Source organism: Xanthomonas sp. fls2-241-TYG-148 (assembly GCF_030208815.1).
Lineage (GTDB): Bacteria > Pseudomonadota > Gammaproteobacteria > Xanthomonadales > Xanthomonadaceae > Xanthomonas > Xanthomonas campestris.
Genome location: NZ_JARVTE010000003.1, coordinates 1 through 461,373, shown reverse-complemented (window position 1 = coordinate 461,373; position 461,373 = coordinate 1). Strand labels below are relative to the sequence as shown.

370 protein-coding genes, 9 tRNA genes, 5 other RNA genes and 8 pseudogenes (1 of these 392 only partly in view) are annotated in these 461,373 nt (G+C 65.1%); 245 read left to right on the top strand and 147 right to left on the bottom strand.

The features are described from left to right. The 12 genes from QRM60_RS07250 to QRM60_RS07195 form a co-directional block, all read left to right on the top strand. Positions 1–992, top strand: partial view of a type IV secretory system conjugative DNA transfer family protein gene (locus tag QRM60_RS07250; protein ID WP_115556321.1) — the 3' portion only. It extends 682 nt beyond the left edge of the window; only the last 992 of its 1,674 coding nucleotides appear in the window; its start codon lies beyond the left edge, outside the window; the stop codon is at positions 990–992. A 329-nt stretch (positions 993–1,321) separates the two neighbouring features. After that, positions 1,322–1,732 carry a TcpQ domain-containing protein gene (locus tag QRM60_RS07245; RefSeq protein WP_115556320.1) on the top strand — a complete coding sequence of 137 codons (411 nt, stop codon included), beginning with the start codon at positions 1,322–1,324 and terminating at the stop codon, positions 1,730–1,732. A 123-nt stretch (positions 1,733–1,855) separates the two neighbouring features. Then, positions 1,856–2,884 (top strand): VirB8/TrbF family protein, encoded by a 1,029-nt coding sequence (locus tag QRM60_RS07240; protein ID WP_161962729.1) that lies wholly within the window; start codon positions 1,856–1,858, stop codon positions 2,882–2,884. Further along, the gene (locus QRM60_RS07235; protein WP_115556318.1) at positions 2,881–3,648 is read left to right on the top strand and encodes a TrbG/VirB9 family P-type conjugative transfer protein; all 768 of its coding nucleotides are present in this window, start codon (positions 2,881–2,883) and stop codon (positions 3,646–3,648) included. Before QRM60_RS07240 ends, QRM60_RS07235 begins: the two co-directional genes overlap by 4 nt. Continuing rightward, entirely contained in the window at positions 3,645–4,829 is a 1,185-nt protein-coding gene (locus tag QRM60_RS07230) for a TrbI/VirB10 family protein (protein ID WP_115573191.1), read from the top strand. The genes QRM60_RS07235 and QRM60_RS07230 overlap by 4 nt, the downstream gene beginning before the upstream one ends. Before the next feature lie 14 nt (positions 4,830–4,843). After that, a complete protein-coding gene (virB11, locus tag QRM60_RS07225; protein ID WP_161962728.1) occupies positions 4,844–5,884 on the top strand; it encodes a P-type DNA transfer ATPase VirB11 in 1,041 nt (346 codons plus the stop codon). Positions 5,885–5,941: 57 nt separating this feature from the next. After that, positions 5,942–6,763, top strand: coding sequence for a lytic transglycosylase domain-containing protein (locus QRM60_RS07220; RefSeq protein ID WP_161962727.1), 822 nt, complete (start codon positions 5,942–5,944; stop codon positions 6,761–6,763). 58 nt (positions 6,764–6,821) lie between these two features. Next, entirely contained in the window at positions 6,822–7,229 is a 408-nt protein-coding gene (locus tag QRM60_RS07215) for a TrbC/VirB2 family protein (RefSeq protein ID WP_115556314.1), read from the top strand. Continuing rightward, positions 7,222–7,533: a VirB3 family type IV secretion system protein gene (locus QRM60_RS07210; protein ID WP_115556313.1), complete on the top strand. Its 312-nt coding sequence runs from the start codon at positions 7,222–7,224 to the stop codon at positions 7,531–7,533. The genes QRM60_RS07215 and QRM60_RS07210 overlap by 8 nt, the downstream gene beginning before the upstream one ends. Positions 7,534–7,634: 101 nt before the next feature. Further along, positions 7,635–10,085, top strand: a complete 2,451-nt coding sequence (locus tag QRM60_RS07205; RefSeq protein ID WP_115556312.1) for a VirB4 family type IV secretion/conjugal transfer ATPase — start codon at positions 7,635–7,637, stop codon at positions 10,083–10,085. A gap of 304 nt (positions 10,086–10,389) precedes the next feature. Beyond that, positions 10,390–12,006, top strand: a complete 1,617-nt coding sequence (locus QRM60_RS07200; RefSeq protein WP_115556311.1) for an alpha-amylase family glycosyl hydrolase — start codon at positions 10,390–10,392, stop codon at positions 12,004–12,006. 89 nt (positions 12,007–12,095) lie between these two features. After that, positions 12,096–12,169: non-coding RNA, sX9 sRNA (locus tag QRM60_RS07195), on the top strand. A gap of 234 nt (positions 12,170–12,403) precedes the next feature. On the opposite strand, the gene QRM60_RS07190 is transcribed toward QRM60_RS07195, so the two are convergent. From QRM60_RS07190 to QRM60_RS07180, 3 genes are all read right to left on the bottom strand, one after another. Next, positions 12,404–12,616, bottom strand: a complete 213-nt coding sequence (locus tag QRM60_RS07190) for a hypothetical protein (protein WP_228419158.1) — start codon at positions 12,614–12,616, stop codon at positions 12,404–12,406. A 317-nt stretch (positions 12,617–12,933) separates the two neighbouring features. Further along, positions 12,934–15,696, bottom strand: a complete 2,763-nt coding sequence (locus QRM60_RS07185; protein WP_285445872.1) for a TonB-dependent receptor — start codon at positions 15,694–15,696, stop codon at positions 12,934–12,936. Positions 15,697–16,028: 332 nt separating this feature from the next. Continuing rightward, positions 16,029–18,107 (bottom strand): glycoside hydrolase family 97 protein, encoded by a 2,079-nt coding sequence (locus QRM60_RS07180; RefSeq protein ID WP_285445871.1) that lies wholly within the window; start codon positions 18,105–18,107, stop codon positions 16,029–16,031. A gap of 242 nt (positions 18,108–18,349) precedes the next feature. Between QRM60_RS07180 and QRM60_RS07175 the strand changes: the two genes are divergently transcribed. From QRM60_RS07175 to QRM60_RS07165, 3 genes are read left to right on the top strand one after another with little or no spacing between them, the layout of a single operon-like run. Further along, a complete protein-coding gene (locus QRM60_RS07175) occupies positions 18,350–20,542 on the top strand; it encodes a Six-hairpin glycosidase-like protein (RefSeq protein WP_285445870.1) in 2,193 nt (730 codons plus the stop codon). Further along, positions 20,539–22,017, top strand: coding sequence for an MFS transporter (locus tag QRM60_RS07170; protein WP_115556307.1), 1,479 nt, complete (start codon positions 20,539–20,541; stop codon positions 22,015–22,017). Before QRM60_RS07175 ends, QRM60_RS07170 begins: the two co-directional genes overlap by 4 nt. Further along, positions 22,017–23,690, top strand: coding sequence for an alpha-amylase family glycosyl hydrolase (locus tag QRM60_RS07165; protein ID WP_193589176.1), 1,674 nt, complete (start codon positions 22,017–22,019; stop codon positions 23,688–23,690). Before QRM60_RS07170 ends, QRM60_RS07165 begins: the two co-directional genes overlap by 1 nt. Positions 23,691–23,865: 175 nt before the next feature. Here QRM60_RS07165 and QRM60_RS07160 read toward each other — a convergent pair whose 3' ends face one another. Beyond that, a complete protein-coding gene (locus tag QRM60_RS07160; protein WP_014508157.1) occupies positions 23,866–24,990 on the bottom strand; it encodes a LacI family DNA-binding transcriptional regulator in 1,125 nt (374 codons plus the stop codon). A 329-nt stretch (positions 24,991–25,319) separates the two neighbouring features. Here QRM60_RS07160 and thrS point away from each other — a divergent pair, with 329 nt between their 5' ends. The 28 genes from thrS (at position 25,320) to QRM60_RS07020 (ending at position 54,382) form a co-directional block, all read left to right on the top strand. Beyond that, positions 25,320–27,224, top strand: coding sequence for a threonine--tRNA ligase (gene thrS / locus QRM60_RS07155; protein WP_016944299.1), 1,905 nt, complete (start codon positions 25,320–25,322; stop codon positions 27,222–27,224). A 63-nt stretch (positions 27,225–27,287) separates the two neighbouring features. Then, positions 27,288–27,815, top strand: coding sequence for a translation initiation factor IF-3 (gene infC, locus QRM60_RS07150; RefSeq protein ID WP_074052463.1), 528 nt, complete (start codon positions 27,288–27,290; stop codon positions 27,813–27,815). Positions 27,816–28,055: 240 nt separating this feature from the next. After that, positions 28,056–28,253 carry a 50S ribosomal protein L35 gene (gene rpmI, locus QRM60_RS07145; protein WP_002811096.1) on the top strand — a complete coding sequence of 66 codons (198 nt, stop codon included), beginning with the start codon at positions 28,056–28,058 and terminating at the stop codon, positions 28,251–28,253. Positions 28,254–28,263: 10 nt separating this feature from the next. Continuing rightward, on the top strand, positions 28,264–28,623 hold the full coding sequence (gene rplT, locus QRM60_RS07140; protein ID WP_011037598.1) for a 50S ribosomal protein L20: 360 nt from the start codon (positions 28,264–28,266) through the stop codon (positions 28,621–28,623). Between the two features lie 299 nt (positions 28,624–28,922). Further along, positions 28,923–29,933 (top strand): phenylalanine--tRNA ligase subunit alpha, encoded by a 1,011-nt coding sequence (pheS, locus tag QRM60_RS07135; protein ID WP_042598467.1) that lies wholly within the window; start codon positions 28,923–28,925, stop codon positions 29,931–29,933. A gap of 129 nt (positions 29,934–30,062) precedes the next feature. Beyond that, entirely contained in the window at positions 30,063–32,438 is a 2,376-nt protein-coding gene (gene pheT, locus QRM60_RS07130; protein WP_285445869.1) for a phenylalanine--tRNA ligase subunit beta, read from the top strand. A gap of 20 nt (positions 32,439–32,458) precedes the next feature. Beyond that, positions 32,459–32,758 (top strand): integration host factor subunit alpha, encoded by a 300-nt coding sequence (locus QRM60_RS07125; protein ID WP_002811076.1) that lies wholly within the window; start codon positions 32,459–32,461, stop codon positions 32,756–32,758. After that, on the top strand, positions 32,739–33,095 hold the full coding sequence (locus QRM60_RS07120) for a MerR family transcriptional regulator (protein ID WP_005995911.1): 357 nt from the start codon (positions 32,739–32,741) through the stop codon (positions 33,093–33,095). Before QRM60_RS07125 ends, QRM60_RS07120 begins: the two co-directional genes overlap by 20 nt. Positions 33,096–33,155: 60 nt before the next feature. Next, a tRNA-Pro gene (locus QRM60_RS07115) sits at positions 33,156–33,232 on the top strand. Positions 33,233–33,701: 469 nt separating this feature from the next. After that, the gene (locus QRM60_RS07110) at positions 33,702–34,400 is read left to right on the top strand and encodes a polysaccharide biosynthesis/export family protein (protein ID WP_029216900.1); all 699 of its coding nucleotides are present in this window, start codon (positions 33,702–33,704) and stop codon (positions 34,398–34,400) included. Beyond that, on the top strand, positions 34,382–35,821 hold the full coding sequence (locus QRM60_RS07105; protein ID WP_285445868.1) for a GumC family protein: 1,440 nt from the start codon (positions 34,382–34,384) through the stop codon (positions 35,819–35,821). Before QRM60_RS07110 ends, QRM60_RS07105 begins: the two co-directional genes overlap by 19 nt. A gap of 242 nt (positions 35,822–36,063) precedes the next feature. Continuing rightward, positions 36,064–37,518 (top strand): undecaprenyl-phosphate glucose phosphotransferase, encoded by a 1,455-nt coding sequence (locus QRM60_RS07100; protein ID WP_040941103.1) that lies wholly within the window; start codon positions 36,064–36,066, stop codon positions 37,516–37,518. 94 nt (positions 37,519–37,612) lie between these two features. Next, entirely contained in the window at positions 37,613–38,896 is a 1,284-nt protein-coding gene (locus QRM60_RS07095) for a polysaccharide biosynthesis protein GumE (RefSeq protein WP_238151466.1), read from the top strand. Continuing rightward, a complete protein-coding gene (locus tag QRM60_RS07090) occupies positions 38,893–40,011 on the top strand; it encodes an acyltransferase family protein (protein WP_285445867.1) in 1,119 nt (372 codons plus the stop codon). The genes QRM60_RS07095 and QRM60_RS07090 overlap by 4 nt, the downstream gene beginning before the upstream one ends. An 18-nt stretch (positions 40,012–40,029) precedes the next feature. Then, positions 40,030–41,172 (top strand): glycosyltransferase family 4 protein, encoded by a 1,143-nt coding sequence (locus QRM60_RS07085; RefSeq protein ID WP_285445866.1) that lies wholly within the window; start codon positions 40,030–40,032, stop codon positions 41,170–41,172. Continuing rightward, positions 41,169–42,218, top strand: a complete 1,050-nt coding sequence (locus tag QRM60_RS07080; protein WP_285445865.1) for a glycosyltransferase — start codon at positions 41,169–41,171, stop codon at positions 42,216–42,218. Before QRM60_RS07085 ends, QRM60_RS07080 begins: the two co-directional genes overlap by 4 nt. Before the next feature lie 17 nt (positions 42,219–42,235). Beyond that, positions 42,236–43,717 (top strand): lipopolysaccharide biosynthesis protein, encoded by a 1,482-nt coding sequence (locus tag QRM60_RS07075; protein ID WP_042598478.1) that lies wholly within the window; start codon positions 42,236–42,238, stop codon positions 43,715–43,717. Between the two features lie 73 nt (positions 43,718–43,790). Then, the gene (locus QRM60_RS07070) at positions 43,791–44,993 is read left to right on the top strand and encodes a glycosyltransferase family 1 protein (RefSeq protein ID WP_285445864.1); all 1,203 of its coding nucleotides are present in this window, start codon (positions 43,791–43,793) and stop codon (positions 44,991–44,993) included. A 40-nt stretch (positions 44,994–45,033) separates the two neighbouring features. Further along, positions 45,034–45,828, top strand: a complete 795-nt coding sequence (locus QRM60_RS07065; protein WP_285445863.1) for a polysaccharide pyruvyl transferase family protein — start codon at positions 45,034–45,036, stop codon at positions 45,826–45,828. 7 nt (positions 45,829–45,835) lie between these two features. Next, entirely contained in the window at positions 45,836–46,627 is a 792-nt protein-coding gene (locus tag QRM60_RS07060) for a WecB/TagA/CpsF family glycosyltransferase (protein ID WP_011037584.1), read from the top strand. Between the two features lie 34 nt (positions 46,628–46,661). Continuing rightward, entirely contained in the window at positions 46,662–47,159 is a 498-nt protein-coding gene (locus QRM60_RS07055; RefSeq protein WP_285445862.1) for a cupin domain-containing protein, read from the top strand. Between the two features lie 56 nt (positions 47,160–47,215). Beyond that, complete coding sequence (locus tag QRM60_RS07050) at positions 47,216–48,241, top strand: TraB/GumN family protein (RefSeq protein WP_285445861.1); 1,026 nt, start codon at positions 47,216–47,218, stop codon at positions 48,239–48,241. Between the two features lie 333 nt (positions 48,242–48,574). Further along, positions 48,575–49,606: a 3-oxoacyl-[acyl-carrier-protein] synthase III C-terminal domain-containing protein gene (locus tag QRM60_RS07045; protein WP_285445860.1), complete on the top strand. Its 1,032-nt coding sequence runs from the start codon at positions 48,575–48,577 to the stop codon at positions 49,604–49,606. Continuing rightward, positions 49,606–50,454, top strand: coding sequence for an MBL fold metallo-hydrolase (locus tag QRM60_RS07040; RefSeq protein ID WP_285445859.1), 849 nt, complete (start codon positions 49,606–49,608; stop codon positions 50,452–50,454). The genes QRM60_RS07045 and QRM60_RS07040 overlap by 1 nt, the downstream gene beginning before the upstream one ends. Further along, a complete protein-coding gene (locus tag QRM60_RS07035; RefSeq protein WP_115577254.1) occupies positions 50,451–51,410 on the top strand; it encodes an NAD(P)-dependent oxidoreductase in 960 nt (319 codons plus the stop codon). Before QRM60_RS07040 ends, QRM60_RS07035 begins: the two co-directional genes overlap by 4 nt. Next, positions 51,401–52,549, top strand: a complete 1,149-nt coding sequence (locus tag QRM60_RS07030; RefSeq protein ID WP_285445858.1) for a glycosyltransferase — start codon at positions 51,401–51,403, stop codon at positions 52,547–52,549. The genes QRM60_RS07035 and QRM60_RS07030 overlap by 10 nt, the downstream gene beginning before the upstream one ends. Further along, positions 52,527–53,141, top strand: a complete 615-nt coding sequence (locus tag QRM60_RS07025; protein WP_285445857.1) for a hypothetical protein — start codon at positions 52,527–52,529, stop codon at positions 53,139–53,141. Before QRM60_RS07030 ends, QRM60_RS07025 begins: the two co-directional genes overlap by 23 nt. Next, entirely contained in the window at positions 53,126–54,382 is a 1,257-nt protein-coding gene (locus tag QRM60_RS07020) for a glycosyltransferase (protein ID WP_285445856.1), read from the top strand. Before QRM60_RS07025 ends, QRM60_RS07020 begins: the two co-directional genes overlap by 16 nt. Before the next feature lie 299 nt (positions 54,383–54,681). Here QRM60_RS07020 and dxs read toward each other — a convergent pair whose 3' ends face one another. The 5 genes from dxs to QRM60_RS06995 all read right to left on the bottom strand — a co-directional run bounded on the left by dxs (position 54,682) and on the right by QRM60_RS06995 (position 61,163). Then, entirely contained in the window at positions 54,682–56,598 is a 1,917-nt protein-coding gene (gene dxs, locus QRM60_RS07015) for a 1-deoxy-D-xylulose-5-phosphate synthase (protein WP_042598615.1), read from the bottom strand. Positions 56,599–56,776: 178 nt separating this feature from the next. Then, positions 56,777–57,433: an HNH endonuclease gene (locus QRM60_RS07010; RefSeq protein ID WP_042598499.1), complete on the bottom strand. Its 657-nt coding sequence runs from the start codon at positions 57,431–57,433 to the stop codon at positions 56,777–56,779. An 806-nt stretch (positions 57,434–58,239) separates the two neighbouring features. Next, positions 58,240–60,033, bottom strand: coding sequence for an acyl-CoA dehydrogenase C-terminal domain-containing protein (locus tag QRM60_RS07005; protein WP_285445855.1), 1,794 nt, complete (start codon positions 60,031–60,033; stop codon positions 58,240–58,242). Between the two features lie 37 nt (positions 60,034–60,070). Continuing rightward, on the bottom strand, positions 60,071–60,550 hold the full coding sequence (locus QRM60_RS07000; RefSeq protein WP_012438035.1) for an LEA type 2 family protein: 480 nt from the start codon (positions 60,548–60,550) through the stop codon (positions 60,071–60,073). A gap of 76 nt (positions 60,551–60,626) precedes the next feature. After that, entirely contained in the window at positions 60,627–61,163 is a 537-nt protein-coding gene (locus QRM60_RS06995; protein ID WP_285445854.1) for a lipocalin family protein, read from the bottom strand. A gap of 179 nt (positions 61,164–61,342) precedes the next feature. Here QRM60_RS06995 and QRM60_RS06990 point away from each other — a divergent pair. Then, positions 61,343–61,418: transfer RNA gene (locus QRM60_RS06990), tRNA-Phe, on the top strand. Positions 61,419–61,608: 190 nt separating this feature from the next. Here the strand turns inward: QRM60_RS06990 and QRM60_RS06985 are convergent. Further along, positions 61,609–62,052 (bottom strand): annotated as a pseudogene (locus tag QRM60_RS06985) (tyrosine-type recombinase/integrase); the annotation flags it as partial. An 809-nt stretch (positions 62,053–62,861) separates the two neighbouring features. Continuing rightward, positions 62,862–63,020 carry a hypothetical protein gene (locus tag QRM60_RS06980; RefSeq protein WP_162604225.1) on the bottom strand — a complete coding sequence of 53 codons (159 nt, stop codon included), beginning with the start codon at positions 63,018–63,020 and terminating at the stop codon, positions 62,862–62,864. Positions 63,021–63,075: 55 nt separating this feature from the next. Between QRM60_RS06980 and QRM60_RS06975 the strand changes: the two genes are divergently transcribed. The 3 genes from QRM60_RS06975 (at position 63,076) to QRM60_RS06965 (ending at position 65,258) form a co-directional block, all read left to right on the top strand. Beyond that, positions 63,076–63,639 (top strand): hypothetical protein, encoded by a 564-nt coding sequence (locus QRM60_RS06975; protein ID WP_153065441.1) that lies wholly within the window; start codon positions 63,076–63,078, stop codon positions 63,637–63,639. A 176-nt stretch (positions 63,640–63,815) separates the two neighbouring features. After that, the gene (locus QRM60_RS06970; RefSeq protein WP_153065440.1) at positions 63,816–64,535 is read left to right on the top strand and encodes a hypothetical protein; all 720 of its coding nucleotides are present in this window, start codon (positions 63,816–63,818) and stop codon (positions 64,533–64,535) included. Positions 64,536–64,643: 108 nt separating this feature from the next. Further along, a complete protein-coding gene (locus QRM60_RS06965) occupies positions 64,644–65,258 on the top strand; it encodes a hypothetical protein (protein WP_285445853.1) in 615 nt (204 codons plus the stop codon). 11 nt (positions 65,259–65,269) lie between these two features. Here the strand turns inward: QRM60_RS06965 and QRM60_RS06960 are convergent, their stop codons facing one another. Continuing rightward, positions 65,270–65,500, bottom strand: coding sequence for a hypothetical protein (locus tag QRM60_RS06960; protein WP_115556293.1), 231 nt, complete (start codon positions 65,498–65,500; stop codon positions 65,270–65,272). Continuing rightward, positions 65,497–65,796 carry a hypothetical protein gene (locus tag QRM60_RS06955; protein WP_115556292.1) on the bottom strand — a complete coding sequence of 100 codons (300 nt, stop codon included), beginning with the start codon at positions 65,794–65,796 and terminating at the stop codon, positions 65,497–65,499. The genes QRM60_RS06960 and QRM60_RS06955 overlap by 4 nt, the downstream gene beginning before the upstream one ends. A gap of 498 nt (positions 65,797–66,294) precedes the next feature. Here QRM60_RS06955 and QRM60_RS06950 point away from each other — a divergent pair, with 498 nt between their 5' ends. The 3 genes from QRM60_RS06950 (at position 66,295) to QRM60_RS06940 (ending at position 68,948) form a co-directional block, all read left to right on the top strand. After that, the gene (locus QRM60_RS06950) at positions 66,295–67,293 is read left to right on the top strand and encodes a S49 family peptidase (RefSeq protein WP_228419188.1); all 999 of its coding nucleotides are present in this window, start codon (positions 66,295–66,297) and stop codon (positions 67,291–67,293) included. Positions 67,294–67,305: 12 nt separating this feature from the next. Further along, positions 67,306–67,440, top strand: a complete 135-nt coding sequence (locus QRM60_RS06945; RefSeq protein WP_228419189.1) for a head decoration protein — start codon at positions 67,306–67,308, stop codon at positions 67,438–67,440. A gap of 233 nt (positions 67,441–67,673) precedes the next feature. After that, positions 67,674–68,948, top strand: coding sequence for a ricin-type beta-trefoil lectin domain protein (locus tag QRM60_RS06940; protein ID WP_228419190.1), 1,275 nt, complete (start codon positions 67,674–67,676; stop codon positions 68,946–68,948). 254 nt (positions 68,949–69,202) lie between these two features. Here the strand turns inward: QRM60_RS06940 and QRM60_RS06935 are convergent, their stop codons facing one another. Further along, positions 69,203–69,568: a hypothetical protein gene (locus QRM60_RS06935; RefSeq protein WP_153065438.1), complete on the bottom strand. Its 366-nt coding sequence runs from the start codon at positions 69,566–69,568 to the stop codon at positions 69,203–69,205. A gap of 306 nt (positions 69,569–69,874) precedes the next feature. Between QRM60_RS06935 and QRM60_RS06930 the strand changes: the two genes are divergently transcribed. Beyond that, a complete protein-coding gene (locus QRM60_RS06930; protein WP_153065437.1) occupies positions 69,875–70,234 on the top strand; it encodes a hypothetical protein in 360 nt (119 codons plus the stop codon). Between the two features lie 551 nt (positions 70,235–70,785). On the opposite strand, the gene QRM60_RS06925 is transcribed toward QRM60_RS06930, so the two are convergent. Then, a complete protein-coding gene (locus QRM60_RS06925; protein WP_285445852.1) occupies positions 70,786–72,249 on the bottom strand; it encodes a S41 family peptidase in 1,464 nt (487 codons plus the stop codon). A 436-nt stretch (positions 72,250–72,685) separates the two neighbouring features. Further along, the gene (locus tag QRM60_RS06920) at positions 72,686–73,588 is read right to left on the bottom strand and encodes a LysR family transcriptional regulator (protein WP_285445919.1); all 903 of its coding nucleotides are present in this window, start codon (positions 73,586–73,588) and stop codon (positions 72,686–72,688) included. Between the two features lie 114 nt (positions 73,589–73,702). On the opposite strand from QRM60_RS06920, the gene QRM60_RS06915 reads away from it, so the two are divergent. The 3 genes from QRM60_RS06915 to map all read left to right on the top strand — a co-directional run bounded on the left by QRM60_RS06915 (position 73,703) and on the right by map (position 75,800). Beyond that, positions 73,703–74,572 (top strand): aldo/keto reductase family oxidoreductase, encoded by an 870-nt coding sequence (locus tag QRM60_RS06915; RefSeq protein ID WP_115556288.1) that lies wholly within the window; start codon positions 73,703–73,705, stop codon positions 74,570–74,572. Positions 74,573–74,814: 242 nt separating this feature from the next. After that, on the top strand, positions 74,815–75,027 hold the full coding sequence (locus tag QRM60_RS06910; RefSeq protein WP_076054801.1) for a ParD-like family protein: 213 nt from the start codon (positions 74,815–74,817) through the stop codon (positions 75,025–75,027). Beyond that, positions 75,024–75,800, top strand: coding sequence for a type I methionyl aminopeptidase (gene map / locus QRM60_RS06905; RefSeq protein ID WP_076054804.1), 777 nt, complete (start codon positions 75,024–75,026; stop codon positions 75,798–75,800). Before QRM60_RS06910 ends, map begins: the two co-directional genes overlap by 4 nt. 4 nt (positions 75,801–75,804) lie before the next feature. Here map and QRM60_RS06900 read toward each other — a convergent pair. Next, positions 75,805–75,879, bottom strand: a non-coding RNA gene (locus tag QRM60_RS06900) — sX9 sRNA. 133 nt (positions 75,880–76,012) lie between these two features. Between QRM60_RS06900 and QRM60_RS06895 the strand changes: the two genes are divergently transcribed. Then, entirely contained in the window at positions 76,013–76,186 is a 174-nt protein-coding gene (locus QRM60_RS06895; protein WP_115557415.1) for a hypothetical protein, read from the top strand. Between the two features lie 21 nt (positions 76,187–76,207). On the opposite strand, the gene cho is transcribed toward QRM60_RS06895, so the two are convergent. Next, positions 76,208–77,065 (bottom strand): excinuclease Cho, encoded by an 858-nt coding sequence (gene cho / locus QRM60_RS06890; protein ID WP_115556287.1) that lies wholly within the window; start codon positions 77,063–77,065, stop codon positions 76,208–76,210. Positions 77,066–77,436: 371 nt separating this feature from the next. Between cho and QRM60_RS06885 the strand changes: the two genes are divergently transcribed. Beyond that, entirely contained in the window at positions 77,437–80,406 is a 2,970-nt protein-coding gene (locus QRM60_RS06885) for a PAS domain-containing protein (protein WP_285445851.1), read from the top strand. A gap of 153 nt (positions 80,407–80,559) precedes the next feature. Here the strand turns inward: QRM60_RS06885 and QRM60_RS06880 are convergent, their stop codons facing one another. After that, positions 80,560–80,757 (bottom strand): KGG domain-containing protein, encoded by a 198-nt coding sequence (locus QRM60_RS06880; protein ID WP_014508120.1) that lies wholly within the window; start codon positions 80,755–80,757, stop codon positions 80,560–80,562. A 278-nt stretch (positions 80,758–81,035) separates the two neighbouring features. Here QRM60_RS06880 and QRM60_RS06875 point away from each other — a divergent pair, with 278 nt between their 5' ends. Beyond that, positions 81,036–81,653, top strand: coding sequence for a hypothetical protein (locus QRM60_RS06875; protein WP_193589175.1), 618 nt, complete (start codon positions 81,036–81,038; stop codon positions 81,651–81,653). Between the two features lie 146 nt (positions 81,654–81,799). Here the strand turns inward: QRM60_RS06875 and QRM60_RS06870 are convergent, their stop codons facing one another. Then, a complete protein-coding gene (locus QRM60_RS06870; RefSeq protein WP_225042074.1) occupies positions 81,800–82,471 on the bottom strand; it encodes a methyltransferase domain-containing protein in 672 nt (223 codons plus the stop codon). A 235-nt stretch (positions 82,472–82,706) separates the two neighbouring features. Here QRM60_RS06870 and QRM60_RS06865 point away from each other — a divergent pair, with 235 nt between their 5' ends. The 3 genes from QRM60_RS06865 to QRM60_RS06855 all read left to right on the top strand — a co-directional run bounded on the left by QRM60_RS06865 (position 82,707) and on the right by QRM60_RS06855 (position 85,506). Continuing rightward, positions 82,707–83,039, top strand: coding sequence for an SMR family transporter (locus QRM60_RS06865; protein ID WP_115557413.1), 333 nt, complete (start codon positions 82,707–82,709; stop codon positions 83,037–83,039). A gap of 244 nt (positions 83,040–83,283) precedes the next feature. After that, complete coding sequence (locus tag QRM60_RS06860; RefSeq protein ID WP_225042075.1) at positions 83,284–84,906, top strand: hybrid sensor histidine kinase/response regulator; 1,623 nt, start codon at positions 83,284–83,286, stop codon at positions 84,904–84,906. 135 nt (positions 84,907–85,041) lie between these two features. After that, entirely contained in the window at positions 85,042–85,506 is a 465-nt protein-coding gene (locus QRM60_RS06855) for a DUF6491 family protein (RefSeq protein ID WP_161962719.1), read from the top strand. 140 nt (positions 85,507–85,646) lie between these two features. Here the strand turns inward: QRM60_RS06855 and QRM60_RS06850 are convergent, their stop codons facing one another. The 4 genes from QRM60_RS06850 to QRM60_RS06835 form a co-directional block, all read right to left on the bottom strand. Continuing rightward, complete coding sequence (locus QRM60_RS06850; RefSeq protein ID WP_011037561.1) at positions 85,647–85,925, bottom strand: oxidative damage protection protein; 279 nt, start codon at positions 85,923–85,925, stop codon at positions 85,647–85,649. A 153-nt stretch (positions 85,926–86,078) separates the two neighbouring features. Then, positions 86,079–87,149: an A/G-specific adenine glycosylase gene (mutY, locus tag QRM60_RS06845; protein ID WP_285445850.1), complete on the bottom strand. Its 1,071-nt coding sequence runs from the start codon at positions 87,147–87,149 to the stop codon at positions 86,079–86,081. Between the two features lie 483 nt (positions 87,150–87,632). After that, a complete protein-coding gene (ftsY, locus tag QRM60_RS06840) occupies positions 87,633–89,237 on the bottom strand; it encodes a signal recognition particle-docking protein FtsY (protein WP_161962718.1) in 1,605 nt (534 codons plus the stop codon). Positions 89,238–89,407: 170 nt separating this feature from the next. Beyond that, entirely contained in the window at positions 89,408–90,124 is a 717-nt protein-coding gene (locus QRM60_RS06835; protein WP_011037558.1) for an AraC family transcriptional regulator, read from the bottom strand. Positions 90,125–90,285: 161 nt separating this feature from the next. Between QRM60_RS06835 and QRM60_RS06830 the strand changes: the two genes are divergently transcribed. From QRM60_RS06830 to QRM60_RS06770, 13 genes are all read left to right on the top strand, one after another. After that, positions 90,286–91,224 (top strand): proline racemase family protein, encoded by a 939-nt coding sequence (locus tag QRM60_RS06830; RefSeq protein WP_076054824.1) that lies wholly within the window; start codon positions 90,286–90,288, stop codon positions 91,222–91,224. After that, positions 91,224–92,453: an FAD-dependent oxidoreductase gene (locus tag QRM60_RS06825; RefSeq protein WP_285445849.1), complete on the top strand. Its 1,230-nt coding sequence runs from the start codon at positions 91,224–91,226 to the stop codon at positions 92,451–92,453. Before QRM60_RS06830 ends, QRM60_RS06825 begins: the two co-directional genes overlap by 1 nt. Then, entirely contained in the window at positions 92,450–92,695 is a 246-nt protein-coding gene (locus QRM60_RS06820; protein ID WP_075287654.1) for a 2Fe-2S iron-sulfur cluster-binding protein, read from the top strand. Before QRM60_RS06825 ends, QRM60_RS06820 begins: the two co-directional genes overlap by 4 nt. Next, the gene (locus QRM60_RS06815) at positions 92,688–94,001 is read left to right on the top strand and encodes an FAD/NAD(P)-binding oxidoreductase (RefSeq protein WP_238595467.1); all 1,314 of its coding nucleotides are present in this window, start codon (positions 92,688–92,690) and stop codon (positions 93,999–94,001) included. The genes QRM60_RS06820 and QRM60_RS06815 overlap by 8 nt, the downstream gene beginning before the upstream one ends. Next, a complete protein-coding gene (locus tag QRM60_RS06810; RefSeq protein ID WP_274341917.1) occupies positions 93,998–94,906 on the top strand; it encodes a dihydrodipicolinate synthase family protein in 909 nt (302 codons plus the stop codon). The genes QRM60_RS06815 and QRM60_RS06810 overlap by 4 nt, the downstream gene beginning before the upstream one ends. A gap of 179 nt (positions 94,907–95,085) precedes the next feature. Continuing rightward, the gene (locus QRM60_RS06805) at positions 95,086–96,681 is read left to right on the top strand and encodes an aldehyde dehydrogenase family protein (protein ID WP_115556280.1); all 1,596 of its coding nucleotides are present in this window, start codon (positions 95,086–95,088) and stop codon (positions 96,679–96,681) included. Next, positions 96,678–97,877, top strand: a complete 1,200-nt coding sequence (locus QRM60_RS06800; protein ID WP_115556279.1) for a Xaa-Pro peptidase family protein — start codon at positions 96,678–96,680, stop codon at positions 97,875–97,877. The genes QRM60_RS06805 and QRM60_RS06800 overlap by 4 nt, the downstream gene beginning before the upstream one ends. Positions 97,878–98,455: 578 nt before the next feature. Next, positions 98,456–100,282: a DUF885 family protein gene (locus QRM60_RS06795; protein WP_285445848.1), complete on the top strand. Its 1,827-nt coding sequence runs from the start codon at positions 98,456–98,458 to the stop codon at positions 100,280–100,282. Next, positions 100,279–102,138 (top strand): DUF885 family protein, encoded by a 1,860-nt coding sequence (locus tag QRM60_RS06790; protein ID WP_161962716.1) that lies wholly within the window; start codon positions 100,279–100,281, stop codon positions 102,136–102,138. The genes QRM60_RS06795 and QRM60_RS06790 overlap by 4 nt, the downstream gene beginning before the upstream one ends. Before the next feature lie 64 nt (positions 102,139–102,202). Continuing rightward, a complete protein-coding gene (locus QRM60_RS06785; protein WP_285445847.1) occupies positions 102,203–103,789 on the top strand; it encodes an APC family permease in 1,587 nt (528 codons plus the stop codon). After that, complete coding sequence (locus QRM60_RS06780) at positions 103,779–106,115, top strand: S9 family peptidase (protein WP_115530605.1); 2,337 nt, start codon at positions 103,779–103,781, stop codon at positions 106,113–106,115. Before QRM60_RS06785 ends, QRM60_RS06780 begins: the two co-directional genes overlap by 11 nt. Then, positions 106,115–107,746, top strand: coding sequence for a DUF5597 domain-containing protein (locus QRM60_RS06775; RefSeq protein WP_115556276.1), 1,632 nt, complete (start codon positions 106,115–106,117; stop codon positions 107,744–107,746). Before QRM60_RS06780 ends, QRM60_RS06775 begins: the two co-directional genes overlap by 1 nt. 146 nt (positions 107,747–107,892) lie before the next feature. Further along, complete coding sequence (locus QRM60_RS06770; RefSeq protein ID WP_115530603.1) at positions 107,893–108,189, top strand: hypothetical protein; 297 nt, start codon at positions 107,893–107,895, stop codon at positions 108,187–108,189. Positions 108,190–108,243: 54 nt separating this feature from the next. Here QRM60_RS06770 and QRM60_RS06765 read toward each other — a convergent pair whose 3' ends face one another. After that, entirely contained in the window at positions 108,244–109,338 is a 1,095-nt protein-coding gene (locus QRM60_RS06765; RefSeq protein WP_115557410.1) for a DUF5694 domain-containing protein, read from the bottom strand. 697 nt (positions 109,339–110,035) lie between these two features. Between QRM60_RS06765 and QRM60_RS06760 the strand changes: the two genes are divergently transcribed. From QRM60_RS06760 to QRM60_RS06730, 7 genes and pseudogenes are all read left to right on the top strand, one after another. Next, the gene (locus QRM60_RS06760) at positions 110,036–112,390 is read left to right on the top strand and encodes a Tat pathway signal protein (RefSeq protein ID WP_115556275.1); all 2,355 of its coding nucleotides are present in this window, start codon (positions 110,036–110,038) and stop codon (positions 112,388–112,390) included. A gap of 602 nt (positions 112,391–112,992) precedes the next feature. Then, positions 112,993–115,808, top strand: a pseudogene (locus QRM60_RS06755) (TonB-dependent receptor). 362 nt (positions 115,809–116,170) lie between these two features. Continuing rightward, positions 116,171–120,439: an Ig-like domain-containing protein gene (locus QRM60_RS06750; protein ID WP_285445918.1), complete on the top strand. Its 4,269-nt coding sequence runs from the start codon at positions 116,171–116,173 to the stop codon at positions 120,437–120,439. Next, entirely contained in the window at positions 120,436–122,028 is a 1,593-nt protein-coding gene (locus tag QRM60_RS06745; RefSeq protein WP_285445846.1) for a family 43 glycosylhydrolase, read from the top strand. Before QRM60_RS06750 ends, QRM60_RS06745 begins: the two co-directional genes overlap by 4 nt. Before the next feature lie 74 nt (positions 122,029–122,102). After that, a complete protein-coding gene (locus tag QRM60_RS06740) occupies positions 122,103–124,451 on the top strand; it encodes a S9 family peptidase (RefSeq protein WP_115556274.1) in 2,349 nt (782 codons plus the stop codon). A gap of 529 nt (positions 124,452–124,980) precedes the next feature. Next, positions 124,981–127,875, top strand: coding sequence for a TonB-dependent receptor (locus QRM60_RS06735; RefSeq protein ID WP_285445845.1), 2,895 nt, complete (start codon positions 124,981–124,983; stop codon positions 127,873–127,875). Between the two features lie 150 nt (positions 127,876–128,025). Continuing rightward, a complete protein-coding gene (locus QRM60_RS06730; RefSeq protein WP_285445844.1) occupies positions 128,026–130,401 on the top strand; it encodes a glycoside hydrolase family 127 protein in 2,376 nt (791 codons plus the stop codon). A gap of 214 nt (positions 130,402–130,615) precedes the next feature. Here QRM60_RS06730 and QRM60_RS06725 read toward each other — a convergent pair. The 5 genes and pseudogenes from QRM60_RS06725 to htpG form a co-directional block, all read right to left on the bottom strand. Then, positions 130,616–130,827, bottom strand: a pseudogene (locus tag QRM60_RS06725) (IS5/IS1182 family transposase); the annotation flags it as partial. 122 nt (positions 130,828–130,949) lie between these two features. After that, the gene (locus tag QRM60_RS06720; protein WP_285445843.1) at positions 130,950–131,780 is read right to left on the bottom strand and encodes a HEAT repeat domain-containing protein; all 831 of its coding nucleotides are present in this window, start codon (positions 131,778–131,780) and stop codon (positions 130,950–130,952) included. A 16-nt stretch (positions 131,781–131,796) separates the two neighbouring features. Continuing rightward, a complete protein-coding gene (locus QRM60_RS06715; RefSeq protein ID WP_115556270.1) occupies positions 131,797–136,473 on the bottom strand; it encodes a polymorphic toxin type 34 domain-containing protein in 4,677 nt (1,558 codons plus the stop codon). 364 nt (positions 136,474–136,837) lie between these two features. Next, positions 136,838–137,071 (bottom strand): annotated as a pseudogene (locus QRM60_RS06710) (IS5/IS1182 family transposase); the annotation flags it as partial. Between the two features lie 181 nt (positions 137,072–137,252). After that, complete coding sequence (gene htpG, locus QRM60_RS06705; protein ID WP_285445842.1) at positions 137,253–139,157, bottom strand: molecular chaperone HtpG; 1,905 nt, start codon at positions 139,155–139,157, stop codon at positions 137,253–137,255. A gap of 240 nt (positions 139,158–139,397) precedes the next feature. Between htpG and rsmD the strand changes: the two genes are divergently transcribed. The 8 genes from rsmD to QRM60_RS06665 all read left to right on the top strand — a co-directional run bounded on the left by rsmD (position 139,398) and on the right by QRM60_RS06665 (position 145,391). Then, the gene (gene rsmD / locus QRM60_RS06700) at positions 139,398–140,021 is read left to right on the top strand and encodes a 16S rRNA (guanine(966)-N(2))-methyltransferase RsmD (protein ID WP_014508078.1); all 624 of its coding nucleotides are present in this window, start codon (positions 139,398–139,400) and stop codon (positions 140,019–140,021) included. Next, positions 140,018–140,524, top strand: a complete 507-nt coding sequence (gene coaD, locus QRM60_RS06695; protein WP_011037533.1) for a pantetheine-phosphate adenylyltransferase — start codon at positions 140,018–140,020, stop codon at positions 140,522–140,524. Before rsmD ends, coaD begins: the two co-directional genes overlap by 4 nt. Positions 140,525–140,574: 50 nt before the next feature. Continuing rightward, positions 140,575–141,072, top strand: a complete 498-nt coding sequence (locus tag QRM60_RS06690) for a hypothetical protein (RefSeq protein WP_014508077.1) — start codon at positions 140,575–140,577, stop codon at positions 141,070–141,072. 58 nt (positions 141,073–141,130) lie between these two features. Beyond that, positions 141,131–141,283: a hypothetical protein gene (locus QRM60_RS06685; protein ID WP_019237562.1), complete on the top strand. Its 153-nt coding sequence runs from the start codon at positions 141,131–141,133 to the stop codon at positions 141,281–141,283. After that, on the top strand, positions 141,274–141,558 hold the full coding sequence (locus tag QRM60_RS06680) for a YfhL family 4Fe-4S dicluster ferredoxin (RefSeq protein ID WP_003489796.1): 285 nt from the start codon (positions 141,274–141,276) through the stop codon (positions 141,556–141,558). Before QRM60_RS06685 ends, QRM60_RS06680 begins: the two co-directional genes overlap by 10 nt. Next, on the top strand, positions 141,555–143,336 hold the full coding sequence (ggt, locus tag QRM60_RS06675; RefSeq protein ID WP_285445841.1) for a gamma-glutamyltransferase: 1,782 nt from the start codon (positions 141,555–141,557) through the stop codon (positions 143,334–143,336). Before QRM60_RS06680 ends, ggt begins: the two co-directional genes overlap by 4 nt. Positions 143,337–143,368: 32 nt before the next feature. Beyond that, positions 143,369–143,512: a hypothetical protein gene (locus QRM60_RS06670; RefSeq protein ID WP_285445840.1), complete on the top strand. Its 144-nt coding sequence runs from the start codon at positions 143,369–143,371 to the stop codon at positions 143,510–143,512. Between the two features lie 118 nt (positions 143,513–143,630). Continuing rightward, complete coding sequence (locus QRM60_RS06665; RefSeq protein WP_285445839.1) at positions 143,631–145,391, top strand: glycoside hydrolase family 9 protein; 1,761 nt, start codon at positions 143,631–143,633, stop codon at positions 145,389–145,391. Between the two features lie 262 nt (positions 145,392–145,653). Here QRM60_RS06665 and upp read toward each other — a convergent pair whose 3' ends face one another. Then, positions 145,654–146,286 carry a uracil phosphoribosyltransferase gene (upp, locus tag QRM60_RS06660; RefSeq protein ID WP_011037528.1) on the bottom strand — a complete coding sequence of 211 codons (633 nt, stop codon included), beginning with the start codon at positions 146,284–146,286 and terminating at the stop codon, positions 145,654–145,656. Between the two features lie 151 nt (positions 146,287–146,437). On the opposite strand from upp, the gene QRM60_RS06655 reads away from it, so the two are divergent. The 4 genes from QRM60_RS06655 (at position 146,438) to QRM60_RS06640 (ending at position 152,515) form a co-directional block, all read left to right on the top strand. Continuing rightward, positions 146,438–148,999, top strand: a complete 2,562-nt coding sequence (locus QRM60_RS06655; RefSeq protein WP_285445838.1) for a TonB-dependent receptor — start codon at positions 146,438–146,440, stop codon at positions 148,997–148,999. Beyond that, complete coding sequence (locus tag QRM60_RS06650; protein WP_225042524.1) at positions 148,996–150,117, top strand: phytase; 1,122 nt, start codon at positions 148,996–148,998, stop codon at positions 150,115–150,117. The genes QRM60_RS06655 and QRM60_RS06650 overlap by 4 nt, the downstream gene beginning before the upstream one ends. Before the next feature lie 5 nt (positions 150,118–150,122). Beyond that, complete coding sequence (locus tag QRM60_RS06645) at positions 150,123–151,508, top strand: metallophosphoesterase family protein (RefSeq protein ID WP_115556266.1); 1,386 nt, start codon at positions 150,123–150,125, stop codon at positions 151,506–151,508. 299 nt (positions 151,509–151,807) lie between these two features. Then, positions 151,808–152,515, top strand: coding sequence for a glycosyltransferase (locus QRM60_RS06640; RefSeq protein WP_285445837.1), 708 nt, complete (start codon positions 151,808–151,810; stop codon positions 152,513–152,515). Positions 152,516–152,768: 253 nt separating this feature from the next. Here QRM60_RS06640 and QRM60_RS06635 read toward each other — a convergent pair whose 3' ends face one another. Next, entirely contained in the window at positions 152,769–154,265 is a 1,497-nt protein-coding gene (locus QRM60_RS06635) for an aminotransferase class III-fold pyridoxal phosphate-dependent enzyme (RefSeq protein WP_285445836.1), read from the bottom strand. A gap of 120 nt (positions 154,266–154,385) precedes the next feature. Between QRM60_RS06635 and QRM60_RS06630 the strand changes: the two genes are divergently transcribed. The 12 genes from QRM60_RS06630 to QRM60_RS06575 all read left to right on the top strand — a co-directional run bounded on the left by QRM60_RS06630 (position 154,386) and on the right by QRM60_RS06575 (position 166,239). Continuing rightward, entirely contained in the window at positions 154,386–154,817 is a 432-nt protein-coding gene (locus QRM60_RS06630) for an Lrp/AsnC family transcriptional regulator (protein ID WP_012438075.1), read from the top strand. Positions 154,818–155,064: 247 nt separating this feature from the next. After that, positions 155,065–156,135 (top strand): tRNA preQ1(34) S-adenosylmethionine ribosyltransferase-isomerase QueA, encoded by a 1,071-nt coding sequence (queA, locus tag QRM60_RS06625; protein WP_285445835.1) that lies wholly within the window; start codon positions 155,065–155,067, stop codon positions 156,133–156,135. Positions 156,136–156,213: 78 nt separating this feature from the next. Beyond that, positions 156,214–157,359: a tRNA guanosine(34) transglycosylase Tgt gene (gene tgt, locus QRM60_RS06620; protein ID WP_285445834.1), complete on the top strand. Its 1,146-nt coding sequence runs from the start codon at positions 156,214–156,216 to the stop codon at positions 157,357–157,359. 132 nt (positions 157,360–157,491) lie between these two features. Next, on the top strand, positions 157,492–157,845 hold the full coding sequence (gene yajC / locus QRM60_RS06615) for a preprotein translocase subunit YajC (RefSeq protein WP_011037519.1): 354 nt from the start codon (positions 157,492–157,494) through the stop codon (positions 157,843–157,845). Between the two features lie 331 nt (positions 157,846–158,176). Further along, the gene (secD, locus tag QRM60_RS06610) at positions 158,177–160,021 is read left to right on the top strand and encodes a protein translocase subunit SecD (RefSeq protein ID WP_042597772.1); all 1,845 of its coding nucleotides are present in this window, start codon (positions 158,177–158,179) and stop codon (positions 160,019–160,021) included. 108 nt (positions 160,022–160,129) lie between these two features. Beyond that, positions 160,130–161,098, top strand: coding sequence for a protein translocase subunit SecF (gene secF, locus QRM60_RS06605; protein ID WP_040941150.1), 969 nt, complete (start codon positions 160,130–160,132; stop codon positions 161,096–161,098). Positions 161,099–161,580: 482 nt separating this feature from the next. Next, positions 161,581–161,898, top strand: a complete 318-nt coding sequence (locus tag QRM60_RS06600) for a hypothetical protein (protein WP_285445833.1) — start codon at positions 161,581–161,583, stop codon at positions 161,896–161,898. Between the two features lie 71 nt (positions 161,899–161,969). Further along, positions 161,970–162,332 (top strand): VOC family protein, encoded by a 363-nt coding sequence (locus QRM60_RS06595; RefSeq protein WP_103702903.1) that lies wholly within the window; start codon positions 161,970–161,972, stop codon positions 162,330–162,332. 1,218 nt (positions 162,333–163,550) lie between these two features. Beyond that, positions 163,551–163,991: a hypothetical protein gene (locus QRM60_RS06590; RefSeq protein ID WP_285445832.1), complete on the top strand. Its 441-nt coding sequence runs from the start codon at positions 163,551–163,553 to the stop codon at positions 163,989–163,991. A gap of 56 nt (positions 163,992–164,047) precedes the next feature. After that, entirely contained in the window at positions 164,048–164,731 is a 684-nt protein-coding gene (locus QRM60_RS06585) for a hypothetical protein (protein ID WP_285445831.1), read from the top strand. Positions 164,732–164,788: 57 nt separating this feature from the next. Further along, entirely contained in the window at positions 164,789–165,193 is a 405-nt protein-coding gene (locus QRM60_RS06580) for a hypothetical protein (RefSeq protein ID WP_285445830.1), read from the top strand. 125 nt (positions 165,194–165,318) lie between these two features. After that, positions 165,319–166,239, top strand: a complete 921-nt coding sequence (locus QRM60_RS06575; RefSeq protein WP_285445829.1) for a type II CAAX endopeptidase family protein — start codon at positions 165,319–165,321, stop codon at positions 166,237–166,239. 328 nt (positions 166,240–166,567) lie between these two features. Here the strand turns inward: QRM60_RS06575 and QRM60_RS06570 are convergent, their stop codons facing one another. The 4 genes from QRM60_RS06570 to ptsP all read right to left on the bottom strand — a co-directional run bounded on the left by QRM60_RS06570 (position 166,568) and on the right by ptsP (position 173,390). Next, the gene (locus QRM60_RS06570; protein WP_285445828.1) at positions 166,568–167,857 is read right to left on the bottom strand and encodes a carbohydrate porin; all 1,290 of its coding nucleotides are present in this window, start codon (positions 167,855–167,857) and stop codon (positions 166,568–166,570) included. A gap of 171 nt (positions 167,858–168,028) precedes the next feature. After that, positions 168,029–169,768, bottom strand: a complete 1,740-nt coding sequence (locus QRM60_RS06565; protein ID WP_285445827.1) for a fructose-specific PTS transporter subunit EIIC — start codon at positions 169,766–169,768, stop codon at positions 168,029–168,031. A gap of 152 nt (positions 169,769–169,920) precedes the next feature. After that, entirely contained in the window at positions 169,921–170,877 is a 957-nt protein-coding gene (gene pfkB / locus QRM60_RS06560) for a 1-phosphofructokinase (protein WP_115573136.1), read from the bottom strand. Continuing rightward, the gene (gene ptsP / locus QRM60_RS06555; RefSeq protein ID WP_285445826.1) at positions 170,874–173,390 is read right to left on the bottom strand and encodes a phosphoenolpyruvate--protein phosphotransferase; all 2,517 of its coding nucleotides are present in this window, start codon (positions 173,388–173,390) and stop codon (positions 170,874–170,876) included. Before ptsP ends, pfkB begins: the two co-directional genes overlap by 4 nt. A 161-nt stretch (positions 173,391–173,551) precedes the next feature. On the opposite strand from ptsP, the gene QRM60_RS06550 reads away from it, so the two are divergent. Beyond that, a complete protein-coding gene (locus tag QRM60_RS06550; RefSeq protein ID WP_011037512.1) occupies positions 173,552–174,547 on the top strand; it encodes a LacI family DNA-binding transcriptional regulator in 996 nt (331 codons plus the stop codon). A gap of 552 nt (positions 174,548–175,099) precedes the next feature. On the opposite strand, the gene QRM60_RS06545 is transcribed toward QRM60_RS06550, so the two are convergent. From QRM60_RS06545 to QRM60_RS06535, 3 genes are read right to left on the bottom strand one after another with little or no spacing between them, the layout of a single operon-like run. Next, positions 175,100–178,270 carry a multidrug efflux RND transporter permease subunit gene (locus QRM60_RS06545; protein ID WP_012438086.1) on the bottom strand — a complete coding sequence of 1,057 codons (3,171 nt, stop codon included), beginning with the start codon at positions 178,268–178,270 and terminating at the stop codon, positions 175,100–175,102. Between the two features lie 12 nt (positions 178,271–178,282). Beyond that, complete coding sequence (locus QRM60_RS06540; protein WP_285445825.1) at positions 178,283–179,587, bottom strand: efflux RND transporter periplasmic adaptor subunit; 1,305 nt, start codon at positions 179,585–179,587, stop codon at positions 178,283–178,285. 14 nt (positions 179,588–179,601) lie between these two features. Then, on the bottom strand, positions 179,602–180,261 hold the full coding sequence (locus QRM60_RS06535; RefSeq protein ID WP_115556252.1) for a TetR/AcrR family transcriptional regulator: 660 nt from the start codon (positions 180,259–180,261) through the stop codon (positions 179,602–179,604). Positions 180,262–180,550: 289 nt separating this feature from the next. On the opposite strand from QRM60_RS06535, the gene QRM60_RS06530 reads away from it, so the two are divergent. Then, positions 180,551–185,560, top strand: coding sequence for an NAD-glutamate dehydrogenase domain-containing protein (locus QRM60_RS06530; RefSeq protein ID WP_285445824.1), 5,010 nt, complete (start codon positions 180,551–180,553; stop codon positions 185,558–185,560). A 352-nt stretch (positions 185,561–185,912) separates the two neighbouring features. Here QRM60_RS06530 and QRM60_RS06525 read toward each other — a convergent pair whose 3' ends face one another. After that, a complete protein-coding gene (locus QRM60_RS06525) occupies positions 185,913–186,914 on the bottom strand; it encodes a helix-turn-helix domain-containing protein (protein WP_285445823.1) in 1,002 nt (333 codons plus the stop codon). 205 nt (positions 186,915–187,119) lie between these two features. On the opposite strand from QRM60_RS06525, the gene QRM60_RS06520 reads away from it, so the two are divergent. Beyond that, positions 187,120–187,608, top strand: coding sequence for an isochorismatase family protein (locus tag QRM60_RS06520; RefSeq protein WP_042597750.1), 489 nt, complete (start codon positions 187,120–187,122; stop codon positions 187,606–187,608). 127 nt (positions 187,609–187,735) lie between these two features. On the opposite strand, the gene QRM60_RS06515 is transcribed toward QRM60_RS06520, so the two are convergent. The 6 genes from QRM60_RS06515 to QRM60_RS06490 form a co-directional block, all read right to left on the bottom strand. Continuing rightward, the gene (locus QRM60_RS06515) at positions 187,736–189,166 is read right to left on the bottom strand and encodes a DHA2 family efflux MFS transporter permease subunit (protein ID WP_042597748.1); all 1,431 of its coding nucleotides are present in this window, start codon (positions 189,164–189,166) and stop codon (positions 187,736–187,738) included. Positions 189,167–189,495: 329 nt separating this feature from the next. Then, a complete protein-coding gene (locus QRM60_RS06510) occupies positions 189,496–190,479 on the bottom strand; it encodes an HD domain-containing phosphohydrolase (protein WP_042597746.1) in 984 nt (327 codons plus the stop codon). Positions 190,480–190,512: 33 nt separating this feature from the next. Next, positions 190,513–194,607, bottom strand: a complete 4,095-nt coding sequence (locus QRM60_RS06505; protein WP_285445822.1) for a CHASE domain-containing protein — start codon at positions 194,605–194,607, stop codon at positions 190,513–190,515. 155 nt (positions 194,608–194,762) lie between these two features. Then, positions 194,763–196,067 carry a DUF445 family protein gene (locus tag QRM60_RS06500; RefSeq protein ID WP_012438094.1) on the bottom strand — a complete coding sequence of 435 codons (1,305 nt, stop codon included), beginning with the start codon at positions 196,065–196,067 and terminating at the stop codon, positions 194,763–194,765. A gap of 604 nt (positions 196,068–196,671) precedes the next feature. After that, entirely contained in the window at positions 196,672–197,526 is an 855-nt protein-coding gene (locus QRM60_RS06495; RefSeq protein ID WP_042597741.1) for a plasmid replication/partition related protein, read from the bottom strand. A gap of 255 nt (positions 197,527–197,781) precedes the next feature. After that, the gene (locus QRM60_RS06490; RefSeq protein ID WP_115556246.1) at positions 197,782–199,134 is read right to left on the bottom strand and encodes an aspartate aminotransferase family protein; all 1,353 of its coding nucleotides are present in this window, start codon (positions 199,132–199,134) and stop codon (positions 197,782–197,784) included. A 358-nt stretch (positions 199,135–199,492) separates the two neighbouring features. On the opposite strand from QRM60_RS06490, the gene QRM60_RS06485 reads away from it, so the two are divergent. From QRM60_RS06485 to QRM60_RS06465, 5 genes are all read left to right on the top strand, one after another. Further along, the gene (locus QRM60_RS06485; protein WP_042597737.1) at positions 199,493–201,172 is read left to right on the top strand and encodes an OFA family MFS transporter; all 1,680 of its coding nucleotides are present in this window, start codon (positions 199,493–199,495) and stop codon (positions 201,170–201,172) included. Positions 201,173–201,178: 6 nt separating this feature from the next. Beyond that, positions 201,179–202,024, top strand: coding sequence for a formate dehydrogenase accessory sulfurtransferase FdhD (fdhD, locus tag QRM60_RS06480; protein ID WP_011037498.1), 846 nt, complete (start codon positions 201,179–201,181; stop codon positions 202,022–202,024). Next, the gene (locus tag QRM60_RS06475) at positions 202,021–204,369 is read left to right on the top strand and encodes an FdhF/YdeP family oxidoreductase (protein WP_115573126.1); all 2,349 of its coding nucleotides are present in this window, start codon (positions 202,021–202,023) and stop codon (positions 204,367–204,369) included. The genes fdhD and QRM60_RS06475 overlap by 4 nt, the downstream gene beginning before the upstream one ends. Next, positions 204,359–204,628 (top strand): hypothetical protein, encoded by a 270-nt coding sequence (locus tag QRM60_RS06470; protein ID WP_040941168.1) that lies wholly within the window; start codon positions 204,359–204,361, stop codon positions 204,626–204,628. Before QRM60_RS06475 ends, QRM60_RS06470 begins: the two co-directional genes overlap by 11 nt. Positions 204,629–205,035: 407 nt before the next feature. Next, positions 205,036–206,316, top strand: coding sequence for an MFS transporter (locus QRM60_RS06465; RefSeq protein WP_057672238.1), 1,281 nt, complete (start codon positions 205,036–205,038; stop codon positions 206,314–206,316). 565 nt (positions 206,317–206,881) lie between these two features. Here the strand turns inward: QRM60_RS06465 and QRM60_RS06460 are convergent. From QRM60_RS06460 to QRM60_RS06445, 4 genes are all read right to left on the bottom strand, one after another. Beyond that, positions 206,882–207,343 carry a bacteriohemerythrin gene (locus QRM60_RS06460; RefSeq protein WP_115556242.1) on the bottom strand — a complete coding sequence of 154 codons (462 nt, stop codon included), beginning with the start codon at positions 207,341–207,343 and terminating at the stop codon, positions 206,882–206,884. 85 nt (positions 207,344–207,428) lie between these two features. Beyond that, entirely contained in the window at positions 207,429–208,727 is a 1,299-nt protein-coding gene (locus QRM60_RS06455) for a diguanylate cyclase (RefSeq protein ID WP_012438097.1), read from the bottom strand. Between the two features lie 74 nt (positions 208,728–208,801). Continuing rightward, positions 208,802–210,115 (bottom strand): FAD-binding oxidoreductase, encoded by a 1,314-nt coding sequence (locus QRM60_RS06450; RefSeq protein WP_285445821.1) that lies wholly within the window; start codon positions 210,113–210,115, stop codon positions 208,802–208,804. Then, positions 210,115–211,494, bottom strand: coding sequence for a glutamine synthetase family protein (locus QRM60_RS06445; protein ID WP_285445820.1), 1,380 nt, complete (start codon positions 211,492–211,494; stop codon positions 210,115–210,117). The genes QRM60_RS06450 and QRM60_RS06445 overlap by 1 nt, the downstream gene beginning before the upstream one ends. Before the next feature lie 129 nt (positions 211,495–211,623). Here QRM60_RS06445 and QRM60_RS06440 point away from each other — a divergent pair, with 129 nt between their 5' ends. The 11 genes from QRM60_RS06440 (at position 211,624) to QRM60_RS06390 (ending at position 224,687) form a co-directional block, all read left to right on the top strand. Continuing rightward, the gene (locus QRM60_RS06440) at positions 211,624–212,379 is read left to right on the top strand and encodes a gamma-glutamyl-gamma-aminobutyrate hydrolase family protein (protein ID WP_285445819.1); all 756 of its coding nucleotides are present in this window, start codon (positions 211,624–211,626) and stop codon (positions 212,377–212,379) included. Between the two features lie 6 nt (positions 212,380–212,385). Beyond that, the gene (locus QRM60_RS06435; RefSeq protein ID WP_014508026.1) at positions 212,386–213,771 is read left to right on the top strand and encodes a glutamine synthetase family protein; all 1,386 of its coding nucleotides are present in this window, start codon (positions 212,386–212,388) and stop codon (positions 213,769–213,771) included. Positions 213,772–214,373: 602 nt separating this feature from the next. Next, on the top strand, positions 214,374–215,741 hold the full coding sequence (locus QRM60_RS06430) for an aspartate aminotransferase family protein (protein ID WP_161962711.1): 1,368 nt from the start codon (positions 214,374–214,376) through the stop codon (positions 215,739–215,741). Positions 215,742–215,955: 214 nt separating this feature from the next. Beyond that, positions 215,956–217,071, top strand: coding sequence for a polyamine ABC transporter substrate-binding protein (locus QRM60_RS06425; RefSeq protein WP_040941173.1), 1,116 nt, complete (start codon positions 215,956–215,958; stop codon positions 217,069–217,071). 202 nt (positions 217,072–217,273) lie between these two features. Then, positions 217,274–218,473: an HlyD family secretion protein gene (locus QRM60_RS06420; RefSeq protein WP_011037486.1), complete on the top strand. Its 1,200-nt coding sequence runs from the start codon at positions 217,274–217,276 to the stop codon at positions 218,471–218,473. Then, complete coding sequence (locus QRM60_RS06415; RefSeq protein ID WP_285445818.1) at positions 218,470–220,056, top strand: MDR family MFS transporter; 1,587 nt, start codon at positions 218,470–218,472, stop codon at positions 220,054–220,056. Before QRM60_RS06420 ends, QRM60_RS06415 begins: the two co-directional genes overlap by 4 nt. 4 nt (positions 220,057–220,060) lie before the next feature. Next, positions 220,061–221,554, top strand: coding sequence for an efflux transporter outer membrane subunit (locus QRM60_RS06410; RefSeq protein ID WP_285445917.1), 1,494 nt, complete (start codon positions 220,061–220,063; stop codon positions 221,552–221,554). A gap of 102 nt (positions 221,555–221,656) precedes the next feature. Continuing rightward, positions 221,657–222,787 carry a polyamine ABC transporter ATP-binding protein gene (gene potA, locus QRM60_RS06405; RefSeq protein ID WP_285445817.1) on the top strand — a complete coding sequence of 377 codons (1,131 nt, stop codon included), beginning with the start codon at positions 221,657–221,659 and terminating at the stop codon, positions 222,785–222,787. Between the two features lie 76 nt (positions 222,788–222,863). Beyond that, positions 222,864–222,939, top strand: a non-coding RNA gene (locus QRM60_RS06400) — sX9 sRNA. After that, positions 222,931–223,842 carry an ABC transporter permease subunit gene (locus tag QRM60_RS06395; RefSeq protein ID WP_285445816.1) on the top strand — a complete coding sequence of 304 codons (912 nt, stop codon included), beginning with the start codon at positions 222,931–222,933 and terminating at the stop codon, positions 223,840–223,842. Before QRM60_RS06400 ends, QRM60_RS06395 begins: the two co-directional genes overlap by 9 nt. After that, positions 223,839–224,687 carry an ABC transporter permease subunit gene (locus QRM60_RS06390; protein ID WP_285445815.1) on the top strand — a complete coding sequence of 283 codons (849 nt, stop codon included), beginning with the start codon at positions 223,839–223,841 and terminating at the stop codon, positions 224,685–224,687. Before QRM60_RS06395 ends, QRM60_RS06390 begins: the two co-directional genes overlap by 4 nt. Before the next feature lie 156 nt (positions 224,688–224,843). Here QRM60_RS06390 and QRM60_RS06385 read toward each other — a convergent pair whose 3' ends face one another. Beyond that, positions 224,844–225,023, bottom strand: coding sequence for a hypothetical protein (locus tag QRM60_RS06385; protein ID WP_225041615.1), 180 nt, complete (start codon positions 225,021–225,023; stop codon positions 224,844–224,846). Between the two features lie 494 nt (positions 225,024–225,517). Between QRM60_RS06385 and QRM60_RS06380 the strand changes: the two genes are divergently transcribed. Continuing rightward, entirely contained in the window at positions 225,518–226,882 is a 1,365-nt protein-coding gene (locus tag QRM60_RS06380) for an NAD-dependent succinate-semialdehyde dehydrogenase (RefSeq protein WP_285445814.1), read from the top strand. Between the two features lie 908 nt (positions 226,883–227,790). On the opposite strand, the gene QRM60_RS06375 is transcribed toward QRM60_RS06380, so the two are convergent. From QRM60_RS06375 to QRM60_RS06335, 9 genes are all read right to left on the bottom strand, one after another. Continuing rightward, a complete protein-coding gene (locus QRM60_RS06375; protein ID WP_115005067.1) occupies positions 227,791–228,789 on the bottom strand; it encodes a magnesium and cobalt transport protein CorA in 999 nt (332 codons plus the stop codon). A 14-nt stretch (positions 228,790–228,803) separates the two neighbouring features. Then, positions 228,804–229,961 (bottom strand): DUF4105 domain-containing protein, encoded by a 1,158-nt coding sequence (locus QRM60_RS06370; protein WP_238148549.1) that lies wholly within the window; start codon positions 229,959–229,961, stop codon positions 228,804–228,806. Positions 229,962–230,038: 77 nt separating this feature from the next. Then, on the bottom strand, positions 230,039–230,917 hold the full coding sequence (locus QRM60_RS06365; protein ID WP_011037476.1) for a transporter associated domain-containing protein: 879 nt from the start codon (positions 230,915–230,917) through the stop codon (positions 230,039–230,041). Positions 230,918–231,260: 343 nt separating this feature from the next. Next, entirely contained in the window at positions 231,261–231,779 is a 519-nt protein-coding gene (locus QRM60_RS06360) for a hypothetical protein (RefSeq protein WP_285445813.1), read from the bottom strand. Next, positions 231,779–232,264, bottom strand: coding sequence for an rRNA maturation RNase YbeY (gene ybeY, locus QRM60_RS06355; RefSeq protein WP_042597712.1), 486 nt, complete (start codon positions 232,262–232,264; stop codon positions 231,779–231,781). Before ybeY ends, QRM60_RS06360 begins: the two co-directional genes overlap by 1 nt. Before the next feature lie 55 nt (positions 232,265–232,319). Then, a complete protein-coding gene (locus QRM60_RS06350) occupies positions 232,320–233,192 on the bottom strand; it encodes a hypothetical protein (RefSeq protein WP_285445812.1) in 873 nt (290 codons plus the stop codon). Between the two features lie 266 nt (positions 233,193–233,458). Then, entirely contained in the window at positions 233,459–234,445 is a 987-nt protein-coding gene (locus QRM60_RS06345; RefSeq protein WP_115573659.1) for a PhoH family protein, read from the bottom strand. A 653-nt stretch (positions 234,446–235,098) separates the two neighbouring features. Further along, on the bottom strand, positions 235,099–236,556 hold the full coding sequence (gene miaB, locus QRM60_RS06340; RefSeq protein ID WP_070691160.1) for a tRNA (N6-isopentenyl adenosine(37)-C2)-methylthiotransferase MiaB: 1,458 nt from the start codon (positions 236,554–236,556) through the stop codon (positions 235,099–235,101). 66 nt (positions 236,557–236,622) lie between these two features. Beyond that, on the bottom strand, positions 236,623–237,237 hold the full coding sequence (locus QRM60_RS06335) for a glutathione S-transferase (RefSeq protein ID WP_285445811.1): 615 nt from the start codon (positions 237,235–237,237) through the stop codon (positions 236,623–236,625). An 84-nt stretch (positions 237,238–237,321) separates the two neighbouring features. Here QRM60_RS06335 and QRM60_RS06330 point away from each other — a divergent pair, with 84 nt between their 5' ends. The 8 genes from QRM60_RS06330 to QRM60_RS06295 all read left to right on the top strand — a co-directional run bounded on the left by QRM60_RS06330 (position 237,322) and on the right by QRM60_RS06295 (position 244,011). Further along, positions 237,322–238,341 carry a WYL domain-containing protein gene (locus tag QRM60_RS06330; protein WP_285445810.1) on the top strand — a complete coding sequence of 340 codons (1,020 nt, stop codon included), beginning with the start codon at positions 237,322–237,324 and terminating at the stop codon, positions 238,339–238,341. Continuing rightward, positions 238,338–239,306 carry a lytic transglycosylase domain-containing protein gene (locus QRM60_RS06325; protein WP_285445809.1) on the top strand — a complete coding sequence of 323 codons (969 nt, stop codon included), beginning with the start codon at positions 238,338–238,340 and terminating at the stop codon, positions 239,304–239,306. Before QRM60_RS06330 ends, QRM60_RS06325 begins: the two co-directional genes overlap by 4 nt. Before the next feature lie 363 nt (positions 239,307–239,669). Beyond that, positions 239,670–240,314: a ubiquinol-cytochrome c reductase iron-sulfur subunit gene (gene petA / locus QRM60_RS06320; protein ID WP_011037467.1), complete on the top strand. Its 645-nt coding sequence runs from the start codon at positions 239,670–239,672 to the stop codon at positions 240,312–240,314. Continuing rightward, entirely contained in the window at positions 240,314–241,573 is a 1,260-nt protein-coding gene (locus QRM60_RS06315) for a cytochrome bc complex cytochrome b subunit (RefSeq protein WP_011037466.1), read from the top strand. Before petA ends, QRM60_RS06315 begins: the two co-directional genes overlap by 1 nt. Next, positions 241,566–242,324 (top strand): cytochrome c1, encoded by a 759-nt coding sequence (locus QRM60_RS06310; protein ID WP_285445808.1) that lies wholly within the window; start codon positions 241,566–241,568, stop codon positions 242,322–242,324. The genes QRM60_RS06315 and QRM60_RS06310 overlap by 8 nt, the downstream gene beginning before the upstream one ends. A gap of 165 nt (positions 242,325–242,489) precedes the next feature. Next, entirely contained in the window at positions 242,490–243,125 is a 636-nt protein-coding gene (locus tag QRM60_RS06305; RefSeq protein WP_011037464.1) for a glutathione S-transferase N-terminal domain-containing protein, read from the top strand. Positions 243,126–243,203: 78 nt separating this feature from the next. Further along, entirely contained in the window at positions 243,204–243,647 is a 444-nt protein-coding gene (locus QRM60_RS06300; RefSeq protein WP_011037463.1) for a ClpXP protease specificity-enhancing factor, read from the top strand. A 31-nt stretch (positions 243,648–243,678) separates the two neighbouring features. Then, positions 243,679–244,011, top strand: coding sequence for a hypothetical protein (locus QRM60_RS06295; RefSeq protein ID WP_042597706.1), 333 nt, complete (start codon positions 243,679–243,681; stop codon positions 244,009–244,011). Positions 244,012–244,124: 113 nt separating this feature from the next. Here the strand turns inward: QRM60_RS06295 and QRM60_RS06290 are convergent, their stop codons facing one another. Continuing rightward, complete coding sequence (locus QRM60_RS06290) at positions 244,125–244,469, bottom strand: DUF3301 domain-containing protein (RefSeq protein WP_050912576.1); 345 nt, start codon at positions 244,467–244,469, stop codon at positions 244,125–244,127. 396 nt (positions 244,470–244,865) lie between these two features. On the opposite strand from QRM60_RS06290, the gene QRM60_RS06285 reads away from it, so the two are divergent. Then, positions 244,866–249,260: a DEAD/DEAH box helicase gene (locus QRM60_RS06285; protein WP_285445807.1), complete on the top strand. Its 4,395-nt coding sequence runs from the start codon at positions 244,866–244,868 to the stop codon at positions 249,258–249,260. Here QRM60_RS06285 and QRM60_RS06280 read toward each other — a convergent pair. Beyond that, the gene (locus QRM60_RS06280) at positions 249,200–249,823 is read right to left on the bottom strand and encodes a DNA-3-methyladenine glycosylase (RefSeq protein WP_115556220.1); all 624 of its coding nucleotides are present in this window, start codon (positions 249,821–249,823) and stop codon (positions 249,200–249,202) included. The two genes, QRM60_RS06285 and QRM60_RS06280, sit on opposite strands and share 61 nt — an antisense overlap. A 297-nt stretch (positions 249,824–250,120) precedes the next feature. On the opposite strand from QRM60_RS06280, the gene QRM60_RS06275 reads away from it, so the two are divergent. Further along, positions 250,121–251,779 carry a methyl-accepting chemotaxis protein gene (locus tag QRM60_RS06275; RefSeq protein WP_040941184.1) on the top strand — a complete coding sequence of 553 codons (1,659 nt, stop codon included), beginning with the start codon at positions 250,121–250,123 and terminating at the stop codon, positions 251,777–251,779. A gap of 9 nt (positions 251,780–251,788) precedes the next feature. Further along, positions 251,789–252,298 (top strand): chemotaxis protein CheW, encoded by a 510-nt coding sequence (locus QRM60_RS06270; RefSeq protein ID WP_115556219.1) that lies wholly within the window; start codon positions 251,789–251,791, stop codon positions 252,296–252,298. 39 nt (positions 252,299–252,337) lie between these two features. On the opposite strand, the gene QRM60_RS06265 is transcribed toward QRM60_RS06270, so the two are convergent. After that, positions 252,338–253,414, bottom strand: a complete 1,077-nt coding sequence (locus tag QRM60_RS06265) for a sensor domain-containing diguanylate cyclase (RefSeq protein WP_164497978.1) — start codon at positions 253,412–253,414, stop codon at positions 252,338–252,340. Positions 253,415–253,637: 223 nt separating this feature from the next. Beyond that, positions 253,638–253,970, bottom strand: coding sequence for a hypothetical protein (locus QRM60_RS06260; RefSeq protein ID WP_285445926.1), 333 nt, complete (start codon positions 253,968–253,970; stop codon positions 253,638–253,640). Positions 253,971–254,552: 582 nt separating this feature from the next. Between QRM60_RS06260 and QRM60_RS06255 the strand changes: the two genes are divergently transcribed. Further along, positions 254,553–254,813 (top strand): hypothetical protein, encoded by a 261-nt coding sequence (locus tag QRM60_RS06255; RefSeq protein WP_115556218.1) that lies wholly within the window; start codon positions 254,553–254,555, stop codon positions 254,811–254,813. Between the two features lie 82 nt (positions 254,814–254,895). After that, on the top strand, positions 254,896–255,156 hold the full coding sequence (locus QRM60_RS06250; RefSeq protein ID WP_040941188.1) for a hypothetical protein: 261 nt from the start codon (positions 254,896–254,898) through the stop codon (positions 255,154–255,156). A gap of 357 nt (positions 255,157–255,513) precedes the next feature. On the opposite strand, the gene QRM60_RS06245 is transcribed toward QRM60_RS06250, so the two are convergent. After that, a tRNA-Ala gene (locus QRM60_RS06245) sits at positions 255,514–255,589 on the bottom strand. A gap of 89 nt (positions 255,590–255,678) precedes the next feature. Then, positions 255,679–256,083, bottom strand: coding sequence for an H-NS family nucleoid-associated regulatory protein (locus tag QRM60_RS06240; RefSeq protein WP_040941192.1), 405 nt, complete (start codon positions 256,081–256,083; stop codon positions 255,679–255,681). 221 nt (positions 256,084–256,304) lie between these two features. Between QRM60_RS06240 and QRM60_RS06235 the strand changes: the two genes are divergently transcribed. Together QRM60_RS06235 and ligD are read left to right on the top strand one after the other, a co-directional pair. Then, complete coding sequence (locus QRM60_RS06235; RefSeq protein ID WP_014507988.1) at positions 256,305–256,481, top strand: DUF3606 domain-containing protein; 177 nt, start codon at positions 256,305–256,307, stop codon at positions 256,479–256,481. Between the two features lie 11 nt (positions 256,482–256,492). After that, positions 256,493–259,042 (top strand): DNA ligase D, encoded by a 2,550-nt coding sequence (gene ligD / locus QRM60_RS06230; RefSeq protein WP_285445806.1) that lies wholly within the window; start codon positions 256,493–256,495, stop codon positions 259,040–259,042. An 89-nt stretch (positions 259,043–259,131) separates the two neighbouring features. Here the strand turns inward: ligD and rnd are convergent, their stop codons facing one another. Next, a complete protein-coding gene (rnd, locus tag QRM60_RS06225) occupies positions 259,132–260,220 on the bottom strand; it encodes a ribonuclease D (RefSeq protein WP_076054961.1) in 1,089 nt (362 codons plus the stop codon). Between the two features lie 118 nt (positions 260,221–260,338). On the opposite strand from rnd, the gene QRM60_RS06220 reads away from it, so the two are divergent. Beyond that, positions 260,339–262,195 (top strand): formylglycine-generating enzyme family protein, encoded by a 1,857-nt coding sequence (locus QRM60_RS06220; RefSeq protein ID WP_338016106.1) that lies wholly within the window; start codon positions 260,339–260,341, stop codon positions 262,193–262,195. Positions 262,196–262,301: 106 nt separating this feature from the next. Continuing rightward, entirely contained in the window at positions 262,302–263,549 is a 1,248-nt protein-coding gene (locus QRM60_RS06215) for a virulence factor (protein WP_115005035.1), read from the top strand. Positions 263,550–263,597: 48 nt separating this feature from the next. On the opposite strand, the gene xseA is transcribed toward QRM60_RS06215, so the two are convergent. Together xseA and queG are read right to left on the bottom strand one after the other, a co-directional pair. After that, the gene (gene xseA / locus QRM60_RS06210; RefSeq protein WP_285445805.1) at positions 263,598–264,938 is read right to left on the bottom strand and encodes an exodeoxyribonuclease VII large subunit; all 1,341 of its coding nucleotides are present in this window, start codon (positions 264,936–264,938) and stop codon (positions 263,598–263,600) included. Between the two features lie 131 nt (positions 264,939–265,069). Then, positions 265,070–266,137 carry a tRNA epoxyqueuosine(34) reductase QueG gene (gene queG, locus QRM60_RS06205; RefSeq protein ID WP_115556215.1) on the bottom strand — a complete coding sequence of 356 codons (1,068 nt, stop codon included), beginning with the start codon at positions 266,135–266,137 and terminating at the stop codon, positions 265,070–265,072. 24 nt (positions 266,138–266,161) lie between these two features. On the opposite strand from queG, the gene QRM60_RS06200 reads away from it, so the two are divergent. The 6 genes and pseudogenes from QRM60_RS06200 to QRM60_RS06175 form a co-directional block, all read left to right on the top strand. After that, positions 266,162–267,649 carry an NAD(P)H-hydrate dehydratase gene (locus QRM60_RS06200; protein WP_115556214.1) on the top strand — a complete coding sequence of 496 codons (1,488 nt, stop codon included), beginning with the start codon at positions 266,162–266,164 and terminating at the stop codon, positions 267,647–267,649. Next, positions 267,646–268,146, top strand: coding sequence for a tRNA (adenosine(37)-N6)-threonylcarbamoyltransferase complex ATPase subunit type 1 TsaE (tsaE, locus tag QRM60_RS06195; protein WP_076054969.1), 501 nt, complete (start codon positions 267,646–267,648; stop codon positions 268,144–268,146). Before QRM60_RS06200 ends, tsaE begins: the two co-directional genes overlap by 4 nt. Positions 268,147–268,216: 70 nt before the next feature. After that, positions 268,217–269,890, top strand: a complete 1,674-nt coding sequence (locus QRM60_RS06190) for an N-acetylmuramoyl-L-alanine amidase (RefSeq protein ID WP_285445804.1) — start codon at positions 268,217–268,219, stop codon at positions 269,888–269,890. Positions 269,891–270,041: 151 nt separating this feature from the next. Continuing rightward, positions 270,042–271,913, top strand: coding sequence for a DNA mismatch repair endonuclease MutL (mutL, locus tag QRM60_RS06185; RefSeq protein ID WP_285445803.1), 1,872 nt, complete (start codon positions 270,042–270,044; stop codon positions 271,911–271,913). After that, complete coding sequence (locus tag QRM60_RS06180; RefSeq protein ID WP_285445802.1) at positions 271,913–272,851, top strand: DUF1684 domain-containing protein; 939 nt, start codon at positions 271,913–271,915, stop codon at positions 272,849–272,851. The genes mutL and QRM60_RS06180 overlap by 1 nt, the downstream gene beginning before the upstream one ends. 125 nt (positions 272,852–272,976) lie before the next feature. Further along, positions 272,977–273,816, top strand: a pseudogene (locus QRM60_RS06175) (TraB/GumN family protein); the annotation flags it as partial. 45 nt (positions 273,817–273,861) lie between these two features. Here the strand turns inward: QRM60_RS06175 and phaR are convergent. The 3 genes from phaR to gluQRS form a co-directional block, all read right to left on the bottom strand. Next, positions 273,862–274,428 (bottom strand): polyhydroxyalkanoate synthesis repressor PhaR, encoded by a 567-nt coding sequence (phaR, locus tag QRM60_RS06170; RefSeq protein ID WP_011037439.1) that lies wholly within the window; start codon positions 274,426–274,428, stop codon positions 273,862–273,864. Positions 274,429–274,587: 159 nt separating this feature from the next. After that, positions 274,588–275,328 carry a beta-ketoacyl-ACP reductase gene (locus QRM60_RS06165; protein WP_014507974.1) on the bottom strand — a complete coding sequence of 247 codons (741 nt, stop codon included), beginning with the start codon at positions 275,326–275,328 and terminating at the stop codon, positions 274,588–274,590. A gap of 89 nt (positions 275,329–275,417) precedes the next feature. Next, the gene (gluQRS, locus tag QRM60_RS06160) at positions 275,418–276,311 is read right to left on the bottom strand and encodes a tRNA glutamyl-Q(34) synthetase GluQRS (RefSeq protein WP_114998909.1); all 894 of its coding nucleotides are present in this window, start codon (positions 276,309–276,311) and stop codon (positions 275,418–275,420) included. A gap of 100 nt (positions 276,312–276,411) precedes the next feature. Between gluQRS and htpX the strand changes: the two genes are divergently transcribed. Continuing rightward, the gene (htpX, locus tag QRM60_RS06155) at positions 276,412–277,290 is read left to right on the top strand and encodes a protease HtpX (protein ID WP_114998906.1); all 879 of its coding nucleotides are present in this window, start codon (positions 276,412–276,414) and stop codon (positions 277,288–277,290) included. Between the two features lie 143 nt (positions 277,291–277,433). Here the strand turns inward: htpX and QRM60_RS06150 are convergent, their stop codons facing one another. The 4 genes and pseudogenes from QRM60_RS06150 to QRM60_RS06135 form a co-directional block, all read right to left on the bottom strand. Continuing rightward, positions 277,434–279,503 (bottom strand): EAL domain-containing protein, encoded by a 2,070-nt coding sequence (locus QRM60_RS06150; protein ID WP_285445801.1) that lies wholly within the window; start codon positions 279,501–279,503, stop codon positions 277,434–277,436. An 85-nt stretch (positions 279,504–279,588) separates the two neighbouring features. Then, a complete protein-coding gene (locus tag QRM60_RS06145) occupies positions 279,589–280,770 on the bottom strand; it encodes an NAD(P)/FAD-dependent oxidoreductase (RefSeq protein WP_285445800.1) in 1,182 nt (393 codons plus the stop codon). Beyond that, a complete protein-coding gene (locus QRM60_RS06140; protein WP_011037433.1) occupies positions 280,767–281,315 on the bottom strand; it encodes a YaeQ family protein in 549 nt (182 codons plus the stop codon). Before QRM60_RS06140 ends, QRM60_RS06145 begins: the two co-directional genes overlap by 4 nt. Before the next feature lie 58 nt (positions 281,316–281,373). Beyond that, positions 281,374–281,855 (bottom strand): annotated as a pseudogene (locus QRM60_RS06135) (YaiI/YqxD family protein). Positions 281,856–282,123: 268 nt separating this feature from the next. Between QRM60_RS06135 and QRM60_RS06130 the strand changes: the two are divergent. Beyond that, positions 282,124–282,333: a cold-shock protein gene (locus QRM60_RS06130; protein WP_011037431.1), complete on the top strand. Its 210-nt coding sequence runs from the start codon at positions 282,124–282,126 to the stop codon at positions 282,331–282,333. 204 nt (positions 282,334–282,537) lie between these two features. Beyond that, the gene (locus tag QRM60_RS06125; RefSeq protein ID WP_115556205.1) at positions 282,538–283,236 is read left to right on the top strand and encodes a glutathione S-transferase; all 699 of its coding nucleotides are present in this window, start codon (positions 282,538–282,540) and stop codon (positions 283,234–283,236) included. A 57-nt stretch (positions 283,237–283,293) separates the two neighbouring features. Here the strand turns inward: QRM60_RS06125 and QRM60_RS06120 are convergent, their stop codons facing one another. Then, on the bottom strand, positions 283,294–284,169 hold the full coding sequence (locus tag QRM60_RS06120; protein WP_228419388.1) for an alpha/beta hydrolase: 876 nt from the start codon (positions 284,167–284,169) through the stop codon (positions 283,294–283,296). Between the two features lie 170 nt (positions 284,170–284,339). Here QRM60_RS06120 and QRM60_RS06115 point away from each other — a divergent pair, with 170 nt between their 5' ends. Both QRM60_RS06115 and QRM60_RS06110 read left to right on the top strand, forming a co-directional pair. Then, positions 284,340–285,896, top strand: coding sequence for a YdiU family protein (locus QRM60_RS06115; RefSeq protein ID WP_285445799.1), 1,557 nt, complete (start codon positions 284,340–284,342; stop codon positions 285,894–285,896). 84 nt (positions 285,897–285,980) lie between these two features. Then, on the top strand, positions 285,981–286,541 hold the full coding sequence (locus QRM60_RS06110) for an adenine phosphoribosyltransferase (RefSeq protein WP_014507965.1): 561 nt from the start codon (positions 285,981–285,983) through the stop codon (positions 286,539–286,541). 88 nt (positions 286,542–286,629) lie between these two features. On the opposite strand, the gene dbpA is transcribed toward QRM60_RS06110, so the two are convergent. After that, on the bottom strand, positions 286,630–288,006 hold the full coding sequence (dbpA, locus tag QRM60_RS06105; protein ID WP_011037426.1) for an ATP-dependent RNA helicase DbpA: 1,377 nt from the start codon (positions 288,004–288,006) through the stop codon (positions 286,630–286,632). Positions 288,007–288,106: 100 nt separating this feature from the next. On the opposite strand from dbpA, the gene QRM60_RS06100 reads away from it, so the two are divergent. Further along, complete coding sequence (locus QRM60_RS06100) at positions 288,107–290,014, top strand: ATP-binding cassette domain-containing protein (protein WP_042597675.1); 1,908 nt, start codon at positions 288,107–288,109, stop codon at positions 290,012–290,014. Positions 290,015–290,078: 64 nt separating this feature from the next. On the opposite strand, the gene QRM60_RS06095 is transcribed toward QRM60_RS06100, so the two are convergent. Together QRM60_RS06095 and QRM60_RS06090 are read right to left on the bottom strand one after the other, a co-directional pair. After that, the gene (locus tag QRM60_RS06095) at positions 290,079–290,504 is read right to left on the bottom strand and encodes a barstar family protein (RefSeq protein WP_285445798.1); all 426 of its coding nucleotides are present in this window, start codon (positions 290,502–290,504) and stop codon (positions 290,079–290,081) included. Beyond that, positions 290,501–290,950, bottom strand: coding sequence for a ribonuclease (locus QRM60_RS06090; RefSeq protein WP_114998880.1), 450 nt, complete (start codon positions 290,948–290,950; stop codon positions 290,501–290,503). Before QRM60_RS06090 ends, QRM60_RS06095 begins: the two co-directional genes overlap by 4 nt. Positions 290,951–291,236: 286 nt before the next feature. Between QRM60_RS06090 and QRM60_RS06085 the strand changes: the two genes are divergently transcribed. Then, positions 291,237–291,848 (top strand): superoxide dismutase, encoded by a 612-nt coding sequence (locus QRM60_RS06085; RefSeq protein ID WP_011037422.1) that lies wholly within the window; start codon positions 291,237–291,239, stop codon positions 291,846–291,848. A gap of 158 nt (positions 291,849–292,006) precedes the next feature. Here QRM60_RS06085 and QRM60_RS06080 read toward each other — a convergent pair whose 3' ends face one another. Continuing rightward, the gene (locus QRM60_RS06080) at positions 292,007–292,840 is read right to left on the bottom strand and encodes an inositol monophosphatase family protein (protein WP_011037421.1); all 834 of its coding nucleotides are present in this window, start codon (positions 292,838–292,840) and stop codon (positions 292,007–292,009) included. A gap of 116 nt (positions 292,841–292,956) precedes the next feature. Here QRM60_RS06080 and QRM60_RS06075 point away from each other — a divergent pair, with 116 nt between their 5' ends. From QRM60_RS06075 to QRM60_RS06065, 3 genes are read left to right on the top strand one after another with little or no spacing between them, the layout of a single operon-like run. After that, on the top strand, positions 292,957–293,733 hold the full coding sequence (locus QRM60_RS06075) for an RNA methyltransferase (RefSeq protein ID WP_014507960.1): 777 nt from the start codon (positions 292,957–292,959) through the stop codon (positions 293,731–293,733). 60 nt (positions 293,734–293,793) lie between these two features. Next, a complete protein-coding gene (locus QRM60_RS06070; RefSeq protein WP_285445797.1) occupies positions 293,794–294,711 on the top strand; it encodes a phosphate/phosphite/phosphonate ABC transporter substrate-binding protein in 918 nt (305 codons plus the stop codon). After that, positions 294,708–296,825: an EAL domain-containing protein gene (locus QRM60_RS06065; protein ID WP_057672279.1), complete on the top strand. Its 2,118-nt coding sequence runs from the start codon at positions 294,708–294,710 to the stop codon at positions 296,823–296,825. The genes QRM60_RS06070 and QRM60_RS06065 overlap by 4 nt, the downstream gene beginning before the upstream one ends. A 265-nt stretch (positions 296,826–297,090) precedes the next feature. Here the strand turns inward: QRM60_RS06065 and epmB are convergent, their stop codons facing one another. Next, a complete protein-coding gene (gene epmB / locus QRM60_RS06060) occupies positions 297,091–298,119 on the bottom strand; it encodes an EF-P beta-lysylation protein EpmB (protein WP_285445796.1) in 1,029 nt (342 codons plus the stop codon). A 101-nt stretch (positions 298,120–298,220) separates the two neighbouring features. Between epmB and efp the strand changes: the two genes are divergently transcribed. From efp to QRM60_RS06030, 6 genes are read left to right on the top strand one after another with little or no spacing between them, the layout of a single operon-like run. After that, positions 298,221–298,787: an elongation factor P gene (efp, locus tag QRM60_RS06055; RefSeq protein WP_011037416.1), complete on the top strand. Its 567-nt coding sequence runs from the start codon at positions 298,221–298,223 to the stop codon at positions 298,785–298,787. A 5-nt stretch (positions 298,788–298,792) separates the two neighbouring features. Further along, positions 298,793–299,638 carry a hypothetical protein gene (locus tag QRM60_RS06050; protein WP_285445795.1) on the top strand — a complete coding sequence of 282 codons (846 nt, stop codon included), beginning with the start codon at positions 298,793–298,795 and terminating at the stop codon, positions 299,636–299,638. A gap of 17 nt (positions 299,639–299,655) precedes the next feature. Next, positions 299,656–300,993, top strand: coding sequence for a TRZ/ATZ family hydrolase (locus QRM60_RS06045; RefSeq protein WP_285445794.1), 1,338 nt, complete (start codon positions 299,656–299,658; stop codon positions 300,991–300,993). A gap of 28 nt (positions 300,994–301,021) precedes the next feature. After that, positions 301,022–301,741: a bifunctional 2-polyprenyl-6-hydroxyphenol methylase/3-demethylubiquinol 3-O-methyltransferase UbiG gene (gene ubiG, locus QRM60_RS06040; protein ID WP_103701005.1), complete on the top strand. Its 720-nt coding sequence runs from the start codon at positions 301,022–301,024 to the stop codon at positions 301,739–301,741. A 10-nt stretch (positions 301,742–301,751) separates the two neighbouring features. Further along, positions 301,752–302,519, top strand: a complete 768-nt coding sequence (locus QRM60_RS06035) for a phosphoglycolate phosphatase (protein WP_285445793.1) — start codon at positions 301,752–301,754, stop codon at positions 302,517–302,519. 28 nt (positions 302,520–302,547) lie between these two features. Then, the gene (locus QRM60_RS06030) at positions 302,548–303,237 is read left to right on the top strand and encodes a squalene/phytoene synthase family protein (RefSeq protein ID WP_076055013.1); all 690 of its coding nucleotides are present in this window, start codon (positions 302,548–302,550) and stop codon (positions 303,235–303,237) included. A gap of 59 nt (positions 303,238–303,296) precedes the next feature. Here the strand turns inward: QRM60_RS06030 and QRM60_RS06025 are convergent, their stop codons facing one another. Both QRM60_RS06025 and QRM60_RS06020 read right to left on the bottom strand, forming a co-directional pair. Continuing rightward, on the bottom strand, positions 303,297–304,967 hold the full coding sequence (locus QRM60_RS06025) for a glycoside hydrolase family 28 protein (RefSeq protein WP_115556195.1): 1,671 nt from the start codon (positions 304,965–304,967) through the stop codon (positions 303,297–303,299). A 763-nt stretch (positions 304,968–305,730) separates the two neighbouring features. After that, positions 305,731–306,870, bottom strand: a complete 1,140-nt coding sequence (locus tag QRM60_RS06020; RefSeq protein WP_238595603.1) for a putative acyl-CoA thioester hydrolase — start codon at positions 306,868–306,870, stop codon at positions 305,731–305,733. Between the two features lie 448 nt (positions 306,871–307,318). On the opposite strand from QRM60_RS06020, the gene QRM60_RS06015 reads away from it, so the two are divergent. Next, on the top strand, positions 307,319–307,807 hold the full coding sequence (locus tag QRM60_RS06015) for a pyridoxamine 5'-phosphate oxidase family protein (RefSeq protein ID WP_011037408.1): 489 nt from the start codon (positions 307,319–307,321) through the stop codon (positions 307,805–307,807). A gap of 13 nt (positions 307,808–307,820) precedes the next feature. Here the strand turns inward: QRM60_RS06015 and QRM60_RS06010 are convergent. Next, positions 307,821–307,893: non-coding RNA, sX9 sRNA (locus QRM60_RS06010), on the bottom strand. A gap of 179 nt (positions 307,894–308,072) precedes the next feature. On the opposite strand from QRM60_RS06010, the gene QRM60_RS06005 reads away from it, so the two are divergent. Further along, positions 308,073–308,948, top strand: a complete 876-nt coding sequence (locus tag QRM60_RS06005) for an MBL fold metallo-hydrolase (protein ID WP_115557401.1) — start codon at positions 308,073–308,075, stop codon at positions 308,946–308,948. A gap of 93 nt (positions 308,949–309,041) precedes the next feature. Beyond that, positions 309,042–309,332: a hypothetical protein gene (locus QRM60_RS06000; RefSeq protein ID WP_042597652.1), complete on the top strand. Its 291-nt coding sequence runs from the start codon at positions 309,042–309,044 to the stop codon at positions 309,330–309,332. Positions 309,333–309,407: 75 nt separating this feature from the next. On the opposite strand, the gene eutC is transcribed toward QRM60_RS06000, so the two are convergent. The 6 genes from eutC to yidD form a co-directional block, all read right to left on the bottom strand. Then, complete coding sequence (gene eutC / locus QRM60_RS05995) at positions 309,408–310,226, bottom strand: ethanolamine ammonia-lyase subunit EutC (protein WP_115556193.1); 819 nt, start codon at positions 310,224–310,226, stop codon at positions 309,408–309,410. After that, positions 310,223–311,632, bottom strand: coding sequence for an ethanolamine ammonia-lyase subunit EutB (locus tag QRM60_RS05990; RefSeq protein ID WP_285445792.1), 1,410 nt, complete (start codon positions 311,630–311,632; stop codon positions 310,223–310,225). The genes eutC and QRM60_RS05990 overlap by 4 nt, the downstream gene beginning before the upstream one ends. Beyond that, complete coding sequence (gene eat / locus QRM60_RS05985; RefSeq protein WP_285445791.1) at positions 311,629–312,993, bottom strand: ethanolamine permease; 1,365 nt, start codon at positions 312,991–312,993, stop codon at positions 311,629–311,631. Before eat ends, QRM60_RS05990 begins: the two co-directional genes overlap by 4 nt. 809 nt (positions 312,994–313,802) lie before the next feature. After that, positions 313,803–314,648, bottom strand: a complete 846-nt coding sequence (locus QRM60_RS05980; protein WP_285445790.1) for a peptidoglycan DD-metalloendopeptidase family protein — start codon at positions 314,646–314,648, stop codon at positions 313,803–313,805. Next, on the bottom strand, positions 314,648–315,997 hold the full coding sequence (locus QRM60_RS05975; RefSeq protein WP_070691248.1) for a dihydroorotase: 1,350 nt from the start codon (positions 315,995–315,997) through the stop codon (positions 314,648–314,650). Before QRM60_RS05975 ends, QRM60_RS05980 begins: the two co-directional genes overlap by 1 nt. After that, positions 315,994–316,275 (bottom strand): membrane protein insertion efficiency factor YidD, encoded by a 282-nt coding sequence (gene yidD, locus QRM60_RS05970; RefSeq protein WP_012438162.1) that lies wholly within the window; start codon positions 316,273–316,275, stop codon positions 315,994–315,996. The genes QRM60_RS05975 and yidD overlap by 4 nt, the downstream gene beginning before the upstream one ends. Positions 316,276–316,365: 90 nt before the next feature. On the opposite strand from yidD, the gene dksA reads away from it, so the two are divergent. Beyond that, positions 316,366–317,391 carry an RNA polymerase-binding protein DksA gene (gene dksA, locus QRM60_RS05965; protein WP_285445789.1) on the top strand — a complete coding sequence of 342 codons (1,026 nt, stop codon included), beginning with the start codon at positions 316,366–316,368 and terminating at the stop codon, positions 317,389–317,391. A gap of 495 nt (positions 317,392–317,886) precedes the next feature. Continuing rightward, entirely contained in the window at positions 317,887–318,156 is a 270-nt protein-coding gene (locus tag QRM60_RS05960; RefSeq protein ID WP_285445788.1) for a hypothetical protein, read from the top strand. Positions 318,157–318,811: 655 nt separating this feature from the next. Here the strand turns inward: QRM60_RS05960 and QRM60_RS05955 are convergent. From QRM60_RS05955 to cysS, 3 genes are all read right to left on the bottom strand, one after another. Further along, positions 318,812–320,062, bottom strand: a complete 1,251-nt coding sequence (locus QRM60_RS05955) for an MFS transporter (protein WP_228419295.1) — start codon at positions 320,060–320,062, stop codon at positions 318,812–318,814. After that, positions 320,059–320,496: a SufE family protein gene (locus QRM60_RS05950; RefSeq protein WP_016944485.1), complete on the bottom strand. Its 438-nt coding sequence runs from the start codon at positions 320,494–320,496 to the stop codon at positions 320,059–320,061. The genes QRM60_RS05955 and QRM60_RS05950 overlap by 4 nt, the downstream gene beginning before the upstream one ends. Before the next feature lie 293 nt (positions 320,497–320,789). Further along, positions 320,790–322,157 (bottom strand): cysteine--tRNA ligase, encoded by a 1,368-nt coding sequence (gene cysS / locus QRM60_RS05945; protein WP_183111174.1) that lies wholly within the window; start codon positions 322,155–322,157, stop codon positions 320,790–320,792. Between the two features lie 156 nt (positions 322,158–322,313). On the opposite strand from cysS, the gene QRM60_RS05940 reads away from it, so the two are divergent. From QRM60_RS05940 to QRM60_RS05880, 13 genes are all read left to right on the top strand, one after another. Then, positions 322,314–322,829 (top strand): hypothetical protein, encoded by a 516-nt coding sequence (locus QRM60_RS05940; protein ID WP_042599283.1) that lies wholly within the window; start codon positions 322,314–322,316, stop codon positions 322,827–322,829. A gap of 309 nt (positions 322,830–323,138) precedes the next feature. Further along, positions 323,139–324,158 carry an N-acetylornithine carbamoyltransferase gene (locus tag QRM60_RS05935; protein ID WP_225041965.1) on the top strand — a complete coding sequence of 340 codons (1,020 nt, stop codon included), beginning with the start codon at positions 323,139–323,141 and terminating at the stop codon, positions 324,156–324,158. Further along, positions 324,155–324,625: an OsmC family protein gene (locus QRM60_RS05930; protein WP_016944481.1), complete on the top strand. Its 471-nt coding sequence runs from the start codon at positions 324,155–324,157 to the stop codon at positions 324,623–324,625. The genes QRM60_RS05935 and QRM60_RS05930 overlap by 4 nt, the downstream gene beginning before the upstream one ends. Positions 324,626–324,655: 30 nt before the next feature. Then, the gene (locus tag QRM60_RS05925; protein ID WP_011037391.1) at positions 324,656–325,849 is read left to right on the top strand and encodes an argininosuccinate synthase; all 1,194 of its coding nucleotides are present in this window, start codon (positions 324,656–324,658) and stop codon (positions 325,847–325,849) included. 243 nt (positions 325,850–326,092) lie between these two features. After that, positions 326,093–327,193, top strand: a complete 1,101-nt coding sequence (locus tag QRM60_RS05920; protein WP_285445787.1) for an acetylornithine deacetylase — start codon at positions 326,093–326,095, stop codon at positions 327,191–327,193. Positions 327,194–327,241: 48 nt separating this feature from the next. Then, positions 327,242–328,585 carry an acetylglutamate kinase gene (locus QRM60_RS05915; RefSeq protein WP_014507931.1) on the top strand — a complete coding sequence of 448 codons (1,344 nt, stop codon included), beginning with the start codon at positions 327,242–327,244 and terminating at the stop codon, positions 328,583–328,585. 5 nt (positions 328,586–328,590) lie between these two features. Then, positions 328,591–329,202, top strand: coding sequence for a GNAT family N-acetyltransferase (locus QRM60_RS05910; protein ID WP_019237602.1), 612 nt, complete (start codon positions 328,591–328,593; stop codon positions 329,200–329,202). Beyond that, positions 329,199–330,149 (top strand): N-acetyl-gamma-glutamyl-phosphate reductase, encoded by a 951-nt coding sequence (argC, locus tag QRM60_RS05905; protein ID WP_076055046.1) that lies wholly within the window; start codon positions 329,199–329,201, stop codon positions 330,147–330,149. Before QRM60_RS05910 ends, argC begins: the two co-directional genes overlap by 4 nt. A 75-nt stretch (positions 330,150–330,224) precedes the next feature. Then, positions 330,225–331,520, top strand: coding sequence for an argininosuccinate lyase (gene argH / locus QRM60_RS05900; RefSeq protein ID WP_285445786.1), 1,296 nt, complete (start codon positions 330,225–330,227; stop codon positions 331,518–331,520). Further along, positions 331,520–331,924, top strand: a complete 405-nt coding sequence (locus tag QRM60_RS05895) for a cupin domain-containing protein (protein ID WP_285445916.1) — start codon at positions 331,520–331,522, stop codon at positions 331,922–331,924. The genes argH and QRM60_RS05895 overlap by 1 nt, the downstream gene beginning before the upstream one ends. Further along, positions 331,924–332,184, top strand: coding sequence for a YciI family protein (locus tag QRM60_RS05890; RefSeq protein ID WP_042599275.1), 261 nt, complete (start codon positions 331,924–331,926; stop codon positions 332,182–332,184). The genes QRM60_RS05895 and QRM60_RS05890 overlap by 1 nt, the downstream gene beginning before the upstream one ends. A gap of 58 nt (positions 332,185–332,242) precedes the next feature. Beyond that, on the top strand, positions 332,243–333,397 hold the full coding sequence (proB, locus tag QRM60_RS05885) for a glutamate 5-kinase (protein WP_042599274.1): 1,155 nt from the start codon (positions 332,243–332,245) through the stop codon (positions 333,395–333,397). 159 nt (positions 333,398–333,556) lie between these two features. Next, entirely contained in the window at positions 333,557–334,801 is a 1,245-nt protein-coding gene (locus tag QRM60_RS05880; RefSeq protein WP_285445785.1) for a glutamate-5-semialdehyde dehydrogenase, read from the top strand. Positions 334,802–334,846: 45 nt separating this feature from the next. Here the strand turns inward: QRM60_RS05880 and QRM60_RS05875 are convergent. Then, positions 334,847–334,915: pseudogene (locus tag QRM60_RS05875) on the bottom strand (superoxide dismutase [Mn]); the annotation flags it as partial. Positions 334,916–335,245: 330 nt separating this feature from the next. Between QRM60_RS05875 and QRM60_RS05870 the strand changes: the two are divergent. Next, positions 335,246–337,159, top strand: a complete 1,914-nt coding sequence (locus tag QRM60_RS05870) for a CocE/NonD family hydrolase (RefSeq protein ID WP_285445784.1) — start codon at positions 335,246–335,248, stop codon at positions 337,157–337,159. Here QRM60_RS05870 and QRM60_RS05865 read toward each other — a convergent pair. The 5 genes from QRM60_RS05865 to QRM60_RS05845 all read right to left on the bottom strand — a co-directional run bounded on the left by QRM60_RS05865 (position 337,140) and on the right by QRM60_RS05845 (position 341,571). Beyond that, positions 337,140–338,408 carry an MFS transporter gene (locus QRM60_RS05865; protein WP_285445783.1) on the bottom strand — a complete coding sequence of 423 codons (1,269 nt, stop codon included), beginning with the start codon at positions 338,406–338,408 and terminating at the stop codon, positions 337,140–337,142. The genes QRM60_RS05870 and QRM60_RS05865 overlap by 20 nt on opposite strands. A gap of 85 nt (positions 338,409–338,493) precedes the next feature. Then, positions 338,494–338,570, bottom strand: a tRNA-Pro gene (locus QRM60_RS05860). Positions 338,571–338,629: 59 nt separating this feature from the next. After that, entirely contained in the window at positions 338,630–338,734 is a 105-nt protein-coding gene (gene cydX / locus QRM60_RS05855) for a cytochrome bd-I oxidase subunit CydX (protein WP_042599270.1), read from the bottom strand. Between the two features lie 77 nt (positions 338,735–338,811). Further along, the gene (cydB, locus tag QRM60_RS05850) at positions 338,812–339,963 is read right to left on the bottom strand and encodes a cytochrome d ubiquinol oxidase subunit II (RefSeq protein ID WP_285445782.1); all 1,152 of its coding nucleotides are present in this window, start codon (positions 339,961–339,963) and stop codon (positions 338,812–338,814) included. Between the two features lie 15 nt (positions 339,964–339,978). Beyond that, positions 339,979–341,571 carry a cytochrome ubiquinol oxidase subunit I gene (locus QRM60_RS05845; RefSeq protein ID WP_221291060.1) on the bottom strand — a complete coding sequence of 531 codons (1,593 nt, stop codon included), beginning with the start codon at positions 341,569–341,571 and terminating at the stop codon, positions 339,979–339,981. Between the two features lie 159 nt (positions 341,572–341,730). On the opposite strand from QRM60_RS05845, the gene cydD reads away from it, so the two are divergent. Both cydD and cydC read left to right on the top strand, forming a co-directional pair. Further along, positions 341,731–343,464, top strand: coding sequence for a thiol reductant ABC exporter subunit CydD (cydD, locus tag QRM60_RS05840; protein ID WP_115557399.1), 1,734 nt, complete (start codon positions 341,731–341,733; stop codon positions 343,462–343,464). Further along, positions 343,461–345,137: a thiol reductant ABC exporter subunit CydC gene (cydC, locus tag QRM60_RS05835; protein ID WP_115556177.1), complete on the top strand. Its 1,677-nt coding sequence runs from the start codon at positions 343,461–343,463 to the stop codon at positions 345,135–345,137. Before cydD ends, cydC begins: the two co-directional genes overlap by 4 nt. A 46-nt stretch (positions 345,138–345,183) precedes the next feature. On the opposite strand, the gene QRM60_RS05830 is transcribed toward cydC, so the two are convergent. From QRM60_RS05830 to ccmA, 12 genes are all read right to left on the bottom strand, one after another. After that, positions 345,184–345,798: a cold shock and DUF1294 domain-containing protein gene (locus QRM60_RS05830; RefSeq protein ID WP_115556176.1), complete on the bottom strand. Its 615-nt coding sequence runs from the start codon at positions 345,796–345,798 to the stop codon at positions 345,184–345,186. A gap of 21 nt (positions 345,799–345,819) precedes the next feature. Continuing rightward, positions 345,820–346,962: a homoserine O-acetyltransferase gene (locus tag QRM60_RS05825; protein WP_115530549.1), complete on the bottom strand. Its 1,143-nt coding sequence runs from the start codon at positions 346,960–346,962 to the stop codon at positions 345,820–345,822. Between the two features lie 128 nt (positions 346,963–347,090). Continuing rightward, positions 347,091–347,165: non-coding RNA, sX9 sRNA (locus QRM60_RS05820), on the bottom strand. Positions 347,166–347,286: 121 nt separating this feature from the next. Continuing rightward, entirely contained in the window at positions 347,287–348,300 is a 1,014-nt protein-coding gene (locus QRM60_RS05815; protein WP_042599263.1) for a tetratricopeptide repeat protein, read from the bottom strand. Continuing rightward, complete coding sequence (locus QRM60_RS05810) at positions 348,300–348,734, bottom strand: cytochrome c-type biogenesis protein (RefSeq protein WP_274390455.1); 435 nt, start codon at positions 348,732–348,734, stop codon at positions 348,300–348,302. The genes QRM60_RS05815 and QRM60_RS05810 overlap by 1 nt, the downstream gene beginning before the upstream one ends. Continuing rightward, a complete protein-coding gene (locus QRM60_RS05805) occupies positions 348,731–349,333 on the bottom strand; it encodes a DsbE family thiol:disulfide interchange protein (protein WP_014507915.1) in 603 nt (200 codons plus the stop codon). Before QRM60_RS05805 ends, QRM60_RS05810 begins: the two co-directional genes overlap by 4 nt. Next, a complete protein-coding gene (locus tag QRM60_RS05800; protein WP_285445781.1) occupies positions 349,326–351,263 on the bottom strand; it encodes a heme lyase CcmF/NrfE family subunit in 1,938 nt (645 codons plus the stop codon). The genes QRM60_RS05805 and QRM60_RS05800 overlap by 8 nt, the downstream gene beginning before the upstream one ends. 123 nt (positions 351,264–351,386) lie before the next feature. Continuing rightward, positions 351,387–351,845, bottom strand: a complete 459-nt coding sequence (gene ccmE / locus QRM60_RS05795; protein ID WP_042599260.1) for a cytochrome c maturation protein CcmE — start codon at positions 351,843–351,845, stop codon at positions 351,387–351,389. Next, positions 351,842–352,012, bottom strand: a complete 171-nt coding sequence (locus QRM60_RS05790; RefSeq protein ID WP_011037367.1) for a heme exporter protein CcmD — start codon at positions 352,010–352,012, stop codon at positions 351,842–351,844. Before QRM60_RS05790 ends, ccmE begins: the two co-directional genes overlap by 4 nt. Then, positions 352,009–352,758 carry a heme ABC transporter permease gene (locus QRM60_RS05785; protein ID WP_011037366.1) on the bottom strand — a complete coding sequence of 250 codons (750 nt, stop codon included), beginning with the start codon at positions 352,756–352,758 and terminating at the stop codon, positions 352,009–352,011. The genes QRM60_RS05790 and QRM60_RS05785 overlap by 4 nt, the downstream gene beginning before the upstream one ends. Before the next feature lie 76 nt (positions 352,759–352,834). Then, positions 352,835–353,530 carry a heme exporter protein CcmB gene (gene ccmB / locus QRM60_RS05780; RefSeq protein WP_115556172.1) on the bottom strand — a complete coding sequence of 232 codons (696 nt, stop codon included), beginning with the start codon at positions 353,528–353,530 and terminating at the stop codon, positions 352,835–352,837. Continuing rightward, positions 353,527–354,171 (bottom strand): heme ABC exporter ATP-binding protein CcmA, encoded by a 645-nt coding sequence (gene ccmA, locus QRM60_RS05775; RefSeq protein ID WP_011037364.1) that lies wholly within the window; start codon positions 354,169–354,171, stop codon positions 353,527–353,529. Before ccmA ends, ccmB begins: the two co-directional genes overlap by 4 nt. A gap of 197 nt (positions 354,172–354,368) precedes the next feature. Here ccmA and QRM60_RS05770 point away from each other — a divergent pair, with 197 nt between their 5' ends. The 3 genes from QRM60_RS05770 to QRM60_RS05760 all read left to right on the top strand — a co-directional run bounded on the left by QRM60_RS05770 (position 354,369) and on the right by QRM60_RS05760 (position 356,698). After that, positions 354,369–355,517: a pyridoxal phosphate-dependent aminotransferase gene (locus QRM60_RS05770; protein WP_042599259.1), complete on the top strand. Its 1,149-nt coding sequence runs from the start codon at positions 354,369–354,371 to the stop codon at positions 355,515–355,517. Between the two features lie 63 nt (positions 355,518–355,580). Further along, a complete protein-coding gene (locus tag QRM60_RS05765) occupies positions 355,581–355,889 on the top strand; it encodes a hypothetical protein (protein WP_076055080.1) in 309 nt (102 codons plus the stop codon). Continuing rightward, positions 355,886–356,698, top strand: coding sequence for an amidohydrolase (locus QRM60_RS05760; RefSeq protein WP_285445780.1), 813 nt, complete (start codon positions 355,886–355,888; stop codon positions 356,696–356,698). Before QRM60_RS05765 ends, QRM60_RS05760 begins: the two co-directional genes overlap by 4 nt. Positions 356,699–356,955: 257 nt before the next feature. On the opposite strand, the gene QRM60_RS05755 is transcribed toward QRM60_RS05760, so the two are convergent. Then, entirely contained in the window at positions 356,956–357,759 is an 804-nt protein-coding gene (locus QRM60_RS05755; protein WP_285445779.1) for a glutaminyl-peptide cyclotransferase, read from the bottom strand. A gap of 478 nt (positions 357,760–358,237) precedes the next feature. Here QRM60_RS05755 and QRM60_RS05750 point away from each other — a divergent pair, with 478 nt between their 5' ends. After that, on the top strand, positions 358,238–358,675 hold the full coding sequence (locus QRM60_RS05750; RefSeq protein WP_042599256.1) for a hypothetical protein: 438 nt from the start codon (positions 358,238–358,240) through the stop codon (positions 358,673–358,675). Positions 358,676–359,539: 864 nt separating this feature from the next. Here QRM60_RS05750 and QRM60_RS05745 read toward each other — a convergent pair. The 3 genes from QRM60_RS05745 to QRM60_RS05735 are packed head-to-tail and all read right to left on the bottom strand — an operon-like array spanning position 359,540 to position 363,186. Next, complete coding sequence (locus tag QRM60_RS05745; protein WP_012438191.1) at positions 359,540–361,156, bottom strand: pseudouridine synthase; 1,617 nt, start codon at positions 361,154–361,156, stop codon at positions 359,540–359,542. After that, positions 361,149–362,267: an SMC-Scp complex subunit ScpB gene (gene scpB / locus QRM60_RS05740; RefSeq protein ID WP_193553101.1), complete on the bottom strand. Its 1,119-nt coding sequence runs from the start codon at positions 362,265–362,267 to the stop codon at positions 361,149–361,151. The genes QRM60_RS05745 and scpB overlap by 8 nt, the downstream gene beginning before the upstream one ends. Positions 362,268–362,280: 13 nt before the next feature. Next, a complete protein-coding gene (locus QRM60_RS05735) occupies positions 362,281–363,186 on the bottom strand; it encodes a ScpA family protein (RefSeq protein WP_011037357.1) in 906 nt (301 codons plus the stop codon). A gap of 366 nt (positions 363,187–363,552) precedes the next feature. On the opposite strand from QRM60_RS05735, the gene QRM60_RS05730 reads away from it, so the two are divergent. The 10 genes from QRM60_RS05730 to QRM60_RS05685 all read left to right on the top strand — a co-directional run bounded on the left by QRM60_RS05730 (position 363,553) and on the right by QRM60_RS05685 (position 377,608). Next, on the top strand, positions 363,553–363,852 hold the full coding sequence (locus tag QRM60_RS05730; protein WP_042599254.1) for a YciI family protein: 300 nt from the start codon (positions 363,553–363,555) through the stop codon (positions 363,850–363,852). Next, a complete protein-coding gene (locus QRM60_RS05725; protein ID WP_115530542.1) occupies positions 363,849–364,118 on the top strand; it encodes a BolA family protein in 270 nt (89 codons plus the stop codon). Before QRM60_RS05730 ends, QRM60_RS05725 begins: the two co-directional genes overlap by 4 nt. Before the next feature lie 472 nt (positions 364,119–364,590). Next, complete coding sequence (locus tag QRM60_RS05720; RefSeq protein ID WP_115530541.1) at positions 364,591–365,613, top strand: LacI family DNA-binding transcriptional regulator; 1,023 nt, start codon at positions 364,591–364,593, stop codon at positions 365,611–365,613. Positions 365,614–365,719: 106 nt separating this feature from the next. Further along, complete coding sequence (locus QRM60_RS05715; RefSeq protein ID WP_285445778.1) at positions 365,720–368,698, top strand: TonB-dependent receptor; 2,979 nt, start codon at positions 365,720–365,722, stop codon at positions 368,696–368,698. 103 nt (positions 368,699–368,801) lie between these two features. Next, on the top strand, positions 368,802–370,439 hold the full coding sequence (locus QRM60_RS05710) for a glucoamylase family protein (protein WP_011037352.1): 1,638 nt from the start codon (positions 368,802–368,804) through the stop codon (positions 370,437–370,439). Positions 370,440–370,442: 3 nt separating this feature from the next. Next, positions 370,443–371,789 (top strand): sugar ABC transporter substrate-binding protein, encoded by a 1,347-nt coding sequence (locus tag QRM60_RS05705; RefSeq protein ID WP_042599250.1) that lies wholly within the window; start codon positions 370,443–370,445, stop codon positions 371,787–371,789. Further along, positions 371,786–372,670, top strand: coding sequence for a sugar ABC transporter permease (locus QRM60_RS05700; protein ID WP_011037350.1), 885 nt, complete (start codon positions 371,786–371,788; stop codon positions 372,668–372,670). The genes QRM60_RS05705 and QRM60_RS05700 overlap by 4 nt, the downstream gene beginning before the upstream one ends. Then, the gene (locus QRM60_RS05695) at positions 372,667–373,503 is read left to right on the top strand and encodes a carbohydrate ABC transporter permease (RefSeq protein ID WP_012438197.1); all 837 of its coding nucleotides are present in this window, start codon (positions 372,667–372,669) and stop codon (positions 373,501–373,503) included. Before QRM60_RS05700 ends, QRM60_RS05695 begins: the two co-directional genes overlap by 4 nt. 26 nt (positions 373,504–373,529) lie before the next feature. After that, entirely contained in the window at positions 373,530–376,664 is a 3,135-nt protein-coding gene (locus QRM60_RS05690; protein ID WP_161962705.1) for a discoidin domain-containing protein, read from the top strand. 65 nt (positions 376,665–376,729) lie between these two features. Then, the gene (locus QRM60_RS05685) at positions 376,730–377,608 is read left to right on the top strand and encodes an endonuclease/exonuclease/phosphatase family protein (RefSeq protein WP_193589207.1); all 879 of its coding nucleotides are present in this window, start codon (positions 376,730–376,732) and stop codon (positions 377,606–377,608) included. A gap of 144 nt (positions 377,609–377,752) precedes the next feature. Here QRM60_RS05685 and QRM60_RS05680 read toward each other — a convergent pair whose 3' ends face one another. From QRM60_RS05680 to ykgO, 6 genes are all read right to left on the bottom strand, one after another. Further along, positions 377,753–378,973, bottom strand: a complete 1,221-nt coding sequence (locus QRM60_RS05680; protein ID WP_285445777.1) for a TraB/GumN family protein — start codon at positions 378,971–378,973, stop codon at positions 377,753–377,755. A 4-nt stretch (positions 378,974–378,977) separates the two neighbouring features. After that, the gene (locus tag QRM60_RS05675) at positions 378,978–379,505 is read right to left on the bottom strand and encodes a GNAT family N-acetyltransferase (protein ID WP_114998797.1); all 528 of its coding nucleotides are present in this window, start codon (positions 379,503–379,505) and stop codon (positions 378,978–378,980) included. 6 nt (positions 379,506–379,511) lie between these two features. Continuing rightward, entirely contained in the window at positions 379,512–380,396 is an 885-nt protein-coding gene (locus QRM60_RS05670; RefSeq protein WP_011037344.1) for a carbon-nitrogen hydrolase, read from the bottom strand. Between the two features lie 78 nt (positions 380,397–380,474). Next, positions 380,475–381,509 carry an agmatine deiminase family protein gene (locus QRM60_RS05665; protein ID WP_161960372.1) on the bottom strand — a complete coding sequence of 345 codons (1,035 nt, stop codon included), beginning with the start codon at positions 381,507–381,509 and terminating at the stop codon, positions 380,475–380,477. A gap of 201 nt (positions 381,510–381,710) precedes the next feature. Next, positions 381,711–382,040, bottom strand: a complete 330-nt coding sequence (locus QRM60_RS05660; protein WP_115556163.1) for a hypothetical protein — start codon at positions 382,038–382,040, stop codon at positions 381,711–381,713. 202 nt (positions 382,041–382,242) lie between these two features. Further along, positions 382,243–382,368, bottom strand: a complete 126-nt coding sequence (gene ykgO, locus QRM60_RS05655; RefSeq protein ID WP_005913193.1) for a type B 50S ribosomal protein L36 — start codon at positions 382,366–382,368, stop codon at positions 382,243–382,245. 172 nt (positions 382,369–382,540) lie between these two features. Between ykgO and cmk the strand changes: the two genes are divergently transcribed. The 9 genes from cmk to QRM60_RS05610 all read left to right on the top strand — a co-directional run bounded on the left by cmk (position 382,541) and on the right by QRM60_RS05610 (position 392,858). Beyond that, positions 382,541–383,221 carry a (d)CMP kinase gene (cmk, locus tag QRM60_RS05650; protein ID WP_012438204.1) on the top strand — a complete coding sequence of 227 codons (681 nt, stop codon included), beginning with the start codon at positions 382,541–382,543 and terminating at the stop codon, positions 383,219–383,221. A 184-nt stretch (positions 383,222–383,405) separates the two neighbouring features. Then, positions 383,406–385,085 carry a 30S ribosomal protein S1 gene (gene rpsA, locus QRM60_RS05645; RefSeq protein WP_011037340.1) on the top strand — a complete coding sequence of 560 codons (1,680 nt, stop codon included), beginning with the start codon at positions 383,406–383,408 and terminating at the stop codon, positions 385,083–385,085. Positions 385,086–385,176: 91 nt separating this feature from the next. Further along, positions 385,177–385,488 carry an integration host factor subunit beta gene (locus QRM60_RS05640; RefSeq protein ID WP_115556162.1) on the top strand — a complete coding sequence of 104 codons (312 nt, stop codon included), beginning with the start codon at positions 385,177–385,179 and terminating at the stop codon, positions 385,486–385,488. 67 nt (positions 385,489–385,555) lie between these two features. After that, positions 385,556–385,861: a LapA family protein gene (locus QRM60_RS05635; protein WP_115556161.1), complete on the top strand. Its 306-nt coding sequence runs from the start codon at positions 385,556–385,558 to the stop codon at positions 385,859–385,861. A gap of 5 nt (positions 385,862–385,866) precedes the next feature. After that, positions 385,867–387,045, top strand: a complete 1,179-nt coding sequence (gene lapB / locus QRM60_RS05630) for a lipopolysaccharide assembly protein LapB (protein WP_011269674.1) — start codon at positions 385,867–385,869, stop codon at positions 387,043–387,045. Then, positions 387,003–388,019: a glycosyltransferase family 4 protein gene (locus QRM60_RS05625; protein ID WP_161962926.1), complete on the top strand. Its 1,017-nt coding sequence runs from the start codon at positions 387,003–387,005 to the stop codon at positions 388,017–388,019. The genes lapB and QRM60_RS05625 overlap by 43 nt, the downstream gene beginning before the upstream one ends. Positions 388,020–388,032: 13 nt before the next feature. Then, positions 388,033–389,940, top strand: coding sequence for a nucleoside-diphosphate sugar epimerase/dehydratase (locus QRM60_RS05620; protein ID WP_012438206.1), 1,908 nt, complete (start codon positions 388,033–388,035; stop codon positions 389,938–389,940). Next, positions 389,940–390,833 carry a UTP--glucose-1-phosphate uridylyltransferase GalU gene (galU, locus tag QRM60_RS05615; protein ID WP_012438207.1) on the top strand — a complete coding sequence of 298 codons (894 nt, stop codon included), beginning with the start codon at positions 389,940–389,942 and terminating at the stop codon, positions 390,831–390,833. Before QRM60_RS05620 ends, galU begins: the two co-directional genes overlap by 1 nt. 174 nt (positions 390,834–391,007) lie before the next feature. After that, a complete protein-coding gene (locus QRM60_RS05610; protein ID WP_285445776.1) occupies positions 391,008–392,858 on the top strand; it encodes a monovalent cation:proton antiporter-2 (CPA2) family protein in 1,851 nt (616 codons plus the stop codon). 176 nt (positions 392,859–393,034) lie between these two features. On the opposite strand, the gene QRM60_RS05605 is transcribed toward QRM60_RS05610, so the two are convergent. Then, a complete protein-coding gene (locus QRM60_RS05605; protein WP_285445775.1) occupies positions 393,035–393,331 on the bottom strand; it encodes a DUF1244 domain-containing protein in 297 nt (98 codons plus the stop codon). 49 nt (positions 393,332–393,380) lie between these two features. Between QRM60_RS05605 and folD the strand changes: the two genes are divergently transcribed. From folD to guaA, 3 genes are all read left to right on the top strand, one after another. Beyond that, positions 393,381–394,265 (top strand): bifunctional methylenetetrahydrofolate dehydrogenase/methenyltetrahydrofolate cyclohydrolase FolD, encoded by an 885-nt coding sequence (folD, locus tag QRM60_RS05600; protein ID WP_285445774.1) that lies wholly within the window; start codon positions 393,381–393,383, stop codon positions 394,263–394,265. Positions 394,266–394,368: 103 nt separating this feature from the next. Next, complete coding sequence (gene guaB, locus QRM60_RS05595; RefSeq protein WP_040941253.1) at positions 394,369–395,826, top strand: IMP dehydrogenase; 1,458 nt, start codon at positions 394,369–394,371, stop codon at positions 395,824–395,826. A gap of 129 nt (positions 395,827–395,955) precedes the next feature. Continuing rightward, positions 395,956–397,521 (top strand): glutamine-hydrolyzing GMP synthase, encoded by a 1,566-nt coding sequence (gene guaA, locus QRM60_RS05590; RefSeq protein WP_228424664.1) that lies wholly within the window; start codon positions 395,956–395,958, stop codon positions 397,519–397,521. Positions 397,522–397,676: 155 nt separating this feature from the next. Here the strand turns inward: guaA and QRM60_RS05585 are convergent, their stop codons facing one another. The 4 genes from QRM60_RS05585 to QRM60_RS05570 all read right to left on the bottom strand — a co-directional run bounded on the left by QRM60_RS05585 (position 397,677) and on the right by QRM60_RS05570 (position 403,580). Further along, positions 397,677–398,306 (bottom strand): hypothetical protein, encoded by a 630-nt coding sequence (locus QRM60_RS05585; protein WP_285445773.1) that lies wholly within the window; start codon positions 398,304–398,306, stop codon positions 397,677–397,679. 44 nt (positions 398,307–398,350) lie between these two features. Further along, positions 398,351–399,478: a Cache 3/Cache 2 fusion domain-containing protein gene (locus QRM60_RS05580; RefSeq protein WP_115540393.1), complete on the bottom strand. Its 1,128-nt coding sequence runs from the start codon at positions 399,476–399,478 to the stop codon at positions 398,351–398,353. Positions 399,479–399,847: 369 nt separating this feature from the next. Further along, complete coding sequence (locus tag QRM60_RS05575) at positions 399,848–400,489, bottom strand: response regulator transcription factor (protein WP_011037326.1); 642 nt, start codon at positions 400,487–400,489, stop codon at positions 399,848–399,850. Then, positions 400,482–403,580 (bottom strand): sensor histidine kinase, encoded by a 3,099-nt coding sequence (locus QRM60_RS05570; protein WP_285445772.1) that lies wholly within the window; start codon positions 403,578–403,580, stop codon positions 400,482–400,484. Before QRM60_RS05570 ends, QRM60_RS05575 begins: the two co-directional genes overlap by 8 nt. A gap of 417 nt (positions 403,581–403,997) precedes the next feature. Here QRM60_RS05570 and QRM60_RS05565 point away from each other — a divergent pair, with 417 nt between their 5' ends. The 5 genes from QRM60_RS05565 (at position 403,998) to QRM60_RS05545 (ending at position 409,278) form a co-directional block, all read left to right on the top strand. Next, positions 403,998–404,465: an AraC family transcriptional regulator gene (locus tag QRM60_RS05565; RefSeq protein ID WP_103702138.1), complete on the top strand. Its 468-nt coding sequence runs from the start codon at positions 403,998–404,000 to the stop codon at positions 404,463–404,465. Beyond that, positions 404,462–405,118, top strand: coding sequence for a hydrolase (locus QRM60_RS05560; RefSeq protein ID WP_042599234.1), 657 nt, complete (start codon positions 404,462–404,464; stop codon positions 405,116–405,118). Before QRM60_RS05565 ends, QRM60_RS05560 begins: the two co-directional genes overlap by 4 nt. Further along, positions 405,115–405,552 carry a DoxX family protein gene (locus QRM60_RS05555; RefSeq protein WP_014507879.1) on the top strand — a complete coding sequence of 146 codons (438 nt, stop codon included), beginning with the start codon at positions 405,115–405,117 and terminating at the stop codon, positions 405,550–405,552. The genes QRM60_RS05560 and QRM60_RS05555 overlap by 4 nt, the downstream gene beginning before the upstream one ends. 113 nt (positions 405,553–405,665) lie before the next feature. Next, entirely contained in the window at positions 405,666–407,507 is a 1,842-nt protein-coding gene (locus tag QRM60_RS05550; protein WP_285445915.1) for an amidohydrolase, read from the top strand. Positions 407,508–407,643: 136 nt separating this feature from the next. Beyond that, a complete protein-coding gene (locus QRM60_RS05545) occupies positions 407,644–409,278 on the top strand; it encodes an MFS transporter (protein WP_103702134.1) in 1,635 nt (544 codons plus the stop codon). A gap of 667 nt (positions 409,279–409,945) precedes the next feature. On the opposite strand, the gene QRM60_RS05540 is transcribed toward QRM60_RS05545, so the two are convergent. Then, entirely contained in the window at positions 409,946–410,770 is an 825-nt protein-coding gene (locus tag QRM60_RS05540) for an alpha/beta hydrolase (protein ID WP_043921782.1), read from the bottom strand. Positions 410,771–411,260: 490 nt separating this feature from the next. After that, positions 411,261–412,595, bottom strand: a complete 1,335-nt coding sequence (locus tag QRM60_RS05535; RefSeq protein ID WP_285445771.1) for an Nramp family divalent metal transporter — start codon at positions 412,593–412,595, stop codon at positions 411,261–411,263. Positions 412,596–412,738: 143 nt separating this feature from the next. On the opposite strand from QRM60_RS05535, the gene mntR reads away from it, so the two are divergent. The 3 genes from mntR (at position 412,739) to orn (ending at position 414,374) form a co-directional block, all read left to right on the top strand. After that, entirely contained in the window at positions 412,739–413,206 is a 468-nt protein-coding gene (mntR, locus tag QRM60_RS05530; protein WP_011037316.1) for a manganese-binding transcriptional regulator MntR, read from the top strand. Beyond that, positions 413,203–413,718, top strand: coding sequence for a tRNA adenosine(34) deaminase TadA (gene tadA / locus QRM60_RS05525; protein ID WP_285445770.1), 516 nt, complete (start codon positions 413,203–413,205; stop codon positions 413,716–413,718). The genes mntR and tadA overlap by 4 nt, the downstream gene beginning before the upstream one ends. Positions 413,719–413,789: 71 nt before the next feature. Then, entirely contained in the window at positions 413,790–414,374 is a 585-nt protein-coding gene (orn, locus tag QRM60_RS05520) for an oligoribonuclease (protein WP_103702128.1), read from the top strand. A gap of 159 nt (positions 414,375–414,533) precedes the next feature. Here the strand turns inward: orn and QRM60_RS05515 are convergent, their stop codons facing one another. Both QRM60_RS05515 and ppsA read right to left on the bottom strand, forming a co-directional pair. Further along, positions 414,534–415,493, bottom strand: a complete 960-nt coding sequence (locus QRM60_RS05515) for a mechanosensitive ion channel domain-containing protein (protein ID WP_011037313.1) — start codon at positions 415,491–415,493, stop codon at positions 414,534–414,536. Then, positions 415,493–417,871, bottom strand: a complete 2,379-nt coding sequence (ppsA, locus tag QRM60_RS05510; RefSeq protein ID WP_285445769.1) for a phosphoenolpyruvate synthase — start codon at positions 417,869–417,871, stop codon at positions 415,493–415,495. Before ppsA ends, QRM60_RS05515 begins: the two co-directional genes overlap by 1 nt. A gap of 142 nt (positions 417,872–418,013) precedes the next feature. Here ppsA and QRM60_RS05505 point away from each other — a divergent pair, with 142 nt between their 5' ends. The 3 genes from QRM60_RS05505 (at position 418,014) to QRM60_RS05495 (ending at position 420,097) form a co-directional block, all read left to right on the top strand. Next, positions 418,014–418,835: a pyruvate, water dikinase regulatory protein gene (locus QRM60_RS05505; RefSeq protein ID WP_011269676.1), complete on the top strand. Its 822-nt coding sequence runs from the start codon at positions 418,014–418,016 to the stop codon at positions 418,833–418,835. 205 nt (positions 418,836–419,040) lie between these two features. After that, a complete protein-coding gene (locus QRM60_RS05500) occupies positions 419,041–419,550 on the top strand; it encodes a DUF1249 domain-containing protein (protein ID WP_014507870.1) in 510 nt (169 codons plus the stop codon). A 58-nt stretch (positions 419,551–419,608) separates the two neighbouring features. Continuing rightward, positions 419,609–420,097: an 8-oxo-dGTP diphosphatase gene (locus QRM60_RS05495; protein ID WP_076055149.1), complete on the top strand. Its 489-nt coding sequence runs from the start codon at positions 419,609–419,611 to the stop codon at positions 420,095–420,097. 208 nt (positions 420,098–420,305) lie between these two features. Here QRM60_RS05495 and QRM60_RS05490 read toward each other — a convergent pair whose 3' ends face one another. Continuing rightward, on the bottom strand, positions 420,306–421,064 hold the full coding sequence (locus QRM60_RS05490) for a 3-hydroxybutyrate dehydrogenase (RefSeq protein ID WP_115556147.1): 759 nt from the start codon (positions 421,062–421,064) through the stop codon (positions 420,306–420,308). Positions 421,065–421,192: 128 nt separating this feature from the next. Here QRM60_RS05490 and QRM60_RS05485 point away from each other — a divergent pair, with 128 nt between their 5' ends. The 5 genes from QRM60_RS05485 to QRM60_RS05465 all read left to right on the top strand — a co-directional run bounded on the left by QRM60_RS05485 (position 421,193) and on the right by QRM60_RS05465 (position 424,900). After that, a complete protein-coding gene (locus QRM60_RS05485) occupies positions 421,193–421,807 on the top strand; it encodes a CDP-alcohol phosphatidyltransferase family protein (protein ID WP_014507867.1) in 615 nt (204 codons plus the stop codon). Between the two features lie 59 nt (positions 421,808–421,866). Beyond that, positions 421,867–423,039, top strand: coding sequence for a class III poly(R)-hydroxyalkanoic acid synthase subunit PhaE (phaE, locus tag QRM60_RS05480; RefSeq protein ID WP_285445768.1), 1,173 nt, complete (start codon positions 421,867–421,869; stop codon positions 423,037–423,039). Beyond that, positions 423,036–424,112, top strand: coding sequence for a class III poly(R)-hydroxyalkanoic acid synthase subunit PhaC (locus QRM60_RS05475; RefSeq protein ID WP_011037305.1), 1,077 nt, complete (start codon positions 423,036–423,038; stop codon positions 424,110–424,112). Before phaE ends, QRM60_RS05475 begins: the two co-directional genes overlap by 4 nt. Positions 424,113–424,214: 102 nt before the next feature. Then, the gene (locus tag QRM60_RS05470) at positions 424,215–424,415 is read left to right on the top strand and encodes a PspC domain-containing protein (RefSeq protein WP_011037304.1); all 201 of its coding nucleotides are present in this window, start codon (positions 424,215–424,217) and stop codon (positions 424,413–424,415) included. Further along, positions 424,412–424,900: a hypothetical protein gene (locus QRM60_RS05465; protein WP_285445767.1), complete on the top strand. Its 489-nt coding sequence runs from the start codon at positions 424,412–424,414 to the stop codon at positions 424,898–424,900. The genes QRM60_RS05470 and QRM60_RS05465 overlap by 4 nt, the downstream gene beginning before the upstream one ends. Here the strand turns inward: QRM60_RS05465 and QRM60_RS05460 are convergent. Next, positions 424,858–426,069, bottom strand: a complete 1,212-nt coding sequence (locus tag QRM60_RS05460; protein ID WP_115530533.1) for an FAD-dependent oxidoreductase — start codon at positions 426,067–426,069, stop codon at positions 424,858–424,860. The genes QRM60_RS05465 and QRM60_RS05460 overlap by 43 nt on opposite strands. Positions 426,070–426,261: 192 nt before the next feature. Between QRM60_RS05460 and QRM60_RS05455 the strand changes: the two genes are divergently transcribed. Together QRM60_RS05455 and QRM60_RS05450 are read left to right on the top strand one after the other, a co-directional pair. Next, entirely contained in the window at positions 426,262–426,489 is a 228-nt protein-coding gene (locus QRM60_RS05455) for a hypothetical protein (RefSeq protein ID WP_042599220.1), read from the top strand. 104 nt (positions 426,490–426,593) lie between these two features. Next, positions 426,594–428,957 (top strand): Tex family protein, encoded by a 2,364-nt coding sequence (locus tag QRM60_RS05450; RefSeq protein ID WP_285445766.1) that lies wholly within the window; start codon positions 426,594–426,596, stop codon positions 428,955–428,957. 36 nt (positions 428,958–428,993) lie between these two features. On the opposite strand, the gene QRM60_RS05445 is transcribed toward QRM60_RS05450, so the two are convergent. Then, positions 428,994–432,434 (bottom strand): PAS domain S-box protein, encoded by a 3,441-nt coding sequence (locus tag QRM60_RS05445; protein WP_285445765.1) that lies wholly within the window; start codon positions 432,432–432,434, stop codon positions 428,994–428,996. Between the two features lie 65 nt (positions 432,435–432,499). After that, on the bottom strand, positions 432,500–432,880 hold the full coding sequence (locus tag QRM60_RS05440) for a response regulator (RefSeq protein ID WP_285445764.1): 381 nt from the start codon (positions 432,878–432,880) through the stop codon (positions 432,500–432,502). Between the two features lie 139 nt (positions 432,881–433,019). Here QRM60_RS05440 and QRM60_RS05435 point away from each other — a divergent pair. Next, positions 433,020–433,106: transfer RNA gene (locus QRM60_RS05435), tRNA-Leu, on the top strand. Positions 433,107–433,382: 276 nt separating this feature from the next. Further along, positions 433,383–433,559: a hypothetical protein gene (locus QRM60_RS05430; RefSeq protein ID WP_011037297.1), complete on the top strand. Its 177-nt coding sequence runs from the start codon at positions 433,383–433,385 to the stop codon at positions 433,557–433,559. Between the two features lie 277 nt (positions 433,560–433,836). Here QRM60_RS05430 and QRM60_RS05425 read toward each other — a convergent pair. From QRM60_RS05425 to QRM60_RS05400, 6 genes are all read right to left on the bottom strand, one after another. After that, positions 433,837–433,912 (bottom strand) — tRNA-Glu (locus tag QRM60_RS05425). Between the two features lie 53 nt (positions 433,913–433,965). Then, positions 433,966–434,041, bottom strand: a tRNA-Ala gene (locus QRM60_RS05420). Between the two features lie 734 nt (positions 434,042–434,775). Beyond that, positions 434,776–434,851 (bottom strand) — tRNA-Glu (locus QRM60_RS05415). Between the two features lie 47 nt (positions 434,852–434,898). Continuing rightward, positions 434,899–434,974: transfer RNA gene (locus QRM60_RS05410), tRNA-Ala, on the bottom strand. 86 nt (positions 434,975–435,060) lie between these two features. Beyond that, on the bottom strand, positions 435,061–435,522 hold the full coding sequence (locus tag QRM60_RS05405) for a cytochrome c (RefSeq protein ID WP_043877747.1): 462 nt from the start codon (positions 435,520–435,522) through the stop codon (positions 435,061–435,063). Positions 435,523–435,530: 8 nt separating this feature from the next. After that, a complete protein-coding gene (locus QRM60_RS05400; RefSeq protein WP_285445763.1) occupies positions 435,531–435,911 on the bottom strand; it encodes a cytochrome c in 381 nt (126 codons plus the stop codon). A gap of 204 nt (positions 435,912–436,115) precedes the next feature. Between QRM60_RS05400 and QRM60_RS05395 the strand changes: the two genes are divergently transcribed. Genes QRM60_RS05395 through QRM60_RS05385 form a run of 3 tightly spaced genes read left to right on the top strand, consistent with a single transcriptional unit; the run spans position 436,116 to position 443,829 of the window. Continuing rightward, positions 436,116–437,249, top strand: a complete 1,134-nt coding sequence (locus tag QRM60_RS05395; RefSeq protein WP_161962702.1) for an efflux RND transporter periplasmic adaptor subunit — start codon at positions 436,116–436,118, stop codon at positions 437,247–437,249. Further along, complete coding sequence (locus tag QRM60_RS05390) at positions 437,246–440,746, top strand: efflux RND transporter permease subunit (RefSeq protein WP_285445762.1); 3,501 nt, start codon at positions 437,246–437,248, stop codon at positions 440,744–440,746. The genes QRM60_RS05395 and QRM60_RS05390 overlap by 4 nt, the downstream gene beginning before the upstream one ends. Then, positions 440,743–443,829, top strand: coding sequence for an efflux RND transporter permease subunit (locus QRM60_RS05385; protein WP_115556138.1), 3,087 nt, complete (start codon positions 440,743–440,745; stop codon positions 443,827–443,829). Before QRM60_RS05390 ends, QRM60_RS05385 begins: the two co-directional genes overlap by 4 nt. 1,310 nt (positions 443,830–445,139) lie before the next feature. On the opposite strand, the gene QRM60_RS05380 is transcribed toward QRM60_RS05385, so the two are convergent. The 5 genes from QRM60_RS05380 to zwf form a co-directional block, all read right to left on the bottom strand. Further along, positions 445,140–445,799: a bifunctional 4-hydroxy-2-oxoglutarate aldolase/2-dehydro-3-deoxy-phosphogluconate aldolase gene (locus QRM60_RS05380; protein WP_016902600.1), complete on the bottom strand. Its 660-nt coding sequence runs from the start codon at positions 445,797–445,799 to the stop codon at positions 445,140–445,142. Positions 445,800–445,851: 52 nt separating this feature from the next. Next, positions 445,852–447,768 (bottom strand): phosphogluconate dehydratase, encoded by a 1,917-nt coding sequence (gene edd, locus QRM60_RS05375; protein WP_285445761.1) that lies wholly within the window; start codon positions 447,766–447,768, stop codon positions 445,852–445,854. Between the two features lie 145 nt (positions 447,769–447,913). After that, positions 447,914–448,633, bottom strand: a complete 720-nt coding sequence (pgl, locus tag QRM60_RS05370) for a 6-phosphogluconolactonase (RefSeq protein WP_011037289.1) — start codon at positions 448,631–448,633, stop codon at positions 447,914–447,916. Continuing rightward, entirely contained in the window at positions 448,630–449,637 is a 1,008-nt protein-coding gene (gene glk, locus QRM60_RS05365) for a glucokinase (protein WP_012438227.1), read from the bottom strand. The genes pgl and glk overlap by 4 nt, the downstream gene beginning before the upstream one ends. After that, on the bottom strand, positions 449,634–451,064 hold the full coding sequence (gene zwf / locus QRM60_RS05360; RefSeq protein ID WP_285445760.1) for a glucose-6-phosphate dehydrogenase: 1,431 nt from the start codon (positions 451,062–451,064) through the stop codon (positions 449,634–449,636). The genes glk and zwf overlap by 4 nt, the downstream gene beginning before the upstream one ends. A gap of 420 nt (positions 451,065–451,484) precedes the next feature. Between zwf and ugpC the strand changes: the two genes are divergently transcribed. Beyond that, positions 451,485–452,579, top strand: coding sequence for a sn-glycerol-3-phosphate ABC transporter ATP-binding protein UgpC (ugpC, locus tag QRM60_RS05355; protein WP_115556135.1), 1,095 nt, complete (start codon positions 451,485–451,487; stop codon positions 452,577–452,579). Between the two features lie 153 nt (positions 452,580–452,732). Here ugpC and QRM60_RS05350 read toward each other — a convergent pair whose 3' ends face one another. Beyond that, positions 452,733–453,605 carry a folate-binding protein YgfZ gene (locus QRM60_RS05350; RefSeq protein WP_115556134.1) on the bottom strand — a complete coding sequence of 291 codons (873 nt, stop codon included), beginning with the start codon at positions 453,603–453,605 and terminating at the stop codon, positions 452,733–452,735. Between QRM60_RS05350 and QRM60_RS21470 the strand changes: the two genes are divergently transcribed. From QRM60_RS21470 to QRM60_RS05295, 11 genes and pseudogenes are all read left to right on the top strand, one after another. Then, positions 453,507–453,815 carry a DUF1674 domain-containing protein gene (locus QRM60_RS21470; protein ID WP_308507412.1) on the top strand — a complete coding sequence of 103 codons (309 nt, stop codon included), beginning with the start codon at positions 453,507–453,509 and terminating at the stop codon, positions 453,813–453,815. The genes QRM60_RS05350 and QRM60_RS21470 overlap by 99 nt on opposite strands. A gap of 56 nt (positions 453,816–453,871) precedes the next feature. Next, positions 453,872–454,267 (top strand): succinate dehydrogenase, cytochrome b556 subunit, encoded by a 396-nt coding sequence (gene sdhC / locus QRM60_RS05340; protein ID WP_011037283.1) that lies wholly within the window; start codon positions 453,872–453,874, stop codon positions 454,265–454,267. Next, a complete protein-coding gene (gene sdhD / locus QRM60_RS05335) occupies positions 454,264–454,650 on the top strand; it encodes a succinate dehydrogenase, hydrophobic membrane anchor protein (protein ID WP_014507844.1) in 387 nt (128 codons plus the stop codon). Before sdhC ends, sdhD begins: the two co-directional genes overlap by 4 nt. 30 nt (positions 454,651–454,680) lie before the next feature. After that, on the top strand, positions 454,681–456,471 hold the full coding sequence (gene sdhA, locus QRM60_RS05330; RefSeq protein ID WP_012438231.1) for a succinate dehydrogenase flavoprotein subunit: 1,791 nt from the start codon (positions 454,681–454,683) through the stop codon (positions 456,469–456,471). Between the two features lie 6 nt (positions 456,472–456,477). Continuing rightward, positions 456,478–456,687, top strand: coding sequence for a hypothetical protein (locus tag QRM60_RS05325; protein WP_285445759.1), 210 nt, complete (start codon positions 456,478–456,480; stop codon positions 456,685–456,687). A gap of 16 nt (positions 456,688–456,703) precedes the next feature. Beyond that, the gene (locus QRM60_RS05320; protein WP_011037280.1) at positions 456,704–457,486 is read left to right on the top strand and encodes a succinate dehydrogenase iron-sulfur subunit; all 783 of its coding nucleotides are present in this window, start codon (positions 456,704–456,706) and stop codon (positions 457,484–457,486) included. Positions 457,487–457,595: 109 nt separating this feature from the next. Further along, a complete protein-coding gene (locus QRM60_RS05315; RefSeq protein WP_014507842.1) occupies positions 457,596–457,844 on the top strand; it encodes a succinate dehydrogenase assembly factor 2 in 249 nt (82 codons plus the stop codon). Beyond that, entirely contained in the window at positions 457,795–458,247 is a 453-nt protein-coding gene (locus QRM60_RS05310) for a hypothetical protein (RefSeq protein WP_043921775.1), read from the top strand. The genes QRM60_RS05315 and QRM60_RS05310 overlap by 50 nt, the downstream gene beginning before the upstream one ends. A gap of 23 nt (positions 458,248–458,270) precedes the next feature. Next, the gene (locus QRM60_RS05305; RefSeq protein ID WP_014507840.1) at positions 458,271–459,512 is read left to right on the top strand and encodes a lipoprotein-releasing ABC transporter permease subunit; all 1,242 of its coding nucleotides are present in this window, start codon (positions 458,271–458,273) and stop codon (positions 459,510–459,512) included. After that, positions 459,505–460,245: a lipoprotein-releasing ABC transporter ATP-binding protein LolD gene (gene lolD / locus QRM60_RS05300; protein WP_161962701.1), complete on the top strand. Its 741-nt coding sequence runs from the start codon at positions 459,505–459,507 to the stop codon at positions 460,243–460,245. The genes QRM60_RS05305 and lolD overlap by 8 nt, the downstream gene beginning before the upstream one ends. A gap of 642 nt (positions 460,246–460,887) precedes the next feature. Further along, a pseudogene (locus QRM60_RS05295) lies at positions 460,888–461,373 on the top strand (IS5 family transposase); the annotation flags it as partial.

The window sequence follows — 461,373 nt, the reverse complement described above, 5'->3', positions numbered from 1 at the left end:
CCGACGATCAGAAATTCTGGGTCAGCCAGGCGCGCAACGCGTTCATGGCGTTCTCTCTTTATCTGTTCGAAAACTGGGACGAGGAGCTGTCACTGGGCTTCCCGGGCGGGGCAGGGGCGCCTACGTTGGGCGGAATCTACCGTCTCTCGTCGGGCGACGGCACCGACCTGAAGAAATATCTGAAGTCGCTGTCCGAACGCAGGTTCCTCAGCAGCAACGCCAAGTCGGCGTTTGCCAACATGCTGTCACAGGCGGATGAGACCTTCGCCTCCATCATGGGCACCCTGAAAGAGCCGCTCAACGCCTGGATCAATCCCGTCCTGGACGCTGCTACCAGCGCCGACGATTTCCTGCTGACGGATCTGCGCAAGAAGAAGATGACCATCTACATCGGCATCCAGCCCAACAAGCTGGCCGAGAGCCGCCTGATCATCAATCTGCTTTTCAGCCAAATCATCAACCTCAACACCCGCGAACTGCCCAAGTCCAACCCTGAGCTCAAGTACCAGTGCCTGTTGCTGATGGACGAGTTCACCTCGATCGGCAAGGTGGACATCATCTCCACCGCCGTGGCCTATATGGCCGGCTACAACATTCGGCTGCTGCCCATCATCCAGAGCATGGCGCAGCTGGACGCCACCTACGGCAAGGACCTCTCGCGCACCATCATCACCAACCACGCCTTGCAGATCCTCTACGCCCCGCGCGAGCAGCAGGACGCGAATGACTACTCCGAGATGCTGGGGTACACCACCATCAAGAAGAAGAACGTCACCAGAGGGCGTGAGACGACCCATAGCGTTTCCGAGGAGCGCCGGGCGCTGATGTTGCCGCAGGAGCTCAAGGCGATGGGCAACGAGAAGGAAGTCTTCCTATACGAAGGAATCCCGCACCCGGTGAAGTGCGACAAGATCCGCTACTACGAAGACCGGTACTTCACGGCCCGGCTGTTGCCTAAGGTGGACGTGGCGTCCTTGACCATCAAACTTTGACTTGCATCACCTAACTCTTACAACGCATGGCAGGGAATGCTTGACTCATGTGCCCGTTAAGGGCAAAGTTATGTTTCGTTACAAGTCGTAAAAGTGCAGTGGGGAAGGTGTCGGACGACACCAAAGGAGTGACTATGGATGGTTTAGTGGTGGGGCTACCTTCTCAATTCGTTATGCCTTTTTCGGCCGTCGTGCAGCGCTTCAGCGTGCAGGGTAGCCATGTTTCGCCTTGTTAAAAAAATTGCCTTCGTCGCCTGACGGTGTACGGAGGCGTTGTGCTGCCTGGGCTACGCCCGAATTTCATGAGTTGGAGAGGTTGAGTGAATCCGATGTCTGTGTCCAAGCTGTCGTTGGCCCTAGTAGCGGTTGCTGTGCTGGGCGCATGCGCAACCAAGCCTGCTCCTGATTTCGGTGGGCGCTGGAAGCATGTCAATCATTTTGACGAGGCCCCCACCGAAATCCCGCTCTATACCTCGTACACCTATCAGGCAACGCCGATGGACGGCACCTTGAAGACAATGCTTGAGCGGTGGGCTGCGGATTCCAATATGCAACTGTCATACAACTTGCCTTCGGACTACACCCTAATTGCGCCGGTTTCAAACATCAGTACGACTAGCGTCCAGCAGGCTGCTACCGAACTGAGCGCAGCCTATGCAGCGCAGGGGGTGTCAGTGTCGGTATCCGCTAATAAGTTATTAGTTCAGCCGGTCCCCGTTTCCACGGGGACTAAGCTCTGAGGAGCGCGGCTGATGCGCTTACGCACCTCGCAGATTATTGGAGCAACGCGAGCCCCAAGGTACTCGCGCTTGCTGCGGCAATGGTTTCAGGCCTGACAAGGCCCTACGGTGACGGATCTAGACATGTTGCGTAAGAAGGTCAGTGAAAAGGACGGCTCCGCTCAAGTCAGCGCGGCTGTCCAGAAAGCGGTGAACTACGAGGTAAGCATTGCAGACCTGGCGCGTCGCAGTGAGAAACGTGCATGGATCGTTGCTACCTTTTCAATGGTAGTTACTGTAATGACTGCTGGCGGCTATTACTACATGCTGCCTCTTAAGGAGAAAGTGCCGTATTTGGTGATGGCTGATGCCTATTCAGGTACCAGCACAATCGCCAAGTTGGAGTCGAATTTTGGTGGTCGCACAGTTAGCACCAGCGAGGCACTGGCACGTAGTAATGTTGCCCGTTTTATAACTGCGCGTGAGTCGTTTGATGCGTCTACGATTGGCGATCGTGATTGGAACACCGTCGTTGCGATGGGTGCAACGAATGTTCTTGGTGAATATCGCGCGCTGCACGCGGCAAATAATCCTACTAGACCTTTTAATGTCTATGGAAGGTCTCGTGCTATCCGTGTCAACATTCTTAGCATCACTCTTATCGGTGGCGGAGGTAAATCGTATACCGGTGCCACTGTGCGCTTCCAGCGAAATGCCTACGACAAAGCCTCTGCAGCTACTGCGTTGCTAGACAACAAGATTGCTACCATGGGGTTTGTATACCAAGATAATCTTGAGATGAGTGATAGTCTCAGGGTTGAAAATCCACTTGGATTTCGGGTGACTGATTATCGGGTCGATAATGACTATTCGGCTTTGCCCGCAGCGCCTTCCTCTACTGGTGTGCAGCCACAGGTCGCACCGTCGGCGGCTGTATATCAGCAGCAACCGGCTCCGGGCATGATTGACCCGAATGCGGCAAGTGCTGCGTCCACCGGGCTGCCAGTGCAGCAGGGTGGGATGGTTGCGGGGCCAGGTAGTGCGTCCGCGCAACAGCCGCAGGCGGTATATCCTGGCCAGGGACAAGCTCAGCCTGCGGGCCAAGTTCAAGCTCAGCCCACGATCCAAACCCAAGGGATGCCAAACAATGTCAATGGAGCAAGTGGTCGATGAAACCCTTTAACCCCTACAGGGCGGCATTGGCTGTAGCACTGCCAATTGGTTTGTGCGTATTTCCGGCCGCTGCTCAGGTCGTTCAGGATTACGAATATGCACCTGATCGTATTTATCAGGTTCGGACGGGTTTGGGCATCACAACTCAAATTGAACTTAGTCCAAACGAGAAGATTCTCGATTACAGCACTGGTTTCACGGGCGGGTGGGAACTCACGCGCCGAGAGAATGTATTTTATTTGAAGCCGAAGAACGTCGACGTCGATACGAATATGATGATTCGCACGGCTACGCACTCTTATATTCTGGAGCTCAAAGTTGTTGCTACTGACTGGCAGCGGCTTGAGCAAGCGAAGCAAGCAGGTGTGCAGTACAAAGTCGTGTTTACCTATCCGAAGGATGCTAGTTTTAATAATGTCGAAGATGCTGGCGCTGCCAGCAGCGGCCCATTGCTGAATGCTAAGATTCTAAAGGATAGGCGCTATTACTACGATTATGACTATGCGACACGGACTAAAAAATCATGGCTGATTCCAAGTAGAGTCTATGATGATGGTAAGTTCACTTATGTAAACATGGATTTGACGCGATTCCCTTCGGGTAACTTTCCCGCGGTTTTTGCTCGCGAGAAAGAGCATAGCGAGGATTTTCTCGTTAATACTACCGTGGAAGGTAATACACTGATCGTGCACGGAACTTACCCTTTTCTGGTGGTTCGTCATGGCGATAATGTCGTCGGCCTGCGAAGGAACAAGCAAAAGTGAACTCGAATACCCCCAACAGTCCTGATGAACTGTCCCATGGAAGCCAAGGTGACCAGAGTGGCCATAGCGAGCACGACGAGCGCAGCAATCCTTATTTCGCTCGCCAGCAGGCAGCTGCCGAACCAGATCTAGATGCAAACGAACCTGTTTTGCGATCTAACGAAATTAAGCGTTTAAACCGGAAGGCGCTTGTTTTTCTCGCACTCATTGCGGGTCTGCTGCTGCTGGCAATCTTTTGGCTGGCGAATCAAGGTTCGGGTGACCCAGTGGCGGAAAAGCCGCGCACAGAGACGGTTGTAGCGCCTGCACTTCCCCAGAACATGACTGCCCCTGTGGAAACAGCGCCGATCGCACTGACACCGCAACCAACCCTGCCGCCGCTGCCGCCTATGCCGGAGGATGATTTAGATAACTCGGTTTCTGTTCCAGAGCGGCCTCGTGCTCCCACTTTATTGGAGCGTCGTATCTTAGCTGAGCAGTCGGGCGTAAATACGGCCGGGGGTGATAGTGCGCCTGTGCCAGGGCAACTTGGTGGGCAGGCTGCGGTTCCAAAGGATGAGGAAATAACATTAGCCAAACCGCTCAGTAACCCTGACGGTCTACTCGTGCGTGGTACCTACATCCGCTGCGTCCTAGAGACGCGTATACTTTCTGATTTCGGTGGCTATACGTCCTGTATTGTTACTGAGCCGGTTTATTCAATTAATGGCCACAATTTGCTCTTGCCTAAGGGCTCTAAAATGTTGGGTCAATACGGAGCAGGCGAACCAACTACGAGGCGTCTGCAAGTTGTCTGGGATCGGGTGACTACGCCGACAGGGCTGGATGTTACCTTGGTCGGTCCCGGCATCGATACGCTTGGCAGCGCAGGCCATCCGGGCAAATACAACGCTCATTGGGGCAATAAGATCGCCTCGGCATTGTTCATTAGCCTTCTGAGCGATGCGTTCAAATATGCAGCAGCGGAATACGGTCCAGAAACGACGACTATTGGTCTGGGGTCGGGGATCGTTACTCAGCAGCCGTTTGAGAGCAATACGGCACGTAGCATGCAGCAGCTTGCTGAACAGGCGGTTGAAAAGTCCGGACGTCGCCCTGCGACGTTGACGATCAATCAAGGAACAGTTTTGAACGTCTACGTAGCAAAAGATGTCGATTTCTCGGCGGTGTTGCCGAAGTGAGCATGCCGACTGCCATGACGATCGACGATTCTCCGACTGCTAGGATCTCTAACGATTTCTTAGATTACCAGTATTCCGTGCTGGGAATCTTGGACTATCTGAACTCTCCAGAAGTCACGGAAATCTGCATCAATCGTCCTGGTGAGTTGTATCTGGAAACGATCAACGGCTGGCAACGTATGGATGTACCGTCGCTGACTTTTGATAGAGCCAGACAGTTCTGCACGGCGGTCGTTAACGAAAGTAATACCGGGCAGCGCATCACCGACGCTGATCCTGTGGTGTCGTTGACTTTTCCTACCGGCCAACGTGCCCAGTTTGTTATTCCGCCGGCATGCGATGCTGGCAAGGTCTCGATCACGATTCGCCTGCCGTCTAAACATACCAAGACGCTTGAGCAGTACACCAGCGACGGATTCTTCGATCAGGTGCTTGAGGAGGTTGCCGATGTCAGCGAGCACGATCGCGAGCTGCTTGAGTTGCGTCGTAACAAGCAGTACTCCGAGTTCTTTAAGAAAGCGGTGCTTTACAAGAAAAATGTAGTGGTTGCCGGTGCGACCGGTAGCGGCAAAACCACCTTCATGAAGGCCCTTGTTAATCATATTCCGAACGAAGAGCGTCTTGTAACCATCGAGGATGCCCGAGAACTATTCATTAGTCAGCCTAACTCGGTGCATTTGTTGTACTCGAAAGGTGGGCAGAGTGCTAGTAATGTGACTGCCAAGAGTTGTATGGAGGCCTGCTTGCGCATGAAGCCGGATCGGATCATCTTGGCCGAGTTACGTGGCGATGAATCTTTCTATTTCATCCGAAATTGCGCATCGGGCCATCCTGGTTCGATCACCAGCTGCCACGCCGGCAGCGTCGAGCAGACCTGGGACCAGTTGGCGCTTATGGTGAAGGCATCCAATGAAGGTTCTGGTTTGGAGTTCGAGGTGATCAAGCGGCTGTTGCGCATGACCATCGATATCGTGGTCCACATCAAGGCGCACGCTGGGCGCCGCTTTATTACCGGGATCGACTTCGATCCCACAAGGACCTTGCGTGGGGGCTGACCGGCCGCCAATGTTGGACTCACATCCAGTTTTAAGGAGACACCTATGCTACCGGGCATGGAATTGATGGGGTGTACTGGACTCGCCGTTCCCGGCGAGGTCATGCAGCACGTCGTTCGCGTTGAGTCTTCGCGCAATCCGTACGCTATCGGCGTAGTTGGCGGCAGGCTGGTACGCGAACCGCGTGGACTGGAAGAAGCCGTGGCCACGGCAAAGATGCTGGAACAGAAGGGGTACAACTTCTCCTTAGGGCTTGGCCAGGTAAATCGCTACAACCTGCAGAAATACGGGCTCACTAGTTATGAGATGGCATTTGCCAAGTGCCCCAACCTGGTGGCTGCGTCCAAGATCCTAGCCGAGTGTCACTCGCGATCCGGTGCTAATTGGGGCAAATCGTTCAGTTGCTACTACTCCGGCAATTTCGAAACCGGTTTCAAGCATGGTTATGTTCAAAAAATTTATGCCTCTATTCGCCAGTCTGTGGCGTCTTCGGGTGCAGAGGCGATCGCAGTGATGCCAAATCGCCCAATCAAGGTCCGTGTTGAAAATCCTCTACGTCAGACAGCCACTGAGCTGGCTGATGCTATCGTGGCACGTCGGATCCAGGATCTGTCGATTCCCAGACGCACAGAAAATTCACAGCAAAGTCCTATGCTGTCGATGGCTGTGCCAACTCAAGTACCGCCTTCCCAATTGACCACAGAGCATTCAGCGGATGATGAACTATACGTTGTTAAGGCAACTGGGCAAGGAAGGGGAGTTGCCGTTCCTGCGGCTGTGCAGCAGGCCCCAGCTTTGCGGAATCATCCGCCTGCCAGCGTGGCACCAGATCGACCGATGCACGCCATGCCCCAGATAGACTCCGCTTTTGTTTTTTGATGGACGAATGATTCGCCAAGGACTGGCTGCCAGCCCCCTGCTCTTAAGGAGATAATTAATGAAATTTGAAATCGACAAAAAAACGGCTGCAGATGTAAAGATGATCGGAATGCAGGCATTAAAGGCGATTGTCTTTACCTCGTCATTAATACTCGCTAGCGGAGCGTTCGCTCAGACCCCCGATCTAGCAAATACAGACACCAAGGTTTGTGGCTTTCTGGGCAATATTAATAGCCTTCTGACGATGGGCTCGGTTGCCGTGGTAACGATTGCGGTAATTGTTGCAGGATACCAGATTGCATTTGCTCATAAGCGTATTTCAGAGGTTTCACCAATTCTTATAGGTGGTGTGCTTATTGGTGCCGCGGGTCAAGTGGCTAACATGATTATTGGTGACCGTGGAAGCAATACGTGTAAGGGTGACGTGACTACAGGCTTAATTCAATTAATCCAGTATTATGCATAAAGACGTGCTATTCCGCGGCTGCACTCGTCCAGCGATGTTTTTGGGGGTGCCTTATATCCCATTCTTCATAGGCGCTGGCGGCGGTTTGTTGCTGGGAATGTATATCAATCTCTGGTTTCTTCTAACTATTCCCGTTATTATTTTTGTCATGCGCCAAATGGCTAGGCGTGATGAAATGATTTTCAGGTTGCTGGGTTTGCGTTGGATTTTTCGTATGCGTGTTCGTAATGTTCAGCGTTATTCGGGGATGTGGGTATTTAATCCAAATGAATATCGCAAAAATCCTCCCGGAAGGCCTAGGTGAATAACTAGCCACTTGACCAACCCCATGCGCGCGAAAGCTGCATGGGGTTGGCGTTTGGTCTGCCGTTTTATTGCGTTGCTTATTCTCAACTTGGTGAGAAAATGTTTAGTCCAGATAGCCCGATTAGCGAATTTGTCTCCATTTCGACGCATGTAGCGCCTTCAGTTCTAAAGACAACTGGTGGTGACTATCTGTTAATCTGGCATTTGGCAGGTCTGCCGTTCGTCGGGCGCGACGAATTTGAGCTTGAACAGAGGCATAATACTTTCAATCGACTAGTGCAGACGTTGCGTGCCCCAGACTTCGCGAATGTGGCGTTTTGGGTTCATGATGTTCGCCGTCGTCGCAAGATCGGCAATACGAGCCGTTTCAAACAATCGTTCAATCAGACATTGTCCGATGAGTATTATTCAGCGCTGTCGTCTCAGAAAATCATGCAAAACGAGTTGTATTTCAGCATGATTTATCGTCCCGTGATCGCTGGTCGCCGATTTGTTGAAAAGTCTGGCAATCCGGAGAAGATTCGTGTTGAGGAGGAACAGGCTATTGCGAAGGTAGTAGAGCTTGCAACAAATGTGGAGGCGGTTCTTAAAGACTATTCGCCTTATCGTTTGAGCATGTATGAGGCAAAGAACGGAATTGTTTTTTCAGAAGCGCTTGAGTTTCTCGGGTACCTGTTGAATCGAATCGACGAGCCTGTGCCAGTTCTGCAGGCACCGGTATCCGCTTATTTGCCAGTAAGTAAGCATATGTTTGCAAATAAGACTGGTGATTTCGTTATTCGCACGCCTGATGGTGTAAATCATTTTGGCGCTATCCTTAATGTTAAGGAATATGCGGATGGCACGTATCCCGGGATACTTAATGGGCTTAAATACTTGGACTTCGAGTATGTGGTTACGCACTCGTTCAGCCCGGTCGGTCGCCATGATGCATTGAAAGTGCTTGAGCGCACCAAGGGCATGATGATTTCTTCTGGCGACAAATCTTCTAGCCAGATCCGCGATCTAGACTTGGCAATGGACGATGTGGCATCCGGAAACTTCGTATTGGGCGAGTATCACTTTACTCTTGCCGTCTATGCAGATAGTCAGGAAAAGCTTGGCAGGCAGATCGCAACTACGCGTGCGGAGCTTTCTAACGCTGGCTTTGTCTCTTCGAAGGAGGATCTGGCGATAACCTCCTCATTCTATGCACAATTGCCTGGCAATTGGCGTTTCCGGACTCGCATTGCCAACCTGAGTTCACTTAACTTCCTAGGACTTTCCCCGCTGCACAACTTCGCTCAGGGAAAACAGCACAACAATCCATGGGGTGATTGTGTTACTACACTGCAAACAACCAATGGCCAACCGTACTATTTTAATTTTCACGCTACTCATCCTGCAGAAAACTCCTTGGGCGAGAAAGCCATTGCCAATACAATGGTGATTGGTAAATCAGGCACGGGTAAGACCGCACTCATCAATTTCTTGTTAAGCCAAGTTCAGAAGTTTGACCCCGTTCCGACGATTTTCTTTTTTGATAAAGATCGCGGTGCCGAAATTTTTGTGCGCGCTTGCGGTGGTAATTATTTGGCATTAGAGAACGGTGCGCCAACGGGCTTTAACCCGTTTCAATGTGAGCGTAACGAGTCAAATACACAATTTCTTGCTGAGCTTATTAAGGTGCTGGGGGGGAAGGCCGAATATAGCTCTCGTGAAGAGGAAGATATTTACCGCGCGGTAGAGGGTATGCTGGACACGCCGATGCACCTGCGAAGCATGAGCAACTTTCGCAAGAGTCTACCTAACATGGGCGACGACGGACTTTATGCACGCTTGCGTCGGTGGACGGCTGGAAACTCGCTGGGATGGGTGTTTGACAACCCGGTAGATACCATCGATTTGACGCGTGCCTCTATCATCGGTTTCGATTATACCGATGTGATCGATAATGTTGAAGTGCGTGTTCCGGTAATTAACTACCTACTGCATAGGCTTGAGGCGCTGATCGACGGGCGTCCGCTGATCTATGTGATGGATGAGTTCTGGAAGATCCTAGACGGAAAGGGCGGGCTAAAGGATTTTGCTAAAAATAAACAAAAGACTATCCGTAAGCAGAATGGACTGGGAATTTTCGCTACACAGAGCCCAGAAGATGCGTTGGCAAGCGACATCGCCGCCGCGCTGATCGAGCAGACCGCTACAATGATACTTTTACCAAATCCAAGCGCGAGCCGTGATGACTATATGGAAGGGCTCAAACTCACTGATGCCGAGTATCAAGTTGTTGTATCGCTCGATGAGCGTTCACGGTGTTTTTTGGTTAAACAAGGGCACGCATCAGCCGTGTGCCAGCTGAACCTTCGTGGCATGGACGACGCGCTATCGGTGATTTCATCGTCGACCGATAACATCGAAATCATGCAAGGAATCCTCTTGCGCAAGGCGGGTCAGCTTGGGGTGAGTATGGATCAGTTGACTCCAGAGCAATGGTTGAATGATTTTTACGCCAACCGCAAGGGCTCGGGCAAGCGTAATAGGGACAAAGCAGTGGAAGATCCTGCATAACTGGTGGTATAAAAATATCCGTTAGCTGCGTTTTTCCTAATCATTCGTTTTCATTTAGGCAACTACGTGCTTAAAGAAGACGAGGATTGAAGTTGTCTTGGTTGATGGGTGAGCCTATCGGACTGTCGGGTGCATGAATGTGCATAGCTTTATCTGCGTGTTTAACTGCGACGAACTATTCATGCAGAAATATTTGCCTATGAATACGTATGCACGCACACGCTCTCCCTCAGTTGCCCAGCTACGCTAACGCTCTTGGCTGGGCGCTCTTTCTCGCGCCCCCATTTGCCCGGGAGGGGCGTATATGTCGCAGACACCATGGTGGCGCGGGGCCGTCATCTATCAGATTTATCCACGTAGTTTTCTGGATTCCAATGGGGATGGCGTAGGCGATCTGCCGGGCATCATTGCCAAGCTCGACTACATCGCCGGGCTGGGCGTAGATGCGATCTGGATTTCGCCGTTTTTCAAGTCGCCGATGGCTGATTTCGGCTATGACATCGCGGACTATCGCGCCGTGGATCCGTTGTTCGGGTCGTTGGCCGATTTTGATCGCTTGCTCGAGAAGGCGCATGGCCTTGGGTTGAAGGTGATGATCGATCAGGTGCTGAGCCATACCTCGATCGCACATGCGTGGTTTCAGGAGAGCCGACAGGACCGGAGCAACCCGAAGGCTGATTGGTACGTGTGGGCCGATCCGCGCGAGGATGGAACGCCGCCGAACAACTGGCTGTCGTTGTTTGGTGGGGTCGCATGGCAGTGGGAGCCGCGGCGTGAGCAGTACTACCTGCACAACTTTCTGGTGGACCAGCCCGATCTCAATTTCCATAACGCCGAGGTGCAGCAGGCCACGCTCGATAACGTGCGGTTCTGGCTCGATCGCGGTGTGGATGGGTTCCGTCTGGATGCGATCAACTTCTGCTTTCACGACGCGCAACTGCGCGATAACCCGGCCAAGCCGGCAGACAAGCGAGTGGGGCGCGGCTTCAGCGCGGACAATCCTTACGCCTACCAGTATCATTACTTCAACAACACGCAGCCGGAAAATTTGCCGTTTCTGGAGCGGCTGCGCGGGCTGTTGGACAGCTACCCGGGTGCGGTGAGCCTGGGCGAGATTTCGTCGGAAGATTCGCTGGCGACCACCGCCGAATACACCGCCAAGGGCCGCTTGCATATGGGCTACAGCTTCGAGCTACTGGTGCAGGATTACAGCGCTGCCTACATCCGCGACACCGTAAGCCGGCTCGAGGCCACCATGTTGGAAGGCTGGCCATGCTGGGCCATTTCCAATCACGACGTAGTGCGCGCGGTAACGCGCTGGGGTGGGGCGCAGGCGACGCCGGCGTTCGCGCGGATGGTGGTGGCGCTGCTGTGTTCGTTGCGTGGCTCGATTTGCTTGTATCAGGGCGAAGAGCTCGGGCTCAGTGAGGCAGAGGTGGCGTTCGAGGACCTGCAGGATCCGTATGGGATTACCTTCTGGCCGACCTTCAAGGGCCGCGATGGTTGCCGTACGCCGATGCCGTGGACCGACGCGCCATCTGCCGGATTCACTAGTGGCAAGCCGTGGCTGCCGTTAGCTGCGTCGCATCGTGCCGCAGCTGTGAGCGTGCAACAGGACGATGCGCATTCCGTGTTGAGAGCAGTACGGGCTTTTCTAGCTTGGCGCAAGGAGATGCCGGCGTTGCGTGAGGGATCCATCGCTTTCTACGACACGGCCGAACCGGTGCTGATGTTCCGCCGCGAACACGCCGGCCAGGTTGTGCTGTTGGCATTCAATCTGTCCGCCGATCCTGCCGACGTGGCCTTGCCTACCGGCGAGTGGGAGCAGATCGATGTACCTGGTGTCGAGCTTGGGGCGATGGAGGGCGGACACCTACGGCTGGCCGGGCATGCGGTCGTTGCTGCTGTAGGTCGTGGCTGAGTAAGCGTAGCTGAAACCTCTCGGCTTGGAGCAGCTATCAAAGCTACTGCGCAGCCGCCAGGCGGGCGCGGCCGGTGCTCGGAATCGGCATGTACCCACGTACACTCCAGTTCCTCCGCGCCGTCCGCCCCACCTGACAACTGCTCGCTACGTTTTGTTAGCCGCTCTTAGGCTTGAGAGGGTTTTGCAAGCGGAGCGACATTCTCTGCGATGCCGCTCTGTTTTCGTTGCACGCCGATTGTCTTGCGCGCTAGTAGGTCGTTCGATAATCGCTGCCGTGGCATTCCATCTCATTGTTGAGTAGCAGGCGTCATCAGGAATGGCTAGGTTTCTGAAGCGCCTTCCGATCCGTCAGCTGGCTTTGCTTGCACGCGGTGTTATGGCCGGCGGCGACTCGCTACGGTTCTTCCTTAAAAACACCCTGCTGCCTTTGTGAGCGTGGTGCAAAGCGCATGTGTGCGGCGCGCGGTATGAAAGCCGGTTTTATGCCGGTGATTTTCGGTGTGTGGATTGTGCAGGTGTGTATGCGCTGCAAGTTGGCCTGCACAATTTCATGATGTTGATTAGTTGCGAAGACTTTCAAAGAAAGACTCGCCGGTTTGATCTCCACGGGTCTTTTATGCGGGGGGCGAAATGGAAATGTCATTCGGCGTGACGCGTTTGATTGTCCGATCGTTGCTTGCTTCGTCAAAAGCAATGTCGATCGTGAGCGCTACTTTGCGATCTGTCCCGAAGTGGCTGTCCCGTACCCTCAACCCAACCCCTCTCCCGGTGGGAGAGGGGCTTGTATTGCTGCGGCTTGTGATCGCTGCAGCTTGCGCTGTGTCGTTCGTCTTCCAATGTGGCCGGCGGATCTGGGCTGCGATACGCAGCCCAGATCGCGCTGGCGCTTCAGGCGCTTGGTCCCACGCACGTGATGCCAGCCACTCAGAACTTGTAATTCACACCCAGCACGAAGGTGCGGCCCCATTCGATGTATTCCAGCGGGCGGTCCTTGGTTTCTGCGTAGGTGCGGTACGGCGAGTTGCTGAGGTTGCTGGCCTGCAGTAGCAGGGTCAGGCCGGCCAGGCTGCTGGTGTCGGCAAAGTTGTAGCTGATCTGCGCGTCGGTGATGTTCTCGCCGACCACGTAGCGCAGTGTGCGGTTGCCGTTGAAGTTGCCGATCTCGCCGATGAAGTCCGAACGCCGGCGTTGGCTTACGCGTGCCTCGAAGCCCTTGTGCTCGTAATAGGCGGTGAGGTTGTACACCCGCTTGGAGAGGCCGGGCAGGCTGATGGCGCCGTCGCCGACGCTGGAGGCGCTTTCCGGGTCGCGGATCTGCACGTCGCTGTCGTTGAAGGTGGCGCTGGCCTGGATGCCGAAGCCTTCCAGCGGGGCGAACACCAGGTCCAGCGGCAGCGAGGCGGTGAGTTCCAGCCCGCGCAGGGTGCCGCCCTTGCCGTTGAACGGGGCGCTGAAGGTGCCGGTGGTCAGCACCGGTGCAGAGCCCGGCGGTGGCACGTAGCCGGCCACCAGTGCGGAGAAGTCGTAGTTGTCGCGGCTCTGGGTGTAGATGTAGCTCTTGAGGTCCTTGTAGAAGAACGCGGCCGCTACATAGGCGCGGTCGGCGAAGTACTTCTCGTAGGAGATGTCCAGCGCGTTGGCGCGCCACGGGTCGAGCATCGGGTTGCCGCCGCTGGCACCGGGCCGGCCGGTGGAGGTGTCGACGCCGAATTCCAGCGACGCACGCAGTTGGTCCACGCGCGGGCGTGCGACCTGCTTGGCCAACGCGAAGCGCAAGGTCTGCTCATACGGGAACTGGAACGCCAGGTTCAGGCTGGGCAGCCAGTCGCGGTAGGTCTTGCCGTCGTCGATGGGCCGCACTTCGCTGCCGACCGGCTGCGAGGCATCCCAGTAATTGGCCTGCGAGGATTGATCGGCGCTCTGCAGCTGCACACCGATATTGCCGCGCACGCCGACCACGCCCCACTCAGTATCCAGGTTGGCGCGCAGCCAGGCGGTGGTGATCTTTTCTTCGACCGTCCAGGCCTTGGAGACCAGGAACGATGCGTCATCGCTGGGGTTGAACAGCATGTAGCGCGAGACCGTGGCCGGCACGTTCCAGGCGGGCAGGGCGCCGATGCCGGCAAAACCCAGATTGACCGGGGCGTACTGCAGGTCGGCAGCCACGGTGGCTTCGCCCTGCGCGCCGAGCGTGATGTTGCCTTCGGGCTGGGTCTTCTGCTTTTCGCGGTGCGCGTAGTTCACGCCCACGTCCAGATCGGAGAACCAGCTCAGTGCTTCGGGCATCGGGAAGCTGGCCTGCAGGCGCGCGCCCTTGAGCACGTCTTCCACCCGCGGCACCTTGCCGTAGCCGGAGCCATAGATGGTGTTGGTGAGGAACAGCGCATCGGGGTTGGAATAATTCAGGCCCGGGCTGAGTTGCGAGAAGCCATTGCCGTTCACCGCCACGCCAACGGTGTCCAGCTGCGGCATCGGCGCGAGCTGGAGATTGTTCTCCAGATTCAGTTCGTCGCGCGTGGCCTTGGAGTAGTTGAGATCGGCGATGATCTTGACCGCGCCTGCGGTGATTTCGTTGTTCCAGCCGAATGCGTCGATCTTGTCTTCGCGCTTGTTGTACATGCCGCGCACCAGCGGGTACACGCCGCTGGCGTTACCGCCGAGAAACGTGTTGCGGTCGTTGACGCGCACGTCGGTGATGTTCAGGCCCGGCGTGTAACCGCCGTTGTAGTTGCTGAGGTTGAGCTCGAACTGATTGGCGGTATCGATCTGCTCGGCTTCGGTGTGGAAGGCATCCAGGGTGCTGGTCCAGGCGTTGGACGGGCGGTACTGCAGGGTCGCCATTACGCCATCGCGCTTCTGGTTGCCGGTGCGGCGCAACGCCTTGATGCCGTCAGAGAAATACACGCCGTCTGCGACGCCCGGGCGCTGCCGCTGGGAATTGACTTGCTGCCAAGGCTCGTACAGGCCGACCTGGTTTTCCTGGATCGGCATGTCCGTATGTGCGTAGCCGATGGTCAGGCCGATGGTGCGGTCGGCGAACTGATCAATGTAGCTGACGTTGAAGCGGTTGCCGTACGGGTCCACGTTGGCGGCCTTGCCCAGCGAATTGCGCTGGTAGCGGCCACCGATGGCGATCACGCGCTCGTTGTAGCTGAGCGGGCGGGCGGTCTGCATGTCCACGGTACCCGACAGGCCCTGGCCAACCAGACCGGCGTCAGGCGTCTTGTACACGGTGACGCCGCTGACCAGTTCGGACGGGTATTGGTCGAACTCCACGCTGCGGTTGTCGCCGGTGCTGACCACTTCCCGGCCGTTGAGCAGGGTGGTGGAGAAATCCGGCGACAGGCCACGGACGCTGATCACCTGAGCGCGGCCGGCGACGCGCTGCGCGGCCAGGCCAGGCAGGCGCGCCAGCGATTCGGCAATGCTCACATCGGGCAGGCGGCCGATGTCTTCGGCCGAGATGGCTTCCACGATCGAGGTGGAATCACGCTTGACCGAAATGGCGCCTTCGATCGCGCGGCGCAGGCCGGTGACCTGCACCTTGTCCAATTCGGTCACTGCACCGGCGTTCTGCTCGGTGCTGGCGGGTGCGTCTGACGGGGCTGCCGTTTGTGCGGCGGCCAACGTCGGTGCCATGGCAACTGCCATGGCGATACTCAGCGCGGTGCGCTTGTGGTTCAACATTTTCCCCTCCCAGGTACATGTTGTTCTTTGATGTTTTGATCCGGCAATTGCCTGGATGTGCTGCATCGCGCGCCAGGACGGCGATCACGCACTACGCGACTGCAACGTATGGTAGACACCGCGCTTGCATGCAAACGCGGCCTGCATACGTATTCAACGGCGATTACGCTGCTGAAATCGATTCCACTGATGCGTCATCGAGTGGCGAGTGCTTGCGCTGCGCTGCGCTGCGCTGCAGCGAAGGCTGCAGGTTGCAAACGCCGGCCAGCAAGGCGCTTGGTGCAACCGATGGCAGCACTGCGCGGGCAAGTCATGCCCGCGCAGCAGCTGCATCAGCGTGCTGACTCCATCGGCACGAAGCGAATCGCCTGGCCACCACCGGGTGCCAGCCGCAGTTCCAGCGTGTCGATGCTGCTGACCTGGCGTTCCTCGCGGATAAAGGCGAACGGGTTGTGCACGTAGTCGGCGTCGTCGCCATCGCGGTAGATCTGCGCGCGATAGCGCACGCCCGGTTCCAGAAACCCCAGTGGCACTTGCAACAGGCGGCCATGTTCGTCGGTGATGCTGCCCAGGAACCAGTCGCGGCTATGCCGGTCCTTGCGCGCAATGGTGACGTAGTCGCCCACCTCGCCATTCAACGCGCGGGTCTGGTCCCAGTCCACTGCCACATCCTCAATGAAACGGAACGCATCGCGGTGCTGCAGATAATGCTCGGGCAGATCGGCCGCCATCTGGATCGGGCTGTAGAGCGTCACGTACAAAGCCAGCTGGCGTGCCAGCGTGCTGGGAATCGCCTGGCCATTGCGGCCCTTGAGGCTAACGATGCCGGGCGTGTAATCCATGGGCCCGGCGAGCAGGCGAGTGAACACCAGGTTGACTTCGTGTTCGGGCGGATTGGGTGGCTGGCCCCAGGCGTTGTATTCCATGCCACGCGCGCCTTCGCGCGAGATCCAGTTGGGATAGGTGCGGCGCAGGCCGGTGTCCTTGATCGGTTCGTGCGCATTGACTGCAAGGTGGCGCTCGGCCGCCTCCTGCACCACGTGCAGGTGATGGCGCGCCATCCACTGACCGTCGTGCCATTCGCGCAATGGCGTGCCACCGGCCGGATTGCGCCGCTCCACCTGGCCGTCGTCGCAGACATAGCCGGTCTTGACCGAATCCACGCCGAAACGGGCATACAGATCCATCGCTTCGGCAATCTGATCTTCGTAATGGTCCACCGCACACCCCGTTTCATGATGGCCGATCAGATGCACGCCCTTGCCGGCGGCGTAGTGGCTCAACGCTGGCAGGTCGAAATCTGGCGTTGCTCTGGTGAAATCGAAGCTGCCGCCATTGCCAAACCACTCGCCGTCCCAGCCGGGATTCCAGCCTTCCACCAGCACACCGCGAAAGCCGTGTGCGGCGGCGAAGTCGATGTAGCGTTTGGTCGTGGCGGTAGTGGCAGCATGTTTCGGGCCGGTGGCCCAGGTCTGCTGGTTGAGATGCATCGACCACCACACGCCGACATATTTGGACGGTTTGACCCAGCTCACATCGCCCAGGGCGTTTGGTTCGTTGAGGTTGAGAATGAGGTTGGATTCGACCAGGCCGGTGGCCTGATCGGCAATCTGCAGTGTGCGCCATGGGGTATCGAAGGGCAGGGTGCGGTGTACCTTCCAGCCCTCGGCGGCGGGCGAGAGGTGTGCACGCAGCCGCTGCCCTTCAGTGCGGCGCAACCACATGCCGGCGTAGTCCACCAACGCGGCTTCGTGCAGTGCCACGTGCAGCCCATTGCGGCTGCGCAGCGTGAGCGGCGTGTGCGCCAGCGCCACTTCGTTCAGTGGCGTGCGCTGATACAGGTATTCGTAGTGGATGGGCTCGCCGGCGGGAATCCACCACGCTTCGGAAGGCTGCGCAATGGCGAACTCGGTGACTTCTTCGTCGATGATGGCTTCGCGCAGCCCGGCTTGCGCAGGGAAGTGATAGCGCAGGCCGAGCCCGTCGTCGTACACACGAACGATCACATCGAAGCGCCGTTGCGCGCCCTCGCGCTCGCCAAGGCTCACGCGCAATTTGTTGTAGTGGTTGCGCACCAGCCGGGTTTCGCCCCAGGCTTGTTCCCAGGTGTCATCGTGGCTGCTGCGCGCCTGCGACAGCACCTGCAGGCCGCGATCCAGGCGCCCATCGCGCAGCTGAAATCCCAGCCGCGAGCGCTCCACCACCGCTTCGCCCAGCCGCTGCACACGGTAATACGGTGTGCCGCCATCCACTTCCACTGTCACCTGCAAAATCTTGCCGGGCGAGGCGACGTCGATCGCATCCTCGGCCTGGGCAGTGGCAGCGGCGCCGCCCAGTGTGGCGATCACCAGCAGGCGCGCGATCCACGCGGCACCCAATGTCGAGCGTGCTCGACGCGAAGACAGCGGCATATCCCCTCCCAAGGTCACCGTTGCACAAGCGCCGACTATGCCGCGCCGTTGCGTGCAGGCGTTGTGCTGCATGCGGCGTGTGGCCATGAATACGTATGCAGGGGTGCGGAACCGTGGAGTGCGGCACTACCATGTTGCCCACGGTACCTGGGAGGGGCCGCGGCCGTGGCAGGCACTGCCACGCATCACAACGCGTGCAACGAGGGAGGGAGGCCGACGGCGCAAGCTGTCTCGCCGCTTCGATGCTGAAGATGATCTGCATGGCAGCGACGCTGGGCGTCGCCGCAAGTTCGCCGGTAGCGGCCGATGAACTGGAGTTTCAAGGACGCCGGGCGCAAGCGCAGGCGTTGGACGATGGTGGCTTTTTGTTGCGCTGGCCGCAGGGCGAACGGCGCATCCCCGCACAACCGATGCGCACAGACACCGCCAGCCCGTTGTTCGATGGGTTGTTCGCGCTGGCGCAACAGGAGCTGGCCGACGACCGCGTGGAGGCGATCCGCGATCCCGCTTTCAATCACGGCAAGCCGGTAGCCTGCGCGTGCTTTGAAACCGGCGAGCGCTGGCCGTATGTGTGGACGCGCGATGTGAGCTTTGCCGCCGATCTCGCGCTGGCGCGGCTGGAACCGGAGCGCACCCGCACCTCGCTGCGATTCAAGCTGTCGCAGGCGCGCGATGGGCGCACGCCGGGCCTGTTTGTTGCGCAGGACACCGGCTCCGGTGGCAGTTGGCCGATCAGCAGCGACCGCGTGGTGTGGTTTCTGGCCGCACGCGGCCTGCTCGATGATCGCGCGTTTGCCGACGAAGTCTGGGCCGCGTTGCAAGCCACCGTAGCACAGGACCGCGATGCGGTCTTCGATGCGGATATGGGTCTTTATCGCGGCGAAACCTCGTTCCTGGACTGGCGCGAGCAGACCTATCCTGCATGGACGCGCGAGGATGTGCGCTTCATCGCCGAATCCTTCGCGCTGTCGACCAATGTGCTGCATTACCAGGCCCTGCGCCTGGCCGAGCAGCTGGCGCGGCAGCGTGGCGATGCGCGCGCCAGCGAATATGCGCGCTGGGCCGCGCAACTACGGCAGGCCATCGATACACGTTTCTGGGACGCAACACAGCAGCAGTACGTCAGCTACCTCGGCAGTGCGGCGCACCCGGTGCGCTACGCCAAGGTGGACATGCTGGGGCTGTCGCTGGGTGTGTTGGCCGATGTGTTTCCCCCCGAACGCGCGCGTGAGGCGATGCGCCGCTATCCGGCCGTGGCCGGTGGCACGCCCGTGGTGTGGCCGCAGGAACGCATGCAGCCGATCTATCACAACCGCGCGGTGTGGCCGTTTGTCAGTGCCTATGCGCTGCGCGCCGCACGCACGCTCGACAACGCACCGCGGATTGCACTCGAGCTGGAATCGCTGATGCGCGCAAGCGCGTTGGCCGGTTCCAACATGGAAAACTACGAGATGCAGTCGCTCGCCGTGCATGTGGAGGAGGGGGCACGCAGCGGCCCGGTGGTCAATTCGCCACGGCAGCTGTGGTCGGTGGCCGGGTACCTGTCGGCGGTGCTGGAAGGCGTGTTCGGCGTTGCTGCCGATGGCAGTGTGACGCCCAAGCTGCCGCGTTCGCTGGTGCCGCTATTGTTCGGCGACCGTGCCCAGATCGTGCTTGAACAGGGTGCGCGGCGCTACGTATTGGTACGCCCCGAAGGCCGCGATGTTGATGGCGATCTGCTGGTCGCCGGGCGCATCGAACACCAAGGGCAGACCACGCGTGTGCAACTGGTTGGCCGTGCCGCGGAGATGCAGGCACCACCGCGACCCGCCCAGGTATTCGCGCCGGAAATGCCGCCTGCGCCGCATGTTCAACCGCATGGCGATGGCCTGCGCGTTGCCATTCCTGCCGGCACCACGCTGTATCTGGATGGCCGCGCGGTAAAGGCCAGCACACGGTTTGACCTGAGCGACGACGGCCTGCTGCACGACCTCAGCCTGACCCGTCGCGCTGACGGTCTGGAGTCACTGCATAGCCCCACGGTCACCGTTGGCCCGATGCAGGCGCTGCCCGGCGCTGCGCAGTGGGCGTGGCAACCCGCACGTGCCGGGCGTCATCGCATCGCACTGCGGTATCGCAATGACAACGGCCCGATCAATACCGGCGTCACCGCGGCGGTGAAACGGCTGCGGCTGGAGTGCCCGGGCCATCCGCCGCAGACCCGCACCATCGTGATGCCGCACAGCGTGGGTGAGCAGGTGTCCACGCACGTGGTGTTCGATGTGCCGGCACTGCAGCGCTGCACGCTGCGTCTGGAGGAAGGCTTCAACATGAGCGCACTTGCGCATTTTGCCGCGTACAACGGCGGGCGCGGCGGTGAGGATGGTGTGCGGAATCAAGCCACGGTGAGCGCCTTGCTGGTCGGGCCGGTCGCCGCGGTGGAGGCGGCGCCATGAAGGCCAAGCCAACGCTGAGTTTCTGGCAGATCTGGAACATGTGCTTTGGATTCCTCGGCATCCAGTTCGGATTTGCGCTGCAAAACGCCAATGCCAGCCGCATCTTCCAGACGCTGGGCGCGCAGGTCGACGATGTGCCTGGGCTGTGGATTGCCGCGCCGCTGACCGGGCTGATCGTGCAGCCCATCATCGGCTATCTCTCCGACCGCACCTGGACCGGCTGGGGCCGCCGCCGGCCGTACTTCATGATCGGTGCGGTGTTCACCACGCTGGCGTTGCTGGTGATGCCCAACGCGCCGGCGCTGTGGATCGCAGCCGGTACGCTGTGGGTGCTGGATGCGTCCATCAACATTTCGATGGAGCCATTTCGCGCCTTGGTCGGTGACCAGCTGCCGGCCGAGCAACGCCCTAGCGGCTACGCGATGCAGAGCTTTTTCATTGGCGTCGGCGCGATCGTGGCGAGCTTTCTGCCCTGGCTGCTGACGCGCTGGGGCGTAGACAACACTGCACCTGCTGGCGAGCTGCCCGACAGCGTGCGCTACGCGTTCTATCTAGGTGCGGCGGTGTTGTTCTTGTCGATCAGCTGGACGGTGCTGCGCACACGCGAATACAGCCCGGCCGAGCTGGCGGCATTTGAACCGGCGCCGGCACCGGCCGCCGCGCAACTGGCCGCCACCGATCAACCCAGCCTGCAGGCCAGCGTGCTGTGGTGTCTGGGCGGGTTGCTGCTGGCCGCTGCCATCGCCTGGCAGCACGGCGATCGCATGTTGTACGTGCTGGCGGGCCTGTGCGTCGCGTACGGCGCACTGCTGACGTTGGCGCGCGTGCTGCCGCGTGGCGGCATGCTGGTGGCAATCATGCACGATCTGCGCCACATGCCGCAGACGATGCGGCGCCTGGCGTGGGTGCAGTTCTTTTCGTGGTTTGCCCTGTTTGCGATGTGGATCTACACCACCGCGGCAGTGACGCAGGTGCATTTCGGCGCACGCGATACCGTGTCGGCCGCCTACAACGACGGGGCGAACTGGGTGGGTGTGTTGTTCGGCGCCTACAACGGCTTTGCCGCGCTCGCCGCCATCGTCATCCCGCTGATGGTACGTGCGATCGGGCTGCGCTGTAGCCACCTGTGCAACCTGTGGCTGGGTGCGGCGGGGTTGTTGTCGATGCTGGTCATCCGCGACCCGCACTGGCTGCTGCTGTCGATGCTGGGCGTTGGGTTTGCCTGGGCCTCGATCCTGTCCTTGCCCTATGCGCTGCTCTCCGACAGCGTGCCCGCCGCCAAGATGGGCGTGTATATGGGCATCTTCAATTTCTTTATCGTGATTCCGCAATTGGTTGCCGCCAGCGCCCTGGGCTTCGTGCTCCGCGTGTGGCTGGGCGGGCAACCGATCTACGCGCTGGCGATCGGCGGCTTAAGCCTGATCGTGGCCGGTGTGTGCGTGGTGCGGGTCCCCGTCGCCCAGGGAGGGCAATGATGCGCAGCGTCTTGATGGCAGTCATGGTGCTTTGTTCGGGAGCAGCCTGCGCTGCGCCTGCACCCGGTGATTACTACGGCACCCTGGAACCGTTCGCCGCCGATGCGGTGTATTTCGTGGTCACCGATCGCTTCGTCAATGGCGACCTGGGCAACGATCACCGCGACCAGGGCGGCGCACATCGCAGCTTCGATGTGCCCACACCGTGCGACGGCGGCGTGGGCGACAACATCGGTTACCTCGGCGGCGACTTCAAGGGCATCGTCGATCATGGCGACTACATTCGCGGCCTCGGCTTTGGCGCGGTGTGGATCACCCCGATTGTCGACAACCCGGACGAAGCGTTCACCGGTGGCAAGCCCATCACCTGCGAGAGCACGCTCAGCGATCACGGCAAGACCGGTTATCACGGCTATTGGGGCGTCAATTTTTACAGGCTCGACGAACATCTCCCCAGCCCTGGCCTGGATTTCGCCGGGTTCACACGCGCCATGCACGCCAATGACCTGAAGGTGGTGCTGGATATCGTCGGCAACCACGGCTCGCCCGCCTACAGCATGCCGGTGGCGCAGCCCGGGTTTGGCAAGCTCTACGACGCACAGGGCCGCCTGGTTGCCGATCATCAGAACCTCGCACCCGCACAGCTGGACCCGGCGCACAACCCGTTGCACGCGTTCTACAACACCGGCGGCGGCCTGGCGGAATTGTCGGACCTCAATGAAAACAATCCGGCCGTGCTGGACTATCTGGCCGGTGCCTACCTGCAGTGGATGGAGCAGGGCGCCGATGCGTTTCGCATCGACACCATCGGCTGGATGCCGGACCGCTTCTGGCATGCCTTCGTGGCGCGGATCCGTGAGAAACGCCCGGGCTTTTTCATGTTTGGCGAAGCCTTCGATTACGACCCGGCCAAGATCGCCGGCCACACCTGGGCGCGCAACGCCGGCGTCAGCGTGCTGGACTTTCCGCTCAAACAGCAGCTATCCGCCGTGTTCGGCCAGAAACAGGCTGGCTTCGAACAGCTCGCCACGCCGCTGTATCTGCGCAAAGGCCCGTATGCCAACCCGTACGAGTTGATGAGCTTCTACGACAACCACGACATGGCGCGCCTGGATGCCAGCGATACCGGCTTCATCGATGCGCACAATTGGTTGTTCACCGCGCGCGGCATTCCGGTGATCTATTACGGCTCGGAAGCCGGCTTCATGCGCGGGCGCGCCGAACACGCGGGTAATCGCAATTATTTTGGCGAAGAGCGCGTCCGCAACGCACCGCAGAGTCCGATCTTCGGCCCACTGCAGCGCATTGCGACCTTGCGGCGCAATACCCCGGCCCTGCAGCGCGGCGTGCAGGTGGATCTGCAGTTGCGCGGCAACCAGGCAGCGTTCCTGCGCGTTTACCAGCATGCGGGCATGACGCAGACCGCGTTGGTCTTGCTCAACAAGGGCGACGCGGCGGCGGACATTGCGGTGTCCCGTTTGCTGCAGCCCGGCAGCTGGCGCGACGCCTTCAGTGGCGAGCAGGTGCAGGTGCAAGGTCGCGTGACGCTGCAGGTGCCGGCGCATGGCGTACGCGTGCTGCTGTCGGATGCGCCGGTGACCGACGTCGCCCTACGTAAGCAGCTGGACGCACAGATGGCGGACCAGGCCGCGCGCGATGCACGCAACAAGTAGGGGCGCGCTAGCGCGCGATGCGGCGTTATCGGTGACGCCTCATCGCGCACAAGTGCGCTCCTACACAGGCATCAGTGAGCTGCGATAGAACGTCAGCTGGCCGCGAGCAACAACCGAACGCGGTTCATCCGGGTTGCCAGCGACGCATGCTCCAACGATTCCCGATTCCCGAATCTCAGCGCGTCGCGTTTCCGCTCGCCGCCTTCCCGCGCAGCCCATCGCTGGACTCCGCAGCCGTCGACGGGTTCCACCCCAGCGGCGGCTGCAAGCCGCTGCTGGTCGACGACTCGCGCACCGCCAGCCGAACTGGAATTGTGCGGCTCTGTGCAGCGTCGCCACGAATCAGCGCCACCAGGCTTTCGACCAACAGGGCGCCGGCCTGCTTGGTGTCCTGTTGCACGGTCGACAGCGCTGGCGCCACCGAGGCAGCCAGGGCGATGTCGTCGAAGCCGCTGACGGCCACGTCCTGCGGCACGCGCAGCCCGCGCTCGCGCAGCGCCCGCATCGCGCCGATCGCAATCAAATCGCTGGCCGCGCACACCGCGTCGAACGCCTGCCCGCTGTCGAGTAGCGCCAGGCACGCGGTGTAACCGGACAGCTCGGTGGTGATCGCATCGAACTGCAGCGCGGCATCCGCCGCCACACCCTGCAGCGCCAACGCCGCGACATGTCCGCGATAACGCTCCTCGAACTCCGGGTAATGGTTGGAGGCGTGGCCGAGAAATGCGATCCGCCGGCAGCCCTGCGCGAGCAGGTGCTCGGTGATGTCCAGCCCGCCCTGATAGTTATCGCTGCCAATCGAAATACCCGGTTGGCCCGGCAGCGCCGCGCCCCAGCGTACGAAGTGCGTGCCTTGTTCGACCAGCAGCTGCAGCCTCTGGCGTGATTCCTGATAATCGCCGTAGCCGAGCAGGATGATGCCGTCGGCCTTGTTGCTGTCTTCGTAATCGGCCTGCCAATCCTTGGACAGCTGCTGAAACGACACCAGCAAGTCGTAGCCCTGCAGCGCGCAGGCACGGGTGATCGAGCCCAGCATCGAGTGGAAGAACGGGTTGATCAGCGAGTCATCGGCGGTGGGGTCTTCGAAGAACAGCAGCGCCAGCGTGCCGGCGTTGCGCAGCCGCAGCGAGGAGGCGTTCTTGTCGACCTTGTAGTTCAGCTCGCGGGCAATCCGCAGGATCCGCTGACGGGTGTCCTCGTTCACCATCGGGCTGCCGCGCAGGGCGCGCGAAACGGTCGGTTGCGAGACGCCGGCCAGGTAGGCGATATCCAGCGAGGTGGCTTTACCCTTGATGGTCATGATCGGCAACGGCAGGACAAGTGGCCGGCATCATGCCATGCGCCCGCCGGGCCCGTGCTGCCACGCGCATCGGCCCGCTGATTGGTTTACCATTCGCCTCAGACACCCTTGCGAGAAGGTGGCCCGCGCCCCGCGCCGGCCGAGCGTGCGACATGAGCACTAGCCCTGCCCACCGCTGATCCCGACCGGCGCCAGACCGCAAGGCGCCCGCGCGGCGCTTTTTTTGCGCCTGACTTCTTCGCCTGACCCTTTCGAGCCTGTCCCTGCGTGGACGGATCTCTCACTGCAGCAGCCACCGGCTGCGGCCAGACCAGACCCTATCGTTGCCCATGATCACCATTACGCTTCCCGACGGCAGCCGCCGCGAATTCGATGCTCCCGTGTCCGTCATGCAGGTCGCCCAGTCGATCGGCGCCGGCCTGGCCAAGGCCACCATCGCCGGCCAGGTGGACGGCCAGCTGGTCGACGCCAGCGATCTCATCGAACATGACGCCAGCCTGCGCATCATCACCGCCAAGGACGCCGAAGGCGTGGAGATCATCCGCCACTCCTGCGCCCACCTGGTCGGCCATGCGGTCAAGCAGCTGTACCCGGACGTCAAGATGGTGATCGGCCCGGTGATTGCCGAAGGCTTCTACTACGACATCTACAGCGAGCGCCCGTTCACGCCCGAAGATATGGCGGCGATCGAGCAGCGCATGCAGCAACTGATCGCGCAGGACTACGACGTGATCAAGAAGGTCACCCCGCGCGCCGAGGTGATCGAGGTGTTCGCCCAGCGCGGCGAGGAGTACAAGCTGCGCCTGATCGAGGACATGTCCGACGACATCACCGCGATGGGCCTGTACTACCACCAGGAATACGTGGACATGTGCCGCGGCCCGCACGTGCCCAACACGCGCTTCCTCAAGGCCTTCAAGCTGACCCGCATCTCCGGCGCCTACTGGCGTGGCGATGCCAAGAACGAGCAGTTGCAGCGCATCTACGGCACCGCCTGGGCAGACAAGAAGCAGCTCGACGCCTACATCCTGCGCATGGAAGAAGCCGACAAGCGCGACCACCGCAAGATCGGCAAGGCGCAGGACCTGTTCCACCTGCAGGAAGAGGCCCCGGGCCTGGTGTTCTGGCACCCGAAGGGCTGGTCGCTATGGCAGGTGGTCGAGCAATACATGCGCAAGGTCTACCGCGACAGCGGCTATGGCGAGGTGCGCTGCCCGCAGATCCTGGACGTGTCGCTGTGGCAGAAATCCGGCCACTGGGACAACTACCAGGACGCGATGTTCTTCACCGAATCGGAGAAGCGCACCTACGCAGTCAAGCCGATGAACTGCCCCGGCCACGTGCAGGTGTTCAATCAGGGTCTGCACAGCTACCGCGACCTGCCGATTCGCTACGGCGAGTTCGGCGCCTGCCACCGCAACGAGCCGTCCGGCGCGCTGCACGGCATCCTGCGCGTGCGTGGCTTCACCCAGGACGACGGGCACGTGTTCTGCCTGGAATCGCAGATCGAAGCCGAAGTCACCGCCTTCCATCAGCAGGCCCTGGCGGTCTACACAGCCTTCGGTTTCGACGACATCCAGATCAAGATCGCGCTGCGCCCGGAAAAGCGCCTCGGCGACGATGCGACCTGGGACAAGGCCGAGGCCGCGCTGCGCAGCGCGCTGGGCGTGTGCGGCGTGGAGTGGCAGGAGTTGCCGGGCGAGGGCGCCTTCTACGGCCCCAAGATCGAGTACCACCTCAAGGATGCGATCGGACGTACCTGGCAGCTGGGCACGATGCAGGTCGACTTCATGATGCCCGGCCGTCTCGGCGCCGAGTACGTGGACGAGCACAGCCAGAAGAAGCATCCGGTCATGCTGCACCGGGCGATCGTCGGTTCGATGGAGCGTTTCATCGGCATTTTGATCGAGCACCACGCCGGCGCGTTCCCGGCCTGGCTGGCTCCGGTCCAGGTCGTTGTCGCCAACATCACCGACGCTCAGGCTGAATATGTGGACTCGGTTCGGAAAACCCTTGCAAATCAAGGCTTCCGTGTCAGCGCCGATTTGCGTAACGAGAAGATCGGTTATAAGATTCGCGAGCATACGCTGCAACGCGTGCCATATTTGCTCGTGGTTGGTGACCGCGAGAAGGAAAATGGCGCGGTCGCCGTGCGGACGCGTTCGGGAGAGGACCTCGGAACCATGACGGTTTCGGCCTTCATCGAGCGCCTGCAGGCAGAGCAGGCAGCGTGAGCCAACCCCGGCCGGTCTGGATGATCCGGATGCGCCGGTTCGATTCCCCTGGGAGATTGCAATATCAGTACCCCTGACAACAAACAGAACCGCAAGAACCAAGAAATCCGTGTGCCGCGCGTTCGCGTGATCGGTAGTGACGGTGAGATGGTCGGCGTGTTGTCGCGCGACGAAGCGCTCGCCAAGGCCGAGGAAGAAGGCCTGGATCTGGTCGAAATCCAGCCGCAGGCCGATCCGCCGGTCTGCAAGATCATGGATTTCGGCAAGTTCAAGTTCGAGCAGCAGAAAAAGGCCAACGAGGCCAAGAAGAAGACCAAGCAGGTCGAGATCAAGGAACTCAAGTTCCGTCCGGTCACGGACGAGGGCGACTACCAGATCAAGCTGCGCAACATGCGCCGTTTCCTGGAAGAGGGTGACAAGGTCAAGGTCAACATCCGTTTCCGTGGCCGCGAAATGAGCCACCAGGAACTGGGCCGCGAGATGGCGGCACGGATCGAGGCCGATCTGGGCGAAGACATCGTCATCGAGTCCCGCCCGCGCCTGGAAGGGCGGCAGATGGTCATGATGATCGCGCCCAAGAAGAAGATCTGATCCTGCGCCGCGGCGGGCCCGAGAGGGTCCGCCCAGGCGGCGACAGCGACGATTTGCAAGAATTCCCGGCAACGGGCATACTGCGCGGCCAGGTTTTGCCGGGGAGCTGTGCAAGCGGTACCAGGACCTGTCCTGATCGTGTTCGATCAAGGGCTTACAAGCAGGCAAGGGCAAGGATGGAAAGCGTGGCCACAAGGCTGCCGCCCGTGTCAGTGACAAAACACCATCAAGGACATAGCAATGCCCAAGATCAAGACCAACCGGGCGGCGGCCAAGCGTTTCCGCAAGACCGCCTCCGGCAAGTACAAGTGCGGCCACGCAAACCGTAGCCACATCCTCACGAAGAAAGCGACCAAGCGGAAGCGCAACCTGCGGCAGACGAATCACGTCCGTGCCGAGGACGCTGGCCGTCTTGACCGTATGCTTCCCTACCTCTGAGGACTGACCCATGGCACGAGTAAAGCGTGGCGTACAGGCGCGTCGCCGCCACAAGAAGATTCTGACCCTGGCAAAGGGTTACTACAACGCACGCCGCAAGGTGTTCCGCGTTGCCAAGCAGGCAGTCATCAAGGCGCAGCAGTACGCCTACATCGGCCGCAAGCAGAAGAAGCGTAATTTCCGTTCGCTGTGGATCACCCGCATCAACGCGGCTGCCCGCATCAACGGCTTGAGCTACAGCCGTTTCATGAATGGCATGCTCAAGGCTGGTATCACCCTGGACCGTAAGGTGCTGGCTGATATCGCCGTGCACGACGCCGCCGGCTTTGCCGCGCTGGCCGAGAAAGCAAAGGGCGCGCTGGCAGCGTAAATGCAGGTCCCTCTGCAGGCCTCGCACCTGTGTGCGGACGCTTGAAGAGAGAGTCCACAGCAGCAACCCACACTATGTGGGGTTGTTGAAGAGGGCAGATCACCGCAAGTCATTGCATCGTTGTGTGCAGGGCTTCGGTGAGGGAAACGCAGATATGCAGGGGGAAGGGCGCGAGTCCTTCCCCTTTTGCGTTTCAGGGAGCGGCCACCGCAGCAACGCGCGGTGCGGCTTCCAGGTGTGCAAGGCGGCCCGGTGCAGTCCGGGAGTTCGTTCGGCTGAGCAGGTGAGGCACGAAGGCAATGAGTGAGATTCAATCCCTGACCGCGCAGGCGTTGGCCGATGTTGCTGCCGCGCAGACGCCGGACCAGCTGGAAACGCTGCGCGTCGCGCTGCTGGGCAAGAACGGCAGCATCACCGCCCAGCTCAAGCAGCTCGGCACGTTGCCGGCCGACCAGCGCAAGGCGGCTGGTGAGGCGATCAATCTGGCGCGCGATGCGCTGACCACGGCGCTGGCCGAGCGCAAACAGGTGCTCGAAACCGCTGCGCTAGATGCCCGTCTGGAAGGGGAGCGCATCGATGTGACGCTGCCCGGCCGACGCGGTGAGCGCGGCGGTCTGCATCCGGTGACCCGGACCCTGGAGCGCATCGTCGAGATCTTTGCGCGGCTGGGTTACGAGTTGTCCGACGGCCCGGAGATCGAGGACGACTGGCACAACTTCGAAGCGTTGAACTTCCCGCCGCATCATCCGGCGCGTGCCATGCACGACACGTTCTACTTCGGCGATGGCCGCCTGCTGCGCACGCATACCTCCGGTGTGCAGGTGCGTTACATGGACGCCGCCGTGGCCAGCAAGAGTGGCCCGCCGCTGCGCATGATTGCGGCCGGCAAGGTGTATCGCTCCGATTCGGATCAGACCCACTCGCCGATGTTCCATCAGGTCGAAGGCCTGCTGGTGGACGAGCATTCCAACTTCGCCGATCTCAAGGGCACCTTGTCCGAGTTCGTGCGTGCGTTCTTCGAGCGCGACTTCGAGATGCGTTTCCGCCCCAGCTATTTCCCGTTCGTTGAGCCTGGCGCGGAAGTGGATATCGCCTGGCAGCAGCCCGATGGCAGCACCCGGTGGCTGGAAGTGCTTGGCTGCGGCATGGTGCACCCGAACGTGCTGCGCAGCGTCGGCATCGATCCGGAGCGCTACACCGGCTTCGCCTTCGGCCTGGGCGTCGAGCGCTTTGCGATGCTGCGCTATGGCGTCAACGACCTGCGTGCCTTCTTCGAAAACGACGTGCGGTTTCTCAGGCAGTTTGCTTGAGGGCAGGGAATCGGGAATCGGGAATAGAGAATCGGAGCAGCCAAGCGCGCTCCTGGCTCACCTTCCAGATCCCCGAAGACCTCCCGCTGTTGCGATTCCCGATTCCCTATTCTCTTTTCCCGGCTCCTAATGAAATTCTCAGAAAATTGGCTACGCAGCCACGTTCCGATCCAGGCGAGCCGCGAGGAGCTTGCCGCGACGCTGACGGCCATTGGCCTGGAAGTCGAAGCGGTCACGCCGCTGGGTGATGCGCTGGGCCAGGTGGTGGTGGCGCGGATCATCGCGGCGGTGCGCCATCCGGAGGCCGATCGCCTGCAGGTGTGCAGCGTCGACGCGGGGCAGGGCGAGTTGCTGCAGATCGTCTGCGGTGCGCCCAATGCGCGCGCTGGCCTGGTCGCGCCACTGGCCCTGGTCGGTGCGCAGATCGGCGAGCTGACGATCAAGGCGGCCAAGCTGCGCGGTGTGGCGTCCAATGGCATGTTGTGCTCGGCCAAGGAGCTTGGCCTGGACAGCGATGCCTCGGGCCTGTTCGAACTTCCTGACGATGCGCCGGTGGGCCAGGCCCTGGCCGAGTATCTCGGTTTGCCCGATGCCAGCATCGAAATCAAGCTCACCCCCAACCGCGCCGACTGCTTCAGCGTGCGCGGTATCGCCTTCGACGTGGCGGCTGCCTGCGCCAGCGAAGTCGTCGCCTTTGACGCGGCCGCCGTGTCGCCTGTATCGACGCGCACGCTCGCGGTCGAGCTCAATGCCGGCAGCGAGGCGCCGCGCTATTGCGGGCGTGTGATCGAAGGCATCGATCCTGCGGCGACCACGCCGGTGTGGATGGCCGAGCGTCTGCGTCGCAGTGGCGTGCGCCCGGTGTCGTTGCTGGTGGATATCACCCAGTACGTGATGCTGGAGCTCGGCCAGCCGATGCATGCCTTCGACCTGGATACGCTGCATGGGCCGGTTGGCGTGCGGCGCTCGCGTGCTGGCGAGCAACTGGCATTGCTCGATGGCCGTGAGGTCACGCTGGACGACAGCTTCCTCACCATCACTGACGCAGATCGCCCGGTGGCACTGGCCGGCTTGATGGGCGGGCTGGACACGCGCGTCACCGACACCACGCGCAATGTGTTTCTGGAGTCGGCATATTTCGATCCGGCCGCGATCATGGGCCGCGGCCGCAAGCTTGGTCTGCACACCGATGCCGGTCATCGTTTCGAGCGTGGCGTGGATCCGGCGCTGGCACCGCAGGCGATCGAAGTCGCGACGCGCCTGGTGCTGGAGCTGGCCGGCGGCGTGCCCGGGCCGGTGGTGGACGCCGCGCTACCGCAGCATCTGCCGCAACCGGCGTCGATTCTGTTGCGACGTGCGCGCATCGCTCGCGTGCTCGGTATCCAGATCGACGATGCGGACGTGGTGCGGATCCTGACCGCGTTGGGCATGCAGGTCGAGACGGTTACAGACGGCTGGCAAGTGACGGCGCCGAGCCGCCGCTTCGACATCGCGATCGAAGAGGACCTGATCGAAGAGCTGGCGCGCATCCACGGCTACGACCGTGTGCCGACCACCTTGCCTGGTGGCGCCAGCCGCATCGCCATGCCCAGCGAAACGCAGCTGGACGAGCTCAGCGTGCGCCGCCAGCTGGTGGCGCGCGAGTTGCAGGAAACCATCAACTACGCCTTCGTCGATGCCGCATTGCTGGAGCGCTGGCAACTGACCGATGGCGTGGTGCCGCTGGCCAATCCGCTGAGCGCCGAGCTTGCGGTGATGCGCCCGCGGTTGTTGCCTGGCCTGGTGGCCACCCTGGGGCGTAACGTTGCGCGGCAGGTTGGGCGGGTGCGCTTGTTCGAACTGGGCAAGGTGTTCTTCGCTGCAGGCAATGGCGATGCGCCGGTCGAGTCGCAGCAGGTGGCTGCGGCTGTCTGCGGCGATGCACTGGCGCTGCAATGGGGTGAGCCTGCGCGCAAGGTCGATTTCCACGATCTGAAGGGCGATTTGCTGGCCTTGGCTGCAGCCAGTGGCGCGGTGCTGGAATTCCAGCCGTCCACGCAGCCATTCGGTCACCCGGGCCGGTCCGCCGACATCTATCGCGATGGGGTATGCATTGGCTGGATCGGCCAGGTGCACCCGCGCCTGGCCAAGTCCCTGGACATCGACGTGGACGTCATCGCGTTCGAGCTGCAGCTTGCGCCGCTGGTGAAGCGGGCGCTGCCACGTGCTGGCGAACTGTCGCGTTACCCCTCGGTGCGTCGCGACCTGGCCTTCCTGGTGCCCGATGCGGCGAGCTGGGCGGCGCTATCTGCAAGCGTGCGCACGAGCGTCGGCCCGTTGCTGCGCGAGGTGCAGTTGTTCGACCGGTATGTGGGCCAAGGGGTCGAGCCAGGTTTCAAGAGTCTGGCTATGGGCTTGATTTTGCAGGATAACTCGCGCACTCTCACCGACCGGGACGTGGATGCGGTCGTCGCCGATGTGGTGGCCTTGATCGAGCGCGAACATCGCGCCCGGATCCGGGGTTGAGGCGGTAACAGGGGATTGGCATGGCATTGACGAAAGCGGAGATGGCCGAGCGTCTGTTCGACGAAGTCGGCCTGAACAAGCGCGAGGCGAAGGAATTCGTCGACGCATTTTTCGATGTGCTGCGCGATGCACTGGAGCAGGGCCGTCAGGTGAAGTTGTCGGGCTTCGGCAACTTCGATCTGCGGCGCAAGAACCAACGGCCCGGTCGCAATCCCAAGACCGGTGAGGAAATTCCGATTTCGGCCAGGACGGTGGTGACCTTCCGCCCCGGCCAGAAGCTCAAGGAACGGGTGGAGGCTTATGCTGGATCCGGGCAGTAATCGCGAGCTACCGCCGATTCCGGCCAAGCGCTACTTCACCATCGGTGAGGTAAGCGAGCTATGCGATGTCAAGCCGCACGTGCTGCGCTATTGGGAAACCGAATTTCCGAGCCTGGAGCCAGTCAAGCGGCGCGGCAACCGGCGCTACTACCAGCGGCACGATGTGCTGATGGTGCGGCAAATCCGCGGCCTGCTGTACGAGCAGGGCTACACCATCGGTGGCGCGCGTCTGCGTCTTGAAGGGGATGGCGCCAAGAGCGAGTCAGCGCTGAGCAATCAGATCATCAAGCAGGTGCGCATGGAGCTTGAAGAAGTCCTGCAGCTGCTGCGACGCTAGGAAAGCGCCGCATAAAGCCGCTATAATCGCAGGCCGCCTCAGGGCGGGACGCAACATCTTCGGGGTATAGCGCAGCCTGGTAGCGCACTAGTCTGGGGGACTAGTGGTCGTCGGTTCGAATCCGGCTACCCCGACCAAACAACAGGCCCATGTCGCAAGACGTGGGCCTTTTTGTTGCGTCGCAACATGTCAGTTCGATGGCATTCCAGGCTATGCCACTATGCGCAACGGCATATTGCAAGGCAGCATATGCAAGTCCTGTGCACAATTATTTTGCGGTTCAGGCTGCTACAGGTCGGGATCAGCAGGCGTCCGTAAGTGCCCGGAAACGCTAGAGTTCGTATGCTGAGAATGACGACCCGGGTCACGTTCTCTTAACGTCGAGGCGACGAACTTGAATCAATAGGCCAACGCCGTCAAAAAAATGGCGTGTTGTGCCTTGCGATGTGTTGGTTCTATGCCATAGTGCACTGCAACACGCGATTCAACGTTGGTCTCGGCACGTGTCGGGATGCAACTTCCTGTCGTACGTTCGTGCTGGCGCCTGAGCCGGTTGAATGCTGCGCGAGGTCCTGTCCCACCCAACAGAGGCAGCCAGCTACACGCATGAAGAAACTGATCGGACGACTCTGCCAAGGCCTCAGCCTGGCTCTGCTCTGCTCGATGTCGCTGGGCGCTTGCAGCACCGGCCCGGAGATGGCGTCTTCGCTGCCGCATCCAGACCCGCTGGCAATGTCCACGGTGCAGCCCGAATACCGTCTTGCACCGGGCGATCTGTTGCTGGTGAAGGTGTTTCAGATCGACGATCTGGAGCGGCAGGTCCGCATCGACCAGAACGGTCACATCTCATTGCCGCTGATTGGCGACGTCAAGGCCGCCGGTCTGGGCGTTGGCGAACTGGAAAAGCTGGTCGCCGATCGGTATCGCGCAGGCTACCTGCAGCAGCCGCAGATTTCGGTATTCGTGCAGGAGTCCAACGGGCGCCGCGTCACGGTGACTGGTGCGGTAGACGAGCCGGGCATCTACCCGGTGATCGGCGCCAACCTCACCTTGCAGCAGGCGATCGCGCAGGCCAAGGGTGTCAGCACGGTGGCAAGCCGCGGCAACGTGATCGTGTTCCGCATGGTCAATGGGCAAAAAATGATTGCGCGGTTCGACCTGACCGAGATCGAGAAGGGGGCCAATCCGGATCCTGAGATCTATGGCGGCGACATTGTCGTGGTGTATCGCTCGGATGCGCGCGTGTGGTTGCGCACCATGTTGGAACTGACCCCCTTGGTGATGGTGTGGCGCGCTTACCGATGAGTATGAATTCCGACAATCGTTCCTCTTCGTCGCAGCGTCATGGTCATCTGGAACTGGCAGATGTCGGCTTGATGGACTACTGGCGCGCCCTGGTCTCGCAGCTCTGGCTGATCATCCTGATCGCCGTCGGCGCGCTGCTGCTGGCATTCGGCATCACGATGTTGATGCCCGAGAAGTACCGCGCCACCAGCACGCTGCAGATCGAGCGTGACTCGCTCAACGTGGTGAACGTCGACAACCTGATGCCGGTGGAATCGCCGCAGGATCGCGATTTCTACCAGACCCAGTACCAGTTGCTGCAGAGCCGTTCGCTGGCGCGTGCGGTGATCCGGGAAGCCAAGCTCGATCAGGAGCCGGCGTTCAAGGAACGGGTGGACGAGGCGCTGGCCAAGGCCGCCGAAAAGAATCCCGAGGCGGGTAAGTCGCTCGATTCGCGGCAGGCGATCGTCGAGCGCAGCCTCACCGATACGTTGCTCGCCGGGCTGGTGGTCGAGCCGATCCTCAACTCGCGCCTGGTGTACGTCAATTACGATTCGCCAGACCCGGTGCTGGCTGCCAAGATCGCCAACACGTACCCGAAGGTGTTCATCGTCAGCACCCAGGAACGCCGCATGAAGGCGTCCTCGTTTGCGACGCAGTTTCTGGCTGAGCGCCTGAAGCAGTTGCGCGAGAAGGTAGAAGACTCTGAAAAGGATCTGGTCTCGTATTCGACCGAAGAGCAGATCGTGTCGGTTGGCGACGACAAGCCCTCGCTGCCTGCGCAGAACCTGACCGATCTCAATGCGTTGCTGGCATCCGCACAGGACGCCCGGATCAAGGCCGAGTCCGCTTGGCGGCAGGCTTCCAGTGGCGATGGCATGTCCTTGCCGCAGGTGTTGAGCAGCCCGCTGATTCAGAGCCTGCGCAGCGAGCAGGTGCGTCTGACCAGCGAGTACCAGCAGAAACTGTCGACCTTCAAGCCGGATTACCCGGAGATGCAGCGCCTCAAGGCGCAGATCGAAGAGTCGCGCCGTCAGATCAATGGCGAAGTCATCAATATCCGTCAGTCGCTGAAGGCGACCTACGACGCCTCCGTGCATCAGGAGCAGCTACTCAACGATCGCATCGCCGGTCTGCGGACCAATGAGCTGGATCTGCAGAGCCGCAGCATCCGCTACAACATGCTCAAGCGCGACGTCGACACCAACCGCCAGCTCTACGATGCGCTCCTGCAGCGCTACAAGGAAATCGGCGTGGCGAGCAACGTGGGCGCCAACAACGTGACCATCGTCGATACCGCAGACGTGCCTACGTCTAAGACTTCGCCGAAACTCAAATTGAACCTCGCGTTGGGCCTGATCTTTGGCGTATTCCTGGGTGTGGCTGTGGCTCTGGTTCGCTACTTCCTGCGTGGTCCTGCTCCGGAGTCGCGGTTGAACTGACATCGTGATGTTGCAAAACGATGGTTAATTGAAGTGACAACTGATTCAGCGTGGAAAAGGTGGGATCCCGTAAGGTGCGGGCTCCCTCGTTTGAAGGTTTGTCTCTGTTGAAACAAAGGGCTGTCGTGCGATCTGGGGTCGGTAGGTATTACCGCGGTGATCGGACGACAGGATGATTGAAAGCTCGCGTGCGATTCGTATGTTCCCCCGCATGCGCCGTATCGAGTTTGGAGGACATCCCCATGCTTTTGGCAGACTTGAGTAGCGCGACTTACACGACATCCTCGCCGCGATTGTTGTCCAAATATTCGGCAGCCGCCGACCTGGTCCTGCGCGTGTTCGACCTGACCATGGTCGTTGCGTCCGGACTGATCGCATACCGCATCGTTTTCGGTACCTGGGTACCCGCAGCGCCCTATCGGGTCGCGATTGCGACAACGTTGTTGTACTCGGTCATCTGCTTTGCGTTATTCCCGCTGTATCGCAGCTGGCGCGGCCGTGGATTGCTGAGTGAGCTGATGGTGCTGGGCGGTGCGTTCGGCGGCGTGTTCGCGCTGTTCGCGGTGCATGCATTGATCGTGCAGGTGGGTGAGCAGGTGTCGCGTGGCTGGATTGGCCTGTGGTTTGTCGGCGGCCTGGTGTCGCTGGTGGCCGCACGCACCTTGCTGCGTGGCTTCCTCAACCACTTGCGCACGCAGGGCGTGGATGTCCAGCGCGTGGTGGTGGTCGGCCTGCGTCATCCAGTGATGAAGATCAGTCATTACCTGAGCCGTAACCCGTGGGTCGGCATGAACCTCGTGGGTTACTTCCGCACGCCGTATGACCTGGCAGTGACCGAGCAGCGCCAGGGCCTGCCGTGCCTGGGTGATCCTGATGAGCTGATCGAGTACCTGAAGAACAACCAGGTGGAGCAGGTGTGGATCTCGTTGCCGCTTGGCGAGCGCGACCACATCAAGCAGCTGCTGCAGCGTCTGGATCGCTACCCGATCAACGTGAAGCTGGTGCCCGATCTGTTCGACTTCGGCCTGTTGAACCAGTCCGCCGAGCAGATCGGCAGCGTGCCGGTGATCAACCTGCGTCAGGGTGGCGTGGATCGTGACAACTACTTCGTGGTCGCCAAGGCGCTGCAGGACAAGATCCTGGCGGTGATTGCGCTGATGGGCCTGTGGCCGCTGATGCTGGCCATTGCGGTAGGCGTGAAGATGAGCTCGCCCGGCCCGGTGTTCTTTCGTCAGCGCCGCCACGGCCTGGGTGGCCGCGAGTTCTACATGTTCAAGTTCCGCTCGATGCGGGTGCATGACGATCATGGCACCACGATCCAGCAGGCGACCAAGAACGACACGCGGATCACGCGCTTTGGCAGCTTCCTGCGTCGCAGCAGCCTGGACGAGCTGCCGCAGATCTTCAATGTCTTGGGCGGCAGCATGTCGATCGTGGGCCCGCGCCCGCACGCCGCGCAGCACAACACGCACTATGAAAAGCTGATCAACCATTACATGCAGCGTCACTACGTCAAGCCGGGGATCACCGGTTGGGCGCAGGTCAATGGTTTCCGCGGTGAGACCCCGGAGCTGCGGACGATGAAGAAGCGCATCCAGTACGACCTTGACTACATCCGTCGCTGGTCGCTGTGGCTGGATATCCGCATCATCGTGCTGACGGCGGTGCGCGTGCTCGGACAGAAGACCGCGTACTGATGACGGTGGGGAGTGTGCGACCTGGCGCACCTTGCGCCGCGGGCGGCTGCATCGCAGCCGCCTTTCTCTCGCGGGCGCTGACATGCTGATTCAAATGAGCGAGCAGACGCGGGTGCGTTGGCACAACGCGCTGATCGAACTGACGCTGCTGACCGGCGTGGGCTACAACCTGCTGCTGGCGTTGATCAATGCCAATGTATTCATTGTGCGTCCCGTGGTGACGTATGCGGTGGAGTTTCTGGTCTACGCCGCCTGCTTCCTGCTCGGACTGGGCTCGATGAGCCGCCAGCGCATTGCGATGATCGTCGGTGGGCTGGGGTTGATCGTCACGCTCATGTTCGTCCGGTTCCTGGTCAACTGGCAGATCGACCCGAAATTTTTCCGCGACGCGTTGGTGGTATTCGCGTTTGTCGTGCTGGGGTCGGCGTACACCGGCTCGCTGCCGAAGCTGTTCTTGCGCATGACGATCATCGTGTCGTTGGTCGCCGCGTTCGAATTGGCGATGCCTACCGCCTACGGCGACCTGGTGAACCCAAAGAGCTTCTTCGTCAACGCACGCGGGATGAGCGCCGAAGGTTTCTGGAACCAGGACAGCAACCTGTTCGTCAGCGCCACCCGGCCGGGTGAGCGTAACTTCCTGCCGGGCTCGAATTTGCCGCGGGCGTCGTCATGGTTCATCGAGCCAGTAACGATGGGCAACTACATCTGCTTCTTCACTGCGATCGTGCTGACGTTCTGGCGCTGGATGCGACCGGCGGTCTTGATGTTGTCCATCGGGCTGATCGGTTTCATGATCGTGGCGTCCGACGGCCGACTGGCAGCGGGCACGTGTGTCTTGATGGTGCTGCTGTCGCCGCTGTTGAAACGGCTGGACCAACGATTGGCGTTCCTGCTGTTCTTGCTGGTGATCGCGTCCGCCTGGTTGTTGGTCTGGATAACGGGGATCACGGCCTACCAGGACACCACGATGGGGCGCATTTTCTTCACCGTGAACTCGATGAACAATCTGTCGTTCGAGTCGTGGATGGGCCTGGATTTCGCGCAGGCGTACCGGTATTTCGACAGCGGTATTTCTTACTTCATTGCTTCGCAGTCGATTGTCGGCGTGCTGGCGTTCCTGCTGTCTTACTCCTTCCTGTTGTTGATGCCCAGCAAGGAAGGGCAGTTGTTCAAGAACCTGGCGATGTTTGCGTTCGCGCTGAGCTTGCTGGTGTCAAACGGCTACTTCTCCATCAAGACGTCGGCCTTATGGTGGTTTGTGTGCGGCTGCATGTGGCACATGGTGCCGGCTGGTGCGTCGATGCTGCGCACTCGAGTGAAGCAGCCGTCCACTCCGGATGATCCTGAACTGGCATTGCCTGTGGGGAGCGTGCGATGAGCGTGGCGGCATCGGCAGTGACGTCGTCGGAGACGTCGACGCGACCAGCGGCAGACGTGGCAGTGCGACGGATCCGCGACCCGCGCATCGATGCCACCAAAGCAATTGCGATCCTGCTGGTGGTGCTATGCCATGCCAAAGGCGTGCCTTATTGGCTCACGGTGTTTGCGTACAGCTTCCACGTGCCGTTGTTCTTCATGGTGTCCGGGTGGCTGGCGTCCGGTTTCGCATCGCAGAAAAATAGCCTGACGCAGACCGTGGCTAAACAGGCACGCAGTTTGCTGCCGCCCTACCTGGTGTTTTATCTGTTTGGGTATGTGTATTGGCTGCTGACACGCAACATTGGCGAGAAAGCTGCACGCTGGGGTAACCATCCCTGGTGGGAGCCAATCACCGCCATGTTCACCGGTGTTGGGCCAGATCTGTATGTGTTGCCGCCGTTATGGTTTCTGCCAGTCATGCTGGTGACGGTGCTTGCCTACACGTTGCTCAGGCGTGTGATGTCGCCTCCGGTCATCGTGCTGATCTCGCTGGTGGTGGCGTGGGCGTGGATGGCCTGGTTCCCATCGCAACGCAGCCGCCTGTTCTTCGGTCTGGACGTGCTGCCGGTATCGCTGTTTTTCTATGCAATCGGTGCACTTTTGGTGCATCTGTCGGCACGGCTGCCGAAATCCATCGTAGGCAGTGCACTCGCGATGTTGGTGCTAGCGTTTTCGGTTGCATGGATTGCGCAGACCAACGGGCGGATCGATATCAACATGCTCGAATTTGGCCGCAACCATGCGCTGTTTCTCGCCGGTGCGTTGTTGGGCTCGCTGATGGTGATCTGCGCCGCGCCGCTGGTGCAGCATTGGGCGTGGATCCAATGGGTGGGGCGTAACACGCTGCTGATCTTATGTCTGCATATGCTGGTGTTCTTCGTGCTCTCGGGTGTGGCTTCGGTTGCGGGTGGATTCCCCGGTGGGCGCCCAGGCGCTGGCTGGGCGATCTTCGTGACCATCGTTGCATTGCTGGTGTGTGTCCCGGCGCGTTGGGTGCTGATACGCGTCGCGCCATGGGCGCTTGGCTTGCCTGCACAGCTGCGCGCCAAAGTGGCATCGCCGTCCTATTCCTGACTCGGAGAGCCGTTCGCAATGAAAGTCGTGCATGTGGTCCGCCAGTTCCATCCGTCGATCGGGGGGATGGAGGAAGTCGTGCTGAACGTGGCACGTCAGCATCAGGCCAACAGTGCCGACACGGTTGAGATCGTGACGTTGGATCGTGTGTTCACCGATCCCTCCGCGCAACTGGCGCAGCACGAGGTCCATCAGGGGTTGCCGATCACTCGCATCGGCTATCGTGGTTCATCGCGGTATCCAATTGCGCCTTCGGTGCTGGGGGCGATCCGTTCGGCGGACGTGGTGCATCTGCATGGCATCGATTTTTTCTACGACTACCTGGCGTTGACCAAGCCGCTGCATGGCAAGCCGATGGTGGTCTCGACGCATGGCGGGTTTTTCCACACTGCCTATGCGTCGCGTATGAAGCAGATCTGGTTTCAGACGCTGACGCGTACTTCTGCGCTGGCCTATGCGCGTGTGATCGCCACTAGCGAGAATGACGGCGACCTGTTCGCCAAGGTGGTTGCGCCGTCGCGCTTGCGGGTAATCGAGAACGGTGTCGACGTCGAGAAGTATGCAGGGCAGGGCGCTCGATCAGCCGGGCGGACCATGCTGTATTTCGGGCGTTGGTCGGTCAACAAGGGCCTGATCGAAACGCTTGAATTGCTGCAGGCTGCGCTCACGCGTGATCCGCAGTGGCGGTTGATCATCGCCGGGCGCGAGTACGATTTGAATGAGGCGGATCTGCGCAAGGCCATCGCCGAACGCGGTTTGCAGGACAAGGTGCAGCTGAGCATGTCGCCATCGCAGCAGCAGTTGTGCGCGTTGATGCAACAGGCGCAGTTTTTCGTGTGCCTGTCGCGGCATGAGGGATTTGGGATTGCGGCGGTGGAAGCGATGAGCGCAGGGTTGATCCCGATTCTCAGCGACATTCCTCCGTTCGTGCGGCTTGCCACCGAGTCCGGACAGGGTGTGATCGTCAATCGCGACAGGATTCAGGCCGCGGCCGACAGCGTGCAAGCATTGGCGCTGCAGGCCGATGCGGACTTCGATGCGCGGCGCACGGCGACCATGGCGTATGTGGCGCGCTACGACTGGCGTCACGTGGTGGGGCGTTATATCGACGAGTACCACGCGGCGCTGGGAACGCCGCGAACGCAGGAGGCCGTGCGATGAGCGCGTCTGCTTCGCTGCCAGTAACGCGCGCTGCTGCGGCGCCCCGGATCACGGTGCTGTTCTCCACCGAAAAGCCGAACGCCAACACCAACCCGTATCTCACCCAGCTCTACGATGCGTTGCCTGACGCGGTGCAGCCGCGCTTTTTTTCGATGCGCGATGCGTTGTTGTCGCGCTACGACGTGCTGCATCTGCACTGGCCGGAATATCTGCTGCGCCATCCCAGCAAGATGGGCACGCTGGCCAAGCAGGCCTGCGCAGCCTTGCTGCTGATGAAGTTACAGCTGACCGGTACGCCGGTGGTGCGCACCCTGCACAACCTGGCGCCGCATGAAGACCGTGGCTGGCGCGAGCGCGCGCTGCTGCGCTGGATCGATCAGCTGACGCGGCGCTGGATCCGCATCAACGCCACCACACCGGTGCGGCCGCCGTTCACCGACACCATCCTGCACGGCCATTACCGCGACTGGTTCGCGACGATGGAGCAGGGCGCCACGGTGCCTGGTCGGCTGCTGCATTTCGGATTGATCCGGCCGTACAAGGGCGTTGAGGTGTTGCTCGACGTCATGCGCGATGTGCAGGATCCGCGCCTGAGCCTGCGCATCGTCGGCAACCCGGCGACGCCACAGATGCGCACGCTGGTCGAAACCGCCTGTGCGCAGGATGCACGTATCAGTGCACTGCTGGCCTATGTCGAAGAGCCGGTGCTCGCGCGCGAGGTCAGTGCCTGTGAACTGGTGGTGCTGCCATACAAGCAGATGCACAACTCCGGCACCTTGCTGCTGGCGTTGTCGCTGGCACGGCCCGTGCTGGCGCCGTGGAGCGAATCGAACGCCGCGATCGCCGAAGAGGTGGGTCCGGGTTGGGTGTTTCTCTACGAAGGCGAGTTCGATGCGGCGTTGTTGAGCGGCATGCTCGATCAGGTGCGCGCCGCGCCGCGTGGCCCGGCGCCCGATCTTTCACAACGTGATTGGCCACGGATCGGGCAATTGCACTATCGCACCTACCTGGAAGCGCTCGGCAAGGATGGAGACGCCGCGCTGTGACCGCAGAGACATCGACCATGACCTCCCCAACACCGCCGCCGCGCAGCCTCGGGTCGCGTGCCGCCGGCGGCGCCGCCGTGACCATGATCGGGCAGTCGGCCAAGATGATCGTGCAGTTCGGCGGCATCGTGCTGCTGGCACGTTTGTTGACGCCGTACGACTACGGCTTGATGGCCATGGTGACGGCGATTGTGGGTGTGGCGGAAATCTTGCGGGATTTCGGCCTGTCATCGGCGGCGATCCAGGCCAAGCATGTCAGTCGCGAGCAGCGCGATAATCTGTTCTGGATCAACAGTGGCATCGGGTTGGTGCTGTCGGTGGTGGTCTATGCAGCCGCTCAATGGATTGCCGATTTCTACCACGAGCCGGTGCTGGTCACTATTTCCCAAGCGCTCGCGGTGACCTTCCTGCTCAATGGCATGACCACGCAGTACCGGGCACATCTGAGCCGTGGACTGCAGTTCGGCCAGGTGGCGCTGAGCGATGTGGGTGCGCAGGTGCTGGGGCTGGTGGCCGGTGTCGCGGCGGCACTGCTGGGTTGGGGGTATTGGGCGCTGGTCTTGCAGCAAGTGGTGCAAGCGCTGGTAAATCTGGTGATCGCGGTCGCCTGTGCACGCTGGCTGCCGCGCGGCTATCGCAAGGATGCGCCGATGCGCACCTTCCTGAGCTTCGGGTGGAACCTGATGGCGGCGCAGTTGTTGGGCTACGCCAGCCGCAATATCGGCCAGGTGATCATTGGTGCACGGACCGGTGCCGACGCGCTGGGTCTGTACAACCGCGCGTTTCAGCTGTTGATGATGCCGTTGAATCAGATCAATGCGCCTGCGACCAGTGTGGCGCTGCCGGTGCTGTCGCAATTGCAGGACGAGCGCGAGCGTTTCGACGCGTTTTTGTTGCGCGGACAGACGGTGATGGTGCATCTGATCGTGGCGCTGTTCGCATTCGCCTGCGCACTCGCATTGCCGTTGATCGTGCTGGTCCTGGGTGAACAATGGCGCGAAGCGGTTCCGTTGTTTCAGGTGCTCACCATCGGTGGCATCTTCCAGGCGGTTGCCTATGCGGCGTACTGGGTTTTCCTGGCCAAGGGACTGATGCGCCAGCAGTTGGTGTACTCGCTGGTTGGTCGCGTGCTGCTGATTGCCTGCATCCTGGTCGGTTCGGTCTGGGGCGTGATGGGGGTGGCGGTCGGCTACTCACTCGGCCTGCTGCTGCTATGGCCGTTGTCACTGGTGTGGATTGGCAAGATTTCCAATGCACCAGCGCTGCGCTTGTTCAACAACGGCTTGCGCGCGATCGTGGGCTATGGTCTGGCCGGTGTTGCGGCGTACTACGCAGCGCAGTGGATTGGCGGGCCGTTGTGGAAGCAGCTGCTGGCCGGCAGTGGTGCCATGCTGGTGGGCTGCGTGTTGGTGTTTTTGGTATGGCCTGCCTTCCGGCGCGATGTGTTGTCGATCCTGGACATCCGCAAGTTACTCGGCGAGGCCAAGCGCAAGCGATGATTTCCTCTGACCACCCCAGATTGTTATTGCAGTTCGGCAGTGTCCCTTCATTCCCACTACAAGGATTCGGCCCATGAGCGCTTCGTCTTCCGCCCCTGACACCGCCATTCGCCGGCCCTGCTATCTGGTGCTGTCCGCGCACGACTACCGGACCCCGCGCCGCGCCAATATCCATTTCATCACCGATCAGCTGGCCACCCGCGGCACCACGCGCTTCTTTTCGCTGCGTTACAGCAAGTTGTCGCGGATGAAGGGCGACATGAGATTGCCGCTGGACGACACGGCCAACACGGTGGTTCACCACAAAGGCGTGGACTGCTATTTGTGGCGCACGCTGGTGCACCCGTTCAATACCCGCAAGCCCTGGCTACGCCCGGTAGAGGACATGATGTTCCGCTGGTATGCGGAGCATCCGCCCGCCACGTTGGTGCAATGGATCCGCGAGTCTGACGTCATCGTGTTCGAAAGCGGGATCGCGGTGGCTTTCATCGAGCTCGCCAAGCGCCTCAATCCGCAGGCAAAGTTGGTCTATCGTGCTTCCGATGGGCTGAGCACCATCAACGTGGCTTCCTTCATCGAACGTGAGTTCGACCGCGTGGCGCCGCAGTTGGATGTGATCGCCCTGGTCTCGCCGGCAATGGCAACCGAGATCGCCAGCCGCGACAACGTCTATCACGTGGGGCATGGCGTGGATCACGACCTGGACCAACTGGGTGACCCGTCACCGTACGGCGAGGGGATTCATGCAGTCGCAGTGGGATCGATGCTGTTCGATCCCGAGTTTTTCGTGGTTGCCAGCAAGGCGTTTCCGCAAGTGACCTTCCACGTCATCGGCTCGGGAATGGGGCGCCATCCCGGCTATGGTGACAACGTAGTGGTCTACGGCGAGATGAAGCACGCAGAGACCATTGGCTACATCAAGCATGCCCGCTTCGGGATCGCGCCGTATGCGTCCGAGCAGGTGCCTGTATACCTGGCTGATAGCTCGATGAAGTTATTGCAGTACGACTTCTTCGGGCTGCCCGCGGTGTGCCCGAACGCGGTGGTCGGGCCGTATCAGTCCCGCTTTGGCTACACGCCGGGCAATGCCGAGTCGGTGATCGCGGCGATCAGCCTTGCGTTGGAGGCGCCGCGCGTGCGGTACCGTCAATGCTTGAACTGGTCCGACACCACCGATCGCGTGCTCGACCCCACGCCCTATCCCGAAACGCGTCTGTATCCCGCTGCCAATGCCAGCGCAGCAGCTCCCGCTGCCGCCGCCGCGTTGGCGCATTGATCGCCGCTCGACTTTTTTGACTTCTTTGCAAAGGACCCCCATGCCGAACCCGCTGCTGCACAAATGGATCGAACACACCGAGCGCAAGGCTCTGTACTGGTGGCAGCCCAAGAACGGCAGCGTGAACATGGGCGATCACCTGTCCAAGGTGATTGTGTCCAGCGTGCTCGGCCTACGTGACAAGACCCTGATCGAGAAGCGTGATCTGTCCAGGAAGCTCATCGCGATTGGTTCGGTGCTGCATTTCGCCAACACCGGCGATACCGTGTGGGGTAGTGGCATCAACGGCAAGATCCCGGCCGAACGCAATACCTTCGGTGCGTTGGATGTGCGCGCGGTGCGTGGCCCCAAGACGCGCGGGTTTCTGATGGCACGCGGCATTGCCGTGCCGGAAGTGTATGGCGACCCTGGGCTGCTGATGCCCAAGTTTTTCCCCGCCGACGCCCTGGGCCCGGTCACCAAGCGTCCATTCGCGATCGTGCCGCACTTCAACGAGCCGGTTGAGAAGTACAGCGCCTACGCCGAGCATCTGGTGTTTCCCAACGTCAAGCCGGCCACCTTCATGAGTGCGCTGCTGGGTGCGGAGTTTGTCATCAGCAGTTCGCTGCATGGCCTGATCCTGGCCGAAGCCTATGGCATCCCGGCGGTGTATCTGGACTGGGGTAACGGCGAAGACCGTTTCAAGTACGACGACTACTACCACGGCACCGGGCGCATGCAATGGCATGCGGGCCACAGCGTGGAAGAATGCATGGAACTGGGCGGCAACGGCAGTTTCGATCTTGAACGCTTGCAGGCAGGATTGCTGGCTGCGTTCCCTTACGATTTGTGGTGAAACGACAATGCATGGCCAACCAGCAGGTGTGGAGACGGCAACGGTGAGTCCAGCGACACCTGCGCAAGGGGTGGTGATTCCGCTGGGCGGCTTCCCGGTGTTGTCGACCACGCAGGAAGCCTTCGCGCTGGATCTGTTCCATGCGCTGGCCGCGCACCAACCGCGCCGGGTGTTCTTCGCCAATACCAATTTCATCGTGCAGTGCCAGGCACTGCGCGCGCGCATGCAGGCGCCGGCAGTGCGCATCGTCAACGATGGGATCGGCATGGATCTGGCGGCGCGCCTGATCCATGGCCGCCGATTCGCCGGCAACCTCAACGGCACCGACCTGATTCCGTACCTCTGCCGCGAGGCCGCGCAGCCGCTCAAGTTTTTCCTGCTGGGCGGCCGCCCGGGCGTGGGCAAGACCGCCGCGGCGACCTTGACCGGAACGCTGGGCCAGCAGGTCGTGGGCATGTGCGATGGCTATGGCGAATTTGCGGCGGCGGGCGAGGGCCTGGCCGAACGCATCAATCGCTCCGGTGCCGATGTGCTGCTGGTGGCCTTCGGAAACCCGCTGCAGGAGCGGTGGATCCTCGACCACAGCGAGGCCTTGCAGGTGCCGCTGGTGTTCGGCGTGGGCGCCCTGCTGGATTTTCTCTCCGGCACCGCCAAGCGCGCGCCCAACTGGGTGCGCCGTTTGCATATGGAATGGATGTACCGGCTGCTCAACGAGCCGCGCCGGTTGCTCAAACGCTATAGCTGGGATCTGCTGGTGTTCTTCCGCACCTGCCTGCGTGCGGGCAAACAGCTGGCGTGATGCACGGCGGCGGTGTGTGGCCTAGCATGCGGACATGCATCCAACCGCCGCCGCGCTGATTCGAACATTGGACCTTGCCCCCCATCCGGAGGGCGGCCATTACCGGCGCGTGTACGCGTCGAAACGCCAGGTGCTGGATGACAGCGGTGCGCCGCCGCGTCCGGCGCTGACCGCCATCCGCTTCCTGTTGTGCGCAGGCGAAGCCAGTCGCTGGCATCGGGTGGATGCCGAGGAGTGCTGGCACTGGCAGCAAGGTGCGCCGCTGGAGTTGCTGATCTTCGACGAAGCGAGCGGGCAGTTGCGGCGCGAGGTGCTGGACGCCGCAGAGCGTGGCGACGCCATGCACGTGGTGCCGGCCGGCTGCTGGCAGGCGGCGCGCTCGCTGGGGGACTTCACCCTGGTGGGCTGCACGGTTTCGCCAGGGTTTGTCTGGGCGGGATTCGCGCTGCTCGAAAACGGCTCGCCGCTGGCGGCGCAGCTGGCCGCGTTGGTTGCCGAAGGCGCCGCGCCGGAGCCGCCAACGCTTCCCTAACGCGTGCGGAGCCGCGTTCGCGTAGTGTCCGCGTTCCAACCGGGAGGCGGTACGTGATGCAGCGCAGGGGGGCGGTGTGGCGGGCAGGAATCGTGGTGGTGTCGTTGTTGGCACCGATGCTGGCGTGTGCCGTCGAGGTGGCCGTACAGGCGCCGGCAGCGCCGCCAACGGTGGTCGATCTGGAAGCCATGGTGGTGCGCGGGCAGCAACCTGGCCCCAGCCTGTGGAAGGTCAGCAAGGGCGACCACGTGCTGTGGATCCTGGGCACATTGTCGCCATTGCCCAAAGACCTGGAGTGGCAAGCGACCGAGGTCGAAACCATCATCGGCCAATCGCAGCAGGTGCTGATGGCGCCGATGGTGCAGGTGGATGCCGACGTTGGCATGTTCGGCAAATTGGCCCTGGTGCCCGCCGCGATGAAGGCGATGAAGAACGAAGACGGGCGCGAGCTGCGCGATGTGCTGCCGCCTGAGTTGTATGCGCGCTGGACCGCTGCCAAGGCGCGTTACATGGGGCGCGACCGTGGCGTGGAGCGCAAGCGGCCGATGCTGGCTGCCGGCGAGTTGTATCAGGCTGCGCTCAAACGCTCTGGCCTGGCCCGCTCGCCGGTGGTCTGGTCGGTGGTGGAGCGCGCTGCCAAGCGCGCCGGTATCAAGCCGACCTCGACCACGCTCGAATACAAGATCGACAACCCGCGCCAGGCGATCAAGGATTTCCGTGCGGGCGGTATGGACGACACTGCGTGCTTTCGCAGCATTCTGGTGACTGTCGAACGCGACCTGCCGACGATGGTGGAACGCGCCAATGCCTGGTCGGTCGGTGACATCGAAACGCTGCGCCAGTTGCCGCGTGCCGACCCGCAAGCCGCGTGCATGGGGGCGATGGCCAGCACCGGCGTGGCCAAGAAGCGCGGCATCAACGATCTGGAAGGCCGGCTGCGCCAGCATTGGCTGGAGATCGCCACGCAGGCACTGCAGCGCAACCGCAGCACCTTTGCGGTATTGCCGATCAGCCGGCTGACCGCGTCCGACGGCTATGCCGCGCGCTTGCGTGCGCTGGGCTATGAGGTGGAGGCGCCCTGAGGGCGGTGCGAGGTTGTGTGACTGGCGCGACCTGATGTGCGCTTGCACCGGTTATCGAACGCATGCTGCCCGCGGTGACAGAAAAGAGAGAGGGCGGCACGCGGGTCAATGCCGCCCGGATTCGGATGTCAGCGCGGAAACTGTAGCGCGCCCAACGTCTGCCCTGGCTCGCCACGCATGCGCGCGCGAGGCCAGGCGCACGATGCCAGTCTCGACCCGCACGAAATGCCGCCATGCCCACCCATCGCTACGGATGGCGCTGTGCTCGCCGTGCAAGCCCCACGACTGCGCCAACACTGCGCAGGCAGCTGGGTCTGCCTGGCCGGCCACGGTATGCTGCGCGCCTTGACCAACGAGGCGGATCTGTTGAACGCATTGCCGCTGCGCATCCTGGGCACCGGGTGCCACGTTCCCGCCACGGAAGTGACGTCGCAAGAACTGGACGCACGCTGGCAGTTGCCGCCGGGAACCACGTTCGCGCGGCTGGGCGTCGCCACGCGCCACTACGCGGGCGAGGGCGAAACGGCCTCGTCCATGGGCGCAGCCGCCGCGCAAGCGGCATTGGCTAGCGCTGGTATCGACAGCGGCGAGATCGACTGCCTGATCTCCGCCTGCAGCGTGATGGAGCAGCCGATCCCGTGCCAGGCAGTGCTGATCCAGCGTGCCCTGGGGCTGGGTGACTCTGGCATCCCGGCATTCGATGTCAACGCCACCTGCCTGAGTTTTCTGGTCGCATTGGACATGGCCACAAACGCGCTGGCCCTGGGCCGCTATCGCCGCGTGCTCATCGTCTCCAGCGAAGTGGCGTCGGGCGGGCTGGATGCGGCGGTGCCATCGACCGCCGGCTTGTTCGGCGATGGCGCTGCCGCCGTGGTGGTGGGGCGCAGCGCGCCGGACGGAGACTCGGCGCTGCTGTCCAGCCGCCTGGCCAGCTACGGCAGCGGTGCCGAGCTGTGCCGCATCCGCGGTGGCGGCAGCCGCTATCCGCGTGGCGAAGACACCACGCCCGAAGCCACGCGGGTCTTCACCATGGATGGGCGCGGTGCGTATCGCTTTGCGGCGCGCCACCTGCCCGTGTTCTGGGAGCAGCTGCTGCGCGACGCCGGCGCCGAGACCACCGCACTGCGCTGCCTGATCCCGCACCAGGCCTCCGGTGGCGGCCTGGATCATGTGGTGCAGGCGCTCGGCCTGCGCCCGGAGCAGGTGGTGCGCATCCTGCACGCACATGGCAACCAGGTGGCGGCATCGCTGCCGCACGCGCTGCATCAGGCCAGGGTCACGCAGCAGCTGCAGCGCGGCGAACTATTCGCGATGCTCGGCACCGGTGCCGGCCTGTCGATCGGCGGCATGGTGTTGAGGTACTGATGGCGACGCGGGTCTCGGTCGAGTTGTTGCGCATCGGGCATTGCCGCCACTGCGAACGTATGGTGCGCGCGGACGGGCATTGGCATGCGGTGGAATTCCCCGCGTTGAGTGTGCTGATCCGGCATCCGCAACGCGGGGCGCTGCTGTATGACACCGGCTATGCAGCGCATTTCTTCCGTGCCACCGATCCGTTGCCGGAGCGGCTGTATCGCTGGACCACGCCAGTGACCTTGCCCGCCCAGGAGCGTCTGCAGGCGCAGCTGGCGCGCCGTGATCTGGCGCTCGAGGACATTGGCTGGTGCCTGATCTCGCACTTCCACGCCGACCATGTCGGCGGTCTGCGCGATCTACCCACTGCGCGCTTCATCTGCCTGCACGCCGACTATGCACAGCTGCGCGCGGCCTCGCGCCTGGGCGGCCTGCGGCGTGCACTGCTGCCGCAACTGCTGCCAGACGACTTTGCGCAGCGCGTGCAGTTTGCCGAGCAGGCGCCGCAGCGCGCACTCGGTGGCGCGTGGAAGGGCCTGGGCGTGGGCTACGACCTGTTCACCGATGGCAGCGTGATGGCGGTGGCGTTGCCCGGGCATGTGCCCGGGCAGATGGGGCTGTGGTTGCGCGACCAGCACGATCGCGAGGTGTTGCTGTGCGCCGACGCGGTGTGGTCGTCGGCCACCTTTGCAAGCTTGGCGTGGCCGGCCTGGCCCACGCGGCTGCTGATGCATGACTGGTCCGCGTTCCAGCGCACCGTGCGCGTGCTGCATAACTTGGTGCAGGCGCATCCGGAGCTGGCGATCCTGCCATCGCATTGCCAGCCCAGTCTGGACCGTTATCAACCGGAGTGGCGATGAGCCTGCGTATTCTTGTCACCGGCGCGTCGGGCTTTGTGGGCGGCGCCTTTCTGCGGCGCTTTCAGGGCCAGCCAGGGTTGGACATCCACGGGATTGGCCGCCGCGCCTGCGCGTTGCCCAACTACCATCGCATCGACCTGAGCCAGCCGTTTACGCTCGACTGGCAGCCGGATGTGGTGATTCATGCGGCGGCACTGGCGTCTCCCTGGGGCACCCGCGCCCAATTCGAGCTGCACAATGTGCAAGCCACCGCGAATGTCATCGACTTCTGCACCCGCAACGGCAATCCGCGTCTGCTGTACGTGTCATCGAGCTCGGTGTTCTATCGCGAAGAACATCAGTACGCGCTCAGCGAAGACAGCCCGATCGGGCCGCGCTTCGTCAACACCTACGCGCAGACCAAATACCTCGGCGAGACGCTGCTGGACGGGTATGCGGGCGAGAAGAGCATCCTGCGTCCACGCGCGGTATTCGGCCCCGGCGACACCGTGCTGTTTCCGCGTGTGATTGCTGCCGCACGCAAAGGAGCGTTGCCGCGGTTTGTCGGCCAGAGCCAGCCGGTGATCGGCGATCTGATCTACATCGATGCGCTCTGCGACTACCTGTACCGCGCCGCCGTCGCGCCGCAGCTGCAACCGTCCTACAACCTCACCAATGCGCAGCCGGTCGATCTGCAGCAGCTGCTGCTGGATGTTCTGGCGCGCCTGCAGTTGCCGTTGCCACAGCGGCAGGTGCGCATCGGCACCGCGTTGCGGATGGCCAGTGTGGTGGAGGGCGCCTACCGGTTGCTGCGCCTGCGTGGCGAGCCGCCGATCACGCGCTTCGGCGTGGGTGTGTTTGCGTACTCCAAGACCTTCGACCCGCGCCGCACGCTGGCTGACCTGGGCACGCCCAGCGTTGGTCTGGACGAAGGCATCGACGCCTTCGTGCGTTGGCAGGCAGCGCAGTGGGTGTAACCACGCTGCTGCTGGCGCTGGCCTATCTCGCCATGCTGATGCTGCGTGCGCTGGGTGCGTTGTGGATTGTGCAGCGCCGCGCCGCAGTGCAGGTGCCAGCGGGAACGCAGGCGGAGGTGGCGATCCTGCAACCCATCCTCGGCGGCGATGCGCATCTGCAGCAGGTGCTCGCCGCCAACCTGCAGGCGCTGCCGCACGCCCAGTTCGTCTGGTTGCTGGATGCCGACGACGCAGCGGGCAACGCTGCTGCAGCAACCCTGGTCGCACAGCATCCTGGCGTGCGGATCGCATGCATCACGGTGCCGCCCGCACCGCCCGGCATCAATCCCAAGGCCTGGAAGCTGCACCACGCACTGCCGCAGGTACAGGCATCCATCACCTTGATCCTGGACGACGATGCGCAGCTAGGCAGCGTTGCGCTGGCGCAGCTGCTGCACGACCTGGCGCACGCCGATCTGGTGACCGCGCTGCCGTACTACCAGGACGGGAGCACGTTGGCAGGGCGGCTGCTGGCGCAGTTCGTCAACAACAATGCCGCGCTCACGTATCTGGGGTGGCTGCCATGGGCGGCGCCTCTCACGATCAATGGCATGTGCTATGCCGGTCGCACGCAGCAACTGCAGGCCTGGGGCGGATTTGCGCCATTGTTGGACCAGCTGACCGACGATCTGGCCTTCGCCGCGCATGTGCGTGCGCAAGGGGGGCGGCTCTGGCAGTCCACCGCGCCGGTGGCGATGCGCACTGCGTTGCCCGATCTGGCCAGCTACGTGCGACAGATGCATCGCTGGATGTTGTTCGCGCTGTTGTTGCTGCGCCGCCAGCGCCCGGCCGTGAAGCTGGCGATCGGCGCGCTGCATGGGCTGCCACCGTGGCTGTTGATCGCCACGCTGCTCGCGGCCTGCCTGCAACCCGGAGCGCTGTCGTTTGCAGCAGTCGCCGGCCTGCTCACCGTGCGTGCCGCGGTGCTGTGCCTGCTGCAATGGCGCACCACCGGCGCGAGCCGGCACCGGCCACTGCTGTCGCTGGCGGCCGAGTGCCTGCAGCCGTTGCACCTGCTGCATGCCGCACTGATGCGCACGATTCGTTGGCGTACCCGTCGCTACCGCGTGCTGCCGGATGGGCGGTTTCGTGCCCAGTGAGCCGCTGCTGCAGATCGCCTTCCTCACCGGGCAAAGCGATCCGGGGCGCTGCGCGCTGAGCGAGGAGCAGCGCCTGTTTCTGCAGCAATTGCGCGGGCACGGCAGGCGCCTGTTGGACTGCAACTATCCCTATCGCGCGGATGGCGCTGCGCATCAGCGCGTACCGCTCTGGCGGGCAAGTGCGGCCAACGCGCGGCAGTATCTGGCCGCGCGCAGTGGCCCGGTGGCGCCGCCTGAGCGCGCAGCAGTCATCACGCAACTGGAGCCAGTGCCGCTCACGCTGCTGCTGGTCGGCAGCTGCGGCCTGCAGCTATTGGCGGCGTTGCACCTGCCGGCGCCACTGCGCGCGCGCGTTGCGGTGTTCGCCTACGGGCCGGTTGCGAATGCGGTGGCACCGTTCGAGCAGCAATGCATCGTGCAGGGGCGCCGCGACTGGATCTCGCGCGCGCTATATCGCGGGCCGGTGGACATGCAGCCCGCGTGCGGGCACATGGACTATCTGCGCGACAGCACGGTGCGCGCGGCCTGCCAGGCGTTCGCGAGCGAAGTGGAGCAGGCCGGGCGGCGAGGGCAGACATGCGCATCGATCTGATCGCGCCGCCGTACAGCGGGCACCTGCATCCGATTCTGGCAATCGCGCGCCAACTGGCGGCGCAGCACGACGTGCGCGTGATCAGTACGCCTGCGGCAATGGCGCGCATCGCAGCGTGCGGCCTGCACGGCATCAGCGTGCTCGATGCGCAGGCCGACCAGCTGCTGGCGCAGATCGCCAATCCGCCGAACGCGGTCGGCCACAATCCGTTGCGGCTGCGCCGCCAATTGCACGCCGCCCTGGGCCTGATGGTGCGGCTGGGTGAGGCCCTGCAACAGCACTACCGCGGACGCAGGCCGGAGCTGGTGATTGCCGACTTCACCGTGCCCAGCGCCGGGTTGGCGGCGCAGGCCATGGGCATTGCCTGGTGGACCAGCCTGCCGTCTCCTTGCGTGCTGGAAACCGCCGATGGCCCGCCAGCGTATTTCGGCGGCCTGCTGCCCGCGAGTAGCGGGCCGCATCGGATCTGGCATGGCATCGCGCGCCGCCTGACGCGTGGCTTCAAGCGCACCCTGCATCGCTGTTACCGGCAGCAGATGCGTGCGGCCGGGTTGCCCGCGTTGTACCGCGCGGATGGCAGCGAGGCGGTGTATTCGCCGCACTGCGTGCTCGCGCTGGGCCTGCCGTCGTTTGAATTTGCGCGGCGCTGGCCTGCCGCAGTGCGCTTTGTCGGGCCGCAGTTGTGCACGCCGCCCAATGACGTGCCGCCGCCCAGGTTCATCGACGGGCGCCGCCACGTCCTGGTGACGTTGGGCACGCATCTGCAATGGGTCAAGCAACGCATGGACGCGGACCTACGCGCCTTGGCGCCGCAGTTCCCGGACGTGGTGTTCCATTTCAGTGCGGGCGATACCGCGCTGCCGCCGCAGCCAGCGCAGGGCAATTATCACTGCCTGCCGTATGTCGATTACGCACAGCATCTGCATCGCTACGCGTTGGTGGTGCACCACGGTGGCGCCGGCATTCTGTACGCGTGCCTGGCGGCGGGGCTGCCATCGATCGTCTACCCGCTGGACTACGACCAGTTCGACCACGCGGCACGGCTGCAGGCAGCCGGTGCTGCGTGGTGGTTGCGCGATCTGGGCGGTTTGCCTGCGTTATTGCAGCAAGCGTTGAACGGCGACGCCGTGTTGCCTGGCGTGAACCGGCTGCAGGCGCAATTGCGGGAGATCAATGCGCAGGCACCGCTGCTGCAGTTGGTGGAAGCCTTTGCGTGCAACGGGAAAGTGTCCACGCTTTAGCATGGTGGTGAATACCAAAGCAGTGCTGCACGATTCGAGATCGAGGACGCGGCGCTTACAGAGCGCTCGCGTCAGTTGCCAATTGGCTGACGTGCGCCCGTTGCAACTAGGTCCTGCTTGCTGCATCTGGTCACCAGCGGTCAGGCCTGCAACATCGGATCGCATTGCTAGCCACTCAGTGCATCAAACGCGCGGTATGGCCAAAGAGGACTCAGCCGGTGGTTGCCAACGACGCCAACGACGTCACTCAATAAGCAAGCCTCAGCCTGCGCTACTCACGCCATGCAGCACAGCAGGCCTCAGCCTGCCGCTGCATTCAACGCTTGCTGGCCCTTTGCCATCAGCTGCGGCCAGCGCTTGAGCACGGCGGCGCGGATGCCGGCCTGGTCGATACCGGCCTCGGCGAGCAGGTCTTCGCGGCTGGCGTGGTGCTGGAAGCTGTCCGGCAGGCCCAGATGCAGCATCGGCATCAGCACGCCTTCGGCATTGAGCAGTTCGGAGACGCCCGAGCCTGCGCCGCCGGCCACCACGTTGTCTTCGATGCTGACAAAGCCTTCGTGGCTCTTGGCCAGCTCCAGCAGCATCGCCTTGTCGAGCGGTTTGACGAAACGCATGTTCACCACTGTCAGGCCCAACTCGCGGCCCACCGCTTCAGCGGCATCCACCGTGGCGCCGAAGCCGAGCAGTGCGATGCGTGCGCCGCTGTGACGTAGCTGCGCCTTGCCGATCGGCAGGGTGGTCAAGGAAGCATCCAGTGCGGTGCCGGGGCCGGTGCCACGCGGATAGCGCACCGCTGCCGGGCCCTCATAGCGCAGGCCGGTGGTGAGCATCTGGCGGCACTCGGCCTCATCGGCGGGCGCCATCACCACCATGTGCGGTACGCAGCGCAGGAAGCTCAGGTCCAGGTTGCCAGCGTGGGTGGCGCCGTCGGGGCCGACCACGCCGCCGCGATCGATCGCGAACAGCACGTCCAGTTTCTGCACCGCCACGTCGTGCACCAGCTGGTCGTAACCGCGCTGCAGGAAGGTCGAATAAATTGCCACCACCGGCTTGGCGCCTTGCGTTGCCATGCCGGCGGCCAGGGTGACCGCGTGTTGCTCGGCAATCGCGACATCGAAGTAGCGCTGCGGGTATTCCTTGCTGAAGCGCACCAGGCCGGAGCCTTCGCGCATCGCCGGGGTGATCACCAGCATCTTGGGATCGGCCGCCGCCATGTCGCACACCCAGTCGCTGAAGACATCGGTGTAGGTCGGTTTCTTGGCACCGGCCTTGGCCACCAGACCCTTGCTCGGGTCGAACGGGCCGACCGCGTGGTAACCAATCTGGTCGCCTTCGGCGAGCTCGTAGCCCTTGCCCTTGGTGGTGATCACGTGCAGCAGCTGCGGACCCTTCAAGGTCTTCAAGGTCTTCAGCGCGCCGACCAGGCTGGGCAGGTCGTGGCCATCGATCGGGCCGGTGTAGTGGAAGCCCATTTCCTCGAACAGCGTGGACGGCACGAACATGCCTTTCCAGTGTTCTTCCCAGCGGCGCACGAAGCGCGCGGTGGGGTTGTTCTTCTTGTCGCCGAGGATCTTCTTGCCGCCCTCGCGGATCGCGTTGAGCGTGCGGCTGCCGCTGGCACGGCCGAGCATCTTGGTCAGCCCGCCCACTGCCTCGGAGATCGACATGCGGTTGTCGTTGAGGATCACCAGCAGGTTGGGTTCCGGGTCCATGCCACCGGCGTGGTTGAGCGCCTCGTAGACCATGCCGGCGGTCATCGCGCCATCGCCGATCACCGCCACCACCTTGCGGTCGTCGCCATTGCGCTGCGCGGCGATCGCCATGCCAAGCGCGGCGGAGATCGAGGTCGACGAATGCCCAACACCGAAGGTGTCGTATACGCTCTCCTCGCGCTTGGGGAACGGCGCCACGCCATCCTTCTGCTTGACCGTGTGGATCTGGTCGCGGCGCCCGGTCAGGATCTTGTGCGGGTAGGTCTGATGGCCCACGTCCCACACCAGTTGGTCGACCGGCGTCTGGTAGAGGTAGTGCAGGGCGACGGTGAGTTCGATCACCCCCAGACCCGCGGCGAAATGGCCGCCGCTCTTGCCCACCGATTCGATCAGGTAGGCACGCAGTTCGTCGGCGACCGCGGTGAGGTCGGCCTCCTCGAAGGTACGCAGATCGTCGGGAGTCTGGATGCGCGACAGGCGCGGATAGCGGGTGGAGTCGATCATCATCGTGTCAATGTGCTGAAGCCATATTGTCCTCCCCATGCGAAGGCCCGGCAAGCAAACCGGTTCAGGTGTCAGCGGGAAGTGATGGCTGCAGCAGCCGTGATGCGCGCGTGGCGTGGCCGCGCCGCATGCCTGCGACGAACTGTCGCAGTGGCATGCGGGCAAACGCGAGCGCGGTCTAGAGCGAGAGCTTGGAGCGCTTGGGCAGTTGCGCCCGCAAGAACGCCATCTGGTCGGACAGGATGTTGCGGTTGGACAGGATCAGATGTTCGATCCAGCTCGGCCGGTAGGGCACGGCCAGCAGCGGCATGTGCGCCTGCTGCGGCGTACGGTTGGCCTTGCGCGAGTTGCACTGGAAGCACGCGGTCACCACGTTTTCCCAGCTGTCGCGGCCGCCCTTGGATACCGGCATCACGTGGTCGCGGGTGAGGTGCGGGCGGCTGAAGTGCTGGCCGCAATACATGCACAACTGCGAGTCGCGTGCGAACAGGGCGGTGTTGGTGAGGGTGGGCGTGGGGTCGAGCGCGCGCGAGCGGGCGTGGCCGCGTGCCGCGATGATCGGATGCAGCTCCAGCACGCTGCGCTCGCCGGTGAGGCGCGAAACGCCGCCGTGAATCTGCATGCAGGGCTCGCCCAGCGTCCACGACACGGCATCGCGTGCATACAGGCAGGCGGCGTCTTGCCAGTTGATCCAGTCCAGCACACGGCCATGCGCGTCCAGGGAGAGCAGGCGCACGGTGGGCAAGGGCGGGAATGCGGCGACAGCGCTGCCCGTGACCGGGGCGGGGAAGCCTCCGGGGACGATCACATCACCTACGTGCGTGTCTGTCTCCATCGGGAAAACAGCTTATACCCGATCGTTGACAGTTTGTGTATCTGCGAGATCTCGGCGGTTGTTCGACTGTGTGGGCGGCGGCGGTGTGTGTGCTGTGAAGCCATGGGTGGCCAGGACGATCCGGCGAATGGCCGCAGCGCCTACAGGCGGGCGCGGTAGACACGGGTGCCATCGACAACGGCGTCATGCATCGTAGGAGCGCACTTGTGCGCGAATGAGCGTTACCGATAAGGCTACGAAGCGTCACCGGGCAAGCTTCATCGCGCGCAAGCGCGCTCCTACGCGCTGCTGGTTTCTGATGCGTTGGCGCGTCCAGCCCGGTCCTGCGCTGGTTGCTGCAGGCGCTGGCCGAGCACGTCGGCGTCTTGCATGTCTTTAGAGGGTGCACCTCAAGAACACCAAACCGGCTCGCGCCCACGCTCTGCCAACTTCGGCCGCCTGCTGAGCTGCCGCGCGCTGGCCCGATCGGCCCAACGGACTAACTAACGGCCGCGAGGCGCCAGCGGCACGCGAGCATTGCGATCGATGCACTTGTAGGAGCGCACTTGTGCGCGAAGGAGCGTTACCGATAAGGCTTCGAAGCGTCACCGGGGAAGCTCCATCGCGCGCAAGCGCGCTCCTACGTAGGGCTGGCGTCCGGGTAGGGCGCTTTCTTCAGCATTGCCGAGGAGTGACTAGCCGCAAACGCTGGCGAGCACCGCACCCACACCCGCACCGACACGACAGCGACGCCCGCTTCGACACCCGACAAGCCCGCTCTCAAAGCACAGCGGTCACGCAGGGCAACATCGCAGCGACACGGCTGCTCACCCTTGCCCAAACAACTCCGCTTCCAGCGTCATCAACGGGGCGGCGCCGCTGCGGATGGTGGCCGCGTGGGTGAGGGTGCGCGGCAGGATCCGGGCGAAGTAGAAGCGCGCGGTCTCGCGCTTGGCGCGCTTGAACTCCTCGCCGTGCGCGGAGGCGTCGGCGGCGGCCACGCTGCGTGCCCACCAATAGGCCAGCACCACGTAGCCCGAATAGAACAGGTAGTCGTAGCTGGCCGCGCCCAGTTCGTCCGGGTTGCGGGCGGCGCGGTCGAGCACGTCGCGGGTCAGCATCGCCCACTCGCTGGCCTTGTCGCGCAAGGGCTTGATGAACTCGGCCAGGGCCGCGTTGCCGGCATGCGTGTTGGCAAAGGTTTCCACATCGGCCAGGAACAGCTTGAGCCCGGCGGCCTGGCTGCTGGCGGTCTTGCGGCCGATCAGGTCCAGCGCCTGGATGCCGGTGGTGCCTTCGTAGATGGTGGTAATGCGCGCATCGCGGGCTAGCTGCTCCATGCCGTATTCGCGGATGTAGCCGTGGCCGCCGAAGCACTGCAGCGCGTGATAGGTGTTTTCCACCGACCATTCGGTCTGGCAGGCCTTGGAGATCGGGGTGAGGAAGCTCACCAGCGTCTCGGCATCGGCGCGCTCCTGCTCGCTGCCGCTGCGGTGCGCCACATCGACCAGGCTGGCAGCGTGCAGCGCCAGCAGGCGGCTGCCTTCGGTCAGCGCCTTGATGGTCAGCAGCATGCGACGCACGTCCGGGTGGACGATGATCGGGTCGGCCGGCTTGTCGGGAAATTTCGCGCCGCTGAGCGCGCGCGATTGCAGCCGCTCGCGGGTGTAGCGCAACGCGTTTTGATACGCGCGCTCGGAAAGGCCAATGCCCTGCAACCCCACGCTCAGGCGCGCGGTATTCATCATCGTAAACATGGCCTGCAGGCCCTTGTGCGGCTGGCCGACCAGATAGCCCTGCGCGCCCTCGAAATTCATCACGCAGGTCACCGAGCCCTTGATGCCCATCTTGTGTTCGATCGAGCCGCAGTGCAGGGCGTTGCGCTCGCCCACGGTGCCATCGCGGTCCACCTTGAACTTGGGCGTGACGAACAGCGAAATGCCCTTGGCGCCGGGCGGTGCGTCCGGCAGCTTGGCCAGCACCAGATGCACGATGTTGTCGGTGAGGTCATGCTCGCCAGCGGTGATGAAGATCTTGGTGCCGGTGATGGCGTAGCTGCCATCGGGGTTGGGCTCAGCGCGGGTCTTGAGCAGGCCCAGGTCGGTGCCGCAATGCGGCTCGGTCAGGCACATGGTGCCGGTCCAGCGGCCATCGATCAGCGGCTTGAGGAACACCTCTTGCTGCCACGCCTCGCCATGCTGGCGCAGCGCTTCCATCGCGCCATGCGAGAGCAGCGGGAAGTTGCCCCAGGCCAGGTTGGCGGCATTGATCATTTCGCTCAGCGGCACGCCCAGCGTGTGCGGCATGCCCTGGCCGCCGAATTGCGGCTCGGCGGTGAGCCCGTTCCAGCCGCCTTCGACAAACTGGTCGTAGGCCGCGCGGAAGCCGGGCGGGGTGGTCACCGCATGGGTGCTCTTGTCGAAGGCGCAGCCGATCTCGTCGCCGATGCTGTTGAGCGGGGCCAGGACCTGGGCGGTGAAGCGGCCGGCTTCTTCCAGCACGGCGTCGACGATGTCGGCACTGGCGTCGGTATAGCCGAGCCGGGCGAACAGTGCCTCGGCACCGAGCACGTCGTACAGGCCAAAGCGGAAATCGGTCAACGGTGCGATGTAGCTGCTCATGCGGGATCCTTGAAGCGTGTGCGTGGAGGCGTGCGCGTCAGCGCAGCACGCCGTTGAGGCCCGGAGCCGGGCTGAGCGTGTTGCGCGAATCAACCGCGAACTCGCGTTGTTTCTTGTCCTGCGGGGTAGCCCACACCGTGCCCTTGAGCGTGTACGGCAGCGAACGGCCACCGGCCAGCACATCGGCAATGGTGATGCGGCCGAGCGAGGCGGGCTGCAGGCTCACCGTCACGACATCGGCGGTTTCCGGGCCGATCGAAATGCCCACCGCCTGGTCGAGTTTGCCGGCAACCCCATCGCCCATGCCGATTTCCAGCGCGACGCGTTCGAAGCGCATCGGAATGCTGCTGTAGTTCTGCAGGCGCAACTCCACCGACCAGCCACCGTCCGGGCGCACGGTCAGCTGCTGGATGCGGGCAGTCGGCTCGGAGACACGGCGAACCGCGCCGCCACCGCAGGCGCTCAACAGCAGGCCGCACGACAGCGTCACGATCAGGAGGCGAAAGGCACGGTGCATGAACTCGGTTCCTTGGCGGGTTGGTGCATTGCCAAGAATACTACGCAGTACGGTGCCCGCCGGGCGGTGGCCGCCCTCAGCGCAGTGGCGCCGCCACGATCAGGGGCGACAGGTCGTAGCCCATCTGCGTGGCGGTGGCCTTGAGCTGTTCGAACTGCGCGCGCGGCATCTCTGGCGAGCGCGACAGGATCCACAGGTACTTGCGATCCGGCTCGCCGACCACCGCCCACTGGTAGTCGGGATCGAGCGCAATCACCCAGTAGTCCGCCCAGACCAGCGGGATCCACGACAGCCATTCCGGCGCGAAGCGCACCTGCAACTGCCCGGGGTGCCCGGCCACCGGGCGCGCCACGCCATCGGCCTGGGTCAGGCTGCCATCGGCAACGCGGCAGCCATTGCGCACCCCGATCAGGCCATCGTCGCGCAAGGTGTAGCTGGCGGTGATATCGCTGCGGCACTTCTTCTGGAACGACACCGGCAGATGGGCGATCTCGTGCCACTGCCCGGCATAACGCGAGATATCCAACGCCGGCACGGCGCGCACCGGTTGCTGCGCAAGGGCAGCCAGCGGCAGCAGGGCGGCGAATGACAAGAACAGGCGAGGCAGGCGCATGCGAATCTCCAAAGGACGCGCGCAGGCTAGGCCATCGGTGCCCCCGCTTGGCGTGAACCGGCGCAAGAAACCCGGCTGCGGCTCAGCCCGAACACGACCTGCGCGCGAACGCTTGCCGAAATCCCGCACGCTCGTTATGATGCGCCTCCTCGCAACGCAGGCATCGCGTCGCAGGCAGTGGCCGAGTAGCTCAGTTGGTAGAGCAGGGGATTGAAAATCCCCGTGTCGGCGGTTCGATTCCGTCCTCGGCCACCAGTTCTAAGCGTTGCAGCGCGGGCATTTCGCCCCTTCTAGTTGCTGCTGATCTAACAGCCTTCCAATTGATTTGATCCGATTTTGCACCAGTTGCCAAAGTCGGTAGACGTGCTGCGTCGATCGCCAAGTGTTCCGGCGACAGGTGAGCGTAGCGCAAGACGGATTGGTACGAGCGCCAGCCACCCAGCTCCATGAGCGATCGCAGCGACGTGCCGGCCATGACGTGCCAGCTGGCCCAGGTGTGCCGCAGGTCGTGCCAACGCAGTGGCGCGATGCGGGCGCGCCGTTGGGCGGCCTTGAAGCCGTGGTTGTTGCCGCGGTCGTACGGCTCGCCTTCGTCGTTCGGAAACACCCAGCGCGGGTGCTTGCCCTTCTGGGTGGCCAGCACGGCCATGGACTGGTCGTTGAGCGGTGAGCCGATCGCACGCTTCGCCTTGACCTGGGTGCCAGCAACCCAGGCCACCTTGCGGCGCAGATCGATCCGGCTCCATTCCAGGCGCAACACATTCTGCTCGCGCCAGCCGGTCGCCAGCGCAAACAGACTCGTCGTGCAGCCGCTCAGCCTCCCTGACGGTGAGCCAGCGATAGTCCTCTTTCGCCTTGCCGTTCTCTTGCAGGCGCATCGCAGGGACATGGTCGAGCCACCCCCAGCTGTGCGCCGCGCGCAGGATCGAGCGGACCAGTGCAAGCATCTTCTCAGCGGTGCAGCGGGAGGTCGTGCGCTCATCCTTGCGCCCAGCGCGCTTCACGCGAGGCTCGGCCATGCGGAGCACCAGCAGCTCCGCAAGGAGATCCGAGTTAATCTCGCCCAGCGTTTTCTCACGCAGATGTGCATCTAGCCAACGCAGGTTATGCAGGTCTTTGCCGAGGCTGCGCTTGGCTTGCTTGTCGGCCAGCCAGCGCGGCACGGCTTCGACCCAGCGTCGCTCGGGTTTCTCGCCTAGGCGGCTCGTGCGGTACGTTTCCGCATGCAGTTTTGAAGCCCACTCGGTTGCGAGCGTCCGGTCGGCAGTCCCAGTGCTTCGAAATACGCGCTGTCCGCTTGGGTCGGTGTAGCGGATGTACCAAGTGTTTTTCTTGCCGCGTGCGACGAGGATGTAGGGACTTCTTGCCATGGTTCACCGGAGAGGTAGGCGTCGAGCGCCGTTTTGTGGAACCGCCAGCGGCCGCCCAGCTTTCGGCCGGGCGGGTGCTTGCGTGTTTTCATCATGCTGCGCAGCGTGACGGGATGTAGCTGCAGGTAATCGGCTGCTTGCGGCAGTGTCATTACTTCGGATTGATCACTCATGGCGCGCCCGTGGACTGGTTGAAGTGCGTGCAATCTGGCGATGCATGGAACCGGCCCACGTACCGGCCTGCGACGTTCTTGCGCGGGTCCGCATGCCAGGTATCTTCGCGGTGGTGGATCGTCAGCGAGTAGCTGGCGGCGCGCATGCTGATCGCCTACTTCTCGTGGTTATAGGCAGGGGCTGGATCGACGCCGAGCGCCTGCTTTAGCGCCTCGCTCGCGCCGCCAGCGAACAGGTCGGCTACGATCTCATCGATGCGCAAACAGGAGACCTGCGGCGGCGGCAAGTTAAAGGAATGCGAGCCGTTAGCCACTGCAGGCCTCCCGCTTCACTGGAAAAATCTTCTTTTGAAAAAAGGTGGAAAATAAATGGATATGTTGGATGGAGTGAGTCAGTGCTGGTGGCTGAGCCGTACTTGCAAAGTGAACTGGGACGCCTGGGCTGCAATCGCAACTGCTAGTGGCACCTGCGTGGCGCTTGCTGTAGCAACACTCGATGGTCTTGGGCGCATTAGAGTGAGGCGCTCCGCAGCTAAACTTGCACTGATTTCCATCTGGCCATTCGCCCATAAAGCGGCGGGATGCGTATCGACAATCGCCCATCAACTTCAACGGCCCGATGGCGTCAAGGCGGATGTTCTTGAAGATCAAATTCGGGAGTTGCGTGACGCTGTCGAGAGGATTTCCTCTGCCAGCGATCGACTGGAAGTTGATATGTCTTTGCGCGTCACAGCTGCAGTTTCGCTTGCAGGATATCTGGCGCGGCAGACCTCTCGGCTTCTTACCGGAGATCGGGAAGCCGCAATAGTTCAAGCGCTCCTTAATGAAGATTTCATTAATGATGCTCGCATAGCCAATCAGCATTTCTTGGATATCGCTGGTGCCGCCGAGATGGCAACAAAGGGTATTACAGGTAAATTGCCTCCAGCCTAGTTCTTCTTTTCTGTTTCTAATCCAGGCTCGCCCGGATTGCGACAAAAAAAAGCCACGCGAAGCTATCTCCGGCTGGTCTTCTAGCTGGAGCGCGAAGGTGACCCGCAGCTTCACGACGTCGTGACTCCACTCCGAATCGGTCATGGCAAGATAGCCTCGTTACCAAGAGAGAATGAATGGACCTGTTGCAAGGTTTTTCGCAGTGCTGGCCACTGGGCGCGACGTGCCAAGTAAACTGGACGGCTTGGGCCACGGTTGCTAGCGGTCTGTTCGGAGCGCTTACCGCTGTTGTGGGCTGGCTCGCTTGGAAAACTTCTCAGCGTGCTGCAGCGATATCCGCAAGTGCTGTCGAGATCGCTGCGCAGCAGCATCGGGAAACAGTCAGGCTTCGAGAAGATACTTCCAAAATCCTGACTAGATTGCTTCTGGAAGAGGTGAGTAGTTTGCCGATTAGAGTGGCAATGGTCAGGCGCTCGTGGGAGCACTCGATCAAATGGGGTGGGGTGGATGGTGCTGCACCTCGGATTTCTGATGGCAAGAGGTTCGAATTTGCTCTTCAAGAGGCATCGCGATCGTTCATGCCTAGCGCTGAGCAAGTCCAGGAGCGCATACATAATTTGCCCGATCACTACGGAGCTAACCTTGCCACCTTGATCGGCGGTAGTAGGACACTCAACGACATGGCCCACAGAATTAAAGGCAGGCTGAGGCCCCCAACTCCCATTCCCGGGACGCGTGCAGACATTCCCGCCTACGCTAGTGATCCTTTCGATTTTCTGATGGTTCGCAACTACCTGAGCTGGCTTTTCGACTTCAGTAAGGGATATGCGAACGAATTTCGCGCGCTCGCTGGAATTGAGCTGATCGATTTTTCTGGATCCGACTACATGATCTGAGGTGCTTGTGAATGTCGTGCCGTCCTGCGCAGTGCGGCCGTTTTGTGATTTCGGCAGGCTACTGGTGGATGGAGTTGCCTCCGACGAACATTTGGTGCAGGAGTCAGAATGAATACTAGGTTTTGTCCTTTGGCGTTGGACTGGGGAAGTGTGGCCGATTGGGTAGCAGTGGTTGTAGCGGTGGCCAGCGTAGGAGTGGCAGTGGTTGCGGCTTTGATTGCTCTCGTTGGAGCAGCAGCAGTGGGCTATCTGGCGTGGCAGGCGAACGTGCAGGTCACAAGAAGTGACAATGAAAATATCAAAGCACTTGGACGAGAATCCGATTTGCTTACGCTCGTTTTCGAGCCGGAGCTTGTCCTGCTGATTCCGCATCTGGAAGGGACAATTACGTATCTTCAGCGCGAGAGCGAAACCTACGAACGAAGCCTCAAGATGCGACAGATGGTTGCGGCATCGCTGGAGCAGCTTGCGCTGCCAGAAATCACAACTCACTTCGCTCGATTGCACGTCTTGCCGCCCAACTTCGGCTACGGACTTTCGAGATTGAAAGGTGGGCTCAGTGCTTTGCAAGTGGCCGCGCGCGTATGGAAAGAAGGGGGTGACGAAAGTGAGGCGAAAGAGTTTGGAAAGATGATCGTGCAGGCCTGCCAAACTTTGCTGCGAAACGCAGAGGAGCTTGTCGATATCGCGCGGGCCAGGCGAATTGCGGTCATGGCAGAGTGAGGTTTGAGGTGTCACTGAGATTGTCGCTCCGCTGGAGTACTCTGGATTGCAGAACGGTCTTGTGGAAGCGCCTTTGGGATCCGCGCATCATTGACCTCACGCCGCGACAAGCTCTTACGCACCGGCGTGGCACCCAGCTTCTGCACCTTGCCGCCGCGTTTAGCGAAGGCCTTTAGGTCGTTGGCCAGGTCGGCGCGTTCGCGATCTTTGTGGCGGACCGTGGAGAGGGCGAAGGCGCTCATTGCGCACCTGCCTTGCTACGCGCAGCGGGTTCGTTGCGCAGCAGCTGCTCGGCGTAGGCGATGCCGCGCGGGTTGAGGGTGATGACGTTCGGGAATTGCGGGTCGTCGAATTGCACCAGGCCGGCTTCGTCGAGCCAGTTGATGCAGCGGCGGGTGAACGCCTGGATCTGCACGGGGCCGCTGGTTTGTACTTGCGCGGGCATGGCGGCAAAGCCGCCGCGGGTGCGGCGCAGGGTGCGGCCCTGGGCGCCGTAGGCCGCCTTGAGCGCGGCCTGTGCTTTGGGTTGTAGATGCATGGTGACCTCGATTAGGCGGTTTGGGCGGCGGAGCACAGTTGGGAATGCGGCCGCTTACTCAAGCGTTCAAAGCGCGGAATGTCGCGCTTCTGATCCGCATGACACAATCGTTGTGGGTTGGAGTATTGAGGAGTGAGAAGATGGGCCGACGATGGCTGCCGCCCTACGTCGTTTTGCTTTGCGGCGAATTCTTGATTGCCGCGTGACCGACGCCTATCACCTAGCCGCCAGCCGGCCGTGGCTCATTCGACGTGAGTCGCTGGAAAGCATCCTGGCGGTGGCACAGCGCGATGGCGATCCGCATGCGCTGCAGACGCGCCTTGGGCGCCCGCTGGACAACGCCCGCAAGGTGGCGATGCGCTATGGCGTGGCCGTGATTCCGGTGACCGGGCCGGTATTTCGCTATGCCTGTTTACCGAAATCAGCGGCGCGACCAGCACCCACCTGCTTGCCACCGACCTGCAGGCCGCGCTCGACAACCCATACGTCAAGGCGGTGGTGCTGGAGTTCAACACGCCGGGCGGAGAGGCCAGTGGCATTGGCGAGCTCTCCGACACCATCCACGCCGCCCGCTGCGCTAAGCCCGTCGTGGCATATGTGGGCGACCTTGCGGCATCGGCTGGTTACTGGCTCGCCAGCGCCTGCCATGAGGTGGTGATTGCCGAGACCGGCATGGTCGGCTCCATCGGCGTGGTGATGTCTTACCTGGATACCTCAGAGCGCGACGCCAAGGCCGGCGTGCGCACTTTGGAGATCGTCTCCAGCCAATTGCCAGACAAGCGGCTGGACCCGACGACCGACGAAGGCCGCGGCAAGGTCCAGACCCTTGTCGACGCGCTGGCAGAGGTCTTTGTGAACTCTGTGGCGCGCAACCGTGATGTGCCCGTGGACACCGTGCTTGCCGATTTCGGACGTGGCGGCGTGTTGTTGGGTGCTGACGCGGTCAAGGCCGGCATGGCCGATCGCATCGGATCACTTGAAGCCGTGATCACCGAGCTGGCCGGTTCCGCCAGTACCCCCAAGAGGAAGACGCCTATGAGCAACTCCAACGGGCAGGTCACGGTTACCACCACCGACGATCTGCGTAACGCAATGGCTGCCGGCAAGACCGCAGACCAGATTGTCATCGCCAGGAACGAGACCGCGATTGCAGCAGCACGGGGCGAGGGCGAAACCACTGGCCGCGCTGCCGCAACCGATGAAGCAGTGAAGGCCGAGCGTGCCCGCATCACTGGCATCCAATCCATGGCCCGCGCCGGTTTCGATGCCGAGCTGCAGGCAGCCATCGAGGGCGGCGCCAGCCCGGAAGCCTTCGCCATGACGCTGCTCAAAGCGGCGCAAGACCGCGGCATCACGCTGGATTCCATGCGCCGCGATGCGCCACCGGCGGCCTCGCATGCACGTCCGGGCCACGACAGCGCAGCACCGAAGGTGGCGCGTTTGTCCACCACCGACATCTACGCCCGGCGCCAGGCCGGCGCGTCACAGACCAAGTAAGGAGCCGACCCGATGAGCACCAAGATCGAACTCAATCGTACTGGCGACTTCCTGCTGTCCGAGGCGCCCGGTACCTATTCGCGTGAGAACCGCATTCTCGCTGCCGGGCAGGTGTGCGTTGCCGGCACCGTTCTCGGTGCTTGCTGAGTAGCGTAATAGGCAGGTCAACAACTGTGGCATATGACGCCTGTCGAGCTCGACATGGTATTGCTTGTCTCGCAAGAAGTGGCATGATTGGCCGGCCAATTTGGGGGCACTCGTCGCATTTACTATCACATCCACACGGCAGGCGCGTTGCGGCCGCTGTGTTCGTGCTGTGTTGTGTTTCGAGCGTTTTCCAGCTTGTGCTTTGACAATCAATCAACCTCAGTGGAGCAACAATGAAAGGAATAGTTGGCATAGCCTTTGCAGCACTTGCTGCAGTGTCTTTCCAGGCGTCAGCAATCGGGTCGCGGTTTACTAACTACGACACAACTACAACAGTTACATCCTCCAATCCGTTTCCTTCTGGTGGGGAGACGGTGACACTTACGGCGAAGGTGACCGCACCCGCGCTTGGTGTGACTGTTGGAAATCCCGCAGCTGGGGAAGATATCGGCGGTCGCATCACCTTGTTTGCAAACGGCGTATCAATTGGGCAGATTCGCATTGGGCGGGCCAATACGCCAGTAGTTGGTCAGGTTACAGAATTTGATCAAAGTTGCTATTTTGCCACCGGTGAGCAAGCACGTTGCACGTATTATTTTTTTTATTCGCGCGAAGCAAATCTATCTGTTCGCTACACGCTCCCCACCCAATACAGTAGCGTTACGATCACGGCCTCGTTTTCTGGTGACTCCAACTTTTCGAAAGCCTCGTCTTCGGCTCCGGTTACGCTAAAGACATTGCCCGCTTTTGGCCTCATCAAGGGTATGGGGAACAAGTGCCTCGACGCAGTCGGCGGTGGCTCGATCAATGGGACCGAGATTCAGCAGTTCTCCTGTAACGAAAACGTCCAGCAGATGTGGAGTGTTGTATCGGGCTCTGGTTACATTCGCGGAGTGCCGAGCGGATTGGTCTTAGACGCCAAGAACCTTGGGAATTCAAATGGGACCACGCTTCAGCTTTGGAATGGTCTCGGCGCTTCTAATCAGCAGTGGTGGTTTACCAATTCGGCCATTGTAGGTATTGGCGGAAAAGTTCTGGACGCGGTAGGCCAGTCCAGTAACAACGGTACGAAACTGCAGATGTTCACTTCTCTCTCCAACGCCGGTCAGACCTGGAACTACGATCCTATTTCCGGTCGCATCACGGGAATCGGTGGCAAGTGTCTCGATGTTGAAGGTGGATCGACTGCAAACGGTGCCCTCGTGCAACTTTGGGATTGCAGTGGAGCGCAACAACAGCGTTGGGAAGTTGGTGAACGCGGCAGCTTGCGATATGCAGGCAAGTGCCTTGAGTCTGCCAACGGCGGTTCCCAGGACGGCAACGTCGTGCGCATCTGGGATTGCAACGGTGGGGCGCATCAAGCCTGGCATTTCCTAGGTGAGATCCGCAACATCGGAAGCAACCGTTGTTTGGCCGATCCTGGTCGTGGTGCAGCCGATGGTGCCCGCACCTACATCTGGGATTGCACAGGTGACGTGAATCAGAAGTGGGATTTCTCTTCCTACTGATTACTCAAAGAAGGCCCGGTTTAAACGGGCCTTCTTTTTGAAATGGTTCTTCATGCTTTGGGTCAGCATTGAGTCGTTGATATTCCTGTGGTGAGCTCGTGTAGCGCAAAGATAGAATTGCCGTGATTTCCCTTCGGTCGATCTCTATCGCCAAGTTGCGTCCTGCGCTATCGTCTCGGGATGCTCAGCTCTTGATTCCGCTCACCATGATTAAACATCTGAAGCTGTGCCATGTAGAGATGCTGAGGAATTTTTTAATTGTCAGTAATCGCAGTTTGAAATTGGCTGGCATCCTTTCTTATGTGGAATGTTAGTAAGGTGCCATCAGGGGTCATTGAGCCGAAAAGGCCGCTGTTCTGGTTCCAGCGAGCAATATTTCCCTTAGAGGTTTCTAGCGTTACGACAGGAAAGTCGGTTGCGTGAAATCGTCCGGCCTGGTTCATGAAAGTGCAAGCCATCTGCTGGTAGGCGTATGCATCAGTGATATTGAGGTGGGCGAGATCCCCAGCGCCAACTGAGTTTGCAGGTACTCCTTTGACGTGTTTTTTGAAGTGCTTGTTTCGAGTCTTGCTGTCTTGAAACCCGGCGCATTGATACATTTTCCCTTCATGGTAGAACATTGGTATCTCCTGTTCGGCCACCTAAATTGCGCCGAAAAAATGGCGACATCCCGACAATTTGTCTCATCTGAGTAGGTGAATAAACGCTTGAGGAGCGTTTGGCCGAGGCATGCTTAGCAAGCGCGTGCCTCCCGACTTAGCGGCATTCCCTCAGGAAATTCCGACGCCAGGCCGCGGCACATTCTGATGCCGCCGTTCCACCATGGCGCGCAATCTGTACAGGCCGGACGTGGAGCCAAGATGGCCGCTCAACCTGCGGAGCTCTGAGCAAGCTCACGCCGGCTCCCCTGATGACATGGAGCTGTTATGAAATCCCGTATTGCATCTTTGGTAGCTGCTGCGTCACTGCTAGCCGTTTCATCTGCCCATGCCGCGACATACCAGACGGTTGTCGAAGCTTACACCCGCTCGTCTGGTGGCCAGACGGTTGACGCAACCCCGCAGTGCCCGGCTGGCTTCACACCCATCTCTGGCGGCTGGAACACAGGTGGCCCGAACAGCATCGTATTTCGCGGCGGCGTTCCTGAGCTCAACCGATATTCGGACATGAATGCTGGTCGATTCTCGCCAGTCGGAAGCTATCCAAATGGCAACGGCTGGCGCACCTACGGTTATGTCAACGGACCGACAATCATCAACATCTATACAATTTGTGCCTCGCCGTAAGGCGTAAGTGCAACTGCCGGTCGCGGCGTATTTGGGGCGCTTGATCCGCAATGGCGCGAGTAGCGCCGGGCCGGCACGCTCTGTTGGCAGCAAGCACAACAGATGAAGCTCTCAATTGGCTGGTTCCTGGAACAAACGCCACGCGCAAATCAGAAATTCCTGATAGCGAAATCCGTATCGGGACGTCGCGCGGGCGTTTCGCCCCTTCTAGCCGCTGCTGACATCAAGAATTTTGAAGTTTACCTGCGCAGATTTGCACCAGGCGCGAAGGTTCACTCTTGCGTTGCATCTGGCGATGGCGTCCAGCGACCGATCCATTCCATTCGGTGCGACGTGATCGGGATGCACGCCAAGCCACCGTGTTGCGCGGGCGCGACAGTACAGACAGTTCAACACGGCAGGCCTGCACCGATTCGTCAGTCGGCGGCTATCTTGGCGCACCGACTGCGCACTCTTTGATGTCTATCTGGGCTGCTGCGATTCGCCATTGCTGGCAGGACAGGATGCGTGCGAGCGACTGCCTGTGGCTTTCAGACGGCCCGCTTGCCGACTCATTTGTTCAATCCTGCAGCAGTCAAGCCGCGCGCCAGTAGCTGGCGCCCGCCATCCTGCAGGTCGTCCGGTTGGATCGCGAGCGGCACGTCCGGCAACACTCCGATCGACTGGGTGGCGTAGGGGCGGGTTCGACTTGGGCGAAAGCCCTCGGTTGCAACACGGTCGATCAGTACGGTTTCCTGCATTTCGCCAGCGCGTAGCGCGTGTGTGGGATCGAACACGTAAAAGCTTTCGCTTACCAGCGCGCGGTAACCGGTCTCGCCCAACGCGATGCCGTCACTCTTGGAATCACGTCCGCCGCCAGCACCGATGGTGCGCTCGCCGATGACGGTGGCGCCGTTGGCCCAGAGATAGGTGGCGAGCAGTTCGCCAGCCGATCGGGTGCCCGCATCGACCAGGACGAGCAGCGGTTTTTGCGAGGCAACGGTGCCGCAGCTGGCGTCATCCGGAAGTGCCTCCAGGCGCACGATGCCCGCTTTGCCGGACGCGCTCATCTCATAGGTGTGCACCGGCTTGCGTCCGCTGATGGCCCAGGCCAGGCCGCGCACTTCGCGCGCAAACCCACCCATGTTTCCACGCAGGTCGATGAGCATGACGTCGGACTGTTTTGCGAGTGCATCGTAGCGACCGATTAGCTCCTTGGTGACCGCACAAAACCCCGCCAGCATCGGTGCATCGTTGTTGTTCGATTCGGGTGCAGCCGTCTCGGTTGCCTCCGCTGCGGCGGTGAAGGTTGCGCTGTACTGCGGCGCAAACGCGCCCATGCGCAGGGTCCCGACCTTCGTGTTTCCAATCGTCACGATCTCCGGCAGGTCGGGCAGGTCGACCGAAGATGCGAGTGTCTTGGCAAGGTCTTGGGTCATCGGCTGGTAGTGCAGCGTGACTGTGCGCGGCGCGCGCTGCCGCGTTCGAACGTGCATCTCCAGTGTCTTGCCGAGGCCAGCAACCTGGTGCGCCGCCGGCGTGCCGAGGGCAAGGCTCAGCGCCGCCTCCGCCTGACGTGAGCGGTCGTTCCCACCAAAGGTGAGGCGTGCTGCGTTTTTCAACCACGCCTGTGTCGGGGTGTGATTGATACTCAGGATTTCATCGCCCGGTGCAAGAGTGGTGATCCGGGCATCGAGGACGTGCCAGACGACCAGATGGCCGTCGCTGGAGGTGCGGAACAACACGCCCAGCGTCTCTGTCTTGCCCGCCTTGTCGCCTGTCAGCGCGACGTGCTGATCGGCAAGGCCGACCAGGCGTTGCGATAGCGCGCTGGCGGTCGCATCACGCGGCACCGTTGTGGCTGTTTTCCAGGCATCGGCGCCGCCTTGCACATCCTGCGGATAGGCGGCGCGGTACTGGTCGACGTACAGCAGTGAGGGGTACTCACGACGCAATGACGTGTCGAGCCCTTGGGCAGAGACTGCCGTGCACAACGACCAGGCTGTGACTGCCACGCATGCGATGAGTCGTTTCATTGAGATCCAGTGATTGCAGCAGGGACTGATGCCAAAGACGGTCGCGCTGCCGCTGCCGTGGGACGCACTGCTGCGCGCACCCTGGCAGCGCGATGGATGGATGATAAGGCCGAGTCCGCCTGGCGGTGAGGTGCCGTCCGGCATCGTGACTTTCGGCGCGCACACGCGACGTTGCAGGAACGCTGTTCGGGGCCGCAGTCGGCGCCATGGCACAACGTTGCGGCGGTAGGCGATCCGCTGGGTCCATCAGTGCGACGTGATGGCAGGCAGGGGCGCTAAGCACGCTGACAGCCAGCCGTGATCAACCCCCGCAACAGCAGCCCGATCGAACCGTGCACGACAGCGGCATCACGATCGCGCAACAGGGACGTGCTGTACCTGCGGTGCCCAAGCTGGCAATCACCACTTGCCGCATGCGTGCTCACGGTTACGGCGCTTACGCTGCCGGGCCGGGCGCGGCATCCAGCGTTTCGCGCAAAAAATCGATCAAAGCGCGCAGCGGGCCTGGGATCAACGTGCGGCTGGGGTAATACAGAAACGGGCCGGAGAAGGTCTGCCACCACGGTTGCAGGATGGGTTCCAGCGCGCCGGTGTCCAGGTGCGGGCGTAGCCAGTCTTCGAACAGGTGGATGACGCCGCTGCCGGCGACCGCCGCATCCACTGCCAGGTCGATGCCGCCGCCCACCTGCACGATCAACTGGCCGAGCGGGTCGATGCTGATCACTTCCGCAGCACGTTCGAATTCCCATGCCGGGATCGCGCCGCTGGCAAAGCGCCCGCGGATGCAGATGTGCTGCAGCAGCTGTTGGGGGTGGTCGGGCCGGCCGTGGAGGTCCAGATACCGCGGTGCCGCTGCGGTGGCGATGCGCTGCACGCGTGGGCCGATCGGCACGGCGATCATGTCCGGTTGCAGACGCTCTTCGTAGCGGATGCCGGCGTCGCAGCCGGCGGCGATCATGTCCACGAAGCTTTCTTCGGTGGTGATCTCGACACGGATGTCGGGGTAGGCGGCCATGAAGGCGGGCAGGATTGCCGGCAGCACCAGCCGCGCGGCGCTCACCGGTACGTTGAGGCGCAGGTTGCCCATGGGCCGGCTGCGGAATTGGTTGACTGCGTCGATGGCCGATTCCAGCTCGCCCAGGGCAGGGGCCACGCGCGCAAGCAACAGACGGCCGGCATCGGTGGGCACCACGCTGCGGGTGGTGCGATTGAACAGGCGCACGCCCAGGCGTTCTTCGAGCCGGCGGACGGCCTCGCTGAGGTTGGAGGCGCTGACGCCGCTATGGCGCGCGCCCTCACGAAAGCCCTGCGCCTGCGCGACAGCAATAAAAGCCTGCAGGTCTGCCAGACGGGTCGCCATTGTTCGATATCCTGCACAGCCCGTGTGCTTTGCCCTGGATTGTTGCACGCATCGGGCCTGCCTAGAGTGGTGTCACCCCAACGGAGACACGCCATGTTGACCCCATCATCCGCCTCTACCTATGCCCTCGGCGACCGCCAGGTGGGCCGCCTCGGCTACGGCAGCATGCAGCTCGCCGGCCCGCACGTGTTCGGGCCGCCTGCCGACCGCAACGCTGCCATTGCGGTGCTGCGCGAGGCGGTGGCGCTGGGCGTGACCCATCTGGACACCAGCGACTTCTACGGCCCGCATATCACCAACCAGATCATTCGCGAGGCGCTGCATCCGTATCCGCAGGAGCTGACCATCGCAACCAAGGTCGGTGCCAAGCGCGATGCGAGTGGCGCGTGGCTGCCGGCGATGACGCCGGAAGCGCTCACCCAGGCCGTGCACGACAACCTGAAACACCTGGGTTTGGATGTGCTGAAGGTGGTCAACCTGCGCAGCATGCTGGACATGCAACGCCCGGTGGAAGGGTCGCTGGAACCACAGCTCACCGCGCTGGCCGAGCTGCAGCAGCGCGGGCTGATCCGCCACATCGGTTTGAGCAATGTCACCGCGCAACAGGTCGAAGAGGGCCGGGCGCTGTGCCGCATCGTGTGCGTGCAGAACCATTACAACCTGGTCCACCGCACCGACGATGCACTGATCGACGCGCTGGCCCGTGAGGGCATCGCCTACGTGCCGTTCTTCCCGCTGGGCGGCTTCTCGCCACTGCAGTCCGCGGCGCTGACCGAGGTGGCCGCGCAGCTGCAGGCGACCCCGCAACAGGTGGCCTTGGCATGGTTGCTGCAGCGCTCGCCGAATGTGCTGGTGATCCCGGGGACGTCATCGCTGGCGCATCTGCGCGAGAACATGGCGGCGGCAACGCTGCAACTGGATGACGCCGTGCTTGCGGTGCTGGAGGGGATTGGGCGGCAGTAAGGCGGGGCGACTTGGGTGGCAGCGGCGCGTGTGGTGGCGATGCGCACGCTGTCTGCTGCTTCGCGGGGAGCTGTGATGTTCTGGCGGACGCGGCGGACGCGGCGGACTGGTGCCTGCAGTGACTGTGTGTGTTTCCCGGGCGGACGGTGCCTGTACTTGCCCGCGACGCATCGGCAAGGCTGTCTTGCGACGAATATACGAAACATATACGATTCGTATAAATTCACTCGCAAGGCAATCCCATGGGCATCGTCAACATCGACGACAGCTTGCACGACCAGCTGCGTCGGGCCTGCACGGTCACGCATCGGTCGATCAATGCGCAGGCCACGTTCTGGATCAGGATCGGCATGCTGTGCGAGATGCATCCGGACCGGTGTTTCCAGGACATCGTGGCCGATGAGCTCCGCGGCGCAGGCGTGCAATCGCCCGCGTTGGATGCGCGACGCACATGATCAAGCAACCGCACGAGCTGGCATTGATGGCCGACGCCGGTGCGCTGCTTGCGCAGGTGTTTGCGCGCTTGGATCAGTTGTCGATGCAGGGCAAGAGCACGCTGGAGATCAACGATTTCGTCGAGCGCATGATCGTGGACGAGTTGCAGGCGCGGCCTGCGAGCAAAGGGCAGTACGGGTTTGAGTTCGTGCTCAATGCCTCGATCGATGATGTGGTCTGCCACGGCGTGCCGTCGGCGAACGATGTGCTGCGCAGTGGGCAGATCGTCAATCTGGACATCACGCTGGAAAAGAACGGCTTCATTGCCGATTCGAGCACCACCTACCTGATCGGCGAGGTGTCGTACGCGGCACGTCGCCTGGTCAAGGCAACTTATCAGGCCATGTGGAAAGGCATTGCCGCGGTACGCCCCGGTGCGCGCGTTGGCGATATCGGGCACGCGATCGCGCGGCATGCGCGTGAGCAGGGCTACAGCGTGGTCAGGGAATACTGCGGGCACGGCATTGGCCGCGAAATGCACGAGGAGCCGCAAATCCTGCATGACAGCCATGCCAACACCGGCCCGGAGCTGCAGGAGGGCATGGTGTTCACCATCGAGCCGATGCTCAACCAGGGCAAGCCAGCGGTGCGCGCGGAGGCCGACGTGTGGCCAGTGCATACGCGCGATGGCCTGTTGTCCGCTCAGTTCGAGCACACCGTGGCAGTCACGCGCACCGGCGTGCAGGTGTTGACGCTGCGGCCGAATGAAGTGCCGCGTTGCGTGCTGGGCTAAGAGCGGCTAACAAAACGTAGCGAGCAGTCGTCAGGTGGGTGCGGACGGCGCGGAGGAACCGGAGTGTACGTGGGTACATGCCGGTTCCGAGCACCGGCCGCGCCCGCCTGACGGCTGCGCAGTCGTTTTGATAGCTGCCCTGAAGCCTGGTTGCACGCTGGCCGTAGTGCGGCGCACGCCTGGCCTTCCACGACCAGGCCGCGATCCAGGTGGTGGAAGGGCTGCACCCGGTGGTGGATACGCTATGGCTGATCCATCGCGCCGAATGGCCGTTGTCTGCGCGCGCGCAGCAGGTGGTGGCCTGCATGCACGCAGTGTTCGCGCAGCAGGTGACGACCACGCAGCAGCGCAGTGGTGTGCAATCGCGCCGAAGCAAAAAGCGCTGAGCCAGCTGAGCCCGCTTGCGCCTACAGCAGCGATACGCAGTGCAGCTGCGTCTCCAGATATTTGCGCAGGATGCGGTAGCAATCGCGGTCGAACGCGCCGGGTGTCGCCTGCAAACGGCGTGCGCCCGCCAACGAGGTGGCGCTGCCCAGATAGTGCCAATCGCGCAGCACATGGAACTGGGTGCGTTGCGCGCCTTGCTCCTTCAGCGCGATGGCGCCGGGAAATGGCCACGCCGCCTGTTCCAGATGCTGCAGCACGCTGCGTAGCCGTTCTTCGTGCGCGTCCAAGGGCTCGGCACCATGGCAGGCGCCGCTGCAGCGTTTCAGCATGGCGCGGAAACAGGGCCGGCCTGCTTGCAGCCGCTCCAGTCCCAGCAAGCCGTAGCAAAGACGATGCTGGTCGGCGAGGCGGCGCAACGTTTCCTTGGCCGCACGCGGGCTGGAATACAGCCCGTACAACCAGGGCGCTGCCGCCGGATCGATCTCGCCGGAATGTTCGATCGACACCTCGCCGCGATACAGCCGGATCGAAAACTGGCGGGGGATCCGCCGCAGCTTCTGGTTGTACAGCGGGCGCAGGGTCTTGATCAGCTGCGACTCCAGCAGTTGTGCGCCGATATCACCGGCCATTTCGATCACCTGGATGCTGCGCGTCTGACGCAGCAGCGAGGCTTCGGCCGCGTTACGGAAATGGTCCATGACGCGGTTGCGCAGGTGGATGCTCTTGCCGATGTACAACGGCAGCGTGCTGCTCTGTCCATGGAACAGATAGACCCCGGGCGTGGCCGGCAAGGTGTCCAGTTCTGCACGCAGATGCTCGGGGTAGGTGTAGTCCGGAGCGCCCCAGCTGCGCTTTGCCCGCTCAGCGCGCCCCACCATCGCCGGCCTCCTGTCTCGGTGGTAACGCGTTGCTTGGCGCGATACCCGGCGCGCAGTGCCGCCGTTCGATCAATGTGGTGCGGCGAGTAGCCGTTGTGGTGCGTGTCATCGGCGGCGATGCTGCCAAGCACGCGTCTCAGTGGATGAGACGCGTGCGCTTGTCGCTCAGCAGCCTGTGGCCATGGCGCAGCGCTGCGCGCACCCAGGCCGCGCGGCAGTGAACGGTTTAGCGTTTTGCCGCAGCACAACCACCGGCAGGCGGCCGGAAGTTGTGGCGATGCTGGCGGGCGCGCTATCGTCTCGCCCGCGACGGGCACAACCGATGCCGCACGCGGGCAGTCTTCACAGGGGAGTCGCTAACGCCATGGAGCATGCACGACGCTGTCGACCGCCCGCCGTTCGATGGCAAGACGCATCGCGCACGCCTGCCGTGTTCCCGGCAGTGGTCCACTCCAACTACGTCAGACGCGATGCCCGTTGATCACAGTGGTGAGTCGTTTTCCTTCCTTGCCGGTGGTGGCGAAATGGGCGCGCGGATGCGTGCGCACGACTGGAGTGGCTCGGCGCTGGGGCTGCCGTCGCAGTGGCCGCAATCGCTGCGTTCGGCGCTGTCGATCTGCCTGAACTCGCCGGTGCTCGCCACGGTGTTGTGGGGCCCGGATCTGGTGATGCTCTACAACGACGCCTATATCCCGTCGATGGCCGATCGCCATCCGTGGGCGTTGGGCCAGCCGGTCTCCGAGGTCTGGGGCGCGTCCTGGGAACAGGTGGCGCCGCCGTTCCGCCGGTGTCTGCAGACCGGCGAAGGTTTCGAGCAGCGGCATGTGGAACTGCCGATGGTGCGTCGCGGCGTGCCGGAGACGACCTACTGGAACTTCAGCGCCGCACCGATCCGCGGCGAAGACGGCAGCATCGTGGGCCTGTTCAACCAGGGCATCGAGATCACCGAGACGGTGCGCGCCGATCGCCTGCGCGTCGCCGAAGCCGAGCGGCAGCGCCGGTTGTTCGAGCAGGCCCCCGGGTTCACCGCGATCTTGCACGGCCCGGAGCATGTGTTCGCCTTCGTCAATGCCGCTTATTTACGACTGGTGGGCGGTCGCGACATGCTCGGCATGAGCGTGCGTGCCGGCCTGCCGGAACTCGAAGGCCAGGGCTTCTACGAATTGCTCGACAGCGTCTACAGCACCGGCGAGCGCTTCGTGGCGTCGGCCGTGTCGATCCAGCTGCAGCGGACCGGTACCGGCGCCGAGCAGCGTTTTGTCGATTTTGTCTATGAGCCGGTCAAGGACGATGCCGGCCGCGTCACCGGCATCTTCGTGCAGGGGTTCGACACCACCGATGCGCAGCAGGCGCAGCAGGCGCAGCAGGCCTTGCGCGAGAGCGAAAAACGCTACCGCATGCTGTTCGAAAACATCGACGCCGGCTTCTGCATTGCCGAGGTCAAGTTCGATGCGCAGGGTCAGGCAATCGACCATCGCATGCTCGCGGTCAACCCGGCCTTCGAGCGGCATACCGGCCTGACCGATGTGGTGGGCAAATGGTCGAGCCAGTTGCTGCCCGGCATCGAGCAGGAGTGGCACGAGGCGTATGGCCGCGTTGCCCGTAGTGGCGAGCCACTGCGCTTCGAGCGCGAGGCCGCACGGCTGGGGCGCTGGTACGACGCGCACCTGTTTCCGGCCGGCACCCACGACAATCACGTGGCGATGCTGATCGTGGACATCACCCAGCGCCGGCGGGTGGAGCAGCAGTTGCGCGACTTGAACGAGACGCTGGAGCAACGCGTTGTCGAAGCATTGGCCGAGCGGCGCCTGTTTGCCGACTTCGTCGATAGTACCGACGCGGCCGTGCTCGCTTGCGGCCTGGACTTCACCATCCTGGCCCTCAACACCGCCAGTGCAGAGGCTTTGCGGCTCGCCTATGGGGTGTCTGCGCATGTGGGCGACAACCTGCTCGCTCTGCTGGACGGCTTGCCCGAACACCGCGCGCAGGTGGCGCGCCACTGGGGCCGCGCGCTAAGCGGCGACGAGTTCCTGGTGCTGGAGGAGTTCGGCGACCCGGCACGCGCGCTGCGGCATTACGAAGTGCGCTTCAGCCAGCTGCGCGATCGCCATGGCGGACGAGTGGGCGCCTTCCAGGTGGCGCAGGATGTCACCGACCGCGTGCAGACCGAAGCCAGCCTGGAGGTGGCACGCGAGGCGCTGCGGCAGAGCCAGAAGATGGAAGCGGTGGGGCAGCTCACCGGTGGGCTGGCGCACGACTTCAACAATTTGCTGACCGGCATTTCCGGCAGCCTGGAGTTGATGCAGACACGCATGGGCCAGGGCCGCTTCGACGATGTGGAGCGCTACATCGCGGTGGCGCAGAAGGCGGCCGGCCGCGCCGCAGCGTTGACCCATCGGCTGCTGGCGTTTTCGCGCCGGCAGACGCTCGCGCCCAAGCCGACCGATGTGAATGCATTGATTGCCGGCATGGAAGACTTGATCCGGCGCACGGTGGGGCCGTCGATCGAACTCACCACGGTCGCCGAGCAGGCGCTATGGCCCGCGTTGGTGGACCCATCCCAGCTGGAAAATGCGCTGCTCAACCTGTGCCTCAACGCGCGCGACGCGATGCCGGACGGCGGCCGCATCACCATCGAAACCTCCAATAGCTGGTTGAACCATTCCGCCACGCAACAAAACGAAGTGCCCGACGGCGAGTACCTGTCGTTGTGTGTGAGCGACACCGGCACCGGCATGCCCGAAGACGTCATTGCGCGCGTGTTCGAGCCGTTCTTCACCACCAAACCGATCGGCGAGGGCACCGGCCTGGGGCTGTCGATGATTTACGGTTTTGCGCAGCAGTCCGGTGGCCAGGTGCGGGTGTCGTCGACCGTGGGCGAGGGCACCACCGTCTGCATCCACTTGCCGCGGCATCTGGGCGATGCCACCGGCGATGCGCAAGCGCGCACGCTGCCGGCGATGCCGCGTTCGCAACAGGGCGAGACCGTGCTGGTGGTGGACGACGAACCCAGCGTGCGCATGCTGGTGGCCGACATCCTGGAGGAACTGGGCTATACCGCGTTGCAGGCGGTGGACGGCGCATCCGGCTTGAGCGTGCTGCAGTCCGATGTGCGGATCGATTTGCTGATCACCGATGTTGGCTTGCCGGGTGGCATGAACGGGCGGCAGATGGCCGATGCGGCGCGGATCGCGCGGCCGCGCTTGAGCGTGTTGTTCATTACCGGCTATGCGGAAACTGCTGTGCTGGGCGCCGGCCAACTCGCGCCAGGCATGGCCGTGCTGACCAAGCCGTTCGGTATCGATGCGATGGCGGCGCGCATTCGCGAGATGATTGTCTAGGTGTTCGCGGCAGTGCTGTGCGGTGGCATCGCGTTGCCGCGCCTGCGCGAGATGCACAGACAGCAGGGCGCTCTCAGGCGCCCGGTCTCAGGTCAATGACATACACCGTGAGCGCTTCCGGAGAGCGCATGGCCCTCCGGAAGCGCCGCGCGGTCAGCGATTGCCGCCGCCGCTGGACTGGCCGCCCTTCTTGCCGGCTTCGCGTGCTTCTTCCGAGCTGAATTCGTGTGCGTTGCCGCTCTGATGGGCTGCCTTGCCGCCCTTGGAGGCGATTTCCCGCTGCTTGTCTTCATCCATCGAAGCAAAGCCGCGGTTACTGGTGCCGCCCTGGTTTTGGTTCTGATTTGCCATGGAGAGTTCTCTTGGTTCGTGGCTTGGGGAATGCACGCACGCGTTTGCGTGGTGCGGGGCAGAGCATCGCGCCGCCTGCATAAAACGCACGTCGGCGATGCGCCAATCGCACGTGAGCGGATAAGCGGACTTGACGATTTTTCTTCACTGCCGAGAAACGGGCGATGGCGATCGCTGGCGCGTAGGCATGTCGACGGATGCGTCCGCGTTCGGTCGCGCATGCCCAGACGCACACGCAGTTGCACGGCCGGCTATGCTGCACGCCCGGAACGAAATGGATGAGCATGCAGATGCGAGGTCATGCAGCAGCGATGGTGTTGGCAACGGCGATGGCAACCGGCCCCTGTGCCGCAGCGGCGCTGTCGCCCGAGCTGAGCGCGCACCTGCCTGCCGGCTACACGCTCATCCAGGCGGTTGATGCGGATGTGAATGGCGATGGCCGGCGCGATTACCTGCTGGCGTTGCGGCGCGCCGACGAAGCAGCGCAGATTGCCGCGGGCAAGGATGCACCGCAGCGGCTGTTGCTGGTCCTGATGCACACGGCCGATGGCCGCTTTGTCGAAGCCGCGCGCAACGCGCAGGTGATCTTCAAGGCCGATGACGGCGGGCAGTGCGATCCGTTCGATTACGACGGCCAGGGGTTGGTGGCCAAGGGCGCGTATTTCACCGTGCAGAACGGCGTTGCATGCGGCCAGCACTGGACCGACTACATCACCTTCCGCTACGACCGCACGCAGCGTGCAGTGCTGTTCCATGTGCGCATCATCGAAGACTGGGTGACCAACCCGGACGCAGAGCGCGATGGCGAGGCGCTGCGCCTGAGCCGGCACGAGGTGATCAAGGCCGACCCGCGCAAGCCGGTGACACTGTCTGCCTACAGCCCCATCGGTGGCTAGTGTCGCGCTAACGTGATGGCGTGATCCGCGGGCGAGTGCCGTGCTTGGCATCGGCGTGTGCGACGCGTTTGCTGCGTTGTCTGCGCAGCGCCGGTGTGTGGCCGGCGCCTGCGCCGTGCGGCGAGCCCGCAGCGTGGTCGCGCGGCTCAGCCAGCCGGTTGGCGCGGCTCTGCGCCACGCCGGTAGACAAACAGGCGCGGCGCCTTGGCAACGTGCACCGAGGCTTGGCGTTCGCCGGCAATCAATGAAAAACCGATGTCGGCCAGCATGCGCGACAAGCTGTTCGCATTGCCGCGGCCGGGGTCGCTGATCACGATCTCGCAGGCCGGTTTGGCCAGGTCGGGAATCAGCTTGGCCAGCAAGGTGGCGTGGCGGGTTTCGTAGAGCACGTCGCTGGCGATGATCATGTCGAACTGGCCCATGTCCGCCGCGCCCGCATCCCAGTCCAGGCGCCGGTACGGCACCGATTCCAGCGCATTGAGCGCAGCGTTGTAGGCGAGGAAGACTTCGGCCAGCGGGTGATGGTCGCTGGCCACGATGTCGGCGCCGCGGCGGCGCAACACCAGGCTGGCCAGCCCCAGGCCACAACCGAGTTCGAGAATGCGTTTGCCGGCCACCGGCCGGGTGGCCATCGCTTCGGCCAACAGCTGGCCGGCGGGCCAGACCTGGCCGAACAGGCTCCACTGCGCCGAGGAAATCCCCGCATCGGCGGCGGTCTGGTCGGGGTCTGCGTACTGCTGTTTGTCAGCCAACGCACGGATGCTGAAGGTGTGCTGCCCGAAGGTCAGCGCATGGATCTGGGTCTGATAGCCCGGCATGGTCGCGTCGCGTGATCGCCAGGCGCGCAGGCCGGCGGAGAGAGAAGAGCGCGCAACGGCGCCAGAACGGCCGGACGAGACGCAGGAGCTGCGTGGTGCACGCGCATGCTACGGCAAACCCGACCGTGGCGCGTTAGCGCGCGCGGTGCGTGCCGGCAATGGCACACAGCCCGGCGATTGCGTGCAAGCCGGTGGCTGCCGTTATGGTCGCGGCAGTGAAGGCGTGGAGACGAGGATGAAGCACTGGGTGTTTCTGGGGGTGGCAATCGTTGCGGAGGTGATGGCGACGGCGGCGCTCACATCCAGCGAAGGCTCCACCCGGCGATGGCCGTCGCTGCTGACCGTGCTCGGCTATGCCGTGGCGTTCTATTGCCTGGCGGCGACGTTGCGGGTGATCCCGGTCGGCATCGCGTACTCGCTCTGGTCCGGGGCCGGCATCGTGCTGATCTCGCTGGTGGCCCGGCTGGTGCATGGCCAGCGGCTGGATCTGCCGGCCATGCTGGGCATGGCGCTGATCGTGGCCGGTGCGGTGGTCATCAATGTGTTCTCGAAGATGGCGCCGCAGTGACGGCGCACGGCGGGGATACGTGTCGCCGCGCGCCGGACAAGGCCGGCAATTTACCGCATCGCGGCTGCCCACACGCTCCGCAGCGAGGGCGCCGGGCAGTCACCCGGGCGCAGCTACGTTCGGCTGCAATCAAAGGTTGCATCGCGGTCATTTGCCGGTCTGGAAAGGCTCACGGATGTGATGGGGGCCTCACCGGGCTCGTCTAAACTAGCGCCACGGGAATGGCCCCGCGGAGAGCACGCACTTGAACGATTCCGGTTACGGAGAGCCACGGGCGCCATTGATTGGCGAATCGCAGACGCTTCCGGTCAGCAAGCATCGCTCGGACATCTTCTTTGCTGCGGTGGAAACCACGCGCATGCCGATGACGGTGACCGACCCATACCTGCCGGATAACCCGATCGTGTTCGCCAACCGGGCCTTCCTGGAAATGACCGGGTACGCTGCCGACGAAATCATCGGCAACAACTGCCGCTTCCTTCAGGGTCCGGAGACCGATCGCCAGGCCGTGGCCGATGTGCGTGACGCCATCGATAACCGCCGCGAATTCGCCACTGAAGTGCTGAATTACCGCAAGGACGGCTCGACATTCTGGAATGCGCTGTTCGTTTCTCCGGTCTTCGATGACACCGGCAAGCTGGTGTACTTCTTTGGCTCGCAGCTGGACGTCAGCCGCCGCCGTGACGCCGAAGATGCCTTGCGCCAGGCGCAGAAGATGGAAGCGCTGGGCCAGCTCACCGGCGGCATTGCGCACGACTTCAATAACCTGCTGCAGGTGATGTCCGGGCATCTGGAATTCATCCAGATGATGGTCAGCAACGGCAGCGGCAGCCCCGATCGCATTGCGGTCAGTGCAGAGCACGCCGCCGCGGCGGCGGCCAAGGCCGCGACCTTGACCCAGCAATTGCTGGCGTTTTCGCGCAAACAGAAATTGCGTGGCCGGGTGGTCAATCTCAATGGCCTGGTGTCGGGCATGAACAATATGGCCGAGCGCGCGCTGGGGGGCGGCATCACCCTTCGTCAGGCGCTGGAAGAACGGCTGTGGAATTGCCAGATCGACACGACGCAGGCCGAAGTAGCGCTGTTGAACGTGCTGATCAATGCGCGTGACGCCATGGCCAATGCCGAGCGCAAGGAAGTGATGGTGCAGACGCAGAATGTGGAGATCACCAGCCACGATCTGTCGATGTATCACCAGCTGGCGCCGGGCCGCTACGTAAGCATTGCGGTGACCGACAGCGGCTCGGGCATGCCGCCGGAAGTGGTGAGCCGGGTCATGGAGCCGTTCTTCACCACCAAGGAAGAGGGGCAGGGCACGGGCCTGGGCTTGTCGATGGTGTATGGCTTCGTTAAGCAATCCGGCGGCACCGTGCGCATCTACAGCGAAGTGGGCGAAGGCACCACGGTGCGGCTGTATTTTCCCGCCTCCAGCGATTACGAAAACGCGCTGCCGTCCACCAAGAACCGCGCCTTGGACAAGGGCGGCAACGAAACCATCCTGATCGTGGAAGACAAGGAGGACGTGGCGGTGGTGGCCAAGATGTTCCTGGAAGGTGCCGGTTATCGCGCGCTGTCCGCGTCGAGCGGGCGCGAAGCAATCGAGGTGCTGGAGCAGCATCCGGAAGTGGACGCCTTGTTCACCGACCTGATCATGCCGGGCGGCATGAACGGCGTGGTGCTGGCGCGCGAAGCACGGCGGATGCTGCCCAAGATCAAGGTATTGCTCACCACCGGCTATGCCGATGCCAGCATCCAGCGCACCGATGTGGGCGGCGCGGAGTTCGACGTGGTCAACAAGCCGTACACGCAGAAGGAATTGCTCAAGCGCATTCGCATGTTGCTGGATGGTCCCACCGGCGTTGGTTGAATACGTGCAGGTGCCGGCGCGGCCTGGAGTGCCCGGCAGTGGCCCATCCGTGAACGCGTGGCCAGGCACGCGCGCACTTTCAGCCAGGCATGACATCCGGCGGGGCATGCTCAGGCGTCATTGCCGAGGTGTCCCATGCACAAATTCATTTGGATGGTCATCGCCCTGCTGAGTCTGGTTGGCTGCGCCACCGGGCGCCTGTCTGACGAAGAGCGCCTGCAGCTGTACCGCGCCAACGCCGGTGCGCCGGTTCGCGATTTCCGCTATGGCAACAGTCTGGCCGGCTGGACCGCATTGGGCGGCAGCGCGTTGGCGGTGTGGACGCGCCCCAATCAGGCGTATTTGCTGGAACTACGCGCGAGCTGCAACGAGCTGGGGTATGCGCCGGCCATTGCGATCACGCAGCGCTTTGGTCAGGTGAGTGCGCGCTTCGACAATGTGATTGCGCTCGGTGGCCCGGGGATGATCCGTATTCCGTGCCGCATCGAGACGATTCGCCCGCTCGACGTCAACGCGATCCGTGCCTCGGAGAAACAATTACGCGAGGCCAGGATGCAGGAGCGCACGGAGGCGGAAGCCGAACAGGCTCCGCAGGACTGAGCGTGGGCGCCTACTCCGGCGAGTCATGATGTCAGCCCGCTGGTCGGCGGCAGTGGCGATGCACCACAGCGCCTCAGCGCGAACATGTGGGCACTACCGGGTCGGACGCACGCTGCAGCCACATCAGCGCATTGCCGTGCTCACTCTTCACCCAGCGGATCGACATACCCTTCCGGCTTGTCGGCGTTGCGTTCGAACAGGAACTTCTGCAGTTCCGCCTCGAGGAAGGCGCGGTGCTTGGGGTCACGCGGCGAGAGCCGGTTTTCGTTGATCAGCATGGTCTGGTGCGCAAGCCAGGCCTGCCAGCCGGCCTTGCCAATCTGCGCGAAGATGCGTTGGCCGAGCTCGCCCGGATACGGCGCAAAATCCAGGCCTTCGGTGTCGCATTGCTGGTACTGGCAGAACACGGTGCGGGACATGCAAAGTTCCTTGTATGGGGCGCGCGTGGTATGGGCGATGCAAGTGTGCAGGGCTCAACCAACACACGGTGCGCTGGAGTGCCAGTGTAAGCCCGTGTCCTGTCAAAGCCGAGCCGCGGTTGCCTGCGCACGTGGTTGTCGTGCGGCGCGCGTTTACAGCGCGTCGAGCAATTTGCGGATCGGCGCCGGCAGACCCAGCGTTGCAAGGTCTGCGCGTGCCACCCAGCGCAGGTCGTCGTTGTCGCGCAGCACCTGGCGCAGCGCGACCTTGCGCAGGCGCAATGGCTGCAGGTGCAGGCGGTAGTGGCTGAAGGTGTGCACGATCATGGGCATCGCATCGGTACGGTCGTAATCGCCATCGATATGCGCGGCGAACCACTCACGCAGGTCGCTGTCGGTTTCGGCTTGTGGCAGCGTCCACAGCGATGCCCAGATGCCGGTGGGTGGGCGGCGTTGCAGCAGGATCTCGTTGTGCGCGTTTTCCAGCAGCAGCGCGGTGGCCTCGCGCTCGGGCAATTGCTTGCCGGGCTTGGGCGTGGGCAGTGCCTCGACCAGGCCTTCGCGGCGCGCCACGCAGTTGTCCTGCAGCGGGCACACCATGCACGCTGGTCTGGCGCGCGTGCACAGCGTGGCGCCGAAATCCATCTGCGCCTGCGTGTAGTCGGCCAGGCGGCCGGCGGGCACGTGTGCGACATGGTTCGCCGCCAGCTGCCATAGCTGTTTTTCCACGACCGGCAAGCCGGGATAGCCGGCAATGCCGTGGATGCGCGTGAGTACGCGTTTGACGTTGCCATCCATGATTGGAAGGCGATCGTTCCAGGCCTGGCTGAGGATCGCGCCGGCGGTGCTGCGGCCGATGCCGGGCAGCGCCAGCAGCGCATCGAAATCGCGCGGCAACTCGCCTGCATGCAAGGCCACGCACTGCTTGGCGGCCGCATGCAGGTTGCGAGCGCGCGCGTAGTAACCCAGCCCGGCCCAGTGCGCCATCACCGTGTCGTTGTCGGCGGCGGCCAGATCGGCAAGGGTGGGGAAGCTGGTGACGAACTTCTGGAAGTACGGGATCACCACCGCGACCTGGGTCTGCTGCAGCATGATTTCCGACAACCACACCCGGTAGGGCGCGCGTGGATGCTGCCAGGGCAGGTCGTGCCGGCCGTGGCCATCGAACCAGTGCAGCAGACGGTCGACAAACGCATCGGTGGTGAGCGTGGCGGGTGCGGGCATGGGGTCTGCTGGCGTGGGAAGGCGAAGGGTCAAGGCGGTTGGTTGCAGAGGTGCGGCAGTGGCTTAATTGCGCATGCGGCTGCATGTCTCACGCTGTGCTGCTCAGAGCCACCATCGTGCAGTGTAGGCGTCGGTGGCTTGATCTCGGCACTCAACAGCGCAGCAAGGTGCATGTTTGCAGGGTGGATAGGCATCGCGCCATGCGGCTAACTGCACGTCCGGCGGCCCTTGATGCCGCTGCCACGCCGGTACTTTGTCGATCAGGCGCTGCAGGGTCGATCACGCGCTGCAGATGGCAAACCTGCGCTGCGCCAGAGGCGCCTCCCGCAGCGCCTCCCGCTGCAACGGCTGAAGGTGGCCGCTTTAGCGCGATCCCGCAGCCACGCCTGGCCCGTGCAGACGCAGCGCGGTGAATGCATCCGCGCAGCCATCTGGACCCCAGCGCCAGTGCTGCATGCGTGCAGCACTGCAGCAGGCGTGGAATCAGCTGCCCAGCGCTTCTGGCAGCAGCGCATCGACAAACGCTTCCGGGTCGAATACGCGCAGGTCTTCCGGGCGCTCGCCGATACCGGCAAAACGGATCGGAATGCCGAACTCGCGGGCCAGTGCGAACACCACGCCGCCCTTGGCGGTGCCATCGAGCTTGGTCACCACCAGGCCGGTGACGCCGACGGCGGCGTGGAACTGGCGCAGCTGCGAGATGGCGTTCTGGCCGGTGGTGCCGTCGATGACCATCAGCACTTCGTGCGGCGCAGCGGCATCGATCTTGCCGAGCACGCGGCGGATCTTGCCCAGCTCGTTCATCAGCCCGGTCTGCGTGTGCAGGCGGCCAGCGGTATCGGCAATCAGCACCTCGGTGCCACGGGCCTTGGCGGCCTGCAGCGCGTCGAACGCCACCGAAGCGGCATCGGCGTTCTGTCCCTGCGCAATCACGGCCACGCCGTTGCGATCGCCCCAGGCCTGCAGCTGGGCCACCGCGGCGGCACGGAAGGTGTCGCCGGCGGCCAGCATCAGGCTGTGGCCGTCGTCCTTGAAGCGCTTGGCGAGCTTGCCGATGGTGGTGGTCTTGCCGACGCCGTTGACGCCGACGGTCAGCACCACGAACGGCTTGACCGAGCGGTCGATCACTAGCGGTTTGGAGACCGGCTGCAGCAGTGCGATGAGGTCGGCGCGCAAGGCCTTGAACATGGCCTGGGCATCGACAAACTCGCGCGACTTCATGCGCTTGCGCAGGCCTTCGACCAGCGCGGTGGTGGCGCCGATGCCGACGTCGGCGGTGATCAGTGCGGTCTCGATCTCGTCGAGCAGGTCGTCGTCGAGCTTGGGGTTACGGGAGAACAGGCCGCCAAAGCTGCGCGCAAAGGTGCTGTTGCGCAGGCGCTCGCGCCAGCCCGGCTTGCCGGCCGGCGCGGCAGGCAGGCTGTCGCGCGTGTCGATGCCGCTGTCCTGCACGACCGGCGTGGGCGCAGCCACCGGTGTGGTGACCAGGGGCGCTGCCGTGACTGGCGCGTATGCGGCGAGCGGTGTCGCTGCAGGCACCGCAGGCGCAGCCGGTGCAGTCACTACGGGCGGTACCGCCACCTGCGGCGTGGCTACCGGCGTGGCTGGCGTGACTGCCGGGGTCGGCGCTTGCAGCGGTGCAGCAGGTGCGGCCTGTGGCAGCGGCTGCGGCGTAGGCACCACAACGACGGGCGTGGCGGTGACAGGCGCGCTCGGCGCAACCGGATCCGGCAATGCCTGCAGCGCCGAGGGCGCAGCGGCGGGCGGCGCGGTGGGTGCTCTAGGTACCGCGGCAATGCTCTGCGTCTGCCCGGTGCGTGCGGCGATGTCCTGCGCCAGTTGTTCAGCGGGTGCGGCCGGCGCTGCAGGCGTTGGCGTTTCTGCAGCCGGCGTGCTGGGCGGTACAACCGGCGCTACCGGTGTGGTCGGCGCGCTGGCGGGCGGTGCCTGGGCGGGCGCGGGCGGAGCGGCTGGCGTGGCAGCCGATGGCGCCGTGGGGAATGCGGCTGCCAGTTCTTCCAGGCTGTAGCGCGAGGTCCGCGAGCTGTCGGGCGTGGTTGGCTTGTTGCGACGGAAGAAGCTGGCCATTGGCAACGCAGTAGGGGAAACGCGGAATTCTACCATCCGGGCCCGGTCCGGCCCTTGACGCGTCCTTCAGCGCAGCCAGCGCAGCCAGCGCCACGGGCTTCGCGGGCCGGCTGCAATCCTGCCGAATTCTGCATCTGCGGCAGACGCCCTCACGGCGTGCCGCCGCGATCTTAGAGCTGGCCTTTCAGCGCCCGGTAGTCGCGCGGGGTCATGCCCACCGTGGCCTTGAATTGCCGCGCGAATGCGCTCTGGTCGGCAAAGCCGCAACGTTGGCCGATGCTGGCAATGCTGTCGTCGCCATACAGCAGGCGCATCGCCGATTCGATGCGCAACTTGGTCAGCAGTTGCTGCGGCGTCACCTGGAACACGCGGCGGAAATGCCGTTCCAGCTGCGCCACCGACAACCCGGCCAGGTCGGCCAGCGCCTGCACGCGCAGGTTGTCGCCGAAGTTGGCCTGCATGTGGTCCATCACCTGGCTCAGGCGCTCGTACGCCGAGTGACGGCTGTCCGGCTGACCAAGATCGCGCGAAATGCCGACCACGCCAATCACCTCGTCGCCTTCGCACAACGGGCGCTTGAAGGTGAGGCACCAACCCGGCAGGCGATTGGGATACAGGTGCACTTCCAGCTGGTTGTCGATGAGCTCGCCACACAGCACGCGGCGGTCCTGCATCATGTAGCTGCCACCCAGCGGCAGCGGGAATACCTCCAGCGGCGAGCGGCCGATGATCTCGCTGCGCAGCTTGCGCCCGAGCCGGCGCACCAGGGTGAGGTTGCAATGGGTGTAGCGGCCTTCGCCATCCTTGATGAAGAACACCACATCCGGCAGCGCGTCGAACAACGTCTGCATTTCCAGCGCGGGCAGGTTGAGGTCCATCGGAGTCATCGTGGCGGTCGCATTTGACGGTCGCGCGAAAGGCGCGGCCCGACCCCGATCCTAGCGCAAACGCGCGGCTGTGAATCAGGTTGGCGATTGTGCGGATTTCCGCATTTGCGCCTCGCATTGCGCGCTAGTCGCCCGCGCGCCGTGGATGGGAGCATGGCGGCATGCACACCATCGACGTCATCGACTCCCATACCGCAGGCGAACCGACCCGCGTGGTCCTGGCCGGCTTCCCCGACCTGGGCGATGGCGACCTGGCGCAGTGCCGCGAGCGCTTCCGCAGCGACTTCGACCACTGGCGCAGTGCCATTGCCTGCGAGCCGCGCGGCTCGGACACCATGGTCGGCGCCTTGTTGCTGCCGCCGCGCGACCCGAGCGCCTGCACCGGGGTGATCTTCTTCAACAATGTCGGCTATCTGGGCATGTGCGGGCACGGCACCATCGGCGTGGTGCGCACGCTGGCCGAACTGGGCCGCATCGCGCCGGGGCAGCACCGCATCGAGACGCCGGTAGGCACGGTGGGCGTGGCGCTGGCCGACGACGGCACGGTGTCGATCGACAACGTCGAGAGCTACCGCCACGCCGCCGGCGTGGAAGTGGACGTGCCCGGGCATGGCCGCGTGCGTGGCGACGTGGCCTGGGGCGGCAATTGGTTCTTCATCACCGAGCAGGCGCCGTGCGCGTTGGGCCTGGCCCAGCAGCGCGAACTCACTGCCTACACCGAAGCGATCCGCCTGGCCCTGGAAACGGCCGGCATCACCGGCGAGGCGGGTGGGGAGATCGACCATATCGAGATCAGCGGCGTGGCCCCGGACGGCAGCGGCGCGGCACGCAACTTCGTGCTGTGCCCCGGCCTGGCCTACGACCGCTCGCCGTGCGGCACCGGCACCAGTGCGAAGCTGGCCTGCCTGGCCGCCGACGGCAAGCTGGCCGAAGGCGAGCGCTGGCTGCAGCAGGGCATCCTGGGCAGTGCGTTCGAAGGCAGCTACCGGCACAGCGGGCGTGGCATTGCGCCGCGGATCAGCGGGCATGCGTTCATCACCGCGCGGTCGCAACTGCTGATCGACCCGGCCGACCCATTCGCCTGGGGCATCGTGGCCTGATGCAGCCGCCACCGCGCGCGCAGGGCAGTACCGGCGCAGCGCCTGCTGCGGCGATTGCCGTGCCCGAAGCCGCACCGCCATCACATAGCGACACGCACGCCACGGCCGCTTCAACGCGCCGCAGCTACGACCTGATTGTGGTGGGCGCCGGCATCGTTGGCGCGGCCTGCGCGGAGTCCGCCGCCGCCGAGGGCTTGCGCGTGGCGATCGTGGAACCGGGGCCGATCGGCGGTGGCTCCACCGCCGCGGCGATGGGGCACCTGGTGGCGATGGATGACGACCCCGCCGAGCTGGCCTTGTCGGCGTATTCGCTGCGCCTGTGGGAGCGGTTTGCCGAATTGAGCGAGGCCGAATTCAGCCGGTGCGGCACGCTGTGGGTGGCCCGCGATGCGCGCGAACTGGCGGCAGTGCCGGCCAAGATTGCGCGGCTGGCCGCCGCCGACCTGCGTGCCGAAGCGATCGATGCCACGCAGCTCTATGCGCTGGAGCCACACCTGGTGCCCGGCCTGGCCGGTGGCATGCGCGTGCCTGACGAGGCGGTGGTATATCCGCCGCGGGTGGCGCGGCATCTGGTAAGCCTGGCTTGCACGGCAGGCGCGCGCTTGTTCGCCGGCCGCAAGGTCGAGCAGCTGCAGGCCGGCGGCGTGCGTCTGGACGATGGGCAGGTGCTGGCCGGCCCGGTGCTGGTCGCCAGCGGCGTCGCCTTGCCCGCCTTGCTGCCCGAACTGGCGCTGCGCCCGCGCAAGGGCCATCTGGTGATCACCGACCGCCATCCGGGCCTGATCCGGCATCAGTTGCTGGAACTGGGCTATGCGGATTCCGCACATGGCGCCGACGACAGCAGCGTGGCCTTCAATGTGCAACCGCGGCCGACCGGGCAGATCCTGATCGGCTCCTCGCGCCAATACGGCGCGGACGACCGCACGCTGTCGATGCCGATCCTGCAGCAGATGCTGCAACGCGCCTTCGCGTATTTGCCGGTACTGCGCGAGCTGCAGGCGATCCGGGTGTGGACCGGCCTGCGCCCGGCCACCGCGGATGGCCGGCCGTACCTGGGGCCGGTGCCGGGCCGGCGCGATGTGTGGGTGGCGGCCGGCCACGAGGGCTTGGGGGTCACCACGGCGCTGGGGAGCGCACGGGTGATCGTGGACAGCCTGCTCGGGCGCACACCGGCGATCGACCCGGCGCCCTATGCGCCCGCGCGCGCGGTACAGGGCGTGGCGGCATGAGCGGCACGGTGCGCCTGCATGTGGATGCGCAGCCGGTGGAGGTGCCGCTGGGCGCCAGTGTTGCGGCCGCCGTGGCGCAGGCAACGCTGCAGTTTCGCCAGTCGGCGAGCGGTCAGCCGCGCGCACCGCTGTGCGGCATGGGCGTGTGCTTCGAGTGCCGGGTGCGCATCGACGGCATCGGCCAGCAACGTGCGTGCATGGTGGACGCGCGCGATGGCATGCAGGTGCGCACCGATGGCTGAGCGGGTGCGCCATTTCGATGTGTTGGTGATCGGCGCCGGCCCGGCCGGGCTGGCGGCGGCACGGGCGGCCGCCAGCCACGGCGTGCAGGTAGGCGTGGTGGACGCGCAGCCGCGCGCAGGCGGGCAGGTGTGGCGCAGCGACGTGCAGCACGGCGCGCCGGCCGATGCACGCACGCTGCTGGCGCAGGTGGCCGGCGATGCGGCGATCACGCTGCTCACCGGGCTGCAGATCGTGCTGGCGCAACCGGGCTGGCTGTTGGCCGATGGCGCGCAGGGCAGCGTGCAACTGCACTACGCCGCGCTGGTGCTGGCCACCGGCGCGCGGGAACTGATGCTGCCGTTCCCCGGCTGGACACTGCCCGGCGTGACCGGCGCCGGTGCGGCGCAAGCGCTGACCAAGCAAGGCTGGCCGGTGCGCGGCAAGCGTGTGCTGGTGGCCGGCAGCGGGCCGTTGCTGCTGGCCAGCGCGGCCACCTTGCAGCGGCACGGCGCGCAGGTGCTGGGCATTTACGAACAAGCCAGCGCGGCGGCGCTGCGCGGCTTCGCGCTGCAGTTGTGGCGCTGGCCGGGCAAGGCCGCGCAGGCAGTGGCACTGCGCCTGCAACTGCATGCGGTGGCTTACCGCAGCGGCAGCGTGGTGGTTGCGGCACATGGCGACAGCCAACTGCGCGAAGTCGAGATCGACGGCCCTGCCGGGCGCAGCCGCAGGGCCTGCGATCAGCTCGCAGTGGGATACGGGCTGGTGCCCAATGTCGAACTGGCGCAGTTGCTGGGCTGCCAGCTGGAGCCGTGCGGTGCGCACCAGCAGGTGCATGTGGACGCGCTGCTGCGCACCAGCGTGGCGCAGGTGTTTGCCGCTGGCGAAGCCTGCGGGATCGGCGGGCGCGATTGCGCATTGATCGAAGGTGCGATGGCCGGGCACATGGCCGCCGACGTGCCGGACGCGGCGCAACACCTGCAACCGCAACGGCTCAAGGCGCGTGCCTTCGCCGCCCTATTGCAGCAGCACTTCGCGCTTGATCCGCGCATTCACCGCCTGGCCCAACCGGACACGCTGGTGTGCCGCTGCGAAGACGTGCCGCTGGGCGCGCTGGACCCGTTCAACGATGCACGCGATGCGAAGTTGGCCTCGCGCTGCGGCATGGGCGCCTGCCAGGGCCGCATCTGCGGCAGCGCGCTGTCCGAGCTGGGCCGCTGCCTGCCCGCACTTTCCACCGACGCCGGCCGCCGGCCGCCGTTGTTCCCGGTCCGCCTCGCGGCGCTGGCCGACTCCTTCACTTCCGACTCGCAAGGGAATCATCCATGAGCATTGCTGCGTTCTGGCACGGCGTGTTGCCGGCCATCACCACCCCGTTCACCGCCAACGGCGACATCGACCACGACTTCCTGGGCAAGCACGCCAATCAACTGGTGGACGCCGGTTGCACCGCGATCGTGCCGCTGGGCTCGCTGGGCGAGGCCGCCACCTTGAGCGTGGACGACAAGCTCGCCATCCTCAAGACGTTGGTGACGGCCTTGCAGGGCCGCGTGCCGGTGGTGCCGGGCATCGCCAGCCTGGCCACGGGCGAGGCGGTGGCGCTGGCAAAAGCGGCAAAGGAACTGGGCTGCGGCGGGCTGATGGTGTTGCCGCCGTACGTGTATTCCACCGACTGGCGCGAGATGGGCGCGCATGTGCGTGCGGTGATCGCGGCCACCGATCTGCCGGTGATCCTCTACAACAACCCGGTGGCCTACAAGACCGATTTCGGCCCGGCACAGATCGCCGAGCTGGCGGCCGAATTCCCCAATCTGCAGGCAGTAAAGGAATCTTCCGGCGATGTGCGCCGCTTCGCCGCGCTGCAGGAATTGCTGGGCGATCGCCTGGCGCTGCTGGTCGGCATGGACGATGCCATCGTCGAAGGCCTGAGCATGGGCGCCAAGGGCTGGATCGCCGGGCTGGTCAATGCGTATCCGAAGGAGTCGGTGCGCCTGTTCGAGCTGGCGCGCGACGGCGGTTACCCCGCAGCCAAGGAACTGTACGACTGGTTCCTGCCGCTGCTGCGCCTGGACACCGTGCCCAAGTTCGTGCAGCTGATCAAACTGGTGCAGGAAAAGGTGGGCCTGGGCAGCGAGCGTGTTCGCGCGCCACGCCTGGTGGTGGACGGTGCCGAGCGCGAGGCAGCGCTGAAGGTGATCGACCACGCCATCGCCACCGCGCCCAGCCTGCACTGAGCACGCGCCGCTGCCGTCGCGCGGCCCTGTTTGACGCAGCCGCGATGCGTGCTGCGTTGCATGGGCCGGTGCCGGTGGTGGTTCACAAACGGGTGGCACGCCGCAGGCGCGTTACCCTCATCCGCTGTTCGATCGCCCGTGCTGCGTGCGGGCGATTCCACGCAACCGAAGGTGCCGCGATGACCCAGACTCACCAACCCGTGCTGCTGGCCGGCCAATGGCAAGCCAGCCGCGATGCCGCCGGCAGTTTTCGCGCTGCCGACCCCACCACCGGCGAGGCGATCGGGCCGCAGTTCCCGGTCAGCGGTGCCGACGATATCGACACCGCTGTTGCGGCGGCGCACGCGGTGGCTGCCGAACTTGCCGCCGCACCGGCCGAACGGATTGCTGCATTTCTGGACGCGTACGCGGATGCGCTGGACGCCGATGCCGACACCCTGGTGGCGCTGGCCCATGCCGAAACCGCCCTGCCGGCGCCCACGCGTTTGCGCGGCAACGAACTGCCGCGCACCAGCGGGCAGCTACGCCAGGCCGCCCAGGCGGTGCGCAGCTATAGCTGGACGCACCCCATCATCGATACCGCCGCCGATCTGCGCTCGCATCTGGCGCCGCTGGGCAAGCCGGTGCTGGTGTTCGGGCCGAATAACTTTCCGTTTGCGTTCAACGCGATTGCCGGCAGCGACTTCGCCTCGGCAATTGCGGCGCGCAACCCGGTGATCGCCAAGGCGCATCCGCTGCATCCGGCCACCAGCCAGCGCATGGCCGAGTTGGCGCATCAGGCGCTGTTGACTGCCGGGCTGCCGGCCGCGGCGGTGCAGTTGCTGTATCACTTCGACAACGCGCTTGGCCTGCGCCTGGCCGGCGATGCACGGCTGGGTGCGATTGGTTTCACCGGCAGCCGTGCCGGTGGCTTGGCGCTGAAGGCCGCCGCCGATGCCGCCGGTGTGCCGTTCTACGCCGAGTTGTCCAGCGTCAACCCGGTGTTCCTGCTGCCCGGCGCGGTGGCCGAACGCGGCGCCGCAGTGGCACAGGAATTCTTCGCCTCGTGCACGCTGGGCAGCGGCCAGTTCTGCACCAATCCCGGCGTGCTGGTGGTGCCGCACGGCGAGGCGGGCGATGCACTGGTGGCCGCGGCCATCGCGCACTTTGTCGGCGCCGCACCGATGGTGCTGTTTTCGCAAGGCGGCGTGGATGGCGTGCACCGCGGCGTGGAGACCTTGCGCGCGGCCGGTGCCCAGGTGCTGGCCGGGGCAGCGGCGGGCGAGGGCGGCTACCGCTATGCCCCAACCTTGCTCAGCGTGGAAGCAGACGCCTTCATCGCCGCGCCGCACGCGCTGCAGACCGAAGCCTTTGGCCCGGTGAGCCTGCTGGTGCGCACGCGCGACAGCGCCCAGATGGCGCAAGTGGCCGCCGCATTCGAAGGCAACCTCACCGGCACGCTGTACCGCGCCAGCGATGGCAGTGACGATGCCGCCTGGCAACAGATTGCGCCGGTGCTGCGCGCACGCGTGGGCCGGCTGATCAACAGCAAGATGCCGACCGGCGTGGCGGTAAGCGCCGCGCAGAATCATGGTGGGCCGTTCCCCAGCACCGGGCATCCGGGCTTCACCGCTGTGGGCATGCCGGGTGCAATCCGCCGGTTTGCCGCCTTGCACAGCTATGACGCCGTGCCGGATGCGCTGCTGCCGGTGGAGCTGCGCCAGCGCAACCCGGGCGGTGTGGCACGCCTGGTGGATGGGCAGTGGAGCAGCGCCGACCTCGGGGCGCATGCATGAGCACGCAGATCGGCGGGATGTCGCTGGAGCAGGCCCGTGCGCAGCTGGCGCCGTGGACGCAGCGGGCAGCGCCGATCGGCGTAGACGAATACCAGCAGCGTATCGAGCGCGCACGCGTGCTGATGCGCGCGCAGGGCGTGGATGCCTTGCTGATCGGCGCGGGCACCTCGTTGCGCTATTTCAGCGGCGTGCCGTGGGGCGCCAGCGAGCGGCTGGTGGCGCTGTTGCTCACCACCGAGGGCGACCCGGTGCTGATCTGCCCGGCCTTTGAAGAAGGCTCGCTGGATGCGGTGCTGCAACTCCCGGTGCGCAAGCACCTGTGGGAAGAGCACGAAGACCCGTATGCGCTGGTGGTGCAGGCCATGGATGAGCAGCATGCGCATGCATTGGCGCTGGACCCGGGCATCGCCTTTGCGGTGCACACCGGTTTGCGCGCGCACCTGGGCACCGCGATCCGCGATGCCGGCGCCATCATCGATGGCTGCCGCATGTGCAAATCGCCGGCGGAGCTGGCGTTGATGCAGCAGGGCTGCGACATGACCTTGCTGGTGCAGCGGCTGGCCGCCGGCATTGCGCACGAAGGCATCGGCACTGACCAACTGGTGCGCTTCATCGACGAGGCGCACCGCGCGCTGGGTGCCGATAACGGCTCCACTTTTTGCATCGTGCAGTTCGGGCACGCCACCGCGTTTCCGCATGGCATCCCCGGCGTGCAGCATCTGCGGGCCGGCGAGCTGGTGTTGATCGATACCGGCTGCACCGTGCAGGGCTACCACTCCGACATTACCCGCACCTGGATCTACGGCACGCCCAGCGACGCGCAGCAGCGTATCTGGGAGCTGGAATTGGCCGCGCAGGCGGCCGCGTTTGCCGCGGTGCGCCCGGGCGTGGCGTGCGAGGCGGTTGACCAGGCGGCGCGCGAGGTGTTGCAGGCGGCCGGGTTGGGGCCGGATTACCGCTTGCCCGGGTTGCCGCACCGCACCGGCCATGGCTGCGGCCTGGCGATCCACGAAGCGCCGTATCTGGTGCGCGGCAATCGCCAGCCATTGCAGCCGGGCATGTGCGCCAGCAACGAACCAATGATCGTGGTGCCGGGCGCGTTCGGTGTGCGCCTGGAAGACCATTTCTATGTCACCGACACCGGCGCGCAGTGGTTCACGCCGCCGTCGGTGGCGATCGATCAACCGTTTGCATGAGCCAGCACGCGCGCGCAGTGCGCTGGTGCGGTGACCGGCATGGTCCGGTTGATCTCGTAGGAGCGCGCTTGCGCGCGATTGGGCGTTACCGGGAGAGCTTCATCGCGCGCAAGCGCGCTCCTACGGTGCCGGTGAGCTACGTCTCTTGGAGTGAATGCATGAACGTGTTGCGCCCTATTGTTGTCAGCCTGCTTGCCGCTGCGCTGTTTACCTTGCACCGCTGCAGTGATCGGGCGGGCGCCACGTGCAAAGACGACCTGGATGTCGTAGGAGCGCGCTTGCGCGCGATGGGGCGTTACCGGGACAGCTTCATCGCGCGCAAGCGCGCTCCTACGGTGCCGGTGGGTCGCGTTTCCTGGAGTGGATGCATGAATGTTTTGCGCCCTGTTGTTGTCAGCCTGCTTGCCGCTGCGTTGTCTACTTTGCGTAGCTGCACTGATCTGGCGGCCGCCAAGCGCAAAAATGACCTGGATGTCGTAGGAGCGCGCTTGCGCGCGATGGGGCGTTCCCCGGACAGCTTCATCGCGCGCAAGCGCGCTCCTACGGTGCCGGTGGGTCGCGTTTCTTGGAGTGAATGCATGAACGTGTTGCGCCCTGTCGTTGTCAGCCTGCTTGCCGCTGCGCTGTTCACTGCCTGCAAACCGGCAACGCCCGGTGCAAGCACCGCCGCCGCCGCAGCGCCTGCACCCACCAACGAGCAGGCGGCCAAAGCCTTCGATGCGTTGCTCGATCAGCAATGGCAATACCAGCTGCAGCACAGCCCGGAATTTGCCAGCATCATCGGCGACAAGCGCTACAACGATCGCTGGAGCGACTATTCGCTGGAGGCCGCGCAGGCCGAGCGCATTGCCACCGCCGCATTGCTGCGCAAGTTCGAGGCGGTCGACGCCAAGGCGCTGGACGAGCAACGCAAACTCAGCCTGCAGATGATGCTTGGCCAGCTGCGCGACCGGCTGGAAGGGCTCGACCTCAAAACCTATGAAATGCCGCTGGAGCCGGTCGGCGGTATCCAGCTGGCGCTGGCCGGGTACGGCGATGCGTTTGCGTTCGAGAACGCCAAGGACTACCAGGACTACATCACCCGGCTGAAGGCGGTCCCCACGGTGATCGACCAGGTCATCGCGGTGTCGCGCCAGGGGGCGAAGGACGGATTGGTGCAGCCGCGCTACCTGCTCGAGCGGCTGCCGGAGCAGATCGACAAGATCGCAGCGATGCAGGGCGCGCAGAGCCCGTTTGCCTCGCCATTGAAGAAGCTCGACGGCGCGGTGCCGGCCGACCAGCGCGCTGCGTTACGCACACAACTGATTGCAGCAATCGACCAGCAGGCAAGGCCCGCCTACACCCGCCTGGCAGCATTCGTACGTGACGAATACGCCGCCCAAGGGCGTGCGCAGGAAGGCATCTGGTCGCTGCCCGATGGCGAGCGCCGCTACCGCTACGCCATCCACACCCAGACCACCACCGACATGGCGCCGGAGGAAATCCATCAGATCGGCTTGAAGGAGGTGGCGCGCATCGAAGGCGAGATGGCCGTCATCGCCAAGGCGCAGGGCTACCGGGACCTGGCCAGCTTCCGCAAGGCGGTGGACGCCGACAAACGCCACTTCGCCAAATCCGGCGAGCAGATCCTGCAGCAATACCGGCAGTACATCGCCGCGATGCAGCCGGAGTTGCCCAAGTTGTTCGGCAAGCTGCCCACGGTTGCGCTGGAGGTGCAGGCGATGCCGGCGTTCCGGCGGACCGCACCGGGCGCCGAGTATTGGCAGAGCAATCCGGAAGGCAGCAAGCCGGCCATCGTGAAGGTCAACACCAGCGACTACGCCAGCCGCACGCTGATCAATATCGAAACCACCGCCTACCATGAGGGCGTGCCGGGCCATCACCTGCAAATTTCGCTTGCGCAGACGTTGCCGCTACCGCCGTTCCGCCAGCAGGCCGGCTACAACGCCTACATCGAAGGCTGGGCGCTGTATGCCGAGCGGTTGGGCAAGGACATCGGCTTCTTCAAGGACCCGTACAACGACTATGGCCGGCTCTCCGGCGAGTTGCTGCGCGCCAATCGCCTGGTGCTCGATACCGGCGTGCACTACAAGCGCTGGAACCGCCAGCAGATGGTGGATTTCTTCCACGCGCATCCGTCCGACGACGAGCCGAGCATCCAGTCGGAAACCGACCGCTACATCGTCTGGCCGGGCCAGGCGCTGGGGTACAAACTGGGTCAGTTGCAGATCCTGGCCTTGCGTGCCGAAGCCGAAAAAGAACTGGGCACGCATTTCGACATCCGTGGTTTCCATGATGCGGTGCTGGGTGGTGGCGCAATGCCGCTGGCGATGCTGCAACAGCGCGTGCGTGCGTGGATCGTGCAATCGAAAGCGGCCATTGCCACGCGGGATGCACGCGGATGAGCGCGCTGACCGTGTTGCGCGCCAGCGTCCTGAGCAGCGTGATCGCAGCCAGCCTGTGCAGCGTGGTTGCGCCCGTGCAGGCGTCGGCGCCGGCGTCGGCTGTGCAGACGTCCGCTGCGCAGCGCTTCAAGGCGTTGTACACGCGCGAATGGCGCTGGCGGCAGGCGCAGCTGGCGGGTGCGGTGGACGAAGACAACCAGGCCACCCAGAGTGGGCCGGCCGATCACCTGCCCAAGGTCGACGTGGCCACGCAGCAGATGCGCACCGCGTACTGGCAACAGGTGCTCAGGGAGCTGGATGCGATTCCGATGGCGCAGCTCTCGGCCGAGGATCAGGTGAACGCGCAGGTGTATCGCCAGCAGCTCAACGTGCTGCTGGACCAGCAGCACTTCCGCGCCTGGGAGATGCCGTTCAACAGCGATTCGGCGTTTTGGAGCGACCTGGGCTTCAGTGCCGAGGCCACCTTGCGCACGCGCCAGGACTACCAGCGCTATCTGAAGATGCTTGCGGATATTCCGCGCTACTTCGGTGAGCAGACCGATAACATGCGCGCCGGCCTGGCGCGTGGTTTCAGCCAGCCCAGGGTCACCTTGACCGGGCGCGATCAGTCCATTGCCGATGTGGTGCAGGCCAAGGGCGAGGCCAACCCGTTCTACGCACCGTTCAAGCAGATGCCGGCGACCCTGCCGGCCGCCGAGCAGGCGCAGTTGCGGCAACAGGCGCTGCAGGTCATCGCCCAACACGTGGTGCCGGCGTACGCCAGGCTGCTCAGCTTCATACGCGAGGAGTACCAGCCACGCGCCCGCGACACTCTGGCCGGCGAAGCGCTGCCCGACGGCGCGGCCTATTACCGCGCGCAGATCCGCGAGTTCACCACGCTGGATCTGAGCCCGGAGCAGATCCATCAGATTGGCCTGCAGGAAGTGGCCAAGCTGCGCACGCAGATGGACCAGACCATCGTGGCCAGCGGCTTCAAGCCGCCAGCCGGGCAGGCGGTGTTTCCTGCGTTTTTGCAGTTCTTGCGCACCGATCCGCAGTTCTATGCCAAGACGCCGGAGGAGCTGCTCAAGCAGGCGGCCTGGATCGCCAAGCGCGTCGACGCCAAGGTGGGCGACTATATTGGCCGCCTGCCGCGGCAACGCTTCGCCATCGAGCCGGTGCCGCCGGAGTTGGCACCGTTTTACACCGGTGGCCGCGGTGGGCCGGGTATCTATCTGGTCAACACCTACAACCTGCCATCGCGCCCGCTGTACAACCTCACCGCGCTGACCTTGCACGAATCCTCGCCCGGCCACGCGTTGCAGATGCCGCTGGCCGCCGAAGCGCAGGATCTGCCGGAGTTCCGCCGCTACAGCTACATCTCCGCCTATGGCGAGGGCTGGGCGCTGTACTCGGAATATCTGGGCCAGGAAATGGGGATGTACGAGACGCCGTACGACCGCTTCGGCTATCTCACCTACCAGATGTGGCGTGCCTGCCGGCTGGTGATCGACACCGGCATCCACCACCAGGGCTGGACGCGTGCGCAGGCGATCGCGTATCTGCGCGACAACACCGCGCTCAGCGAGCACGAAGTGACCACCGAGGTGGATCGCTACATCGCCTGGCCGGGCCAGGCGCTGTCGTATTACCTGGGCGAGTTGAAGATTCTGGAGCTGCGCCGCAAGGCAGAGGCGGCACTGGGCGAGAAGTTCGACCTGCGCCACTTCCATGATGCGGTGCTGCAGACCGGCTCGGTGCCGTTGCCGGTGCTGGAAGCGCGGATCGACCGCTTCATCGCCGATGGCGGTGCTTCGCCGTATCCGGATCCGCGCGCCGGCGTCGATGCCGATGCCAAGGTGTCGGCCAGCGACTGAGCTGCTTTGCCTCATGCCGGCGCACGCCGCGCGGTTCCACTGCTTTCCTCTCTGGGGGTGATGTATGACCACACACGGTGCGAGCGCACAGGGCAAGTTCCACAAGCGGCTCAGCCTGACCGACCTGACTTTCATCGGGCTGGGCTCGATCTTCGGCTCGGGCTGGCTGTTTTCCGCCAGCCACGTGTCCTCGATCGCCGGGCCGGCCGGCATCGTGTCGTGGATTCTTGGCGGCATCGCGGTCTTGCTGCTGGGGTTGGTGTATTGCGAACTCGGCGCCGCCTTGCCACGTGCCGGCGGCGTGGTGCGCTACCCCGAGTACTCGCATGGGCCCTTGCTGGGGTCGTTGACCGGCTTCATCACGTTGATTGCGTTTTCCAGCCTGATCGCAATCGAAGTGGAAGCGGCGCGGCAGTACGCGGCGGCCTGGTTCCCGGCGCTCAGCCAGGCCGGCAGCACGCATCCCAGCCTGCTGGGCTGGCTGGTGCAACTGGCGTTGTTGCTGCTGTTCTTCGCGCTCAACTACTTCAGCGTCAAGACCTTTGCGCTGGCCAACAACATCGTCAGCATCTTCAAGTTTCTGGTGCCGATCCTGGTGATCGTGCTGCTGATGAAGCACTTCAATGCCGACAACCTGAGCGTGCACGGCTTCGCACCTTCGGGCATGGCCGGGGTGGAAGCGGCGATCTCCGCCGGCGGCATCATCTTTGCGTACCTGGGGCTCACCCCGATCGTCTCGGTGGCCAGCGAGGTGCGCAACCCGCAACGCAATATTCCGATTGCCTTGATCCTGTCGGTGGCGCTGTCCACGGTGATCTACGTGCTGTTGCAACTTGCCTTTCTGGGCAGCATTCCGGCCGCGCAGCTGGCGCAGGGCTGGAGTGGCATCGACAAGGCGTTTTCGCTGCCGTACCACGACATCGCGCTGGCGCTGGGCATGGCGTGGCTGGCCGCGCTGGTGATCTGCGATGCGATGGTGTCGCCCAGCGGCACCGGCAATATCTACATGAATGCCACGCCGCGCGTGGTGTACGGCTGGGCGCGCAGCGGCGGGTTTCTGCCGGTGTTGACGCGGGTGGACCCGGCCTCGGGCATCCCGCGCCCGGCATTGTGGCTGAGCCTGGGGTTGTCGATCTTCTGGACCTTGCCATTCCCGTCCTGGGAAACGTTGATTGGCGTGGTGTCGGCCGCGTTGGTGCTGAGCTATGCGGTGGCGCCGGTCACGGTGGCCGCGCTGCGGCGCAGTGCGCCCGGCCTGGCGCGGCCGTTCCGCGTGCGCGGATTTGCGGTGCTGGGGCCGCTGTCGTTCGTGGTGGCCGCTCTGATCGTGTATTGGTCCACCTGGCCCACGCTGTCCTGGCTGCTGGGCCTGCAGGTGGTCGCGTTCGCGGCGTACGTGCTGTATCGCCTGCCATCGCGCGCGGGCAGGGCCCGGCTGTTGCGCCAGGTCCGCGCGTCGCTGTGGCTGATTGTGTTTTTCGTGCTGGTGATGGCGGTGTCGTGGGCGGGCACCTTCGGTGGTCATGGCTGGATCGCGCATCCGTTCGACACGCTGAGCGTGGCGGTGATCGCCTTCGGCATCTATCACTGGGGCGCGCGTAGCGGCCTGCGCAGCGACGAACTGGCGCTGGAGGAGGACGATGGTGAGTGACGGATGCAAGCGCACCTGCATGCGGCAGTGGCTGCGCGGCGTGGTTGCCTGCGTGGCGCTGCTTGCTGCTGCGGCGCAGGCTGCGCCGAGCGTGGCCGACTACCAGCGGTCGCTGGGCCTGCGTGCGCAGTGGATGACCCTGACCGAAAACGTGAGCTGGCCGGCGCAATGGCACGACGCTGACACGTTTTATTACCGCAAGACCGTGCCGGGTGGCTTCGCGTTCATGCGCGAAGACCTGGCCACGCTGCAGAAAACGCCCGCCTTCGATCATGCGCAGCTGGCGCGTGGGTTGTCTGCTGCCGGCGGCAACAACGTCACCGCAACGACGCTGCCATTCGAGCGTCTTGCGTATGCCCAGGAGGCCGGGCGTGCCGATGGCGCAGTAGAATTCGAAATCGGTGATACCAGCTGGCGCTGCACGCTGACCCGCTACCAATGCGCGCCGGTGGTTGCCGCCGCGCAGCCGCACCCACGCGGGTTTGGCGTGGTGCGCGATCCGGCTGTGGCGGCCGACGCCACGCCGCGGCGCTCGCCCGATGGTGCGTGGGAGGTGGTGGCCGACGGCTGGAATCTGCAGCTGCGGCGCGTGGCCGACGGCCAGCGCACGCGGTTGAGCAGCGACGGACGCGCCGAGGATTTCTATGATCTTGAAAGCGTGGCCTGGTCGCCGGATTCGCAGCACCTCGCGGTGTACCGCGTACGCCCGGGGTATGCGCGGCGGGTGACACGCGTGGAAGCGGCGCCGCCTGGTGGCGGGCAGCCGGTGGTGCACACGCAGCTGTACCCGAAGCCAGGCGATGCGGTGGACGTGGAGCGGCCGGTGCTGTTTGCACTGGATGGCAGCCGACGTGAGGTGGACACGGCGTTGTTTGGCAACCCGTATGCGCTGTCGCCGTTGCAGTGGCGCAGCGATAGCCGCAGCGTGAGCTTCGAGTACGTGCAACGCGGGTTTCAACGCATGCGCGTGATTGCGGTGGACGCGCAGACCGGCCGGGCACACGTGGCCGTGGGCGAGGACGCACGCACGTTTGTGTATGCCGACCGCAGCTTTCGCCACGATGTCGAAGGGCGCGGCGATGAGATCCTGTGGATCTCCGAACGCGACGGCTGGCGCCATCTGTATCTGTTCGACGGCCGCAGCGGCAAGGTCAAACGCCAGCTCACCCGCGGTGCGTGGATCGTGCGCGATGTGCTGCGCGTGGACGATGCACAACGCCGCATCTGGTTCACCGCCAGTGGCGTGGATGCTGGCAAGGACCCGTACTACCGCCAGCTCTACAGCGTGGATTTCGATGGCCGTCAGCTCACCCGGCTGACCCACAGCGACGCCGACCACGACGTAGCGATTGCCCCGGATGGGCAGCATTACGTGGATACCTATTCGCGCCCGGATCTGCCACCGGTGATGGAGCTGCATGCCATCGATGGCCGCCTGCTGCAGCAGGTGGAGCAGGGCAGCATCGATAAACTGCAGGCCGCCGGCTGGCGTGCGCCGGAGACCTTCGTGGCCAAGGGCCGCGATGGCCGCACCGACATCTGGGGCATGGTGGTGCGCCCGCGCGATTACGACCCGCGCAAGCGCTACCCGGTGATCGAGAACATCTACGCCGGGCCGCACGACGCCTTCGTGCCGAAGACGTTCTGGCCGTTCGGCTACCACTCCGGTGGCGACAAGCAGATCGGCATGCAGGCGCAGGCGGACCTGGGCTTCATCGTGGTGATGATCGACGGCATGGGCACCGCCAACCGCTCCAAGGCCTTCCACGATGTGGCGTGGAAGAACCTGGGCGATTCCGGCTTTGCCGATCGCATTGCCTGGCACCGTGCGCTGGCCGCCAAGGACCCCTCGTACGACATCAGCCGGGTCGGCATCTATGGTGCCTCCGCGGGCGGGCAGAGCACCCTGGGCGCGCTCGAACGCCACCCGGAGTTTTACAAGGTAGGCGTGGCGTTTGCGGGCTGCTACGACAACCGCATGGACAAGATCAGCTGGAACGAGCAGTGGATGGGTTGGCCGGTGGATGCCAGTTATGCCGCCGCATCGGGCGTGGTCAATGCAGCAGCGCTGCAGGGCGATGTGTTGCTGATCGTGGGCGAGCAGGACAGCAACGTGGACCCGGCCTCCACCGCGCAGGTGGTGGATGCGCTGATCAAGGCCGGCAAGGATTTCGACCTACTCAACGTGCCGGGTGGCGAGCATTCGGTGGGCCGCTCCAGCGGGCCGATCGACTACGTGCAGCGCCGCCAGTACGACTTTTTCGTTCGCCATCTGCGCGGCGACGCCACGCCGCGCTGGAATGCCACTGCCCAGGAGGCCCGTTGATGCGCCTGTTCCTTTCCCGTGGCGCCGTGCGCCGCAGCGTTGCGCAGGTGTTGCTCTGCACGCTGGCATTGCTGGGCGGCCCCGCTGTTGCCAGTGCTGAAGAACTTCCACGTTTCGTCACCCAGAACGGCCGCCACGCCTTGCTGGTCGACGGCGCGCCGTACACCATCCTGGCCGCGCAGCTGCACAACTCCAGCGCCTGGCCGGCGATGCTGCCGCAGGCGCTGGACCAGGTGGTCGCGCTGCATGCCAACACGGTGGAAGCGCCGGTGTACTGGGAGCAGTTCGAGCCGGTGCCAGGGCGGTTCGATACCACCAACGTGGATGCGTTGATCGCCGGGGCACGCAAGCGAGGGCTGCGCGTGGCGCTGCTGTGGTTCGGCAGCTGGAAGAACGGCCAGATGCATTACGTGCCGGAGTGGATCAAGCGCGACGACGCGACTTACCCACGCATGCGCGACGCCAATGGCGAGCCTGTAGACGTGCTGTCGCCGCACGTGGCGGCCAATGTGCAGGCCGACGCGCGTGCATTCACCGCGCTGATGCAGCACCTGCGCAAGGTCGATGGCGATCGCCACACCGTGATCTTGGTGCAGGTGGAAAACGAGCCCGGCGCGATCGGCACGGTGCGCGATCACGGCCCGGCCGGCGAAGCGGCATTCGCGCAACCGGTGCCGGCCGCCATCGCCGCGGCGCTGGGCAAGCCTGCCGGCAGTTGGCAGCAACTATTTGGTGCCGAGGCAGCGGAAGCCTTCAATGCGCATGCCACCGCCGCGTATATCGAACAGGTGGCCGCGGCCGGCAAGCGGGTATATCCGTTGCCGCTATATGTGAACACCTGGCTGCGCTACAAGGGCAAGCGCTACCCCGGCATGGATTACCCCTCCGGCGGTGCCACGGTGAATGTATTTGCGCTGTGGCGCGCGGCCACGCCGTCGATCGACTTCATCGGCACCGACATCTACACCAGCGACTACGGCGAATACACCAAGGTCATCGGCCAGTACGCGCGCCCCGACAATCCGGCCTGGGTGTCGGAGACCGGCTTCGAAGCGGCGACCGCGCCGTACCTGTTCCATGTGCTGGGGCAGGGCGGGATTGGGTTCTCGGTGTTCGGTATCGACAGCAACCCGGACAGCGAGGCGAACCGCGCGGCCATTGCCGCGCACGCGGCCAACTTCCGCCAGCTGGCGCCGCTGCAACGCCTGATTGCCCAAGCCAATCTCGATGGCCGCCTGCAAGCGGTGGCCGAGCAGCCGGGGGCGCCGCAGCGCACGCTGCGTTTCGGTGACTGGGATGCCAAGGTGTCGTTTGGCGCGCCGTTATGGGGCGATGCGCCGGCCATCCTGCCGGGCAACGACGATCATGCCGGCCGGCTGCTGGTGGCGCAGCTGGGGCCGGAGGAGTTCCTGGTCACCGGTACCGCGGCGCGCATTGAATTTTTCCGCAGCGCGGCCGATACCCGTCATGGGCAGTTGTTGCAGGTGGAGCAGGGCCGGTATGTCGACGGGCGCTGGCAGATGGAGCGCCAGCTCAACGGCGACCAGACCGACTACGGGCTCAATTTCGGCCGCACCGATGCGGCTGGCCAACCGCCGCCGGTATTGCGGGTGCGGTTGGGCAGCTACTGAACGCGTAGCGGCTGCGGATTGGCCACCGGTGATCGGCAGGCCGTGATGTGCTGGACGGGTGGCGCGTGACTGGCAGATCGCATCGCCCGGCTGGTGGTTGCAACAAGCGTTTGCCGTTTTTTCCTTGTTCTCAGTCCGGAGCCACCATGAGCATCAGCACCATCGCCAGTTCCGGAATGCAGGTGGCCGCCATGCGCCAGCAAGTGGCCGCCAGCAATGTGGCGCGTCAGCCGGTGGAGGGCAGCCCGCGCCAGGCCGTGGCGGCGAGCACGCAGGCCGGCGGCGGCGTGACTGCCAGCGTGGTGGATGCGGCGGCGGATCCGTCCGCCTTGGCCACCGATCTGGTGGCCGGCCTGTCCGCCCGCAACGATTTTCAAGCCAACGCCAATGTGCTGCGGCGCTCCGACGAAGCGCTGGGCAGCCTGTTGGACGTGCTGGCCTGAAGCAGGGCGGTTCGCGGGCGTGAGCGCAGTGAACGTGCGACACGCCGCAGCGGCTCAACGGGAAGGTGCGCCAAGCACCTGTTGTGCATCGACGATATCGATGCCTTGCAGTTGTCCCAGCAGGCTGTCGAACCACGGTTTATGCATCGCGCCAACGATCACCAGCACGCGTGCGCCGGGCCGATCGCCGAAGCTGGTGCGGATGTTGGAGACCATGCGCAGGTTGCGCGCTTCCCAACCGGCCACATACCGCTGCCCGTAATGCTCCGGTGAGCTGTCGCGGAGCGCCGCGCGGAAATCGACATCCGCCGCGAGCTGCGCGTTGCCGGGCGCATTGATCGCGCGATACAGCTCCAGCAGGCGGCCCTGCGATGCCAGCGCATCTTCCTGGTCGCGCATCGGCTTGGCGCGTGGTGCGGCCTGTTCCCACTGGGCCTGGATCACCTTGCCGTACGCGGCCGGGTCGCCAAGATCGATGTTGTCGCCGGTGTGGTCGTCCACCGGATACACCCGCTGCAGGCCGAGTTGCGCCGCCAGGCGTGCGGCAATCTGCTGGCTCTCGTTGGGGCGGTCCTGATACGCGCGCAACCAGGTCACCAGCGCCTGGTCCAGGCCATCGCCTGCGCGCTGTTCGGCGGCCGGCAGTTGCATCCATTGCACGCTGGCCGATGCAGGGTCGCCTGCAGCCAGGAACACCGCGGCCAGGTGGCGGCGCTGCGCGGGTGTGGATGTGCGCGCCATGGTCTTCAACAGCGTGCGCATCTGAGCGATTGCCGAGGGCACGTCCAGCCCGGTGGCGGCCTGCGCGGCGGCTGTGTCTGGGCAATACGCGGCCACGTCCTCGGCCAGATACACCACTGGATGCCGCCGCATCAGGTCGCAGGTTTCGCCAGACAGCCCTTCAATGGTGACGATGTCCGGCTTGAACGCGGCAAGGCGCTCCAGCAGCGGTTGCAGACGCGCGGTGCTGACATCGCTCCCCTTCGGCAGCTGCGACAGATGCACGCTCCCCAACACCAGAACCGGCGTGCGCGGGCCGGCCATCTCCGCATCCAGCGTGGACAGGTCAACGTGGGTGGCCTGCGCCTGTGCGAGGCCAGGCAATACGAGCGCGAACGACAGTACCCATCTAACCTTGTGCAGATGCATCTTCATTCCTCTAGGTGGTGCGCGGATGCGGAACCGGTGAACGTGCCGGCCTGCAGATGGACGCGGCGCCGCGCGTGGCTGCGTTGTTTTTCGGTCTGGGGGTGATCGCAGTGCGCTGTAGAGCCGCTGGCGCACGACGAGTGTCGTTGCCGCGTACGCTTGGAAACAATAGGCGATAAGTCACTGCGCCTGATGGCGGTGCGTGCGCGGGGTTCGCAGGCGGCCCGATGCCGTTGAGTGCCTGTGCTGCGTCGTTGCTGATGCAGCTGCCTGATGTGCGTTGCGCTGTCTCGCTTGCGATTAGCGATGTGGGTTTCCAGCGCGGTCGTCATCACCGTGAGTCCGGGACGCATGTCCGCATGCAACGCAATCAGGCGGCAGACGCTGGCATCTGCAACGTGCAAGGGCCTACGTGTCTGGCACCGCCCGCACCGTGCATCCACCCACGTCGTCTTGTTGGTGGCATCCAGGCCGCTAATGATCCCGTCCGCGGTGACGCCAGCATCCATCAAAGACTGCCTATGCTCAAAACCACACTGCTTCGCTACGGACCATGCCCCCACATGCCTGAGCTCCACGTGCCTGCAGCCTCCCGCGCGCCTGTGCAGATTTCCGCACGCCTGCCAGGCAGCGACCACAAGACGTGGCGCCAGTGCGCGCGCACGATGCAACGTCGAGACTCGAATGGGGCGCAACGATGGACCGTCGAACGTTTTTGCGGCAGGGGATTGCCGCCACCGCCGTGGTAGGCGTGGCGGGTGCCGGGGCGGTACCGGCTGCGGTGGCCGGCGACGCCACGCCTGTGCCGCTGCATCCGCGCCTGGAAGCGCTGCCTTCGGCGGCGCATGTCGGTGCCACGCTTTGCCGGTTTCGCCACCTGGATCAGGACTGGACCGTCTACGAGCACCTCGACGACCCGCAAGGCCAGCTGACGCTCTGGACCGACAGCGGCATGCTGCGCCTGGACAAGCGCACCGAGCCTGCCTATCCCGCCGCGGGTAAGCCGTATTTCGGCCTGCCGCTGGCCGAGGTGGCGATGGCCGAAGCGGATCTGCTTGCCGACCGCCTGCTGCGCGATGGCGACCCGGACGAGGCGCAGGTGCGCGACGTGGCGCCACCGCCGGCCTCGCTGCTCGATCCCAAGGACAATGGGGGGCGCTGGCCGTGGACCACGTTTGTCGGCACGCGCGAAGCGCTCGACACCATGCCCATCCTGCCCAACGGCCGCAGCCGCACCTCGCGCCCGGAACATGCCTTTGCCGCGTTGGGCGACGAGGCGCTGATCAAGCGGCGCGAGGAGGGCATGCTCGGCGGCTGGATGCCGGCGGTGCGCAAGGTCATGCGCCACGATGGCCAGGCCGATGCGTGGTACGACGTGCTGGTGTTTGCCGATGTGCGCGCCACCGATCGCTTCGTGGTGCAGACCTGGCACCGCACCATGCAGGTGAAAGGTGGGCAGATCGTGGCGGTGCACTACACCCACAGCTACCCCGCGTTCGGCCCGGTGCGTGGCGAGGCCAGTGCCGAGCAGTTCTATGCGGCGCTGCTCGATTTTGCCGCGTACTGGCAGCACGCACTTAGCGGCACGGTGCAGGCGCAGCTGCCCGATGCCAGCTGGAACGACATGGCGCAGTTTGCGTTTGCGCGCGAACTGGTGGTGCGCCCCGGCGGCGACTACCCCAAGTACGGCGCGGTGGAGCGCGACTACTACGGCAACGAATACGACGGCTTTCAGGACACCTTTACCAGTTCCTTCTACGCCAACCTGGAGTGGGGGCGCTTCGACCAGGCCGCCGCGGTGCTGGACAACTATTTCGAGAGGTTCGTGCAGGACGACGGCCTGCCGAACATGCGTGGGCCGGAGGTCGGGCAATTCGGGCTGACGTTGTCGCTGCTGGCGCGCTATCTGCAGTACACCGGTGATGCCACGCGCCTGCGCCGGCATCTGCCCAGGATCACCGCCACCGCGCAGGTGTTATGCACCTTGCACGACCAGGCGCTGGCGTTGCCGCGTAACGCCCATGGCCACGGCCTGCTGCATGGCTGGAACGAATCCGATGCCTGCCTGTTCCCCGATCCGTCGCTGTGGTGGAAGCCGTACTACGCCAACAGCGCACTGACCATTCGCGGCTGGGAAGACATCGCACAGGTCTGGCGCACGCTCGGCGGTGAGCCATCCGTCGCGCAGGACTGGCAGCGCCGCGCCCGGCAACTGCGCGCGCGTCTCGAAGCCAGCCTGCGCGCCAACGTGCGGCGCGATCTCTCACCGCCGTACGTGGGGCCACTGCCAGGCACCACGCTGACGTTCCGGCAATCGCTGCTGCAGGAAAAGCCCAGCGAACAGCAATGGCCGCACCGTGCCTATGCCGAACTATTGCAGGCCGATGTGCTGCCGGAGGCATTGGCCAACCTGGTGATCGATTGCCTGCGTGGCCACGGCGGCACCAGCCTGGGTGTGGTGGCCAACATCGCGCCGCCCGAGCCCGGCAGCCGCGATCTGCTTGGCTTTATTTCCTACGGCTATGCGCAACAACTGCTGCGGTTGGACCGCATCGAAGAGTACCTGCTGTTCCTGTACGCGCATCGTTACCAGGTGCACACGCGCGGCAGCTGGACGGCGGGCGAGGTCAGTGGCATCACCGGCGGCATGCCGCTGTTCTGCATTCCCGCGCAGATGACCATTCCGCTGCTGCTGCGCTGGATGCTGGTCAGCGATGACAGCGCCGGCGAGCAGCTATTCCTGGCACGTGCAGTGCCGCGTGCTTGGCTCGGCACCGGCAAGACGGTGGGCATCACCGCTGCGCCCACGCGCTGGGGCACGGTCACGCTGACGCTGCAGGCACTGCCGGAGCAGCGCCGCATCGATGCGCAGGTGGTGCTACCCGCGCGCAGCCCGCAGCAGACCTGGCTCAGCATGCGCCCACCGCACGGCACGCGCCTGCAACGGGCAGAGGTGGACGGAAAGCCGGCACGCCTGCACGGGCCGCACGGTGACCGTGTGGCACTGCCTGGTACCGGTGGCACGGTGAGCGTGCAGGGGTGGTACGCGTAAGCCAGTAGCTGCGAGATCGCTGACAGCGCGCCAAGCCCGTGCTGCCGTGGGGCCTGGGCTGCGGCACTGCAGCGGCACGCCTGGCCGCCAGGACGCGTATCTCCTGTAAGCGAGCGTCGTCGCGCACTAGCTGGTCTATGCCACACAAACGTGGATGACGTCGGTCGATGTATCCGCGTCGCAACGTTGTGTCGATCAAGCGCGCTGTGCACGATTGTCGCGATGCGTTGCGAGTAGCGGGCTGTGACACAGACCTCGAAACACCGCGTGCGCAGCAGCGCCAGGTGCTTCAGTCGCTGACCCTACAAAACCCTGCTATGCCCGTTATCGATCGTCAGCAAGCGAACTTCCGCACGCTGGCCGGATAAATTCGTCAAGACGGCGCGCTGGCGTTGTCGCAAGCTTTTTTTGCGTTGTCCGGTGTTACCGGGCATGTGCTCTCAGGGGGAGCCACGTCATCGTTGGTGCTGGAGACCTGCCGTGTTTGACGGCGGTCGTAGGTGTCGCATCTGTCATGTCCCAACTCACCTCGCGCTGCCGCAGTGCGGCAACGCCGTGCGTGTGCGTGGGCCGTTGTCCCCATGAAATCACAAGGAACTCCGATGTCGCACAGCCGTTCCGCTGGGTTGCTGCCCCCGTTCTCGTGCAAGACACCGTTGCGTTGCGCGATCCTGCTTGTGCTGGCCACGGCGGCGCTGCCCGCAGCCGCGCAACAGCAAGGCAGTGATGCGAGCGCGTCGCCGGAGACCGCGCAGACGCTGGAGCAGGTCAACGTCACCGGCACGCATTTGCGCCGCGTGGATGCAGAAACCGCCAGCCCGGTGGTGGTGATCGATCGCCAGCGCATCGAGGACAGCGGCAAGAGCACGTTGGGCCAGCTGCTGCAGCAGCTGCCGGTGATGGCCGGCTTCATGGCCGGGCCGGCGCTCAATTCCGGCTTCAGCCACGGACGCGCACTGGTGTCGCTGCGCAATCTCGGCCCCGAACGCACGCTGGTCTTGGTCAACGGCCATCGCATGGCGGGGCCTGCAAGCAGCGTGGCCTCTGCGCCCGGCGTGGACGTCAATGCGATTCCGGCGGCAATGGTCGAGCGCGTGGAAGTGCTCACCGATGGCGCCTCATCGGTGTATGGCTCCGATGCGATTGGCGGGGTGGTCAATATCATCCTCAAGGACAAGTACGACGGCTTTGCCGCCACCGTCGACTACGCACAGAGCACGCACGGCGATGCCAACAGCCGCACGCTCGGTGTGGAGTGGGGCAAGAGCTGGACCGCGGCGGGGTGATCGTCGGGCTGAGCCGCAATTCGATGAATCCGGTCTTCAACCGCGACCGCAGCTATGCGGCCAAGGCCGTGGAATATTTCGAAGGGCAGGTCAGCGAGGTCCGCGGCGCCAACACCCGCGCCTTCCTGACCGACGGGCGCCGGTTGACGCCGGCCGAGGGCGTTGCGCCCGGCCCGGTGGGCCAAGATGCGTTTCGCCCGTATCAACGCGCTACCGACAGCTACAACGTCTACGACGCGCAATACCTGATCACGCCGATCGAGCGCACCAACGCCTCGCTGCACGGCAGCTTCGACTTCACCCCCAGCATCCAGGGCTATATGGATGTGTTCTGGACCCGCAGCAAGACCACGTCGCGGCTGGATGCGTTCGGCCTGGAAATGCTCGGTGCGGCCGACAACTACTACAACCCGTTCGGCGATCTGCTGGAGCGCTACGACCTGCGCTCCACCCAGGCCAACACACGCGTGTATACCGCCACGATGTTCCAGACCAACATCGTGGCCGGCCTGCGTGGGCGCGTGCAGGGCACCAGCTGGCAGTGGGACGCGGCAGCCGGCTATGCGCGCTACAAGGACACGCTGGTGCGCACCGGTTTTTCGATCACCTCTGCATTGAACAATGCGGTGGGCGCCTCGTTCCTGGACAGCGATGGCGTGGTCAAGTGCGGAGCGCCCGGGGCGGTCATTGCAGGGTGCACGCCCATCAACATCTTCAACCCCAATGACCCGGCTACCATCGCGGCATTGCGCGGCACGCAGCGCCCGGTGGACCTGATCGACGAAAGCGAGATGCGGTTTGTCGACATCAGCGCCAATGGCGATCTGTTCGCCATGCCGGCCGGCGCGGTGCAGGCGGCGGTGGGGCTGGTGTACCGCACCAACAAGTTTGCGCAGGGCACCACCAGCGATGTGGCCGCCGCCGATGCCGATGGCAATTGCGATTACAACGATGGCTGCATCCTGCAGCAGGGGCGCGATGAATCCGTGCGCGAGGCCTATGCAGAACTGCTGGTGCCGTTGCTGAAGGGCGCCCCGTTTGCGGACACGCTCAACCTCAACCTGGGCTCGCGCTATTCGAAGTACGACGCCTGGGGCGCGACTACCAACAGCAAGGTCGCGATCGAATGGCGGCCGGTGGCGAACCTGCTGGTGCGCGCCACCGGCTCGCAGGTGTTCCGTGCGCCGGCCTTGGGCGACCTGTACGGCTCGCCCTTCACCGCGGTGATCGACAACACCGGTGATTTCCAGGACCCATGCGAGGGCTACACCGGCGCACCCAATCCGGCCTGCGCCAACGTGCCCAACGATGGCAGCTTCATCAATACCGCGCGCTTCAACGTGGTGACCTCTGGCGCCAACAATATCGGCTTCCAGCTCAAGCCCGAGCGCGGCCGCTCCTACAACCTGGGGGTGGTGTACGACCCGCTGCAGAACCTGTCGGTGAATGTGGACAGCTGGCGGGTGGTACTGGATGACATGCTGTCCGGTGTTGGCGATCAGCAGGTGGTCAGCGACTGTTTCGAAGGCCGCGAGGCGGCGTTCTGCGGGCTGATCCAGCGCGATGGCAGTGGCCAGCTGACGCGGGTGGCGGTGCCATTCGCCTATAACAGCGGCAAGGTGGATATCCGTGGTTACGACGCCGGCATTCACTACCGCCTGGCAGACACCGCATGGGGCGATTTCAGCACCGGCCTGGATGCAACCTACTTTTCGAGTTTTCGCTTTGCGGGAGAGACCCATAACTATGTGGGCGAGAATTCCAGCTGGGGCAACATGCCGCGCTGGCGTGCCGTGGCCAACCTTGCCTGGGACAAGGGGCCGTGGCATGCGAGCTGGAACACGCGTTACCTGGGGCCCACCGTCAATGGCAGCCAGTACGAGGACTTCTGCGCCGACACCAATGCCGACGGCAGTTGCCGTTATTTCCGCATCGGCTCAGTGGTCTATCACGATGCATCGCTGAGCCGGAAGATCGCCATCCTGCATGGCACGCTGGCGCTGGGCGTGGACAACCTGGGCAATCGCAAACCACCGCGCTTCTACAGCTACTCCAACGCCGCCAACACCGAAGCAAGCACCTACGACACCTTGGGGCGCTATTTCTGGAGCCGGCTGCGGGTGGAGTTTTGAGCGCGGCCGGGTGCGTGGCGACCTTGCGCGCGAACCGAGTTGTCGCAGCCGGGCAGCGGCGCATGTACAGAACGACCGCGCCGCCTTCGTTTCGTTGCGGGGTGCTTCGCGTTCGCGCAATGCCCCACGTCCTGGCCGCGTATGGTGGATGACCGCCGCACAACCGAGCGGAGAGCCGGCGGGCGGGCAGCACGGCGCAAAGCCATCGGTCCAGTCACGCCGAGTGCGCTGCCGTGCGTCGTGCCTTTTCACCTGCACGGAGTGCGCGCATGCAGCGTTTGGGGTTGATCGTGGTGCAGCGCATGCATAGCTGCCTGAGCTTGCGGGCGCAGCGCGTAGGCTTGGCAGCCCTGTGTCTTCTGATGCTCTTCGTCACCAGCACGGCTTCGGCTGGCCCCAAGCAGGCGCAGGAAGCGCCGGTGGTCAAGGCCAATGCCGCCATTGGCGAACCACGCTTTCGCGGGCTGGCGCATCCGGTGCCCGAAAGCGGCGTGGCCTTCGCGCCGGATGGCCAGCTGGCCAGGATCTTCGCGGCCGATCTCGCACGCTGTGCAGGGCAGGTGCCGGGCAACGACTTCTGGGTGGACCGCATGCTGGTGCGCGAGGGCACCGGCGGCGGATTCGACGATGAGAACAACTGGCTGTTCACGCGCGGCCGCGCCGCGTATCTGTCTTCGCACGTTCCCGAACAACCCGGGTTCGTTGGCCAGGTAGCGTACTGGCATGCCACCGACTACGACGCGTTGTTCCACTTGCAGTCCACGCAAGGCACGCGCGAGGTGCAGTGGAACGAGCAGCCGCAGCAGCGGCGGCAGACGCCCAGCTACTTCAGCACCGTGTTCGAAGATGCGCGTGCCGGGGTGCGGATGCGTCTGGTCAAATACATCACCGAGCAGAACGTGGCGGTCGCTACGTTTGTGCTGTCCAGCCTGGATGGTGCGCCGCATACGCTGTCAGTGCAGGCGCGCTCACCGATGGCAACGCATGCCGATGGTGCTGCGCTGACTGGCGCATTCGATGCCTACAACGCGATCACCACGGTGTTTCCGTGGCTGTCAGGCGATGGCTTCCGTGTGGACGGTGCGCGCTTGGTGCGTGAGGTGGCCGTACCGGCTACCGGCGAGACTGCGCCCATCAAGGTGCAGCTGGGCCTGCTCACGCACGAGCTACCGGAGGCCCAGGCCGAGTACGACCGCATTGCCGGGCAATCGCCGCAGCAGGCGTATCAGCAGCATGTGGCCCGCTACAACCGCTGGTGGGTGGACAACGTGCCGTATCTGGACACGCCCAACGCGAATATCACCAAGAGCCTGTTCTACCGCTGGTGGGTGCTGCGTTTCAACTTTCTCGATGCCAACGTGCCAGGCAACGATTACCAGTTCCCGGTCGCGATCGAAGGCGTACTGGGCTACAACAATGCCATCGTGCTGACCACCGGCATGTTTCTGGACGATTTGAAGTATCTGCGCGACCCGATCTACGCCTACGGCAGCTGGCTCAGCGCCGGCGAAACCGCAGGCGGTGGCAAGTATATGGACAACCCCGGATCGCCGGAAAACTGGTCCAACTCCTACGCACAGACCATCACCGCCGCGGCGTGGCGCTCGCTGCAGGTGCATGGTGGCCCACCGGCGCTGGCCAGCAAGTTGGCGCGCTATGGCAGTGGCGACGTGGATGGCGTGCTGGCTGCCTACGATCTCAACCACAATGGCTTGATCGAGTACGACTGGGCCGCGATGACCGGCAATGACGCCGATGCGGTGTCCTTCGACTGGGCAAAGCAGCACGGCGAGATCCGCATGGACCGCACCGAAAGCGCCTACGTGTACGCCAATGCGCACGCGGCCGCGCAGGCCGCGCAGCTGGCCGGTGACAGCGAGACCGCGCAGCGCATGCAGGCCACCGCGGCGCGCATCCGCAAGGCGGTGCTGGAGGTGTTGTGGCAGGACCGCAGCAGCACGGCCGATTCGGTGGGATTGTCCGGCGATCTGCTCAAGCACCGCCAGGCCAAGGGCCCGCGCCTGCCGGTGGACTGGAAGGAGACCAATAACTATTACCCCTTCAGCGTGGGCCTGATGCCCAAGCACGGCGATGCCGACGACGACCCCAAGTACATCCGCGCCTTGCGCCTGTTTGCCGATGCCGCGCAGTACCCGCTGTTTCCGTTCTACACGGCAAATCAGGTCGATCTGCATGCGCGCGGTAGCGGCGCAGAGGCGGGCAGCAATAACTTTTCCACCATCAATGCAACGGTTGCGTTCCGCTTGCTGGGCGCGGCCTTACGCGATTATCCCAGCCCGTATCTGAGCGCGCACAGTTACCGCACGTTGCTGTACTGGAATGCGTGGGCGCCGTACATCAACGGCGACAACCGTTACCCGGATCAGAACGAATTCTGGTCCAAGGGCAGCGCCGCAAACGGCGGCACGATCGGTTACCGCTCGTGGATCCACCACACCCAGCTGGGCGCGACCAACTTCAGCATGATCGAAGATGCGATGGGCTTGCGCCCGCGCAGCGACAACCAGATCGAGTTGTATCCGATCGACATCGGCTGGGAACACTTCGCCGCCGATAACCTGCGCTACCGCGATCGCAACCTGAGCATCGTCTGGGACCGTGATGGCACCCACTACGCCGGCCAGGTGCCCAAGGGCTATAGCGTGTATCTGGATGGCCGGTTGGCGTTCCGTATCGACCGGCTGGCGCATGTGCTCTACGACCCGGCGAGCGGGCAGGTGACGGCGCTGCCCGATGCGGTCAACCCTGCCGGTGCGGTAAAGGTGCTGGAAACGCACCCGGCGCACCTGGCAACGATGACGCAGGTGGCGTTCGCTCCCGCCTCACGCGCGGCGCAGGTGCTGGCCAAGGCAGGGCTGGATGTGACATTACCCGCGGCGGCGCGGCTGGATCTCGCACACGGCGCGCAGGCCACCGCCAGCTTCGCCACGCCCGGGTTCGCGGCTGCGGCGGCGGTGGACGGAAGCACCGCCAATACGCCGTTCTGGGGCACCGCAGGCTCGCCGGCGGCCAGCGACTGGCTCGCGCTGCGGTTCGCTGGCAGCCGGCAGGTGGATCAGGTGGTGCTGTACTTCTATCGCAGCTCGTCGCCCGGCGGCGAGCAGCACGGCTTCCCCTCGGGCACCCGGCCTGGCTACGCCGCACCATGGATGTACGTGGTGCAGTACCAGGACGGCGACAGCTGGAAGGACGTACCGGGGCAGGTGCGTGATGCGCTGATTGCCGAGGGCAACCGCAATCGGGTGCGTTTCCCGCCACTGCGTGCGCAGGCGCTGCGGGTGGTAGTGACGCATGCCGGCAGTGCACGCACCGGTATCAAGGAACTGCAGGTCTTCAACAGCGGCCAGGCGCCGCCCGCGTTCGTGGGCAATGTGGCGCCCCAGGTGCAGGCCTGGCAGCTGGACACGCCCGGTGCCGACGGCACGGTGCGGGTGAACGGGCGTGTGGGTGACGATGGCCTGCCCAGCGGCGCGCTGCAGGTGCGCTGGTCGCTGCTGCAAGGCCCGCCTGGCGGCGAGGTGGTATTCGCCGATCCTGCGGCAGTGCAGACCACAGTGCGTTTCACGCAGGCCGGGCATTACAGCTTGCGGCTGGCTGCCAACGACGGCGCGTTGGCCGGCCACGCCGATGTGCAGGTGAACGCGCCTGCATCGCCGCCTGTTGAGCGCATTGCGCTGCAGAGCCTAGCCACGGTCAGCGCTCAGCTCACCGGCACGCAGTACCGCGTGCAGGCGCTCAACGACGGCGTCCTCCCTGCGGCGGACAGCACGCCCAACGGCAGCCGGCGCTGGGGCAGTTACGGCCGCGCGCAGCCGCAGACGGTGTGGCTGCACTACCAATGGCCGCGACCGGTGCGGCTGTCGTCCAGCACGCTGTATTTCTGGAGCGATCAACCCGACGGCGCCGTGGCGCCACCCGCCAGCTGGACACTGCAGACGTTGCAGGACGGGCGCTGGCAGGACGTGTCGGCCCGCAGCGGGTATCCGGTGGCCGCCAATGGCGCGGTCAGCACGGTGAGCTTTGCGCCCATCGTCACCACTGGCCTGCGTGCGGTGCTGACCACGCAAACCTTGGGCACCGGGCGCGCAGCGATCGGCGTGGACGAATGGCAGGCGTGGTCGGACGTGCCCAGGCAGCTGGAGCCGATCGATCTGCGCACCGCGCCGGGTGAGCTGCCCACGCTGCCGCAGGAGGTCACCGCGTTTTATGCCGATGGCAGCGTGCTGCCGGTGGCGGTGCAGTGGCCGGATGTTGCATCCGAAAGACTGGCCAGCGAGGGCAAGGTCGAGGTGCAGGGCCTGGTGGAAGGCGTGGTGCCGATCAAGGCCACGCTCTGGGTGCGCGCCACGCCGCCGGGCCAGATCACGGCCGTGCAGCCGTTGCCGGTGGTCGCTTCGGTGGTGGGGCAGGCACCCGCGCTGCCGGGGTTCGTCAGCCTGCAATACAACGACGGCTCGCGCGAACGCGTGCCGGTGCACTGGCCGGCGCTTGCGCCAGCGCGCTACGCGCAACCGGGCGAGATCCCTCTGACCGGCACTGCGCAAGGGCGCGTGCCGACCGGGCAGGTGGCGGTGCCGCTCACGCTGCAGATCAAGGCGGCCACGCCATGAAGTGGAGCGTCATACGCGCGTGCGGATGCGTCTTCGCGACGGCCTTGTGGTTGGCCAGTGTTCCGGCATGCGCGGCAGTGCCAGCGCAGCCCGTGCAGTTGCACGCGCCGGGTAACCCGATCCTGGCCGACGGCAGCACGTATTCGGCCGACCCGGCGCCGCTGGTGGCCGATGGCAAGCTCTACATCCTGGCCGGGCGCGACACCGCACCCCCTCAGCGCAACGACTTCGTCATGCCGGGCTGGCAATTGTTTTTGACCGGCGACCCCGAACGCGGCAACTGGAGCCACTACCGCGACTTTTTACGCCCGCACGACGTGTTCGCCTGGGCCGGCAAACGCCACGCCTATGCAGCGCAGATCGTGCAAGGGCCCGATCGCCGCTACTACCTGTATGCGCCAGTGCAGCAGCGCAACGCGTCCAGCGCCGATCCATTCGGCATCGGCGTGGCGGTGGCCGACAGCCCGCTCGGTCCGTGGACCGATGCACATCCACAGGGGCCGATCGTGTCGCAGTCGGTGCCCACGCCTAACACCATCCAGAACATCGATCCTACCGTGCTGGTGGATGACGACGGCCGCGTGTATCTGTACTGGGGCACCTTCGGCGCGCTGTACGGTGTGGAGCTGCAACGCGACATGGTCAGCTTCAAGGGCACGCCGGTGGCGGTGGACACGCTGGGCAGCTATTTCGAGGCGCCCTGGTTGTTCAAGCGCAAAGGCACCTACTACCTGGCATATGCCGCCAACAACGCCGGGCGCGGCTCGGCATGCACGCCAACGCGGTATCACGCGTGCATCGCGTATGCGAGCGCGCCCACGCCGCTGGGGCCGTGGACGTATCGCGGCATCGTGCTGCCACCGGTGAGTTCGACCACCTCCCATCCGGGCATCGTCGCCTTTGCCGGCCAGTGGTATCTGGTCTACCACACCGCCGATGCCGCCGGCGGTGGGCATTTCCGTCGCAGCGTGGCGATCGATCGCCTGCAATGGGACGACAGCACGCAACCGGCCAGCATCCGCACCGTCACGCCGACGCGGCGCCCGCAACCGCCGGTGCCGCCGCAGCGCAACCAGGCGCCAGCCGCCTACGCCAGCGCCTCCAACGGCCCGGATATTCCCGTGCAGTACTGGATGGCAGCGCTCAACGACGGCATCGTCAAAGCGAATCCGCTGCCGCCACAGCTGTGGGGCAGCTGGACGCCAGACAACCCGCCGCAGCAATGGATTCAATACAGCTGGGCGGAGCCGGTGACGCTAGACCGCACCCGCATCGTGTTCTGGGCCGACCAACCGGCCGGCGCGCAGATCGGCGTGGCGCCACCGGCGCGCTGGCATCTGGAATATCGCCAGGGTGGGCACTGGGTGCCTGTGCAGGCCAATGACCGCTATGGCACACGTACCGGGCGCTATGAAGCGGTGTCGTTCTCACCGGTGACCACGCGCTGCGTGCGTGCGGTGTTCGATGCGGCCGGTTCCGGCCCCAGCTACGCCGCCTTCGCCGTGCAGGAGTGGGAAGTACTGGCACCGCAGCCGCAACAACTGCCCGCCGCCACGGACGCCGACAGCCGCCACTGCGATGTGCCGTGATTGCGCTGACGACAACGCAACCGCTGCCTACGTTTCTCTCCACCCATCAGCGGCTTTCTCACCTGGATCGACCTATGCTCCTGCAGTTGCAACGTCCCGCGCGCGTGTCGCACTTTCGTCTTCTCATCGCGTGCTGTCTAAGCATTGCGATGCTGCCAACGCTGGCGCGCGCGGCGGCGCAGCCTGCCGAGCCCACACCGGCGCAGTACACCGCGGCGATCGGGTTGACCGACCGCTACGACGCCCTGGTTGACCGCCAGCCCAGCGCGCCGGTATGGGTGGATGCGCAGCGCTTTTTGTACCAGCGCGGGAGCCTGCGCCAGAGCCAGGCGCCGGCGATCGAGTACCGGCTGGTGGACGCCGCCAGCGGGCGTAATACGCCGGCCTTCGACCACGCACGTCTTGCCGCCGCGCTGACCCAGGCCGGCGCACACAACGTGGATGCGGCAGCGTTGCATTTGCAGGATCCAGCGCTGGAACAGCAGACGTTGCGCTTTCAGCTGGCAGATCTTGGTTGGCAGTGTGAGCTGGTGCGCTACCGCTGTGCGCACCTGCCCGAGCGCGATGCGCGGCCCGAGTCGATGGACATGAGCTTCCCGCTCAAGCAGGGCGAGCGCTATGCCAAGCACTCGCCGGACGGACGCTGGCGGGTGTGGGTGGAGCAGGGCAATCTGCTGATCGCCCCGGTGAGCGGCGGCACGCCAACGGCGATCAGTCACGATGGCAGTGCGAGCGACTTCTACGCCATCGACACGGTGGTGTGGTCGCCCGACTCGCTGCATGTGGCCGCCTACCGGGTCAAGGCGCCACCGCCGCACATGGTGTACTACATCGAATCGGCGCCGGCCGATCGCGTGCAACCCAAACTGCACCAGCAGGTCTATCCCAAGCCCGGCGACCCGTTGCCGGTGATGCAGCCAGTGCTGTTCGACGTGGCCACGCGCACCGCGCGCCCGGTGGACATGACCCTGCTGCCCAACGCCTTCACCCTTAGCGAGCTGCAATGGTGGAAGGACAGCCGCGGCGTGACCTTCGAATACAACGCACGTGGGCATCAGCTGTACCGCGTGATCGAGGTAGATGCAGGCACCGCCGTTGCGCGCACCGTGATCGAGGAAACCTCGCCCACCTTTATCGAGTACTCGCCACTCAGTGGCGACAACGAAGACGGCGGCAAGCACGCGCGCCACGATCTTGCCGATGGCGCGCAACTGCTGTGGGCGTCCGAGCGCGATGGCTGGGAACACCTGTATCTCTACGACGGCCGCACTGGTCGCGTGATGCGCCAGGTCACCCGTGGCGAGTGGGTGGTGCGCAGGCTCGATCATGTCGACGAGGCAGCCGGGCAGGTGTACTTCACCGCCTCCGGCATGCAGCCCGGTGAAGACCCGTATTACCGCCACGCCTATCGCATCGGCCTGGACGGCACCGGCCTGACCGCACTGACGCCGCTGGCCGCCGATCACGATGTGCGTTATTCGCCGGACGGGCGCTGGTTTCTGGACCTGTCGTCGCGCGTGGACCTGGGGCCGGTACTGGAGCTGCGGCGCAGTGCGGATGGCAGCTTGGCACACACGGTCGAACGCACAGATCTGGGCCATCTGCTGGCGGCCGGTTGGCAGCCGCCGTTGCCGTTCCATACCCCCGGGCGCGATGGCAAGACCGAGATCTGGGGCGTTATTTTCCGCCCGCAGCAGCTCGATGCCCAGCAGCCGTATCGCGTCGTCGAATACATCTACGCCGGGCCGCAGGGCTCGTTCGTGCCGAAGCGCTTCACCACGCGCACGCCGCCGTTGACGGGGTTGGGCTTTGCGGTGGCGCAGATCGACGGCATGGGCACCAACAACCGCTCGCGCGCGTTTCACGACGTGGCCTGGCGCAATCTCAAGGATGCCGGCCTCCCGGATCGCATCGCCTGGCACAAGGCGGCCGCCGCACGTTACCCGTGGTACGACATTCGCGGCGGGGTGGGCGTGTACGGCACCTCGGCCGGCGGGCAGAACGCGCTGGGCGCGTTGCTTTTCCATCCCGAGTTCTACGTGGCCGGCGTGGCCAACTCCGGCTGCCACGACAATCGCATGGACAAGATCTGGTGGAACGAGCAATGGATGGGCTGGCCGGTGGGGCCGTGGTACGCCGAATCCTCGAACGTGGAAAACGCTGCGCGCCTGCAGGGCCATTTGCTGCTGGTCACCGGCGACATGGACAAGAATGTCGATCCTGCCAGCACCTTCCAGGTGGCCGATCGCCTGATCAAGGCGGGCAAGGATTTCGATCTGCTGGTGGTGCCCGGCGGCGATCACGGCGCAGGCGGTGACTACGGCAAGCGCCGGCTGCTGGATTTTTTCCAGCGCTGGTTGCACCGCACTCCGACGCCGGAGTGGAATCGCGCTGCGGCAGCGCCCGCTACGCAGGCACCTTAGCGCGCTGTACGACGCTGCATGGTGCGCAACACGCGCATGGAGGGTTGGATGCTGCGGCGCTGATGCATCAGGCGCCGTCGCACAGCACTGTGGTGGAGCATGCATGCGCGCAACCTGCGCCTCTGCGTGAATACTGCGGCTTGTGCTCCAGGGTTGCAGTTGCAACCGCGGCGCCGCAGCTTGAAGTCATCCACCAACAAGCGATCGTCCACAGGCGAACCATGCGAATTTCCGCATGCACTGTCGCCAAATGCGACAAGACGTCGCGCGTGCGCACAGGCACATTGTGACCAGCTGATGAAACCGGGCCGCATGGGCGGACCCGGTGCACGAAAAAACGTTTGCAGCGACGACGTGCCTTGCGTGTGCAGCCGTGCATGCAAGGCACCGGAACGGTGCGCGCCGTGTTACGGGCCTCTACGCGAAACGTCGCGGATGCCATGTCTTTGTGAGGTGACTCGCGCTGGTGCACGCCGGCACGGGCACGTGTTGCCCGCCATTTCTCTACTGTCCGAACCAGGAGCCCTGCATGCCGATGTTGCCGTTGCGTTCCGCCAGATCTTCGCTCAGTGCGGTCACGCCTTTGCAGACGACGCTGGGCAGCGCCGTGCTGCTTGCATTGGCTGCCACCGCTGCACCTGTCTGCGCGCAGCAGGCGGCCGGCACTGGCGCTGCAACACAGACACTCGACAGCGTGGTGGTCACCGGCTCGCGCCTGCGCCGCGTGGATACCGAAACCGCCAACCCGGTGGTGACCGTCAGCCAGGAGCAGATTGCCGCCACCGGCAAGGCCACGGTGGGCGACCTGCTGCAGGAGCTGCCGTCCATTGCCGGCAATGCCACCAACCCGTACACCAACAATGGCGGCGGCACCGGTGCGTCGGCTGTGTCGCTGCGTGGTCTGGGCGACAAGCGCACGCTGGTCCTGGTCAACGGCATTCGGCTGGCCTACAACGACGTCAATGCCATTCCGGCTAGCATGATCGAACGCATCGAAGTACTCAGCGATGGTGCGTCGGCGGTGTACGGGTCCGATGCCATTGGTGGAGTGGTCAACTTCATCCTGCGTACGCGCTTTGATGGTGTGCAATTCAGTAGCGACTTCGGCACCAGCAAGGAGCGCGATGGCAATCGCCGCAATTTCGCATTGACCGCCGGCAAGACTTTCGAGCGCGGCAGCCTGATTGCCGGGCTGTCGTATCACAACATCGACCCGGTTTCCGCCGCCGCACGCGACTATTCCAAGGATGCGCTGGCGCTCACCGATGGCGTGCCGGTGAAGCAGGGCTCCTCCGCAACGCCCACCGGCACCGTCAATTTCAACGATGGCTCCGAGGCGTCAAGCCAGCTGCGGCAAGCGAATGGCTGTACTCGTGTCACGCTCAATGGCGGTGTCAGCGGCCGTGCCGGGCCCGGCGATTTCCATTGTTACGACGCCGCTGCCGATTCCTACAACTATCAACCGTTCAACCTGTTGCAGACCCCGCAAAAGCGCACCAATGCCTTTGTGCTGGGCACGTATCGCTTCAGCGACAGTGTGGAGGGCTACGTCAACACGTGGTTCAGTAAAACCGAATCCGCCTCGATCATCGCGCCGATCCCGATCTTTTCCAACGGCGACAACATCCTGGTGTCGTCGCAGAGTTACTACAACCCATTCGGGGTGAATTTCGGCACCGATCGCAGCACCGGCACCTCGTACAACGACTTCAATACCCGCGCCACCGTGCTGGGCAATCGCAGCTACCAGTACAACACCTACAACTTCCAGATCAGCCCCGGCCTGCGCGGGCGCTTCGGGGACAGCTCCTGGCAATGGGATGCCACGTTCAACTACGGCAAGGTCAAGCAGAAGTCGATCAACAACGGCTTCCTGGACTACGCCACCTTCAATCAGGCCATCGGTCCGTCGTTTCTGGACAGCGATGGCGTGGTCAAGTGCGGCAGCGCGGGGGCGGCGATCGCCGGCTGCACGCCGCTGAATTTCTTCAACCTCAACGACAGCTCCAACCTCGCAACCCTGCAGGGCATGGTGGTCAACCCGATTGTCACCAGCGTCTACACCGTCAAGCAGTTCGAGGCCAATGCCAATGGCACGCTGTTCGAGATGCCGGCCGGCGCAGCCAGCCTGGCGGCCGGTCTGTCGTATCGCAAGGAGCGCTCCACCACCACCTCCGACTCATTGTGGACGGGCGATGAGGACGGCTTGTGCGGCGTGATCGAATACTGCGCCTCCACGTTGAGCGGCAGCTTCGATGTCAAGGAGGCCTATGCAGAAGCGCTGTTCCCGCTGCTCAAGGACCTGCCGGGTATCAATGCCTTGAACATCACCCTGGGCACGCGGTTTTCCGACTACAGCTCGGTGGGCAGCAAGACCAATAGCAAGGTGTCGCTGGAGTACCGCCCGATCGAAAACCTGCTGCTGCGTGGCACGGTCTCGCAGGTGTTCCGCGCGCCCAATATCAACGAGCTGTACGCCGGCGTGGCCGGCGATGCGGCCACCGTCAATGACCCATGCAATGGCTACACCGGCGGCAGCAGCGTGGCCTGTGCCAACGTGCCCACCGATGGCAGCTATCAGCAATCCGATGGCCAGGTGTCGGGCAAGGTGTCCGGCGCAGCGGTGGCTGGTTACCAGCTGAAGCCGGAAACCGGCAAATCCTATGACGTGGGCCTGGTGTACGACCCGCAATGGATCGATGGCCTCTCGCTGAGCGCGGACTGGTGGCGCATCGATCTGGAAGACACCATCACCACCGTCTCCGCGCAGACCGTGCTCAATCAGTGTTATGCAAATTCTGCCAGCGCGTTCTGCCCGCTGATCCATCGCAACGGCAATGGCACCATCAACTACATCGCCGAGCCCACCGTAAATCTGGGCAAGCTGTGGGCCAAGGGCATCGACTTCAACCTGACCTATCGTCTGCCGGAAACCGCATGGGGTAACGTCAATGTCGGCCTCAATGGCACCTATCTCACGCGCTATGACGTGCTGCCCGACACCACCGACCCCAGCTCGGTCACTATCCACAATGTGGGCCGCTACACCCAGGCCTATGGCAACTTCCCGCGCTGGCGTGGCCTGGGCACAGTGAGCTGGGCGTTGGGCGACTGGAGCGCAACCTGGCGCATCCGTTACGTCGGCAACACCGCCATCGGCAATTCCGATCCGGATCAGAGCCTGTCGGCCGATTCCAGCCAGCCCACCGTGGTCCGCAAGATCGGCGCCTATGTCTACAACAATCTGCAGCTGGGTTACGAGGTGCAGCCGTGGCACACGCGTTTCGAAGTGGGCGTGGACAACATCGCCGACAAGCAGCCGCCGCTGTACTACTCCAACAATGTTGGCAATGCCAATACTGACGTGGCTACTTACGACTTGTTGGGCCGGTTCTATTGGGCGCGTGCCACGGTGAAGTTCTGACTGGCGCAGTGGTGGGCGTTTGTGCGTGCAGCCGGCGCTTGAGTTCCATCGTCGCAACGCCGCCGCAACACCGCCGAGCGCAAGGCCGACCACCGCAGACTGCAACCGCGTGCGCACTGCGCCGTTGCCTACAGGAGCTAAGCTGGTCCGATGACGCATGCACACCCCAATGATGACGTGAACGATGCTGCGCTGAGCCTGTCGCGGCGTCGGTTTCTGGCCTGGAGCAGCCTGGCGGTGGCGGCCGGATTCCTGCGTTTTCCAGCCCAGGCCGCCGCTGCGCAGCCCGGCAGCATCCGCGCGGTGCCGCTGGCGCAGGTGCGGCTGACGCCGTCGCTGTTTCTGGATGCGTTGCACACCAATCGCCGTTATCTGATGCGCTTGCAGCCGGACCGCTTGCTGCACAACTTCGTGCTGTACGCCGGTCTCGATCCCAAGGCCCCCGCCTACGGTGGCTGGGAAGCGGACACCATCGCCGGCCACACGCTGGGGCACTACCTCAGTGCCTTGGCGCTGATGCATGCGCAAACCCATGATGCGCAGTGCCGCACGCGCGCCAGCTATCTGGTGGCCGAACTCGCACGCTGCCAGGCGCATGCCGGCGATGGCTACGTGGCCGGCTTCACCCGCAAGAATGCGGCCGGCGAGATCGAGAGTGGCCGCGAGGTGTTCGACGAACTCAAACGCGGCAAGATCGAGCCGCTACCGTTCTATCTCAACGGCAGCTGGGCACCGCTGTACACCTGGCACAAGCTGTTCGCCGGCCTGCTCGACGTGCATGCGCATTGCGACAACGCGCAGGCACTGCAGGTGGCGGTGGCACTGGCCGGCTACCTGCAAGGTATCTTTGCCGTACTGGACGACACGCAGCTGCAGAAGGTGTTGTCGTGTGAGTTCGGCGGGCTCAACGAGTCCTTCGTTGAGTTGCATGTGCGCACCGGCGATGCGCAATGGTTGGCACTGGCGCAGCGCCTGCATCATCACGCCGTGCTCGACCCGCTGGTCGCACAACGTGACGAACTGGTGCACCAGCATTCCAACACCAACATCCCCAAACTCATCGGTCTGGCCCGCGAGTATGAAGTGACCGGTGATGCGGCTTCCGGCGCGGCGGCGCGGTTCTTCTGGAATACCGTCACCGACCATCACAGCTATGTGATCGGTGGCAATGGCGACCGCGAATATTTCCAGCAACCGGACAGCATCGCACGCTTCCTCACCGAGCAGACCTGCGAACATTGTTCCAGCTACAACATGCTCAAGCTCACCCGGCACCTGTACCAATGGGGCCCGCAAGCCGCGTACTTCGATTACTACGAGCGCACGCTGCTCAATCACGTGATGGCGCAGCAGCATCCACGCACCGGCATGTTCACCTACATGACACCGATGCTGGCCGGCGAGGCGCGCGGCTGGTCATCGCCGTTCGACGATTTCTGGTGTTGCGTCGGCAGCGGCATGGAGGCGCATGCCCAGTTCGGCGACTCGATTTACTGGGAAGACGGGCAGGGCGTGGCGATCAATCTGTATGTGCCGTCGCGCGTGCGTAACGCAGCCGGGCTGGACATGACCTTGCACAGCGCGCTGCCGGCGCAAGGCAGCGTCTCGCTGCGTATCAACGCTGCCCCGGCAGCGCAGCGCACGCTCTCGCTGCGGGTACCCGGCTGGACGGCCACGCCGGTGCTGCAGCTCAATGGCGCGGTCGTGGACGCAGCGCCGGTCGATGGCTATCTGCGGGTCACGCGCATCTGGCACCCAGGCGACACGCTCAACCTCAGCCTGCAAATGCCATTGCGGCTGGAAGCCACGCCCGATGACCCCGCCTGGGTCTCGCTGCTGCGCGGGCCACTGGTGCTGGCGGCAGATCTGGGCGATGCCGCCACGCCGTGGTCGGGCAAGACGCCGGCGCTGATTGGCGGTGACGAGGTCCTGCAGCAGCTGCAACCAGCGGCAGAGCAGGGCAGCTACGTCTACAGCGACGGCGGCCAACACTGGCGCTTTTCACCGTTCTACGCGCAGTTCGACCGCCGCAGCGCGGTCTATCTGGAACACCGCAGCGCCACGGATTGGCAGCAACGCCAGGCCGAACAGGACGCCGCAGCCGCACGCCAGCGTGCGCTCGATGCCAGTGCACTGGACTGGGTCGCCCTGGGCGACGACGCGTCTGAAAAAGCGCACGCCCTGCAGAGCGACGGCTCCTACGCACTGAGCTACCGCCGCCGCGCCGGCCGCGACGCCCGCACCGGTGGCTTCATCGCCTTTACCCTGCGCAACACCGCAACCGCCCGCGTGCTGCGCCTGCGCTACTGGGGCGACGAAACCCGCCGCCGCTTCCGCATCCTCGCCGACGGCGAACTTATTGCCAACGAACGCCTCGACGGTAACCGCGGCCTGGACTTCGTCGATGTGGATTACGCCTTGCCTGCAGTGGTCGCCGGCCGCGCAACCCTTCAGATCCGCATCGAACCGGAGACCGGCTACTCGGCCGGGCCTGCGTTCGGATGTTGGGTGCTGGAGTCGGCGTGAAAGTAAACGCTGCAGCGGGCGCATGTCGAATGGGGATGACGGGAAATCTGCTAGACATCTGAAGAGAACTGCACCGGAGAGCCAAGAAGGCCAGCGCGCAGCCAAGCGTAAAAACACAGCCGTGCAATACCAAATCTCTTTCCCCTCGGGATGTCAGCCCCCGCGTAAAATTGATCCGGCTATCGCTGGAGGTTTCCAGACGCTGACCTCCTCTCAGCAAGCCAGCCATCAAGCGCACAGGCAGTTCCGTGTGACTGCAGCCGGTTGGCGTGGCCGGTAAGCGCGGCGACAGCGCCTGCTTCACAACACGAGCCATGGCATTCGCTGACTCAATTGCGCCAGCGGATGCCGCATCATCTGGTTTTTCAGCGTGAACTACAACGCGCCGGTGCATCTGTCCTCGACAGCAGGACGGAGGGTACGCATGGGCGGAAGCGGAAATCGCCAGAAACCAGCCTAGAACCTAACGAAACTGGCGGCTCTACAATGCATCGCTGCCGATGAACCCTTGCGGTGATTGATTGGTGGGGTTTTTCAGGGTCGACTATCTAGTCCGCCCCGCCAAGCTTTGAAATTGAATTGAGCAACACATTTGGGATATCTCCCCGACAATTACGTGCCAGATCGAGAAGCAGAGGTAAAGCACGGCGATCGCCCAATTGCCCGGCGGCATCGATAATTGAAAAGTTAACCTCGTCTTCTTCAAGCGCTCGCAATAATGAAGGCATAATATTTTTATTGCCAGTATTGGCCAGTGCCGCTATTGCTGTTTCACGAATTTCCCGATTTGAGTGGCTTGCAAGCTCAGTCAACCTGTCTGCAACAATGCTGGTTGCCGTATGGGAGCTATTTGTTAATCCCAATGTCGCCCACTCTACCACTGCAATATCTTGGTCATAAGATAAACCAATAAGAAGTTTGATCGCTTCGGGAGTATCAATTTTGCCGGCCGCGAATGCTACATTTTCCCTCACTCGCGTATCGTTGTCGTTCGCTGCATTGATTAGTTCTTTCAATTTTTCGACAGCTCTAAGATGACCAAGAGCGGATGCTGAGGATGATTTCACCAGGTTGTCGGAGTCACCCGTTAACATAGTTGCAAGGACTTCTATAAAAGTATTTCTGGAGGAAAAATCTAATTCAGGTAGCTGCCCCATCAAAAATGCTGCAATTTCTCTACAAGCGGGAGATGTGCTTTTCGCCATTTCAAGTGCGAAATTGAATGTTGAGCTGTCGCCACGGCTATGCAATAGCCTGGCAGCTGCATACCTTCTGTCCCGGTCATTAGACTTTAGCTCTTGATGCAACTGGTCAAGGGGCGCACCCTCCAGTTCATTCCATAGTTGAAAATCCATTTCATCTTGATCATCTTCGATCATCGTCTTGGTCCAAATTTTAACAGCGATCTTTTGACATTCTTGAAGGTCTACAACCCCAAGCCTTTTGCGTTGCCTTTGCTGCCTTAGCGGGAATCATTCCACTATCAATCAGCTGCTGCAAAACTTCGCAGCGATCGGGTCGTTTGCGGCCAGCAAGAACAGCATCGCTTTGAATTTTGTTAACAATCTGCACAACGCCGCTATCAGCTTGATTGCCTGGCGAAGCCATTTGTTGCACGATGTCGAATAACGGGCTTAAAGGGTTGCCTCTGTAATCCCCAAAACTTCCATCATCCATAAGCTCATTGCGATCCTGAATGCCATGACTACCTAAAGCTGTCGCACCTGGCGCCATGGAATTGGTGCCGAATAGTATTGCTTGCCGACCATCGGGGTCTTTGAACGAGTATGGCGAATTTTTAACATAACTGTATAGAGACAACCCTCCAAGTTGTCCGATCGAATCGGCTTGGACATAACGGCCCGTAGAAGTTTCGGAATCTCTAAAGTAATTCTGATTCAACCCGCTAGCGGCATCAAACCGCTGCCCCGGAAAGCGCATATCCAACACCAACGCCGCACCATCGCCATCCGGATCCTGATTCGGCGCGGTGTTGCCGAAGGCCTCGCCCTTTAGGCTCCAGCTCCACACCGCCACGTTACGAACCGGGTCAACCACCACACGCGGGCTGCCCAAGTGATCGGGTTCGATGTAGTGCAGCTTGTTTGCGCTGGCTAGCAAGCCGACCGGTAGGTCGTCCAGCCAGATCGCCTGCTGCTTGGGCGCGCCATTGGTGTCGTAGTCGCCCAGCCAGTGGCCGGCTTCATCGTAAAGCGTGTAGGTGTTGGTGGTGCCGAGGAAGCGGCGCACCTGCTCGCCTTTACCGTTGTAGCGGTAGTTCATCACCACCGCGCCTGCACGCTTGACCATGCTCATGCGGCCGGATGCGTCGTAGGGGAACTCCCGCGCCTTGCCACCGATGCTCAGCGTATTGCCTGTCTTGTCGTAGGTGCGCGCCACGCCGGCTAATGCACTCAGGCGATGATTGGTCGTTGGATAGGTGTAAGCCTGTGTCACGCTGCCGACCTTGGCGCTGAGGCGATTGCCGGTGGCGTCATAGCTATATCCATCAATGACGGTTCCGGTGACACCGTCGGTGAGGGCTGTGAGGCGGCCCAGCGTGTCGTAACCCAGGCCGATGTCCGGCGTTGGATTGCCGGCTGGGGTCAGTGAGTTGAGATTGCCCACCTCATCGAACCCAAACCCAACGTCCAGACCGCCAACCGCTTTGTCCTGAATGGCCTTGGGGCGGTAATCCTGGTCGTAAGCTCGGGTCAGCACGCGGCCGTTGCCATAGGTCCAGCCGGCCACCGGGCCCATCGGCAAATACGTGACACCCTTGACCAATATCTCGCGCGAGCCTCCAGGCGCGGTATAGCCCACCTCGGCGATCTGCCCCAGCTCATTGCGCACATAGTCAACCATCGCCCCGTCCGGATAGACCATGCTCGTCAGGTTCCCGCCTGCCGTATAGGCATAACGGACCATCAATGCCTTGCCATTGGTCGTCTGGACCTTGCGCACCAAGTCGCCGAACCGGTTGTAGCAATACTGCGTCGTGCCGCTGCCGTCCTTCATGCTGGCTAGGCGCCCGGCTGCAAACTGCTCTCCCGCCACGCAGACGGCCGGGGCCACGTCGTAGACAAAACGGGTCTCAAGCGCTGCATCGGCATAGGTCAGCGACACTGGGCGGTTTAAGGCATCGTAGGTGTAGGTGGCCTGTCGGTTGGCTGCGTCCTTCCTAGACAGCACATTTCCTGCGTCGTCGTAGGTGAAGCCGGTGCTGCCCGTGTCGGGACTCTGCAGCGCCAACAGTTCACCCAGACCATTGCGCTGGTAGGTCGTCTTCAAGCCTTTCGGATCCGTCACCACTGACGGTTGTCCAAGCACGTCGTATTGAAAAGCGCTCGTCGCCTTGATGCCGCCGGCGTCTTCGATACTCTGCTTCAAGCGATGCAGGGCATCGTATGTGTAGGCGCTAGACCGGCCCAGGGCGTCGGTTCGCCCCTTCATCGTGCCGACCGCGTCGTAGGCAAAATCGGTCGGGTTGCCTTGCGCATCCGCCTGCGTCGTCAGGCGACCGAGTTCGTCGTAAATACGGGACACCGTGAACATCAAGGTGTTCTTGGCGTCCTTGATGTCCTCCTTGATCCGGTGTCCCGACGTGTCCAGCGTGTAGACGAAGGAGTTGCCGTAACGATCCGATACCTTGGTCAGCCGGAATGCGCTGTCGTAGGCGAAGTCAGACACGTCGCCACCCGGCAGCGCAACCTGCTTGACCAAGCCGGTGGGCCAATAGCTGTAGCGCGTAATGCGGTCATCCGCCTCCGAGCCGCTGTCCTGTCCCCGGACGAAGCTTGCCGTCAGCCGACCTCGCGCATCGTAGCTGTAGTCGGTCACGACCCCATTCGGATCCTTCTGCGACAGCAGGCGGCCGGCGCTATCGTAACTAAGGAACTGGGTGACCTGGCCCACTGCGTTGGTGATCGACTTCAGGTCCCCGCCCTGAGCCGCGGGATAGTAGTCGTATGTGGTGGCGTCGCTGAGATCTGTTCGCGCTCCGTCCACACGCAGCAGCACTCCCACCAGGGGGCAGCTTCCTGCGGTTACGTCGGCCTGCTCGCAATAGGTGAAGGTCTGCTGACGCTGCTTCCCGGAAACGGCATCTTGCTCGACCTGGGTCAGTGCTTGGCCACGCTCATTGCGAGTCCATCGCTTGGACACAACCAGCCCCTGCGCCCCCTTCACATTGAGCTCGGTCAATTGGTGGGTCAGCGCATCCCTCACGCTCTCGGTGCGCACCGCCTCCGGCATACCGTCGCCGACCGTCACCGCCGATTGATACGCCGGCGCGTATTCGTAGGAAACCTTGCTGCCCGATGCGTCCGTCACGCTTTGCAGCCGACCATCGCTGAAGTAGGTGTTGGACGTGCTTGCTGCGCCTTCGGTTACGTTGTTGACCGGGCTGAAAATGGTAGACCCATACTCGAAGCGCTTGACCGCTCCAGATGCCTGGGTGACTTCCGTGACGCCTTCGGCCACGTAGTTCAGAGTCACTCCATCGACCGCCCCGGTATCGCCATGGAGAACGCTGCTTATCACGCGTCCATAGGTGTCGTAACCAAACGATGCATAGCGCTGACCGCTCTCCCCGGTGATACCAGTTAAATAGTTGACCAGCTGAGGTTCCGCAAGTCCCTTCTCGTGATAGTGGTAAATGCGCTTCGCACCATCGGGATACGTGGCGGCAATCAAATTACCGTCAACATCGTAGTCGTAAAGAACGATTCCGCCACCCGGAATCTCCATGCCCGTGACACGCCCGTCCGTATAGGCGAACGTCAGCGCGCGGCCATGGCCATCAACCAGCCGCGTAATGCGTGTGCCGTCGTAGACCACGGTTACGTCACGGTCCGGCGAGGCTGGATTGCGCACCGCGAGCAGCTCGCCATCCTTGCCGAAATCGCGGTATTCGCCAGTTTCTTCGATGACCCGGTAATACGTAGTGCTGTTGCTGATGCGGCGATATAGTCGCCCCGAATTCCGGGCACGGCCGGTGCCAGCAGCAACCGTGGTGAAAACATCCCTGTTGCCCGCCTCGTCGAGATAGGCTGTGTTGGAACTGTCGAATCGGTCGCTGTAACTCAACGACCAGCCCTCTCCGACCGGTATGACACTCTTGGTCTGATTGACGGAATGATAATAGCGATTGAAAGAACGACCTGCGAACTCAAAGTCTTTCTCTTCGCGAGACTTGTCGCCTGTCGTGGGATGGCAAGGGTTGTTTGTGCTGCAACTTTGGAACTGCTTCAAGGGCGACGTGACCCAGGTGTTATCGTCGTTCTTGGGCCTACAAACAGGCTCCGTCGCGAGAGTGGCCTCTGTAAGAATTGAGTCTCGAAGGTAAGGTGTGAAGTTAGCTTCGCAAGTCAACTTGCGCTTCTTGTAAACATTCCAGCGCTGCGACGTCGATACCGGTGCACCCGAGTTCGACACACAATTAAAGGTCGCGGTGAAATACTTATCCGAGCTGTAACCAACATCGCCATTGGGAAGGAGGCCCAGCCCCGTCGTGTTGTAGTCCGACGTTTGAACATTGGACTGAAGTGAACACGATTTCCCGACCTTGGCCGTTAGGGTGTCCAAGGACTTGGCGATGAGTGCGCCTTCATCCGTGCACCAACTTGATCCAAACTCTGGGGATGCTGTGCAGCCGGGGTTTCCGACCCCGTAGATTCCCAAATTTACCCCATAGGACGGGCTAGAGACCGAGGTGGCCTTTAGAGACGGGACGCGGAAGTAGGTCCAGACCTCTCCCGCTCCCCGATTCAAAAAACCTCTTGAGTAGGCCTTCAAATACTGACCGATGCCTTGATAGTCCTTGGAGTTGCGAAGGGCATCGGCAGCCTTCTCCATCGTGTCGTAGCAGCCGAGGGACAGCGCGCAGAATGTAGCTTTAGGCGGGGTTTGGGCGTGCGCAGGGCTAGCGCCTAGTAACCCATAGGCACTAAAAACAAACGGTATCAAGAGCGCTGCGCAACGCGCGCCCTTTGACGGGACTGAGTAAACAGAGAGACACGCAACGGCCCGAATTGACACGGCAACACTCCTTGTCAGCTGCACTTGCAGCATCAGTTAGGAATCCATTCCCACCCATCCCACGCTGGCAGCGGTGGTGATTACAACCAGTCCCACGAAGGGTGTAGCTAGTCTCGACGATATCGGATTAGTGATGCGGCGACAAGCGAGGCGTTTGCGGACAGAAAGATCGTCTGAGTAAGGGCGGCCTCGTCAGCGGCAGCGGCTCGGGGCACCCCAAATGTAACGAGTTCAGACCAGTCGACTGCGACAACGTGCCGAGCGCCATCGTGGAGCAGGCGTTACTGATGGTGGCGCAGTTCGGCCTTGTCGTGATTCGGCGTTGCTGCGGTAACCCCGGCATCCCCGCCAACAGGTGCCACGAGGTCCTGCTCCGCCAAGCATTCACCCCGTGTCTTCAATACCAATACCTTGGGGATAGTCTGATCAACGTGGCTAGAAAATGCGGTGAGTCACATTGGTCGCGCTGACTGAGCTCAGGCGTTGGTTTTTCGCTATTTTCGGCGCATTTCGGGTGTTGCCCCGATTTCAACCACACCTTGCCCAGGGTAGGTATCAATTTTTTTCTATTCAGCCATAGGTTCGACAGCGAAAAGAGCGTCAGCACCTGCGCAGTGTTCTTGACCAGACCGGGTGCGCTTGCCAATTTACTCCGCTTAGCCGAAAGACAGTTGCATCGAGATCGTCTGCTCGGTTCGTTGATCCAATGTGGCAGCATCAAAGGGAGTTGCTCAGGCCTTCTCTAAGTAAGCATCGTCTCAAAAACAAGACCGGCAATTACGCCGGTCTTAGAGGCTCAAATTTGATGTGGCCTAAGCCGACAACTCCAACAACAACTTATTCAACCGCCGCACGTAACCGGCCGGATCCTTGAGGCTATCACCCGCCGCCAGCGCAGCCTGGTCGAACAACACCCGGCTCAGGTCGCCGAAGCGGTCCATATCCTGTTCCGCATCCAGTTTCTCGATCAGCGGGTGGGCCGGGTTGAATTCGAACACCGGCTTGGTTTCCGGCACGGCCTGGCCGCTGGCTTCGAGCAGCTGACGCATCTGCAGGCCCAGGTCGCCCTGTCCGATGGCCAGGATGGCGGGGGAGTCGGTCAGGCGGTGCGAGACGCGCACTTCGGCCACGTCGTCGCCCAGGGCGGCCTTGATGCGCGAGGCCAGGCCCTCCTTGGATTTGGCCACTTCTTCCTGCGCCTTCTTGTCTTCTTCCGAATCCAGCTTGCCCAGATCCAGATCGCCACGGGCCACGTCCACGAACGACTTGCCGTCGAATTCGGTGAGGTAGCTCATCAGCCATTCGTCGATGCGGTCGGTGAGCAGCAGCACTTCGATGCCCTTCTTGCGGAACACCTCCAGGTGCGGGCTGTCCTTGATCTGCGCGTAGCTTTCGCCGGTGAGGTAGTACAGCTTGTCCTGACCCTCGGTCATGCGGCCCACGTAATCGGCCAGCGCCACGCTTTGCGCGCCGGTGGTGTCGTGGGTGGACGAGAAACGCAGCAGGCCGGCGACCTTTTCGCGGTTGGCGTAGTCCTCGGCGGGGCCTTCCTTCAGCGCCTGGCCGAAGTTGCGCCAGAAGGTGGCGTAGTCCTCGGGCTTGTCCTTGGCCAGTTTTTCCAGCATGTCCAGCGCACGCTTGGTCAGCGCGGACTTCATCGAATCCACCACCGGGCCGGACTGCAGGATCTCGCGCGAGACATTGAGCGACAGGTCGGCCGAATCCACCACGCCCTTGATGAAACGCAGGTACAGCGGCAGGAACTGCTCGGCCTGGTCCATGATGAAAACGCGCTGCACGTACAGCTTCAGGCCCTTGGCCGAATCGCGGTGGTACAGGTCGAACGGGGCGCGGCCGGGTACGAACAGCAGCGAGGTGTAATCCAGCTTGCCTTCGACCTTGTTATGGCTCCACGCCAGCGGATTACCGGCATCGTGCGCGACGTGCTTATAGAACTCCTGGTACTCCTCGTCCTTGATCTCGGACTTGGGGCGGGTCCACAGCGCGCTGGCGCGGTTGACCACTTCCCACTCGGGTTCGGCGGGCTTGTCGGCGTCTTCGCCGTAGTGCTCCTTGCGCATTTCGATCGGCAGGCCGATGTGATCGGAATACTTCTTGAGGATGTCGCGCAGGGTCCAGCCATCGGCAAAGGACTCTTCGCCGTCCTTCAGCTGCAACACGATGCGGGTGCCGCGCTCGGGCTTGTCGACGCTGGCGACCTCGAACTCGCCCTCACCGCGCGAGGACCAATGCACGCCGTCGCTGGCGGGCAGGCCGGCGCGGCGCGAATACACATCGACCTGGTCGGCAACGATGAAGGCGCTGTAGAACCCCACGCCGAACTGGCCAATGAGGTTGGCGTCCTTCTTCTGGTCGCCGCTGAGATGCTTGAGGAAGTCGGCAGTGCCGGACTTGGCGATGGTGCCCAGGTGGGACACGGCGTCCTCGCGGCTCATGCCGATGCCGTTGTCGTCGATGGTGACGGTGCGCGCCTCCTTGTCGAAGTCGACGCGGATGCGCAGCTCGCCGCTGCCTTCCAGCAGCTCGGGCTTGACCAGGGCTTCGAAGCGCAGCTTGTCGGCGGCGTCGGCGGCATTGGAAACCAGTTCGCGCAGGAAGATTTCCTTGTTGGAATACAGCGAGTGGATCATCAGCTGCAGCAGCTGCTTGACCTCGGTCTGGAAGCCCAGCGTCTGCTTGTCGGTATCAACGGTCATTGTGGTCGTGCTCCGTGGTGGCCTGGGCCGCTGTGCGGCCTATGGCCTGGGGGATGAGGCTGCATGCGAAATTTTTCAAGGCCCCACCGCAGGATTCAGCAATGCAGCGGCCGCCCGGGGCACGGCGCGGCCATGGCGGCCGCAGCGCTATCATGGGCACCGGTTCTTTCATTGCCTGCCCATGACGCCTGCCGCCCTGTTGCTGCCTTGCCTTCATCAGCCGACCACGTGCGTGCGCCGATGAGCCGCGCTGCACGGCCGGCCAGCGGCGCGGCGGAAGGGCAGGTGCGCATCGTGGGCGGGCGCTGGCGCAATACGCGTTTGTCGGTGCCACAGCTGCCCGGGTTGCGGCCCAGCAGCGACCGCGTACGCGAAACGCTGTTCAACTGGCTGATGCCGCGCCTGGCTGGTGCGCGCGTACTTGACCTGTTCGCCGGCTCCGGCGCGCTGGGGCTGGAGGCAGTCTCGCGGGGTGCCGCGCATGCGCTGCTGATCGAACGCGACCCCGGGCTGGCGCAACGCCTGCGTGAGCACGTGGCCCGGCTGGGCGCCGCCGAGCAGGTGCAGGTGCTACAGGACGATGCGCTGCGCTGGCTGGAGCGCGCGCCCACCAGCCAGGTGGATCTGGTGTTTGTCGACCCGCCATTCGCCGCCGGTTTGTGGGCGCCGGTGCTGGAACGGCTCTCGCCGCATCTGGCTGCAGAGGCCTGGCTGTACCTGGAAACGCCGGCCGAGCTGCCGCCGCAGGTACCGCCGGGCTGGCACCTGCACCGTGAGGGCGCCACCCGTGAGGTGCGCTATGCGCTGTATCGCCGGGCCGCTGCTACACTGAACGGCGATCCGACCCCGGTAGCTTCCGTATGAGCGTGGCCAACAGCCGCACCGCTGTCTATCCCGGTACCTTCGACCCGATCACCAATGGCCATATCGACCTGGTGAATCGCGCCGCGCCGCTGTTCGAGCGTGTGGTGGTGGGCGTTGCCTACAGCCCGTCCAAGGGCCCGGCGCTGCCGTTGGAGCGGCGCGTCGAACTCGCCCAGGAAGCCCTGGCGGCGCATGCCAATGTGGAAGTGCGCGGTTTCGATACCTTGCTGGCGCATTTCGTGCGCGACATGGGCGCCGGCGTGCTGCTGCGCGGCCTGCGTGCGGTGTCCGACTTCGAATACGAATTCCAGATGGCCAGCATGAATCGCCATCTGATCCCGGAGGTGGAAACGCTGTTCCTCACCCCGGCCGAGCAGTACAGCTTCATCTCGTCTTCGCTGGTGCGCGAAATTGCGCGGCTGGGCGGGGATGTGTCCGGCTTCGTTCCGGCGTCGGTCGTCGATGCCTTGCGCCAGGTGCGTGAATCGCGCGCCCAGGTCTGAACCGTCTCAACAGTCAACACCACCACACGCTTTTCAAAGGGAGGAGTTTCATGAAACACACCATGCGCGCGCTGGCGCTCGCTTCGATCGCCGCTCTGGCCGTCACCGCCTGCAAGAAGGAAGAGCCGGCACCGACCGCCGCTGCCGCTCCGGCTGCGCTGACCGCTCCGGCCAAGGACGACAACGCCGGCTGGAAGAAGTACCTGCAGGAAGTGGTTGGCCAGAACCTGGGCACCACCACCAACAGCCCGTTCCTGTACTACTTGCCGCCGGAATCCGATGCCGAGTTCGCCGGCAGCTACGAGCGTCAGCTGGAAAGCGTCAAGACCGCGCTGGCCCGTGGCGTGCAGCCGGGCAACATGCTGGCCTTCGGTTCGTCGGCCTCCACCAAGATGGCCGACCTGATCGAAGCCGCGTTCAAGGACGTGCAGCCGGATTCGATGAAGGGCGTGCGCGTGTTGTTCATCGGCAATGCCGCCGAGAACGCGCGCGTGCAGACCATCATCCAGCCCAAGGGCGCGGAATACATCTTCGTTGAAGCCAAGTAATGCCGTACCAGGCCGGGTGCGCGGGAGGGCGCATCCGGCCGCGGCGTGGAAACGCACCATGCTGCTGACGTTGCACTCCATCCGGGTCGGCCCTTCGGGGCCGTTCCCCGACACCGCCACCGGCGGCGTCCATCGCAGTGCCTGCGCCGTCGCGCGCGAGCAGCTGCTTCGCCTGGGCCTGGCCCCGCAGGTGGCCTCCACATGTCGCTGAAGATCAACGAGCTGTGCGTCAACTGCGACGTCTGCGAGCCGGCGTGCCCGAATCAGGCCATCTCGATGGGCGAAACCATCTATGTGATCGATCCGGCGCGCTGCACTGAATGTGTGGGTCATTTCGACGAGGCGCAGTGCGTGGTGGTGTGCCCGGTCGAATGCATCGACCCGGACCCGGCGATCCCGGAAACACATGATCAATTGCTGGCCAAGCTCATGCAGCTGCAGCGCGATCATCCCGAACTGTACGAACAGGAGCCTCCCGCCCCGTGATCACTTCCCCCCGACGCTTGTTCCCGCGTGGCCTGTTGTTGCTGGCCTTCGTGGTCGCCCCAGCCGCGTGGTCGGCCCAGCCCGACGCCGCAGCGGCCACGCCGCCGCCTGCCGGCACCGCCACGCATCCGCCGGGTGCGGCGGTCGCCAGTGGCCACGCGCTGGCCACCGATGCCGGGCTGCAGATCCTGCGCGAAGGCGGCAATGCCTTCGATGCGGCGATCGCGGTGTCGTCCACGCTGGCGGTGGTCGAACCAATCAGCTCGGGGCTGGGCGGCGGCGGGTTCTTCCTGTTGCACGAGGCCAAGACCGGCAAGGACGTGATGCTGGACGCGCGCGAGTACGCGCCGGAGTCCGCCACTTCCGCACAGTTTTTGGACAAGAACGGCGGGCTGGACCGCGACCGCTCGGTCAATGGCCCGTGGTCGGCTGGCATCCCCGGCTTGCCGGCGGCGCTGGTGGAACTGGCGGCCAAGCACGGCCGGCTGCCGCTCACCCAATCGCTGGCACCGGCGATCCGCATCGCTACCGACGGCTTCCCGGTGTATGCGCGCATGGCCAAGGGCTACGCCTCGCGGCGCGAAGTGATGGAGCGCTACCCCGGCACGCGCGAGGTTTACTTGCGCGGCGGAAAACCCATTGCCGAAGGCGACGTCTTCAAGCAGCCCGAGCTCGCACACACTCTGACGCTGCTGGGCGACAAAGGCTTTGACGGTTTCTACAAGGGCGAGACCGCCAAGAAGCTGCTGGCCGGCGTCAAGCAGGCCGGTGGGCGCTGGACCGCGGCCGAGCTGGCCGGGTATCAGGTCAAGGAGCGCACGCCGATCCAGTTCGATTACCGCGGCTGGAAGGTCACCACCGCGCCACCGCCGTCCTCCGGCGGCATTGCACTCGCGGCGATGCTGCAGATCCTGGAAGGCTGGGACTTGAACACACTCGACGACGCGCACCGCACCCATTTGGTGGTGGAAGCGATGCGCCGCGCTTACCGCGACCGCACCTTTTTCCTGGGCGACCCGGACTTTGTCGATGTGCCGCAGCGCGTGCTGACCAGCAAGGATTACGCGCAGGGCCTGCGTGCCACCATCAATCCGGACAAGGCCACGCCGAGCAACCTGCTGTCGGGCAACCCGACGCCGCTGGAAGACGACGAGACCACGCACTTTTCCATCATCGATGGCGAAGGCAACCGCGTGGGCGCCACCCAGACGGTGAACCTGCTGTACGGCTCCGGGCTGATCCCCAAGGGCACCGGCGTGCTGCTCAACGACGAGATGGACGACTTTGCGCTCAAGCCCGGCACCCCGAACGCGTTTGGCGTGATGGGCTATGCCGCCAACGCGCCCAAGCCGGGCAAGCGCATGCTCAGCTCGATGACGCCCACCTTCATGGAGTCGGCCGACAAGGTCGCCGTGCTCGGCACCCCGGGCGGCAGCCGCATCATCACCATGGTGCTGCTCGGCATCCTGGGTTACGACGCCGGCCTGGACGCGCAGCAGGTCAGTGCCTTGCCGCGTTACCACCACCAGTGGTTGCCGGACGTCATCGAGGCCGAGAGCAATGCGTTCTCGCCGCAAACCGCCAAGGCGCTGGAAGCGATGGGCCACGCGCTCAAGTTGCCGGGCGACACCGCCGAGGGCGGCCGCGGTTCCAGCCACGTCTGGGGTAATTTCCAGACCGTGGAATGGGACAAGCGCCGCAATGTGCTCAGCGGTGGTAGTGACCCGCGCAATCCGGTGGGCAAGGCCGAGGTGCAGCTGGCAACGCCGGCGCGGTAAGTCCCGCGCCTGCGCCGTTCAGCGGAGCAGGCATGACGGAAGCGTTCGACGAACGCGCGCTTTTGCTGATGCGTGATCTTGTGCGCGATCTTGCTCAGCGGCTCGGCTCTGAGCGGCAAAGTGATCAGCAACGCCGCGCTACGAAACGTTTCAGGTGGGCCTGCACACAGTACTGACCCACGCCGGCCCAAGCGCTTGCACGCCACACCTTCGCCAGCAGTAATGCGGTTTGGCGCAGTGGCCTATGCCGGGATTGGACTTGTCGGTGTGCGTCGATTTGGCGACCATCGTGGCATGACCATTTTCCAGACCCTGCTCACCGCCATGGTGATCGCATCGCCCATCGCCGCCTGTGCGGCGGACACGACCGGCACTGTCGGCACCACGCCGGCCGCTGGCGCCACCATCCACGTCAACCAACTCGGCTATCTGCCGGGCTCGGCCAAGCTGGCGGTGGTCGGCTTGCCGGCGTCCGCTGCGGCCGGTCCAGACCGCTTCACGGTGGAGGATGCCAAGGGCGCTCGCGTGCTGGAGGGCAACTTGTCGCCGGCGGCCAGTTGGGCACCGGCGGGGCAGCAGGCACGGGTGGCCGACTTTTCCGCGCTGCGCACGCCGGGTACGTATCGGTTGAAGATCGCCGGCATGCCGGCGTCGGATGCATTTCCGATTGCAGCGAGTGCCTACCAGCCGGTCGTGGATGCTTCGCTGAAGGCGTTCTACTACAACCGTGCCAGTACCGAGTTGCCGGCACAATTTGCCGGGCGCTACGCGCGCGCGGCCGGGCATCCGGACACCGATGTGCGCATCCATCCGTCGGCGGCGTCTGCCGCGCGCCCGGCCAACAGCGTGATCAGCGCGCCCAAGGGGTGGTACGACGCGGGCGATTACAACAAGTACATCGTCAATTCCGGCATCAGCACCTACACCTTGCTGGCCGCGTATGAGCACTACCCGGCGCTGTTCAAGGCGCAGGCACTCACCATTCCCAACGATGCGCCTGGCGTGCCGGGCATCCTGCAGGAAACCTGGTGGAATCTGGAATGGATGCTGGCCATGCAGGACCCGGCCGATGGCGGGGTGTACCACAAGCTCACCGACAAACAGTTCGATGGGCTGGTGATGCCGGACCAGGCCAAGCAGCAGCGCTATGTGGTGATGAAGGCCACCGCCGCCACGCTGGATTTCGCCGCGGTGATGGCGGCGGCCAGCCGCGTGTATGCGCCGTTCGACAAGCAGTATCCAGGCGCGTCGGCGCGCATGTTGAAGGCCTCACGCAGTGCCTGGGCGTGGGCGCAACAACACCCGAACGTGATCTATCGCCAGCCTGACGACGTGCGTACCGGCGGCTACGACGACGCCACCGTAGACGACGAATTCGCCTGGGCAGCAGCGGAGCTCTATGTGAGCACGCGCGAGGACGCGTTCTACGACGCCATGCTGGCGCGCAACGTGCCTGCCAGCGTGCCGGGGTGGAGCAATGTGGGTGGATTGGCCTGGATGTCGTTGGCCGCCCACCGTGAGCAGCTCACGCCGCATGCCGACCGCGCACGTATCGAAGGCGAAATCAGCGGGCTGGCGCAGCGCCTGGGCGACCAGTGGCAGGCATCGCCGTGGCGTTTGGCCATGGCCGATAATGACTTTGTCTGGGGCAGCAACGCGGTGGTACTCAATCAGGCCATGCTGCTGCTGCAGGGCTACCGGGTGACGCAGCAGCGTCGTTATCTGGATGCGGCGCAATCGCAGCTGGACTACATCCTGGGGCGCAATCCGCTGGGGCTATCGTTCGTCACCGGGGTCGGGCAGCGCACCCCAATGCATATCCACCATCGCCCATCCGAAGCAGACGGCATCGATGCGCCCGTGCCGGGCTGGCTGGCCGGTGGCCCGCAGCCGGGCCAACAGGATGCGAAGGACTGCAAGGTGGCATATCCGTCCAAGCTGGCCGCGCTGTCGTATCTGGACAACACCTGCAGCTACGCAACGAACGAGGTGGCGATCAACTGGAATGCGCCGCTGGTGTATGTAAGTGCGGCGATCGAGGCGTCGACGCGCTGAGGCAGGCTTCAGCGCGTCGACGCGGTTTTTCCTTCTCCCGTCGGGAGAAGGTGGCGCATAGCGCCGGATGAGGGGCGCCTCAGCGAAATGCCGTGCCTGACATGACAAACGCGTCGCTACGCGTCGGCAGAAGTGAATCGCCGCCAGCATCGCTTGCCGTACCCTCACCCCAACCCGCTGCGAGCCCCGGCCCGCGCCAAGGCACGCGCGCCAATGGCGCGCAAGCGGTGGCTTCTCGCCCCGGGGGGAGAGGGGCTTAAGCTCACTCCACCCGCGTACCAAAAATCCGGTCGCCGGCGTCGCCCAGGCCGGGCAGGATGTAGCCTTTTTCGTTGAGGTGGTCGTCGATGGCGGCGGTATAGACCTCCACGTCCGGGTGCACCGCTTCCAGCGCTTTCAGCCCTTCGGGCGCGGCGACCAGGAAGATGCCCTTGATGCGCCGTGCGCCAGCGCGCTTGAGCATGTCGATGGTGGCGATCAGCGTGCCGCCGGTGGCCAGCATCGGGTCCAGGATCAGCGCATCGCGTTCTTCCAGGCGGCCGGTGAGGCGCTCGAAATACGGCACCGGTTGCAGGGTTTCTTCATCGCGCTGCAGGCCGACCACGCTGACGCGCGCAGCGGGAATCAGTGCGAGCACGCCCGGCAACATCCCCAAGCCGGCGCGCAGGATTGGTACCAGGGTGATCTTGGCGCCGGCGATGCGTTGCACTTCCACCGGCCCGGCCCAGCCCGGCTGCACATGAGATTCGGTGTCCAGATTGGCCGTGGCCTCGTAGGCCAGCAGGGTGCCCAGCTCGGTCACCAGTTCGCGGAAGCCCTTGGTGCTCAACGCTGCATCACGCAGCAGGCCGATCTTGTGCTGGACCAGGGGGTGACGGACTTCGACGATTTTCATGGGCGGCAGCGTGCGGGAGAGGCCCACAGTGTGCCGCAGCCGGCCGCAGCGTCGCCACACAGGGTCTGTGATGGTGCTTGCATATGTCATGTCGGTGAAACGTCGCAGACATAGTGTGCACACCCATTCTTAACCGATTGGGGAAGCACTCGTGTTGAACAAGACTCCGCTCTGCATGGCGATCACGCTGACGTTGGCCTCGGTCGCGTGGAGCCCGCTGGCACAGGCGGCAGAAGAGGCGGTCGCGACCGGTGCAGCCAGCGGCGCGGCGGCGATCGACCTGGAACGACTGGAAGTACGCCCGCAGCTGGAAGCGCAGGAGCGCGCAGTCGATCTCAAGCGCGCTTCCGATGCGATCCAGGATGCGGTGGCCTCCGATGCGATGGGCCGTTACCCCGACAAGAATGTTGCAGAATCCTTGCAGCGCCTGCCCGGCGTCAGCGTCACCCGCGACCAGGGCGAGGGGCGCTTTGTGGTGATCCGCGGCCTGGATTCGTCGCTCAACAGCGTGACCATCGACGGCATGAGCATGGGGACGCCGGAAGACGGCACGCGCTCGGCGCCGCTGGACGTGATTCCGTCCGATTCCACCGAGCGCTTGAAGGTCGTGAAGTCGCCCACGCCGGACATGCCGGGCGATTCGATCGGCGGCGCCATCCAGGTGGAATCCACCTCGGCGTTCGATCGCGACGGGCGCACCCTGCGCGGGTCGATCGAAGGCAGCCACCAGTCGCTGTCGGGCAAGACCAGCCCCAAGGGCGCGTTCAATTACAGCGACATCTACAACGGCACTTTCGGTGTGGCGGTGGGTGTGAACTATCAGGACCGTGAGTTCGAATCCGACAACACCGAAGTGGCGTACGACAGCTTCGACGGTGGCGCTGCCGATGACCTGTTCGCCGGCGAAGTGCAGCGTCGCAAGTACTTCATCGAGCGCACCCGCATGGGTGCCAACCTCAATCTGGACTGGCGCCCGGACGCCGACAACCGCTACTACCTGCGCTCGCTGTACAGCCGTTTCGACGATGCCGAAACACGCCAGCGCACCATCTTCGGGCTGGCCGATGGGGAGGTCAGCGCCAACGGCGATGGCACTTACGACGTGGCCGACCTGCCAGCGGACAGCATCTCCAAGCGGGTGCGCTACCGCACCAAGAAGGAAGACAACACGGCGATCAGCTTCGGTGGTGAAAACCGCCTGAGCGCTGCAACGGTGGACTACAAGGTGGGCTACACCAAGACCACCGAACGCGTAAACGACGAAATGGAAGCGCGCTTCGACTACGACGGCGACGATCTGTCGGCCACCGTGGACCAGCGCAGCGGCATCCCGCGGCTGGGGTTCTCTGACAACGGATGGCAGAGCAACCAGGACTTCGTGTTCGACCGCTTCGTCGTGTCGCCCAAGACGGTGGACGACAGCGAGCGCAGCGCGCAGGTCAATGTGCGCTTCGACGGCGAACATTCCAGCCTGAAGATGGGTGTGCTCGGTCGCTGGCGCGAGCGCGATGTGGACGTCAACGAACAGGAGCTGCGGCGTGGCCCGGCGATCGATCTGAGCAGCTGGACCACCGCCGCACCGGAGCACCGCGGCGGCACGCTGGGCGAAAGTATCGGCTCGGACGGCATGCGTCGCTACTGGCGCGCGTCGGGTGGGTTGTACAGCGCACGTCCGCAGGACGTGGGCGGCAACCAGCAGGTCTCGCTGCAGGACGACTACACCGCCACCGAAGACGTCTTCGCCACCTATGCCATGGGCACCTGGGACATCGGTGCGCTGCGCATGATTGCCGGCGTCCGCGTGGAAAACACCCAGTTCAACGCCACCGGCAACCAGGTGGACGTGGCCGAAAACGGCCGCACCGCCACGGTCACGCCGCGCGAGGCTTCTAGCAGCTACACCAATGTGTTGCCGGGCCTGCACCTGCGTTACGACAGTGGCAACGACTGGGTGATGCGCTTTGCAGCCAACAAGACCTTGTCGCGCCCGTCGTTCGGCGATGTGTCGCCGCGCGTGAGCATCAACCGTGGCGATGAAGAAGTGAGCATCGGCAACCCGGACCTCAACCCGTATCGCTCCACCAACCTGGATCTGTCGTTCGAAAAATACATTGGCAGCACCGGCCTGGTGTCGCTGGGCGTGTTCAACAAGTCGATCGACGATTACATCGTGCAGACCCTCAGCACCACCGACGCCGAATTCCCGGGCCTGCAGGTGACGCGCTCGATCAATGGCGACACCGCCAAGGTGCGCGGCGCCGAGTTCAACTGGCAGCAGACGCTGGACTTCCTGCCCGAAGGCTGGAACGGCTTGTTGGTCGGCGCCAGCGCCACCGCCCTGGACAGCGACTTCGACCCGGGTCTGAGCAACCGCGCCGGCGACGACTTCATGCTGCCGCGCTCGTCCAAGCGCATCTACAGCGGCCATCTGGGCTATGAAAAGTATGGCTTCAGTGCGCGCGTGGCGGCTGTGTATCGCAGCGAATACCTGGACACCATCGGCCAGAGCCGCGCGTACGATATCTATGTCGCGCCACACACCCAACTGGATGTCAGCATGAGCTATCAGTTCAACAGCCACGTCAGCCTGTATCTGGAAGCGCAGAACCTGCTCGACGAGCCGTTGGAGCTGTACCAGGGCGTGCCTTCGCGCACGCTGCAGAACGAAGAGTACGGCCGCACCTATGCGCTCGGCCTGAAGGTGGCGCTGTGATGGCCGCGCGCCACATCCTGCAGACCACAGTGCTCGCCGCTGCGGTGGCATTGGCCGGTTGCGCCAGCGCGCCGGCCGACCGCGAAGCCGACGAGGCGCTGCTGCAAGACCCTTTGCTCAGCGAGTCCAAGGTCGCGCATCAGGTGGTGCCGGAGGCCTTCATTACGGCGTTGACGCCTGCCGACAACCTGGATTCGCCGGCCAGCTGGATTGCGCCGGATGGTAGCCGCTGGCTGATCGCCACCGCCAAGGCCACGCATGCGCTGGTGGTGTTCGATGGCGACAGCGGCAAGCGGTTGCGCGTGGTGGGCGGCAAGGGCAAGGCGCTGGGCAAGCTGGATCGTCCTAACGGGATCTCGGTGGTCGATGATCTGGTGTTCGTGGTGGAGCGCGACAATCGCCGCGTGCAGGTGTTCTCACTGCCGGACTTCAAGCCGTTGGCCGCCTTCGGCCAGGACGAACTGCGCGAACCGTACGGGCTGTGGGTGCGCAAGCACGACGGCGGCTACGAGGTGGTGGTCAGCGACAACTACATGTCGCCGGCCAACAAGGACACACCGCCGCCGTTGGCCGAGCTTGGCCAGCGGTTCCGCCGCTATCAGCTGCAGACCGCAGGGCAGGGCTGGAACGCCACGCTGACGCAGAGCTTTGGCGATACCACAGAGGCCGGTGCGGTGCGCATTGCCGAATCGGTCTTTGGCGACGAGGCCAACGCGCGCCTGATGATTGCCGAGGAAGATGTCGCGGTAGGCACGCAGTTGCGTGAGTACGGCATGGATGGCCGCTATCGCGGCCGTAATGTGGGCACGGGCTTGTTCAAGGCGCAGGCCGAAGGCATGACCTTGCTGCAGTGCGCCGACGGCAGCGGCTACTGGATCGCCACCGACCAGTTCAAGGACCGCAGCGTGTTCCAGGTGTTCGATCGGCAGAGCCTGGCGCCGGTCGGCGCGTTCGCCGGGCGGGTGACCGCCAATACCGATGGCGTGTGGCTGGACCAGCATGGCGATGCGCGCTTCCCGGGTGGGGTGTTCTACGCGCTGCACGACGACCAGGCCGTGGCCGCATTCGATTGGCGCGACATCGCGCGCACGTTGCGCTTGAAGGACTGCGCACCGTGACAGTGATGCAGCAGTCGTTGAAGCAGCATTCGTTACGCGCCGTGCTGGCGTTACTGGCGCTCGCCGGTGTGCCCGCCGTGGCTGCCGACAAGGCGGCCGAGCCGAACACGCAGGTGCCGCTGGGCTCGACGCACTACGTGGCCGATGGTTTCCCGGACCGGATCGTCGCCACCCCGGCGCAGGATGCCGCGCGAGGCTTCGCAGTGGCCTGGCGTACCGATGCCAGCGTCACTGCGCCCTGGCTGGAACTGGTGGTGGCCGGCGATTCGCCGGATGTGGGCACGCCGCGGCGCATCCAGGCCACGACCGCGACCTTGAGTTCGGAAAACGGCGCCTCGCATCATCACCGCGCCGACATCGACGGACTCACGCCGGACACGCTCTACGCCTATCGCGTGCAGGGCCACGGCACGTGGGGCGCGTGGAATCACTTCCGCACCGCGGCCACGCCCGACACGCCGCTGACGCTGCTGTATTTCGGCGATACGCAGAACAAGAATCTCAGCCTGGTGTCGCGGGTGATTCGTCAGGCCTGGCGCTCCGCACCGGAGGCGCGGCTGGCGTTGTTCGCCGGCGATCTGGTCAGCGGCAAGGACGGCCAGGACGATAACGAGTGGGCCGAATGGTTCGAAGCCGGCCGCTGGTTGCTGGAAGGCACCGCGGTGGCGCCAGCACCGGGCAATCACGAATATCACGAAGACGCCGAAGACACCCCGCAGGCTACGCGCGTGCTCGGCGGCCATTGGCCGGTGACCTTCGCGCTGCCGCGCAACGGCCCGGCGGCCACCGCGCGCACCAGTTACTGGTTCGATTACCAGGGCGTGCGCATCGCAGTGCTCGACGGCACCTCGGCGCTGGATCTGGGCACCGGGCAGGCACAGGCGCAGTGGCTGGACGGCGTGCTCGCCGACAACCCGCATCCGTGGTCGATCGTGCTGATCCATCAGCCGTTCTTTTCGCCGCGTGCCGACCGCGAGAACGAAAAGCTGGTCGAGCAAGTGTTGCCGGTGATCCGCCGCCATAAGGTCGATCTGGTGCTGCAGGGCCACGACCATACCTACGGCCGTCGCGGCGATGACGGCGGCCAGCCAACGCCGGTGTTCGTGGTGTCGGTAGCCGGCCCCAAGCAGTACCGGCTCTCGGACATGGCGCGCAAGACCATGCGCCCGGTGGGCGAAGACACCCAGCTGTATCAGGTGCTGCGCATCGATCAACAGAAGCTCGTCTACGAGTCGCGCACGGCGACCGGACGCTTCTACGATGCGTTCGAGCTGCAACGCCGCGCAGATGGGTCCAAGCAGCTGATCGAGCACGAAGCGGGCCGGATTGCGCCACGCGATTGCCCGCGCAGTGCCACGCTCAAGGGGCGGGCGGATCGCTGTTGGGAATGATGGCGTGTGGTCTGCGCGCGGTTGCTGACATCGTGCGCAGCGTGATGCGCTAGCAGCTGCCGTTGCATAAAAGCGGCATGTGGCGCTTGCATCGGAGCATCGATCACAGGGCTTGCCGGAAAGCTGTCGCTGCATCGGTCATCGCGCTTAATAAAAGCTTCACGGTCTACATCACGGGATGACAGCCGGACAACGGCGCGAATGGGATTAGACAAGGCCTGAGCCGAATCTCTCCCGCGCGCGTGCCACCAGCATGCGGACTGCCGAGAGGTGCGGCGCCCCCAGCCGTGAGGCCGCCGATGATTCCGCACCAGTTCCACCTGACCGCGCCCAGCAAGCAGTTGCTGTGGGAAGAACGCAGGATCCAGGCCCGATTGCAGCGCCTGCTGCCGGGCTGGACCTGCAATGTCTGGGACGACGCCGACAATTCCGCGCTGATGCGCAGAGCGTTCCCGGAACTGGCCGATCGCTTTGAAGCCATCCGCTTCGGCGTCATGAAGGCCGACATCGCCCGCTGTGCCTACATGCATGTCTACGGCGGTTTCTACTTCGATACCGACTACAAATTGCTGCGCACGCTTGGCCCGGATGTCTTGACCCAGGCCTGCGTGCTGCCCGTGGAAGAGGGCGCGCCAGACAACGCGGCGTTCAAGATCGGCAACGCGGTGTTTGGCTCGGAGGCGGGCCATCCGTTCTGGCGGGCGTTCATCGAGCACATCTTCAGCGCGCACGCGCCGGAGTTGCTGGAGGACCATCGGCAGATCCCGATGATGTCCGGCCCACGTGGAATGACGCGGTTCTATAACGCCAATGGTGCCCAGTTCGCGGACATCGTGTTCCCGGCGCGCGATGCGTTTCATCCCGACCGCACCTGGTTCGGGCTTGGCCACCGCGGCGGCGCCACGGCAGTCGGTTCGCATCTGTGCTGGGCGTCGTGGCGCGGCAAGTCGCCGCGTCGCGCCGTTACCAACTACCTGCGCCGGAAGTTGAGTGCCGTGCCTATCTGATGAAGTCCAAGCGGCTTACTGGCGTTTTACGTTTGCGAATGCGGTTGCGGCGACCTCATGGGGCGCCGCACCTGTGTTGTCGTGTGGTTGTTGCGGTGCAGATAACCAGCGACACGGCCGACGAACGCGCTACGACGCATCGCCGTCACCCGGTGCCAGATCCACTGCTCGGCGCGTTTCACATGCCGCCAGCACCAGTTGCACGGTGCTGGCGGCAAGTCACCTCACCAGCACTCAACCTGCTCGCCAGCCCTCAAGCCGCCTCGGCCTGCGCCTGCCGCGGGCCTTCCTTGAGCGCTTTAGCGATCAGGCCCACCAGCAGGTCGAGTTCGGCTTCGTCCATGCCGAAGTGCGGGGTGAAGCGCAGCGAATTCTCGCCGCCGTGGATCACGTTGACGCCGTGGTGGCGCAGCCACTCCTCGGTGGAGCCGGCGCCGTAGCACTTGTACTGCGGTGCCAGTTCGCAGGAGAACAGCAGGCCGGTGCCCTGCACCTTGGTGATCAGGCCGCCGAGCTCGGCCTGCAGCGCTTCGAGCTTGCGCAGTGCCTGTGCACCGCGCAGGCGGATGTTGTCGCGGATCTGCGGGGTGAACAGCGCCAGCGTGGCGCAGGCCACATCCAGCGCACGCGGGTTAGTAGTCATGGTGTTGCCGTAGGTGCCCTTGCGGTACACCTGCGCGGCCTGCTCGGTCACCGCGAGCACCGAGAGCGGATATTGCGCGGCATTGAGCGCCTTGGAATAGGTTTCCAGGTCCGGCGGATCGAGCTGCTCGAAACCGGGGTAATCCACCACCGACAGCACGCCGTGCGCACGCAGGCCGGCCTGGATCGAATCCACTAGCAGCAGGCTGCCGTGGTTGCGGGTCAGCGTGCGCGAGGCAGCGTAGAACTCCGCCGGCAGCGCACGGCCCGGGTCGCCTTCGCCCATCACCGGCTCCAGGAACACCGCCTCGATGAACCAGTGGTTGCGCGCAGCCTCATCGAAGGCACGCTGCAGGGCGGCGATGTCATACGGCGCAATCGCAATCACCGAGTCTTCGTCGCGGTAGCTGGCCAGATACTTGCTGTAGGTCTTGCGGCTGGAATCGGAATACAGCCCCGGGCGATCGGTGCGGCCGTGGAAGCTGCCCTTGACCACCAGGCGCTTGATGGTGGCGCCGGCGTGGCGCGCACCCGGGTCGGTGTGCAGCTTGGCGTTGGTGTCGACGATGCGCGCGGCCAGGCCCACCGCTTCGGAGCCGGAGTTGAGGCACATGAAGCGCGCGAACGGGCAGCCGCCGCGGGTGTGGCCGATCTCCGCACGCAGGGCGCGGTCGAGCTTGCGCTGCGCCAGGCTGGGCGTCATCACGTTGGCCATCACCTGCGGGCGCGCCATGGCGTCGAGCACCGCCTCGGGCGTGTGGCCGAAACCGAGCATGCCGTAGCCGCCGGCGTCGTACAGCACCGCGCCCTTGAGCGTGATCACCCACGGGCCGCGCGCGGCCAGCGCCACGTACGGCGTTACCGCGTCGTCGGCGTAGAAATTGATGAAGCCGTCCTGCACCGCGCTGATCTGCGCGTCTTCGTCCAGGTCCAGCAGATCGGCAACCTCCGCCTGCACCAGGGCGTATTCGCTGCCGGCGGCCTCGATGGCCTGGCGCAGGGTGGGGTGGTCGGCAGCCAGGCGTTCGACGGTGGCATCGTCCAGGCCGGCGGTCAGGCGGCGGCCGGCGTGGGCACGCAGCGGGGCGAGCGGGGCAAGGACAGACATGCGCATCTCCTGAAGCGGTGGCGTTCCCGTCACATTAACGGCAGTGGATCGTCGTTTGGCAGCGCCGATCCGGGCAGGAATTGAGGTATGTTCGTCGATTCGACGAAATGAATGGCCGAAATGAAGATCACACCCGCCGACGAGCAGTTGTTGTCCCTGCTGCGCGAGGACGCGCGCGCCTCCACCGCGCAGATCGCGCGCCGGCTCGGGCTCTCGCGCACCACGGTGCAAAGCCGGCTGGAGAAACTTGAGCGCGAAGGCGTGATCAGCGGCTACACCGTCCGCACCCACGACGCCTACGAACACGGCCGCATCCGCGCGCACATCCTGATCACCGTGCTGCCGAAAAAGATGCCCGCGGTGGTCAAGGCCCTGCGCGAGATCGCCGACGTCCGCGCGCTGCACTCGGTCAGCGGCCCCTACGACCTGATCGCCCTGGGCGTGGTCGGCGGCGTAGACGCCATGGACGTGCTCACCGACGCCATCGGCGCCATCGACGGCGTGGAGCGCACTACCAGCTCGATCATCCTGTCGACGAAGTTCGAGCGGTGAGGGCGGGGAATCGTGAGTCGGAGATCGGGGATCGTAAGAGCCATTATTCGCGAACGAACGAAGCCCCTCTCCCCCCGGGAGAGGGGTTGGGGTGAGGGTACGGGGCGAAGCCCATGTGTCTTTCAACTCTATGAGGCTTCGCCCGCACCCTCATCCGGCGCTGCGCGCCACCTTCTCCCGGTGGGAGAAGGATGTGTTCGGAATGTCCCGCTAAACTAGCGCCCCCAAACCGCTGTACCGCCACGCCTTGAAGAAGTCCGATTTCCATTACGACCTACCCGACGAACTGATCGCCCAGGCGCCGTTGGCCGAGCGGGCGGCCAGCCGTTTGCTGGTGGTGCCGCCGACGCCGGCGGCCTTCAGTGACCGGCAGGTGCGCGATCTGCCTGAGCTGCTGCAGCCGGGCGACCTGCTGATCTTCAACGACACCCGGGTGATCCCGGCGCGGTTGTTCGGGCAGAAGGCGAGCGGCGGGCGGGTGGAGATCCTGATTGAGCGGCTGCTCGGCGGGCAGCAGGCGCGGGCGCAGATCGGCGCCAGCAAGTCGCCCAGGGCCGGCAGCGTGATCGCGCTGGACGCCGGTGGCCAGGCCGAGGTCCTGGGCCGCGAGGGCGAGTTCTACCTGCTGCGTTTCGACATCCCCGCGCCGCTGGAGCACTGGCTGCTCGACGCCGGGCGCCTGCCGCTGCCGCCGTACATCCGCCGCGAGCCGGGGCTGGACGATCGCGAGCGCTACCAGACCGTGTTCGCGCGCGAAGTGGGCGCGGTCGCTGCGCCGACCGCCGGCCTGCATTTCGACGAAGCCCTGCTGGCGCGCCTGCGCGAGCGCGGGGTGGAGTTCGGCCATGTGACCTTGCACGTGGGCGCCGGCACCTTCCAGCCGGTGCGCGTGGATGCGCTGGACAAGCATGTGATGCACACCGAGTGGCTCAATGTGGGCGCCGCGCTGGTCGAGCAGGTGCGCCGCACCCGTGCGCGCGGTGGCCGCGTCATCGCGGTGGGCACCACCGTGGTGCGCTCGCTGGAAAGCGCCTGGCGCAAGACCGACGACGCCCCGGACGGCGAATTGCAGCCGTTCGCCGGCGAAACCCAGATCTTCATCCTGCCCGGCTACCGCATCCGCAGCGTCGATGCGATGGTCACCAATTTCCACCTGCCCGAAAGCACGCTGCTGATGATGGTCTCGGCCTTCGCCGGCCGCGACCGCATCTTCGCCGCCTACGCACACGCCATCGCGCAGCGCTATCGCTTCTTCTCCTATGGCGATGCGATGTTGTTGTGGAGCCGGGAATGGGGAATCGGGAATGGGGAATCGTAGGGCTTGCCGCCACACGTTCCGCCATCGCCACCCGCTTCTCCGATTCCCAACTCCCGATTCCCCATTCCCGGCCTTCCAATGTCCCGACTCCAGTTCCAGCTCCAGACCACCGACGGCCATGCGCGCCGTGGCCGCCTGACCTTTCCGCGTGGCACGGTGGAGACGCCGGCGTTCATGCCGGTGGGCACCTATGGGTCGGTCAAGGGCATCCTGCCCGAGCAGATCCGCGCGCTGGGCGCGGAGATCATCCTGGGCAACACCTTCCATCTGTACCTGCGCCCCGGCCTGGACGTGATCGGCGACCACGGTGGCCTGCACGGGTTTGCGCGTTGGGACGGGCCGATCCTCACCGACTCGGGCGGCTTTCAGGTGTTTTCGCTGGCGCATCGCCGCAAGATCACCGAACAAGGCGTCACGTTCTCCTCGCCAACCGACGGCGCGCGGGTGTTCCTGGGGCCGGAAGAGAGCATGCAGATCCAGAAGGTGCTCGATTCGGACATCGTGATGATCTTCGACGAATGCACGCCGTACCCGGCCACCGAAGACGTCGCGCGGCGTTCGATGGAGCTGAGCCTGCGCTGGGCGCAGCGCTCGCGTCAGGCGCATGACGGGCTGGGCAACGACGCGGCGCTGTTCGGCATCGTGCAGGGCGGGGTGCACCCGGACCTGCGCAACCGCTCGCTGGACGGGCTGCAGGCCATTGGCTTCGACGGCTATGCCATCGGCGGCCTGGCGGTGGGCGAGCCCGAGCACGAGCGCAATGCCATGCTCGAACACCTGCATCCGCGCCTGCCGGCCGAGCGGCCGCGCTACCTGATGGGCGTGGGCCGGCCGGAGGATCTGGTCGAAGGCGTGGCGCGCGGGGTGGACATGTTCGACTGCGTGATGCCCACCCGTAACGCCCGCAACGGCCACTATTTCACCTCGTTCGGCACGGTGCGCATCCGCAACGCCAAGTACGAACGCGACCTGGACACCATCGAGCCGGGCTGCGGCTGCCACGCCTGCAGCAGCGGCTACACGCGCGCGTACCTGCGGCATCTGGACCGCTGCAACGAGATGCTGGCGCCGATGCTGGGCACCCTGCACAACCTCTGGTACTACGAAAAACTGATGGCCGACATGCGTGCGGCGATCGCGGCGGGAACCTTTGTGGAGTTCCGGCGGTCCTTCTATGCGGCACGCGGCGCCACCACGCCGCCGCTGCCCGGGGAATCCAGCTGAGACCTGCCGTCCGTGCCCTGGCGCGGACGGCGTGGGACCTGCATGGCATAATTCCCGGCTGTTCCGCTCCGGCGGTACCTGAATGGCGAGCGGGCCGCTGGGCGCGCTGGCACTAAACCTAGGATGCATAGAATGAATCTGCTCGATTTCCTGATCCCCGTCGCCCAGGCGCAGGCCACTGGTGGCGCGCCGGCCCCCGGCCCGATGGGAAGCCTGTCCACCTTCGCGTTGCCGATCATCCTGATCGCGGTCATGTACTTCCTGATGATCCGCCCGCAGATGAAGCGCCAGAAGGAACACAAGGCGTTGCTGGACAAGCTGTCGCGTGGCGATGAGGTCATCACCTCCGGCGGCGTGGCTGGCGTGATCACCGATATCGGCGAGAACTTCATCACCGTGGAAGTGGCCGACAACGTGCGCATCCGCGTGCAGCGCAGCGCCGTTGGCCACGTGCTGCCCAAGGGCACGCTGAAGTCCGCCAGCTAAGTCGCGTGATCGGCAGCGGGCACCGTCCGGCGCTGCCGGCAGGTGCTCGAAAACGGCAGGGGCCGCTCGTACACTCCGCTGTCGTTGCGCTGCCAATGCGTGCTTGGGTCCGCCCAAGACGTCGCTGCAAGTGAACACCTGCAACACCACAGCTGCGCGCACCCTCTGGTGGGCGCAGTCGGTGCACGAAGTCGGACCACGCCCCCGGGCGCTTTTGCTCCATGCACTGCCCGTATCCACCGGATGACCGCTCGCGACGCTGTATCGGCCGCCTGAAGTCGTTCTCACTGCTAGGCGTGGCGCCGGGATGGTGCCGCGCGGGACTGTCGCAATGCTCGAATTTCCTCGCTGGAAGTATTTCCTGATCCTGGTGGTGCTGGCGGTCAGCGCGTTGTATGCGCTGCCCAACGTCTACCAGAAAGACCCGTCCGTGCAGATCACCGCCAGCCGCGGTGCGCAGCTGGACGACGCGTTGCGCAGCCGGATCGACGCCGACCTCAAGAGCGCCGGCATCACGCCCAAGGCGGTGACCCGGGAAGGCGACAGCCTGATGGTGCGCTTGCCCACCCTGCAGGCGCAGACACGTGCCAACGACGTGTTGCGCCAGCAGCTGGGCGAGAACTACACGGTGGCGCTGAACCTGGCATCCACGGTGCCGGACTGGCTCGCCAAGCTGGGCGGCCGGCCGATGGTGCTGGGTCTGGACCTGGTCGGCGGCGTGCACTTCGCCATGCAGGTCGATCAGAAAGCCGCGCTGGAAAAGCGTCTGGAGGGCTTTGCCGAGGACATCCGCACCACGCTGCGCGATGGCCGCATTGCGTATCGCTCGGTGGAGCGTCGTGGCGACAACAGCATCCAGGTCTCGTTGGGCGAGGGCGCCAGCGCCGATGCCGCGCGGACCGCGTTGGCCAAGTCGCAGCCCACGCTGACCTACGACGTCAGCGGCCAGACCATCTCGGTCAAGGTGCCGGAGGCCGAACTCAAGCAGATCGCCAGCGGCGCGATCGAGCAGAATCTCACCACCTTGCGTAACCGCGTCAATGCGCTGGGCGTGTCCGAGCCGACCATCCAGCGCCAGGGCGAAGACCGCATCGTGGTCGAACTGCCCGGTCTGCAGGACACGGCCGAGGCAAAGCGCCTGATCGGCGCCACCGCCTCGCTGGAATTCCGCGCCGTGGTCGAAGGCAATGCCGAAGACGCCGTGCGCAGCGGCACCATCCCGCCGGAAGCCAAGGTCTACCGCGTGCGTGACAGCGGCGCGCCGGTGCTGCTCAACAAGCGCGCGCTGGTGACCGGTGACCAGATGGTCAGCGCCAGCGTCAGCACCGACCAGAACGGCATGCCCGCGGTGGCAGTGACGCTCAACAACGTGGCCGGCCAGCGCATGCTCGATTACACCAGCGCCAACGTCGGCAAGCTGATGTCGGTGGTCTACATCGAACGCATTCCCACCGTGACCATGGTGGACGGCAAGGAAGTGCGCAGCGTGCGGGTCAAGGAAGAAGCGCTGTCGCCGACCCGCATCGCCGGCGTGTTCGGCAAGAACTTCCAGACCACCGGTCTTGAGAAGGTGGAGGCCGAGAACCTGGCCAAGCTGCTGAAATCCGGTTCGTTGGCTGCGCCGATGGACTTCGTCGAGGAATACGTGATCGGCCCGAGCCTGGGTGCGGAGAACGTGGAGCGGGGCGTCACCGCGGTGATCTACTCGTTCCTGTTCACGCTGGTGTTCTTCACCATCTATTACCGCGTGTTCGGCGCGATCACCTCGGTGGCGCTGCTGTTCAACCTGCTGATCGTGGTGGCGGTGATGTCGTTGTTCGGCGCCACCATGACGCTGCCGGGGTTTGCCGGTCTGGCGTTGTCGGTGGGCCTGTCGGTGGACGCCAACGTGCTGATCAACGAGCGTATCCGCGAAGAGTTGCGCCTGGGTGTGCCGGCCAAATCGGCGATTGCGGCCGGTTATGAAAAGGCCGGCGGCACCATTCTGGACGCCAACCTCACCGGCCTGATCGTGGCGGTGGCTTTGTATGCCTTCGGCACCGGGCCGCTGCGCGGTTTTGCGTTGACCATGATGATCGGTATTTTTGCCTCGATGTTCACTGCGATCACTGTCTCGCGTGCATTGGCGGTTCTGATCTATGGCCGCCGCAAGAAGCTCAAGTCTGTGGCCATCTGAGATGCGAGTCCTGCTGCGGCGCGCGCGCCTTTGCGCAACGCCGCAGCAGGAATCCCTGCGCAAGCGGCCGGACCTTGACGGTGCGGTCGTCCAACGGAAGCTCTTTTCATGAAACTGTTCCCGCTTCATCTCATTCCCAACGACACCAAGATCGACTTCATGCGCCTGCGCAAGCCGGTGCTGATCCTGATGCTGGTGATCGCGGTCGCCTCGGTCGGCGTCATCGTCGGCAAGGGCTTCAACTACGCACTGGAATTCACCGGCGGCACGCTGGTGCAGACCTCCTTCCAGAAGACCGTGGACGTGGACCAGGTGCGCGAGCAGCTGTCCAAGGCCGGCTTTGAAAACGCCCAGGTGCAGAACGCTCGCGGCGGCAACGAAGTGATGATCCGCCTGCAGGCGCGTGAGCAGCACAACAACCGCGACGATGCCGCAAGCACCGTCGCCGAAGAAGTGCGCAAGGCCGTCAGCACCCCGCAGAACCCCGCCACCGTGCAGCCGGGCGAATTCGTCGGCCCGCAGGTCGGCAAGGACCTGGCCTTGAACGGTGTCTACGCCACCGTGTTCATGCTGGTGGGCTTTCTGATCTACATCGCGTTCCGTTTCGAGTGGAAGTTTGCGGTGGTGGCCAGCCTGACCGCGCTGTTCGACCTGTTGGTCACGGTGGCCTTCGTGTCGCTGACCGGGCGCGAGTTCGACCTGACCGTGCTGGCCGGCCTGCTGTCGGTGATGGGCTTTGCGATCAACGACATCATCGTGGTGTTCGACCGTGTGCGCGAAAACTTCCGCGCGCTGCGCGTGGAGCCGCTGGAAGTGCTCAACCGCTCGATCAACCAGACGCTCTCGCGCACGGTGATCACCGCGGTGATGTTCTTCCTGTCGGCACTGGCGCTGTACATCTACGGCGGCGAGTCGATGGAAGGCCTGGCCGAGACGCACATGATCGGCGCGGTGATCGTGGTGATTTCCTCGGTGATCGTGGCCGTGCCGATGCTGAGCATCGGACCGTTTGCGGTGACCAAGCAGGATCTGCTGCCCAAGGCCAAGGACGTGGAGGCGCTGGCGCGTCGTCCTTGATCGGTTGGCAAAAGGTGTGACGGAAAAACCGCGCATTGCGCGGTTTTTTCGTTTCTGGCGTTGGGCGTCGCGACTGCATGCTGTGCACTGTGACGCCACTACTCAAGATTGAACACTAAGGATCTCGTCGCACACGTGATGCCGATCGATACCCAGTACGTTCCGCTGGCCAGGATGAAGCGCGGTGTCCAACTGAGACACGCCTGCTCGGTGCGCAGGCTGTAGTGCCGAACGCGCAAGCGGTCGCGCACTCGATCGAGCAGCCGCGTCGGCGGACGTGCTGTTACGCCATTGTTTTTGGGGGTGTATTTTATACGCCTGTGTCCTTGCTGGATAAGGCTGGAAGCCTCGCGATGGTGGAGTCCGCTTGCCATCGTGTAATCCGTGTCGCGGCCAGGGGTTTTTCCCATTCACAAAGCGCCAGCGATCGAAGATACTCCGTGCAAGACCGCATTTCGGCGGTCCAATAGTAGTTAGGCCGCATGGACAACTTTGCATCACGTCAGGCTCTAGTGCTCTCCTTGGTCCGAGGCCTGTGGGGTGAGGTCCATCCGCAGTTGCGTCAAGCCTCGATTGAGGCTGATAAAAACGCGTGCATTGTTCGCCTCCGCTTCGAATACGACGGCGAAGCCACAGGCCCCGCGCAAGAGAGCTGCTCTTCTGCGGCCACCGAGGTCATTGCCGACTTCCCTGCAACTTGGGACTTAGATGAACAACATGTGGCCGCGGCTTTTCCCGGCTCTTTAACTCCGCTTGAGCATGTTGTCTTCCGACGTTGGGAGCCCGATGATGCGGCCTAACAATTCATTCAAGCCGAACCCGCTTCGCGGGTCGGCTTAATTCAGGCGTTAGGCAGCAAGGAGAGATCATCGTGACTCAGACAGTGACCCCCGTCCTTCGGGTAACTAGTGCTTCCGCCAGTTTTCCGTTCTACGTTCAGGGGCTTGGATTCACCGTCGACTGGGAGTATCGGCACGAGCCGGATTTTCCGGTCTTTGCGCAGCTTACTCGCGGAGACCAAACGATCTTTCTGACAGAGCACGCGGATGACTGTCAGGTAGGTGGTGCCGTCTACTTTGCTGTTTCCGATGTAGACGAGTGCCATCAGGCGTTCCAAGCAGCAGGAATTGTGCAATCTGGCGCGCCGCATAACACCGCATGGAAAACCCGCGAGATCCTAGTAACAGATCCAGACGGCAACAGGCTCACATTCTTCACTGAGCTCGCTGCCTAACAATTCATTCAAGCCGAACCCGCTTCGCGGGTCGGCTTAATTCAGGCGTTAGACCGCACATGGACCCACGCTCTTTAGTCGTCCGCCTTGAATCACCGTTCGCGGAGTACACCTCAACGGATGTACCGGCTCGCGAGGTGGTTATGGCCGGTTTGACTTGGCCTACGGACTATTGGCCGGGCTTGGCGATCAGTTGGCTCGAACAGGGCGCCCCAATTGACGAGCGCGTAGCTGCGGCCCTCGATCAAGTCGCGGAGAAGAAGGCATTCCCTCAGAATATCCGTCATCGAGCGTTGGCACTGGCCCGGCGCTGGTATCGGAAGCACGATGCGGTCTAACAGAACGGTCTACTCGGACACGTTGCGGCAACGTGCCGGTCACCTTCACGTTAGGCCGTGGTAGAGCAAATGCGTTGGTGGTCGCCGCTTCGGTGAGTTCGCAGGCGTGCATGCGGTTGGCTCAGGACAGCAGTCATCACCGTCGCTGGTTGCAGTAAGTTCGGTGCTTCGCCTTGGTACATCGTTCCCGCGCTGCGCTCGGTACAGTTGGCTTCGGTGGCATCACGCGCCGCTGCATCGCTGGGCAAGCTCCATCCCGCAAGCTGTGGCACACTCGGTTTAGGCGGCAGTGCTGGGGAGCATGGTTGCACCATCCAACCTTTGCGGTCACTCACTGCCTAACAATTCATTCAAGCCGACGCCGCTTCGCAGCTCGGCTTAATTCAGGTGTTAGGCCGCATATGAAGAGTCCGGATATTTTTCTAGACCGCATTGAAGCCCGAGGAATCATCGTCGGGACTAACAATGCTGAAGAAGTCCCAGTCGGAACGTTGTTCACACTGCTCGTAAAGATTCGCCACGAAGGTGCCCTCGGTTCTGGTCACCGCAATGAGTTATGGTCAGCTTCAATCAGCCTTCGCTTAACTGACGTAATAATTTATCGCAAGTCGGTTCCAGTCATTCCTAGAGGGTGGAGCGCGGCCTAGTGCTAGAGGGGGCTGGGCGTGATGTAGTTGAGGCGGCAATCCGCGACAAGCAACACGGCGATTTCGCTCACTTGCGGGTCGCAGATGCGGCCTAACAATTCATTCAATCCGACCAATTCATTCAATCCGACGCCGCTTCGCGGCGCGGCTTAATTCAGGCGTTAGGCCCCAATATGCGACTTCTTTGCTCGTTGATACTTCTTATATCACTCGTTCCGCTTGCTGGGCGCGCTATGGAACTTGACTACGACAAAGCAATTCACCTCGATGCTGAAGAACTCGCTGAGCAGGGCATCGCAGAGGCATACACCAAGCTCCTACCGGAGCTCAAGCATCATGTTCATGCACCACTCGTCGTGCGCGAACATCTAAATAGTGACCTCCCGTCGTACGAAGTAGTTGCCGGGTCGCGTCACTACAAGATTTATCCCTCACCGCATGGAGGCGACGAGTACGAAGGCTGGGGCAATGCCACGTACGCACTTTTTGCAATCGTGAACGCTCAGCTGCAGCACAGTTCGGTGAGGTTCTACGCCATCAATAGCGGCAACGACCTGTTCGGCATATTCCTTACGCCCGCCGAGGCGAAGAGCGCACGCCACAGCCTGCCCCGCCGACAAGATTGGCCCTATTTACCGACCGATACCCCGCCTTGGTTCGGCCAGGAAAACTAGATGGTGCCTAACAATTCGTCCAAGCCGACGCCGCTCCGCGGCGCGGCTTAACTCAGGTGTTAGAGGTCACTTTGGCAAACTTCTCGCGTACCACAAAAGAAACGAAAGATCTCGCAGAGAAGCTCTTCTTCACCATTCAAGAAGAGCTATTCCGAAGAGAGACTCTGAACTCAGACGCCTATGACAAGGCGATCTTGACGTATTCTTCTGGCGCGCTTGCGCTTTCAATAGGATTTCTAAAAGACTTTGCCGTAACTTCTGAATCGCAGAACTTGTGGATTCTATTCACATCCTGGGCGCTCTTCGTTGTTGCCATTTTCAGCACAATCATTGCCTTTCTTTTCGGCAAAGCCGCAAATCAAAGGCAGCTAGAAAAATCTGAGCTCTATTACATCCATGGCCACGAGCCAGCGATTGACTTTGATAACAAGTGGGTCAGGAAATCAACGATTTTCAACTGGTCCGCCGGCCTTTCTTTTGCACTGGCGGCACTTCTAACAGCACTATTTGTGTCCATCTCTATCAAGGAGCAACCTGTGAAGAAAATTGAACCAACACAAGACGTGATCCAGAAGATTATTTCTGGAGAGACCGTGATCATGGAGTCATTCGACCCAGCACGTATGACTAGGTTGCCTCAACCAGTTGATGTAGCACCCACTACCCCGGTCGCTCAGTCGCAAACTCCTGCCGAAACTTCACAACAGTCATCTAGTGGCACACCGCTGAGTGGCCTCTAACAATCCGTCCAAGCCGAACCCGCTTCGCGGGTCGGCTTAATTCAGGCATTAGGTGCCATGGAAGATTGCCACTTCGTCATCAAGTGCTGGTACCAAAACCGGAAGGGTCCGAGCTTCGTCGTTCAACTCGGAGAAATGGGCGATAACTTCGCCGGTATACGACAGGATGAGGCTAAGGGTTCAATCGCTGCAATTGGCGAGCGTGGCGCCATTGATCACAGCATTGCCAGCCACACTTTCACGGTACCCCGTGATCTGGTTATCTCTTGGCTCAAGGAGCTCCAGGATGCACAAATTCCCGCGGTTCCCGCTATAACAGGCGGCTTTGATGGCGCCAACTACCATGTGTCTATTCGCAATGGCGAGAGCCAATCTCATTTCAGTTGGTGGCTGGATTGCCCAGAGCAGTGGCGACAACTAGGGGCGTTTTGGCAGCGTGTGGTTTCGCTGTCTGGCACCTAACAATTCATTCAAGCCGAACCCGCTTCGCGGGTCGGCTTAATTTCGGTGTTAGGCCGACATGCAAGATCACGACCCGGCTGCAGATTCTCTGCCCCCCTGACTCATCTCTATCCAGCAAAGGTGCCATGTCTTCTGATCGTTTCGACCCAAGCCGCACCCTTCCTGCAGAATCGGAAGGCATCGCGCGCCAGCGCATACGCGTCACCTTCCGGATGCTTGGTTCGCTCCTGCTGGGCGGAGTGGCGATCATGGGTTCGATACTGGTCTTTCGGCAAGGCCTGCTACCACTGATCGATACGGTGTTCCAGCCTGGACCCGCATGGCTCAGCGTGTTCAGACGTGCCGGCATCATCCTTGTGGCCATCGTGGGCTACTGGGCCTATGTGCACTGGTATGAAAGGCGCAAAGCGACCGAGCTGCAGCTGCAGCCGGTTCCCCTGATACTTGGCGCTGTAGGCGGCGGCGCTCTAGTAGCGTTGCCGATCGCCATGCTGTTCGCGTTCGGCGCCTACGAACTGGTGCTGTTTCGCGGCGCCTCGCCGGCTCTGCTGGGCGTGGCGGCCTTCATTGGAATTGCGGCCACCCTAGAAGAACTGGTCCACCGGTGCCTGCTGTTTCGTCTGCTGGAGCGGGCTTGGGGAACAGTGGTGGCCTTGGCGGTGCAAGCGGTGCTGTTCGCCCTGCCGCACTTGGAGAACGTGGCGCGCGGTGGACCCGGCGATATCGTAGCCATGCTGATTTCGGTGACAGTGCTGGGCCTGCTATGGGGCGGGCTGTTCGTCCTGACGCGCAACCTGTGGGTGGTGGCCGCCAATCACGCAGCATGGAACTTCACCATCTTTCTCAGTGGCGTGCCGCTTTCCGGCATCGAGGACTTGCGCGCCGTAGCGCCGCTCGAAAGCCGCTATGCCGGGCCCGACTGGCTGACCGGCGGAATGTTCGGTCCGGAAAGTTCGCTGCTGGTGATCGTGTCAGCCACAGTCGTGGTTGTGCTGTTGCTACGCGCGGCACGACGGCGTGGCGCCTTCCTCAAGCCGGCGGCCTAACAATTGGTTCAAGGCGACGTGCGTACCGCACGCGCCTTAACTCCGGCGTTAGGCAGTGGTGGGTCGTTATAATTTCGGCATCCGTCGTCGCATGATCTTGCGTGTCCAGCGACTGGCTTGCGCGCGACCAGGTGGGCCGATAAGCCTCATCACGTGCGATCGCGCATCGACGCGGCTCATCAAACTCGTCGGCCACATCCGGCAAATGCCCAAGCCAATCGAGTCGACGCAATGCGTTGCACTGCAGTCAGATGCAACGCACCCGCCACTCACTCCAAGCAGTGGTACCCGCCAAGCATGCGCGCAACGCGCGCAGCTTCTCGACGGGTCACAGATTCCAGTCGATCCGCATGCCCGCGATCAACGCGTTCTTCAGATCGTTGGTGCGGGTCGGTTCGTTGAACTGGTCCGGGTTGATTACGTAATGCAGGTTCGGGGCGATGCGTAGGCGCTTGGTGACCTGGATGCCGTAGCTGAGCTCCATCATGATCTGCTTGTCGGCCGGGGTGCCGGTGCCGCCGGCTGAGGCGCGGGCCAGGCGCAGGTTTTCGATCGCCTCGTCGCTGTACTTCTGCTGGGTGATCACAAAGGCGATGTTGTCCTGCGGGCGGCTGGCGAAGGTGCCTTTCTGCACCAGGCCCAGTTGCACGAAGTGGTCCTCGATCGCCTGGCCGCCGGTGCTCTTGAGGATGGCGCCGAACACGGTCAGGCCGCGGCTACCGGACGGATCCGGATTGGTGACCTGTTGTTCGAAGCGGGCGAACATGCCCGAGCGGCCCTGCTTGTTGTCGTAGCCCAGGCCGCTGAGCACGGCCGGGTTGCCGTTGCGGTCGCGTAGCGGGTCGGTGTAGTCGGAGTTGTCCTGCCAGCCGCCCAGTTCGTACATCGCGGCCATGCTGCCGTCGCCGCCCTTGTTCTTGTAGCCGACCGCGTAAGGCACCACCACGCCGGTGGTGTCGTCGGTGCTCCACTTCAGGCCGTGCTGGCCGTCCTGGGCCTGCACCGGGTTCACCTCGTAGGCACCCACATGCACGTAGACCTTGGGCGTGACCCAGGCGGTGGCATGCGCGGCCCAGCTGGACACCGGCCAGTAGGTGAAGTTGCTGGTGCGGAACACGAAGGTGGGGTTGCCGCAGGCCGAGTTGCCCTGGAAGTACTGGCACAGGTCCGAGCCGAGGAAATGGATGTTGGCCACGCTGCGGCCGGCCTCCAGTTCCAGGCGGTCGTCGAACAGTTTCTGCACCAGGGTGAGGTTGGCCAGGCGGGTGCCCTGGCCGCCGTAGATTTCCTGCACCGAGGTGCTGTTACCGATGCTGCTGTTGGACAGGTTGGTGCCGTGACGGTTGGTGACGTAGGCCTTGACGGTGGCGCCGTGCCAGCCGAACAGGCTGTTCAGATCGACGTCGGTGCCGACCATCAACTGGCCGGCGTAAGCGTCGCCGCCCTTGCGGCCACCGTCGATCATCGAGGCGGCTTCGCCGGTATAGCCGAGCTTGAGTTTGAAGGCGTCGGCGGCGTCCTGCGCGTGGGCGAGCGGGGCCAGCGCAAGGGCCAGCGCAAGGGCCAGCGACAGGCACAGCAGACGGGGATGGGCGCGGCGGGAAGGCAGGGCGGTCATGGCAGGACTCCGAACAAAGAGGGCGTGGCCGAGATGGCGGACGCGACAGCACGTGGGTGGGCAAACCGTTGGCGGCGCACTTCGGTACGCGGCGCAGCGGTGATCGATCAGGGGTGACGCGCGTCCGGCACGTCGGGTGCGGCGGCATGCGGCCGCCGCAGGGTGCCGGCATCAGGCGATGACGTCGGCCACCGGCTTTTTGAGCAGGCGCAGGGCCACGGCGGTAACCACCACGCCGGCGAGCAAGGCCAGCACGTACATCGCCAGATGGGTCACAGCGTTGGGGATCAGCAACACGAAGATGCCGCCATGCGGCGCCTTCAGTTCGGCGCCGACCGACATCGAGATCGCACCGGCCACGGCCGAGCCGATCACCAGCGCGGGAATGGTGCGCAGCGGGTCACGTGCGGCGTACGGGATGGCACCTTCGGTGACGAATGCCAGCCCGAGCACGCCGGCGGCGGTGGCCGAGCCACGCTCTTCGAGGGTGAAGCGGTTGCGGAACACCCAGGTGGCCAGCGCGATGCCCAGCGGCGGGGTCATGCCGGCGACCATGGCCGCGGCCATCGGGGTGTAGACCTGGCTGGCGATCAGGCCGGTGGAAAACGCGTACGCAGCCTTGTTGACCGGCCCGCCCATGTCGAAGGCCATCATGCCGCCCAGCAACAGGCCCAGCAGCAGCGCACTGCTGCCCTGCATGCCGCGCAGCCAGGCGGTGAGCCAGGCCAGCAGGTCGGCCACTGGCTGGCCGAACACGTACATCATCGCCAGGCCAACCAGCAGCGTGCCGAGCACCGGCAGGATCAATACCGGCTTGAGCCCTTCCAGGTTGCGCGGCAGCTTGATGTAGCGGTTGAGTGCGGCCACGCCGTAGCCAGCGATGAAGCCGGCGATGATGCCGCCGAGGAAACCGGCGTTGAGGTTGGCGGCGACCAGGCCACCGATCATGCCGGGCGCAATGCCGGGGCGGTCGGCGATGGAGTAGGCGATGTAGCCGGCCAGTGCAGGCACCATCAGGGTGAAGCCGGCCTTGGCGCCAATCTGGAACAGCGACCAGGCCAGCGTGCCCTGGTGCGCGTCGTCGCCGGCATAAATGCCACCGAGTGCAAATGCCAGCGCGATCAACAAGCCGCCGGCAGTGACGAACGGCAGCATAAACGACACGCCGGTCATCAGATGCTTGTAGGCCCCGGTGCGGCCGTTGGCTTTGCCCTCGGGTTTTGCCGCGCCAGCCACCGGTGCGCTGCCGCCATGCACGCCGGCCTCGGCCAGCGCCTTGGTGATCAGGGCCGGACCATCGTTGATCGCCGGCTTGGTGCCGCTCTTGAACAGGCGCTTGCCACCGAAACGGGCCAGGTCCACTTCGCGGTCGGCAGCGATGATGACCACGTCGGCGTCGCGGATCTCCTCGTCGGTCAACGCATCCTGCGCGCCCACCGAGCCCTGGGTTTCCACCCGCATCTGGTAGCCGAGTTTCTTGGCGGCCTGCTGCAGGCCTTCGGCGGCCATGAAGGTGTGCGCGATGCCGGTGGGGCAGGAGGTGATCGCCACGATGCGCTTGCTGGCGCTGGAAGACGCACCGCCCGCGTTGGGCGTGGCGCCTGCACTTGCTGGTGTGGCGAGCTGGTTGACCGCGGCGGCCGGGTCGTCCAGCACCGCGCCCAGGCTCAGGCGCAGCAGCGGCGCGTCACCGAAGCGGGCGGTGTCGGCATCGGCATCGCCGATCACCAGTACCTGGGCCGCGCCACGGGTCAGCTCGACGGGCAGGGCACCCAGCACGCCCTGGTCGCTGCGGATTTCGATCGTCACGCTGCGGCCGGCGGCGGTGGCCGCCCGTCGCAGCGCTTCGGCGGCCAGGACGGCCTCGGTACTGCGTTCGCCGGCGGCGATGACCACGATGGAAGAGGACATGGCAAAACTCCTGCTGTATTGCGGTCGCCGGCGCAGCCGGCGGGGGGATTCGAAGGGCTAGGCGCGCGGCTGCGAGATAGCAGCGCAGCAAGGCGGTGCGGCCGGCGATGGCGCGTACAGCGCAGCGCGCTGCGGCCGGTGGACGGCTGCGCTCACGGCACCGCCTCGATGACGACGGCGGCGGCGGCGCGACGCACGCCTTCGGGCGTAATCCGGCGCGCATCGCCGCTTTCCAGCCGGCACATCGAAAACGCCGTGGCCAGCCGCGCGCACTGCTCCAGCGCGGTGGCGTCGTCCAGCAACGCGGCCGCCAGGCCGGCCACCATGGCATCGCCGGCGCCCACGCTGCTGCCTTGCGCCAGCCGTGGCGGGCGCGCAATGAGCTGTTGGTCGCGCTGTACGAATAGCGCGCCCTCGGTGCCCATGGAAATCACCACCAGCTGGATGCCGCGGGCGATCAGCGCATGCGCGGCGGCGGCTAGTGCGGCGTGGTCGCCGAGCGGGTGGCCGGTCCAGGCTTCCAGTTCGTGGCGGTTCGGCTTCACCGCATACGGCATTGCGGCGGGAGCGGCAGCGAGTGCGGCCACCAGCGGCGCACCGCTGGTGTCGAGCAGGACGCGTGCGCCCGCCGCGCTGGCCTGCGCCTGCAACTGCGCCCAGCTGTCCTCGGGCAGGCCGGCCGGCAGGCTGCCGGAGAGCACCACCGGCAAGCCGGCGCGCAGCAGCGGGGCCAGATGGTCGGCCACGCCTTGCAGATGCGCCTGGCCCAGCTGCAGGCCGGGCAGATTGATGTCGGTGGTCTCGTTGACCTGCGCTTCGACCAACTTGAGGTTGGTACGGGTGTCGCCGGCCACGCGTTGGCAGTGATCGGTAATGCCGCGCTCGCGAAACAGCGCTTCGAACACCCCTGCGTTACCGACGCCAAGCACGCCAAGCGCGGCGACCTGGCTGCCCCAGTCGGCCAGACAGGCGGCCACGTTGATGCCCTTGCCGCCGGCATCGTTGCGCACGCTACTGGCGCGGTGCACGGCGCCAGGTTGCAGGCGATCGAGCTGGATGGTCTGGTCGATCGCCGGATTCAGCGTAACGGTGATGGCCTGCAGGCTCATGCCTGGCCCTCGCGCTGTGCTTCAAGCGCACGCACCTGCTCTGCGGTCTCGCAGTTCAACGCCTGCTCGGCCAGCTGCTGCAAGGCGCTCAGCGCCGTGCCACGCAGACGCGCCTTGACCGCCGGAATGTCGTTGGGCGTCATCGACAATTCCTGCACGCCCAGCCCGGCCAGCAGGCTGGCGCCGAACGGGTCGCCGGCCAGCCCGCCGCACACCCCGACCCAGCGGTCGTGCTTGCGCGCGCCGTCAATCGTGCTGCGGATCATGCGCAGCACCGCCGGATGCAGGCTGTCGGCTTCGGCAGCCAGCTCGGGGTTCTGGCGGTCGATTGCCAGCACGTATTGGGTGAGGTCGTTGGTGCCGATGGAGAAGAAGTCGGCGTGCCGCGCCAATACATCGGCCTGCGCGGCGGCGGCGGGCACTTCGATCATGATGCCGATCGGCAATTCCGGCGCGTCGAGTTCGGCGCGGATGCGTGCGCAGATCTCGCGCAGGCTGATCAGTTCCGGCACCGAGGTGATCATCGGGAACATGATCGACAGCCGTGCGCCGTCCTTGGCCGCGCGATACAGCGCCCGCAGCTGTGGCTCGAGCAGGTCGGGGCGGCGCAGCAGCAGGCGCGCGCCGCGCACGCCCAGGAACGGGTTTTCTTCGTGCGGCAGCTCCAGATGCGCCACCTGCTTGTCGCCGCCGATGTCCAGCGCACGCACGATCAGCGGGCGGCCATCCAGGGCCTGCGCCATCGCCAGGTAGGTCTGGTACTGCTCGTCCTCGGTAGGCGTGCTGCCGCGCTCCAGGAACAGGAATTCGGTCCGCATCAGGCCCACGCCTTCGGCGCCCTGGGTCAAGGCCATGGCGACCTGCTCGGGCAGGTTGACGTTGGCGCCGATGTCGATGTGGTGGCCGTCGGTGGTTTCGGCGGGCAGGGCGCGCTGGGCGGCTTCGCGCTCGCGGATGGCCTGCTGCTCGGCGATATGCGTACGCGCCGCGTCCAGATCCTGTTCGGACGGGTTGATGTACAGCCGCCCGCTGCTGCCGTCGATGATGGCGGTCACGCCGTCTTCGATATCCAGCAACTGGCCGCCGGCGGCCACCAGCGCCGGCAGGCCCAGGGTGCGCGAGAGGATGGCGGTGTGTGAGGTCGGCCCGCCCTGGGCGGTGGCCAGGCCAAGCACGCGGTCGGTGTCCAGGTTGGCGGTGTCCGACGGCGACAGGTCGCCGGCCAGCAGGATGCAGGGCTGCTCGGGCAGGTCGGTGAGGCCGGCGCCGGCCGCTGCCGGGTCGAGTTGGGCCAGCACGCGGCGGCCGACGTCGCGCAGGTCGGCGGCACGGCCAGCCAGCACAGGGTTGCCCAGCGCCGCCAGGCCAGAGGCAATCTGTTCCACCGCCTGGTGCCACGACCACGCCACGCCGTGGCCTTCGACCATCAGCTGGCAGGTGCGGGTGATCAGGTCGGTGTCGTTGAGCAGCTCGGCCTGGGCCTTGAAGATCGCCGCGTCCGAGGCGCCCAGGCGGCGCTGGGTGTCGTCCTGGATGGCAGCCAGCTGCTGGCGGGTGCGGGTGAGGGCGTCATGCAGCAGCGCGCCGCCATCGCCCAGGCCGATCGGCTGGTCGGCCACCTCGGTCTGCGCGGCACGCAGGCGGTGCACGACGCCGATCGCCACGCCTGGGCTGGCGCCGATGCCGACGATGGCCGGCTGTGCCTGCGGCGGGGTCCAGCCGATGACCGGTGCGGCGCGGCGTTGCGCGGCGCGTTCGGCATCGGCCTTTTCCTGCGCGGTCAGGCTGTCCATCACCGCGCGCAGGCGCTTGAGCAGGGCGGGGGCATCGCTGCCTTCCGCTGAGACCGTAATGCTGTCGCCGGCGCGCAGGCCCAGTTGCAGCAGGCCGACCAGGCTCTTGGCATCGGCGGCCTGGTCGCCGGCGCGAACCTGGGCGCGGGCCGAAAAGCCGCGCGCGGTCTCCGCCCAGCGGGTGGCCGGGCGCGCGTGCAGGCCGCTGGGGTAGACGATGGTCCATTCGAACCGTTCGGCCAGGTCGGTGGCCGGGGCGGCGCTGGTGTCGGGTGCGCGGTCGCCGGTCAGCGCGGCCACGATCACGGCCGGGTCGTCGGTGGTGAACAGCGCTTCCAGCTGGGCCGGATCCTGGATCAGGCGGGTCAGCCGGCGCAGCAGGGTGATGTGGGTGTCGGACTGGGCGGCGATGCCCACCACCAGGCGGGTGGTCTGGCCGGGGTTCCATTCCACGCCCTCGGGCAGCTGCAGCACCGCGATGCCGTCGCGGCGCACCAGGTGCCGGTCTTCGCCTACGCCGTGTGGGATCGCCAGGCCGTGGCCCAGGAAGGTATTCGCCAGGCCCTCGCGGCGCCGCATGCTGGCGTCGTAGCCCGGCGCCACGCAACCGGCTGCCACCAGCAGCTGGGCGGCCTGGGCAATGGCGTCGTCCTTGTCGCGGGCAGTGGCGCGCAGGCGCACCAGGTCGGGGGTGACGGGGGCAATCGACGGAGAGGACAAGGCGGGCTCCGGGGGTGGGGACGGCTGGGAAGTATAGTGGGAACGTTCCCACGTTCCAGGTCAATGTGCGGTGCACAAAAACCCTGTAGTGCTTTCGGGTTAGCATCGCAATGGCAGGGCGCCTGGGTCCAGGTGCGCAATATGGAGCGGGAACGGTCCCAGTGAGTATCAGCATCAATGACGTGGCCCGCGTGGCCGGGGTGTCCAAGTCCACGGTGTCGCGCGCCTTGGGCACCGGCCCGGTGAGCGAAGAAGTGCGCGCCAAGGTGGAAGCTGCGGTGCGCCAGACCGGCTATCGCCCCAACCTGATGGCGCGTCGGCTGCGTTCGCAGCACTCCGGCATCCTCGGGGTGATCGTGGCCGACATCCGCAACCCGTACTTCACCGCGCTGATCCGTGCCGTGGAAGAGGTCGCTTACAAGGCCGGTATGCGCGTGACCCTGTGCAATACCGATGAAGATCCCGAGCGCGAGGCGCTGTACCTGGAGCTGATGCAGGAAGAACGCATCACCGGGCTGATCTTCGCGCCCACCCGGGTCACGGTGGGGCGCATGCACGAGCTGGTGCTGGATTACCCCACCGTGCTGGTGGACCGCGCCGGCCCCGGCAGCCGTTACGACAGCGTGGTGCTGGACAACGCCGCGGCCATGGCCGAGCTGGTGGCGCATCTGCAGGCGCAGGGCTACCGCCGCATCGGCGGGTTGTTCGGCAGCACCAGCACCACCGCGGCCGAACGCCGCGACGGTTACCTGGCAGCCATGCATGCCCAGGGCCTGGCACCGGACTACCGCGAAGTGGCACCCACCGCCGAGGCCGCGATTGCCGAACTGGAGCACTGGCTGGCCGCCGCCGACCGCCCCGAGGCCATCGTCACCAGTAACAGCCTGCTGCTGATGGGCGCATTGAAGGCCGCCCGTACCGCCGGCCTGCGGCTGCCGCAGGACCTGGCGTTGGCGGGATTCGATAACGAGCGCTGGACCGATCTGGTCGAACCGGGCATCACCGTGGTCGAACAGCCCGTGGAAGACATGGGCCGCGCCGCGATGTCGTTGCTGCTCGAACGCCTGGCCAGCCCGCAGCTGCCGATTCGCCGCATGGTGATGACCGGCCGCTGCGTGGTGCGCGGCTCCACCGGCGCCCGCAGGCCGGGTATCTAACTGTCCCGAAGTAGCGCCAGCGCCGGCCAAAAATCCTGGCTCGTCGCGCGTGCGGTGCCTCACCGCTCGCGGCACACGCCGTGAACCCGTCCCTGGGGGCTCGGTGGCGGCATCCATGCCGCCACACGGTCCCGCAAGCGGCGAGGGCACCACACCAGGCAGTTGGCTGGTGACGTTATTTGAAGAACGAAGACACTGCAGCAGGCGGTTAACGGTGCTCTGTTGGAAAACTCCGCACACCGACCATTCCGACTGGTCCTTGCCCGCCTACCATCGCGGAACCTGACGCGGCATGGATGCCGCGTCAGAGCTTACAGGGAGGTACTTGCAGCGTGTCCCGCGATGGTAGGCGGGCAAGGGCCTGCACCGACGCCGCAGATCAGCTGCTCTACAACTGATCTCTCCGCACTGTCGAATCGCTTCGATACGCTGAGGCGGTAGAGCTCCATCGCGCCCAAGGGCGCTCCTATGGGGCATCGCGTTTCGTCGCTGCAGCACACAAAAAAAGCCCCGGCATTGCCGGGGCTTTTTGGTTTACAGCGAACGCCTGACTCAACGATCCGGGCGATGCGTGCCGCTGTCGTTCTGCACGGCCAGGTATTCCTTGGACGGCTCGTCGAGCTTGTCGCCGAGCATGCGGCGGACCACCACGAAGAACAGCGGGATGAAGATCACGCCGAGCACGGTGGCGAACACCATGCCGCCGATCACGCCGGTACCGATGGAGTGACGCGAGTTGGCGCCGGCGCCGGTGGAAATGGCCAGCGGCAACACACCCAGGATGAACGCGAACGAGGTCATCAGGATCGGGCGGAAACGCAGATGCGCCGCTTCCAGTGTTGCCTCGCGCAGCGTCTTGCCGGCCGCGCGCTGCTCGACTGCGAACTCCACGATCAGGATCGCGTTCTTTGCCGCCAGGCCGATCACTGTGATCATGCCGATCTTGAAGTACAGATCGTTCGGCAGGCCACGCAGCATCGAGAAGGTGATCGCACCCAGCACGCCGATCGGCACCACCAACAGCACGGCCACCGGAATCGACCAGCTTTCGTACAGTGCCGCCAGGCAGAGGAACACCACCACCACCGACAACGCGAGCAGCAGCGTTGCGGCGTTACCGGCGATGATTTCCTGGTACGACATACCGCTCCAGTCGAAGCCGAAGCCCGGCGGCAGATCGTTGTTGACGATCTCCTCCATCGCCTGCATCGCCTGGCCGGAGCTGCCGCCCGGGGCCGGGTTACCGACGATGTTCACCGCCGAATAGCCGTTGTAGCGGTTCAACGCCGGCGAGGCGTAGGTCCACTCGGCCTTGACCACATTGCTCAGCGGGATCATCCCCGGCTGACCATCTGCACCCGTCGCCGTGCTGCTGGGAGTGAAGAAGTTGCGCAGCGACTCGGGGCCGGTACGGAACTGGTCGTCGGCACGGATGTTGACGCGCTTGATGCGGCCTTCGGAGAAGTAGTCGTTGACGTACACCGGGGCCAGCATCAGCTGGATCGAGCTGTAGATGTCGCTGACTTCCAGGCCCATCGACTGCGCCTGCACGCGGTCCACATGCAACTGCAGCTGCGGCGAGTTTTCCAGGCCGTTCGGGCGCACGCCCACCACGGTGTCCTGCTTCTGCGCCGCCTTGCCGAGCACGATGTTGCGGGCCTGGGTCAGCGCCTCCTGGCCTGCACCAGAACGGTCCTGCAGCCACATGTCGAAGCCACCGAACTGGCCAAGACCCTGCACGGTAGGCAGGTTGACCACGAAGATCTGCGCGCCCTTGATGCCATAGAAGGCACCGTTGAGTTGCTGGATCAACTGCTCGGCGGTGACGTCACGCTCTTCCCACGGCTTGAGCCGGATGAAGCCCATGCCGACGTTTTCGCCCGAGCCCAGGAAGCTGAAGCCGGCGATCTGCAGCATGCCTTCCACGGCCGGCTGCTTCTCCAGCACCGCACGCATCTGCGCGAAGGCCTCGTTGGTGCGGATCTTGGTGGCACCCGGCGGCAGCTGCACGATGGCCACTGCAAAGCCCTGGTCTTCTTCCGGCAGGAAGCTGCCCGGCATGCGCGTGAACAGGAAGCCGCACAGCACCACCAGCACCACGAACACCACCATCCACGCCGGCGAACGCTTGAGCGTGTTGCCGACCACGCCGACATAGCGATGCGCCAGCTTGTCGTAGTACTTGTCGAAGGTGCGGTAGATCCAGTTCTTCTTGTCCGAATGGGTGGACTTCAGGAACGCCGCACACAGGGCCGGGGTGAAGCTCAGCGCCAGGAACGCAGAGAACGCCATCGCCATCGCGATGGTCAATGCGAACTGCTTGTAGATCGCGCCCGAGGCGCCCGGCTGCATGGCCGAGGGAATGAACACCGCCGCCAGCACCACGGTGATGGCCACCACCGCGCCGGTGATCTGGGTCATCGCCTTCTGCGTGGCCGCCTTCGGCTCCAGGTGCTCCTCGCTCATGATGCGTTCAACGTTCTCGATCACCACGATCGCGTCGTCCACCACGATGCCGATCGCCAGCACCATCGCAAACAGCGTCAGCTGGTTGATGGTGAAGCCGATCACGTACATGCCGAAGAACGTGCCCAGCAGTGCCACCGGGATCACCAGGGTCGGGATGACCGTGGCGCGGAAGTTCTGCAGGAACAGCAGCATCACCAGGAACACCAGCACGATGGCTTCCACCAGCGTGTGCACCACTTCTTCGATGGAAATACGCACGAAGGTGGTGGACTCATACGGCGCGAACCAGGTCACGCCCTGCGGGAAGGTGGGCTGCAGCTCGTCGAGCTTGGCACCGACCGCCTCGGAGACGTTCAGCGCATTGGCACCCGGCAGCAACTGGATACCGAAGGCACCGGTCGGCTTGCCGTTGTACTGGGTGTCGAAGCCGTAGTTGCTCGGGCCCACCGTGACGCGTGCAACGTCTTTCAGACGCACCGTGGCACCGTTGTTATCGGTGCGCAGGATGATGTTTTCGAACTCCTGCGGCGAGCTGAAACGGCCTTCGGCCGAGACGGTCGCGGTGAAGCTGATGCCTTGCGGGGTGGGGTCGGCACCGACCGAACCGGCCGCGAACTGCACGTTCTGGTTACGCACCGCGGTCAGCACCTGGGTGGCCGACAGGTTGTAGCCCTGCAGCTTCTCCGGGTTCAACCAGATGTTCATGGCGTACTCGGCGCCGAACTGGTTGGTGCTGCCCACGCCGGGCACACGCGAGATCTGCTCGAGCACGCGCGAACCGACGATGTCGTTGAGCGCGTCGCGGTCGATCGACGGGTTGTCCGAGCGCAGCGCGGCCACCATCAGGAAGCCGGCATTGGCCTTGGCCACCACCACACCCTGCTGGGTCACTTCCGAAGGCAAGCGCGGCGTGGCCAGCGACACCTTGTTCTGCACCTGCACCTGCGCGATATCCGCGTCGGTGCCGGTTTCGAAGGTCAGCGTGATGGTCACGCGGCCGTTGGAGGCCGACGAGGAGTTGAAGTACAGCAGGTGGTCGATACCGGTGAGCTGCTGTTCGATGACCTGCGTCACCGCCTTTTCGGCGGTATCGGCGCTGGCACCGGGGAAGTTGGCGGTGACGGTGACCTGCGGCGGGGCGATCGTGGGGTACGACTCGATACCCAGATTCAGGATCGAGATCACGCCCGCGAGCGAGATCAGGATCGCCACCACCCAGGCAAAGACCGGGTGTTCGATAAAAAACTTAGGCATGGCGGGGTTCCGTCACTGCTGCTTGGACTGGGAATCGGACGGCTGGGCCGCGTCATCGGACTTGGGCTGTTCGCCAGCCGCCGGAGCGGCGGCGTCGGCCTTGCCGGCACGAGCGCCCTGGCCGGTGCCGGCCTGACCCGCGGCGGGGGCGGCGCCCGGCGCACCGGGCTGGCCACCTTGTGCGGGCTTGTTCGGATCCCACGGCACGCCCTTGGCGGGCTGGCCTTCCTTCGCCTTCTGCACGCCATCGACGATGACCTGATCGCCCTGCGCGACGCCGGCGGTGACGATCCACTGGCCCTTCTGCTGGCCGTCGACGGTGAGGTTCTTGCGGACCACCTTGCCGTCCTTGCCCAGCACCAGCGCGTAGGCGCCGGTGGCATCGCGCTGCAGCGCCTGCTGCGGCACCAGATAGGCGTTGTTGCGCTGGCCCAGGCTGGCCTTGAAGGTCACGAACGCGCCTGGCAGCAGCGCCATTTCCGGGTTTGGCAGGGTGGCGCGCAGCGACACCGCACCGGTGCTCGGGTCCACCGTCACCGCGGACACGTCCAGCGTGCCGGGGTGCGGGTACTGCGTGCCGTTGCCCAGTTCCACGTTGATGGTGGACTTGCCGTCGCCGCTGAGCTGGACGTTGCCGCTGCTCTGCGCCTGACGCAGTGCCGCCAGTTCTTCGCTGCTCATGGCGAAGTTCACGTACAGCGGGTCGATCTGGTCGACCGTGGTCAGCAAGGTGGCTTCACCCGACCCGACCAGCGCGCCTTCGGTGACGCGCTGAATGCCGGCGCGGCCGGTGATCGGCGAGGTCACGCTGGCGAAGCTGAGCTGGATGCGGGCGGACTCGACCACACCGCGCGCCTGCTGCACGCTGGCGCCGGACGAGCGCTCAGTGGCTTCGGCGGTGTCGATGTCGGCGCGCGAGACGTACTGCTGCGGCGCCAGGCTGCGCGCGCGCTGCGCGGCGATCTTGGCGTTGGCATAGGTTGCCTCGGCGGCAGCCAGCTGGCCCTGTGCCTGCAGCAGCGTTGCGCGCAGCGGCATCGGGTCGATCTCGAACAGCGGCTGGCCTTCCTTGACGTCGGTGCCTTCGGTGTACAGGCGCTTGAGCAGCACACCGTCCACGCGGGCGCGCACGTCGGCCGAGCGGAACGCCGAGAGGCGACCGACCAGGTCACGTTCCAGCGGCAGCGTCTGCGGTTTCATTTCCAGCACCGACACTTCCGGCGGCGGCGGAGCCTGCTGTTGTTCGGGCTTGCTGCAGGCAGCGAGCGCCACGGTGATGGCACAGGCCAGGCCGAAGGTGCGGAGCGGGGCAATCATGAGGAGGAACTCCGTTAGGGTCTTGAAGTGAGAAAGGAACGCGCGGGCGTCCGGGGCGGCGTGACCACCGCGACGAACGCACGCATAAACGTGTCGACAGCGAACTGTGCCCACTGCTGCCTGGCGGGCAGGCCGGCGCGGTGTGGCACCTGAAAGCGCTGACGGTCGAAATCCAGGCCAACAATCATGCTGAGCAGCAGCTCGGCCATGAAGTGCGGATCGTCATGCCGCAGCTGACCTGCGTCGATCGCTTGTGCAAACCGCGACGCAAGTCGTTCCTGCATGCCAACCACGCCTTCATGGAAGATCTGCTGCGACTGGCCGGGGAACCGGTGCGATTCCGCCTCCACCAGACGGCAGGTCTGTAGCACATCCGGGCGATTGAGCCGGTCAAGATGGGCCAGCGCGAAGGCCAGCAGGTCTTCACGCAGATCGCCGGTGGCGGTCCCGAGCGGCACCGTGGCCAGCTGTACGTGTTCCTGCAGCACGTCGCGCAGCAGGTTTTCCTTGCAGCCGTAGTGGCTGTAGAGGGTCTGCTTGGAACAGCCCGCGCGCTCGGCCACCGCCGTCATGCTCACCCGCATGCCGCGCTCGGCCAGCAGCGCGTGCACGGCAGCGTGGATACGGCGGTCGCAGTCCGAACGCCGGGCAGCACGGGGGGAACGAGGGGTCATGGCGGTAGACTATACCGTCCAGTTTAGTTTTTAAACAGCCTTGACGGCGCCCGTCTGGTCTGTACAACTTTTCTGCGACCCAGGTCCGCAAGCCTTGCGCCGTCTGGCGCGCAGGCCGTCGAGGTCCTCAAGAGGCGGTTGGGCGACGCTTCACTCCTGTAATTCGCTGCCGCCGGCGTTGCTCCAGTTTGCAAAAGCCGTGGCCTGTCTGCGTTTGCGCTATGCAGCAAGGCGTCGTCATCGTGCATCGGTACAATTCAGGTTTTCCACCGAGCATCCCAGCTCTCTCATGAAAGCCAAGAAAGCCGCTTCGAACTCGTCCACGACGTCAGCCAAGCCGGTCGCCGAACGTGCCGTCCCCGTGGTCGCCACTGCTCCGCAGGAGATCACCCTCGAGCCGGTGTTTGCCGCATTGCGCAAGCGCTACCCGGCCGCGCGTCAGTCGGAAGTGCAGCTGTTCGCCGCCGATTTCTACCGCCGCATGGAAGAAGACGAGTTTCCCAACCACCCGCCGGAACAGTGGGCGGCGCTGGCGGCGGACATGCTGGAGTTTGCGCGCACGCGCAAGGCCGGCACGGTCAATGTGCGGGTGTTCAACCCGACCCTGAAGAGCCACGGCTACGAGTCGCCGCACACGCTGCTGCAGATCGTCAACGACGACATGCCGTTCCTGGTGGACTCGGTGAGCATGACGTTGTCGGAACTGGGGATCGGCGTGCACGTGCTTGGCCACCCGGTGCTGCGCATTGCGCGCGACAAGGGCGGCAAGCTCATCGCGGTGGGCGAGGGCAAGAGCGAATCGCTAATGGTGCTGGAGATCGACCGCCAGCCGGCCGACGAAATGCCCAAGGTGGAGGCGGCCATCCGCAAGGTGCTGGCCGAAGTGCGCGCGATCGTGCATGACTGGGCGGCAATGCGCGAAAAGATGGTGATGCTTGCCGACGACCTGGCCACGCGCCGTTTGCCGATGGACGACATCAGCCGCCACGAAGCGCAGGAATTCCTGCGCTGGGCGGCCTCGGACCACTTCACCTTCTTCGGCTACCGCGAATACCGCGTGGAGAAGCAGGACGGCCAGGAGGTGCTGGCGCCGGTGGAAGAAAGCGGCCTGGGCCTGATGCGCGGGCATGACATTTCGCCGGCACGGCCGGTGACCTCGCTGGCCGCGCATGGCCTGAACACCTCGGCCAAGCTCAAGGACGCGTTGATCCTGACCAAGACCAATGCACGCTCGCGCGTGCATCGGGTGGGCTACATGGATTACATCGGCATCCTGGAATTCGATGCCAAGGGCCGCATCGTCGGCGAGCAGCGCTTCCTGGGCTTGTTCACTTCCAGCGCGTACAACCGCCGCCCGTGGGAAATCCCGCTGGTGCGCCAGCGCTACGAATACGTGATGAGCAAGTCCGGGCTGACCCCGAGCAGCCATAGCGGTAAGGCGCTGCGCCACATCCTGGAAACGCTGCCGCGCGAGGAGTTGTTCCAGTCCAACCAGGACGAGCTGTATCGCACCGCGATCGGCATCCTGGGGCTGCAGGAGCGCGTGCGCAGCCGCATGTTCCTGCGTCGCGACAAGTACAGCCGTTTCATTTCTGCGCTGGTGTACATCCCGCGCGAGCGCTTCAACACCGATGTGCGTCTGCGCATCGAAGCGCTGCTGAAAGATGCGCTGCATGGCGAGTACATCGATTCCAGCGTGGTGCTGGGCGAATCGCCGTTGGCGCAGTTGCACTTGATCGTGCGTGCCAAGAGTGGCGAGGCGCTGGAGTTCGACACCACCGCGCTGGAAACCCGCCTGGCGCATGTGCTGCGCAACTGGCACGACGCTCTGCGCGAGGCCTTGGTCGCCCGTCATGGCGAAGCGCATGGCCTGCGTATGGCCGCCAATTTCGGCCGCGCGCTGCCGGCCGGTTACATCGAGGATTCGTCGATCGAATCGGCGGTCGCCGACGTCGAACACCTGGCCGCGCTGGATGGCCCTAACGATCTGCATTTGAGCCTGCAGGAAGTGCGCCGCGATAGCGCGGTGCGCCTGGATACCGGCGACGGCCTGCGCCTGAAGCTGTACCGCCAGCTCGACGACATCCCGTTGTCCGACGCGATGCCGATGATGGAAAACATGGGCCTGCGGGTGATCTCCGAGCGCCCGTACCGCTTGCAGGTCAGCGACACGCCGGTCTACATCCAGGACTTCGAGGTTGAATCCACTGCCGGCCACATCGACGCCAACAGCGCCGATGCGGCGTTTGGCGAGGCGTTCGAGCGCATCTGGAATGGCGATGCGGAAAACGACGGTTTCAACCGACTGATCCTGGCTGCCGGCCTGCATTGGCGCCAGGTCGCGCTGCTGCGCGGCTACTGCAAATACCTGCTGCAGACGGCCACGCCGTTCTCGCAGGCGTATGTCGAGGCCACCTTTACCCGTTACCCGCTGCTGGCCCGCCTGCTGGTGGAATTGTTCGAAGCACGCTTCGACCCGTCCACCGGCGGCGAAACCAAGGCGCAGATCCTTGCCGGGCAGGAGCGCCTGCGCGAGCAGCTGTCTGTGCTGGCCGCCGGCGACGAGGCCACGCTGAAGGCGCTGGAACCGGTGCTGCAGGCGCGCGGCAGCGACCGCGTCGCGCAGCAGGAAGCCACCCGCGCCACCTTGCTCAAGCTGATGGACCGCGTCTCCAGCCTGGACGAAGACCGCATCCTGCGCAGCTTCATCGACGTGATCGACGCAACGCTGCGCACCAACTACTACCAGACCAGCAAGGACGGCAAGCACGGCCACTGCATCAGCTTCAAGCTGGACTCGTCGCTGGTGCCGGACCTGCCCAAGCCGCGCCCGTACCGCGAGATCTTCGTGTACGGCCCGCGCGTGGAAGGCGTGCACCTGCGCTTTGGCGCGGTGGCGCGTGGCGGCCTGCGTTGGTCGGACCGCCGCGAGGATTTCCGTACCGAGGTGCTGGGCCTGGTCAAGGCGCAGATGGTCAAGAACACCGTCATCGTGCCGGTCGGTGCCAAGGGCGGTTTCTACGTCAAGCGCTCGCCGGTGGGCGGCGACCGCGATGCGATCCAGGCCGAAGGCATCGCCTGCTACAAGCTGTTTATCCAGAGCCTGCTCGACATCACCGACAACATCGTCGGCGGCAAGATCGTGCCGCCGCCGCAGGTGGTGCGTCATGACCAGGACGACCCGTACCTGGTGGTGGCGGCCGACAAGGGCACGGCCACCTTCTCCGACATCGCCAATGGCCTCGCGCTGGACCACGGCTTCTGGATGGGTGATGCATTCGCCTCCGGTGGCTCGGTCGGTTACGACCACAAGGGCATGGGCATCACCGCGCGCGGTGCGTGGGAGTCGGTCAAGCGCCACTTCCGTGCACTGGGACGCGATTGCCAGAGCCAGGATTTCAGCGTGGTCGGCATCGGTGACATGTCCGGCGACGTGTTCGGCAACGGCATGCTGTTGTCGCGCCACATCCGCCTGCTGGCGGCGTTCGATCACCGGCATATTTTTCTGGACCCGAACCCGGATGCGGCGGCGTCCTTCGCCGAACGTGAGCGGCTGTTCGCGTTGCCGCGTTCCAGCTGGGCCGATTACGACGCCAAGCTGATCAGCGCCGGTGGCGGCATCTACCCGCGCACGCTCAAGTCGATCGAACTCAGCGCACCGGTGCGCGAGGCGCTGGGGCTGGACGCAAGCGTCAAGCAGCTCTCGCCGAACGAGCTGATGAACGCCATCCTCAAGGCGCCGGTGGACCTGTTCTGGAACGGCGGCATCGGCACCTACGTCAAGGCGGCCAGCGAGTCGCACGGCGACGTCGGCGACCGCGCCAACAACGGCCTGCGCGTCAATGGTGGCGAGCTGCGCTGCAAGGTGGTGGGCGAGGGCGGTAATTTGGGCTTGACCCAGCTTGGCCGCATCGAGGCTGCGCAGACCGGCGTGTTGCTCAACACCGACTTCATCGACAACTCGGCCGGCGTGGACACCTCCGATCACGAGGTGAACATCAAGATCCTGCTCAACGATGTGGTGCAGGCCAAGAAGCTCACCTACGACGCGCGCAACAAGCTGCTCGCGTCGATGACCAACGAAGTGGCCGACCTGGTGCTGTGGGACAACTACCGCCAGAACCAGGCCATCAGCTTGATGGAGCGGATGAGCGTCAAGCGCCTGGGTTCCAAGCAGCATTTCATTCGCACGCTGGAGCTGCAGGGCCTGCTGGATCGGCAGATCGAATACCTGCCCTCCGACGCCGAGCTGTCTGCCCGCAAGGCACGCGGGCAGGGCATGACCCGGCCGGAGCTGTCGGTGCTGCTGTCGTACTCCAAGCTGGTGGCGTTCCAGCAGTTGCTGGAATCGGACATCCCGGAAGATCCGTACCTGTCCAAGGAGCTGCAGCGGTATTTCCCGCAGCCGCTGCAGAAAAAGTACGCCGATGCGATGGAGCGCCACCGCCTCAAGCGCGAGATCATCGCCACCGCGGTGACCAACACCACCATCAATCGCATGGGCGCCACCTTCCTGATGCGCATGCAGGAAGACACCGGCCGCAGCATTGCCGAGGTGGCCAAGGCCTACACCATCAGCCGCGAAACGCTGGATGCGCGCGCGCTGTGGACGCAGATCGACGCGCTGGACGGCAAGGTGCCTGAATCGGTGCAGATCGACGCGCTGGAAGTGATCTGGCGCCTGCAGCGCTCGTTCGTGCGCTGGTTGTTGTCGCGCCCGGGCCAGATGCCGGGGATCACTGCGGCGGTAGAGCGCTACCACGGCCCGTTCAATGACATCCGCGTGGCCTCTGGCGTGCTGCCGGATGCGCAGCGCCCGGTGTACGAAGCCAGCGTGCAGGAATGGCAGGAGAAGGGGCTCACGCCCGAGCTGGCGCAACAGCTGTGCGAGTTGCGTTACCTGGAGCCGGCCTTCGACATCATCGAACTGGCGCGCACGCGCAAGCTCAAGCCGGTGGAAGTCTCCAAGGTGCATTTCCGTCTTGGCGAAGCGCTGCGTCTGCCGTGGCTGTTCGAGCAGATCGACGCGTTGGAGGTCAACGGCCGTTGGCATGCGGTGGCACGTGGCGTGCTGCGCGACGAACTGGCCGCGCACCAGCGCACGCTGGCCGGTCAGGTGTTGTCGATGCCCGGCGCCAGTGCCGAGGACAAGGTGGCCAACTGGCTGGCACGCGATGACTCCAGCCTGCGTTTCACCCTGGCGATGCTGAGCGATGTGGCCGAGCAGAAAACGCTCGACTACCCGACTGTGTCGGTAGCCGTGCAGCGTTTGGGGCAGCTGGCCGCGCACGGCGTGTAATTGTAGGTGTGGCATGACGGCGGAGTTGCGACTTCGCCGTCGTGCGTTTGGTGAGCGGTAGCGTTGCGGGTGGTGGCCCGGTGCTTTCGGCCTTGCAGGCGTGCCGTTGTGCTGCGTGATTAGCGTGACCACGCCTAGCAGGAACAACGGCTGCGGCGGTTTACGTGTTGCTGCGCCTGGCAGGAACAACGGCGGCGGCGGTTTACGTGTTGCTGCACCCAGGACGCAACGTCTGCGTGCTCCGCGTCGCCTGACGCTCTGATTTGAAAAGCGCTCGCATGCAGTTGCAGGCGCTTTTTTTGCGCGGCATCCGTGTCACGCAACGCATGACGATGCGCAGAAAACGCCTTGTTCAAACCCGCAACGATTCCTGCTCTAGCAGGGTGAATCGCTTGCGCCATTCGCGCGGGCTGGTCTGGAATGCCTGGTTGAAGCGCTGCCGGAACGACACCGCAGTTTTGTAACCGGATCGTTCGGCCACCTGCTCTATCGACAGCGCGGTGGATTCGAGCAGATCCTTGGCACGCCGCAAGCGTTCGGCGCCCAGCCATTCGCCCACGGTCATGCCGGTGGCTTGGTGGAAGCGGCGGGTGAACGAGCGCCGGCTCATCGCCACACGCTCGGCCAGTGCATCCAGCGAATGATCCTGCTGCAGATCCGCGCGCATGAAGTCCAGCAGTCGGCTCAGGGCCGCATCCTGTGGCGAGGCGGGCACGGGCTGATCGATGTACTGCGCCTGGCCACCATCGCGATGCGGCGACAGCACCATCATGCGTGCGATCGCATTGGCCTGGCGCGCGCCACACAGCTTGCGCACCAGATACATGCAGCAATCCAGCGCCGCACCGGTTCCGGCCGAGGTCACGATGCGCTCCTCATCGACGTAAAGCGCATTCATGTCCAGCCGAACGCGCGGAAAGCGGTGGTGGAAATCGGCCTCGGCATGCCAATGCGTCGAAGCCAGTTTTCCATCCAGCAGGCCCGCATAGGCCAATGCATAGGCACCGTAGCAAAGGCCCACCACGTGCGCGCCGCGCTGAGTCGCCGCGACCAGCGCGGCGCGCAGTGCGGCGCTGGGAGCACGGTCCAGATCGGCCCAGCCGGGAACAATGAGCACGTCCGCCTGATCCAGCAGGCTCAGGTCGCCGTCCGGCGTGACGCCCACCTGGCCTCCGGCCAGCGCGACACGCGTGTCTTCGGCGGCGATGCGCAGCGTAAACAGCGGGCAATCGTCCGGCTGCAGGTCGAAGATCATCATCGGCACCGACAGATGAAAGGGACTGATGCCCGCTGGCGCCACCACCACGACCGAGAGCGGCGCAGGGTTAGGGGGGACTGAACGTTGCACGCGCATGGCCCGATCTCATCGATGTTGGTCTCGCAGGCCAGTATCGGTGCCGGGGTGTCGCCGTCAAGCTGTGGCGGTGGATTTCGGAAGCGACATCAACCGCTGCTTGCTGCTTTCGTGCCGCTGCGCGTCACCGAGATCCCGTTGCGCCGCTGACACCGGCGTGTGGCTGGCCACACCCGGTAACCCCCTGACATTCGAGGAGCAACACATGAGCACTGCATTGATCGTGGTGGATATCCAGAACGATTACTTCCCCGGTGGCCGTTTCCCGCTCGAGAACAGCGAGCAGGCATTGGCCAGCGCCCTGGAGCACATTGCGCAGGCCAAGCAGGCCGGCCACGTGGTGATCGGCATCCGGCACACCGCACCGGGCGATGGCCCGTTCCTTGCCGATGGCAGCGTGGGCGCCGAGTTTCATCCGGCGATTGCCGCGGCGCTCGAAGGCTGCACGGTGATCGAGAAGCATCAGGCCGATAGCTTCCTGGGCACCTCGCTCGGACAGACGCTTGCCGGTGCGAATGTCGCAGCGATTCAGCTAGCCGGCATGATGACGCAGCATTGCATCACCCATACCGCGCTGTCGCCGGACGCCGCTGGCTTTGAAGTGGCGATCATCGCTGCGGCCTGCGCTGCGCCAACGGCGGTGATCAGCGACGTTGCGCTGTCCGGCCTGGCGGGGCGTTGCACGGTGCTGTGATCTGGGGTGCTGGTTGCTGCGGCCTGCAGGCGCGCAACCACCGCAGCGTCGCGCGCCTGATCAGCCATCATGCGATGACAGGCGCGCGCTCAGCCAAGTGCAGTGCGTTCGCCACGGCGACGCAGGCTCAGGCGCGGTGCCCGCTCATTTCCTGCCCGGCATGCTTGTCGAAGCGCACGTGCCACCACGTGGCGCTGAGCGAGATCAGGCTGACCACGCAGAAAGCCAGCGAAAAATCGCGTTGCTGCGGCTGCAGATGATCGCCCGCCAGCATCGCCAGCTTGAGGATCATTGCGCCGGCGCACACACCGACCGACAGCATTAATTGCTGCAGCGTGGTGTACAGGCTGCTGGCGCGGCTCATGCGCGCGGCCGGCACGTTTTCGTAGGCGATGGTGTTGTAGGCGGCAAACTGGAACGACATGAACGCCCCGCAGCACAGCAGCAAACCGAACATCAGCGCCGGCGGCCAGTCTGGCCGGAACAGCGCGCACACCATGTAGCCCAGGCTGGCCAGCACGCCGTTGCCGATCAGGCTGTTCCGGTAGCCGAAGCGGCGCAGCAATTGCGGGGTGATGCTGCGCATCAGCAGCGCGCCCAGCGCGGTGGCCAGGATCAGGCGGCCGCTGTGCGCGGCGCTGAAACCGAAGCTGATCTGGAACAGCAGCGGCAGCAGGAACGGATGTGCGCCCTGGGTGATGCGCATCAGCGCGCCACCGATCACCGACAGCCGGAACGAGTCGATCCGCAGCAGGCTCAGATCCAGCAACGGCGCCGGATGCTGGCGCGCATGCCACAGATAGCCCAGCGCCGTGGCACCACCGATGGCCAGCAGCCAGCTGGCGCGCGGAATGCCATCTTCCTGGCTGACCATTTCCAGCCCGAACAACAGGCAGCCCAGGGCGGTGCCGCACAGCACGAAGCCGCGCAGATCGAAGCGCGCGGGCGCAGATTCGCTGGGAATGTCGGGAATGAAGCGCCGCACCAGCAAAAAGCCGGCGATGCCGATCGGCACGTTGATGTAGAAGATCCAGCGCCAGTCCAGGTAGGACACGAAGAACCCGCCCAGCGGCGGCCCCAGCATCGGGCCGATGAAGGCCGGCACCAGCGTCCAGGCCATCGCCGACACCAGATGGCGGCGCTCCACGGTGCGCAGCAGGATCAACCGCCCGAGCGGGGCCATCATCGCGCCGCCTGCGCCCTGCAGCACCCGCGCGGCCACCATCGTCGGCAGGCTGTCGGCCAGCGAGCACAGGATGGAGCCGCCGATGAACACCCAGATGGAGGCACTGAACACGCGACGCAGCCCGAAGCGGTCGGCGATCGCGCCGCTGGCCGGGATCAGCACCGCCAGCGCCAGCAGGTAGCTGGTCATGGCGATGCTCATCGCCGGCGCGGCCACGCCGAAGTCGCGCGCCAGGGTCGGCAGTGCCGTCGCCAGCACCGTGGCGTCCATCTGCTCCATGAAAATGGCGCAGGCCAGGATCAGCGAAATGATGCGGTAATCGGGATAACGCGGCGCCGGCGCTGCGCCGGCCTCGGACACGCTGGAGGACATCGGAGTCTCGGTTGCGGGGCCGCTGCAACAGCACGGTGCGACAGCTGGAGCGGCCCGCGTCGCACGGTGTTGTGCGGCGCAACATGGGCATTGTCCGCCTGCCGGCCAGATGGTTCAAGCACGTACCCGGCAACACTGCGTGCGCAACGTGGCGGTTTGCAAGCGCCTGCTCGACTAGGCGAGACCGTTGGCCAGCGATCGCCCGAGCTCTCGCCATCTCGCATGACAGACACACCGCCTGGCAAATCCGAGCGCGCGCTACAGCACCAAAATCAAAAACGCCCCCAGTGCCCCCCCATTCCCGATTCCCAACTCCCGATTCCCAGCTCTCAACGCTCCCGATCCCAGGCGTCCTTGATCTGCAGCATCTGCGGCAGGGCATCGCGAAACGCGTGCACCAGGCGCGGCTCCAGCTGTTTTCCGGCCATGCTGTCGAGCTTGCGCATGGCATCTTCCACCGCCCACGGCGCCTTGTAGGCGCGGCGCCCGCACAGGGCATCGAACACATCGGCCACCGCCACGATGCGTGCGGCTTCGGGGATGGCATCGCCCGCCACACCCTGCGGATAGCCGCTGCCGTCCCAGCATTCGTGGTGGTGCAGGGCGATATCGGCAGCCAGCTGGAACAGCGGCCCGCGGCCGTGCCGCAGCAGATCGTGGCCCACCTGTGGATGCTGGCGCACCACCTCGCGCTCGTGCTCGTCCAGGGAATCGGGTTTATGCAGGATGCTGCCGGGCACGGCGATCTTGCCGGCGTCATGCAATGGCGCGGCATCTTCCAGCAGCTGTGCCTGCGCGGGCGGCCAGCCGACTTTCTCCGCTAGCAGGCGCGCATAGGCGGCCATGCGCCAGATATGCGCGCCGGTGTCCGCGTCCTGGCCCTGGCCGGCGGTGCCCAGCAGATGGATGGCGTCGCGGTATTGCTGCGCCAGGCGCGCGTTTTCGGCCAGGGTCAGATGCGTGGCGATGCGCGCCTTGAGCAAGGCGGCGGAGTAGGGCCGGCTCACGTAATCGGCGGCACCTGCCTCCAGGCCGGTGCGCTCGTCGTGCTCGGTACTGCGCGAGGTCACGAACAGGATGGGGATGGCGGTGCTGTCCGGGTCCTGCTTGAGTGTGCGCGCCACTGCGTAGCCATCCATGTCCGGCAGTTCCACGTCCAGCAGGATCAGCGCCGGCGCATGCCGGGCCACCGCATCCAGTGCTTCGCCCCCGGATTTGGCAAATACCAGCGGGTAGTCGTCGCGCAGCAACTGGCGCAGCGTGGCCAGATTGCTGGATTCATCGTCGACACAGAGCAGGGGACGGGCTGGCATGCGGAGTCCTTGCGAACCGGTACGGGGACACGGTCAGCGTGGGTGGTTGGCTTGCCAATCGCGCAGGGTGGCTTCGGCGCGGCGGAAATCGAAGTCGTCCACGGCGCGCTGCAGGTCTTCCTGCAACGGCGGTGGCAGACGCGGGGCACAGATCAGCAGCGCGTGGTCGATCTTGTCGGCATCATCGCTGCGCAGCGCGTTTTCCAGGATCAGCGCGCTGTCGTCGTCCAAGGCGGCACCGGTTTGCCCGGCGTCTTGCGTGCTGGGGCTGGTCTGCAGGAAGGCGTGGATGGCCGCGGTGGTCTGCGCCATGGTGTCCTTGAGCGCGAGCAGTGCGGCGGTCAGGTCGTGGCCCTGTTCCACACGCGATTCCAGATCGCCCGACGCGCCGGCCAGGGCAGGCAGGGCCAGCGAGCCGGCGGCGCCACGCAACTTGTGCGCCAGTGCGCCAATCGCCGGCAGCTCGTTGTTGCGCAGATGCGCGGCGGCGGTCTCGGCCGGGTCGGAGTTGTCGCGCAGCAACTTGAGCAGGTAGCGCTCGTACGGCTCGCGCTCGCGCCACAGGCTTTGCGCGCGTGCGGCATCCAGCAGCAGCGGATCGGTGTGCGCCCACTCCGGGCCCTCGGCCGGCGCGCGTTCGTGCGGCAGCGAGGACACCCGCCGGCTGCCGGGCTGCAGGAAGTGCCGGATTGCGGTGACCAGTTCCTCCACGTTGAAGGGCTTGGCGATGAAACCGTTCATGCCTGCTTCCAGCGCTTTTTCCTGCTGCGGACGGAAGGCGCCGGCGGTCAGCGCGATCACCGGCAGGCTGGCCAGCGATGGAATCTGGCGCAGGCGGCGGGTGGCCTCGTAACCATCCACCACCGGCATCTGCACATCCATCAGCACCAGGTGGAACAGATCCGGCGCGCGCTTGAGCGTGTTCACCGCCTGCTCGCCGTCGTGAGCCACGGTGACCATGGCGCCTTCGCCTTCGAGGATGCGCTGAGCCACTTCGCAGTTGATCTCACTGTCGTCCACCAGCAGCAGCTGCGCGCCCTCGAGCCGCCGCGCGACGAAGGTTGGCGTGCTCGGCCGCGCGTTGGGGCGCTCGTCGACCAATTGTTCCACCAGCCGATGCAGCGCAGCGCTGGTCACCGGCTTGGTCATCACCGCATCCAGGTCCTGCTGCTCGGGGTGTTGCTCCAGCAGCCGGCGTTCGTAGGCGGTGACCATCACGATCACCGGATGCCGGCCCGGTGTGGCGCGGGCACGCACCTGGCGCGCGATCGCCACGCCGTCGATGTCGGGCATGCGCCAGTCCAGCAGGAAGATGTCGTACGGTTCGGTGGCGTCTTCGATCGCTTGCATCGCCGCCTGGCCGCTGGCCACCGCATCCACCCGCCAGCCCAGCTCGGTGGCGATGCGCACCAGGTTGTTCAAGGCCGCATCGTGGTCGTCGGCAATCAGCACGCGCGGCATGGATTCGGGCGGCAATAGCGCGGCTTCCTGCTGGGCCTTGGGTGGATCGGTTCTTTCCAGCGTGATCACGAAATAGAACTCGCTGCCACGCCCGGGCACGCTTTCCACTTCCAGCGCGCCGCCCATCAGTTCGATCAAGCGCCGGCTGATGGTGAGGCCCAGCCCGCTGCCGCCGTAGCGGCGGCTGGTGGACGTATCCGCCTGCAGGAACGGCGAAAAGATCAGGCTCTGCTTTTCCTTGGAGATGCCGATGCCGGTATCGCGTACCGAGAACAGCAGCTTGATCTTGTTGGGGTCGCCACTGGGAAAGCGGCGCACCGACAGCACCACTTCGCCTTGTTCGGTGAACTTGATCGCATTGCCGACCAGGTTGACCAGCACCTGGTTGATGCGCAGCGCATCGCCGAGCAGCCAGCGGCATTCGCGCGGCAACGGCTCGACGATCATCTCCACCGGCTTGGCGCTGAGCGAGGAGCGCATCAGGTCGGCGATGTTGTCGAACAATTGATTGAGGTCGAACGGAGCGCGCTCCAGATCGATGCGCCCGGCCTCGATCTTGGAGAAGTCCAGGATGTCGTTGATGATCTCCAGCAGCGACCGCGCCGAGCGGTCGATCTTGGTCACCATGTCCTGCGCGGCGCCCGGCAACTCGCTGCGCTGGAGCAGGTACAGCATGCCCAGGATGGCGTTCATCGGCGTGCGGATTTCATGGCTCATGTTGGCCAGGAAATCCGATTTGGACTGGTTGGCGCTTCTGGCCGCGTCCATTGCCAGACGCAGCTGCTTTTCGTGCAGTTTCTGCTCGGTGAGATCCACCGCCACGCCCAGGTACCCGATCACCTGGTCGTTGTCGTCGCGCAACGTACTCAAGGTGAGCAATACAGGCAGGCGACGGCCGTCCTGGCTGACATAGGTCCATTCGCTGGTGTCGCTGCGGCCGAGGCTGGTGAGCGCAGCGACCGCTTCCAGCGTGCCGGCGACCGGCGTGCCGGTCTGTTCGGCCAGCCGCAATGCGCGCTCCTGCAGTTCGTCCGCTTCAATGAACTGGCTGGCCTTGCGCCGGCCGATCACATCGTCGGCGCTGTAGCCAAGCAGTTTTTCTGCGGCTGGATTGAACAGGGTGACAAAACCGCTGGAATCGGTGGCGATGATGGCGTAACCGGCGTGCGCCAGGATCGCGCGTTGCAGCACCGAGAACTGCACCAGCTCGCTGGTGCGTTCGGCCACCTGATGCTCGAGCGAGGCGTTGAGATCGACAATACGCTGATGCGAGCGCACACGCTCGGAAATGTCGCGGAAGAAATGCGAGTGGCCGCTGACCGCATTGTCGTGCTCGATGATCGGGGCCTTGCTCGCCAGCACGAACACCTGATGCCCGTCGCGGTGGCGCATGGTCTGCGCGGCGGAGACGGCTGCGACCGGCGGTGCCTCGTCCTGGTCGATCTGCGGCATGGCATAAGGTTGCGGCGACAGCAGCGTGGTCAGATCCTGGCCGATCGCCACATCGGCCGGATAACCGAACATGGCCTCGGCTGCAGGGTTCCAGTGCGTGATCTCACCGTCTGGTGTTTCGGCCACGATCGCTTCGCTGGAATGGCTGACCAAGGCGGCCAGTTCCATCTGCTTGCGCAGCACTTCTTCGCGACGCAGGCCGTTACTGAAATACAGCCCGAGCAGCGCAGCCAGCAGAATGGCGGTGCCCAGCACCAGGCTGCCCATCAGCCACGGCGAGTTCTGGTTGAGCGAGCCAATAAAGTGCAGCGTGGGCCGCGCGGTGAGCACCCAGGTGCGGCCATAGATCGGCAGCAGCTGGGTGTGTGCAGCGCGGTGCATGCTTTCCGGCGCGGCAATGCCACTCCGGTAGAAGGTGTGCTGGGTGTCCTCGCGATCACTCAGGCTCATCGCAACATCATCGCGGTCGCCCAGGGTGCTCTCCAGCATCTGTTTGACGCTGAGTGGCGCGTACGCCCAGCCGGTGGTGGCGTCCATGCGCTGCTGCGGTGTCTGCAGTGGCATGCCTTCGCGGTAGACCGGCAGCAACACCAAAAAGCCGCCTTCGCTGGGAATCTGATAGCCCGACAGCGAGACCGGCGAGGTCATGGTCGGCTGGCCGCTGCGCGCGGCTGCGATCGCTGCGGTCCGCCGGCGTGGCTCGGACGCAACATCCAACCCAAGCGGGCGGTTACCGGATGACTCCGGTTCGAAATACAGCACCAGGTAGCGCTCGCCATCCCATGGCGCCAGCAGCCGGCGATGGATGTCGGGCGCACCGTCGGCGCGTGCGGCATCCAGGAAGGCCGCTTCATCGGCGGCGGCAACGCGATGGATGTAGCCGTAGCCGAGCACGCCTGGAAATTCGCGCGGGTAATCGCGCGAGCGGCTGTAACGGGTGAAGCGGTCTCGACTGATCACATCGCTGCCGGCACCGATCACCGCACCGCGCGCGCCGCGCAGGCCATGCTCGAAGGTGTACATGCGCTCGGTGATATTGCGTGCAAGTGCGTGCATCACCAGATCGAAGCGCCGCTCACGCTCCAGCTCGTTATGCCGATGCACCGCGAAGCCGACCAGGAATGCGGCGATCAGGCCTGCGCTCAGCAGCAGGACGGCGCCGATGGAGGCACGGCGTCCGTATTTCCTGCGCAAATCCCAGCGGCCGTGCGGCATGTTTCTTCCTTTGCCTTGCCTGTTGCCTTGCGTCCTACCGCGGTCGACGCGATGCCGGCCTTGCGGTGTGATGCAACGTATCGCAGCAAACCACACACGGCCACCACACGGCTAGTGCATTCACGTGCGTGATGGTCACCGCTGCGGTTGCAGCATCAGAACGACAGCCAGATCGACAAGGCGTGCAGCGCAAGTCCGATCAATCCACCCACCAACGTTCCGTTGAAGCGAATGTATTGCAGATCGCGGCCGACCCCCAATTCCAATTGTTCGACGAGGTGACGTTCGTCCCAACTTTTCATCGTCGATGCGATGTGCTCGGTGACCGATGCACGCAGACGCGTGGTGAGTTTGTCGGCTGCATCGAGCATGTGCACGTTGAGTGCTTCGCGCAGCGACGGGTCTTGTGACAGCGACTGGCCAAGCGACTGCATCGAGCGCTCCATGTGCGCGGCCATCGAGGAATCTTCCTTCGCCAGATCATTACGCAGCGCTTCGCGGATCTCGCTCCACAGGCCTTGCACGTATTCCTGCAGGGCAGGGTGCTCGATCGCGCGTTGCTTGAGTTCTTCCACGCGCGCGGCCATCTCCGGCTCCTCGCGCAGGCGGGCGATGTAGGTTTGCAGCCACGCCTCATAGTCGAGCCTGATTGGATGCTCGGGCGTGGTGAGGATGTCCTGCAGTTCGTCGATCGCTGCGCGCGCCATGCGATCGGCCAGGCTGTCGCCGATCTCTTCGATCGGCTTGACCCAGTTCACCGTGCCCACCAGCTTGGGCCACTCGCGGCGTGCGTAGCGCACGATCAGCGCCGACGTGCGCGTCTTCACCTTTTCTTCGTCCAGCCACTGGCCCAGCCGCAGCAGCACTTCATCGAGCAACTTCTGGTGGCGGCCATCGGTGGTGAGCAAGGCCATCACATCGCCGGCGGTGGCGGCGGCATTCCATTTGCGCAGGCGGTCGACCACGAAGCGCTGGATCGCGCGGCGGACGGCTTCTTCATCCAGCAGGTTCAAGGCCTGCAGCAGCCAGCCGCGCGCCATCTGCGCCAGCATGCGCGCCTGTTCCGGCTTGGACAGCCATTCGCCCAGGCGACTGGCGGGGTCGAACACGCGCAGCTTTTCCATCAGCGCGTCCGGTGCCAGGAACTGGTCGCGCACGAAGCCGGCCAGCCCATCGGCCAGCCGCTCCTTGCCACGCGGCAGGATCGCGGTATGCGGAATCGGCAAGCCCATTGGGCGGCGAAACAGGGCCACCACCGCGAACCAGTCGGCCAGCGCGCCGACGGTGGCCGCTTCGCAGAATGCCGACACCCAGGCCCAAATGCCGTGTTCGCCCATCAGGTGGCTGACGACGAAGCCGGCGAACATGGCCAACAACAGGGCCACTGCCAGCAGTTTCATGCGCTGCAGCTGTGCGCGGCGGGGATCGATCGGACGGGTGTCGCTGACGCGTGGTTCCATCGGCGAAGTGTACCCAGTCGGGATGCGAGGGCATGTCCACGCTGTGTGGTGGCGGTAGGGGCGCACGCAGGCGCGAGGGCATTCACGGCAAAACCCGTCGCGCCCGGGTGCGCTCCTACGGTGTGTCGCGCGTTTCAGCTGCGTGAGCGACCTTGGTCTCTCAAAGCCCCCACATCGACGTAGGAGCGCCCTTGGGCGCGAGCAGCGTTACCGGGAATGCCCTCGCGCCCGAGGGCGCTCCTACGGGATTGCGGTGTTTTAAGCGCTCGCGCGGCTGAGCTGTAGGTGCTCCAACAGCTTGCATGCAGCAGCGACTACGTCCTCTCAGAGCACGCGTGACTTACGTAGGAGCGCCCTTGGGCGCAATGGGGCGTTACCGGGAATGCCCCATCGCGCCCAAGGGCGCTCCTACGGGATTACGGTGTCTTGAGCGCGCGGCTGAGCTGCAGGTGCTCCACCAGCGCATGCAACACGGGCACTACGTTTTCCCAGAGCACGCATGACTTACGTAGGAGCGCCCTTGGGCGCGATGGGGCGTTACCGGGCAAGGCCTCTCGCGCCCGAGGGCGCTCCTATGGAAGACCGGAGACCTGCCACCACGGCCTCAGCCGCGCAGCCGCTCCAGCTGTGCCTGCAGCGCGGCGACCTTGGTCTGCAGGGCGGCGTTCTCGTTTTCCAGTTCGGTGACGCGCCGTTGCAACGCCTTGACGTCGCGGCGTTCGGCTTCGCCGCCTTCGGCCTCGTCCGGCTTGGGCTTGCGCTTGGCGTCGCGCACCCGCTTGGCGGCCTGCTTCAGCTCGGCCTTGCCGGCGTGGGCGGCGGCGCGTTGCTCGTCTTCGGACAAGGTGGCCACCGCGGCGGCGGCACTGATCGAAATCTCACCGGCCTTGACCGCCTGCACCACTTCCGGCGCGGCCTGCTTGTGGATGCGCTCGATCATGGTCACCTGGTTGCTGCTCAGGCGTGCTTCGCGTGCCAGCTCGGCGCGGCTGACCGGGGTGGAGGTCTCCTCCCACGGCGGGCTGTCCAGGTCCTCAGCCGGGCGCGCTGCGGCGTCGGGGGTATCGACGTTGAGCTCGGCATCGTTTGCTTCCGGGGGGCTGCCGGCGGCATCGGCATCGCGCTGGCTGCGCTGGCGGGCCGCCAGGATCTCGCGCTTGCGCAGCGCCAGCACGCCGCGCTGGAAGTCCGACACGCTGCGCCGGCCCAGGTGCTGCTCGATCATCCATAGATGCACGTCCTGCATCGACTGGAAGCGCGGGTTCTGCACGGTCTGGAACGGCAAACCGTGCTTCTGGCAGATGCCGTAGCGGTTGTGCCCATCCACCAGCACCTCGCCCCAGAGCACCAGCGCATCGCGGCAGCCTTCGGCCAGCAGGCTGCGCTCCAGCGCCTCGTGCTCGTCGGGCGTCAGCGGGTCGATGTAGGCCTTGAGTTCTTCTTTGACAACGATGTTCATGCGGCAACTGCGGGAGGAGCGGGGCCGGCATTGTAGTGAGCCTGCCCCGGCTTTGCGCGCTTGACGTGGCGCCCGTTGGCATGACACGCGGGCGCCTGCTGCGGGGTCTTTATTAGTCGCAGTAAGGGGCGTAGCGGCACGGGACGTCGCCGTGTGGCGGGCAGGGCGGCCGGCCATGGCGCGGCCGGGTGGCACGCACTGGCCAGTCAGCGCGCCGGCACGCCGATGCGAGCGGCCGCTCGCACGGCAAGGCCTTTAATCCACCTTGCGCAGGATCGCGGCCAGTGTCTCCACCATTTGTCCGATCTGCTCGGGGGTGACGATCAACGGCGGCGACAACGCGATGACATCGCCGGTGACACGCACCAGCAGGCCGCCCTCGTGGAAGCAGCGTTCGAACACCTCATAGCCGCGCGCCCCCGGCGCACCCTCGCGCGGCGCCAGCTCGATCGCACCAATCAGCCCGATGTTGCGGATGTCGATGACGTGCGGCAGCCCGCGCAGGCTGTGCAACGCCTCCTCCCACTGCGGCCCCAGCGTAATTGCCCGCGTGAACAGCTGTTCTTCGGCGTAGGTGTCCAGCGTGGCCAGGGCTGCGGCGCAGGCCAGCGGATGTCCGGAATAGGTGTAGCCATGGAACAGCTCGATCGCCGCCTGCGGCCCATGCATGAAGGCATCGTGGATCGCATCGGCCACCAGTACCGCGCCCATCGGCACCGTGCCGCTGGTCAGGCCCTTGGCGGCGGTGATCAGGTCCGGGGTCACGCCGAAGCGCTGCGCGGCGAACGCCTCGCCCACGCGCCCGAAGCCGGTGATCACCTCGTCGAACACCAGCACGATGCCGTGGCGGTCGCAGATGGCGCGCAGCCGCTGCAGATAGCCCTCCGGCGGCAGGATTACCCCGGCCGAGCCGGACACCGGTTCGACGAACACTGCGGCGATGGTGGAGGCGTCGTGCAGGGTGATCAGCCGTTCCAGGTCGTCGGCCAGCTCCACCCCGAAGGCGGGCAGGCCGCGCGAATACGCATTGCGCTGCAGATCCAGCGTGTGCCGTAGATGATCGGTGCCGGCCAGCAGCGGGCCGAACCATTTGCGGTTATTGGGCAGCCCGCCGATCGACATCCCGCCGAAGCCCACCCCGTGGTACGCCTTCTCGCGGCCAATGAAGCGGGTGCGTTGGCCCTCGCCACGCAGGCGGTGATAGGCCAGCACGATCTTCATCGCGCTATCCACGGCCTCCGACCCGGAGTTGGTGAAAAACACATGGCCCAGGCCCGGCGGGGCCAACGCGGCCAGCCGTTCGGCCAGGGCGAACGGCAGCGGTGAGCCCATCTGGAAGGTGGGCGCAAAATCCAGCGTGCCGGCTTGCGCGCGGATCGCCGCCACGATGCGCTCGCGCGCATGGCCGGCGTTGCAGCACCACAGCCCCGCGGTGCCATCCAGGATCTGCCGGCCCTCCACGTCGCGGTAATACATGCCTGCGGCCGAGGCCAGCAGGCGCGGGCGCGCCTTGAACTGCCGGTTGGCCGTGAACGGCATCCAGAACGCCTCCATCGCCGCGGGTGTCTGCGCCGCCTGGGCGGCATCGCTCGAAGGGTGGTCGTGCATCGCAGGCTCCGGGGCGGGGATGGGCCGACTCTACGGCAGCAGCTGCGTCATCTGGAACCACAGCGGCGCGCACCTGGCGCACCCGGGCCGCGTGGCTGCCGCACGCCTAATCCATAGGGACTAGTCAATTAGTCGCAGCGTCGGCCGCTAACCTCAAGGAACGCTTGCGTGCGGCCGCGCGCGGCAGATTTTTGAGACGCTTTGGCGCGCTGTAAAGCGTTGCAAACCGGTGGTGATCGTCGATGATGCGCGAGACGACCACCAGACGGACCCGAGCGTCGCCGCTGCACCCATCGGATCGCGCAGATCGATCGCAGCCATCAATGGACTTCACATCAGTCAGTTAGGGGAAATACGCATGACGCAAGGGTCCACCGTGGCAAACGCCAACGGCGCAGATGCCGGTTTGTTGTCCAAGGAGCGCATTGTGGCGCGGCCTGGTTTTAATCGTTGGTTGGTGCCGCCGGCTGCCTTGGCGATTCATTTGTGCATCGGCATGGCCTACGGGTTCAGCGTGTTCTGGCTGCCGTTGTCCAAGGCGCTGGGCATCACCGAATCGATCGCCTGCCCGGCCGACATGGGCCTGTTCGCGCGCATGGTGGCCACCACCTGCGACTGGAAGATCAGCGAACTGCAGTGGATGTACACGTTGTTCTTCGTGCTGCTGGGCTGCTCTGCAGCGATCTGGGGCGGCTGGCTCGAACGCGCCGGCCCGCGCAAGGCCGGCGTGGTCTCGGCACTGTGCTGGTGCGGCGGCCTGGTGATTTCCGCGGCCGGTATCCACTTCCATCAGATCTGGATGCTGTGGCTGGGCTCGGGCGTGATCGGCGGCATTGGTCTGGGCCTGGGCTACATCTCGCCGGTGTCCACCCTGATCAAATGGTTCCCCGACCGCCGCGGCATGGCGACCGGCATGGCGATCATGGGCTTCGGTGGCGGCGCGATGATCGGCAGCCCGCTGGCCGATGCGTTGATGCGCCACTTCGCCACCCCCACCTCGGTGGGCGTGATGGAAACCTTCCTGGTGATGGCGGCGCTGTATTTCGTCTTCATGATGGCTGGCGCCTTCGGCTACCGCGTGCCGCCCAGCGGCTGGACGCCGGCCGGCTGGACCGCGCCGGTGGCTTCCAACAACGCCATGATCACTGCCAACCACGTGCACGTGAAAAAGGTCTGGGGCATTCCGCAGTTCTGGCTGCTGTGGGGCGTGCTGTGCCTCAACGTCTCGGCGGGTATCGGCGTGATCGGCATGTCCTCTCCGATGCTGCAGGAAGTGTTCGGCGGCCGTCTGATCGGTGTGGATGCCGGCTTCGGCAGCCTCGACGCCGCGCAGCTGGCCAGCATCGCCGCGATCGCGGCTGGCTTCACCGGCCTGTTGAGCCTGTTCAACATTGGTGGCCGCTTCTTCTGGGCCAGCATGTCCGACAAGCTCGGCCGCAAGAACACCTACACGCTGTTCTTCCTGCTGGGCATCTGCCTGTATGCGGCGGCGCCGTCAGCCGGCGGCGTGGGTGGTATCGCGCTGTTCGTAGGCATCTTCTGCATCATCCTGTCGATGTATGGCGGCGGCTTTGCCACCATTCCCGCGTACCTGGCCGACCTGTTCGGGACCCAGATGGTCGGCGCCATCCACGGCCGCCTGCTCACCGCCTGGGCCACTGCCGGCATCCTCGGCCCGGTGGTGGTTGGCTACATGCGCGAGTACCAGCTGGCGCACGGCAGCCCGCCGTCACAGGTCTACAACACCACCATGTACATCCTCGCCGGCATGCTCGTGCTTGGTCTGATCTGCAACCTGCTGGTGCGCCCGGTAGCCGCGCGTCACTTCATGACGCCCGACGAACTGGCGCGCGAAAAGCAGCTGGCCCACGAAAAGGTGGACCGTAGTGGGCAGGCCGTGCTGGCGCCAGAAGACATGGCGCGCATCGGCCACGGCGGCAATCCTGCGCTGGTGGCGTTTGCGTGGTTGGCAGTGGGCATCCCGATGGCGTTCGGCATCTGGGTCACGCTGCAAAAAGCCTTCGTGCTGTTTCATTGAGATGAGATGACCGGCCAGCCTTCCACTCCCGTGCGCCCCGGCAGTGTGGTGCGCACGGTCCGCCGCCATCGCGGTGGCCGCAGCGCCACCGTGCAGGACATGGTGGCGGCCGAAATGCCGGTCGCCTTCAACTACAACGGCGTGCCGTTCGCAGTGATGATGGCCACCCCCGAAGACCTGGAAGATTTCGCGCTGGGGTTTTCGTTGAGCGAGGGCATCGTGGACCACCCGCAGGACCTGCGGGTGGTGGCGGTGGACACCTTTCTGGAAGGCGCCTCGCTGCAGATCGAGATCCCGCCCGAGCGCGCGGCCGCGTTGGATCAGCGGCGGCGCAATCTGGACGGGCGCAGCGGTTGCGGGGTGTGCGGCAACGAGTCGATCGAAGCAGTGTTGCGTGTGCCGCCGGTCCTGCAGTCGGCATTGCGCATCGATGTCGACGCGTTGGCGCGCGCGCTGGATGCACTGCACGCGCGGCAGCCGATTGCCGCACAGACCGGCGCGGTGCATGCGGCCGGTTGGGCCGATGCGCAGGGCATGGTGCAGTTGGTCCGCGAAGACGTGGGCCGGCATAACGCGTTGGACAAGTTGATCGGTGCGTTGGCGCGTGCACGCGTCGATGCAACGCAAGGGTTTGCGGTGGTGACCAGCCGCGCAAGTTACGAGATGGCCATGAAAGCTGCGCAGGCCCGAATCCCGCTGTTGGCGGCGATTTCGGCACCCACTGCGCTGGCGATCAGTCTGGCCGACAGTGCGGGTTTGACCCTGATCGGGTTTGCCCGCGATCACGATTGTGTTGTTTACAGCCATCCTCAACGCCTGGACCTGGGCGTTGCCGTGGGAGAGCCCGCATGAGCAAGAAAACCATCAAGCAGTACGACAATCCCGCGGGCGGCTGGGGCGCATTGCGCTCGGTGGCCAAACACCTGATGGAACAGGACATCGCGGTGCAGGGCGCCAAGACGCTGCTGCACGCCAACCAGCCCGACGGCTTCGATTGCCCGGGTTGCGCGTGGCCGGATCGCGATCACACCTCCACCTTTGAATTCTGCGAGAACGGCGCCAAGGCCGTGGCGGCCGAATCCACCGCGCGCCGCGCCGGGCTGGAGTTGTTCGCCTCGCATAGCGTGAGCCTGCTGTCGCAATACAGCGACTACTGGCTGGAAGGGCAGGGCCGCCTGACGCATCCGATGCGCTACGACGCGGCCACCGACCATTACGTGCCGGTGAGCTGGGACGACGCATTCGCGCACATCGCCGGGCATCTCAATGGCCTGGCCACGCCGGACGAGGCGATCTTCTACACCTCCGGGCGCACCAGCAACGAGGCGGCATTTCTGTACCAGCTGTTCGTGCGCGAGTTCGGCACCAACAACTTCCCCGATTGCTCGAACATGTGCCATGAGCCATCCGGCACCGCGCTGCGCTCGCAGATTGGCGTGGGCAAGGGCACGGTGTCGCTGCACGATTTCGAGCTGGCCGATGCAATCCTGATCTTCGGCCAGAACCCGGGCACCAACCACCCGCGCATGCTCGGCGAGTTGCGCCAGGCCTCCAAGCGTGGCGCAGCGATTGCCGCGTTCAATCCGCTGCGCGAACGCGGGCTGGAGAAATTTGCCGACCCGCAGGACAAGCTGGAGATGCTGCATAACGGCTCCACGCGCATCGCCTCGGATTATTTCCAGCTCAAGATCGGTGGCGACCTGGCCGCGGTGAAGGGCATGATCAAGCACGTGCTGGAGCGCGATGCGCAGGCACAGCGCGATGGCACGCCGCGTTTGCTGGACCTGGAGTTCATCGACGCGCACACCGCCAACTTCGACGCGTTCGCTGCCGACGTGCATGCGGAAGCCTGGGACACCATCGTCGAAGAGTCCGGCCTGGACGAGGCCGCACTGCGCAAGGCTGGCGAGATCTACCTCAAGGCCGAGCGCGTGATCGCCTGCTGGGGCATGGGCATCACCCAGCACAAGCATTCGGTGGCCACCATCCACATGATCACCAACCTGCTGTTGCTGCGCGGCCACCTGGGCCGCCCCGGCGCAGGCGTGTGCCCGGTGCGTGGCCACAGCAACGTACAGGGCGACCGCACGATGATGATCTACGAAAAGCCGCCGGCCACGTTCCTGGACACGCTGCAGTCGGTGTTCGGCTTCGACCCGCCGCGTGCGGACGGTTTCGATACGGTTGGTGCGATCGAGGCGATGCTGGACGGGCGCGGCAAGGTGTTCTTCGCGATGGGCGGCAACTTCGCGGCGGCCACGCCCGATACCGACGCCACGCACCGCGCGCTGCGCAATTGCGAGCTGACCGTGCACGTGACCACCAAGCTCAATCGCAGCCATCTGGTGCACGGCAAGGATGCATTGATCCTGCCGTGCCTGGGGCGGACCGAGATCGACATCCAGGACGCTGGCTCGCAAGGCGTCACCGTGGAAGATTCGATGAGCATGGTGCACCTGTCGGCCGGCATCAATCCGCCGGCGTCGCAGGATTTGCTATCCGAGCCGGCGATCGTGGCGCGCATGGCCGAGGCCACGTTGGGCGCGCGCAGCGCGATCCGCTGGCGCTGGCTGGTGGGCGACTATGACCGCATTCGCGATCTGATCGCGCAGGTGTTCCCGGACTTCGCGGATTTCAATCAGCGCGTGCGCACGCCGGGCGGCTTCCGCCTGTCCAATACCGCGCGCGACCGCCAGTGGGTGACGCCGGAGCAACGCGCGGTGTTCAAGCCGCATGCGGTGCCTACCGACAACCCGATCCATCGCGCGCGGCGCAGCCGGGGCGAGCAGATGGTGTTCACGCTGGCCACCACGCGTTCGCACGACCAATACAACACCACCATCTATGGCCTGGACGACCGCTACCGCGGTGTGTTCGGCGAGCGTCGCGTGCTGTTCATCAACGGCGCGGATATCGCGGCGTTGAACATGAAGGCTGGCGACTGGGTGGACCTGGAAAGCCTGTGCGAGGACGGCGTGCACCGCGAGGCACGGCGCTTCCTGCTGGTGGACTACAACATCCCGCGCGGCTGCCTGGCTGCGTATTACCCGGAGACCAACGCGTTGGTGCCGCTGTCGAGCTTTGCCGACGAAGCGCGCACGCCCACGTCCAAATCGATCCCGGTGGTGGTGTTGCCGCATCGCGCAGAAACTGCCGATGCCGCGCCGCGTGATATCGGAGCGGTGCTTGTCCGCTGATCCACACCTCACCGCGCAGCTGCTGCACGCGCTGGCCGATGCGCCCGAGGGCGTATCGCTGGCGCGGCTGTGCAAGCAGCTTGGCGTGCGCATGAGCGTGTTGCTGCGCACGCTGGCCTGGCTGGGCAGCGCCAATCTGGATGGCCAGCCGGGCCCGGGCTGGATCCGGGTGGAGGAGCGCAGCGAGCGCCAGTTTGCAGTGCTGACGCCAGCGGGTGTGGATGCGCATGCGCAGCGTGGGTCGTTGGCGGACGGGTAGTACTAGGCGTTTGCTCTTCGCTGCAGGGGCGGAGTGTGCGGCTGCGCGTATCTCGAAACGTGGTCAGTGTGGCGTTGCAGGCGCGGTGAGGTTTACCTGCCGCGCGCCGGGCTGGGCGATTTCAGATGCACAACGTGTTGATCAGCATTGTCTTCGGTGATGCACCTCTTCCGTGTTGAGTGCAGCTGACGTCTCCAGGCACAGCGCGTGTCTACAGGCGTCTCCGTCTCGCCTTCGACACAATACGGCGTCGTTCTTCACCCGGACGATTCCGGACCAACCGTGACACGCAGCGCACTGTGTGTGGTTCGGTAACGCATGCAACTTTTGCGCGCTGGCGGAGGCTGCGCAACACCCCGGTGTGATCTGCGAGAATCGGCCGTCTTTCCAACGGATGCCGATCCTCGATGACTGCCGCCACGCCGCTCGCCACGCCTATCAATTCGCCTGCGCGCGTGCTGTTCGCCAGCCTGATCGGCACCACCATCGAGTTCTTCGATTTCTACATTTACGCCACCGCGGCGGTGCTGGTGTTCCCCACGTTGTTCTTCCCGGCCGGCGATGGCGGCGCGGCCATGCTGCAGTCGCTGGCGACGTTCGCGGTGGCCTTCATCGCGCGGCCGGTGGGCTCGGCGGTGTTCGGGCACTTTGGTGATCGGGTCGGGCGCAAGGCCACCCTGGTGGCAGCACTGCTGACGATGGGCATTTCCACTGTGGCGATCGGGCTGCTGCCCAGCTACGCGCAAATTGGCGTGTTCGCGCCGTTGCTGCTGGCGCTGTGCCGGTTCGGCCAGGGGTTGGGCCTGGGCGGCGAGTGGGGTGGGGCGGTGCTGCTCGCGACCGAAAACGCGCCGCCCGGCAAGCGCGTGTGGTACGGCATGTTCCCGCAATTGGGCGCGCCGCTGGGTTTTTTGCTCTCCACCGGCACCTTTCTGGGCATGGGCGCACTTCTGGACGATGCGCAGTTCATGCGCTGGGGCTGGCGCGTCCCTTTCCTGGCCAGCGCCGCGTTGGTGCTCACCGGTCTGTGGGTGCGCCTGAGCATCACCGAAACTCCGGACTTCCAGAAAGCCCTGGATCGAAACACCCGTGTGCGGCTGCCGCTGGGCACGGTGATTGCGCAGCACTGGCCTGCACTGATCATCGGCACCTTGGGTGCGTTTGCAACGTTCGTCTTATTCTACCTGATGACGGTGTTTGCGCTGGGCTACGGCACCAAGACGTTGGGCTACGACAAGGAGCAGTTCCTGCTGCTGCAGATGGCCGGCATCGTGTTTTTCGCGCTTGGGATTCCGATCTCAGCCAAGTTCGGCGACCGCCACGGCGCGCCGTTGGCAATGATGCTGGCCAGCGTGGCGATCGTGGCCTTCGGCCTGGCGTTCGCGCCGTTGTTCCAGGCCAATCACCCGCTGCAGGTGCTGGCGTTTTTGTCGCTGGGGTTCTTCTTCATGGGCCTGACCTATGGGCCCTGCGGCACCTTGCTGGCCGAGTTGTATCCCACCGAAGTCCGTTACACCGGCGCGTCGTTGTCGTTCAATTTAGCCAGCATCCTGGGCGCGGCACCGGCACCGTATGTGGCCACCCAACTGGCCGCACGCTACGGCGTGCAGGCGGTGGGTTATTACCTCGGCGGTGCAGCGGTGTTGAGCCTGTTTGCGTTGATGCTGGCACGTCGATCGCGACGCTGAGGTAGGCGCGCGTTTTGCGCGCTTGCGCGCGATGGGCGTTACCGACGACGGTTGGTCGCGCGCGAGCGCGCTCCTACCAGGGCTGCTGGTCCTGACTGAAATGGTGTGCCGAGAGCGTGCGCGCAGTTGATGCACCGTGGCGCTGAAGAAGATGGGCCACGCTTCCGTAGGAGCGTGCTTGCGCGCGATGGGCGTTACCGATAACGGTTGGTCGCGCGCAAGCGCGCTCCTAACAGGGCTGCTGGTTCTGATTGAAATGATGCGCCGAGAGCGAGCGCGCAGTTGATGCACCGTGGCGCTGAAGAAGATGGGCCACATATCCGTAGGAGCGCGCTTGCGCGCGATGGGCGTTACCGACGACGGTTGGTTGCGCGCGAGCGCGCTCCTACCAGGGCTGCTTGTTCTGATTGAGATGATGCGCCAAGGGAGCGCGCACAGTAATGCATCATGATGCTCGACGAAGGTTTACATGCCCGTAGGAGCGCGCTTGCGCGCGATGGGGCATTACCGATAACGCCCCGTCGCGCGCAAGCGCGCTCCTACGCGGGCTCAGCCACGCGATACATCAGCGAAACAAGCGCTTGAGCGTCCGTCCCAGCCAGCTGCCGTGTTGATGGGTGCGGCTGAATTGATCCAGGTGCGCGATCACCTGTGGGGCGTAGGCCTGGTCGTCGCCGCGGATGTGGTTGAACAACCAGCGCGAGAGCATGTTGCGGAGTTCGTCGCTGACATCTTCGCCCGCCTGGAAACGCAAGCGATAGTCGTCAACGCGCTTGGCGAACACCGCGTGCACGCGCTGGTGGGCGTGGCTGAAGGGGTAGCCGGCTTCTTCCATCAGCTCCTCTTCGAAGGCGAAATGCGACAACGTGTAGTCGATCAATTCGTCGATCACCTCCGACACCGCCAGCCGCTGCAGGCTGGTCTGCGCCACCTGCAGGTGATTGATCATCTCCACGATGCGGCGGTGTTGGTGATCGATCACCTCGATCCCGGTGTTGAGCTCGTCCTGCCAGACCAGCAGTGCCATCGATATGCCTTGCCCAATGCGATGGGCGCAGGATAGCCACCACGCGCGCCCGGCGCGTTGATCTGGATCAAGCCAGCGCTGCGGCTCAGCTGGCCAGGCGCACCTGATTGCGGCCGCCGGCCTTGGCCAGGTACAGGTATTTGTCTGCTTCGCCCAGCAGGTGATGCAGCGACTGGTCGCGCTGGGTGGCAATGCACACGCCGATGCTCACGGTCATGCTCAGCGTCTCGTCGCCGATACGCACGCGCAGGGCACTGATGCGCTCGCGCAGGGTTTCGAAATAACTCGTGGCGTTGGCGGCGTCCAGCCCCGGAACCAGCAGGCAGAATTCTTCGCCGCCGAAGCGGGCCACCAGATCCTGCGGGCGGGCGTGCCCGGACACCGAGGCTGCCACCGCACGCAGCGCCTGGTCGCCGGCTTCATGGCCCCAGGTGTCGTTGATGTGCTTGAAGTGATCGATATCCAGCATCGCCGCGGTGACGGTCTGGTCTTCCGAGAGCAACTTGGGAATCACCCGCTGGCTCTGCTCCAGAAAGTAGCGCCGGTTGGGCAGGCCGGTGAGGAAGTCACGGGTGGCCAGGTCCTGCAGCGTGCCAATCAGCTCCAGCTGGTCCACGTTCTGCGAGACGCGGCAGAAGAATTCTTCGCGCGAGAACGGCTTGCGTAGAAAGTCGTTGGCGCCGTTCTTGAGAAAACGCGGGATCAGCGACGAATCGCTGTTGCCGGAGATGCCGATCACCGCCACCTTGTCGCGCGAGCGGATCGCACGCAGCCGGCGGGTGAATTCCACCCCTTCCATGCCGGGCATTTCCTGGTCGACGATGGTCAGGCGGATGCCGGGGTCGCGTTCGATCGCCTGCAGGCCGGCAGCACCGTCGGCAGCCAGCACCACGCGGTAGCCATACATCGACAACAACGCCGCAGCATAGGTGCGTGCAGACAACGAGTCGTCCACCACCAGCGCGCCGATGCGCCGGTTGCGCTCCAGGCGCTGCACCAGCCAGGCCAGGTATTCGATGCTGCCTGGCGCGTTCTTGAGCACGTAATCGATGATCTGCTGCTGCAGCACGCGCTGGCGCAGGTCTTCGTCGTAGACGCCACTGACCACCACGGTGGGCAGGTTGCGCGAGAGGAAGAACTCCACCACCTTGTCGCGGTCGCCGTCCACCAGCACCAGTCCGGTCAGGACCAGGAACCAGCCACTTTCTTCGTCCAGCACGCGTGCGGCTTCGGCCAGGGTCGATACGACCGTGACCGGCAGCTCCACGCGTTGCTCGATGGCCTCGCGCAGCATGCTGGTGAACGTGCGCGAGTTCTCCACCAGCAGCACGCGCTGCGGCAAGACTTCGCTTTCACTGTTGCGATGTAGGGTGCCTGGGGACATCGGTCAGCCGTCTGGATCGAACCGTCAGGTCAGCTAACGGCTCGGTTCGGCAGAACTTGAGCACTGCGTCGCACTCACCACAGCGCGTCGCGCAGCCGGTACCAGCTCATCGCGGCCACCAGCAGCGGGGTGCGCAGCAACCGGCCGCCGGGAAAGGGCGCGTGCGGAATGCGGGCGAACACGTCCAGGCGCTGGCTCTGGCCGGTGATGGCCTCGGCGATGACCTCGCCGGCCAGCCCGGTGGCCGCTACCCCGTGGCCGGAAAAGCCCTGTGCGAAATACAGGTTCGGGGCCAGCCGGCCCCAGTGCGGCGCCCGGTTGGCCGAGATGTCCACGTAGCCGCCCCAGACCGTTTCCAGCCGCACGTCGCGCAGTTGCGGGAATACGGTGTGCATGCGGCGGGTCATCAGCCGCGCCAGCCCCGGCGGGGGCAGCGACGAATAGCTGGCCCGCCCGCCGAACAGCAGCCGGTGGTCGGCACTGAGACGGTAGTAGTCCAGGGCCCAGTTGGTGTCGGCCACTGCCATGTCGTTGCGGATCAGGTTGCGGGCCCGCTCGGCGCCCAGCGGCGGGGTGGCACCGACGTAGGTGCCCACCGGCATGATGCGGCGCTCCAGCGGTGCGGCGACGCCGCGCAGCAGCGCGTTGCCGGCAAGCACGCCAAACTCCGCCGAGATGCTGCCCTGGTCGGTGTGCAGCACGATCCGCTCGCCCTGTTGCACCCGCGTCACCGCGCTGTGCTCGTAGATGCGCACGCCGGCGGCCAGCGCTGCGCGCGCCAGCCCCAGCGCATAGGCCAGCGGCTGCAGGTGGCCGCTGGCCGGGTCGAACATGGCGCCGAGATAGAGCGGGCTGTCCAGCTCCGCGCGCAGCTGGCTGCGGTCCCACCACTGCAGTGGATAGTCATAGCGTTCGGCCATGCGCACGATGCCGCGCTGCAGGGCCTGCACCTGGCGTGGCTTCAATGGCACGTGCGCGTGGCCGTCGCGCCAGTCGCAGGCAATGCCGTGGCGCGCGATGCGTTCGCGCAGCAGCCGCATGCCATCGCGCGAATAGTCGAACAGCAGGCGTGCATCGCTGTCGCCGATGAGCGCTTCCAGCGTGTCCTGTTCGCAGCCATAGCCCACGATGGCCTGGCCGCCGTTGCGCCCCGAGGCACCCCAGCCAACACGCCGGGCCTCCAGCACGGTGACCTGGTAGCCGGCCTCGGCCAGCGCCAGCGCCGCGGTGAGCCCGGTGTAGCCGGCGCCGAGCACGCAGACATCGCTTCGCTGCGCGCCGTGCAGCGGCGCCTGCGCAGGCAAGGGCGGCGTGCTGCGCGCATACCAGCTGTCGGGATACCCGTTGCCCGGTGCGTCAGTCGAGCCGGCGGGCAAGGCGGTGGCCATCAGACCGTCCGCAGATACCGGGCGTAGTCCAGGTCCGGCACCAGCGCCTGATAGTCGAGCAGCTCGCGCTGCTTCTGCTCGCCGAACACATGCTGGAACTGCGTGCCCAACTGGGCGGCGATGAAGTCGCTGCGCAGGAAAGCATCCACCGCGCCCTGCCAGGTGCGCGGGGTGAAGGTCGCCTGCGCGTAGGCGTTGCCCTGCACCGGGGCGGTGGGTTCGCCGGGGTGCTGCAAGCCGTCCAGCATCGCGGCCAACACGGCCGCCGCCACCAGGTAGGGGTTGGCATCGGCGCCGGCGATGCGGTGTTCGATACGGGTGTTGTGCGCGTCGCTGTGCGGGATGCGCAAGGCCACGGTGCGATTGTTGAAGCCCCAGCTGGCGTCCAGCGGCACGAACGCATTCGGCACGAAACGGCGGTAACTGTTGGCATGCGGCGCGAACAGCAGCAGCGATGCGTCCGCATGCCGTTGCAGCCCGGCAATGGCATGGCGCAGGGCGGCGGCCGGCGCATCCGCTGTGCCGTGCAGCACGTTGTGGCCCGCGGCATCGAGCAGGCTGACGTGCACGTGCAGCCCGCTGCCGGCCTGGCCGGCGAACGGCTTGGCCATGAAACTGGCCAGCAGGTGTTGCTGCTGCGCGATCGCCTTGATGGTGCGCTTGAGCAGCAGCGCCTCGTCGCACGCGGCCACCGCATCGGCGCGGTGCTGCAGGTTGATCTCGAACTGCCCGGGCGCGTACTCGGCCACCGCGGTATCGGCCGGGATGCCCTGCTGCCGGCACGCCGCGGTGACGGCATCGGTAAAGTTGCGGTGGTCGTCCAGATCCTGCAATGCATACACCTGGGTGCTGGTGTTGCGTTCGCCGGTGTGTGCATCGCGCGGCGTCTGCGGGCGGCCCTGGGCATCGGCCATGGCGTCGAACAGGTAGAACTCCAGCTCCACGGCGATCACCGGCGTCAGGCCCAGCGCGGCGAACCCCTGCACCACACGTTGCAGCACCGCGCGCGGGGCGACCTCGAACAAGGCGCCGTCGGGCGTGTGCATCGCCAGCAACAGCTGCGCCATCGGTTGCGGCGCCCATGGCACCGGGCGGAGCGAGCCGGCGATCGGGCGGCAGATGCGATCGGCATCGCCAATGGCGTAGCCCAGGCCGGTTTCTTCCACTGTATTGCCGGTGATGTCGGTGGCGATCAGCGACATCGGCAGGCACACGCCGTCGCGGTAGACCTTGTCGAGCGCCTCGCGGGTGACACGCTTGCCGCGCAACACGCCGTTGGTATCGGGCAGCAGCAGGTCCACCAGCGCACAGCCCTCGATCGCGGCCAGGGTGGCGGCATCGGTGCTGGGCAGGGACGCGACACGGGTTTCGGTTGCCATGGGCCACACCTGTGAAATCGCCGGCCAGCGTAGCAAAGCGGGCGTGAGCAGGCGCAGGAGTTGCGTGCGCACGGTGGCAATGCACCGGGCGGCGCGCTAAGTTCGAGGGACCGCCAGCGGAGTGCGTTGATGACCATGGTTCCCCTGGTCGGGTTGCCGACCGACCGCAGCCTGCACGGGCCGCATCCGTTCCTGGCAGCGGGCGAGAAGTACGTGCGCGCGGTGGTGGAGGCGGCCGGTGCACAGCCGGTGCTGTTGCCCAGCCTGCAACCGCCGCTGGATGCCGGCGCCTGGCTGCAGCGGCTCGACGGCCTGCTGTTGACCGGGGCGGTCAGCAATGTGGAACCGCATCACTACAGCGACGAACCCAGTTGGGAGGGCAACCCGCACGACCCCGCGCGCGATGCCACCAGCCTGGCCTTGATCCCGCAGGCACTGGCGCGCGGCCTGCCGGTGCTGGCCATCTGCCGCGGGCTGCAGGAGGTCAACGTGGCGCTCGGCGGGCGCCTGCACCAGCGCGTGCACGAAGTGCCGGGCCTGGCGGACCATCGCGAAGACCGCAGTGCGCCGCTGGACACCCAATACGGCCCCGCGCATCCAGTGCAGCTGCAGCCGGGCGGTTGGCTGGCGGCCATGAGCGACACCGCGCAGGTGCAGGTGAACTCGCTGCATGGGCAAGGCATCGCCACGCTGGCCGCGGGGCTGGTGGTGGAAGCCACCGCGCCGGATGGCCTGATCGAGGCCTTTCGCGGCCCTGGCCCGGGGTTTCTGCTCGCGGTGCAGTGGCATCCGGAGTGGCGTGTCACACAGCATCCGTTCTACCGTGCCATCTTCCAGGCGTTTGGCGAGGCCTGTCGCCAGTACGCCGCCCAGCGCGGAAAGTGAGCTCGCATGTCGATCCGTACACGTTCGCGCAAGTCCACGCCCAAGCAGCCGGAGAGCGCGCTGCGCCGCTGGCTCAAGGAGCGCCACATCACCGAAGTGGAGTGCCTGGTGCCAGACATCACCGGCAATGCGCGCGGCAAGATCATTCCAGCCGACAAGTTCTCCCACGACTACGGCACGCGCCTGCCCGAAGGCATCTTCGCCACCACGGTCACCGGCGATTTTCCGGACGATTACTACGCGCTGACCTCGCCGTCGGATTCGGACATGCACCTGCGCCCGGATGCCTCTACCGTGCGCATGGTGCCGTGGGCCGCCGACCCCACCGCGCAGGTCATCCACGATTGCTACACCAAGGACGGGCAGCCGCACGAGCTGGCGCCACGCAACGTGCTGCGCCGCGTGCTCGATGCCTATGCCGAGGTCAAGTTGCAGCCGGTGGTGGCGCCGGAACTGGAATTTTTTCTGGTGCAGAAAAACACCGACCCGGATTTTCCGCTGCTGCCGCCGGCAGGGCGCTCCGGGCGCCCGGAAACCGCACGGCAGTCGTATTCGATCGATGCGGTGAACGAGTTCGACCCGATCCTGGATCTGATGTACGACTATTGCGATGCGATGGAGCTGGACGTGGATACCTTGATCCACGAATCCGGCGCCGCGCAGCTGGAAGTCAATTTCACCCACGCCGATGCGTTGTCGCGCGCCGACCAGGTGTTCCTGTTCAAACGCACCATGCGCGAGGCGGCGCTGCGGCACGGGGTGTACGCCACCTTCCTGGCCAAACCGATGGAGACCGAGCCCGGCAGTGCGATGCATATCCACCAGAGCCTGTTGCATGCCGGCACCGGCAAGAACGTGTTCAGCGGCAAGCGCGAGGGCGGCTTCAGCGACACCTTCGCGCATTATCTGGGCGGGCTGCAGAAGTACATTCCGATGGCGATGGGGCTGTTGGCGCCCAACGTCAATTCGTACCGGCGGCTGATGTTCGGCGAGGTCTCGCCGAGCAATGTGCTGTGGGGCTTCGACAACCGCACCTGCGGGTTGCGGGTGCCGATCGATGCGCCGCAGAACATGCGGGTGGAGAGCCGGTTTGCAGGCTCCGATGCCAACCCGTACCTGGCGATGGCGGCAACCTTGGCATGCGGGCTCTTGGGCATCCGCGAGAAGCTGGAGCCGACCGCGCCGATCAGCAGCAACGGCAAGGAGCAGGGCTACGATTTGCCGCGGTCGTTGGGGGAGGCGTTGGATGAGTTGGAGGGGTGTGAGGCGTTGAAGGAAATGTTGGGGCCGCGGTTTGTGCGGGCCTATATTTCTGTGAAGCGGAAAGAATACGAGACGTTTTTTCGGGTGATCAGTTCGTGGGAGCGGGAGTTCTTGTTGTTGAATGTGTGAGGTTGGTTGGCTGTTTGCTTGGTGGTGAGGTGAGTGTGTTTTTCTGTGCTTTTTGTACGTGGTCCCCGCGCGCGCGTGCTTTCCTTGATGCAGATGAAACAGGAAGCAGGGCTTTCACGCCCTTCGGGCGCGAGTTACTTTCTTTGCTTGTGCAAAGAAAGCTAACCAAAGAAACACACCCCGTCCTCGCGCCCGACGCGCTGCGCGCGACGGGTGCGCAAGTCCGGCAGAAATTTTTGTAAGGGACATCCATGTCCCTTACAAAAACGTCGCGCATCCGTGCGCGCCGCCCTGCGGGTTGTATCTGCCGGCCTTGCCGCTGCGGTATGGGGCCTCGGAAGAGCGTGAGCAGAGCAAGGCAGGGCAAAGCGCAGAGCAAGCAGAGCGCAGCAGCGGCACAGAGCAAAGCAAAGCAAGGCAAAGCAAGGCAAAGCAAGGCAAAGCAAGGCAAAGCAAGGCAAAGCAAAGCAAAGCAAAGCAAAGCAAGGCAAGGCAAGGCTAGGCTAGGTAGTTCTTGTGTCGCTATGCATGCCTGTGCGCTCCATCCATGGCATGGCAACAGTGCGCGGGTATGCTCGTTGTTTCTCATGTCGGAGCGGGTCGTGGATCCTTCTGTGCTCAGGTCCCTGCAGCAACTCGATGCTGCGCATCATCTGCATCCGTTCAATGACAACGCGGCACTGGCCTCCAAGGGCACGCGCATCCTGACGCGGGGCGAGGGGGTGTATGTGTGGGATGCGGACGGCAACAAGTTGCTGGATGCGTTTGCCGGGCTGTGGTGCGTCAACGTGGGCTATGGGCGGGCCGAGCTTGCGCAGGCGGCGGCGCGGCAGATGGAGCAGTTGGCGTACTACAACAGCTTCTTTCAATGCACCACCGAGCCCACCGTGCACCTGGCTGCCAAGTTGGCGGAGCTGGCGCCGGGCGATCTGAATCATGCGTTCTTTGCCAATTCGGGCTCGGAGGCCAACGACACCATCCTGCGGCTGGTGCGGCATTTCTGGGCGGTGCAGGGGCAGCCGCAAAAGCACATCTTCATCGGCCGCCACGATGGCTACCACGGCACCACCATGGGCGGGGCCAGTCTGGGCGGAATGCGCGGGATGCATCGGCAAGGTGGGTTGCCGATTCCCGGGATCGAGCACATCGCGCCACCCAATCATTTCGGCGAGGGTGGCGAGATGGACCCGGACGACTACGGTCTGCTCGCTGCGCGCCGGCTGGAAGAGAAGATCCTGCAGTTGGGGCCCGACACCGTGGCGGCCTTTATCGGTGAGCCGATCATGGGCGCGATCGGGGTCTACATCCCACCCAGCAGCTACTGGCCGGAAATCGAACGCATCTGCCGGCGCTACGACGTACTGCTGGTGGCCGACGAGGTGATCTGCGGGTTCGGCCGCACCGGTGCCTGGTTCGGAGCGGAGTATTTCGGTTTCCAGCCCGATGTGATGACCCTGGCCAAGGGCATCACCTCCGGCTACATCCCGCTGGCTGCGGCGATGTTCAACGACCGCGTGGCCGGTGTGCTCAAGCGTCAGGGCGGTGAACTGGCGCACGGCGGTACCTATGCCGGGCATCCGGTCTGTGCTGCGGTGGCGCTGGAAAACCTGCGGCTACTGCAGGACGAGGGCATCGTGGAGACCGCACGCATGCAGATTGCGCCGTACCTGGCGCAGCGCTGGGCCGAACTGGGCGCGCACCGTCTGGTGGGCGAGGCGCGCATCGCCGGGCTGGTCGGTGCGCTGGAGCTGGTGCCCGACAAGCGCCGCCGTGGTGTGTACTTTCCAGAGCGCGGGCGGGTGGGCGCGCTGTGCCGCGACTTTGCCCTGCGGCGCGGGCTGATCCTGCGGGCCACTTACGACGCCATGCTGCTGTCGCCGCCGTTGATCATCACCTGCGAACAGGTCGATGAGTTGTTCGATAAAACCTGGGCCGCGCTGGACGACACCGCGCAAGCGCTGGGCAAGTAAGCGCGGCGGCAGGCCTCACGCCGCCGAGCTGCGCAGCCACGACGCAGCGAGCGCCACCGCCGCAGTGAGCTGCCGTCTCCGACGCTGCCGCGCATCGCAGCCGCCCACCGCCGCCCAGAGGCCGCACGCTGTGCAAACCCGGACGCGGTGGGTAGGCTGGGCGCAGACCGGCCGCGATGCCGGGCCGCCCCACCGCGCTGCCCTGGAGACCCACATGACGCTGCGACTGCTCGCCCTGACCCTGTCCATCACCCTGTTGTCCGGCTGTGGCGGCGGTGGCGCCCCGGGCAAGGCCGATGCACAGGCCAAGGTGCTCAACGTCTACAACTACTCCGACTACATCGCCGAAGACACCATCCCCGCGTTCGAAAAGAGCACCGGCATCAAGGTCACCTACGACGTGTTCGACAGCGACGAAATGGTGGAAACCAAACTGCTCGCCGGTGGCAGCGACTACGACGTGGTGGTGCCCACGCTCAACTTCTTTGGCCGCCAGATCCAGGCCGGCGTGTTCCTGCCGCTGGATAAAAGCAAGATTCCGAACTTGGCCAATCTCGACCCGGACATCATGCGCCGCATCGCCGCGCAGGACCCCGGCAACACCTATGGCGTGCCGTACATGATCGGCACCACCGGCATCGGCTACAACGTCGACAAGCTCAAGGCGGCATTTGGCAGTACCGAGATCGCCAACAGCTGGGACCTGATCTTCAAGCCGGAGAATCTGTCCAAGCTCAAGGACTGCGGGGTCACCATCCTCGATACGCCCTCGGACATGATTCCGATCGCGTTGAACTACCTGGGCCTGGATCCGCACAGCACAGCGCCGGCCGAGATCGAAAAAGCCGCCGCGCTGATCAAGACCATCCGCCCCTACGTGCAGAACTTCCACTCCAGCCAGTACGTGACCTCGCTGGCCAATGGCAACACCTGCCTGGCGGTGGGCTGGTCAGGCGACATCATCCAGGCCCGCGACCGCGCGGCCGAAGCCGGCAACACCGTCAAGGTGGCGTATTCCATCCCGAAGGAAGGCGCACCGCAGTGGTTCGACATGCTGGCGATCCCCAAGGATGCCAAACACCCGGAAAACGCTTACGCCTTCATCAATTATCTGCTGACGCCCAAGGTGGCGGCCGCCAACAGCAATTTCATCCACTACGCCAATCCGGTCAGCGCCGCCACGCCGCTAGTGGATGCGGCCATCCGCAACGACCCCACCATCTACCCGCCGCCGGAGGTGACCGCCCGGATGTTCACTTACGCGATCAATCCACCCGAGGTGGACCGCCTGTACACGCGGCTGTGGACCGAGATCAAGACGGGTCGCTGACGCGGGCTCTCTCACCTGCCCTGTGCGGCCCGTGCGAGGGCAGGACTAATAAAGTGCCAATGAGTCACAGCGGGGGCTGACCGGGTCATCACGCAATCTGTACTGGGCGGTTCAAATAATTGTATGGTTGCGCCGCCTCGCCGGGCCCGTTGATGCGGGCATGCCAGCGCGCGCGCCCAGCCCACGACACAGGACGCCCCCTTTGAGCAACCACGATCAGCAGTCCACCGATGGCCAGTCCACAGCAGCGGACGGGCAGGGCAATGCGTCTCGCGATGACGACGCCAAGAAGCCCTCGCCGCTGAAGAATCCCAAGGTGAAGTGGACGCTGATCATCGTCGGCGTGCTGGTGGTGGTGCTGCTGGTGATCTGGCTGGCCTACTACCTGATCAAGGGCCGCTACATGCAGGACACCAACAACGCCTACCTGCAGGCGGACTCGGTGGCGGTGGCCCCGCGCGTCAGCGGCTATGTCACTCAGGTGATGGTGGGCGACAACCAGATTGTCGACGCCGGCCAGCCGCTGCTGCAGATCGACGACCGCACCTACCAGGCCACGCTGCAACAGGCCGAAGCCGCGATCGCCGCGCGTGAAGCCGACATCGCCGCCGCCACCGCCAATGTGGCCGCGCAGGAATCGTCGCTGGTGCAGGCGCGCACCCAGGTGGCCTCGGCCGCGGCAAGCCTGCGCTTTGCCCAGGCCGAGGTGAAGCGCTTCGCGCCGCTGGCCGCCTCCGGCGCCGACACCCACGAACACCAGGAAAGCCTGCAGCACGATCTAGAGCGCGCCCGCGCTCAGTACGAGGCCGCACAGGCGCAGGCCAAGGGGGCGCAGAGCCAGATCCAGGCCAGCAGTGCCCAGCTGGAGCAGGCCAAGGCCGGGGTGAAACAGGCCACCGCCGATGCAGACCAGGCGCGCGTGGCGGTGGAAGACACCCGCCTGACCAGCCGTATCCACGGCCGGGTTGGCGACAAGACCGTGCAGGTGGGGCAGTTCCTCGCCGCCGGCACCCGCACCATGACCATCGTGCCGCAGCAGTCGCTGTACCTGGTGGCCAACTTCAAGGAAACCCAGGTCGGGCTGATGCGCCCGGGCCAGCCGGCCGAGATCGAGGTCGACGCACTGTCGGGCGTGAAGCTGCATGGCAAGGTGGAAAGCCTGTCGCCCGGCACCGGCTCGCAGTTCGCGCTGTTACCGCCGGAGAACGCCACCGGCAACTTCACCAAGGTGGTGCAGCGCGTGCCGGTGCGCATCCGCGTGCTGGCCGGTGAGGAAGCGCGCAAGGTGCTGGTGCCGGGCATGTCGGTAGAGGTCACCGTGGATACGCGCTCGGCCAAGGACGCCAAGCAGCGCGCCGAGGAGGAATCGGACCGCGTGCAGGCGCAGGAGCGCGCGCGATGAATGCCGCAGCGGCCACCGGCGAGCGTGCCGGCGGCAGCGCCGGGCGCGAGAAAGCCGAACCGGGCGCGTGGCTGGCGGTAACGGCCGGCACCATCGGCTCGTTCATGGCGACGCTGGACATCTCCATCGTCAACGCCGCGCTGCCCACCATCCAGGGCGAAGTAGGCGCCAGCGGCACCGAGGGCACCTGGATCTCCACCGCCTACCTGGTGGCGGAAATCATCATGATCCCGCTTACCGGCTGGTTCGTGCGCACGCTGGGGCTACGCAACTTCCTGCTGATCTGCGCGGTGATGTTCACGGCCTTCTCGGTGGTCTGCGGGCTGTCCACCTCGCTGACCATGATGATCATCGGCCGCGTGGGCCAAGGCCTGGCCGGCGGTGCGTTGATCCCTACCGCGCTGACCATCGTCGCCACACGCTTGCCGCCCAGCCAGCAGACCATGGGCACCGCCTTGTTCGGCATGACCGTGATCATGGGCCCGGTGATCGGCCCGCTGCTCGGTGGCTGGCTGACCGAAAACGTCAGCTGGCACTACGCGTTTTTCATCAACGTGCCGATCTGCGTGGGCCTGGTGGCGCTGTTGCTGCTCGGGCTCAAGCACGAAAAAGGCAACTGGGCCGGCCTGCTGGATGCGGACTGGCTGGGCATCTACGGGCTCACCGCCGGCCTGGGCGGGCTCACCGTGGTGCTGGAAGAAGGCCAGCGCGAGCGCTGGTTCGAGTCCAGCGAAATCAACACGCTCAGCGTATTCGCGTTGAGCGGATTTCTGGCGCTGGTGATCTCGCAGTTTCGCAAGCGCGCACCGGTGATCCGGCTGTCGCTGCTGCTGCACCGCAGCTTCGGCGCGGTGTTCATCATGATCATGGCGGTGGGCATGATCCTGTTCGGGGTCATGTACATGATCCCGCAGTTCCTGTCGGTGATTTCCGGCTACAACACCGAACAGGCCGGCTATGTGTTGCTGCTGTCCGGCCTGCCCACGGTGCTGTTGATGCCGATGATGCCCAAGCTGCTGGAGGTGGTGGACGTGCGCATCCTGGTGATCGCCGGGCTGCTGTGTTTTGCCGCGGCATGCTTCGTCAACCTGTCGCTGACCGCCGACACCGTGGGCATGCATTTTGTCGCCGGGCAGTTGTTGCAGGGCTGCGGCCTGGCGCTGGCGATGATGTCGCTCAACCAGGCGGCCATTTCCTCGGTGCCGCCCGAGCTGGCCGGCGATGCGTCCGGCCTGTTCAACGCCGGCCGCAACCTGGGCGGCTCGGTAGGACTGGCGCTGATCTCCACCTTCCAGGAGCGGCGCATGACCTTCCACACCGAGACCATCGGCAGCGCCGTCACTGCAAACGCCAGCCGCGCGCAGGATTTCCTGGCCGGGTTGAACGCGCAGATGCAGGGCAGCGCCGGTGGCGAGGCGGCGATTCGCGCGGTTGCCCAACTTGCGCGCCTGGTGCAACAGCAGGCGTTGGTGATGACCTATAGCGACCTGTTCTGGATCTTTGGCGTGATCGTGGTCTGCACGATTCCGCTGGCCTTTTTGCTCAAGCCGTTACCCAAGGGGACGCACCTTGCAATGCACTGATTCCCTGCGCCTGGCGCGCATGCCGCTGGCGGCAGCGCTGGCCTCCCTGCTGCTGGGCGGCTGCATGCTCGGCCCCAACTACACCAAGCCGCCCACGGTGGCCGAAACCGCCGTGCAGGCGCCCACGCTGCATCGCGCCAGTGCGGCCGACGTGGTCGCCGCCGCGCCACTGAACCACTGGTGGGAAGACCTGCACGATGCGCAGCTGACCCAGCTCGTCACTCAGGCGCTGGCCGACAGCCCCAACCTGCGCGCGGCGCAGGCGCGTCTGCGCGCCAATCGGGCGCTGGCCAACCAGCGCCGTGCCGAGCGGCTGCCCAAGCTCAACGCCAGTGCGCTGTACGCCTACGCCGAGCCGCCCCAGACCATCGTCGACACCCTGGGCGGGCTGCAGAACGGCCAGCAGGGCCAGCCCCCGGCGCAAGGCAGCCAGGCGCTGAACCTGGAAAAGACCGAGCTCTACACCGCCGGCTTCGATGCCAGCTGGGAGCTGGACCTGTTCGGCCGCCGCCGCCGCGCTGCCGAAGGTGCGCTGGCCCAGGCGCAGGCCTCCGAAGCCGAACTGGCCGACGCGCAGGTGCAGCTCGCTGCCGAAGTGGGGCAGGTGTATCTCAACTATCGCGGGTTGCAGGCGCGCCTGGCGATTGCCGACAGCAACCTGGACAAGATCCGTCAGTCGCTGGCCCTGGTGCAGCAGCGCCGCGGCCAGGGTGCCGCCTCGGACCTGCAGGTCGAGCAGATCGCCACCCAGGTGCAGCAGCAGGAGGCCCAGCGCCTGCCGCTGCAGATGCAGCAACAGGAAGCGCTGGACCAGCTGGCGTTGATGGTCGGCCGCGAGCCGGGCGCGCTGGATGCGCAGCTCGCCGCGCCGCAACCGCTGCCGATGCTGCCCACTCAGGTGCGCGTGGACGATGCCGGTGCGTTGATCCGTCGGCGCCCGGACGTGCGCAAGGCCGAGCGCGAGCTGGCCGCGTCCAGTGCGCAGATCGGCGAGGCGTTGAATGGCTACTTCCCGCAGGTCAGCCTGCTTGGCGGCCTGAGCTGGGTGGCCGGCTCGCCCAGCGATTTCAATTCCGATGCGCTGACCAAGCTGGCAGTGCCGATGCTGCGCTGGTCGATCTTCGACTTCGGCCGCACCCGCGCGCAGGTCGAACAGGCGCGCGCCGGCAATGCCGGGCGCGAGGCCGCCTATGAAGGCGCGGTGCTGGCGGCGCTGCAGGACGCCAATACCGCACTGTCGCGGTTTGGCTCGGCACGCCAGCAGCTGGTGGTGGCGCGTCAGGCCGAGGCCTCGGCCACGCGCTCTGCCGGGCTCATGCAGCAACGCCGCGATGCCGGTGCCACCTCCAGCATCGACCTGCTCGATGTGCAGCGCCAGCAGTTGTCCGCGCAGGACGCCGCCGCGCAGGCGCAGGTGCAATTGCTGGTGTATTACGTGGCGCTGCAGAAGAGCCTGGGGCTGGGCTGGAGCGAGCCGCCGCAGGCCGCCGTCCGCTAGCGCCACGCGTGTCGGTGCGCACTGCAGCGCCGGCAGGCTTTTGCCATGATGCGTGCACGGCGCCACGGTGGCGCCGGCGCGTTGTTGTCGCCGAGAGGATGCATGGCCCTTTCCGAAGCCGTCTTGCCCGCACCTGCCGCCGCCGATGCGGGGTATCTGTCGATCCGTGAGGTCCGCAAGGAGTTCGACGGCTTTGTGGCGGTGGACGATGTCAGCCTGCAGATACGCAAGGGCGAGATCTTCGCGCTGCTGGGCGGCTCGGGCAGCGGCAAATCCACCTTGCTGCGCTGTCTTGCCGGCTTCGAGCGGCCCACCAAGGGCAGCATCGTGCTCGATGGCCAGCCCATCGACGCATTGCCGCCGTACGAGCGGCCGATCAACATGATGTTCCAATCGTATGCGTTGTTTCCGCATATGACGGTGGAGCAGAACATCGCCTTCGGGCTCAAGCAGGAAGGCCTGCCCAAGGCGGCGGTGGCCCAGCGGGTGGGCGAGATGCTCGAGCTGGTACAACTTGCGCGCCTGGCCAAGCGCAAGCCGCATCAGTTGTCCGGTGGGCAGCAGCAGCGCGTGGCACTGGCGCGCTCGCTGGCCAAGCGGCCCAAGCTGCTGCTGCTGGACGAGCCGATGGGCGCGCTGGACAAGAAGCTGCGTTCGCAGATGCAGCTGGAACTGGTCAACATCATCGAAACCTCCGGCGTCACCTGCGTGATGGTCACCCACGACCAGGAAGAAGCCATGACCATGGCCACCCGCATCGCACTGATGGACCACGGCTGGATCCAGCAGGTGGGCACGCCGGATGAAATCTACGAGCAGCCGGCCAACCGCTTCGCGGCCGAATTCATCGGCTCGGTCAATCTGATCGAGGCCGTCATCGCCGAAGACGCGCCGGATTCGGTCAGCCTCACCACCGCGGCATTCGCCGCGCCGATTCGCATCGGCCACGGCATCACCGGGTTCGAAGGGCAGGCTGTGGCATTTGCAGTGCGCCCGGAAAAAGTCGGCATCGGCAAGCAGGAGCCGGCGCAGGCCTGCAACAAGGCGCAGGGCGTGATCGAAGACATTGCCTATTTCGGCAGCCACTCGGTCTACCACGTGCGCCTGCCCAGCGGCATCAAGCTGATGGCGCATTTCGCCAATCGGCAACGCTGGGCCAGCGAAGCGCTGACCTGGGGCGATGCAGTGTGGGTGGGGTGGGGCGAGGACGACGGCGTGGTTCTCACCGCATGAGGCCGCGCCTGCCAAGAGTGGCCAGCAAAACTACTGCGCAGCCACCAGGGGGGCGCGGCCGGTGCTCGGAATCCTCATGTACCACACGTACACTGCGGTTCCTCCGCGCCGTCCGCGCCCCCCTGGCGACTGCTCGCTACGTTTTGCTAACCACTCTTAGTCGTGGTCTGCCGGGTGCACGCTGGGGCGTGATCGCCGCACCGTATCTGTGGCTGCTGGTGTTTTTCGCCATCCCGTTCCTGATCGTGCTGAAGATTTCGTTTGCCGAACGCGCAACCGTGATGCCGCCGTACACGCCGCTGTTCGCGTATGCGGCCGATGGCGCAGTCAGCGTCAAGCTGCATCTGGGCAACTACCTGGCCCTGCTGCGCGACAGCCAGTACGTGGCCGCTTACCTGAGTTCGATCAAGATCGCTGCGATTTCCACCGCACTGGCGCTATTGATCGGCTACCCGATGGCATACGTGATCGCGCGGCTGCCGCTGGCCACCCGCAACGTGGCGATGATGCTGGTGGTGTTGCCGTCGTGGACCTCGTTCCTGATCCGTGTGTACGCATGGATCGGCATTCTCGATGGCAACGGCCTGCTCAATCAGGCCCTGCTGGCGCTGGGTGCGATCGAGCAGCCGCTGCAGTTGCTGTACACGCCGATCGCCGCCTACATCGGCATCGTCTACTGCTATCTGCCCTTCATGGTGCTGCCGCTGTATGCCAACCTGGTCAAGCACGATTCGCGGCTGCTGGAGGCGGCTTACGACCTGGGCGCGCGGCCGTGGCAGGCATTCGTGCGCATCACCTTGCCGCTGTCGCGCAACGGCATCGTCGCCGGCTGCATGCTGGTGATGATTCCAGCGGTGGGCGAGTTCGTGATTCCCGAGATGCTGGGCGGTCCCGATACGCTGATGATCGGCCGCGTGCTATGGGGCGAATTCTTCAATAACCGCGACTGGCCGGTGGCCGCCGCGGTGGCCACGGTGATGCTGGTGCTGCTATTGGTGCCGATCGTGATCTTCCACCGTTACCAGCAGCGCGAGCTGGAAGGGCGGCTGACATGATGCGCGCTTCGCGCGGTGGGCGTGTGCTGGGCGGCAGTGTGCTCGCGCTGGGGTTCGGTTTTTTGTATCTGCCGATCCTGTTGCTGATGGTGTATTCGTTCAACGCCTCGCGCCTGGCCACGGTGTGGGGCGGTTTTTCCACCCGCTGGTATGGCGAGTTGCTGCGTGACCGCCAATTGCTGGATGCGGCCTGGGTGAGCCTGGAAGTGGCGTTCTGGACCGCATGCGCGTCCACCGTGCTCGGCACCATGGCGGCCATGGCGATGGTGCGCATGCGGCGGTTTCCCGGCAAAACGCTGTTCGGTGCGCTGATCACCGCACCGCTGGTGATGCCGGAGGTGATCATCGGCCTGTCGATCCTGTTGCTGCTGGTCTCGATGGGCGGTGTGCTCGGCATCGCGCCGCGCGGCGCGGTCGCCATCTGGGTGGCGCATGTCACCTTCACCGTCTCATTCGCGACCGTGGTGATTTCCTCGCGGCTGCAGGAGCTGGACCGCTCGCTGGAAGAAGCTGCCATGGACCTGGGTGCCACGCCACTGAAGGTGTTCTTCCTGATCACCTTGCCGATCATCGCGCCAGCACTTGCGTCGGGCTGGTTGTTGGCATTCACGCTCTCGCTGGACGATGTGGTCATTGCCAGTTTCCTGGCGGGCCCAAGCTCCACCACGCTGCCGATCAAGGTGTTTTCGTCGGTACGCCTGGGCATCAGCCCCAAGATCAATGCGCTGGCCACGGTGATGGTGCTGGCGGTGTCGGTGGCGGCGGTGATCGGGTGGTGGTTGCTGGCGCGCAGTGAAAAACGCCGCCTGCGTGATGCGCAACTTGCGCTGCAGTCTGCTCCCTGAGGGCACGCCGGCGCTGAGGTGGCCAATGATCGCAGCGACCTTGCTGCCAGATAGATGCAAACGCTAGAGCCACCGGTGTGTGCGAATGCTGCAAGTCGATTCCGAACCCGTAGTGCGCAGTCCGGCCGATAAGCGCAACAAGTCGATCGGCGGTTCTTACCTGGCCGAAGGCGTGTATCCGCTGTCCCAGGGCTGTGGCTTGGTCAGGTAGCACTGATACTCGGCCCTGATGTCGTAGCCGCGTTGCTCCACGCTGGATTGTTCGTCGTTGCGGTCCTTGCGGTTGTCCTTGCCGTCGTTCTTGGACTTTCGCTTATCGGGAAAGATCGGGACCATGTTTGGCGACGACCGTGCGGTGACGAGTTGGCGGATGGCAGTGTCCGAGCACGCTCGCAGCGCTTCTTGCTCGCAGGGTTGCGCGGGGTCGGGCTGTAGGCTGGTGCAGCTCACAGTGACAAACCCGGCCGGGCCGGGCCGCGGGTCACGCAGAAGGTCCTGGAGGGCTGCACATCCAGCAAGGCACGCACTGGCGCCAAGTACAACCAGAACAATGAGATTCCGGCGCATCGTGGTGGTCTTCCATGGGTGGATCAATCTGCCATTGCAGAATGCTGGAGCATTGTGCGCGGTTGCACCGGCGCATAGGGCAGGGCTGCTTTCGTTACCTTGTCTTGGAGCATCATCCCGGCTGCCATTGATCAGCCAGCTGTGCGGTGGAGGTGCGTCACTGCGCGGTGCGGTAAACACAGCGTTGCAGCGATTTGCAGCGGTTGTGACGCGACTGCAACTTCCCGGCGACTAGCATGGCGGGCTTGTAACAGGAGACCATCATGTCCTACGACACCGTCAACCCGGCCAATGGCCAGGTCGAACATACCCAGCACACGCTGGACGCCGCCGCCATCGAGGCGCGTCTGGCTGCTTCTGCCAGGGCGTTTACGGCGTGGGCAGCGCTGCCCTTGGCCGAGCGCGGCGCCTTGCTGCGGCGGGTGGGCGAGGAGCTGACCAAGCGGCGCGAGGACCTGCAGCGCATCATGACTGCGGAGATGGGCAAGCTGCGTCGCGAAGCTCTGGCCGAGATCGATAAATGCGCGCAGGGCTGTGCGTATTACGCCGAGCATGCGGCCGAGTACCTGGCGCCGCGCGCCATTCCAACCGAGGCGCAGTCCAGCTATGTGCGCTATGAACCGCTGGGTTGCGTATTTGCGGTGATGCCGTGGAATTTCCCGCTGTGGCAGGCGTTTCGCTTTCTCGCGCCGGGCCTGATGGCCGGCAATGTCGCACTGCTCAAACACGCCAGCAACGTGCCGCGTTGCGCGGATGCGATGAAGGAGGTGCTAGACGCCGCCGGCATTCCGCCGGGTGTGTTCGACGTGCTGCATATCGACAACGATCAGGCCGCCGAGGTGTTGCGCGATGACCGCATTGCGGCAGTCACGCTCACCGGCAGCGAACGTGCCGGCCGCTCGCTGGCCGCTAACGCAGGCGATCAGCTGAAGAAGTGCGTGATGGAACTGGGCGGCAGCGATGCCTTCGTGGTGCTCGACGATGCCGATCTGGAGCGCACCGTGCAGTCGGCAGTGCAGTCCCGCTTCGACAACAGCGGGCAGACCTGCATTGCCGCCAAGCGCTTCATCGTGGTGGATGCCATTGCCGACCAGTTCGTGGAGCGTTTCGTTGCTGCCGCCGCGCAGCGCGTGTTCGGCGACCCGCAGCAGGACGCCACCACACTTGCGCCGATGGCGCGCGCGGACCTGCGCGATGAATTGCACAAGCAGGTACAGGAGAGCGTGTCCAAGGGTGCCAAGGTGTTGCTTGGCGGCGAGCCGGTGGCGGGGTCGCATGCGGGTTACCCGGCCACCATTCTCGACCAGGTCGGCCCAGGCATGCCCGCCTACGCGCAGGAATTGTTCGGGCCGGTCGCGGCGGTGATTCGCGTCGCCGATGAGGCCGAAGCGGTGCGCGTGGCCAATGACACCACCTTCGGTTTGGGCGGCAGCGTATGGACCGCCGATGCCAAGCGGGGTGAGCGTGTTGCGCAGCAGTTGCAGTGCGGTGCGGCGTTCGTGAATTCGGTGGTGAAGAGCGATGTACGGTTGCCGTTCGGTGGGATCAAGCGTTCGGGATTCGGGCGGGAATTGGCCGAGCACGGGATCCATGAGTTCATGAATATCAAAACGATTTATGTGGCTTGAGGGTGGGGAGTTGGGAGTCGGGATTCGGGATTTGCAAGAGCAGCGGTTCTTTTCCCGTTGGGACAAGATATGCAGAGAGTAGGTGAGGCTGCGTTGCTCTTGCAGTGCTGGTGGTCTAGCTGATTCATCCGCTGATTTGTAGGCAACCTCGCTTTGGCTTCTAGCGAATCTCGAATCTCGAATTGCCGCTCTCATTGCGCCAAAGCTTCAGGTCAGAGTGAAAGCAGAAGCAAAGGCTTCCGCGCCTGTGGCGCGGGTGACTTTTGTCTTGGCAAAAGTCACCAAAACCGCGCTCGCCCGACGCGATCCGGTGCGATGAAGCCGCACCGGTGCCCTGTGCTCCTCGCCACGCGCGGCACGGCGCCCAAACTCGCTGCGCTCAGACAAGGGCGCCTCTTCGGCCACGCGTGACTGCGGTGCTCGGCTCGCTTTAGGGCGAGGTGAGCGAGGAGCGAAGGCGAAAGCTCAAGCAAAGCCAAGCCGAAGCTTCCGCGCCTTTGGCGCGGGTGACTTTTGTCTTGGCAAAAGTTACCAAAACCGTGCTCGCCCGACGCGATCCGCTGCGAGAAGCCGCACCGGTGCCCTGTGCTCCTCGCCACGCGCGGCACGGCGCCCAAGCTCGCTACGCTCAGACAAGGGCGCCTCTTCGGCCACGCGTGACTGCGGTGCTTGGCTCGCTTTAGGGCGAAGGAAACTAAAGGCGAACAACGAAAGCGAAGACTCAAGCCAAGAGCAACGGCGAAGAGCTCAACGCAAGTGACGGCCATGAACGACGGCCAATAACAACAGCCGGGAGCAATGCTCTTCAGCCACGCCCAGGAGCAGTCGCCAGCGAAAAGCTCAGCGACCACCGCTCTACCAATTCCCCATTCCCAACTCCCCATTCCGCCACCGCAACACGGTGGCCCTTACAGCCAGCGTGCGCGCTTGAACAAGCGATACAGGACGAGACAGGAGGCGACGATGCCGCCGACCAGCATCGGGTAGGCGTAGGGTTTGTCGAGTTCGGGCATGTGGGTGAAGTTCATGCCGTACCAGCTGGTGATCAAGGTAGGGGCGGCCAGCAGGGCGGCCCAGGCGCCGAGGCGTTTGACGGTTTCGCCCTGCGCCAGGGTCACCATCGACAGATTGACGCTCAGCGCGGTGCCCAGCATTTCGCGCAAGGTGTCGATGGCGTCGTTGATGCGCACAGCATGATCCAGCACGTCGCGCAGGTAGACGCCGACCTCGCCGTGAATCAGCGAGCCGGGATTGCGCTTGAGGTGCGAGAGCACGTCCTGCAGCGGGGCCACCACCAGCCGCATCTTGTTGAGTTCGCGCTTGAGTTCGTACAGGCGCACCACGGTTTCGCGTTTGTAGTTCTCCGCGAAAATGTCTTTTTCCAGGCCTTCCAGGGTGTCGCGGAACTCGTCCATGATCGGCAGGTAGTTGTCGACCACAAAGTCCAGTACGCCATACAGGCAAAACGCCGAACCCATGCGCAGCATCGCCGGCTCGCGTTCCACGCGGTTGCGTACCGGCGTGTAGGAGAGCGAGGCGCCGTGGCGCACGGTGAGCAAAAAACGTGCGCCGAGGAAGGCATGCGTTTCACCGTAGCGGATCCGTTCGTTGACCAGCTGCGCGGTGTTGACCACCACGAACAAGGAATTGCCATAGCTCTCGGCCTTGGGCCGCTGATGTGCCTTGAGCGCATCCTCGATCGCCAGGTCATGCAGGCCGAACTCTTCCTGCAGTTTGCGCAGTACCGATTCTTGCGGCTCGTACAGACCAACCCAGACGAAGCCGTCCGGGCGCTGTAACTCGTCGCTGATCTGTTCCAGGCTGATGTCGTGGCGCGCGCCGTGGCCGTCGTAATAGGCGCAGGTGATGACGCAGGAGGGGTTTTCCGGGTGGCGACGGTTGTTCATGGCCGCATCGTGGATCAGCGCGTGCGCAGCGACAAGTCACGCGGCCGCAAAGCCACCGCGAGCGCGGCGTGGATCGGCAACAGCAACATCACCCATTGCAGGTTGTCCTGGGCCTGGAACGAGAGCCAGTGAATCACCAGGGCCAGCAACGCCCCAGCCGCCACGACCCAGGCCAGCAGGTTGAACCAGCGGCCCGGCCGGTGGCCAAGCTGCAGCCTGATGCCACCGAACCACAGCAACACGCACAGCGGGTTGACCAGCAACAGGTTGCGATTGGCCCACGCAGACTGATGCGCGGTAAAGCCCCACAGGTACACCAGCAGGCCACCGCCGATGGCACACAGCAACCAGAACGGCAGCGCAAGACCGGCCAGCAGCCGTGGCTTGCGGCGCAGCGTCAGCGCGCCGGCGGCAACGATTACACCGGCCAGCAACCACGGCCACCAGTGCCGTTGCTGTTCGGCCGGCTCCGGTGCAATGCGATGCGGCAACAGCACCTGGGTGGATTGCACCAGCGGACGTCCGGCGCTGTTGTGCACCTGGGTCAGGCTGTCGGCCAGGCGCATCGGCACGAAGGCTTCTTCCCAACGCGACAGCGGGCGGTCTGCGTACGGCCCCAGGCCCAGGTCGAAACCCAGCCACATCCATGGGGCAGGGGAGGCCAGGCGCACTGCTTCGCTGCGGAAGGTATTGCCGCGCGAGCGGCCGGCCAATTGCGACTTGAGCGCGCCGCCCATGGCACGGTCCAGGGTGTCGCGGACCATCGTGGCGCAGTTGGCAACGAAATAATCGTAGTGGTAGCGCGCGTTTTCCGGCCGGCTGCGCACCGCCAGACCATCGGCCAGGGCCTGCGCCTGTTCCGGCGGCAGATCCAGCCACTGGATGCTCACGCCGCGGCCGCCGTCGCGGTATTGCGCGAGGTCTTCTTCCAGCGGCAGCGCCACCAGGTAATACATCATCTCGCCGCGCGCAAAACGCGGCACGAAGTCGGGCTCACCGGGATCGAAGAAACCGAAGTTGTAGGAAGTCACCTGCTGGGTAACCGGGTCGACCACCACGATGGCGTCATGGCCGAAACGCTCGAAGAACACTTCGCCCGGCTGCATGGTGGCCACGCCGATGCGCGGCGCCTGCGCCATGGCGCTCTGCAGGCTCAGCAGGGCGAGCAGCAGGAGTGCACTGCAGCCTGCCCACCAGGCGGCGGCGCGGCGTGCCGGCCCGCCCACGGTGGTGCTGCGCTGGCGCAGGTTCAAGCGTCGTCCTGCGGATCAGGCGGCAGGATGGTGACGTGGAAGGCGTGCACGCGACGCGCGTCGGCCTTGGCCACGCGGAAGGCGAACCGGCCCAGCGTCAGTTCCTCGCCGGTTTCCGGCAGATGCCCGATCGCATCGGTGACCAGTCCGCCCACGGTGTCGTATTCGTCATCGGGGAAATCGGCGCCGAAGCGCTCGTTGAAATCCTCGATCGGCGTCAGCGCATCCACCACGTAGCGGCCGTCTGCCTGGATGGCGATCAGCGAATTCTCTTCTTCGGCATCGTCGTGCTCGTCGTCGATCTCGCCGACGATCTGCTCCAGCACGTCTTCGATGGTGACCAGCCCGGCCACGCCGCCGTACTCGTCCACCACGATCGCCATGTGGTTGCGCGAGAGGCGGAATTCCTTGAGCAGGACGTTGAGCTTTTTCGATTCGGGGATCAGCACGGCCGGGCGCAGCAGTTCGCGCACGTTGCCCGGGCCATTGTCGGCCACCACGCCGCGCAACAAGTCCTTGGCCAGCAGGATGCCGAGCACTTCGTCCTTGTTTTCGCCGTGCACGGGGAAGCGCGAGTGGCCGGATTCGACCACCTGCTTCATCAGGTCGAGGAAGCGCGCTTCCACCGGCAGCGACACCATTTGCGAGCGCGAGATCATCACGTCGCCCACGGTGAGCTCGGACACGGAAATCGCGCCTTCCATCATGCGCAAGGTGTCTGCGGCGATGAGACCGTCTTGTTCGGCGGTGCGCAGCAGGGCGACCAGTTCGTCGCGGGTATGCGGTTCGCCAGAGAAGGCCGCGCTCAAGCGCTCGAGCCAGCTACGGCGTTTTTCCGGGGATTCTGAGGTTTGGCTACTGTCGTCTTCGGACATCTTGACGGGGAACGGCACCCGGCGAACCAGGCGATAGTGCCAAGTCTAGCAGGAAGCCGTGAGTGGTCTGTGGCTGGGGGCTGTGGCTGACCTGGCGCGCAGGGCAGGGAGCGTAGGGGCGCGGGTGGGCGCGGCACGGCGGCGGGTCCAGCATCCAGGTCGCTGCGACGCACCGCTGCCCTGTGTCCTTCAGGCCGTCTACGCTAGACCGCGCGGGAACCATCCCGTCCCGATCGCGGTAGATCGGCGCGGCTCAGCACCGGAGCGCGTAGCTGATTCCAAGTCGAGGCAGACCGAACGCGCAACGCAGGCCGCCGAGCCGGCGAGCGGGGCCGCGCAGCGCTCAGGGCAGGTCGAGGCTGTAACCGCAGCCCACCACGGTCTTGCCGGGGTGCGATTTCACATTCGACACGCTGAGCACGATCGATTCGATCATCGCCTCGCCGGTCTTCGGGTTGGTGGTGTCTTCGCTGACCACCTCGCGCCCATACATCACCTTGTCGGCGTTATCCACGCCCAGCTCCAGGTCCAGCTGCTTGGCCAGCGGGCGCGGGTCGGCAAGGTCGAGCAGCGCCATGACGCTGGCACCGGAAAACGCGATGTGGCTGGTGCTGTGGCCGAAGACGGTGATCGGCGTGTTGAGCGTGTACTCGGTCATGAACAGGTTGGACTGCGCCTGCGGTGCCCAGCCCAGCGCCACCGCCTTGAGCGGGTCGGCCAGGATTGGTGCCAGTGCAGAAAAGTCGCCGATGCGCTGGCGGCACTCGATCAGCGCCGGCAGATCCGGGCGCACCGACGCGGTCTGCGCCCAGGCCGGGCAGGCAGCTGCCATTAGCAGGCCGACCATCACGTACCGCCGCATCAGCGCTCTCCCGCGTACGGGTCGTCGATGCCGAGTTCGGCCAGGATCTCGCGCTCCAGCTGTTCCATCGCGTCGGCCTCCTTGTCGTCCTCGTGGTCCCAGCCCAGCAGGTGCAAGGTGCCGTGCACGGTGAGGTGCGCGTAGTGCGCGCTCAGCGACTTGCCTTGCTCGGCGGCCTCGCGGGCCACCACCGGCGCACAGATCACCAGATCGCCAAGCAGCGGCATCTTGACGCCCTTGGGCAGGCCCTCCGGCATCTCCGCCGGGAAGCTGAGCACGTTGGTGGCGTAATCCTTGCCGCGGTAGTGATGGTTGAGCGAGCAGCCTTCCTTCTCGTCCACCACGCGTACCGCCAGATCGGCTTCGCGGATCCGCCCCTTCAGCGCGGCCGCCACCCACTTGCGAAAACTCACCGACGACGGCAGCCCGGTGCGCGGCAGCGCATAGCTGACTCCGACGTCGAGGCGGACCGGACCTTTGGTCATGGGGACACCAATCATTCTGATCAGACAGGAGCAACAGTATCGCGCGTGTGCTGTTTTACTGCGACTTCCAGTCGCCCGCGTCATACCCGATTTCGACCACATCGGCCGTTCTCGCTGCATCCTCGATCCCTGCCTCCTTGAGCGTGCCGTGGCAGTTGAAGCCCAGATGGGTCTTGATCTGGCGCGCTAGTGCCACGGCCTGCTCCTCAGGTGTGGCGTCAGTGTCGACGCGAATGCTTGCCTTGGCGCACCCGCCGATGCTGGTGACCTGAATTGCTGGAACCAGGGTCAGTGCAGCTTGGTCCGCCAACGCCTCGAAAGCGTCCTGAGCCACAGCGTCCTCGTCCGCAGACACACGCACCTTGAAGTAATAGAGCTGCTTGTAAAACAGATAGCCGTTGGAACGCATCGGCTTGCCGGTCGAGGACAGTTGCGTTCTGAGGCGCAGCTTTTCCCCGACAACCCGCTGGGCATCCGCGATGGCCGCGATGACCTTGGCATCGGTGCCATTGGCGGGCGCGGCGGCAGGCGCATCATTGGTCGGCAGCACAAGTGTGGTCTGGTCCAGCTCGTCCAGACGCGAATAGCTGCCCTGCGTCACTGCCGACGCGAGGTCTTTGCGAAATGCCGCCATGCCCTCTGCAATGGCTTGCGTCTGATCGCGCTGCCCGAGTGGGTAGACGAATACATCGATCGACAGATCCGGTTGGCCTGACATCGCGTAATGGAAAGCGGCGCCGGCGGCGTTGGCGCCCGGGTTGTAGGCCCTGCGGGCCAGCGAGAACGGGCCTACTGTTCTGGGTGCGATCAGATAGCTGGTTTCGATGTAGGCGCGCGGTGAAGTTGGAGCCTCTTTGGGCTTGGCCAACAGCGTCGTGGGCACCGCACTCAGCAAATAGACGCAAAGCAGCAAGCAGTCACGGGACATGGGCACTTCCTGTGCGAAACGTCCTGCTAGTTTACGGCCACTGGGCTGCGGGCCAACACGTGCAGGTCAGTGGCACATCCGTGCTGCAGCGGTCAGATAACGCACTGGATCCTTGTCAGGTGCAGGCCCTCGACCTACTGGGCAACGCTGGCACTGCGAAGCGATGTCGTCGCATGGCCAGGGTTGCGCAGATGCCTGCGTCACGCCGACATTGCGACGCACCACCTGGGCGCAGGACACCTGGCGGTGCCTGCATCGGCGTGATTTCAGGCCGCGGGTTCGGCCGGCGTGTGGGCGAGATCGTGCTTTTCGTACGCCGTGACGATGCGTTGTACCAGCGGGTGGCGCACGACGTCGCGGGCGTCGAAGAAGGTGAAGCTCACCCCGTCCACCTCGCGCAGCACGTCGATGGCATCGCGCAGCCCGGACTTGACGTGCTTGGGCAGGTCGATCTGGGTGAGATCGCCGGTGACCACCGCGGTGGAACCGAAGCCCAGGCGGGTCAGGAACATCTTCATCTGTTCGATGGTGGTGTTCTGCGCCTCGTCCAGGATCACGTAGGCGTCGTTGAGGGTGCGCCCGCGCATGTAGGCCAGCGGAGCGATCTCGATGACGTTCTTTTCCAGCAGCTTGACCACCTTTTCCACGCCCAGCATTTCATACAGGGCGTCGTATAGCGGGCGCAGGTAGGGATCGACCTTCTGGCTGAGATCGCCCGGCAGAAAGCCCAGCTTCTCGCCAGCCTCCACCGCCGGGCGCACCAGGATCAGCCGCTGCACGCGCGACTCGTTCAGTGCTTCCACGGCGCTGGCCACGGCCAGGAACGTCTTGCCGGTGCCGGCCGGGCCGATACCGAAATTGATGTCGTGGGTGGTGATCGCGTGCAGGTACTTGGCCTGGTTGGCGCCGCGGCCACGCACGGTGCCGCGTTTGACCTTGATCGCCACGTCCTGTGGTTCGTATGCGCGCTGCGCCACCTGCTCGACATTGGCATCGTTGAGCCGCAGATGGATGGCGTGGTTGTCGAAGGTGGTGGAGGCGGCTTCGTCATATAGCGCGGTCAGCAGATGCTGCGCGGCATCGACGGCCGGCTCCGGGCCGGTGACGCGGAAGATGTTGCCGCGGTTGGCGATCTCCACGCCAAGCTTGAGCTCGATCTGGCGCAGGTGCGCATCGAACGGACCGGCCAGGTTGGCCAGGCGCTCGGTATCGGCCGGGTCGAGGGTGAAATCGCGGGACGCTGGTGAGTTCATGATTGGATCGGACACCGCGCAATGCGGCGTCGGTAGGACGGGAGTAAAAGGGTAGCGCGGGGGGCGTGATCCCACCAGCAAACCGGGCGGCGCAGCACCGCGTCGTGCATAGGTGCAGAGCGCAGCCAGGACTTTTCCACACCGGGTGTGGAGCGTCGTACCAGTAACCTGTGGATAGATTCGGTTTGCCTTACTGCCGCAAGGCTCGCACAGCATGTGGCGAAAAAATGACCAGCGGGTGGCAGGTTGTCCACACCGGATGTGGATGGTTTTCGCCAAAGCCTGTGGGTAAGTGGCGATGCGCTTACTGCGACAAGGCCCTGCAGTTGCGTGGCGAAAAAATGACCAGGACGCGTGGCGCGTGTTTGAGCACGTCGCTGCGATGCTGCACTGGGAAGCGATGCATATGGACGTGCATGTCAGCGCTATATCGCTGCGGTGCAGAACCGTGGGTGCCACGGCGTGCTAGTCGATGACGCATTGGCCATCCGGCCATAATTATTTCTTCCTTGCGCGCATTTCTCACAACCACCGCGGCGCGTGATGCTTGCGCCATGGCGCAGCACTGCGTCGGCCTGCACCTGGGCGACTCCCACACGCCAACTGCATCAGCGTGTGGGGTCTTCCGGAGGGCAAGAATGCGCGCTGCCCGCTCAGGCCGCGCTGTCGTCCAATTGGATGCGCCCGCGCAGCGAATTGCTCAGTGCTTCGGTGATCAGCACATCCACAAACTGGCCCACCAGGCGCGGATTCCCCGGGAAATTCACCGGGCGCATGTTTTCGGTCTTGCCGGTGAGCTCATTGGCATCACGGCGCGAGGGGCCTTCTACCAGCACGCGTTGCACGCTGCCGACCATGCGTTGCGAAATGCCGGCTGCATGCGCGTTGATATGCGCCTGCAGACGTGCAAGGCGCGCCTGCTTCACCGCATCGGGGGTGTCGTCTTCCAGATCCGATGCCGGCGTACCCGGGCGACGCGAGTAGATAAAGGAGAAGCTCTGGTCGAAGCCCACGTCCTCGATCAACTTCATGGTCTTGTCGAAATCGGCGTCGGTCTCGCCCGGAAAGCCGACGATGAAGTCCGAGCTGATCGAGATGTCTGGCCGCACCGCGCGCAGCTTGCGGATCTTGGACTTGAATTCCAGCGCGGTGTAGCCGCGCTTCATCGCCGACAGGATGCGGTCGCTGCCGGCCTGCACCGGCAGATGCAGGTAATTGGCCAGCTGCGGCACATCGCGGTAGGCATCGACCAGCGAATCGGAAAACTCCAGCGGGTGCGAGGTGGTAAAGCGGATCCGGCCAATGCCGTCGATCTGCGCAATGGTACGGATCAGCAGCCCCAAATCGGCGTACTGCGCCGGCTCGCCAGCATCGGCACCGTACGCGCCGCGATACGCATTGACGTTCTGGCCGAGCAGATTGATCTCGCGCACGCCTTGTGCGGCCAGCTGCGCCACTTCCACCAGCACGTCCTCGAACGGCCGGCTGACTTCTTCGCCACGTGTATATGGCACCACGCAGAACGAGCAGTACTTGGAACACCCTTCCATGATCGACACGAACGCCGACGGGCCATCGGCACGCGGTTCGGGCAGGCGGTCGAACTTCTCGATCTCCGGGAAGCTGATGTCCACCTGCGACTTGCCGGACTCACGACGCGCACGGATCAACTCCGGCAGCCGGTGCAGGGTCTGCGGGCCAAACACCAGGTCCACGTACGGCGCGCGCTTGACGATCGCTTCGCCTTCCTGCGAGGCCACGCAGCCGCCCACGCCGATGATCACCGGCTTGCCACCTGCCTTGAGCGCTTTCCAGCGGCCCAACTGGCTGAACACCTTTTCCTGCGCCTTTTCGCGAATGGAGCAGGTGTTGACCAGCACCACGTCCGCGTCTTCCGGGTTGTCGGTGAGCTCCAGTCCTTCGGACGCGGCAAGCACGTCGGCCATCTTGGCCGAGTCGTACTCGTTCATCTGGCACCCGTGGGTCTTGATGTACAGCTTGCCGCGCACCACGGCAGGCGCTTGCGGGCGGCCAACGGGCAGGGGCAGCAGGGCGGGCGCGTCCACGGCGGTGGCCGTGGTCGGCAGATCGGAAACGGATGTCCCGGGCATGGCGCTTATTCCAGGCGGGTAGAAGAGAGCCGCGCAGTTTACCCGCTGATGCTGCCCCGGTGGCGCTCAGGCGCCGGCATCGACCGCCGCGGCCCTCGCCACCGCTGGCCGTGCGGCCATGCGTGCAATGTAGGCCAGGGTCGGGGCAGGTGGGTCGATCATCTTGAAGCCGGCCATCCAGTCCAGCGCGCTGCCCCACAGCACGTCGGCGGCGGAGCAACGTGCGCCGAGCAGATAGTCTCCCTTGGCCAGCTGGGCATCCACCACCGCCAGCACGGTGGGGAAGTCGGCCCATGGCGATAGCGAGCGTGGTGGTGCATCGCGCTTCATGGCCTTGTCGATCAGGGCCGGCTCGAAGGCCGAGCCGTAGAACACCAGCCAGCGCAGATAGGCGCCGCGGTCCGGGTCGCCCGGCGCAGGCGACAGCCCGGCATCCGGGTACAGCTCGGCCAGGTATTGGTAGATCGCCGCCTGTTCGGTCACCACGCTGTCGCCATGCGTGATCGCGGGAATCTTGCCCATCGGATTGATCGCCAGAAACGCGGCATCGCGCTGGTCGCCGCGCTCCAGATCCAGCCGCTGCAGGCTGTAGTCGGCGCCAAGTTCCTCCAGCAGCACCAGGACTCCGCGCGAGCGCGATTGCGGATTGTGGAACAGGGTGATGTGGCGGTCGCTATGCATCGGAAGCTCCTGGCTGGAAGGAAGACGAGACATGCAGCCTACCGAGCACTTGCGGACAGTTTCTGTCCGCAATACGGTGCCGGCATGGCCTCCACCGCAGCCCGCTTGCTTCGTCTGATCGCGCTCATGCAGAACGGGCGGGATTGGCCGGGCGCGGCTCTCGCCGAGCGCCTGGGAATTCACCCGCGCAGCGTGCGCCGCGATATCGAGCGGTTACGCGAGCTGGGTTACCCGATCCGCGCTGTATCCGGCATCGGCGGCGGCTACCGGCTGGGGCACGGCGCGGCGGCCTTGCCGCTGCTGTTCGAAGAAGACGAAGCGCTGACCGTGGCCATTGCGCTGCGCGCGGCCGCCCCGGCCATTTCTGGGCTGGACGACGCGGCAGCCCGTGTGCTGACCAAGCTCGATCCGCTGCTGCCGCGCCGCCACCAGCAACGCGCCAGCGCCGCGCATGCCGCCATGGCCAGCCTGCCTACCGCCGCGCCAGGCAGCCTGGTGGACGCGGCGATGCTGGCCCTGTTGGCCGGGGCCTGCCGCGATCGCATCACCTTGCAGCTGGAGTACCGGCGCCATTCCGGCGAGCAGATCCGCCGCCGGGTCGAGCCAGCCCTGCTGGTGAACTACGGCCGTCGCTGGTACCTGCTGGCTTGGGATTGCGAACGCCAGGATTGGCGCACCCTGCGCGCGGACCGCATCGATCAGGCCCAGCCCACCGGCATGCAGGCGCAAGCCCGCGCGCTGCCAGACGAGCCATTGCAGCTGCTGCGCAAGGCGATCGGCGAGGCTCCGTTTCCACATCGGGCCCGGGTGCGCCTGCGCGGCAGCCTGCAGGAACTGGCCGCCCGCGTGCCCCCCTGGCTGGGCGCGCTGGAGGCGGACGGCGCCGACCACTGCTGGCTGGGCCTGGGCGCGCCCAGCCTGTCGGCATTGGCGGCCAACCTGTTGCTGCTCGAGGAGCCGTTCGAGGCGCTAGCGCCAGATCACCTGCGCGCCCCGTTGTGCGACGCGCTGACGCAGCTGCGGACCCGGCTGGAGCGCCTGCCGGCAAGCACCGGCGAGGACACTTGGCAAGTGCCGGGCAAGCTGGGACACTCCGCCGCATGAAGGGGATGTCAAGAACACTGGGGCTACTGTTTGTCACGTTAGCGGCTGCGCCCGCCAGCGCCGGCACGCTGTACAAGTGTGTCAGCGCCGATGGCATTGCCAGTTACGTCAGCAAGCGCCAGAGCGGCGCCACCTGCAGCATCATCAGCCAGTACACGCCAGACCGCTCGGCCAGTCGGTCGTCCGCTCGCCTTGCCGCCAGCCCGGCGCGTGCGGTGCCCGACATCAACAGCGGCGCCCCGGCCACCATCATCAGCCCGTCGGTCAGCGCACGCCGCACGGCCGAGGTCGTCAGCGCGCCGCTGCCGGCGGGCCGCAGCATGCCCGTGTCCGAGAGCGCCATCGCGCCACTGCCGGCAGCGGCTGCGGTCAACCCGCGCCGGGTGGTCAGCGGCCAGGTGTATTCGTATATGAAGGACGGCGTGCGGCACTACACCAGTGCGCGCCCGCGCCAGGTGGCCAGTATCGAAGGCCTGCGCACCATCCATTACAGCTTCATCGAGACCTGCTACGCCTGTGGCGCCAAGCCGGACGTCAACTTCGGGGCGATCCGGCTCAACACCAGTGCCTACCAGCAGGAGATCGCTGCCGCCGCGCGCGAGTTCGGGGTCGAAGAGTCGATCGTGCGCGCCATCATCCATGCCGAATCCGCGTATAACCCGCTGGCCCTGAGCCGCGCCGGCGCACAAGGCCTGATGCAGCTGATGCCGGGCACCGCGCGCAGGTTCGGGGTCAGCGATGCCTACGATGCGGGGCAGAACATCCGCGGCGGGGTGCAATACCTGTCGTGGCTCTTGAAGCGTTTCAACGGCGATCTCACCCTGGCCGCCGCGGGATACAACGCGGGCGAGGGAGCGGTGGATCGCTATGGTGGCGTGCCGCCCTATAGCGAGACCCAGCGCTACGTGCAACGCGTCGGCCTGCTAGCTGGCCGCTATCGCGGTCAGGCCTCCACCGCCAATTAGTGCGCGCGTGCGTGCACGGCACGCATGATGCACGACACCGACGCCCAATGATGCAGTGCAATGCGATTGCACGCGTGTGCTGCTCGCATGCGCGCTGCTCCGGCCATGCCTGCATCGCCGCGCGCCGCGCCTTGAGCTGCGCGGTTTCATGGACTGCATCACGCACGTGGCCCACGCGGGTGTGCTTCGCCACACCCGCCTGCATGCCGATGCACGAGAGGGTTTGCATCGCGCATGCCCGACTGCGTACATTGCATTGTCTGTGCATTAAGCGTTCCGCTACACTGCGGTCGATTCATCGCGGCTGGACCCCCCGCCAGCCGCTGGCAGCCTCACGCTACCTAATCAAGATCGGAGAGCCGGATGGCCAACGATGGGGTTAACGCACCTGCCGACACAGGACGTCGTCGGTTTTTGACCGCGACAACCGCCGTGGTCGGTGCGGTCGGAGCAGGTTTTCTCGCAGTCCCGTTCGTGAAGTCGTGGAATCCCAGTGCACGTGCCAAGTTGGCCGGCGCACCGGTGACCGCCGACATCAGCGCTTTGCAGGAAGGCCAGCGGCTGATCCTGGAATGGCGCGGCCAACCGATCTGGATCGTCAAGCGGTCCAAGGCGATGCTCGATGCATTGCCGTCCCTGGACGACCGGCTCAAGGATCCAAAATCCGAGAACAAGGACCAGCAGCCGGACTACGTGCTGAAGAACCCCGAGTACCGCTCGATCAAGTCCGACATCTCGGTCCTGGTCGGCCTGTGCACGCACCTGGGGTGCTCGCCGGAGATGGTGGCCGAGATCCGGCCCGAGCCCTATGACCCGCAGTGGAAGGGCGGCTATTTCTGCCCATGCCACAAGTCGCGCTTCGACATGTCCGGCCGCGTCTTCGATGGCGTGCCGGCACCGATCAATCTGCTGGTGCCCCCACACCACTATGTCGATGACAACACGCTGGTGATCGGCGTTGATCCGGACGCAGCCGGCAAGCCGGCCAACAGCACGGGGGCTGCCTGATGAGCAATATCCTGGTTCGTACCGCCAACGGCGTGTTCGAGTGGGTCAACGAACGCGCGCCCGGCCTGATGCCGGTGTATCGCAAGCATGTCAGCGAGTATTACGCGCCGAAGAATTTCAACATCTGGTACTACTTCGGTTCACTGGCGATGGTGGTGCTGGTCAACCAGATCGTCACCGGCATCTTCCTGACGATGCACTACAAGACCAGCGCAGCTGATGCCTTCGCGTCGATCGAATACATCATGCGCGACGTGGAGTGGGGCTGGCTGATCCGCTACATGCACAGCACCGGTGCCTCGCTGTTCTTCATCGTGGTGTACCTGCACATGTTCCGCGGCCTGATGTACGGCAGTTACCAGAAGCCGCGCGAACTGGTGTGGATCCTGGGCATGCTGATCTACCTGGTACTGATGGCCGAAGCCTTCATGGGCTACGTCCTGCCCTGGGGCCAGATGTCGTTCTGGGGCGCGAAGGTGATCATCTCGTTGTTCGGCGCCATTCCGGTGATCGGAAATGGGCTGACCGAATGGATCATGGGCGATTACCTGCCCGGCGATGCCACGCTCAACCGCTTCTTCGCGCTGCACGTGATCGCATTGCCGCTGGTGCTGCTGTTGCTGATCGTGCTGCACCTGGGCGCGCTGCATGAAGTGGGCTCCAACAACCCCGACGGCGTGGATATCAAGAAGGGGCCCAAGGGCAACCGCTGGGATGCGCACAAGCCCGCCGATGGCATTCCGTTCCATCCGTATTACACGGTCAAGGATCTGGTCGGCGTCGGCTTCCTGTTGGTCATCGCCGCCTTCATCATCTTCTTTGCGCCGGCCTTCGGCGGCTTGTTCCTGGAGCATGACAACTTCACCGAGGCCAATCGCCTGGTGACGCCGGAGCACATCAAGCCGGTGTGGTACTACACGCCGTATTACGCGATGTTGCGGGTGGTGCCCAACAAGCTCGGCGGCGTGCTGGTGATGTTCTCCGCCATCGCCATCCTGTTCCTGGTGCCGTGGCTGGACCGCGCCAAGGTGCGTTCGATCCGCTACCGCGGCTGGATCTCCAAGGTGGCGCTGGCCGTGTTGGTGGTGTGCTTCGTGTGGCTGGGCGTGATTGGCTCCGGCCCCGGCACCGACGCGCATGAAACCTACGTGGGGCGCGTGCTGACCTTCCTGTACTTCGCGTTCTTCATCACCATGCCGGTGTGGACGCGGCTGGACAAAACCAAACCGGTACCGGAGCGGGTGACCACACATGACTAAGCCCACTGTGAGGTCATGGAAGTCGCACGTGGTCGCCTTGCTGTGTGGTGTGCTGATTGCCGGCGGTGCGCTGGCGGCAGAGGGCGGGCCGGTGCAACAGGCCGGCAACGACCTGGGCGACCGCGCATCGCTGCAGCGCGGCGCGCAGTTGTTCATGAACTACTGCTCCGGCTGCCACTCGCTGAAATATCTGCGCTACTCGCGCATGGCCAGCGACCTGGGGTTGAGCGAGGCCGAAGTCATGGCCAACCTCAATTTCACCGGCGCCAAGGTGGGCGAACACATCGAAGGCACCATGCCGCACGATGCGGCCACCAAGTGGTTCGGCAAGGCGCCGCCGGATCTGACCCTGATTGCACGCGTGCGTGGCACCGACTGGGTCTACACCTACCTCAAGTCGTTCTATCTGGATCAGACACGTCCAATGGGCTGGAATAATCAACTGTTCCCGAATGCCTCCATGCCAAACCCGCTGTGGGAGCTGCAAGGCCTGCAACAGGCGCAGTTCGGCCCACCGGACAAGGCCACCGGCGATCGCCCGGTGCAGGCATTGAAGCTCGGCCAGCCGGGGCGGCAGACGCCGGTGGAATTCGATCAGACCGTGCGCGACATCGCCAACTTCCTGGAGTACGCCGGCGAGCCTGCAGCGCTCAAGCGGCAGAGCATGGGCGTGTGGGTGATCCTGTTCCTGGCCCTGCTCACCTTCATCGCGTATCTGCTGAAGAAGGAATACTGGAAGGACGTGCACTGATCACGCCCAAAAGCCGGATACGGCGCCGCCAGTGCGGCGACCGTGTCCTTAGCACTATTGGCTTTTGCGTGACGTGATTGCACACTCGATGGACCGTGGTGACGGTCGGCGTTGGGCCGGCCGCACCGATGCGGCCGGCGGATTCCGGTCGTCGGAGAGCCTTGAATGGCGACGAGTGTGCGTATGCGGAATACCTTGACTTTGTTTTCGTCCAACGATGATGTGTTGTGCCACCGGGTCCGACTGGTCCTGGCGGCAAAAGGGGTGACCTACGACCTGGTGTCAGTCGACCCGCAGAATCCTCCGGAAGATCTGATCGATCTCAATCCTTACCACTCGGTGCCGACCCTGGTCGAACGCGACCTGGTGCTCTACGCCGCCTCGGTGGTCAGCGAATACCTCGACGAACGCTACCCGCATCCGCCACTGATGCCGGTCGACCCGTTGTCGCGTGCGCGCCTGCGTCTGGCGATGCTGCGCATCGAGCACGATTGGGTGCCGCAGGTGCAGGCGATCCAGCTGGGCAACAAGACCCAGGCCGAAGCCGGGCGCAAGCGCCTGAAGGAACTGCTGACCGCCTCGGTGCCGTTGTTCAAGGCCAGCAAGTTCTTCCTCAATCCTGAAATGAGCCTGGCCGATTGCGCGATGGCGCCAATCATCTGGCGGCTGGATGCGCTGGAGATCAGCCTGCCCAAGGACAGCAAGGCGATCGAGGATTATGGCAACCGCATCTTCCGCAATCCCGGCTTCATCCGCAGCCTGACCGATCAGGAAAAGAAACTGCGCGACATGCCGGGTTGATGGTGCGGCTGTATGCCAACAGACCGAGTTCCGATGGCACCGCCGCCGCTGCGCGTCGTGTGCGGGTAAAATGACGCAATGAGCGAAGATTTCCCCCGCATGACCAGCCACCGCCCGTATCTGTTGCGGGCTTTAGTGGAGTGGATCAACGACAACGGCATGACGCCGCATATCCTGGTCGATGCCGGGCTGCCCGGCGTGCAGGTGCCCGCCAGTGCCGTCAAGGACGGCCGCGTGGTGCTGAACATTGCCGAGCGTGCCGTGGTTGGCCTGAATGTCGACAACGAGAGCGTGCGGTTTACCGCGCGCTTTGGTGGCGTGAGCTATCCGGTGATGGTGCCGATGCCGGCCGTGCTGGCCGTGTATGCACGCGAGACCGGGCAGGGCATGGCACTGCCGGATGACATCCCGGGCACCAGCACCGAGCCGCCGGATCCCGGTACACCGTCACCGCCGAGCCCGCCACCACCGGACGAACCGCCGAGCACCGGCAAGCGCCCGCACCTGCGCGTGGTCAAGTAAGCGGTCGCGGACGTTGCCGAGCACTGCACCGATGCAGGTCTCGCGCGTCCGCCACATCGATTGCAGCGCGCCGGATGCGTCCGGCGAGTACGCGTATGACTACGAGTACGACATCTATCATTTCGTGGATGGCGGGATCGGTCTGATTGCGCGTAGCTACACCGACACGCCGGAAGAGGCGCATTTCCTCAACATCGAGGCCAACGGCACGCTGCGCCTGTTGACGCAGGCTGACCTGGCGCAGCCGTTGTTCGCACTGGCGCAGGACTACCTGCGGCAGGAGGGCAAGCGGGAGCTGCGTTGGTTGAGTGGCCGGGGAGATGGTTACGAGCCGCTGCCCGGCGGCATGCCTTCGCCCGCTTGATGTGTCGTTGCGACACACGACGTCTTGGCGGATCTTGCTGCTGCGGCGCGCTGCCGAGATTGTGGTGCAGTGACGCCACTAGCTAGCCAGCGCCGCCACCGGATCGGTGCCCATCACTCCAGGCGCTGTTGCTCCGGATGCAATGCCCGCACGGTCGCTACCTGTGGGCCGGTGAAGGCAATCAGCTGCTCACCGCGCAGGATCAGACGGCCGCTGTGGCGGTCCACGCCATCGTGCGAATACTCGAAGCGAAACGTGCGCTCGAATCCCAGCCAGCCGTTGGGCATCCGGCAGATGCGCAGGTTGGTGGAGTGCACGCTCTGGTCCAGCCATTGCACATCGGCTGCACGGCAGGCATTGCGGCCGAGCACCTCGGCGCGTTCGGCTGCGGCACGCGACGCGTTCCAGAACGCATAGAGCGCGGCGCCGGCAATCATGAAGAGAATCAGGCTGGGCATGCCGACAATGTGCCATGTCGCGCAGGCGCTGGACAATCGCGGGTGCCGGGCCGCAGCGTTGCGGTGCTGTCGCGTGCAGATTGGCGCGAGGCTAGTGATCACAGCGCTCGCAGTCGCCAGGCAAGCGCGAGCGGTGCGCGCAGCCGGCGTTGTGTGGTCAGGCATTCGGCGTGTTCGCAGGATGCGCACCGAGGACTGCGCTTTACCGAGGGGATTCGGCTTGCCTATGCCATGCGTGCCCAAGCACCGCGCGATTGCGGTGGTCGCCATTAAACAATTCACCGCGCCCACAGCGGCTGGCTTGTTCTGGCAGTCGGCAAACCCCATCACTAGAATTCTGCCCCTGTCGACACCGAGTGCCGCACGGCCCTGCCTGGTGCGCCTCGGGCCCCGCCCATGCATCCAGTCCTGCAGCAGTTTCATCCCGTGGTCGCCGCCTGGTTCGGGCGGACCTTTGCTGCGCCCACCCCGGCGCAGATCGCCGCGTGGCCGGCGATCAAGGCCGGGCGGCATACCCTGGTGGCGGCGCCGACCGGCTCCGGCAAGACCCTCACCGCGTTCTTGGCAGCGATCGATGCGTTGATCCGTGACGGCCTGGCCCAGGGCGGTGCGCTGCCGGACCAAACGCGGGTGATCTACGTCTCGCCGCTCAAGGCCTTGTCCAACGACATCCATCTGAATCTGGAGGCGCCACTGCAGGGCATCCGTGCGGAGTTGCTGGCGCAGGGCCTGCCCGATGTGCCGGTGCGTACGGCGGTGCGCACCGGCGACACGCCGCAGCGCGAGCGGGCCCAGGCGCGTCGTGTGCCGCCGCATATTCTGGTGACCACGCCGGAGTCGCTGTACGTGCTGCTGGGCTCGGCCTCCGGGCGCAACGCGTTGCGCCATGTGCGCACGGTGATCGTGGACGAGATCCACGCAGTGGCAGCGGACAAGCGCGGCAGCCATCTCGCATTGACCCTGGAGCGCCTACAGCGGTTGGCCGAGCAGCCCATCACGCGGGTGGGTCTGTCTGCAACGCAGAAGCCGATCGACACGGTGGCGCAGTTTCTGGTGGGTGTTGGCGAGGACGGCGCGACGCCGCCGTGCGAGATCGTGGATATCGGTTACACCCGTCAACGCGATCTGGCATTGGCGCTGCCGCCCACGCCGTTGAGCGTGGTGATGTCCAACGACCAATGGCTGCAGGTGTATGCCGAGGTCGCTGCGCTGGCGCAACAGCACCGCACCACGCTGGTGTTCGTCAACACGCGCCGCATGGCCGAGCGGGCTGCGCGCCACTTGGGCGAGCTGCTGGGCAAGCAGCGCGTGGCGGCGCATCACGGCAGCCTGTCGCGCGAGACGCGGCTGCTGGCCGAGCGCCGACTCAAGGCCGGCGAATTGACCGTGCTGGTAGCCACCGCATCGCTGGAGCTGGGCCTGGATATCGGCGATGTGGACCTGGTCTGCCAACTCGGCTCACCGCGCTCGATCGCCACCTTCCTGCAACGCGCCGGCCGGTCCGGGCATGCGGTCGACGGCACACCGAAAGCGCGGTTGTTCCCGCAGACGCGCGACGAGCTGGTCGAATGCGCCGCGCTGCTGGATGGCATCCGCCGTGGCGAACTGGATGCGCTGCGGTTTCCGCTCGCGCCAATCGACGTGCTGGCGCAGCAGATCGTCGCCGAAGCCGCCTGCGAAGATTGGGACGAAGATGCACTGTTTGCGCTGGTGCGCCGCGCCTGGCCATTCGCAACGCTGAGCCGCGCCACCTTCGATGCGGTCGTGCGGATGTTATGCGAGGGCTTCAGCACCCGGCTGGGGCCACGCGCTGGCTATCTGCACCGCGATGCGGTCAATCGCCGCCTGCATGCGCGGCGTGGCGCGCGCATGACCGCGCTCACCTCCGGCGGCACCATTCCCGAAACCGGCGATTACAGCGTGGTGCTGGAGCCACAGGCGGAAAACATCGGCACGGTGAACGAGGATTTCGCGGTCGAAAGCCTCACCGGCGATGTCTTCCAGCTTGGCAATGCGAGCTACCGCATCCTGCGCGTGGATGCGGGCAAGGTGCGGGTTGAAGATGCCAAGGGGGCGCCGCCCAATATTCCGTTCTGGTTGGGCGAGGCGCCAGGCCGCAGCGATGCATTGTCGCTGGCGGTGTCGCGCCTGCGCGAAGAGATTGCCACGCGGCTCGACGGTGCACGGCATGCCGGCGCCCAGGCATGGCTATGCAATGAGGTTGGGTTGGCCGCGGAACCAGCGCAGCAACTGGTGGAGTATCTGGCGAACGCCTGTCAGGCATTGGGTGCGATGCCGACTCAGCACCGTCTGGTGATGGAGCGCTTCTTCGATGCCACCGGCGGCACCCAGTTGATCATCCACTCGCCCTACGGCAGCCGGATCAACCGCGCCTGGGGCTTGGCCTTGCGCAAGCGGTTCTGCCGCACCTTCAATTTCGAACTGCAAGCTGCCGCGACCGAGGACGCGATCGTATTGTCGCTGTCCACCAGCCATAGTTTTGCGCTGGAAGAGGTGGCGCGTTATCTGCATTCCGCATCGGCCGAGCACGTACTGGTGCAGGCGTTGCTGGACGCGCCGCTGTTCGGTGTGCGTTGGCGCTGGAATGCCACCAATGCGATGGCGCTGCCGCGCTTTTCCGGCGGCAACAAGGTTGCGCCGCAACTGCAGCGGATGAAGTCCGAAGACCTGCTGGCCACGGTGTTCCCGGACCAGGTGGCATGTGCGGAGAATCTGGTTGGCGAGCGCGAGGTGCCGGACCATCCGCTGGTGGCGCAGACGCTGGAAGATTGCCTGCATCAATCGATGGATAGCGAGGGTTGGCTGCAGGTGTTGCGCGGCCTGGAATCCGGCGCCATCACGCTGGTGGCACGTGACCTGGCCGCGCCGTCGCCGCTGGCGGCGGAAGCCTTGAATGCACGTCCGTACGCCTTTCTCGACGATGCACCGCTGGAAGAGCGGCGCACCCAGGCCGTGCAGGGCAGGCGCTACACGCCGCAAAGCAGCGATGATTTGGGGCAGCTGGATCCGCAGGCGATTGCTGCCGTGCGCGAAGAAGCCTGGCCGCAGCCACGCGATGCCGAAGAGATGCACGAGGCGCTGGTGGGCCTGGGTGTGTTGCCGGTGGAAGAAGCCCTCGATACACAGTGGCAGGCATGGCTGTCGGCGTTGTCGGCGGCCGGGCGCGCCACCTGTTTGGCGATCGATGACGGCGCTGCACTGTGGATCAGCGCCGAGCGCATCGAGTGGTTTGCACCGTTGTATCCGCAGGCCGTGGCGCAGCCGCCACTGCAGGCGCCACCGGATTGCCGTGTGGACGACTGGCAGCGCGAGTGGGCGGTGCGTGAGCTGGTGCGCGGGCGCCTGTCGGCGCTGGGGCCCGCGCAGGTGTCTGCGCTGTGCAGCGCAATGCGCCTGCCGGCAGCAGAGGTCGAGCTCGCCTTGATCGGGCTGCAGCGCGAGGGCTATGTCATGGCGGGTCGCTTCAGTGCGCAGGCGCAGGACGAGGAATGGTGCGAGCGGCATCTGCTGGCGCGCATCCATCGCTACACGCTGGGGCGCTTGCGCCGCGAGATCGAACCGGTCTCGCAGCGCGATTACGCACGTTTCCTGTTCGAATGGCAGCACCTGGATGCCGATCACCGCGTGGCCGGGCCGGACGCGCTGGCCGGTATCGTTGGCCAGCTGGAAGGTTTCGAGGCGCCGGCCGCGCTCTGGGAAAGCGAGCTGCTGCCCGCGCGCGTGCGCGACTATCAACCCGTGTGGTTGGACGAACTGTGCACGGCCGGTCGCACGGTATGGGCGCGCCTGCGTCCAGGCGGTGGGCGCAGCGGCAATGCGTTGCGCGGCACGCCAATCGTGCTGCTGCCGCGGCGTGAAGCGCAGCGCTGGAATGCCCTGGCACGCGCCGACGATGACGCGCCGCTGGGCTCACGTGCGCAGCGCGTGGTGGAGGTGCTGCAGGAGCAGGGCGCGCTGTTCTTCGACGAGATTGCCGATGCTGCGCGGCTTATGGCCACCGAGCTGGAAGATGCGCTCAGCGAACTGGTGATGCGCGGGCGCGTGCATTGCGACAGTTATGCCGGCCTGCGTGCACTGCTGGTGCCGGCGTCGAAGCGCCCCTCGGCACTGTCGCGGCAACGCCGGCGTGCCAGTGCGTTGGGCATCCGCGATGCCGGCCGTTGGGCGCCGGTGCGCAACTTGCCGGCGCTGCCCTTGGCCGAGGCCAGCGAGCTGCACCAGGAAATGCTGGAGCACGTGGCGCGCGCGTTGCTGCGCCGCTATGGCGTGGTGTGTTGGCGGCTGCTTGAGCGCGAGGCCGCCTGGCTGCCGCCCTGGCGCGAATTACTGCGTGTGTATCAGCGGTTGGAAGCGCGTGGCGAACTGCGTGGTGGGCGTTTTATTGCCGGCGTGTCCGGCGAACAGTTCGCGTTGCCCGATGCCATTGCCGCGATGCGTCGCGTGCGCGCGCAACCGTTGGCGCAACAGTGGATCTGCCTCAGCGCGAGTGACCCGGCCAATCTGCTCGGCAATCTGTTGCCCGGCGAACGCATCGCGCGCGTGCCCGGCAATCGCGTGGCGTTTCTGGACGGCCTGCCGATGGCCGCCTGGAGCGGCGATCGCTTCCAGCCGCTGCAAGAGCTCTCACACGAGCACGGCCAGCAGGCATTGCAATTGCTGCAACGTGGGCCGGGCGCCGCCGAGCAGACGCCACTGCAGCAATGGCTCGCTCAGTCGCCGGTTACTGATGCGCGTGCGCCGCTCACACGTGGCAGCGGGCGCGACAGATAGGCGCTGCCAGGCACGACCCAGCGCCACGGCAATTCCACGGCCTTGCGAATGCCGATGCGCGGGCCGGCAAGCGGTGCCGCTGGTGGCGGAGTGCCGTCGTCCTCGATCCACAAGCGCGCCACGCCAGTGGTCAGGTCCAGTCCGTTATCGACTGCGCTCACGCCAAAGGCCTGTGCCAGGCGGCCTGGACCGGTGGTCAGCGATTTGAACGGCGCTGCGCCGCGTGCGGCGTGCATTGCATCGCAGCCGGCCAGCGGTTCCAGCGCACGGATCAACACCGCGTGCCCGGGCGCGCCGCCACACACTGCGTTGATTGCCCAGTGTATGCCGTAGATGAAATACACATACAAATGCCCGGGCGCACCGAACATCACCTGCGTGCGTGGGGTCATGCCGCGAAACGAATGCGCAGCGGCATCTTCGCTGCCGCAATACGCTTCGACTTCGGTGATGCGGCCGCGGCGGCCGTCGGCACTCACCAGAACCTTGTTGAGTAGCAGTGGCGCAACGGTGCGCGCATCGGCTGCATAAAAAGCGCGCGGCAAAGGCGAGTGCAATGACATGCGCGCAAGCCTAACGCGGTAGTTGTGATGTCTCTACGGGACTGTCCTGGACAGCGTGCATAACGCGGGTAGGGATTTTCCGAATAGGGCGCGTGGCAAGCGAGTGAACTGTCACAAATCGACACATCCATTCGTGTGAACGGCACATTCAGGCTGAAACCGTCTCAAGCACGTTTTGCTTGCGCCGATAGCCATTAACGATTGGTTTAGCAAGGCACATCAATCGCTGCACCGATGGTGTCAGCAAGTGCCTGCCGACGCACCGCACTCATGCACGTTCACTCAAGAGACATCCCAATGTTAGGCAACCTCAAAATCGGAACCCGGCTGATCGTGGCGTTTCTGATCGTTTCGGCGATCGGCGCTTGCATTGGCTGGGTGGGGTACTCCAACTCCGGCCGGCTCAACGACCTATCCACCATGTTGTACGAGCGCGAATTGCTGGGCTTGTCCAATGTGAAGGAAGCCAACATCAATCTGATTTACGCCGGCCGTGCGCGCGCGAACCTGCTGCTGGCCAGTAGCGCGGAAGAGCGCCAGTCGCACGTGCAGAACATCGACAAGTACACCGCCAAGGTGGTCGATTACATGACACGTGCGCGGGCCAGCTTCGAGACCGACGAGGGCAAGACCAAGCTGGCGCAGTTCGATCGCGCCTGGCAGAAATACCTGGATGAGCGCGGCCGCTTCATCGAGGCCGCCAACCGCGAAGCACTGCGCGAGGCCAACCCCGAATTAGCCGAGCTGTCACGCGCGGTGCGCGCCAGCTCGGATGAGGTCGATACCTTGATGACCGACCTGAGCAGCTTGCGCGAACGCAGTGCGGCGTCGGCGAACGCCGAAACCGGTGCAATCCACAGCAGCAGTTCCAAATTGCTGATGGCCATTATCTGCGGCGGCGTGTTGCTGGGCGGGGTGCTCGGTGTGGTGATCAGTCGCAGCGTCACCGGCCCGATCCGCCGTGCGGTGGAAGTGGCAAACGGGCTGTCCGAAGGCGATTTGACCATGCGCATCGAGGTGCATGGTCGCGACGAAGCCGCGCAGCTGCTCGAAGCAATGCGCACCATGGTGCAGAAGCTGTCGCAGGTGGTGGGCGAGGTCAACACCAGTGCCGAAACGCTGGCCAGCGCTTCGGAAGAAGTCAGTGCCACTGCGCAGAGCATTTCGCAGGCTGCCAGCGAGCAAGCGGCTGGCGTGGAAGAAACCAGCGCCTCGCTAGAGCAGATGACCGCATCGATCAGCCAGAACACCGAAAACGCACGCATCACCGACGGCATGGCCACCCAGGCCGCGAAGGAGACCATTGAAGGTGGCGAGGCGGTCGTGGCCACCACGCAGGCGATGAAGCAGATCGCACAGAAGATCGGCATCATCGACGACATCGCGTATCAGACCAATCTGCTGGCACTCAATGCCGCCATCGAAGCTGCACGCGCCGGCGAGCATGGCAAGGGCTTTGCGGTGGTTGCCGCCGAAGTGCGCAAGCTGGCCGAACGCAGCCAGGTGGCGGCGCAGGAAATTGGTGAGGTCGCCAGTTCCAGCGTCGAACTCGCCGACCGCGCCGGCCGCTTGCTGGACACCATCGTGCCCAGCATCAAGCGCACCTCCGATCTGGTACAGGAAATTTCTGCCGCCTCCGAAGAACAGTCCTCCGGTGTGAGCCAGATCAACTCGGCGGTGGTGCAGTTGAGCCAGACCACCCAGCAGAATGCCAGCGCCTCCGAAGAACTCGCGGCCACCGCCGAAGAGATGAGCGCGCAGGCCGAGCAGCTGCAGCAGAGCATGGCGTTCTTCCGGCTGGGCGGGCAGGCGCCGGCCAGCACGCCCCCCAAGCGCGGCAAGGCCGTGGCGGCGCGCGCAACCCGCAGTAGTGGTGCACGGACCTGGCGCGGCACTGCCGCACCGGCCTACGCCATGTCCGAGGGCCCGGACGAAGGCCAGTTCGCACGTTTCTGAGGACGACCGATGGATGCGTTGACACCCGATGCGCTGCTGGGCGATGCCGATGCGGCAGCCCAGTATCTGACCTTCCAGCTGGACGGTGAGACCTTTGCCACCAGCATTCTCGGCATTCGCGAGATCATCCAGTACCGTGCGCCCACGCCGGTGCCATCGATGCCGGCCTGCGTACGCGGGGTGATCAACCTACGTGGCGCTGTGGTGCCGGTGGTGGATCTGCAAGCAAGGCTGAGACGTGCCGACAGCAGCATCGGCAAGCGCAGTTGCATCGTGATTCTGGCCACCGAGCAGGCGCAGGGGCCGCAGGTGATCGGTGTGCTGGTGGACGCGGTCAATGCGGTGATCGAGCTGGCCGATCACGACATCGAAGCAGCGCCGTCGTTCGGCACGCACATCCGCCGCGATCTGCTGCGCGGCATGTGCAAGGTGGGCGAGCGCTTCGTCGTGCTGCTGGAGATGGAGCAGGTGTTGCGAGTGGATGAGATTGCTGGCGAAACCGACGTGCTGGCGGCCTGAAATCCGCGAAACAGAGCGCCTGCGGCGGTGGCGCGTTGATCAGCGGTCGGTCTGCCAACCATCGAAGCGCTGGACGCAATTGCGCCCCGCACGCGCGGCACCGAGCAAGGCATGGCGGGCACGCGCCATCAAGACATGGCTGTCCAATGGCTCGCCAGGCGCGACGCAGACCAGCCCGGCGGTGATGCTGATGGTGTCGGCCGGCCAGGACGCGGCGGCAATCATGGCTTGCAGGCGCTGCATGCTCGCCAGCGCCTGCGCGCTGTCTGCGCCGGGCAGCACCATGCAAAAGTGCGCTGCGCCGATGCGCGCGACACCGCCGGGTTCCTGCGGCTCGGTCTCGATACAACGTGCGGCCTGCACGAGTGTTGCGTCGGCAGCGTCGCTGCCGAATTGCAGCTTCAGCCGTTTGAAACCGTCGATCTCGATCAGCACGAATGCCAGGCCGTGCTGCTTTGCCACCGGCGCGGCGTCTTCCAGCATGTGTTCCAGACCCTCCCGGTTCCACAGATCGGTGAGCGGGTCGCGTAGGGCATCGCCTTCCAGCAGACGCGCGGCCTGGCGCAGTTCGATGGTGGTGACGACTTGGCGGGCCAGCGCCTGCAATGCAGTGCGCTCGGCGTCCGACAAGGTACGCGGGGCGCGATCGAGCACGCACAAGGTGCCCAGCGCCACGCCGTCGGACGTCAACAGCGGTGCACCGGCGTAGAAGCGGATCTGTGGCCCGCCTGTCACTAGTGCGTTGCGCGCGAAGCGTGGGTCCACAAACGTGTCGCCCACTTCCATCATCTGGTCGGGCTGCAGGATGGCGTGCGCACAGAACGCCAGGTCGCGCGGTGTTTCGGTAGGTTGCATGCCCACGCGCGACTTGAACCACTGGCGGTCCTGGTCGATCAGCGAGATCAACGCCATCGGCGTGCGGCACAACTGTGCGGCCGCTGCGGTGATGTCGTCGTAGAGCGGCTCCGGCGCGGTGTCGAGAATGTTGTAGCTGTGCAACGCGGCCAGACGGTCGTCTTCGTTGGCCGGTGGCGGTGCGCCCAAAGCAGCCAGCGCATTGCCTGACAGCAGCGTGGCGTGGGCCAGGTTCAGCGACGGCGCGTCTGGGGTCTGCATAGAGCGTGGTACCGGCAGGTGCCCGCAGGGGCGCGAATAGGAATGGCTGTTTGTCATCTGGCGGCAAGCTCTGGCGAGCGCGCGATGCTGCTAACCGATCTTGCCACACTCGTTGGCTTGCACGTGGCGCCGCGTGGGCATTTTATCTTTCGAATGTAGCCTGCGCACCGCGCGGTGCGGAACGTGGCCTCGTGCCATGCACAGGCATCGCGTGCGATCGACTTCAAACCGCGCCAACAGGCGCCGTCCGTCGTGGCGCGCACATCACGGGCGCAGCGCTAACGTTCGTTTGCAATCTTTCAATGGAGTCGCCCAGATGATGCCCGACCACACACCGCGTGAAAACGAACCCGACAGTCAGCATGGCGAACTGGAAGGCCAGCAGGATAGAAAGCAGGACGAAACGGCCAAGCAGCGCCCCGGCCAGACCGATCAGCAGATCCGCGATACCGAAAGCCGCCGCCCCAAGCCCAGCGACGAGCAGGGCACATAGCTGCGAGCCGATCTGGCTGCGCGGCAAGTCGTGAGCCGTGCGCCGCAAGGCGCGCTGCTTCATACCGCCAGCGTTGCTAATCGACTGCGGTATGTAGCGATCGGCTGCAGTGCAATAGGTGGACGACAGGTGCAGTCCTGCTGCACGGTTTCGATGCCGCGGATGCCGTGATCCGACGCGGTCATCAGCACTCTAGTGGACTACCGAATGCCGCGCTTTCAAGCGCTGCAGTCGGCCATCAACGCTGCAGTTGTGCGGTGTGTCGGGCACAGAACTTCGTGTCTGCAGTTGTATCTAAGGGCGACCAGTGCTCCTTATTCGCAGCAGCATGTTTGGGACGTCGCCGTTTGCGACGCCTGACTGCAGGTTCTAAACCGAATTAAGTGGATCGGCATCACTAGGTGCACGGGCGCCCGGTCCCAGTGCCCGGCAAGACCTCGGTCGCACGCCGCTCACATGTGCGTGCTGAAGCGAGGACTCTGCTGAGGTACTCACGGCGCGGCTGCATCGGTGCCGATTGCCCCCGCCACTAAGCAATACAGTGCCGTCACAAATTCAAAGGTGTTCATCCGATAGCGCGCTGACGGGTTGATCGAGCGACACGCTGTAAGAAAAATAGCAGCTGGGCCATACAACCCTTGTTCTATGCCATTGCACGGCTACGTCGGTCTTTTCCGAGTGACTACGGTCGAAACCAAACGCCTGGGCGCCACCGAATGGATGTCCACCGCGTACATCCACCACGGCGATGAGGCCGAGGCGATCCGGGTCTTACCCGATGTGGGCTGTAGTCCCGATCGCATGGAGGCGCGCCGCCAGGGCATGCGGGCGGGCGTACAGGCAGCGCAGTTGCTGAATGCTGGTGTCCGCAACAGGCAAGAGCCTCCGCGCTGGCGCAATGTCTAACAGCGCGCTGTCGATGCGGCTGCACGCGGTCATGTGTCGGCCCACACGTGCTCGTCAGATGCCCACTGCGATACTGCAGCGCATGAAACAGCGCACCCTACAACGCACCGTGCTGCATGGTCATTGCGGCGAGTTCCGCGTGGAAACGGTCGAGTTCCAGGCGCCGGGCGACCCGCAGTGGAGCTCCACGGCGTATGTCTACCATCGCGATCTGTCATCGGCAGTCGCCACGATTGAAGAAGCTGGCAAGGCCGGCTATCGCGGCGATGCGCGGGCCCAGGCAATGCAGCTTGGCCGCTGCCTGGCGGAGTTCCTGGATCCGGCCGGTTACCGCGTGGCGTGACGCGGTCCGATATTTGCAGGGCGCGCTAGCATCGGCGCCAGCGTCACCCCGAGTGCTGGATTCTTCTTGCCACAGAACCGATATTCCAGTCGCTACTAGCGGCCGCCGGCCGCTGATAGCTCCAGATACGGTCTGCCAACACTCTCGTGGTCTTCAGCGCCAAGTTGACGCGACAAATAGAGAAGTCGCAGAGTGGCGGCGTTTGAATCTGAGTCTGGGCACAAATGCCCCAGATGTGCCCCCACTGTCTCGCGCGTTTCAACGAAACGATCCGCTCCGGCCAAAAATGCAGAAGGCCGGTCAACCCGTCCTACAGCAGGGTTTCCGGCCTTCTTCCATCCCGTTCGGGATGCTATCTGGTGGAGCGGAAGGGGATCGAACCCTCGACCTTCGCGATGCGAACGCGACGCTCTCCCAGCTGAGCTACCGCCCCACGTGACTCGATTCTAACCACATGCCACGCGGTTCGCCAAGGGCTGCCTGCGTGGCTGGCCGCATCGGGGGATGCGGCCGGTGGTCTGATTACTCGCGAATCAGCGGGAACTTGAGGTCGGGGTTCTTGGCCTTCCATTCCTTGTACGACTCCGTGCCTTCCCACGCAGCGAAGGCCTTCGGCGTGCGTCCGCGGCCGGACCAGGTCTCGCCGGTGCCGGGAAGCTCGTACTTCGGGCGCACTTCGCTGCGGCCGGTCTTCACCACGTCCTTGCGGGCAGCAGTGGTGGTGCCGAGGTACGCGGCAATGTCGTTGCGCTGCTTGGTGTTGAAGTGGCCGGCAAACTGCTCGAGCAGCGACACGATGGTGGCATGTGCTGAGGATGCCTCACTGGCGCGCTCGGTTTTTTCCTGTTCTTCCAGCTTCTGCAGCTCGTCCAGCAGCTTGGCTTTGGCTTGCGCGATGGAATCCAGTTTCGAAGAAGTATTGCTCACAGAGGTATGGCCTCGGAATAAGAGTGGAGACACCGCCCGATGGGCGCGCGCCATTATGGCACTGGTCTGTGGAAGGTCGTTGCACGGACATGGCTTTACACATGCGCTAAACGGGCCGTTCACGGGGTCTGGCCGGACGCTTTCGCATTGTCGTGCTGCGCCTGCTGCAAGACGCATTGCGTCTGGTGGCAGGCCCAACCGCAACAATACAGGAGCATGCCATGAGTGATGACACCCGCAATGTCGGCACGCCGGATCGTGACCGGATCAATGTGCACGAAGCCTACGAACTGCAGTACTGGACCAAGGCCCTTGGCGTGAGCGCCGACGAACTGCGCGCGGCCGTGGATGCGGTGGGGCCAGTGGCCGCCAAGGTGCGCCAGCACCTGGGCAAATAGGCCCGGCTTGCATGAGCCTCAGCGAATACCGCCGCAAGCGCAGCTTCGACAAGACCCGCGAGCCGGAGCCAGGCAAGCTGCTGCCACAGGGGCAACGGGCGATCTTCGTGGTGCAGCTGCACCATGCTAGCCGGCGCCACTACGACTTTCGTCTGCAGGTGGGCGATGCGCTCAAGAGCTGGGCAGTGCCGAAGGGGCCAAGCTACGACCCGGCAGTGAAGCGCATGGCGGTAGAGGTGGAAGACCACCCGGTGGACTACGCCAGTTTCGAAGGCGAGATTCCGAAGGGCGAATACGGCGGCGGCCACGTGGCCCAGTTCGATCATGGGGTCTGGGCCACCGCCGGTGACCCGGAAGCGCAGCTGGCCAAGGGCCATCTGCGCTTCGAATTATTCGGTAGCAAGCTCAAGGGCGGCTGGCATCTGGTGCGCTCAAGCAAGCCGGCCCGCCAGCCGCAGTGGTTGCTGTTCAAGGAAGACGACGCCTATGCCGGCACGCTGGAAGCCGACGATCTGCTGGCCGATGTGGCTGCCGCGCCAGCAGAGGATGTACGTCGCGCCGGGGCCGGCAAGGCCCAACGCAAGGCACTCACCACCGTGCCTGTGCCACGGGCGCGTGCACGTAACGCCTGGACCAACGCCGCGTTGAAACTCACGCACGCGCGGCGCGGCGACATCGACGATGCCGCCTTCGCACCGCAGCTGGCCAAGCTCGGGCAGGCGCCGCCGGACGGGGCGCAATGGGTGCATGAAATCAAGTGGGACGGTTATCGCATCCTGGCCACGGTGATCGACGGCCAAGTGCGGCTGTGGTCGCGCAATGCGCTGGAATGGACCGACAAGACTCCCGACATCCGCGATGCGATCCAGGCGCTCAACCTGCGCTCGGCACGGCTGGATGGCGAGCTGATCGCCGGGCGTGGCACCAAGGAGGATTTCAACCTGCTGCAGGCGACCTTGTCGGGTGAACGCCAGGTGCCGCTGGCGCTGGCGGTGTTCGACCTGCTGCACATCGATGGCGTGGAGATCAGCGAGGCGCCGCTGCGCGAACGCAAGCAGCTCTTGCAGCAGGTCCTGGCGAATGCGCCGGCCGGCCATCTGGCCTACAGCTCGCATGTGGAGGGCGATGGGCTGGAGGCGTTCCGGGTCGCCGGCGAGCAGCACTTCGAAGGCATCATTTCCAAGCGTGCCGACCGGCCGTACCGCGCCGGTCGCAGCGATGATTGGCGCAAGACCAAGCAGTTGGCCAGCCAGGAATATGCGGTCGTCGGCTATACCGCGCCCAAGGGCAGCCGTACCGGCTTCGGCTCGCTGCTGCTGGCCACGCCGGACCCGCAGCACGGCTGGCTGTATGTGGGGCGGGTCGGTTCGGGCTTTTCGGATACGTTGATGCAGGAGGTGACCCAGCATCTGCACGGGGGCGGCAAGCGGCCCACCGCGCATATCCCCACCGAAGACACCGATCTGCGCGGCGCCACCTGGTTCGCGCCGCGGTTCGTGGTGGAGGTGTTCTATCGCGGTGTCGGCGGGCAGCAGCTGTTGCGCCAGGCCTCGCTCAAGGCGGTGCGCCTGGACAAGGACATCGCCGACCTGGCCGACAGCGATACCGGGGATGTCAGTCCCGCGCAGGCTGACGTGGCCGACACTCCCGCGCGCGGGCGCAAGCGTGCAAACAAGCAATCGCCTGCGCAGGGCGAGCCCACGCTGTCCAGCCCGACCAAGCTGATCTACCCGGACATCCGTGCCACCAAGGGCGATGTCTGGGATTACTACCACGCGGTGATGGATCACCTGCTGCCAGAGATCGTGGGGCGGCCGTTGTCGATCATCCGTTGCCCCAACGGTGCAGAAAAACCGTGCTTTTTCCAGAAGCATCACACCGCCGGGCTGGAGCGGGTGAGCTCGGTGCGGTTGAAGGAAGAAACCGGCAGCAATGCCTACTATCTGGTGGTCGAGGATGCGCCCGGGCTGCTGGAGCTGGTGCAGTTCAATGCGCTGGAATTCCACCCCTGGGGCTCGCATGCGGCGCGGCCGGACATGGCCGATCGCGTGGTGTTCGATCTGGATCCCGGCCCGGATGTGCCATTTGCCGAGGTCAAACGGGCCGCCACCGATATCCGCAAGCTGCTGGCGCAGCTGGAGCTGGAATCGTTTCTGCGCGTGTCCGGCGGCAAGGGCCTGCACGTGGTGGTGCCCTTGAACCCCGGCTGCGATTGGGAGCTGACCAAGCGCTTTGCCAAAGGCTTTGCCGACGCGTTGGCGCAATCCGAGCCGGACCGCTTTGTGGCCACGGCAACCAAGCGCTTCCGCAACAAACGCATCTTTGTCGATTACCTGCGCAACGGGCGCGGGGCCACCGCAGTGGCGTCGTACTCGCTGCGCGGCCGCCCGGGCGCACCGGTGGCACTGCCGCTGCCGTGGTCAGACCTGGCCAAGCTGCATCGCGCCAACGCCTTCACCCTGCGCGATGTCCCAGACAAGTTGCGTCGCCGCCGCAAGGACCCCTGGGCAGACATCGCGCAGATTCAACAGAACCTGGCGCGCTGGGCGGACCAGGGCTGAGGCACCGGCTCCATTCTCACAGAGCACGCCGGATGCGTTTGTTGCCACACGCCGCCGCAGTCACGCGGCAAACGTGCGCAACACGCCGCTCAGGGCGTTGCCGCATCCAGCAGCGGCAGCAGATCTGCCTCCAGCGCCTCGCGTCGCCATTGCCCGAGCGCGGCCGGCCAGCTGCGCTGCTCGATCAGGGTTTCCAGATGGCGGCGCGAGGCGAGGATGCCGTCCGGCAGTTCGAGCTCGCGGCTGCGCTGCGCCACTGCATCCTGCAGGCGCTTGAGCGTTGCCTTGTTGCCATCGGTGGAGGCCTGCGCAAGCGGGGCGTGGTCTTCGTCGGGCAAGGGCGTGTTGAGCGCCTCCCAGACCGCGTTGGCGAGCTTGCGCGGGGCCTTGGGAAATTTGTCGAACTGGCGCATCAGTGCGTCCAGATCCGCTGGCGGGAAGCGCGCCAGCTGGCTGGCCAGTTCGTTGTCCAGGATCCAGCTGCGCGGGCGGTCGCTCTGCCGTGCCTGCAGGTCGCGCCAGCGCAACAGGCGCAACAGGCGGCGCTGTGCGGCCGGTTCCAAAAACTGTGCGGTGCGCAGGCTCACGTGCGGCCAACGGTCGCCATCGTCGTGCTCCACTGTGCCTAGCAAGCGCTCGCCATCTTCGGCCAGCCAGCCCAGGCGGTCCTGCGCGGTCAGCTTGGCGGTGAGCGCGTCGTGGATGGCAAACAGATAGCGCACGTCGTCGGCGGCGTATTCCAGCTGTGCGGGCGAGAGCGGGCGGCGCATCCAGTCCGAGCGGGTCTCGCCCTTGGTGAGCAGGGTGCCGGTGATTTCCTGCACCAGTTTCTGATAGCCCATGCCGCCACCGACGCCGGCCAGTGCGGCCGCGATCTGGGTGTCGAACAACGGCCGCGGCAGCACGCCGCAGGCACACTTGAAGGTGACCAGATCTTCGCTGGCGCTGTGCATCACTTTGACGATGTCCGGCGCGATCAGCCAGTCTTTCAGTGCATCGGTCATGCCCGGAATCAACGGGTCGATCAGCAGGATCTCCTCACCGATCGCCATCTGCACCAGCGCCAGTTGCGGCCAGTAGGTGCGCTCACGAATGAATTCGGTATCCAGGCCAATGCGGGACGGACGCAATTGCAGGCGTTCGGTCAATTCGGAGGGGTGGGTGATCCAATGGGGCACGTGATTTCCGTCGACAGCAAGGGTTTGCGTAGAGCGCGCAGAATAGCCTAACGTCGCGATCGCCTGCCGAAGGGGCAGTGCCGGGCAAGGAGTGGGTGTGGGTCAGTGCGGCAATCGGATCGCAGCATGGGCGCTGGTCGCGCTCTGTGCCGGCGCGTGCTCACGCGAGCCGACGCCTGCGCCCGCGGCGGCCAGCAAGCCGCGCGTGGCCGCCACTGCCAGCGCAGCGCCGGCCACCGCACCGCGCGTGTCCATCGGTGGCGAAGAATCCGCCGAGACCGTTGCGCAGTGGCAGCCACCGCCGGTGGACCTGGGCGAGACGCCGCTGGCGCAAGTGCGCCAGCGCGCCGCCGAGGCGTTGAAGGAAGACCGCCTCTACCGCAGCGCCGACGATGCCATTCCGCTGTATCTGGCGATCCAGCAACGCAGCGAGGGCAAGGATGCGGTCAGCCGACGTGGCCTGGAGCAGGCACGGCGGCGTCTGCTTGAGCGCGGCCATGCGCTGGTCGAGCAGACCGACCGTCAGGACAACGCACTGGAGCAGGCGCGCGAACTGGCGATCGTGGCGCTGGCCCTGGCGCCGGAAGATCCCAAGGTGCGCGCGCTGCAGCTCGAAGTGGAAACGGCCCAGCGCGTGCTCGGCTTCAATCGCGCTGGCGAGGACGATCTGCGCAACGGGCGCCTGGGCGAAGACGGCAACGGCGCGCTGGTGAACTTCCGCGATGCCGCCCAGCTGGACCCGGATAACCCGCGCACACGCCAGGGCCTGGCCGCAGTGGAAAGCGCCTTGCTGCGGCGTGCCGAACAGGCCGCCGGGACGGCCAACTTCGTGGCGGCGCGCTACTGGCTGCAGATGGCCGGCCAGGTGCGCGAGCGCGCGCCGACCATTGCCGATGCACGTGCGCGTATCGAGCGCATGCGACGCGCGCAGATCGCCGCGCTGCGCGATGCCGGCCTGCGTGACCTGACTACTCCGCGCGGGCTCAAGCCGGCCGGCGAAAAACTGGCCGAGGTGCTGCGCATTGCCGATCCCGGCGACCCGGTGGCCGGCGATCTGCGGCGGCGGCTGGAACTGGCCACGCACTACGGCAGTTTTCGTCCCGGCCAGGTGTTCACCGATGGCCTGAAGGTCGGCGGCCGCGGCCCGCAGATGATCGTGGTGCCACATGGTGCGTTCCGCATGGGCGCAGGCGACTACGAGCCGGGCGCATCGGACAACGAACGCCCGGCGCATTACGTGCGCTTTGCGCGCGGGTTCGCGATGTCCATCACCGAAGTCACCGTGGCCGAGTTCCGCCAGTTTGTGGAAGCGACCAAGGCGCGGCCGCGCGCAACCCGGCGCGGCCATTCGGTGGTCTACGACGAGCGCAGCGGCAACTTCATTCGCCGCAGCGGGGTGGACTGGCAATCGGATTACAACGGTGCCCAGGCCGCCCCCAACAGCCCGGTGATGCACGTGAGCATCCGCGACGCCGAAGCCTATGCGACGTGGTTGTCCGAACAGACCGGCCGCCACTACCACCTGCCCAGCGAAGCAGAGTTCGAGTACGCGCTGCGTGCCGGCACCACCGGCCGCTATCCGTGGGGTAACCCGGGCGTGCCGCCGCCTGATGCGGGCAACTTCACCGGCGGCAACGACGTCTCGCGCAGCGGGCGGCACTGGAACAACGGCTTTGTCGGCTATGGCGACGGCTTCTGGGGGCCGGCGCCGGTGGGCAGTTTCCGCGCCAATGCTTGGGGCCTGCACGACATGGGCGGCAACCTGAGCGAGTGGGTGGCCGACTGCTGGCACGCCAGCTACCGACGTGCACCGGCCGACGGCGCCGCGTGGTTCAACCCCGGTTGCCGGCAGCGCCTGGTACGTGGTGGCAGCTGGGCCAATTCGCCGCTGCAGACACGCGCGGCCTGGCGGCTGTCGCAAGAGTCCGACACCACCAGTGCACGCATCGGCTTCCGCCTGGCGCGCGGCATCTAGGCCGGCGCGGCGCTAGGCTTAACCAGGGAAAACGGCGCCACCGCGTGGGTGGAACCGGGCGCGGCCTGCGCCGGTCCAAGCCGCAGCGTTTTCAAGGACCGCCGCGATGACCTGGGGTATCACACTGTTTCGCTGGATCGTGGCGCTGCTGTTCATTGCAGGCAGCGGCTATGCCGTTGCCCGGCATCTGCAGGACGGCAATACCGCCGGCAACTATGGTGCGGTGGAAGTGGTGCGCCCGGAAGGTACGCCCAAGGCGATGGTGGTGCTGCTGCCGGACAGCGCACACGCCGAGCAGGGGCAGCAACTGGCCGACCTGCTCAGCGACGATGGCGCGCTGGTCGCGGTGGTCGACACCGCGCGGTACCGCACCCGTGCGCGCAGCCGGCATGCTGCCTGCAGCGCGCTGGCCGACGACGCCGAGCGGCTCGGCAAGAAATTGCTGCGCGCCGAGCACGTGGATGCCTTCCTGCCGCCGGTGCTGGTCGGGCAGGGCGATGGCGCGCTGCTGGCGCGTCAGGCGGTCGCCAACGCTGCGCCGGATGTGCTCGGCGGCGTCGTGGTGGCCGATGGCGACGCCACCGACACCGGGTTGGCGTGCCTGCACGACGTGCCCGACCCGAACCAGGGCTTCCTGGATGCCCAGGTGGAAGATGCCAGCCCGGCACAGATCGCCGCCGCCACGCGCGGCCATTTCCAAACCGCACAGGCGCAGGGCTTGGCCGACCTGCCGCTGGTGGAACTGCACGCGCCCGGCAGCGATCGTCTGGTCGTGCTGCTCTCCGGCGACGGCGGCTGGCGCGAGATGGACAAAGGCATTGCTGCACGCCTGCAGCAACAGGGCGTGTCGGTGGTCGGCTTCAACAGCCTGCGCTACTTCTGGGGCAGCCGCACGCCGCAGCAGGTGGGTGTGGATCTGGACCGGATCATCGCCACCTACCAGCAGCGCTGGCATGCGCATCACGTGGCCTTGGTGGGCTATTCGTTCGGTGCAGATGTGTTGCCGTTCGCATTCCCCGAGCTGCCGGCGGCGCGCCGCGATGCGGTGCAGTTTGTCGGCTTGCTGGGCCTGGCCCATCAAGCCGACTTCAAGGTGCGGGTGGGCGGTTGGCTGGGCTGGCACAACGAGGCCGAGCGCCCGATCGCCCCGGCGCTGCAGGCGCTCGATGCGCATCGGCTGCAATGCATTTACGGCGAACAGGAGAAGGACACCTTGTGCCCGGAGCTGCGCGCGCGCGGCGTAGAGGTCATTGCACGTCCGGGTGGACACCACTTCGACCGTGACCCGGGTGCGCTGGCCGACATCCTGCTGCAGGGCTGGCAGCGCGCAGCGCAACTGCCGGGCCATGCTTGATGCCCGCGCAGCTGCAGCCAGGTTGCACGGCGTGCCTGGATGAGCGCGTCAGCCGGTCTCGCTGGTGTCGACCACCACCGTCACGCTGCCATCGGCCAGTTGTGCGCGCAGGCGATCACCCTGCGTCAGTTCGGCGGCACTGCGCACCACGCTGCCATCGGCCTGGCGGGTGACGATGGCATAGCCGCGTGCCACCGTGGCCAGCGGGCTGACGGCTTCCAGCGAACGCACCAGGCCGCGCAGATGCAGGTGATCCTGCTGCAGGCGCCGCTGCATTGCCGCTTGCGGATGTGCAGCGCGCAGACGTTGCTGCAGCGGTACCAGGCGGCGCTGCGGGCTGTGTGACTGCACACCGGCCTGCGCGCGCTGCACACGTGCCTGTAGCCGCTCCAGGATGTGCTGCATGCGCGCACGCAGGTGCCGTGCGGCGTCTTCCTGGCGGCGTTGCAGCAGCTGCAGGCGTGCCTGCGGGCTGCGCGCGCGCAGGCGCAGCGCCAGCCGGTCCGCGTGTTGCATCGCCTGGCCAAGCGTGTGCTGCTGCAGCTGGCTGAGCCGGGCCTGCGCGCGCCGCACACGTGCCACCAGTTCGCGTTGATCGGGCACCAGCAACTCGGCGGCGACCGAGGGCGTGGGGGCGAGCACATCGGCGGCAAAGTCGCTCAGGCTGACATCGGTCTCATGACCGACCGCCGACACCACTGGCGTGTGTGCTGCGGCGATCGCCCGCGCCAGGCGCTCGTCGTTGAACGCCCACAGGTCTTCCAGCGAACCGCCACCGCGAGTGATCAAAATGACGTCGTAGCGGCCGGAGGCATCGGCGCGTTGCAGCAGCGAAGTGATCTGCGCGGCCGCGCTGTCGCCTTGTACCAGCGACGGCAAAATCTCCACCTCCAGCAGCGGGAAGCGGCGCGCCAGCACGCTGAGCACGTCGCGCACGGCCGCACCGCTGGGCGAGGTGATCACCGCCAGGCGGCGCACATGCGCAGGCAGCGGCTGCTTGCGTTCGGCGTCGAACACGCCCTCGGCGGCCAACCGCGCGCGCAGTTCCTCGAACGCGCGCCGCAGCGCGCCTTCGCCTGCTTCTTCCATGTGGTCCAGCACCAGCTGGTAATCGCCACGTGCCTCGTACAAGGTGAGGCGCCCGCGCGCGAGCACGCGCAGCCCTTCGCGCGGCTGGAACTTCAGCCAGGTGCTCTTGGGCTTGAACATCGCGCAGCGGATCTGTGCGCGCGCATCCTTGAGCGTGAAATACAGATGGCCGGAGGCGGGGCGGGTGACATTGCCCAGCTCGGCCTCCACCCACACCAGGGGGAAACTGCCTTCGAGCAGGTCGCGCGCCAGCATGTTGAGCTGGCTGGGAGTGAGGATCTGTTCGGTGCGGTCGGCCATCGCCGCATTATCCCGCAGCGGGGCACGCAATGCGTGATCGGCTGTGTGCGGTGCGGCTGATGCGGCGAACGATCGGGTGTGGACGGTGAAGTGAGTGCGGCGCCCACGCCAGCGGTGCTCCACTAACGCAGCTACAGGCCGTGTTGCGCCAGCGCCCAGCCCACATGCTCGCGCACCAGGGCGGAGTCGTCATGGCGCCGCGACTCCAGCGCAGCGAGCACGTCTTCGCTACCGGGGGCATTGCCCAGGCCAACGGCGATGTTGCGCAGCCAGCGTTCGTGGCCGCTGCGGCGGATCGGGCTGCCTTCGGTGCGGCGCAAGAATTCGGCCTCGTCCCAGGCGAACAGCTGCGGCAGGGTCGCCACATCCAGATCGTTGCGCGCGCGGAAATCCGGCTCGTCGGTGCGCTGGGCAAACTTGTTCCAGGGGCAGATCAGCTGGCAGTCGTCGCAGCCGAAAATGCGGTTGCCGATCGGCTTGCGCATGTCTTCGGGAATTGCGCCGTCGTGCTCGATGGTGAGGTAGGCAATGCAGCGGCGTGCATCCAGCCGGTGCGGCGCGATGATGGCCTGGGTCGGGCAGATGTCGATGCAGCGCGTGCAGGTGCCGCAATGCGCGGTGGCCGGCGTGTCGATGGGTAGTGGCAGGTCAAGGTAGATCTCGCCCAGGAAGAACCACGAGCCGCCGCGGCGGTCGATCAGGCAGGTGTGCTTGCCGATCCAGCCCAGCCCGGCATTGCGCGCCAGGGCGCGTTCGAGCACCGGCGCCGAATCCACGAACACGCGGTAGCCGAACGGCCCGACCTCGGCCTGGATGCGCTCGGCCAGTTTCTGTAGCCGGTTGCGCATCAGCTTGTGGTAGTCACGCCCCAGCGCATAGCGCGCCACGTAAGCGCGGCGGCCGTCGTGCAAGGTGTCCCAGGCCTCGGTGTCGTCCTTGCGGCCGTAGTCCATGCCCACCGACAGCACCCGCAAGGTGCCCGGCACCAGTTCCTGCGGGCGCGAGCGCTTGTCGCCGTGCTGCGCCATCCAGTGCATCGTGCCGTACAGGCCCTCGGCCAGCCAGCTGCGCAGGTGCGCTTCGTCCTCGCCCAGCTCGATGCCCGTGATGCCGCAGCGCTGAAAGCCGGCCTCGTGTGCAAGCGTGCGGATGCGCGCGGCGGCATCGGTCGGGTCGGGGCGGGCAAGGACGGCGGACATGGCGACAAGTATAGAATTCCCGGCATGTATGCACCGCTCGCTCTTTACGACACCACTGCCGCGCGCATGCTGGACGCGCAGGCCACCACGCTGCTCGGCGGCGACGGCTACACGCTGATGCAGCGCGCCGGGCAAGCCGCCTGGCAGTGCTTGCAGGAACGTTGGCCGCGCGCGCGCCGCGTCGTGGTGGTGTGCGGCACCGGCAACAATGGCGGCGACGGCTATGTGCTGGCGCGGTTGGCCCACCGGGCCGGGCGTCAGGTGCAGGTCGTGCATTTGCCCGAACAAGGGCCGGCCAGCGAACTGGGGCAGCGCGCCTGCACGGATTACCTGGCCGTGGGCGGCGCGATCGCGCTGTTCCCGTGTGCGCTGGCGCATGCGGATGTGCTGGTGGATGCGGTATTCGGCATCGGTCTCAACCGTGCGCCCGATGCGCAGATGAGCGCCCTGTTCGATGCCATCAACGCCGCCGGCGTGCCGGTGCTGGCGCTGGACGTGCCCAGTGGCATCGATGCCGATCGCGGCATCGCACCCGGCAGCGCCGTGCGTGCCAGCGCGACCTTGCAGTTCATCGTGCCGCACGTGGGCCTGTACACCGGCGATGCGCTGGAATACGCCGGCGAGCGCGACCTTGCCACGCTGGAAGTGCCAGGCTCGGCATTCGACGGCCTGGCACCGGTTGCGCAGCGCTGGAAGCGTGATGCGCTGGCCGCGCGTCTGCTGCCGCGCCGACGCAATACCCACAAGGGCGAATCCGGGCGTGTGCTGTGCGTTGGCGGCAATGCCGGCAGCGGCGGCGCCATCATGCTGACCACTGAAGCAGCCCTGCGCAGCGGGTCTGGCCTGGTGCAGGTGGCAACCCGCGCCGAGCACGTGGCGCCGCTGCTGGCGCGCTGCCCGGAAGCGATGGTGCGTGGGGTACAGGAAGACGCCGACATCACCGCGCTGGCCGAGGCCGCCGATGCGGTCGCGCTGGGCCCCGGGTTAGGCCAGGACAGCTGGGCGCGCGCCTTGTGGGGCGGTGTGCTGGCATCGGCCACGCCCACCGTCATCGACGCCGACGGCTTGAACCTGCTCGCGTCCATCGCCATGCCTGCGCGGGGTCCGCGCGTGCTCACGCCGCATCCGGGCGAAGCGGGGCGTTTGCTTGGTCAATCCACCGCACAGGTGCAGCGCGACCGCCTGGGCGCCGCGCATGCGCTGGCCACGCGCTTTGATGCGGTGGTGGTGCTCAAGGGCGCCGGCACCGTGGTTGCCGCGCCAGATCGCCTGCCGCACCTGATCGACGCCGGCAATGCCGGCATGGCAGTGGGCGGCATGGGCGACCTGCTGACCGGCGTGATCGCCTCCTTGCTCGGCCAGGGCTGGGCGCCCTTCGAGGCCGCCAGCCTGGGCGCCTTGCTGCACGCCTGCGCCGGCGATGCTGCCGCCGCCGCCGGCGAGCGCGGCCTGCTTCCCACCGACCTGCTGCCGGCGCTACGCCGTCTGGCCAACGCTGGAGCCATTGCATGACCACGCTGCACGCCTTTCTGGCCGACGTCGATGCCACCGAGCAGGTCGGGCAGGCCCTGGCGGCCACCCGGCCCGCCACCGCCGTGGTGCAGTTGCACGGCGACCTGGGCGCCGGCAAATCCACCCTGGCGCGTGCCTTGCTGCGCGCGCTCGGCGTCACCGGCCCCATTCGCAGCCCCACCTACACGCTTGTCGAACGGTATCCCCTGACTGCCGGGGGCGAAGCCTGGCATCTGGATCTGTACCGCATCGGCCATGCCGGGGAGCTGGATTTTCTCGGGCTGGACGAGGGCAGTGCCACCCTGTGGCTGGTCGAATGGCCGGAACGTGGCGCTGGCGCTTTGCCTGCGGCGGATCTGGAGGTCGAACTGGCAGTGGCCGGGGAGGGGCGCACGCTGACGCTGCGCGGCGCGAGCCCAAGCGGGCAGGCATGGGTGAACGAGCTGGCAGCACGGGACGAGTTGCGGGCGCTTTTTGCCGCCGCACAAGAGGAATGAACGCCAGGTTATGGATTATTAAGGGAAATTGCCTTGCAATTCATGCGTTCGGGTGATTGAATCCGGCTCCATGACCCAGGGGAGCCACCATCGCTTTGCTTTTGCCCTGACCGCCGGCCTGAGCCTGGCGGTTTTTAGTGCGTGGGCAGGCGAAATCAAGCAAGTGGATGTCAGCACCGGGGCCACGGGCACGCGTGCAGAGATCCAACTTGCCGGCAGCGGCGGGTTCAAGACCTTGTCGCTGGCCAATCCCAATCGATTGGTGGTGGATTTCCCGGCCTCCTCGGCAAAGAGTGGCTTGAAGCTGCCGGCCGCCGCCGGGCTGGTGACGTCGGTGCGCACCGGCCAGCCGGTCCCGGGGACCTTCCGGGTGGTGTTCGAGCTGGCAACGCCAGTCACTGCGCTGAAGCCGCAGATGCAGACCCTGGGCAGCGCCTCGACGCTGGTGATCGAGTGGCCCGGCGATTTCGCGCCGGCCAAGCCGGTTGCTTCAACATCAAGCGCTGTGCCAGCAGCAACAACGCCGCCAGCCGCAGTGCCTGCCACACGTCCGCTGGATGCACAGGCGGAAGCTGCACGTGCCACCGCGGCGCTCGCGGCCTCCGCACAGCGCGCCTCGGCGCTTCCACCGCCAACCCCGGCAGCAGCGCCCACGCCGGTACCCGTGCCTGCATCGGCAATGCCGACAGTGACGCCTGCGCCGGTGCCAACGACGATTGCTACCGGCGTGCCGACTCCGCGTCCCGGAACAACTGCCGCACCAGGCGCAGCGGCTATGGCCGTCGGTACCCGCACCACGATCGCCACGGGCACGCCGTCGCCGGCAGCCATCTTGAACGGTGGCAACGTGGCGCAGGTCGCGCCGCAGGGCGCAGCCGTGACATCGGCCGGTGTGGCTGCCGCCGATGCGCAAAATGACGATGTACCGCCGCGCCCGCTGCTGCCAAGCGAGGCATCGCGCGTCAAGATGGCGCCCGGCATGCGTCCGCTGGTGGTGGCCATCGATCCCGGCCACGGCGGCCAGGATCCCGGCGCCATGGGCCCGACCGGCAAGCGCGAAAAAGACGTCACGCTGGCCATCGGCCGCGAGCTCGCACGCCAGATCAACGCCACGCAGGGCATGAAGGCGTACATGACCCGCGATACCGACGTGTTCATTCCGCTGCCGATGCGCGCGCAGAAGGCACGATCGGCCAAGGCCGACATCTTTATCTCCATTCATGCCGACGCTGCGGAAAACCGCAGTGCCACCGGTTCATCGGTCTATGTGCTGTCGACCAAGGGCGCGTCGTCGCAGCGTGCACGCTGGCTGGCCGACAAGGAAAACGCCGCCGACCTCGTCGGTGGCGTGCGCCTGCAGCAGACCGAAAGCACGCTGGCCAACGTATTGCTGGACCTGGCCCAGAGCGGCCACATGAAGGCATCCGAAGATGCCGCAGGCCATGTGCTGGGCGGTTTGAAGCGCATCGGCAACAATCACAAGCCGCAGCTGGAACGCGCCAATTTCGCGGTGCTGCGCACTTCCGACATGCCGGCGATGCTGGTGGAAACCGCCTTCATCTCCAACCCGGATGAAGAGCGCCGGCTGATCGACCCGTCGTATCAGCGCAAGATCGCCTCCGCGGTGCTGGACGGTATCGATACGTTCTTCACCCGTCAGCCGCCCCCGGGCACCTTGTTCGCGGCACGTGCGCAGGCCGAGGCCGACGCCGCAGTCGGCACCGTGGCCGGCGGCAGCCGCTGAGCCGCTCGGCTATCATTCCGCACTGATTCCTCGATGACGGCGCCTGGCGCCGCCGGATGGCCGTGCCGACGTTTTTCCCCTTGATTTCATCATTCGCCCATGCGGGCAGTCATTGCGTGCGCGCAGCGCATCTGCCAGGGAGCGCCCGCTGATGGCGATCCGGCAATTACCCGAGATCCTGATCAACCAGATCGCTGCCGGCGAGGTGGTCGAGCGCCCGGCATCGGTCGTCAAGGAACTGGTCGAAAACGCGCTCGATGCCGGCGCCACCCGCGTGGATATCGATCTGGAAGAGGGCGGCGTGCGGCTGATCCGCATCCGCGACAACGGCGGCGGCATTGCGCCGGAAGAGCTGCCGTTGGCGGTGTCGCGTCATGCCACCAGCAAGATCGCCTCGCTGGATGATCTGGAAACCGTCGCCACGCTGGGCTTCCGCGGCGAAGCCTTGCCGTCGATCGCCTCGGTCAGCCGCTTTACGCTGGCCTCGCGGCGCCCGGATGCAGAGCACGGCTCCGCGCTGCAGATCGAAGGCGGGCGCCTGGGCGAAGTGATGCCGCGTGCGCATGCGCCGGGCACCACCGTCGAGGTGCGCGAGCTGTTCTTCAACGTGCCGGCACGGCGCAAGTTCCTGCGCGCCGAGCGCACCGAGTTGGGCCATATCGAAGAGTGGCTGCGTTCGCTGGCACTGGCGCGCCCGGACGTGGAATTGCGCGTCTCGCATAACGGCAAACCGTCGCGGCGCTACAAGCCGGGCGATCTGTATTCGGACGCGCGGCTGGGCGAGACCTTGGGCGAGGATTTCGCGCGCCAGGCGCTGCGCGTGGACCACAGCGGTGCCGGCCTGCGCCTGCACGGCTGGGTGGCGCAGCCGCATTACTCGCGCGCCAGTACCGATCAGCAGTATCTCTACGTCAACGGTCGCTCGGTGCGGGATCGCAGCGTGGCCCACGCGGTGAAGATGGCCTACGGCGATGTGCTGTTCCACGGGCGCCAGCCGGCGTATGTGCTGTTTCTCGAGCTGGACCCCGCGCGCGTGGACGTCAACGTGCACCCGGCCAAACACGAGGTGCGCTTCCGCGAGGCGCGGCTGATCCACGACTTCGTCTATCGCACTCTGCAGGACGCACTAGCGCAAACCCGTGCCGGCGCGCTGCCCGCTGATGTCGGGGTCGTGGCGGCAGCCTTCGGTATTGGCGGCGGTGCTGCGCAGGGCGACTCAGGCTACGCCGCTGGCGCCAGTGCAGGGCACCTGGGTGCTGGCAGTGGCTCCGGCTATGCAAGCTGGGCGCCGTCGCAGGCGCCGCTGGGTTTGCGCGTGGACGAGGCGCGCGCCGCCTACGCCGCGTTGTATGCGCCTGCGGCCGGCAGCGCGTTGCGCGACGACGGGCAACCGGTGCTGTCCGGCACCGGCTTGCCGGCGACTGCGCACGACAGCGGAGTCCCGCCATTGGGCTACGCGGTGGCGCAGTTGCACGGCATCTATATCCTCGCGGAAAACGCCGAAGGCCTGATCGTGGTCGACATGCATGCTGCGCATGAGCGTATCGGCTACGAACGCCTCAAGCAGGCGCACGACAGCATTGGCCTGCATGCGCAGCCGCTGCTGGTACCGATGACGCTGGCAGTGGGCGAGCGCGAGGCCGACACCGCCGAGCGCGAGGCCGATACGCTTGCCAGCCTGGGCTTCGAGATCACCCGCAGCGGCCCGCAATCGCTGCACGTGCGCAGCATTCCGGCGCTGCTCGCCAATGCCGACCCGGAGGCGTTGTTGCGCGATGTGCTCGGCGATCTACGTGAGCACGGCCAGAGCCGGCGCATCGCCACCGCGCGCGACGAGTTGCTGTCCACCATGGCCTGCCACGGCGCGGTGCGTGCAAACCGCCGGCTCACCGTGCCGGAAATGAACGCCTTGCTGCGCGACATGGAAGCCACCGAGCGCTCGGGCCAATGCAACCATGGCCGGCCAACCTGGGCCCGGTTTACGCTGGGCGAAATCGATCGCTGGTTCCTGAGGGGACGTTGATGACAGTGCTGCACAGGGGGAGGGGCTGGCTGCTCGGCATGTCGGTAGCGGTAGGTGTGCTCGGCTGTGGCCGCGAGGCACCACCCGCACCGGCGCCAGTGGCATTGGACAAGACATTTCTGGCCGATAACGCGGCCTGGCGCGAGGCGCGCCTGACCGAGCTGCGCGCGCCCGATGGCTGGACCAGCCTGGTCGGCCTGCATTGGCTGTCGTTGAAGGCGCACTACATCGGCCGCAGTGCCGACAGCGGCATCCGCCTTGCCGTGGGGCCGCCCAAGATGGGCATGGTGTCCAGCGAGCGCGATGCGGTGTGGTTCGTGCCCGAGCGTGGCGCGGCACTGACCGTCGGTGGCAAACCGCTCACCGGCAAGATCCGCTTCCAGTCCGATGTCGATCCGCAGCCCACGCTGATCGGCTTCGACGACGGCAAGGGCGTGTTGAGCCTGATCCACCGCGGCGATCGCTACGCGCTGCGGGTCAAGCATGCTGATGCGCCGTCGCGCACCGGGTTTGCGGGGCTGGAGTACTGGCCCATCGATCCGTCCTGGCGCATCCAGGCGCGCTACGTGCCCAATAATGTCGGCAAGACCATTCCCATCGTGGATATCGTCGGCATCAGCAGCGAGCAGCCCAATGCCGGTGCGATCGAGTTCGAGCGCGATGGCAAGACCTATCGGCTGGAAGCCATTGGCGAGCCGGGTCGCCCGATGTTCGTGGTGTTCGCCGATCGCACCAGCGGCCATGGCAGTTATTCGGCCGGGCGCTTTCTTGATCTGGAAGCCCCGGATGCCTCCGGGCACGTGGTGGTGGACTTCAACCGCGCCATCAACCCGCCGTGCGCGTTCACGCCGTTTGCGACCTGCCCATTGCCCCCGCCGGAAAATCGCATCGACCTAGCCGTATCGGCGGGCGAAAAAGCCTACAAGGCAGCGCATTGATGCGCTGGATGACATGGGCGCGTCGCGCGCTGCTGCCCGCCTGCGCCGGCCTGCTGGCGATCGCTGCATTGTGGGGCGGCACAGCGGCTGCCGCCTCGGCACGTGGCGCCGCTGCTGCCGCCAGCCCGCCGGTACCGCTGCTGTGGAAGGTCGATGGCAAGGGCGGCACCCTGTATCTGCTTGGTTCGTTCCATCTGCTCAAGCCCGACGACTACCCGCTGTCGCCGGATGTGATGCAGGCCTTTGCGCAGGCCGACCGGCTTACCTTCGAACTGCCACCGGCCGATGTGCAGTCGCCCGAATTGGCGGCCAAGATGCTGCGTGCCGCCCGTCGCAGCGATGGCAAGCGCCTGCAGGATGCACTCGACGGCCCGACCTGGCAGGCACTCGCCACGCAGGCGCGCAAGCACGGCATCCCGCTGGAGAGCCTGCAGCCGATGAAGCCGTGGTTTGTCGCCCTGACGCTCAGCCTGGCCGAGATGCGACGCCAGGGCATGCAGGCCGATGCGGGGCTGGACAATTACCTGATGCAGCTGGCGCAGGCACGTGGCAAACCGGCCGATGGCCTGGAGCGCGCGGACGAGCAGATTGCCCTGCTCGACAGCATGACTGCGACCGAACAACAGCAACTGCTGGCCGAAACCCTCGACGAGGCCGGTGCCGCCGATCAGGTCAATGCGCTGCACGACGCCTGGCGCCGTGGTGACGTCCATCTGCTGACCACGCAAATGGCCGAAGACATGCGCAAGCAGTATCCCGCGCTGTATCAGGACATCAACGTCGAGCGCAATGCGCGCTGGGTGCCGCGTCTGGAGCAGCGGCTGGGCAAGCAGGCCGGCACCACGCTGGTGGTGGTCGGTGCCTTGCACCTGCTGGGTCGTGACGGGGTGGTGGAGCGTCTGCGTGCACGCGGGTATCGCGTGGAGCGGATCTGCACGGCCTGCGCGGAGCAGGCCGGCCACTGACGTGATGACCGGGCGCGGCGCAGGGTGCGCCACGCCGGTCAGGGCTCAGCCGCGGTTGCGGGCTTTGCCGGTGGTGCCGGTCGCGTTGCTGCTGCTGGTTCCGCTGCCTAGACCACTGCCCATGCTGCTGCTGCCGGGCGGGGTGGGCGGCGTACCAGGGCCACCCGGGCGGCCGAAGCCGGCGCCGAAGTTGCGCTGGAATTCCTGCCAGAGCTCGAGATTGCGCTCGGTGAGCTGATTCATCATCGCCCAGGGCGTCTGCCCGAGCAGGTTGCCCATCTGCTGGCGGAACTGCTGCTGCTGGTCCAGGAACACCTGCATGCTGCGCTCCAGGTAATTACCCATGAAGCCCTGTAGGGAGTCGCCGTAGAAACGGATGATCTGGCTCAGCAACTGGGTGGAGAGCATCGGCTCACCGTCCTGTTCCTGGTCGGCGATGATCTGCAGCAGCACGGCGCGGCTGAGGTCTTCGCCGCTTTTTGCATCGCGGACCTCGAACTCCTCGCCGTCGATGATCAGTTGGCGCACATCCTCGATGGTGATGTAGCTGGAAATTTCCGTGTCGTAGAGACGGCGGTTGGGGTACTTCTTGATGATGCGAAGTCCGGCCATGGAACGTTCACTCACAACGATAGTGCGCGCAGGATGGCGCACCGCAGCAGCGCTTGCAACAGCCAGAACGCCTTATTTTCTTAAGCAGACGGGAAAAAAATGCTGCGCAGCATGATTTGACACGGATTTCCATGCTGCACCGCTCATCTGCAGCAAACGCTACCAGCCCATGTGGTGGCCGCCGTTGATGTCCAGGTTGGAGCCGGTAATCCACGCCGCCTCCTCGGCCACTAGAAACGCCACTGCATACGCGATTTCCTCCGGCCGCCCAAGCCGGCCGGTGGGGATATCGGCGACGATCTTGGCGCGCACCTCTTCCGGCACTGCCATCACCATGTCGGTCGCCACGTAGCCCGGCGACACCGTATTGACGGTGATGCCGAAGGCCGCATTTTCGCGCGCCAGCGAGATGGTGAAGCCATGCATGCCGGCCTTGGCCGCGGCGTAATTGGCCTGGCCGTACTGGCCTTTGAGCCCGTTGATGGAGCTGATCTGGATCACCCGGCCCCAGCCGCGCTTGCGCATGCCTTCGATCACCGGGCGGGTCACGTTGAACACCGAATTGAGATTGGTGTTGATGACGTCGTGCCACTGTTCGGCGGTCATGCGATGGAACGTGGTGTCGCGGGTAATGCCGGCGTTGTTGACCAGCACTTCGATCGGCCCGAGCGCGGCTTCCACGTCGTCCACCAGCGCGCGCGCATGGTCGGACGAGGCCACATCCCCACGAAACAGGGCGAATTCGTAGCCTTGGGCCTGCATGCGCTGCTGCCACTCGCGTGCTTTTTCTTCGTTGCGGAAATTGCTGGCGACCCGGTGACCCTGGTCGGCCAGGCGCTTGCAAATGGCGGTACCGATACCGCCGGTGCCGCCGGTGACCAACGCGACGCGAGATGTCATGCGCAACTCCAATAAGCAGATAGGGCTGGCGGCGCCCGCGACGCTGCGGAGGCGTCAGGGCGAAAGCCGGTGCTGGGTCGCAATTCTAGTCAAGCCGGGGCGTCGATGCGCGTGGCAGTGTCCAGGCTGGCAACGCGCGGCAGCCGCTGCGGCGAAAAATGCTGCACAGCATGCTGCAGCACACCGGCCACCGATGCGTGCGCGGGCAGGGCCGCCGGGGGCTGGCCCAGCGCCCGCCAGGCCGCGCGCAGCGCTGGCAGCGGGTCGCTGTCGTCCACCGGTTGCGCCGCGTGGGACTTGGAGAGCTTGCGCCCGTCGGCGCCCAGGATCAGCGGCAGATGCAGATAGCGCGGCGGTGCCATGCCCAGGGCCTGCTGCAGCACCAATTGGCGCGGGGTTGAGTCGAGCAGGTCCGCCCCGCGCACCACATCGGTAATGCCCTGCGCTGCATCGTCGACCACCACCGCCAGCTGGTAGGCCCAGTAGCCGTCGGCACGGCGCAGCACGACATCGCCTACCTCGGCGTACACATCCTGGGTGATAGCCCCCTGCAGGGCGTCCTGGAAGCTTGCTAGGGTGTTCGGCGGCACCCGCAGGCGCACGGCGCGGCGAATGCCCAGCGGCGCTACGCAGACGTGGTGGATGCCACCCATCGCGGCCAGCTCTGCACGGCTGCAACTGCATTCGAACGCCGCACCGGTGCGCAGCAGCCGCGACAGTGCCGCCTCGTAATGCGCATCGCGGTCGGACTGATACAGCACCGGCCCGTCAGCGTGCAGCCCGAACGCAGCCAGCGTATGTAACTGGCGCTGCGAGGCGCCTGGCTCGGCACGCGGCGGGTCGATGTCTTCGATTCGCACATGCCATTCGCCACCGGCATGGCGCGCGAGCAGCCAGCTGCCCAACGCAGCCAGGAGCGAGCCGAAGTGCAGGGGGCCGGTGGGCGAGGGCGCGAAGCGGCCGCGGTAGGGGAGTGAGGACATGGGCAGCTGAATCGTCGGTCAGGTGCTTGCTTGATTTCAACCCGCCACGTCCGCAGATCCGCAGCAGTTCATCCTCTTTGCGTGCGGAGCCACTGCCTCTATGTTCAACCGTGTCGTCCTGTTTCTCTTGACCAACTTTGCGGTGCTGATCCTGGCCGGCATTGTGATGTCGGTGCTGGGCGTCAATCCGGCACAGATGAGTGGGCTGCTGGTGATGGCCGCCATCTTCGGCTTCGGCGGCTCGTTCATTTCGTTGCTGCTGTCCAAGTTCATGGCCAAGCGCAGCACCGGCGCGCAGGTGATCACCGAGCCGCGGACGCAGACCGAGCGCTGGCTGGTGGACACGGTGCGCCGCCAGGCCCAGGCAGCCGGTATCGGCATGCCGGAAGTGGCCATCTACGACGGCCCGGAAATCAACGCCTTCGCCACCGGCGCCAACCGCAACAATGCGCTGGTGGCGGTTTCCACCGGCTTGCTGCAGCACATGCGCGAAGACGAGGCCGAGGCCGTGCTGGGCCATGAGATTGCCCACATTGCCAATGGCGACATGGTCACCATGGCCTTGCTGCAGGGCGTGCTGAACACCTTCGTGATCGTGCTGGCGCGCGTGGTGGGCGGCATCATCGACAGCGCGCTGTCTGGCAATCGCGACAGCGGGCGTGGATTTGCCTACTACATCATCGTATTCGTGCTGGAGATGGTGTTCGGCCTGTTCGCCACGATGATCGCGATGTGGTTCTCGCGCCGCCGCGAGTTCCGTGCCGACGCCGGTGGCGCGCAGCTGGCCGGCCGCAACAAGATGATCGCCGCGCTGGAGCGTCTGTCGCTCAATCACGGCCAGAACACCTTGCCCTCGCAGGTGCAGGCGTTCGGCATTTCCGGCGGTGTGGGTGAGGGCTTGCGTCGCCTGTTCCTGAGCCACCCGCCGCTGACCGAGCGCATTGCCGCCTTGCGTGCGTCCAGCGGTACGGCAATGTAAGCCAGCGGTTTGCCATTCAACAAAACCCGCGTCATGCGGGTTTTTGTTGAAGCGTGTTTCCTTGATTCTCGGCAGCGCACCGCCGCGACAAACCGCACACGGCGCCAGCCAGCTGCATGGCGCCTCATACGATTGGCTAGGCCTCAGCCGAACTCGTAGTTCATCAGTGGGCCAGTGGGCGCGACGAAGTCGCCTTGCACGTAATCGACCCCCGCAGTGAAGAAGCTGCTCATCGATTGCGCATCGGCCACGAACTCGGCCACCGTGAGGATGCCGGTCGGCTGCGCCCGTGAGGTGATCTCGCGGATCTTTTCCTGGCTTTCGCGGGCAGAGGCGATGTCGCCGGTGATGCTGCGGTCGAGCTTGAGGAACGCGGGCTGGAAATGCGCGAGCAGCTGGAACGAATCCAGGCCCGAACCGAACTGTTCCAGCCCCACCTTGCAGCCCATTGCCGAGACCGAAGCCAGGAATTGCTGGGCGTTGCGCAGATGGGTGAAGACCTTCGATTCCGGTGTCTGCAGCCATAGCCGCTCGCCTGGCACGCCGTACACCGCCAGCTGTTCGCGGATAGTGTCGATCATCTGTGGGTCGGAGAACGAATTAGGCCCGATGCGCACCAGCAGGTGGGTCTTGTGCCCGGCGCGCTGGCGCTCGCCCAGCTGTCGGATGGCACGTGCGACCACCCAGCGGTCGATCTCGGTGATCAGGTCGTGTTCTTCGGCAATCGCCATGAACGCGTTCGGCGACATCATCTCGCCGTTGCGCTCCAACCGCAGGAACGCCTGATACAGCTCCAGCGGCTCGCCCTGCAGGTTGAGCACGGGCTGGTAATGCAGCAGGAAGCCGTCGCCGATCAGCGCCTCGCGCAGCTGCTCCACCCAGCGCTCGATGCGTTCTTCCTCGGCGCGATCGGAGGCGGCCGGGTCGAAGATGCTCACTGCATTGCCACCGAGCTCGGCCGTGGTGCGCACTGCCTCGGTGCCGCGGTTGAGCACCTGCCCGATGCTGGCGATCTTCTCGCCGATCTGCACACCGCCGATGCTGACGGTGACCGTGGCCGAGCGTTCGCCCACACTGAACACGTGCTGCGCAAACGCGTCACGCACCAATTCGGCCAGTGCATGCGAGCGCGCATAGTTGCCGTCCATCAACAACGCAAAGCTGTGTTCGCCGAAGCGCGCGGCCACCACGCTGTCATCCAGCACGCTGGCCAGGTGCGCCGCCAGTGAGGCGATCAGCGCATCCGCCGAATCCAGGCCGATCTCCGGCAGGATCCGCGCGTAATGATCCGGTTCGATCAACAGGAAGCCGGACTGGCCTTCGCTGCGGCCGGCCTGTGCCACCGCCTGTTCGAGCGCCACCATGAAGGTGGGGCGGTTGAGCAGGCCGGTGACCTGGTCGCGTTGGCGCAGGTCCTCGACCTCGCGCGCCAGTTCCGGGTCGAACTCTTCGCGGCGCCGGAACACCACCTGGATGCAGGGCTCGCCCTCATAGGTGGCGGTGGCAAATTCCATGGTCGCCGGAAAGGTGTCGCCCTCCAGCCGACGCGCGTCGACCTTGTACTGCGCCGGCGGCGGCTCGCCCTTGGACAGGGCCTTGAGCAGTTGCTTGAAATCGTCCACGTATTGCGCGGCGATCATGTCCAGCAGCGACACGCCTTCCACGTCCTCGAAGGATTCGAAACCGAACATCTCCAGATACGCCTCGTTGGCACGGATATGCATGCCTTCGTGGACGTAGGCGATCGGGTCGCGCGATGAGGCGATCAGTGCATCGCAGCGGCGCTCGGTTTCGCGCATCTGCGCTTCGATACGACGCAGGCCACGGCGTGCCTGCAGGTCGGCCCACTCCGAGCGCACCAATGCCAGCAGATGTTCGGTGCGATGGCGCAGCGCGATCGCGCGCACGCCATGCGCAGCGGCTTCGACCAATGCGTTCTCTTCGATGCGATCGGCCAGCTGGATGATCGGGATGTCCTTGCCGCTGCCGGCAATGTGCTGCTGCAGGGCCGACATCGGAATCTGCTGCGCCTGGCCCTGCACCGCCAGGTCGATCTGCCCGGACAACATGCTGCCGAGCTCTTCCGGTGTCTGCGGGCGTGACGGCCGCACGGCGATGCCGCCGTTGCGCAGCGCGGTCACGATGGCCTCGGCACTCTCCACGCTGTCATCGACAATCATCAGGCGGAGGGTGAGATCTTTGCCTTTCTGCATGCGCGGCTCCCTAGAGACGGGCTTTAATACACGAAGGGGTTCGGCGCGTCCATGTATGTGGACGGGCGCGCAGCGACGGTGAGACCTAGGCCACGCTTCCGGCAGCATGCCCGGACGCCCAGGCCCATTGGAAGTTATAGCCGCCCAGCCAACCGGTGACGTCGAGCACTTCGCCGACGAAGTACAGCCCGGCCACCAGGCGCGACTCCATCGTCGCACTGGACACCTGGTCGGTGTCCACGCCGCCCAGCGTGACCTCGGCGGTGCGATAGCCCTCGGTGCCGCTGGCCACCAGCGGCCAGCCACCGAGCAGGTCGGCAGCTGCGCGTAGCTGCGGTGGATCGAGCTGGCGCACCGGCTTGTCCGGCAGCCACACCTCGCACAGCCGCTGCGCAAAGCGCCGTGGCAGGACCTCGCCCAGCACGTTGCGCAGCTCAGTGGCCCCGCGTAGCTGCTTTTGTTCGCGCAGCCAGGCCTCGGCGTCATGGCCTGGCAGCAGGTCCAGGCGCAGATCATCGCCGGGCTGCCAGAACGAGGAGATCTGCAGGATCGCCGGCCCGCTGACGCCACGGTGGGTGATCAGCATGAAGTTGCGGAAACTGGCGCCATTGCAGTGCGCCTCGACCGGCATGGCCAAGCCGGACAGATCCTGCAGGCGTTCCTGATGCTTGCCGCTGAGGGTGAGCGGCACCAGCCCGGCGCGGGTAGGCAGCAGCTGATGACCGAATTGCCTGGCCAGCGTGTAGCCGAAGCCGCTCGCGCCCATGCTCGGAATCGACAGCCCGCCGGTCGCCACGATCAGCGCCTGCGCCTGCACGCGGCCTTGGCTGGTGTCCACGCTGAAGCCGTCGCTGTCGCGGCGCACCGCCTGCACCTCGCATTGGGTGCGGATCTGCACGCCGGCCGCCTCGCATTCGTCCAGCAGCATGCGCACGATCTGCTTGGACGACACATCGCAGAACAACTGGCCCAGCTCTTTCTCGTGATAGGCGATGCCGTGCTGCTCCACCAGTTCCACGAACGCGCCCGGGGTGTAGCGGGCGAGGGCGGACTTGCAGAAGTGCCGGTTGGCCGAAACAAAGTTGGCCGGGGTGGTGCCGGTATTGGTGAAGTTGCAGCGCCCACCGCCGGACATCAGGATCTTCTTGCCCACCTTGTTGGCGTGGTCGATCACCAGCACCTGTCGCCCGCGGCGGCCGGCCGTGAAGGCGCTCATCAGCCCGGCAGCGCCGGCGCCGATGACCAGCACATCGCAACGCGTGCTCATTCCGCCGGGGCTTGTCGCACGATGGGCGTGAGCGTGACGGTGCCTTGGTCGGCCAGCATCTGCACTTCGCCGTCCTGGATGATCACGTCAAAGCGCATGCCGCGCTGGATCAGCGCACCAAGCGCCTCGGTGGCCTGCGATTCGAGCTCCAGCACGCGCAGGTTGCGGTGCCGGCCGAGTGCGTTGGCATGCTTCTTCCACCAGGTCTCGGTGGCCTGGCCGCCGTACCCGATGACCACGACTTCCCGTGACCGGTTGCAGGCCTTGCGGACGCGGCTCTCGTCGGGCTGGCCCAGGTCGATCCACAGGTCGGGGTCGCCGGTGTAGTCGCGCCGCCACAGATCCGGTTCGTCGTCATTGCTCAGCCCGCGGCCGAACTCCAGGCGGTCGTCGGCGAACAGGGCAAACGCCAGCAGGCGCACCATCAGGCGTTCGTCGGTTTCGGAAGGGTGCTGGGCCAGGGTCAGCGAATGGTTGGCGTAGTAGCCGCGATCCATGTCGCTGATCTGCAGTTCCGCCCTGCGGACGGTGGCGGTGAGAGCCATCGGGAAACCAGTTGCAAAGGGCGGTCATGATACGCCTGCGGGCTCCGCGCGCGGGTCTTCAAGGCCGGGCGGGTTGCCGTGCCAGCCAGCGGTCCAGCTGTGCCGCGAACGCCTGGCGGTCGCGTGCGTGCAGCGCAGGCGGCCCGCCGGTTGCCACGCCGGCACCGCGCAATTCCTCCAGAAAACCGCGCACCGACAGGCGCTCGGCAATGCTGTCGCTGGTGAACGGCTCCCCGCGCGGACTGACCGCTGCGGCGCCGCGTTCCAGTACGCGCGCCGCCAAAGGAATGTCCTGGGTCACTACCAGATCGCCAGCGTTGACCCGCTCGGCGATCGCGTCATCGGCCGCATCCGGGCCGCCGGGCACCTGCAGCGCCCGCACATGGCCAGGGTTGGCGTGCGCAGGGAATGGTTGGCGACCAAGGTGACGGAGATGCCGGTGCGCTGGGCGGCGCGGAACAAAATGTCGCGAATGACCGCCGGGCAGGCATCGGCGTCGACCCAGATCTGCGCAAGACCTGGCGGGAGTGGCGTATTCATTCAGGAAATCGGGAAGGAAATGGCCTGACAGGGGGTCAGAATGCGCCCGACAGCAAAACTTTTGTCCGAAGGTGTCGCTTTTTGCATAAAACACGAGTACTGTGCACCCACTGTGTTTGCAAGGGTCACCGTGAATCGTGGCCTGGTGTAGCTAGATCTCATTCGATCCCGCTCCATCGTTCCGCTTTACCAACGCCTGCAACTCAGTCTCAGCGCCGGTTTTTCGGTTGCTGCGATTTATCCATCTAAAAGTTCAGGAGTTAGTAAAATGTCAGATCGTCAGAACGGTGTCGTGAAGTGGTTCAATGATGCCAAGGGCTTCGGCTTCATCACCCCGGAAAGCGGCCCGGACCTGTTCGTGCATTTCCGTGCCATCCAGGGCACCGGCTTCAAGTCGCTGCAGGAAGGCCAGAAGGTCTCCTTCGTCGCCGTGCAGGGCCAGAAGGGCATGCAGGCTGACCAGGTGCAGGCGGTCTAATCCGTCTGCAACCGTAAGGTTGCCAAAAACGCCGGGCGCGCAAGCGTCCGGCGTTTTTTTATTGTCTGCGATTTGTCGCGTCGCCCCAATCTGCACGTTCGGCGCCACCGCGTTGCACGCCGGTGCGAGGGTTTACGGATGCGGTGAGCACGGCGATGACGTATGCCTGGGTAGGATGTGCGCTTTCCGCACGCCGGCTCTCCCATGCTTACTGTCCACCACCTCAATAATTCCCGCTCGCAACGCGTGCTCTGGTTGCTGGAAGAGCTGGCGTTGCCGTACCAGATCGTGCGCCACGAGCGCGACCCCAAGACCATGCTGGCGCCGCCGGCGTTGCGCGCGATCCATTCGCTGGGCAAGTCGCCGGTGGTGGTCGATGGTGGGCTGACCATCGCCGAGTCCGGCGCGATCCTGGAATACCTCACCGAGCGCTACGATACCGAATGCGCGCTGTCGCCGTCGGCGCGTCCAGCGGAGTCTCCCGAGCGCCTGCAATTTCGGTACTGGATGCATTACGCCGAAGGCTCGGCGATGCCGCCATTGCTGATGACACTGATCTTTGGGCGCATCCGCTCGGCCCCGATGCCCTTTTTCGCCAAGCCCATTGCGCGCGCGATCGTCGACAAGGCGATGTCCGGCTTCGTCGGGCCGCAACTCAAGTTGCACATGGACTGGATGGAGCAATCGCTGGGCGGCAGCGGCTGGTTCGCGGGTGAGCGCTTTACCGCGGCCGACATTCAGATGAGTTTCCCGGTGCAGGCGGCGGCTGCGCGAGGCGGCGGGCTGGAGGCCTACCCCAAGCTGCGCAGCTTTATCGAGCGCATCGAGGCGCGGCCGGCATATCAGGCCGCACTGAAGAAGGGCGGACCGTTTGAGCTGCAGCGGGCCAAGCCCGCCACCTGAGTCGTTCGCAGCTAACCAGCTGACTGATGCGGGTTGCCCGATAGGCGGGCTCTCCCGTCAAGGAGCCTTGCAGTCACGCAGGAATTGCAGGGTGTCGCGCAGGGCTGGCGAATCGGCCGGGTTTTTGCGCAGCGACAGCACCAGGCCCATGTGCCCCATGCCGGGATAAAACGTGGTGTTTGCCTGGACGCCGACGCGCCGTTCGGCAGCGGCCAGCGAGGTGCTGTTGCGCGGCTCCACAACGCGGTCGTCTTGCCCATGCAGCAGCAACATCGGCGGCTCGTCGCCATCTGCGTGAACCACAGGCTGCGACGCGGCTTGCTGTGCGGGTGAGGTGCCGAAGACCTCGATGAGTTCGGGATCGGTCATGGGCGAGAAATCATACGGACCGGCAAGTCCGACGAAACCGCACAGTTGTTGCGGACGCAGGCCCTGCGCCTGAAGCCACCTGCGATCCGTCACCAGCAGTCCGGCAATATGCGCGCCTGCCGAATGCCCCATCACCGCCACGCGTGTCGGGTCGCCGCCGTAGGCCTGCGCATGGTGATAGCCCCACGCCGTCGCCTTGGCGGCATCGGTCATGAAGCCGTCCAGCCCGACCTGCGGATACTTGCGGTAATCGGCGACCAGCGCGACCACGCCCTGGCGCGCGAGCGAGCGGCCGACCCAGCTGTAGTTCTGGCGCATGCCGCGCTTCCAGGTGCCGCCATAGAAGAACACCACCACCGGCGCATTGAGTGCGTTGCGCGGTTGATAGACGTCCAGCGCCAGCCCGAGGGCCGGGTCGAACACCTCGTTGCGGTGCTCGATCACGCCCTCGCGACTGGTGGCGGCATTGATGCCGCCGAAGAACACACTGCTGCAGGCGCTCAAGGTCAGCGAACCAAGTAGCACGAGGGCGGGGCGGAACCAGCGGGAAGCGTGTGATGGCATGGGCGGTGTCGCTCGAAAGGCAAGAAGTGATGGTGCTGGGCGCGTGGTGACTGCAGGCAGGCCGAGCCTGCTTGGCAATGGTGCAGCAGGTGAAGATACGATGCCGGCGCGCGCGTGGATGCGCGCTGCGCGCATGCGAAGTTCATCGCCAGTGCCCTAGGCTTGCACGCATGACCCATCTCCAATTCGATAACCGTTTGCGCGCCCAGTTGCCGGGCGACCCGGAAGAAGGCCCACGCCGCCGCGAAGTGCTGGCCGCCTGGTCAGCGGTGCAGCCGACGCCGGTGGCTGCGCCCACACTGCTGGCGTATTCGGCCGATGTCGCGCAACGCCTGGGTCTGCGTGCCGAGGATCTTGCCGGCCCGCAGTTTGCCGAGGTGTTTGGCGGCAATGCCTTGTATCCGGGAATGCAGCCGTGGGCTGTCAACTACGGTGGTCACCAGTTCGGGCATTGGGCAGGGCAGCTGGGCGATGGCCGCGCGATCTCATTGGGCGAGGCCATCGGGGTCGATGGCGGGCGCTACGAACTGCAGCTCAAGGGCGCCGGGCCAACGCCGTATTCGCGTGGGGCGGATGGCCGTGCCGTGCTGCGTTCGTCGATCCGCGAATTCCTGTGCAGCGAGGCGATGCATTACCTGGGCGTGCCGACCACCCGGGCGTTGAGCCTGGTGGGCACCGGTGATGCAGTGGTGCGCGACATGTTCTACGACGGGAATCCGCGCCGCGAGCCGGGCGCGATCGTGTGCCGCGTGGCGCCCTCGTTTATTCGATTCGGCAATTTCGAACTGCCCGCCGCGCGTGGCGACGTCGATCTGCTACGGCAGTGGGTGGACTTCACCCTGGCACGCGATTTCCCTGACCTGCCGGGCAGCGGCGAAGACCGGATTGCCTCCTGGTTCGGCCAGGTGTGCGAGCGCACTGCGGTGATGGTCGCGCACTGGATGCGCGTGGGCTTCGTGCATGGGGTGATGAATACCGACAACATGTCCATCCTGGGGCTCACCATCGACTACGGCCCCTACGGCTGGGTGGACGATTACGACCCGGATTGGACGCCCAACACCACCGATGCGCAGGGTCGCCGTTATCGCTTCGGCACCCAGCCGCAGGTGGCGTACTGGAACCTGGGGCGGCTGGCCCAGGCACTGTCGCCGCTGTTCGGCGATGCGGCGCCCTTGCAGGCCGGGCTGGACCAGTTTCGTGACACTTATCTGGCCTGTGACCGGCGCGATACCGCGGCCAAGCTGGGGCTGGCCGAGTGCCAGGACGAGGATCTGCACCTGATCGACGACCTGCGTGCGCTGATGCGCGAAGCGGAGATGGACATGACGCTGACCTTCCGTGGCCTGGTGGATCTGTCGCCGCAGCAGCCGGACGCTTCTGTGCTGCGTGAGGCCTTCTACGACGAGGCCAAGCGTGCTGCGCACGCGCCAGCTCTGGACGCCTGGCTGCAGCGGTATGCCGCACGCTGCCTGCAAGACGGCGCGTCAGATGCGGTTCGCGCTTCGCGGATGCGGGCGGCCAACCCGCGCTACGTGCTGCGCAATTATCTGGCGCAGCAGGCGATCGACCAGGCCGAGCAGGGCGATCTGTCGGGCGTGCACGCGCTGCTGGAGGTCATGCAGCGCCCGTACGACGACCAGCCCGGGCGCGAGGCATTCGCGGCCAAGCGCCCGGACTGGGCGCGGGACCGCGCGGGATGCTCGATGTTGTCCTGCAGTTCCTGACGCGCTCATGTCGGCAGCGGTCGTCGGCGCCGCACAGTCAGCGTGCTCGCCTAGAATAGAGCGCTCCCACTGGCCACGACCGCCATGAACGACTGCAGCCGCTGCGCCGGTTCCACCTCTTCCGGACCGACCCACTGGTCGGGCCGGATCCGCGACATCGCCGATTTTCCCAAGCCGGGCATCGTGTTCAAGGACATCACGCCGCTGTTGTCCGATGGCCCGGATTTCGCTTCTGCGCTGGATGAAATGGCGCAGCCCTGGCGCACCACACCGCTGGATGCGGTGCTGGGCATCGAGGCGCGTGGCTTCATTCTGGGCGCGGCGTTGGCGCGCGAGCTGCGCACCGGCTTCGTGCCGGTGCGTAAGCCGGGCAAATTGCCCGGGCGCACGTTGATCCAGGAGTACGCGCTGGAATACGGCACCGACCGCATCGAGATGCATGAGGATGCGCTGCCGCGTGGCGCACGGGTCTTGATTGTCGACGACGTGCTCGCCACCGGCGGCACCCTGCGTGCAGCCTTGGGCCTGGCCGCGCAGCTGGAGCTGGAAATCGTCGGCGCGGCAGTGCTGGTCGAGCTGCAGGCCCTGCAGGGCCGCAGCAAATGGCTCAACGATGTGCCGCTGCTGGCGACGCTGAGCTACTGAGCAAGGGATCGCTGTACCGGTGCAGCGGCCAGACCGCTGCATCGCGGAGCCCATCTGAGTGGGCTCCCGATTGGGCGGTGCGAGCTGCCTAGAGCTTGGTGACCCGGAAGCGACGGCCCTTGATCTTGCCGGCCTGCAAGTGGGTCAGTGCACGAGCGACCTGCGCCCGCGCAATCGCCACGTACGAGCGGGTAGGGTAGATGGCGATCTTGCCGATCGCCGCGCCTGACAACCCTGCTTCGCCGGTCAATGCACCCAGAATGTCGCCGGCACGCAGTTTGTCGGTCTTGCCGCCATCGATGCGCAGCGTGGTCATTGCTGCCAGCGGCAATTGCGCCGGGCGTGCGGTGGCCAGCGGTGCGCGTGACCACTTGAGCGGCTGGCCGTGCTCGGCCTCCAGCGCCTGCGCACGGGCGCTTTCGCGCGGCGCCACCAGGCTGAGTGCCAAGCCGTGCTTGCCGGCGCGCGCAGTCCGGCCGATGCGGTGGCGATAGGTTTCGGTGTCGGTGGGAAGCTCGTAATTCACCACCGCCGCAAGGTCTTCCACATCCAGGCCGCGCGCGGCCACGTCACTGGCAACCAGTACGTTGCAGCTGCGGTTGACGAAGCGCACCAGCACCTCGTCGCGGTCGCGTTGCTCCATGTCGCCATGCAATGCCAGCGCGGAGAAACCGAACTCCTGCAGCGAGCCGGCCACTTCGTCCACTTCCTTGCGGGTATTGCAGAACACCACGCTGGATTCGGGATTGAAGCGCAGCAGCAGCCCGGCCACCGCCTTCTGCCGATAGGTGGGGTCCACTTCGAAGAACTGCTGGTCGATCTCCGGTGCGTTGTCCGCGCCTTCCACGGTGATTTCCACCGGGTCCTTCAACAGCTCGCGCGCCAGCGTGCGGATGATGTCGGGGAAGGTCGCCGAGAACAGCAGGCTCTGGCGGTGTTTGTCGCAGCGGCTGGCGATCTCGCGGATGGGTTCTTCAAAGCCCATGTCGAGCATGCGGTCGGCCTCGTCCAGCACCAGCGTGCGCACGCCGCCCAGATGCAGGGCGCGTTTGCGCGCCAGTTCCTGGATGCGTCCGGGCGTGCCGACCACGACCTGCGGGTCGTGCGCTTCAAGCGATGCCAGCTGCGGGCCGAGCGGCATGCCGCCGGTGAGCACCAGCAACTTCATGTTGGGAATGCCGGTGGCCAGCTTGCGCAGTTGCTTGCCGACCTGGTCTGCCAGTTCGCGCGTGGGGCACAGCACCAGCGCTTGCGCACGGGTCAGTGCCGGGTCGAGCTTCTGCAGCAGGCCCAGCCCGAACGCGGCAGTCTTGCCGCTGCCGGTGGGCGCTTGGGCAATCACATCCAGCCCCTGGAGGATCGGCGGCAGGCTCTGCGCCTGGATCGGCGTGAGGGTGGTGTAGCCCAGGGCATCGATGCCGGGGGCCAAGGCTGGCGAGAGCGGCAGCGCGGAGAATTCGTTCATGGCGTATTTTAACGGGAATCGGGAGTGGTGAATCGGGAATCGCAACGGCGAGGCTTTTCCATTCCCGATTCACCATTCCCGATTCCCGTACAATTAGCCCATGCCTTTAATCACTCTGCAAAGCGTCGACTACAGCGTCGGCGGCCCGTTGTTGCTGGAAAAAACCGACCTGACGATCGAGCCGGGCGAGCGTATCGCCCTGATCGGCCGCAACGGTGCCGGCAAATCGACCCTGATGAAATTGATTGCCGGCGAGCTCAAGCCCGATGACGGCGAAGTGCGCGTGCAGCAGGGCGTGCGGATCGCGCGATTGGAGCAGGAGGTTCCGCAGGGAACCGGCGGCAGCGTGTTCGACGTGGTGGCCGACGGGCTGGGTGAACTGGGTCACTGGCTGGCCGAGTTCCATCAACTCAGCCACGCCGAGGTCTTCGATGCCGATGCCTTCGGCAAGGTGCAGGCCAAGATCGATGCGGCCGAGGGCTGGGCGTTGGATCAGCGCGTCAGCGAGACGTTGACCAAGCTCGATCTGGACGGCGATGCGGAGTTCGCGCGGCTGTCCGGCGGCATGAAGCGGCGCGTGCTGCTGGCACGCTCGCTGGTGGCTTCGCCGGACGTGCTGCTGCTCGACGAGCCGACCAACCACCTGGATATCGAAGCCATCGATTGGCTGGAAACTTTCCTGAAGGGCTGGAACGGCAGCGTGCTGTTCGTCACCCATGACCGGCGCTTTCTGCGCGCGTTGGCCACGCGCATCGTCGAGATCGATCGCGGCCAGGTCACCAGCTGGCCGGGCGACTGGGCCAATTACGAGCGCCGGCGCGAAGAGCGGCTCAATGCGCAGGCGCAGGAAAATGCGCGCTTCGACAAGATGCTGGCGCAGGAAGAGATCTGGATCCGTCAGGGCATCAAGGCGCGCCGCACGCGCGATGAAGGCCGCGTACGGCGGCTGGAATCGATGCGCAACGAGCGCGTGCAGCGCCGCGATCTCACCGGCAATGTGCGCATGGAAGTCTCGCAGGGCGAGTCGTCCGGCAAGAAGGTGATCGAGGCCAAGGAAGTCACCTTTGCATTCGGTGCGCGCACGATGGTCAAGGATTTCTCCAGCATCATCCAGCGTGGCGACCGCATCGGCTTGATCGGCCCCAACGGTAGCGGCAAGACCACCTTGCTCAAGCTGCTGCTGGGTGACCTGCAGCCGCAGCAGGGCGAGATCCGCATTGGCACCAATCTGCAGATCGCCTATTTCGACCAGTACCGCGCCACCTTGCGCGAGGACTGGAGCGCGATCGAGAACGTTGCCGAAGGGCGCGATTTCATCGAAATCAACGGCAAGCGCAAGCACGTGCATGCGTACCTGCAGGATTTTTTGTTCACGCCCGAGCGCGCACGTGCGCCGATCACGCGCCTGTCCGGTGGCGAGCGCAATCGCCTGCTGCTGGCGCGCCTGTTCGCGCAGCCGTCCAACCTGCTGGTAATGGACGAACCGACCAACGACCTGGACGTGGAAACGCTGGAGCTGCTGGAAGAGCTGCTCGGCGAGTACACCGGCACCTTGCTGTTGGTCAGCCATGACCGCGACTTCCTCGACAACGTGGTCACTTCCACGCTGGTGATGGAGGGCGACGGCCTGATCGGCGATTACGTCGGCGGATACAGCGATTCGCTGCGCCAGCGCCGCACCGCGCCGGCCAATGCGATGGCGGTGGCCAAGGCCTCTGCAACTGCAGCGGCGACCACGCCGGTGGCCGCTGCTGCACCGGTGCCGGCCGTGGCCGAAGAGGCTGCGCCGAAGCGCAAGCTCAGCTACAAGGAAGCGCGCGAGCTGGAGCAACTGCCGGCGCTGATCGAGACCCTGGAGCAGCAGGTCGCCGCATTGACCGACGCCATGAACGACCCGGCGTTCTATCAGCGCGATAGCGCGGCGATGACCGCGCACACTGCCGCCCTCACCGATGCGCAAGCGCAGCTGGATGCGGCCTACGCACGCTGGAGCGAGCTGGATCGCTGAACAAGTGTGCGGGACAGGTGACGCCGACGCACGTGCTGCGTCGGCGTAGCAGCTGTCCTACACGTTAGTCGCAGGCGCTTGCCGGCGCGACGAAGGCGGCAAAGCTGCGTCCGCGCGCCGCCCAGGCGGTGGCGGCTTCGTCGAGGATGTCGAGCAGGCTGTCGCGGTCGGCCGGTGCGTGGGTGGCCAATGCATCGGCACCATCGAGCAACAGCGCATAGCCGCGCGGTGCCGGCAGCCAGCTGAGATCGCGCAGGGCATCGCTCAACGCATCCCAATTACGACCGAAGCCTGGCGGGAAATCGAGCTGGATTGCCAGGCGCATCAGCAGGGTGCGTTTGTCGGCGCAGTCCGCCAGATCCACCCGCAGGATGCGCAGCCCGGCATCGCGTGCCAGTGCGGCCATGGTGTCCAGGTCCTGGGTCTGCGCCTGGTACACGCCGGACTGCTGTGGGTCGGACAGATCCAGCGCAAAGTCGCCTGCACTCATGGTGCCTGCTCCGGGGTGGGGCCCTGGAAGGATTTGAAATTGGCGTAGTGATCGTCGCTGTAGTACCAGCTCTGCGGCGGCGTGCCGCCGGTGACGATCCGGCGTGCGCCGCGATCGGCGCTGCCGGGCGTGTCCACGGTGTACTCGTGGTAATAGCCGCGCGGCCGCTCCGGCAGCCGCTGCTCACGATTGCCGAACACCGCGCCGTCCTGCGGATAGGGAAACGGCCCGCCGCGCTGTATCAACACGATGGTTGCCATGGCTTCGGTCGGCAGGAATGCCGGCAGCCGCGGCACCTGGCGCGCCGACGTTGCGGCCGGTGCGGCAGCCACGGGTGCCGACAGTTGCGGGGCGAACTGCGGCTTGGGCGTCTGCACGACACGCATGCCCCAGAGCCCGGCCACAAGCAGGACGATGGCGACGATCAGCAAGGCGGGTTTGCGCATGGGTGGTCCGAAGCGAAAGAGGCAACCGCAGCCATGGCGGATGAGAGACCAAGTATGCCGTCGCGCGACTGTGTCGACTTTGAACGTGGCGGCGGGGGAGGGCACGCCCGGTTCACGCCCAAGTAACCGGGGCATGGTGCAAGGTGTGCAGCCGAGGAACTGCGGCACTGCGCAGGTGATGGGATGAAGTTTCCCTCGCCTCACCCTTGGTAAGCGCAGCCCAGGTCCTTACCATCTACCCCGCAACGCCCGGTCTTTCGCCGGGCGGCAAGTCCAGGAGACCCTCATGGCTTATACCCTTCCGCAGTTGCCTTACGCTTACGACGCGCTGGAACCGAACATCGATGCGCAGACGATGGAAATCCATCACACCAAGCATCACCAGACCTACATCAACAACGTCAATGCGGCGCTGGAAGGGACCGAGTACGCCGACCTGCCGGTTGAGGAGCTGGTCTCCAAGTTGAAGAGCCTGCCGGAAAACCTGCAGGGCCCGGTGCGCAATAACGGTGGTGGCCATGCCAACCATTCGCTGTTCTGGACCGTGATGTCGCCCAACGGCGGCGGCGAGCCCAAGGGCGAGGTCGCCAAGGCGATCGACAAGGACATCGGCGGTTTCGAGAAGTTCAAGGAAGCCTTCACCAAGGCCGCGCTGAGCCGTTTCGGTTCGGGCTGGGCATGGTTGAGCGTCACCCCAGACAAGAAGGTTGTGGTCGAAAGCACCGCCAACCAGGACAGCCCGCTGTTCGAAGGCAATACGCCGATCCTGGGCCTGGACGTGTGGGAACACGCCTATTACCTGAAGTATCAGAACCGTCGCCCGGACTACATCGGCGCGTTCTACAACGTGGTGAACTGGGACGAAGTCGAGCGCCGTTACCACGCCGCGATCGCCTGAGTCTTGCGCTGACGCTGCAACGCAAGAAGGCCGGGAGCGATCCCGGCCTTCTTTGTTTGGTGCGGTCTGTCGTGTAGGAGCGACCTTGTTCGCGAGGAGGCGTTCCTCGGGAAAGCTCCATCGCGCGCGAGCGCGCTCCTACGATTGCCTCGTGCCGATCAGAACTTCGAATCGAATTCGCGTGCGTAGCCGGTGTTGACGATCACCTTCTGCAGCGCATCGCTGATCTTGATGTTGCCCGCCACGATCTGCTGCGTTTCCGGGCCCATGTTGTCCATGCGCGGCGGAGTGGCGCCCTTGTAGTCGCAAACGCGGCCACCGGCCTCGCGCACCAGCAGTACGCCGGCCGCAATGTCCCAGGCTTTGACGCCCGCTTCGAAATACGCATCGGCACGGCCGCACGCGACATAGGCCAGGTCCAGCGCGGCCGAGCCGGTACGGCGCACGTCTTCTGCCTGTACCAGCAGCGCGTCCACGCACTTGAGCTGGGCGCTGGCGCGTGCGCGCTCGCGCGGCGGGAAGCCGGTGTGGACCATCGCGCCTTCCAGATCCTTGCGCTCGGCAATGCGGATGCGGCGGTCGTTGAGCACTGCGCCGGCACCGCGGCTGGCAGTGAACAGCTCGTTGCGCAACGGGTCGAAGATCACCGCGTCGGTCGGCTCGCCATTTTCCACCAGCGCAATCGACACGCAGTAATGCGGGAAGCCGCGCAGGTAGTTGCTGGTACCGTCGAGCGGGTCGATGACCCAGGTGTAGCGGCCACTCTTGCCGCCCTGCACGCCGCCTTCTTCGCCGAACACGGCGTACTCGGGGTAGCCGCGCTTGAGTTCCTTGATGATGACCTTCTCGGCGTCGGCATCGACTTCGCTGGCGTAGTCCATGCGGCCCTTCTGCACCACGTTGAGGGCATCGAGCTTGTTGATACCGCGCAACAGCACATTGCCGGCGAGGCGGGCGGCTTTGACCATGACGGTGACGGCGGGTTTCTGCATGGTTAAAGCTCCCGTGAAGGCAGAATCGGAAATGGCGAAGGTAAAAGAGCGGTCCGGCGCGAAAGCCGGCCGCGCAGTTTACCATCTACGGCCGAACTGCTCCCCAATCTCCGTTCATGTCCGTCAGTCAGCGCATCCGTTTTGTTCTCGTCGGTACCCAGCATCCAGGCAACATCGGCGCCGCCGCGCGCGCGATGAAGACCATGGGGCTGACGCGCCTGGTGTTGGTCGCACCGGAGAAGGCACTCGATGAAGATGCCTACCGCCGTTCCGCAGGCGCCGAAGACGTGCTCAGCGATGCACCGATCTTCGAGACGCTGGCCGAGGCGGTAGCGGACTGCACGCTGGTGATCGGCTGCACGGCGCGCGCGCGCCGGGTAGCGCTGGAAGAGTTGGCACCGGACGCGGGCGCGGGCCGTGCCTGGGCCAAGGCGGCCGAACCGGCCGAGGTAGCGATCGTGTTCGGGCGCGAGCGCACCGGGCTGACCAATGACGAATTGCAGCTCTGCCATGCGGCCGTGCATATCCCATCGGACCCGCAGTTCAGTTCGCTCAACCTGGCTTCGGCGGTGCAGGTGCTGGCCTACGAGGTGCGCCTGGCACAGCTTGCGGCGGAGGCCACGCCCGCCGCACAGGCCGCGCCGGCCGCAGACAGCGCTGGCCCACGTGAGCTGCCGGCCAGCCATGCGCAGATGGAAGGCTTGTTCGGCCAGCTGGGCCAGACCCTGGACGAGATCGACTTCCATAAGGGCCGTGCGCCGGATTCGGCGATGCGCAAGTTGCGCCGGCTGTTGCTGCGCGCGGAAATGACCGAGCAGGAAGTGCGTCTGCTGCGCGGCATCCTGGCCGATGCCCAGCGCATGGCGGGGCTGGCGCGCCAGGCCGGAACCTGACGGCTGTCACAACCTGGAAGATTCGGCTAAGGTGTCGGCGACTCTAGGGGAGTAGCTGGTTTGCGCGGTCTACGATGCTGTCTGATTGCGTGGCTGCTGGCCTGCGCAAGTTTCGCCGCGACGGCTGCGGCAGCGCCTTCTTCGGTCCTGGTTCTGGGGCGTATCAGCAATGATCCAGCCACCCATTACTATCAACTCAAGCCGCTGCTGGACTACGTGGTGCCGCGCATGCGCGGGGTGGGCATCCGCAGTGGCGAGATCCTGATGGCGCCGGATGCGCGCCAGATGGCCAGTTACCTGCGCCGTGGCCGGGTGGACTGGGTCAGTGAAACCGCCGGTGCGGCGATGCTGCTGGAGCAGCGCGGCAGCGCACATCCATTGTTGATGACCGAACGTAGCGGGGTGCGCGACTTCCACACCGTGTTCTTCGTGCGGCGCGACAGCCCGATCCGTTCGCTGGCGCAGTTGCGTGGCCACACCCTGGCGCTGCAGAACGCCTCGTCCACCAGTGGCTACCTGGTGCCGATGCTGGAGCTGGTGCGCAATGGCCTGGCCTGCGATGTGCTGCTGTCGCCCGACGATACCCAGGTGCTCGGTTCGGTGGGCTACCTGTTGGTCGGCTCGAAGTTGAACATCGCCGCTTTCGTGCACAAACGGCTGATCGACGCCGGCGCCTTCAGCAACCTCGATTGGGACGACGAGCGCCACCTGCCGCTCATGTTCAAGCGCGAGTTCCGCATCGTGCACCGCAGTGCGCCGGTGCCGCGCGCGGTGGAGATGGTGCGTACCGGCATCGATCCGGCGGTGGAGAGGCGCCTGCGCGCGGTGCTGCTGCAGGCTGCCGCCGACCCGCAGGCCGGCCCGGCGTTGAAGCGCTTTTTCGGCACCACGGCGTTCCATCCCGTGGACGCGCCCAGCCGCGCGCGCCTGGAGGCGTTGCGCAACGGGCTGCAACAGGTCAGGACGCAGGTGGAATGACGCAGGTGCGCTTTGGATTGCAGGCTCGGTTCCTGCTGGTGATGGCGCTGACGCTGTTGCTGGTCGGCGCCATCCTGGCCTCGCTGTTGCAGCGGCAAAGTTCGATGCAGCGCGAGGTGCGCAGCCTGAGCGCGCAGATCCTGCATGAGTTGTTCGACCGCAGCCTGCGCACGCGCGGCGAAACCCTGGCCACCGAGCTGGCCTCGGGCCTGGCCAACCCGCTGTATTACTCGGATCTGGCGGCGGTGGGCGCGCTGGTGCGCAATGCCTCGCGCCAGCAGGTGGTGAGCTACGTGCTGGTGTTCGACCGCCGCGGCCGGCTGGTGCACGACGGCAGCGCCACGCTGCAGGGCTATGGCCAGCCCATGCAGGACCCGCTCGCTGCCAAGGCGATCGCCGCGCCGGCCCTGCTGTTGCAGTCTTCGCCACAAGTGCTGGATGTGACGGTGCCGATCAAGGTCGGCGACCAGCGCATCGGCGGCGTACGGGTGGGCATGTCGCGCGAGCGCGTGCGCAAGATCGAATCCAGCGCCAACCTCACCCTGGTGCAGAATCTCAATGCGATCGGCAAGCGCGATCTGGGCTGGCTGCTGGTGTTGCTGGCCGCGCTGGTGGCGCTGGGCATCCTGCTGGCCATCTATGTGCAACGCACGCTGGTCGCGCCGGTGCGCCTGCTGGCGGCGGCGGCGCGGCAGATCGAACGTGGCGACTACTTGGTGCAGCTGCCGCCGCATCCGCGCAATGACGAAATCGGCGAGCTGATTTCCGCGTTCGGGCGCATGAGCGAAAGCATTGCCCGGCACGATCGCGAGGTGCGCCACATGGCCTACACCGACGCGCTGACCGGGTTGACCAACCGCCTGGGCTTCCGCGAAGGCCTGGACCATCTGCTGCACACCGCACGCAGTACCGACAGCAAGCTGGCGCTGTTGTTCGCCGACATCGACGACTTCAAACGGGTCAACGACACCCTGGGCCACGAGGCCGGGGACGAAGCGCTGCTGCAGTTCTCCAGTCGCATCAGCCGTGCGGTGGCGGCACTGGGCGGCGACGACGCGATTCTGGCGCGATTCGGTGGCGATGAGTTCGTGATCCTGCTGCAGAGTGGCGATGTGACCTTGCTCGCTGCGCAGCTGGCCGACCGCCTGGTGCATGAGTTGAGCCGCCCGTTGAACGTGCAGGGACGCGAGGTGTTTTTGGGCACGTCGATCGGCATCACCTTGTTCCCGGACGATGCCAACGACGCCACGGCGCTGCTGAAGAATGGCGACATTGCGATGTACCAGGCCAAGGTGGCCGGCAAGAATTGCCACCGGTTCTACAGCCGCGCAGCCGACCATGCGGTGGAGCGCCGCGTGCACATGGAGCACGAGTTGCGGGGTGCCTGGGAGCGTGATGAGTTGCGGTTGGTCTATCAGCCGATCTACCGCACCAGCGACCGCGTGCTGGTGGGCGTGGAAGTGTTGCTGCGCTGGCAGCACCCCGCATTGGGCACGATTCCGCCGTCCACCTTCATTGATATTGCAGAGCAGAGTGGGTTGATCGAGGTGATTGGGCCCAAGGTGCTGCGTGCGGCCTGCCTGGAAGCGGCCAAATGGCCGGTGGTGGGCGAGGGCTTGTTTATTTCGGTCAACGTCTCGCCGCGGCAGCTGCGCAGTGGCGACCTGATCGACACCGTGGCCGAGTGCCTGGCCGAATCCGGCCTGCCGGCCGCGCGCCTGCATCTGGAGCTCACCGAGACCGCGGTGATCGGCGACGAGATGATGGCCGCAAGCCTGCTCGACCAATTGCACCGCACCGGGGTGAAGGTGTGGCTGGACGATTTCGGCACCGGCTTCTCCGGCCTGAGCCATCTGCGTCAGGTGCCGGTGGATGGCGTCAAGATCGACAAGAGCTTCATCGCCGACCTGCAGCGCGACCCCGACGACCTGGCCCTGACCACGGCCATCATCGGCATGGCGCATTCGCTGGGGATCACCGTGGTGGCCGAGGGCATCGAGCAGGAAGCGCAGTTCAACCTGTTGCGCGACCGCGGCTGCGACCTGGGTCAGGGCTACTGGTTCAGCCGCCCGCTGAGCCCGGCCGACATGGTCAAGCTGATCGCGGCGGGCTGACGAGTGCCTCAACCGGCTTGATGACAGCGTCTGTGCTTGGTGTCGCCTAACCGATTGCGGGGCAGTGCTGCTAGCTACGTAGGAGCGCACCTGCGCGCGATGGGGCTTTCCCGGTAACGCCCGTCGCGCCCAAGCGCGCTCCTACGGGATGTCGGGTGCCCGGTCGCGCCCGGGTGCGCTCCTGCGGGACGTGGGGTTGGTTTGTTTCCCCGCAGGCGAGCGGCAAGCTGCGCTCACCTGCCAATCCCATGCGCCACCGAGGTATTTACAGCGGCCGCTTTCCCGTATCGCCGGGGATCTCGCGCACCAGACGCGGCACCAGATAGCCGGACAGGCGCGTTGCCAGCTCGGCATGCAGCGCACGGGCGCGTGCGTCGTCGACTTCGAAATGCGCCACGCCGGCCACGCGGTCCAGCTGATGCAGGTAGTACGGCAGCACGCCGGCGGCGAAGCTGCGCTCGCTCAGCGCCGCCAGCGCGTCCACGCTGTCGTTAACGCCGCGCAGCAGCACCGCCTGATTGAGCAGCTGCGCGCCGGCACCACGCAGCGCGTGCAGTGCGGCGTCGACCTCGGCATCGAATTCATTGGCATGGTTGGCGTGGATCACGAAGGCCGCCGGCCACGGCAGGCTGCGCAGCCACGCCAGCAGCGGCGCATCCACGCGTTCGGGCAACACCACCGGCAGCCGGCTGTGGATGCGCAGGCGCTTGAGATGCGGGATGGCGGCCAGGGCGTCGGTGAGCTCGGCCAGCTTGGGCGTGGCCAGCGACAACGGGTCACCGCCGGAGAGCAGTACCTCGTCGATGTCCGGATCGGCGGCGATCGCCGCCACGGCCTCACGCCAGCCATCGCGGGCAGCGGTTTCCTCGGCGTAGGGGAAATGGCGGCGGAAGCAGTACCGGCAATGCACCGCGCAGCTGCCGGTGGCGATCAGCAGCGCTCGGCCTTGATATTTCTGGATCACCCCGGTGGTGGTGCGGGCGGCGCCATCGCCCACCGCGTCGAGTGCGAAACCGGGCACCACGCGCATCTCCGCATCCAGCGGCAATACCTGGCGCAACAGCGGGTCGTTCAGGTCTCCCGGGCGCATGCGCGCCACGAAGCTGCGCGGCACACGCACGGCGAACTGGGCCGCGGCGTCCTCGCTGATGCCCGCCGCCTGCGCGTTCAGCCCCAGCAGCGCCAGCAGCTCACGCGGGTCGCGCACGGCCTGCCGCCACAGCTGTTGCCAGCGCGGGGGCTGCAGGGCGGGCGGTGTGGATGGCTGTAAGGCGAGTGGGGCTGCGGTTATCATGTGCGGTCACAAAAGCAATGCCCGCCGGTTGCGGCGGGCGCCCCATTCTAATCCGGCCGGCCAGGAAGTGGCGGGCCGTCGCCTTATCGAGGAGCTGCACCATGGCCACTGTTGGCATGAACGACGTCAAGAACGGCATGAAGATCCTGGTCAACAACGAACCGGCGGTCATCACCGAGACCGAATACGTCAAGCCGGGCAAGGGCCAGGCCTTTACCCGCATGAAGTACCGCTTCATCAAGTCCGGCCGCGTGGTGGAAATGACCATGAAGGCCACCGATGACGTGGAAGTGGCCGACGTGGTCGATACCGACATGCGTTACCTGTACACCGATGGCGAGTACTGGCACTTCATGGACCCGGAATCCTTCGAGCAGGTGCAGGCCGACAAGGCCGGCATGGGCGGCGCGGAAAAGTGGCTCAAGGGCGAGGAAGACTGCATCGTGACCTTGTGGAACGGCGCCCCGATCTGGGTGCAGCCGCCGAACTTCGTCGAGCTGAAGATCACCGAGACCGACCCGGGCGTGCGTGGCGATACCTCTGGCGGCGGCGGCAAGCCGGCCACCCTGGAAACCGGTGCGGTGGTGCGCGTGCCGCTGTTCGTCAACCAGGACGAAGTGATCAAGGTCGACACCCGCTCGGGCGAGTACTCGGCGCGCGTCAAGTAATCTCGATGCACCTGGGACGCCGGTCCGGCCGAGCAGTACGCAGTGCCAGTGTCCTGATGGTGCTGAGTGGCACGCTTGCGGCGTGCCCGGTGTTTGCACAAACGGGAGCCACTGCCTGCGACGCGCAGAGCGTGGCGGCGGTGGCCGCGGTTGCCGCCTCCGGTGTGGTGGGTGGCGCTGCAGCGGCGGTGCCGGCGGAACGTGCCGTGGCGCAGACCTGCAAGCCCTGGCCGTACGATCCAGCCATCCGCTTGGCGGCGATCGCGTTTGCTGGCGATGCCACCACCCCCGCTGGCGAGCGCGACCTGGAGTTGCGCGTTGCAATGCTCGATGCAGGCAGTAGCGAGGTGGTGGCGTTGTATGCCCAGGCGATGGGCGAGGATGCCAGCCTGGAACTTGCTGCCGACAGTCTGCGCCTGGACACCGCGCGCTATGACCTGGCCAAAGGCGTGCGCGCGTTTGGTGTCGTGGTGCACAGCGTCGCGCGGGGCGCCAGTTGCCCGGATTTCGACAGCGACGACGCATTGACCTTGCTGGTCCGCGAAGGGCGCCGGCTACGCCCGGTGCTGCAGCAGAACCTGACTGTCTGGCGACAGGTGCAAGGCGAGCTATGCAACTGGGGGAAGGCGGGCGTGGTGACCGAGCGCGGCACCTTGACGCTGTCGATGGACACGCCGGTCCACGCCGGCTACGCCGACATCGCGCTGACCGCAACCGTGGTGACCTCCACCACGGTTGAGGGCGCACAAGACACTGAGCGCACGGGTCGCCAACGCCAAGTGTTGCGCTACGACGGCATGCGCTACGTGCCTGTGTCACGCTCCACCGACTCCTGGCCGTTTGGCAACTAACTTCAATGGATCCGCTCATGACCAACGCCCCGCCCGAACCCTGCGACCTGCTGATCGAGGCCGGCTATGTGGTGCCGATCGAACCGCACGCGGTGGTGCTTGAAGACCACGCGGTGGCGGTCAGCAACGGTGTCATCGTTGCCGTGCTGCCAACGGCCGACGCACGCGTGCGTTTCGCCCCGGCACGCACCGTGTCGCGCCCCGACGCGGCGCTGATGCCCGGCCTGGTCAACGCGCACACGCACAACCCGATGACGCTGCTGCGCGGCGTGGCCGACGATCTGCCGCTGATGGTGTGGCTGCAGCAGCACATCTGGCCGGTGGAAGCGGCAGTGATCGGCCCGGAATTCGTCGCCGATGGCACCACCCTGGCGATCGCCGAGATGCTGCGCGGCGGCACCACCTGCGTCAACGAGAACTACTTCTTTGCCGACGTGCAGGCCGCTGTCTACAAGCAGCATGGCTTCCGTGCGCTGGTGGGCGCGGTGATCATCGATTTCCCCACCGCCTGGGCCTCGTCGGACGACGAATACTTCGCACGTGCCGGCGAGCTGCACGACCAGTGGCGCGACGATCCGCTGATCAGCACCGCGTTTGCACCGCACGCGCCGTACACGGTGAACGATGCCAACTTCGAGCGCGTACGCATGCTGGCCGACCAGCTGGACATGCCGGTGCATCTGCACACGCACGAAACCGCGCAGGAAGTGGCTGATTCGGTGGCGCAGTACGGCCAGCGCCCGCTGGCACGGCTGGATCGTCTGGGCCTGGTCAACGACCGCCTAATTGCGGTGCACATGACCCAGCTCACCGAGGCTGAAATCCACCTATGCGCCGAGCGCGGTGTCAGCGTGGTGCATTGCCCCGAATCCAACCTCAAGCTGGCCTCGGGCTTTTGCCCGGCGTGCGCGCTGCAACGCGCCGGCGTGAACCTGGCGATCGGCACCGACGGCTGCGCCAGCAACAACGACCTGGACATGTTCAGCGAGAACCGCACCGCGGCGATTCTGGCCAAGGCAGTGGCCAACGATGCCACCGCGCTGGATGCGGCCACCACCTTGCGGGCCGCCACCTTGGGGGGCGCACGCGCACTCGGCTTTGGCGACCGCATCGGCTCGATCGAGGTGGGCAAGCAGGCCGACCTGGTTTGCGTGGATCTGGCTGCGCTGGAAACCCAGCCGCTGCATCACGTGTTGTCGCAGCTGATCTACGCCGCCGGCCGCCACCAGGTGACCGATGTGTGGATCGCCGGCAAGCCCAAGCTGGTGCAACGCGAGCTCATCGACATGGATACCGCTGCCCTGGTCGCCAACGCGCGCCAGTGGCGCGACCGCATCCGCACCGTCCGCGCCTAAGCGCGGCCATCGCATCACGGAGAGCCACATGAATCCGAATCCGCAATCCACATCGTCCAATTTCCACCAGACCGAGCTGGACAAGTTCGCTGCGCTGGCCAACCGCTGGTGGGATGCCGACGGCCCGCAGAAGCCGCTGCATGCGCTCAATCCGGTGCGACTGGACTACGTAGCGGCGCGTGTCGCACTGCCGGGCGCACGCGTGCTCGACGTGGGCTGCGGTGGCGGCCTGCTCAGTGAAGCGATGGCGCGTCTGGGTGCGCAGGTCACCGCGATCGACCTGGCGCCGGAGCTGGTGAAAGTGGCGCGCCTGCATAGTCTGGAATCGGGCGTGCAGGTGGACTACCGCGTGCAGTCGGTGGAAGACCTGGCCGCCGAGCAGCCGGGCAGCTTCGATGCGGTGACCTGCATGGAAATGCTGGAGCACGTGCCAGACCCGCTAGCAATCATCCGCGCCTGCGCAAGCCTGCTCAAGCCGGGCGGCACGCTGTTCCTGTCCACGCTCAATCGCACGCCGGCAGCGTTTGCGCTGGCGGTAGTGGGCGCCGAATACATCGCGCGGCTGCTGCCCAAGGGCACGCACCACTACAAGGATTTCATCAAGCCATCCGAACTGGCCGCCTGGCTGCGCACTGCCGAGCTGCAGCTGCAGGACGTCAGCGGCATGCTGTACGAGCCGTGGCGCAATCGCGCGCGCTTGTCCTCGCGCACCGAAGTGAACTATCTGGCGTGTGCGGTGAAGCCGTGACGAGCGGGGAATGGGGAATCGGGATTCGGGAATCGCAACCGCGGTTGGTCGCGGTCTTGATGTCGACCGGTTCCTGCCTGATGGCCGATCGCGCTGGGATGGCGGTGCGTCTGTGAGGTTTCCGCGTACGGTGTTGTTCGACCTGGATGGCACCTTGCTCGACAGTGCGCCGGACATGTTGGCCACCGTCAACGCGATGCTGAGCGAGCGTGGGCTGCCGTGCATCACGCTGGCGCAGCTGCGGCCGGTGGTGTCGAAAGGATCGCGCGCCATGCTCGCTGTGGCCTTCGCGCATCTGGATGCGGCCGCGCGCGAGGCGCTGGTGCCGGAGTTCCTTCAGCGCTATGAAGCGCTGCTCGGCACGCAGGCGCAGTTGTTCGACGGTGTCGAGGTCATGTTGCAGCGCCTGGAGCAGGCCGGCTGTGTCTGGGGCATCGTCACCAACAAGCCCGAATACCTTGCGCAACTCATCCTGCCGCAGCTGGGCTGGCAGCAGCGCTGCGCGGTGCTGATCGGCGGCGATACGCTGGCCGAGCGCAAGCCGCATCCGCTGCCGTTGCTGGTGGCGGCCGAGCGCATCGGCGTTGCCGCCGCGCAGTGCGTCTACGTGGGTGATGACGAGCGCGACATCCTGGCCGCACGTGCGGCGGGCATGCCTTCGGTGGCTGCGTTATGGGGTTACCGGCTGGGCGATGACGACCCGCTGAGCTGGCAGGCCGACGTGCTGGTGGAACAGCCACAGCAGTTGTGGGAGCCGGCCGCCTGGCCGCAGCCCTGATCTTTTCTTTCGCTTTTCTGGACCCGCCATGAGCCAATCCAGCGCCCTGGACAGTTTTCTCGACAAGTGGCGCAGCCGCTGGCCGGAATGGTCGGTGGCTGAGCCCTTCATTCCCGAACCGCAGCGTCGCCTGGCCGCGGCCTGGTTCGCATTGCTGCAGGAATGGGAGGACATCATGAATATCCCCGGCGACCCGTTGCCGGCAGACGCCAAGCTGGCCTGGTGGCAGCAGGAATTGAACGACTGGTCGAACCAGCGCTCGCGTCATCCATTGGGGCGCGTGCTTGAACCGGTGCGCGCACCCTGGGCGCAGTTGGCGCAGACCTTGCCGGCCATGCAGGCCGCACGTGCGCAGCCGGACGACCTGGCGCAGGCCATGGGGCGGTTGCAGGCATTTGCCGAAGCGGTGGTGGCGGTGGAAGCGGTGGTCTTCGCACGCACACGCAGCAGCGATGCCACGGCCGTGGTGGTGCAATGGCTGGATGCGCGCCAGCGTGTGGCTGGCGACAGTGCCGCGCCGGGTGGCGTCGGTGCGCCGGCCTGGCGTGCGCAGCTGTTGCGCGCGTGGCCACGCAAGGCGGCGCTGGCCAGGCCGCATCGGGTCTGGTCGCGTCTGGCGCGGCTGCGCCTGCAGCGCGAGTTGGCCGGCCGCACGGCCTATGCGCCACCGATGCAGCAGCTCTGGCACAGCTGGCGCGCAGCCAGCGGCGCTGAATGAATAACTGCTGCGGCCAGGCCGGCCGCAGCAGCGCCACATACACGCGGACACCGCGTTGCCTAGATCGGTGAGTCGGGCAGCACGCTGTGGTACGCAATGAAGGCATCGTCGCATTGCAACGGCGCGCCCGGCCCGGGCCGGCCCTGCAACTGCACATCGTTGGCCGCCGACTCGGTGAGCTGATCAAAGAAGCTCACCGGCCCGCCTTTGAAGGTGAAGTGCACCGCGCCCGGGTTGCTGGCTGGGCCACCAAAATGCGGCTGCGCAAAGGCGACCGGGCCGCCGTCGAGCACCACGTTGTCCAGCGACATGGTGATGGGCAGGGTGGTGGTCGCATCGCGATAGCCGTAGAAGCTCAATTCGCCGCCACCGAATGCCTTGGAACCCAGGGAGTGCACATTGGTCAGTGCAATGCCGCTGAACCGCGGCAACTGGTCGCGTGTGGCCGGGTTGGCGTAGTTGGCGTCGAATACCAGCGGCCGCGCAACCCCGCGCATGCAGATGTTCTCGAAGCTGATGTCGTAGACCTGGCCGCCGCGTGAGGCATCGGACTTGATACGCAGGCCATTGGCCGAGTAGGGATCGCGCTGCACGTCGTTGGCGTTGAAGCCGTCGATGCTCAAGCCGCGCACGGCGATATGGCGCATCCCCGAATCGGTTTCGCTGCCGAGCGAAAAACCATGGGTGTAGTAGAACTGGTTGTAGGCGAACAGCATGTTTTCCGAGGCGATGCTGCGCTTGTTTTTGGCATGTGCCTTGATCGCCACGCCGTCATCGCCGGTACCGATATACGAGTACGCCAACAACACGTTCTTGGATTGGCCAGGGTCGAAGCCGTCGGTGTTCTTGGCGGTTTCCGGGGTGAAGCAGCTGGCATGCGGATTGACGTCCGGCGTGCTGCCGGCAGGGCAGTGGTAGCCGGGGCGCGAATACACCAGGCTGGGCGCGAGAATCTTGATGCCCCAGGCGGTCAGGCCCACCACGTTGTCGGTGGTGACGTGGAAATTTGGCGAGTTTTCCAGGGTGATGTCGTACAGCGTGAAGTCGGTGCTGTCATCGATCTGCAGCAGCCGTGGCACGTGCTGGCTCAGGCCCTTGGTGACGTTGAGATAGGCCAGATCCCACCAGCTGGCCTTGCCGGCATTCGGTCCCGCGGTGAGCGTGCTGCCACCGCGGCCGTCGATCTTGCCGGCGCCCACGATGGCGCTCTTGGCAGTGTCGGCGACGTGGATCAACGGGTTGCAGGACTTGGCCTTGTCGGTGGTGGCGGTGCCGCAGGTGCCTAGGCCATTGTCGTAATCCTGCGGATTGCGCGAGCCGAACAAGGTCACGCCGCGATCGATCCACAACGTCACGCCGCTCTTGATGGTGAGAGGGCCGCTCAACAGGCCGGATTCTCCGCCATCGCCAACCACCAAGCGCACCGCGCTGCCGGCAGGGCAATCGTCGATAGCCGCCTGCAGGCGTGCGGTGTCGCGTTTGGATTGGGTGGGATCCTGGTCGAGCGCATCCAGCGAGCCGGCAACCGGCACCAGCGCAGCCTTGAGCGTTGTGCAGACCTGGCTGGGGAGGGCGGGCTGCAGCACGACACCCCAACTGGTGGAGATGCTGTGCGCGGTATCGGCAACGTCTAGCCCATGCGGGCGTGCTGCGCTCGCCTGAAACGTGGCAAGGCCGAGGAGTGCGAGCGAGAGTGGCGCGAGCGCGGGAAGGCGAGGGTGCGGTTGCATCGGCGGTTCCGGGGGGAGGGAAGTGAGAGAGAGGTGACAAAAGGGATGCGATGCGTGCTGCAAGGAATAAGCGCAGGTCGCTGCGATGGCACGCAACGCTGTATTTGCGCTGTGCAATGCTCAACTCATGCGAGAGATGCACAGTGCAGCGTGGATGCGAGTCGCATGATTGATCGTATGCGCGACGGGTCGGATGGCACGCCACCATCGCGCGTTTGTCTGGCGCTCGGAAACCGGCAGGCGAAGTCGGCACCGCTGCGCCGAAGCGAGTACGAGGTCTGATGCGGTGTTGGCGTTGAGGTTGCAGCCTGCGTGCCGAGCTGATGTGTAGACGTGCGCGCAGTTGCCGGGCGCTGCGCTGCCGGTCCTGCGCTACGGATGGCTTACCGCCGATAGCGCTGCGAGATCTATCTCACCACACGCATGGAGGTGCACGGCGTCTCGATGTCTGCGAAGCGCTAAACGCAAAAGCGCATGGCGCGTTGCGGTCACGCTGCCGCGATTTGGCTGTCATCCTGGCGCGGCATCAACGGCTGGCGCTAAGGCAACAAGCCGTACTCATTGCAGCGGTTCTCCACATAACAGTAGCCCGGCGCCGTTATGTGAGTTCAGTACCCGCTTCGATATCCGTTGCACTCGCCGCGTAATCACAGCGAGGCAGATCACCTGTTAGCGAAGCAGATCCACTGTGCTGGCGCCGCCGCCGGCACGCGCAAACACGCGTACCGGCGGCCGACGCTGCTATCGAACGCTGCGGCCTGGATCAGTCGGCACTGCCAGCACCGCTGTTGCCGTATTCGAAAAAGCGGTTGGCCGAGTTGGTGCAGTTGCTGCTGCAGAACGGGCGGCTGGCGGTGGAGGCATTCCATGGCGCGGTCTTGCGGATGTGGCTGCCCAGCGTGGAATCGCGGATGGTCACCTGGCCATTGGGCGAGGTGCCGTTGACGTACGCGGACAGGCCACTAACGCCTTCGTCCCATGCGCGCCCGAGGTAGGTTTGATTGTCCGGCGAACCGGAGCCCGCTACGAAGCGGCTGTTGATCGCCAGAAAGCCGTAGCCGCTGCCCGGGCGCGTGCTTGGCGCGAAGATGTAGCCACCACGGCTGCTGCCCAGGCGCGCGCCGGCCGAGCGAATGATTGCGTTGTCGAACACGCCGATGCCGGACCCGAAGATGAAATCGACATCGCCTTCGATCGTGCTGCTCTTGAAATAGGCGCGGATCACGTTGGCGGCGTTGGTCGCGCTGATCAGCAAGGTGTCCTGGTTGCCGGTGACCAGCACGTCCTCGAAGCTGGCCTGGTCGCCGCGCACGGCCAGTGCCACTGCCGATTGATTGTTGTCGGCGTAAGTGCCTTCGACATAGTTATTGTCGAAGCGCAGATGCCGCGCCTGAAAGCCGCTGGCACGCACGGTAACCGTCGCGCTATTGGAAGTGCCCACTGTGGCGGCTGACGCATTGCTGGCGCAGGGGTGACTTGCGGTGCCGGTTGGCTTGGGCGTGGGGTTGGCGTTGTTGTAGCGGATGACGGTATCGGTCGTGGCGCTGCCAAGCCCGAACAGGGTCAGTGGCGGTGCACCGCTCGGCACGCACACCAGCTCGTTGTAGGTGCCGGCCTTGACGCTGATATAGCGGCGCGTGCTGCCACCGGCGGCCACCGCCGCGTCGATTGCCGATTGCACCGTGCGATAACGGGTGGAGCCATCGGCGGCCACTGCAAAGTCGGCGGTCAGCAGCGCCACGCCGGCGGTGGGGTTCCAGTTGTCGGTCACCAACGCTGTGATCGGCCCGGCCTTGGCGAGCGCCTTGCTGATCGTATACGTGCTTGCTTCGCTGCTGGTGAGCTGCGGGCGGCTGGCGGTGCCGGTGAGGGCAGCAGCATCGAGGCTGATCAGGCTCAGCAGCGCGGTGGCAAGGCAGGTGGTGCGGATATGCGATGCAGACATGGGATGACGCTCTCCAGAGAGGATGCGCTTGCCGGATGGCAAACGCCAAACACCAACGGTGCGCCGCGTGCTGGCAACACAGACGCAGGCGAGGCACATCGCTGGCTTGCGAAGCAAACGTGCTGGCACCGCATGCGCGGTGCGGCGATGCTACTGCCGCGGCCGCTTGGCGGCGGCGTGCAGCAGCGGCAATGTGCAAGAGCTTCGCCGGGGTCACGCTTTGCACTGTGCGCGCGTCGCAACAACGCACTGCTGGGCAACGCAAATATGCGTTTGCACAACGGCAGTGCCTCGCAACCATGCAGGCCTACCCGGGATGCAACGGCGCACGTCGTCACATGCCGTGGGCATGCCGGCTTCCAGACTGACGCACCCGCAGAGACATGCGCCTAGTCAGGAATCGAAGATGGCAGATCCCAAAGAACTGCAAGACAAATTTTGGAAAGCCCTCAAGTCCGATCGCACCGTGATGCTCGGCCTGGATGGCGTCGAAGACGGCCATGCGCGGCCGATGACCGCGCAGATCGAAGGCGACAGTGGTGGCCCGATCTGGTTCTTTACTTCCAAGGACAATGCCTTGATCGCGATGCTGGGCCAGGGCCGCCGCGTGATCGGTGCGTTCAGCAGCAAGGGGCATGACCTGTTCGCCAGCATCAGTGGTTCGCTGCGCGAAGACACCGACCCGGCCGTGGTCGACCGCCTGTGGAACCCGTACGTTGCAGCCTGGTACGAAGGCGGCAAGGACGATCCCAAGCTGGCGCTGCTGCGCCTGGACGCCGATCACGCGCAGATCTGGCTCAACGGCTCCAGCCTGCTGGCCGGCATCAAGGTGCTACTCGGCGTGGACCCGAAGAAGGACTACCAGGACAAGGTGGCGGACGTTCCGCTGCGCTGAGGTGACTTATAGCGGCTGACAACACGTAGCGAGAAGTTGTCGGGTGGGTGCGGCCGCGTGGAGGAACCGGAGTGTACGTGGTACATGCCGATTTCGAGCACCGGCCGCGCCCTCCTTGCAGCTGCGCATTAGTATTGATCGCTGCTCTTGGCACGCACACACAGCCGTCAAAGCAATGTGTGCGTGGCGGCCGTCGTCGCTGCATCGCTCACCGATGAGCGACGATGCCGTTGCAATGCTGGCACGCCAAGCGCGGAGCGTGCCGATGCGCGTGCACCACCTCAACTGCATCTCCACCTGCCCGCTGGGCGGCCACCTGATGGATGGACGCACGCACGGCGTGCTCGAGCGCGGCCACCTGAGCTGCCATTGCCTGTTGGTGGAAACCAATGCCGGCCTGGTCCTGATCGACACCGGCTTTGGGTTGCGCGATGTCGCCGAGCCACGCGCGCGGCTCAGCGCGTTCTTTCTGGCGTTGGTGAAACCGGACTTGCGCGAAGACATGACGGCGATCCGGCAGATCCAGCGCTTGGGCTTCGATCCGCGCGATGTGCGGCATATCGTGCTGACCCATCTGGATTTCGACCATGCCGGCGGGCTGGATGATTTTCCGCATGCGCGGGTGCATCTGATGACGCGTGAGCGCGATGCCGCGCTGGCGCAACACACCTGGATGGACCGGCAACGCTTTCGCCCGCAGCAATGGTCCACGCGTGGGCAATGGCGCACCTATGACAGTACCGCCGGCGCGGCCTGGATGGGCCTGGAGTGCGTGCATGATTTGCACGGGCTACCGCCAGAGATCCTGCTGGTGCCGCTGCCCGGCCACACGTTCGGGCATGCCGCCGTCGCGGTGCGTACCCCTGAGCGTTGGCTGCTGCTCGCTGGCGATGCGTATTTCTATCGCCGCGAAATGGATCCGCAGCCCTACTGCACGCCCGGGCTGCGTTTCTATCAATGGATGCTGGAAAAGGACCGCACTGCAAGGCTGCATAACCAGCAACGGTTGCGCGCACTGCGGCAACAGCACGGTGCGGAGGTGGAGGTGTTCTGTTCGCACGATGTTGTGGAATTCGAGCGCATTGCCGGGCTGCCCGCACGCTTGCCTGCGGGCGCGTTGCAACACGCGCCCACGGCATGAGCACGTGCGCTTCACTTCGCCAGAACGTGCCGCAGCGCGATCATGCGCCACCAGCGCCGCAGCAGCCACGCGGTGCGCTACAGGAGAAGCACGATGCAGCAGATTGAAGTAGGCCAGATGGTGTTCTTGCGCGATGGCGAAGTGGGCGTTGGCGCGGTGCGCGAAGTGCGCAGCAACGGGGCCGAGTTGGTGATCAATATCGAGAACGGTGGCGACTTCACCGTGGCCACCTCGGTGGTGCGCGATGTGCATTCTGGCAAGGTGATGCTGGATGTGGAACAGCTCCCCGAATCAGTGCGCGCCGCCTTGCGTAAACCGCACGAGAACGAATTGCCCACCAGCACCTATGCGGCCAGCGATCCGCAGGATGGCGCGCTCAAGTAAGCGCGCGTATCAGCTTGGTGATTTGGAAACGAGCGCATGGCGCCGCCGATTCAGGCAGCGCCATGCGCTCTTCGTTTATTCGGGCAGCAGGAAGTTGCGCGGCGCTGCTTGCGATGCGGTATCGGTGCCCAGCAGTGGGCGATCCGCTTCGTCCTTGAGCTGCACACCAGAGAGTTTGCGTCTGAACGCCTCGCGCAGCAGGTAGCCGAGTTTGTGGCCAGCCTCGGCATAGCTCAGGCCTTCGCTACGGATATTGGAAATGCAGTTGCGTGCCGCATCGGTATGCCCAACACGTGGCGCATAGGTGAGATACAGCCCCAGGCTGTCCGGCGAGCTGAGCCCCGGGCGCTCGCCAATCAGCACGATCACCGCTTGCGCCTGCAGCAGTTCGCCCACCTCATCGCCAATCGCCACGCGGCCTTGCGCAATCAGGGTTACCGGCGCCAACGACCATCCTTCGTGCGCGGCCAGCGCATCGATCTGCTCCAGCATCGCGCCTGCATGCCGATGCACCGCCAGTGCAGACAGGCCGTCTGCCACCACCACCGCCAGATCCGCGCCACCGCCATGCACGGCAGTCGTGCCACGCAGCTGTTCGGCCGCCTCATCGCTCAGGCGGCGGCCCAGGTCGGGCCGTTGCAGATACAGATGACGGTCGGATGCCGCGCTATGCAGCAACACGCTGCGGCGGCCGCGCTGCTGCAGCACCGCCTGCAACGGCGCAGGATCGAACGCAAGGTGCACGGCATCGCGCGCCTGCGCATGCGCAAGCTGGAATTCCAGATGCGAAGCGGTCGGCAGGCTGGTGCCGGCTCGCCCCAACGCGATGCGGGCCGGTGTGAGCGCGCGTAAGCGTGCCCACGCATCGCGGGGCGGTGTGGTTGGCGTGCTCATCCGCGTGGCTCCGCATCCAGCTGTGACAGCGCCTTGCGAAACGGTGCCGGCATCTCACTGCCCAACTCGAACCGGCCATCGCGCAGGCGCAGGATGCCTTGTGTCTCCAGCCAGTGTTCGAACTCCGGCGCGGGGCGCAGACCCAACGCCTGCCGCGCGTACAGCGCGTCGTGGAAGGAGGTGGTCTGGTAGTTGAGCATCACATCGTCCGAGCCCGGAATGCCCATGATGAAGTTGATGCCGGCGGTGCCGAGCAGGGTCAGCAGCATGTCCATGTCGTCCTGATCGGCTTCGGCATGGTTGGTGTAGCAGATGTCGCAGCCCATCGGCACGCCAAGCAGCTTGCCGCAGAAATGGTCCTCCAGCCCCGCACGGATGATCTGTTTGCCGTCGTAGAGATATTCCGGGCCGATGAAGCCCACCACGGTATTCACCAGCAGCGGGTTGAACTGGCGCGCCACCGCGTAGGCCCGCACCTCGCAGGTCTGTTGGTCCACGCCATGATGCGCATTGGCCGACAGCGCGCTGCCTTGGCCGGTTTCGAAATACATCACGTTGTTGCCCACGCTGCCGCGCTGTTGCGACAGGCCCGCGTCCAGCCCTTCCTGCAGCAACGCCAGGTTGATGCCGAAGCTGGTGTTGGCCGCTTCGGTGCCGGCAATGGACTGGAACACCAGATCCACCGGCACGCCGCGGTTGATCGCATCGATGGTGGTTGTGATATGCGCGAGCACGCACGCCTGGGTGGGGATGCCGTAGCCAGTGATCACTGCATCGAGCATGCGCAGCAGCGCGGTGGTCGCGGCCAGGCTGTCGCTGGCCGGATTGATGCCGATCACCGCATCGCCGTTCCCGTACAGCAGGCCATCCAGCACGCTGGCGGCAATGCCGGTGGCATCGTCGGTGGGATGGTTGGGCTGCAAGCGCGTGGACAGGCGGCCACGCAACCCCAGCGTGTTGCGGAAGCGGGTGACCACGCGGGTTTTCTGCGCGACCAGGATCAAGTCCTGCACCCGCATCAGCTTGGAGACGGCGGCCACCATTTCCGGCATCAGCCCCGGTGCCAATGCCGCCAGCGCGGCGGCGTCGGCTTGCGCGCCCAGCAGCCAATCACGAAACCCGCCAACGGTAAGGTGCGCCACCGGCGCGAACGCGGCAGCGTCGTGCTGATCGACGATCAGACGTGTGACCTCATCGCGTTCATACGGCACCACTGCCTCGTCGAGGAAATGCCGCAGCGGCAGCTCCGCCAGCGCCATCTGTGCGGCGACACGCTGCAACTCGGAGTGGGCCGCCAGCCCGGCCAGCTGGTCGCCCGAGCGCGCGGGCGTGGCCTTGGCCAGCAAGTCCTTCAGATCGGCGAAGCGGAAGCGCTCGCCGCCGGCACTGAAGGCAAATCCACTCATCCCGCAATACTCCCGGCGTTGGGGCGGCCACGCAAGCTCAGCAGGCAACACACCGCACCGAACAGCAGCAGGCCGACGAAGACCAACGCCACCAGCGGGTTGAACCAGACCATCGCCACCAGGCACACCAGCGCCAGCAGCAAGGCAATCGCCGGCACCACCGGGTAGCCGGGCACACGGAAGCTGCGCTCCAGCGTGGGTTCGGTGCGGCGCAATTTGAACAGGCTGAGCATGCTCATCACATACATCACGATGGCGCCGAACACGGACATGGTGATCATGGCCGCGGTCAGCGACATGCCCTGAATCTTCACCACGCTGTCGCTGCAGATGGCCGCAATGCCGATCACGCCACCGGCCAGGATGGCCCGGTGCGGCGTGCGGAAGCGCGACAATTTCGCCAGCCCGTGCGGCAGGAAGCCGGCGCGTGCCAGCGCGAAGAACTGCCGCGAATAGCCCAGGATGATGCCGTGGAAACTGGCCACCAGGCCGAACAGGCCAATCCACACCAGCATGTGCAACCACGTCGAGCTGTTGCCCACCACCGCCTTCATTGCCTGCGGCAGCGGGTCGTTGATGTTGGACAGTTGGCGCCAGTCACCGACGCCGCCGGCAAACACCATCACACCTAGCGCCAGCACCACCAGGGTGAGAATGCCGGCGATGTAGGCGCGTGGAATGGTCCGCTTGGGGTCCTTGGCTTCTTCGGCGGCCATTGCCGCGCCCTCGATCGCCAGGAAGAACCAGATCGCAAACGGGATCGCGGCGAAGATGCCGGAGATCGCCGCCGGCCCGAACTGATTGCTGCCGGCCCAGCCGTTGGCGGCAAAGCGCGCCACGCTGAAACCCGGCGCCACCACGCCCATGAACACCAGCAGCTCGATCACCGCCAGCAAGGTCACGATCAACTCGAAGGTGGCCGCGATCGCCACACCCACGATGTTCAAGCTCATGAAGATCACATACGCCCCGATTGCGGCGATACGTGGGTCCAGGGTCGGAAACTGCACGTTGAGATAGGCGCCGATCGCCATCGCAATGGCCGGTGGCGCGAACACGAATTCGATCAAGGTCGCCAGCCCGGCGAGCATGCCGCCATAGGTGCCGAACGCGCGCAGGCTGTAGGCGAACGGGCCGCCCGCATTGGGGATGGCCGTGGTCAGTTCGGTGAAACTGAAAATGAAGCAGGTGTACATCACCGCCACCAGCACCGTGGTGACCAGAAATCCCAAGGTGCCGGCCGTGCCCCACCCATAACTCCAGCCAAAATATTCGCCTGAGATCACCAACCCGACTGCAATGCCCCACAGTTGCCAGGTGCCCAGGGTCGGCTTGAGTTGCTCGTTGCTCATGTCGCACATCTCCTGCAGTCGGGGGAGGGGAGACGAAGCGCGTCGGTTGCCAGGACTGGGCCGCGACACGGACTGACCGTCGCTGGCTGATCGGCCGCTGTCACCGGCAATGATCGACGCTCTCCCGGTTATACCCCAAAGCCCGGCGACGGACACAAGCGCAGCGGGTAGGTGTGGTGCAACGTGGTGGCGTTCCGATCCTTATTAACTTTCCTGATGCTTGACCTCCGGTTCCGGAGAGACAGGCCCAGCTCCCGGTTCCCGGTCTGGTCTGCGAGTTCAGCATGTCTGCCCTGTGCTCGCGCAGTGGCACTAGCGTGTCGTTGGCTCACGCTTTTAGTGCCGCATAGCCTCGCACGCGCAGCAAATCCATTCGATCAATCGACAAGTGGGTGGAATCACCGGCAGGCCGCTGTGCGGCCGCAATTGCTGAAAGCCCCTCTCCCTGCGGGAGAGGGTTGGGGTGAGGGACGGTTGCTTAGTTAACCAGCAGCCGGCGCGCCCTCATCCGGCGCTACGCGCCACCTTCTCCCGGTGGGAGAAGGGAGGTGTCCACGGGTGGCTGTGAGCGTGCACGGGTTGAGCGCTTGATGCGCAAACGCTGGCATTGCCACAGCCCACAGCCCAGGCATTCGATCAATCAACAAGTGTACGCAATCGTCGACGACACGCTTCGCTGCCGGCAAGTGAAAGCCCCTCTCCACCCGGGAGAGGGGTGAGGGTACGGTTACTCAGTTAACCAGTAGCAGCCGCACCCTCATCCGGCGCTACGCGCCACCTTCTCCCGAGGGGAGAAGGGAAAAGCCGCCCACTGGCACTTACTTCCCGCGCTCAAGCACCAACAAGGGATCAATCCGCACGTCGAACCAATTCATCCCCCAATGCAGATGCGGCCCGGTCGCGCGCCCGGTGGCACCCACCGCGGCGATGACCTGGCCCTGTTCCACGCGATCGCCTACCTTCACGTCGATCCGCGACAGGTGCAGGAAGTTCGAACTGATGCCGAAGCCGTGGTCAAGCAGCAGCGTGCCGCCGGTCAGGTACAGATCCGGTGCCGCAAAGGTCACCACGCCGGCGGCGGGCGCCTTGACCGGCGTGCCGGTGGGTACGGCGATATCCATGCCCGAATGACCGGCGCCAGGCTGGCCGTTGTACACGCGCGCATTGCCGAAGCGGCCGCTGATGCGGCCCTGGACCGGCCACCCGAAGGGCTGCGCAAAATCGGCGCGTGGGTCGTCGCGATCGCGTGCGGCAGTGACCTGCGCCTGCTCGCGCTTGATGCGCTCGGCAATGGCCGGTGGTGGGTTGACGGTCTTTGGCGGCACGCCGTTGACGCGCTCCACCGGCCAGTCACGCGGAGTGACCGCGATGGTTGCGGTCTCCTTTCCACCATCGGCGCGGGTGATCTGCACCTGGAGCGGGCCGGTGGCGTCACGGCCGATGCCGAACACCACGCTGCCGTAACCGCTCACGCGCAGCGCGCGGCCGGCGTATTCGACCCGGCTGCCCGCCGGCACCTTGCCGATCACCATCGCCCCTTGCGAGGCGCTGGCCGGAAACACCACGCGCCCGTCTGCAGCGGCGGGCTCCTGCGCAGACACCGGCACCGTGAGCAATGCGCACGGCGCCAGCGCAAGCGCCGCGCCCATCAGCAGTGCACGCATCAGCGGTCGAAGGTCAGGCGCTGGCCGGCGGCACTGCCCACCAGCTGTTCGCCATCCCACACCTGCTGGCCGTTGACCCAGGTCGCAGCGATGCGTGAGCGGAAGGTGGTGCCTTCGAACGGCGACCAGCCGCACTTGGACAGCACCTGTTCGCGCTTTACGGTGAACGGCGTGTTGTCGATCAGCACCAGGTCGGCGAAGTAGCCTTCGCGCAGGAAGCCGCGCTGCTCCACGTCGAACAACTGCGCCGGCGCATGCGCAAACTTCTGCACGATGCGGGTGATCGGCAGCTTGCCTTCATGCACGAGCTCCAGCGCGGCGACCAGCGCGTATTGCACCAGCGGCAAGCCCGAGGGCGCCTGCGCATACGGCTTCTGCTTTTCGTCCCAGGTATGCGGGGCATGATCGGTGGCGAGCACGTCGATGACGTCCTCGGCCAAGGCCTCGATCAATGCCAGGCGGTCCTCGGGATCCTTGATCGCGGGATTGCACTTGATCAGGTTGCCCAGGCGCGCGTAATCGCTGCGGTCAAAGCGCAGGAAATGGATGCAGGTCTCGGCGGTGATGCGCTTGCGCACCTTGCCATCGGCATCCACCAACGGGCCGGCTTCGAACAACATCAATTCATCGGCGGTGGAGATGTGCAGCACGTGCAGGCGGGTGTTGTGCTTGCGCGCCAGCGACACCGCCAGCTGCGAGGACTTCAGGCAGGCTTCGCGCGAGCGGATGTCCGGATGCATCTCGGCAGTCAACGCCTCGCCGTACTTTTCCTTGTAGGCGGCCATCGTGGCATCGATGGTGGGGGTGTCTTCGCAGTGGGTGATGATCGGTGTGGGGGCATCGCGGAAGATCGCATCCAGCGTCTCGGGGTTGTCCACGAGCATGTTGCCGGTGGAGGCGCCCATGAACACCTTGATGCCGGGTGCGGTCTTGGGGTCCAGCGACTGGATGTGGGCCAGGTTGTCGTTGCTGGCGCCCATATAGAAGCCGTAGTTGGCCCAGGCGCGCCCGGCGGCCGCATCGTACTTGGCCTGCAGCGCGTCGGCGTTCAGGGTCGGCGGATTGGTGTTGGGCATGTCCATGAAGCTGGTCAGGCCACCGGCCACTGCGGCGCCGGATTCGGTGGCGATGTCGCCCTTGTGGGTCAGTCCCGGCTCGCGGAAGTGCACCTGGTCATCGATCATCCCGGGCAGCAGCCAGCGGCCGGCCGCATCCACCACGGTGTCGCCGGCAGCCGGCGCGATGTGGCTGTCGATGCGGGCGATGCGGCCGCCTTCGATCAGGAGATCGGCGTCGAACTCCTTGCCTTCATTGACCAGGCGGGCGTTGACGATGACGGTTCGGCTCATGGATGGGGTCCTTTGCAGCGGCAGGAAGAGGGGGAAGATGCGGGCGCATCGGGGACGGGGTCGAACCCGCCCGGATGGAACGGATGGCAGCGGCCCAGGCGGCGTGCAGCCAGCCAGCTGCCGCGGAGCGGACCGAAGCGGGCGATGGCAGTCATCGCATACTCCGAGCAGCTGGGCGCAAAACGGCAGCGCGGCCCCAGCAGGGGGCTGATGAACCGCTTGTAGAAGCGCAGCAGCGCGATGAGCAGGCGTCCGATCACTTGCCAATGATATGCCACTTGGATTAATACGTGGTTGCCGGGGGTCTGTGGGGTAGGCTATAAAGGCCCGCTTTCCCGGGCCCCGGGGGAACCAAGGAAGAGCGTTTCGTGGCTGCTAAAAAAACTGCACAAAAGGCCGTCCAGGCCGCCAAGAAGTCCGCCAAGCCTGTTGCCAAGAAGGCCGCGGCGCCTGCCGCTGCCAAGCCGGCCGCCAAGAAGGCGACCCCGGCCGCCAAGCAACTGGTTGCCAAGAAGGCACCTGCGACCAAGACCGCTGCCAAGCCGGCGCCGGCCTCGAAACCCGCAGCGCCCAAGCCCGTGAAACCCGTCGCCAAGAGTGCTGCCAAGCCGGCGGCGAGCAAGGCAGCTCCGGCTGCCGCCAAGCCGGTCACCAAGCCGGTGGCCACCAAGTCCGTACCGAAGCCGGCCACCACGCCGGCTCCGGCCAAGTCAGTCCCGGTCAAGGCTGCCAAGCCCGCGCCCGCACCGGCCTCCAAGGCCGTCCCTGCGAAGCCGGCGAAGTCTGCGACCCCGTCATCCAAGAATCCCGTGCCCGTTTCGAAATCCTCAGCAAAAACGCCAACCAAAACCGAAGCCCCCGCCAAGCCCGCCGCGACCCGTCCGGTCGGCAAGGTGGCTGTGGCCGTGACCTCCAAACCGTCGGGCTCGACCCCGAAGGCCAAGTACAAGGTCGTCGACTACAAGACCGACGAAACCACCGGCCGCCCGATCCTGCCGCAGGGCTACAAGCCCTCCGCGGACGAGGAGTACATGAGCAAGCTGCAGCAGGAGTACTTCCGTCAGCGCCTGCAGCGTTGGCGCAACGAGATGGTGGAAGAGTCCAAGCAGACCATCGAGAACCTGCGCGAAGAAGTGCGTGACATCGGCGACGAAGCCGAACGTGCCACCCGCGAAACCGAGAACTCGCTCGAGTTGCGCGCGCGCGACCGTGCACGCAAGTTGATCTCCAAGATCGACAGCACGCTCAAGCGTCTGGAAGACGGCGACTACGGCTACTGCGTAGACACCGGCGAAGAGATCGGCCTGGACCGCCTGGAGGCGCGCCTGACCGCCGAGCGCACCATCGACGCCCAGGAGCGTTGGGAACACCTGCAGAAGCAGCAGGGCGACTGATCACCCGTTAGGGCGGTTGTCTATTGTTGCGACCAAGCCCCGCCTAGTGCGGGGCTTTTGTCGTGGGCTGCGCGACCGGCGGTGGTCAAGGGCAACTTCGCATTCGACAAGGTCCAGCGCCTGCCCGGCAACATCGGCTACGAGAAGTTCCGCCTCTTCGCCTACCCGTATCTGGCGCCGCAACCGCGAGTTCGGCAATGGACTTCGTCGCTAATACCGATGCGCTGATCATTGACCTGCGCGATAACGCTAGCGGCGACCCGGCGACCCGGCGATGGTGGCGTAGCTGACCAGCTATCGTTTTGACACGCGCGCGCACTTGCACGAGATCGTGACCCGCAAGGGCGGAGAGACCGAGCAGGCCTGGACCATGCCGGGTCTGCCAGGGCAGGCCTTTGGTGGCAGCAAACCGGTGTACCTCCTGAACAGCCGGCAGACCTTTCCGCGGCCGAAGACGTTGCGTATGCGCTGCAGGCGCTGGCGCGCGCCACGGTGGTGGGCGAGGTCACCGCTGGCGGTGCGCATCCAAGCCGCGGCTTCAAGATCAGCAACCAGGTTGTTGCGGTGGTGCCCTACGCCCGGTTAGTGAGCCCGATCACCCGCGGCAATTGGGAGCGCAGTGGCGTGATCCCCGACGTGGCGGTGCCGGCCGCAAAGGCGCAGCAGACGGCCTACCGATCAGGCGCGCTGGCGCTGATCGCTGGGGCGGCCAATGAAGGCGAGGCCGCGCGCTTGCGGGCGTTGCTGGAGGCGCCCAGCCAGTAGTTGTGTCGCGGTTGCGCGCGCATCGAAGCTTCACAACCAAAAGCAGCGCACTTATAGGAGCGCGCTTGCGCGCGAGAGGCGTTCCCGGGAATGCCCTCGCGCGCAAGCGCGCTCCTACGTAGGCATGCGTTGATCGAGACGCCAGCTAATGTATGGATCGCCAAGAAAGCGGGGACGGTAGCCCGCGCCACGCTGTGATCGCGGCGGCTGTCAAGGCGGCCGTGTATATGCCGCCTACTCCCGCGATCAGCGGCGCACACTCTCGACCCTATTGCGTGCGCGGACTGCAGCGGCTACTGCAAGCCCAGCCCAGAGGGATGTGTGCAGCGCGTTGTGCAGCAGTCGCACACGCATCGCCTCACACGCGACAGCAATGCCCTTGTAGGAGCGCGCTTGCGCGCGAGAGGCGTTCCCGGGAATGCCCTCGCGCGCAAGCGCGCTCCTACGTGGGGCATGCGTTGATCGAGACGTTGGCCAATCTACGGATCGCCAAGAAGCGGGGACGGTAGTCCCGCGCCAAGCGATGTTCCTGGGGGCCTGCCTATACGACGGTAGCGGCGTCACGCGTTGCTAGTAGCGGCTGTTCACACGGTCGTATCTGCGCCACCATTTCGCGCGCAGGCGCACGCAAAATCGACCACGCTGCATATAGCGGCTACTGCAGATCGCGCACATCCAGCTTGCGCAGTTTCGGGGCCTTCCACGCAGTGGTCGCCACCACGCCCAGGGTCACGCAGCCACCGATCACCACCGCCGGCACCAGGCCGACCAGTCGCGCCATCACCCCGTCGTAGAACGCGCCCAGCTCGTTGGACGAGCCGATAAAGATGCCGTTGATCGAGGACACCCGGCCGCGCATCGCGTCCGGTGTGGCGAGCTGCAGGATGGTTTGCCGCACCACCACCGACACGCCGTCGCACATGCCGTAGGCCAGCAGGATCGCCGCCGATAACCAGAAGTGGCGCGACAGGCCGAAGGCGATCGTGCACAGCCCGAACCCGGCCACCGACAGCAGCAGGATGCGCCCGGCGTTGCGCTGCAGCGGGTGCCGCGCCAGCCATACGCCGACCAGGATCGAGCCCAGCGCAGGTGCGCCGCGCAGGATGCCCAGCCCTTCCGGCCCGTAGTGCAGGATGTCGTGGATGAAGGCCGGCAGCATCGACACCGCACCGCCGAGCAGCACCGAGAACATGTCCAGCGCCATCGCGCCGAGCATGATCTGGTTGGACAGCACGAACTGCGCGCCTTCGGCAATGCTGCGGAAGATCGGCGCACGCGGGCCTGCGTTGACGGGCTCGGTCACGCGCAGCAGGAACAGCGCCAGGATGGCCACCAGCGCTACGCTTGCCGCTACGCCATAGGCCAGGCCCTTGCCACCCCAGGCGACTAGCACGCCGCCCAGCGCCGGGCCGATCACCATGCCGGCCTGGAAGGTCACGCTGCCGATGCTGGCGCCACGCGCGAAGGCCTCGCGCGGCAGGGCGCGTGCGAACAAGGCGTTGTACACCGGCGACAGGAACGAGCGCGCGGCGCCGGTCAGCGCGATGGCCGCATAGATCGGCCACACGCCGTTGACCGGTACCCAGCCATGCGTGATCGCCATCAGGATCAGGGCGGTGGCCACCAGGCCCAGCGCGGCCATCATGCCGAGCCGGCGCCGCGGCAGATGGTCGACCAGGTACCCGGCGAACGGCGCGATGCAGAAGAACGGCAGGATTTCTGCCAGCCCGATCAATCCCAGCGACAGCGGACTGCGGGTGATCTCGTAGATGTGCCAGCCCACCGTCACCGCAACGATCTGGTAGGACAGCATCGCGCTGACGCGGTACAGCAGGATCAACCCGAAACCGGGGTAGGTCAGCAGCGTGCGCAGCGAGGCTGCCGGTGACGGCGTGGGCGTGCTCACTGCTGTGCGCGGGCGGTGTCGCGGATGAAGGCCAGCATCGCGGCCACGCCATTGCTGCGGGTCGGTGAGAGGTGCTTGGCCAGGCCGATCCCGGCGATGTAGTCCGGCTCGGTCGCCAGGATCTCCTGCGCGCTACGGCCCGAGTAAACGCGCAGCGCCAGGTAGATCAGGCCGGAGACGATGGCCGAATCGCTGACCGCGTGGAAGTCCAGGCGCTCGGCGTTGCCCTCCGGCACGATCCACACCATCGACTGGCAGCCGTGCAGGCGGTGTTCTTCGCTCTTCCACTGTTCCGGGAAGGTGGGCAGCTTGCGGCCCAGGTCGATCAGGTACTGGTAGCGCTCGGACCAGTCGCCGAAGAAGGAAAACTCCTCGGCGATGGTGGCTTGCGCTTCGACGGCGGTGGGTTCTAGCGGGAAGGGGGTGGTGGTCATCAAAACTCCAGAATCATTCGCAAAATCCAGGGTAGTTCGGTCAAAGCCCCTCTCCCTCCGGGGCGAGAAGGCACGGGTTGCGCGCCACTGGCGCGCGGGCCTTGGAGCGCCCGCGCCGCCCGCGCGGGCCGGGGCGCGGAGCGGGGGTTGGGGTGAGGGTACGGGCGAAGCTCCGCTGGAGTTCGATGCGGGTGGCTTCGCGCTTACCTCAAAAAAATCGATGCACGTGGCTTCGCTCGCACCCTCATCCGCCCCTGCGGGGCACCTTCTCCCGAAGGGAGAAGGGAATAAAATCATGCACGCTTCCAGCGCACGCCCTGTGCAGTGTCTTCCAGCACGATGCCTTCGTCGGCCAGCTGCTGGCGGATGGCATCGGCGCGGGCGAAATCCTTAGCTTTTTTCGCTGCGCTGCGTTCGTCGACCAGGGCGGCGATACGGGCATCGTCGCCGGCGTCGGCGCCACGCGAAAACCACGCGGCAGGCTCCTGCTGCAGCAGCCCTAGCGCGAGGCCCGCACCGAGCAGCTCGGCCTTCAAGCGGGCCCGGTCGGCGGCGTCATTGGCCTTGCGTGCCTCGCCGGCGATGCGCGCCACTTCGGCCAGCGCCTGCGGCGTGTTGAGGTCGTCGTCCAGCGCGGCCTCGACCGGTGCGGGGATCACCGCGCTTGCGGCCACGTCATGCAGGTCGCGCAGCGTGCCGTACAGCCGGTCCAGGGTGTTCTTGGCCTGTTCGATCAAGCCGTCTGACCAGTCCAGCGGTTGCCGGTAGTGCGCGCTCAGCAACGCATAGCGCAGCGCTTCGGGCGGGTGCTTGGCGATCAGGTCGTGCACGGTTTCGATGTTGCCCAGCGACTTGCTCATCTTGGCGCCGCTGAAGTTGAGCATGCCGTTATGCAACCAGAACCGCGCGAAAACGGCGCCGCCGTGGGCGCACTCGCTCTGCGCAATCTCGTTTTCGTGATGCGGGAACTGCAGGTCCACGCCGCCGGCGTGGATGTCGATGGTCGGCCCGAGGTGCGCGGCGGCCATTGCCGAGCATTCGATATGCCAGCCGGGGCGGCCGCGGCCCCACGGCGAGTCCCAGCCCGGCAGGTCGTCGCTGGAAGGCTTCCACAGCACGAAGTCGCCGGGATCGCGCTTGTAGGGCGCCACATCGACGCGTGCGCCGGCCAGCATTTCATCGGGATCGCGGCGTGACAGCTTGCCGTAGTCGGCGAAGCTGGCCACCGCGAACAGCACATGGCCTTCGGCGGCATAGGCATGCCCGCTGGCGATCAGCTGTTCGATCATCGCCACGATCTGCGGGATGTGCGCGGTGGCCTCCGGCTCGATATCCGGCGGCACCACACCGAGCGCGGCCATGTCCTGGCGGTAGATCGCCGCGAAGCGGTCAGTGATGGTGGAGATCGGCACGCCCTGCGCCTGGGCGGCGGCGTTGATCTTGTCGTCCACGTCGGTGATGTTGCGCGCGTAGCGCAGCGCGCCATAGCGCCGGCGCAGCAGCGCCGCCAGCACATCGAACACCACCGGGCCACGCGCATTGCCGATATGCGCATAGTTGTAGACCGTGGGCCCGCACACATACAGGGTGGGGCTGGACGGATCGAGCGGTGCGAACGGCTCGACCCGCCGCGTCAGATTGTTGTGCAGGCGCAGGCTCATCGGCATCTTGGCGAGGGTAACTGGGCGATTCTAGCCGGTCGCGGCGATGCGGCGAACCGGCAGACAAGCGATGGCAACCGGATGGGCTGCGTTCAGCCCAAGGTCTCGCAAGCTCCATACACTTACGTATTGCTCTGCTCCGCCTCCTTGGTCCTGATGCGACTTCTCCCGTTCTCCATGCTGTGTGTGCTGGCCTGGCAGGCATTGCCGGTGCAGGCGGCAGAACCCGACGTGAAAAACCGGGTAGTCGTGATCGAAAACGTCAAGCTGGACTATGCCCAGGTGCTCAACGTGGAGCCGGTCTACCAGACCTTGCGCGCCACCCGCATCGAAGAGCAGTGCGAGGCCGAGCAGGCCGCTGCGGTGGCTGCCGCGCCCGTCGAGTCCGGCGAAGGCCGCATCAACCGGATGATGGATTCGGTCAAGGAAATGTTCTCGCGCCAGCCCGAGCCGGCCGCTCCGGCGGCGGTGCCGCCGACCAGCACGCGGCGCAACTGCAAGGTGGTGGAGGTGCCGCGCGAGTTCCGCCGGCCGATCGCCTTCGACGTGGACTACGTCTACAAGGGCACCAAATACCGTTCCCGGCTGCCGGAAGACCCGGGCAACCGGCTGCGGATCCGGGTCTCGGTGACCCCGTACATTCCCGACGCCATCGTCGCGCCGCCGCGATGAGGCCCGCAGCGGTTGCGCCGTGCCCGCATGCATGCGAGGATTCGCGCCCTATGCACGCAAACGCCTTTCAGCACGACACCAGTGCCGCCCGGATGGCCTCCGGCATGACGTCGCGTGCCCGCCGACCGGAATCCCACATTTTCGCTGGGTAACCGGAGCGTTTTGCTGCCTGTTTCGAAAACCCAGCCCGCGGCTGGGTTTTTTCGTTTCGGGCCCGGGAAAAGTTTCACTCGCAAGAACCGCGCATTCCGCGCAACCCGTCGCTCGCGGCGGACCACGCAGCAGAAGTACGCAGCAAAGGATCGATCGATGTCACTGAAGCACTTCTTGAACACCCAGGACTGGAGCCGCGCCGAACTGGATGCGCTGTTGACCCAGGCCGCGTTGTTCAAACGCAACAAGCTGGGAAGCGAGCTGAAGGGCAAGTCGATCGCGCTGGTGTTCTTCAACCCGTCCATGCGGACCCGCACCAGCTTCGAGCTGGGCGCGTTCCAGCTGGGTGGGCATGCGGTGGTGCTGCAGCCGGGCAAGGATGCGTGGCCGATCGAATTCAACCTGGGCACGGTGATGGACGGCGAAACCGAGGAGCACATCGCCGAGGTGGCGCGCGTGCTGGGCCGGTATGTCGACCTGATCGGCGTGCGTGCGTTCCCGAAGTTCGTCGACTGGTCCAAGGACCGCGAAGACCAGGTGCTCAAGAGCTTTGCCAAGTATTCGCCGGTGCCGGTGATCAACATGGAGACCATCACCCACCCGTGCCAGGAGCTGGCGCACGCGCTGGCGCTGCAGGAGCATTTCGGCACCCAGGACCTGCGCGGCAAGAAGTACGTGTTGACCTGGACCTACCACCCCAAGCCGTTGAACACCGCGGTAGCCAATTCGGCACTGACCATCGCCACGCGCATGGGCATGGACGTGACCCTGCTGTGCCCGACCCCGGACTACATCCTGGACGAGCGTTACATGGACTGGGCGGCGCAGAACGTGGCAGAGAGCGGTGGCTCGCTGCAGGTCAGCCACGACATCGACAGTGCCTATGCCGGCGCCGATGTGGTGTACGCCAAGAGCTGGGGCGCGTTGCCGTTCTTCGGCAACTGGGAGCCGGAAAAGCCGATCCGTGACCAGTACCAGCACTTCATCGTCGACGAACGCAAGATGGCGCTGACCAACAACGGCGTGTTCTCGCATTGCCTGCCGCTGCGTCGCAACGTCAAGGCCACCGATGCGGTGATGGATTCGCCCAACTGCATCGCCATCGACGAGGCGGAAAACCGCCTGCATGTGCAGAAGGCGATCATGGCAGCGCTGGTGGGTCAGAACCGCCCGTGAGCCACCACACGCATCGTTATGCCGCCCGTGTCACCTGGACCGGTGACCGCGGGCAGGGCACGCACAGCTATCGCAGTTACGGCCGCGAGCACGAGATTGCCATCGCCGGCAAGCCGCCGATCGTCGGGTCCTCGGATCCGCTGTTTCGCGGCGACGCGGGGCTGCACAATCCCGAGGACCTGCTGGTGTCGTCGCTGTCGGCCTGCCACATGCTGTGGTACCTGCACCTGGCTGCCGAGTCCGGCATCGTAGTGCGCGGCTATGTGGACGATGCGATCGGCAGCATGTTCACCGACGCCGACAGCGGCCGTTTCAGCGAGGTGGTGCTCAAGCCCACGGTGACCATTTCCGCGGGCGACCCCGCGACTGCCGACGCCCTGCATCATCTCGCGCATCAAGCTTGTTTCATCGCCAATTCGGTCAACTTCCCGGTGCGCTGCGAACCGCGCATCGTGGTGACGGACTAACTTTTCTCCCTTGCCCCCAGGAACTTCGTCATGAGCAGCAAAGATATCGTCCTCGCTTTCTCCGGTGGCCTCGACACCAGCTTCTGCATTCCGTACCTGCAGGAGCGCGGCTATGCCGTGCACACCGTGTTCGCCGATACCGGCGGTGTGGATGCCGAAGAACGCGATTTCATCGAGAAGCGCGCCGCCGAGCTGGGCGCAGCCAGCCATGTCACCGTCGATGGCGGCCCGGCGATCTGGGAAGGCTTCGTCAAGCCGTTCGTGTGGGCCGGCGAGGGCTACCAGGGCCAGTACCCGTTGCTGGTGTCCGACCGTTACCTGATCGTCGATGCCGCGCTCAAGCGCGCCGAAGAGCTGGGCACGCGGATCATCGCGCACGGCTGCACCGGCATGGGCAACGATCAGGTGCGTTTCGACCTGGCGGTAAAGGCGTTGGGCGACTACCAGATTGTGGCGCCGATTCGCGAGATCCAGAAAGAACACACCCAGACCCGCGCTTACGAACAGAAGTACCTGGAAGAGCGCGGCTTCGGCGTGCGTGCCAAGCAGAAGGCCTACACCATCAACGAGAACCTGCTGGGCGTGACCATGTCTGGCGGCGAGATCGATCGCTGGGAAGCACCGGGCGAAGGCGCACGCGGCTGGTGTGCACCGCGCAGCGCGTGGCCGACCGAAGCGTTGACGGTGACGCTGAAGTTTGTCGAAGGCGAGGCCGTGGCGCTGGACGGCAAGGCCCTGCCAGGTGCGCAGATCCTGGCCAAGCTCAATACCTTGTTCGCGCAGTACGGCGTGGGCCGTGGTGTGTACACCGGCGACACCGTGATCGGCCTGAAGGGCCGCATCGTGTTCGAAGCGCCGGGCCTGATCTCGCTGCTCACCGCGCACCGTGCACTGGAAGATGCGGTGCTGACCAAGCAGCAGAACCGCTTCAAGCCGGACGTGGCGCGCAAGTGGGTGGAGCTGGTGTACGAGGGCTTCTATCACGACCCGCTCAAGACCGATATCGAGGCGTTCCTGAAGTCGTCGCAGTCCAAGGTCAATGGCGAAGTGACGCTGGAAACCCGCGGTGGCCGCGTCGATGCGGTGGCGGTGCGTTCGCCGCACCTGCTCAACGCCAAGGGCGCGACCTACGCGCAGTCGGCTGACTGGGGCGTGGAAGAGGCCGAGGGGTTCATCAAGCTGTTCGGTATGAGCTCCACGCTGTACGCGCAGGTGAATCGCTGAGGTTTCTCGGCACTTAGGCAAAGCCCCTCTCCCCTCGGGAGAGGGGTTGGGGGTGAGGGTACGGGCAAAGCTCTCGCGATGTTCAGTGCACTAGGCTTCGCCCGTACCCTCATCCGCCCCTTTGGGGCAACTTCTCCCGGAGGAAGAAGGAAGCGCTTCGATGAGATTTACCAGTCGTTTGCGCGCCTCCGTGCTTTGCACACTTTCATCCAGCCGCCGCTTCAGACCATTGATCAAACCGACATGACCGATCTACTCGCCGCCACCCTCGAACACCTGGAAACGCTGGTGTCCTTCGACACCCGCAATCCGCCGCGTGCGATCGCTGCCGAAGGTGGCATCTTCGATTATCTGCGTGCGCAGTTGCCCGGTTTCCAGGTCGAAGTGATCGATCATGGCGATGGGGCGGTGAGCCTGTACGCGGTGCGTGGCACGCCGAAGTACCTGTTCAATGTGCATCTGGACACAGTGCCGGATTCGCCGCATTGGAGCGCCGATCCGCACGTGATGCGGCGCACCGAGGACCGGGTGATCGGCCTGGGGGTTTGCGACATCAAGGGCGCGGCGGCGGCGTTGTTGGCGGCCGCCAACGCCGGCGATGGCGATGCGGCGTTTCTGTTTTCGTCCGACGAAGAAGCCAATGACCCGCGCTGCATCGCGGCGTTTCTGGCGCGTGGCTTGGCGTATGACGCCGTGCTGGTGGCCGAGCCGACCATGGGCGAGGCGGTGCTGGCGCATCGCGGCATCAGCTCGGTGCTGATGCGCTTTGCTGGCCGCGCCGGGCACGCGTCCGGCAAGCAGGATCCGGCTGCCAGCGCGCTGCATCAGGCGACGCGCTGGGGCGGCAAGGCGCTGGATCATGTCGAGTCGCTGGCGCACGCGCGTTTCGGCGGGCTGACCGGTTTGCGTTTCAACATCGGCCGCGTCGACGGCGGCATCAAGGCCAACATGATCGCGCCGGCGGCCGAGCTGCGCTTTGGCTTCCGGCCGCTGCCGTCCATGGATGTGGATGGCCTGCTGGCGACTTTTGCCGGGTTTGCCGATCCGGCTGCGGCGCATTTCGAAGAAACCTTTCGCGGCCCCAGCCTGCCATCGGGCGACATCGCACGTGCCGAAGAGCGTCGCCTGGCGGCGCGCGATGTGGCCGACGCGCTGGACCTGCCAATCGGCAATGCTGTGGACTTCTGGACCGAGGCCTCGCTGTTTTCGGCCGGCGGCTACACCGCACTGGTTTATGGCCCGGGCGATATTGCCCAGGCGCACACCGCCGACGAGTTCGTGACGCTGGCGCAGTTGCAGCGCTACGCCGAGTCGGTCAACCGCATCATCAACGGCTCGCCCTGAGCCTGCATTCCGCGCCTGGCGCGGCCATTCCTCCCAACGATCACCGCAATGTCCCTTCCAGCACAGCCCCACAAACAGACCCGCCAGACCATCGTGCGCCTGCTTTCGAGCATGGCCAGCGCGAAGGAGATCAGCCAGTACCTGAAGCGTTTCTCGCAGCTGGACGCCAAGCGCTTTGCGGTGGTCAAGGTGGGCGGCGCGGTGTTGCGCGACGACCTGGAGGCGCTGACCTCGTCGTTGTCGTTCCTGCAGGAAGTAGGGCTCACCCCGATCGTGCTGCACGGCGCGGGCCCGCAGCTGGATGCCGAACTATCGGCCGCTGGCATCGAAAAGCAGACCGTCAACGGCCTGCGCGTGACCTCGCCGGAAGCCCTGGCAATTGTGCGCAAGGTGTTTCAGGCCTCCAACCTCAAGCTGGTGGAAGCGCTGCAGCAGAACGGCGCGCGTGCGACTTCGATCACCGGCGGCGTCTTTGAAGCCGAATATCTGGATCGCGATACCTACGGCCTGGTCGGCGAGGTCAAGGCAGTGAATCTTGCGCCGATCGAGGCCAGCCTGCAGGCCGGTTCGATCCCGGTGATCACCAGCCTGGGCGAAACCCCGAGCGGGCAGATCCTCAACGTCAACGCCGATTTTGCCGCCAACGAACTGGTGCAGGAACTGCAGCCGTACAAGATCATCTTCCTCACCGGCACCGGCGGTCTGCTGGATGCCGATGGCAAGCTGATCGACTCGATCAACCTGTCCACCGAATACGACCATCTGATGCAGCAGCCGTGGATCAACGGCGGCATGCGGGTGAAGATCGAGCAGATCAAGGATCTGCTCGATCGGCTGCCGCTGGAGTCGTCGGTATCGATCACCCGGCCGGCGGATCTGGCCAAAGAACTGTTCACCCACAAGGGTTCCGGCACGCTGGTGCGGCGTGGCGAGCGCGTACTGCGCGCGACCTCGTGGGACGCGCTGGACCTGCCGCGGCTGACGTCCCTGATCGAATCCAGCTTCGGCCGCACGTTGGTGCCGGACTATTTCAGCAACACCAAGCTGCTGCGTGCCTACGTCAGCGAGAACTACCGCGCGGCGGTGATCCTTACCGATGAAGGCATGCTGGGCGAGGGCACCTTGACCTATCTGGACAAGTTCGCCGTGCTCGACGACGCGCAGGGCGAAGGCCTGGGCCGTGCGGTCTGGAACGTGATGCGCGAAGAAACCCCGCAGCTGTTCTGGCGCTCGCGTCACAATAACCAGGTCAACATTTTCTACTACGCCGAATCCGACGGCTGCATCAAGCAGGAAAAGTGGAAGGTGTTCTGGTACGGGCTGGAAAACTTCGAGCAGATCCAGCACTGCGTGGCGCATTGCGCGACGCGTCAACCCACCTTGCTGGGGTGAGTGCAATGACGGCCGCCGCATCGCAAACGCTTTGGCGCGAGGTGCCCACCTTGCGCGGCCAGCACGTCACGCTGGAGCCACTGCGCGCTGCCCACGCCGATGGCTTGCGTGCGGCAGTGGCCGATGGTGCGTTGTCGCGCCTGTGGTACACCAGCGTGCCCGGTGCTGCGCAAGTCGATGACTACATCGCCGCCGCGTTGGCCGCGCAGGCGGACGGCACTGCGCTGCCCTTTGTGGTGCGCGATGCGGCGGGCGAGATCGCCGGCAGCACGCGCTACTACGCACTGGATGCATCGGTGCCGAAGCTGTCGATCGGCTACACCTGGTACGCGCCGCGCGTGCAGCGCACCGGCCTCAATACCGAGGCAAAGCGTCTGCTGCTTGGGCATGCCTTTGAAACGCTCGGCTGCCTGAGCGTGGTGTTCGAGACCAGCTGGTTCAATCACACCTCGCGCGCGGCCATCGCGCGGCTGGGTGCAAAGCAGGACGGGGTGCTGCGCAATCACACGCGCCACGCCGACGGCACGCCACGCGACACCGTGGTGTTCTCCATCATCAATGCGGAATGGGCCGGGGTGAAACGCCACCTGCAGTTCCGCCTGGACGCACACGCATGACTGTTCAACCAACCACCATCGGCATTGTGGGCGCACGCGGCCATACCGGCGCGGAGCTGATCAAGCTGATTGCCGCGCACCCGCAGTTGCAGCTGGTGTTCGTGTCCTCGCGCGAGCTTGCCGGCCAGCGCGTGGCCGAGCACAGCGACGGCTATCAGGGCGAGCTGCGCTATGAAAGCCTGGACGCCGACGCGGTGGCGGCCAAGGCCGCGGACGTGGTGATCCTGGCATTGCCCAACGGCAAGGCCGAGCCCTTCGTGGCGGCCATCGATGCCAGCCGGCCGCAGACGCTGCTGATCGACCTGTCGGCCGACTACCGCTTCGATCCGGCCTGGTATTACGGCTTGCCGGAGCTCACCCGCCACACCTACGCCGGGCAGCGCCGCATCAGCAATCCCGGCTGCTATGCCACGGCCATGCAGCTGGCGATCACGCCGCTGCGCGAGCAACTGGCAGGGCCGCCGCAGTGCTTTGGCGTTTCCGGCTATTCCGGTGCGGGCACCACGCCTTCAGACAAGAACAATCCCGCGTTGCTGGCCGACAACCTGATGCCATACGCGCTGACCAACCACATGCACGAGCGCGAAGTCTCCGCGCAGCTCGGCGTGCCGGTGGAATTCATGCCGCATGTGGCGCCGCATTTCCGCGGCATTACCATGACCGTGAACCTGTGGCTGCAGCAGCCGTTGACGCGCGAGCAGATCCACGCGCGCTACCTGGAGCGGTATGCGCATGAGCCCTTGATCGAGATCGTGGACGAGGCGCCGTGGGTAAGCCGCATCGCCGGCACCCATGGCGTGCAGATCGGTGGGTTCACCATGGCACCGGGCAACAAGCGCGTGGTGGTGGTGGCAACGCTGGACAACCTGCTCAAGGGTGCGGCCACGCAGGCCATGCAGAACCTCAACCTGGCGCTGGGCTGGGACGAATTGACCGCAATTGGCTGATGCGCGTCCCTCGCACAAGCCCGCACATCCATCTGCGGGGATTCAATTGGACGACTTATTTCGAGACGCTTTCCGATGACCAATCTGTTGTGGCAAAAACCCGGCGTGGCGGTGGACGCCAAGATCCAGACCTTCCTGGCCGGCGATGACGTCATCCTGGACCGCGAGTTCTTCCTGTACGACATCGCGGCCAGCAAGGCGCATGCGCAGGGGCTGCAGCACATCGGCATCCTGTCGCTGGAGGAACTGGGCGGGCTGAGCGAGCAGCTGGATCTGCTGGCCGGCGACTTCCGTAGCGGCGCGTTCGTGCTCGATGCGCAGTACGAGGATTGCCATTCGGCCATCGAAGCGCGGCTGACCGAACGCCTGGGCGATGCCGGCCGCAAGATCCACACCGGCCGCAGCCGCAACGACCAGATCCTGGTGGCCACGCGGCTATGGTTGAAGGACAAGCTGCAGCGCGTGGCCGCGCTCAGCACCGAGGTGGCAAAAGTGGCGCTGGACCGCGCACAGGCAGAAGCCGAGCTACCGGTGCCCGGCTACACGCATATCCAGCGTGCTGTGGTGTCCTCGGCCGGCATGTGGTGGGCAGGGTGGGCCGAGGCCTTCATCGACAACGCCGTGCGCGCCAACGACACCTTCAAGCTGGTAGACACCAACCCGCTGGGCACCGCGGCCGGTTACGGCGTCAATCTGCCGCTGGACCGTGCGCACACCACCGCCGAACTTGGCTTCGCGCGCCTGCAGGTCTCGCCCATCTACGCACAGCTCTCGCGCGGCAAGTTCGAGCTGGCTGCACTGGAAGCGCTGGGTGGCGCAACGCTGGACCTGCGCCGGATTGCCTGGGATCTGTCGTTGTTCACCAGCGGCGAGTTCGCCTTTGTCGCGCTGCCGGCGCAGTACACCACCGGCAGTTCGATCATGCCGAACAAGCGCAACCCCGATGTCATCGAACTGATGCGCGCCACCCACGCCAGCGTGGCAGCGGCGCGCACCGAGATCGAACAGCTGCTGTCGCTGCCGTCCGGCTACCACCGCGATCTGCAGAGCAGCAAGGGCGCGATCGTGCACGGCTTTGCGCGCGGCCTGGCCGCGCTGGAGCTGTTGCCGGCCTTGCTGGCCAACCTGGAATGGCGGCCAGACAAGCTACGCGCGGCGATCGATTCGGGCATGTACGCCACCGATGTCGCGGTGGAAGCCGCCGTGGCCGGGGTGCCGTTCCGCGATGCCTACAAGGCCGCCGCCGCCGCGTCTGACAGCGCAGGGCAGGGACGCACACCGGAAGCCAGCCTGGCCGCACGCGTGTCGCCCGGTGCGGCGGCCGATCTGCAGCTGGATGTGCTGCGCGCCCGCTGGCAGGCGCTGCAGTGATCCCCACCCTCAGTGCCGACACCGCCGAGCACTATCCCTGGGGCGAGGCCTGCGATGGCTGGCACCTGCTGCGCGACCCGGGGCTGAGCGTGCTCGAAGAGCACATGCCGCCCGGCGAGATGGAGCAATGCCACCGGCATAGCCGTGCACGGCATTTTTTCTATGTGCTCGCCGGCGAGGTGATGTTGCAGGTGGATGGCGAGCAGCACGTGCTCAAGGTGGGCCAGGGCCTGCATGTGACGCCCGGCTCGACCCATCAGATGCACAACCTGTCCGACGAGCAGGCGCGGTTTCTGGTGATTTCCACGCCGCATGGCAAGGCCGAGCTTACGACCACCGCGAGCACACCCGTGGCCACCGCCGCCGTGGTGGCACCGGGCGCCGCGCCAACGGAGGCCGACTGATGGCCACGCGCTATCTGGTCCTGGCGATGCGCCAGCCCGACTTCCCGGCCGATGTGGTGCAGCCGCATCGCGATTTTCTGGATGCGCTGCGAGCCGCCGGGCAATTGGAGTTGACCGGGGGCTTCAGCGACGGCAGCGGTGGCGCGTACGTATTGATCAATGTCGATGGTCTGGCGCAGGCGCAGCAGATCGTGGCGCAAGATCCCCTGGCCGTGCGCGGTGCCTCCACGCTGACGGTGTACGAATGGAACGCGCAGTGAGGCTGCACATCCGCGGGGCGCATGTGGTTATCGCTTCCGCAATCACTAGGGCACGGTCATGACCCAGCCGGTCGTCGCCACTTCGCTATTCACCGAGCAGGTGCTGCCGCCGTGGCGGCGCGCAGTGCTCAAGGTGGGTAGCAGCCTGCTGGCGGCCGATGGCGGCGGCCTGTCGCCGCGGTTTGCGCTGGGCCTGGCGCAGTTTGTGTCGGCCAATCTGGCGGCGGGGCGCGAAGTAGTGATCGTCTCGTCCGGCGCGGTGGCGGCCGGGCGCGCCATCCTGCCCAAGGCAGCCGAAGCTGGCGCCGCCATCGCTGCGCGCCAGGCACTGGCCGCGCTGGGCCAGGCGCAGTTGATCGCGTTGTGGCAGCGCTTTTTCGAGCGCCCGGTGGCGCAGGTGCTGCTCACCCACGACGACCTGCGCAACCGCCGCCGCTACCTCAATGCGCGCGCCACGCTGGGCGAACTGTTGCGGCTGGGCGCATTGCCGGTGATCAACGAGAACGACACCGTGTCGGTGGACGAACTCAAGCTCGGCGACAACGACAACCTGGCCGCGATCGTGGCCGCGCTGGTCGATGCCGATGCCTTGTTCATCGCCACCGACATCGATGGCCTGTACAGCGCCGACCCGCGCAGCAACCCGCTGGCGCGCCCGCTCGACGAGGTGGCCGAACTCAGCGCCGAGGTGCTGGCGATGGCCGGCGGCAGCGGCAGCAGCGTGGGCACCGGCGGCATGCGCACCAAGCTGGAAGCCGCCGCCAAGGCCGGTGCGGCCGGGATCGAAACCTATCTGTTCAACGGCCGCAGTGCCGAGGTGGTGCGCGGGCTGGCGCAGGACCGGCTGTGCGGCACGCGTATCCACGCCGCGCGCACGCGCATTGCCGCGCGCAAATACTGGCTGCGGCATGCGCCGGTGGAGCCGGGCACGATCCTGATCGATGCCGGCGCCGCACTGGCGCTCACCGACAAGGGCGCCTCGCTGCTACCCGGCGGCGTGGCCGGTGCCGAAGGCGATTTCCGCCGCGGCGACATGGTGGAAATCCACCTACGCGACAGCACTGGCAGCCGCTGCCTGGCACGCGGCGTGAGCCAGTATTCGGCAGTGGATGTGCGCCGCATCGCCCGCCGCCACTCGCGCGAGATCGAACCGATCCTCGGCTACAGCTACGGCGAGAATGTGGTGCATCGTGATGATCTGGTAGTTTTGTAGCAGGGATTGGTGAGTCGGGATTGGGGATTCGCAACAGCATCTGTTGTGCGTCTCCCAAACGTTGTCTCTGTGTCCCAACGACTGCTTCCCTTGTGGTGATAAAACGGTCGCCTGCGTTTTCCCAATCCCCAATCCCGATTCTCGAATCCCGGCCCCCCAATGACCATCAAATCGCTCGCCCTGCAATGCCGCGACGCCGCGCAGGTGCTGTCGCAATTGTCCGCAGACGCCAAGCAGGCCTTGTTGCTGGCCATGGCCGATGCGCTCGACACCGATGCGACGCAGATTCTGCAGGCCAACCAGCGTGACGTGGATGCGGCGCGTGAGAAGGGCACCGGTGCGGCGATGCTCGATCGCCTGACGCTGACGCCGGCGCGCTTGTCGGCAGTGGGCGCGGCGTTGCGCGAGGTGGCCGTGCTGCCGGATCCAGTGGGCCAGGTCACGCGCGACGATGTGCGCCCCAACGGCATCCGCGTGCAGAAGGTGCGCGTGCCGCTGGGGGTGATCGCGATGATCTACGAAGCCCGCCCGAATGTGACCGCTGATGCGGCAGCGCTGTGCATCAAGGCCGGTAACGGCGTGATCCTGCGTGGCGGCTCCGAAGCGATTCACTCCAACACCGCGATTGCGCGCGCCTTGCAGCGTGCCCTGCGCGAGGCCGGCGTGCCCGAAGCGGCGCTGACGCTGGTGGAAGACTTGCGACGCGAGACCATGCTGGAGCTGCTGCAGCTCAGCGACATCGTCGACCTGGCGATTCCGCGCGGTGGCGAGGGCCTGATCCGCTTCGTTGCCGAACACGCGCGCGTGCCGGTGATCAAGCATTACAAGGGCGTCTGCCATCTGTTCGTGGATGCATCGGCCGATGTGGACCTGGCGGTGCGCCTGCTGGTGGATGGCAAGGCCTCGCGGCCGTCGGCATGCAATTCGCTGGAGACACTGCTGGTACATGCAGAGATCGCTGAACGCTTTCTGCCCGCCGCCGCTGCCGCGTTGCGCGCGCGCAACGTCGAGCTGCGTGGCGATGCGGCAACGCGCGCAGTGCTGCCCGAGATCGCCGCGGCCAGCGACGACGACTACGCCGCCGAATTCCTGGACCTGATCCTGGCCATCCGCGTGTTGCCGGATCTGGACACCGCGCTGGCGCATATCCGTCAGTACGGCTCGGATCACACCGAGGTGATCGCCACGCAGACGCCCGCCAACGCCGAAACGTTCGTGCAGTCGCTGCGCTCGGCGGTGGTGATGGTCAACGCGTCTTCGCGGTTTTCCGACGGTGGCGAACTCGGCCTGGGCGCGGAAATCGGCATCTCCACCACACGCCTGCATTCGTACGGCCCGATGGGCCTGGAGGCGCTGACCGTTGAGCGCTTCGTGGTGCGTGGTGAGGGGCAGGTGCGGCACTGACGCCTTGGCCTCGTGCTGGCGCACAGGCCGCCAGTGCAGGCATGGTTGCAGGTTTTCCGGCAGTCTCTTCAACTTGGAGACCAGCTCCTCAACCGGCAGGTCGGCGTACTCGGTCAGCAGCGGGCTACGCGATGCACCGGGCCGTTGCTCGGGCGCAGACGATGGTGACGCCCGTCCTTCCTCGTTGTCGCTGAGACGCTGGCCGTCACCCGCAAGCGAGCGTCGAACCGGAAATCACCCTGCGCAGGCAGTGCATCGAGAGCCTGCGCTGCGTACGCCGCTCCATGCGGGCATCACGCAAACACGCACCTAGCGCAGGCCGCCAACCGCGCAGCCTGCTCGCCCGCCATGCAGCCGCACCACGCAACCACGACCTTTGACACTCCCCCCGGCGCCTCCGCGCTGCCTACAGTCGACGACTTCCCCCAGTTTCCGGAGTCGTCGATGCGTCGTCTTGCCGCCTGCCTGCTCGCTACCGCCGTTGCCGCCGCCACCAGCGCGGCGCTGGCGCAGACCTCGCCGATGACCCCGGACATCACCGGCAAGCCGTTCGTGGCAAGCGACGCTGCCAACGACTACATCAAGCGTGAAGTGATGATCCCGATGCGCGATGGGGTCAAGTTGCATACGGTGCTCGTGCTCCCCAAGGGCGCACGCAATGCACCGATGGTGCTCACGCGTACGCCTTACAACGCCAGTGGCCGCACCGAGCGCATGGCGTCGCCGCACATGAAGGACCTGCTCGCGCAGGGCGACGATGTGTTCGTGGAAGGTGGCTACATCCGCGTGATCCAGGACGTGCGCGGCAAGTACGGCTCGGAAGGCGATTACGTGATGACCCGGCCGTTGCGCGGGCCGCTCAATCCCAGCGAGGTCGACCATGCCACCGATGCGTGGGACACCATCGATTGGCTGGTCAAGAACGTCAAGGAGTCCAACGGCAAGGTCGGCATGATCGGCTCCTCGTACGAAGGCTTTACCGTGGTGATGGCACTCACCAACCCGCATCCGGCGCTCAAGGTCGCGGTGCCGGAAAGCCCCATGGTGGACGGCTGGATGGGCGACGACTGGTTCAACTACGGCGCGTTCCGCCAGGTGAACTTCGACTACTTCACCGGCCAGCTGACCCAGCGCGGCAAGGGCACCGGCATCGCGCGCCAGGGCCATGACGACTACAGCAATTTCCTGCGCGCCGGCTCGGCTGGCGACTTCGCCAAGGCGGCGGGTCTGGAACAACTGCCGTGGTGGCACAAGCTCACCGAGCACGCCGCCTACGACAGCTTCTGGCAGGAGCAGGCACTGGACAAGGTGATGGCGCGCACGCCGCTGAAGGTGCCCACGATGTGGCTGCAGGGCCTGTGGGATCAGGAAGACATGTGGGGCGCCATCCACAGTTATGCGGCGATGGAGCCGCGCGACAAGAGCAACACGCTCAACTACCTGGTGATGGGGCCGTGGCGGCATAGCCAGGTCAATTACGACGGCAGCGCGCTAGGTGCGTTGAACTTCGATGGCGATACCGCGCGGCAGTTCCGCCACGATGTGTTGCGCCCGTTCTTCGACCAGTACCTGGTCGATGGCGCGCCGAAAGCCGCCACGCCTCCGGTGTTCATCTACAACACCGGCGAGAACCATTGGGACCGCCTGCAGGCCTGGCCACGTAGTTGCGACAAGGGCTGCGCTGCCAGGACCAAGCCGCTGTATCTGCAGGCCGGCGGCAAGCTGTCGTTCCAGGCGCCAACGGCGGCGCAACCGGCGTTCGAGGAATACGTGTCCGACCCGGCCAAGCCGGTGCCGTTCGTGCCGCGCCCGGTCGACTTCGGCGACCGCAGCATGTGGACCACCTGGCTGGTGCACGACCAGCGCTTCGTCGATGGTCGCCCGGACGTCCTCACCTTCGTCACCGAGCCACTGACCGCACCGCTGCAGATCGCCGGCGCGCCGGATGTGCATCTGCAGGCCTCCACCAGCGGCGGCGACAGCGACTGGGTGGTCAAGCTGATCGATGTCTACCCGGACGAGATGGCGGCCGACCCGAAGATGGGCGGCTATGAGCTGCCGGTGTCGATGGCGATCTTCCGCGGCCGCTACCGCGAAAGTTTCAGCACGCCCGCGCCGCTGGCAGCCAATCAGCCGCTGGCGTTCCAGTTCGGCCTGCCCACCGCCAATCACACCTTCCAGCCGGGCCACCGGGTAATGGTGCAGGTGCAATCCAGCCTGTTCCCGCTGTACGACCGCAACCCGCAGACCTACGTGCCCAATGTCTTCTTCGCCAAGCCCGGCGATTATCAGAAGGCGACCCAGCGCGTGTACGTGGCGCCGGGGCAGGGCAGCTACATCAGTCTGCCGGTGCGTTGACGCCGCGGGCGCTGCGTGCCGGCGGCGCCCACACGTCTTCCAGCCACTGCGGGCGGCAGGCCACCCAGGCGGCCACCAGCTGGATCACGATGCACGCGACCAGAAACAGGAAGGGCGAGGTCCAGCCGCCGCGGTGGGCGTGCAGCCAGCCGAACAGGAACGGCCCCAGGCAGCTCACCAGGTAGCCCATGCCCTGCGAAAACCCCGACAGTGCCGCCGAGCCGGCGGCAGTGCGGCTGCGCTGGTTGACCAGCACCAGTGCCAGCGGGAACGTGCTGGGCCCCAGGCCGAGCAGGGTGACCCACAGGATCGGCGCCGCCAGCGGTGCCCACCACAGCCCGGCGAATGCCACCAGGTGGCAGGCCGCGCACAGCAGCACGATCGGGAACGGGTTGCGCAGGCGCACCGCCAGGGCGGGCATGGTCAGCGCGCCAACCATGCCCAGCGCCGAGAACAACGCCACCATGGTGCCGCCGAAGGCGGGCGACGCACCGGCCTCGCGGAACAGCGTCGGCAGCCAGGTGAACATCGAATAGGTCACCAGCGAGGTCATGCCGAAGGTCAGCGCCATGCTCCAGCCCAGCGCAGTGCGTGCCACGCGGCCTTCCGCTTCCGGGGTGGGTGTCACCGGCGCCGGCCCGGTCGCGGCCAGACGGCGATGCCGCGCATGCACCAGCGCCCAGGCGATCAACGCCAGCAGCGCCGGCAGCATCCACACCATCATCGAACTGCGCCAGCCCCAGGCATCGGCCACCGGCACCGCCATCAGCGCCGGCAACAGCGTGCCCACCTGCAACACGGTGATGTACAGCGTGCTGACGCCACCCACGCGGTCACCGAAATAGCGCTTCACCAGGGGCGGCAGCACCACGTTGCCCACGCCCATGCCGGCCAGCGCCACCAGCGAGCCCAGCAGCAATCCACCGGTGCCCGGCAACAGCGGGCGCACCAGCAAACCGATCGTGGCCAGGCCCATGGCAATCAGTGCGGTCTGCAGCAGCCCGAACCGGCGCAACAACGCGGGCGTGGCCACGCCGGTGAGCGCGAACGCGGCAGTGGGCAACATGCCCAGCGCGCCCATCGTGGGGGCACCAAAATCGTACTCATGCGCGATGCGCTCCAGCAGTGGCGTCAGCGAGGTCACCGCCGTGCGCAGATTGAACGCAGACAACAGAGCCGCAGCCAGCACCACCCCGCGACCACGTCGCTGTGCGGAAGGTGAGGCAACGGCAGAAAGTGCACCAGACATGACAGACCGTCCGCACCGACCACAGCACTATGGCGGCGCCTGAAAACACAAAACCGGCACGAGGCCGGTTGTGTGTTTTGAAACTTGGTCGGGGAGACAGGATTCGAACCTGCGACCTCTACGTCCCGAACGTAGCGCTCTACCAGACTGAGCTACACCCCGAAGGAGCCGTGTATGTTACATAGGGAATGCCAAATCGGCAAGCACCGCGGATAACTTTTTTATCGGCGCGGTGTGTCTTGCTCGCGCGCCTCGAACCACATGCCGTTGAGCACGGCGGCCAGTGCGGCCAGACCGGTGCCAAGAATCCATGCGAAATACCACATCGGTGTACTCCTTGTTGCGTTGAAGTGTGGGCATGCGAGCGCTGGTGCGCCGTGGAGCAGCGCCCGCAGGTGTGCGCTCAATACGCGTTGGGATTGCCGGCCATCTCTTCGGCGGTGACCTTGCCCTTGAGCACGCGGTAGACCCAGGTGGTGTAGGCGATGATGATCGGCAGGAACACCGCAGTGGCCAGCAACATGATCCACAGCGTCAGCCGGCTGCTGGAGGCATCCCACAGCGTCAGGCTTGAGCCCGGTGCGCTGGAAGAGGGCAGCAGGAACGGAAACAGCGCAAAACCCACGGTCAGGATGATGCCGGCGATGGCACTGCCCGAGGCAATTAACGCCAGGCCGCCACGGCGTGCGCGCAGCAGCGCCGCGTTGAGGGCCAATCCCAGCAGGCCGACCAGCGGCGCAACTGCAGTGGCGGGCATGCTGCGGTAGTTGTGCAGCCAGCCACCGGCGGCGGTGAGGGCGGCGGTCTTGCCGAGCGGGTCAGTGGCCGCGTCGGTCACCGTTGCCGAGGTCACCACATAGCCGGGCAACCCGAACGCCACCCAGGCACCGGCACCTGCAAACAACGCCACGCCGAGCACGGCCGCAATACTGCCGTAGCGCGCCGCGCGGTCGGCCACCGGGCCGTCGGTCTTGAGCACCAGCATCGCCGCGCCATGCGCCACCAGCATCGCCACGCTGAGCAGGCCGGCCAGCAACGCGAAGGGCGTCAACAACCCGAAGAAGCTGCCGGTGTAGAACACGCGCAGGCTGTCGTCGAAATGGAACGGCACACCCAGCACCACGTTGCCCACCGCCACGCCCATGATCAGCGCCGGAATGAAGCCGCCGACAAACAGCGCCCAGTCCCAGTTGCTGCGCCAGCGCTGCCCCGGCAGCTTGCCGCGGTACTTGAAACCCACCGGGCGCAGGATCAGCGCAAACAGGATCACGAACATCGCCAGATAAAAGCCCGAAAAGCTCACCGCATACAGCGGCGGCCAGGCTGCGAAGATTGCCCCGCCACCGAGCACCAGCCACACCTGGTTGCCTTCCCATACCGGGCCGATGGTGTTGACCACCAGCCGGCGCTCGGCATCGGTGCGCGCCACAAATGGCAGCAGCGCACCCACGCCCAGGTCGAACCCGTCCATGACCGCAAACCCGATCAGCAGGATGCCGAGCAGTAGCCACCAGATCACGCGCAGCGTTGTGTAGTCCAATCCAATGAAATCCATGGGTGTCTCCGACCGTTACGGTTGAGCGCCAGCCAGCGCATCGCCGGCATGCGTGGGGGCAGGGGAGGTGGTGTCGCGCAAGGCGGGAAAGAACGCGTCCGGGCCTTTGCGGATGGCTTTGAGCATCAGCTTGATCTCGATGATCAGCAGCACCGTGTACAGCGCCACGAAGCCGCCCAGCGAGAGCAGGATCTGATGCAGGGCAAGACCGGAGGCGGCATAGAACGTGGGCAGCACGCCTTCCACCGCCCACGGCTGGCGGCCGTACTCGGCCACGAACCAGCCGCATTCGATGGCGATCCACGGTGCCGGCAACGACCACAGCGCCACCGTCAGGAACCAGCGCTTGTCTTCGAAAGTGTGCTTGCACGAGAACCAGAACGCGGCGGCGAAGAAGACGATCAGATAGAAGCCCAGTGCCGCCATCACCCGGAACGTCCAGAACAGCGGCAAGACGCGCGGCACCGTGTCCATTGCGGCTTGTGCAATCTGTTCTGGCGTGGCGTTGCCGATGTCATCGCGATAGCGCTTGAGCAGCAGCCCGTGTCCCAGATCCTGCCAATGCGCATCGAACACCTTGCGTGCTTCAACGTCGTGCTTGTCGGCACGCAGGCGTTGCAATGCACCGTAGGCGATCTGCCCGCCGCGGATGCGGTGTTCGGCACGCTTGACCAGATCCAGGATGCCGGGGATCTGCTGGTCGAGCGAGCGCGTGGCCACAAGCCCCATCAGGTAGGGCAACTGGATCGCGTAATCGTTGCGGTGCGTGGTCTGGTTGGGAATGCCGAACGCGGTGAAGTTGGCCGGTGCGGCTTCGGTTTCCCACATCGCCTCGATTGCGGCCAGCTTCATCTTCTGGTGCTCGTTGGCGGCATAGCCGCTCTCATCGCCGAGCACCACCACCGATAACGCCGAGAACAGGCCGAACGCCGCAGCCACCGCGAATGAGCGCCGGGCCAGCTCGCGGTGCGTCCCGCGCAGCAGGAACAACGCACTGATCGACATCACGAACATCGCGCCGGTGACGTAGCCCGCGCTCACCGTGTGCACGAACTTGGCCTGCGCCACCGGGTTGAACAGCACCGCCATGAAGTCCACCACCTCCATGCGCATGGTGTCCGGGTTGAACACCGCACCGGTGGGGTTCTGCATCCAGCCGTTGGCGATCAGGATCCACAGCGCCGACAGGTTGGTGCCCAGCGCCATCAGCCAGGTCACCGTGAGGTGCTGCACGCGCGAGAGCCGGCTCCAGCCGAAAAAGAACAGGCCGATGAAGGTCGCCTCCAGGAAGAACGCCATCAGCCCTTCGATCGCCAGCGGCGCGCCGAAGATGTCGCCGACATAGTGGCTGTAGTACGACCAGTTCATCCCGAACTGGAACTCCATCACGATGCCGGTGCCGACACCCATGGCGAAATTGATGCCGAACAGCACGCCCCAGAACAGCGTCATGCGGCGCCAGACGTCCTTGCCGGTCATGACATAGACGCTCTCCATGATGGCAATCATGAAAGAGAGCCCCAGGGTCAGCGGGACGAAGAGAAAGTGGTACATCGCGGTCAGTGCGAACTGCAGCCGCGACAGTTCAACGACTGTCGAGTCGATCATGGCAGGGTGGACCTGGTTGAGTGTCAGTAGGAACACAGCGGATGATCTGCCCCTGCCGCGCCCGGCGCGTTGATCCAAATCAAGGCGGCCACCGATGGGTGCGTCAGACTGTCCAACCCGCAGCCGTGGGATGGCGACTTACAATTGCGATCCGCCGCGATGTCTTCCGAGAGCGATGTGAGCCAGCCCAGCGTGCCAGCCAGCGAAACGCCCGCGCAGCGCCGCCAGCGCGGCCAATGGCTGGACGCGCTGGCCGCACCGGCCACGCGCGCGCGCCGTCTGGCGGGCGTGGCGGTGACGATTTCGGGCGTGTTGTTGCTGCTGCAGTCCGCCGCCATCGCCTGGCTGATCCAGTCCGTGCTGGTGCAGCACCGCCCACTGGCGGAACTGGGCCATGTCGGCCTGGGCCTGCTGGGTGCGGTGATCGGTCGCGCGCTGTGTGGCGCATGGGCGCAATCGCTGGCCGGCGAGGTGGCCGATGTCGCCAAACACGCCTTGCGCCTGCGCATTGCACGGCGCCTGCTCGAACACGGCCCGGTGTGGTTGCGCCGCCAGCGCAGCGGTGAACTCGGTGAACTGAGCCTGGCGCATAGCGACGCGCTGGAAGGCTATTTCGTCGGTTACCAGCTGGCGCGCACCGAAATGCTGGTGGTGCCGGGGTTGATCCTGCTGGCGGTGTTCTCGGTGGATTGGGTGGTGGGCCTGGTGCTGTTGCTCACCGCGCCGCTGATCCCGTTTTTCATGATGCTGGTGGGGTGGGGCGCCGAAGCCGCCGGCCGCGAACAACTGGGCGAGCTGGCGCGCATGGGTGGGCACTTTGCCGACCGCCTCAAGGGCCTGGGTCTGCTGCGGGTGTACGGCCGTGGCGAGGCCGAATTGGGCGGCATTGCGGCAGCGGCCGACGGCGTGCGCGAGCGCTCGCTGAAAGTGCTGCGTATCGCGTTCCTGTCCTCCACCGTGCTGGAATTCTTCGCCTCGGTGAGCGTGGCGATCGTGGCGCTGTATTTCGGGCTGAGCTACCTGGGCATGCTGGATCTGCACGGGCTGCCGAGCCTGGGCACGGGCATGTTCTGCCTGCTGCTGGCGCCGGAATTCTTTGCGCCCCTGCGGCGGCTGGCCGCGCACTACCACGACCGCGCCAATGCGCTGGCCGCAGTGTCCGAAGCCGAGCGCCTGCTGCACGGCTTTGCACCGCCTGCGGTGGCGGTGCAGGTGCCGGCAGTACCGGCGCGGCCGCTGGAACCGGCACAGGCGCACGCGCCCTTGCTGCAGGCACGCGGGCTGGCAGTGCGCCCGCCTGGCTCGCCAGTGCAGGTCGTGCGCGATTTTTCGCTGGCGCTGGAGGCCGGCCAGCGTGTCGCGCTGATTGGCCCCAGCGGCAGCGGCAAGAGCACCCTGCTGGAAGGCCTGGCCGGCTGGCTGGAGTTGGAGGGCGGCAGCCTGGCGGTGCGGCCGGGCGTGCGCATTGGCTATGCACCGCAGCGGCCCTACCTGTTCCACGGCAGCATCGCCGACAACCTGCGCCTGGCCGATCCACAGGCCAACGACGCCCGCCTACGCGCAGTGGCAGACGCGGCGCAGGTGCTGCGGTTTGCCACGCATCTGCCGGACGGGCTGGACACGGTGATCGGCGAGCGCGGCTTCGGGTTATCCGGCGGCGAAGCCCGGCGCGTCGCATTGGCACGGCTACTGTTGCGGGAGCCCGATGTGCTGTTGCTGGACGAGCCCACGGCCTTTCTCGATCCCGACACCGAGGCCGACCTGCTGCGCAGCCTTGCGCTGTTCGCGCGTGGACGCGCCGTGGTGCTGGCCACGCACAGCGCCGCGGTCATGCAGTGGGCCGACACGGTGATCGATCTGCGCGTTGCGCGCGTTGCGATGGAACAGCCATGAAGCACCCGGCACCCGATCGCCTGCGCGATGTGTTTACCCGCCACCTGTGGCGGTTGCTGGTGTCGGCCGTGCTGGTGCTGGTCACCGCGCTGGCAGGTGTTGGTTTGCTCAGTTTGTCTGGCGGGTTTCTCACCGCCGCGGCCCTGGCCGGTGTTGCCGGGATGGGCTCGGGCTTCAATTTCTTCTCGCCTTCCGCCGGGATCCGGGCGTTGACGTTTGCGCGGATCGTGTCGCGCTATGGCGAGAAACTCATCGGCCACGACGCCACCTTGCGCATCGCGCGCGATGCGCGGGTGTGGTTCTTCCGTCGCGCCTTGCCGCTCGCACCCGGACGCCTGTCGGCCACACGCACCGGTGACCTGCTGGCGCGGCTGATGTCCGATATCGGCGAGGTCGATGGCGTCAGCGTGCGTGCGCTGGCGCCGTTGTCTGCATTGCTGGGTGTGTGGTGCGCCGGCGTGGTGGCCGCCGCGGTGATCTACCCGTCGGCTGCAGGGCTGCTGGTGGTGCTGGGGCTGCTGATCGGCGTGCTGGTGCCGTGGCAGGTGGCACGTGGCGGCGCCGTGCGCGAGCAGCGCCGCACCCAGCAGCGCGCCGCCTTGCGCACGCAGGCGTTCGAGGGCCTGGAGGGTGCGGCGGATCTGGCCGCGGTGGAGGCACAAGGCACCTGGATCACCCGCATCGATACCGCCGCCACGGCCTTGGCGCAGGGTGACCGCAGCCAGCGGCGGCACCTGATCGGCGGCAATCTGCTGCATGCGCTCTGCGGCGGTATCGGCTTGGCGGGCATGCTGTGGCTGGCGCTGGATGCGGCCGAGCGCGACCTGATCGACGCCGCGATGGCAGCCGGCCTGGTGTTCCTGACCATGGCCTTGCTGGAGGTGTGGGCCGGCGCCGGCCTGGCGTTGCAGGCGCTGCAGAGTGCGCGCGTGGCCGGGCAGCGCCTGCAGGCGATCGTGGACCAGGCGCCTTCGGTGCAGGACCCGCCGCAGCCAGTCGCGGTGCCGCCCAGCGGGGTGCTGGAACTGCGCCAGGTGCGCTTTGCCTGGCCAGGGGCCGCGCGGCCGGTGCTGCAGGCGGTGGACCTGCGGCTGGGCCCGGGCGAGCGCATCGCCATCAGCGGCGATAGCGGCAGCGGCAAGAGCACGCTCTCGGCCCTGCTGCTGCGGCTGTGGGACCCGCAAGACGGGCAGGTGGACTACGCCGGCATCGCGCTGCGTGCGTTCGCGCAGGCGCAGTGGCACCAACGCATCGCCTGGCTGCCGCAGAACGCGCCGGTGTTTGCCGGCACCGTGCGCGAGAACCTGGCCATCGGCGATGCTGCTGCCAGCGATGCCGCGCTATGGGCCGTGCTCGATCAGGTGCGCCTGCGCGACTGGGCCACCGCCCAGAACGGCCTGGAGACCTGGGTGGGCGAAAACGGCGCCACGCTTTCGGCTGGCCAGGCCCGGCGGCTCGCTTTGGCACGCGCGCTGTTGCGCGATGCGCAGATCCTGCTGCTGGACGAACCCACCGACGGCCTGGACGTGGATACCGCACATGCGCTGTTGATTGACCTGGCCGCCGCACTCGGCCAGCGCAGCCTGGTGATGATCACCCACGACAGCGTGCCCGACGGCGTGGTGCAGCGGCGCTACCGAATGCGGGACGGGGTGCTGGAAGCGCTGCCCTGAGCGAGACGCACCTGTCCCGGTGCGTCTCGCAGTCACGGTGCCGTGCTCAGTCCAGCACCGCCCGGAGCGTGGCCATCAGCCCCGGCTGCAGCCAGGCCCACAGCAACAGGCCGACATTCAACCCGGCGGTGATCCAGAACGTCAGCTGGAACGCGGCCTTGCTGCATTTATGGCGAAACCATTCCTGCGCCAGCAACGCGCCGGGCCAACCGCCCAGCACGCCGATCAGGTGCAAGGTGGCTTCCGGCGTCCGCCATTGGTTGCGTTGCGCCGCAGACTTGTCGACGGCGTAGGCAAGCACGGCCACCCCACTGGCGGCCACATACCAGAGCAGCACCAGCAACGGCAGCCGCTGCAGCACGACGGCGGCGACGATCGCGCCCATGAACATCACCGCAATGAACTTGCGCGGCAAGCCGCTGCCGCGTTGCCGGATCCTGGCCTGGGTGCTGCGGTCTGCCCAGCGCACCTGCGTGGCCTTCAGCCGTGCGTGTGCATCGCGCTGCACCGCGTAGGTGAGCACATCGCCATTGCAGGGCCGCCGCCGCTGCGGCCCAAATGCGCCGATATGCACGAAGGCACGCTCGCCACCGCCATGCGGCACGACGAACCCGAAGCCCTTGTGGTCATCCCAATCGCTCAGACGCCCCTGATAACGCATCGATCCCCCACCCTGAGCGGCTCAGCAGTCTGCAAGAAAGGCCCGCACTGCCGGGCCGAAGCGGGCGAAATCCACCAGGAAGGCGTCGTGGCCCTGCGGGGAATCCAAGCCCAGGAACTGGGCATCGGCACCGCCGGCACGCAGGCCTTCGGCAATCTGTTCCTGCTGCTGCACAGGGAACAGGATGTCGGTGTTGGCGCCGATCGCCAGTGCGCGCGCGATGCGGATCTGCGCCAGCCCTGCCAGCACGCCGGATTCTGGCGCTGCGGCGTCGGCGCGTGTGTCCGGTGCGTATTCGGCCAGATCGAACCAATCCATCGAGCGGCTTAGATACAAATAGCAGTTGGGGTCGAAGAAGCGCACGAAGCGGCGTGCATGGCCTTCGAGATAGCTTTCGACCTGGAATTCGAGCCCGAATGGATCGTCGGCGGTCTGTTCGGAATCCAGCCGCACACGGCCGAAACGGCCATCCCATTCCAGCGCCGAGCGATAGGTGATCACGCCCAGCTTGCGCGCCATGCGCATGCCCGATTCCGGGTACTGCACATCGTCGTAGTGGCCGCCGTTCCAGTGCGGATCCAAGCGAATGGCTTCGCGCTGCAGCGAGCGGATGGCGATCGAAAACGGCAACGCCTGCGCGCTGCCGGAGATATTGATGTGGCTGCGCGCGATACCGGGGTGGCGCAGCAGTAACGCCAACGCGGTCATGCCGCCCATCGAGTTGCCGATCAGGCAGGCCAGCTGCGCGATGCCCAGCGCACGCACCACATCGGCTGCGGCATCGGCGACATCTTCGATGGACAATTCGGGGAATGAAAGCCGGTAGGGAGCGCCGGTGGCCGGGTCGATCGAAGCCGGGCCGGTGGAGCCCTTGCAACTGCCCAACGAGTTGACGCACACCACGAACCAGCGCTCGGTGTCGATCGGCTTGCCCGGGCCCACCATCGCTTCCCACCAACCGGGCTCGGGGTTGCCGGCATTGGCCGCGGCGTGGGCGTTGGGCGACAGGCCAGTGACGATCAACACGGCATTGCCGTGGTCCGCGTCCAGCGTGCCCCAGGTTTCATAAGCCACCCTGGCCTGATGCAGCACACCGCCGCGTTTCATCGGCAACGGCGAGGGCAGGGCGTGGAAGCGGGTACCGGTGGGAATGAATTCGGTCATCGCGTGATTCTATCCGGCATGGCGGGGGCCGGCGTGCGCACGGTTGGCACGCGCTGTCGCGGTGTGAGGGCGTGGGCAGTGCGCCGCGTTGGAGGTGCCTGTTTCCGGCGATGTGATCGCTTTAGAGCGGCTAACAAAACGTAGCGAGCAGTGGTCAGGTGGTTGCTGATGGCGCGGAGGAACCGGAGTGTACGTGGGTACATGAGGATTCCGAGCACCGGCCGCGCCCGCCTGGCGGCTGCGCAGTCGTTTTGATAGCTGCTCTGAATGCCGAAGTGTTTCCGCGCGCGCCCGGAGTGCTATGCGCTTACAAGCGCGCAGCACTCAGCGGCCGATGACCAGCTCCACCTGCGCATCGGTGGGCAACTGCACCGTCACCGGCGTGCTTTCCACGTCATCGCTCTGGCGCATCGCATTGCCGCTGCGCGAGAGCCGGGCCACCAGTTGCACCTTGTCCAGCGACGACAGCGTGCGCGTGGGCATCGGGCTGTCGCCATCATCCAGGGTGACGGTCAACGGCAGCGCGCTGAGCGGGTGTTTTTCCACCGCTACCGGCATCGGGGTGTCGGCGGAGCGTGCAATCACGAACACACTGGTGTCGGCGGGCAAGCCGGCACGCTTGGCGAACTCGGCGTCCAGCACCACTCGCACGCGAATGGCCTTGCCTGTGCCGGCCGTGGCAGTTGCCGGTGCGGTGGCCTGGATCGGCTCCAGCTTGGCCTCGCGGCGCGCGGCATTGATCTGTTCCAGCAGCCCGGGGCGGGTCTTGGGGTCTACCACCTCCAGCAGCGGTAGCCAGGTAGCGCTGGCCGCGGCGGGCTGCCCGGCCTGGCGTTGCACCACGCCCAGGAACCAACGCGCACGCTCGTGTTCGGGCTGCACCGCAAGCGCATGTTCGAGCAGGCGTTGCGCCTCGTGATCCGGCTGCGGCGTGTCGTCGGCGAGCATGCGCGTCTGCGCGGCGGCCACCAATACATCCGGCTCGTCCGGGCGCAGCGCCACGGCACGGGCAAATGCATCGCGCGCTTCGGCGAACTTCTCCTGGCTGGACAGCGACCGCCCCAGCAGCACCCAGCCTTCGGCCTGGTCTGGGTTGCGCGCCAGGGCAGTGCGCAGTTGCACGATGGCCTCGTCCAATGTGCGTGGCGTGGCCGGGCGGTCGGCGGTCTGTTCGATCGCCGCCGGCGTGCCAACCAGCCAGTAAAGCGCGGCGCTGGCCGCCAGCAGCAACACCACCAGCGCGCCGGCCAAGCCGCGCGCCTCACGCCACAGTGGGCGTAGCACCAGGCCGAAAGCCAATACCGCCAGCACCACGATGCACGCGACAAAGATCGCCATTACCACTCCTGCTCGTCGACGCTGGTGGTGGGCGCTGCCGCACTGCGCCGCCGCACCACCAGCGCCACCGCCGTGCCGCCGAGCAGCAGCACCAGCAACGGGCCGAACCACAGCAGCCAGGTGCGCGATTCGACCTGCGGCCGGTACAGCACGAACTCACCGTAACGGGCTACCAGAAACTGGCGGATCTGCGCGTCGCTGCGGCCTTCGTGCATCAGCGCCAGCACTTCGCGGCGCAGGTCCTGTGCAATTTGCGCGTTGGAATCGGCCAGCGACTGGTTCTGGCATTGCACGCAACGCAGCTCGGCGGTGAGCGCATGAAAGCGTGCTTCCTCGGCGGCCGAGCGGTACTGCAGCGGCGAGTGGTCGCCCATTGGCTGGGCCAATGCCAGCCAGGGCCACAGCAACAACGCGAGTAGCCAGGTGCGTGTCATCGGGCGGTGTGCAGGTCCGGCGCGGCGCTGGGCGAGCGCTCGATCTTGCTCAGCGCCGGAATCAGCTGCGTGTCAATGATGGACTGGGTCAGCATGCCGCTGTATTTCCAGCGCACCACGCCGCGGCCGTCGACCAGGAAGGTTTCCGGTGCGGCGGCAATGCCGAAGTCGATCGCGGTGCGGCCATCGGTGTCGGCGACCACCAGCAGATACGGGTTGCCCAGTTGTTCGAGCCAGCGCAAGGCATCGGCGCGCTCGTCCTTCCAGTTGTAGCCGATCACGCGCACGCGCTTGGTCAGTGCGAAGCGGCTCAGCACCGGATGTTCTTCGCGGCAGGCCGGGCACCAGCTGCCCCACACGTTGATGATGTAGGGCGCGCCGCGCAGTTCGCGCGCATGCACGATGATGCTAGGGTCGTGCAGCAAGGGCAGCGCGAACTCCGGCGCCGGCTTGCCGATCAGTGCCGACGGCAGGGCGTCGCGGTCGTCATTGCCCGAACGCACCACGGCGTAGACCAGCAACGCCGCCAGCGCGAGCAGCAGGATGCCCGCTCCCACAAGCACGGCGGTGGGCAGGCGGGAGGTGCGGGGGTCAGACATTTAGGGACTCCGGAGAACGACGGAAACGCCGGTCGGCCGCGGTGATCAGGCCGCCGAGCGCCATCAGCAGCGCTCCCAGCCAGATCCAGCGGACAAACGGTTTGAGATGCACGCGCACCGCCCAGGCCTGATTGCCCAACGGTTCGCCCAGGGCGACGTAGAGATCGCCAAACGGGCCCGGGCGGATCGCCGCCTCGGTCAGGGTTTGGCCGCCACTGGCGTAGCGGCGTTTTTCGGCATGCAGCGTGCCCACTGCCGCGTCGTCCTTGAACACCTGCAAGGTAGCGCGGTCGGAGACGTAGTTCGGCCCGCGGACTTCTTCCAGCCCGTCGAAATGCAGCGCGTAGCTGCCGATCTCCATCTGCTGGCCGGGTGCCAGCGCGACTTCGCGCTGCAGGCTGAGCGATTCCACCAGCAAGGCGCCGGCCAGGAACACCGCCACGCCCGTATGCGCCAGCGCCATGCCGAGCATCTCGGCGGTGAACTTGCGCCCCTTGGCAGCGCGGCGCGTCCACAAAAAGCGCAGCGTACCCAGCACCACCCAGGCCGCCCCCGCCACGCCGAGTGCCGCTTTCAGCTGGCCCTGCGGTGCGGCGAACCAGGCCAGCACCCCGAGCACGGCGGCCAGCGCGGCCCAGGGTGCGAGCATCGCCAGCGGACGCGAGGGTTGTTCGCGCTGCCAGCGGGTCAGCGGCCCGAACGGCAGCAGCGCCACCAGCGGCGCCATCAGCACCAGGAACAACGTGCCGAAGTAGGGCGGGCCAACCGACAGTTTGCCCAGCCCCAGCGCATCGGCCAGCAGCGGGTACAGCGTGCCCAGCAGCACCATGGCGCAGGCGCAGGCCAGCAGCAGGTTGTTCAACAGCAGCAGCGTTTCGCGTGAGCTGCCGGCAAAGGCCCGGCGCGGGTCATCGCCCTGCGACAACTGCGGCGCGCGCAGCACATACAGCAGCAACGAGCCGCCGACCACGCTCAGCAGGAACACCAGGATGAACACGCCGCGCGAGGGATCGGCCGCAAACGAATGCACGCTGGTCAGCACACCCGAACGCACCAGGAAGGTCCCCAGCAGCGACAGTGCGAAGGCGGCGATCGCCAGCAGCAGCGTCCAGCTGGCGAAGCTGCCGCGCTTTTCGGTGACCGCCTGCGAGTGCAGCAGCGCAGTGCCGACCAGCCAGGGCATGAAGCTGGCGTTTTCCACCGGGTCCCAGAACCACCAACCACCCCAGCCCAGTTCGTAGTACGCCCACCAGCTGCCCAGCGCGATGCCCACGGTAAGCATCGACCAGGCGATGTTGGTCCATGGCCGCGTCCAGCGCAGCCAGCGCGCGTCCATGCGGCCTTCCAGCAGCGCGGCAATGGCGAACGCGAACGGCACCGCAAAGCCCACATACCCGCAATAGAGCATCGGCGGATGGATGATCAGGCCTGGGTCCTGCAGCAGCGGATTGAGGTCGGCGCCTTCCAGCGGCACCGGCATCAACCGCGCGAACGGATTGGAGGTGAACAACAGGAACGCCAGGAAGCCGATGCTCACCAGCGCCATCACGCCCAGCACGCGTGCGATCACCTGGGCGGGCAACTGCCGCGACCAGATCGCCACCGCGCCCGTCCACAGCGCCAGCACCAGAGTCCACAGCAGCAACGAGCCTTCATGCGCGCCCCAGACCGCCGAATAGCGATAGATCAACGGCAGCAACGAGTTGGAGTTCTCGGCCACGTAGCGCACCGAAAAATCCTGCACCAGGAAGGCGTGCGTCAATACCGCGAATGCCGCAGCGATCAGCGCCAGCTGCACCAATGCGGCGGGGCGGGCAACCGCCATCCAGGCACTTCGCCCGCGCTGTGCGCCTGCCAGCGGCACGACGGCCTGCACCAGCGCCACCAGCAGCGCCAGCACCAGCAGGAAGCTACCGAGTTCAGGCAGCATCGGCCTGCCTGTCATTCTTACAACGTCGGATGGCCGGCGATACCGCGCGCCTGCGTGGCAGCGTATGGCCGTCAGTCGCGGTGCCGTCGATCTGTGCGTCGCGGTCTACCAGGGAGGTCGCCGTCACTGGGTCACCTTGACTGGCGCAACCTGGTGCTTGCGATGCGCACTGCCCATCTTGTCGGCGACTTCCTTGGGCATGTAGGTTTCATCATGCTTGGCCAGCACGTCCTCGGCCACGAACACACCTTGCTGCATGCGGCCGGTGGCCACCACCGCCTGGCCCTCGCGGAACAGATCGGGAAGGATGCGGTCATAGCGCACCGGCAATTGCGCGTCGCCGTCGGTGACGCGGAAGTGCGCTTCCAGCGAGCCGGCTTCGCGCCGGAACGAGCCTTTTTCCACCATGCCACCCAGCCGGAAACGCGCATGCTCCCCGGCTTCGCCGCGCAGCACCTCGGCCGGCGTGTACAGATAGGCCACGTTGCGCTGCAGGGCCATGGCCACCAGCGTGGTCGCCAGGCCACCGGCCAGCACCAGCGCCAGTACCAGCCACAGACGGCGGCGACGTTGCGGGTTCATCGGGTCAGCTCCACATCGGTGGGCAGGGTGCGTTTGCGCTCGCGCAGGCGCCGCGCCTGCGCCACTTTCAAGGCTTTGCGCACCTGCCAGCGGCCGGCGATCAAATCCCACAGCAGCACCAGCGCGAACACCGCGTAGGCCGCAATCACATAGGGCAGATAATTCATGCCGTGCCCTCCGCATCGCGCACGATCCACGCCTTGCCGGCTTCGCGGCGCAGGTTGTCGGCACGCGCCCGCGTGAGCAGCGAGCCGGCAAACCAGAACTTGGTGCCGATCACCATCAGCCACAGCGGCAGCAGCATGCTGGCATCGATACTGGACGGGCCCAGCAGACGGATGCTCTGGCCCTGGTGCAGCGAATTCCACCACACCACCGAATAGCGGATCACCGGCAGCAACGCGACGCCGACGATTGCCAGCAGGCTTGCGGCCCGCGCGGCCTGACGGCGGTCGTCGATGGCGTGATACAGCCCGATCACGCCCAGGTACAGAAACAGCAGGATCAATTCGGTGGTCAGGCGCGGGTCCCAGTCCCACCAGGCGCCCCACATCGGCTTGCCCCAGATGCTGCCGGTGAGCAGGGTGATCACGGTAAAGGCGGCGCCGATCGGCGCGCAGGCCATGGCCAGGATCTCGCACACCTTGATGCGCCAGATCAGCGCGATGGCCGCGTACAACGCCATCAGCCCGAACACGAACAGGCTCATCCATGCGCTGGGCACGTGGATATACAGGATGCGGAAGCTGTCGCCCTGCTGGTAGTCGGCGGGTACCGCGAACAATGCCTGCCAGATACCGATGCCCAGCAATACCGCCGCCAGCGCATAGCACCACGGCGCCCAGCGCGCGGTAAAACGGTCGAAGATCGGCGGGGAAGCAACGTGGTGGAACCAGCGGGCGACGACGTTCATGCGATGGCGATGGCTCTCGGTATGACAATTGCTCGCGGAGCGGAGTGTCGCATCAACGCCGCATCGACTGCATTGGTCAGCTCAGTGAAATACGGATCGCGGCTGCCGCAGCCAGCGGTGCCAAAACCACGCCGATCACCAGGCCGGCCCCCAACAACAACAACGCACCCACCGCATCCTGGCCTTGTCCGCTGGCCGCCACACTACCCGCACCGAACACCAGCACCGGCACATACAGCGGCAACGCCAGCAGCGCCACGAGAATACCAGAGCGTTTCATGGTGACTGTCAGCGCTGCAACCACGGCGCCGAGCAGGCTCAGAAGCGGTGTTCCCAATGCTAACGATGCCAGCAGCACGGGCAGTTGGTCATGTGGCAGGTGCAGCAATTCGCCCAGCAACGGGGTCACCGCGATCAGCGGCAGCGCGCTGGTGGCCCAGTGCAGCAGCACGCGCACCGCAATCAACCAGGCCAGCGGCACCGGCGCGAGCAGCCATTGCTCCATGGAGCCGTCTTCGACATCGCTGCGGAACAGCGCATCCAACGACAACAGCCCGGCCAGCAGCACCGACAGCCACAGCACCGCCGGCGCGGCCTGGGCCAGCAGGTCCGGGCGCCCGCCCAGGCCCAGCGCGAACAGCACCACGATCAGCAGCGCAAACAGCGCCGGTTGCAGCGCATCGCTGCGGCGGCGCCACAGCAGTTGCAGGTCGCGGCGCACCAGCGCCCGCCCGGCCTGCCACAGCGAAGGTTGCGGCGAATGCGTGCTCATGCGGCGGCCTCCAGGGTCAGCATGCGCGTGCGCACCGGCGGCGCGGCATAGGCGCCGTGCGTGGTGACCAGGGCCGCGCCACCGCCACGCAGATGCGCGGAGATCATTCGGTTGACCAGGGTGATGCCTTCCAGATCCAGGTTGGCATAGGGTTCGTCCAGCAACCACAGCGGGGCCGGCGAGAGCCACAGCCGGGCCAGCGCCAGCCGCTTGCGCTGGCCAGCCGAGAGCTGCCGCACCAGCGCATCCTCGTAGCCGGCCAGGCCCACGATGGCCAGTGCACTGCCAGGCATCTGCTTGGCTCGCCGGCCGTGCAGGCCGCACAGGAAATGCAGGTTTTCCAGCGTGCTGAGGTCGGCCTTGAGGCCGGGCAGATGCCCGAGGTAGGCCATGAAGCGGCTGCGGTCGCCACGGCGAGCGGTCTTGCCGTCGATCAGGATCTCGCCGCGCTCCACGTGCAGCAGCCCGGCCAGCACGCGCAGCAGCGTGGTCTTGCCGGCGCCGTTGTCGCCTTGCACCAGCAAGGCCTCGCCGGCATCGACATGGAAGTCCAGCGGGCCGAACACCGGCTCCTCGTTGCGGCTGAAGGCCAGCGCGCGCGCAGCCAGCAACGGCGGCGCAGTGTGGAGCGGATCGATCATCGGCGCAGCGGGCTCCCGTCGCAGGACGGCATGGGAAGGGCGGGACAGGGCGCGCATTGTAGCGGCGATGCGTACGGCCCGGGGCCGCGCATGCGGTGTGATGTGTCCGGGAACGCTGTTTTGCGCATCGCCCGGCGCACTGGCTGGGCGGGTTTGCGTACACTCGCGGTCCCCTGTTTGTCGACCGGAAACGCGCGATGCCCGTCACGACCAAGCTGCCCAAGGTGGGCACCACCATCTTCACCGTCATGTCGCAGCTAGCGGCCGAGCACGGCGCGGTCAACCTGGGCCAGGGCTTCCCGGATTTCGCCGTGCCGCAGCGGCTGGTCGACGCACTCGGCCAGGCCATGGCCGCCGGACACAACCAGTACCCGCCGATGACCGGTGTGGCCGCGTTGCGCCAGGCCATCGCTGGCAAGGCGCAGCGCTGCTATGGCGCGCAGGTGGATGCCGACACCGAAATCACCGTCACCAGCGGCGCCACCGAGGCCATCTTCAACGCCATCCACGCGGTGGTGCGCGCGGGCGAAGAAGTGATCGTGCTGGACCCGGCTTACGACTGCTACGAGCCGGCGATCGATCTGGCCGGCGCACGCGCCGTGCACGTGGCGTTGGACCCGCAGACCTTTGCGGTGGATTGGGACGCGCTGCGCGCGGCGATCACGCCGAAGACGCGCTTGCTGATGATCAACTCGCCGCACAATCCCTCCGGCGCGATGCTCTCGGCCGCCGACATGCAGACCCTCACCGAGCTGCTGCATGGCACCGACATCTTCCTGCTGTCTGACGAGGTCTACGAGCACATCGTGTTCGACGGCCGCCGGCACGAGTCGGTGCTGCGCTGGCCGGAATTGCGCGCGCGCGCATTCGTGATTTCCAGCTTCGGCAAGACCTACCATTGCACCGGCTGGAAGATCGGTTATGCCATCGCGCCGCCCGCGCTGAGTGCCGAATTCCGCAAGGTGCACCAGTACAACACCTTCACCAGCTTCGGCCCGGCGCAACACGCGTTCGCGGCGATGCTCCGCGACGAACCCGAGCACGACGAGCAACTGGGCGCGTTCTATCAGGCCAAGCGCGACCGCTTCCGCGCGCAGCTGTTGGCCACACGGCTGGTCCCGCTGCCGGTGCCGGGTGGTTATTTCCAGCTGGTGGACTATTCGGCGATCAGCGACCTGCCCGACACCGAGTTCGTGAAGTGGCTGACGGTGGAGAAGGGCGTGGCGGCGATTCCGTTGTCGCCGTTCTACGAAACCGCACCGGCCGGCCAACGCCTGGCGCGGCTGTGCTTCGCCAAGAACGATGCCACTTTGGATGCGGCGATAGCGCGGTTACAGCAGCTTTGAGGCCATCTGCCGAAAACGTGGCTGAGCGAAAACTGCATTTAGTCCAGGTGAAGGATCACGGCGATGTCGATTACGGGAATGTATTTTGGCATCACATTCGGCTTGACCTTGGCTAGCGGAATGGTCAATGGCGCACTCTTTTATGGCCATGTGTTGACCGGACTAGCTGACCGTGGCCAGGGGGCGGATCTTGATTTCGCCGTGCTGCCATCCCGGAGAGAGAGATACGTGGAACGTTATCTCGCCCTGCTCACCGCCCAGGAAAGGCGCACCACCGCCAACCGTCTGGTTCGCCACCTGCGCTGGGTAACTCCTACATTAGGGTTGTTGTGTCTGTTTGGCACACTTTGCATTGGAGCACGTTGGCGATGACGCTTACCCCGCAAGATCTAAAAATTTCTCTGGTCCAGGGAAACACCCGCTGGCACGATCCAGCCGGCAATCGCGACTATTACGGCGCGTTGCTCGAGCCGTTGGCCGGGCAGAGCGATCTGGTGATCCTGCCGGAAACCTTCACCAGCGGGTTTTCCAACGAGGCCATCGACAAGGCCGAGGACATGGACGGGCCCACCGTGGCGTGGATCCGCACGCAGGCCGCGCGGTTGGGTGCGGCGATCACCGGCAGCGTGCAGCTGCGCACCGAGCACGGTGTGTTCAACCGGTTGCTGTGGGCCACGCCGGATGGGGCGCTGCAGTATTACGACAAGCGCCACCTGTTCCGCTTCGGCAACGAACATCTGCGCTATGCGGCCGGGCGCGAGCGCCTTTGCGTCGAGTGGAAGGGGTGGCGGATCAATCCACAGGTCTGCTACGACCTGCGCTTTCCGGTGTTTTGCCGCAACCGCTTCGATGTGGAGCGCCCGGGCCAACTGGATTTCGATCTGCAGCTGTTCGTCGCCAATTGGCCGTCGGCGCGCGCCTACGCCTGGAAGACACTGCTGCGCGCGCGCGCGATCGAGAACCTGTGCTTCGTGGCGGCGGTCAATCGCGTCGGGGTGGACGGCAACCAGTTGCACTACGCCGGCGACAGCGCGGTGATCGATTTCCTCGGCCAGCCGCAAGTGGAAATCCGCGAACAGGAACAGGTGGTGACCACCACGATCAGCGCAGCCGCGCTGGCCGAGCACCGCGCGCGCTTCCCGGCGATGCTGGATGCGGACAGCTTTGTGCTGGGTGAGTAGGTGTGGGTGGGGATTGGGGAGTCGGGATTGGGGATTTTCGAGGACGAGAGTGCTGACGCTTGATTTATCTGCGGGCTCCTTCGGCCTGGTAGCAGCTGAAAGCGGCTCGTCGAGGAACATCTGCGTTTTCACCCAGGCGTGGCCGCTTCGGCGCGTGGCGGCTAGCGCCTGACGTTGCATTGCGCTTGCCTTGGCTGCCAGCCGCTAATCATTCGGCAGTGGTGGGCGGCTCTCCCTGTTCGCTCCGCGCTTCGCAGCTACTGCGCGTGCTTGCCGGCCGCGGCGTGCGGCAGTGGTGTTAGCTGGATTTCATAGAGCGTCGGCCAGCGTTTGCCGGTGACGAACAAGCGGTCGTGCTCGGCGTCGAATGCGATGCCGTTGAGCACATCGTTGGTGGAATCGGTCAGTGCGTCGGCGTCCGGCACCAGCGCTTGCAGGTCGATCCAGGCCACTACCTTGCCGCTGGCTGGATCGATGCGCGCAATGCGCGAGGTCAGCCAGACATTGGCGAGCAGCTCGCCGTTGACCCATTCCAGTTCGTTGAGATTGTCCAGCGGCCGGCCGCCAGCGGTGACCTTGATGCTGCCGATCTGCTGCAATGTGTCCGGATCCAGTTTGCGGATCACGGCGGTGCCGTCGCTCATATACAGGTGGGTGTCATCGCTGGTCAGCGCCCAGCCTTCGCCCGGATAGCGGAAGCGCGCGCGTGGCGTCAGCGTCGCCAGGTCGTAGACGAAGCCTTCGTGGTTGCGCCAGGTCAGCTGGATCAAGCGGTCGCGCCAGGCCACGATGCCTTCGCCGAAATACGGTGGCGGCACCTCGGCGCGTTGCAGGATGCGCCCTGTTTCCAGGTCCACCTTGCGCACGCTCGAGCGCCCAGTCTCGCCAGTGCTTTCGTATAGATGGCCGCGCAGATAGAACAGGCCTTCGGTAAAGGCAGTGGTGTCGTGCGGATAGCGCTTGACCACGCGATAGCCCTGCGTCGGGACCGAGTCGCGGGCGATTGCCATGGCCGGCAAGAGCACGAGGATGAGTAGCAGGGCAGGGACGAGACGTGGCATGGGGTGATCATCCCATGCCGGCCAAGACCGAATCCAACCGCACCGCGATCTGCTCGATCAACGCTGGATGCAAAGCCACCTACGCGCTGGGATGCGGCATGCAGAGCCAGTGATCCCATCGGTTCCAGTGCGCGGCGACTAACCTTCCCTCGATCGGGCTGCTCACGGCTGCATCAAGCGCACCTATGCATCGAAGATGCCGGACGCGAGGTCAGTGACGCCTTCGATTCCGATAGGGCAGTCGACAACGCAACGGCCCGCAGCGGCGGCTCGGGCTTGCGCCTTCGCGCCGCCAGCGCTTCGCTCCGACGGTGGCGCCCATCGGCACAGGATGCCACGCGGTGAACTGCGCCGCCTGCGCCTTGCACGCCCCCTAACGATTCGCTGAACCGGCGCTTGCACGGCGCGGGGACCTTGCCGCGGCCGCCACACCGGCGCTGCTAGGCTCGCGCCACGTCCATACACCGGTAAGCTGCACATGATCAAGTCATTCTCTCTGCTCGCGCTGCTGGGCGTCGCCACGCTCGCGCCGCAGGCCCAGGCAGCAGGCAACATCGACTGCAAACTGTCGTTCAATCTCGAAGGCTGGTCGGTGTTCTACAAGACCGCCAGCGGCACCGGCACCATCACCTGCGACAACGGTGCGGTGATTCCGGTGAAGATCTCCAGCAAGGGCGGTGGCCTGACCGTCGGCAAGTCCAAGATTACCGGCGGCCGCGGCACCTTCTCCGGTGCATACAGCCTCAATGATCTGCTGGGCACCTATGCGGCCGCCGAGGCGCATGCCGGCGTGGTCAAGTCCAGTACCGCACAGGTCGTCACCAAGGGCGACATCTCGCTGGCCTTGGCCGGGACGGGCGAGGGCGTAGATCTGGGCGTCAATGTAGGCAACTTCGTGATCGAGCGTCGCAAGTAAGACGCAGCAGATCGCGCTGAAGACGGCACTGCACACAACAAGCGCATCTGTACGCGAGAGGCTTTGTTACCTAGAGATAGGTAACAAAGCCTCTAGAGGTCTGTAGCGATGGCGGCAGTGCGTTGGCCGCACTGACTTTGATTGACGAGTGAAATGATGTCGGGATGGCAGCGACATTGCGCGGATCGAGTGAACTTGATCAGACCGGCAACTAGTCGGACGGCCGCACGGCATGCACTGCTCACACATGCACACCGACACTCTGGACTGGTCCTTGCCCATCCACCGGCGAGGGACCTTATGCGGCATGGATGCCGTAGAAGAGCTTACATGGACGTACTTGCAGCGTGTCCCGCGACGGTGGACGGGCTAGGGCCCTGCAGCCAAGCCGCAGATCAGCCGCTCTGCAAGTGATCTATCCGCACTGTCCAACCACTCCAAGACAAAAGAAGACAATCGAAATGTCGAGTCTTAGCCGCATTTGGATGTAGTCAAAAAGCTTGGTTAGTCGAGGGCGCGTTGCCCTCACCGCTTGTGGGACACGCCGCAAGTACGTCCATGTAGGCTCGGTGGCGGCATCCATGCCGCCACACGGTCCCGCAAGCGGTGAGGACATCGCACCTGGCAACGTGGTTGTGTGCTGATGGGAACCACAAAGCCGGCCGCGCCCGCAGAGCGGTGCTCCGTTGGCCGTTCTAAAGCTGCCTCGCGTGCCGGTTCGCTGCGAGCCAAAGTTTTCGCTGCGAGCCACTGTTAACGTCTCGCGCTTACTTCGATGTATCGCGTGATTCAAGCAGACATGATCCAAGCGATAACGAAAAACGGCCCGTCGCAGGGCCGTTTTTTTATTGCACGTCTTGTAGCTTAGCGACCGCGATTGCCGCCACCTGGTGGCCGACGGTTGCCGCCACCCGGGGGACGACCACCCGGACCACCTGGGCCACGCGGTGCGCCGCCCGGACCACCGGGACCACGATTACCGCCTGGTCCACGGTTGCCGCCGGGGCCGCCTGCACGCGCACCGGTCGGGCGCCCAGCTGCCGGACGTGCGGCGCCATACGGGCTGAAGCCCGGATTGGCGTGGTCGGACGGGAAGCTCGGCGCGTTGCCCGGGTGGCCGTAGGGGTGCTTGCGCTGGCCCTGACCTTGACCCTGCGACTGACCTTGCCCACCTGCCGCGCCGCGGCCCTGGCCGCCTGCGCCCGGGCGTGCGCCGCCCGGACCCTTCTTGGCGTAAGGACGCGGCTGGCCGGTGCCGGCGCCGCCGGGACCTGCGTTGCGGTGGCCGCTCGGGCCGGTGCTCACGCCATCGGGCACATACCAGCTGCGGAACGCGGCCGGGTTGCCGTCCGGCAGCGAGCGGTCGCCCTTGGCCGGGCCACGCTGCTTGAACGGGCGCTGCTGCGATTGCTTGGCAGCGGCTTCGCCGCTGACCGTCAGGCCGCCCTTGAAACCACCGGGCTTGCCGCGGCCACCACGGCCGCCGCGATCCTCGCGCAGGTTGTCGAAGCGGCGCAGCTCACGGCCTTCATCGGCGCCGGAGGTCTGGCCGTTGACGTAGGCATTGCTGCGGCCGTCGCGCGACACGTGCACGGTCGACTTGGCGGCGCGGCGCTGGCCGATCACCGGCTGCAGCGTCAGTGCCGACGGCGCGCCTTCTTCCAGCTTGAGTTCGGCGCGCAGGGCGTCGACCTTTTCCTGTGCCAGTTCCACCGATTGCCCGCGCAACAGCTCGCGCGGCAGCGACACCTTGCCGTAGCGGGTGCGCTTGAGGCGGCTGACCTGGCAGCCTTGCGACTCCCACAGGCGGCGCACTTCGCGGTTACGGCCTTCCTTGACCACCACGCGGAACCAGTCGTGCGAATCGGTGCCGCCGATGCGTTCGATCTCGTCGAACTTGGCGCCGCCGTCTTCCAGCAACACGCCGCGCGAGAGACGCTCGATCATGCTGTCGGGCACCTTTTCTTCGCCTTCCGGGGCGCGCACGCGCACCACGTACTCGCGTTCAACCTCGTAGGAGGGGTGCATCATCGCGTTGGCCAACTCGCCATCGGTGGTGAGCAGCAGCAGGCCGGTGGTGTTGATGTCCAGGCGGCCGATGGCGATCCAGCGCGAGCCCTTCAGCGCCGGCAGCGACTCGAATACGGTCGGGCGGCCTTCGGGATCTTCGCGGGTGGTCACTTCGCCTTCGGGCTTGTTGTAGACCAGCACGCGCGAGGATTCGGTCAGCGCGCTGGCGACGAAGCTGCGGCCGTCCAGTTCGATCTTGTCGCCGCTGCGCACCGACATGCCGGTCTGCGCGACGGCGCCATTGACCTTGATCAGGCCATCGGCAATGCGCTGCTCCAGCGCGCGGCGCGAGCCCAGGCCGGCCTGGGCCAGCACCTTGTGCAGGCGCTCTTCCAGTTTCGGCGCTTCGGGCGCGCTGTCGCGCTTGAGGGAAAGCTTGTTCAACGACAGCTTGCGGGGGGTGTCACTCATGTGTCTGGCTCCGGCCGACGCGTTCTGGGTCGGCCTCTGGGTCGGAATCGGCTTCGTCAACAGCCACGGTCGTCGTCGCGACGGCGTTGTCTTCGTCTTCGTTCACTGCATCCGCGCGCGTGCCCGGCGCGGTGTCGGGTTCGCCCTCGCGGGCGGTCTGTGGGTCGTGCGTGTTCGGGTCCTGCGCCGCGGGGTGCTGCGGTGTTGCATCAATCGGGTCGTGCGCCTCGGCAGCGCTGTCTGCGCTGTCGCTGCCATGGCTCCGCGCTGCATCGGTGCCGGCGCCGGTCGTTTCGACCTGGGTGGCGTCTCCGTCGGCTTGCGGCTCCACGTCTGCATCTGGCGCTGCATCGGTGGGTGCTGCTGCGCCGTCCTCGTCGCTATCAGCATCGGCATTCATTGCATCGCCGTCGTTGTCTGCTCCGGCGACATCATCAGCGTCGGCGCCGGCGTCATCGCTCTGTTCGCCATCAGCCTGCTCTGTATCAGCCGGCCCGGTCTCGTCTTGCGCCATCGCGGCCGCGGCGGGTACCGGGCCGTCCAGCTGGCCGTCGCGGTCCAGCGGCAGCTGCGGTTCCAGCTCGGCGATGTCCTTCAACTCAGACAATGGCGGCAGCTCGTCCAGCCGCTTGAGCCCGAAGTAGTCCAGAAAGCCCTTGGTGGTGCCGAACAGGGCGGGCTTGCCGGGCACGTCGCGGTGGCCCACCACGCGGATCCACTCGCGTTCTTCCAGGGCCTGGATGATGTTGCTGCTCACCGCCACGCCGCGCACCTGCTCGATTTCGCCGCGGGTGATCGGCTGGCGGTAGGCGATCAGCGCCAGGGTCTCCAGCGTGGCACGGGTGTACTTGGTGCGACGCTCGGTCCACAGCCGCGCCACCCAGCCGTGCACGTCGGCCTTGACCTGAAAGCGGAAGCCGGACGCCACTTCCACCAGTTCCACACCGCGCTCGGTGCACCCCTCGCGCAGCAGTTCCAGCGCGCGCTCCACGCTGCCGGGCGGTGCCGGCTCTTCCTCGGGAAACAGCCCTTGCAGCTGCGCCAGCGTCAACGGCTGGCTGCTGGCCAACAGGGCAGCTTCGATAATGCGGGTGATCAGCGCTTGATCCATTCGGTGATCGGCTTCAGGTGGGTTCGTTGGCAGCGTCGCTGTCGTCGAATTCGCTGGAGAATTGCAACGGCGCATTGGTATTGCCCAACGCCAGCGACTTCACGTAGATCGGCGCCAGCGGCGCTTCCTGCACGATGTCCAGCAACTGCTCCTTGGCCAATTCCAGCAACGCCAAAAAGGTGACCAGCACGCCGAGCTTGCCTTCCTCGGCAGTGAACAGCGATTCGAATCGGTAGAACTTGCCGTCGTCCAGACGGCTGAGCACATCGCCCATGCGCTGGCGCACGCTCAGCGCCTCGCGTTTGATCGCATGCCCGGTAAACAGCTCGGCGCGTTTGAGCACGTCGTACAGCGCCATCAGCATTTCTTTCAGATCCACCGGCGGCGGCAGCTTGACCGCGGCGCGTTCGGGCAGATGCGCCTGCACCGGCGCCGAGTCGCGGCCCATGCGGGGCAGGGTGTCCAGATCCTCGGCGGCCTGCTTGAACCGTTCGTATTCCTGCAGCCGGCGCACCAGTTCTGCGCGCGGGTCGTCTTCTTCGCCTTCCTGGCTGGGCGGGCGCGGCAGCAGCATGCGCGACTTGATCTCGGCCAGGATCGCGGCCATCACCAGGTATTCGGCCGCCAGTTCGAAACGCAGCTCCTGCATCACGTTGATGTAGTCCACGTACTGCCGCGTGATCTCGGCGACGGGAATATCCAGGATGTCTAGGTTTTGGCGGCGGATCAGGTACAGCAGCAGGTCCAGCGGACCTTCGAAGGCGTCCAGGATGACTTCCAGCGCGTCCGGCGGGATATACAGATCCTGCGGGATCTGCAGCACCGGTTGCCCATGCACGACCGCCAGCGGCATTTCCTGCTGCTGCGGTGGCGCGCTCGTGGCTGGCGGATTCGCGTCGTGCGCGAGTTCGGAATTCATCAGGTCGACATCGGGTCTTGCGGTCGCCGGCCACGGTACGGAGCCGTGCCTGCAGGGCTTTGCCTTGAGTTATTGCGATCAATGTCGTGCCTGCTTCGGCACGATCCCACAAATCCACATACGCCGGTCCGCATGCAATCAGGCGCCGCGTGGCAGGCGGCGACGGAACAGCGAGGAGGTCGTCTACGCGGGCCGGCGGTGGGCAGCGAATCGGCCGTCGAGAGAAGCGTTGAGCCTGGGCCGACGGGCCGCTGCGTCCGGTTGCGTGTGCAGTGGTGTCAAGGGTAATGCGTGGGTGGGGGCGGTGTCCAGCGCTGGCGCGGCTAGAATTGGCGGGATGATCTTCCGATGTGGGCGAGGTGGCGTGTGTGGTACGTAATCGAAGGCTATGACCGGGCCGATGCCCTGGCGGCACGGCAGCAGGCGCGACCGGCGCATCTGCAGCGCCTGCAGGCACTGACGGCAGAAGGACGGCTATTGGTCGCTGGCCCGTGCCCGGCAATCGACGCCGAGGACCCGGGCCCGGCCGGCTTCAGCGGCAGCGTGGTGATTGCCGAGTTCGCTTCACTGGAGGCAGCACGCGCGTGGGCCGATGCCGACCCGTATGTGGCGGCCGGGGTGTATACGCGGGTCGACGTCCGCCCGTTCAGGCGGGTGCTGCCATGAGCCGGGTCGAGCGCATCCGCGCCGCGTTGCAGGCCGCGCTGGCACCCGTCGAACTGGAGGTGGTCGACGACAGTCATCGCCATGCTGGGCATGCCGGCGCGCAGGATGGGCGTGGGCACTTCAATGTGCGCGTGGTCAGCAGCGTGTTCGCCGGCAAGGCGCCATTGGCGCGGCACCGTGCGGTGTACGCCGCGGTGGGCGAGATGATGCACACCGATATCCATGCGCTCTCGATCGAGGCGCTGGCGCCTGGTGAGGCGGGGTAGGGCGACCGTCCGGTCAATCCGGTTCTGCCGGGTTGGCCGGAAGCGATTGCGGTGCAGACCATGCTGGTTGCAGCTTTCTTGTGATCTCCAAGAGCGGGGCTGCAGCTGCCTGATCACCAAGCGGGTGGTTCAGGCTGACGCTCGCCAAGCGAGCACGACTCGCGGCTTTGCCCAAGCGAATCAAGGCGCTGCTGGCCCCGCGACGCCTGCAAACACTGACCTGTCCGCTGCTGTCCATGCGTCAGCCGCGGCGTCATCCCGTGGCGCCAACGAGACCGGCGTCGCGCTTCGTCTGTGGAGCAATCGCTGCGGGGTTGTTGCGACGCAACATACTTATTCACGCATCCATCACTTCTAGATGCTTGATCTGTAAGCGTTTTCACAAGCCCATTCACAGGGGTTTACGCCTCCGTATGAAAACGCTTACAGTCCGCGCCAGATTTTGGGAAGTCGGTCGCGGAGGGCGACCCGAATGGCCAAAGGTGCGGTCACCATCAAAGATGTCGCTCGAGAAGCACGCGTCTCCGTTGCCACGGTATCGCGGGCGCTCAATGGGCATGACAACGTCGCCGGGCCGGTGCGCCAGGTGGTCCTGGACGTGGCCGAACGGCTGCGCTACAGCCCGCATGCGGCGGCACGCAGCCTCAGCAGCCGGCGCACCCAGACCCTGGGTGTGGTGCTGCCCGATCTGTACGGCGAGTTCTTCTCCGAGCTGATTCGCGGCATCGACGGTGCGGCGCGTGCCGCCGGCCAGCATTTGCTAGTTTCCAGCTACCACGGCGATCCCGAAGCCCAGGGCAGGGCGCTGCGTGCCATGCGCGGCCGCGTGGATGGCCTGCTGGTGTTGTCCCCGTATGCGGAGCAGCCGGGTTTTCTGACCGACAACCTGCCGCAGGCACTGCCCACGGTCCTGATCAACGCGCATCTGCCGGGCGCCGACTACCCGGTGCTGAGCATCGACGACCATGCCGGTGCGATGGCGATGACCGAGCACCTGCTCGCGGCCGGGCACCGCCGCATCGCCTTCATCGGCGGGCCGGCGCTGAACTTCGATGCGCGCGAGCGCTTGCGCGGCTTTCGTGACGCGATCGCCGGCCATGCGGGCGGAGCGGAGGGGCTCGAATTCGCCGGCGACTTCGACGAAGCCTCCGGCCATCGTGCCGGCCTTGCCATGCTGGCCGCCGGGGATCTGCCCGATGCGGTCTTCGCTGCCAATGACATGACCGCGCTTGGCTGCCTGTACGCCTTTGCCCAGGCGGATGTGTCGGTGCCCGACGACGTGGCGCTGGCCGGGTTCGACGACATCCCGCTGGCGCGCTTCGTGCACCCCGCGCTGACCACGATGCGGGTCAGCATTGCGCGCCTTGGCGAGCAGGCGATGACACGGCTGATGCGGCTGGTGGACCAGCCCGGCCATGACGACGGCATCCGCCAGTTGCTCACCCCGGAGCTGGTGGTGCGTGCGTCCTGCGGAGCCAGCGAGCCCGGCGCCTGACCCTTTTCGCGGACGTCCTGTCCGCTCCCGCTGCCACCCCCGCAGCGGTTGTTCCTGCAAGACCTTAGTGCCCACAACAACAAGATATCGATCCCTGGAGGGACCAATGAGCCACCACCACCCCCATTCCGCCAGCCCGGCGCGCAAGCTGCTCAGCTGCGCCCTGGCCAGCTGCCTGTTGCTGGGCGCCGCGCCCGCGTTCGCGCAGAGCACCGCTGCGACCATCCGCGGCCAGGTCACGGTCGACTCCGCACCTGCTGCCCAGGCCCAGGTCACTGCCACCAATCTGGCCACCGGCCTGACCCGCACCGTGCAGGTCACCAATGGCGGCTATTCGGTTGGCGGCCTGCCACCGGGTTCGTACCGCCTGGATGTCACCGCCAATGGGCAGACCACCTCGCAGAACGTCACCGTGCAGGTCGGCCAGACCGCCACCTTGAACCTGGGCGTCGGCGGCGAGCCGTCCACGGCCGCAGGTGGTAACGCCACCACGCTGGACGCGGTGCAGGTCAAGGCGCCGCCGGTGCTGGTGGAGACGCGCACCTCCGAGAACGCCACCTATATTTCCAACGTGCAGATCCAGAACCTGCCGCGTGCCACGCGCAACTTCCTGGAACTGGCCGACACCGTGCCGAACGTGCAGTTCACCCGTGATGCCAACGGCACCACCAAGGTGCGCTCGGGCGCCACCTCGGCCGAAGGCACCAACGTCTACATCGATGGCGTCAGCCAGAAGAACTACGTGTTGACCGGCGGCGTCAGCGGCCAGGATTCCAGCCGTGGCAACCCGTTCCCGCAGTCGGCGATTGGCGAATACAAGGTCATCACCTCCAACTACAAGGCCGAGTTCGACCAGGTTAGCGGCGCCGCCATCGTGGCCTCGTCCAAGTCCGGCACCAACGATTTCCATGGCAGCTTCTTCTGGGATACCAGCAACGATGGCTGGCGCGAAGAGAGCCCGCTGGAGAAGAAGGCCGGCGTGCGCGACGACTTCGAGGAAACCCAGTACGGTGCGACCTTCAGCGGCCCGATCCTCAAGGACAAGGCACATTTCTTCATTGCCTATGAAGCCAAGGAATACACCACCCCCAACGTGGTGATCCCCGGCTCGATCTACTCGGACCGCATCGACCAACTGCCGGCGCAGCTGCAGCCGCTGGTGGCCACCTACAGCACCCCGTTCAAGGAAGACCTGTACTTCGGCAAGATCGACTGGACCATTGGCGACAACAACCTGTTCGAGCTGACCGGCAAGTACCGCAAGGAAGACGAGCTCAACGACGTCGGCCAGACCTCGACCTTCGAGCACGGTAGCGTCAACGGCCAGGAAGAAAAGCGCGCCAATCTGCGCTGGCAGTACAGCGGTGCCAACTTCCTCAACGAAGCCAACCTCAGCTATGAAAGCGCGTTCTGGAACCAGGCGCCGCTCAACGACGGCACGGGCTACGTGCTCAGCTACACGCCCAACCGTGGCAACGAGACCGACGTGCTCGCTGCCGGGGCCGGCAGCAGCTTCCAGCGCAAGGGCCAGAAGGGCTGGACCTTCCAGGACGACCTGACCTTGAACAGCCTGGAATGGCATGGCGCGCACACCGTCAAGATGGGCGTGAAGTTCAAGAGCATCGATCTGGATTCCACCCAGTTCAACCCGGCCAACCCGCAGTACTACTACAACATCCTCTCCGATGTCGAAACGCCGTACCGCGTGCGCTTCGGTGCGCCGTTGACCGAAGGCGGCGGCTCGGTGGTGTCCAAGAACAAGCAGTACGGCATCTACCTGCAGGACGACTGGGAGGTCAACGAGCACTGGACCTTGAACCTGGGCGTGCGCTACGACTATGAAGAAAGCCCGGCGTTCCTGGACTTCGTGACCCCGTCGGATGTGGCCGGTGCGTTGCAGAACTGGCCCAACCTGCAGAACGCCAATTACAACATCAACAACTTCATCAGCACCGGCAACAACCGCAAGGCGTTCAAGAACGCCTGGCAGCCACGCCTGGGTGCGTCGTACGACCTGTTCGGCGACCAGGCCCACGTGATCTACGGCGGTGCTGGACGTGCCTACGACCGCAACATCTTCGACTACCTGGCGCTCGAGCAGCTCAACAACTCGTTCAATTCGTATAGCTACTACTTCACCAGTGCCAACAACCCGGCCTGCCTGGGCGACCCATGCACCGCATGGAACCCGGCCTACAGCACGCAGGAAGGTCTGAACACCCTCACCGCCAACAGCGCCGGCGGCGGCGGTCGTGAGGTCTACCTGATCGACAACAACATCAAGACCCCGTACTCCGACCAATTCAGCATCGGCATGCGCAACATGGTGCCGCTGTGGGGCCAGGACTGGTTCACCGACGTGACCCTGAGCCGGATCGAAAGTCATGACGGCTTCGCCTTCGTGCGCGGCAACCGGCTGCCCGACGGCTCGTTCTTCCAGCCGGGCACCACCTCCGGCTCGCCGACCGACGGCCCGGACGGCTATAGCGCGATCGTGCTCGGCACCAATGGTGTGGAAACCCGCAACAACCAACTCGCGTTGCAGATCGAGAAGCCCTACGACGAAGAGTCAGGCTGGGGGCTGACCGTGGCCTACACCTTCTCCGATGCCAAGGAGAACCGCCAGTTCGGCGAGCACTACGCACTGGACCGCGAGCGCGTCGAAGACTACGGCTGGCGCGAGGCCGGCGGTATTGCCAAGAACCGTCTGGTCGTAACCGGCATCTACGAGCTGCCGTATGAGATCAAGCTGTCCGGCAAGCTGTCGCTGGCCAGCCAGACCGCGCGCTACGGGCAGAACTGCCTGGCCGGCAACGACCAGTGCTACATCGTGCAATTCAAGCCAGACGGCACGCTGGGCTACAAGGAGTTCAGCATTGCGGCCAATAAAGAATGGGATACCGGTGGCGGTGTCAAATTCAACGTCCGTGCGGATATCCTCAACGTGTTCAATTGGGTGAACTACGCCAACTTTAACGGCGAGACCGGGACACTCGGCGACTTGAACACGGCATATGGCACGCCAACCGGCGTGCTGGCATCGCCGATGCGCACCTTCCGTCTGGCCTTCGGTCTGAACTGGTAAGGAGCACGCGACCGTCCTGGCAGGTGCCAGGACGGTCGAAGTCGGCGCCCGGATAGGGTAGGTTTGCGTGCGAGATGTAATCGATTACACGAGTGGGGGGCGGATGAACAGGGGTAAGACATCGCGTTGGCTGGCAGTTCCACTGATGGTGGGGGCGCTGTTGCTGGCGTCCTGCAAACAGGCCGAGGAGCCCAAGGTGGCCGAAAAGAAGGCACCCGTGAAAGTGATTCTGGTGGAAGCACAGATCCCGCCCAAGCCGGTCAAGCCGCCGCTGCCGCCGCTGTTTTCCGATATCGAACGCCGCACCTTCCAGTTTTTCTGGGACACCACCAACGAACTCAATGGACTGTCGCCGGACCGGTTTCCCTCGCGTCCGTTCGCCAGCATCGCCTCGGTGGGCTTTGCGCTCACCGCGTATCCGATCGGTATCGAGAACGGCTGGGTCAGCCGCAATCAGGCGATCGACCGAACCTTGACCACCCTCAAATTCTTCCGCGATGCGCCGATGGGGCCGCAGCGGACCGGTAAGGCCGGCTACAAGGGCTTTTACTATCACTTTCTGGATATGCAGCAGGGCAACCGCTATGACAGCTGGGTCGAGCTGTCGAGCGTGGACACCGCGCTGCTGATGATGGGCGTGCTGTTCACCCAGTCGTACTACGACGGTGACGACCCGCGCGAAAAGGAAATCCGCCAGATCGCCGACACGCTGTACAAGCGTGTGGACTGGCGCTGGCTGCAACAGCGGGCGCCGCTGATTTCGATGGGCTGGTTCCCCGAGAGCGGCTTCATCGACCACGACTGGATGGGCTACAACGAAGCCATGATGCTCTACATCCTGGCGCTCGGCTCGCCCACGCACGGCGTGGAGCCGGATGCGTGGACGGTCTGGACCCGCACCTACAATAACGACTGGGGCGTCTACCAGGGCCAGGAATACCTGTCCTTCGGCCCGATGTTTGGCCACCAGTACAGCCATGTCTGGATCGACTTCCGCGATATCCAGGACCAGTACATGCGCGAGCGCGGCATCGACTACTTCCTCAACAGCCGCCGCGCCACGCTGGCCCAGCGCGACTACGCCATCGATAACCCGATGAAGTGGAAGGACTACGGCGAAAACGTCTGGGGTCTCACCGCCGGCGACGGCCCGCAGAACACCAGCCAGGAATACCGCGGCGAGCAGCGCCAGTTCCGCCATTACTCTTCACGCGGCGCCGGCCTGCGCGAGAACTTCGACGACGGCACCATCGCGCCGACCGCGGCGATCTCCTCGATCGTGTTCGCACCCGAGGTGGTGATTCCGGCCACCGAAGAGATGCACAAGCGCTATGGCGACTTCCTGTATTCGAGCTATGGGTTCCTGGATTCGTTCAACCCCAGCTTCAACTACGACATCCCGCTCAAGACCGGGCGCATGGTGCCGGACCGTGGCTGGGTGGCCAGCGACTACATCGCCATCGACCAGGGCCCGATCCTGGCGATGATCGCCAACTACCAGAACGAATTCGTCTGGAACGTGATGAAGAAAAATGCCTACATCCGTACCGGCCTGGAACGCGCCGGCTTCACCGGTGGCTGGCTCACGCCCGACGGCGAGCCGCAGCCGCTGCCCAAGAAGGACGAGCAGGCCGCCGCGGCGCGCGCGCTGGGCATGGCCGAATCGCGTGCCGCCGCTGCCCAGGCGCAGCAGGACCCGTCGCAGCGGCAACATTCCTCGCAACGCCCCAAACCCGAGTAATCCGTGCGCCTTTTGAAACTGATGATGATGGCCGCCGCACTGTGTCTGGGTGCGGCGGGATGTGAACGTTCCGAGCAGGGCCAGACCACCGTGCGCTTCTGGGCGATGGGCAAGGAAGCGGAGGTGGTGGCCGAGCTGGTGGATGAGTTCGAGCAGCAGAATCCCGGCATCAAGGTGGATGTGCAGAACATCCCGATGACGGCCGCGCACGAAAAACTGCTCACCGCCTTCGCCGCCGATGGGCTGCCGGATGTGTGCCAGCTCGGCAACACCTGGCTGCCGGAATTCGCGCTGTTGGACACGCTGGAGCCGATGCAGCCGTATGTGGCGCGCTCGAGCATTGTCGATCCCAAGGACTACTTCCCCGGCGTGTGGGACACCAATCTGGTCGACGGCACCTTGTACGGGGTGCCGTGGTACGTGGACACGCGCCTGTTGTTCTATCGCAAGGATTTGCTGCGCGAAGCCGGCTATACCGAGATGCCCAAGACCTGGGCGGAGATGGAGCAGGTGATGGCGGCGATCAAGCGCCATGTCGGCCCGGACCGCTACGCGATCCTGATGCCGCTCAACGAGTTCGAGCAGCAGCTGTCGTTTGCGCTGCAGCAGGACGACCGCCTGCTACGCGACCACGATAACTACGGCAACTTCCGTGGCGAAGGCTTCCGCAAGGCGCTGGGCTTCTACGACACCATGTACCAGAAGGGCTGGGCACCCAAGGTCTCCGAGACCCAGGTTTCCAATGTCTGGTACGAATTCTTCAACGGCTACTACGCGTTTTACCTGTCCGGGCCCTGGAACGTGCGCGAGTTCAAGCTGCGCCAGCCGCCGGGCATGGAAGGCAAGTGGGGCACCGCGCCGTTGCCGGGCCCCAACGGCCTGGGCGCCGGCATTGCGGGTGGCTCCAGCCTGGTGATCTTCAAGTCGTCACAGCACAAGGACGCCGCCTGGAAGCTGATCGAATATCTGTCCCAGCCGACCGTGCAGGCGCGCTTCCACGCCATCATCGGCGACCTGCCGCCGCGCCGCAGCACCTGGAAGTTGCCGTCGCTGGCCAATGACGAGCTTGCGCATGCCTTCGGCGACCAGCTCGAGCGGGTCAAGGCCACGCCGAAAGTGCTGGAGTGGGAGCGCATCGTGCAGGAGATGCGCCTGGTGACCGAGCGCGTGGTGCGCGGCGGGCAATCGCACGAGGACGCCGTGCAGGAACTGGACAAACGCGTGGATGAGATTCTGGCCAAGCGCCGCTGGATCTACGAACAGGAAGGCGGGCATGTCGGCCCGGCGGCCGTACCGGCCACGCCGGCGGCAGCGCCGGCGAACGCAGCGGCTGAAGGAGCTGCCCGATGATGAAGCGCAACTCCGTGGCCGGCTGGGTCTTCGCCGCGCCGTCGATCCTGGTGCTGGGCATGTTCTTCGGCGTGCCGGTGTTCGCCGCGCTGGTGCTCAGCGTCACCGACTTCGACCTGTACGCACTGGCCGACAGCAGCCATCTGCGCTTCGTCGGCCTGGGCAACTACATCGAGCTGCTGCAGACGCCGCTGTTCTGGAAGTCGCTGTGGAACACCACCTACTTCGTGCTGCTGGGCGTGCCGATGTCCATCGCGGTGTCGCTGGGCGCGGCGCTGCTGCTCAATGCCAAGGCCTCGCGGTTCAAGGCCTTGTTCCGCACCGCGTTGTTCGCGCCGGTGGTCACCACGCTGGTGGCAGTCGCGGTGATCTGGCGCTACCTGTTCCACATCAAGTACGGCCTGGTGAATTTCGGCCTGAGCCACCTGGGCATCGCCCCGATCGACTGGCTGGGCGACCCGCGCTGGGCAATGCCGACCATCATGCTGTTCGCGGTGTGGAAGAACTTTGGCTACAACATGGTGATCTTCCTGGCCGGCCTGCAGGCGATCCCGCAAGACCTCTACGAGGCGGCGCGCATCGACGGTGCCTCGCGCTGGAAGCAGTTCCTGCACATCACCTTGCCGATGCTCGGCCCGGTGCTGATGGTGGTCGGTGTGATCACCATCTCCGGTTATTTCCAGCTGTTCGCCGAACCCTATGTGATGACCCGCGGCGACCCACTGCAAAGCACCGTGAGCGTGCTGTATTTCATGTTCGAGGAAGGCTTCAAGTGGTGGAACCTCGGCCGCGCGTCGGCGGTGGCGTTCCTGCTGTTTCTGATCATCCTGACCGTGACCACCGTGATGCTGCGCTTCGGGCGCAAGAAGGACCTGATATGAGTCGTGATGTCGGCGAATCGCGCTGGAATGGCCTGCTGATCAATGGCGGGTTGTTGCTGCTGGCGCTGGTCAGTCTGGCGCCGCTGTTGTGGATGCTGTCGGTGTCGTTCATGCCCACCGGCGAGGCCAGCCGGTTTCCGCCGCCGATGCTGCCGTCGGCGTTCACCCTGGCCAACTACCACGAGTTGTTCGCCCGCACCGGCATGGCGCGCAACTTCGCCAACAGCCTGATGGTGTCTGGCCTGATCACGCTGGGCTCGTTGCTGATCAACACCATGGCCGGCTACGCGTTCGCCAAGCTGCAGTTCGTCGGCCGCGAGCGCATCTTCAAGATCCTGATGGCCGCGTTGGTGATCCCGGCGCAGGTCGCGATGCTGCCGCTGTTCCTGCTGATGAAACAGCTGCATCTGGTCAACAACATCGGCGGGGTGGTGGTGCCGGCGCTGGCCACCGTGTTCGGTATTTTTCTGGTGCGCCAGTACGCGCGCAGCATTCCCGACGAGCTGATCGAAGCGGCGCGTATCGACGGCGCCAGCGAGATGCGGATCTTTTTCCAGATCGTGCTGCCGATGCTCAAGCCGGTGCTGGTCACCTTGACCATCTTCACCTTCATGGGCTCGTGGAACGACTTCATGTGGCCGCTGATCGTGCTGACCGACCAGGAGCAATACACCTTGCCGGTGGCGCTGGCCGCATTGTCGCGCGAGCACATCATGGACGTGGAATTGATGATGGCCGGTGCGGTGGTGACGGTGATTCCGGTACTGCTATTGTTCCTGGCGCTGCAGCGTTACTACATCCAAGGTCTTCTGCTGGGGAGTGTGAAGGGGTGAAGCCAATTTTCCTGCGACTGTTTGCCATGGCCGCTGTTGCCACCGCGGGTGCGGCACAGGCGCAGGAGCGCGTGCTCGACGGATTCAACGACATCGCCGCGTGGCGGTTGGTGGTCTCCAACCAGGTCAGCGGCTCGCTGCGCCCGGTAGCAACCACCTCCGGCGGCCACGCCTTGTGCCTCGACTACAACTTCAACGGCGTGTCCGGCTATGTCGGCATCCGCCGCAACCTGTCGATCGAGTATCCGGACAACTACCGCATTGGCTTTGCGCTACGCGGCGAGTCGCCGTCCAACGATCTGCAGGTCAAGTTGATCGATGCCAGCGGCGACAACGTGTGGTGGATCAACCGGCCGGGCTTCACTTTCCCCAAGACCTGGACCACCTTCAACTACCGCAAGCGCAACATCGAAAAGGCCTGGGGTCCTGGTGCGGACAAGCAGCTGCGCAGCAGTGCCGATGTCGAGTTCACCATCTACAACAAGGTCGGTGGCAAGGGCTCGGTGTGCTTCGACCGCCTGACCCTGACCCCGTTGCCGCCAGAGGACACCTCGCCGTTGAAGGCCGAGGCCATTACCGACACCGCACCGGCGCTGGAGCAGCGTCTGGCCGATGGCAAGCCGGACACCTTCTGGCTCAGCGGCGCAGTCAAACAGCAGACGGTGACCCTGGACCTGGGCAAGGTGCGCGAGTTCGGCGGTGCCATCGTGCAGTGGGTGCCGGGCCTGCAGGCATCGCAGTACGTGGTGCGGTCGTCCAGCGATGGGCGTAGCTGGCGCGACCTGCGCACAGTCATCGCCGGCGCCGGCGGCACCGATTGGCTGGCCTTGCCGGATACCGAGGCGCGCTACCTGCGTTTCGATCTCAAGGATGGCCCCAGCTGGCGCTATGGCATCAAGGAAGTGCAGCTGCAGCCGCTGGCCTTCGCAGCGACGCCGAACGACTTCATCAAATCGCTGGCGACGCAATCGCCGCGTGGCAATTTCCCGCGCGGGTTTTCCGGCGAGCAACCGTACTGGACCATCCTGGGCCTGGACGGCGGCACCGAGCAAGGCCTGATCGGCGAAGACGGCGCGGTGGAAGTGGGCAAGGGCGGTTTCAGCGTGGAGCCGTTCGTCAGTGTCGGCGGCAAGCTGTTGCGCTGGGCGGATGTCAGCAGCGAACAAAGCCTGCAGGACGACTACCTACCGATCCCCAGCGTGGATTGGCACCACGACCTGATGAATCTGCGCATCACCGGCTTCGTGCAGGGCACCCCTGATCAGGCACAGCTGGTCGCGCGCTATCAGCTGCGCAATACCGGCAAGGACGCGCGCGAGTTCACCCTCGCATTGGCGGTACGGCCGTTCCAGGTCAACCCGCCGGCGCAGTTCCTCAACACCCTGGGCGGCATCAGCCGCATCGAGCAGCTGTCGGTGGACGGGGCGCAGGTCAACGTCAACGGCAAGCCGCGCGTGTTTGCCGCGCAGCGGCCGGATGCCGCCTTCGCCAGCGCCTTTGACAGCGGCATGGATGTCACCCATCTCACCGCCGCGACGCTGCCCACAACCACGCAGGTCAAGGACGAAACCGGGCTGGCCTCGGGCGTGCTGGTATATCGCTGGAAGCTGGAGCCGGGCCAGAGCCGCGAGGTTGCGCTGGTCATTCCGCAGACCGGCAGCGCGCAGCTGCCGGCCGGCTTCGATGCCGACAAGGCGCAGCAGCAAGTGGCCCAGCAGTGGCGCGGCAAGCTCGATCGCGTGCGCATCAGCGTGCCGGCCGAAGGCAAGCCGGTTGTCGATACGCTGCGTACCGCGTTAGCGCACATGCTGATCTCGCGCATCGGCCCGCGTCTCCAGCCGGGCACGCGCTCATATTCGCGCAGCTGGATCCGCGACGGCGCCATGATTTCCGAAGGCCTGCTGCGGCTCGGCCGCGAAGACGTCGTGCGTGACTACGTCGACTGGTTTGCGCCGTATCAATTTGCCGACGGCATGGTGCCGTGCTGCGTGGACGACCGTGGCAGCGACCCGGTGCCGGAAAACGACAGCCATGGCGAGCTGATCTTTAACGTCGCCGAGTACTACCGCTACACCGGCGACAAGCCGTTCCTGGAAAAGATGTGGCCGCACGTGCTCGGCGCCTACGACTACATGGAAAAGCTGCGCGCCAGCGAGCGCACCGAAGACAACTTCATGCGTAACCCGGCCTTCTACGGAATGATGCCGGTGTCGATCAGCCACGAAGGCTATTCGGCCAAACCGGTGCATTCCTATTGGGACAACTTCTGGGCGCTGCGCGGCTACAAGGACGCGGTGATGCTGGCCGGTGCGCTGGACAAGCCCGACGAGGTTGCGCGCTTCAGCGCCGCACGCGACGAATTCAGCGGCGATCTCACGGCCTCGCTGGCGGCGGCGGTACGCCAGCACCAGCTGGATTTCCTGCCCGGTTCGGCGGAGCTGGGCGACTTCGATGCAACCTCCACCACCATCGCGCTGGCGCCCGGTGGCGAGCAGCAGCGTCTGCCGCCGGAGCTGTTGAACAATACCTTCGAGCGGTACTGGAAGGAGTTCACCGACCGCCGCGACAGCAAGCGCGAATGGAAGGACTACACGCCGTACGAATGGCGCAACGTGGCTGCATTCGTGCGCCTGGGCTGGCGCGACCGCGCCTGGGATGCCACCGCGTTCTTCTTCAAGGACCGCGCGCCGCAGCCCTGGAATCAGTGGGCCGAAGTGGTCTCGCGTACGCCGCGCAAGCCGTTCTTCGTCGGCGACCTGCCGCATGCGTGGGTGGCTTCGGACTTCGTGCGCTCGGTGCTGGACATGTTTGCCTACGGGCGCGAGGCCGACGCCAGCCTGGTGATCGCCGCCGGCACGCCAACGCGTTGGTTCGATGGCAAGGGCATTGGCATTGCCGAGCTGCGCACGCCCTATGGGCGCCTCAACTACACCTTGCAGCGCACCGACAAGCAGCTGGTGCTCCAGCTGCAGCCCGGCCTGATCCTGCCGCCCGGCGGCGTGGTGTTTGCCTGGCCGTATCAGGGCGAACCGGGCAAGGCCAGCATCAATGGCGAGGCGGCGCAGTGGGAGAACGGCGAGTTGCGCATCCAGCAGTTGCCGGCCTCCGTGCAGATCGAGGTGCCGAGCGCGGTGCGGCGGGCCGAACGGGCTGCGCAATGAGTGCGTGGCGCCGGTCGTTGCGGTCAACAACGTCGCGGCGCTACGGCGGCCGGCTCGGTGCGTTGATGGTGCTGGCCCTGTGCTGCGTTGCTGCGCACGCAGCGCAAGCGGAGCAAGCCGATGTCCAGAACGCGGGGCAACCAGCGCAGTCGCAGCAAACCGCCAGCGCGGCCCCGCGCGAGATGACCCTGGTCACCCTCAACCTGCATCACGACCGCGAAGACTGGCCTGCGCGCCGTGCCTATATCGCCAAGGAACTCAAACGGCTGGCGCCGGATGTGATCGCCTTGCAGGAAGTGATCGAACGCCGCGGCAGCGTGGAGAATCAGGCCGCCTGGCTGGCCAGTCGGCTTGGCTACGCGTACACGTTCGCATCGGTCGACCCGCCCGGCGCGCCCAAGCGCTATGGCAACGCGCTGCTGAGCAAGCGCCGCGTGCTGGCCCAGCATGAGCGCCTGCTGCAACCGCTGGACGATTACCGCGTGGCCGCGCATCTGCAGGTTGATATGGATGGCCAGCCGGTCAACGTCTACGTGACGCATCTCAACGAGCGGTCCGATGCGCGCGGTGCGGCGACCCGCACCCGCCAGGTGGCCGACTTGCTGGACTTCATCGCGTCCAACAGCAACCAGGCGCCGGTGGTGATCGCCGGTGATTTCAACACTGCGGCCGATACCCTGGATCTGGAAGCGCTACGCAAGGGCTATGGCGACAGCTATGGCAGCGTGCACCGCAACAGCGATGCAACTGTCAGCACCTTGAACCTGCATGTGTTCGACAAACCCGCGCGCATCGATCACGTGTTCTTCCAGCAGAACCGCCTGCTCGCACGCGAGGCACGCATCCTGTTCGACACCCCGTATGCCGAAGGCCGCTGGGCCTCGGACCATTACGGGGTCTGGGTACGCCTGCAGTTCGCGCCAGAGACGGCTGCCGCCCCGTAGCAGCCCTCGTCGTAGGAGTGCACCTGGGCGCGATCGGGCCGCCCATTCCAGCCGTCAATCGCGCAAGTCACCATCGCGCCCAGGTGGGCTCCTACAACGGCAGGACCGCATCAACTGCTGATGCGGCGACCGCGCTCTCCCAACTCACCCATGCAGCCGCTGAAAAATCTGCACGCCGGCCAGCCACACGCCCGCGCCGCTGCCCAGGTTGGTCAGCAGGAACGTCAGCACCACCCGCGACACACGATTGCGGTACCAGCCGCGCAAGGTCTGTGCATCGTCGCGCAGGGTGAGGAAGTCGCCATAGGCCGGCTTGCGCATATGCACTTCGACCAAGGCGGCGAACGCGCCGGTGGGCACGCTCAGCCGGAACGGCTTGAACGGTGCCACCACCGCGGCGGTGAGAATGCTCAGTGGATGACTGCCTGCCAACAGGCAGCCCAGCGCTGCCAGGCCGCCGGTGTACATGGCCCACTGCAGCAGCAGGTCCGCACCCATCGACATGCCGCCGCGCCAGAACCCGATCCCGATTCCGGCAATGATCACCGTCAGCATGCCCAGCGTGATCCAGGGAATACGCTTGCGCTGCTGCACGTATTCCAGCGACTCGCGCAGCGGGCCGGGCGCATCGGTGTCCTGCGCAAGGTGGCGGGCGAGCCCGGCAAGATGGCCAGCGCCGACCACGGCCAGTACCTCGCGCTGGGTGGGGCTGGCTTCTTCGCGCAGCCGCGTGGCCATGTAGCGATCGCGCTCGGCAATCACCGTCTCGTACAGCTCCGGGCTTTCGCTCGCGAAATCGCCGAAACTGGCCTCCAGCATGTCGCCTTGCTTGAGCTTTTCGATCTCTTCTTCGCCCACTTCGTCAGCGGCGAACAGCCCCGCCAGCAGCCCGCCGGCCAGCTTCATCTTGCCGAAGAAGCCCAGCCGCCCGGAAGCGCGTTTGAAGGTCAGGCCCACTTCGCGGTCGATCAAATGCACCGGCAGGCCCTGTGCACGTGCCAGGTTCACCGCTTCCTTCAGCTCCGCACCCGGCTCGATGCCCAACTGCTTGGCCAGGCGCCGTTGGTAGGCGGCCAATGCCAGGTTGGCGGCGAACAGCGCCACGCGACCCTTGCGGATCACCTGCACCAGATCCAGGCGGGCGAGGGCATCGGGGTCGCTGAGCGCCTGCAGGCGCTGCGCGTCCAGCTCCACGGCCACCGCGTCGTACCGGCCGCTGCCGATCGCTCGCTGCACCGCTGCCACGCTTGCCAGCGAGACGTGCGCGGTGCCGAGCAGGGTGTAGCGCGCACCGTCGCGTTCGACGATGCGGTGCGGCTGGCCGGACAGCGCATCATCCTGCAGCACGGGGGTGATCTCAGTCATGGGGTCATTCATCGGAAGGAGGGGCGGTGTGGCCGGAGCCGAGTGGGCGCTGCATCTGCACCGCGTCCAACCAGCGGCCATGCTTGCGGCCCAGTCCGGTGAAGACTCCGACCGTACGAAACTCAAAACGTTCATGCAGGCGCAGTGACGCCTGGTTGGTGGCATCGCCGATCACGGCAATCATCTGCCGGTAGCCGCGCTGCTCGCAGGCGGCAATCAAGGCGCCAAGCAGCTGCGAGCCGATGCCGCATCCTTGCGCGGCAGCGGCCAGATAGATCGAATTTTCCACCGTCCAGCGATAGCCGGCGCGTGCGCGGTAACTGCTTGCATAGGCGTACCCGACCACCGCGCCATCGCGGTCGGCCACCAGATACGGATAACCGGCGTCCACGATGGCGCGCACGCGGCCGCGCATCTGCTCGGCCGACGGCGCGACGTATTCGTAGGTGTTGCACCCGGCGATCTGCTCCGCATAGATCGCGGTGATCGCCGGGATGTCCGCGTCGCGGACCTCACGCAACTCGACGGGCATGCGCGGTCAGTCGATGTAGCGCTTGAGCAGATCGCCATACGCGTCGATGCGGCGGTCGCGCAGGAACGGCCAGATGCGCCGCACATGCTCGCTGCGCTGCAGATCCACGTCGCACACCAGGATGGTCGGATCCTGCCCGGCTTCGGCAATGAACTCGCCCTGCGGCCCCAGCACGTGGCTATTGCCCCAGAATTGGATGCCCGAAGCACCGATCGGCGACGGCTCGTGACCGACACGGTTGCACGACAGCACCGGCACGCCGTTGGCCACCGCATGGCCGCGATGGCTCAGCACCCACGCATCGCGCTGGCGTTCCTGCTCGGCCTGCGCATCGTCCGGATCCCAGCCGATCGCGGTGGGGTAGAGCAGCAGTTCGGCACCAGCCAGCGCCATCAGGCGCGCCGCTTCCGGATACCACTGGTCCCAGCACACCAACACGCCGAGCCGGCCGACCGACGTATCCACCGGCGTAAAGCCCAGATCGCCGGGGGTGAAGTAGAACTTCTCGTAGAAGCCCGGATCGTCGGGGATGTGCATCTTGCGGTACTTGCCAAGCAAACGGCCGTCGGCTTCCAGCACCACGGCAGTGTTGTGGTACAGGCCGGCGGCGCGGCGCTCGAACAACGAGGCCACGATCACCACGCCATGCTGCTTGGCCAGCGCGCCCAGGCGCTCGGTGCTGGGGCCGGGAATCGGCTCGGCCAGATCGAACACGTCTACCGATTCGTGCTGGCAGAAATACGCGCCGTTGTGCAGTTCCTGCAGCAGCACCAGCTTGGCGCCCTGTGCGGCGGCTTCGGCCACGCGCGACTCGATGACGGCCAGATTGGCCTCGGCGTCGCCGTGGTTGCGCTCCTGGATCAGCGCGACGGGAAGGAGATGTCGGGTCATGGCTACTCGTCCTGCTAGGTGGCGCACAGGGTAGCGCGCCATGGTGGAACGCCGGCCTGCCGGCCGGAACAATACGGCTCAGGCGGCCAGCAGGCCGGCAGGCAACTGCATGGTCAGACAATGCAGGCTGCCGTTCTGCCAGATCAGCGGACGGCATGGCACCGGCACGATCTGGTGCTGCGGAAACGCGTCGGCCAGCACCGCCTGCGCCGCAGCATCGGCGGCGTCGCCATAGGCCGGCATCAGCACCGCACCGTTGACGATCAAAAAATTGGCGTACGACGCGGCAAGGCGCCGGCCCTGGTCCAGGATCGGCTCTGCCCACGGCAGCACGAACAGGCGATACGGCTGCCCATCAGCCTTGCGCAGCGCAGCCAGTTCTTCGCCCATCGCCTGCAGCTCGGCGTAGTGGGAATCGCTCGGTACGTCGCAGCCCTGGTAGACGATCGCATCCGGGCCGGCAAAGCGCGCCAGCGTATCGATATGCGCGTCGGTGTCATCGCCTTCCAGATAGCCGTGGTCCAGCCAGAGCACGCGGTCCTGCGCCAGCCAGGTCGCCAGGTCGCTGCTGAGGGAGTCGCGCGAGCGCTGCGGGTGCCGTTCGTGCAGGCACTTCCAAGTAGTCAGCAAGGTGCCGGCGCCATCGGTTTCGATCGCGCCACCTTCCAGCGCAAAGTCGACCGTCTGCACCTCGGCGGGCACGAAGACGCTGGCTGCATCAAGGCTGCTAACCAGTTGATCGTCCAGGCTTGCCTCGAACTTGCCACCCCAGCCGGTAAAGCGGAAATCCATCAGCCGGAAACTGTCGCCATGGCGCAAGGTGATCGGGCCCGAATCGCGCAGCCAGGTGTCGTTGTAGGCGGCAACCACGAAGCGCACCTGTGCCATCTCCACCCGCGCCGAACGCAGGCGGGCTTCGGCATAGATCTGCAGGTCATCGTCGGCCACGCAGATGATCACCGGCTGGAAGCGGGTGATCGCGGTGACCAGGGCAATATAGGTGTCTTCCACCTCGGCCAGGCGCTCGGCCCAGTCGGTGCCGGCATGTGGCCAGGCAATCAGGATGGCGGATTGGGATTCCCACTCCGCAGGAAAACGAACGCTGTCGGTCATGCCGGTCACTTACTCATCTGATGCCTGGGGCAACGCCCCGGCGGTGGGCCATCTCCGCACCCAGGTGCGAAGGCTTGCAGTCCGTTCATGCCGCTTAGGCGGCAGTGCTCGGTGGCTGCACCGGAGCGTTGTACGCCCCGGTTGTGTCAAGCAGCGCGGCGGCACGCATGCGCGCCGCGCCTGATGTTGCGGACGTGGTACTCAGCGGATCGGCGGCTTCGGGCCGATCTCGTCGGCGTCGGCCTGGTTGGCCACCACGTCGATCACCTTGCTCTTTTCGAAGTACACCGTGAAGGCGGGATACACCCAGCGATGGATGGTCGGCCATTGACGCTTCTGGCCGCCGCGCGGGTCCAGCTTTTCCTGCGGCGCACCGTAGCGGCTTTCCACCTGGCTCATGCTGTCGCCACGCAAGGGCAGGGCAGCGGCAGGTTTCTGCTGCGCGCGATCAACCAGCAGCGTTTCGGCATAAGCACTGGCACTGATCCCCATCAATGCCATCAGTAACCCTACAAACAGACGGTTGCGCATGTCATCTACTCCCCAGTGGACAAGATTCGAACGGTGATTACAGCAAAAAAGCATCGCAAAAACTGGTGTACGCCCCGGTGAGCGTTGTCGGCCGGGCCTGTCATGCAGGCCGATGCGCATGGGTGCAGCATCGTGCGGACATCAGCCAAGAAAAAACCGCCCGGAGGCGGCTTTCTCGGGTCTTGCTGCGCAAGGCGTCGGCTTAGCGCTGACGGGCCTTGAAGCGCGGGTTCGACTTGCAGATCACGAAGACCTTGCCGCGGCGGCGGACCACCTTGCAGTCGCGGTGACGGGTCTTCGCAGACTTCAGGGAGGACAGGACTTTCATGGCACACCTCGGCGTAAACGGTTGGATTCGATGGAAGAGTGCCCGCGATCGAGGGTGCACCCGGAATTAAGCCGGCAATTCTAACCGGCTTTTCGTCGTGCTTTCAAGTGGTTGCATCCGAATGGCTGCAAGCGGCGCTACACTAACGCCTGATGACCTTCCGGAAACCTGAATGACCGACCTGTCACCCGTGCTCACTATCGATGGACCCTCCGGCGCCGGCAAGGGAACCGTCAGCCGGATCGTCGCCGCCCGGCTGGGCTGGCATTACCTCGATTCGGGCGCACTTTACCGTGCGGTGGGCGTGGCGGCGAGCTGGGCCGACCTGGATGTGTCCGACCCGGCCGCGCTGGTGCGTTGCACCTTCGACACCAAGGTCGAGTTCGATGAAGCGGGCGAAGCCGGCCTTCGGGTGCTGGTCAACGGCGTGGACGCCACCGGCGAGTTGCGCCTGGAAACCACCGGCGCGCTGGCTTCGGCGATCGCCGCCATCCCGGAGGTGCGCTCGGCCCTGAAGGAGCGCCAGCGCGCGTTCCGCCAGCCGCCGGGCCTGGTCGCCGACGGCCGCGACATGGGCACGGTCATCTTCCCCGATGCCGCATTCAAGGTCTTCCTGACCGCCAGTGCCGAAGAACGTGCGGGCCGTCGCCATAAACAGTTGATGGAAAAGGGTGTTTCGGTTATCTTTGACGACCTGCTGCGCGAGATCATGGCTCGTGATGCCCGTGATGCGCAGCGGGTGGTGGCGCCATTGCGGCCGGCCGAAGACGCCGTGCTGATCGATACCAGCGGGATCGGGATCGAAGATGTCGTCCAGCGTGTGGTGGGGCTGTTGGACTCCCGCACGCCGTAAGTGTTGCAGCCAGCGGGCACGTCCCGCCGACCGTAAGGCGTTCCAAAGGCTCCGTCGCGCATCCCGCGTGGCGGTTCTATTACTTCACAACCGACCCGCGGTGCCGGGGTCAAACAGGCTGGGCGGTACGTATCGGTCGCTAGGCGACGATCAACGCCCGTGTGTTCAACTGAGTAAACTCCAAATGACAGAATCTTTTGCCGAACTGTTCGAAGCCAGCCAAGCCAATCTGGCGAAGCTGAAGCCGGGCTCCATTGTCACCGGTACCGTCGTGGAAGTCCGCGGCGACGTGGTGGTGATCAACGCTGGCCTGAAGTCCGAAGGCATCGTGCCGATCGAGCAGTTCCGTAACGACGCTGGCGAAATCGATGTCGGCGTTGGCGACCAGGTCAAGGTTGCCCTCGACTCCATCGAAAACGGCTTCGGCGAAACCGTGTTGTCGCGCGAGAAGGCCAAGCGCGCGATGGTGTGGGACGAGCTGGAAGAAGCGTTGGAAAAGAACGAAACCATCACCGGCCGCATCAGCGGCAAGGTCAAGGGTGGTTTCACCGTGGACATCAAGGATGTTCGCGCGTTCCTGCCTGGTTCGCTGGTGGATGTGCGCCCGGTGCGCGACCCGGCCTACCTGGAAGGCAAGGAACTCGAGTTCAAGCTGATCAAGCTGGACCGCAAGCGCAACAACGTGGTCGTGTCCCGCCGTGCAGTGGTCGAGAGCGAGCATTCGGAAGAGCGCGAGCAGCTGATGGACAAGCTGCAGGAAGGCGCGATCCTGAAGGGTGTCGTCAAGAACCTGACCGACTACGGCGCATTCGTGGACCTGGGCGGTATCGACGGCCTGCTGCACATCACCGACATGGCCTGGAAGCGCGTGCGCCATCCGTCCGAAGTCGTGAACGTCGGCGACGAGCTGGACGTGCGCGTGCTGAAGTTCGATCGCGAGCGTAACCGCGTCAGCCTCGGCCTGAAGCAGCTGGGCGAAGATCCGTGGGACAACATCGCGCGTCGTTACCCGGCCAACAGCCGCGTGTTCGGCAAGGTCTCCAACGTCACCGATTACGGCGCATTCGTCGAGATCGAACCGGGCGTCGAAGGTCTGGTGCACGTGTCCGAGATGGATTGGACCAACAAGAACGTCAACCCGTCCAAGGTTGTGCAGGTTGGTGACGAAGTCGAAGTGATGGTGCTGGACGTCGATGAAGAGCGCCGCCGCATCTCGCTGGGCATGAAGCAGGTTGCCGCCAATCCGTGGGAAACCTTCGCTGCGACCCACAAGAAGAACGACAAGGTGTCCGGTCAGATCAAGTCGATCACCGACTTCGGCATCTTTATCGGTCTGGACGGCGGCATCGACGGTCTGGTTCACCTGTCCGACATCAGCTGGAATACCACCGGCGAAGATGTCGTGCGCAACTACAAGAAGGGCGACACGCTGGAAGCCGTTGTGCTGGCAGTCGATCCGGAACGTGAGCGCATCAGCCTGGGCGTCAAGCAGCTGGAGCAGGATCCGTTCGGTCAGTACATGGCGTCCAACCCGAAGGGTTCGAAGGTCGAAGGCGTGGTGCGTGAAGTGGACGCCAAGGGCGCCACGATCGACCTGGCCGATGGCATCGAAGGCTACGTCGCTGCACGCGACATCGCTAACGAACGTGTGGACGATGCGACCCAGCACCTGAAGGTTGGCGACAAGATCGAAGCCAAGTTCGTAGGCATGGACCGCAAGGGCCGTACGCTGCAGCTGTCGATCAAGGCCAAGGACGATGCCGAAATGCGCGAAGTGCTGGAGGAATACCAGTCCGCGTCGGGCGGCACGACTCAGCTGGGTGCGCTGCTGCGCGCGCAGTTGAACAGCAACAAGTCCGAGTAAGCGCGTAGCGCTCTTTCTGAGAGCGTGATGGATCGGCCCGGGCTTGCCCGGGCCGATTCCGATGTGTCAGTCGAAAAAAGCAAGTCTTCCCATGACCAAGTCCGAATTGATCGAAATCCTGGCGCGACGCCAAGCGCATCTGAAGTCGGACGATGTGGATCTGGCGGTCAAGTCGCTGCTGGAAATGATGGGGCAGGCCTTGTCCGATGGTGATCGGATCGAAATCCGCGGGTTTGGCAGCTTCTCGCTGCATTACCGCCCGCCACGCCTGGGCCGCAACCCGAAGACCGGTGAATCGGTCGCGCTGCCTGGCAAGCATGTTCCGCATTTCAAACCCGGCAAGGAGCTGCGCGAGCGCGTGAGCTCGGTGGTGCCGGTCGACATGGTGGATGCAGCGGAGTGAAGTCCGTGCTGCTGCTGCGTTGATGTCCGCTCGGTTAAGCTAGGCGCCTTCCCGACGGAGTTCCGCCATGAAGGTGTTTCGCTTGCTGGTGATGTTGGCCTTCCTGCTGGTTGGTCTGATCATTGGCGCGGTCAATTCCCAGGACGTCGCGCTCGACTTCCTGTTCTCCAGTGTGCACACGACCTCCGGGATCGCGATCATCGTCGCGCTGCTGGTCGGTGTGTTGATCGGCGCCGGCATGGTGCTGGTCAGTGTGGTCATTCCCCTCTATTCCAAGCTGCGCCAGGCCAACAAGGCTGCCGCGGTCAGTCGCGCCGACGCCAGGCCAGTTGCACCTGTCGCCGTCGAGCCGCGCCCGCTTGATGGACTGTAGTACGTATGGACTTCCTGACCGAATGGTTCTGGTTCTTCCTGTTTCTGCCGATCGCCGCGCTTGGCGGCTGGATCGTTGGCCGGCGCGGTGGCCAGCGCCACGGCGACACCCAGGTCAGCCGTCTGTCCAGCACCTACTTCCGTGGTCTGAACTATCTGCTCAACGAGCAGCCGGACAAGGCCATCGAACTGTTTCTGCATATCGCCGAACTGGACAAGGAAACCTTTGAGACCCAGGTCGCGTTGGGGCATCTGTTCCGCCGCCGCGGTGAAGTCGACCGCGCGATCCGCCTGCACCAAGGCCTGGTGCAGCGCGCCGATCTGACCGATCAGCAGCGTGTCCAGGCGTTGCTGGCACTGGGCGAGGACTACATGAAATCCGGCCTGCTGGATCGCGCCGAAACCGTGTTCACCGAGCTGGCGCAGCTGGACCAGCGCGCGCCGCAGGCGTTGCGGCACCTGATCGGCATCTATCAGGCCGAGCGTGACTGGGAAAAGGCGATCGACAACGCCACCCGCTACGAAGAAGTCACCGGCGAGCCGATGGGCAAGCTGATCTCGCAGTTCGAATGTGAGCTGGCCGATCGCTACCGTGGCGTCGGTAAGCCAGACGAAGCGCTGCAGGCCATCGCACGGGCTTACCAGGCTGACGGCACTTCTGTGCGCGCCGGCATTCTGGAAGGTCGGATCGAGGCCGAGCGCGGTCACGACGAGGCGGCTGTCCGCGCGTTCGAGCGTGCCGCGCGGCACGATCCGGAATACTTGCCGGAAATCATTCCCGCACTGATGGCGGCCTACCGCCGGGTGGGCGACATCGCCGGCGCGCGCAATTTCCTGTCGGAGATGACCGAGCACTATCGCGGCATCGCGCCGGTGCTGGCCCTGACCCAGTTGATGGAGGCGCAGGACGGCGTAGCGCCGGCCCTGGCGTATCTGGGCCGTCAGCTCAAGGATCGCCCCTCGGTGCGCGGCGAGTCTGCCTTGATCGATCTGACGCTCGCCGAAGGCAGCGACCCGGTCGGCACCTTGCAGGATCTCAAGCACATCACCGACCAATTGCTGGTGCGCAACCCCAGCTATCGTTGCACCCGCTGCGGTTTCGGTGCCAAGACCCATCACTGGCAATGCCCCAGCTGCAAGGAATGGGGAACCGTCAAGCCGCTGCTGAACTACGCGGTGGTCTAGTGCCGCCACTTTGGCTGTGGTGCGCGCTGCATCTGCTGATCGCAGCGCTCGGAACCTGGGGGCTGCGGCGCTATGCCTTGCACCGGCGCCTGCTCGACCATCCCGGCGAGCGGCGCAGCCATACCGTGGCTACCCCGCGTGGTGGCGGCATGGCCATTGTCGCCGCGCTCCTGACGGGCTGCTTGGTGGCCTCGTTGGTATGGCCTACCGCGCGCCTGTCAATTGCGTGGTTCGCTGCAGGCTTACTCCTGGTTGCGGGCGTGGGCTGGTGGGACGACCACCGGCCGCTCTCGGCCAAACTGCGCTTTGCGATCCATGCCCTCGCATCGGTGTCGCTTGGCCTGCTGGTGATACGCCATACAGGGCAACCGCTGGATGGGATCCTCACGGCGTTGGCGTCGGTGGTGCTGATCAATGTCTGGAATTTCATGGATGGCATCAACGGGCTGGCTTCCAGTCAGGCCGCACTTGCGGGCGCTGCGTTCGCGCTTGTCGTCCCAGGCAACCTTTCGTGGGCTGGATGGGCACTGACAGCGGCATGTCTTGGATTTCTCCCATTCAACTTTCCACGCGCGCGCATCTTCCTGGGCGATGGCGGCAGCGGGGCACTCGGTTATGTGCTGGCCGGGCTCCTGGCTTTGGCAGTGGGAGCGGGGCAGGTGAGTTGGTGGATCGTGTGGTTCCCGTTGACTGCATTTCTTGTCGACGCGGGCTTCACGCTGCTGTCTCGCATGCTTTCCGGACAGCGTTGGTGGGAGCCTCACGCCTCGCACGTCTATCAACGCCTGGCACGATTGCTGACCAATCATGTGCCGGTGACCACGGTTTACTTCGCTTTCAGTCTCATCGCTGTTTGCTTGTTTGTCATAATTCGTACCGATTCGCGCGGATGGCTCATGGCTGATGCGGTGGCATGGGGCATCGGCGCAACGGCGATCTGGCAACTTCTGCGCCATGGATTGCGCAATTCTTGAGTAATGGACTTTTATGATTTCCTGGCGTGATCGTTTGACCAAGTCGCTTCCACAGATCGCTGTGGTCGTCCATGACCTGCTGATGGTCTGGGTCTGCTGGCAGCTGCTGCATGCGGGCCGCTATTCCATGCTGCGCGACGCGCCAGACCTGCCACTGTGGGATTGGCGTACGGCGGTGGTCTTGGTTGCGCAGGGGCTGGTGTTCTGGCGGATGGGTCTGTATCGCGGCCTCTGGCGCTTTGCCTCGGTGCCGGATCTGTGGAACATCTTCAAGTCCAGTTTTCTCGGCCTGGTCGCGATCGTGCTGGCGTTGTCGTACGACCGCCTCGATGGCGTGCCGCTCTCGGTGTTGGTGGTCTATCCGTTTGCGTTGTCGGCGTTGCTCGGCACGCCGCGGTTGCTCTACCGCGCCTGGAAGGATTACCAAATCGCCCACTCCGGCGACGCCGCGCAGCGGGTGCTGATCTTGGGAGCAGGGCGTGCGGCCGAGGGCCTGGTGCGCGACCTGCGCCGTAGCGGCACGTTCGTCCCGGTCGGCTTTCTGGATGACGCCACCCATTTGCACGGCGCCAAGATCCAGGGCCTGAATGTGCTGGGCAATCTGGATCAGGCCGCGGCGATCGCCAAGGAAACTGCGGCCAAGCTCCTCGTCATCGCGATTCCATCGTTGGATGCATCCGGCATGCAGCGGGTGGTGGCCATCTGCGAAAGCACCGGTCTGCCGTTCCGGATGGTGCCCAAGCTGATCAACGTGCTGGAAGGCCGGTCGCTGCCAGGCGAGTTGAAGGAAGTGGCGATCGAGGACCTGCTCAACCGCAAGCCGGTCACGCCGGACTGGCGCCTGATCCGCGACTGGCTCACCAACAAGACCGTGATGGTGACCGGCGCCGGCGGTTCGATCGGCTCGGAAGTCTGCCGGCAGTGCGCGCGTCATGGCGCGCGCCGCATCGTGCTGCTGGAAATCGATGAGCTGGCGCTGCTGACTATCGATTCGGACCTGCGCCGGTTGTTCCCCGATATCGAAGTGGTGCGTGTGCTTGGCGACTGTGGCGACCCGGCAGTAGTGGCGCATGCCTTACGCACGGCCACGCCCGATGCCGTGTTCCATGCGGCCGCCTACAAGCAGGTACCGCTGCTGGAAGAGCAACTGCGCGAAGCGGTGCGCAACAACGTGCTCGCAACCGAGAACGTGGCGCGTGCCTGCCAGCGGGCGCGGATCGAAACGTTTGTGTTCATCTCTACCGACAAGGCGGTCGAGCCGGTCAATGTGCTCGGCGCGAGCAAGCGCTATGCGGAGATGATCTGCCAGAGCCTTGACGCCCGCGATGCTCCGACGCGCTTCATTACCGTGCGCTTTGGCAACGTGCTGGATTCGGCCGGCAGCGTGGTGCCGTTGTTCCGCGAGCAGATCCGGCAGGGCGGACCGGTCACGGTGACGCATCCGGATGTGACGCGTTACTTCATGACCATTCCCGAAGCCTGCCAGCTGGTGGTGCAGGCCGCAGCATCTGCGTCGCACGGTGCCATCTACACACTGGACATGGGCGAGCCAGTGCCGATCCGCTTGCTGGCCGAGCAGATGATCCGCCTGGCAGGCAAGCAGCCGGGCAAGGACATCGCCATTCTCTACACCGGTCTACGCCCGGGCGAAAAATTGCACGAGACCTTGTTCTATTCCGACGAGGACTACCGACCCACCGCGCATCCCAAGATCCTGGAAGCCGGTGTGCGCGAGTTCTCGCACGAGCAGGTGTTGCAACTGGTGACGCGCCTGCGCGAGGCGGTTAACCGCTATGACATCAACGCAATGGAGACTGTGCTGGGCAGTCTGATGCCGGATTTTGCGGCTGCTCGACGGAAAGTCGACACGCGATCTGATACGGTCGTTCCATTCCCCGCACGTGAGGTCAGAAGACTTTAATGAGCAAGCGTATTCGCAAGGCCGTATTCCCCGTCGCAGGTCTTGGGACCCGCTTTCTTCCGGCAACCAAGACGGTGCCGAAGGAAATGCTGCCGATCATCGATAAACCGCTTATCCAGTACGCCGTGGACGAAGCCATCCAGGCCGGTTGCGATACGCTGATCTTCGTCACCAATCGCTACAAGCACTCGATCGCCGACTACTTCGACAAGGCCTATGAGCTGGAGCAGAAGCTCGAGCGTGCAGGCAAGCTCGAGCAGTTGGAGCTGGTGCGCCATGCACTCCCCGAAGGCGTCCGCGCCATTTTTGTGACGCAGGCCGAAGCGCTCGGCCTGGGCCACGCGGTGCTGTGTGCCAAGGCCGTGGTCGGTGACGAACCGTTCGCAGTGCTGCTGCCCGACGACCTGATGTGGAACCGCGGCGATGCGGCGCTGACCCAGATGGCCGATGTGGCAGAAGCCTCCGGCGGCAGCGTGATCGCCGTGGAAGATGTGCCGCACGACAAGACGGCCAGTTATGGCATCGTGTCCACCGATGCGTTCGACGGCCGCAAGGGCCGCATCAATGCCATCGTCGAAAAGCCCAAGCCGGAAGTGGCGCCGAGCAATCTGGCGGTCGTCGGTCGTTACGTGCTCAGCCCGAAGATCTTCGAGTACCTGGAGTCCACGGGCGCCGGTGCAGGTGGCGAGATCCAGCTCACCGATGCGATCGCCGAGCTGCTCAAGCAGGAACAGGTCGACGCGTTCCGTTTCGAGGGCCGTCGCTTCGACTGCGGCGCGCACATCGGTTTGATCGAGGCCACGGTGCACTTTGCGCTCGAGCACGAGAAGCATGGCGCGCCGGCCAAGGAAATCATTCGCAGCGCCTTGGCTGCGGCTGACGCGCGCGGCTGAGTGTTCGGCTAGCAGTGTTGCAACGAACGGCGCCATTGGGCGCCGTTCGTCGTTTTGGGTCCCCGCATTAGCGAAGAATGGTGCCATGCTTGAGATCGCTGCCATCCATACCGCGCGTCATATGCGCAAGCACGTGCAGGCCAGCGGCCGCCACGTGCCGCTAAAATCCCTGCCATGAGCCAGCCTGCCGAATCCAGTGAACTGATCAACGTGGTGACCCTGCTGGGCGCTGCGGTGGTCGCCATCCCGCTGTTCCGACGGCTGGGCCTTGGCTCGGTGCTCGGCTATCTGGCCGCCGGCTTGGCGATCGGGCCGTTCGGGCTTGGCCTGTTCGATGACCCGCAGGCGATCCTGCATGTGGCCGAACTGGGTGTGGTGATGTTCCTGTTCGTGATCGGGCTGGAGATGCGGCCCTCGCATCTGTGGAGCTTGCGCTCTGAAATTTTTGGCCTAGGCACGGTGCAGATCTGCGTGTGCGCGCTGGTCTTGACCGGCATCGGCATCCTGCTCGGCTTTACGCCGCCGGTGGCCTTCGTGGCCGCGTCCGGTTTCGTACTGACCTCCACCGCAGTGGTGATGCAGTTGCTTGCCGAGCGCGGCGACGTGGCGCTGCCATCGGGGCAGAAGATCGTGGCGATCCTGCTGTTCGAGGACCTGCTGATCGTGCCGCTGTTGGCGATCGTTGCCTGGATGGGCGCCAGTGGCGACCCGCAAGCCGCTTCGCAGCGTTGGCAGGGCATTGGCATTGGCCTGGCCTGCATCGTTGGACTGCTGGTAGCCGGCCGGTGGTTGCTCAATCCCTTGTTCCGCATCCTGGCCGCCAGCAAGGCACGCGAGGTGATGACCGCCGCCGCGCTGCTGGTGGTGCTCGGCGCCGCGTTGTTGATGCAGGTCGGCGAGTTATCGATGGCGATGGGTGCGTTCCTGGCCGGCGTGCTGTTGTCCGAATCCACCTTCCGCCATCAGATCGAAGCCGACATCGAACCGTTCCGCGGCATCCTGCTGGGTCTGTTCTTCCTGGGTGTCGGCATGAGCCTGGATCTGCGCGTGGTCGCGGCGGACTGGCGCTTGATCCTGGTCGGCGTGCTGGCGTTGATGGTGGGCAAGGCGGTGTGCATCTATGCGGTGGCGCGCCTGATGCGCAGCGATCACCGGCAGGCGCTGGATCGTGGCGTGCTGATGGCGCAAGGCGGCGAGTTTGCGTTCGTGTTGTTCGCGGCGGCGTCCGCATCCGGTGTCATCGACGCCCAGGTCAATGCCAGCCTTACCGCGATCGTGGTGTTGTCGATGGCACTGACGCCGTTGTTCGTGCTGTTGCAGCGGCGCCTGACGCCGGCAGCGGCGGTGTCGCTGGATGGCGTGGAGGAAGCCAGCGGCCAGACCGGCAGCGTATTGATCATCGGGTTCGGGCGCTTCGGTCAGGTGGCCAGCCAGTCGCTGCTGGCGCGCGATGTGGACGTCACCATCATCGACAACGACATCGAGATGATTCAAAGCGCGGAGGAATTCGGGTTCAAGATCTACTACGGCGACGGCACCCGGTTGGATGTGTTGCATGCCTCCGGTGCGCATACCGCGCGTGCGATTGCGGTGTGCGTTGACAACCGCGAGGCGGCCAATCGCATCGTCGAATTGGCAACGCGCGAGTTCCCGCACGCGAAATTGCTGGTGCGTTCCTTTGATCGCGAACACGCTTTGGAGTTGATTGCTGCTGGCGTGGACTACCAGATCCGCGAAACCTTCGAGTCGGCGGTCGCGTTCGGCGAAGTGGCCCTGCTCGAACTGGGCGTGGACGAGGATGAGGCCCGCACGATTGCGCGCGAGATCCGGCGCCGCGATGCCGAGCGCCTGGAGCTGGAAATTGCCGCGGGCAATGTGCGTGCCGGGGCAGGGCTGATGTACGGCAACATCATGCCGACCGTACCCAAGCCCACGCCATTCACCCCGCCCAAGCGCGAGAGCCGCACGCTCAATCGCGATGCGCTGCCGCAGGATGTGCGCGAAGAAACGGCTGAGCGAGACTAAGCGCAGCGATCACATCACTGCGTGACTGCCAGGCGGGTGCGGCCGGTGCTTGGGCTCCGCATGCGCCCCAGGCACTGAGTTTCTTTGCACCCGCTTTGACGATTGCTCGCTACGTTTCGTCGGCCGCTTTAAGGTGATTCAGAACGGCCAGCACCTAACGTGCCGGCTGTCATCGCTCAGCCGTGCTTGCGCTGCGCAGCTGCGAAGGCTTCCAGCTGTTCCGGCGTCGCTTCTTGTTGATGCTGCTGTTTCCACTGCACAAATGGCATGCCGTACACCGCGTCGCGGGCCTGCTCCTTGCTCATGGGTTGGCCTTGCGCCTCGGCGGCTTCGCGGTACCAGTCGCCCAGGCAGTTACGGCAGAAGCCGGCAAGAATCATCAGGTCGATGTTCTGCACGTCGGTGCGATCCTGGTTGAGATGCTGCAGCAGGCGGCGGAACGCGGCGGCTTCGATCGAAGTGGTGTCGGTCATGGCGGAATCGGGGACAATAGACGGCCTTCGACTCTACACCTGACGCCCCATGACCGCTCCCGCGCCAGCCGCCCTCGCTCCGGCCCGCCTCCTCGATGGTCGCCGCATTGCCGAGGAATTGCTCGACGGTCTGAAGCTGCGCGTGGATGCGCGCCTGGCGGCGGGCAAGACCCGGCCCGGGCTGGCGGTGGTGCTGGTGGGCGGCGATCCGGCTTCGTCGGTGTATGTGCGCAACAAGCGTCGTGCGGCGGAGAAGGTGGGCATCGAGGCCTTCGACTACGACTTGCCGCAAGGCACCACCGAAGCCGAGCTGGCCGCGTTGATCGACCAGCTCAACACCGATCCCAAGATCCACGGCATCCTGATCCAGTTGCCGCTGCCGGGCATTCCCGATGCCAACCGGCTGATCCAGCGCATCGACCCGCGCAAGGATGTGGACGGGTTCCATCCGCAGAACGTCGGGCATCTGGCGCTGCGCGAATTCGGTTTGCGGCCGTGCACCCCGCGCGGCATCGTGACCTTGCTCGCGCATACCGACCAGCCGGTGCGCGGGCGCAACGCCACCATCGTCGGGGTGAGTAACCATGTGGGCCGGCCGATGGGCCTGGAGTTGCTGATTGCCGGCTGCACGGTGACCAGCTGCCACAAGTTCACCCCGCCGGATGTGCTGGAAACCAGCGTGCGCAACGCCGACATCCTGGTGGTGGCGGTGGGCCGGCCGGGGCTGATCCCCGGCGAATGGGTCAAGCCTGGCGCGGTGGTCATCGACGTGGGCATCAACCGCCTGGACGATGGACGCCTGGTCGGCGATGTGGGGTTCGAGGCCGCGGCGCAGCGCGCTGGCTGGATCACCCCGGTGCCGGGCGGGGTAGGGCCGATGACGGTGGCCACGCTGATGCAGAACACGCTCGAGGCGGCCGATGCGGCTGGTTGAGCCGTTCGTGTAACGCAGCATTGCGGCGGCACTCAGCTGCCGCAGTGTCTTCGCGGCCGCTTTCAGGGTAAAATGTCGCGCTTCCCCAAACTCGGGTCCGCCGATGCTCCGCATCCAGGCTGAAGCTCTTACCTACGACGACGTCTCGCTCGTCCCCGCGCATTCCATTGTCCTGCCAAAGGACGTCAGCCTTGAGACTCGGTTGACACGCGACCTGCGCCTCAAACTGCCGATCTTGTCCGCGGCCATGGATACGGTGACCGAACACCGCTTGGCGGTGGCGATGGCCCAGCTGGGCGGCATCGGCATCATCCACAAGAACCTGACCCCAGCGCAGCAGGCGGGCGAGGTGGCCAAGGTCAAGAAGTTCGAATCCGGCGTGATCACCGAGCCGTTTACGGTGAGCCCGGACACCACCATTGGCGAAGTGATCGCGCTGACGCGCGCGCGCAACATCTCCGGCGTGCCGGTAGTGGATGGCAGCGAACTGGTTGGCATCGTCACCAGCCGCGACATGCGCTTCGAAAAGAAGCTCGACGATCCGGTCCGCCACATCATGACCAAGAAGGATCGCCTGATCACTGTGCGCGAAGGCGCCAGCGATGAGGAAGTGCTCGAGCTGCTGCATCGCAACCGCATCGAAAAGATCCTGGTGGTCAACGACAGCTTCGAGCTGCGCGGGCTGATCACGGTCAAGGACATCCAGAAGAAGACCGACAACCCCAACGCCGCCAAGGACGACGCCAAGCGCTTGCTGGTCGGTGCGGCGGTGGGTGTGGGCGGCGATACCGAACAACGTATCGAACTGCTCGCTGCTGCGGGTGTGGACGTGGTCATCGTCGATACCGCGCACGGCCATTCGCAGGGCGTGATCGACCGCGTGGCCTGGGTCAAGAAGACCTACCCGCACCTGCAGGTGATCGGCGGCAATATCGTCACTGGCGATGCAGCGCTGGCGCTCATGGACGCCGGCGCCGACGCGGTCAAGGTCGGCGTGGGCCCGGGGTCGATCTGCACCACGCGTGTGGTTGCGGGCGTGGGCGTGCCGCAGATCACCGCGGTGGACATGGTGGCCGAAGCACTGCAGGACCGCATCCCGCTGATCGCCGATGGCGGTATCCGTTACTCCGGCGACATCGGCAAGGCGCTGGTGGCCGGCGCGTCCACGGTGATGGTCGGCGGCTTGCTGGCTGGTACCGAGGAAGCGCCTGGCGAAGTTGAGTTGTTCCAGGGTCGCAGCTACAAGAGCTACCGCGGCATGGGCAGCCTGGGCGCGATGGAGAAGGGGTCCAAGGACCGCTATTTCCAGGACGCTTCCGACGCCGACAAGCTGGTGCCCGAAGGCATCGAGGGCCGGGTGCCGTATCGCGGCCCGGTGGGCGGCATCATCCATCAGCTGATCGGTGGCCTACGCGCGACCATGGGCTACGTTGGCTGCGCCACGGTCGAGGAAATGCGCACCAAGCCGAAGTTCGTCAAGATCACCGGCGCCGGTCAGCGTGAGAGCCACGTCCACGACGTGCAGATCACCAAAGAGCCGCCGAACTATCGCGCTGGCTAAACCAGCGCTCGGGATTGGGGATTCGGCATTCGGGATTCGTAAGAGCCCGCCGCTTCCTCGTCCGACAGCGGCTGGCGCCGCGTTTGCTGTTGCGATTCTCCAATCCCGATTCCCGATTCCCGGCTCTCAATGACCAACATCCATAACGACAAGATCCTCATCCTCGATTTCGGCGCGCAGTACACCCAGCTGATCGCGCGGCGGATTCGCGAAATCGGCGTGTACTGCGAGATCTGGGCCTGGGATCACGATCCGAGCGAGATCGCCGGGTTCGGTGCCAAGGGCATCATCCTGTCGGGCGGGCCGGAGTCGACTACCTTGCCGGGTGCGCCGGTTGCGCCGCAGGAAGTGTTCGATAGCGGCTTGCCGGTGTTCGGTATCTGCTACGGCATGCAGACACTGGCTGCGCAGTTGGGCGGCGCCACCGAGGCGGCCGATCAGCGCGAGTTCGGTCATGCCGAAGTCGATGTAGTGGCGGCAGATGCACTGTTCTCTGGCTTGACCGACCACGCCGGCACGTCGCGCCTGAATGTGTGGATGAGCCACGGCGACCACGTGTCGCAGGTGCCGCTGGGCTTCACGATTACTGCCGTGACCGACCGCATTCCGGTGGCGGCGATGTCCAACGAAGACAAGCGCTGGTACGGCGTGCAGTTCCACCCGGAAGTGACGCATACGCTGCAGGGCCAGACCTTGCTGCGGCGCTTTGTGGTGGACGTGTGTGGCTGCCAGACGCTGTGGACCGCCGCCAACATCATCGATGACCAGATCGCGCGCGTGCGTGAGCAGGTGGGCGACGATGAAGTGATTCTGGGGTTGTCCGGCGGTGTGGATTCGTCGGTGGTCGCGGCGTTGTTGCACAAGGCGATCGGCGACAAGCTGACCTGCGTGTTCGTCGACACCGGCCTGCTGCGTTGGCAGGAAGGCGACCAGGTGATGGCGATGTTTGCCGAGCACATGGGCGTCAAGGTGATCCGCGTCAATGCGGCCGACCGCTACTTCGCCAAGCTCGAAGGCGTGAGCGATCCGGAAGCCAAGCGCAAGATCATCGGCAACCTGTTCGTGGATATCTTCGATGAAGAATCCAACAAGCTGGCCAATGCCAAGTGGCTGGCGCAGGGCACGATTTATCCGGACGTGATCGAGTCGGCCGGCAGCAAGACCGGCAAGGCGCACGTGATCAAGAGCCACCACAACGTGGGTGGCCTGCCGGAGCACATGAAGCTGGGCCTGGTAGAACCGCTGCGCGAATTGTTCAAGGACGAGGTGCGTCGCCTGGGCGTGGAACTCGGCCTGCCACGCACCATGGTGTATCGCCATCCGTTCCCGGGCCCGGGCCTGGGTGTGCGCATCCTGGGCGAGGTGAAGCGCGAATACGCCGAACTGCTGGCCAAGGCCGATGCGATCTTCATCGACGAGCTGCGCAAGGCTGACCTTTACGACAAAACCAGCCAGGCATTCGCGGTGTTCCTGCCGGTGAAGTCGGTGGGTGTGGTGGGCGACGCGCGCGCTTACGAATGGGTGATCGCACTGCGTGCGGTCGAAACCATCGACTTCATGACCGCGCACTGGGCGCACCTGCCGTACGACTTCCTCGGCACGGTGAGCAACCGCATCATCAACGAGCTGCGCGGCGTCTCGCGCGTGGTCTACGACATCTCCGGCAAACCGCCGGCGACGATCGAGTGGGAGTGAGTTGGTTCTGCTCGCGAGATCGAACGAAAGGGCGCCGCAAGGCGCCTTTTTTATGTCTTGCAGTCTCATCGATGGCAATCAGCCCGCACGATGCCGCAGCAACAAAAAAGCCGCGCACTGCGCGGCTTGTTGCAGGGTTGCGTTGAACGCGGGCGTCAACGCACCTTGGCCAGTGCCACGCGGGCGTCGGTCATGAACTTTTGCGCTTCCTGCGGCGTGGCCAGGTTGGCAGCGAGCTGGCTGAGCACCTGCTCGATGTCGCTGGAGGCATCCCAGGCTTCGTCGCACAACATGCCGGCGATCGGGCCGAGGTAATTCAATGCGACTTTCTCCAGCGCTTGGCGAACCGCTTCGTCCGGCGCTGCGCCGCTGCCGACAGACGCCGGTGCGGACGCTGTGGGTGCTGCGCTGGCTGCGGCATGTGCCGGCACCGGAGCGGCGGCAACCGGTGCACGTACCGGGGCGGGCGCACCGCCCAGGTCCTGTTCGAAGCCGCCCATCAGCCACTGCCGCGAGTCCTCGCTGAGCAGCGAGGGCTTGCCCATGCCGGCGCCGGGGTCGACCTGGAAGCGGGCCTTGGCGGCGCCGACCATGGTGAGGCGTTGCACGGCCTCATCATTGCGCAGCATGCGGAACACCACTTCTTCGATCTGACCCGCATTGATGCGGATGATGCAGGAGTGGTTCTCCTCGGTGACGACGAACAGAAAGCCGGACGCCTTCTTCAGCGCCAGCGCCTTGAGCTCGCGCAGGACCTCGATCAGCGGACGGAATTCAGTGGACATGGCGTCTTCCTTGCATCATCTGGTGCGGAGTTATACAGCACGGCTCAGCGCTTGCTGAGGCGTTCCATGGCCAACCGAACGCTGTTGGACAGGCGGGAAATGGCGCGCGCCAGGGTACCGATTTCATCCTTGAGGTTGACCTCGGCAATGGTGTGGTTCCACTTGCCCAGGCTCAGTTCTTCGGCAACGGTGGTCAAGTGCTGGATGGGCCGCAACACGCGGTTCCAGATCAGCGCCCACTGCAGGCCGAGCAACAGTGCGCAGACCAGCAGGCCAATGCCGGCGATCCACAACGACTGGCGCACGATGACGCCGTTGACGTCGCTCTTGGGGTAAGCCGAGACGAGCGTGAAGCCCCAGTCCGGCACTTCCTGCTTGGTCACGACCCAATCGTCGGGGCTTTCCTTGACGATCCGCTCGATGGTGGCGGTGTCGGTGGTGGCGCCGGTGGTGGACTGGAAGCGCAGCGTGTTCTTGCTGTCGAAGATGGCGATGAAGCCCGAGTCGAGCACGCGACGGCTGCTGACCACGTTTTCCAGGGCCTGGGTGTCGGCCTTGTAACCGACGTACCAGGCACCGATGACGCGCTTGTCGTTGCCGGCGAAGATCGGCTCGTAACCGGTGACATATGGGTTGCCGAGGATGTCGACCACGCCGTAGAAGCTTTCGCCGTTGCGCAGCTTGGCAGCGGCCTGGCCGGTGGGGTCGAGCACGGTGCCGATGGCGCGGCTGCCGTCGTCCTTCTTGACGTTGGTGGAGATGCGCACGAAGTCGTCACCGGTGCGCGAGAACAGCGTTGCGGTGCCTTCGTGGATCGCGGTGACGTCGTCGAGCATGTCGAACACGTTGGCCTGCGACTTCTGGCCCAGCAACAGGTCGTTGGCGTTGCGGTCGGCCACGCGGACGTCACTGCCCACGCTGGGCGCGCCCTGGGCATTGGCTTCCTTGCGCAGCTGGCGCATGGAGGAATTGACGCGATCGAGCATCATCGCGCGGGTGACCGAGAACAGCGTCTGCAGGGAGACCGACTGGCGCTCGATGGCGTCTGCGGTCTCCGATTTGACCCGGTTGGCCTCGGTAATGGCCAGAATGACCGTCAGTGCCACCACCACGACCAGCACCAAGGCCAGCACCGGCAACAGCAGGCGCACCCGCAAAGAGTGACGAAGCATCGCAATTCCCCTGAACGCGTTTAAATGATTGAATCGAGCACCGCCGCAGCGCGGTGCGGCGGTCGGACGTAGCCGTTATCGGCTGCCGGACAAGATGCTGAAGCGGCTCCCCGAGCCGCTGGCGGTGCATACGATAGCCGAAGCCGATCGGTTTGGCAGCGCCGCATCGCGGCTGCTTCGCCTCGCGTTCAAGAATGGTCGAGCGCGTCGCACTCAGCGGGCGTGCGGTCGGCAAGGTGTGGTCTGTTGGCAGAGGCGCCGGGCGCGGATGAGGGTCGCTGGGCGCCGCCGCACTGTTTGCTGCCGCGTGCGCAGGCGCGGTGAGCGGGGCAGGCGTGTGATGTAGGCCCGCCAATGGCGGTGGCGCCCTCAGGTCTCCAGCGACAGGATCCCGCGACGCAGCGCAACGGTGACCGCGTGGGTGCGGTCGCGCACGCCGAGCTTGCACAGGATGTTCTTCATGTGCGCCTTGACGGTTTCTTCGGAGATGCCCAGTGCGTTGCCGATCTGCTTGTTGGAGCAGCCGGTGGCGACCAGGTTCAGCACCTCGGTCTCGCGTGCGGACAAGGCGTCGTCGAGCACGTGCGCGGCGATGTTCTCGGCCACCGAGGCGGGCACGTGGCGGCGTTGACCGCGGCGCACGTCGCGGATGGTGTCGACCAGTTCGCGCCGCAACGCGCTCTTGAGCAGATACCCGCAGGCGCCGGCCTGCAGGGCGCGCACTGCACGCACATCGCCGGTATAGGTGGTCAGGACGATGACCTTGGCCATGGGGTCGAGTTGGCGGATGCGCTGGATCGCCTGCACGCCGTCCACGCGTGGCATCTGCAGATCCATCAGCACCACGTCCGGGCGCAGGCGGGTGTAGTAGTCCACGGCCTGTTCGCCATCCTCGGCTTCGCCCACCACCTGCATGTCGCGCTCGGCGCCCAGCATGGCGCTCAATCCGTCACGCAACAGCGGGTGATCGTCCACCACCAGCACCGCGGTCGGTCGTGTCGTGTCAGCCATGGGGAGTCTCCGAGGGTCGTGCGTTTTGAAAGGGCCAGCACCAGCGATTGGGTGGTCGAGCATACGCAGCACGCGCGGGGACGACGATCTGCACTTCGGTTCCGCTGCCGGGCCGCGACCACAGTTGCATCTGTGCCCCAATGCGCCGTGCGCGTTCCTGCATGCCGGTCAATCCCCAGTGCCCGGTGCGGGCGTGGCCGTGCAGTACGTCCGGCGCCAGGCCGCAGCCATCGTCGCGGATGCGCAGCACGAAGTCACGTGAACCGTAACGCAGTTCCAGGACGATCTTGTTTGCACGGGCGTGCCGGTCGGCATTGCTCAGCGCTTCGCGCCCGAGCTGGAACAGTTCGTCGGCCACCATCGCGCGCAAGACGAGTGGGCGGCCATTGACCAGCACGTCCAGGGTTGCGGTGGGGGGCGGCATGGTGGTTTCGCGCGCCTGTTGCAACGCGCCGGCCAGATCGGTGCGCAGCGAGTGGGTGTCGCGCAAGCCGTTGACGCGGTCGCGCCCTTCGATGAGGGCGCGCTCGGCCAGTTCGACGGTCTTTTCCAGTTCCTGCCGGCGGGGGTCATCCCAGGCCAGTGAGCGGCTAGCGGTATGCAGCCGCAGGATCAGCCCCTGCGTGCCCTGCAGCAGGGTGTCGTGCAGCTCGCGGGCGATGCGCTCGCGCTCGCGGTAGCGCTCTTCCAACCGCGCACGCAGGCGTCCGGCCACGTGCCGGGTGCGCAAGCGCCACGCCACCGCCAGGGCCGCGACCGCCGCCAGCACGCAGCACAGTTTGAATTGCCAGGTCTGCACGAACGCCGGTTCGATGACCACGTCGAGTGCGTCGCCACGTGCGTTCCACACGCCATCGTTGTTGGCGGCGGCCACCTCGAAGCGATAACGGCCAGGCGCCAGGTTGGTATAAAACGCCTCGGTGCGATTGCCGGCGTCCTGCCAGGCAGCGTCCACGCCATCCAGCCGGTAGCGGAAGCGCACGCGCTCGGGGCGGGTGAGGCTGACCGCTTCGTAGCCGATGCGCAGGCGGTCGCTCCACTTGGGCAGGCGCAGCGCGGCCTGCAGCGGATACGGACGATCGTTGGCGACCACCTCGGTGATGGCGACCGTGGGCGCGGTGGGATTGCGATAGGTCTGGCTGGGGTCGAGCCAGGCCAGGCCCTGGTTGGTGGCGAACCACAGCAGGCCATCGGCTGCGGCCAGCGCACTGGGAACCGGCGTGGCTTGCTGGGCGATGCCGGGCAGGCCATCCATGGTGTCGTACAGGCGCAGCGATGGCGCCGGCAGGCCGGCCTGCACGCTCTGCGTCAACGCGTGCTGGCTCAGGTGCACCACGCCGCGATTGCCGTTCAACCAGACCCCGCCGGCGGCGTCCTGCACGATACCGGTGACCCCCTGCAGCAGCGGGCTGGCCTGGTCGGGCAGGGTGCGGAATCGGCCATCGGGGCCGAGCACGGCCACCGCCGCTTCGCCAGCCACCAGGGTCAGCGCGGTGCTGCTCCACAGGGCGGTGATCGGGCCGACCGACAAGCCGTCCGTTGCGCTATAGCGGCGCACGCGATTGCCGCGCAGCAGGCGCAGCTCCCCTTTGACGTCACCGATCCACAGCGCGCCATCGTGCGCACGCGCCAGCACCGAGCATGGGGTTTCCTGCACGCCGGCCAGCGGTTGCCAGCCGGTGCCGTCGTAGCGATACGGCCCACGCGCATCCGGGCACACCAGCGGCTGGTCCGTCGCATCGACCAGCAACGCGCGTATTTCGCCGGGCGCAACGCCGAGCGGCAATGGCACCGGTTGCACAAGGCCGCCCTGCAGACGCAGCAGCGCGTGTTCGGCCAATACCCAACTGCGTAACGTGTTCGGCACAGCGAGCGTGCTGGCTGCGCCGCCGTGCTGCATCCGATCGATGCGCAGGCGCGTCAATGCGAGCAGGCGGTTGTCGCGCAATGCGGCAACCAGCGGCCCGGGCGCTGCGTCGCTGCGGCTGGTGAACATCTCCACCGCGGTGGCCGGGCCGGGCAGCAATGCAGCCAATGGCAACAGCGCGCGGTGGCGGAAGCGATTCAAGCCCAGGTTGGTGCCGACCCAGAGGTTGCCTTCGCGATCTTCCAGTAACGGGCCGGCGGTTGCCGAGGTCAGGCCTTGCAGCGTGCCGACGTGCTCCAGCACCGGCGCCGGCGCCAGCGGTGTGGCGATCCGGAACACGCCACCGGCCGCGTAGTCCGTGCCCCACAGCGCGCCGTCGCGCATGAAGCGGATACGGCGCGCAAACAGCCCGGCAAAGCGCGGCTGCGCGCGTGTTGCGGCGGGAAGCAGCTGCCCGCGCGTGTCGGTCAATGCAAAGATTCCGCGGTACGGGTCGGCGACCCAGACGCTGCCATCCGGGCTCTCGGCCATGGTGGTGAACGGGCCAACCGGCTGCCCGCTGGGTTCGAAGCGCTTGCCGCCTGCGGGCAGGCGCAGCAGCTGGGTGCCGTCGCTGACCCACAGCACGCCACGGCGGTCGCGCAGCAACCACTGTGCGCGTGCGGCCGGGTAGCCCCAGTCGGCGCCAGCGCGGTGCCAGCGCGTGCCATCGAACCAGCACAAGCCGCCATCGATTGCGGCCCAGAGGCGCCCGCTGCCATCGCGCTCCAGCTTGAACACCATGCCGCTGGGCAGGTCCTTGCCTGGTGCAAAGTGGGTGAGGTGGCCGTCGGCGAGACGGTCGATCCCGGCACCGAAATACCCGATCCACGCGGTGTCGTCCGGTGCGAGCGTCAGCGCGGTCATGTTGTGCGATGCGTACGCCTCGCCATTGGGCGGCGGCACACGTGCGAAGCGGTCACCATCGAACTGGAACAGGCCAAAACCGGTCGCCAGCCACAACGGGCCGTTATCGGCCTGCGCGATATCCCAGATGTCGGCCGGTGCGCCGCGCTCGGTGCTCCAGGCGGTGTGGTGAAACTGCAGCACGCCGTCGCGTGTTGCGGCGATCCCGCTCGCCCATGCCGGTGCGCACAGCAGCAGCCAACAGCACGCCAGCGTGAGCCACTGCGTAACGCGCAGGCATAACGACGAAGCGGGGTAGCTGACGGGCTCATGCGGCATCGCAGCATTGTCGGACGAGATCGGGGGAAGCACCACCACCTCTTTCGGGGGAGGACGCGCACTGCGCAGTGGAGTAGGGCGGTGACAGATTGCAGCTCCCGCGGCCATGAGCGCACGCGGCATACCTTTCGCACGGTTGGAGTATCGCGCAGTGCATGGGTATGTTCGGCCGCGTCCGCTTGTTTGGCGTGGTGCGTGACCGGTGAGTCTGGGCGGTGTGCCGCGCCGTGCGGCGTGGCCTGCACGCGGCTGCATCGGCGCTCCATGCTGCGCGCGAACCGCGCCAACGCGCGTCGATCTTGCACCCGGGCCACTGCGGCGGCCCCCCCGAAAGAGGGGGCGATTGACCTCACCATCTGGGGTGGGAGCGCGCACCTGCTCACCGCACCATGGCCGCACCCCCAACGGAGACGCCGCATGGCACGTGGCATTGCCGTCGACTGCCGCACCGCGCCCCACGCATGCAGCGCACTTGAAGCACCGCGCATCCGTGCGGTGGCTAGAGCCATGCAGTACATCGACACGCATCTGTGCGAACCGATCACGGTGACCCATCTGGCCACGGCCGCGTGCATGAGCCGCTTCCATTTTGCGCGTGTGTTTCGCGACGTGGTCGGCGCCAGCCCGATGGAATACCTGCGCCGCCGTCGCATCGAGCGCGCACAGGCCTTGCTGCGCGAAGGCCGCCACAAGATCAGCCAGATCGCCAGCGAGCTGTGCTTCTTCGATCAAAGCCATTTCGTCCGCAGTTTCCGCCATGCCACCGGCTGCACGCCGGCGCGCTTTGCCGCGCAGACCGCATGCACTACCGCACACAGCACGCCGGCCAGTACGCCGCGGGCTGCCACGTCTTCCTTCTCACCACTCCTGGAGCACCACCGATGACCACCGCCACCGCCGTTCCCGGCAAGTCCCTGCTGTCGCCGAACGACCACGCCCTGATCCTGATCGACCACCAGTCGCAGATGGCGTTTGCCACCCACACCATCGACATCTCGGCCCTGCGCAACAACGTGGCGCTGATCGGCAAGGCGGCCAAAGGCTTTCAGGTGCCGGTGGTGCTCACCACGGTGGCGGAGAAGTCGTTCTCCGGCCCGTTGTTTCCGGAGCTGCCGGAGATCTTCGCCGGCGAGCCGGTGTTCGACCGCACCAGCATGAATGCCTGGGAAGACCAGGGCGTGATCGACCGCATCAACGCGATCGGCAAGCGCCGCCTGGTGATCGCCGGTTTGTGGACCAGTGTGTGCATTGTCGGGCCGACGTTGTCGGCGATCGAACAGGGCTTTGAGGTGTACGTGATCACCGATGCCTGCGGCGATGTCAGCGATGAGGCCCACGAGCGTGCCATTGCGCGCATGGTGCAGGCCGGCGCAGCACCGATCACCAGCGTGCAGTATCTGCTGGAACTGCAGCGCGATTGGGCGCGCAGCGACACCTACGACCTCACCACCGGCATCGCACGTGCGCATGCGGGCGGCTACGGCATCGGCATTCAATACGCCAAGACCATGTTCGGCGCGCAGGAAGGCGGACATTGAACAGCCACGCGCCGGCACGCTCGCCTGGCCTGGACGCGGCGCTGTTGATGCTGCGGCTGGCTGGCGGCGGGTTTCTGCTGCCGCATGGCCTGGGCAAATTGCTGGGGTGGTTCAACGGCCCCGGCCTTGCCGGTTTTGCTGCGGAATTGCAGCAGTTCGGGCTGCCGGCGACGGCGCCACTGCCGCTGCTGTTGGCACTGGTACAGAGCCTGTCTGGAGTGGCAGTGCTGATCGGGCTGTGGACGCGCGCCAGCGCGGCACTGGCCGCGGCGTTCATTGCCACCACCGTGGTGATTGCCATTCCCAAGGGCTGGTTCTGGATGCATGGCGGCATGGAATACCCGCTGATGTGGGTACTGGTCTTGCTGGGGCTGGTCTGCGCCGGCGGTGGCGCGTGGTCGCTGGACGGCCTGCGTCGGCGGCATGCGTCATGAGTACGCCCACTGATTCCCACGATGCCGGCCGGCGCCAGCTGTTGCAGGGTGCCGCCGCTGGCCTTGCACTGGGCATTGCGCCTGCTGCGTTGACTGCCAACAGGACGCCTCCGATGGTCGATCTCATCCTCCGCAATGCACGTATCACCACGCTTGACCCGCGCCAACCCAGCGCCACTGCGCTGGCGGTGGCCGATGGCCGCATCGTGGCAGTGGGTGACGACGCGCAGATCATGGCCATGGCCAAGCAGGCGCGTGTCATCGACGCGCAGCAGCGACGCGTGGTGCCCGGGCTCAACGACAGCCACACGCATCTCATTCGCGGCGGGTTGAACTACAACCTGGAGTTGCGCTGGGACGGCGTGCGCTCGCTGGCCGATGCCATGGCATTGCTCAAGGCGCAGGTCGACCGCACGCCGGCGCCGCAGTGGGTGCGCGTGGTAGGCGGTTTCACCGCGCATCAGTTCATTGAAAAGCGCCTGCCAACCCTGGACGAGATCAATGCAATCGCGCCGGATACACCGGTGTTCCTGCTGCATCTCTACGACCGCGCCTTGCTCAATCGCGCGGCGTTGCGTGCATGTGGTTACGACAAGACCACACCGGATCCGCCCGGTGGGCGTATCGAGCGCGACAAGCTCGGCAATCCCACCGGCCTGCTGCTGGCCAAGCCGAATGCGTTGATCCTGTATGCCAGCCTGGCGAAAGGGCCGCGGCTGCCGATCGAATACCAGGCCAACTCCACGCGCCACTTCATGCGCGAGCTCAACCGCCTGGGCATCACCTCGGTCATCGACGCCGGTGGCGGGTTCCAGAACTATCCGGAGGACTATCAGGTCATCGAGCAGTTGCATGCGGCCGGGCAGTTGAGTGTGCGCATCGCCTACAACCTGTTTACCCAGAACAAGGGCAAGGAAGTTGCCGATTTCCGCGGCTGGACCGAGGTGTTGCCGGTCCGCAAGGGCGACGATCTGCTGCGCCACAACGGTGCCGGCGAAATGCTGGTGTTCTCGGCGGCCGATTTCGAGCAGTTCAGTGAGCCGCGCCCGGAGCTTGCGCCGGAGATGGAACCGGAACTGGAGCAGGTGGTGCGCCTGCTCGTGGAAAAACGCTGGCCGTTCCGTATCCACGCCACCTATGACGAAAGCGTCGCGCGCATTCTCGATGTCTACGAACGCGTCAACGCGGACATGCCGTTCGATGGCCTGCACTGGTTCATCGATCACGCCGAAACCATCACGCCACGCAACATCGATCGCATCCGCGCGTTGAACGGCGGCATCGCGGTGCAGCACCGCATGGCCTATCAGGGCGAAGCCTTCGTGCAGCGCTACGGCGTGCAGGCCGCGCGCCATACGCCGTCGGTGCGGCGCATGTTGGCGGCCGGTGTGCCGGTGGGTGCAGGCACCGATGCCACGCGCGTGGCCAGCTACAACCCGTGGGTGGCGCTGTCGTGGCTGGTCACCGGCCGCACTGTCGGCGGGCTGGCACTGTATGGCGACGAGAACCTGCTCGAACGCGAACAGGCCTTGCGCTTGTGGACGCAGGGCAGTGCCTGGTTCTCCGGTGATGAAGACAAGAAGGGCACCTTGGCGCCTGGTCAGTTGGCCGATTTCATCGTCTTGTCGGATGACTATTTCCGCGTCGACGATGCTGCGATTGCCGATATCACCAGCGTGCTGACCGTGTTGGGCGGGACCGTGGTGCATGGTGACGGCGACTTCGCTGCACTCGCACCCAGCCTGCCGCCGGCAATGCCGGAATGGTCGCCGGTCAACCGTTTTGGTGGCTATCACGTGGGCGGTGCGGTGAGCGGGCTGGCAAGCGTGGCGCATGCGCATGGCCCTGGCTGCCGCACCCACGGCGCACATGGGCATGCCGCGCACCACGCCGCACCCAGCGACGATCTGCGCGGCTTCTGGGGGGCATTGGGATGCGCATGTTTCGCGTTTTAAGGCCGCAGCAGCGCCTGGCTGCGGCGAGAGGTCAGCGCATCGTTGCAGCGCAGGTCTGCAACCTTGAGAAGGCGTGTGCAGTGTCCGTCGCGGGCGCCTGGCAGGATCGCGCGTTTTTCCGTTCTGGAGTGTGGCAATGACAACCGCTTCGATCCCACCGGCTGACGCCGGTGCCTGGGCACCGCTGCGCCAACCGATCTTCCGTGCCCTGTGGCTCGCCATCCTGGGCAGCAACATCGGTACCTGGATCAACGATGTGGCCGCCTCATGGGTGATGGCCGAACAGACCGGTTCGCCGCTGATGGTGGCGGCGGTGCAGTCGGCCACCACCTTGCCGGTGGTGTTGTTCGCACTCGCCGCCGGCACCTTGGCCGACATCGTCGACCGGCGCCGCTACCTCATGCTCACCCAGGGCTGGATGCTGCTGGTGGCCGCCTCGCTGGCGCTGCTGTCGCACCTGCAGTTGCTCACCCCGTGGGTGCTGGTTGCGCTGACCTTCGCCATGGGCATGGGCGCGGCGATGGCGATGCCGGCGCAAGCGGCGATCGTCTCGGAGCTGGTGCCGCGCCCGTTGCTGGCCTCGGCAGTGGCGCTCAACTCGATCGGCATGAATATCGCGCGGTCGATCGGGCCGGCAATCGGCGGCTTGATCGTGGCGCAGTTCGGCCCGCCATGGGCCTTCCTGCTCAATGGGCTCACCTTCGGCTTGATGATGTGGGTGCTGTGGCGCTGGCGTCGCGAGACGCAGGCATCCGCATTGCCGCCGGAGAGCTTCGGTGCGGGCCTGCGTGCCGGTCTGCGCTATGCGGCGCGCGCCGGGCGTCTGCAGGCGGTGTTGATCAAGGCGGCCGGCTTCTTCCTGTTCGCCAGCGCATTGACCGCCTTGTTGCCGCTGGTGGTCCGCCGCGACATGCAGCTGGGTGCGGGCAGTTACGGTCTGTTGCTGGGCTGCATCGGCATTGGCGCGATCAGTGGTGCGCTGGTGTTGCCGCGCTTGCGTGCACGCTATGACCGCGACCTGCTGGTGTTCGTCGCCACGTTGATCTGCGCAGCCTCGCTGCTGGGGTTGGCGCTCTCGCGCCAGATTGGCGTGTTGTGTGTGGTGATGGTCGTCAACGGCCTGGCTTGGATCACGGTGTTGTCGTCGCTGCAGATCGCTGCGCAAACCTCGGTGCCGGCCTGGGTGCGCGCCCGTGCGCTGTCGCTGTATATCGTGGTGTTCTCGCTCGGCATGGCCAGCGGTTCGTTGTTGTGGGGCGCGCTGGCGCAACGCACGTCGATCGCGATCGCACTGCAGATTGCCGCGGCCGGTGCAGTGATTGCCGCGCTGCTGGTCAAGCGCGCACGCATTGCCGGTACCGAGCAGCTCGATCTCGCACCGGCGGGCCACTGGCCCGCACCGGCGCAGGCCGATGGTGTCGAACATGACCGTGGCCCGGTGCTGGTGACCGTGGAATACCGCATCGCCGATGACGCACGTGCAGAGTTCGTGCGCCTGGTGACACAGCTGGGCAGCGCACGCCGCCGCGACGGCGCGGTGGTGTGGGGCGTGGCCGAGGACGCCGCCACGCCCGGCGTGCAGCTGGAATACTTCATCGTGGCCTCGTGGCTGGAGCACCTGCGTCAGCACGAGCGCGTGACCGGCGACGACCGCCAGCTGCAGGAGCAGATTCGTGCCCTGCATCAGGGCGAGCGCGCGCCGCTCGTGCGCCACTTTGTGGGCGGCGGCGGTGGTGCGGCGGTGCCGCCGCATACGCATTCGGATATTTGATCCGCAGGCGTCTGGAGTCTATTTGTCGGGCTTGTGAGCCGCGCGGCGAATGCAGATCGCAAAACGTGCAACGGGCGCCTGGTATGGGCGCCCGTTGTGTTTTGTCCGATGTGTGCTGATACCGAGCATGGTCATGCTCAGGCGATTTTGGATCAATGACGTGCACGCGAGAAAAGCGTGTTTTGCAGCGCGATATGGCGTCGTAAGGACATTGCGTTCTGGTGCGTGTGGCCTGCGCCTTGTGGGCGAATCGCAGGCGGGCTCACTGTCCGTCCGGTGAGGGCGGGGTCACCTCGCGGATCGGCTATCGGCATCTGGATGGGGGGCTGATTGGGGTAATCTCGGATTGCTGAGTTGCAAGTGACCGCGCGATCCAGGGTGTGCGCTGATGCTCGATCATGCCGCTGGTACAGGTATGCGTGAGCACCATGCCGCTGCGGCGAGGGCAGGGCACAGGCTGAAACAATCGCGATTTCCGAGCGCCTGCATTTTTTCGCCAACAGGACCCAGATTGCCCTGCAACCAAGCGGCGCTGATTGGCGCGCGCACCTTTACTCCAAGGCGCATGCTCTGCTGCCGCGCTGGCAGTGATCCAGACCAAGTGCCCCAAGAGAGCCCATAAAAAAAGCCGGCCCTCGCGAGCCGGCTTTTTACGCAACCAACTGGATCACGCCTTGGCGAAGGCCAGCAGATCCTTGTTGAACTGGTCGGCGTGGGTCACCGGCAGTCCGTGCGGCGCACCGGCATAGATCTTCAGCTCGGCGTTCTTGATGATCTTGGCCGACAGCTTGCCCGATGCATCGATCGGCACGATCTGATCGTCGTCGCCATGTACCACCAGCGCCGGCACATCGATCTTCTTCAGGTCAGCGGTGTAATCCACTTCCGAGAATTCCTTGATGCAGTCGTACTGGCCCTTGTGCCCGCCCAGCATGCCCTGCAGCCAGAACGAATCGCGCATGCCCTGGGTGACTTTATTGCCGTCGCGGTTGGCACCGAAGAACGGGGTGCTCAGGTCCTGGTAGAACTGCGAACGGTCCTTGGCAACACCTTCGCGGATGCCGTCGAATACGCTGATCGGCAGGCCGCCCGGGTTGGTCGGGCTCTTGACCATCTGCGGCGGCACCGCGCCCACCAGCACCACCTTGGCCACGCGCTTGCTGCCATGGCGGCCGACGTAATGCGCCACTTCGCCACCGCCGGTGGAATGGCCCACCAGGATGGCGTCCTTCAGATCCAGCGCCTCGATCACGGCGGCCAGATCATCGGCGTAGGTGTCCATGTCGTTACCGTCCCAGGTCTGGCTGGAGCGGCCGTGGCTGCGGCGGTCATGTGCGATGACGCGGAAGCCGTTCTGACCCATGAACAGCATCTGCGCATCCCAGGCATCGGCGCTGAGCGGCCAGCCATGCGAGAACACGACGGGCTGGCCCTTGCCCCAGTCCTTGTAGAAGATCTTGGCGCCATCGGGGCGGGTGACAAAGTTGGACATCGGTGTAGCTCCGTGAGAGGTGGGATGGGTCGGGGAAGTGGATGACGCACGCGCGGGAGTTGCCGCACTGGCGAAGGTGGGCAGCGACAACCCTGCCACCGCGACCGTGCCGGCAACGAGAAAATTGCGTCGCCCGGAATCGGCCGGAGACGGCTCGAACGGATGCATGGAATCTCCTTGGTGGGGAAGCGCACCGGTTGCGCCAACGGCCGAGGTCGCCACTGTGACCAGGAAGGCGATTGCGGGTGGGCGGCAGGCCGCCGGCGCCGATGCTGCCGCCAGTAAAGCGTGCGCGCGGCGCGCGAGATTGCATCGGCGTGCGCACTGGCGTGGCTGCATCTCGCGACAGGCTGCATCTCGATGCGTGCATCGCATCGCCAGTACAGGGCGGTGCAGTGCAATGCAGCGCAGTGCAGTGCACCTTCAGCACCATCTGCACGACCGGCACGTGCAAGCACAAGCGTGCGCAGTGCCGCCGCCCGCTTGCCGCTCACCCCAACGCGAATTCCCAAAGCAGCTTGAGGTTCAAGCCAACGATCACCAGAGCAATCACCCAGGCAATGCGCACCAGCCATGCCGGTGCTACCAATGCGCCCATCAATCCGCGGTCAGCGACAAAGCGCACCAACGGGATCACCGCAAACGGCAACTGCATCGACAGCACCACCTGGCTCAAGACCAGCAAGCGGGCGGTACCGGCTTCGCCATACAGCCAGGTCACCACCACCACCGGCACGATGGCGATGCCGCGGGTGAGCAGGCGGCGCATCCACGGCGGCAAGCGCAGGCGCAGGAAGCCTTCCATCACGATCTGCCCGGCCAAGGTTGCGGTCACTGTCGAATTGACGCCCGAGGCCAGCAACGCCACTGCGAACAGGGTCGAGGCCAGGCCGACGCCCAGCATCGGTGCCAGCAGCGCGTGCGCCTGTTCGATCTCCTGCACGTCGGTGCGGCCCTGCGCATGGAACACCGCCGCCGCCAGGATCAGGATGGCTGCGTTGATGAACAACGCGAACATCAAGGCCACGGTGCTGTCGGTGACTGCCCAGCGCAGTGCCGAACGGCGACCTGCATCGGTGCGCGGATACGCGCGCGTCTGCACGATCGACGAGTGCAGATACAGGTTATGCGGCATCACGGTGGCACCGATGATGCCGATCGCCAGATACAGCGCATGCGGGTTGGTCACCACGTCGGCACGCGGAATGAAGCCGACCAGCACCGCGGCGATCGGCGGCGCCGCCAGCGCGATCTGGATGCCGAAGCACACGAAGATCACCAGCAGCAATGCCATGACGAACGCTTCCAGCGCACGGAAGCCGCGGTTCATCAGCAACAACACCAACACCACGTCCAGCGCAGTGATGATGGCGCCCAGTGTCAGCGGAATGCCGAACAGCAATTTGAGTGCGATCGCCGTGCCGATCACTTCGGCCAGATCGCAGGCGATGATGGCCAGCTCGCACAGCCCCCACAGCGCCAGGTTGATGCCGCGCGGGTAACGTGCGCGGCAGGCCTGCGCCAGGTCCAGACCGGTGGCGATGCCCAGCCGTGCCGACAACCCCTGCAGCACGATGGCCATGAGGTTGGAGAGCAGGATCACCGAAAGCAACAGGTAACCGAACTGCGAGCCACCCGCCAGGTCAGTGGCCCAGTTGCCCGGGTCCATATACCCGACCGAGACCATGTAGCCAGGGCCCAGAAACGCCAGCAAGCGGAACCACCAGTGGCCACCCTTGGGCACGGCAACGCTGGCGTGCGCGGCACCCAGCCCACCATCGGCTGGGCGAATGGGTTCTGCGTTCGGGACGGCTTCGCTGGACATGGGCGGGCGGAAAGACGGGACGCGGCCGATGATATAGCAAGTGCTATGCTGTTGAGCATTGGCAATCTCAATCGTATTGATCGGCGCCGTGCTTCACACTACGCATCCCGGCAGTTGCGCCGGAGGCGATGACGAGGACAAGGGTGGGCAAGAGCGAAAAGCTGGACGCGTCCGCACCGGTATTGATCGATGCGCAGGTGCACATGGAGAGCTTCCGCCAGGTGCGCGAGGCGCGCCGTGCCGAATTGGTCGAAGACTATGTCGAGCTGATCTCCGATCTGCTGGTCGACGGTGGCGAGGCGCGCCAGGTCGATATCGCCGCGCGCCTTGGTGTGGCGCAGCCCACCGTGGCCAAGATGCTCAAGCGCCTGGTGCGCGATGGCTGGGTGGTGCAGCGGCCGTATCGCGGCGTGTTTCTGACCCCGGCCGGCGAAGCGCTGGCGGCCTCCAGCCGGCAGCGGCACCAGATCGTCGAGCGCTTCCTGCTTGCGCTGGGCATCGACGAGGCCACCGCGCGGCGTGACGCCGAAGGCATCGAACACCACGTCAGCGAAGCCACCGTCGCCGCTTTTGCCGCGTTTCTGGAGCGGCAGGGCAACAGCACCCCGTGAGCGTGTCGCCCGATCACCACGCGCAAGAGGCACACCTGCAAATCGACCAGCAATGGATGACTCACGCCTTGCAGCTGGCCGAACGTGCCGAGCGCGACTATGACGAGATTCCGGTCGGCGCGGTGCTGGTGGGTCCAACCGGCCCGCTGCTCGGCGAGGGCTGGAACTTCAACATTGCCAGCCACGATCCCAGCGCGCATGCCGAGATCATGGCCATGCGCGAAGGCGGCCGGCGGCTGGCCAACCACCGCCTGATCGGCTGCACGCTGTACGTGACGCTGGAGCCGTGTGCAATGTGCGCCATGGCGATGATCCACGCGCGCATTGCGCGGGTGGTATTCGCCGCCAGCGACCCCAAGACCGGCGCCTGCGGCAGCGTGTTCGACCTGCTCGCCGACCCACGCCACAACCATCGCGTGCAGGTCAGCGGCGGGGTGCTGGCCGCCGAGGCCGGGCTGCGCCTGACCAATTACTTTCGCGCCAAGCGTGGCAAGCCGCCGCTCGTGCCCTGATCGGCATGGCCGCGGTATGATGCGCGCCCTTTCAGCACCCGGCCGGCAACGGCCCTCCACAGGACGGTGATATGGCAGACAACGTTGCGGGCAACGACCGACTGATCTGGATCGATCTGGAAATGACCGGCCTGGATACCGATCGCGATTCGATCATCGAGATCGCCACCATCGTGACCGATGCGCAGTTGAACGTGCTCGCCGAGGGGCCGGAACTGGCCATTGCCCATTCGCTGGAAACCCTGGAAGCGATGGACGAGTGGAACCGCAACCAGCACCGCCGCTCCGGCCTGTGGCAACGCGTGCTCGACAGCCAGGTCACCCACGCGCAAGCCGAGGCGCAGACAGTGGCCTTCCTGGGCGAATGGATCCGCGCTGGCGCTTCACCGATGTGCGGCAATTCGATCTGTCAGGACCGCCGTTTCCTGCACCGCCAGATGTCGCGCCTGGAGCGCTATTTCCATTACCGCAACCTGGACGTGTCCACCATCAAGGAACTGGCGCGGCGCTGGGCACCGGCAGTTGCCTCCGGCTTTGCCAAGAGTTCGGCGCATACGGCGCTGAGCGACGTGCGCGACTCCATCGACGAGCTGCGGCATTACCGGCAGTTCATGGGTACGTTGGGCGGCGATACCGACGGCGGTGTGCAGAACTGAGGTTTCCAACTGGGAACACGGCTGCGAGGCTCCCGCATGCGTGCGGCTAGCGAATCGCTTTACCGTACTTGGCAACCGGAAACCCGCAGTAACAAAAAGGGCCGCATCATCGATGCGGCCCTTTGCATTTGACTCACTGCAACGCGTGCCCATGCAGGCTCAACGTGCCAGCGGCGGTCCCTTGGTCAGATCGCCATCGTCGGTAACGCCCTTGCGCAGCAGCTCGGCAATCGGCTTGCCATCGGCATCGTGGTGGTACACGTGCAGGTCGCGCTGCGGGTAGGGGATGCTCAGTCCGTTTTCCAGCAACTGGTCGCGGATTTGCTCCAGCGTGGTGCTCTTGGCTGCGCCGAAATTACCGTTGCTCGCGTATGCAAACAGCATCAGATCCACCGTGCTCTCGCCCAGGTTGGTGACCTGGACGAACGGCGCCGGTGTATCGAGGACGTTCGGGTTGTCCTTGGCAATCTGCAGCAGCAGTTGCTGCGCCTTCTTCAAATCGTCGCCGTAGCCGACGCCGACGGTGACTTCCAGACGGCGGGTGGGCAGGGTGCTGTAATTGATGATGGGCGCAGTGGTGATGGTGCTGTTGGGCAGCGTGATCATGCGTTCGTCGAACGCCTTGATCCGGGTCTGGAAGATCCGGATCTCATCGACAATGCCTTCCTGGCCGGCAATCACCACGTGGTCGCCATCGCGCATCGGCCGCAGCACGATCAGCATGACGCCCGCGGCGATGTTGGACAGCGAGTCCTTCAATGCCAAACCCACTGCCAGACCGGCCGCGCCGAGCACCGCAATCAGCGACGTCGGCGGCACGCCGATTTTGCTCAGTGCGCTCACGAACACCAGCACCAGCAACAACGCATAGGACACGTTGCGCAGGAAGTTGGCCAGCGTGATTTCGACCCGTGCCCGCGTCAGTGCGCGGTGCAGCCACTGGCTGAGTTGCTTGGCCAGCCACATGCCCACCACGAGGATGAGCAGTGCCAACCCGCAATTGAGCGCGTACTCCGCCCAATTGAGGTTGCTCCAGTCAAAGGCCGGCGACTTCGCTGCCGCCGGTTTTGCGGCGGCCGCTCCCGCAGCCGCCGCCAACACTCCACCCACCATTCCCATCAACCCTCGCTCTTGAGCTTGGCCAGGCGCAGCCAGGTATCGACCACGGTGTCAGGATTCAGCGACACCGACTCGATGCCTTCCTGCATCAACCACTCGGCCAGTTCCGGGTGATCCGACGGCCCCTGGCCACAGATGCCCACGTACTTGCCCTTGGCGCGCGCCGACTTGATCGCCATCGACAGCAGCTTTTTCACCGCCGGGTTCCGCTCGTCGAACAGGTGCGCCACGATCGAGGAATCACGGTCCAGGCCCAGGGTGAGCTGAGTCAGGTCGTTGGAGCCGATCGAGAAGCCGTCGAAGATCTCCAGGAATTCGTCGGCCAGCAGCGCATTGGACGGCAGCTCGCACATCATGATGATCTTCAGCCCGTTCTCGCCTTGCTTGAGCCCGTTCTGCTCCAGCACCTCGATTACCTTGCGGCCTTCCTCCAGCGTGCGCACGAACGGAATCATGACCCAGAGGTTGTCCAGGCCCATCTCGTTGCGCACCTTCAACACCGCCTTGCACTCCAGCGAGAACGCCTTGGTGAAGGATGGATCGACATAACGGCTGGCGCCGCGGAAGCCGATCATCGGGTTTTCTTCATGCGGCTCGTAACGCGAGCCACCGATCAGGTTGGCGTACTCGTTGGACTTGAAGTCCGACAACCGCACGATCACCGTGTTCGGCGCCACCGACGCGGTCAGCGTCGCGATGCCTTCGGCAAGGCGGTTGATGTAGAAGCTCACCGGGTCGCCATAGCCGGCAATCTTGGCGTCGATCTTCTTGCGGACGTCGGCGTCCTGCTTGTCGTATTCCAGCAGTGCGTTGGGATGGATGCCGATGTGCGCGGCGATGATCATCTCCAGACGCGCCAGGCCGATACCGGCGTTGGGCAGCTGGCCGAAGTCGAATGCGCGCTCCGGGTTGGCCACGTTCATCATGATCTTGAGCGGGGCAGGCGGCATGTTGCCCAGGTCGGTGGTGGTGCGCTCGAACGGCAGCAGGCCTTCATAGATGAAGCCGGTGTCGCCCTCGGCGCAGCTCACAGTGACTTCCTGGCCGTCGCTGATCATGTCGGTGGCATTGCCCGAACCCACCACCGCCGGCACCCCCAGTTCGCGCGCGATGATCGCCGCGTGGCAGGTGCGGCCACCGCGGTTGGTGACGATGGCCGACGCACGCTTCATCACCGGCTCCCAATCGGGGTCGGTCATGTCGGCAATCAGCACGTCGCCGGCCTGCACGCGGTTCATGTCTTCCAGCGAGCGCACCACGCGTGCCACGCCGCTGCCGATCTTGGCGCCTACCGCACGGCCTTCGACCAGGATCTTGGCGTCCTTGGCTTCCAGCGAGAAACGCTCGATCTGGGTGGCATGGCTACGCGACTTCACCGTTTCCGGGCGCGCCTGCACGATGAACAGCTTGCCGCTCACGCCGTCCTTGGCCCACTCGATATCCATCGGGCGGCCGTAATGCTTTTCGATCACCAGCGCCTGCTTGGAGAGCTCCTGCACATCTTCATCGCTGATCGAGAAGGTGTTGCGCAACTCCACCGGCGTGTCTTCGATGCGCACGCGTTCACCGGGCACATCCGAATACACCATGCGGATTGCTTTGCTGCCGAGCGAGCGACGCAGGATCGCCGGCTTGCCCGCAGTGAGCGTGGGCTTGTAGACATAGAACTCGTCCGGGTTGACCGCGCCTTGCACGACCATTTCGCCCAGGCCGAAGCTGGAGGTGACGAACACCACGTCGCGGAAGCCGGACTCGGTGTCCAGGGTGAACAACACACCGGACGAACCCACGCCCGAGCGCACCATCAACTGCACACCGGCCGACAGGAACACATCTTCGTGCTTGAAGCCGTGATGCACGCGATAGGCAATCGCGCGATCGTTGTAGAGGCTGGCGAACACTTCCTTGACCTTGTGCACCACGTCGTCGGCGCCGGTCACATTGAGGAAGGTTTCCTGCTGGCCGGCGAACGAGGCGTCGGGCAGGTCTTCGGCGGTTGCCGACGAACGCACTGCCACGGCCACTTCGCCGCCGCCGTTCTCGGCGCAGAGTTTTTCGTAGGCGCTGCGGATGTCGCGGTCCAGCTCCGGCTGCAGCGGGGCGTCGATCACCCAGCCGCGGATCTCCTTGCCGGCGACCGTGAGCGCAGTGACGTCTTCAACGTCCAGCGTCTCCAGTTTGTCGAAAATGCGCTTGGACAGATCGTTGTGCGCGATGAAGTCCTTGAATGCTTCGGCAGTGGTCGCATATCCACCGGGAACCGAAACACCCAACCCGGCCAGGTTGCCGATCATCTCGCCGAGCGAGGAATTTTTACCGCCTACGCGGGCCAGATCGACCAGGCGTAGCTCATGCAACCACAGGATATTCTCGTTCAAGCGCGATGCTCCGTAAGGCCATCGCCCGAGCGGGCTGAATGGCCGCGACCGTAGGAAGAAGCCGCTATGATGCAGTGCACAGCGGAGCCTGCACAAGCATGAACCCGTAAGTTTTGGACACTAGTTCAAAGAGGTGGAGTCGATGTCAACAATCCGGCCGGTGTTTTACGTGTCCGATGGAACCGGTATCACCGCTGAAACGATTGGGCATAGCCTGCTCACGCAGTTCAGCGGGTTCAACTTTGTCACCGACCGTATGTCGTTCATCGATGATGCAGACAAAGCGCGCGATGCAGCACTGCGTGTGCGCGCGGCAGGCGAGCGTTACCAGGTGCGGCCGGTGGTGGTGAATTCGTGCGTGGATCCACAGTTGAGCATGATCCTGGCCGAGAGCGGCGCGTTGATGCTGGATGTGTTCGCCCCCTTCATTGAACCGCTGGAGCGCGAGCTCAACGCGCCGCGTCATTCGCGTGTGGGTCGCGCGCATGGCATGGTCGACTTCGAGACCTATCACCGCCGCATCAATGCGATGAACTTCGCACTCAGTCATGACGATGGCATAGCGCTCAATTACGACGAAGCCGATGTGATCCTGGTGGCGGTGTCGCGCGCGGGCAAGACGCCCACCTGCATCTACCTGGCCTTGCATTACGGCATCCGCGCCGCCAACTATCCGTTGACCGAAGAAGACCTCGAAAGCGAACGCTTGCCGCCGCGGCTACGCAACTACCGCAGCAAGTTATTCGGGCTGACCATCGACCCGGAGCGTTTGCAGCAGATTCGCCAGGAGCGGCGCGCCAATTCGCGCTACAGCGCAGCGGAGACGTGCCGTCGCGAGGTGGCCACGGCCGAGCGCATGTTCCAGATGGAACGGATTCCAACCCTCAGCACCACCAATACCTCGATCGAGGAAATCTCCAGCAAGGTGCTGTCCACGCTCGGCTTGCAGCGCGAGATGTTTTAGAAGCGGGGATTGGTGACGCGGGATTCGGGATTGGTGAAGCGGGCAGGCTGCCACTGTCTGCCTTGTGCAGCAGTGCGACTTGGTATGGCCGGTCGGCACCCGGTGACGTATCGAAGCGGGCGGGGCAGTGCTCCGCCAAGAGTGGACCGGCCTTCGGCCGCCGTCAATGCTGCCCGTGCGGCAGCCCAGCGTGTAGGATCGATGCATGGCGCAAGCACTGAGTAAACTCGAACGCATCCCCAAGTTGAGCCGGTTCGGCTGGCTGATGGGGTTGTATGCGGAAAACTTCCAGCACCTCACCCGGCTGTTCGCGCCGGCCGACCTCGCTCCGGGTTCGTATGTGTCCTCGATCGGCGACGGCCTGGACCTGCGGCTGGACGTCATCGAATGCCACCGCTACACGGTGGAACTGCGGCTGACCTACGACCTGTGTGACCCGGTCACCGGCGAGCCGGACCCGTCCGCCTACGTGCGCTTGTATCGGGACGCGCGCCAGGCCGAAACCACGCATTGCTACGTCGGCCGCCGCTGGCAGGACACCATGGGCATGTTCCCGCCGCCTGCCGAGCTCATCAGCCACCGCATGCGCATGAATACGTTCCTGGGCAAGTGGCTGGATTATCTGGCCGAGCGCGGCCATGGCGTGGCCACGCTGCGCCTGGACACTGACTACGTCGCGCCGCCGCGCGCCAACGCGCAGCCGGCCATCAGCTGATCGCTGCGCGGCGCGCAGCTTCGGTCATACTGATGTGCTTCATGTCTGATCGTTCGCCATGCCGCATACCCCGATTGTCGCCACGCTCGGCTACCTGCTGTCGCCGGATGGCACCCAGGTACTGATGATCCATCGCAACGCCCGCCCCGGGGATCATCACCTGGGCAAGTACAACGGGCTCGGCGGCAAACTGGAAGCCGATGAAGATGTGTTGGCCTGCATGCGCCGCGAAATCCGCGAGGAAGCCGGTGTGGAATGCGGCCAGATGCAGCTGCGCGGCACCATCAGCTGGCCGGGCTTCGGCAAGCAGGGCGAGGACTGGCTGGGATTCGTGTTCCTGATCCACAGCTTTGACGGCACGCCGCAGACCTCCAACCCCGAAGGCAGCCTGGAATGGGTCCCCATTGCGCAGATGGACCAGGTGCCGATGTGGGAGGGCGACCGCAACTTTCTGCCGCTGGTGTTCGATGGCGACCCGCGCCCGTTCCATGGCGTGATGCCGTATCGGGACGGGCGCATGCAGTCGTGGTCGTATTCGCGCGTGTGAGGGTTGCGCGCGGTCTGCGGCGCAAGCATGCAATCTCGGTGACTGGGCTTAGCCATCACTGACGGCCGAACTGTGAAGCCTACCGCACCGGCTTTGCCAACTTTTCCACATCCCCTGTGGATGAAAACTGCGCAAGTTTGTGGACAACCGTGTTCAGGCCTTGCCCCATCTGGCTGTCAAGAGCCCTGGTGAAAATTTCGCCGCCGCTTCATTGCGCGGTCCAGCCACCGTCGATGGCGATGGCCTGGCCGGTGAGATTGCGCGCCGCGTGCGACATCAGGAAGGCCACGGTGCCGGCCAGTTCGTCGTACTCGATGAAGGCGCCTTTGGGCATCGGCTTGAGCATCACCTCGCGGATCACGGCGTCTTCGGCAATTCCACGCGTGCGTGCCTGGTCGGCGATCTGCCGCTCCACTAGTGGCGTGCGCACGTAGCTGGGGCACAGCGTGTTGGCGGTGATGTCGCAGTCGGCGGTTTCCAGCGCGAGCACCTTGGAGAGCCCGATCAGCCCGTGCTTGGCGGCCACGTAGGCGCTCTTGTAAGGGCTGGCCACCAGCGAATGGATGCTGCCGATGTTGACGATGCGCCCGTAGCCGCCCGCACGCATGCCCGGCAGCACCGCGCGGCTGAGACGTGCGGCTCCGGTCAGCATCACGTCCACCAGCAGCGCCCAGCGCTGCATCGGGAACTCCTCCAGCGGCGCAACGTGCTGCAGGCCGGCGTTGTTGATCAACACCTCGGGCGCGCGCGAGGCGGCCGCCAGTGCCTGGGCAATGCTGCGCTCGTCGGTGACGTCCAGTGCCAGGGCCTCGGCCGATCCGCCGGCTGCGCGCACCTGCTGGGTGGTCTGCTCGGCCGCGGCCAGGTCGGCGTCGCTCACCAGCAGGTGGTGGCCGTCGGCGGCAAGAACGGTGGCCAGGCCGGCGCCGATGCCGCTGCCGGCACCGGTGATCAGGATGCTGCGCATCGGGTGTCCTCGTGGAATGTGGCACTGAAACGGTGCCAGTGGCCGCCAGGGTAGCCGAGCACGTTGAAACGGTCGCCTGCGCGTCGCGCGCGCGTTACCCTTTGCGCCTCGATGCCCTCAGGTTCCGCATGAAACGCCATTTTTCGATGCTGCGCGACTTTCAACTCGCAGACTGGTTCACGCTGGCAAACGCCTTTTGCGGCACCGGGGCGGTGTTTGCGGCCATGCGGTTTCTGCAGGAAGGCCACCGCGGCGACCTGTTGCTGGGCATGGCGCTGATTCCGCTGGCCTTCGTCTTCGATGCGCTGGACGGTCACGTGGCGCGCTGGCGCAAGGCGTCCTCGACGCTGGGCCGCGAGCTGGATTCGTTGGCCGACGTGATTTCGTTCGGCGTGGCGCCAGCCGCGCTTGGCTATGCCTGCGGCATGCGCGGCGGCTGGGACTGGCTGGTGCTCAGTTATTTCGTCTGCTGCGGCGTGAGCCGGCTGGCGCGCTACAACGTGACCGCCGAAGAGATCGCCGGCGAGGCCGACAAGGTGCCGTATTTCGAAGGCACACCGATCCCCACCAGCCTGGTGCTGGTGATCCTGCTGGCGGTGGCGGCCAGCACCGGGCATATCGGCCAGACGTTGTGGTGGGGGCAATGGCAGCTCGGCCCGTGGCAGTTCCACCCGCTGGTGCTGCTGTTCGCGGTGTCCGGCTCGCTGATGATCAGCAAGACGCTGCGCATCCCCAAGCCCTGACCGGTGCGCCGGAACACACGCGGTAGGATGGCTGGGTGGACCAGCCACGGGAGTGGACGATGACAACCAGCGGTTCGGACAACGGCAACTTCGAAGACAAGGCGCGCCAATACTGGAGCGCCTGGGGAGATGCCATGCGCCACGGCCAGTCCGCTTCCGCCGCGCAACCGCCGCCGGGCCCGGCTGGCGAGACGCCGCAGGACTGGCGCAAGGCGGTCGACTGGTGGTCGCAGGTGTTGCCCACGCAGGCCGCCCCGCAGGCGCAGGAGGCGATCGACCGCTTCCGCACGCAAGCCGGGGATTGGTACGGCACCATGCAGCAGGTGGCCGCGCAGTTCGCCGGGCGCGATACCTCTGCCAGCGCGGTCTCCGACGCCTGGCGGCACGCCGTGCAAGGGCAGGGCGAGCAGCTGATGCAATGGACGCTGGGCTCGCTGCGTGGCGGCAGCAAGGGCGGCTTCGATCCGTGGTTGCAGGAAGCCGCGCAGGCGTTGCAGCGCTGGCGCGAAGACAATGCCGCGTGGCTGGAGATGCCGGCCTTCGGCCTCAATCGCAATCATCAATCGCGCTGGCAGACCTTGGCCCGCGCGCAGCAGGATTACCAGGCGCAGTCGCAGGCCTATGCCGAGCAGCTCAAGGCAGCGATCGACCAGGCGTTTGCGCGCTTCGAACGCAAGTTGAGCGAACACGAAACCAGTGGCAGCCAGCTGACCAGCGCGCGCGCCTTGTTCGATCTGTGGATCGAAGCGGCTGAGGAATCGTATGCGGACGTGGCGTTGTCGGATCAGTTCCGCGAGGTCTACGGTGGCTTTGCCAACGCGCACATGCGGCTGCGCGCGGCCCTGCAACAGGAAGTGGAACAGGTGAGCGAGCGCCTCGGCATGCCAACCCGTTCCGAGATGGATGCCGCGCATCGGCGTATTGCCGAGCTGGAGCGGGCAGTGCGTCGCATGCTGCGTGGCGCGCCCACCGCGCAGGCCAAGCCGGCTGCGGCGTCCGCGTCCAAGCCTGATGCGGGCCCGGAGCCCGCCGCCGCTGCCAGCGCACCGCCACGTGCGGCGGCCAAGCCAAGAACAAAGGCTGAGGCCGCACCAACCAAGCGCGCCACGCGCAAGACAGCAGCTGCGCCAGAGACGTCCAGACCGAAAGCATCCAACACGCCACCGGCTGCAAAGAAGGCCACCAAGACCACCAAGTCACCGGCGCGCGCACCGCGCGGAGGCAAGCCATGAAGGGCCCGTTGGGATTCAGTGCCGAGGACCTGATGCAGGAGACCTTGTCGATGCAGCGCAAGCTGCGCGAAGGGCTCAAGCTGCTGCCCGGCGTGGAGGACGTGGATTACGGCGTCACCGAGCGCCAGGAAGTCTGGCGCGACGGCAAGGTGGTGCTGTACCGGTTCGTCGGCGATGCCGCGCCGGTGGCACGTACGCCGTTGCTGATCGTCTATGCGCTGGTCAACCGGCCGTACATGGTGGACCTGCAGGCCGATCGCTCGCTGGTCAAGGGCCTGCTCGGTCACGGCCAGGACGTCTACGTCCTGGATTGGGGGTATCCGGACCGCTCCGAACGCTATCTCACGCTGGAAGACTATCTACTGCGCTATATCGATGGCGCGGTGGACCATCTGCGTGCGGCGTCGGGTCTGGAGGCGGTGGACGTGCTCGGCATCTGCCAGGGCGGCACGTTTGCGTTGTGCTACGCCGCGCTGGAGCGCGCCAAGATCCGCAATCTCATCACCATGGTCACGCCTGTGGATTTCCACACCCCCGACAACATGCTTTCCAACTGGGCGCGCATGGTCGATGTGGATCTGTTCGTCGACACCATGGGCAACGTGCCTGCGGATCTGATGAATGCCAGTTACCTGATGCTCAAGCCGTTCCGGCTCAACCTGCAAAAGTACGTGGGGCTGCTCGACATCCTCGACGACAAGCAGGCGCTGGAGGACTTCCTGCGCATGGAAAAATGGATCTTCGATTCGCCCGACCTGGCCGGCGAAGCGTTCCGTGAATTCGTCACCCAGTTCTACCAGCGCAACGGCCTGGTCACCGGCGATGTGCGTATCGGCGGGCAGGCGGTGGATCTGCACGCTGTCGACATGCCGGTGCTCAACATCTATGCCGAGCACGATCACCTGGTGCCGCCCGATGCCTCGCGCGCCCTGCGTGGGTTGGTGGGCAGCGAGGACTACACCGAGCTGAGCTTTCGCGGTGGGCACATCGGCATCTACGTCTCCGGCCGTGCACAGCGCGAGGTGCCGGTGGCGATCCATCGTTGGTTGCAAGCACGTGGCGGCAACGGCTGACGCAGTGAATGCAACGGGGTAGGCTGCGCCACGCACGCGTGCCCTCACGATCCGCTGTAGCTGGCCTGCCTACACTGTGAGACACGTTCCAGGAGGCTGCTCATGTCCACCACCACTGCACTGTCCCGTTCCCTCAACGACCGCATGATCGCCGGCGTCGTCGGCGGCATCGCGCGCCGCTTCGGCTGGAGCTCGACCCTGCTGCGCATCCTGTTCGTGATTGTGTCGATCGCCTCGGCTGCATTTCCCGGCATCCTGGTCTACCTGATCCTGTGGCTGCTGATCCCGAATCAGGCCGATTGAGTCGCGTCCCGCGCTGGCTGGGCGCGCTGCAGGTGCTGGGTGCGCTGTGGACGTTGCCGAACACGCTCATCGGGCTGGCGATCGGTGCGTTGGGCGCCTGTTTTGGCGCGCGGCCGCGCTGGTCAGCCACTGAGCCCGCAGTGGTCTTCCATGCCTGGCCATGGGGGCCGGGCGGGGCGATGACACTGGGCAATGTCATCTTGTTGAAGGGTGCATCGTTGGAGTTGCAATGCGCCACCTATGCGCATGCCGCCGGCCGCTGCGTGCATCCAGCGGTTCGGCTCGGCGACCACGAGCGCGCGCACGTGTATCAATACATGCTGCTCGGCCCGCTGTTTCTTCCGGTGTATCTGCTGTGCGGCGGTATCCACGTGCGCAACCCGCTGGAGCGCGCCGCAGATGCCTACGCAATGCACGGCCACGGTTGGTGGCCGTGGTGGTCTCAGCCTAGTCGCGAAAAGCCGAACAAGTCCGACAACGGGTGAGCGCGGCCTTCCAGTTGCGCACGTAGCAGGCCGGCGCCGATCGCGCTGTAGGTGATGCCGTTGCCGCCATACGCCATGGCAAAGGCCACACGCGGGCCGTGCTCGGAATGCGTGCCGAAGAACGGCAGCCCATCGGCGGTTTCCGCAAACGTGCCGCCCCAGGCGAACACCGGCCGCAGCCGCACGTCCGGCATCACCTTGGCGATCTTCTTCAGCAGCGTGTCCATCTTGCTGAGCACGCGTGCGTCGCGGCGCGCGGGAATATCAATGCTGTCGTCTTCGCCGCCGGCCACCACGCGGCCGTCGGCGGTGGTGCGCACGTAGAGGTAGGGGCGCGCGGTCTCCCACATCATGGTGTGCTTGAGCGCGCCCACGTCGGTGTCGTGTAGCGGGTCGGTGACGAAGGCATAGCTGCTGCGGTTGCGTGCGACCCGCTGCGACAGCCACTGCTGGTTGCCATAGCCGGCGGCCATGATCACGTGCCGCGCGCGCACGCTGACCCCGTCCTGGGTGCGCAGATCGACATGCTGGTCATGCGCCTGGAGGGTGGCGATGGGGCTGCGGTCGTAGATGCGGCCGCCGTACTGCTCGCATTCTGCGAACAACCGGTAACACAGGCGGTAGGGGTCCACGCTGGCGGCGAGCCGGCTGAGAATGGCGCCTTCCGAACGCACGCCGTAGTCGTGCCACAGCGCGTCACGGGCAATCCATTCCACCGGCAGCGCATGTGTCTTGCGTGCGTCCAGTTCGCGCTGCAGATCCTTGAGATCCCGCGCACGGCTGGCGTAGTACAGGCTGTCCTGGCGCGTGAAGTCGCAGCCGCCCAGGCCATCGCAAAGCTCCTGCAGATCCAGGATCGCTTTTGCGCACGCACCATAGGCCAGCGCGGCGGCGGGCATACCGTACTGCGCCGCCAGATCCACCATCGGCGTGTCGATCTCGTATTGCAGCAACGCAGTGCTGGCCGAGGTGCTGCCCCAGCCGATCTCACGTTGTTCGATCACCACCACCTCATGGCCGTGACGCAGCAGCTCGTGCGCGATCAATGCCGCGGTCACGCCGCCGCCAATGATTGCCACCTCGCAGTGGGTGTCCTGCTCCAGGCGCGGATAGGGACGCATCAATCCGTTGCGGATCGACCAGAACGGATAACCACTTTTGAGGTTCATGCGGTGTCGGTGAGCGGGCGGAACTGGATTGGACGATCAAGCGGGGTGAAGCGGCCGTGACGCGTGCAGCCGCCATCGGGCGGTCACCAAATCGCAAACAGCCGGCGTTAACGTGCGTGGAAAAGCTCCTCACGGCGTGCTCGCTATGCTCGCGCCGTCAACGCAGCAACAGCAGCAGAAGAGGGTGAGGGTATGTCGATTGTCCTGTACGTCGGTGGCAGCAAGGATGGCGATAAAGGCGTGGTGCCGTACGGCTTCAGCAAGTCGCGCACCATGACCGAGGCCGGTCCGGAGGTGTATGTGGAGCGCATGGTGCCGCTCAAGGACGTGGGCAAGATCCGCGTCATGGCGCTGGAATCGCTGCACGAAAGCATTCTGGTCGAGCGCGCCGCCACCCATTACGCACGCCGCGTCAGCTAAGCGCGTCGGCATAGGTTTACGGTGGTCCTGTCAACGGGTTTCCGCGGCGCCCCGGCACTGCGAAAATGCATTTTTGACAGTGAAGCGGTTCCAACCGCGCCGCCATGCACGACACCCAGCTTGCCCAGCAGATCGCCCGCACCATCGCCGATGAGATCGGTGCCCAACCCGCCCAGGCGCGCGCCGCCATTGCCCTTCTCGACGAAGGCGCCAGCGTCCCGTTCATCGCGCGCTACCGCAAGGAAGTCACCGGCGGTCTGGACGACACCCAGCTGCGCAACCTCGAAACGCGCCTGACCTACCTGCGCGAACTGGAAGACCGCCGCGCCGCGATCCTGTCCAGCATCGGCGAGCAGGGCAAACTCAGCGACGAACTGCGCAGCGAAATCGTCGCCGCCGACACCAAGTCGCGCCTGGAAGACCTGTATCTGCCGTACAAGCCCAAGCGCCGCACGCGTGCGCAGATTGCGCGAGAGGCCGGGCTGGAACCGCTGGCCGACACCTTGCTGGCCGACCCTACCCAGGCGCCGGACACCACCGCAGCGGCCTACGTGGATGCAGACAAGGGCGTGGCCGACGTCAAGGCCGCACTGGAAGGCGCCCGCGCGATCCTGATGGAGCGCTGGGGCGAAGACGCCGCGCTGGTCGGCGAACTGCGCAGCTGGTTGAACGACAACGGCGTGATCCGCGCGCGCGTGGCCGAGGGCAAGGAAGAGGCCGGTGCCAAATACCGCGACTACTTCGACCACGCCGAATCGCTGGCCAGAATTCCCTCGCATCGCCTGCTGGCCTTGTTCCGGGCACGCCGCGAAGAATTTCTGTACCTGGATCTGGACCCGGGCACCGATGCCGACGCCGGGCATCAGTACGCCGAAGGGCGTGTGGCGTGCAACGCCGGCATTGCCGATCAGGGCCGCCCGGCCGATCGCTGGTTGCTCGATGCCTGCCGGCTCACCTGGCGCGCCAAGCTGCACATGCACCTGCTGCTGGACCTGTTCAACCAGGCGCGCGAAAAGGCCGAGGCCGAGGCGATTGCCGTGTTCGGCGACAACCTCAAGGACCTGATGCTGGCGGCGCCCGCCGGCCCGCGCGTGGTGCTGGGTCTGGACCCGGGCATCCGCACGGGCTGCAAGATCGCCGTGGTCGACGCCACCGGCAAGCTGGTGGCTACCGAGACGATCTATCCGCACGAACCCAAGCGGCAGTGGGACCAGTCGCTGCAGACGATCAAGAAGCTGTGCCTGCAGCACAACGTGGAGCTGATCGCGATCGGCAACGGTACTGCCAGCCGCGAGACCGACAAGCTTGCCGGCGAGGCAATCGCTCTGTGCGACGGCGCCAAGCTGCAGAAGATCGTGGTCAGCGAAGCCGGCGCATCGGTGTACTCGGCGTCTGAATTCGCCGCCAAGGAATTCCCGAACCTGGACGTCTCGCTGCGCGGTGCGGTGTCGATCGCGCGGCGCCTGCAGGACCCGCTGGCCGAGTTGGTCAAGATCGAGCCGAAGGCAATCGGCGTGGGCCAGTACCAGCATGACGTAGACCAATATCGCCTGGCCAAGGCGCTGGACGCACGCGTGGAAGACTGCGTCAACGCGGTGGGCGTGTACGTCAATACCGCCTCGGCGGCCTTGCTGTCGCGCGTGTCGGGCCTGTCCAGCACAGTGGCGGAAAACATCGTGCGGCATCGCGACGACAACGGCCCGTTCAAGCGCCGCAAGGACCTGCTCAAGGTCCCGCGCCTGGGCGACAAGACCTTCGAACAATGTGCCGGCTTCCTGCGCATTGCCGACGGCGATGAGCCGCTGGATGTGTCGGCGGTGCACCCGGAGGCCTATCCGGTGGTGGAGCGCATCGTCAGCAGCACCGGCAAGCCGATCAAGGCCTTGCTGGGCGATGGCAGCTTCCTGCGCGCCCTCAAGCCGGAGCAGTTCACCGACGAACAATTCGGTGTGCCCACCGTGCGCGACATCCTCAAGGAAATGGAAAAGCCCGGCCGGGACCCGCGCCCGGAATTCAAGGCGGCGCAGTTCGCCGAGGGCATCGAGGACATCAAGCACCTCAAGCCCGGCATGATCCTGGAAGGCGTTGTCAGCAACGTCGCGGCCTTTGGCGCGTTCGTCGACATCGGCGTGCACCAGGACGGCCTGGTCCACATCTCGGCGCTATCGGACACCTTCGTCAAGGACCCGCGCGACGTGGTCAAGGCCGGCGACATCGTCAAGGTCAAGGTGCTGGAAGTGGACGTGGCGCGTAAACGCATCGCGCTGACCCGGCGGTTGTCGGATACGCCGCCACCGGCCGACGCGGCCGCGCAGTCACGCGACACACGTGGCGCGGGGCAGGGCAGGCGCGATGGAGGCGGTGGTGGCGGGCGTGGCCCGGCATCCGGCACTGCCAAGCCGCGGACCAGTGCGCCGCCCGCCAACAACGCACTGGCCGACGCCTTCGCGCGCGCTAAACGCAGCTGATCGCAACGCACCCTGGCGGGTGCCAGGGTGCGTTGTTCAGGCGGATGGGTCAGTGCGTACGGCCCCGGCTGGCTGCACCAGGCGTTCGATCAGGTCGATCAAGCCCGGTGGCTCCACCGGCTTGCCCATGTGCGCGTCGAAGCCGGCCACGATGGCGCGGTCGCGGTCCTCTTCGCGCACGTAGGCGGTGAGGGCAATTGCGCGGATGTGCCGTGGCAGTTCCGGCCGGCCCGAGCGCACGCTGCGGATCAGGTCGTAGCCATCGCGCAGCGGCATGGCGATATCGCTCACCAGCACGTCGTAATGCGCCGCGGCCAGGTGCGCTTCCGCTGCATCCACCGAGCCGGCGGCCTGCACCTGCGCGCCGGCCAGCATCAGGAAATGCATCACCGCCTCGCGTGAGTCCTGGTCATCGTCCACCAGCAGCAGGCGCACGCCATCGAGCCGGCCATGTGCGGCGGTGGGCAGCGGGCCGGTGTGGGCAGGCTCTGGTGCGGGACGCTGGTCGCTGACGCCGTGCTGGAACGGCAGCACCACGGTGAACGTCGCGCCATGGCCTTCGCCGGCGCTGGACGCGCCCAGGCTGCCGCCGTGCAGATCGATCAGCTGGCGCGAAATCGACAGCCCCAGCCCCAATCCGCCCACGCGGCGGGTGGTGCCGGCATCGGCCTGACGGAAGCGGTCGAACACATGCGGCAGGAAGTCGGCGGCAATGCCAATGCCAGTATCGCGTACGCACAGGCGCAGGCGCTGCTCTTCCACCTCCAGGCTCACGCGCACATCGCCCTCGGGTGCGGTGAACTTGAGCGCGTTGCTGATCAGGTTGGTCAGCACCTGCTGAAGGCGTCCGGCATCGCCGAAGAACCACAGGCTGCCTTGCAGCGGCGCATCCAGTTCCAGCCGGATCTGGCGCGCCTGTGCGGTGGGCTGCATCAATTCCACGGTGCTGCGCGCCAGCCCGGCGATGTCGAAGTGTTCGGGCTGCAGGCGGATCTTGTCGGACAGGATCGCACTCATATCCAGCAGGTCGTCGATGATCTGCGTTTGCGCGCGCGCACTGCGCTCGATCACCACCAGTCCCTTGCCCAACTTGGCCGGCTCGAAGGCATCGGCCTGCATCAAGCGCGACCATCCCAGAATCGCGTTGAGCGGCGTGCGCAGTTCGTGGCTGAGCGTGGCCAGGAATTCATCCTTGACCCGGCTGGCGTGTTCGGCCTGATTGCGTGCAGCGGTTTCAGCCTGCAACGAGGCCTTGAGTTTGGCATCCACGCGCGTGCGCTCAATCACGATGCCGGCCAGGTGCGAGGCCGAGCGTGCCATGGCCTGTTCGCGCAGCGAGGCCAGATGCGGTTGCGCGTAATAGATGTTGAGCGTGCCCAGCACGGCGCCATTGCTGCCCAGAATCGGCGTGACGCAGCAGGCGGCAATCCCCATCGCTGCCGAGAGCGCGCGGTGGTCTTCAAAGCGCGGATCGTTGGCGATGTCCTCGCAAATCACCTGCAGGCCGCTATGGGCCGAGCGCGCACACGGCGGGCCAGAGGGCCCGATCGGCGCATTTTCGAAATCGCCGCTGTAATCGCGCGGCAGATGCGGGGCCGCCGCAAACTGCAAGGTCTGGTGCTCCTCATCCAGCACCATCACTGCGCAATACAGCGGTGTTTCGCCGCGTGCTTCCACGCTCAGCGCGATGGCATCGAGCACCACCGTCAATGGCGCACCGGTCGTGATCAGGCTCAGGATCGCGCGGTCGGATGCGGTGGCATCTTCGATCCGCTTGCGGTCGGAAATATCGGTCAGCGAACCGATGTGGCCCAGGAAGCGCCCGTCGCTGCCGAAGTGCGGCGACGCGGTGTCGATACACCAGCGGTACTGCCCATCGTGGCGGCGGATGCGGTATTCGGCGATGAACGCGCCGCGTGCATCGAGCGCCTGTTCGAAGGCATGCCGCACACGCGCGGCATCATCGGGATGCATCGCATTCCACCAGCCCTGGTCCAGGGCCTGTTCTTCGCCCTGGCCGGTGAACTCATACCATTGCGGGTTCCAGTAGACGCAATTGCCGTCCACATCTGCCATCCAGATCATCGCCGGCACCGTCTCGCACAATGCGCGGAAGCGCGCCTCGCTTTCGCGCAGCTTGTGCTCGAACCCGCGGCGGTCGTGGATATCGGTGTAGGTGCCGATCCACTCGCTGATGCGTCCATGTTCGTCGCGGACGGGCAGGGCACGCGCCAGGTGCCAGCGGGTCAGCCCATCGTGGCGGCGCAGCTCACATTCGATCTCGTAGGCGCGCTCGCCATTGAGCGCCAGTGCCCACGCCTGGCTGGACATGCGCAAGCCTGCGGCCGAATGTGCCTGCCGCCACGCGGCGCTAGCCTCTGTGTCCGGGTTCAGACCGGTGTATTCGTACCAGCGTTGATTGAAGTAGTCCGGCTGGCCCGCTGGATCGGCGATGAAGATGATCTGCGGCACCGTGTCGGCCAGCCGCCGCAGCCGCGCCTCGCTGGCCGCCAACTGGCGCTGCGCCTTGGCCCGCTGCATCGATTCCCAGCACCGTGCCACCACCAGCCGCACCAGTTCGATGTCGGTCGAGGCCCACTGCCGCGGTGCACGTTGATGCACGCCGATTGCCGCGACCAGTTGGCCATGCTTGTGCAACGGAATCGCCAGCGACGCGCGCAGGCCGGAATGCCGGTATTGCTCGACTACGTAGTCCGGCGCGCCGGGGGCCATCGCGTCGGTGGTGAACCAGGTGCGGTTTTCCAGCAGCGCATCGCGCAGCCCCTGCGCGGCTTCCAACGGAAAATCTCCCTTGAGACTCGGCATGTCCTGCACGTAGTCGCTGATCACGTGCATCACGCTGTGGTCCTCCGCCGCCAGGCCGAATGCGCAGCGGTTGACCTGCAGATGCTCGCCGAGCAGGCGCACGCTGGTGTCCACGATCGCGCGCGGGTCGGAGACATGCTGCAGGGCATCTTCCAGTCGCAATAGAAAGCTGTCGTGGCTGCGTTCGTCTGTGGGCGACGGCAGAGCCAGGGTTGTTGCCGCAAGCGTATTGCCGTGCCACTGCGACGGCTGTCCGTGCGGATGGGCGGCGATATACAGCTGGCCCAACGGCCTGCCGCTTTCGAGCACCGGGCTGCACGACCATGCCGATGGCTCGGGGGGCTGCTGTCTGTCTGTCGCTCCCGCCAGCACCAGGCGTTGGGCGGTAACTGCAGCGAGCGGCTGGCCGAACACGTGCGGATGCAGCGCACCGAGGAGCGGGATGCAGGCATCGTTGTACAGGCAGTGCGAGGCCTCGCCACACACCAGCACCATCGGCACCCGCGCATGCAGGCAAAGCGAAAGCGCGGTCGACAGCGCAGGACTTTCGCTCAGCAGGGCGAGGACGCTTTCGTCCGCCTGCGGCAATAGCGCTGTGGTTTGGCGATGCTCTGGCAGCAACTCAGCAACGGCCGGCGCGGCGATGGCCATGGTGCATCCCACCTGTCAGCCCTGGATGCAGTGATTCTAGTGACAACGTCGCCGCTGACAACGCGTCAGCTGCTGGTACTGCTGCGCTGGCGCGCCTTGGCCAGGGCATTGACGAGCTCGTCGGACATGTACGGCTTGGTCAGGATGACCCCGCGTTCAAACCCGTGCGGGATACTGGCACTGGCGACGCCGGTGGCCAGCACAAAGGGAATGCCGCGTTCGGTGAGCCGCCGCGCAACCGGTTCGCTGGTCTGGCCGTTGCCCAGGCGATAGTCCAGCACGGCGGTATCCGGCGTATCGGCCTCGATCAGCTGCAGCGCGTCGTCGACCTCACCCACCGGCCCGACCACGGCCGCACCCGCCTGGATCAGCTGCATCTCGAGCAGCATGGCATTCATGTCATCGTTTTCGACCACGAGTACCCGAACTCCACGCAACGCCGACATTGCTTACTCCTTCACGTTAGCCGATGAGTATATCGGCCCAGGCTGAGCGCCGCGTTGCTGACGCAGCTTGCACATGAATTCGTCAGGCAATTCCTGACACTGTTCGTTTCGTTGACAACTCGCTATACTGCGCGGCCACGCCGAAGTGGCGGAATCGGTAGACGCAGCGGACTCAAAATCCGCCGCCCTTAAAAGCGTGTGGGTTCGAGTCCCACCTTCGGCACCAAGTTCTTGCGGTACATCTAAAAGCCCGCCTGGAGTCATCCAGGCGGGCTTTTACGTTTCCGCTGTGCACCGGTGCACCGGTGCGCTTTGCGGCTGGGTGCAGGCGGGCTGCTGCGATATGTGGGGATGCTTCGCCATGGATGCTTGGCGCTCGCATGGAGTTGTTGTTGCGGTTGCTGCCCGAGCAATTCTGGAGGGGCAGTGGTGTTCGCACAGGCACGCAGCCATCACGCCTGGTCCGTACCTTTGAGGCTTACCTCAAGATCAGGTGCCCATCATGGCGATCGACTCAGAACAGAAGCTGCGCATTCTTCGCGACATCCACGCCACCACGCCGGTGAGCGAGGAAGAGGCCGACTGGGCGGTACGCGCCGGCTATGCGACGCATGCGGAAGACGCAGATATCGATCTGACGCACGAGGGGCGCAAGGCGCTTGACGACGGGCAGGTCTGACGCGATGACGACGAGCGGCTGGCGTGGCACGCGGCGCCACTCCTGGCGCCTGGTTGCGACAGTCGATTCGTTGGCCGCAGAAGCGGGGCTACTGGTTTTAAGCAGCCCAGGGCGCAGGGGCGCAGCCAACGTTTAAATCGGGGTGCGTGCAGTCGCGAGCCCGGAAAGCTGGAGCACAGCCCGGGTGCGCGCCATGCGCCGCCCGGCGCGGTCAGCGCATCCGCAATGCTCAACAACGCCCAACAAAAAAGCCCCGCAGTGCGGAGCTTCTTGTCGTTGGCGTCCCCACGGGGATTCGAACCCCGGTGTCCACCGTGAAAGGGTGGTGTCCTAGGCCTCTAGACGATGGGGACGCATAAACGAACAACCCGGTTGTCAGCTTGCGGACGGCCTATTGTCCGAAAGTTGGTGGAGCCAGGCGGGATCGAACCGCCGACCTCCTGCATGCCATGCAGGCGCTCTCCCAGCTGAGCTATGGCCCCACGATGTTGCGAGCCCGCAATGATAGCGGTCTGAAACAGGATTGGGAAGAGGTGCGGATACATTTTTTTCATGCGGTAACGCGCCAGCGGTCTGATCGGCCTGCGCGCTGTGTCGTGTCGCGCACTGGGTGCGGCGCTTCCCTTTGTCGCTGATCTCGTCAGCAGGCGAAGCGCGCCAGCTGTTTCTTGCTTTGTGCATCGCGTTGGCCAAGCGTATTGCGATGCGCAGCTGATCTCGAAACTTTTCCTGTCTGGTTTCTTGTTTCGCGGAACCTGTAGTCGTTAGTGGCGCGCTAGTGAGTGCGTGGCGGGTTGCAGCCACAAGGGTGCAGGTCATGCCCTAACGCAAGTGCAAAGCGAGTAAGGGCAATTTCATGCGCTGCGTCCAAGTGCTGTTCTCGTCGCTGCGTCGCTGCAGCGGTGACAAGCGAGGTGACGTGTGCAGCAGCGTGCACAGCGTCTGCTCTGCTTGCACATGAAAGGCGAGGGCGCACGCAGATGCGTACCTGGTGAAGTCTGACTCCGGCGCGGCTCGTTGCTTCTTAGTCGCAGCGCCGGGTCATGCACGCGCAATCGTAATGACGCACTTCGAGCGAACTTGCGACCCCGGCCAGTATCGAAGACGCTTCAACACGTAATCGTACAACGCGCGTAACTGGTGCGACACCACTGCGCCGTCATTGCACAAAGCACACAAGAAAAAAGCCCCGGCAATGCCGAGGCTTTTTGATGATTGGCGTCCCCACGGGGATTCGAACCCCGGTGTCCACCGTGAAAGGGTGGTGTCCTAGGCCTCTAGACGATGGGGACGCGTATCAAACCTGGTTGTCGATTCCAGACGGCCTATGTCCGGAACTTGGTGGAGCCAGGCGGGATCGAACCGCCGACCTCCTGCATGCCATGCAGGCGCTCTCCCAGCTGAGCTATGGCCCCACGAAACTGAGAACGAAATGATAGCGATGCGTTAACGTTCGCGCAAGCGCTTTTTCATGCGGAATGAGACGCGACGTGCGCCGTGCTCAGTTGACGCCGTGCAGATCGCGCAGCTGCGTCGGGCGCGCGCCAAAGTACGCGGCGAGATCGGCGATGTCCTGGTCGCTCAACGCGGTGGCTTGGGCGGTCATCAACGGATGCTGGCGATCGCCGCTGCGATAGGCCTGCAATGCATGTGCAAGGTAGTCGCCGTACTGGCCGCCGAGTTTGGGATAGGTCGGGTCGAGCGGCACATTGCCATCGGCGCCGTGGCAATCGACACAGCTCTGGCCGGTGGCCTTACCTTTGGTATGGGCAAGTTTGTCGCCGGCTGCGGCGCGGCCGGTCGGCAGGCCGGCCGACGAACCCGAGCCGTGCTCGCCACTGGCATGACCGGCATCGCCGGCAGAGTGATCGGTGGATTCCACCTGGGACTGGGAACAGGCCGCCAACGACAGGGCAGCGACCAAGGCGATGGCTAGACGCGGAGCGTACAGGGCGTTCGGCATGTGGGCGCTTATTTGAGGGTGGACAGGTAGGTGGCGATGTCGGCGATGTCCTGCTCGGAAAAGCTTTGCGCCTGTGCCTGCATGGTCGGGTGTTTGCGCTTGCCCTGGCGGTATTCGGTCAGTGCCTGGGTCAGGTACTGCGCGGACTGGCCGCCGATCTTGGGCACGCGGTAGCTCGGGTAGGCGTTCTTGTAGCCGGTCACGCCGTGGCAGCCCTGGCAGGTGTACGCCAGCTGGCGGCCATTCCCGGCATTGCCCGAGGGCGCGGGTGTGGCAGGCGTCGGCGCCGCAGCTGCAGGCGGTGTCGGAACCGATGGTGTTGCTGATGCGCCCCCAAACGGCAGGAAGACGACCAGAGCGAGACAAGCGGCGAGCGGCTGCGGGCGCATGGTTTCGTATCCGGAAGACTGGTATGAGCGTCCGCACGTGGGGGCGTTGCGGGCCGAACCGAGTATGCCTGCGATTTGGCCGCACGCAAACCGGGTGAATAGGCAATCTTGAACAGACCATGACCTTTGGCGCATTGGCGACATGACGGCCCGGGTGGTTTACTTGCCTACAACACCTGTTCACGCATCCACTAGGACACGACGATGTCGCCACTCTCCTTCTTGCACGGCCGCAGCGGGCCTTGCGCCGCTGCGCTGTTGATCACCACGAGCCTGTTGCTGGGCGGTTGCAAGGCTGGCGACAGTGCTGCCAAGCCGGCAGACACCCAGAAGGCCGCAGATGCGGTGCCGGTGGAAACCGCCAAGGCAGCCCGTCGTGCGGTGGCCGCCAGCTACACCGGCACTGCGGCATTGGAACCACGTGCCGAAGCGCAGGTGGTGGCCAAGACCTCCGGCGTGGCGCTGGCGGTGATGGTCGAGGAAGGGCAGAAGGTGTCGGCAGGCCAGGCGCTGGTGCGCCTGGATCCGGACCGCGCGCATCTGGCGGTGGCGCAAAGCGACGCGCAGCTTCGCAAGCTGGAAAACAGCTATCGCCGCGCCACGCAACTGGTCGGCCAGCAACTGGTCAGCGCCGCGGATGTGGACCAGCTCAAGTTCGATGTGGAAAACAGCCGCGCGCAGCATCGTCTGGCGTCGCTGGAACTGTCGTACACCACCGTGCAGGCGCCGATTTCCGGGGTGATTGCCTCGCGCTCGATCAAGACCGGCAACTTCGTGCAGATCAATACGCCGATCTTCCGCATCGTCGACGACTCGCAACTGGAAGCCACGCTCAACGTGCCCGAGCGCGAGCTGGCCACGCTCAAGTCCGGCCAGCCGGTGACGTTGCTGGCCGACGCATTGCCGGGACAGCAATTCGTGGGCAAGGTGGACCGCATCGCGCCGGTGGTGGATTCAGGCAGCGGTACCTTCCGCGTGGTGTGCGCGTTCGGCGCTGGCGCAGAGGCACTGCAGCCCGGCATGTTCGGGCGCATCCGCATCAACTACGACCAGCGCAAGGATGCCCTGGTGATTCCGCGGCTGGCGCTGCTGGACGACGGTGAGCCGGCGGTGTTCGTGGTGCGCAATGGCAAGGCCAGCCGGGTGCCGGTGAAGCTGGGCTATGCCGAAGGCCCATGGCTGGAAGTGCGCCAGGGCTTGAAGGAGGGCGACCAGGTCGTGACAGCCGGCAAGGTGGCGCTGCGCGATGGCACTGCGGTGCAAATCATCGGCCAGCCCGATCGCAAGCCGGTTGCAGCTGCCGCACCGGCACCGGCCGGCGACGAGAAGCGCTCATGACCGACCATCCCACCGGCCCGGTCCACGACCCGCACCTATCCGTAGCGCCGGGCGGCGGCCTGGTGGCGTTTGCCACACGCCGCCGCGTCACCATCGCGATGATCACGGTGACCATGCTGCTGTTCGGCCTGATCGCGCTGCGTAGCCTCAAGGTCAATTTGCTGCCGGACCTGAGCTATCCCACGCTCACCGTGCGCACCGAATACACCGGTGCGGCACCGGCGGAGATCGAGACGCTGGTGACCGAGCCGGTGGAAGAAGCGGTCGGCGTGGTCAAGAACCTGCGTAAGCTGAAGTCGATCTCGCGCACCGGGCAAAGCGATGTGGTGCTGGAGTTTGCCTGGGGCACCAACATGGACCAGGCCGGCCTGGAAGTGCGCGACAAGATGGAAGCCTTGTCGTTGCCGCTGGAAGCCAAGCCGCCGGTGCTGCTGCGCTTCAATCCATCGACCGAGCCGATCATGCGCCTGGTGCTGTCGCCCAAGCAGGCGCCGGCCTCGGACACCGACGCCATCCGTCAGCTCACCGGCCTGCGGCGCTATGCCGACGAGGATCTGAAAAAGAAACTCGAACCGGTGGCCGGCGTGGCGGCGGTGAAGGTGGGCGGTGGTCTGGAGGACGAGATCCAGGTGGATATCGACCAGCAGAAGCTGGCCCAGCTCAGCTTGCCGATCGACAACGTCATCAGCCGGTTGAAGGAAGAGAACGTCAATATCTCCGGCGGCCGGTTGGAAGAAGGCTCGCAGCGCTACTTGGTGCGCACGGTCAACCAGTTCGTGGATCTGGATGAGATCCGCAACATGCTGGTGACCACGCAGAGCAGCAGTAGCAGCGCAGCCGATGCAGCGATGCAGCAGATGTATGCCATTGCGGCGTCCACCGGTTCGCAGGCAGCATTGGCGGCTGCGGCCGAAGTGCAGAGCACCTCGGCTTCGTCCACCAGCAGCATCGCCGGCGGCATGCCGGTGCGCTTGAAGGACGTGGCGCAGGTGCGCCAGGGCTACAAGGAACGCGAGGCGATCATTCGCCTGGGCGGCAAGGAAGCGGTGGAATTGGCGATCTACAAGGAGGGCGATGCCAATACGGTGTCGACGGCCGCGTCGCTGCGCAAGCGCCTGGAGCAGATCAAGGTGACCGTGCCCGGCGACGTGGAAATCACCACCATCGAAGACCAGTCGCACTTCATCGAGCACGCGATCAGCGACGTCAAGAAAGATGCGGTGATCGGCGGCGTGCTGGCGATCCTGATCATCTTCTTGTTCCTGCGCGATGGCTGGAGCACGTTCGTGATCAGCCTGTCGCTGCCGGTGTCGATCATCACCACGTTCTTCTTCATGGGCCAGCTGGGCCTGAGCTTGAACGTGATGTCGCTGGGCGGGCTGGCCTTGGCCACCGGCCTGGTGGTGGACGATTCCATCGTGGTGCTGGAGAGCATTGCCAAGGCGCGCGAGCGTGGCCTGAGCGTGCTGGATGCGGCCATGGTGGGCACCCGCGAGGTGAGCATGGCGGTGATGGCCTCGACCCTGACCACCATCGCGGTGTTCCTGCCGCTGGTGTTTGTCGAAGGCATTGCCGGGCAGTTATTCCGCGACCAGGCCTTGACCGTGGCGATCGCCATTGCGATCTCGCTGGTGGTGTCGATGACGCTGATCCCGATGCTGAGCTCGCTGAAAGGCGCGCCGCCCATGGCCTTCCCGGACGAACCCAGCCACCCGCAGTGGCAGCCGCAGCAGCGCTGGCTCAAGCCAGTAGCGGCTGGCCGCCGCGGCGCGGGTGCCAGCGTGCGCTATGCGTTTTTCGGTGCCGCCTGGGCGGTGGTGAAGGTCTGGCGTGGCGCCACGCGAGTGGTGGCACCGGTGATGCGCAAGGCCAGCGATATCGCGATGGCGCCGTATGGCCGTGCCGAACGCGGGTACCTGACCATGCTACCGGCGGCATTGCGGCGGCCCTGGTTGGTGCTCGGGCTGGCAGGCGCCGCATTCGTCGGCACCGTGCTGCTGGTGCCGATGCTCGGCGCGGACCTGATCCCGCAGCTGGCGCAGGACCGCTTCGAAATGACGGTGAAGTTGCCCTCTGGTACGCCGCTGGCGCAGACCGACGCTCTGGTGCGCGAGCTGCAACTGGCGCACGACAAGGACCCGGGCATCGCCTCGCTGTATGGCGTGAGCGGTGCCGGCACACGGCTGGATGCCAACCCCACCGAAAGTGGCGAGAACATCGGCAAGCTCACGGTGGTGATGGCCGGTGGCGGCAGCCCCGCGGTGGAGGCAGCTGCCACTGAGCGCCTGCGCAGCAGCATGACGGCGCATCCGGGCGCGCAGGTGGATTTTGCAAGGCCGGCCCTGTTTAGTTTCTCCACGCCGCTGGAAGTGGAGTTGCGCGGGCAGGATCTGGGCGAGCTGGAGCAGGCTGGCCAGAAACTGGCGCAGATGCTGCGTGCCAACGGCCACTACGCGGACGTGAAATCCACCGTGGAAGAGGGCTTCCCGGAAATCCAGATCCGCTTCGACCAGGAGCGCGCCGGTGCGCTGGGCTTGACCACGCGGCAGATCGCCGATGTGATCGTCAAGAAGGTGCGCGGCGATGTGGCCACACGCTACAGCTTCCGTGATCGCAAGATCGACGTGCTGGTGCGTGCGCAGCACAGCGACCGTGCCAGCGTGGACGCGATCCGCCAGTTGATCGTCAACCCGGGCAGCAGCCGTCCGGTACGCCTTGCTGCGGTCGCCGAGGTGGTGGCGACCACCGGGCCGAGCGAGATCCATCGTGCCGACCAGACCCGCGTGGCGATCGTGTCGGCGAGCCTGCGCGACATCGACCTGGGCGGTGCGGTGCGCGAAGTGGAAACGTTGGTGCGTAACGACCCGCTGGCCGCTGGCGTGGGCATGCACATCGGCGGGCAGGGCGAGGAACTGGCGCAGTCGGTGAAGTCGCTGCTGTTCGCGTTCGGTCTGGCGATCTTCCTGGTCTACCTGGTGATGGCCTCGCAGTTCGAATCGCTGCTGCACCCGTTCGTCATCTTGTTCACCATTCCGCTGGCGATGGTCGGCGCGGTACTGGCGCTGCTGATGACCGGCAAGCCGGTATCGGTGGTGGTGTTCATTGGCCTGATTTTGCTGGTGGGCCTGGTGACCAAGAACGCGATCATCCTGATCGACAAGGTCAACCAGCTGCGCGAGGAAGGCGTGGCCAAGCGTGAGGCGCTGATCGAAGGGGCGCGTTCGCGCCTGCGGCCGATCATCATGACCACGCTGTGCACCTTGTTCGGCTTTTTGCCGCTGGCGGTGGCGATGGGCGAGGGGGCGGAGGTGCGCGCACCCATGGCCATCACCGTGATCGGCGGGTTGCTGGTGTCCACGCTGCTCACCTTGCTGGTGATTCCGGTGGTCTACGACCTGCTGGATCGCCGTGCCGATGCGTATTACCTGGAGCGTGGCCGGCGCATGGCGCGTCAGCGCACACCGGCCGGCCACAGCGACGGGCTGGAGGCGGTATGAGCGTTGCCGCCTTCAGCATCCGTCGCCCGGTCACCACCATCATGTGCTTCGTGTCGCTGGTGGTGGTGGGGCTGATCGCCGCGTTTCGCCTGCCGCTGGAGGCGCTGCCGGATATTTCCGCGCCGTTCCTGTTCGTGCAGTTGCCGTACACCGGCTCCACGCCGGACGAGGTGGAGCGCAACCTGGTGCGGCCGGCCGAAGAAGCGTTGGCGACGATGACCGGCATCAAGCGCATGCGCTCGACCGCCACCGCCGACGGCGCCAACATCTTCATCGAGTTCTCCGATTGGGACCGCGATATCGCCATTGCCGCCTCCGACGCACGCGAGCGGCTGGATGCCATTCGCGATGATTTCCCCGAGGATCTGCAACGCTTCCATATCTTCAAGTGGTCCAGCAGCGATGAGCCGGTACTCAAGGTGCGGCTGGCCAGCCAGGCCGATCTGACCGGTGCGTACGACATGCTCGACCGCGAGTTCAAGCGGCGCATCGAACGCATTCCCGGCGTGGCGAAGGTGGAAATCTCCGGCGCACCGCCCAACGAGGTGGAGATCGCAATCGCGCCGGATCGGCTGACTGCGCATGACCTGAGCCTCAACGATCTGAGTGAGCGGCTGGGTAAGCTCAATTTCTCGGTCTCGGCCGGGCAGATCGACGACAACGGCCAGCGCATCCGCGTGCAACCGGTGGGCGAATTGCGCGACCTGCAGGAGCTGCGCGATCTGGTGCTCAACGCCAAGGGGCTGCGCCTGGGCGACATTGCGCAGGTGCGGCTCAAGCCCACGCGCATGAACTATGGCCGGCGCCTGGATGGGCGCCCGGCGATCGGCCTGGACATCTACAAGGAGCGCAGCGCCAACCTGGTGGAAGTGTCCAAGGCGGCATTGAAGGAAGTCGAAGACATCCGCGCCGAACCGGCCATGCGCGACGTGCAGGTCAAGGTGATCGACAACCAGGGCAAGGCGGTGACCTCGTCATTGGCGGAATTGGCCGAGGCCGGTGCGGTTGGTCTGCTGTTGTCAATCACGGTGCTGTTCTTCTTCCTGCGCCACTGGCCGTCCACGCTGATGGTCACGCTGGCGATCCCGATCTGCTTTGCGATCACGCTGGGCTTCATGTACTTCGTCGGCGTCACGCTCAACATCCTGACCATGATGGGCTTGCTGTTGGCCGTGGGCATGCTGGTGGACAACGCGGTGGTGGTGGTGGAAAGCATCTACCAGGAGCGCGAGCGCATGCCGGGCCAGCCGCAATTGGCAGCGTTGTTGGGCACGCGTAGCGTGGCGATTGCACTCAGCGCCGGCACGCTGTGCCACTGCATCGTGTTTGTGCCGAACCTGTTTGGCGAAACCAACAACATCAGCATTTTCATGGCGCAGATTGCGATCACCATTTCGGTGTCGTTGCTGGCCTCGTGGCTGGTGGCGATCAGCCTGATCCCGATGCTGTCGGCGCGCATGAAAACGCCGCCGCTGGTGACCTCCGAGCGCGGCGTGATCGCACGGCTGCAGCGGCGCTATGCCAAGGTTTTGGCCTGGACGCTGGCGCACCGCGGCTGGAGCGTGGCCGGCATCCTGCTGGTCAGTGCGATCAGCCTGGTGCCGATGAAGCTCACCAAGGTGGACATGTTCGGTGGCGACGGCGGCAACGAGGGCTACATCCAGTATCAGTGGAAGGGCTCCTATACGCGCGAGCAGCTGGGCGATGAGATCGCGCGGGTGGAAAACCACCTGGAAGCCAACCGCGCCAAATACCACATCACCCAGATCTATTCGTGGTTTAGCGAGGTGGAAGGCAGCAACACCGTGGTGACCTTCGACGCGACCAAGGTCAAGGACCTGCCACCGCTGCTGGAGCAGATTCGCAAGGAGTTGCCGCGTTCTGCGCGCGCCGATTACAGCATCGGCAACCAAGGCGATGGCGGGAGCGGCAATCAGGGCGTGCAGGTGCAATTGGTGGGCGATTCCACCCAGGCACTGCAGGAGTTGGCCGACGAGGTGGTACCGCTGCTGGCGCAGCGCAAGGAATTGCGCGACGTACGCGTGGATACCGGTGATCGCACCAGCGAGCTGGCGATCCGTGTGGATCGCGAGCGCGCGGCCGCGTTCGGCTTCAGTGCGGAACAGGTGGCGAGTTTTGTCGGGCTGGCTTTGCGTGGCACGCCGCTGCGCGAGTTTCGCCGCGGCGACAACGAAGTGCCCGTGTGGGTGCGTTTTGCCGGCGCCGAGCAGAGCAAACCCGAAGATCTGGCAGGCTTCACGGTGCGCACCAAGGATGGCCGCAGCGTGCCGTTGCTGTCGCTGGTGGATGTAAAAATCCGCCCGGCCGCCACCCAGATCGGCCGCACCAATCGGCAGACAACCCTGACCATCAAAGCCAATCTCGGCACGAAAGTCACCGTGCCTGAAGCGCGCGCTGCGATGGAGCAACCGCTCAAGGCGATGCAGTTTCCGGCCGGTTACAGCTACACCTTCGACGGGGGCGATTATCAGGACGACGGCGAGGCGATGGGCCAGATGGTGTTCAATCTGGTGATTGCGTTGGTGATGATCTACGTGGTGATGGCGGCGGTGTTCGAGTCGCTGCTGTTTCCGGCGGCGATCATGAGCGGCGTGCTGTTCTCGATCTTCGGGGTGTTCTGGCTGTTCTGGATCACCGGAACCTCGTTCGGCATCATGTCCTTCATCGGCATCCTGGTGCTGATGGGCGTGGTGGTGAACAACGGCATCGTGATGATCGAGCACATCAACAATCTGCGCCGCCGCGGCATGGGGCGCACGCAGGCGTTGATCGAAGGCTCACGTGAGCGCTTGCGGCCGATCATGATGACCATGGGCACCGCGATCCTGGCGATGGTGCCGATCTCGCTGACCAGCACCACCATGTTCAGCGACGGCCCGCCGTACTTCCCGATGGCGCGCGCCATCGCTGGCGGCTTGGCATTTTCGACAGTGGTGAGCTTGCTGTTCCTGCCGACCATCTACGCCATCCTGGATGACATGAGCAGCGGCGCGGCGGCATTGGTGCAGCGCGCGCGTGGTATACGGAAGGCGATGCCGCCGGAGGCTGCGTTGGAGTCTTGAGTCACTAAAGACGGCTGACGGTTGGCAATCGCTGCACGCCGAATGGCAGCAAGGGTGCTTCAAGCCCCTCTCCCGTCGGGAGAGGGGTTGGGGTGAGGGTACGGTTTCCCGAATACGGTCGGGCAACCTGCCTGTGATTTGCTGGCTTCGGTGAGGGCGGCAGCGCAGCCGGGGCTCGGCTCTTCGGCTCGGCAGACATCCTGTCTGACTCGCCGCCGCGGCACATCCCTGTGCCGTTCTCCGCCAATCCCCGGCCACGCTGCCGCTTCGGCGGCGTCGTTGCCGTGAGTTATTTGATCTTGAGGACAGTCAGGACGGGCGGCTTGAAGCCCCTCTCCCGACGGGAGAGGGGTTGGGGTGAGGGTACGGTATTCCCGAATACGGTCGGGCACCTGCCTGTGATTTGCTGGCTTCGGTGAAGGCGGCAGCGCGACCGGGGATCAGCTCTTCGGCTCGGCAGACATCTGACTCGCCGCCGCGGCACATCCCTGTGCCGCTCCGCCAATCCCCGGCCACGCTGCCGCTTCGGCGGCGTCGTTGCCGTGAGTTATTTGATCTTGAGGACAGTCAGGACGGGCGGCTTCAAGCCCCTCTCCTGTCGGGAGAGGGGTGGGGGTGAGGCTACGGATTTCCCGAATACGACCAGGCAGCGTGCCTGCTGGTAGTTTGCTGGCTTCGGTAGGGGCGGCAGCGCGGCCGGGGATCAGCTCTTCGGCTCGGCAGACATCCTGTCTGACTCGCCGCCGCGGCTCATCCCTGTGCCGCTCTCCGCCAATCCCCGGCCGCGCTGCCGCTTCGGCGCGTCGTTGCCGTGAGCTAGCTGATCTTGAGGGAAGACGGCAGAGCCGAAAGTGCTCGGATTTTGGGCCGGCAAGCAAATAGATCTCTGCCTCCGCCTCAGGCAATAAGGCAACGAAGCAACGAAGCAACGAAGCAACCATCAAAGGCTAGTCCGAGTAGGCCTCGCGGAAATCGCTGCTCTCCGTTCCGCCAATACAGGAACATTCGAAGAGTGGTCCGCGGGCGCCGGGGCAGGACCTTACACGACAAGGATGTCGTGTAAGAGCCCCCATGGATGGGTTCACGGCGTGTCCTGCCCTGGCGCCCGTGGGCCGCTCCACCCAAAAAATCGAGGCACCAACTAACCAGCTTTCCTCAACCAAAGAAATCAAGGCGCCAGCAAACCGGGCTTTCCTCAATCAAACTAAAGCGCCAGCTGATCAGCTTTTCTCAGCCAATCAACTTTCGTCAGCCAACCAGCTTTCCCGAGCCACTCGGCTTTCCCAGCACACTGGATGCAGCCCAGAAAATCAGCCCGCACGCACCTGCCGCACGATTGCCGCAGCCTTCGCCGAGCTTTCCTTGACCTTGTCCCACTGACCTTGCGCCAGCCAGTCCTTGGGCACCATCCAGGAGCCGCCGATGCACAGCACATTCGGCTGCGACAGGAATTCGGCGGCATTGGCTTCGCTGATGCCGCCGGTGGGGCAGAGCTTGAGCTCGGACAGCGGGCCGGCCAGGCCCTTGAGCATCTGCAGGCCGCCCACGGCAGTGGCGGGGAACAGCTTGCACACGCGGAAGCCCAAGCCCATCAGGGTCAGCAGTTCGGTTGGAGTGGCAGCGCCGGGCACGGCCGGGATCGGCGCGTCGGCCAGCAGGCGTGCCAGCGGCGCCGGCGTGCCGGGCGTGACCAGGAAGTCTGCACCGGCATCCACCGACTGGCGCAGCTGCAGTTCGCTCAGCACCGTGCCGGCACCGATCACGATGTTGGGCAGTTCGCGCTTGAGCATCGCCAGCGCTTCGATCGCGACCGGGGTGCGCAGGGTCAGTTCGATGGCAGGCAGGCCGCCTTCGAGCAGTGCGTCGGCCACGCGGCGCGCCTGGTCCAGCGTGTCGACGGTCACCACCGGCAGGATGCCGGCGTCGCGCAGCAGCTGTTCAGCGGTGTTTTGGGTCTGGGCAATCGTCATTGCAACTCCTGGGGACGGCGACCGCCTGGGCGGTCGCAGAGAGGGAAGGGGATCAGGCGTCCTTGGACTCGTGCGGCGCCGCGGCAGCGGCAGCATCGGCGCCCAGTTCGTACTCGGCGTCGTAGCTCCACAGCGCACCGTCCGGATGGGTCGGGCCGCAGGAAATCGAAATCGCGCCCTGGTCGGCCGGGCCGACGACCTGGCGGTTGATCGCAAACAGGTTGCGGCCCAGGTCGTTGCCGGCCACGGCGGTGTTGGGTGCAACCTCGCGCGATGCCCATTCTTCGGCCGAGACCAGCACTTCCAGCGTGCCGGCTTCGCCGTCCAGGCGCACCATGTCGCCTTCACGGACGCGCCCGATCGGGCCGCCACGCGCCGCTTCCGGCGTCATGTGGATCGCTGCGGGGAACTTGCCCGAGGCACCGGACAAACGGCCGTCGGTGACCAGCGCCACGCGGCGGCCCTGGTTCTGCAACAGGCCGAGCAGCGGGGCCATCGAATGCAGCTCCGGCATACCGTTGGCACGCGGGCCCTGGTAACGCAGCACCACCACGAAGTCGTGTGGCAACACACCGGCCGCATGCAGCTTGTTGAGCACCTGCGGGGTGTCGATCACCACCGCAGGCGCTTCGATCTTGCGGTGCTGGGGTTTGACCGCCGACAGCTTGATCAGCGAGCGGCCCAGGTTGCCGCGCAGCAGGCGCAGGCCACCTTGCGATTCGAATGCATCGCTGACCGGGCGTGCCACGCTGTCATCGGCGGTGGTCGCCGTGCCGGGCACATAGATGACCTTGCCGTCCTGCAAACGCGGCTCGTTGGCATAGGCACGCATGCCGCCTTCGACCACGGTGGGCAGGTCGTCGTGCATGTAGCCGGCGTCCATCAGTTCGCGGAACACGAATGCCGTGCCGCCAGCAGCCTGGAAGCGGTTCACGTCGGCTTCGCCGTTCGGGTAGACCCGGGTCAGCAGCGGCACGGTCTGCGAGATCAGATCCATGTCGTTCCAGGTCAGCACGATGCCCGCCGCACGCGCCACAGCGATCCAGTGGATGGTGTGGTTGGTGGAGCCGCCGGTGGCCATCAGGGCGACTACCGCGTTGACGATGGCGCGTTCGTCGATCAAACGGCCGAACGGGCGGAAGTCCTGGCCTAGCGCGGAAATCGCCAGCGCCCGCTCGGTGCCCTCACGGGTCAGTGCATCGCGCAACGGCTGTTCGGGATTGACGAACGAGGCGCCGGGCAGTTGCACGCCCATCGCTTCCAGCAGCACTTGGTTGGAGTTGGCGGTGCCGTAAAAGGTGCAGGTGCCGGGCGAGTGGTAGGAGGCGGATTCGGCTTCCAGCAACTCGGCACGGGTGGCCTCGCCCGCGGCATAGCGCTCGCGGACCTCAGCCTTCTGCTTGTTGGGAATGCCCGGGCTCATCGGGCCGGCCGGCATGAACAGCGCCGGCAGGTGGCCGAAGGCCAAGGCGCCGATCAACAGGCCAGGTACGATCTTGTCGCACACGCCCAGATAGACCACCGTATCAAACATGTCGTGGCTGAGACCGATGGCCGCGGCCTGGGCGATGTTGTCGCGCGAAAACAGCGACAGCTCCATGCCGGCGCGGCCCTGGGTGACGCCGTCGCACATCGCCGGCACGCCGCCGGCGACCTGCGCGGTGGCGCCGAGCGCACGCGCGGTGTCGCGGATCATCTGCGGGTAATGCTCGAACGGCTGATGCGCCGAGAGCATGTCGTTGTAGGCGGTGATGATGCCCAGGTTCGGCGTGGCCGCGCCGCGCAGGCGCGACTTGTCGGTCGGCTCGGAGGCCGCAAAACCGTGCGCGAGATTGCCGCAACTCAGGCGGCTACGGAACGGGCCCTCGCGCAGGGCGGCATCGAGGCCGGCCAGATACGCCGCGCGCGAGGGCGCGCTGCGCTTGCGGATACGGTCGGTGACAGCTTGGATGTTCGGATGCAGGCTCATTGGCTACCGGCTATGAGAAACAGGGGGAAGGTGTTCGATGGCAGCCCGGCATCAGGCGATGCGGGCTGCCGCGGTATCGCAACGTGGGCAAGTGCTTGCACGCCATCAGCATGACCAAGCCACCCACCCGGGGTCCCGACATCCACTAACTGCACCAATGCACCCGCAGGCGCGGGCCAGGCTGCTGCAGCGCGACCCGGATCGGGTATTCGCTGATGTCCTCGCCTGCCAGCGCCGCCTGCAGCACATCGAGCTTCTGCTTGCCGCGCAGCAACAGCAGGCGCGTGGGAATTGGCGCCAACCCGGCCGGGGTCAAGGTGATACGCAGCGGCCACTGGTTGGCACCGGGGCAGCCGGTGGCGTCCAGCGACGCGTACGGCTGCGGGCTGGCCAGGGCCTTGGGTAGATCGGTCGAGCCGGGGAACAGCGAGGCGGTATGCCCGTCGCCGCCCATGCCCATCACCGCCAGGCAGGCCGGTTCGGCATGCGTGGCCTGCAAGTTGGCGGTATGCACGCACTCGGGCAGCTGCTTGCCCGGGCGCACCAATGGGATGAAAGTGGCCGCCGGTGCATGGTCCAGGAAGCTCTGCTTGACCAGCCAGGCATTGCTGTCCTGGTCCTGTGGCGAGAGCCAGCGCTCATCGACCAGGCCCACCTCGACCCGCGACCAATCCAGCGGGCGATGCGCCAGCGATTCGTACACCGGTGCCGGGGTGGTGCCGCCGGACAACAGCATGCGCGCCTGGCCGCGGCGCGAGATTTCCTGTTCCAGCAGGTCGGCCATTTCGCTGGCCACCGCTTCGGTCCATTCGTCGAGGTCGTCGTAGCGCACCAGGCTGATGCGGTCGTTGTCCTGCAAACTCATCGCTGCTCTCCCGGCAATGCGCGTTCGGCGTCCACCGCGTAGGCCGCTGCACCCAGCAGGCCGGCATGCGGATGCATCACCGCCAGCGAGGGCACTCGCGACATGATCGCGGAGAAACGGCCCTTGTGTTCGAAGCGCTGGCGGAAGCCGGAATGCTGCAGCGAATCCAGCACCTTGGGCACCAGCCCGCCAGTGAGGAAGACGCCGTCCCAGGCACCCTGCATCAGCACCATGTCACCGGCGATCGCGCCGAAGATGGCGCAGAACAGATCGATGGTGCGCGAGGCACGCGGGTCGCCGGCGGCGGCACGTGCGGTGATGTCCTTGGGCTCCAGCGGGCCGGGGTCGATGCCGGCAATCTCGCTCAGCGCGCGGTGGATGTTGACCAGGCCCGGGCCGCAGATCAGGCGCTCGTTGGAGACGCGGCCGAACTGCTCGGACAGGATCTCCAGCACGCGAATCTCTTCCGGCGTGCCGGGCGGAAAGCTGACATGGCCGCCTTCGGTTTCCAGCGGAAAACAGCGCCCGTTGCGGATGATCAGGCCACCCACGCCCAGCCCGGTGCCCGGGCCGATCACGCCGTAGTTGCGCGGCTGCTCGATCGGTGCCGGGCGCCAGCTGGCGCCGCCCACCTGTACTACGTCCTGTGGGCGCAGCAGGCTGATCGCCATGGCTTGCGCGGCGAAGTCGTTGATCAGGTGCAGCGTGCTGAAGCCCAGCATGGTGGCGGTACGCGAGCGCGAGATCACCCACGGGTGGTTGGTGATGCGGGCTTCGTCGCCATCCACGCGGCCGGCCACCGCGAACACGCCCTTGGTGGCCTGCACGCCGATCTGGTCCAGGTAATAGCGCGCGGCCTCGCCCAGCGAGCCGAACTCGACCACCGCGAACTCACGGCAGGTGTCGTCCAGCAGCGGTACCGAGGCATCGATGTCGGCCAGCGCAAAGCGCGCGTTGGTGCCACCGATGTCGGCAACCAGCACCGGCTTGGAAGGAGCGGTCATGCGTTGTTTCCCTGTGCGTCGGTGGCCGGGGGCAGGAACGGTGCGGCGGTCTCGGGGCCCCAGCTACCGGCCGGATACGGCTGCAGCGGCAGCTGTGCGTCCGACCAGGCATCGCTGACGCTGTCGATCCAGGCCCAGGCGGCCTTGACCTCGTCATCGCGCACGAACAGCGCCGGGTTGCCGTTGAAGGCATCCACGAACAGGCGCTCGTAGGCGATGCGGCGGTGCAGGCCGGTGGGCACGGACAGCTCCAGTTCCAGCGGCTGCAGTTCGATCGCGCCCCATTCCGGGCCGGCCAGGCTGCTCATCAGGCCCAGCTCGATGTTTTCCTGCGGCTGCAGCTGGAAGGTCAGGCGGTTGGGCACCGCGTTCTGGCGGTCCGGGCGCTCGAACAACCAATGCGTCACCGGCTTGAGCGTGACCACGATGCGCGTGGAGCGCTCGGCCAGGCGCTTGCCCGTGCACAGGTGGAACGGCACGCCGGCCCAGCGCCAGTTGTCGATGTGCGCGGTGACGGCGACGAAGGTTTCCACATCGCTGCCTTCCGGCGGGTGGTAGGCCTGCGCCGGCTCGCCGTTGATGGTGCCGGCGGTGTAGCGGCCACGCACGCTGTCGTGCGCGGCGTGCTCGGCGGTCATCGGGCGCAAGGCGCGCAGCACCTTGACCTTCTCGTCGCGGATGCGGTCAGCTTCCAGCGAGGCCGGCGGCTCCATGGCCACCAGGCACAGCAACTGCAGGATATGGCTCTGCACCATGTCGCGCAGCGCGCCGGAGCGGGCGTAGTAGGCATCGCGGCCGTCCACGCCTTCGCTTTCGGCCACCAGGATCTGCACCGATTCGATGTAGGTCCGGTTCCACACCGCTTCCAGCAAGGTGTTGCCGAAGCGCAGCGCCACCAGGTTCTGCACCGCGGCCTTGCCCAGGTAGTGGTCGAGACGGAACACCCGGTCTTCGTCGATCAGTGCGCCGATCGACTGCAGGATCTCGCGGGCGCTGTCCGAATCGTGGCCGATCGGTTTTTCCAGCATTAGCCGGTGCGGTGCAGCCAGCGCGCCGCCCAGGGCCAGGCCCTGGCAGGTGCTGATGTAAAGGCCCGGCGGAATCGCCAGATAGCTCACGCACTGGCGGCTGGCCAGTTCGCGCACGGCCTCGGCCACCGACTCGGCATTGCGCAGGTCCACCGAGCGGTAGTCGACGCGCTGCAGCAGCGCATCGATCTGCGCGGCGGTGGCAATCGGCAGCGCCTGGGTCAGGCGCGGGCGCAGGACCTCGCGGAAGGCGTCGGTGTCGTGCGGCGACAGGGCCAGCGCACGGATGCGGAAGTCCTCCGGCAACAGGCCGTCGACAAACAGGCGCAGCAGGGATGGGAAGAGATAGCGCTGGGCGAGATCGCCGGTGGCGCCGAACAGGATCAGGGTGTTGTGCATGGACCGAGTTTCAGATTCTGGAGACATCGTTATCAGCGGCTTGGCGGGAAGGCGCCGGAGATGCCGGCGGTCGGTACGTCTGTTCCTGGCGACACTTGCGTGCGCGCAGCGGGGATGGACGCTGACGCCCAATCCCCGATTGTTGCAGCAAGTGACGGTCAGCGGTTAGCGCTGGAGCGGTATACCTGCACCTGCGCGGCGGCATGATCGGCCTTGCGCAGGTAGAAACGCTGTCCAGATGGACGGCGTGAGTTAGTGGCGGCATGGTCCCTCCCGAGGTCGATGTTGCCATGTGAAAACGATTACATGTCAGAATAAACCAATGCATTCGTTTGCAGGAGATTTCCTTGCAAGCGCTATGGCGTCACTACCATCGGGAGGGCCGAGGGTGGGGCGCACCACTCCTGTTGAGGCCGAAAGATGGCGAAAGTGCAGTTGGAAGGTGTCCGCAAGGTCTACGAGAACGGGCAGGTTGCCGTGCAAGGGGCCAGCTTCGAAGTCGCCGATGGCGAGCTGATGGTACTGGTCGGGCCGTCCGGCTGCGGCAAGTCCACCTTGCTGCGCATGATCGCTGGGCTGGAGGACATCAGTGCGGGCACGCTGCGCATCGGCGACCGTGTGGTCAACGACGTGGCGCCGAAGGATCGCGACATCGCCATGGTGTTCCAGAGCTACGCGTTGTACCCGCACATGACCGTGGCCGAAAACCTGGCGTTCGGGCTCAAGCTGCGCGGCCACCCCAAGCAGGTGATTGCCGAGCGGGTGAACAATGCGGCCGAGTTGCTGGGCTTGACGCCCATGCTCGACAAGCTGCCCAAGGCGATGTCCGGCGGCCAGCGCCAGCGCGTGGCGCTGGGGCGCGCCATGGTGCGCGAGTCGGCGGTGTTTCTGCTCGATGAGCCGTTGTCGAACCTGGATGCAAAGCTGCGCCACAGCGTGCGCACCGAGATCGCGCAGCTACATCGCAAGCTCGGCACCACCATGATCTACGTCACCCACGACCAAGTCGAAGCGATGACCCTGGGCCAGCGCATCGTGGTGCTCAAGGATGGTGTGATCCAGCAGATCGACAGCCCGATGGCGCTGTACGACCGCCCCGCCAACCTGTTCGTGGCCGGCTTCCTCGGCAGCCCGGCCATGAACGTGCTGCAGGGGCGGCTGGATGCGCAGGACGGCCTGCATCTGGTGATGGCCGATGGCTGGCGCGTGCCGCTGGGCGCCGCGCAGATCGATCAGCGCTGGCTGGGCCAGGAGGTCGTGGTGGGCGTGCGCCCCGAGCATCTGCAGCCGTCAGCCGACGCGCAGTTGGGATTCGATGCACGCATCGATGTCATCGAGCCGGTGGGCAATGAGATTTTCCTCAATCTCGACCGCAGCGGGCAGCCGCTGGTGATCCGCGTCACCCCGCAGGTGTTGCCGGCGGCGGGCGAGTCGCTGCGTCTGGCCTTGCGCAGCGAGGCACTGCATTTCTTCGACCCGGTCAGCGGCGAACGCCTGACGACCTCGGCCTCCTGATACTGCGTGAGGGAGCTGCCGGCCTCGTGCAGAGGTCGGCAGACGCTGCGCATGCGTTGACTCGCTTGATGCCCCGCGAACGGCAGTCCGCCGCGGGCATGGCAGTGGCTGCGGCGAAATGTCGCACCAGCCTGTGGAGCAGAATCGCTGCCCTTAGCGGGCCAGCCCGGGCAGGATCTGCAGCGGTCGGGCAGGGGAGGTGCCGGCGCTCAGCGTCATGCCTGCCCCAATTGCCAGCTCCAGCGGCAGCACCGCTAGCGCCACGTTCTCGGCGCAACTGACCACACTGCCCACCTCAGCGCCGTCCAGGCGCACCGCATCGCCCGGCGCAACCGCAGCGTCGGTTTCAAGCAAATGCACTGCGCGTTTGGCCTTGCCCAGAAAATGCGTGCGCGCCACGATTTCCTGGCCCGGGTAACAGCCCTTTTTGACGCTGAACGCATGCAGCTGGTCCAACGCCAGCTGTTGCGGCGTCCACTGTTCGCGCTGCGCATCAGGCAACCGCACCAGCCCTAGCTGTAGGTCTGCGCGACGCCATGCGGCATCCATGTTCGGTAGATCGATAGGCGCTGCCAATGTGTCCGGCGCGCGCAACACCAGCGTGCGCGGCAAGGCAGGGCTGCCCATGTCCAGTTCGATCGCATCCACACCCACGTCGGCATGTGCCGCCTGCGCGCGTGCGGGTGTGGCGAACGCACCTTGTGCGGCCAGCGCAATGGCGGTGAGGCGCAGCTTGCGCCGGAACACGAAACGGCCGAGCTGCGCGGCGATCTCGGCCGCGTTGCCATCGGGCAACAGCATCAGCAATTGCGCATCCTCATCACGCAAGAGTGCGAAGATGGCAATCACGCGCCCCTTCGCTGTCAGCCACGCATTCCATTGCCACTGCCCAATCGCCAGCGCTTGCACGTCATTGGCAAATTGGGCATGCGCGAACGCCACTGCATCCGAACCGCTCAAGCGGACGTATTGCATGTCGTGCAGGGAGCCAAAACCCTGTGGAATAAGATTCAGGTTGTCAGCCATGGAAGGGGAGGACTAAAATCGCAATGTTGTGAGACCACTATGATAGGCCATCCAACCCCCACCCCAGCGCAGGATTCCGAGACGCAGCCTTCTCCTCAGGAGCACATTCCCGAGAAGAAACCCCTGCCCAAGGAGATTGGTGGGCGCGACGGCCCTGAGCCAACGCGCTACGGCGACTGGGAAAAAAATGGACGCTGCATCGATTTTTGAGCAGCTTTTAGCCACAGCGGCCTAGTGCCGCCCAGCCGAGAAAACGAGCCCAGCGAATGGCGACCCGCGAACGTCCACTTTCCCCGCATCTTCAGGTGTATCGCTGGCAGATACAGATGGTGACCTCGATCCTGAATCGAGCCACCGGCATTGTTCTGTCCATCGGCGCCCTGGTGATTGCCGCCGCCTTGCTGACCCTCATGCTTGGCCCCGACCACTGGAATTGCTTCCGCGACATGGCGGCAGCCTGGTATGGACAGGTGTTCCTGTTCGGCTGGACCTGGTGCTTTGCCTTCCACCTGTTTGGTGGTCTGCGCCACATCCTGCAGGACTTCGGCCAGGGCTATGCGGTGCGCTCGTTCGTCAGCATCGGCTGGTTGTCGGTGATTTTGAGCTTCGTGCTGACCGCCGCCATCTGGGCGTACGTGCTGCTGTCCGGAGGTGCCGTATGAGCCGCTATAGAACCCCGTTGAAAAACGTGCGCGGCCTGGGCGCCGCCAAGACCGGCACCGAGCATTTCGTGGTGCAGCGTTTGACCGCCACTGCGTTGGTGCCGCTGTCGATCTGGTTCCTGATCTTCGTATTGAGCCTGATCGGTGCCGACCACGCAGCGGCGAGCGCCGCGGTTGCCAAGCCGTGGAACGCGATCCTGCTGGTGGGCTTCCTCATTGCCTCGTTCTGGCATGCGCAGCTCGGCATGCAGGTGGTGCTGGAGGATTACGTGCACAACTCGCTGCTCGCCCTCGCGGCGCAGACCCTCGTGCGCTTTGTCGCCGTTCTCGGTGCCATCGTCAGCGTGTTTGCCGTGGCGCGCATCGCGCTAGGCATCGCCTGAGCCAGCGACCCAACAGGAATCCATAATTCGATGTCCGCTTACAAGATTACAGAACACAAGTACGACATGGTCGTGGTGGGCGCCGGCGGCGCCGGCTTGCGCGCGACCTTCGGCCTGGCCCAGAAGGGCCTGCAGACGGTCTGCCTGACCAAGGTCTTCCCGACCCGTTCGCACACCGTGGCCGCGCAGGGTGGTATTTCCGCCGCGTTGGGCAATATGGGTGAGGACGACTGGCGGTATCACTTCTACGACACCATCAAAGGCTCCGATTGGCTGGGCGACCAGGACGCGATCGAGTACATGTGCCGTGAGGCGATCCCGGCCATCATCGAGCTCGAGCACTACGGCGTGCCGTTCTCGCGCACCGAAGAGGGCAAGATCTACCAGCGCCCGTTCGGCGGCATGACCACCAAGTACGGCGAAGGTCCGTCTGCGCAGCGCACCTGCGCCGCCGCCGACCGCACCGGTCACGCAATGCTGCATACGTTGTACCAGCAGTCGCTGGCGCACAACGCACGCTTCATGATCGAGTACTTCGCGCTCGACCTGATTTTCGACGAAGAAGGTGTGTGCCGCGGCGTGCTCGCGCTGGACATGGCCGAAGGTTCGCTGCACCTGTTCCGCGCCCACGGCGTGGTGCTGGCCACCGGCGGCTACGGCCGTGCCTACTTCAGCGCCACCTCTGCCCACACCTGTACCGGTGACGGCGGCGGCCTGGTGATGCGTGCTGGCCTGCCGATGCAGGACATGGAGTTCGTGCAATTCCATCCCACCGGTATCTACGGGGCGGGCTGCCTGATCACCGAAGGCGTGCGTGGCGAAGGCGGCATCTTGCGCAACAGCAACGGCGAGCGCTTCATGGAGCGCTATGCACCGCACTACAAGGACTTGGCCTCGCGCGACGTGGTGTCGCGTTCGATGACCATCGAGATCCGCGAAGGCCGTGGCGTTGGCGAGCACAAGGACCACATCCTGCTCGACCTGACCCACCTCGGCCCGGAAGTGATCAACGACAAGCTCCCCGGCATCGCCGAGAGCGCGCACATCTTCGCCGGCGTGGACGTGGCCAAGCAGCCGATCCCGGTGCTGCCGACGGTGCACTACAACATGGGCGGCATCCCGACCAACTACCACGGTGAAGTCGTGCGCAAGCAGGGCGACAACCCGGATGCGGTGGTGCCCGGTTTGTATGCGATCGGCGAGGCGGCCTGTGTGTCGGTGCACGGCGCCAACCGGCTGGGCTCCAACTCGCTGCTGGATCTGGTGGTGTTCGGGCGTGCGGTGGCCAACCGGTGCGCGGAGACGGTCAAGACCAACCAGCCGCACAAGCCGCTGCCGTCCGATGCCTGCGACAAGGCGCTGGGCCTGCTGGACAAGTTGCGTCACGCCAATGGCTCCACGCCGACCTCGGTGATCCGCGACAACATGCAGCGCACCATGCAGTCGGATGCGGCGGTGTTCCGGACCAGCAAGACGCTGAAGGAAGGCGTCGACAAGATGGCCGAGATCTTCGCCACCTTCGAGGACGTCAAGGTTTCGGACCGTTCGCTGGTCTGGAATTCGGACCTGATCGAGACCTACGAGTTGAACAACCTGCTGCTCAATGCGGTGGCGACGATCAACTCGGCCGAGCAGCGCAAGGAAAGCCGTGGCGCGCACGCGCACGAGGATTTCCCGGACCGCGACGACGTCAACTGGCAGAAGCACACGCTGGTCACCGTGGACGACAAGGGCCAGTGCGACTTCGAATACCGCCCGGTCCACATGTACACGCTGAGCAAGGAAGTGGATGTGGTTCCGCCGAAGCCGCGCGTCTACTGAGTGCCGATGCAGATGCCGCATTTCGCTCCTGCATCGCGCTTGCCGGCCGGCCCTGAAGGGCAGGGCGGCAGCGTGGCGCCACAGTGCGAACGCGGCATGACGCACGCGCAGCGCCGGCAGTTCGCCGGCCGCTGCACTCCCGCATCGGTGGTGGCATCCATCGTCTTCAATTTCAAGCGCACGCTGCGGTCTCCCATCGCACCGCGCATCGCCTGAGCCAACGAGAGCAGCTATGGCAGAGTTCACCCTCCCCAAGAATTCAAAGATCGGCAAGGGCAAGCACTACCCTGCACAAGGCGCCAAGAACAAGCGCACCTTCAAGGTCTACCGCTGGGATCCGGATGGCGACGCCAATCCGCGCACCGACAGCTACGAAATCGATCTGGACAAGTGCGGGCCGATGGTCCTGGACGCGCTGATCAAGATCAAGAACGAGATCGACCCGACCCTGACCTTCCGCCGTTCCTGCCGCGAAGGCATCTGCGGTTCGTGCGCGATGAATATCGATGGCACCAATACGCTGGCCTGCACCAAGGCGATCGCCGCGTGTGGCAAGGCCGAGGTGCCGATCTATCCGCTGCCGCACATGAGCGTGATCAAGGATCTGGTGCCGGACCTGACGCATTTCTACGCGCAGTACGCCTCGATCAAGCCGTGGATCCGTACCCAGACCCCGCCGCCGCCGGACCGCGAGCGTCTGCAGTCGCCGGAAGACCGCAAGAAGCTCGACGGCCTGTACGAGTGCATCCTGTGCGCGTGCTGCTCCACCAGCTGCCCGAGCTATTGGTGGAATGGCGAGCGTTACCTGGGCCCGGCGATCCTGCTGCAGGCCTACCGTTGGATCATCGACTCGCGCGATGAAGACACCGGTGCACGCCTGGACGATCTCGAAGACCCGTTCAAGCTGTATCGCTGCCACACCATCATGAATTGCGCCCGCACCTGCCCGAAGGGCCTGAACCCGGCGCTGGCCATTGCCGAGATCAAGAAGTTGATGATGGCGCGCCGCGCCTGATCCTGGCGCTGATGTCCTGCTCAGGCAGGACGTCGCCACAGCGGCACCGGCCCTCAGGTCTGGTGCCGCTGTCGTTTTCGGCCCGCTACAAGGCGGGGTGGAGAAAGAGATGGATGAAGACACACTGCTGAAAAAACTGCGCTGGCGTTGCCGGCGTGGCATGCGCGAGCTGGACCAATTGTTCGGCCGGTATCTGGACCGCCGATGGGCGCAGGCTCCTGCGGCCGAGCGCGCAGTTTTCCTACAGCTGCTGGATTGCGAAGACGATAAGTTGTGGCGCTGGTTCATGGGATACGAGGCTTGCCCCGATGCCGACAACGCCGCCCTCATCGCCGATATCCGCGCCATGCCGGCTTGACTGGCGCCCCTCGCGCGGGCTCGCCTGCGCGTTGAGCCTGATCACCGTTGCCGCACTGTGGGCCATTTGGCGGTCTGGCGTGCCGGTCTGGCTGGCCGTGGGCTTGTCTGCGTATGGCGGTGTGATCGGCGCACGTACGATCTGGTTGCTGTTGCGCTCGCCAGTGCGGCAACTCGTTGTGCCGTGGACGGATGCGGCCGCCAGCGTGGATGGAGAACGCGTGGATGCGCTGCAGGTAACGTGGCGCGGGCCGATGGCGGTGGTGTCGTGGGCGCATCCGGGAGGCCGCCGCGTGCGGCTGCATTTCTGGCCGGACACGCTGCCAGCCGCGCAGCGACGTGAACTGCGTCTGGCCGCTCAGGCCCGTGCCATTTCGTCCCGGCGGTCGCTAGTGGCACCATAGCGTCCCTTTCCTGGTTGAACCGCATGTTCAAACCTATCCCGGTTGCCATCGGCTTGCGCTATCTCCGCGCCAAGCGACGCAATGGCTTCATCTCGTTTATTTCGATGGCGTCGATCCTCGGCATTGCCCTGGGCGTGACGGTGCTCATCACCACGTTGGCGGTGATGAGCGGTTTCCAGAAGGAAATCCGCGACCGCCTGCTGCAGATGGCCGCCCATGCCACGGTCAGCGCCGAAGGCGCGCCGATGCAGGATTGGCGACACGCGGTCGAAGTGGCCAGCGCGGACCCGCGCATTGCCGGTGCCGCGCCCTATATCGAAACCGAATCGCTGCTGCAGGGCCCGCGCAAGCAACCGGCAATCGTGCGCGGTGTGATTCCGTCCGAAGAAGCCAAGGTCTCGGTGCTGGCCAAGAAGATGCAGCAAGGCTCGGTCGACAGCCTGACGCCGGGCTCCTACAACATCGTCATCGGCAAGGAGCTGGCGCTGTGGCTGGGTGTGGATGTCGGCGACAGCATCGTGGTGCTGCTCAGCGATACCCAGGCCACCCCGTTGGGCGCGATGCCGCGGCTCAAGCGCTTCACCGTTAGCGGCATCTTCGAGGCCGGCTACAACGAGATCGATCGTGGCCTGGCCGTGGTGAACATGGAGGATCTGGCACGCGTGTTGCGCATGGATGGCGTCACCGGCGTGCGTCTACGCCTGCACGACATGGATCAGGCGTTTACGGTGGCACGCGATCTGGCCTTGAAATTACGTGGGCCATATCGCGTGAGCGACTGGACCCAGGAGAACGCCAACCTCTATCACTCGTTGAAGATGGAAAAGACGGTGATGGGCATCCTGCTGTCGCTGATTGTGGCGATGGGCGCCTTCAACCTGGTGTCTTCGCAGGTGATGCTGGTGACCGACAAGCAGGCCGATATCGCGATCCTGCGCACGCTCGGGCTCTCGCCTGGCGGGGTGATGCAGGTGTTCATGGTGCAGGGTTCGTTGATCGGCTTCATGGGTACGATCATGGGGGTGATCGGCGGCATCGTGCTGACGCTCAACCTGGAGCGCATCCTGGGTGCGATCGAAGCGGTGTTCAGCGTCAAATTGCTGCCCGAAGACGTGTATTACATCACCGGCTTGCCGACCGACATGCAGACGCAGGATGTAGTGGTGATCACCGTGGTCGCTCTGGTCATGAGCTTCTTGGCCACCTTGTATCCGGCATGGCGCGCCTCGCGCACCCAGCCCGCGGAGGCGCTGCGTTATGAGTAATGTTCCAGAGTCGGTGCTTGGAAAAACGCAGGCAGACAAGAGCGCGGCGGTGATTCGCGCCGAACGGCTGGGCAAGACCTACGCCGAAGGCAAGATGCGTACGCCGGTGTTCGATGGCCTGGATCTGTCGGTGGCGACTGGCGAAACCGTGGCGATCGTCGGCGCTTCGGGTGCAGGCAAGAGCACCTTGTTGCACTTGCTCGGTGGGCTCGACATCCCGACCTCCGGCGAGGTGTATGTCGCGGGCCGGCGCATGTCTGCGCTGTCCGATGGCGAGCGCGGCAAGCTGCGTAACCGCTCGCTCGGTTTCGTGTATCAGTTCCATCATCTGTTGCCGGAATTCACTGCGCTGGAAAACGTCATGATGCCGGTGCTGTTGTCCGGGCAGGACGTGGCGATCGCGCGCGGGCAGGCACTGCAGTTGCTGGAATCGGTCGGCCTGGGGCACCGGGTGGAGCACAAGCCCAGCGAATTGTCGGGTGGCGAGCGTCAGCGCTGTGCGGTGGCGCGGGCGTTGGTGAACAAACCGGGTTGTGTTCTGGGCGATGAGCCCACCGGCAATCTCGACGACAAGACGGCCGGCACCGTGTTCGAGCTGATGCTGGAACTCAACCGCGCCCAGCGCACGAGTCTGGTGCTGGTGACGCACGATCGCAGTCTGGCGCGACGTCTGGACCGCGTTCTTGAATTGCACCAGGGCAAGTTGCGTGAACTGGCGCCTTCAGCGGTGTGAGGCCTCTTGCCGTGTTCGGTGCAAAGAGGGTGCCGAACACTGTGGTGGTAAGCAGGCTGGCAAGATGGGGCGCAGGCATTCTTGCAGTCATTGCTAGAAAGGACGTGGCTCGTCGCCACCGTAGGAGGCGCTTGCGCGCGATGACGATTGTTCGATAACGCCTCATCGCGCGCAAGCGCGCTCCTACGAGATCCGTACGAGATCCGAGCGATCACGGCATCTGCGTACTGCGCGCGCCGCTCCGCTTTCCGTTTGAGGGGCGAACTTTGAGCGCATCGAACGATGCGCCTGTGTTGCTGGACTACCCACGACAACACGATTGAGGTAAGCATCATTGCCGCCAGGATGGGAATGGGCTGTGCGGTTGTTGATGTCTTTTGCTCACCGTGAGCTCCCTGATTGCACTGTAATTCGGCAGCCGTTGTGCGGATTACGCTGCTGGAACACTTAGCACTTAGCCACCCAAAACCCCAAACCCAGCGCCAAGCACTCAGCACCAACCACCAATTGCCGAGCAAGTGCGACGCTCTCGTCGCCAAGCACGTCCGGCCACAAGCGTGTAACCGGACGTCCAGCCTTCCAATGCGTCCTGGCCTCTAAGAACCTGTTCACGATCTTTTCTGATCAGTGCAGACTATGCGGATGCGCCAAAAGACCTATCCGAGTGACATGAGCCGGGAGCAGTTCGAACACGTGCTGCCGATCCTGGAACAAGCGCGTAAGCGCACCAAGCCACGCCGTGTGGATGTGTATGAGGTGTGGTGCGCAGTGTTGTACGTGCTGCGAACCGGTTGCCAATGGCGAGCGCTCCCCAGCGACTTTCCGAAGTGGCGGACCGTGCACTCGTACTTTGCCAAGTGGAGCGAGTGCAACGATGAGGGAGTGAGCCTGCTGGAGCAGGCACTTAAAAAATCAGGTTGGCGTGGCCCGCGCCAGACAGGAGCGCAACGCTTGCACCAGGTTCTTGATTGTGGACGCGCAGAGCGTAAAGAACACGGACACAGCGGCGCAAAAGGGATATGACGCGGGCAAGAAGGTGTCGGGCATCAAGCGGCATATCGCTGTTGATACTGAGGGATTGCCCCACGCAATCGCGGTGACGACGGCGGAGGTGACCGACCGCAAAGG

What these genes read in the sequence shown, in the direction of transcription:
- QRM60_RS07245 (WP_115556320.1), top strand. Translation starts at nt 1,322, where the DNA reads ATGTCTGTGTCCAAGCTGTCGTTGGCCCTAGTAGCGGTTGCTGTGCTG.
- QRM60_RS07240 (WP_161962729.1), top strand. Translation starts at nt 1,856, where the DNA reads ATGTTGCGTAAGAAGGTCAGTGAAAAGGACGGCTCCGCTCAAGTCAGC.
- QRM60_RS07235 (WP_115556318.1), top strand. Translation starts at nt 2,881, where the DNA reads ATGAAACCCTTTAACCCCTACAGGGCGGCATTGGCTGTAGCACTGCCA.
- virB11 (WP_161962728.1), top strand. Translation starts at nt 4,844, where the DNA reads ATGACGATCGACGATTCTCCGACTGCTAGGATCTCTAACGATTTCTTA.
- QRM60_RS07220 (WP_161962727.1), top strand. Translation starts at nt 5,942, where the DNA reads ATGGAATTGATGGGGTGTACTGGACTCGCCGTTCCCGGCGAGGTCATG.
- QRM60_RS07215 (WP_115556314.1), top strand. Translation starts at nt 6,822, where the DNA reads ATGAAATTTGAAATCGACAAAAAAACGGCTGCAGATGTAAAGATGATC.
- QRM60_RS07210 (WP_115556313.1), top strand. Translation starts at nt 7,222, where the DNA reads ATGCATAAAGACGTGCTATTCCGCGGCTGCACTCGTCCAGCGATGTTT.
- QRM60_RS07205 (WP_115556312.1), top strand. Translation starts at nt 7,635, where the DNA reads ATGTTTAGTCCAGATAGCCCGATTAGCGAATTTGTCTCCATTTCGACG.
- QRM60_RS07200 (WP_115556311.1), top strand. Translation starts at nt 10,390, where the DNA reads ATGTCGCAGACACCATGGTGGCGCGGGGCCGTCATCTATCAGATTTAT.
- QRM60_RS07185 (WP_285445872.1), bottom strand. Translation starts at nt 15,696, where the DNA reads ATGTTGAACCACAAGCGCACCGCGCTGAGTATCGCCATGGCAGTTGCC.
- QRM60_RS07180 (WP_285445871.1), bottom strand. Translation starts at nt 18,107, where the DNA reads ATGCCGCTGTCTTCGCGTCGAGCACGCTCGACATTGGGTGCCGCGTGG.
- QRM60_RS07175 (WP_285445870.1), top strand. Translation starts at nt 18,350, where the DNA reads ATGCTGAAGATGATCTGCATGGCAGCGACGCTGGGCGTCGCCGCAAGT.
- QRM60_RS07170 (WP_115556307.1), top strand. Translation starts at nt 20,539, where the DNA reads ATGAAGGCCAAGCCAACGCTGAGTTTCTGGCAGATCTGGAACATGTGC.
- QRM60_RS07165 (WP_193589176.1), top strand. Translation starts at nt 22,017, where the DNA reads ATGCGCAGCGTCTTGATGGCAGTCATGGTGCTTTGTTCGGGAGCAGCC.
- QRM60_RS07160 (WP_014508157.1), bottom strand. Translation starts at nt 24,990, where the DNA reads ATGACCATCAAGGGTAAAGCCACCTCGCTGGATATCGCCTACCTGGCC.
- thrS (WP_016944299.1), top strand. Translation starts at nt 25,320, where the DNA reads ATGATCACCATTACGCTTCCCGACGGCAGCCGCCGCGAATTCGATGCT.
- rpmI (WP_002811096.1), top strand. Translation starts at nt 28,056, where the DNA reads ATGCCCAAGATCAAGACCAACCGGGCGGCGGCCAAGCGTTTCCGCAAG.
- rplT (WP_011037598.1), top strand. Translation starts at nt 28,264, where the DNA reads ATGGCACGAGTAAAGCGTGGCGTACAGGCGCGTCGCCGCCACAAGAAG.
- pheS (WP_042598467.1), top strand. Translation starts at nt 28,923, where the DNA reads ATGAGTGAGATTCAATCCCTGACCGCGCAGGCGTTGGCCGATGTTGCT.
- pheT (WP_285445869.1), top strand. Translation starts at nt 30,063, where the DNA reads ATGAAATTCTCAGAAAATTGGCTACGCAGCCACGTTCCGATCCAGGCG.
- QRM60_RS07125 (WP_002811076.1), top strand. Translation starts at nt 32,459, where the DNA reads ATGGCATTGACGAAAGCGGAGATGGCCGAGCGTCTGTTCGACGAAGTC.
- QRM60_RS07120 (WP_005995911.1), top strand. Translation starts at nt 32,739, where the DNA reads ATGCTGGATCCGGGCAGTAATCGCGAGCTACCGCCGATTCCGGCCAAG.
- QRM60_RS07110 (WP_029216900.1), top strand. Translation starts at nt 33,702, where the DNA reads ATGAAGAAACTGATCGGACGACTCTGCCAAGGCCTCAGCCTGGCTCTG.
- QRM60_RS07100 (WP_040941103.1), top strand. Translation starts at nt 36,064, where the DNA reads ATGCTTTTGGCAGACTTGAGTAGCGCGACTTACACGACATCCTCGCCG.
- QRM60_RS07095 (WP_238151466.1), top strand. Translation starts at nt 37,613, where the DNA reads ATGAGCGAGCAGACGCGGGTGCGTTGGCACAACGCGCTGATCGAACTG.
- QRM60_RS07090 (WP_285445867.1), top strand. Translation starts at nt 38,893, where the DNA reads ATGAGCGTGGCGGCATCGGCAGTGACGTCGTCGGAGACGTCGACGCGA.
- QRM60_RS07085 (WP_285445866.1), top strand. Translation starts at nt 40,030, where the DNA reads ATGAAAGTCGTGCATGTGGTCCGCCAGTTCCATCCGTCGATCGGGGGG.
- QRM60_RS07080 (WP_285445865.1), top strand. Translation starts at nt 41,169, where the DNA reads ATGAGCGCGTCTGCTTCGCTGCCAGTAACGCGCGCTGCTGCGGCGCCC.
- QRM60_RS07075 (WP_042598478.1), top strand. Translation starts at nt 42,236, where the DNA reads ATGACCTCCCCAACACCGCCGCCGCGCAGCCTCGGGTCGCGTGCCGCC.
- QRM60_RS07070 (WP_285445864.1), top strand. Translation starts at nt 43,791, where the DNA reads ATGAGCGCTTCGTCTTCCGCCCCTGACACCGCCATTCGCCGGCCCTGC.
- QRM60_RS07065 (WP_285445863.1), top strand. Translation starts at nt 45,034, where the DNA reads ATGCCGAACCCGCTGCTGCACAAATGGATCGAACACACCGAGCGCAAG.
- QRM60_RS07060 (WP_011037584.1), top strand. Translation starts at nt 45,836, where the DNA reads ATGCATGGCCAACCAGCAGGTGTGGAGACGGCAACGGTGAGTCCAGCG.
- QRM60_RS07055 (WP_285445862.1), top strand. Translation starts at nt 46,662, where the DNA reads ATGCATCCAACCGCCGCCGCGCTGATTCGAACATTGGACCTTGCCCCC.
- QRM60_RS07050 (WP_285445861.1), top strand. Translation starts at nt 47,216, where the DNA reads ATGCAGCGCAGGGGGGCGGTGTGGCGGGCAGGAATCGTGGTGGTGTCG.
- QRM60_RS07045 (WP_285445860.1), top strand. Translation starts at nt 48,575, where the DNA reads ATGCTGCGCGCCTTGACCAACGAGGCGGATCTGTTGAACGCATTGCCG.
- QRM60_RS07040 (WP_285445859.1), top strand. Translation starts at nt 49,606, where the DNA reads ATGGCGACGCGGGTCTCGGTCGAGTTGTTGCGCATCGGGCATTGCCGC.
- QRM60_RS07035 (WP_115577254.1), top strand. Translation starts at nt 50,451, where the DNA reads ATGAGCCTGCGTATTCTTGTCACCGGCGCGTCGGGCTTTGTGGGCGGC.
- QRM60_RS07025 (WP_285445857.1), top strand. Translation starts at nt 52,527, where the DNA reads ATGGGCGGTTTCGTGCCCAGTGAGCCGCTGCTGCAGATCGCCTTCCTC.
- QRM60_RS07020 (WP_285445856.1), top strand. Translation starts at nt 53,126, where the DNA reads ATGCGCATCGATCTGATCGCGCCGCCGTACAGCGGGCACCTGCATCCG.
- dxs (WP_042598615.1), bottom strand. Translation starts at nt 56,598, where the DNA reads ATGATCGACTCCACCCGCTATCCGCGCCTGTCGCGCATCCAGACTCCC.
- QRM60_RS07010 (WP_042598499.1), bottom strand. Translation starts at nt 57,433, where the DNA reads ATGGAGACAGACACGCACGTAGGTGATGTGATCGTCCCCGGAGGCTTC.
- QRM60_RS07005 (WP_285445855.1), bottom strand. Translation starts at nt 60,033, where the DNA reads ATGAGCAGCTACATCGCACCGTTGACCGATTTCCGCTTTGGCCTGTAC.
- QRM60_RS07000 (WP_012438035.1), bottom strand. Translation starts at nt 60,550, where the DNA reads ATGCACCGTGCCTTTCGCCTCCTGATCGTGACGCTGTCGTGCGGCCTG.
- QRM60_RS06995 (WP_285445854.1), bottom strand. Translation starts at nt 61,163, where the DNA reads ATGCGCCTGCCTCGCCTGTTCTTGTCATTCGCCGCCCTGCTGCCGCTG.
- QRM60_RS06975 (WP_153065441.1), top strand. Translation starts at nt 63,076, where the DNA reads ATGGATATGTTGGATGGAGTGAGTCAGTGCTGGTGGCTGAGCCGTACT.
- QRM60_RS06970 (WP_153065440.1), top strand. Translation starts at nt 63,816, where the DNA reads ATGGACCTGTTGCAAGGTTTTTCGCAGTGCTGGCCACTGGGCGCGACG.
- QRM60_RS06965 (WP_285445853.1), top strand. Translation starts at nt 64,644, where the DNA reads ATGAATACTAGGTTTTGTCCTTTGGCGTTGGACTGGGGAAGTGTGGCC.
- QRM60_RS06960 (WP_115556293.1), bottom strand. Translation starts at nt 65,500, where the DNA reads ATGAGCGCCTTCGCCCTCTCCACGGTCCGCCACAAAGATCGCGAACGC.
- QRM60_RS06955 (WP_115556292.1), bottom strand. Translation starts at nt 65,796, where the DNA reads ATGCATCTACAACCCAAAGCACAGGCCGCGCTCAAGGCGGCCTACGGC.
- QRM60_RS06945 (WP_228419189.1), top strand. Translation starts at nt 67,306, where the DNA reads ATGAGCACCAAGATCGAACTCAATCGTACTGGCGACTTCCTGCTGTCC.
- QRM60_RS06940 (WP_228419190.1), top strand. Translation starts at nt 67,674, where the DNA reads ATGAAAGGAATAGTTGGCATAGCCTTTGCAGCACTTGCTGCAGTGTCT.
- QRM60_RS06935 (WP_153065438.1), bottom strand. Translation starts at nt 69,568, where the DNA reads ATGTTCTACCATGAAGGGAAAATGTATCAATGCGCCGGGTTTCAAGAC.
- QRM60_RS06930 (WP_153065437.1), top strand. Translation starts at nt 69,875, where the DNA reads ATGAAATCCCGTATTGCATCTTTGGTAGCTGCTGCGTCACTGCTAGCC.
- QRM60_RS06925 (WP_285445852.1), bottom strand. Translation starts at nt 72,249, where the DNA reads ATGAAACGACTCATCGCATGCGTGGCAGTCACAGCCTGGTCGTTGTGC.
- QRM60_RS06915 (WP_115556288.1), top strand. Translation starts at nt 73,703, where the DNA reads ATGTTGACCCCATCATCCGCCTCTACCTATGCCCTCGGCGACCGCCAG.
- QRM60_RS06910 (WP_076054801.1), top strand. Translation starts at nt 74,815, where the DNA reads ATGGGCATCGTCAACATCGACGACAGCTTGCACGACCAGCTGCGTCGG.
- map (WP_076054804.1), top strand. Translation starts at nt 75,024, where the DNA reads ATGATCAAGCAACCGCACGAGCTGGCATTGATGGCCGACGCCGGTGCG.
- cho (WP_115556287.1), bottom strand. Translation starts at nt 77,065, where the DNA reads ATGGTGGGGCGCGCTGAGCGGGCAAAGCGCAGCTGGGGCGCTCCGGAC.
- QRM60_RS06885 (WP_285445851.1), top strand. Translation starts at nt 77,437, where the DNA reads ATGCACGACGCTGTCGACCGCCCGCCGTTCGATGGCAAGACGCATCGC.
- QRM60_RS06880 (WP_014508120.1), bottom strand. Translation starts at nt 80,757, where the DNA reads ATGGCAAATCAGAACCAAAACCAGGGCGGCACCAGTAACCGCGGCTTT.
- QRM60_RS06875 (WP_193589175.1), top strand. Translation starts at nt 81,036, where the DNA reads ATGAGCATGCAGATGCGAGGTCATGCAGCAGCGATGGTGTTGGCAACG.
- QRM60_RS06870 (WP_225042074.1), bottom strand. Translation starts at nt 82,471, where the DNA reads ATGCCGGGCTATCAGACCCAGATCCATGCGCTGACCTTCGGGCAGCAC.
- QRM60_RS06865 (WP_115557413.1), top strand. Translation starts at nt 82,707, where the DNA reads ATGAAGCACTGGGTGTTTCTGGGGGTGGCAATCGTTGCGGAGGTGATG.
- QRM60_RS06855 (WP_161962719.1), top strand. Translation starts at nt 85,042, where the DNA reads ATGCACAAATTCATTTGGATGGTCATCGCCCTGCTGAGTCTGGTTGGC.
- QRM60_RS06850 (WP_011037561.1), bottom strand. Translation starts at nt 85,925, where the DNA reads ATGTCCCGCACCGTGTTCTGCCAGTACCAGCAATGCGACACCGAAGGC.
- mutY (WP_285445850.1), bottom strand. Translation starts at nt 87,149, where the DNA reads ATGCCCGCACCCGCCACGCTCACCACCGATGCGTTTGTCGACCGTCTG.
- ftsY (WP_161962718.1), bottom strand. Translation starts at nt 89,237, where the DNA reads ATGGCCAGCTTCTTCCGTCGCAACAAGCCAACCACGCCCGACAGCTCG.
- QRM60_RS06835 (WP_011037558.1), bottom strand. Translation starts at nt 90,124, where the DNA reads ATGACTCCGATGGACCTCAACCTGCCCGCGCTGGAAATGCAGACGTTG.
- QRM60_RS06830 (WP_076054824.1), top strand. Translation starts at nt 90,286, where the DNA reads ATGCACACCATCGACGTCATCGACTCCCATACCGCAGGCGAACCGACC.
- QRM60_RS06825 (WP_285445849.1), top strand. Translation starts at nt 91,224, where the DNA reads ATGCAGCCGCCACCGCGCGCGCAGGGCAGTACCGGCGCAGCGCCTGCT.
- QRM60_RS06820 (WP_075287654.1), top strand. Translation starts at nt 92,450, where the DNA reads ATGAGCGGCACGGTGCGCCTGCATGTGGATGCGCAGCCGGTGGAGGTG.
- QRM60_RS06815 (WP_238595467.1), top strand. Translation starts at nt 92,688, where the DNA reads ATGGCTGAGCGGGTGCGCCATTTCGATGTGTTGGTGATCGGCGCCGGC.
- QRM60_RS06810 (WP_274341917.1), top strand. Translation starts at nt 93,998, where the DNA reads ATGAGCATTGCTGCGTTCTGGCACGGCGTGTTGCCGGCCATCACCACC.
- QRM60_RS06805 (WP_115556280.1), top strand. Translation starts at nt 95,086, where the DNA reads ATGACCCAGACTCACCAACCCGTGCTGCTGGCCGGCCAATGGCAAGCC.
- QRM60_RS06800 (WP_115556279.1), top strand. Translation starts at nt 96,678, where the DNA reads ATGAGCACGCAGATCGGCGGGATGTCGCTGGAGCAGGCCCGTGCGCAG.
- QRM60_RS06795 (WP_285445848.1), top strand. Translation starts at nt 98,456, where the DNA reads ATGAACGTGTTGCGCCCTGTCGTTGTCAGCCTGCTTGCCGCTGCGCTG.
- QRM60_RS06790 (WP_161962716.1), top strand. Translation starts at nt 100,279, where the DNA reads ATGAGCGCGCTGACCGTGTTGCGCGCCAGCGTCCTGAGCAGCGTGATC.
- QRM60_RS06785 (WP_285445847.1), top strand. Translation starts at nt 102,203, where the DNA reads ATGACCACACACGGTGCGAGCGCACAGGGCAAGTTCCACAAGCGGCTC.
- QRM60_RS06780 (WP_115530605.1), top strand. Translation starts at nt 103,779, where the DNA reads ATGGTGAGTGACGGATGCAAGCGCACCTGCATGCGGCAGTGGCTGCGC.
- QRM60_RS06775 (WP_115556276.1), top strand. Translation starts at nt 106,115, where the DNA reads ATGCGCCTGTTCCTTTCCCGTGGCGCCGTGCGCCGCAGCGTTGCGCAG.
- QRM60_RS06770 (WP_115530603.1), top strand. Translation starts at nt 107,893, where the DNA reads ATGAGCATCAGCACCATCGCCAGTTCCGGAATGCAGGTGGCCGCCATG.
- QRM60_RS06765 (WP_115557410.1), bottom strand. Translation starts at nt 109,338, where the DNA reads ATGCATCTGCACAAGGTTAGATGGGTACTGTCGTTCGCGCTCGTATTG.
- QRM60_RS06760 (WP_115556275.1), top strand. Translation starts at nt 110,036, where the DNA reads ATGGACCGTCGAACGTTTTTGCGGCAGGGGATTGCCGCCACCGCCGTG.
- QRM60_RS06750 (WP_285445918.1), top strand. Translation starts at nt 116,171, where the DNA reads ATGCTCTTCGTCACCAGCACGGCTTCGGCTGGCCCCAAGCAGGCGCAG.
- QRM60_RS06745 (WP_285445846.1), top strand. Translation starts at nt 120,436, where the DNA reads ATGAAGTGGAGCGTCATACGCGCGTGCGGATGCGTCTTCGCGACGGCC.
- QRM60_RS06740 (WP_115556274.1), top strand. Translation starts at nt 122,103, where the DNA reads ATGCTCCTGCAGTTGCAACGTCCCGCGCGCGTGTCGCACTTTCGTCTT.
- QRM60_RS06735 (WP_285445845.1), top strand. Translation starts at nt 124,981, where the DNA reads ATGCCGATGTTGCCGTTGCGTTCCGCCAGATCTTCGCTCAGTGCGGTC.
- QRM60_RS06730 (WP_285445844.1), top strand. Translation starts at nt 128,026, where the DNA reads ATGACGCATGCACACCCCAATGATGACGTGAACGATGCTGCGCTGAGC.
- QRM60_RS06720 (WP_285445843.1), bottom strand. Translation starts at nt 131,780, where the DNA reads ATGATCGAAGATGATCAAGATGAAATGGATTTTCAACTATGGAATGAA.
- QRM60_RS06715 (WP_115556270.1), bottom strand. Translation starts at nt 136,473, where the DNA reads ATGCTGCAAGTGCAGCTGACAAGGAGTGTTGCCGTGTCAATTCGGGCC.
- htpG (WP_285445842.1), bottom strand. Translation starts at nt 139,157, where the DNA reads ATGACCGTTGATACCGACAAGCAGACGCTGGGCTTCCAGACCGAGGTC.
- rsmD (WP_014508078.1), top strand. Translation starts at nt 139,398, where the DNA reads ATGAGCCGCGCTGCACGGCCGGCCAGCGGCGCGGCGGAAGGGCAGGTG.
- coaD (WP_011037533.1), top strand. Translation starts at nt 140,018, where the DNA reads ATGAGCGTGGCCAACAGCCGCACCGCTGTCTATCCCGGTACCTTCGAC.
- QRM60_RS06690 (WP_014508077.1), top strand. Translation starts at nt 140,575, where the DNA reads ATGAAACACACCATGCGCGCGCTGGCGCTCGCTTCGATCGCCGCTCTG.
- QRM60_RS06685 (WP_019237562.1), top strand. Translation starts at nt 141,131, where the DNA reads ATGCTGCTGACGTTGCACTCCATCCGGGTCGGCCCTTCGGGGCCGTTC.
- QRM60_RS06680 (WP_003489796.1), top strand. Translation starts at nt 141,274, where the DNA reads ATGTCGCTGAAGATCAACGAGCTGTGCGTCAACTGCGACGTCTGCGAG.
- QRM60_RS06670 (WP_285445840.1), top strand. Translation starts at nt 143,369, where the DNA reads ATGACGGAAGCGTTCGACGAACGCGCGCTTTTGCTGATGCGTGATCTT.
- QRM60_RS06665 (WP_285445839.1), top strand. Translation starts at nt 143,631, where the DNA reads ATGACCATTTTCCAGACCCTGCTCACCGCCATGGTGATCGCATCGCCC.
- upp (WP_011037528.1), bottom strand. Translation starts at nt 146,286, where the DNA reads ATGAAAATCGTCGAAGTCCGTCACCCCCTGGTCCAGCACAAGATCGGC.
- QRM60_RS06645 (WP_115556266.1), top strand. Translation starts at nt 150,123, where the DNA reads ATGCAGCAGTCGTTGAAGCAGCATTCGTTACGCGCCGTGCTGGCGTTA.
- QRM60_RS06640 (WP_285445837.1), top strand. Translation starts at nt 151,808, where the DNA reads ATGATTCCGCACCAGTTCCACCTGACCGCGCCCAGCAAGCAGTTGCTG.
- QRM60_RS06635 (WP_285445836.1), bottom strand. Translation starts at nt 154,265, where the DNA reads ATGTCTGTCCTTGCCCCGCTCGCCCCGCTGCGTGCCCACGCCGGCCGC.
- QRM60_RS06630 (WP_012438075.1), top strand. Translation starts at nt 154,386, where the DNA reads ATGAAGATCACACCCGCCGACGAGCAGTTGTTGTCCCTGCTGCGCGAG.
- tgt (WP_285445834.1), top strand. Translation starts at nt 156,214, where the DNA reads ATGTCCCGACTCCAGTTCCAGCTCCAGACCACCGACGGCCATGCGCGC.
- yajC (WP_011037519.1), top strand. Translation starts at nt 157,492, where the DNA reads ATGAATCTGCTCGATTTCCTGATCCCCGTCGCCCAGGCGCAGGCCACT.
- secD (WP_042597772.1), top strand. Translation starts at nt 158,177, where the DNA reads ATGCTCGAATTTCCTCGCTGGAAGTATTTCCTGATCCTGGTGGTGCTG.
- secF (WP_040941150.1), top strand. Translation starts at nt 160,130, where the DNA reads ATGAAACTGTTCCCGCTTCATCTCATTCCCAACGACACCAAGATCGAC.
- QRM60_RS06600 (WP_285445833.1), top strand. Translation starts at nt 161,581, where the DNA reads ATGGACAACTTTGCATCACGTCAGGCTCTAGTGCTCTCCTTGGTCCGA.
- QRM60_RS06590 (WP_285445832.1), top strand. Translation starts at nt 163,551, where the DNA reads ATGGAACTTGACTACGACAAAGCAATTCACCTCGATGCTGAAGAACTC.
- QRM60_RS06580 (WP_285445830.1), top strand. Translation starts at nt 164,789, where the DNA reads ATGGAAGATTGCCACTTCGTCATCAAGTGCTGGTACCAAAACCGGAAG.
- QRM60_RS06575 (WP_285445829.1), top strand. Translation starts at nt 165,319, where the DNA reads ATGTCTTCTGATCGTTTCGACCCAAGCCGCACCCTTCCTGCAGAATCG.
- QRM60_RS06570 (WP_285445828.1), bottom strand. Translation starts at nt 167,857, where the DNA reads ATGACCGCCCTGCCTTCCCGCCGCGCCCATCCCCGTCTGCTGTGCCTG.
- QRM60_RS06565 (WP_285445827.1), bottom strand. Translation starts at nt 169,768, where the DNA reads ATGTCCTCTTCCATCGTGGTCATCGCCGCCGGCGAACGCAGTACCGAG.
- pfkB (WP_115573136.1), bottom strand. Translation starts at nt 170,877, where the DNA reads ATGAGCCTGCAGGCCATCACCGTTACGCTGAATCCGGCGATCGACCAG.
- QRM60_RS06545 (WP_012438086.1), bottom strand. Translation starts at nt 178,270, where the DNA reads ATGCCTAAGTTTTTTATCGAACACCCGGTCTTTGCCTGGGTGGTGGCG.
- QRM60_RS06540 (WP_285445825.1), bottom strand. Translation starts at nt 179,587, where the DNA reads ATGATTGCCCCGCTCCGCACCTTCGGCCTGGCCTGTGCCATCACCGTG.
- QRM60_RS06535 (WP_115556252.1), bottom strand. Translation starts at nt 180,261, where the DNA reads ATGACCCCTCGTTCCCCCCGTGCTGCCCGGCGTTCGGACTGCGACCGC.
- QRM60_RS06530 (WP_285445824.1), top strand. Translation starts at nt 180,551, where the DNA reads ATGAAAGCCAAGAAAGCCGCTTCGAACTCGTCCACGACGTCAGCCAAG.
- QRM60_RS06525 (WP_285445823.1), bottom strand. Translation starts at nt 186,914, where the DNA reads ATGCGCGTGCAACGTTCAGTCCCCCCTAACCCTGCGCCGCTCTCGGTC.
- QRM60_RS06520 (WP_042597750.1), top strand. Translation starts at nt 187,120, where the DNA reads ATGAGCACTGCATTGATCGTGGTGGATATCCAGAACGATTACTTCCCC.
- QRM60_RS06515 (WP_042597748.1), bottom strand. Translation starts at nt 189,166, where the DNA reads ATGTCCTCCAGCGTGTCCGAGGCCGGCGCAGCGCCGGCGCCGCGTTAT.
- QRM60_RS06510 (WP_042597746.1), bottom strand. Translation starts at nt 190,479, where the DNA reads ATGCCAGCCCGTCCCCTGCTCTGTGTCGACGATGAATCCAGCAATCTG.
- QRM60_RS06505 (WP_285445822.1), bottom strand. Translation starts at nt 194,607, where the DNA reads ATGCCGCACGGCCGCTGGGATTTGCGCAGGAAATACGGACGCCGTGCC.
- QRM60_RS06500 (WP_012438094.1), bottom strand. Translation starts at nt 196,067, where the DNA reads ATGGAACCACGCGTCAGCGACACCCGTCCGATCGATCCCCGCCGCGCA.
- QRM60_RS06495 (WP_042597741.1), bottom strand. Translation starts at nt 197,526, where the DNA reads ATGAACATCGTTGTCAAAGAAGAACTCAAGGCCTACATCGACCCGCTG.
- QRM60_RS06490 (WP_115556246.1), bottom strand. Translation starts at nt 199,134, where the DNA reads ATGCACGACCACCCTTCGAGCGATGCCGCCCAGGCGGCGCAGACACCC.
- QRM60_RS06485 (WP_042597737.1), top strand. Translation starts at nt 199,493, where the DNA reads ATGACGCAAGGGTCCACCGTGGCAAACGCCAACGGCGCAGATGCCGGT.
- fdhD (WP_011037498.1), top strand. Translation starts at nt 201,179, where the DNA reads ATGACCGGCCAGCCTTCCACTCCCGTGCGCCCCGGCAGTGTGGTGCGC.
- QRM60_RS06475 (WP_115573126.1), top strand. Translation starts at nt 202,021, where the DNA reads ATGAGCAAGAAAACCATCAAGCAGTACGACAATCCCGCGGGCGGCTGG.
- QRM60_RS06465 (WP_057672238.1), top strand. Translation starts at nt 205,036, where the DNA reads ATGACTGCCGCCACGCCGCTCGCCACGCCTATCAATTCGCCTGCGCGC.
- QRM60_RS06460 (WP_115556242.1), bottom strand. Translation starts at nt 207,343, where the DNA reads ATGGCACTGCTGGTCTGGCAGGACGAGCTCAACACCGGGATCGAGGTG.
- QRM60_RS06455 (WP_012438097.1), bottom strand. Translation starts at nt 208,727, where the DNA reads ATGTCCCCAGGCACCCTACATCGCAACAGTGAAAGCGAAGTCTTGCCG.
- QRM60_RS06450 (WP_285445821.1), bottom strand. Translation starts at nt 210,115, where the DNA reads ATGGCCACCGCCTTGCCCGCCGGCTCGACTGACGCACCGGGCAACGGG.
- QRM60_RS06445 (WP_285445820.1), bottom strand. Translation starts at nt 211,494, where the DNA reads ATGGCAACCGAAACCCGTGTCGCGTCCCTGCCCAGCACCGATGCCGCC.
- QRM60_RS06440 (WP_285445819.1), top strand. Translation starts at nt 211,624, where the DNA reads ATGACCATGGTTCCCCTGGTCGGGTTGCCGACCGACCGCAGCCTGCAC.
- QRM60_RS06435 (WP_014508026.1), top strand. Translation starts at nt 212,386, where the DNA reads ATGTCGATCCGTACACGTTCGCGCAAGTCCACGCCCAAGCAGCCGGAG.
- QRM60_RS06425 (WP_040941173.1), top strand. Translation starts at nt 215,956, where the DNA reads ATGACGCTGCGACTGCTCGCCCTGACCCTGTCCATCACCCTGTTGTCC.
- QRM60_RS06415 (WP_285445818.1), top strand. Translation starts at nt 218,470, where the DNA reads ATGAATGCCGCAGCGGCCACCGGCGAGCGTGCCGGCGGCAGCGCCGGG.
- potA (WP_285445817.1), top strand. Translation starts at nt 221,657, where the DNA reads ATGGCCCTTTCCGAAGCCGTCTTGCCCGCACCTGCCGCCGCCGATGCG.
- QRM60_RS06390 (WP_285445815.1), top strand. Translation starts at nt 223,839, where the DNA reads ATGATGCGCGCTTCGCGCGGTGGGCGTGTGCTGGGCGGCAGTGTGCTC.
- QRM60_RS06385 (WP_225041615.1), bottom strand. Translation starts at nt 225,023, where the DNA reads ATGGTCCCGATCTTTCCCGATAAGCGAAAGTCCAAGAACGACGGCAAG.
- QRM60_RS06380 (WP_285445814.1), top strand. Translation starts at nt 225,518, where the DNA reads ATGTCCTACGACACCGTCAACCCGGCCAATGGCCAGGTCGAACATACC.
- QRM60_RS06375 (WP_115005067.1), bottom strand. Translation starts at nt 228,789, where the DNA reads ATGAACAACCGTCGCCACCCGGAAAACCCCTCCTGCGTCATCACCTGC.
- QRM60_RS06365 (WP_011037476.1), bottom strand. Translation starts at nt 230,917, where the DNA reads ATGTCCGAAGACGACAGTAGCCAAACCTCAGAATCCCCGGAAAAACGC.
- QRM60_RS06360 (WP_285445813.1), bottom strand. Translation starts at nt 231,779, where the DNA reads ATGCGGCGGTACGTGATGGTCGGCCTGCTAATGGCAGCTGCCTGCCCG.
- ybeY (WP_042597712.1), bottom strand. Translation starts at nt 232,264, where the DNA reads ATGACCAAAGGTCCGGTCCGCCTCGACGTCGGAGTCAGCTATGCGCTG.
- QRM60_RS06350 (WP_285445812.1), bottom strand. Translation starts at nt 233,192, where the DNA reads ATGTCCCGTGACTGCTTGCTGCTTTGCGTCTATTTGCTGAGTGCGGTG.
- QRM60_RS06345 (WP_115573659.1), bottom strand. Translation starts at nt 234,445, where the DNA reads ATGAACTCACCAGCGTCCCGCGATTTCACCCTCGACCCGGCCGATACC.
- miaB (WP_070691160.1), bottom strand. Translation starts at nt 236,556, where the DNA reads ATGCCCGGGACATCCGTTTCCGATCTGCCGACCACGGCCACCGCCGTG.
- QRM60_RS06335 (WP_285445811.1), bottom strand. Translation starts at nt 237,237, where the DNA reads ATGCATAGCGACCGCCACATCACCCTGTTCCACAATCCGCAATCGCGC.
- QRM60_RS06330 (WP_285445810.1), top strand. Translation starts at nt 237,322, where the DNA reads ATGGCCTCCACCGCAGCCCGCTTGCTTCGTCTGATCGCGCTCATGCAG.
- QRM60_RS06325 (WP_285445809.1), top strand. Translation starts at nt 238,338, where the DNA reads ATGAAGGGGATGTCAAGAACACTGGGGCTACTGTTTGTCACGTTAGCG.
- petA (WP_011037467.1), top strand. Translation starts at nt 239,670, where the DNA reads ATGGCCAACGATGGGGTTAACGCACCTGCCGACACAGGACGTCGTCGG.
- QRM60_RS06315 (WP_011037466.1), top strand. Translation starts at nt 240,314, where the DNA reads ATGAGCAATATCCTGGTTCGTACCGCCAACGGCGTGTTCGAGTGGGTC.
- QRM60_RS06310 (WP_285445808.1), top strand. Translation starts at nt 241,566, where the DNA reads ATGACTAAGCCCACTGTGAGGTCATGGAAGTCGCACGTGGTCGCCTTG.
- QRM60_RS06305 (WP_011037464.1), top strand. Translation starts at nt 242,490, where the DNA reads ATGGCGACGAGTGTGCGTATGCGGAATACCTTGACTTTGTTTTCGTCC.
- QRM60_RS06300 (WP_011037463.1), top strand. Translation starts at nt 243,204, where the DNA reads ATGAGCGAAGATTTCCCCCGCATGACCAGCCACCGCCCGTATCTGTTG.
- QRM60_RS06295 (WP_042597706.1), top strand. Translation starts at nt 243,679, where the DNA reads ATGCAGGTCTCGCGCGTCCGCCACATCGATTGCAGCGCGCCGGATGCG.
- QRM60_RS06290 (WP_050912576.1), bottom strand. Translation starts at nt 244,469, where the DNA reads ATGCCCAGCCTGATTCTCTTCATGATTGCCGGCGCCGCGCTCTATGCG.
- QRM60_RS06285 (WP_285445807.1), top strand. Translation starts at nt 244,866, where the DNA reads ATGCATCCAGTCCTGCAGCAGTTTCATCCCGTGGTCGCCGCCTGGTTC.
- QRM60_RS06280 (WP_115556220.1), bottom strand. Translation starts at nt 249,823, where the DNA reads ATGTCATTGCACTCGCCTTTGCCGCGCGCTTTTTATGCAGCCGATGCG.
- QRM60_RS06275 (WP_040941184.1), top strand. Translation starts at nt 250,121, where the DNA reads ATGTTAGGCAACCTCAAAATCGGAACCCGGCTGATCGTGGCGTTTCTG.
- QRM60_RS06270 (WP_115556219.1), top strand. Translation starts at nt 251,789, where the DNA reads ATGGATGCGTTGACACCCGATGCGCTGCTGGGCGATGCCGATGCGGCA.
- QRM60_RS06265 (WP_164497978.1), bottom strand. Translation starts at nt 253,414, where the DNA reads ATGCAGACCCCAGACGCGCCGTCGCTGAACCTGGCCCACGCCACGCTG.
- QRM60_RS06260 (WP_285445926.1), bottom strand. Translation starts at nt 253,970, where the DNA reads ATGAAGCAGCGCGCCTTGCGGCGCACGGCTCACGACTTGCCGCGCAGC.
- QRM60_RS06255 (WP_115556218.1), top strand. Translation starts at nt 254,553, where the DNA reads ATGCCATTGCACGGCTACGTCGGTCTTTTCCGAGTGACTACGGTCGAA.
- QRM60_RS06250 (WP_040941188.1), top strand. Translation starts at nt 254,896, where the DNA reads ATGAAACAGCGCACCCTACAACGCACCGTGCTGCATGGTCATTGCGGC.
- QRM60_RS06235 (WP_014507988.1), top strand. Translation starts at nt 256,305, where the DNA reads ATGAGTGATGACACCCGCAATGTCGGCACGCCGGATCGTGACCGGATC.
- ligD (WP_285445806.1), top strand. Translation starts at nt 256,493, where the DNA reads ATGAGCCTCAGCGAATACCGCCGCAAGCGCAGCTTCGACAAGACCCGC.
- QRM60_RS06215 (WP_115005035.1), top strand. Translation starts at nt 262,302, where the DNA reads ATGACCTGGGGTATCACACTGTTTCGCTGGATCGTGGCGCTGCTGTTC.
- xseA (WP_285445805.1), bottom strand. Translation starts at nt 264,938, where the DNA reads ATGGCCGACCGCACCGAACAGATCCTCACTCCCAGCCAGCTCAACATG.
- queG (WP_115556215.1), bottom strand. Translation starts at nt 266,137, where the DNA reads ATGTCCGCCGTCCTTGCCCGCCCCGACCCGACCGATGCCGCCGCGCGC.
- QRM60_RS06200 (WP_115556214.1), top strand. Translation starts at nt 266,162, where the DNA reads ATGTATGCACCGCTCGCTCTTTACGACACCACTGCCGCGCGCATGCTG.
- tsaE (WP_076054969.1), top strand. Translation starts at nt 267,646, where the DNA reads ATGACCACGCTGCACGCCTTTCTGGCCGACGTCGATGCCACCGAGCAG.
- QRM60_RS06190 (WP_285445804.1), top strand. Translation starts at nt 268,217, where the DNA reads ATGACCCAGGGGAGCCACCATCGCTTTGCTTTTGCCCTGACCGCCGGC.
- mutL (WP_285445803.1), top strand. Translation starts at nt 270,042, where the DNA reads ATGGCGATCCGGCAATTACCCGAGATCCTGATCAACCAGATCGCTGCC.
- QRM60_RS06180 (WP_285445802.1), top strand. Translation starts at nt 271,913, where the DNA reads ATGACAGTGCTGCACAGGGGGAGGGGCTGGCTGCTCGGCATGTCGGTA.
- phaR (WP_011037439.1), bottom strand. Translation starts at nt 274,428, where the DNA reads ATGGCCGGACTTCGCATCATCAAGAAGTACCCCAACCGCCGTCTCTAC.
- QRM60_RS06165 (WP_014507974.1), bottom strand. Translation starts at nt 275,328, where the DNA reads ATGACATCTCGCGTCGCGTTGGTCACCGGCGGCACCGGCGGTATCGGT.
- gluQRS (WP_114998909.1), bottom strand. Translation starts at nt 276,311, where the DNA reads ATGTCCTCACTCCCCTACCGCGGCCGCTTCGCGCCCTCGCCCACCGGC.
- htpX (WP_114998906.1), top strand. Translation starts at nt 276,412, where the DNA reads ATGTTCAACCGTGTCGTCCTGTTTCTCTTGACCAACTTTGCGGTGCTG.
- QRM60_RS06150 (WP_285445801.1), bottom strand. Translation starts at nt 279,503, where the DNA reads ATGCAGAAAGGCAAAGATCTCACCCTCCGCCTGATGATTGTCGATGAC.
- QRM60_RS06145 (WP_285445800.1), bottom strand. Translation starts at nt 280,770, where the DNA reads ATGAGCACGCGTTGCGATGTGCTGGTCATCGGCGCCGGCGCTGCCGGG.
- QRM60_RS06140 (WP_011037433.1), bottom strand. Translation starts at nt 281,315, where the DNA reads ATGGCTCTCACCGCCACCGTCCGCAGGGCGGAACTGCAGATCAGCGAC.
- QRM60_RS06130 (WP_011037431.1), top strand. Translation starts at nt 282,124, where the DNA reads ATGTCAGATCGTCAGAACGGTGTCGTGAAGTGGTTCAATGATGCCAAG.
- QRM60_RS06125 (WP_115556205.1), top strand. Translation starts at nt 282,538, where the DNA reads ATGCTTACTGTCCACCACCTCAATAATTCCCGCTCGCAACGCGTGCTC.
- QRM60_RS06120 (WP_228419388.1), bottom strand. Translation starts at nt 284,169, where the DNA reads ATGCCATCACACGCTTCCCGCTGGTTCCGCCCCGCCCTCGTGCTACTT.
- QRM60_RS06115 (WP_285445799.1), top strand. Translation starts at nt 284,340, where the DNA reads ATGACCCATCTCCAATTCGATAACCGTTTGCGCGCCCAGTTGCCGGGC.
- QRM60_RS06110 (WP_014507965.1), top strand. Translation starts at nt 285,981, where the DNA reads ATGAACGACTGCAGCCGCTGCGCCGGTTCCACCTCTTCCGGACCGACC.
- dbpA (WP_011037426.1), bottom strand. Translation starts at nt 288,006, where the DNA reads ATGAACGAATTCTCCGCGCTGCCGCTCTCGCCAGCCTTGGCCCCCGGC.
- QRM60_RS06100 (WP_042597675.1), top strand. Translation starts at nt 288,107, where the DNA reads ATGCCTTTAATCACTCTGCAAAGCGTCGACTACAGCGTCGGCGGCCCG.
- QRM60_RS06095 (WP_285445798.1), bottom strand. Translation starts at nt 290,504, where the DNA reads ATGAGTGCAGGCGACTTTGCGCTGGATCTGTCCGACCCACAGCAGTCC.
- QRM60_RS06090 (WP_114998880.1), bottom strand. Translation starts at nt 290,950, where the DNA reads ATGCGCAAACCCGCCTTGCTGATCGTCGCCATCGTCCTGCTTGTGGCC.
- QRM60_RS06085 (WP_011037422.1), top strand. Translation starts at nt 291,237, where the DNA reads ATGGCTTATACCCTTCCGCAGTTGCCTTACGCTTACGACGCGCTGGAA.
- QRM60_RS06080 (WP_011037421.1), bottom strand. Translation starts at nt 292,840, where the DNA reads ATGCAGAAACCCGCCGTCACCGTCATGGTCAAAGCCGCCCGCCTCGCC.
- QRM60_RS06075 (WP_014507960.1), top strand. Translation starts at nt 292,957, where the DNA reads ATGTCCGTCAGTCAGCGCATCCGTTTTGTTCTCGTCGGTACCCAGCAT.
- QRM60_RS06065 (WP_057672279.1), top strand. Translation starts at nt 294,708, where the DNA reads ATGACGCAGGTGCGCTTTGGATTGCAGGCTCGGTTCCTGCTGGTGATG.
- epmB (WP_285445796.1), bottom strand. Translation starts at nt 298,119, where the DNA reads ATGATAACCGCAGCCCCACTCGCCTTACAGCCATCCACACCGCCCGCC.
- efp (WP_011037416.1), top strand. Translation starts at nt 298,221, where the DNA reads ATGGCCACTGTTGGCATGAACGACGTCAAGAACGGCATGAAGATCCTG.
- QRM60_RS06050 (WP_285445795.1), top strand. Translation starts at nt 298,793, where the DNA reads ATGCACCTGGGACGCCGGTCCGGCCGAGCAGTACGCAGTGCCAGTGTC.
- QRM60_RS06045 (WP_285445794.1), top strand. Translation starts at nt 299,656, where the DNA reads ATGACCAACGCCCCGCCCGAACCCTGCGACCTGCTGATCGAGGCCGGC.
- ubiG (WP_103701005.1), top strand. Translation starts at nt 301,022, where the DNA reads ATGAATCCGAATCCGCAATCCACATCGTCCAATTTCCACCAGACCGAG.
- QRM60_RS06035 (WP_285445793.1), top strand. Translation starts at nt 301,752, where the DNA reads ATGGGGAATCGGGATTCGGGAATCGCAACCGCGGTTGGTCGCGGTCTT.
- QRM60_RS06030 (WP_076055013.1), top strand. Translation starts at nt 302,548, where the DNA reads ATGAGCCAATCCAGCGCCCTGGACAGTTTTCTCGACAAGTGGCGCAGC.
- QRM60_RS06025 (WP_115556195.1), bottom strand. Translation starts at nt 304,967, where the DNA reads ATGCAACCGCACCCTCGCCTTCCCGCGCTCGCGCCACTCTCGCTCGCA.
- QRM60_RS06015 (WP_011037408.1), top strand. Translation starts at nt 307,319, where the DNA reads ATGGCAGATCCCAAAGAACTGCAAGACAAATTTTGGAAAGCCCTCAAG.
- QRM60_RS06005 (WP_115557401.1), top strand. Translation starts at nt 308,073, where the DNA reads ATGCGCGTGCACCACCTCAACTGCATCTCCACCTGCCCGCTGGGCGGC.
- QRM60_RS06000 (WP_042597652.1), top strand. Translation starts at nt 309,042, where the DNA reads ATGCAGCAGATTGAAGTAGGCCAGATGGTGTTCTTGCGCGATGGCGAA.
- eutC (WP_115556193.1), bottom strand. Translation starts at nt 310,226, where the DNA reads ATGAGCACGCCAACCACACCGCCCCGCGATGCGTGGGCACGCTTACGC.
- QRM60_RS05990 (WP_285445792.1), bottom strand. Translation starts at nt 311,632, where the DNA reads ATGAGTGGATTTGCCTTCAGTGCCGGCGGCGAGCGCTTCCGCTTCGCC.
- eat (WP_285445791.1), bottom strand. Translation starts at nt 312,993, where the DNA reads ATGTGCGACATGAGCAACGAGCAACTCAAGCCGACCCTGGGCACCTGG.
- QRM60_RS05980 (WP_285445790.1), bottom strand. Translation starts at nt 314,648, where the DNA reads ATGCGTGCACTGCTGATGGGCGCGGCGCTTGCGCTGGCGCCGTGCGCA.
- QRM60_RS05975 (WP_070691248.1), bottom strand. Translation starts at nt 315,997, where the DNA reads ATGAGCCGAACCGTCATCGTCAACGCCCGCCTGGTCAATGAAGGCAAG.
- QRM60_RS05950 (WP_016944485.1), bottom strand. Translation starts at nt 320,496, where the DNA reads ATGACCACCACCCCCTTCCCGCTAGAACCCACCGCCGTCGAAGCGCAA.
- cysS (WP_183111174.1), bottom strand. Translation starts at nt 322,157, where the DNA reads ATGAGCCTGCGCCTGCACAACAATCTGACGCGGCGGGTCGAGCCGTTC.
- QRM60_RS05940 (WP_042599283.1), top strand. Translation starts at nt 322,314, where the DNA reads ATGCGACTTCTCCCGTTCTCCATGCTGTGTGTGCTGGCCTGGCAGGCA.
- QRM60_RS05935 (WP_225041965.1), top strand. Translation starts at nt 323,139, where the DNA reads ATGTCACTGAAGCACTTCTTGAACACCCAGGACTGGAGCCGCGCCGAA.
- QRM60_RS05925 (WP_011037391.1), top strand. Translation starts at nt 324,656, where the DNA reads ATGAGCAGCAAAGATATCGTCCTCGCTTTCTCCGGTGGCCTCGACACC.
- QRM60_RS05920 (WP_285445787.1), top strand. Translation starts at nt 326,093, where the DNA reads ATGACCGATCTACTCGCCGCCACCCTCGAACACCTGGAAACGCTGGTG.
- QRM60_RS05915 (WP_014507931.1), top strand. Translation starts at nt 327,242, where the DNA reads ATGTCCCTTCCAGCACAGCCCCACAAACAGACCCGCCAGACCATCGTG.
- QRM60_RS05910 (WP_019237602.1), top strand. Translation starts at nt 328,591, where the DNA reads ATGACGGCCGCCGCATCGCAAACGCTTTGGCGCGAGGTGCCCACCTTG.
- argC (WP_076055046.1), top strand. Translation starts at nt 329,199, where the DNA reads ATGACTGTTCAACCAACCACCATCGGCATTGTGGGCGCACGCGGCCAT.
- argH (WP_285445786.1), top strand. Translation starts at nt 330,225, where the DNA reads ATGACCAATCTGTTGTGGCAAAAACCCGGCGTGGCGGTGGACGCCAAG.
- QRM60_RS05890 (WP_042599275.1), top strand. Translation starts at nt 331,924, where the DNA reads ATGGCCACGCGCTATCTGGTCCTGGCGATGCGCCAGCCCGACTTCCCG.
- proB (WP_042599274.1), top strand. Translation starts at nt 332,243, where the DNA reads ATGACCCAGCCGGTCGTCGCCACTTCGCTATTCACCGAGCAGGTGCTG.
- QRM60_RS05880 (WP_285445785.1), top strand. Translation starts at nt 333,557, where the DNA reads ATGACCATCAAATCGCTCGCCCTGCAATGCCGCGACGCCGCGCAGGTG.
- QRM60_RS05870 (WP_285445784.1), top strand. Translation starts at nt 335,246, where the DNA reads ATGCGTCGTCTTGCCGCCTGCCTGCTCGCTACCGCCGTTGCCGCCGCC.
- QRM60_RS05865 (WP_285445783.1), bottom strand. Translation starts at nt 338,408, where the DNA reads ATGTCTGGTGCACTTTCTGCCGTTGCCTCACCTTCCGCACAGCGACGT.
- cydX (WP_042599270.1), bottom strand. Translation starts at nt 338,734, where the DNA reads ATGTGGTATTTCGCATGGATTCTTGGCACCGGTCTGGCCGCACTGGCC.
- cydB (WP_285445782.1), bottom strand. Translation starts at nt 339,963, where the DNA reads ATGGATTTCATTGGATTGGACTACACAACGCTGCGCGTGATCTGGTGG.
- QRM60_RS05845 (WP_221291060.1), bottom strand. Translation starts at nt 341,571, where the DNA reads ATGATCGACTCGACAGTCGTTGAACTGTCGCGGCTGCAGTTCGCACTG.
- cydD (WP_115557399.1), top strand. Translation starts at nt 341,731, where the DNA reads ATGTCTTCCGAGAGCGATGTGAGCCAGCCCAGCGTGCCAGCCAGCGAA.
- cydC (WP_115556177.1), top strand. Translation starts at nt 343,461, where the DNA reads ATGAAGCACCCGGCACCCGATCGCCTGCGCGATGTGTTTACCCGCCAC.
- QRM60_RS05830 (WP_115556176.1), bottom strand. Translation starts at nt 345,798, where the DNA reads ATGCGTTATCAGGGGCGTCTGAGCGATTGGGATGACCACAAGGGCTTC.
- QRM60_RS05825 (WP_115530549.1), bottom strand. Translation starts at nt 346,962, where the DNA reads ATGACCGAATTCATTCCCACCGGTACCCGCTTCCACGCCCTGCCCTCG.
- QRM60_RS05815 (WP_042599263.1), bottom strand. Translation starts at nt 348,300, where the DNA reads ATGGCGATCTTTGTCGCGTGCATCGTGGTGCTGGCGGTATTGGCTTTC.
- QRM60_RS05810 (WP_274390455.1), bottom strand. Translation starts at nt 348,734, where the DNA reads ATGACACGCACCTGGCTACTCGCGTTGTTGCTGTGGCCCTGGCTGGCA.
- QRM60_RS05805 (WP_014507915.1), bottom strand. Translation starts at nt 349,333, where the DNA reads ATGTCTGACCCCCGCACCTCCCGCCTGCCCACCGCCGTGCTTGTGGGA.
- QRM60_RS05800 (WP_285445781.1), bottom strand. Translation starts at nt 351,263, where the DNA reads ATGCTGCCTGAACTCGGTAGCTTCCTGCTGGTGCTGGCGCTGCTGGTG.
- ccmE (WP_042599260.1), bottom strand. Translation starts at nt 351,845, where the DNA reads ATGAACCCGCAACGTCGCCGCCGTCTGTGGCTGGTACTGGCGCTGGTG.
- QRM60_RS05790 (WP_011037367.1), bottom strand. Translation starts at nt 352,012, where the DNA reads ATGAATTATCTGCCCTATGTGATTGCGGCCTACGCGGTGTTCGCGCTG.
- QRM60_RS05785 (WP_011037366.1), bottom strand. Translation starts at nt 352,758, where the DNA reads ATGAACGTCGTCGCCCGCTGGTTCCACCACGTTGCTTCCCCGCCGATC.
- ccmB (WP_115556172.1), bottom strand. Translation starts at nt 353,530, where the DNA reads ATGAGCACGCATTCGCCGCAACCTTCGCTGTGGCAGGCCGGGCGGGCG.
- ccmA (WP_011037364.1), bottom strand. Translation starts at nt 354,171, where the DNA reads ATGATCGATCCGCTCCACACTGCGCCGCCGTTGCTGGCTGCGCGCGCG.
- QRM60_RS05770 (WP_042599259.1), top strand. Translation starts at nt 354,369, where the DNA reads ATGCCCGTCACGACCAAGCTGCCCAAGGTGGGCACCACCATCTTCACC.
- QRM60_RS05765 (WP_076055080.1), top strand. Translation starts at nt 355,581, where the DNA reads ATGTCGATTACGGGAATGTATTTTGGCATCACATTCGGCTTGACCTTG.
- QRM60_RS05760 (WP_285445780.1), top strand. Translation starts at nt 355,886, where the DNA reads ATGACGCTTACCCCGCAAGATCTAAAAATTTCTCTGGTCCAGGGAAAC.
- QRM60_RS05755 (WP_285445779.1), bottom strand. Translation starts at nt 357,759, where the DNA reads ATGCCACGTCTCGTCCCTGCCCTGCTACTCATCCTCGTGCTCTTGCCG.
- QRM60_RS05750 (WP_042599256.1), top strand. Translation starts at nt 358,238, where the DNA reads ATGATCAAGTCATTCTCTCTGCTCGCGCTGCTGGGCGTCGCCACGCTC.
- QRM60_RS05745 (WP_012438191.1), bottom strand. Translation starts at nt 361,156, where the DNA reads ATGAGTGACACCCCCCGCAAGCTGTCGTTGAACAAGCTTTCCCTCAAG.
- scpB (WP_193553101.1), bottom strand. Translation starts at nt 362,267, where the DNA reads ATGGATCAAGCGCTGATCACCCGCATTATCGAAGCTGCCCTGTTGGCC.
- QRM60_RS05735 (WP_011037357.1), bottom strand. Translation starts at nt 363,186, where the DNA reads ATGAATTCCGAACTCGCGCACGACGCGAATCCGCCAGCCACGAGCGCG.
- QRM60_RS05725 (WP_115530542.1), top strand. Translation starts at nt 363,849, where the DNA reads ATGAGCCGGGTCGAGCGCATCCGCGCCGCGTTGCAGGCCGCGCTGGCA.
- QRM60_RS05720 (WP_115530541.1), top strand. Translation starts at nt 364,591, where the DNA reads ATGGCCAAAGGTGCGGTCACCATCAAAGATGTCGCTCGAGAAGCACGC.
- QRM60_RS05715 (WP_285445778.1), top strand. Translation starts at nt 365,720, where the DNA reads ATGAGCCACCACCACCCCCATTCCGCCAGCCCGGCGCGCAAGCTGCTC.
- QRM60_RS05710 (WP_011037352.1), top strand. Translation starts at nt 368,802, where the DNA reads ATGAACAGGGGTAAGACATCGCGTTGGCTGGCAGTTCCACTGATGGTG.
- QRM60_RS05700 (WP_011037350.1), top strand. Translation starts at nt 371,786, where the DNA reads ATGATGAAGCGCAACTCCGTGGCCGGCTGGGTCTTCGCCGCGCCGTCG.
- QRM60_RS05695 (WP_012438197.1), top strand. Translation starts at nt 372,667, where the DNA reads ATGAGTCGTGATGTCGGCGAATCGCGCTGGAATGGCCTGCTGATCAAT.
- QRM60_RS05690 (WP_161962705.1), top strand. Translation starts at nt 373,530, where the DNA reads ATGGCCGCTGTTGCCACCGCGGGTGCGGCACAGGCGCAGGAGCGCGTG.
- QRM60_RS05685 (WP_193589207.1), top strand. Translation starts at nt 376,730, where the DNA reads ATGGTGCTGGCCCTGTGCTGCGTTGCTGCGCACGCAGCGCAAGCGGAG.
- QRM60_RS05680 (WP_285445777.1), bottom strand. Translation starts at nt 378,973, where the DNA reads ATGACTGAGATCACCCCCGTGCTGCAGGATGATGCGCTGTCCGGCCAG.
- QRM60_RS05675 (WP_114998797.1), bottom strand. Translation starts at nt 379,505, where the DNA reads ATGCCCGTCGAGTTGCGTGAGGTCCGCGACGCGGACATCCCGGCGATC.
- QRM60_RS05670 (WP_011037344.1), bottom strand. Translation starts at nt 380,396, where the DNA reads ATGACCCGACATCTCCTTCCCGTCGCGCTGATCCAGGAGCGCAACCAC.
- QRM60_RS05665 (WP_161960372.1), bottom strand. Translation starts at nt 381,509, where the DNA reads ATGACCGACAGCGTTCGTTTTCCTGCGGAGTGGGAATCCCAATCCGCC.
- QRM60_RS05660 (WP_115556163.1), bottom strand. Translation starts at nt 382,040, where the DNA reads ATGCGCAACCGTCTGTTTGTAGGGTTACTGATGGCATTGATGGGGATC.
- ykgO (WP_005913193.1), bottom strand. Translation starts at nt 382,368, where the DNA reads ATGAAAGTCCTGTCCTCCCTGAAGTCTGCGAAGACCCGTCACCGCGAC.
- cmk (WP_012438204.1), top strand. Translation starts at nt 382,541, where the DNA reads ATGACCGACCTGTCACCCGTGCTCACTATCGATGGACCCTCCGGCGCC.
- rpsA (WP_011037340.1), top strand. Translation starts at nt 383,406, where the DNA reads ATGACAGAATCTTTTGCCGAACTGTTCGAAGCCAGCCAAGCCAATCTG.
- QRM60_RS05640 (WP_115556162.1), top strand. Translation starts at nt 385,177, where the DNA reads ATGACCAAGTCCGAATTGATCGAAATCCTGGCGCGACGCCAAGCGCAT.
- QRM60_RS05635 (WP_115556161.1), top strand. Translation starts at nt 385,556, where the DNA reads ATGAAGGTGTTTCGCTTGCTGGTGATGTTGGCCTTCCTGCTGGTTGGT.
- lapB (WP_011269674.1), top strand. Translation starts at nt 385,867, where the DNA reads ATGGACTTCCTGACCGAATGGTTCTGGTTCTTCCTGTTTCTGCCGATC.
- QRM60_RS05625 (WP_161962926.1), top strand. Translation starts at nt 387,003, where the DNA reads ATGGGGAACCGTCAAGCCGCTGCTGAACTACGCGGTGGTCTAGTGCCG.
- QRM60_RS05620 (WP_012438206.1), top strand. Translation starts at nt 388,033, where the DNA reads ATGATTTCCTGGCGTGATCGTTTGACCAAGTCGCTTCCACAGATCGCT.
- galU (WP_012438207.1), top strand. Translation starts at nt 389,940, where the DNA reads ATGAGCAAGCGTATTCGCAAGGCCGTATTCCCCGTCGCAGGTCTTGGG.
- QRM60_RS05610 (WP_285445776.1), top strand. Translation starts at nt 391,008, where the DNA reads ATGAGCCAGCCTGCCGAATCCAGTGAACTGATCAACGTGGTGACCCTG.
- QRM60_RS05605 (WP_285445775.1), bottom strand. Translation starts at nt 393,331, where the DNA reads ATGACCGACACCACTTCGATCGAAGCCGCCGCGTTCCGCCGCCTGCTG.
- folD (WP_285445774.1), top strand. Translation starts at nt 393,381, where the DNA reads ATGACCGCTCCCGCGCCAGCCGCCCTCGCTCCGGCCCGCCTCCTCGAT.
- guaB (WP_040941253.1), top strand. Translation starts at nt 394,369, where the DNA reads ATGCTCCGCATCCAGGCTGAAGCTCTTACCTACGACGACGTCTCGCTC.
- guaA (WP_228424664.1), top strand. Translation starts at nt 395,956, where the DNA reads ATGACCAACATCCATAACGACAAGATCCTCATCCTCGATTTCGGCGCG.
- QRM60_RS05585 (WP_285445773.1), bottom strand. Translation starts at nt 398,306, where the DNA reads ATGTCCACTGAATTCCGTCCGCTGATCGAGGTCCTGCGCGAGCTCAAG.
- QRM60_RS05580 (WP_115540393.1), bottom strand. Translation starts at nt 399,478, where the DNA reads ATGCTTCGTCACTCTTTGCGGGTGCGCCTGCTGTTGCCGGTGCTGGCC.
- QRM60_RS05575 (WP_011037326.1), bottom strand. Translation starts at nt 400,489, where the DNA reads ATGGCTGACACGACACGACCGACCGCGGTGCTGGTGGTGGACGATCAC.
- QRM60_RS05570 (WP_285445772.1), bottom strand. Translation starts at nt 403,580, where the DNA reads ATGCCGCATGAGCCCGTCAGCTACCCCGCTTCGTCGTTATGCCTGCGC.
- QRM60_RS05565 (WP_103702138.1), top strand. Translation starts at nt 403,998, where the DNA reads ATGGCACGTGGCATTGCCGTCGACTGCCGCACCGCGCCCCACGCATGC.
- QRM60_RS05560 (WP_042599234.1), top strand. Translation starts at nt 404,462, where the DNA reads ATGACCACCGCCACCGCCGTTCCCGGCAAGTCCCTGCTGTCGCCGAAC.
- QRM60_RS05550 (WP_285445915.1), top strand. Translation starts at nt 405,666, where the DNA reads ATGGTCGATCTCATCCTCCGCAATGCACGTATCACCACGCTTGACCCG.
- QRM60_RS05545 (WP_103702134.1), top strand. Translation starts at nt 407,644, where the DNA reads ATGACAACCGCTTCGATCCCACCGGCTGACGCCGGTGCCTGGGCACCG.
- QRM60_RS05540 (WP_043921782.1), bottom strand. Translation starts at nt 410,770, where the DNA reads ATGTCCAACTTTGTCACCCGCCCCGATGGCGCCAAGATCTTCTACAAG.
- QRM60_RS05535 (WP_285445771.1), bottom strand. Translation starts at nt 412,595, where the DNA reads ATGTCCAGCGAAGCCGTCCCGAACGCAGAACCCATTCGCCCAGCCGAT.
- orn (WP_103702128.1), top strand. Translation starts at nt 413,790, where the DNA reads ATGGCAGACAACGTTGCGGGCAACGACCGACTGATCTGGATCGATCTG.
- QRM60_RS05515 (WP_011037313.1), bottom strand. Translation starts at nt 415,493, where the DNA reads ATGGGAATGGTGGGTGGAGTGTTGGCGGCGGCTGCGGGAGCGGCCGCC.
- QRM60_RS05505 (WP_011269676.1), top strand. Translation starts at nt 418,014, where the DNA reads ATGTCAACAATCCGGCCGGTGTTTTACGTGTCCGATGGAACCGGTATC.
- QRM60_RS05500 (WP_014507870.1), top strand. Translation starts at nt 419,041, where the DNA reads ATGGCGCAAGCACTGAGTAAACTCGAACGCATCCCCAAGTTGAGCCGG.
- QRM60_RS05495 (WP_076055149.1), top strand. Translation starts at nt 419,609, where the DNA reads ATGCCGCATACCCCGATTGTCGCCACGCTCGGCTACCTGCTGTCGCCG.
- QRM60_RS05490 (WP_115556147.1), bottom strand. Translation starts at nt 421,064, where the DNA reads ATGCGCAGCATCCTGATCACCGGTGCCGGCAGCGGCATCGGCGCCGGC.
- QRM60_RS05485 (WP_014507867.1), top strand. Translation starts at nt 421,193, where the DNA reads ATGAAACGCCATTTTTCGATGCTGCGCGACTTTCAACTCGCAGACTGG.
- phaE (WP_285445768.1), top strand. Translation starts at nt 421,867, where the DNA reads ATGACAACCAGCGGTTCGGACAACGGCAACTTCGAAGACAAGGCGCGC.
- QRM60_RS05475 (WP_011037305.1), top strand. Translation starts at nt 423,036, where the DNA reads ATGAAGGGCCCGTTGGGATTCAGTGCCGAGGACCTGATGCAGGAGACC.
- QRM60_RS05470 (WP_011037304.1), top strand. Translation starts at nt 424,215, where the DNA reads ATGTCCACCACCACTGCACTGTCCCGTTCCCTCAACGACCGCATGATC.
- QRM60_RS05460 (WP_115530533.1), bottom strand. Translation starts at nt 426,069, where the DNA reads ATGAACCTCAAAAGTGGTTATCCGTTCTGGTCGATCCGCAACGGATTG.
- QRM60_RS05455 (WP_042599220.1), top strand. Translation starts at nt 426,262, where the DNA reads ATGTCGATTGTCCTGTACGTCGGTGGCAGCAAGGATGGCGATAAAGGC.
- QRM60_RS05450 (WP_285445766.1), top strand. Translation starts at nt 426,594, where the DNA reads ATGCACGACACCCAGCTTGCCCAGCAGATCGCCCGCACCATCGCCGAT.
- QRM60_RS05445 (WP_285445765.1), bottom strand. Translation starts at nt 432,434, where the DNA reads ATGGCCATCGCCGCGCCGGCCGTTGCTGAGTTGCTGCCAGAGCATCGC.
- QRM60_RS05440 (WP_285445764.1), bottom strand. Translation starts at nt 432,880, where the DNA reads ATGTCGGCGTTGCGTGGAGTTCGGGTACTCGTGGTCGAAAACGATGAC.
- QRM60_RS05430 (WP_011037297.1), top strand. Translation starts at nt 433,383, where the DNA reads ATGGCGATCGACTCAGAACAGAAGCTGCGCATTCTTCGCGACATCCAC.
- QRM60_RS05405 (WP_043877747.1), bottom strand. Translation starts at nt 435,522, where the DNA reads ATGCCGAACGCCCTGTACGCTCCGCGTCTAGCCATCGCCTTGGTCGCT.
- QRM60_RS05400 (WP_285445763.1), bottom strand. Translation starts at nt 435,911, where the DNA reads ATGCGCCCGCAGCCGCTCGCCGCTTGTCTCGCTCTGGTCGTCTTCCTG.
- QRM60_RS05395 (WP_161962702.1), top strand. Translation starts at nt 436,116, where the DNA reads ATGTCGCCACTCTCCTTCTTGCACGGCCGCAGCGGGCCTTGCGCCGCT.
- QRM60_RS05390 (WP_285445762.1), top strand. Translation starts at nt 437,246, where the DNA reads ATGACCGACCATCCCACCGGCCCGGTCCACGACCCGCACCTATCCGTA.
- QRM60_RS05385 (WP_115556138.1), top strand. Translation starts at nt 440,743, where the DNA reads ATGAGCGTTGCCGCCTTCAGCATCCGTCGCCCGGTCACCACCATCATG.
- QRM60_RS05380 (WP_016902600.1), bottom strand. Translation starts at nt 445,799, where the DNA reads ATGACGATTGCCCAGACCCAAAACACCGCTGAACAGCTGCTGCGCGAC.
- edd (WP_285445761.1), bottom strand. Translation starts at nt 447,768, where the DNA reads ATGAGCCTGCATCCGAACATCCAAGCTGTCACCGACCGTATCCGCAAG.
- pgl (WP_011037289.1), bottom strand. Translation starts at nt 448,633, where the DNA reads ATGAGTTTGCAGGACAACGACCGCATCAGCCTGGTGCGCTACGACGAC.
- glk (WP_012438227.1), bottom strand. Translation starts at nt 449,637, where the DNA reads ATGACCGCTCCTTCCAAGCCGGTGCTGGTTGCCGACATCGGTGGCACC.
- zwf (WP_285445760.1), bottom strand. Translation starts at nt 451,064, where the DNA reads ATGCACAACACCCTGATCCTGTTCGGCGCCACCGGCGATCTCGCCCAG.
- ugpC (WP_115556135.1), top strand. Translation starts at nt 451,485, where the DNA reads ATGGCGAAAGTGCAGTTGGAAGGTGTCCGCAAGGTCTACGAGAACGGG.
- QRM60_RS21470 (WP_308507412.1), top strand. Translation starts at nt 453,507, where the DNA reads ATGCGCGAACGCCACTGCATCCGAACCGCTCAAGCGGACGTATTGCAT.
- QRM60_RS05350 (WP_115556134.1), bottom strand. Translation starts at nt 453,605, where the DNA reads ATGGCTGACAACCTGAATCTTATTCCACAGGGTTTTGGCTCCCTGCAC.
- sdhC (WP_011037283.1), top strand. Translation starts at nt 453,872, where the DNA reads ATGGCGACCCGCGAACGTCCACTTTCCCCGCATCTTCAGGTGTATCGC.
- sdhD (WP_014507844.1), top strand. Translation starts at nt 454,264, where the DNA reads ATGAGCCGCTATAGAACCCCGTTGAAAAACGTGCGCGGCCTGGGCGCC.
- sdhA (WP_012438231.1), top strand. Translation starts at nt 454,681, where the DNA reads ATGTCCGCTTACAAGATTACAGAACACAAGTACGACATGGTCGTGGTG.
- QRM60_RS05325 (WP_285445759.1), top strand. Translation starts at nt 456,478, where the DNA reads ATGCAGATGCCGCATTTCGCTCCTGCATCGCGCTTGCCGGCCGGCCCT.
- QRM60_RS05320 (WP_011037280.1), top strand. Translation starts at nt 456,704, where the DNA reads ATGGCAGAGTTCACCCTCCCCAAGAATTCAAAGATCGGCAAGGGCAAG.
- QRM60_RS05315 (WP_014507842.1), top strand. Translation starts at nt 457,596, where the DNA reads ATGGATGAAGACACACTGCTGAAAAAACTGCGCTGGCGTTGCCGGCGT.
- QRM60_RS05310 (WP_043921775.1), top strand. Translation starts at nt 457,795, where the DNA reads ATGCCGACAACGCCGCCCTCATCGCCGATATCCGCGCCATGCCGGCTT.
- QRM60_RS05305 (WP_014507840.1), top strand. Translation starts at nt 458,271, where the DNA reads ATGTTCAAACCTATCCCGGTTGCCATCGGCTTGCGCTATCTCCGCGCC.
- lolD (WP_161962701.1), top strand. Translation starts at nt 459,505, where the DNA reads ATGAGTAATGTTCCAGAGTCGGTGCTTGGAAAAACGCAGGCAGACAAG.